Raw genomic sequence first — 452,347 nt, forward strand, 5'->3', positions numbered from 1 at the left:
ATCCGCAGCACCCGCAGCACGGCGGTGTCGACGAGCGCCGCCTCCTGCGAGTCCCGGAATATCGTGCCGACGTACTTCTCGGCGGACCAGTTGTCCAGCCAGGTGTCCTCGACCAGGCGGTAGACGGCGTCGGTCACGTCGCCGTACCCGTCGACGCCGGCGAGCCAGACGTCCCGCTGGAAGACCGGGTCGGAGAGCATGTGCAGCGCGGAGCGCACATTGCTGCGCCAGCGCCACCACGGCATGTCGTTGAGTGGCATGCCGCCCATGGTGGATGAGCGACGGCCGCGACGGGAAGAGCTATCCGAACCTTGCACGGTCACCGATCGTACGTTCCCATTCATTCTCGCCTCACTCGCCCCCGCAATTCACCTTCTGGTCACCTCTCGATAACCGAGGGTCACGCGCAGGTTTGTTGTGTGGCGGAATCGTGCGTGTCCATGACCGGCAGGCCACGCATGCGCAGCACCCTCCTCCCCAAGATCACCAATCGGCCCGTCAGAGCAGCGGCTCGCTCTGCGGCAGCACTGGTGGCGTGTGCGTCACTCGCCGTCGGATGTGGTGTCATCCCCGGTGCCACGGGGGGTTCCGGGGATGACACGATCACCGTGATGACCTGGGCCCCGCAGGACACCAAGGCGACCAACAAGCCAGGTATGCCGGCCTTCGCGCAGGCGTACGCCCGCTGGGTCAACGCCCACGGCGGCCTCGGCGGCCGCAAGCTGAAGGTCATCACCTGCAACGACCACAACGACAGCGTGGCCGCCGCCAAGTGCGCCGACCGCGCGGTCGAGGAGAACGCCGTCGCGGTCGTCGGCTCCTACAGCCAGTACGGCGACACCTTCCTGCCCTCCCTGGAGGGCGCCGGCATCCCGTACATAGGCGGCTACGGCGTCACCAACGCCGAGTTCACCAGCCCGCTCTCCTACCCCGTCAACGGCGGCCAGCCCACCCTGCTTGCGGGCCTCGGCAGGGAGCTGGGCCGCTCCTGCGGCCCCGTCGCCCTGGTACGGCCCGACACCATCGCGGGCGACGAACTGCCGCCGCTGCTCAACTCCGGCCTCAGGTCGGCCGGGCACGCGGCCCCCGACGACCAGCTCGCCGACGAGGACGCCACCTCCTACGACGCCCAGTCGGTGCGGGCGCTGAACCACTCCGCCACCGCCGCGTCCGACAAGGGCTGCGTGGTGCCGGCCCTCGGCGACCGCACCAGCACGTTCCTGGACTCGTTCCGGCGCGCTCGCAAGGACTACCCCGAGGTGCGCACCGCCGCCGTCCTCGGCAGCGTCGACCAGACCGTGATCAACGCGACCGGCGGGGCGTCGACGTACGACGGCTCGTACATCACCGGCTGGTACCCGGTCGCCAGCGACCCGCGCTGGGACCCGATGAAGAAGGTCATCAGCGAGCAGGCCTTCGGCGACAACCGCATCGACCCCGCGGACGCCGGCGTACAGACGACGTGGATCGCGTACACGGTGTTCAAGAAGGTCGTCGAGTCGATCGGCGACGGCGCGGTGACCGCCGACTCCGTGCGGGGGGCGCTGAACGAGGGCCTGAAGGTGCCCACGGGCGGTCTGACGCCGACCCTGCAGTGGAAGTTCCAGGACGTCCTGGCCTCCGTCGGCTTCCCCCGGCTGGTCAACCGCGCGGTGACCCTCCAGGTCGTCCGGGACGGCCGGCTGGTGGCGGCCCGCAAGGGCTTCATCGACGTGACGAGGACGCTCCAGAACGCCGACCTGAACTGACCCGCCCGGTCCGGCCGCCCCGCTTCCCGCGGGCGGCCGGTGTCCGCGCCCGTACTACAGCTGGGTCGGCTGCCGCTCGGTCAGGCCGTACTTCTTCGCGATCTCGTTCCACAGCCCCGACGCGGTCTTCTTCTGCTCGCTGGCGGTACCGCTCGCGCGGTTGCCGGCCTGGGTCTGGCCTGTGGAGCGGGCCTGGCCCTTCTTGCACAGCTTCTTGTTGCCGGCGACCTGGTCGGCCCACGCCGCGTAGTGGTCGTCGGCGGACGCCGACGCCTGCCACGCCTTGTTCAGCGCGCCGGTCAGCGCGGCGTGGTTCGGGAGCTGGTCGACGGAGAGCTTGGAGAGGTCGGTCACCAGCTGGTTGCGCTGGCGGGCGGCGTCCCGCAGATCCTGGGCTGCCTTGCCGAGGTTGTCGCAGGACTTCACGGCGTCCACCGCGTTGATCACGGACGTACGGCTGTCGCCGCTGTCGGCGAGCAGCTTGTCCAGGGCGACCGCCTGCTGCTCGGCCGGGTCGGCGGACGGCGAGGCGGAGTCCTCGTTCGCCGGGGCCGTGGCGGAGACGGGTTGGTTCTCCTCGCCCTTGTCGTCGTCCCCGCCCCCGCCGGCGAGCAGCGCGCCCGCGCCGATGCCGAGGACGGCGATCCCGACGCCCACGGCGGCGATGAGCGGCAGCCGCGATCCGGTACGGCCACCGCGGCCGCCCCGTCCGCCGTCGTCGTCACCGGCACCTTGCTGCCCCGGCGGGAAGAACGCCGGCGCCTGCTGGTGCTGCTGGGGCTGCTGGAAGCGCGGCAGGTGCTGGGTGGCCCCGGCGGGGGCCTGGCCGGCCGAGTCGCTGCGGAAAAGGTTGTCGAAGTCGGACAGCGGCTGCCGCTCCCCGCCGCCCGGCCGGTCGGTCACCGGCGGGATGTACTGCGTGGCGTCCGCGTCGCCCCCGGAGACGGGCGGCATCGGCCCGGCGCCGCCGGCCTGCCCGGCCCGTCCGAGCACCTGGGTGCTCTCACTGGACACCTCGGGCGGCAGCGCCCCCGGTCCCACCGGCGGGATGAACTGCGTCGCCCCTTCGTCCGCGGCGGGCGCGGCGACGGGCGGGAGGAAGCTGGTGGCCTGGTCGTCGGCGCCCCTGGGGCCACCGGCGACCGGGGGTATGTACTGAGTGGCGCCCTCGTCGGCGGGCGGCAGCGGGGCTCCGAAGCCACCGGCGGGCGGCAGCGCGGCGCCCTGCCCGTGCCGGCCCTCGGGCGGCAGCGGCGCGGACGACGTCCCGCCCTGTCCGTAACCGGCCGGCGCGCTCTGGCCGTACGACGGCGCACCGGCCGCCGGACCCTGCGCCCCGCCCCCGTACAGCCCGCCGTCCTGTGGCATCGGCTGGGCCGGCATGCCACCCCCGGCCTCCGGCGCCGCGCCCCACGGGGCCGGCGACGGCGACTGGTACGACTGGTCGTGCTGCGGCAACTGGTAGGCCTGGTTGTCCGGCTGGGGCGACTGGTACGCCTGGTGGTCCGGCTGAGGCGACTGGTACGCCTGGTGGTCCGGCTGAGGCGACTGATACGCCTGATGGTCCGGCTGAGGCGACTGATACGCCTGATGGTCCGGCTGAGGCGACTGATACGCCTGGTGCTCCGGCTGCTGGGGTGCCTGCCCCGGCTGCTGCCCCTGCCGGCCCCACTCGTGCCCGGGCTGCGTGCCCCAGGCCTGGCCCTGCGCGGGCGGGTTCTGCTCGGGTCCCCAAGGGGTGCCCCATGCCTGACCGCCCGGCGGTGCCGAGGGCGGGGGTGCGGTCGGCGGTGTCGCCGGCACCGAGGTCGGCCGGCCGCCCTGGTCGCCCGTCATACCCGGCAGCAGCGGCTCACCACCGTCGGAGGGCAGCACGATGCCTTCGCGCGCGGGCCGCGCCGAGGGCTCCTCGCTCCGTCCACTCTGCGTCACCGGGGCTCCTACTAATGGGGGACCTTGTGCATCGTCGGCTCACGCTACCGGCTCCGCCGATCCGGGTGCCACGCAGCCCGGGACGTGACCGTGATCCCTGTGACCGCGCTGACACTCGGGTCCCCCAACCGCTGCCTTTGTCCCCCTCAGTCGGCCGGCATCTTCATTTCCCCGCCGTTCACCTGTAGGTGCCCGGTGATTTCACGCAGCCGCCTGAAGATCCAGACGTGCCCCGAACTCCCTGACCACCGGCTCGTCCCGGAACGGCTCCAGCCGCTGCTGGAAGTCCTCCAGATACTCGGCGCCACGGTTGGAGCGCAGGGTCTCCAGGAGCTCGACCGCCTTCAGGCCGGTGTGGCAGGCCTGTTCGACCTCGCGCTGCTGCACCTGAGCTGTGGCGAGCAACACATATCCGATGGCCCGGCGCCGTGCCTTCGTCTCCGGAAGCCCGGCGAGCGACTCCTCCGCGCGGCGCGCCGCCGCCTCGGCCTGACCGAGATCGCGATGGCAGTGCGCCAACTCGTCGGCGAGGTAGGCCTCGTCGAAGTGCTTGATCCACGCCGGGTCGTCCCCGGACTCCGCGTCCGCCGACTCCAGCGCGCCCACCGCGCGCCCGGACGCCAGCTGGGCGGCCCGCGCGTCGCCCATCAACGCGTGCCCGCGTGCCTCGGCCGCATGGAACATGGCCTCCGCACGAGGGGTCACGCGCCCCCGTGCGCCTTCCTGCGCCGCCCGCGCCAGCTGCGCGATCTCGCGAGGGTTGCCGAGCTGGGCGGCGAGGTGGCTCATGGAGGCGGCCAGCACATAGCCGCCGTATCCACGGTCGCCCGCCGCCTGAGCCAGACGCAGCGCCTGGATGTAGTAGCGCTGGGCGAGCCCCGGCTGACCGGTGTCGACGGCCATATAGCCGGCGAGCTCGGTCAACCGCGCGACGGCCGCGAAGAGTTCCCGTCCGATCGCCTCCCGGTAGGAGCCGGCCAGCAGTCCGGAGACGACGCTGTTGAGGTAGTGCACGACGACCGGGCGCACATGCCCGCTGCCGTACTGGTGGTCGAGGTCGACCAGCGCCTGTGTCATCGCGCGCACGGCCTGCACGTCGGACTGCCCCACACGTGGGCCCGCCGAGCGCGACACCTGCGAGTCCGGGGACGAGATCAGCCAGTCGCGGCTGGGCTCGACCAGCGCGGACGCGGCGACGGACGAGCCGGACAGGAAGTCCCTGCGGCCCACGTCACTGCGCCAGAGCTCACAGACCTGCTCGATGGCTCCCAGTACCGTCGGCGAGAACTGGAGGCCGACGCCGGACGCGAGATTCTTGCCGTTGGCCATGCCGATCTCGTCGATCGTGACCGTACGGCCGAGTTTGCGGCCGAGCGCCTCGGCGATGATCGCCGGCGCCCGTCCCCGCGGCTGCTGTCCGCGCAGCCAACGCGCCACGGACGTCTTGTCGTAGCGCAGATCGAGACCGTGCTCGGCGCCGCACATGTTGACCCGGCGGGCCAGCCCGGCGTTCGAGCAGCCCGCTTCCTGGATGAGCGCCTGCAGCCGTTCGTTCGGCTGTCGCGCGACGAGAGGCCTTGCGGCCATGGCGTACCCCCTGTGGCTGCGGTGCCTGCCCACGCACCGAGTTGACGTGTCTTCCACGGCCGGATCCGGCCCGGGGGCACTGGCTGTGCACCGCAAGAATCCGGCCGTGAAGATCAATGCCCCGTCGGCATACCGAAAATGCGAGGCTTGTGAGGATTGCCGGGGTAAAGGCGGAAGCCGACCCCACAGTGGGCTACCCACACCCGGCCGCCGATCCTCCCGCGCGCCCCCACACATGCACCCATGCGCCCCAGATGAGAAATCAATGCTCCTCCCCCGCGCGCGCGACGCCCGTAACCCGAGGTGGGTGCGGGAGTTGTGTTGGGCGTGGAAGAGACGATCCCGGCCACCGAAGCCGCACAGATTCCCAAGCAGCGCGGCGAAACGCTGCTGGAGACCGCCGTTCGCTATGCCGAGGAGCGTCACTGGGACGTGTTCCCGGGGACCTGGCTGGAGGCCGTCGACGGCGTGCAGTACTGCTCGTGTGGTGACGCCGCCTGCCCCGCGCCCGGTGCGCACCCCGCGCGCCCGGACTGGGCGTCACAGGCGACCGGGAGCGCGACGGTGGCGCGACGGATGTGGCAGAAGCAGCCCACCGCGTCGATCCTGCTGCCGACGGGGCGCACGTTCGACGCGATCTCCGTCCCGGAGACGGCCGGGTTCCTGGCCCTGGCCCGGATGGAGCGGATGGAGCTGTCGCTGGGGCCGGTGACGCTGGCGCCGGACCGCCGGATGAACTTCTTCGTGCTGCCGGGTGCGGCGGTGAAGGTTCCGGACCTGGTGCGCAAGTTGGGGTGGTCGGTCGGGTCGCTGGACCTGGTGGCGCTCGGCGAGGGGGCGTACGTCGCCGGGCCGCCCACGCGGTTCGGGTCGCGGGGTGCCGTGCAGTGGGCCTGCCGGCCGACGCCGGCGAACCGGTGGCTGCCGGACGCGGAGGAGTTGATCTCGCCGCTCGCCTACGCGTGCGGGCGGGACCGGTAGCGCCGGTCGATCTGCCACGCGTTCACCGTCGGCGACTGCGGATTCGTCGTGGCTTGTCGCGCAGTTCCCCGCGCCCCTTAGGGTTGGCGTTCATGACGTCGGCCGTAAGTGTGAGTGGGCTCTGGAAGCGGTTCGGGCAGCAGGTTGCCGTTGCGGGGATCGATCTTGAGCTGCCCGCCGGGAAGTTCATCGGGCTCGTCGGTCCGAACGGTGCCGGGAAGACCACGACCCTCTCCATGGTGACCGGGCTGCTGCGGCCCGATCAGGGGTCCGTCGAGGTGGTCGGGCACGACGTCTGGCGCGACCCCGTCGAGGTGAAGGCGCGGATCGGGGTGCTGCCCGAGGGGCTGCGGCTGTTCGAGCGGCTCTCCGGGCGGGAACTCCTCGCGTACACGGGGCGGTTGCGCGGGCTGCCCGGCGCCGAGGTCGACAAGCGGGCCACCCAGCTGCTCGACGTTCTCGATCTGGCGGGCGCCCAGCACAAGCTGGTCGTCGACTACTCGACCGGTATGCGCAAGAAGATCGGGCTCGCGGCGGCGCTGCTGCACAATCCCGAAGTGCTGTTCCTGGACGAGCCGTTCGAGGGCGTCGATCCCGTCTCCGCGCAGACCATCCGCGGCGTCCTGGAGCGCTACACCGCCTCCGGCGCGACCGTCGTCTTCTCCTCCCACGTCATGGAGCTGGTCGAGTCGCTCTGCGACTGGGTCGCCGTCATGGCCGCCGGCCGCATCCGGGCCCACGGCCCGCTCACCGAAGTGCGCGGCGAGGCCGGCTCGTTGCAGCAGGCGTTCCTCGAACTCGTCGGCGCGAACGGCCGCGACACCGCCGCCTCCGACCTCGACTGGCTGGGCGGCGGGGCCCGATGAGCACCGACGTGACCGGCGTCTTCGTCCGGCTGAAGCTGTCGCTCCTCGTCAACGGACTACGGCAGTCCGGTGGCCGCCGGGCCGCATACGTCGCCTCGGCCGTGGTGGCCCTCCTCTTCGCCGCGCTGCAGCTCCTGGGCCTGATCATGCTGCGCGGCCACGCGCACGCCGACACCGTGGTCGTCATCCTGGTCGCGGTCCTCGCGCTCGGCTGGGCCGTGATGCCGCTGTTCTTCCCCGGCGGGGACGAGACCCTCGACCCGACGCGGCTGGTGATGCTGCCGCTGCGCCCCCGCCCGCTGGTCCGGGCCCTGCTGGTGGCCTCCCTGGTCGGCATCGGCCCGCTGTTCACCCTGTGCCTGCTCACCGGTTCGGTGATCGCTGTGGCGCACGGCGCCGCCGCGTACGTCGTCGCCGTAGTCGCCGTCGCCCTGGCCCTGCTGGTGTGCGTGGCGCTCGCGCGGGCCGTCGCCGTCGCCAACATCCGGCTGCTGACCAGCCGCAAGGGCCGTGATCTGGCGGTGCTGAGCGGACTGGTCATCGCGATCGGCGCGCAGGTCGTGAACTTCGGCGCGCAACGGCTCGGCGCCTCGGGCCTGGAACCGCTCGACCCGGCGGCGGACGTGCTGCGCTGGGTGCCGCCGGCATCCGCGATCGGGGCGGTGCGGTCGGTGAGCGAGGGGTCGTACGGGATCGGGGCGCTCCAACTCGCGCTGAGTGCGGGCACCCTGCTGGGACTGATCGCCGTGTGGTCGCGTCATCTGACCCGGCTGATGACCTCCCCCGATGGCTCCACGCTCCAGGCGGCCGGCGAGTCCGCCGTACGGGAGCGGACCTCGACGGGCCTGTCCCGGCTGCTGCCGGCCGGGCGCACCGGCACCGTCATGGAGCGCAGTCTGCGCTACGTGTGGCGCGACCCGAAGACCAAGGCGGCCTGGGTGACCTCGCTCGCCATCGGTCTGATCGTGCCGCTGTTCAACGCGTTGCAGGGCACCGGCTCGATCTACTTCGCCTGTTTCGCCGCCGGGATGCTCGGCATCCAGATGTACAACCAGTTCGGGCAGGACACCTCGGCGTTCTGGATGGTCGCGATGACGATCTCCTCGCCCCGGGACGCCTACGTCGAGCTGCGCGGCCGGGCCCTGGCGCTGCTGCTCATCACCCTGCCCTACGCCGCCCTCGTCACCGTCCTGACGACGGCACTCATCGGCGACTGGCCCAAGCTGCCGGAGGTGCTGGGCCTGTCCCTGGCCCTGCTCGGCGCGATGCTGGCGACCGGCGCGTGGACATCGGCCCGATTCCCGTACTCCATCCCGCAGGAGGGCTACAAGAACGTCGCTCCCGGGCAGTCGGGGCTGGCCTGGATCTCCATCTTCGGCGGCATGATCGCGGCCGCCCTGCTGTGCGCCCCCGTCCTCGCCGTGACGATCTGGCTGAACGTCAGCGAGGGCGGGGACGACTGGACCTGGCTGCTGCTGCCCGGCGGAGCGGCGTACGGGGCGGCGATCACATTCCTGGGCCTACGCCTGGCGGCCCCACGAACGGCGGCCCGCCTCCCGGAGATCCTGACGGCGGTGAGCAAGGGCTGACGGTCCCGCAACGCCCCTCAGGGGCGCGAGGAACTGCGCGACAAGCCACGAACCACCCGCAGCCGCCGCCCCTCAGCACGCACCGAGCTCAAAGGCGCCCGGCATCAACCGGTCCGCACCGCATCCAAGAACGGCTCGATGGCCCCCCGCCACCCCTCGGGCTGGTCATAGTGCACAAGATGCCCCGCATCGGACACCTCCGCGTACTCCCCCCGCGGCAGCACCCGCACCATCTCCTGCGCCTCGGCCCGCCCGAGCTCACCGTCCAGCCCCCGCACGACGAGCGTGGGGCACTGCACCTGCGTGAGCTCCTCCCAGTGCGCGTCGTACACCCAGGTCTCCCGGGACCGCAGCATCTGGTCCGGCACGAAGACCGGCCGCCAGCCGTCCTCGCACTCGTGCATGACCTCGGCGTAGAACTCGCCCCGGGCGGGGTTGGGGCGCTCGACCCATGGGTCGTCCTCCCCGAACCACTTGCGTACGTCGGCGAGCGTGGCGAAGGGGACGGGCCAGGACTTGAACCAGTCCGACCACTCCCGCTGCGAGGCCGCGCCGAGCGCGGAGGCCCGCATGTCGCAGATGATCAGGCCGCGCACCAGATCGGGCCGCTTCGCGGCGAGCTGCCAGGCCGTCAGCGCGCCCATGGCGTGGCCGACGAGGACGGCCTGGGCGAGGCCGAGCTGTTCGAGGGCGGCCTCGGCGTCGTCGACGTATGCCTCGCGGGTGAAGGCGGCCTGCGCGGGCTTGTCGCTGCGGCCGTGACCGCGCTGGTCCAGGGCGACGGCGCGGTGCCGCTCGGAGAGCCAGCGGGCGGTGGAGGCCCAGTGCGAGGCGCGGCCCATCAGGCCGTGCAGTAACAGGACACCGAGCCGGCCGTCGTGCTCTTTCGCGGGGTCGGTCTTGGGAGGGTCGCCGAACTCCCAGGCCGCGAGACGTACGCCGCCGGTCCCGGTCACGTCGATGCGCCGCGCCATCGGTCTGGCCCCCCTAGATCCGCTCGGACCGCGCGAGTCGGACGGTCCTGTCATCCGCGTCCTGCTTGCCGTGCCTGCCGTATCTGCCGTCGCCTCCGCGAGCACCTTGGGCCACCTGCGTCACCTGCGCCGCACGTGTCGTGGATGCCCCCGCACGCGATGTGCATGTCCTGTGTGTCTGACGTGATCTTATGCGCACATTCCTGAAGCGCACGTTCCGCATGACCCGTCACCCCGCAGACTATCGAACCCCTATTCGAAAGAACGGGTCGCGCGGACAACACCCCTCATTCGAGTGACCCCCTCCAAGGATTGATCGCCACCGTCGAGGGGAGATCTTCACCGGGAGGCGGACCGCTCGGGGAAACCGGTCCGAAGGGGATGACCTTGAGAGCTCGGGGCTCCAGGTCAGCACAGGGGAGGACAGGCCCCGGCGCCACACGGCGCCGGGGCCCTCTCCACGTTCACGGCACATCCTCGCGCCCCCTCCCCGGCCGGACGCATCACTGTCCGTCACGACCAAGAGCCCTCAGGTCATATGCCTCACGCGACAGCCTCGCACGCGAATCCGCCGTGCGCTGCAATTCCGCGTACTGGATCTTGGAATGGAAAAGATCGACGGATCACCACAACTCCCGTTCCCCTACCGGGAATTACACGGGGGAGAACTCGAGATGGACGACTGCCGCCGGTCAGCGCTTCGCGACGAACACATGCGAGGCGACGTCCGCCTCCAGCTCGGCCGCCTCACCACCGCTGCCCACCAGCACACCGCCCGCGGACTCGGTCACGCTCACCACCGAGCCGGGCTGCACGCCCGCCCGGCGCAGCGTGTACATCAGCTGCGCGTCGGTCTGGATCGGCTCACCGATCCGGCGCACCACGACCGTCTTGCCCTCGACACCCGGGTCGAGGTCGGCGAGCGAGACCATGCCCTCGTCCAGGAAGGGGTCGGCGCCGTCCTTCTCGCCGAGCTCCTCCAGGCCGGGGATCGGGTTGCCGTACGGCGACTCGGTGGGGTGGCGCAGCAGCTCCAGCACACGGCGCTCCACCGCCTCGCTCATCACGTGCTCCCAGCGACACGCCTCGGCGTGCACCTGCTCCCACTCCAGCCCGATCACATCGACGAGCAGACACTCGGCGAGGCGGTGCTTGCGCATGACGCGGGTGGCCAGCCGGCGCCCCTCGTCCGTCAGCTCCAGGTGCCGGTCGGACGCCACGGACACCAGTCCGTCGCGCTCCATCCGCGCCACCGTCTGGCTCACGGTCGGTCCGCTCTGGTCCAGCCGCTCGGCGATCCGGGCGCGCATGGGGACCACACCTTCCTCCTCCAGCTCGAGGATGGTGCGGAGATACATCTCCGTGGTGTCGATCAGTCCGGACATACGTGCCCCTCGATTAGCTCTGCGATTAGCTCAGCCGGAAGCGAGACAGCTCCGCGGCGCGTGCGCTGGCCCTGCACTCAATTCTGCCGGATACCACTGACAACCGTGCCGAGCCGTTGGAACCAAGGGGTTGTACGGCCCCTCCCCGGCCGTATCCCGGCGGCCCCGCGGCCGTACGCGACCGGCTTCGGCACCGGGAGTGAACCGGGAGTGACGCGCCGACGGCACTGCGCCCGCCCGACCGAACCCGCACAGGCGCCACGGGCACACGCACCGTATTGACACCGCACTGGTCCAGACCGCACGGTGATCCGCGACACATTCGCATCCGCGACCCGGGAGGGCCCCGCATGAGCGACAGCACGCCGGCCGACCAGTTCTTCGACGCCGCGATCGGCCTGCTCCAGCGGGTCCGTGACGAGGAGGCCGAGAACATCGAGGCGGCCGGCACCCTGCTCGCCGACACGGCCGCCGCCGACGGCCGGCTCTTCGCCTTCGGCGCCGGTCACTCCTCCCTCGCCGCCCAGGACGTCGTCTACCGCGCGGGCGGCCTCGCCCTGATGAACCTGCTGGCCGTGCCCGGCGTCGTCGGCGTCGACGTCATGCCCGCCACACTCGGCTCCGCCCTCGAACGCGTCGACGGCCTCGCGAGCGTGGTCCTCGAAAGCTCTCCGCTGCGCTCCGGCGACGCCCTGGTGATCATCTCCCTCTCCGGCCGCAACGCCCTCCCCGTCGAGATGGCCATGGCCGCCCGCGCCCTCGGTGTCAGGGTCATCGGCGTGACCTCGGTGGCGTACGCCTCGGAGACGACGTCCCGCCATGCCTCCGGGACCTACCTCAAGGACCACTGCGACATCGTCCTCGACTCGAAGATCGCGATCGGTGACGCCGAACTCACCCTCGACACGATCCCCGCGCCCTTCGCCCCCGCGTCCACCGTCGTCACCTCGGCGCTCCTCCAGTCCGTCATGGCCACCGCGGCCGCCACCCTGGCCGACCGCGGCATCGAGCCCCCGCTCCTGCGCTCGGGCAACGTCGACGGCGGCCACGACTGGAACAGGCGGGTGTTCGAGAAGTACGGGGACCGGATCTTCTACCGGCAGTGAGGCGGGCGGGGCCGGGCGAGCGGCCCCGGGCGGGGCGGCGGCGGGCGCGGCGAGATCCCGGCGAGCGACCCCCGGCGGGGCGACGGCCCGGCGAGCGTCCCCGGGCGGGGCGGGGCTACTCCCGCTCCACGGCACCCGCCAGATCCAGCGCGGAAGCGATCCGTACCGCCACGTCCTCCGCGTACACCGCATCACCGCGGCCGAACGCGGTCCGGCCCGAGCCGCGCAGGAACGTCACGACGCCCAGCGTCCGGCCCCGGCTTCGCAGTACCGCGCACAGCGCGTGCACCGCGTCCGCCGGCCACTGCCGCGCCACGGCCCACTCGCGCGCCCGCTGCGCCGGCAACTCCCCCGCGTCCGCCCGCACCGACCCGGCCCGCGCCACGCACTGCAACGCCGGATGCCCCTCCGCGTACCGCACGGGCAACCCGGCCTCCCCGCCCAGCCGGCTCGGACCCGGCGCCCCGGACGGCGTCACGGCGACCCGGACCAGCCGTACGGGATCCGTCGTCTCCCCGCCCGCCGCCTGATCCGGCACCGCACCGCCCGCGACCCGGTCGATCAGCGCGTGATCGGCGAACCCGGCCAGCGCGAAGTCCAGATGAACCGTCGCCGCCTCCGCGGGGTCCTCGCACTCGGCGGCGGCCCGCGCGGCACGGTGCAGCTGGTTGGTGCGGAAGCGCAGCATCGCGGCCTCCTGCTCCGCCTGCTTGGCCTCCGTCACGTCCTGGAAGAGCCAGCCCACCCCGAGCGGCACGGGTTCCTCCGCCAGCGGCGACGCCAGCCGTACGAAACCGCACCGCCAGCAGCGGCGCCGCTCACCGTCCGGCGTCCGCACACTCACCCAGATCTCGGCCGGCGCCGGCGGCGCGCCCTCCGCCAGGACATGCGTGAGCGCGCTCTCCAGCTCCTCGACCCCCTGCGCGAGCAGCTCACCCAGTGGCCGCCCCAGCACGGACGTACGCCCGATGCCCAGCGCACGAGCCGCGTGAGCGTTCACAACCGCCGGTCGCAGATCCGCGTCGACCAGCACCACGCCCCACGAGGCGTCCTCGAACAACGCCTCGCTCAGCGCGATCGACCGCTCCAGATCGATCTGCGCGTGCACCTCGCTGAACGCGCAGTAGACGCCCGCGGGCTTCCCGTCGGGCCCTCGCACGGCCGCCGACTGCGTACGCACGAGCACCCGCCCGCCGTCCTTGGTCAGCAGCGCGAACTCGTGCACCTGCCGCCCGGGAGCCTCCATGGCGGACATCAGCCGCCCCTCGACCTCCTCGGCGTCGGCCTCGCGCACCGCCCAGCCGGCGAACCCCTGCCGGCCCACCGCCTCGGCCGCGGTCCATCCGAGGATCCGCTCCGCCTCACGGTTCCAGTGCGTGACGACGCCGTCGCCGTCGAAGGCGCACAGGGCAGCGTCCATCCCGTCCAGCAGGGCGGCCAACAGATCGGAGCCGCCTGCCGAACCCTCCGAACCACCCGCCGAACCGTCCGGACCGTCCCGCTCGGGTTCGTCCGGTCCCAGCTCGTCGGTGGTCCCACTACGCCGGGAAGCACTCACCTGGACCCCCTGCCAAGCTGCGTCCGTACGTACATCACGTCGGTTCGCTCACTCGCAATCATCTAACTGGACCGTGACCCAGCACACACCGAGTTCCCCAAGATTGAAGGAATCGTTGTACGAGCCGATGTACTCCTAGGCCAATCGCAGGTCCACCCACAGATCGGGCCCGCCCTCCACCACGTACCTGTCGGTCTCGACGAACCCGCGCGCCTTCGCGAACCGCAGCCCGTCCTCGTTGTCGGCCGACACACACGTCTCGATCACCTTGGCGCCCAGCACGCGCGCGTACGCGAGCCCGTGCCGGAACAGTCTCGTGCCGTACCCGTGCCCCCGGTACTCGGGCAGCACGCGTGCGATGACGGTCGCCACCGCGTCCGCGCCCGCCGGCGGCCGTACGGTGGAGCAGCCGACGAGCACATCTCCTGCGTATGCGTTCCGCAGCCGGTACCGCCTGCTGCGCTTGCGCACCTCACCCAGATCCATGGCCGCGGGAGGAACGATCACGTTGTGGACGTGGCGCCACTCCTGAAGCATCGCCTCGCCGTCCACCGGAACAATCCGAAGATCAGACACATGTGCCATTTCCCCTGCGCGCGTACACCTCAATCTCGATCTTCAGACCTCGTAAAACCGGTTGATCGCCGCCCGACCGGTTCCTAGGGTGGCGCTTACGTAGGAAAGGAGGTGATCGGGTAAATGATTGAAACCCGGACGTACGAGGTGGCTGCGGGCTAGCGGCCCGCCACCACACGCAGTGCGGTGCCGGACCAGCACGTGAGGTACGCGTGCAGCCGGCCCATTTCCAAGCAGTCACCCGACCCGCGGGCCGCCGGTACGTCCGACCGGCTCCTCCAATGGAGGACCAGGCTCGCGGGTCGCCTGCTGTCCTGGGGCCCCGCCTCGGCCCCACCGCTCACGGACTCAGCCGCTCCACCCGCCACCCTCCGTCCTGCTCCGCCACATAGCGCAGGCGGTCGTGCAGGCGGTTTTCCCTGCCCTGCCAGAACTCGACCGTTTGGGGGGCCACCCGGAAGCCGCCCCAGTTCGGGGGGACCGGGACCTGTTCGCCCTCGGGGTAGCGGGCGGCGAGGTCGGCGTACGCCGTGTCGAGTTCCGTGCGGGAGGCGATGACCGAGGACTGGGTGCTGGCCCAGGCGCCGAGCTGGGAGCCGTGCGGGCGGGTGCGGAAGTAGGCGGCGGTCTCGTCGCGTCCGGTGCGCCGGGCGACACCCGTGACGATGACCTGGCGGGCCATCGGGTGCCAGGGGAAGAGCAGGCAGACGTACGGGTTCTCGGCGAGGTCGCGGCCCTTGCGGGAGCCGTAGTTCGTGAAGAAGACGAAGCCGTGGTCGTCGAACTGCTTCAGCAGCACCGTGCGGGAGCTGGGCCGGCCGTCGGCGTCCGCGGTGGAGACGATCATCGCGTTCGGCTCGAAGAGGTGCGCCTCCGAGGCGGCCTGCTTGAACCAGCGGGCGAACTGGGCCACCGGAGTGGCGGCCAGGTCGGTCTCGGTGAGGCCCTCGGCCCGGTAGTGCTTGCGCATCGCGGCGGGGTCGGGCGCGGGCTCGGCGGGATCTGAGGCGACGGCGTCTCGGTCGGTCACGCGGTCATCTTGCCGTATCCGAACGGGCGTCGTCCGGCGCGGTGCCCTTCACCACTGGATGGCACTCAGTGCCGCAGGGCTCCCCAAAAGGTGGCACTGAGGGTTATCGTTCTGATGCCGTTCCGGTTGGATGACCGCCAGCCGCACGGGGCATCACAGGGGTACGCCCCGGACCGCGAGTCGACAGGGGTTCGAAGTCCCGCAGGGCCGGGCTTCGAGCCCGTGACCGTGGATCCACCGGGTGTGCGCCCGTCTCCGCCGACTGACATGTGGTCGTTCCACCCACCCGTTCCACCCACTCGCTCCACCCACAACCCCATCCGTCGCACACATCACGAGGAGCCGCCTGATGTCCGATTTCGTACCCGGGCTCGAAGGAGTCGTCGCGTTCGAGACGGAGATCGCCGAACCGGACAAGGAGGGCGGCGCCCTCCGGTACCGGGGCGTCGACATCGAGGACCTGGTCGGCCATGTCTCGTTCGGCAATGTCTGGGGGCTGCTCGTCGACGGGGCCTTCCGTCCCGGACTGCCGCCGGCCGAGCCGTTCCCGATCCCCGTGCACTCCGGTGACATCCGCGTCGACGTACAGTCCGCGCTCGCCATGCTCGCCCCCGTGTGGGGCCTGAAGCCCCTGTTGGACATCAACGAGGAGCAGGCCCGCGCGGACCTGGCCCGCGCCGCCGTCATGGCCCTGTCCTACGTCGCCCAGTCCGCGCGCGGACAGGGCCTGCCGATGGTCCCGCAGCGCGAGATCGACAAGGCGCAGTCCGTCGTCGAGCGGTTCATGATCCGCTGGCGCGGCGAGCCCGACCCCAAGCACGTGGCCGCCGTCGACGCCTACTGGACGTCCGCCGCCGAGCACGGCATGAACGCCTCCACCTTCACGGCCCGCGTCATCGCCTCCACGGGCGCCGACGTGGCCGCGGCGCTCTCCGGTGCCGTGGGTGCCATGTCCGGCCCGCTGCACGGCGGCGCGCCCTCCCGCGTCCTGCACATGATCGAGGAGATCGAGCGCACCGGCGACGCCGAGGCGTATGTGAAGCAGACCCTCGACAACGGCGAGCGTCTGATGGGCTTCGGCCACCGCGTGTACCGCGCCGAGGACCCGCGGGCCCGCGTGCTGCGGCGTACCGCACGGGAGCTGGGCGCGCCCCGCTTCGAGGTCGCCGAGGCGCTGGAGAAGGCGGCTCTGGCGGAGCTGCACGCCCGTCGTCCGGATCGTGTCCTGGCGACGAACGTCGAATTCTGGGCGGCGATCGTCCTGGACTTCGCCGAGGTCCCGGCGCACATGTTCACGTCGATGTTCACGTGTGCCCGTACGGCGGGCTGGTCGGCGCACATCCTGGAGCAGAAGCGCACCGGCCGTCTGGTGCGCCCTTCGGCGCGCTATGTGGGTCCGGGCTCCCGCAACCCGCGCGAGATCGAGGGCTACGCGGACATCGCGCACTGAGCCCCACGCACCACCCTCCCCTCCGGCGGGCCGGTCATCACGCGGGCCGTAGCGCTTCGCGTGGTGCCGCTCGCGGCGGGCGCCCCGTGCCTGCCGTGGCCGGCCGATGGCGGCACACGGAACGTGACTGATCCACTCCGCCAGTATGCTGGGGCCGCTGCGGCATCCCACCATCACCCGTCCCTGCGTGGTGAGTTACGGCCTGCGGCGTCGAGATCTCTTACGGCATGAGGGATGGGGAACAGGTGCTGATAGCGGGCCGCTACCGGCTGGGCGAGTCGATCGGACGCGGCGGCATGGGGGAGGTCTGGCGGGCCTACGACGAGACGCTGGGCCGGCATGTCGCCGTAAAGCTGCTGCTGCCGCAGGACTCCGACCCCACGGCCACGTCCCGGTTCCGGCTGGAGGCGCAGACCGCCGCGCGGATCGACCATCCGAACGTGGTGGGTGTGCGGGACTTCGGCGAGTACGACAACCGGCTCTTCCTGGTGATGGAGCTCGTCGAGGGCGACAATCTGGCCCTGCTGCTGACGCAGTCGGGGGCGCAGCCGGCGGAGCGGGTGGCGCGGATGGCCGCGCAGGCCGCGGCGGGCCTCGCCGCCGCCCACCGGCAGGGCATCGTCCACCGGGACATCAAGCCCGGCAATCTGCTGCTGGACGCCGACGGCACCCTCAAGATCGGTGACTTCGGCATCGCCCGGTTCGTCGACGACCCGGGAGCCGCGCTCACCGCGACCGGGCAGATCGTCGGCACGAGTCTCTACCTCGCCCCGGAGCGGGCGCTGGGCAAGCCCGCCGGTCCGGCCTCCGACGTGTACGCGCTGGGCTGTGTGCTCTACCAGTTGCTGACCGGGCGTCCGCCGTTCCAGGCCGACTCCGCCGTGGCGATCCTGCATCAGCATCTCGACGCGGCTCCCGTGCCGCCGCGCGAGCTGGGGGTCGCCGGTCTGCCGCCCGCGTTCGAGAACTACCTTCTCGGTCTGCTCGCGAAGGAGCCGGAGCACCGGCCGGCCGCCCAGCAGGCCGCCGACTGGTTCGCGGAGGGCGCCTGGCTGGGCCGCTCTGAGCCGCTGCCCGAGGTGACGGCTCCGTCCCGCCCGTCGCCGGTCCCGGCGGCCGGCGGCCCCGGCCCGGACGGGAGGGGCGGCACCAGCCACCCGACGACATACGCGCTGCCCTCGAACCAGGGCACGCCGCCACCCCGCGGTGGGCAGAGCCGCGCCCACAACCGGTCGCGCTCCGCGCCCGCCGCCCGGTCACGTTCGTCGTCGACCACCCGGTCCCACTCGGCGTCCGCCGCCCGATCGCACTCGGCGGCCCCCGCCGGCTCGCACGGCGTCTCCCCCTCGCGCGCCGGGTCGCACGGCGGCTCTTCCACCCGCGCCGGGTCCCGAGCCCGCTCCCGTCCCCGCGCGGCGTCCGGCTCGGGCGCCAGGAATCTGCTGATCACGGTCGCCGCGGCGGCGCTGTTCGTGGCCGCGATGCTGCTCGGGATGCTGTGGTTCTCCCCCGACAAGAGCGCCGCGGAGAGCACGAAGTCCGACACCTCGCCCGGCCCGAGCGCCACGACCTCCGTGTCGCCGCCGGAGTCGAGCCCGTCGCCGATCACCTCGGCGACCGCCGACCGCGAGACGCGGGACGCCGAGGAGCGGCGGGAGCAGAAGAAGCGCGAGGAGGAGAAGCGCGAGCAGGAGCGGCAGCGCGACGCGCGGCACGACGGTGACGACGACGAGGGCGACGACGACTGACGGCGGCCGCCCGGCGATACGCGAGGGCGACGCCGTCAGCCCAGTGCCTCGTCCAGCAGCAGCCCCCACTGCGCCACCACGCGGTCGCGGCGCCCGGCGTCGTCGGTGAGGAGGTTGGCCAGGCCCAGGCCGCGTGCCATGTCCAGCACGCCCTGGACGGTCTCGCGGACGCCGGGGCGGGACTCGTCGACGCCGAGCAGGTCGACGGCTATCCGGTGGGTCTCGCGGCCCACCCGGGCTTCCAGCTCGGTGACCCGGGGCCGTAGCTGGTCCTCGTTCGACGCGGCCACCCACAGGTGCAGGGCCGCGCGGAACAGGGGCCCGGTGTAGAGGTCGACCAGGGCGGAGACGACGGCCCGGCGGTCGCCCGCCGCGCCCTCGGGGAACAGGGCGCGCAGGGCTGTGGAGCGTTCCTCGGCGACGTACTCGACGGCCGCCGTGAAGAGGTCCTCGCGGGTCGGGAAGTGGTGCTGGGCCGCGCCCCGGGAGACGCCGGCGCGTTCGGCGACGACGGAGACCGTGGAGCCCGCCCAGCCGTGTTCGGCGAGGCAGGCCACGGCGGCTTCCAGGAGGCGCTGGCGGGTGGCGCGGCTGCGGTCCTGCTTGGGCACGCGGTCCACGCGGTCGCCGACTGTGCTCACACCACCCATTGCGGATCCCGTCGTTCGAGGAAGGCCGTCATCCCCTCGCGTGCGTCGGCGGAGGAGAACAGCCGGGCCGAGAGTGCGGTCAGGTCGGCCGCGTCCCGGTCGAAGGTTTCCAGCACCTTAGCCGTGAGCAGTGCCTTCGTCTCGGCCAGGGCCTGCGGTGCGGCCCTGCGCAGGCCGTCCAGGACGGGTTCCAGTACGGCGTCGACGTCGTCGCCCTGCGCCGTGAGCAGGCCGATCCGGGCGGCCTCGGGCGCGTCGAGGCGTTCGCCGGTGAGGTAGTAGCGGGCGACGGCGCGCGGGTCCACGCGCGGGAGGACCGGCAGGGAGATCACGGCGGGGGCCACCCCGATGCGGACCTCGGTGAAGGCGAAAGTGGCCTCGCGGGAGGCGGCGGCGATGTCGCAGGCCGTGAGCAGGCCGAGGCCGCCCGCCCGGACGTGGCCGGTGACGCGGGCGACGACCGGTTTGCCCAGCTCGACGATCTGCCGGAGCAGGGCGACCAGCGCGTCCGGGTCCGGAGGGTCGCGCAGGTCGGCGCCGGCGCAGAAGGTGTTGCCGGTGTGGGTGAGGACGACGGCGCGTACGTCGGCGTCCTTGGCGCAGTCCGTCAGCGCGTCGGCCAGCTCGCCCACCAGCGCCGCGGACAGCGCGTTGCGGGTGGCCGGGGAGTCGAGGCTCAGGGTCTGAACGCCGCGCGTGCGGGTGCGGCCGATCAGCGTCATGTGCTCTCCTTCGGCGCGCGCAGTTCGCGGCGCAGGATCTTGCCGGAGGCGGCGCGCGGGACGCCGTCGATGAAGGTGACCAGGCGGACCCGCTTGTAGGGGGCGACGCGTTCGGCGACGTACATCATGACCTCGCCCTCGGAGAGGCCGGTCGCGGAGGGTTGGCGGACCACATAGGCGTGCGGCACCTCGTTTCCGTCGTCGTTGTAGGCGCCGACCACAGCCGCGTCCGCGATACCGGGGTGGGTGAGCAGGAGTGCCTCCAGTTCGGCGGGCGCGACCTGGAAGCCCTTGTACTTGATGAGCTCCTTGACGCGGTCCACCACGAACAGCCAGCCGTCGGCGTCGACATGGCCGACGTCGCCGGTGTGCAGCCAGCCGTCGGGGTCGATCATCGCGGCGGTGGCGTCGGGGCGGCCGAGGTAGCCCTTCATGACCTGGGGGCCGCGGATGAGGATCTCGCCGGACTCGCCGGTGCCGAGGTCCTTGTCGGGGTCGTCGAGGGAGACGATGCGCATCTCGGTGCCGGCGATGAGCCGGCCGACGGTACCGGCGGGCGCGTCCTGCATGGCGGCGAGCGGGACTACGTGGGTGCCGGGGGACAGTTCCGTCATGCCGTACGCCTGGCCGACCGGTGGCAGGCCGAGGCGCTGCGAGCAGGCGGCGGCGAGCTTGGCGTCCAGGGGCGCCGCGGCGCTGACGATGTACTTCAGCGACGACAGGTCGTACCGCGCGACCAGCGGGTGCTTGGCGAGGGCCAGGACGATCGGCGGGGCCACGTACAGGCCGGTGATGCGGTGGTTCTGGATGGCCGCGAGGAAGGTCTCCAGGTCGAAGCGGGGCAGGACGACGACGGTGGCGCCGACCTTGAGGGGCGCGTTCATCAGGGCCGTGAGGCCGTAGATGTGGAAGAAGGGCAGTACGGCGAGGATGCGGTCGCCGGGTCCTGCCGGGATCGCCGGTTCGAGCTGGGCGAGGTTGGTGGCGATCTGGCGGTGGGTGAGCATCACGCCCTTGGGGATGCCGGTGGTGCCGGAGGAGTACGGCAGGGCCGCGACGTCCGCGACGGGGTCGATGTCGACCTGTGGCTCGGGGGCGGCGGAGGCCAGCATGTCGATGAGCGAGCGGTGTCCGGGCGCGCTGTCGCAGACGAAGATCTCCTGCACGCCGCCCGCGAGTTCGGCGGCCCGGCGTGCGCTCTCCAGCAGCGGTGAGACGGTGACGATCCAGCGGGCCGCCGAGTCCTTCAGCTGCTTGGCGAACTCCTCGGGCGTGGCGAGCGGGTGCACGGTGGTGACGGAGGCACCCGCGCGCGTGGCGGCGTAGAACGCGGTGGGGAAGGCGACCGTGTTGGGGCTGTGCAGGGCGAGGATGTCGCCCTTGCGCACGCCCGCCTCGGCGAGGCCGGCGGCTATGCGCCGGTGGAAGCGGTCGAGCTGTTCGTAGGTGAGGGTGGTGCCGTCCGTGCCGTCGATGAGCGCGGGTGTGTCCCCGAACTCGGCGGCCCGGCCCAGTACGGCCTCGTGGATGGGCAGTTCCACGGCCGGGACGTCTGCGTACTCGCTGCGGAACACGGTTCCTCCTCGCGACACGGCGCCGCACGGGCGCGGTCAGTACGACTTGGGCAGGCCCAGGGTCTGGTGGGAGACGTAGTTGAGAATCATCTCCCGGCTCACCGGAGCAATACGAGAGACGCGTGCCGCGGTTATCAACGAGGCGAGCCCGAATTCGCGCGTGAGGCCGTTGCCGCCGAGAGTGTGCACGGCCTGGTCGACGGCCTTCACGCAGGCCTCCCCGGCCGCGTACTTGGCCATGTTGGCGGCCTCGCCCGCGCCGACGTCGTCCCCGGCGTCGTAGAGGTGGGCCGCTTTCTGCATCATCAGGCGGGCCAGTTCCAGGTCGATGTGAGCCTGCGCCAAGGGGTGCGCGATGGCCTGGTGGGCGCCGATGGGGGCCTTCCAGACGGTGCGGTCGCGGGCGTACTCGATGGCGCGGGCGAGGGCGTAGCGGCCCATGCCGATCGCGAAGGCGGCCGTCATGATGCGTTCGGGGTTGAGGCCGGCGAAGAGCTGGAGGAGCCCTGCGTCCTCGTCGCCGACAAGGGCGTCGGCGGGGAGCCGTACGTCGTCGAGGGTCAGCTCGAACTGCTTCTCGGCGGCGGCCAGTTCCATGTCGATCTGGCGGCGCGTGAAGCCTTCGGCGTCGCGCGGGACCATGAACAGGCAGGGCTTGAGGTTGCCGGTGCGGGCGTCTTCGGTGCGGCCGACGATGAGGGTGGCGTCGGCTATGTCCACGCCGGAGATGAACACCTTGCGGCCGGTCAGGAGCCAGTCCCCGGTGTCCGGGTCGCGGCGGGCGGTGGTGGTGATGCGGTGGCTGTTGGAGCCGGCGTCGGGTTCGGTGATGCCGAAGGCCATGGTGCGGGTGCCGTCGGAGAGGCCGGGGAGCCACTCGCGTTTCTGTGCCTCGGTGCCGAAGCGGGCGATGACCGTGCCGCAGATCGCCGGGGACACGACCATCATCAGCAGGGGGCAGCCCGCGGCGCCGAGTTCTTCGAGGACGATGGAGAGTTCGGCTATGCCGCCGCCTCCACCGCCGTATGCCTCCGGCAGGTTGACGCCGAGGTAGCCGAGTTTGGCGGCCTCGGACCAGAGGGCCTCTCGGTCGTAGTCGCGGCCGTGGCGTTTGCCGAGGGCGGCTACCGCAGCGCGGAGGGCCTTGTGCTCGTCCGTTTCGATCGTGGCCATGTGACTCCTTCGTCGTGGCTGGTCGCGCTCGCGCGGCGGTAGCCGCAAATTGATACAGCCCCGCGCCCCTAAGGTTCTTGCACTACCGCGAGCAATGAGCCGACCGTCACCTGCTGGCCGGGTACGGCGTGCAAGGCGCTGAGCGTTCCCGAGGTCGGGGCCGAGATCTTGTGTTCCATCTTCATCGCCTCCAGCCACAGCAGGGGCTGGCCGGCCTCCACCGTCGCCCCCTCGGTCAGGCCGTCGGCGACGCGGACGACCGTTCCCGGCATGGGGGCCAGAAGGGAGCCCGGCGCGATCTGTGCCGTGGGGTCGGGGAAGCGGGGCAGTGCGGTCAGGCGGGTGGTGTTGACGTGGATCTCGTCGGCGTATCGGGCGATCTCGAAGTTCCGCCGTATGCCGTCCACTTCGAGTACGACGAGGGAGGCGTCGGCGTGCACGACGCGCACTCCGTCGGCCTCCAGGCCCGCGCGGGTGTGGCGGTAGTGGACCTCGATCTCCTCGCCGGCCACCGCGTAGCGCTTGGTCTGGGGCTGGGAGGGGACGTTGCGGAAGCCCCCGAAGCGGGAGCGGGCGTGGGTGTCGGCGAGGGCCGCGGCGAGGGGGGCGTGCGGGTCGGGGGCCGGCTCGGTGAGTTCGGTGAGGTGGCGGTCGTAGAAGCCGGTGTCCATGCGGGCGGTCGTGAACTCCTTGTGCCGCAGGGAGCGGACGAGGAGATCGCGGTTGGTGGGCGGGCCGTGGACGGCGGCGCGGTCCAGGGCCCCGGCGAGGGCGCGGATCGCCTCCGCGCGCGTGGGGGCGTGTGCGACGGCCTTGGCGAGCATCGGGTCGTAGTGGACGCCGATCTCGTCGCCGTCGGTGAAGCCGGTGTCGAGGCGGATGCCGTCGGGGACGGCGAGGCGGTGCAGGGTGCCGGTCTGCGGGGCCCAGTCGTGGGCCGGGTCCTCGGCGTACAGGCGGGCCTCGACGGCGTGGCCACGCGCGTGTGGCGGTTCGTCGTCGAGGGCGTGCCCTTCGGCGACACGGAGCTGGAGGGCGACCAGGTCGACGCCGTACACGGCCTCGGTGACGGGGTGTTCGACCTGGAGGCGGGTGTTCATCTCCAGGAAGTGCGCGGTGTCGCCGGCGACGAGGAACTCGACGGTGCCGGCGCCGACGTAGCCGACGGCCCGCGCCGCCCGTACGGCCATCTCGTGGAGGGAGTCGGTGAGTTCGGAGGTCAGGCCGGGTGCCGGGGCCTCCTCGATCACCTTCTGGTGGCGCCGCTGGAGGGAGCAGTCGCGGGTGCCGAGGGCCCAGACCGTGCCATGGGTGTCGGCGAGGATCTGCACCTCGACGTGCCGGCCGTCCTCCAGGTAGGGCTCGACGAAGACCTCGCCGTCACCGAAGGCGCTGTGGGCCTCGGCGCGCGCGGCCTCCAGTTCGGCGTCCAGGTCCGCGAGTCGCCGTACGACGCGCATGCCGCGGCCGCCGCCGCCCGCGGCCGCCTTCACCAGGACCGGCAGGTCGGCCTCGGTGACCTCGCGCAGCGGCTCGACGCCCATCAGCTCCTTGGCGCGCGTCTTGGACGCCATCGCCTCGATCGCCTCCGGGGCCGGCCCGATCCAGGTGAGTCCGGCGTCGAGGACCGCGCGGGCGAAGCCGGGGTTCTCGGAGAGGAAGCCGTAGCCGGGGTGCACGGCGTCCGCGCCGGCGGCGAGCGCCGCCTTCACGATCAGGTCGCCGCGCAGATACGTGTCGGAGGGCGCCGCGCCGGGCAGCCGTACCGCGGTGTCGGCCACGCGTGTGTGGAGGGCGTTCGCGTCGGCGTCCGAATGCACGGCGACCGTCCGGATTCCCAACTCACGGCAGGTGCGGAAGACCCGGCAGGCGATCTCGCCCCGGTTGGCCACGAGTACAGAAGTGATCACTGGTGATCCCTCACATCCGGAAGACGCCGAAGCCACCGCGCGCGCCCTCGTAGGACGCGGTGTGGATGGCGGACAGACACATGCCGAGGACCGTGCGGGTGTCGCGCGGGTCGATGACCCCGTCGTCGTACAGCCGCCCGGACAGGAACATCGGCAGGGACTCGGACTCGATCTGCTGCTCCACCATGGCCCGCAGCGCCGCGTCGCCCTCTTCGTCGTACGGCAGCCCCTTCGCGGCGGCCGACTGGCGGGCGACGATCGACAGGACGCCGGCGAGCTGCTGCGGGCCCATGACGGCCGACTTGGCGCTGGGCCACGCGAACAGGAAGCGGGGGTCGTAGGCGCGGCCGCACATGCCGTAGTGGCCGGCGCCGTAGGACGCGCCCATGAGGACCGAGAGGTGCGGCACGCGGCTGTTGCTGACCGCGTTGATCATCATCGCGCCGTGCTTGATGATGCCGCCCTGCTCGTACTGGCTGCCCACCATGTAGCCGGTGGTGTTGTGCAGGAACAGCAGCGGGATGTCGCGCTGGTTGGCGAGCTGGATGAACTGGGCGGCCTTCTGGGACTCCTCGCTGAACAGGACTCCCTGGGCGTTGGCGAGCACGCCGACGGGATAGCCGTGCAGGGAGGCCCAGCCGGTCGTCAGGCTGGTGCCGTACATCGGCTTGAACTCGTCGAAGTCGGAGGCGTCGACGATCCGGGCGACGACCTCGCGCGGGTCGAAGGGGGTACGCAGGTCGCCCGGCACGATCCCGAGCAGCTCGTCGGCGTCGTACTTGGGCGGCTCGGCCGGGCCCGGATCGCCGTACGCCTTGCGGTGGTTGAGGCGGGCGACGACACGCCGCGCCTGGCGCAGGGCGTCCGGTTCGTCGACGGCGAAGTAGTCCGCGAGACCCGACACGCGTGCGTGCATCTCCGCGCCGCCGAGGGACTCGTCGTCGCTCTCCTCGCCGGTCGCCATCTTCACCAGGGGCGGGCCGCCGAGGAACACCTTGGCGCGCTCCTTGACCATGATCACGTGGTCGGACATGCCGGGGACGTACGCGCCGCCGGCCGTCGAGTTGCCGAAGACGACCGCGACGGTGGGGATCCCGGCCGCCGACAGCCGCGTGAGGTCCCGGAAGATCGCGCCGCCGGGGATGAAGATCTCCTTCTGCGACGGCAGGTCGGCGCCGCCGGACTCCACGAGGTTGACGACCGGCAGCCGGTTGGCGAGCGCGATGTCGTTGGCGCGCAGGGCCTTCTTCAGCGACCAGGGGTTGCTCGCCCCGCCGCGCACGGTCGGGTCGTTGGCGGTGATCAGGCACTCCACGCCCTCGACGGTCCCGATGCCGGTGACGAGGGACGCGCCGACGGCGTAGTCGCTGCCCCAGGCCGCCAGCGGCGACAGCTCCAGGAACGGGGTGTCGGGGTCGAGAAGCAGCTCGATGCGCTCGCGGGCCAGCAGCTTGCCGCGCCCCCGGTGCCGTTCGACGTACTTGGGGCCGCCGCCGGCGAGGGCCTTGGCGTGCTCGGTGTCGAGTTCGGCGAGCTTGGCGAGCATGGTCTCGCGGTTGGCCCGGTAGTCGGAGCCGGTGGTGTCCAGGGTGGACGGCAGCACGGTCACAGCAGGATCTCCGGGATGTCCAGGTGGCGGGAGCGCAGCCATTCGCCGAGGGCCTTGGCCTGCGGGTCGAAGCGGTGCTGGGCGGCGACGCCCTCGCCGAGGATTCCTTCGACGACGAAGTTGAGGGCGCGGAGGTGGGGCAGCGGGTGCCGGGTGACCTTCAACGGGCCGCTCTCGGGAATCAGTTGCCGGAACCGGTCGACCGTCAGCTCATGGGCGAGCCACCGCCAGGCGTCGTCCGAACGCACCCAGACGCCGACGTTGGCGTTCCCGCCCTTGTCCCCGCTGCGGGCACCCGCGACAAGCCCGAGGGGGGCCCGCACGGTGGGCCCGTGCGACAGCGGCCGCGGCAACGGCGGCTCGGGCACTTCGTCGAGTACGACGGTGTCGTGGGCCGGCGGCACAGGGATCCGGCGTCCGTCGTGTAGGACGGCCACATGGTCGACGCCACCTTGGGGGACGTGCACATCCTCGAAGACTCCATAGGGCGAGCCTTTTCCGGGTGGGGCCAGCACATGGAAGCCGGGGTAGCTGGCGAGCGCCAGCTCGATCGCGGCGCCGCTCAGGGCCCGGCCTACGGCTTCCTGGGACGGGTCGCGCACGACGAGCCGCAGCAGCGCGCTCGCCGTCTCCTCACTGGGGGCGTCGGGCCGGTCGGTGCGCACCAGGTCCCAGCGGACCTCGGCGGGCGGCGACTTGGCGAGCGCGTCGGTCAGCTGCTCGCGCACGAGGTCGGCCTTGGCCTCGATGTCGAGGCCGGTGAGCACGAAGGCGACCTCGTTGCGGAAGCCGCCGAGGCGGTTGACGCCGACCTTGAGCGTCGGCGGCGGAGCCTCACCCCGCACGCCCTCGACACGGACGCGGTCCGGTCCGTCCTGGGTGAGGCGCACGGTGTCCAGGCGGGCGGTGACGTCCGGCCCGGCGTAGCGGGCGCCCGCCGTCTCGTACAGCAGCTGGGCGGTGACCGTGCCGACGTCGACGAGGCCGCCGGTGCCGGGGTGCTTGGTGATGACGCAGCTGCCGTCCTCGTGCAGCTCGGCGAGCGGGAAGCCGGGACGGCGCAGATCCGCGCCGCTCCTGGCGGCCTCGTGGAAGAAGGCGTAGTTGCCGCCGGTGGCCTGTGCCCCGCACTCCAGCACATGTCCGGCGACCACGGCTCCCGCGAGCCGGTCGTGGTCGCCGGGACCCCATCCGAAGTGGGCGGCGGCGGGGCCGGTGACGAGGGCCGCGTCGGTCACCCGGCCGGTGACGACGACGTCGGCGCCCTCCCGCAGACAGGCGGCGATCCCGAAGCCGCCGAGGTAGGCGTGCGCGGCGAGGCTGCCGGGGTTGGCGGCGGTGAGGTCGTCGCCCTCCACATGGGCGACCCGCACGGGAAGGCCGAGCCGGTCGGCCAGTTGCCGTACGGCGTCCGCCAGTCCGGCCGGGTTGAGGCCGCCCGCGTTGGCGACAATCCGCACGCCGCGCTCCCGGGCGAGGCCGAGGCACTCCTCCAGCTGCCGCAGGAAGGTGCGGGCGTAACCGGCGCCGGGGTCCTTCAGCCGGTCGCGGCCGAGGATCAGCATGGTGAGCTCGGCGAGGTAGTCGCCGGTGAGGACGTCCAGTTCGCCGCCGGTGAGCATCTCGCGCATGGCGTCGAAGCGGTCGCCGTAGAAGCCGGAGGCGTTGCCGATCCGCAGCGGGCGGGGTTGCCGCGTCACCGGGTCGCCCCCTTCGGCGCGCGGCCCTCTCCGGGTGGGCCGGCGAAGACCTGGGCGATGTCGAACCAGCGGTCGGCGTCCGGGCCTTCGGCGCGCAGCGCGAGATCGGAGCGGTGGGCGCGCTGGGTGACCAGGAGGCAGAAGTCGAGCGCCGGGCCGGTGACCCGCTGCGAGGCGTCCTCGGGGCCGTACGTCCACAACTCGCCGGAGGGCGCCACGAGTTCGATGCGGAATTCCTCGAACGGCGTCGGGAGCCCGTTCACACCGAAGGCGAAGTCACGGGTGCGTACCCCGATCCACACCACATGCCTGAGACGGTCGGTGGGTGTGCGCACCACACCGAGTGCGTCGGCGATGTCCTGACCGTGGGCCCAGGTCTCCATGAGCCGGGCCGTACCCATGGAGGCGGTCGACATGGGTGGGCCGTACCAGGGGACCTTGGTGCCGGGCGCGGCCTCACGCAACGCCGCGTCCAGGGCGGCCCTTCCCTCCCGCCACCGCGTCAGCAGTTCGGCGGGCGGCAGCGCGGCGCCCTCCTCGGCCCCGTTGTCGACGAAGGACCCCGGCGACTTCAGCGCCTCCTCCACCAGTTCGTGGAACGCCTTCACGTCGGTCACCGCCAGCAGCGCCGAGTGGTCCGTCCAGGCGAGGTGCGCGATCTGGTGGGCGACGGTCCAGCCGGGCGCCGGTGTGGCGAGCGCCCACTGCTCGGGGCTCGCATCGGCCACGAGCCGTTCGAGCTCCTCGCTCTCCTCGCGCAGATCGTCGAACACGGGCGTCGGATCGGACACGGGTGCGCTCCCCTCGGGGCACGGCGGTGTGCGGGGTGGTGCGGTGTGGTGTGGAGCATGGCAGTGCCCAAGAAAACAAGCAAGCACGCTTGCATAATTGCGGTCGTTCCGTGCACGACCGGGGGTGAGGGCTGTGCGGACGCTGTGTGCTCAATACACTCGGCGATCGCGCCCATCGCGGCGCCAACTCGCATATCGGGGGACGAAAGATGAGCAACTGGAACCCGGGCGGACAGCCGCCCCAGGGGCCACAGCCCTACCCGCCGCAGCCGCCTCAGCCCTATCCGCCCCAGCCCTACGTGCCGCCCCAGCCCCAGCCGCCCTACCCGGGGCCGCCGGGGCCGCCGCCGGGCGGGCCGATCACCCGGCTGCGGCGGCGGATCGGCCCCATCCACACCGCGCGCAGGGTCTTCACACCGACACGGTCGAGCGTTGTCTCGGACCCGCAGGTGGCCCGGATGCGGATGATCAGGACCATGGTCGGCGTGGGCGCGTTCCTGTGGATGTCCTACACCTACAAGCTCTCCACCAAGCTCAGCGACACGGCGAGCGAGCAGGTCGACAAGTCGTGGACCAGTGCCCTCGTGCTGGCGGCGACCCTCCCGGTCATTGTCGGCATCCTGTACGGCCTGGCCGCTCCGGCGGCACGACGGGACCTGCTGCGCCGGGCCGGGCGGTGCTTCGGCGCGATCGTGGCCATGATGGCGGCGGCCGCCGTCTTCCCGATCGTCGTGCTCTCGGGGTTCTACAAGGGCAGCCCTCTCGTGGAGGGCTCGCTGACGGCGATGAAGATCATCCAGCTTGTGGCCACCCTCTTCATCCTCTTCTGGGTGATGCCGTTCGTCGTCTGGGGCGTGGGACTCGCCGTCCAGCACGTGTTCCGCACCGCGGACATCCACGAGACGGTGCCGCCGCTGCTGATCATGGCGTTGGCGTGGGAGATGGCGCTGATCGACGTGCTCACCGGCGCCCACGCGGGCGTGCCGACCCTGGTCCGGTACGTGTTCATCCTGGGCGCCCCGGTCTCCGTCACGGCGGTGGGCCTGTGGGAACTGCGCCGCCTGCGCACTCGGTACGGCCTGGCCGTCCGGGACCTGCTGATGCGCTGAATCGGCTCCGCGAGTCGCTATGAGTCCTACGGCGTCCGACGGTCTTACTGTCGGGTTCCGAAGGTGGTGTTCTCGTCGAGGCCCGCACCTTCGACTCGCAAGTCGCCCTCCTACGCCACCGCGTGAAGCGCCGGCGCTGTGCCGTTGTGCCGTGCCCTGGAGCGCTGCCGCCTCAACTGGTCACGGCCTTCGCGCGCCCCCGTCCCACCTGGGTCCGCACCGCTCCCATGCTCGCCGCGATGACCAGGGCGATGGCCAGGGCCTGTAGGGCGGAGAGTGCCTGGTCGAGGATGAGGAAGCCGGCGGTGGCGGCGACGGCCGGTTCCAGGCTCATCAGGATGGCGAAGGTCGCCGCGGGCAGGCGGCGCAGGGCGAGGAGTTCGAGGGTGTAGGGCAGGACCGAGGAGAGGATCGCCACGGCCGCGCCCAGCCCGATGGTCACCGGGTCGGTGAGCTTCGTACCGGATTCGGCGATGCCCAGGGGCAGGAACAGCACGGCTCCCACCGCCATCGCGAGGGCGAGTCCGTCGGCCTGGGGGAAGCGTCGGCCCGTGCGGGCGCTGAAGATTATGTAGGCCGCCCACATGGCGCCGGCAGCCAGGGCGAATACGACACCTATGGGATCGAGGCTGCCGAAGCCACCGCCGCCGAGGAGGAAGACACCGGCGAGGGCGAGTCCGGCCCAGACGAAGTTGACGGCGCGGCGCGAGCTCAGGACGGAGAGGGCGAGCGGGCCGAGGACCTCCAGGGTGACCGCGGGGCCCAGGGGGATGCGGGCGACCGACTGGTAGAAGAGGCCGTTCATCGCGGCCATGGTGATACCGAAGACGATCACCGTGCTCCAGTCGGTGCGGGAGTGACCGCGCAGCCGGGGGCGGCAGACCACCAGCAGGACGATCGCCGCGACCAGGAGCCGCAGCGCCACCACACCGAGCGCACCGGCCCGCGGCATCAGGCTCACCGCGAGGGCACCGCCGAACTGCACCGAGATCCCGCCGGCCAGCACCAGGCCCACGGGACCGAGCGAGCCCCAGCGACGCGGGGCACCGGCCGACGGCTCAGGGACGGCCCTGGTGAGGGTCGGTGAGGGCGTGGCGGCGGCGTCAGGGGTACTCACGGGCGTTCCAGGGGCTCGACTCGGGTTCGTTCATCGCACTGCACTTCCGAGTCCAGGGTAGTGGACTCCGTCAGGTGTGTGAACCCGTTATGCCACTGTCCCAAAGTGTGGACGGCCGGACGGGGGAGCGGGTGGGTGGGGAGGCAGGGGCCGGAGCCGAAGCGGGTGGCGGGCGGCCGGGAATCAGCGGCGCGCCATGTACAGGTCCAACGCCTTGTGCAGCATCCGGTTGAGCGGGAAGTCCCACTCCCCCAGGTACTCGATCGCCTCACCGCCGGCGCCCACCTTGAACCGCAGCAGGCCAAGGAGGTGATTGGACTCCTCCAGCGTGTCGGTGATGCCGCGGAAGTCGTAGACGGCGGCGCCGAGTTCATGGGCGTCGGTCATCATCCGCCACTGCATGGCGTTGTTGGGCTGGACCTCGCGCTTGCGGCTGGTGGAGGCGCCGTAGGAGTACCAGACGTGCTCGCCGACGGTCAGCATCGTGGCGGCGGCGAGGGTGTCGCCGTCGTGGTGGGCGAGGTAGAGCCGCATCCGGTCGGAGTGCTCTGCGGTGAGGGCGGTGAACATGCGCTGGAAGTAGGGCAGCGGGCGCGGGAGGAAACGGTCGCGCTCGGCGGTCTCGACGTAGAGGTCGTAGAACACGGGCAGGTCCTCGTAGCCGCCCCGCACGACCTTCACGCCCGCCTTCTCGGCCTTCTTGATGTTGCGCCGCCACTGCTGGTTGAGGCCGCGCTGGATGTCGTCCGGCGTCCGGCCGGCGAACGGCACCTGGCAGACGTAGCGCGGCTGCCCGGCGGCGAAGCCGTCCTCGCCGCCCGGCTCGGTCTGCCGCCAGCCGGACCGCCGCAGCCGCTCGGCGATGTCCTGGGCGCCCGGTTCGTACGACGTCGGCTCCGCGTCCCGCAGCCGGCGGGCGGCCGGGTCGGCGATGGCCGCCTTCACGGCCTCGGTGTTCCAGCGCCGCGCGACGACGGGCGGGCCCATCTTCACGGAGAAGGCGCCCTGGCCCTTGAGATACGCGAGCATCGGCTCCAGCCACCGCTCCACGAGGTCGGGCGCGTGCCAGTCGATCAGGGGACCCTCGGGCAGATACGCCAGGTAGCGCTTCAGCTTCGGCAGCGGCCGGTAGAGCACCAGCCCCGCGCCGACCAGGCGCCCCTCCCCGTCGAACCAGCCCACGCTCTCCGCTCTCCAGTCCGGCTTCACGTCGCCCCAGGACGGGACCTGCATATGGCTCGCGGACGGGCGGGCCGCGACGAAGGCCAGATGCTCGTCGCGGGTGATGGGCCGGAGGAGGAGGGGCATGGGGGGCTCCTGTAGGTGCCGGGCGAGGCGGCCGGGGGCGACGGCCGCGACCTCAGAGGTCGAACAAGCTGGTGATCATCCAGCCTATGCGGGCCCCCGCACGAGCTCACCTCGTACGCCCGCCCCCCTCACGATCGGCGTACACCTCCTGGAAGCGCGGGGGAACCGCGCACGGCCGGCCCCCGCCCAGGCCGATCAATCGACCAACGGCGCTGCAACCCCCTAGGGGCGCGGGGAACTGCGCGACCAGCCCCCACTCACCCGCGGACCGGAACGAGCCGTCACCCCCACCTACCCAGACGCCCCCAGCCTCTCCGCCAACACCTCCGCCAAATGCCGCCCCCGCACCCCGGCCAACTGCTCCAGCTGGGTCCGGCAGGAGAACCCGTCCGCCAGCACCACCGCCCCCTCCCCCGCTCCCCGCACCGCCGGTAGCACCTGTTCCTCCGCGCACGCCACGGACACCTCGTAGTGCCCCTTCTCGAAGCCGAAGTTGCCCGCGAGACCGCAGCAGCCGCCGCTCAGCTCGCCTGCCAGTCCCGCGGCCTCACGCAGACGTCGATCGGGCGCGTCACCCAGAACCGCGTGCTGGTGGCAGTGGGTCTGGCCGACCACAGGCCGTTCGACGCGCGGCGGCGTCCAGTCGGGTGCGTGCCGCTCCAGCGCCTCCGCGAAGGTCAGGACACGGTCGGCCAGCCGACGGGCCCGCGGATCGTCGTGCAGCAGTTCCGGCAGGTCCGAGCGCAGGGCCGCGGCACAGCTCGGCTCCAGGACCACGACCGGCGCGGCAGTCCCCAGCACCGGCTCCATCAGGTCGAGCGTGCGCCGCAGCACCGCGCGGGCCCGGTCGAGCTGCCCCGTGGAGACGTACGTCAGGCCGCAGCACACCCGCTCCCGGCCGCGCAGCAGCGACATCGGATCCATCGCCACGGTCATCCCCTCCCCGTCCCCGGACGGCGTCCGCCACCGCACCGTCGGCGGCAGCGCCACCCGCAGCCCGGCCGCCTCCAGCACCCGTACGGCCGCCTGCCCCACGGACGGCGACAGGTGCTCGGTGAAGGTGTCGGGCCACAGGAAGACGAGGTCGCCGCCCGTGCCGACGGGGGTCTTCTCGCGCCGCTCCCACCAGCGGCTGAACGTCCGTGCCGCCAGCCGCGGAATGTCCCGCTCCGGCGCGATCCCGCCGAGCCGCTTCGCCGCCCACGCGAAGGGCGCCGCGGCGGCGAGGGCGTTGACCAGCGGAGCGGTACGCGTGCGTGCCACCAGCCGCAGCCACTGCGGCAGCCGGCCCATGCTGTGGTGCGCGGCCGGGCGCCTGCGGCCCTCGTAGTGGTGGTGCAGGAACTCCGCCTTGTACGTGGCCATGTCGACCTCGACCGGGCAGTCGGACCGGCAGCCCTTGCAGGCCAGGCACAGGTCGAGGGCGTCACGCACCTCGGTCGAGCGCCAGCCGTCGGTCACCAGTTCCCCGGCGAGCATCTCGTGCAGCAGCCGGGCACGCCCGCGCGTGGAGTGCTCCTCCTCGCCGGTCGCCCGGAACGACGGGCACATGACGGCCGGGCCCGCCGCCGATGTCGTACGGCACTTGGCGACCCCGACGCAGCGCCGTACCGCCGCCGAGAAGTCGCCGCCGTCGGCCGGGTAGCCGAAGGCGACGTCCACGGGCTCGCGGGGCAGGGCGGAGAAGCGGAGGTTGGCGTCGAGGGGCGCCGGGCGCACCAGCATGCCCGGGTTGAGCAGGTCGTCGGGGTCCCACACCCCCTTGGCCCGTTCGAAGAGCCGGACCATGTCGTGGCCGTACATCTTCGGCAGCAGCTCGGCACGCGCCTGCCCGTCCCCGTGCTCCCCGGACAGCGAGCCGCCGTGCGCCACGACGACCTCGGCGAGCTCCTCAGAGAACCGCCGGAAGGCGGCGACGCCCGGCTCCGTCAGCAGGTCGAAGTCGATACGGACGTGGATGCAGCCGTCCCCGAAGTGCCCGTACGGCGTCCCGCGCAGCCCGTGCGCGGTCAGCAGCGCGCGGAAGTCCCGCAGGTACGCCCCGAGCCGCCGCGGCGGCACCGCGCAGTCCTCCCAGCCGGGCCACGCCTCGCTCCCGTCGGGCATCCGGGTCGCCGTACCGCTGGCGTCCTCCCGGATGCGCCACAGGGCCCGCTGCCCGCCCGGGTCGGTGACGATCGTCGACCCGACGACGTCGGCGGCCCGCACGATCGCCTCCGCACGTGCGCGTGCCTCGTCCTCCGACGCCCCGCCGGTCTCGACGAACAGCCAGGCGCCGCCCCTGGGCAGCACGTGCGCCGAGGGCACCAGGTCGGCGGCCATGCCCTCCACGGTCAGCGGTCCGAACGGCAGCAGCCCGGCGGCGGCCTCGGCGGCCGCGCCCTCGTCGCCGTACCCCAGCACGGCGAGCGCACGCACGCGTGGCGCCTCGACGAGCCGTACGACCGCCTCGGTGACGATGCCGAGGGTGCCCTCGCTGCCGCAGAAGGAGCGGGCGACGTCGGCGCCGTTCTCCGGCAGCAGCGCGTCGAGCGCGTAGCCGGAGATGCGGCGGGGCAGTTCGGGGAAGCCGGTGCGCAGCCGGGCGAGTTCGCCGTCCACCACCTCCCGCAGTCCCTGTGGCGCGCCGGCCCAGTCCTGTCCGAGCCGCAGCCGCTTTCCGCGCCCGCTGACGACGTCCAGCTCCCGCACGCTGTCGGCGGTGGTGCCCCAGGCCACCGAGTGCGAGCCGCAGGAGTTGTTGCCGATCATGCCGCCGAGGGTGCAGCGGCTGTGGGTGGAGGGGTCGGGTCCGAAGCGCAGGCCGTGCGGGGCGGCGGCCTCCTGGAGCCGGTCGAGGACGAGGCCCGGCTGGACGACGGCGGTGCGGGTGTCCGGGTCCAGGGACACGAGTCCGTTCATGTGCCGGGTGAAGTCCAGGACGATGCCGGTGCCGGTGGCCTGACCGGCGATCGATGTACCGCCGCCCCGTGCCACCACCGGCACCATGTGGTCCCGACACACCTCCAGTACGGCGGCGACGTCGTCGGCGTCATGTGGTGCGACCACACCGAGTGGCACTCGCCGGTAGTTGGAGGCGTCCATCGTCGTCAACGCCCGAGAGGTGACGTCGAACCCGACCTCACCCCGGACGGCCTTGCGCAGCTCTGCCTCAAGTTCCGACATACGTCCACTCAATCAGTCCGGCCGGTAATCGATCAGCCCGTCCGGCACTCACCCAGCCCGGCCGGCGTCTGAGGACGAGGCCCGTTCTGGGCGGGAGCGGGGTCCGGGGGCGGCAGCCCCGCAGGGTGACGGCCGCCGAAACGCCGTCTCACCCGACGGACGAGGTTTCACCCAGGTTTCCCGAAACGGCTAACCTCACCCCGTGGCTGAGATCCAGATTCCCGCTGACATCAAGCCCGCCGACGGACGTTTCGGCGCGGGCCCCTCCAAGGTGCGGACGGAAGCGCTGGACGCGCTGGCCGCGACCGGAGCCTCCCTCCTCGGTACCTCCCACCGCCAGGCGCCCGTCAAGAACCTGGTCGGCCAGGTGCGCGAGGGCATCCGCGAGCTGTTCCAGCTGCCGGACGGCTACGAGGTGATCCTCGGCAACGGCGGCTCCACCGCGTTCTGGGACATCGCGACGCACGGCCTGATCGAGAACAAGTCGCAGCACCTCACCTTCGGTGAGTTCAGCTCCAAGTTCGCCAAGGCCGCCAAGCTCGCCCCGTGGCTCGCCGAGCCCGACGTCATCACCAGCGACCCGGGCACGCACCCGGAGGCGGTCGCCGAGGCCGGCGTCGACGTCTACGCCTTCACCCACAACGAGACGTCCACCGGTGTGGCCATGCCGATCAAGCGCGTGGCCGGCGCCGACGAGGGCGCGCTGGTCCTGGTCGACGCCACCTCGGGCGCCGGCGGCCTGCCGGTCGACGTCTCCGAGACGGACGTCTACTACTTCGCCCCGCAGAAGTCCTTCGCCTCCGACGGCGGCCTGTGGATCGGCGTCTTCTCCCCCGCCGCGATCGAGCGCGCCGAGCGCATCCACGCGTCCGGCCGCCACATCCCGGAGTTCTTCTCGCTGCCCACGGCGATCGACAACTCCCGCAAGAACCAGACGTACAACACCCCCGCTCTCTCGACCCTCTTCCTGCTGAACCAGCAGCTGGAGTGGATCAACGGCCAGGGCGGCCTGGACTGGGCGGTGCGCCGCACGGCCACCTCCGCCCGCACGCTGTACGGCTGGGCCGAGGACATCAAGTACGCCAACCCGTTCGTCACGGACCCGGCCAAGCGGTCGGCGGTCATCGGCACGATCGACTTCACCGACGAGGTCGACGCGGCGGCCGTCGCCAAGGTCCTCCGCGCCAACGGCATCGTCGACACCGAGCCCTACCGCAAGCTCGGCCGCAACCAGCTCCGCGTGGCGATGTTCCCGGCGATCGACCCGGCGGACATCGAGGCACTGACGAAGTGCGTGGACTACGTGATCGAGAAGCTGTAACCGCTTCTCCCACAACCCACGAGGGGCGCCCGGCAGTCCACCGCCGGGCGCCCTTCGTTCATGTTGCGGTGCAGGTTGCCGTGGGTGTCGAGCCGCCTCCTGGGGTGCCGCCGAAGCCGAAGGTTGTTGAACCGCCCGGCGTGAGAGTCCCGTTGTGGGTGGCGTTGGCCGCTGTCACCGTCTGGCCGCTCTGGGTGTAGGTCGCGTTCCACATGGACGTGATCTGGCGGGTGGTGGGCCAGGTCCAGGTGACCTTCCAGGAGTTGACCGGGGTGGTGCCCGTGTTGGTGACCTTCACCTCGGCGTTGAAGCCGCCGCCCCAGTCGCTGGTGACGGTGTAGGTGGCGGCGCATGAAGCGGTGCCGGGGTCCGGGTCCGGGTCCGGGTCGCCTCCGCCGCCCGTCGGGAAGCCGGGAGCCTTGACGCTCGTCAGGTAGCCGTCCTTCACGGTGTCCACCGTCGACCAGTCGTCCTTGAGGATGCCGCCCGTGTCACCGGAGTTGGGGTTCCAGGACCAGAAGGTCCAGTGGAAGGAGTCGGAGCCGTACGTCGACGTCGGCCGCAGGTAGTCGACCAGCGCCGCCAGCCACTTCTGGTCCGTCGTCGACTGGAGCGTCGTACCGAACTCGCCGACCCACACGGGGGCGATGTTCTGCTTGAAGATGTAGCCCCAGTACTTGTCCCAGATCCCCGGCATGTTGGCGGGGAACGTGGGGTCGCTGAACCAGCTCTGCTGGGCCACGCTCGTGGCATAGTCGTGGGCGGAGTAGACGAGCCGGCCCGGCACGTCCAACTGCACCGGGTACTGCGCTACGCCCATGAGGTTGCCGCCCCACCAGCCGGAGACGCCGTTGAAGGTCTGGACGCCCTCGACGAAGATCAGCAGGTCGGGGTTGACGGACAGCACCGCGTTGCCCGCCCGCTGGGCCGCCAGGCGCCAGTCGCGCGCGGTGTCGCCGCAACCCCAGCAGGCCGGATCGTGCGGCTCGTTGTGCAGGTCGATGCCTACGACGGTGTCCTGCCCCTTGTAACGCGTCGCCAGCGCCTTGAGGTTGGCGATCCAGGTCGACTCGGGCACCGCGGCCGTGTACCAGAGCGCCGACTGACCTCCCGCGTCCGGGCGGTGCCGGTCGAGCACGACCTTCAGGCCGCTCTGACCGGCGTACGCCACGATCCTGTCCAGGACGCCGAGCGAGCCCAGCCCCTGGAGGTCGGCGTTCTTGCCGCCGGAGAAGTCGATGCTGTTCGGGACGGTGGAGCTCTTGAAGATGTCGTCGCTGAAGGGGATGCGGATCGTGTTGTAGCCCAGCGACCTCATCTGGTCGATCATGCTCTTGTAGTCGCGTGACCAGAGGCCGTGCACGACGTTGTTGCCGGTCTCGAAGCCGAACCAGTTGATCCCGGCGATCCGGACCGGCTGCCCGGCGGCGTCCAGGATCTGCCGGCCGCTGGTGTGCCAGTAGCCGGCACCGGCCTCCGCCGCACGGACCGTCCGCCCGCCGGCACCGGCCTCCGCCGCACCTGCCGGCTGCACACCGGCCCCTGCCAGCGGTAACAGAATCCCCGCCGCCACCGCACACAGCGCTCTTCGCAAGCTGCCGAACATGTCGCTGCTTCCTCTCGGGAGGCGCGGGTCCGGAACGAGTGGGAGCGCTCCCACATCCCGCATCTCCCATGGAAGTCAGGTCGCATGAACACGTCAAGAGTCGCGGCATCACTTGATACGGCTACGAAGGGCCGGCCCCCGCGCCACTCGGCACGTCGACCGGCCCTTCACGTCACTCGACACGTCGGCCGTCACCGGCTCAGCTTCTGGAACCTCCGTACCGCCAGCGGCAGGAAGATCGCCGTGAGGATCACCGGCCACACCCCGGCCATCAGCAGCGCGTGCTGCTCGACCCAGGAGTCCCCGCCCCCGACCGGCGTCCCGAACAGGTCGCGGGCGGCCGCGGCGGTGGACGAGATGGGGTTCCAGGCCGCCACCCAGCCGAGCCAGTCCGGCATCAGCTGCGGCGCGACGAAGATGCTGGAGATCATCGTCAGCGGGAAGGCCACCGCGAACAGTCCGCCCGCCGCCTCCGGGTTCGGCACCAGCAGGCCCAGCCACACCCCGATCCAGATCAGCGCGAACCGCAGCCACAGCAGCAGCCCGAACGCGCCGAGGAAGCCGAATCCGCCGTCCGGGCGCCAGCCCATCGCGAAGGCGGTGAGCATCATGATCGCCAACTCCGCGCAGGCGATGATCAGATCCGTCACGCCACGCCCGGCGACCACCGCGGACGAGGACATCGGCATCGAGCGGAAACGGTCGATGACGCCCTTGGTCGAGTCGTAGACGACGACCGTCGCGGTGTTGATGAAGCCGAAGGCCATGGTCATCACGAACATGCCCGGCATCAGGAAGTCCTTGTAGTCCCCGCCGCCCGGCACCTTCATCGCGCTGCCGAAGACATAGCCGTAGAGGAGGACGGACAGGATCGGGAAGCCCAGCTGCCAGGCGATGTTGACCGGCTGGCGCTGGTAGTGGGTGAGGCCGCGCCGGACGATGTTCCACACGTCCGCGAGGGCCCAGTACGTGCGGCTGCGGGTGGCCGGGACGGTCAGGTCGACGGCGGTCATACGACGGCCCCCTTCTCGGTGTTGACGGCCTCCTCGGCCTTGCCGGCGTTCCCGGCACTCCCGGCGCTCCCGGCGTTCCCCGACTCCCCCGCCCCGTCCGCCTTCTCGGCGCGGTGCCCGGTCAGCCGCAGGAACACGTCGTCGAGGCTCGGCCTGCGCAGCCCGATGTCCTCGACCTGGACGCCCTCGTCCTGGAGGGTGCGGGCGACCTCGGTCAGAGCGGAAACCCGGTCGATCACGGGCGCGTGCACCCGCAACTCGCCCTCCTCCGTCTCGGGTTCGCCGTCCGAGACCCGGGCGATCACCTTCGCCACCCGCGGGATGTCGGACCGCTCCGCGACCACGACCTCGATACGGTCGCCGCCGACGAGGTTCTTCAGCCCGTCCGGGGTGTCGTCGGCGATGCTCCGCCCCTGGTCGATGACGGTGATGTGGGAGGCCAGCTTGTCGGCCTCCTCCAGATACTGGGTGGTCAGCAGTACGGTCGTGCCGCTCGCCACCAGCGCCCGTACGGACTCCCAGACCTCACCGCGGCTGCGCGGGTCGAGCCCGGTCGTCGGCTCGTCCAGGAAGAGCACGGCCGGCGCGAGGATCATCGAGGCGGCGAGGTCGAGGCGGCGCCGCATGCCGCCGCTGTAGCCGCCCACGCCCTTGTCGGCGGCGTCGGCCAGGTCGAACTGGTCCAGCAGTTCGGTGGCGCGCAACTTGGCCCGCCTGCCGCCCAGATGGAAGAGCCGGCCGAACATCTCCAGGTTCTGCCGGCCGGTGAGCACCTCGTCCACGGCGGCGTACTGCCCGGTGAGCCCGATGCGCGCGCGTACCTCGCGCGGCTGCCGGGCCACGTCGAGTCCGGCCACGCCCGCCCGGCCGCCGTCCAGCCTGACCAGCGTGGACAGGATACGTACGGCGGTGGTCTTGCCGGCGCCGTTCGGGCCGAGCAGGCCGTGCACCGTGCCCTCGCGGACGGCCAGGTCGAAGCCGTCGAGGGCGCGTTTGTCGCCGTAGCGCTTCTCCAACCCCTCGGCCAGTACCGCGTATCCGTCGTCGGGTCCGTGCTCCATGGGTCCCCCTTTCGGTAACTGAGTACACCGTACCCGATTGCGCGTACACCGTACCCAGTTTTTCTCGGAGGACTTAAGCTGAAGTGCATGACAAGCGGCAAGGGCGGCACCAGCGGTACGGAGACCAGCGGCAGCGGCGACATCGTCCGCACGTTGGAGCTGCTGTGGGACACCGGCCGCCGGCCGAGCCGCGGGCCCAAGCCGACGCTGACGCTGGACCAGATCGTGGAGGCGGCCGTCGGGGTCGCGGACGCCGAGGGGCTGGAGTCGGTGTCGATGCGCCGGGTCGCGGCCGAACTGGGCACCGGCACGATGTCGCTGTACCGCTATCTCCCCGGCAAGGCCGAACTGCTCGACCTGATGCTGGATCGCGTCCAGCGGCCCTCGGAGAACCCGGCCGACCTCGGCGACGGAAGCTGGCGTTCGGCGCTCGCGGCCATGGGGCGCGCGACCCTCGCCCTGTACCAGCGCCACCCCTGGCTGCTCCAGGTCAACCAGTCCCGGCCGATCCTCGGCCCGAGCGCCCTCGACGGCATGGAGAAGGTGCTCACCCGCATCAAGCCGATGGGCCTGTCCGACCCCGAGCTGGTCTCGGCGATCATCATGATCGACGGGTACGTCGTCGGGGCCGCGCGCACCCAGCTGTACCACCTGGACGCGGAGCGCCGGACCGGCCTGACGGACACGGAGTTCTGGGAGGCCCAGACCCCGATGCTGGAGAAGGTCCTGGCCTCCGGCCGTTTCCCCCTCATGGCATCCCTGGACGAGAACACCTGGGGCCCCGACTTCGACCACTTCGAGTTCGGCCTGCAGCGCATCCTGGACGGCCTGGAGGCCTTCGTCGCGCGCCGCGCGGACGAGACGTAGGGCCCCTGGAGGTGCCCTAAGGACGCACGGCCGGCGACGCCGCCCGCAGCTCGTGCCCAGCGAGCCAGAGCCTGACGCGGGTGTGGTCCTCCGCCTCGATGAACACCTGCTGCCCCCAATGGGCACTCAGCCGGTGCGCGACGGCAACCAGACGACGGCGGTCCTCCAGCGTGTACGCCGGGAACCGCACCCACCCCTGATCGGCGATCGTGTTGCCGAGCTCGCTGAACAACACAGCACGCACACGCTGCTCTTCCCCATCGGTCAGCGGCGTGGCGACAGCCTCGTCGGCGCCCTCGGCAGCCCGCACCCGGACGTTGTAGAGGTCTCGTATCACCGCGCGGTTCACAATCTGCCGAGGACTCTTCGGCGCGAGCCTACCCACGCGCGCTCGTCACCCGCGCCCGTCACCTCCGCCGGAACAACCGCCGCAGCCCGAACAGCACGACGCAGGCGGCTGCCAGGGCGATGGCGCCTACCTTGAGGTTGGTGCCGGAGGCGTCGCCGTCGTCCGCGGACGCCGAACTGCCGCTGCCCGTGGCGGAGTCGGAGGAGCCGGCGGCGCCGGGGGCGTTCTCGGCGACGACTGTGCTGCCGGCGCCCTCCATGCCGAGCATGAGCTTGCTGCCGTCGGGCGAGTAGCTGGCGGACTCGCCCTGGCCCAGCGGCACGCTGATGCGCTCCAACCGCTTGAGCTTGCCGCCGTTCCAGTCGTACGCGATGCCGCCGAGGTATCCGCGTACGGCGAGGGTGCGGCCGTCCGGGGAGAAGGCGGCGTCGGTGGCCCACATGTCGACGGGGACGGTGGGCTTGAAGACGTTCGTGCCGGACGGGGAGAGCTCGGCCGGACCCTCGTACAGGTGCCCGCCGTCCTCGTGCTTGTCGATGATGTAGACCCGGCCGGTCCTGGGGTGCACGACCATCGACTCGGCGTCGCGGGTGCCGTCGGTGTACTTCACGACGTACTGAGTGGCCCTGATCGTCTGGTCCTTGAGCGTCTTGGGCTCGGGCAGGCGGTAGATCCAGACGTACGGCCACTGCACACCGTCGTTGTCGCCGATGTCGCCGACGTAGAGCTGGTTGTCCGGGCCCATGGAGATCGCCTCCACGTCGCGCGGGGTGCCGACGCCCGTCATGGTGATCGTCGCGACGGTCTCGCCGGTGCTGCTGTCGACGGCGTAGAGGTAGGCGCCGGTGTCCTGGTCGTTGTGCGTCCAGTAGATGCCCGGGTGCTGACGTGAGGCGGCCAGGCCGCTGGACTCCGTGATGCGGGGGTCCTTGATCGTGAAGTCCTCGTCCCCGGGGGCGGCCGAGGCGGGCAGGGTGAAGGCACCCGTGAGCAGGACTCCGGCGAGAATGGCGAGCGGTCGGCGCATGCCCCAAGCCTGCCATCCGCTCCGACCGTTCGGGCGGCGTGGCAGGCTTCACACCCCGCCCGCGACTACCGACAGGTAGCGATCGTCCATCATGAGCGGATGCTCAGGTTCATGCCCGTCGGCGACTCCATGACCATCGGCAGCGCCGGCGAACACACGTGGCGCTACCGCATGTGGCAGCACCTGCGCGACTCCTACGGCGGCCCCTTCGCCCTCGTCGGGCCGCGCGAGACGCTGTACGACAAGGCGGCGGACTCGCCCACGTCCTACGAGTACGCCAACTGCGACCCTGCGTTCCCCCGTGCCCATCTGGCCGGCTGGGGCGAGGGCTGGCTGCACATGGGGCCGCTGATCGGCGAGGCGGTGCGCTCGTGCCGGGCCGATGTGCTGCTGGTCTCGCTGGGCCTGATCGACCTGGGCTTCTACACCAACGCGGAGCAGACGGCGCAGAACGCGCGGGACTTCGTGGCCGCGGCGCGGGCGGCGAATCCGCGTGTGCGGATGGTGGTCATGCCGGTGATCCCGAACGTGCGCGCCGAGTCGGACGCGCCCTTCGCCGCCGAGGTCGCCCGTTTCAACGAACTGCTGGCGAAGACGGTCGCGGACCTGGACGAGCCCCGCTCCCCACTGCTCCTGGCGTCCCCGCCGCCCTCGTACGACATCCACCTCGACACCTACGACGGCACGCACCCCAACGCGAGCGGCGAGCACAAGATCGCACAGGGCTTCGCGGAGGCGATGTATCAGGCGTGGGACCTGGGCGAGCCGTACGAGGCCGACTCCGTCTGACGGCCGACGGCCGACGGCGGGATCGTCGATGGCCGCGACGCATGTGAGCTTCCTCTCCGTGTCGCGGTCACTGTGCGTATCGTTGTACCGCGCGGCTGCACTCGTGAGGAGCAGCCGGGGAGGAGCGCCACGATGACCGTCCTGGAAGACAGGATCGAGATGGCCGACACCGACGCCAACACCAAGCGCTTGGACGAATGGTTCGAGCGTCTTGAGCGGATGCCCGTCCCCGAGGGATTCAGGGTCGAGATCGTCGGGGGCAACGTCCATAAGACGCCGCAACGCAACACTCATTGGCAGATCATCCGGCGGATCCTATGGGCCCTTGAGGACAGGTTCGGCAGGCAGGTCACGGCGTTCACGGACGTCCGGATCGACTTCCCGGGCGACGAGAACGGCTTCTGCCCTGACGTCGCCATGCTCAAGGACTCGGCGCAACAGGACGACACGGGCCACTGGCGGTACCAGGACGTCGAGTTCGTCGCCGAGGTCATCTCCAGGGGCACTGCCGCCAACGACTATGGCCCGAAAAGGACGGCCTACGCGGTGGCCGAGGTGCCCGTCTACGTCATCGCCGACCCTTACCGGGGACGTTGTTCCGTCTACACCCACCCCAAGGACGGCGACTACGCCATGACCACGTCGGTCGACTTCGGCACCGACCTCGACCTGACCGGTACCGTCGTCGACCTCACCCTCAAGACCGACGGCTTCCCCCGCGACTGACGCTCCCGCGGCCGGGATCCCTTGCCTAGAGCGCACTCCACCTGGCTAGCGTGCACTTCATGGAGTACACGCAGCTCGGACGCACGGGACTCAAGGTCAGTCGGCTCGTCCTCGGCACCATGAACTTCGGTCCGCAGACGGACGAGGCGGACAGTCACGCGATCATGGACGCGGCGCTGGACGCCGGCATCAACTTCTTCGACACGGCGAACGTGTACGGCTGGGGCGAGAACAAGGGCCGTACCGAGACGATCATCGGCAACTGGTTCGCGAAGGGCGGCGAGCGCCGCGACAAGGTCGTCCTCGCGACCAAGGTGTACGGCAACATGGCCCCGGACGGCGCCGCCGCCTGGCCCAACCACGACAAGCTGTCGGCGCTGAACATCCGCCGTGCCGTGGACGCCTCGCTCAAGCGCCTCCAGACCGATCACATCGACCTGTACCAGTTCCACCACATCGACCGGGCCGCCGGCTTCGAGGAGATCTGGCAGGCGATCGACGTCCTCGTCCAGCAGGGCAAGATCCTTTACGCGGGCTCCAGCAACTTCCCCGGCTACAAGATCGCCCAGGCCAACGAGACCGCCGCCCGGCGAGGCGGCACCATCGGCCTGGTCAGCGAGCAGTGCCTCTACAACCTCTTCGAGCGCCGCGCCGAGATGGAGGTCGTCCCGGCCGCGCAGGAGTACGGGCTGGGAGTCATCCCCTGGTCGCCGCTGCACGGCGGTCTGCTCGGCGGCATGATCAAGAAGGAGGTCGAGGGCGGTCGCCGCGGCTCCGGCCGGGCCGCCGACTCGCTGGCCGACCCGGCCGTACGCGCGAAGATCCAGGCCTACGAGGACCTGCTCGACAAGCACGGCGTGGAGCCGGGCGAGGCCGCTCTGGCCTGGCTGCTCACCCGTCCGGGCGTGACGGGCCCGATCGTCGGCCCGCGCACCGCGGGGCAGCTGGAGTCCGCGCTGCGGGCGGTCGAGCTGGAGCTGGGCGACGAGCTGCTGTCGGGGCTGGACGAGATCTTCCCGGGCCCCGGGCCGTCTCCGGAGGCGTTCGCCTGGTAGGTGAGCCCGAGGTGTTCGCCCGGTAGGCGAGCGCGCGGGCGCGGCGGGGGCGCTCGGTCACTTGCCGAGGGCCGCCGCCAGCGCCACCAGCACGAACATCAGCACGAGCGCACCGGCCATGATCCGGTTCCGGGTTTTCGGGTCCACGCCATCGAGCCTAACGGGCGCCCCCGAGCGGCCGGCGGGCGACCGCCTCGTAGCGGGGCTGCTCGCCCGGGACGCCGGACGTCGGCAGGCTGCTGCGCATCAGCACCAGCTCGTCCACCGTCCAGGTGTGGCTGGTGAACGCGTCGAGCGCGGTCAGGTACGGGCGTACGTCCACCGCCGACCGGCTCCTGGCCACCGTGAGGTGCGGCTTGTAGCGGCGGTGGTCGCCCATCGGGATCCCGGCCTTGCGCGCCGCGGCCTCGCTGCGGTCCGCCAGCAGCCGCAGGGTCTCCAGGTCGCCCTCGGCGCCCGCCCACAGGGCCCGCCCGTGCCCGAACTGTCCGCCGCCGCGCAGGGCCAGCGGGAAGGGGGCGGTGCGCCTGGCGGCCCGCTCCAGCCGCTCCGACAGTTCGGGGACGAGGTCGTCGTCGACCTCGCCGTAGAAGGCGAGGGTGAAGTGCCAGCCGGGGCTGCCGGTCCAGCGCAGCCCGTCGGCGCCGGGGAGCTGCCTCAACTCGGCGGCCTCGGAGGCCAGTTCACTGGTCACGTCCGGCGGCGGCAGCACGGCGGCGAAGAGTCTCATGGGTCCAGCCTGGCACCATGAGGGGATGTCGATCACCATCAGAGAAGGCGGGCCCGGCGACATCCCCGTGATACTCGGCATGCTCGACAGCTGCGTTCAGTGGCTGGTCGGGCAGGGGCGCACGGGGCAGTGGGGGACGAAGCCGCTGTCGCAGAACCCGAGAACCGTGGAGTCGGTCACCCGGAACGTGGACGAGGGCAGCGTCTTCGTCGCCGAGGTCGACGGCGTGCCGGCCGCCTGCCTCACCCTCACCGACTCGCCCGGCCCCTCCCTGTCCCACCTCCCGCCGCCCGGCGAGCCCGAGCGCTACATCCACTGGCTCGCCTCCGACCGCCGCTTCAAGGGCCACGGCGCGGGCGGCGCCCTGCTCGCCCATGCCGCCGAGGCGACCCGGCGGGCGGGTGTCTCGTTGCTGCGGGTGGACTGCTACGCGGGCGACGACGGCAAGCTCGTCCGCTTCTACGAGAGCAACGGCTTCGTCCGCACCGAGACCTACGCGGGGACGAACGGCTGGCCGGGGCAGGTGCTGGCCCGCCGGGTGTGACCCGGTCCGACGCGAAGAGGGCCGGGCTTGGCGCCCGGCCCTCCTCCTGCGACTCACGCAGCCGTGGCCAGCTGCTCCTGTTCCCGCGGCACGAACCGGACGTGCGGGTGACCGCGGTTCCAGCCCACCGACAGACGCAGGCCGCCCACCCGGGCCAGGGCCAGGGCGACCGTCACGGCGGCCGCGGCCGTGATCGCGCCGCCCACCGCCAGGCCCGCCCGGACGCCGTACGCGTCCGTGATCCAGCCGGCGATCGGTGCGCCCAGCGGCGCGCCGCCCATGAAGACCATCATGTACAGGGCCATCACGCGGCCCCGCATGGCCGGGTCGGTGCTCATCTGGATGCTGCTGTTGGCGGTGACGTTCACCGTCATGCCGAACATCCCGATCGGCGCCATGAGCAGGGCGAACAGCCACAGCGAGGGCGCGAACGCGGCGACGATCTCCATCGCGCCGAAGGCCACCGCGCCCGCGACCAGCACCCGCATCCGGGCCGTGCCGCGCCGGGCCGCGAGCAGTGCTCCGGCCAGCGAGCCGACCGCCATCAGCGTGTTGAAGAGGCTGTAGGAGCCGGCGCCCGCGTGGAAGACGTCGTCGGCGAAGGCGGACAGATAGACGGGGAAGTTGAAGCCGAAGGTGCTGACGAACCCGGCGAGGACGATGGTCCAGATCAGCTCCGGGCGCCCGGCGACGTACCGCAGGCCCTCCCGCAGCTGCCCCTTGCCGCGCGGCGCCCGCTGGACGGGGTACAGCTCACGCGCCCGCATCAGCAGCAGACCGCCGATGGGCGCCACGAAGGACAGCCCGTTGGCGAGGAACGCCCAGCCCGTGCCGACCCCCGTGATCATCAGGCCGGCCACGGCGGGGCCGACCAGCCGGGCCGACTGGAAGTTCGCGGAGTTCAGGCTGACCGCGTTCTGGAGCTGGTCCGGGCCGACCATCTCGGAGACGAAGGACTGCCGGGCCGGGTTGTCGACGACGGTCGCGAGACCGACGGCGAAGGCGGCCAGGTAGACGTGCCAGACCTGGACGTGTCCGGTGAGGGTGAGGACGGCCAGCGCGATGCCGGTGACGGCCATCGCCGACTGGGTGAAGAGCAGGGTGCGGCGCTTGGGCAGCCGGTCGACGAGAACGCCGCCGTAGAGGCCGAAGAGCAGCATCGGCAGGAACTGGAGGGCCGTCGTGATGCCGACGGCCGTGGCGGAGCCGGTGAGGCTGAGGACCAGCCAGTCCTGGGCGATGCGCTGCATCCAGGTGCCGGTGTTGGAGACGACCTGGCCGAGGAAGAACAGCCGGTAGTTCCGGACCTTGAGCGAGCTGAACATCGAGGACTTGCGGGGGCCGGAGGGGGTAGTAGGTGCGGTCGGTGCGGGTGCGGAAGCTGCTCCGGGTCCCGAACTCAAAAGTGTTCGCCTCCTTGCGACGACTGCTTACAGATGCGCGAGCTTCTCCAGCACGGGGGCGGCGGCGCGCAGTTTCGCCCACTCGTCCTCGTCCAGGCCCTCGACCAGGGTGGCCAGGAAGGCGTTGCGCTTGCGGCGGCTCTCCTCGAGCATCGCCTCGGCCTGCTCCGTCTTCGTGACGACCTTCTGGCGCCGGTCCTCGGGGTGCGGCTCCAGCCGGACCAGGCCCTTGGACTCCAGCAGCGCGACGATGCGGGTCATCGAGGGCGGCTGGACGTGCTCCTTGCGGGCGAGCTCACCGGGGGTGGCCTTGCCGCAGAGGGAGAGGGTGCCCAGCACCGACATCTCGGTGGGGCTCAGCGACTCGTCGACCCGCTGGTGCTTGAGCCGGCGCGACAGTCGCATCACGGCGGAGCGCAGGGAGTTCACGGCGGCACCGTCGTCGCCATGGGTAAGGTCCGACATGTTCTTTAGAGTAACTCATTACCCTGACTAAAGACCACCCGGTACGGCGTCACTCATCCGGGTGATCCGGTGGCGGAACGTGACCCATCGGACCCGTGAATGAGGCAACCCTCGTGTTCATGGGGACCAGCGTGCTCAGCCTGCGGATAGACCACGAGCTGCTCGAGCGACTCAAGGAGCATGCGGCGAAAAGAGGAATGAGCGTCCAGGACTATGTGGTCCGGACGCTCATCCGTGATGACTTCGACGAGCGGTTCAAGTCCGCCGTCGACGAGACCGAGAAGTTCTACGGCCTCGCCTGAGCCCCGCTACGTCAGGCCCAGCGCCGGCATCAGGTAGTAGAAGGTGAAGACCGCGGCGACGACGTACATCGCCACCGGCACCTCCCTGCCCCGCCCCGCGGCCAGGCGCAGCACCACGAAGGTGATGAAGCCCATGCCGATGCCGTTGGTGATCGAGTAGGTGAACGGCATCATCACCATCGTCACGAAGGCCGGGATCGAGATCGTGTAGTCGGCCCAGTCGATCTCCTTGACGGAGTTCGCCAGGATCAGGAACCCGACCGCGAGCAGCGCGGGGGTGGCCGCCTGCGACGGGACCATGGTGGCGACCGGCGTCAGGAACAGCGCCACGGCGAACAGGGATCCGGTGACGACGTTCGCGAAGCCGGTACGGGCGCCCTCGCCGACGCCGGCCGTGGACTCCACGAAGGCCGTGGTGGCCGAGGAGGAGCTGGCACCGCCCGCGGCGACGGCGACACCGTCGACGAACAGGACCTTGTTGATGCCCGGCATCTGCCCCTGGGCGTCGGTCAGCTTCGCCTCGTCGCTGACGCCCATGATCGTGCCCATGGCGTCGAAGAAGCAGGACAGCAGGACGGTGAAGACGAACAGGACGCCGGTCAGCGCGCCGACCTTGTCGAAGCCGCCGAACAGGCTGACCTGCCCGATCAGTCCGCAGTCGGGGCTGTCGAAGGGGTTCCCGGGCCACTTCGGGGTCGTCAGGCCCCAGGACGGCACGTTCGCGACGGCCTCGATGACGACCGCGAGCACGGTCATCGCGACGATCGAGATGAGGATCGCGCCGGGGACCTTGCGCACGATCAGCGCGAGGGTGAGCAGCGCGCCGAGGATGAAGACGAGGACCGGCCAGCCGTTGAGGTGACCGTCGGCGCCGAGTTGGAGCGGAACCGTGGTGTGGGCGGCGTCCGGGATGCGCGAGACGAAGCCGGAGTCCACGAGACCGATCAGCATGATGAACAGGCCGATACCGATGGAGATGGCCTTGCGCAGGCTGTAGGGCACGGCGTTCATGACGCGCTCGCGCAGACCGGTGGCGACCAGCAGCATGACCACGAATCCGGCGAGGACCACCATGCCCATGGCGTCCGGCCAGGACATCCGGGGCGCGAGCTGGAGCGCGACGACCGAGTTGACGCCCAGACCGGCCGCGAGCGCGATCGGCACATTGCCGATGACGCCCATCAGCAGCGTGGTGAAGGCGGCCGTCAGGGCGGTCGCGGTGACCAGCTGGCCATTGTCCAGCTGATTGCCGTACATGTCCTTCGCGCTGCCGAGGATGATCGGGTTCAGCACGATGATGTACGCCATCGCGAAGAAGGTGGCGAAACCGCCGCGGATCTCGCGGGACAGCGTGCTGCCGCGTTCGGAGATCTTGAAGTAGCGGTCGAGTGCGCCGTAGGTGGGCCCGGCTCCCGGCTGTTCAGGGGTGGGGGCCTTGGCAGGAGCCGAGGTGGGCATGCTTTTGTTGTTTCCTACGAAGAGAAGTGGTCAGACACAAACCGTTTCAGTATGAACATATAAAGCCTCGATCGGCTATCTCCGCGCGTAGACCTGATCGCCTCGTAAGCTGTCCTCCATGGCCGGATTTTTCACGGGACCCATCAAGCACGAGGCGCCGGAGCCCCTGGAGGGGCCGGTGGTCCCCACCATCGTCGGCGGCACCGTCATCTGGTTCGTCCTCTTCCTCGTGCAGCTCCCCTTCTACGGCTGGTTCGACGACCACGGCCACACCTGGTGGGTGTGGACCTGCCTGGCCGGCGGCGGACTCGGACTGATCGGCATCTGGTACGTCCGCCGGCGCGACGCGGCTCTCAAGCGGGCGGCCGCCGCTCCCGCCGAGCCCAGGGAAACGACCGGCGAACCCCAGTCGTCCTGAGGCACCGCGCCCTACAACCAGGGCACGACACCCCGTCCTCCCCAAGTCGGAACTTCCGCCCACTCGGCGGGTGAAGGCGTAAATCCGCACGTACCGTCGAATGCATGACGCATGCCGACGCGGGCACCGAAGTGGGCAACGCCGTGCACCCTGCCGCCGTCCGGGTGGCGTCGGGCGGGCTGACCGCCGCCGAGGTGGCCGAGCGGGTCGCGCGGGGCCAGATCAACGACCTGCCCGTGCGCTCCAGCCGCTCGATGGCCGAGATCGTCCGCGCCAACGTCTTCACCCGGTTCAACGCGATCATCGGCGTGCTCTGGCTGATCATGCTGTTCGTCGCGCCGATCCAGGACAGCCTCTTCGGCTTCGTGATCCTCGCCAACACCGGCATCGGGATCATCCAGGAGTGGCGGGCGAAGAAGACCCTCGACTCCCTCGCGGTGATCGGCGAGGCCCGGCCCACCGTGCGGCGGGACGGCGTCGCCGCCCGGGTCGGCACCTCGGACATCGTGCTGGACGACCTGATCGAGATCGGGCCCGGCGACAAGGCCGTGGTGGACGGCGTGTGTGTGGAGACCGACGGTCTGGAGATCGACGAGTCGCTGCTCACCGGCGAGGCCGACCCGGTCGTCAAACAGCCCGGCGACCCTGTCCTGTCCGGCAGTTTCGTCGTCGCGGGCGGCGGCGCCTTCCAGGCCACGAAGGTCGGCCGCGAGGCCTACGCCGCGCAGCTCGCCGAGGAGGCGTCCCGCTTCACCCTCGTCCAGTCCGAGCTGCGCTCCGGCATCTCCACCATCCTCAAGTACGTGACGTGGATGATGGTTCCGGCCGCGATCGGCCTGATCATCACGCAGCTCGTGGTGAAGAACAAGGACCTCGACGACTCCATCGCCAGGACCGTCGGCGGCATCGTGCCCATGGTCCCCGAGGGCCTGGTGCTGCTCACCTCCGTCGCCTTCGCGATCGGCGTCATCCGCCTCGGCCGCCAGCAGTGCCTCGTCCAGGAACTTCCCGCCATCGAGGGCCTCGCCCGCGTCGACACCGTCTGCCTCGACAAGACCGGCACCCTCACCGAGGGCGGCATGGACGTCACCGAGCTGCGCCCCCTGAACGGCAGCGACGAGGCGTACGTCGGCAAGGTGCTCGGCGCCCTGGGCGAGTCCGACCCCCGCCCGAACGCCTCCCTGAAGGCGATCATCGACGCCTACCCGGACGCCGAGGACTGGCGCTGCACCGAGTCGCTGCCCTTCTCCTCCGCGCGCAAGTACAGCGGCGCCACCTTCAGCGAGGGCGACGGCGAGGACGGCACCTGGCTGCTGGGCGCCCCTGATGTACTGCTGCCCGCCGACGACCCGGCCCTGGCCGAAACCGATCGCCTCAACGAGCAGGGCCTGCGGGTGCTGCTGCTGGCCCGGGCCCGCCGCGACCTCGGCGACCCCGAGGTGGCCGACGGAGCGCGGCCCGCCGCCCTCGTCGTACTGGAACAGCGGCTGCGGCCGGACGCCGCCGACACCCTTCGCTACTTCGCGGACCAGAACGTCCGGGCCAAGGTGATCTCCGGCGACAACGCGGTGTCGGTGGGGGCGGTGGCGAACAAGCTGGGCCTGACCGGCAGCACCGTCGACGCCCGCACCCTGCCCCGCGACAAGGACGGGATGGCGACGGCCCTGGACGAGGGCACCGTGTTCGGGCGGGTCACCCCGCAGCAGAAGCAGGACATGGTGGGCGCGCTCCAGTCCCACGGGCACACCGTCGCCATGACCGGCGACGGCGTGAACGACGTCCTCGCCCTGAAGGACGCCGACATCGGCGTTGCCATGGGCTCGGGGTCGGAGGCGACCAGGGCCGTGGCGCAGATCGTGCTGCTGAACAACAGCTTCGCCACGCTGCCGTCGGTGGTGGCCGAGGGGCGCCGGGTCATCGGCAACATCACCCGCGTGGCGACCCTGTTCCTGGTCAAGACGGTCTACTCGGTGCTGCTGGCCCTGATGGTGGTGTTCTGGCAGGTGGAGTACCCGTTCCTGCCGCGCCATCTGACCCTGCTGTCCACCCTCACCATCGGCGTCCCCGCGTTCTTCCTGGCCCTCGCGCCCAACAAGGAACGCGCACGGCCCCACTTCGTGCGGCGGGTCATGCGGTACTCGATCCCGGGCGGGGTGGTGGCCGCGGTGGCGACCTTCGGGACGTATCTGATCGCCCGGCACTACTACACGGGCGAGGGCTCGCTGGACGCGGAGACGAGCGTCGCCACGCTGACGCTCTTCCTGATCTCGATGTGGGTGCTGGCCATCATCGCCCGGCCCTACACCTGGTGGCGCGTCATTCTGGTGGCCGCGATGGGGCTCGGGTTCCTGCTGGTGCTGGTGGTGCCCTGGCTTCAGACGTTCTTCGCGCTGAAGCTGGTCGGGATGACGATGCCGTGGATCGCGGTGGGCATCTCGGCGGGGGCGGCGGTCGTCCTGGAACTCGCGTGGCGGTGGGTCGACCGCCGCTTCCCCGTCTAGGCGTCGGCTAGCGCACGTCGACGAAGTCGCCCGTCGCGGTGGCCGCGGGGGTCGTCGTGGTGCCCGCGAAGGTGAAGCGGAAGTAGCCGTCCTGGGCGGCGGTGACCGTGGTCTTCAGGTTGCCCGTCGCGTTGGTCTTCACGGTCTTGACCGTGGTGTAGGTGTTGCTGCCGTTCTTGCGGAACTGAAGGTTCACGGGCTGCTCGACATAGCCGTTGTACGTGCCGCGGTCCCAGTTGGCGCGGGACAGCTTGCCCGTGACGGTGATGGGCTTGCCCTTCTTCACCGGCTCCGGCGAGGCGTCCACCGTCAGCTTCGAGAAGCGCTGCATCAGCGTGCTGCCGAGACCGCTCTGCCCCTTGTAGCCGACCTTGGTGATGTCGAAGGTCTCGCCCGCCGGGTCCTGGCCGTTGAACGCGGTGGCCTCGGCGGCGGCGCGCCAGGTGCCGGCGTCGGTGTTGCGCAGTTCGTGGTCGCCCGGGTAGACGTCGATGGTGCCCTTGCAGGTGGCGGTGGTCGCGTTCGTCGCGGTGCACTTGGCCGGCTTGTTGCCGTAGAGCATGTTCTCCGGCGCGGTGTAGGAACCCCGGTAGATGATCGGGTCCGTGACGAAGTCGCGGGCGGCGATGTCGACGTCCGCGCCGTGGGTCAGCGTGTAGGTGACCGTGGTGGCGACGTGGTTGGTCGTGCCGGCCTTGACCGTCTTGGCGATCTTGAAATCGGAGAAGGAGACGTTCAGGGCGTACGGCTTGCCCGCGGCCCTGGCGGACGCGGCGTGCGCCGCCTGACGCACCTTCGCGACGTCCGCGCGGGAGGCGGCGGAGTCGTCGGCCTGGGCGGCCGGGACGGCGAGGGCGGAGAGGGCCAGGGCGCCGGAGACGGCGGCCACGGTGGCTCTGATGCGCATTCGTTCCCCTGGTACGGAAAGGGGCCCCGCTGGTCACGTCGGGGCCCGGTGATCGTGAGGCCTGTTGACCCATGTGATCAGATACGCGCCCGGGGTTGGCGGTTGTCTCCCCCGCGGGGAATCTTCGTGACCTTCGTCACGAACCCCCGGGCGGCTCCCGGGAGTTCGTGACGCACGGCCTGACGTAGGGACTACTGCACGTCGACGAAGTCACCCGTGGCGTTGACCGCCGGGGTGGTCGTGGTGCCCGCGAAGCTGTAGCGGAAGTAGCCGTCGGTGGAGGCGGTGACGGTCGTCTTCAGCTCACCCGTCGAGTTCGACTTGATGGTCTTCAGGGTGGTGTAGGTGCTGCTGTCCTTCTTGCGGAACTGCAGCTTCACCGACTGGTTGGTGTAGCCGTGGTACTTGAAGTCCTCCCAGTTGGCGCGGGAGAGCTTGCCGGTGACCGTGATGGTCTTGCCCTTCTTCACCGGCTCCGGCGAGGCGTTGACCGTGAGCTTCGAGTAGCGCTGGACCTTGTGGGTCGTGTGGAAGTCGTTCCAGTAGATGCTGCCGTCGCCCGCGAGCGCACCGGCGGTCACGTGCCAGGTGCCGGCCAGGGCGTTCATGTACAGGTCGCTGCCCGGCGTGGCCGTGATGGTGAGCTTGCAGGTCGACGTGGTGGCGCTGGAGGCGGTGCAGGTGGCGGCCTCCTCGTTCGCCATCAGCAGGCCGTCGATGTTGTCGAGGTCGGTGCCGTGCCACAGGTCGACGTACGCGTCCTGGATGCCGGAGGCGTGGCTGGCGGTGACCGACACGGTGAAGGTCTTGGCGTACGTGGTGCCGACGGCCACGGCGGTGCCGGAGTTGATCGTCACCTTGGACACGACGGGCAGGGCCTCGGCGGCAGCGGCCGCGCTGAACGCCGACCGGTTCTGGGAGCTGCCGAAGCGCTCGGCGGCGCTCGGCTTGTTCGCGGCCACGTCGCTGTCATTGCCGGCCTGGGCGGCCGGAACGGCCAGGGCGGAGAGGGCCAGGGCGCCGGAGACGGCGGCCACGGTGGCTCGAATGCGCATGCGTTCCCCAGGAGGAGAAGGGGCCCGACCGCGGTCGTTCCGTGCGGTTCGTCGCCGATCGGGCCCAAATGATCGTGGAGCCAGTTGGCTCGGGTGATCAGATCGACGATGGCGACGAAAGGTTGTACGGGGAGTGAAGAAAATATGTACGGGCCCCTCGGTCAGGGCCCGTACACCTCCGGCTCAGTCGAACCAGCGGTCGCGCGCCAGCTCCCCCGTGCGCGACGGGTCCTCCAGCAGCGCCGCGACCTCGAACCGCCGCGGCCACTGCCCCGCCGCCCAGGCCAGCCCCGCGGCGACGCCCTCCAGGGTCGCCGCGTGCAGCACCCCGTCGTCGGTGAGCCGCCAGTCGATCTCGACGCCGTCCACGACGAGTTCCTCGTGCTCGACGTACGAGGCGGGCGTGCGCGCCCCGAGCAGCACCCGTACCGACTCGGGTACGTCGTGCTCGGTGCCCTCGGAGTCCACCTCACCGGTCACGGACTCGCTCAGCCGCCGCACCTGGAACAGCTCGGCCAGCTCGGCGGCCCGCGCCGGCCGCACCGGCAGCAGCGGGACGCCCGCGGTGAACGGCAGCAGGTCTGGCGAGTCGACGACCACCGCGTCCGCCGCGTCCACCACCTCGACCCGCCCGTCCACGACGGCCCGCAGCTCGTCCGGCAGGGTCACCTGCTCGGGATCCAGATCGGCCAACGCACCGTAGAGGGCGTGCAGTTGGGCGGAGGTGACGGCACGGTCCGGGTCGGCGAGCCGGTCCAGCAGCTCGGCGGCGCCGCCCGGCTCGTCGAGCAGCGCGGCGACGGAGGTCCGTACGCCGAGCGCCCGCAGCACCTGCTCGTCGTCGAATCCGGTCGCGTCGGCCTCGTCGTAAAGGCCGCGCAGCAGCGGGTCGCCGCCGGAGGCGAGCAGGCCCGCGGGACGGCGGCCGTCCAGCACCGGGTTCCCCCGCAGCCACCATGCCGTGTACGGCCGTACGACCTCGTGCGTGCCGTCGGGCAGCAGGATCCGCACCTGCTGGGTCAGCGCGTCCCGCAGCGGGGGCTGTGCGAGCAGGGCGAGGGCCTGCGGCCACTTGTCGTCGTCCACCAGGTCCAGGTCGCGTACGGCGATCAGCTCGGTGGCGACCGGCGGTACGGGCGTGTCCGGGAACCGGTCGAGGATGTCCTCGCACCAGACGTCGACGGCGTCCAGCAGGCCGGCGTCGTCCGGCTCGGCGAAGTCGCCCTCGCGGGGTTCCAGTTCGTCGGGGTCGAGGACGACGTCCGTGGCGCGGACCAGGGCGAAGTTGGCGAGGACGCCGCAGGCCGCCAGCGGCTGCTCGCCCCACTTCTCGGCCAGCTCGGCGTCGACGGCTGCGAGTTCGTCCTCCCGCATGACCTCGGCGAAGGGGCTGCCGGGCAGGACCAGCTCACCGGCCGGCACCAGCTCCCCCTCCTCGTCGGGCAGGGCGAGCGCTCCCAGCCACGGCTCGTCGCCGGGCTCCAGACCGGCGTCGCGCACCAGCGCCAGGACGGTGTCGGCCAGTTCCTCGGCGTCGGGCGCGTCCTCCTCCCAGCTCAGCCCGCCGTCGTCGTCGAGGGAGGCGGCGACCGCGGCGCGCACCTGGGGCGTGGTGAGCACCGCGCGGGGCGTGGCCGGCAGCGCGCCGAGCTTCTCCAGGAGCGGGTGCGCGGCGTCCGGGTGGGCGACCTTGAGGCCGAGGCGCGCCAGGATCTCGGGTTCGACCCGGGCCGCGTCGGGGGTGGGCAGCAGGATCTGGCGGGGGCCGATGGTGGTGCGGCCGTCGGCGAGGGGCACTGGCAGCCCGGAGAGCCGGTCCGGGTCGACGCCGGCGAGGCTGTCGTAGAGCCGCCGCCACCAGCCGGGCTCCTTCTCAAGACCGGCGAGCCGGTCGATCGCGTCGGTGAGCGGGACGCGGGCCACGCCCAGGGTGCGCAGTTCCACCCGTCGTTCGAGCCCGGCGGGCAGCAGCGTGGGCAGCACCTCGGCCAGCACCCGCACGGTGTCGGCGCCGGCGCCCTCGACGACCTCGGCGTCACGCGGCCTGAGGGACTCCGGCAGCTCGGAGTCGACCTCGCGCGGCTCCACGGCTGGCGGGAGGAACGCGACCCGGGGCAGCCGCTCCAGGATGGCCTGGCGCAGGGCCCCGTCCAGTTCGCCCTTGCCGAGCGGGCCGGGCACGAGGCCGATGACGCCCTCGCTCACCGGGCGCCATTCGGTGAGCAGTTCGGCGTAGGTGTCGGCCGCGCGCTGCACGAGGAAATCGGTCAGCGGGCCCGGCGCGGCGTGCCGGCGGGTGGTGTCCAGGGGGAAGGAGGCGATGAGCAGGGCGGGGACGCCGAGGGCTTCGTCGCTGGGCGTCGGCGCGTGCACGACCGGGGCGGTGCGGGGCCGGTCGGGCGTGCTGTCGGCGGCGTTGACGGGCACGGCCCAGGTGAGCGACCAGTGGGGGCGCAGTCGCTCCTCCACGGGCCGGTCGGCGAGGAGTTCGGGCGTGAGCGGGCCGTGCGCGGCGGACGTGCGCCAGTGGGTGACGCCGGCCCGGGAGTCCTCGACGACGGTGAAGGGGCCGTCCACGCGGCGGCGCAGCGTGCGCGGCTCGCCCTCCCCGACCTCGATCACGACCTCTTCCAGGCCGGGCAGGGCGAGCAGCAGCGCGTCGTCGACGGCGTGCAGCAGGCGCTCGGCGAGGGCGGCGGCGGCGCTGTCGCGCAGGGAGAGGATGACGGCCGTGTCGTACGGATCGGGGGCGGTGCCCTCGGCGGCGAACGGGAGCCGGAGCAGCGGCACATGTCCGTCCCGCCGCCGGATCTCGTCCCCCAGCCCCGGGCTGTGCCGGGCGGTCTCCTGGGCCAGCTCGCGCGCTTCGGCGAGCGCCCACCGCACACCGCCGTGCCGTCCGACGACGGCGGGCTCGTCGGTCACGGCGAGGACGGCGGCGAACCCGACGCCGAACCGGCCGACGGCGGCCGAGTCACGCTTGGCGGAGGCGCGCAGGGTGGACAGCGACTCGACACCGGCGGCGTCCAGCGGAGCGCCGGTGTTGGCGGCGACGAGGACGCCCTCCCGGAGCGTCAACCGCAGTCTCCCCGCGACGCCCGCACGGGCCGCGGCGTCGGCGGCGTTCTGAGCGAGCTCGACGACGAGCCGGTCCCGGTACCCGCCGAGGACGAGGTCCTCCTCGGCGTTGGCGTCCTCCCGGAAACGGGCCGGACTGGTCGCCCAGGCATCCAGCACGCCGCGACGCAGACGGGCCGTACCGAACGGGTCGGCGCCCTCGGCCGCGGGCTGCACGAACTTGCTCACGTTGACTCTCCTCATCGGCGTGATGATGAAGGTACCGCCCACGAGAGCCGCCCGCGCCGCCCACCGGCTCGGCACCGGGACGGCATTGCGTGGACCGGCCCGGCGGTCCGGGTCCGGTGGATCGGTGACCGCCCTGCGATTCACGGCAGCGATCATCACGCCAAGCTGCCGCATCCGTCTCACAACTCCCTTGCAGTACCGCCGGTTGGCTACCTAGCATCGCGTTCACGATCGCGAATCAATTGCTGTTCCAGTGCATGGGGGGCCTGGCGTGACGTTGATGATGGCGGTGGCCGCCGTCTGGGGCGTGCTCCAGGTGTTCGCGATCTCCTGGCCGACGCGTTCGGTACGCCTGTCGACCGTGCTGCTGGCGCTCGCGGTGGGCGTGTACGGGTGCGGGGTGGCGACGGCGCTGGTGCAGCTCGCCTACACCCGGATCTACGCGGAGGAGTCGGGGCGGTCGCTGGTGTCCGTGGTGAACACCACCGGCTACACCGTGGCTCCCTGGGTGGAGGAGTTGCTCAAGGTCACCCCGTTGCTGCTGGCGGGGCTGAGTCCGCGGGTCCGCCGGCAGTGGGGGCTCACCGACTTCGTGGTGGTGGGTGCGGCGCTGGGTGCCGGGTTCGGGCTGCTGGAGGCGGTGCTGCGGTTCGGCCTGGACGCGGACCGGGCGATCCCTCGCGGCGAGGGCTGGATCGTCCCCGACAGCCTGTCCCCGCCGTATGTGCCGGGCCCCGGGCAGGTGCTGACGGCTTGGCTGCCGGCGCCGTTCAGCCAGCTGGACCTGGGCGGCCCTCCGGCCACGGAGACGTTCACGCACCTGGTGTTCACGGCCCTGGCCGGCTTCGGCGCAGGACTGCTGTGGCGCACCGGCCGCTGGCTGCGCCTGCTGTCGGTGCTCCCGATCGCGGCCGCCGTCGTCCACCACACGGTGAACAACTACGCGGTGCAGGAGCGCTCCGGCGCGGCGAAGGACTGGCTCGAATCCCTGAACGGCGTGGCGTGGGCGGCACCGCTGCTGTGCCTGGCCGTCGCCATGGCCGCGGACCTGCGCCGGCTGCACCGGGGCAAGGCCGCCGTACCCGACGTACTGCTCGCCTCCGAACGCGCCGACGGCGACAGCGCGGGGGCCCTGCTGCGTTACGCCTCCTGGCGCCTGCCCTGGAGCCTGCTGATCGTCCTGCGCCACGTCAGGTTACGGCGCTCCCTGCTGTACGCGGTCGCGTCGGCGCCGCCCGAGTCCACCGCCGAACTGCATGGCGTGGTCGCGGGGATCACGGCCCGGATGGACGCGTCCGACAACGCGGGTGCCTGGCGGGCGTTGGACATCCGTGCCTGGCTGAGGGCGACCCGAGCGGCGAGACGCTCCCGGGGGCGCTGGCTGGTCCTGATCCCCTGCGTACTGATGCTGCCTTCGCTCCTCTTCCTGGGCGTCGGCTCGTTCACCTCCACAGCCGGGTTACAGGAGTTCTTCAGCACGGGCGCGGGCCCGAAGATCCTCATGGGCTTCGGGACAGCCGCCCTGGCGTGGATCGTCTACCAACTGGTCACTCTCCTACGCACCTGGCGACTGGCATCAACGCAGCCCTTGGGAGAGGTACTGGCGGCGCACCGCTTCCGCCTCGCAACGGCGCTGGGAGCGGGAACCGCGGGCGCCCTCCTCTTGTGGCGAGCCCTGGGTGAAGCGGGCCCCGACGGCGCCACCATCCGCACCCTCCACCTCCTCGACGCCCTCAACACCTTCCTGACCTACCTCGGCTTCGCCCTCATCCTCCTCTCCCTCCTGGCCCTGTTCCCCCCGGGAGGCCTCGCCCTGGCGGGAGGCGGGGCAGTCACCGCCCTGACAGCAGAGGCGGCCCTGAACGCCGGGCTCCTGGGCAGTGCGGGTGCCGTGCTGATGGCGGTGGGAGGCTCGAACAACTCCGGCGGCGACTACAACGCCTGGCCGAGGAGCAAGCGCAGGGGCCGCGTGAAGCCAGAGCACCGTGCGGATGTGCGGGGCGACGAGGGCAAGAGCCTCGGCGGCCAGAGCAAGGGCCATACGATCGACAGGCACGTCGACAAGACCATCGCCGGGATGCGCAGGCGTTTCCGCGAAGACCCTGGCCTTAAGGAGGACTCACGCTACGTAGACGTCGAATCGGCACAACGCTTCACCGACAAGACCCTGACCACCAGGGAAAACCAACGGAAGATATCCGAATGGCTGGCCAGGGGGGCAAAGAAACCCCTGCGGCTGGAAGCAGGCTTCACCGAAAACACAGGGCTCCATCTCACTCGCTACGACTTCACCCATGGGCAGCCCACGAAATGGGTGAACGGGGTCCGCGTCGTCCTCAAGGCAGACCCGACGGCGCCGTCTGGATACCGCGTCCTCACATCGTTCCCTCAGCCCTAGCGCGCACGCTTGGAGCAACTCATGAGTCAGGCAGTTCCGTCGGAGCCGCGGTTCTACGAACTCAGCGACCTGTTGAAGGCCTACGCGTACAGCGGCTTCACGTTCACCGACACCGAAGAGACCCCGGGCCCTGGTCTGGCCTCGTATCTCAGAATCGCCGCCCGCGATCCGGCCCGCGCCGAGACAGCCGTCCAGCAAATCGATGAACTGCTGTCCGTCGGACTCTTCTCGGAGGAGATCGCAGAAGACGTGGAGAACATTCCACACATCCGCCCTCCGATGGGCACCAGTGTGGAGGACTGCCTGCGTATCACGCGGGAACATCTTCACCGATTCCTGCAAGACCCCTCCAGGGTCCCGCAGATGAACCCGCAGAACGCCTGGGAATGGAACGAGCGCTTCCCCGAGTTGAGTCAGTTCCTCGGAGCCTATCTGCACCAGAACTACTCGGATTTCTACGCCTCTCCTGAAGCGGCCATCAATGAGTACGTCAGCGAAGCCGAACCGGAAGACCGCGCCCAGGCGGCACAGGAGATCACCGAACTCCTGACGATGGTGTCGTCGGACCAGGAACTCGACACGGCAACCACGGCCCTGGGCCTCGACCTTCTGCCCCCGCAGGGCATGTCGCTCCGGCAATGGCTGGAACTGATCCGCCGACGCATCACTGTGGCGTAGCCGTACCTGGAGGTGCAGTTCCGGTCGGTTTCCGGTGTTTCTGTACGATGCGGTCGCTCGACAGTCGGCGCCGGTGTGCCGTGCGGGCTCGTCGTACTCCTGCTTCAGAAAAGAACAGCGCCATGTCCCGACCGCCAGCCCCCGGCACACGATGGTGGCTCACCACCCCGGGCCGCATCGGGTTCCTGCTCGCCGTGCCCCTGTTCGGCCTGGTCAACCAGTACCTGGGGTTTCTGGTGCTGGTCGCAGCGATCGTCCTGGTCTGGAAGGACAGCCCCTGGCAGAAGGGCGTGAAGGTGGCCGCCACCATCGGTGCCATGGCGCTGCTCGGCGCGGTCCTCCCTGACCCGCCCCAGGGCGGGGCGGCGGCGGACAGCGTGGCGCAGACGGACGCCAAGGGTGAGACAAGGGGACGCAGCAACGCCGTCTCGGCCTCTCCCTCGCCCGGCGAACAGCAGGAGCGGCCCTCCGAGTCCCCGCCCCAAGCTCCCGACTACCGCGGGCTGCGTCTGGACAAGGCGCGGGACAAGGCCGAGGCCGACGGGTTCGGTGTCGGGGAACACGACGCGTCCGACCAGGACAAGAGCATCATGATGCGGTCCAACTGGACCGTGTGCTTCCAGAAGACCGGCAGGACGTACGGCGACACGAAGACGATCGACTTCGGCGCCGTGCAGACCGGCGCGCCGTGTCCCGAGGCGGACGGCGGAGCCATCCCGTGGCCCAGGATGCCGGACCTGGTCTGGAAGACGTGGAAGACGGCGCAGAAGGAGGTCCTGGACCTCGGTGTCGTCCCGGATCATCATCTGCGGGCGGACACCACGTACGGCAATGACCAACTCCCCGACGAGGGCGAGTACGACGACTGGCGCGTATGCGTGACCGACCCGGCCAAGGGCGCGGACGTCACCCTCGACACCTGGGTGACCCTCGAACTCACCGCCCCGGACAACGGCTGCCCCGACCCGGACCGGGGCCACGGCGGCACAGTGGATCTGCCGGACCGGGACGACGACGGCGACCCCGACTACCACGACCCGTTCCCCGGCGACCGGAACCGCGACAGCAACTTCCCGAACGGTCTGCCGGACAGCTCGGGCAGTTCCGGTGGCAGTTCGTCCGGCGGGGGTGGATGGAACTGCCCCGGCACCCGCTGGTGCTGAATTGACGCCCGTTGGTGCTGTCGTGACACCCGTTGGCGCTGACGCAGCGTCGGCCCGGAACATGGCGGAGCCCGGGAGTCGTATCCAGCTCCCGGGCCCCTGGGGATGCCACCCAATTGCGCACGCCGGCGGCGTTTAAGAGGACGGATCAGTCATCAGGCCGTCGTGTTCTTCCTTTGAACTACCGCAGCACGAGAGAGCTGCAGGCGAGATTCGAACTCGCATCCGACGGCGTTCGTCCGGCCTCGGTCGATCCGGCGATCGGCGGCAATGCTGAGACTGGAGCGAGAGTCTGAGATTGATCGCGGCTGCCTCTGCCATATTGGGCTACCCCGGCCCGGACGGGCGTCGTAATGCCGGGGGAAGGATTCGAACCTTCACTGTCACCGCTTCTTCAGGCTGAACTTCAGCTTCAGCTTGCGCTCATCGCGCGAACCGGTCCTCAATCCCGGCCCGCGCCTGTTGCGCACCCCCGCGCTCGCACGCGGGGGCGATCGTGGATGCTACCCGCGCCCGGCGTCAGCCGAACAGGTAGCCGAACACCGCGTCGCCGACCCGCTGGTCGGTGACCTCGGCGCCGTTGGCCTCCTCGCGCGCGAACTTCACGGCCTGCTGGAGCTTCTCGACCCGCTCCACCAGTTCGTTGACCCGCCGCGCCGGAAGGGACCCGGAGAACTTCACGGTCGTCCAGTACCCGATGGGCACGTCCTCGTAGTACACCTCGACCTGCGCCGGGTGCTTCTCGGTCGCCTCCGCCTTGACGTGGTTGCGCGGGACCTTCTTCGTACGGATCGTGCGGACCGGATCCGTCTTCCACCAGTCCGTGGAAGGGTCGTGGGACCAGGACTCGGCGGCGTCGAGCGTCGGAAGCTTCTTGACGAAGGTGTGCAGGTCGGTGAGCTGCTTCTCCAGGAACAGGAGGTAGCTGACCGGTACGTCGGACACGATCGTCCGCCCGTCGACCGTGACGTCGGCACGCGCCGAGCAGTTGGCCCAGTCCTTCGTCGCGGTCACGTCGAACAGCCGGGTCAGCGAGGCGGACATCTCACGCAACACGTCCTCCGCCTGCACCTGCACGCGCGTGGACTCCGGCGGCAGCTGCTCGCCCTCCTCGTCCTTCGGCTGGTACGTACGCGAGATACCGGCCAGCAGCGCGGGCTTCTGCACCTTGTGGTGCGCCGCGGTGATGTCCTGGAGCGACTTGCTCTTGACGCCCTTTTCGACGGCGATGATCTGGTTCAGCTTCGTCACGTGGTCCCCCTTCGAACAGGCAGGAACGTATCCCACCGGCTCGAACGCGTGCACTCCCTTTTCAGGCAGTCAGCGCTCGGAGGCGTACGTGACGAAGGCAGCCCAGGCCTGCGGCGCGAGCGCCAGGCGGGGGCTGGTGTGGTGGTGCTTGGAGTCGCGGACGTGGCCGCGCCCCGAACGAGCCACCGACGAGGCGGAGTCCGGCCGTGGCCCGGCCATCGTCGAGGCGCTGGCCGACCGATGGGGCGTCTCCCCGGGGGCGGCTCCGCGCAAGACGGTCTGGGCCGAAGTCGACCTCTCACCGGAACCCGGGAAAGCGGGCTTCGGTGATACGGGCCATCCCTTCAAAGAAACAAGCCGGTGAAAGGACCCCACCAAACCCCACCCCTCCCTCCCCCCAGCACACGCTCACCCGCGAGGGTGAATATCACCAACTCAGTTGGATTTGAGGCGGGTTGCCTGCCTTACGCTCGCCGCAACACAACCGCAGACATACGACGGCCCTCGCCGGGACGGCAATCCCAGTGCGAGGGCCTGACCACCAAGGAAGCTGGACCTTCCCGATGGACACCCAAAACCCTAGCGCGCCCCCGCGCGCCCAGTCCCGTATCGCGGGCAAAAACCACCCCCACGCGGGCGGCCTCATCCACGACAACGCCCGCCACAGCACCCGCTTCACGGTCATCGGCAACCACCTGGCCCAGCACCCGGAGCTGTCGGGTCTCGCGATCGGGCTCGGCGTCCACATCCAGTCGCTCCCCGCAGGCGCCCACGTCGACATCAAGACGCTCGCCGCCCGCTTCCCCGAGGGCACGACCCGTATCGCCGCAGCCCTGCGCGAGCTGGAGACCCACGGCTACCTGCGCCGCGAACGCCAACGCACCCCCGCCGGGCGCATCGTCACCCGCACGATCTCCTGCAACCAGCCCGGCCACGACCGTACGCAGCACCAGCAGGCCCCACCGCGCAAGAAGCGAACCCCGACCGCCCGCAAGCCCCTCCCCGCCGTACCGCAGCCCGCCTACCCGGCCCCCACGCTCCTCCGGACGGCCACGGACCTCCTCACGGACCTCCGCCGCCACGACCCCCGCCTCCTGCTGTCCGCCCAGGACACGGCCCACCTCGCCCCCGCCGTCGCCGCCTGGCTGGAGCGCGACGTCGGCCCCGCCGCCGTACGCCACACCCTGACCGCCGACCTGCCACCTCAGCCCCTGTGCCGACCGGCGGCCCTGCTGGCCCACCGCCTCATCGCCCAGCTACCGCCCCCGCCCCCGTTCCGCGCCCCAGCACCACCACCGACCGTCCGCCACCCCTTACAGACCTGCGAAGACTGCGACCGCGCCTTCCGCTCACCCACCCCAGGAGCATGCCGTGACTGCCGAGCCACTCCCCTGGCCGCCGCCTGAACCCGTTCCGTCCGGGGCACCCATCAGGCGCCGGTCGTCGAATGACGACATCAACTACGCCGACGCCAGGTGTGCGGGCCGTATCCATGACCCGGGATCAGAGCCCCTGACCGCCGCTCCCTTGGAGCGCCTGTGAGGAAGCCGTGACCGCCGAACTTCCCGACTGGATGATCCCGCCCAGGCCGAGCGGCTGGGAAGCGGACGACCTCGACCACCTCCCGCAGGCACCGCGGCACACCGAACTCATCGACGGAGCCCTGATCTTCAGGATGTCGCCACGGCGGTCCTGGCACTCCCGGCCGGTGTCCCCACCGTCCACATCTACGAACTCGACACCATGACGGGCGCGTACGTGGCCACCGGAATTCACCGTGAGCGTCTGAAGGCCGCCGTCCCGTTCCCGACGGACATCGACCTCAAGAAGCTCGTGCCCTGACCCCGGCCGGGGTCGGGAGCAATCGCCGGCTCTTCGCCGCGCGCTACGAGTGCCCCAGCTCCGCCGAGTCCCCGTCCGCGCCCACCGACACCGAACCCGAGTCCGGCGACGGGCGCAGCGGGAACGGGTCGACGCGGGTCTCGTCGATCACCGGCGGAGCCGGGCGCGGCGGCTTGGGCATGACCGCTGCCTCGGAGTGGCCGCCGCAGCCGTAGGTCAGGGAGACGACCCGGCCGTCCGCCGGGGAGAACTCGTTCGCGCACACACCGAAGGCCTGGCCGAGGGAGCCGCCGATCGGGGTGAGGAAGCCGCAGCTGACGCAGGACGCGGGGGCCGCCTGGGCCATGGGGGTCTTCGCGCCGTACGACTCCTCCCAGCGGTCCGCGGCGACGTGCAGGCCGTAGCGGGACAGGACGCGGGCGCGGCGCATGCCCAGTTCCTCGGCGACCGAGGTGATCGAGCCACGAGAGGGGGCCAGGGGCAGGTTCGCGGGGGCGCCGGCGGTGACCTCCGCGTCCTCCGCCTCGACCAGTTCCGCCATCTCCTCCGAGACGGGCGCGTTCGGTGCCGGCTCGTCCTCGCCGGACCAGCCGGGCTCCAGGCGCAGGTCCTCGGCGTCCGTGGGCAACAGATCGCCGGGGCCCATGTCGCCGGGGCGCAGCCGCTCGCTCCACGGCACCCACTCGGGCGCGAGGAGGGCGTCCGGGCCGGGGAGCAGGACCACCTCGTCCAGGGTCACGAACTTCGCCCGCGACGCCCGCGCCACCGTCACGGCCCAGCGCCAGCCCCGGTACCCGAGCTCCTTGCACTCGAAGAAGTGCGTGACAACGCGGTCGCCCTCGGAGGACAGTCCCGCGTGCTCGCCCACCACGCCGGGCGCGGCGGCCTCCTCGGCGGCACTGCGGGCGAGGTCGACGGCCTCGGCGCACAGACGGTCGGGGGTGCGGCTTCGCGTTGTCGCTGCGCTCACAGGTATCGCTTCTCTCCTACGCCGTCTCTCGGGTGCGGCTGCCTGAAGGCGGCGGAGCGAACGGAGCGGACCTGTGGGCCGCGTCGACGTCCGCGTCCGAATCGCGCTCGGGCGCACCTACGTCATCCATTGTGCGGGATGGCTGAGATACGCACGCTACCTGTTCGCGGCCGCTGGGCCTACACCGACGTTGCTTCTCGGCGCTCCGCGGCGCCCGCCGAGTACGAGAGCTTGACCTCCATACGCGCCGTAACCGCACTACCCACCCCCATCTCGGGGCACTATTGCGTCGTGGCAACCGCGAGGTCGCCCCAGGGAGCCACTGGTATCGGTGGGGCCAAGGGCGGCCGCAATCGAGGTGGCGGAACGGGCCGGATCGGCGGCTCCCTCCGCGCGGTGGGCCGTGCCCTGCACTTCCCGCTCACCGGCCCCGCGCGCGGAATCCGCAAGGCCACGCACGCGCAGGGCGCCGGCGAGTCCGGTCTCGGCAAGCTGATCGAGCTCCACGGCGTGAACGGCGCCGGGGACATGATGATCACCGTCGCCCTCGCCTCCACCGTGTTCTTCTCGGTCCCCACCGACGAGGCCCGCGGGCGCGTCGCGCTCTACCTCGGCATCACGATGGCGCCCTTCACGCTCCTCGCCCCCGTGATCGGCCCCCTCCTCGACCGCCTCCCGCACGGCCGCCGCGCGGCCATGGCGGGCGCGATGCTGGCCCGGGCGCTGCTCGCCCTGGTGCTGTCCAGCGCGGTCGTCAGCGGCGATCTCCAGCTCTATCCGGCCGCTCTCGGGGTGCTGGTCGCCTCGAAGGCGTACGGGGTCGTCAGAAGCGCCGTGGTGCCCCGTCTGCTGCCACCACGCTTCTCGCTGGTGAAGGCGAACTCCCGGGTCACCCTGGGCGGCCTCCTGGCCACCGGTGTGGCCGCGCCCATCGGCGCCGGGCTCCAGGCGATCGGGCCGCGCTGGCCGCTGTACGGCGCCTTCGTGATCTTCATCGCCGGTACGTTCCTGTCCTTCACGCTGCCGCACAAGGTCGACTCGGCCAAGGGCGAGGACACCGCGCTCCTCGCGGCCGACGAGCAGCATCTGCACGGGCCGCACCGCCAGCCGGTCAAGCGGCCCGGGCTGCGCACGGTCGGCATCGCCGTCACCCACGCCCTCGGGGCGAACTGCTCCATCCGCTGCCTCACCGGATTCCTGATCTTCTTCCTCGCGTTCCTGCTGCGCGAGCACCCGATGTCCGGCCAGAGCGCCGCCGTGTCGCTGGGCATAGTCGCGGTCGCGGCAGGCACCGGCAACGCGCTGGGGACATCGGTCGGGGCGTGGCTGCGGTCCCGGGCACCGGAGATCATCATCGTGACCGTTCTCGGCTTCGTGGTGGCCGTGGCGATCACGGCAGCGGTCTTCTTCGGCGCCGTCATGGTGGCCGGCCTCGCGGCGGTCGCCGGGTTCGCGCAGGCGCTGGCCAAGCTGTCCCTGGACGCGCTGATCCAGCGGGACGTGCCGGAGTTGGTGCGTACGTCGGCCTTCGCGCGCTCCGAGACGCTGCTCCAGGTGTGCTGGGTGCTCGGCGGCGCCGTCGGCATCGTGCTGCCGCTGAAGGGCTCGCTGGGGCTGCTGGTCGGCGCCGCGATCGTCGCCACGGGCTGGCTGACCACCGTCAAGGGCCTGCTCGGCTCGGCCCGGCACGGCGGCCACGCGCGCCCACGGGTCGACTGACGCCTCGCGGCGACACAGTGACGCACGCCCCGGCACCGTCGTGACATACGGCACGCCGCCCCCCACGTAGTGGGACGGCTGCACGCGCCCGATAGCCTTCGCCCATGACCACGCTGCAATCCGTTGTGCGACGCCGCCGCGCGCTCGCCGCCGCCGGCGCCGTTTCCGCCGGACTGCTCGTCCTGTCGGCCTGCGACAAGCCGACGCCGCTGGCCACGGTCACCGTCGGCACCGCCTCCGTGCACTCGGAGGCCACCTGCGGTGGTGAGGGCGAGACCCTCAAGACCACGGACCTGGCGCAGTGCCTGAAGAACAAGGACATCGAGTCCATCAAGGTGGACCCGGACGACACCGTGCGCTTCGGTGTCGACCCGGACATCGCCGACGAGGGCTGGACGATCCTGATGAACGGCCAGCCGCTCACCGACTCCAGCACCAAGACCTACCGCACCGTCCCGGGCAGCGTGTTCTTCAACGCCCAGTACGGCGCCAGCGGCGACTCCACGCTGGTGACCATCAAGGAGGGCGAGCAGAACGTGACGGGCCTGTGGTCCTTCAAGCTGGAAAAGGACAGCTGACCACGTCTGGCGTTCGTGTTCTCGTAGCCACCGCGGTCCCCGCCGAGCGGGACGCGGTGGCCGGGGCGTTCGCACTGCCCGGCGCCGAGGTGATCGCCGCCGGTGTCGGCCCCGCGCTCGCCGCCGCCGGCACGGCCACCGCCCTCACCCGGGCCGCCCTCGAAGGCGCCCCCTACGACCTGGTGGTCTCGGCCGGCATAGCGGGCGGCTTCGCCCCCGACGCCCCCGTCGGCTCCCTCGTCGTCGCCGACGAGATCACGGCCGCCGACCTCGGCGCGGAAACCCCGGACGGCTTCCTGCCGGTCACCGAGCTGGGCTTCGGCACCGTCACCCACCGTCCGCCGGAAGCACTCGTACGGGAGGTCGCGGCCGCCACCGCCGCCCGTCCCGGCGCCGTCCTCACCGTCTCCACCGTGACCGGCACCGCCGTGCGGGCCGCGTGGCTGCGTGAGCGGCACCCCACCGCCCTGGCCGAGGCCATGGAGGGCTTCGGCGTCGCCGAGGCCGCGGGCGCGCACCGCACGCCGGTGCTGGAGCTGCGCGCGATCTCCAACCCGGTGGGCCCCCGCGACCGCGCCGCTTGGCGCATCGGCGACGCGCTGGCCGCGCTGGCGGACGGTTTCGGGAAGCTCGCGCCCGTACTGGAGAGTTGGAACCCACATGACCAGTGAGCCGCTGAAGATCGCGTACTCCCCCTGCCCGAACGACACCTTCGTCTTCGACGCCCTCGCGCACGGCCGGGTCCCCGGCGCCCCCGCGCTGGACGTCACCTTCGCCGACATCGACATCACCAACGGCATGGCCGAGCGCGGTGAGTTCGACGTGCTGAAGGTGTCGTACGCCGTGCTGCCGTACGTCCTCGACGAGTACACGCTGCTGCCCTGCGGCGGCGCGCTGGGCCGGGGCTGCGGGCCGCTGGTGCTGACGCGGGAGGCGGGGGTCGATCTGACGGGCCGCACGGTCGCGGTGCCGAGCGAGCGGTCGACGGCGTATCTGCTGTTCAGGCTGTGGGCCGCCGACACGATCCCAGGCGGGGTCGGCGAGATCGTGGTGATGCCGTTCCACGAGATCATGCCCGCGGTGCGGGACGGGAAGGTCGACGCGGGACTCGTCATCCACGAGGCGCGTTTCACGTACCGCAACTACGGGCTCAACAAGCTCGCCGACATGGGAGAGCACTGGGAGGACACCACCGGGCTGCCCATCCCGCTCGGGGCGATCATCGCCAAGCGGTCGCTGGGAGCCGGGACGCTGGCCGGTCTCGCGGACTCCATCCGCACGTCGGTGCGCGCCGCCTGGGACGACCCCGAGGCGTCCCGCGCCTACGTCATGGAGCACGCCCAGGAGATGGACCCGGCCGTCGCGGACCAGCACATCGGCCTGTACGTCAACGAGTTCACGGCCGACCTCGGCGAGGACGGCTATGCCGCCGTACGCGGACTGCTCACGCGTGCCGCGGCCGAGGGACTGGTACCGCCCCTCGGCCCGGGTGCACTCGATTTCCTCTAGAAATCCCGAGAATCCGCCAGGTTCCGCGCGCTATACGTCGAGCTGGTCGGCGACCGCGCGGAGCAGACCGGCGATCTTCTTGCCCGCGGCCTTCTCGGGATAGCGGCCGCGCTCCAGCATCGGCGTGATGTTCTCGAGGAGGGTCGTCAGATCCTGGACGATGGACGCGAGCTCGTCCGGTTTCTTGCGCTGGGCGGCCGCGACGGACGGGGTCGGATCGAGAATGACGACCGAGAGTGCCTGGTCACCACGCTGACCGGCGACGACTCCGAACTCCACCCGCTGTCCCGGCTTGAGTCCGTCAACTCCGGCGGGGAGGACCGAGGAATGAACGAAGACGTCACCGCCGTCGTCGCGGGAGAGAAAGCCGAAGCCCTTCTCGCTGTTGAACCACTTGACCTTGCCGGTAGGCACGTCTGTCCTCGTCCTCGTACTCGTCGGAAAACTGCTTCTGAAAACGGCTCTTGATAGCACTACAGCGGGTCGACCACGACCCGCCGGTACCAAGGCTAATGGTCCCCGGGCGGGTGACAAGACGTCGCCCGGTAGTTCCCTCGCGCAGGGAACTACCCTGGTCCGGTGCGTGACAAAACCCAAACGAATTCCGCCGCTCCCGGCGACCGACTGATCCGTGCCGGCGCGGTCCTGTTCTTCATCGGTGCTGTGGCCACTCTGGTCACGGTGGCCCCGTTCCTGCTCGGTACGACGCCATTTCCGACATACATGTTCGGATTGAGCATGTTGATGGGCGTCGGATTCCTCGTCGCCGGTGCCGGAGTGTTCCGATCGATCGCGGCCGGAAGGCGTCAGGCGCGCGGCGCCTCGAGGTAACCGGCGAGCCAGTCCGGGAACTTCGTGAGATCCGCGAGGACGACGTCGGCGCCGAGCGCTCCGAGTTCCTCGGCGCTGTACGGCCCGGTCGCCACGGTGACCGCGAGGGTGTCGGCGGCGCGGGCGGCACGGATGTCGCCCTGGTGGTCGCCGACGTAGACGCTCGCGCCGTACTCGCGCAGGGCCTCGGCCTTCTGCTCGGCCCAGAGGTTGCCGATGACCGCGTCCGGGTCGATGCCGAGGTATTCCAGGTGCAGCTTGGCGTTCGGCTCGTACTTCGCGGTGACGACGATCGCGCGGCCGCCGGCGGCGCGTACGGCGGCTATCGCCTCGCGGGCGCCGGGCATGGCGGGCGTCGCGGTGATGGCGATCGCCGGGTACATCTCGCGGTACTGGTCGGCGATCGCCGCGGTCCGCTCCGCGGGGAACCAGTTGATCAGCTCCTCCTCCAGCGGCGGGCCGAGGCGGGTGATCGCCAGGTCGGCGTCGATGTATGTCCCTGTGCGTTCGGCCAACGCGACGTAGCAGGCGTGGATGCCGGGGCGGGAGTCGATGAGGGTCATGTCGAGGTCGAAGCCGACGGTGAGTGCCATATGGGCCATTGTGCCCAGGTGGTCGTGTCGGCAGACGCCGGGTGGGTGTGATGTGCGACCGGTGGCTCGGGGCTGCTCGTCGCATGGCGGCTGCGGGTGATTCGTGGCTTGTCGCGCAGTTCCCCGCGCCCCTTCAGGGCGCTTTCGTCGCGCCCACGCGGCGGAACCGCGCATCGATACGGCCCCGCGCCCCCGGGTGGGCCACCTCGCCCCCGTCGGAGAGTTACCGCTGCCTCTGCGACCGCCACACGATGAACAGTGCCGAGACCAGTGCCGCGCCCCGCAGTACCCAGGGCCAGGTCTCGGCGATCGCGGTGTTCGTGTGGCCCTCTGCGATGGGGGCGCCCCAGCGGTCGTTGGTGCGGCCCCAGAGCCAGACCACGCCGGCGGTGAGGGAGAGGGCTGGCAGGATGATCACCGCCCACTTGGTCTCGGCGTCGCTCAGCCGGCGCGAGCCCCAGGCGATGAGCCAGCCGAGGAGCAGGGCGAGCAGGTTGCCGAGGACCGCACCCGCGACGAGCAGGGCGGCGGCGATCAGCAGGAGTGGGTTGCTCCAGCGGCCGGAGGGCAGGGTGGGCCGGCGGAGGAAGCGGCGGCGGCCTTTCGGCTCGTCCTCCTCGGCCTGCTCGACGGCGGCCGGCTCGGGCTCCTCGGCGGGCTTCTTCTTGAGGAGCCCCGCCTCGTCCTTCGCGGGCGGGCGCCTGAGCATCTCCGGGATCTCGATGCCGCCGACGAATCCCGGGACGTCCTCGCCGGGGCCGAAGGGGCTGCTGTCGACCCGCCACCAGTCCGGCTGGACGGCGCTGTCGCCGAGGTCCGCGGTGCTCGCGAGATGGGGCGGCGCCGGAGCGTCGTCGCGGGCCGCGGTGGGCTCGGCGGGCCGCGGGCGCGGCACGATCCGGCGCAGCCGCCCCTTGGGGCGCCTCTCGCCGGCGTCCTCGTCCCGGCTCGTCGGCTGCACGGGCACGGGGGCGACCGGCGTCCGCGGGGCGGGGGCGGTGCCTCCCCCGGAGGAGGTACCCCCGGCGGCCGTGACGACCTCGTCCGGGGTGCCGAGGCGGGCGATGATGCGGCGGACGGCGGCGGGGTTGTCGACGGGCGCCTTGGCGCGCCGCCGGTCGATCTCGCCGCGAAGTTCGTTCACCAGGCGCATACGGGTGGACGACGGCAGCTGCCGTTGCTGCGCCACGTCGCCGACGCGGCTCAGATACTCGTAGACGACCTGGTCGCTCTCGATCCCCACGAAGTCCCCTCCGGGGTGCGTGCGTTGGATGCCCGGGGGACGACGTTAGCGCAGGACAGGACAGGTGAGGTGGCTCAGGCCGGGCGGCACTCGCCCGAGTTCTGCACTTCGGAGCACAGGCCGTGGCCGTGCTCGCGGAGGATGTCGCGGCCGCTCTGCTGGGTGAGGAAGTTCAGGAATGCCGCGGCGACGGAGCCGGCCGGGGCCTCTCCGTAGGTGTAGGCGAACTCGGTCTGCCAGTAGGGGTAGTTGGCGGCTCCGACGCCCTCCGCGGTCGGTTGCCTGCCGTCGATGGTGACCTTGACCAGCCTGTCCGCGGCACGGTGGCCGGCCACGGCGGTGGCCTCGCTGTAGCCGACGGCTCCGGGGGTCGAGGCGGTGGTGTTCAGCATGGTGTCGGTGCTGGTGACCTCGCAGCGGCCGTACCGCTTCGGGTCGAGGGCGGCGCAGTCGGTCTCGGTGAACTGGGGCGGTTCCCTGCCGGCGAGGACCTTGGCGACGAGGGTGCCGCGGGTGCCCGAGCCGGGGTCGCGGTTGACGAGGTGGACGGGTACGTCGTTGCCGCCGATGTCGGACCAGTTCTTCACGCGGCCCGCGAAGACATCCCGTATCTGCTCCAGTTTCAGGTTCTCCACGCCGGCGTCCTTGTTGACGACGAGGGTGAAGACGGAGAGCGCGACGGGTCTGGGGATCAGCCGGGGGTGGCCGTCGGAGGCGAGGCCGTCGGTGAAGGCGATGTGGTCGCGCAGGCCCTCGCCGACGGGGATCTCGGCCTCCTTGCCGGCCTTGTCGAGGTCGGTGACGCCGTCGGTGCTGCCCTTGAAGGTGTCGTCGGCGAGCGGGATGTGCACGTCCGCGCCGTCGCAGCGGTCGAGGTAGTCCTGGGCTGCGGCCCTGACCGCGGGGGCGAAGGCGGTGGAGCCGTGCAGGTACAGGGTGCCCTTGACACAGTCCAGCGGGGGCCGCTTGTCCTCGCGGACGAAGAGCGTGAAGTTGGCCTGTACGGCGACGGCGGCGATCAGGATCCAGATGACCCACCAGGCGGGCCGGGAGGCGAAGACATGGCTCTCGGTCCTGGTCGCCTTCAGCCTCAGCAGCCGGATCAGCGGGTCGTACCAGCGTTCCTGTCCGTCGGTGCCCTGGACGACGGGGTCCGGGAAGGGGTCGGTGCCGGTGTCCGCGGGCCAGCGTTCCAGCACGACGAGCACCTTGTACTCGGCGCCCCGGGGCAGTGTCACCTTCGGGAGCCGGATGGTGCCGGTGCGGTCGGCGACGTTGTTGTTGCGGCGGAAGCCGGGCTTGGCGACGGTGCGGACGCTGTCGCCCTCCGTGACCTCCTCGAAGAAGAAGTCGCGCAGCGCGTTGTTGCTGGGGTCGGTGAGGACCACGGCGGCGACGCGGCGGTCGCGGAAGGTGACCTTGATGCCGTAGGGGTCGACGGGGTCGGCCAGGTAGTCCTCGGAGACGATCTTGGTCGATCCGGCGTTCTCGATGCGCAGCAGGACGAACGAGGGGTCCTTGAGCTGGTGGCCGTCGTGCCGCATGTCCCCGAGCACGTCGGCGTACGGCTTGTCGGCCGCGTCCGCGGCGAGGGTGTCCATCTGTACCCGGTAGCCGAGCCGCTTGCGGCCGACGATGGCGAACTCCCACAGGAACGCGGCCACGGGGAACGCGAGACTCAGGATCGCGATCCACTGCTCGGCCTGCTCGCTCATCACCGAACCCCCCAATTCCCGTGATTCCTGCAGTGGTTGACCGGGAGCCCAGGGTGACGAGTGGGGACGAGCGGTTGCCAGGGGTGCCGGAATCCTCCGGCTGATGTTCATCAGGGGGCCATCTACGAAACGCTCTGTTCGCCCGGGACGCCGGGACCGGCCTTGTACGGCCATCGGGTCCGCTTCCCGAGCACGGCCCCGCACCCGGCCCGCTGTCGGCCCAACCGCCGGAGGCGACCCGCTAACGTGGGCAGGATGAGCGACCCGGCCACACCGCCCCGTTCCCTCGCGGAGGATCTTCGCGTGCGGGACGACGCCTCGCTGACCGTGCTTCTGCGCAGCCGGCCCGACCTCATCACCCCCGTCCCGACCGACCTGACCCAGCTGGCGACCCGCGCCGGTACCCGGGCCTCGGTGGTGCGCGCCCTGGAGCGGCTGGACCGTTTCGCGTTGCAGACGGCGGAGGCGCTGGCCGTGGCGGCGGACCCGGCGACGTACGACGAGCTGCTCGCCCTGATGGCAGGCGACGAGGGCGACCCGGCGGTCACCGGCGCGCTGCCGCACGCCCTGGGCACCCTGCGCGAGCAGGCTCTGGTGTGGGGCGCCGACGACCGGCTGCGCCTGGTGCGCACGGCGCGCGAGCTGCTCACGCCCTCCCCGCAGCACCCCTCCCCCACGGGCCTCGGGCCGACCGTGCAGGAGGCGACGGCCGGCATGTCGCCGGGCCGTATCCAGGAGATCGTCACCACGGCCGGGCTGCCGTCGACCCACGACGCGGTGTCCGCCGTGTCGGCGCTCACCGCGCTGTTCAGCGACCGCACGCGCATGACGGCGCTGCTCGCCGACGCCCCGGAGGAGTCCCGCGAGGTCCTCGCCCGCCTGGTCTGGGGGCCGCCCTACGGCCAGGTCACCGCCGACCCCGCAGCCCACCTGCGCCGGCTCCTCGACCGCGGGCTCCTCCTGCCGACGGCGCCCGGCACGGTCGTACTCCCGCGCGAGGTGGCCCTGCATCTGCGCTCCGGCCGCGCGCACCGCGCCACCGAGCCGCTGCCGCCGCCCGTCGAGCCGGCCTCGACGCACCGTCCACAGGTTGTGGACACGACGGCGGCCGGGCAGGCGTACACCGCGCTGGCCACCGTCGAGGAGCTGCTGAAGGACTGGCACGAGGGCGGGCCCACGGTGCTGCGCGCCGGCGGTCTGAGCGTGCGCGACCTCAAGCGCACCGCCGTCGCCCTCGACGTGCCCGAGCCGGTGGCCGCCTTCTGGACCGAACTCGCCTACGCGGCGGGCCTGCTGGCCTCCGACGGCGAGGCCGACGAACGGTTCGCGGCGACGCCCGCCTACGACGAGTGGCTGGAGCAGCCCGCCGCCGAGCGCTGGGCCCGGCTGGCGGAGTCGTGGCTCGCGGCGACACGGACGGCGGGCGTGGTCGGCGGGCGGGACGCCAAGGACCGTACGTTGTCGGCGCTGGGCCCCGGCCTGGACCGCTCCGCCGCGCCCGAGGTGCGGCACCGGGTGCTGACGCTGCTCGCCGGACTGCCGCAGGGCGCGTCCCCGTCGCCCGAGTCGGTGCTGGCCCGGCTGCGGTGGGAGCGCCCGCTGCGCGGCCCTCAGCGCGACGACGACCTGCGCGCCCGCCTCGCCCGGTGGACGCTGAACGAGGCGGAACTGCTGGGCGTGACGGGCCGCGGGGCCCTGTCGGCGCACGGGCGGGCGCTGCTGGGGGCGCCCGAGGCGGGACCCGGCGGGAAGCCGGCGGGCGGCCGGGACCGGAGCTCCGGTCCATCGGCCACCGGCCCGACGGCGACCACCGGTCCGACCACATTGACCGGGGCGACCGCGAGTGCGCCGGGTGCTGTAGCGACCCACGGCGCCGCCCCCGCGGCCGCCATCCCTTCGGCCTCCACCGCCGGCCCAGCGGACCGGACCCCGCCCCCGACCGGCGCCACCTCCACCGGCCCCGGCGACAAGCTCCCCGTCCATCACGAGCACCCCCGCCCGGCCGGCCCGCCCGAGCCGCTCTCTCCCGTCGAGCAGGCCGTCGCCTCCGCTGCCGCCGCGCGGCTGCTCGCCCCGCTGCTGCCCGAGCCGCTGGACCACGTCCTGCTCCAGGCCGACCTGACGGCCGTGGCGCCGGGGCCGTTGCGGCGGCCGCTCGCCGACACGCTGGGTGTGCTCGCGGACGTCGAGTCCAAGGGCGGCGCGACGGTGTACCGGTTCACGCCGGGCTCGGTGCGCCGCGCCCTTGACGCCGGGCGCAGCGCCTCCGACCTGCACGCCTTCCTCGCCGAGCACTCCCGCACCCCGGTGCCGCAGCCGCTGGCGTATCTGATCGACGACGTGGCCCGCAGGCACGGCCATCTGCGGGTGGGCGCGGCGTCGGCGTACGTCCGCTGCGACGACGACGCGGTACTGAACGAGATCCTCGCCGACAAGCGGGCCGCCGGTCTGCGGCTGCGCCGTCTGGCGCCGACCGTGCTGGCCGCCCAGGCGGACCCGGCGGGCCTGCTGGAGGGCCTGCGCGCGATGGGCTTCGCGCCGGCCGCCGAGTCGGCGGAGGGCGACGTCCTGATCACCCGCGCCGACGCCCACCGCACCCCGCCGCGCTCGGCCCCCGAGCCGGTCCCGGACGGCCCGCCGACGCCGGACGCCACGCTGCTGGCCGCCGCGGTCCGCGCCATCCGGGCGGGCGACCTCGCCTCCACGACACCGCGCAAGCCGAGCGGGGCGGCCACCGCGATGACCGGCGGCGAGCTGCCCCGCACCACCCCCGCCGAGACCCTCGCCACCATGCAGGCCGCCGTCCTGACCGGCGAGTCGCTGTGGATCGGCTACGTCAACGCCGAGGGCTCCGCGAGCCAGCGGGTGATCGCTCCGGTACGGGTCGAGGGCGGCTTCGTGACGGCGTACGACCACACCGCGGACGAGGTGCGGACGTACCCGCTGCACCGGATCACGGGCGTCGCCGAACTCGCGGACGACCAGATCTGAGGGCGTCCGGGCCGGCCCGCCCGGCTCACTCGTCCGGGTGTACGCGGCGACTCATGCACGCCACGCCGGGCTTTTCCAACTCTTGAGGGACCTTTCGGATCTTTCCGCATTGCGACGCATGGCGCAGGGCAGCCACCCGGTGTCCTGATCACGCTCAAGTGAGCGCAACAGAGAGGTAGTTGTCCCATGCGCACAGCGCGTCGTCTCGCCACCGTCCTGGCCGCCGCGGCCCTGATGATCGGTGCCTTCACCACGCAGGCCGCCGCGGTCAGCGTCGACATCGCCGGGCTGGTGGTCGAGACCCCGCAGGTCTGACGCACTCCAAGGGGGCCGGTCCCGGCGAACCAGGGCCGGCCCGCCCTCCCCTCACCGAAAGGCTCTGAGGTCCCCATGCGTTCCGAGCGCACCGCCCGCAGCCGTACCGCCCTGTCCTTCGCCGTTCTCTCGGCGGCCGCGGCCCTGGTCGCGGCCCTCGCGCCCGCGGCCGCCGCGGCACCCTCGCTGCCGCTGCCGCTCCCGGCGGCCGGTTCGGAGTCCCTGGTCACCGAGGGACTCACCATCGAAGGACCGCTGATCAACAACGTCAGTCTGCCCACGCTGAAGTAGCGCGGCGCATCCGGTAGCTCTCGCCCTCGATCCGTACGAGCTCGGCGTGGTGGGCCAGCCGGTCCGCCATCGCCAGGGCCGAGGGGCCGCCGAAGACCTCGTCCCAGCGGGCGAGCGGACGGTCGCTGGTCACGATCAGCGAGGCCCGCTCGTAGCGGTGCGCGACCAGTTGGAAGAAGAGCGCGGCGGTCTCCGGGTCGAAGGGCGTGTAGCCGACCTCGTCGACGATCAGCAGGGCGTGCGCGTCCAGCGCGGCCAGCTCCCCCGCGAGCCGTCCGGCATCGCGTGCCGCACCCAGCCGGGCGGCCCACCGGTCCGCGCTCGCGAACAGCACCGAGTGCCCGGCCTGGCAGGCCCGCACCCCGAGCCCGACGGCGAGGTGCGTCTTGCCGGTGCCGGGCGGTCCCACGAAGACCACGTTGCGTCCGGCAGTGACGAAGTCCAGCTTGCCGAGCCGGGCGACGGTCTCCCGGTCGAAGGCGCGCGGATGCTCGGAGTCGAAGTCCTCCAGCAGCTTGCGGGCGGGGAACCCGGCGGCCCGCAGCCGCTCCTCCGCGCTCGGCACGTCCTCGCGCGGGCCGGACTGCGCCGGCACGAAGACCTTCGCGGCGGGTGCCTCGGGGACGGGCTCGTGGTGGTGGGTCTGCTGATGGGCCCGCTCGGCCTGCGCGGCCATCGGCCCCGACATGTACGCCAGGATCGCCGCCGAGGCGATGAACGCCATGTGGATGACCGTGCCCCACATCAGCGAGTGGTGCGAGGTGCGGTGGACGTCCACGAACATCTGGAGCAGATGGACGGAGGAGATGCCCACGATGGCGGTGGCGAGCTTGACCTTCAGCACGTTGGAGTTGACGTGCGAGAGCCATTCGGGCTGGTCACGGTGGCCCTGGAGGCCGATGCGGGACACGAAGGTCTCGTAGCCGCCGACGATCACCATGATCAGCAGGTTCGCGATCATGACGACGTCGACGAGTTTGAGCACGGCGAGCATGACGTACGTCTCAGTGGCCTGCCCGGTCACACAGCGGAGAATTAAGGCCCAGAGTTCATTGAAGAATTTGTAGACGTACACCCCCTGCGCGGCGACGAGGCCGAAGTAGAGCGGCGCCTGCAACCAGCGGGTGGCGAACAGGGCGAATCCGAGGGTGGTGGTCGGCGGGGACGGTTCACGATCGATGGCCTGCACGTTCGGCATTCTTCGCAGCCGCCGCCGTATAGGTGAAACCACACCACTCACAGGAATGAAAAGACATCCTGTAGGACTCCGCAGGACTCCTGCGGGGCTTGGGGAACGATCAGGCACACTGGACGTTTGGTCGAGTGGTGAGCGGAAGGACGGACCCACGTGAACGGACCATTGATCGTCCAGTCGGACAAGACCCTGCTCCTGGAGGTCGACCACGAGCAGGCCGACGCGTGCCGTCGGGCGATCGCGGCGTTCGCGGAGCTGGAGCGGGCTCCCGAGCACATCCACACCTACCGGGTCACCCCGCTCGGGCTGTGGAACGCGCGCGCGGCCGGGCACGACGCCGAGCAGGTCGTGGACGCGCTGGTGACGTACAGCCGCTACCCCGTGCCGCACGCGCTGCTGGTCGACATCGCCGACACGATGGACCGCTACGGCCGCCTCACGCTCTCCAAGCACCCCACGCACGGCCTCGTCCTGACCTCCACCGACCGGCCGGTGCTGGAGGAGGTGCTGCGCTCGAAGCGGATCGCGCCGCTCGTCGGGGCGCGCATCGACCCGGACACCGTGGCCGTGCACCCCTCCGAGCGCGGGCAGATCAAGCAGACGCTGCTGAAGCTGGGCTGGCCGGCCGAGGACCTCGCCGGTTACGTCGACGGCGAGGCGCACCCGATCGAGCTGAACGAGGACGGCTGGGCGCTGCGGCCCTACCAGAAGCAGGCCGTGGAGAACTTCTGGCACGGCGGCAGCGGCGTGGTCGTCCTGCCCTGCGGCGCGGGCAAGACCCTCGTCGGCGCCGGGTCCATGGCGCAGGCGAAGTCGACCACGCTCATCCTCGTCACGAACACCGTCTCGGCGCGGCAGTGGAAGCACGAGCTGGTGAAGCGGACGTCGCTCACCGAGGAGGAGATCGGCGAGTACAGCGGGACGCGCAAGGAGATCCGGCCCGTCACCATCGCCACGTACCAGGTGCTGACGACGAAGCGGAAGGGTGTCTATCCGCACCTGGAGCTCTTCGACTCCCGCGACTGGGGCCTCATCCTCTACGACGAGGTGCATCTGCTCCCGGCGCCCGTCTTCAAGTTCACCGCAGATCTCCAGGCCCGGCGCCGGCTCGGTCTGACCGCGACCCTGGTCCGGGAGGACGGGCGGGAGTCGGACGTGTTCTCGCTGATCGGCCCGAAGCGGTTCGACGCGCCGTGGAAGGAGATCGAGGCGCAGGGGTACATCGCGCCCGCCGACTGCGTCGAGGTGCGCGTCAATCTCACCGACGCCGAGCGGCTGGCGTACGCCACCGCCGAGCAGGAGGAGAAGTACCGCTTCTGCGCGACGACCGACACCAAGCGGAAGGTCACCGAGGCCCTCGTCCGCCGGTTCGCGGGGCAGCAGATCCTGGTCATCGGCCAGTACATCGACCAGCTCGACGAGCTGGGGGAGCATCTGAACGCCCCCGTGATCAAGGGCGAGACCTCCAACGCCCAGCGCGAGAAGCTCTTCGACGCCTTCCGGGAGGGCGAGATCAGCGTCCTGGTGGTGTCCAAGGTCGCGAACTTCTCGATCGACCTGCCGGAGGCCACGGTCGCGATCCAGGTCTCGGGCACCTTCGGCTCGCGCCAGGAGGAGGCACAGCGCCTCGGCCGGGTCCTGCGTCCCAAGGCCGACGGCCACAAGGCGCACTTCTACTCGGTGGTCGCCCGCGACACGATCGACCAGGACTTCGCCGCCCATCGCCAGCGCTTCCTGGCGGAACAGGGCTACGCGTACCGGATCGTGGACGCCGACGAGATTCTCGCGGAGGGATAGCGGGCGGGACGGGCGTTCCCCGACGGTCACTTACGGCGGACGCCCGCTTCCTCTCCGTACTCGCCGAGGACGATCACGTCGAAGGCCGCGCCTGCGAACACCTTGACGGCGCGCAGGGCTTCGCCGAAACGATGGTGGTGGCTCCCCTGGAGCGCGGTCGCTCCGCGGGGGCCCGCGGGGGCTGGGTGAATGGTTGCTGCGCTCATGTCTCCATGATGCGTTCGCGGACATAAAGGCCGCATCGGCCTGCGGACCGAAGCCGTACACCGTCCGCGTACATCTCGGGACGGACCGCGTACCCCCAAGGAGGAGGGCCGCGTCCCCTAGGGGTCGGAGCATGCGTACGGGGTTCGCGGGGGCCGAAAACTCATTGGCGTCCGACGCGCGCACTCACCTAAAATCTCCGCTCTTGCCCGCCTCCGTTCACGGAGTGCTGCCGACCGGACGGAAACCGGCCGGCTCTCTCACCCACCACGCAGGTCCTCCGGAGGCACCCCCTTGTCCACGCCCGTCGACGACCCCCTGGATCCGCTGTCCCGAGAGCGCTCCCACCTCGCCGGCTCCCGCGCCGCCCTGCGCGCCATGCGGGAGGACGTCGAGTCCCTCGACATCAGCGACGTCACCGCGAACTGGGTCAACGCCGAGGTCCTCGCCCGCCAGATCGACGACCGCATCAAGGCACTCGCCGACCTCAGCGACACCCCGCTGTTCTTCGGCCGTCTCGACTACCTGCACGCACCCGGTGCCGAGCAGGCGGAGGGGGCCGAGGGCGAGCGCTTCTACATCGGGCGCCGGCATGTGCACGACGCCGAGGGCGACCCGATGGTCATCGACTGGCGGGCGCCGGTGTCGCAGCCGTTCTACCGGGCCTCCAAGAAGGACCCGTTGGACATCGGGCTGCGCCGCCGCTTCGGCTACACCGGCGGCGATCTCACGGCGTACGAGGACGAGCACCTCTCCGACCCGGCCGAGGCGGCCCGCACCAGCAAGCTGCTCCAGCAGGAGATCGAGCGCCCGCGCGTCGGCCCGATGCGCGACATCGTGGCGACGATCCAGCCCGAGCAGGACGAGATCGTACGGTCCGGGCTCGGCGGGACCGTGTGCGTGCAGGGCGGCCCGGGGACCGGGAAGACGGCGGTCGGCCTGCACCGGGTCGCCTATCTCCTCTACGCCCACCGTGAGCGCCTCGCGCGCACCGGCACCCTCGTCATCGGGCCGAACAAGTCCTTCCTGCACTACATCGAGCAGGTGCTCCCGGCGCTGGGCGAGTTGTCGGTCCGCCAGGCCACGGTCGACGATCTGGTCGCCCATGTCGAGGTGCGCGGCGCGGACGGCTCGACGGCCGCGGTGGTCAAGGGGGACGCGCGGATGGCGGAGGTGCTGCGGCGCGCCGTCTACGCGCACGTGAGCATGCCGACGGCGCCGGTGGTCGTGGTACGGGGATCGCGGCGGTGGCGGGTTCCGGCGTACGAACTCGAAGAGATGGTAAGGGAGTTGCTGGACCGGGACATCCGGTACGGCGCCGCCCGCGAGGCGCTTCCGCAGCGCATCGCGCACGCCGTGCTGGTGCAGATGGAGCGGTCCGGTGAGGCGCCGGACGACCGGGTGCAGGACGCGGTGGCGCGCAACAGCGCGGTGAAGGCGGCCGTGAAGGCGATCTGGCCGCCGGTGGACCCGGCGAAGCTGGTGCTGCGGCTGCTGACGGACGCGGATTTCCTGGCCGAGCACGCCGCCGGGATCCTCTCCGAGGACGAGCGGAAGACGATCCTGTGGGCGAAGCCCGTGCGGTCGGTGAAGTCCGCGAAGTGGTCGGCGGCGGACGCGGTTCTGATCGACGAGGTGAACGACCTCGTGTCCCGGACGGCGTCGCTCGGCCATGTCGTCCTCGACGAGGCGCAGGACCTCTCCCCCATGCAGTACCGGGCGGTGGGGCGTCGCTGCACGACCGGTTCGGCGACGATCCTCGGCGATCTGGCGCAGGGCACGACACCGTGGGCCACGCGCAGTTGGGACGAGGCGCTGGCGCATCTCGGCAAGTCGGAGGGGGTCATCGAGGAGCTGACGGCCGGGTTCCGCGTCCCGACGGACGTGATCGCGTACGCCTCCCGGCTCCTCCCGCACATCGCGCCGGGGCTGGCGCCGGTGGCGTCGATCCGTGAGAACCCCGGGTTCTTCGACGTCCGCGAGGTCTCGGGGACGACCGAAGTGGTCTCCGCCTGCGGGGAGTTGCTGCGCCAGGAGGGGTCGATCGGCCTGATCGCCGCGGACGCCCGGATTCCGGCGCTGGCGGAGGCCCTGACCGAGGCGGGCCTCACGTACCTCGCCCCAGGCGAGGAGACGACCCGGCAGACCCGCCTGACCCTGGTCCCCGCGTCGCTGGCGAAGGGCCTGGAGTACGACTACGTCCTCCTGGACGAGCCCCAGGCCGTGGTGGACGGGGAGCCGGACGAGCGGACGGGGCTGCGACGGTTGTATGTCGCGCTGACGAGGGCGGTGTCGGGGTTGGTCGTGGTGCATGGGGCGGGGTTGCCGGTGCAGTTGGGGTGACGGCCGGCAGAGGGCGGCCGGTGGTGGTCGGGTGCGGGTGGGTGGGGCTGGTCGCGCAGTTCCCCGCGCCCCCTAGGGGGTTGCAGCCCCGTCCCCCGGGATGAGCGTGAACCTGGGGCCCACGGCGGTCACCGCCTCGCGCAGGGAGGAGTCGATCCCGTCCGGCAGCCGGCCGGAGGCCGCCCATCGCAGGACGTCCTCGGCGACCTCGCGCAGCTTGACGTTGGTGTTCTGGGAGACCCGCTGGAGCACGTCCCAACTCTCCTGGCCGTCCAGGCCGTGCACCGCGCGGAGCACGCCGATGGCCTGGTCGACGACGGCGTGCGAGACCAGGGCGTGGCGCAGCTGGTCGACTTCCCGCTGAAGTGCCGCGATCTTGTCGAGCAGGTCCTTGTTGTCCGTCATGTACGTCCGCTCCGCCTTCCCGTGCCCGCCGAGCGGTGGCCCGTGGACGACGGCACCGATCCTTTCCACCCTCCGTCGTCAAATACGGCCGCCACCAGCCGCGCAGCGAACGACATCACGGCCGGCCGTCCGGAAAACGAAAGGACCCGGGGCGGGCGTCCCGGGCCGGAAGGCGGGTACGAGAAGTCGGACCGACGTCGCCTGCGAGGGAAGGACGATCCATGGCGAGTGAATGGGCAGCGCGTGCAGACGCTCACATTCGACAGTGACGACATGGGGCGCACCGAGGAGTTCCTCAGCCGCGCCTACGCCAGGATGCGCATCGGCAACGGCAGCAGCGGGGCCGGCCGGGCCCGCATCGAACGCAATGCCATCGACTCGGTCAGTGTCGACGAGCTCGATCTGGACTTCGACATGAGCTACTCGGTCACGCCCCTGGGCCGGATCTGTCTGTGCCTCGTGCACGAGGGCACCATCGAGGACCATGCGCTCCACGGTGTACGGGACTCCTTCGGGCCCGGTGACGTGGTGTACTTCGCGCCTCCCGAGCTGCCGTACGAGGGACGGGTCTGCGGTGCCCGCTACAACATCACCATGCTGGACCCGGCCCTGCTGAGCCAGGTCGCCGCAGGGGCGACCGGGTCCGGTGCCGTCCGGCTGACCGGCCACCGGCCGCATTCACGGGAGGCGGCGGACCGGCTGCGGCAGACCATCGTCTACATGCGCGATCACGTGCTGGCCGTGCCCGCCGCCGCCGACCAGCCGCTGGTCGCCGCCACGGCCGCCCAGCACCTCGCCGCGAGCGTGCTTGCCACCTTCCCGAACTCCGCGCTTACCGAGCCGACCGGCTCCGACCGTCGGGACGCCCACCCGGCAGCGCTGCGCCGGGCGCTGGCTCACATCGACGACCACGCGGACCAGCCCGTCACCGTCGCCGAGATCGCCGAGGCGGCCCATGTGACCGTCCGCGCGTTGCAGTACGCCTTCCGCCGGCACCTCGACACCACGCCGCTCGCCCATCTGCGCAGGGTCCGGCTCTCCCACGCACATCAGGCCCTGCTCACGGCCGACCCGGGCGAGGGCGTCACGGTCACCGGGATCGCGGCCCGCTGGGGCTTCCACCACCCGGGCCGCTTCGCCGCCCTCTACCGCGAGTGCTACGGCCACGCACCGCACCGCACCCTGTACGGCTCCTGACGCGCCGGGTGCACGGCACCAGGGCGGGGCCGTCGGATCGATCGGCCGGTTTCCACCGCGACCGGCTACGCGACCCCGTCCAGCACCGCTCGCCACTCCGCCACCGCCGTCGCCGACACCGGCCCGGTCCAGCCGTCCGGGCGGGCCGCGCCGCCGATGTGGAAGGCGTCGATGCCGGTGTTCAGGAGGGTCGGGACGTGGTCGAGGCGCAGGCCGCCGCCGACCAGGATCCGCTGCTCGTACCCGGGCTCACCGCCCCTGACCGCCTCGGCGAGGAGGGTGGGCAGACCGTCGTCCACGCCCTCGGCCGAGCCGGCCGTGAGGTAGGTGTCCAGTCCCGGCATCCCGTCCAGCTGCTTGCGCAGGGCGTCCCGGTCGGCGGCGCGGTCGATCGCACGGTGGAAGGTCCACCGGCACCCGTCCAGCACGCCCACGACCCGCTCGACGGCCTCCAGATCGACCCCGCCGTCGGCGTCGAGGAACCCGAGCACGAACTCGTCGGCGCCGGCGTCCCGCATCGCGTGTGCCGTCCGCACCACCCGCTCGACGTCCCCGACCGCGAAACCGTCCGCCAGCCGCAGCATCACGCGCAGGTCGATGTCGACGGCGGCACGGATGCCGGCGAACGTCTCCACCGGCGGCGTCAGCCCGTCGGCCGCCATGTCGGTGACCAGTTCGAGCCGATCCGCACCTCCGGCCTGGGCGGCGACCGCGTCCTCGACGCCGAGGGCGATCACCTCCAGGACTGCACGCTTGCTCATGGGACCCCATTCCTCGGCATTGGACGACGTTTAAGGTCTAGCCCAAACAGGTCTAGTCCAATCCCACCCTACGCCCCGAACAATCACCCAACGGCCCGGCAGCCCCCTGGGGCGCGGGGAACTGCGCGACAAGCCCCCACCCACCGGCACCCGAACACGACCCGCCCCGCCCCCGACCCACCACAATGACCCCATGCCCGACCTCGACACGGACGCCCTCCGCACCCGCTTCATCCGCACTCTCGACTCGGCCCGCTCCCCCCGCACCGCCCCCGCCCCCACCCCCTACGCCGACGCCCTCCTGACCCGCTGGCAGGAACCGCAGCGCCGCTATCACACCCTCGCCCACCTCACCGCGGTCCTCGACCGCGTCGACGAGTTGGCCGGGTATGCCGACGACCCGGACGTCGTACGGCTCGCCGCCTGGTTCCACGACGCCGTCTACCTCCCCGACCGCTCGGAGAACGAGGAACGCTCCGCCCGGCTCGCCGAACGCGCGCTCACCGAGGCCGGCGTCTCCGCGGACCGCACCGCCGAGGTCGCCCGGCTGGTGCGTCTCACCGTCACCCACGACCCCGCGCCGGACGACCGCGACGGCCAGGTCCTGTGCGACGCCGACCTCGCGATCCTCGCCGCCCCGCCCTCCGCGTACGCCGCCTACACGGCCGCCGTCCGCGAGGAGTACCACTTCGTCCCGAACGACGCCTTCCGCGCGGGCCGTGCCGCGATCCTGCGCCAACTCCTCGACCTGCCAAGCCTGTTCCGCACCCCGCACGCGAGGAAGGAGTGGGAGGCGACGGCCCGCTACAACCTCGCCGGCGAGCTGGAAATGCTGTCGCCCTGACCGATGGGGGCCCGTAGCCTGCCGCACATGCGACACATGGGCGGGGAACGCGTGACCGAGGCCGTGGCGAGCTGCGTGGCACTGCTGCGCTCCGCGGCGGACCGCGACTGGGAGGCCGTACCGGCCGGGCGGCTGAAGTGGAGCTGTCACAGGACGGCGTTCCACATCGCCGAGGACCTCGTCGGCTACGCCGGCCAGTTGGCGGCCCGCGCCCAGGACGCGTACGTGCCCTTCGAGATCACCCTCGACGAGGGCACGGACAACGAGGGCCTGATCCAGGTCGTCGAGATGGGCGGCGCCCTGTTCTCCGCCACCGTCCGCACCACGCCCCACGAGGTCCGCGCCTTCCACCCGTACCCGTTCCGCAGCGCGAACCGCGAGGGCTTCGCCGCGATGGGGATCGCCGAGGTGCTGCTGCACACGCACGACATCGCCGAGGGCCTGGGGCTGGCGTACGAACCGCCCGCCGAAATAGCCGAATTCGTCCTCACGACGATCTTCCCGCACGTCCGCCCCGGCCCCGACCACTGGCGCACCCTGCTGTGGGCCACCGGCCGCGGCGACCTCCCGGGCCGTCCGCCCGTCGCCGAGTGGCGCTGGAACAACAACCTCGTCATCCCCACCGACCGCCTCACCCTCCAGGGCGTCACCCCCGCCGCCGCCACCGACCTGCACACCGGCGGCGACGGCGGCTTCGAGTGGGTCGACGGCGGCCCCTTCCAGGGCACCCGGGACGCCGCGGGCATGGTCGTGAAGGCGTACGGGGAGGGAGTGCACCGGCCCGAGTGGGGGCTGTTCGTTCTCGTACGGCGTCAGGACGGCCGCGCGATCGGGGGCATCGGCTTCCACGGCGTCCCGGACGAGGAGGGCCACGCCGAGGTGGGCTACGACCTCACCGAGGCCGCCCGCGGCCGGGGCTACGCGACCGAGGCCCTGCGCGCCCTGTCGGACCACTCGCTCTCCGGCGACGAGGCACACGCGCTGATCGCGGCCATCCACGAGGACAACGCCCCCTCGCAGGGCGTCGCCACCCGCGCGGACTATGTCCGGGCGAGCGTCGAGGAGGAGCGCACGGCGTACGAGGAACACGCCATGGACCGCGAACTCAGGCTCTACGTCCGCCGGAGCGCCCGACACCAGAGGCAGTGACCCAGGTCACATTTTTTCCGGTCACAACGGGCCGGACCCCTCCGTCATAGCTGTGTAACCACCCACAACGGCTACCAGCAACGGCTGAGGAGTTCACCATGAGCGCACGTCTGAACGCCCTTGAGATCCCGACCGTCGGCAAGTTCGTGAAGTACATCGCCTCCGCGGGCAAGGTGATCCACGACTCGTCGCTGCCCGTCGCGACGCAGAACATGGTGACCCTGCGCGCCAGCCAGATCAACGGCTGCGGCTTCTGCACCGACATGCACTTCAAGGACGCCGTGGCCGCCGGCGAGGACACCGTCCGTCTCAATCTCGTCGCCGCCTGGCGGGAGGCCACCGTCTTCACCGAGGCCGAGCGCGCGGCGCTGGAGCTGACGGAGGCGGGCACCCGTATCGCCGACGCGGCCGGCGGCGTACCGGACGACGTCTGGGAGAACGCCGCCAAGCACTACGACGAGGAGCAGCTCGGCGCGCTGGTGTCCCTGATCGCGCTGATCAACGCCTTCAACCGGATGAACGTCATCGTCCAGCAGCCGGCCGGCTCCTACCAGCCCGGCCAGTTCGCCTAGGACCCGTCAGTCGAAGACCTGAGGCCCGGCCTGCCGCAACCCTCTGGTCCTCCTCTTCCCGGAGGAGGACCAGACTGCGCCTGTCAGGGCCGCACTGGACCATGTGTGTCGAGGTACTGGTCGCCTCCGGCCTGGGAGATCCTTCCGCTGCCAGAAGCCTCTGCTTGTTGGTCGACCTGATGAGGTGATTCCGCGCTGCGAGACAAGCCCGGGGGCATGTTCCGGCTGCCGCCGACCTGTTCCACGTGGCCCTGCCCTACGACTTTCGCCTGCTGCGAGATCCGGGTCGGCGATGCACCGGGAGACGGCGCTTCGTACTGGGCCCACCAGCCGAGTGCGGCGGCGACGATCGTGGCACTCACGGCGGCGAATGTCGTCGCGATGCTCCATCGGTCTGCCTCGTCGCTGGGCATCCAGCCGAGACGTACAGCATGCGCCCCCCATAGGCACAGGCAAAACACCGTCACGCTTGCCACTACGGCGATCGTCCAGCGGACCGGCCGAGCTGCCATCTGTGCCTCCTGAAGGAACACCGAATGGATTCCTCATGTCGCTGATGTCGTACGAATCTCGGCTCGGCGTATCTCGTCTGCTATCTGATCGCTGAGGCTCCGTTGCGGATCTTCCTCGACCCCCAGCAGGTCAAGCGCCTCCCGATAGGAGAACCCGGCCCCCGATGTGTCTCCGACAGCTGCTTGCTGAGCGGCCAACTCGCTGAAGGCGATGACACTCTTGTACAGATCGGACATCACGCGGATGGACGCGAACGAGGCATTGCGGTGTTCCTCTGCCTCTTCAGAACGCTCCATGAGGGTGCATACACTGCTCATCAAGCCTTGGGCCAGGGCGAGTTCGTCGTCATAGCCAAGATGTCGACAGAGGTCCATGCTGCGCTGCAGGCAGTCGCCAGCCTGCTCCAGCTGACCAGCCACCGCGTATGCGGCACCGAGCTGGGTCCAGGTGAACGCGGCGCCGTAGGAGTCGCCCGCCTCTGCACGTACGCGGATGCTCTCTTCGTACACGAGAATGGCATCGTTCGTCCGCCCCAGGGCGGCGTGCACCGAGCCCAGATTCTGGTGGGCCCAGGCTTCGCCATGAGCGTCGCCCAACCCGGCAAAGACGTTGACCGCTTCGCTGAGGACGGTGGCAGCGTCCTCGTAGCGGTGCATGTCGTGCAGGACGCCTCCGAGGTGGACGGCGGCCCAGCCCTCCCGGACAGTGTCACGAGTGCGGCGGGCCAGCTCCAGGCTCTCGCTCTGCGCCTGTCGGGCTTCTTCCGTTCGGTGCTGTTCACGCAGAAGCAGTCCCAGGCTGCAGAGCAGCTGAGCCTGCCCGACCTCGTCACCGCTCTGGCGCGCGGCGACGAGTGCCGCCCGGTGCGTCGCCTCCCACTCCGGCCACAGACGGTAGTGATCGAAGTAGTGGAAGAGATGGGCAGCGGTCCGGACCGACAGGTCGGCGAATCCCCCGGCGGCCGCACGGCTAACCGCTCCGACGAGGTTGGGCAGCTCGATGTCGAACCAGTCGATGGCCTGTTGGCGCCGCATCACCCACCGCTCGTCATGAACAACGCCCGTCTGCTGCGGTGGATAGAAGCACCGCTCCTCGGTCCGCACACGCGCGCTGTAGTGCCCCAGAATCCTTTCCAGCGCCTCGTCGCGGGTCTGCACTGTCTCGCGTTGAGCGAGCACTTCAGCTGCGTAGAGACGGAGAAGGTCGTGCATACTCCAGCGGCCGGACGTCGTGCCCGGCTCCAACAGGTGAGCCCGGCGCAGAGCCGACAGTGCCCGTCGTGTCTCCAGCTGAGGCCGGTCGAAGAGGACGGCTGCGGCATCAGTCGCCAGCTCCGGTCCTGGATTCAGCGACAGGAAGGCGAAGCAGGTCGCCTCATCGCCGTTCAAGCGGACAAACGACAGGTCGAAGGCGGCCCGGACAGCTCGCTCGCCGTCGTCCAGAAAGGACAGTCTCGTATGGGTGTCCGCGAGGTCTTCGACCAGTTGTCCTGGGTCGGCGGCCTCGGCCAGCAGCGCCGACACGATTTCGAGGGCCAGGGGAAGGTTCCCGCACAGAGCGGCCAAAGCGGAGATCGATTCCTGATGCGCCGGCATCACCTTGTTCGCGGTGTGCCGGGTCACCGATGCAGCCAACAGCTCGGCCGCCTGCGCCGGTGGAAGAGCTGTCAGCCGCACACTGCGCGCGCCGCGTATGCGCGGGGCGAGCAGGTCGCGTGAGGTCACCACGACACGGTGCGTCGCCGAAACGGGAAGAAGATCCGTAATCTGGCCCGCCTTCGACGCGTTGTCCAAGATCAGGAGGACGGGTTCGTTGCCCGCGGCACGTTGCGCCAGCAAGTGATGGTAGGCCGCTGCCTGTTCACCGGCTCGTGCGGGGATGTCCGCGGGTGACTGACCCAGCGCACGCAACAGCGGGCCGAAGACCTGCGCCGCCTCCAGCGCCAGCTCTGGTTCGTAGCCGTGCAGATTGACCATGACGGCACCACCGGGAAACAGCCCCCGTTCGACCGCGTGGGCTGCCGCGTGCCAGCTCAAAGCCGTCTTCCCTACACCCGCGAGTCCCGACACCACGATGGCGGTGGACTCCGAAGAGGAGCTGAACAGGTTCTCCAACTGCTGCTGTTCACCGCCCCGCCCGATGAAGAGCGGTTGAACCGCGTCCTGAAGAGGGACCACTGGCAGAACCACCGCAGTGGACCGGGACGCGGCATCGAGGCGGACGTACATGTCCCGCCCCGCCTGGAAGACCATTCCGCGACTGTCGGCCGCACCGTCAAGACGAACCGAGGCCGGCCGTCCGGAATCAGGACTCCGCGTCACGAGTCGGCGTCCCTGTAGGTGACATGCTGATCCCGGCCTGCCTGAAAGACTGCCGCATGGCCCGAGGCACGAGCCTTGAGCGTCACCGGGCGCGGTGCTTCCCGCTCAGCGGCAGCCAGCAGCGGAGCGAGTCGCTGGTCGAGGAAGCGGAGCAGTTGGGCTGTGTCGGCGGAGTTGCTCTGCGCCAGCTGCCGGAACCTGAGCCGCCAAAGGCCTTCCAAGGCGCGCCACCCTGGAGCAGCCGTGCTCACGCCGACTTCTGCGGCGGCCTGCCGTAACTCCATGAGGTCCGCCTCGATCCCTGCCGCCTCATGCGGCCTGAACCTCTGCCACAGCTCCACCACCGCCTGGCTCAGCCGGTCCCCGTTGTCCTGGCTGATCGCTCGGACGACCGCGGCGCCTGTTGCCGACAAGACTGCGTCCATGGCACCCCTCGTCCGATTATCCACGCAGGAAACCATTCCCGTATAGATGTCGGCTTATATGCACATGCCATCACTCGCCGGTCTAAACCTCCCCAGAAGCCAGGCCTGCGGCGAGAGAGCGTCAGCCCCAGTCCCGCCCCTTCGGCCTCCGCAACCCCGCCCCCTGCAACAACCGCACCACCTCACGGCTGCTGACCTCCATCGCGCCGGCACGCACCGCGTCGGCGTACCGGTGCGAGGGTATGTCGTAGTGGTCCCGCTCGAACGCCCGCCTGGGCACGCCCAACTCCTCGGCGAACACGTGCAGTTCGTCGTACGAGACGTCGCTGACCAGGTGCGACCACATCCGGCCGTGTCCCGGCCAGGTGGGCGGGTCGATGTAGATCACGAGGCCGGTGTCCCGCCCGCGGTCGCCGGACCCAGCGAGCCGACCGCCGCGACCTTCACGCCCGCCTGGTGGCACACCCAGTGCGGATCGGGCCCCAGTTCCGGCTCGACCTCCAGCGCGTGCGGGTCGCCGTCGCCGCACACCGGGCAGAGCGGCCAGCGCCCGTACCGGTCCAGCAGCGCGTCCTGTACATCCTGGGCGACCAGCCCCGCCACGTACTCCACGCCGTCCGGCCACTGCTCCACCCACCAGCGCCGCTGTACGACCGACTCCTCGACCAGCGACACGACGTCCGCCTCGGCGGCCTCGCCCGCGACCAGGTCGGCGAGCACGAGGGCGCGGGCGGTGTGCAGCGCCTGTTCCAGCGGAGTGACGGGTTCCATGCTCCTATTGTGCGCACTCTTGACCACGGCCCGGATCTGAAAATACCTTTCAAGTGTGCCTCATGAAGTGAAGGAAACTTTCGACCGCGCTCCCGCGCCCGCCGCCCTCGCGGCCAAGGTCCGCACGCTCGCCCCGTCGATGACCCGCTCCATGCAGCGCGTCGCCGAAGCGGTCGCGAACGACCCGGCGGGCTGCGCGGCCCTCACGGTCACCGGCCTCGCCGAACTCACCGGCACCAGCGAGGCCACGGTCGTGCGCACCGCCCGCCTTCTCGGCTACCCCGGCTACCGCGACCTGCGCCTCGCCCTGGCCGGCCTCGCCGCCCAGCAGCAGTCGGGCCGCGCCCCGGCCATCACGACCGACATCGCGGTGGACGACCCCATCGCGGACGTCGTCGCCAAACTCGCCTACGACGAGCAGCAGACCCTCGCCGACACGGCCGCCGGCCTCGACACGGTCCAGCTGGGCGCGGCGGTGTCGGCCGCCGCCACGGCCCGCCGGATCGACGTGTACGGCGTCGGGGCGTCGGGGCTCGTCGCGCAGGATCTGGCGCAGAAGCTGCTGCGGATAGGCCTGATAGCCCACGCGCACAGCGATCCGCATCTCGCCGTGACGAACGCGGTGCAGCTGCGCGCAGGTGACGTGGCCATCGCCATCACGCACTCCGGGTCCACCGGCGACGTCATCGAGCCGTTGCGGGCCGCCTTCGAGCACGGGGCGACGACCGTCGCGATCACCGGGCGGCCGGACGGGGCGGTGACCCAGTACGCCGACCACATCCTCACGACGTCCACGGCCCGGGAGAGTGAGTTGCGGCCCGCCGCGATGTCGTCCCGGACCAGTCAACTGCTCGTCGTGGACTGCCTGTTCGTCGGAGTCGCCCAGCGGACGTACGACACGGCGGCGCCGGCGCTGGCCGCGTCCTACGAGGCGCTGGCGCATCGGCACCGTCGTTAGACCGTGGATCCTTCGGTCGTGGGTCTTCTGCGGGTCCGTCGCGGCTGGTCGCGCCCACGCGGCGGTAGCCGCAAATTGAACACAGCCCCGCGCCCCTCAGGTACGTCAGAACACCGAAGTTGAAGAGAGCCGTCTCCGTCATGACCTCCACACCCACCCCCCGCAACCTCCGCGCCGAGTTGGACACCCTGACCACCGAGGCGTTCCGGCCCGAGCTCGCCGAGATCGATCAGCTGCCCACCCTCGACATCGCCCGGCTCATGAACGGCGAGGACGCCTCCGTGCCGGCCGCCGTCGCCTCGCGGCTGCCCGAGATCGCAGCCGCCATCGACGCCGTCGCCGAGCGCATGGCACGCGGCGGGCGGCTCGTCTACGCCGGTGCCGGTACCGCCGGCCGCCTCGGGGTCCTCGACGCCTCCGAGTGCCCGCCCACCTTCAACACCGACCCCACCGAGGTCGTCGGCCTCATCGCGGGCGGCCCGGAGGCGATGGTCACCTCGATCGAGGGCGCCGAGGACTCCGAGGACCTGGCCCGCACCGACCTCGACGCCCTGGTGCTCACGCCCGACGACACGGTGGTCGGCATCTCGGCCTCCGGCCGCACCCCGTACGCCGTCGGCGCCGTCGAACACGCCCGCGGTCAGGGCGCGTTGACCATCGGTCTGTCCTGCAACCCGGGCAGCGCCCTCGCCGCGGCCGCCGAGCACGGCATCGAGGTCGTCGTGGGGCCTGAGCTGCTCACCGGCTCGACCCGGCTGAAGGCCGGCACCGCCCAGAAGCTCGTGCTCAACATGCTGTCGACGATCACGATGATCCGGCTCGGCAAGACCTACGGGAACCTCATGGTCGACGTCCGCGCCTCCAACGAAAAACTCCGCGCCCGCTCCCGCCGTATCGTCGCCCTCGCCACCGGCGCGACCGACCCCGACATCGAGCGGGCCCTGACGGAGGCGGGCGGCGAGGTGAAGACGGCCATCCTGATCCTCCTCGCCGACACGGACGGGCCCACCGCGACCCGGCTCCTGACCGACTCCGACGGCCATCTGCGAGCGGCACTGAAATCGGCGGGGGAATGACCAACTCCGCTGTTAGCGTGGCCACATGACGGCATCGGAGACGTTCTTCATCGGCGGCGATCTGGAAGTACGACGGCTCGGGTTCGGGGCGATGCATCTGCGACCGGAGCCCGCGGAGGACCGCGCCGCCGCCGTCGCGGTCGCCCGGCGGGCCGTGGAACTCGGTGTCACGCTGATCGACACGGCCCACATGTACGGCTGGGGCGCCAACGAGGACCTCCTCGCCGAGGCCCTGCACCCCTACCCGGACGACCTCGCCATCGCCACGAAGGTCGGGTTCCGGCAGACCACCACCGACCAGGGCTGGCGGTACGCCGGCGCCCCCGACGAACTGCGCGAACAGGTCGACGAGGCCCTGCGCCGCCTCCGCCTGGACCGGATCGACCTGCTCCAGCTCCACCGCCTCGACCCCGGTGTCCCCCTGGCCGACCAGCTCGGCGCCCTCCGCGACCTGCGCGACGAGGGCAAGATCGCCAGGATCGGCCTCTCCGAGGTCGACGAAGGCGAACTCGCCGCCGCCCGCGCCGTCGTGGACATCGCGAGCGTCCAGAACCGGTACAACCTCCTCGACCGCGAGCACGAGCCCGTCCTCAAGGCGTGCGAGGAAGCCGGCATCGCCTTCCTGCCCTGGCGGCCGGTGGCGGCCGGCGCCTCCGGTGCCCAGTCGGAGCAGATCGCCACGATCGCGAAGGAACTCGACGCCACTCCGACCCAGGTCGCCATCGCCTGGCTGCTCGCCCACTCACCGGTGATCGTCCCGATCCCCGGCACGTCGAGCATCGCGCACCTGGAGGAGAACGTCGGCGCTGCCGCCGTACACCTCAGCCAGGACCAGTACGACCGACTAACGCGGTAGTCTCCCGGCCCGGTTGACCCGCCGGACCCGTTCCAGCAGCTCCTCCTTCGCCGGCGCCGGCTCCAACGGCTCCCCGCGCAACACCGCCACCAGCCGCTCCGCCGTGCGCACATTGCACCGCCCCAACTGCACCAGGGCGAACGGCTCCTCACCGGCGCCGGTCACCGGGTCCACGCACAGGGACGGCAACACGACTCCCACGCCCCCGAGGGCCTCCCGCAGCAACGCCACGACTTCTTCGGTCGACCGCACGCCTCATCCACCTCTCTACGCAGAGTTCCGCATTCGCAACACAGCGTGGCGATCTCGCCTCTAACCTGGCCAGAGGGGGCGCCCCAACAATCTCTGCTGTCCAACCGGGAGTTGCCGTGCCGGGACCCAAGGACCTGGATCCATCCTCATCGCCGCGCGCGCTGCTGGGCGCGGAGCTGCGGCACGCCCGCGAGAAGGCGGGCCTCAGCCAGGAGAAGCTGGGACTGCTGCTGTTCGCCAGCGGCTCGTTCGTCGGACAGTTGGAGGCCGGTACTCGGCGGATCCAGCCAGAACAGGCGCGCTTGTTGGATGCGGCGCTGGGGACGGGGGACTTCTTCCAGCGGAACTTCAGGGTTGCGTCCAAGTCGAAGTACCCGGAGCACTTCGCGGAGGCCGCGGAGGCGGAGGCGACGGCCACGGAAATCCGGGAGTACGCGCCCCTGCTCATCCCCGGACTGCTCCAGACCCCCGCGTACACACGGGCGGTGTGCCGTGCGCACCAGCCAACGGCACCGGCCGAGAAGATCGAGAAGCTCGTGGCAGCCCGGATGGACCGTGCCCGCATCCTCGACGACCCAACAGAGCCCGTGTTGTGGGTGGTCCTCGACGAGGCCGCGCTCCGCAGGCCCACGGGCGGGAGGGGTGTTATGGCGGAGGCCCTCCGTCACATCATCGACCTCGTGGGCCGCAGCCGAATCCTCGTGCAGGTGCTGCCCTTCGAGGCGGAGGCACACGCGGCGATGCAGGGCGCCATCAAGCTGATGGACTTCGAGGACGCACCCCCACTGGTCTACTTCGAGGGCGTCGGCACCGGCCGGCTGGAGGACGACCCGGCCACCGTCAGATACCAGCGCCGCACCTACGACCTCCTCGCGGCCTGCGCACTCTCGCCGCAGAAGTCCCTGGCCCTCATCGAGGCGATGGCGCAGGATTACGCCCATGAGGAGCATCCCTGAGTACGACCTGGACGCGGCCACCTGGCACAGGTCCAGCTACAGCGGCGGCGATGGTGGCAACTGCCTCGAAGTCACCCACGACTTCCCCACCCTCGTCCCCGTCCGCGACTCCAAGACCCCCCACGGCCCGGCGCTCATATTTCCCGCATCCGTTTGGGCGGCCTTCGTCAATGCGGTCAGGATCTGACCTAAACGGTTCCTACCGTAGGGCTCATGAACGAGACCTCGAACAACACCGTCACCGACGAGCGCTCCGACCTCCTGGAGACGCTGGCCAAGCACCGGCACTTCCTGCGGTTCACCACCCGGGACCTCACCGACGAGCAGGCAGGGCAGCGGACCACGGCCAGTGAGCTGTGTCTCGGCGGTCTGATCAAGCACGTCACGTCGACGGAGCGGAGCTGGGCGGAATTCATCCAGCGGGGCCCCTCGGCCATGCCCGACTTCAAGAACATGACCGAGGCCGACTTCGCGAAGCGCGCGGACGACTTCCGGATGCTGCCCGGCGAGACGCTGGAGGGCGTCCTGGCGGCGTACGAGGAAGTGGCCGCCGTGACCGACAAGCTGGTCGCGGACCTGCCCGACCTGAGTGTCTCCCACCCGCTGCCGGAGGCTCCGTGGTTCGAGGCCGGCGCGCGCTGGTCCGCCCGCAGGGTGCTGCTGCACATCATCGCCGAGACAGCGCAGCACTCCGGCCACGCCGACATCATCCGGGAGTCCCTGGACGGCGCGAAGAGCATGGGCTGACGGACGGTGTACGGGCGCGGGACTGCACACTGGGTCGTATGAACCACGCCCAACTGACGGCACTGGGCCGAGCCCTCCGCCTCCTCGGCGAGCACGGCGAGGCCCTGACCGCCGACACGCCGGACGCCCGGCTGCACGAGGTCAAGGCGGATCTGCGCCGCGCGATCGACCTGCTCGACGAGAGCGTCTCGACGGCCGCCCGGACGACCCGGTGTCCGGAGCACCCGGGCGGCCCGGTGGACCCCGCGGCACCGGACCTGTGCCTGCTGTGCGAGACACGGCGCAGGTCGGCCCGCCGCTCCGAGTACAGCGGCTCGGGCCCGGCGGCCCCGCAGGCCCCCGAGCACCCGGTGCCGTCCCGCTACGGCGTCCGCGGTGACCGACCGCAGCCCCAGCAGCGCTGGCTGCCGGAGCTGTGGAACGGGCAGGAGTGGCAGCTGTGCGGGACGCCGCGCCGCGACCGCCGGGAGGCCGAGCTGTACATCGCCGCCCAGCGTCGCGGCCCGCGTCCGGCGATGGCCTATCGGCTGGTGCACGAGTTCACCGACTACGAGGTGCTGCGGGTGTGGGGCACCCCGGTGAAGGTCGACATCGAGCCGCTGGGCAATCTGTAGCCGCTACTTCGCCGTCGCTCGCGCCGGCTCCGACGCCGGCTGCGCCACGGGCACCCCGGCGGCTGCCGACCCCTGCCGCGGGATGAAGGACGCCACGACGAAGGCCAGCAGTGCCGCACCGGCGCCCACCGCGAGGACCACCTTGAAGGCGTTCTCGGACGGGAGGGCGTAGCCGCCGAAGTCCGTCGTCATCTGGGCGAGGATCACACCCGCGACGGCGCTCGCGGTGGACGTGCCGAGGGAGCGCATCAGCGTGTTGAGGCTGTTCGCGGCGGCCGTCTCCGACGCGGGCACCGCGCCCATGATCAGGGCGGGCATGGAGCCGTAGGCGAAGCCGATGCCCGCGCCGATGACGCAGGCGACGAGGATGAAGTGCCAGACCTGGGACATCAGGACGATGTTGAGGCTGTAGCCCGCGGCCACGATCAGGACACCGATCATCAGCGTGACCTTGGGGCCCTTGGCCCGGGAGATGGCCGCCGACACCGGGGCCGTGGCCATCATGACCAGGCCGGACGGTGCCAGGCACAGGCCCGCGACCAGCATCGACTTGCCGAGGCCGTAGCCGGTCTGGGCGGGGAGCTGGAGGAGCTGCGGCAGGACGAGGCTCATCGCGAACATCGCGAAGCCCACCGCGATCGAGGCCAGGTTGGTGACCAGCACCTGCCGGCGGGCGGTCGTACGGAGGTCGACCAGCGGCTGCTCGATACGCAGCTCCCACCAGCCCCAGGCGAGCAGGATCAGCACGGCCGCCACGAACAGACCGAGCGTCGTGCCGCCGGTCCAGCCCCAGTCGGCACCCTTGGAGATGCCGAGCAGCAGACACACGAGCCCGGCGGCCATGCCTATGCCGCCGACCAGGTCGAAGCGCCCGCCGGTGCGCACCTTCGACTCGGGCACGAACAGCAGAACGCACCCGAGGGCCACGACACCCAGGCCCGCCGACGTCCAGAACAGGACGTGCCAGTCGAAGTTGTCCGCGATGAGAGCGGCGGCGGGGAGGCCGAGGGCGCCGCCGATGCCGAGGGAGGCGCTCATCAGGGCGGTGGCGGAGCCGAGGCGCTCGGCGGGGAGCTCGTCGCGCATGATGCTGATGCCGAGCGGGATCACACCGGAGGCCAGCCCCTGGAGCACCCGTCCGACGATCATCGGGACCAGGGCGTCGCTCAGGCCGCAGACGACCGAGCCGCCGATCAGCATGACGACGCTGACCAGCAGCATCCGCCGCTTGCCGTACATGTCGCCGAGCCGGCCCATCACGGGTGTCGCGACGGCGGCGGCGAGCAGCGTCGCCGTGACCGCCCAGGCGGTGTCCGAGGCCGGGGCGTCCAGCAGCTTCGGCAGCTCCGGGACGATCGGGATGACCAGCGTCTGCATCAGCGAGACGACGATTCCGGCGAAGGCCAGCACCGCCACCACGGCGTTCGACCGAGGCGGAGCGCCGGCCCCCGCCTCGGCGGGAGGAGCAGGGGCGTGGGACATGGCGGGGCCTCCGTGGGCGTACGAGCAGGAAGGGTGCCTGATCGACCTGACTGATTGACCTGGGCAACCTTAAGTCAGTTGATTGACTTACTCAAGCGACGCAGGTCACGCCCCTGAGGCCAAGGGCGCACCCGGTTCAGCCCTCCCGCTCGACCATCGCCCGCACCTGCCCCTCGTTCAGCTCGTACACCGTCTCGTGCGCCCGGGGGTCGCGGGCGTGGAAGGTGTGGAAGAGGGGGCCGTCCGGGCCGTCCAGTTCCAACAGGGACGCCGACGCGCCGCGCACCACGCGTTCCGTGCCGGGTGCCGCCGTCAGGTCGACGCGGCTGACGACGCCGGGGGTGACCCAGACCGGCACGGCGGCCAGGAAGCCGAAGAGCTGGAGGTGGTAGTGCCCGGCCAGGACGAGGCGTACGTCGCTGCCCCGGATCACCTCCGCGAGGTCGCCGGGGTCGCGCAGGCCGAAGACCGGCTGGGTCGCCGAGATGTCGAGGGCGATCGGCGGGTGATGGAGGGCGAGCACGGTGCCCCGCTCGGCCGGGGTGCTCAACACGCGCTTCAGCCAGTCGAGTTGGGCCGCGCCCAGGTGGCCGTGCACCTTGCCCGGCACCAGCGAGTCGAGGGTCACGAACCGCACACCCCCGACCGTGGATACGGCCGCCCGCTCACCGGCCTCGGAGTCGAGCACCAGCTCCGGCTCCGCATGGCCGCTGCCGAGCACCTTGCCGAAGGCCACGCGTTCGTCGTGGTTGCCGGTCGTGTAGAAGACCGGCGCGGCGAGCGGCCGCGCGAACTCGCCCACCAGTTCGCGTACCGCCGTGTACGCCTCCACGGCGCCGTCGTCCGCGATGTCCCCCGTGACGACGATCGCGTCGACGGCCCGCAGGTGCCTCAGCTCGGCGAGCATCAGCCGGAGCGAGTCGGTGGCGTTGACGCCGTACTTGTTGGGGGCGTCGGTCTTCTCCACATGAGTGTCGGAGAGATGAAGGATCCTCATCTCTCCGACGGTAGCCGCGAGTCGGGCTCAGCTCAGGGTCTTCAGCGACGCCGCGTCGTACGGCGCCAGCTCGCCGAAGCGGCCGTCCAGCACCTTGGCCGCCCACTCGGGGTCCTGGAGCAGCGCGCGGCCGACGGCGACGAAGTCGAACTCCTCGGACTCCAGACGGTCCAGGAGGTCGTCGATGCCCTTGAGCCCGGAGCCCTGGCCGGCGAAGGCGCCCAGGAACTCGCCGTCCAGGCCGACCGAGCCGACGGTGATGGTGGGCTTGCCGGTCAGCTTCTTGGTCCAGCCCGCGAGGTTGAGGTCGGAGCCGTCGAACTCCGGGATCCAGTAGCGGCGGGTGGAGGCGTGGAAGGCGTCGACGCCGGCTGCGGCGAGCGGGGCCAGGATGGCCTCCAGCTGCTCGGGGGTCTCGGCGAGACGGGCGTCGTAGGCCTCCTGCTTCCACTGCGAGTAGCGGAAGATGACGGGGAATTCCGGGGAGACGCGCTCGCGTACGGCGGCCACGATCTCGGCGCCGAAGGCGGCACGGGCGACGGGGTCACCGCCGTAGGCGTCCGTGCGGCGGTTGGTGCCCTCCCACAGGAACTGGTCGACGAGGTAGCCGTGGGCGCCGTGGATCTCCACGCCGTCGAAGCCGATGCGCTCGGCGTCCGCGGCGGCCTCGGCGAAGGCGCCGATCACGTCGTCCAGGTCGCGCCGGGTCATCGCCTTGCCGGTGGCCTCCTCGGCCCCGATCCGCAGCCCGGACGGACCCACCGCGGGCGCCTCGGCGTACGGCGGCTGGCCCTGCTCGCGCACCATGCCGATGTGCCACAGCTGCGGCACGATGGTGCCGCCCGCGGCGTGCACCGCGTCGGCGACCTTGGCCCAGCCGGCGAGTTGCTCCTCGCCGTGGAACCGCGGCACCCGGTCGCTCTGCCCGGCGGACTCGTGCCCGACGTACGTCCCCTCGGTCACGATCAGCCCCACACCGGCGGCGGCCCGCCGCGAGTAGTACGACTCCACGTCCGCCCCCGGCACACCACCCGGCGAGAACATCCGCGTCATCGGCGCCATCACGATGCGATTGGGAACAGTGAGGCCGTTGATCGCAGTCGGCCGAGCCAGAATCTGCGCCGCACGAGAGGCAGCGGGCTGAGTGACGGTCACGTGGGGGCTCCTGGGGAAAGGGGTCTACTTATACCGGTCAGTATGTGCACACGCATTGTTGCACCTGATTAAGCAACGGTGAGTGTGAGACTCCGCATTCCCGGGGAGCGCGATCGTTTTGCGAGCGGCTGCGGGTGCGTGGGGGCTGGTCGCGCAGTTCCCCGCGCCCCTGGAGGGCGCGCGGCGGGCGGACGCCCTTCTTTTAGGGGCGCGGGGAACTGCGCGAACAGCCCCCACCGGCCCGCACCCGCCAAACGCACCGAGGGCGGCACCCCCTGTCGAAAACAGGGGGTGCCGCCCTCGGGAAGGACGTTGATCAACCGGAGGCCGGAGCCTCCGCGGTCGATCAGAAGTCCATGTCACCGCCCGGCATGCCGCCGCCGGCGGGCGCGGCGGCCTTCTCCGGCTTGTCGGCGATGACGGCCTCGGTGGTGAGGAACAGCGCAGCGATCGACGCGGCGTTCTGCAGCGCGGAACGCGTCACCTTCGCCGGGTCGATGATGCCCTCGGCGACCAGGTCGACGTACTCACCGGTCGCGGCGTTCAGGCCGTGACCCGGGGTGAGGTTGCGGACCTTCTCCACCACGACGCCGCCCTCAAGGCCGGCGTTGACGGCGATCTGCTTCAGCGGGGCCTCAAGGGCGAGCTTGACGGCGGCAGCGCCGGTCGCCTCGTCACCCTCCAGCTCCAGCTTCTCGAAGACACCGGAAGCCTGGAGCAGAGCCACGCCACCACCGGCGACGATGCCCTCCTCGACGGCCGCCTTGGCGTTGCGCACGGCGTCCTCGATGCGGTGCTTGCGCTCCTTGAGCTCCACCTCGGTCGCGGCACCGGCCTTGATGACGGCCACGCCGCCCGCGAGCTTCGCCAGGCGCTCCTGGAGCTTCTCGCGGTCGTAGTCCGAGTCGCTGTTCTCGATCTCGGCGCGGATCTGGTTCACGCGGCCCGCGACCTGCTCGGAGGAGCCGGCACCGTCGACGATGGTGGTCTCGTCCTTGGTGATGACGACCTTGCGGGCCTTGCCCAGGAGGTCCAGGGAGGTGTTCTCGAGCTTGAGACCGACCTCCTCGGAGATGACCTCGCCACCGGTGAGGATGGCGATGTCGTTCAGCATCGCCTTGCGACGGTCACCGAAGCCCGGGGCCTTGACGGCGACGGACTTGAAGGTGCCGCGGATCTTGTTGACCACCAGGGTCGACAGGGCCTCGCCCTCGACGTCCTCGGCGATGATCAGCAGCGGCTTGCCCGACTGCATGACCTTCTCCAGGAGCGGGAGCAGGTCCTTGACGGAGCCGATCTTGGAGTTGGCGATCAGGATGTACGGGTCGTCGAGCGACGCCTCCATCCGCTCCATGTCGGTGGCGAAGTACGCCGAGATGTAGCCCTTGTCGAAGCGCATACCCTCGGTGAGCTCCAGCTCCAGACCGAAGGTCTGGGACTCCTCGACGGTGATGACGCCTTCCTTGCCGACCTTGTCCATCGCCTCGGCGATGAGCTCGCCGATCTGGGTGTCGGCGGCGGAGATGGAGGCCGTGGAAGCGATCTGCTCCTTGGTCTCGACATCCTTGGCCTGCTCGAGCAGGGCGGCGGAGACGGCCTCGACGGCACGCTCGATACCGCGCTTGAGGGCCATCGGGTTGGCGCCGGCGGCTACGTTGCGCAGGCCCTCCTTGACCAGGGCCTGGGCGAGAACGGTCGCGGTGGTCGTACCGTCACCGGCGACGTCGTCCGTCTTCTTGGCGACTTCCTTGACCAGCTCGGCGCCGATCTTCTCGTACGGGTCCTCGAGCTCGATCTCCTTGGCGATGGAGACACCATCGTTGGTGATCGTGGGGGCGCCCCACTTCTTCTCGAGGACGACGTTGCGACCCTTGGGGCCGAGCGTCACCTTGACGGCGTCCGCGAGCTGGTTCATGCCGCGCTCGAGGCCGCGCCGCGCCTCCTCGTCGAACGCGATGATCTTGGCCATGTGAAGTGGTCCCTCCAGGACTGGGGGTGATTCCTTCGGACCGCGCCCGCGCCCGCGACGGACGGCTCACATGCCTCGTGGTTCCTTGCCCCACCTGGCCTGCGGGCCTCACCGACCCGGTCCTTCTTTGTCACTCTCACCTTCAGAGTGCTAACGCAATGATTAGCACTCGACCCATGCGAGTGCAAGCGGCTCTCGGGGATCGGGCGGGGCGCTCCGCCGGGGGCGAACAGGGCGCGAACGGGTCGCGAACACGACGAAGGGCCCGCACCCCCCAGGAGGTGCGGGCCCTTCGAAGAAGTACGTCGCTGCTGTTAGTCGACGCGTGCTTCAGCCGGTCGCCAGTCGGACCATGTCCGCCTGCGGCCCCTTCTGACCCTGCGAGATCTCGAAATCGACCCGCTGGCCCTCTTCCAGGGTGCGGTACCCGTCCATCTGGATCGCGCTGTAGTGGACGAAAACATCCGCACCACCGTCGACCGCGATGAAGCCGTACCCCTTCTCCGCGTTGAACCACTTGACGGTGCCCTGAGCCATGCCTAACTCCCCTATTACTGGCCCTTGCACAGATCCACACTTCGCGGATCCGGGTCAGACCTCACCCCCCATCGGTCGGGGGCGTGCGCCGGAACGCGTCGACCGCGGCTGAATGTATCTGCCCAACTGCCGTCTGCAACAGGTCAATCGGACGAGAAATCCGGGCACGACCGGTCGGGAATGTGGGGACAATTCCGCTGACTTCAGGTCAAGTCGGACCCGGCATACGGAACAAAAGCCGCAAAAAACCCGCACACTTTGGCTACTTCTTGTCGGGCTTACGGCAGAAATTCAAGGCAACCGACTCGGAGATCGGCGGCACGTTCCCCAACTGTACCTCGCTCAACCACACAGAATTGCCCCCTCCGCTTCTCTCACGGAGGGGGCAATTCGATGAACTCTCAGTAACCTGGGTTACCGAAGGTAATGATCGGTCATTCGGTCAGCCGCCGGCGACGGCCGGGATGATGGAAACGCCCGCACCGTCCGGGGTCGCCGTCTCAAGGCCCTGCTCGAAACGCACGTCGTCGTCGTTGACGTAGACATTGACGAACCGGCGCAGCTTGCCCTGGTCGTCGAGCACCCGGGCGGCGATCCCGGTGTGGTTCTTCTCCAGGTCGGTGATGACCTCGGCGAGGGTGCCGCCCTCGGCGGCGACCTCGGCCTGCCCGCCGGTGTAGGTGCGCAGGATGGTCGGGATGCGAACGGTCACGCTCATGCGAGGCCAGCCTCTCGGAAGGAGTCCAGGTTCGGGCGGATGGTGGCGGTGAGGCCGGTGCCGGCCACCGCGTCCAGCGTCTTGAGGCCGTCGCCGGTGTTCAGCACGACGGTGGTCCTGGTGGGATCGAGGACGCCGTTCTCGATCAGCTTCTTCGTCACACCCACGGTCACCCCACCGGCGGTCTCCGCGAAGATGCCCTCGGTCCGGGCGAGGATCTTGATCGCGTCGACGACCTGCTCGTCCGTCACATCCTCCACGAACCCGCCGGTGCGGCGCGCGATGTCGAGGACGTACGGTCCGTCGGCCGGGTTGCCGATGGCCAGCGACTTGGCGATGGTGTTCGGCTTCTGCGGACGGACCACGTCGTGGCCGGCCTTGAACGCGGTCGACACCGGCGAGCAGCCCTCGGCCTGCGCACCGAAGATCTTGTACGGCTTGTCCTCGACGAGCCCGAGCTTGATCAGCTCCTGGAGCCCCTTGTCGATCTTCGTGAGCTGCGAGCCGGACGCGATCGGGACGACGAGCTGGTCCGGGAGCTGCCAGCCGAGCTGCTCGCAGATCTCGTACGCCAGGGTCTTGGAGCCCTCGGCGTAGTAGGGCCGCAGGTTGACGTTGACGAAGCCCCAGCCCTCGCCGGCCGGGTCGCCGATCAGCTCGGAGCAGAAACGGTTCACGTCGTCGTAGTTGCCCTCGATGCCGACGAGCTCGCCGCCGTAGATCGCGGCCATGACGACCTTGCCCTGCTCCAGGTCGTGCGGGATGAACACGCACGAGCGGAAGCCGGCGCGGGCGGCCGCGGCACCCACCGCGCCGGCCAGGTTGCCGGTGGAGGAGCAGGAGAGCGTGGTGAAGCCGAAGGCGCGGGCGGCCTCCAGGGCCTGGGCGACGACACGGTCCTTGAAGGAGTGCGTCGGGTTGCCGGAGTCGTCCTTGACGAACAGCTTGCCGGCGTCGACGCCGAGCTCGTTCGCGAGGTGGTCGGCCTTGACGAGCTTGGTCCAGCCGGGGTTGAGGTTCGGCTTGTCGGCGACGTCGGCCGGGACGGGCAGGAGCGGCGCGTAGCGCCAGATGTTCGCGGGGCCCGCTTCGATCCGCTTGCGGAGCTCCTCGGCGTCGTAGGCCGAGAAGTCGTAGGCGATCTCCAGCGGGCCGAAACACTCCTCGCACGCGAAGACCGGGCCGAGCGGTACCCGGTGACCGCACTCGCGGCAGGAGAGCGCCGCGGCGGGGCCGAGGTCTACGGTGGATTCGGTGGTGCTTGCAACAGTCTGCGCAGCCATGTGAGGCGAGGCCCTTTCTCCTCATCTTCCTCACGACGCATCTCGCCGTGAGACGGATTTGGCACCTTCCCTAGCCGGGAGCCTCGCGGAGACGATCAACGGTGACGATCGACGCTGATCTACGAGAACCGACTGGAGGGTTGCCGGGGCTTCATCGGGCCGTATCCCTCTGCCCCTCTGGATGAGCGGTATTCGGTTGTTGACGACGGCCGACCTCGGACATGCGATGGTCATCCGCGTTGTTCAAGACTGTAACCGAACGCCAGGACAGTTGAGCTAGCCGTCCGAACCGCGAGATGGATCACAGACGTCCCGACAGTGAGGAGCCGCCGACCGTGCTGGAAGAAGCAGAGCGCTGGCTGAGCAGCCGCTCCTGGTCCGTAGCCGACCGCCCGCTGCATCACATCCTGGCCGCCAAACAGCGCTCGGGCCAGTCGGTGTCCGTCGTGCTGCCCGCGCTCAACGAGGAGGAGACGGTCGGCGAGATCGTCGCGATCATCGCCCATGACCTCGTCCGGCAGGTCCCGCTGGTCGACGAGATCGTGGTCGTCGACTCCGGCTCCACCGACCGCACCTCCGAGGTGGCCGCCGCGGCGGGCGCCCGGGTGGTGCACCGCGACGAGATCCTGCCGCGCGTCCCGGCCGTGCCCGGCAAGGGCGAGGTCCTGTGGCGCTCCCTGCTCGTGACCGGCGGCGACATCGTCTGCTTCATCGACGCCGACCTGAAGGAGTTCTCCTCCGACTTCGTCTCCGGGATCGTCGGCCCGCTGCTCACCGACCCCGGCGTGGACCTGGTCAAGGCGATGTACGACCGCCCGCTCGCCGGTGCCGCCGGACAGGGCGGCCGGGTCACCGAGCTGATGGCGCGCCCGCTGCTGAACATGCACTGGCCGCAGCTCGCCGGCTTCGTGCAGCCGCTCGGCGGCGAGTACGCGGCCCGCCGCAGCCTGCTGGAACAGCTCCCGTTCCCCGTCGGGTACGGCGTCGAGCTGGGCATGCTGGTCGACGCGCTGCACCTGGTGGGGCTCGACGCCCTGGCCCAGGTGGACGTCGGGGTGCGCAAGCACCGGCACCAGGACGGGCAGGCGCTCGGCCGGATGTCCGCCGCGATCTACCGCACGGCGCAGCTGCGGCTCGCCCGCGGGCATCTGGTGCGGCCTTCGCTGACCCAGTTCGAGCGCGGCGAGGACGGTTTCGAGCCGCGGACGTACTCCGTGGACACCGAGGAACGGCCGCCGATGGTGGAGATCGCCGAGTATGCGACGCGGAAGGTGGCGTAAACGCCGGAAACCGGCCGTATACAGGGCTGACGAGCGCCCCCCACTGAGCGGAACCGCACGTTTGAGCGTTTCCGGGGAGGGCTAGGTTGAGGCTTATGGCTTCCACGCAGGATGCGCCGGGTACGCACGGTGCCGCCAAGGTGCTCGTCGCGTCGAACCGCGGCCCGGTCTCGTACGAGGTGCGGGACGACGGCTCGCTGCACTCCAGGCGCGGAGGCGGCGGAGTCGTCTCCGGGCTGTCGGCGATCGGGCCGGACGCGGGCGCGCTGTGGGTGTGCTCGGCGCTGTCCGACGGCGACCGGGAGGCGGTGCGGCGCGGGGTCGGTGAAGACGGCGTGCTGATGCTGGACATCCCGGCGGACGTGCACGCGGACGCGTACAACGGCATCGCCAACTCGGTGCTGTGGTTCGTCCACCACATGCTCTACCAGACGCCGCTGGAGCCGGTCTTCGACGCGGAGTTCCGCCGCCAGTGGGCGTCCTACGAGGCGTACAACCGCGCCTTCGCCGAGGCACTGGCCGGGCAGGCGGCGCCGGGGGCGGCGGTGCTGGTGCAGGACTACCACCTGACGCTGGTGCCCGGGATGCTGCGTGAGCTGCGCCCCGACCTCAGGATCGGCCACTTCTCGCACACGCCGTGGGCGCCCCCGGAGTACTTCCGGATGCTGCCCGACGACATCGCCGAGCAGGTGCTGCGCGGGATGCTGGGCGCGGACCGGCTGGGGTTCCTCACCCGGCGGTGGGCGGACGCCTTCGAGGCGTGCTGCGCCCGGTTCGCCGACGGACTCGGGGGCACGCGGATCGGTGTGCACGGGCTGGGCGCGGACGCGGACTTCCTGCGCGAACGCTCCCACCGGGCGGACGTGACGGAGCGGATGACCGCGCTCCGCGACGAGATCGGCTCGGCCCCGGACGGCACCGCCCGCAGGACGATCGTGCGGGTCGACCGGACCGAGCTGTCCAAGAACATCGTCCGCGGCCTGCTCTCCTACCGGCAGCTGCTCGACGACCACCCCGAGTGGCGCGAGCGGGTGGTGCACGTGGCCTTCGCCTACCCCTCGCGGCAGGACCTGGCGGTGTACCGGGACTACACGGCCGAGGTGCAGCGGCTGGCGGACGAGCTCAACTCGCAGTACGGCACGCCGGGTTGGACGCCGGTCGTGCTGCACGTCAAGGACGACTTCGCCCGCTCGCTCGCCGCCTACCGGCTCGCCGACGTGGCGCTGGTCAACCCGATCCGGGACGGCATGAACCTCGTCGCGAAAGAGATGCCGCTCGTCTCCGACGAGGGGTGCGCGCTGGTGCTTTCGCGGGAGGCCGGGGCCCACGAGGAGCTCGGCGAGGACGCGATCACCGTCAACCCGTACGACGTGGTGGGCACGGCGCGGGCGCTGCACGAGGCGCTGTCCGTGGGGCCGGAGGAGCGGGCGGAGCGCTCGAAGCGCCTGGCGGCCGCGGCGACCGCGCTACCGCCCGCCCAGTGGTTCCTGGACCAGCTGCACGCACTGGAGGAGCAGCCCGGCCCGGCCTCCTGAGCGGAGGCGGGGCCAGGGTCAGCCGGCGGCGTCGGCGATCGCCCGCAGCAGCCGTACGACCCCTGCCGGGCCGTCCACCACGACGTCCGCCCGCTCCGACAGTTCGGTGACCTCCTCGCTGCCGCTGCACACCAGCAGGCCGGGGGTGCCGTCGGAGCGGAGTTTGTCGACGGCGGCGTAGGCGGGCAGGTCGCCGAGGTCGTCGCCGGCGTACAGGACGCACTCGGCGCCGAGCTCGCGGACGTACTCGCTCAGCGCGACGCCCTTGTCCATGCCGGGCGGGCGCAGTTCCAGGACCATGCGGCCGGGTTCGACGATCAGGCCGTTGCGCACGGCCAGGTCGGCGAGGGGGGTGCGCAGGGCCTCGAAGGTGCCCTGGGGGTCGGCGGCACGGCGGGTGTGGACGGCGACGGCGTGTCCCTTGTCCTCGGTCCAGGTGCCGGTCGCGGCGCCGTTCGCTTCGAGGATGCCGGGCAGTTCGGCCCGTACGGCCGCGACGCCGGGGTGCGGGTCGGGCGCGGTGACCTCGCCGCTGACGGCCTCCCAGCGCTCGGCGCCGTAGTGCCCGAGCACGACGAGGTGCTCAAGGCCGGGGACGCCGGCGAATCCGCCGTACCGCACGGCGACGTCGGCCGGGCGGCCGGTGATCACCGCGACGGCGGCGACCTTCGGAGCGAGCGCCGTGAGCGCCGGCAGGGCGTCGGGGTGGGCCCGCGCCTTCTCCGGGTCCGGCACGATCGGGGCGAGCGTCCCGTCGAAGTCCAGGGCGATCAGTGCCCGCGCGGGCCGCGCGAGGAGTGCGGCGAGCCCGTCGCGGCCGTTTGCGGTCGCGGGGGTGGGCAGAGGGGCCGTGGAGTCGGCCCGGTCGGGGTCGGTCAGATCCTTTTCCTGGTCACTGGCCATACAAGGACCCTATCCAGCGAGGGCGCCGCGCACCCCTCGCTCACCGCTCCGTCCGCCGGGCCTCCCGCACCCGTCGCAGCCGGTTCACCGTGACCGGGTCGTGGGCCAGGGCCCTGGGGTCGTCCAGCAGGGCGTTCAGCAGCTGGTAGTAGCGGACGGGGGCCAGGCCCAGTTCCTCGCGTATCGCGCGCTCCTTGACGCCGGGGCCCGGAAAGCCCCGGCGTTCCAGAGCGAGGATGGCCCGCTCGCGGTCGGCGAGGGCGGCCTCGGGCGGGTCCTGGTGCTGGTCCATGGCTCGCACCGTAACCCCCGCCACCGACAACGGCCGCTACTCGGCGCTCTCGGCCCGCGTCGCCGTCGACTGGAGGCCGCCCAGGATCGCCGACGGGCTGCCGCCGGAGGTGACGGTGCTGCCTATGCGCTTCTTGATGTCCGCGCTGACCTCGGCCCAGGACGTGCGGCCGACCGGGTAGAGCTCGGAGAGCGGGAGCCGCTCCAGGAAGGGCTTGAGGTCGGCGTCCTGCTTTGCCGCGGTCATCACCGTGGACGCGGAGTTCGTCACCGGCAGCAGGTCGTACTCGCGGGAGAAGTCCAGGACGTTCTGCTTGTCGTAGACGAAGTCGAGGAAGTCGCCGACCTCCTCGGCGTGGCCGTTCTCCTTGAAGGCCATCATCCAGTCCGCCACGCCCATGGAGACCTTGCTCGGGCCGTCGATGCCGGGCATCGGCACCATGCCGAACTTCACGCCCTTCTTCTTGGCCATCTGCATCAGGGACGGGTGGCCGTTGAGCATGCCGACGTCACCGGCCGCGAAGGCGGCGAACGCGTCAGCCCGGTTGAGTTCGCCGGGTGCGACCGGGCCGGTGAGGTCCTTGCCGACCAGGTTGTCCTTCAGCCAGTCGAGGGTGGCGACGTTCTCGGAGGAGTCGATGCTGTAGGTGCCGAGGTCGCTGTCCGTGTAGCCGCCCCCGCCGCTGAGCAGCCACTGCATCGTCTCGGCCTGCGCCTCCTCGGCACCGAGCGGCAGCGCGTACGGCGTCTTCACGCCCTCCGCCTTGAGCGCCTCGGCGTCGGCGGCCTGCTCCTTCCAGGTGGTCGGCGCGGAGATGCCGGCCTTCTCGAAGAGCGTCTTGTTGTAGAAGAGCAGCCGCGTGGAGGAGGCGAACGGGATGCCGTACTGCACGTCCCGCACCCGGCCCGCGTCCGCGAACTGGGCGACGAAGTCGGCCTGCACGGGGATGGAGAGCAGGTCGTCGGCCCGGTAGAGCAGGTCCTTGGCGGCATAGTCGGCGTACGCGCCGATCTGTGCCATGTCCGGCGCCTTCCCGGCGTCGACCATCTCCTTGACCTTGGCGTCGACGTCGTTCCAGGAGTACACGGCGACGTCGACCGTGACGCCGGGGTGCTCGGCCTCGTAGGCCGTGACGAGCTTGTCCCAGTACTTCTGGGAGCCGTTGGAGTCGTTGTCGCCGTAGTCCGCGGCGACCAGCCGCAGGGTCACGTCGCCCGAGTCGCCGGTCAGTCCGCAACCGCCCAGGGCCGCCGTCAGACCCAGCGCGGACACCGCCGCCATCGCTCCCGTACGTCTACGACCACGACTACGCCCCTGCACGCCAAACCGCCCCACGCCTATGTTCGAAACTTTCGAAACGTCATACATATTGCCCCCATAAGGTCTACACCACGTAAGTGGACTAGACCTCTCGCGGGTACGCAAGCCACACTGTCCCCCGTGAGACATGTCATCGCCCTCGATGTGGGCGGCACCGGGATGAAGGCCGCCCTGGCGGGCGCGGGCGGTGAGCTGCTCCATCAGGCCCGCCGACCGACCGGGCGCGAGCGCGGACCGGACGCGGTCGTCGAGGGCATCCTCGACTTCGCCGCGGAGCTTCGCGTCCACGGCGAGGAGCGCTTCGGCGAGCCCGCGGCCGCCGTCGGCGTCGCCGTCCCCGGCATCGTCGACGAGGAGCGCGGCATCGCCGCCTACGCGGCCAATCTGGGCTGGCGGGACGTACCTCTGCGCCGGCTCATGTCCGAGCGGCTCGGCGGCGTCCCCGTCGCCCTCGGCCACGACGTGCGCACCGGCGGTCTCGCCGAGGGCCGGATCGGCGCGGGCCGGGGCGCCGACCGCTTCCTGTTCGTGCCGCTCGGCACCGGGATCGCCGGCGCCATCGGCATCGACGGCCGGGTGGAGGCGGGCGCCCACGGCTTCGCGGGCGAGATCGGCCACATCGTCGTACGGCCGGGCGGTGCCCCCTGCCCGTGCGGACAGCGCGGCTGCCTGGAGCGGTTCGCGTCCGCCGCGGCGGTGAGCGAGGCGTGGGCCGCCGCCTGCGGGGACCCGGAGGCCGACGCCGCGGACTGCGCCAAGGCCGTCACGTCCGGCGACCCGAACGCCGTACGGATCTGGCAGGAGGCCGTGGACGCCCTCGCCGACGGCCTGGTCACCGCTCTCACCCTGCTGGACCCCCGCACCCTGATCATCGGTGGCGGCCTCGCCGAGGCGGGGGAAACCTTGTTCACACCACTGCGGGACGCGGTCCGGCAGCGGGTCACCTTCCAGAAGCTGCCGACCATCGTCCCCGCGGCCCTGGGCGACACGGCCGGCTGCCTCGGTGCCGGGCTGCTGGCCTGGGACCTCCTCGACAACACCGACCGTACGGAGGTAACTCCCTGATGGCAGCCGACCTGGGGGCGCGGGGAACTGCGCGACAAGCCACGACGCACCCGCAGCCCGCGACGGACAAGGTGCCCCTCATCCTGTCCGGCGCCAACGTGGTCATGCCGACGGGAACCCTCAAAGAGGGCCAAGTGGTCATCGATGGTGCCCGAATCGCCGGTACCGCACCGGAGAACGCCCACCGCATCGACCTCGACGGCCACTGGCTCCTGCCGGGCTTCGTCGACATCCACAACCACGGCGGCGGCGGAGCCTCCTTCACCTCGGGCACCCCCGAGGACGTGCTGAAGGGCATCCACACCCACCGTCTGCACGGCACCACCACCCTCGTCGCCTCCACCGTCACCGGCGACATGGACTTCCTCGCCCGGCGCGCGGGCCTGCTGGCGGAGCTCGCCGAGCAGGGCGACATCGCGGGCATCCACTTCGAGGGGCCGTTCATCTCCCCGTGCCGCAAGGGCGCGCACTCCGAGGAGCTCCTGCGCGACCCCGACCCGGCGGACGTGCGCAGACTGCTCGACGCCGCCCGCGGCCACGCGACGATGGTCACCCTCGCCACCGAACTGCCGGGCGGCATCGACTCCGTACGCCTCCTCGCCGAGCGCGGCGTCATCGCGGCGATCGGGCACACCGACGCCGGCTACGAGCAGACGGTCGAGGCGATCGAGGCGGGCGCGACGGTCGCCACCCACCTCTTCAACGCGATGCCGCCGCTCGGCCACCGCGAGCCGGGCCCGATCGCGGCCCTGCTGGAGGACGAGCGCATCACGGTCGAGCTGATCAACGACGGCACGCACCTGCACCCGGCGTCCTTGCAGCTGGCGTTCCATCACGCGGGCGCCGACCGGGTCGCGTTCATCACGGACGCGATGGACGCGGCCGGCTTCGGCGACGGCCGCTACATGCTCGGCCCGCTGGAGGTCGAGGTCGCCGACGGGGTGGCCCGACTGGTCGAGGGCGGCTCGATCGCGGGCTCGACCCTCACTCTGGACCGCGCCTTCAAGCGGGCGGTCACCGTGGACCGGCTGCCCGTCGAGGACGCGGTGACGGCCCTGTCCGCCAACCCCGCCAAGCTGCTCGGCCGCTACGACCGCATCGGCTCCCTGGAGCCCGGCAAGGACGCCGACCTGGTCGTTGTGGACTCCGACTTCGACCTCAAGGGCGTGATGCGCCGGGGCGAATGGGTGGTTGAGCCACAACTGGGCTGATGTGTCCGCCTGTTGGGGGCGGTGGTTGTCCTGCGAGACTGGGACGGCCGCCGCCCGTTTGGCATGATCGGCATCTGCCGGAGGGAACAACCGGCAGACGGACGGCGCACACATGCCGAACTCTTCGGGGGAGGTCGAGTACAGGTGATTCTCACGGTCACGTTGAACACCGCTCTCGACATCACCTATCGCGTCCGGGCGCTGCGGCCCCACGCCTCCCACCGGGTCTCCGAGGTGATCGAGCGCCCCGGCGGCAAGGGGCTGAACGTGGCCCGGGTGCTGGCGGCCCTCGGACACGAGGTGACGGTCACGGGCTTCACGGGCGGCGCGACGGGCCGGGTGGTCCAGGAGCGGCTCACCGGCATCCCCGGGGTGGTGGACGCCCTGCTGCCGGCCTCCGGCCCGACCCGGCGCACCATCGCCGTCGTCGACGAGCGCACCGGCGACACGACCCAGCTCAACGAGCCCGGCCCGACGGTCACGCCCGCCGAGTGGTCCGCCTTCCAGGAGGCGTACGACGACCTGCTGGCGTCGGCCTCGGTGGTGGCCCTGTGCGGCAGCCTGCCGCCGGGCGTGCCGGTGGGTGCGTACGCCGGTCTGGTGCGGTCCGCGAAGGCGGCGGAAGTACCCGTCCTCCTGGACACCAGCGGGGAGGCGCTGCGCCGGGGTGTCGCCGCCCGGCCGGACATCATCAAGCCCAACGCCGACGAACTGGCCGAACTGACCGGCTCCCACGACCCACTCCGCGCCACCCAGGACGCCCGCAGACGCGGCGCCCGCACGGTGGTCGCCTCACTCGGCAAGTCCGGTCTCCTGGCCGTCACCCCCGAGGGCCGCTGGCAGGCCACCCCGCCCACCCGCCTCCACGGCAACCCCACGGGCGCGGGCGACGCGGCGGTGGCGGGCCTGCTGTCGGGGCTGGTGGAGAAGCTGCCCTGGCCCGACCGTCTGACCCGGGCGACGGCCCTGTCGGCGGCGACCGTCGTGTCCCCGACGGCGGGCGAGTTCGACCGGGCGACCTACGAGGAGTTCCTGAACCGGGTGGCGGTGACCGCGGAGGTCACGGCCGCGTGACCGGGACTAGGACTTGACCCAGCCCTTGACCAGCCACATCTGGTCGATGAGGGCGTCGCACTGGTTGCCCTGCTCGCAGGACAACTTGATCGTGTTCGAGCCCTTGTTGAGCTGGATGTAGTTGTAGGTCTTCGTCCAGCCCTTCTCGTAGTCGCCCTCGGGGCCGTGGGCGTAGTTCTTGAGGTTGACCGGCGCGGTGGACGGCGTGCCGTTGACCGTGAGGGTGGCGTTGCCGTCCTTGCCGGGAACGCTGAAGCCGACGAAGACGGTGTACTTACCGCTCTTCGGGATGTCGCTCACGGACCAGGAGACGGAGGAGCCGACCTGGTTGAAGCCGGTGACGTAGACGCCGCCGTCCGCCTGTGCGCCCTTGATGTCGGACGCGGTGGCGGCCCCGCCGGCGAGGGCGAGGGCCTTGGCGTCGATCGTCGGCAGGTCGTCCTCGGCGGCCGCGCTGTTGCTGTTCGACGGGCTCGGCGCGCTGCTCTGCTGGGACTGCGACTGCGTCGGCTGTGCCGCGTCGTCCTTCTTGTCCTTGTCGTCGTCACCCCCCAGCATCGCCACGCTGATGCCGATGACGACCGCCGCGACCACGGCGATCGCGCCGATGAGGAGGCCCTTGGTGTTGGGGCCCCGGCCGCGGCCGCCGCCGTACGACGGTTGCTGCTGCTGGACCGTGGTCGCCCCGCCGGGGTGCGTCTCCGGTGCCGCGTAGTGCGCGTTCGGCTGACCGTAGCCGCCCTGCTGTTGCGGTATCTGGGGGGCCGCAGCGGTCGGCTGCTGGCCGTACTGGCGCTGGCCGACGGCACGCACCCGGTTGACGGCGTTCGGGTAGCCGTAGCCACCGGACGGCGGCTGGGCTCCGTTGGCCTGGCCGTCGGCGTAGAGGTAGCCGAACGGGTCGTCGTCCTCGGGCGTACTGGCGCCGTTGTTGCCGGACGTCATCCCTTGGTACTCCTCACCAGGTGCGGGCGTTGCGATGGGGCGGTCAGAAGGGCGAGCCTACCCGCTCCTGATGGCCCAAACGGGTGACTCAGACCGCATCAGCTCGCTGACCTGGGATTCATCCCGCGCGTCTGTGTTGTTTGGGACGAGATCGTTTCTCTACGTACATCCGCTCGTCAGCGGACTTCAACACTTCGTCCGCCGTCATCCCGCAGTGCGCCCACCCGATGCCGAAACTGGCCCCGACCCGCACGGCACGGCCCTCGGCCCGGATCGGCTGGATGATCTCGCTGCGCAGCCGGACCGCCAGGTCCTGGGCGTCGGCGCGGCCGAGCCCGTCGGCGAGGATCACGAACTCGTCGCCGCCGAGCCGGGCGACGGTGTCGCCGTCGCGGACCTGCCGGGTCAGCCGCCGGGCGACCTCGATGAGAACCGCGTCACCCGCGTTGTGCCCGAACCGGTCGTTGATCGACTTGAAGCCGTCGAGGTCGCAGAAGAGCACCGCGAGCCCCTTGGTGCCGTCGTCGCGCTCGACCTCGTCCGGGGAGACGGTGTGCACGTGGTGGTCGTAGGCGTCCAGCGCCGCCACACCGGGGAAGTCGAAGCCGTGGCCGTTGGCGTCGAAGACGGCGGGGTGGCCGTAGGCGGCGTCCATGGACTCCAGGGCACCCGCGTGCGTGGGACGCCGGCACAGCCGCGCGGCCAGGCGCGCCCGCAGCTCGGCGGAGTTCGGCAGCCCGGTGAGCGAGTCGTGCGAGGCGCGGTGGGCGAGCTGGAGCTCGCGGCGCTTGCGCTCCTCGATGTCCTCGACGTGGGTGAGCAGGAAGCGGGGCCCGTCGGCGGCGTCCGCGACGACGCTGTTGCGCAGCGACACCCAGACGTACGAACCGTCCCGGCGCCCGAGCCTGAGCTCCGCGCGCCCGCCCTCGGCGGACGTCCGCAGCAGTGTGCCGATGTCCTCGGGGTGGACGAGGTCGGAGAAGGAGTAGCGGCGCATCGCGGAGGCGGGGCGGCCGAGGAGGCGGCACAGCGCGTCGTTGGTGCGCAGGATGCGGCCGTGCTGGTCGCCGCCCATCTCGGCGATGGCCATGCCGGAGGGGGCGTACTCGAAGGCCTGCCGGAAGCTCTCCTCGCTCGCGCGCAGGGCCTGCTGCTCACGCTCCAGCCTGACCAGTGCCCGCTGCATATTCGCGCGTAGACGTGCGTTGCTGATCGCGATGGCTGCCTGGAAGGCGTACATCTGGAGCGCCTCGCGCCCCCAGGCGCCCGGCAGCCGGCCGTTGCGCGGCCGGTCCACGGACAGGACGCCGATCAGCTCGCCGCACGCGCCGCCCTGTACGCCGGGCGTGTACATCGGCGCGAACAGGCGGTCCGAGGGGTGCCACTCGTCCTCGAAGCGGGGCGCGGGCCCGTCGGTGTACCACTGCGGGACGTCGTCGTCGTCGAGGATCCAGCCCTCGGTGTGCGGTATGAACACCAGGTCGCCCCAGTGCTGGCCCATGCTCAGCCGACGCTCCCACGACTCGCGCGAGCCGACCCGGCCGGTGATGAGGGCCTCGGCGGCGGGGTTGCCGGCGAAGGCGGCGACGACGAGATCGCCGTCGGGGCGTACGAGGTTGACGCACGCGAGCTCGTAGCCGAGGCCGTTGACGACGCCGTCGGCCACGGTCTGGAGCGTGTCCGCCAGGCTGCGGGCCGTGTTCATGTCCGCCATGACCTGGTGCAGTTGCCGCAGGGTCGCAAGACGGACGTACGGCTCCGACTCGGTCTCCATGGTCGCCCTCCCCCCGAGACCTCGCAGCGAATCAAGGGTCCTACTTCGGCGTAACGTCCCTTGCTAGTCCCCGCCACTGAATCACAGCGCGCTGCTCACTCGGTACACAGGGTCAACAATTAATGGCCCTTGTGACTCAAGTCACAGCTAAACGTGAACAATTGAGCGGTGTTTCTGCGTTTTTCCTGTGTGTTTACTGAACGCAAAGTTGGCGCGCCCGTGGAGATGCCACGAAACGGCCGCGAACAGTTCCCCACGACTCCGTCGGGAGTCCTAGGTCCGTTCTCGGGCGCAGGCCCGATGCGGGGCGTGCGGGACCGACATTAGCGTTTCCGGCGTGCCGAACACTTCTCTCCCCGCGCCGCCCGTGACCGCAGTCCTCCCCGCCTCCCGCAGCCCCTTTGGGCATGCTGAGGGAGTGAGCGACGACGAGTTCCGTGCCGCGATGTCGCGGTTGGCCGCGGGCGTGGTCCTGGTGACCGCGCTGGAGCCGCCGCTGGACCCGGACGATCCGCACGCGCCGCCCGGCGAGGACGTCGGCATGACGGCGACGGCGTTCATGTCGGTGTCCCTGGATCCGCCGTTGGTGCTGGTCAGCCTGCGTACGGGGGCCCGGATGGACGACCTGCTCGATGAGCAGCCGCTGTGGGCCGTCTCGGTCCTCGCGGAGAGCCAGCGCCACATCGCCGGACGCTTCGCGATGAAGGGCCGGGTCAGCGACCGCCTGCTGTTCGCCGACATCCCCTACGTCCGCGGCAAGGAGACCGGCGCCCCTCTGGTGGGCGGCGCGCTCGCCACCCTGGAGTGCCGCACCGAGCAGCGGGTGACGGCCGGCGACCACACCCTGGTGATCGGCCGCGTACTGTCGGCCTCGCTGCCGAGTGCGGACGGACGCCCGCTGACCTATTTCCGGGGCCGTTACCGGCACTTGGGATGATCTCCGCCGCGGATACGGCAGTCGAATTCCCGTGGCCGGCGACTGATCACGCGACATACCGTGCCCGGATGACGCCGACGACTTCCACTCCCCGCCTCGAAAAGATCACACCTGGAAATTTCGAAGCCGCGACCGGCATACGCGTCAGGCCCGACCAGGAACACGCGGTCTCCCCCGTCGTGGAGTCCCTCGCCGAGGCATACGTCCATCCCGAGGGCGTCGCCTGGCCCCGTCTCATCGTCGACGGCGACCGCCCGGTCGGCTTCCTGATGGCCTTCCTCGACATCGACTGGCACGGCGACGGCAGCCTGCGCCGCTCCGGCCTGTGGCGGCTGAACATCGCCGCCGGGGAGCAGGGCAGGGGCTACGGCCGTTTCGCCGTCGAGTCCGTGGCCACGGAGCTGCGCCGACGCGGCGCCACCGAGCTGTACGTCACCTGGCACCCCGGCCCCGACGGCCCGGAGGGCTTCTACACCGGACTGGGCTTCAAGCCCACCGGGGAGACCTCCGGCGGCCAGACGGTGGGCGTGCTGGAGCTGTAGGCGGAGCGGGAGCCGGCCCCCTCGGGCGTCCCGCCCCGCCGGGCCGGCGCTAGACCGACTCGATGTCCAGCCGGGCCACCCGCTCCGGATCCGTCACGATGTCGATCACGGCGATCCGATCCCGTACGAACGCAAACCGCAGCGCCCGTTCCACCCGCCCGCCGACCAGCACCACGGAGCCGGGCGCGCCGTCGACGAGCGCGTGCCGGGCGACCGGGGCGGGCCGCGCGCCCAGGGCGGCCGACCCGAAGGTCGAGGCGCCCCGCGCCACCGCCGCCGCGCCGGTCGTCACCCCGGCCTCGGAGCGGGCGATGACATCCGGGTCGAGGACGTCGAGCAGCCCCTCGAAGTCGCCCTCGCGCGCGGCGGCGAGGAAGGCGTCGACGACCGCCCGCTGCCGGCGCCGAAGGGCCCGGTCGTGCTCGGGCGCCTCGGCCCCCTGCACCCGGCGCCGGGCCCGGCTGGCGAGTTGCCGCGCGGCGGCCGGCGTACGGTCCACGACGGCCGCGACCTCCTCGTACGGCACGCCGAAGAGGTCGTGCAGCACGAACGCGAGCCGCTCGGCCGGCGTCAGGGTGTCCAGTACGACGAGCAGGGCGACGCCCACCGAGTCCGCGAGGAGCGCGTCCTGCTCGGGATCGATCGGACGCGAGACGGCCGCGGCGGAGCCCTCGACGGAGCCGCCGGGTGGGGCCGCCGCGGTGTCCAGTGGCTCCTCCGCGCGGGACTTGCGGGAGCGGAGCATGTCGAGACAGACCCGGCCGACGACGGTCGTCAGCCAGCCGCCGAGGTTGTCGACCCGGCTGGTGTCGGACCGGCTCATCCGGAACCACGCCTCCTGCACGGCGTCCTCGGCCTCGGCCGTCGAGCCGAGCATGCGGTGCGCCACGGCCCGCAGATGGCCGCGGTGCGCCTCGAAGCGCCGGGCGAGGAAGTCGGTGTCGTCGGTGCCAGTGCCGTCGGCGCTCATCGGTAGCTGCCTCTCGTCGCGTTCCGTCCGTCGTCACTGCGTTGACGGATCGCGCGGCGGGAATGTGACTCCCGGCCCCGGCACCTACCCCCAGTCCCGCCCGGAGCGTCCTCGCTTGGTGTCGGAGCGCTGCTTCTTCTCCCTCAGCCGGCGCTCGTTGATGCCGCGGGGGATGCGGGTCGCCCGGCGCGGCTTGGGCGGCGGGGCGCTCGCCTCGGCGAGCAGCGCGGCGAGGCGTACGGCGGCGGTCTCGCGGTTGCGCCACTGGGAGCGGTGCTCGGAGGCGCGCACGGTCAGGACGCCGTCGACGAGCTTTCCGGCCAGCCGCTCCAGCGCCCGCGCCTTCCACACCTCGGGCAGCGCCTCGGTCTTCGCGAGGTCGAAGCTCAGCTCCACCCTCGAGTCACTGGTGTTGACGTGCTGGCCACCCGGCCCGCTCGACCTGGAGAAACGCCACATGAGCTCGGCCTCGGGCAGCGAGACGGAGCCACGGATGACGTAGGGACCGGACATGCCGTCCATGGTCCCGCGTCTGTCCGGTCCACGTCACGCGAATATCCCCGTGTATCCCCTACGGGTGCTCTTTGGCAAAGAAAGTAAAGACACCTGGAACCTGAGGTACCCCTCTCCGCGTTCATAGGGGTAGCTGTAGCTTCTAGCCGTACCGCAACGAGGGAAGGGACTCCCAACAATGGCTGTAAGCCTGTCCAAGGGTGGCAACGTCTCGCTCACCAAGGAGGCTCCGGGCCTGACCGCCGTCACCGTGGGCCTCGGCTGGGACGTCCGCACCACCACCGGCACGGACTTCGACCTCGACGCCTCGGCGATCGCGGTCAACCCCACGGGCAAGGTCTACTCGGACGCCCACTTCGTCTTCTTCAACAACAAGCAGACGCCGGACAGCACGATCGTCCACACCGGTGACAACCGCACCGGCGAGGGCGCCGGCGACGACGAGGCGATCAACGTCAACCTCGCCGGCCTCCCGGCCGACGTCGACAAGATCGTCTTCCCGGTCTCGATCTACGACGCGGAGAACCGCTCGCAGAACTTCGGCCAGGTCCGCAACGCGTACATCCGCATCGTCAACCAGGCCGGCGGCGCCGAGATCGCCCGCTACGACCTCTCCGAGGACGCGGCCACCGAGACCGCGATGGTCTTCGGCGAGCTGTACCGCAACGGCGCCGAGTGGAAGTTCCGCGCGGTCGGCCAGGGCTACGCCTCGGGCCTGGTCGGCATCGCCCAGGACTTCGGCGTGAACGTCTGAGCACCCCGCACCACCCTGGAACCCCCGGCTCCGGCCGGGGGTTCCGGCGTTGTACGGCGAACCGACGGGGCCAGCCCTGCCAGGCCGGCCGGAACCACCCGTCACGATCCTTCCGCCGCAGCTCTTCGATAAGTTGCCCGAATGATCCTCGACCCCCTCCCCCTCACCGCGGACCACGACATCCCGGCACCGGTGCTCACCGAACTCACCGCCCTCTACGCCTCCAACCGCGAGTTCCACGCGCTCAGCGGCGACTTCCCGGACCCCGACGACGTCCGCCCGGAGCAGGTGGCCACCGCGCTGGCCGACGAGTTGGCGGTCCCCGGGGCGGAGGTGCTGCTGGCCCGCAGCGAGGGCCGTCTGGTCGGCGTCGCCATCACCCTGGCCCAGCACCCGGACCCGGTCGACCCGGACCCGTGGATCGGACTGCTGATGGTGGACGCCACGACCCACGGCAAGGGATACGGCCGGCAACTGGCCACCCTCGTGGAGGACCGTTTCCGCGCGGCGGGCCGCACCGCCGTACGTCTTGCCGTCCTCGACAACAACCCCAAGGCCCTCGCCTTCTGGACGGCCCTCGGCTACGACACCATCGCCTACGGCCGCGACCGCGAACTCGACCGCCCCTGCACGGTCCTTCAGAAGCAGCTCACCGACCCGTCGGGCACCGGCCCCGAAGAGCCCGCGTAGCCGTCGTCACGGGTGCTCGGGGCGGCCGTCGCCGTACAGCCAGTCCTTCCAGATGGTCGTGAAGTCCTCGTCCGGGGCCTTCTTCTCGACGTAGGACGTGAAGTCGGCGGTGTCCGCGTTGCCGTGGCGGTGGGTGGCGGCCCAGCCCTGGACGATGTCGTAGAAGGTGTCGTCGCCGACCTTCTGGCGGATCTTGTGCAGGACCATCGCGCCGCGTTCGTAGACGGGCGAGTCGGAGATGCGGGCGGCGCCGGCGGGCTCGGCGGGCGGGAAGTCCCAGAGGTCCTCGTGCTCGTCCTCGCCGTGTTCGTAGAGGTCGTCGAAGGTCTCCTGGGCGGAGTCGCCGTCGTTGTCCTCCTCCCACAGCCACTCCGCGTAGGTCGCGAAGCCCTCGTTCAGCCACATGTCCCGCCAGCTCTTGGGAGTCACGGAGTTGCCGAACCACTGGTGGACGAGCTCGTGGACGAGGAGTTCGGTGCCGGGGGCGCCCGGGAAGACGGGCCGGTTCTGGGTCTCCAGGGCGTACTCGGCGTCGCCCTCGCCCGCGACGATCGCGCCGGTGGAGGAGAAGGGGTAGGGGCCGAAGTTGTACTCCGCCCACTCCATGATCTCGGGGATCCGCGCCAGCACCTTGCGCGCGGGGCCGGCCTGGTCGGGGGCGACGGCGGTGTACACGGGCAGGTCCTCCTCGGTCGTGGTGACCGTGGAGCGGGCGATGTCGTAGTCGCCGATGGCGAGCGTCGCGACATAGCCGGCCATGGGTTCGGCCGTGCGCCAGCGGAAGGTCGTACGGCCCCCGCGGGTGGTCCGCCCGGCCGGCTCGCCGTTCGACACGGCCTCCAGCCCCTTCGGCACGGTGACCGAGATGTCGTACGACGCCTTGTCGGAGGGGTGGTGGTTGCCGGGGAACCACACCATGGACCCCGCCGGCTCCCCGAGGGCGAGCGCGCCGGTGTCGGTCGGCAGCCAGCCCTCCTTGGACCCGTCGGGGTCGGTGAGGGTCTGCGGGGTTCCGGAGTAGCGGACGGTGACCCGGAACGTCTCGCCCTCCTCCAGGTCGTCGTGCGGCCGGACGACCAGCTCCTGGCCGTTGCGGCTCCAGCGGGCGGCCCTGCCCTGCACCGACACCTTCTCGACGTCCATGCCCTTCAGGTCGAGGTCGAAGGCGGACAGGTCCTTCTCGGCGCGTGCGGTGATCTCGGCGGTGCCGCCGAGGTGGCGGTCCTCGGGGTCGTAGGCGAGGTCGAGGCCGTAGTGGGTGACGTCGTAGCCGTCGTTGCCGGCCTTGGGGAAGTACGGGTCGCGCACGCCGGAACCGCCCGGGGTGCCGTGCACCCCGCCGCACGCCGTGAGGGCGAGGGCGAGCAGGCCGCAGGCGACGGCCCGGGAGGTCCGTGCGGCCGGGAGCGGCCGGGCGGGCGACGGGCGCCGTGCGGTCGGACGGGCCGGGACAACAGGTGCGGAACGGGACACGCCAGTGATCCTATGAGTGCGGGCGTGACACCATCACCTCCGTGCTCGACATCGGCTACGCCCTCTCCAACCGCTTCCCGGATCCCCCGCAGACCGACTACCGCCGCGCGGACGTCCACGCCCTGCGCCACGACCTGTTCTGCGGGGACGTCTATCTGGCCGACACCAAGGCGGACCGGGAGCTGTCCACAGCCTGGGGATGGGTGCCGGTGCTCGACTTCGCCTGGGCCCTGTGCGACATCGCCGAGCAGCTGGACCGCGACCCGGCGGGCTCCCGCGCCTCCCGCCCCCAGCACGCGGAACTCGACTTCACCGAGTCGACCGACCGCATGCTCTTCGAGCGCCGCTTCGGCTGGGTGGACATCGAGGCGGACTGGATGCCCGCCGAGGAGCCCCCGCTGTCCTTCGGCCACACGGAACTGCGCCGCGAGGCCCGCGACTTCCTGCACGACCTGCTCGCCGACCTGATCGACCTGCACGAGGACCTGGGTGAGAACCCGGCGATCTGGACACTCCAGGCCCGCTATCCCCGGGTGACGTGACCCCGCAGTCCGCCGAGCGGCCGGCCCTCCACCCGGGCGCCCGGCTCCGACCGTCAGCCCTCGACCCGGACCCCCAGCTGGGCCGCCAGCACCGGTGCCAGATCCAGTAGTTGGCCGGAACTGATCACGGCCCCGGCGAGCCGGTCCACGCCTCGCGCGATCTCCAGCTCCGCCGCCCCGCGCAGATCCACGTCCGCCAGCGTCGCCCCGGTGAGGTCCACCCCCTTCACCACGCAGTCCACGAACTCCACCCGCTCCAGCCGGGCGCCCCCGAAGTCCGGCTCGACCAGGACGCAGCTCTCGAAGACGACGTCCCTGAGCCTGGCCTTGCGCATGTTCAGGTAGTCGATCTTGCCGCCGCGGATCACGACCCGCTCCAGCACGGAACCGTGCAACTGCACCCCGCCCAGCCGGGCGTCGAGAAGCTCCACATCGCGCAGGGTCGCCTCGGCGAGGTCGGTGCCGACACCCCGCGGCCCGGTGAGGACCGAGTCGAGGATCCGGGCGTGATGCAGCCGCGTCTCGTCCAGGACGCAGCCCTTCAGCGCACAGTCCATGAAGCGGGCCCCGCCGCCGTCGTGCCCGGTGAGGTCCTCCTCGCGGAACTCCAGGCTGTCGTAGTCGCCGTCCGGCTCCAACTCCCCCTCCCGGAACGGCTCCAGCGGGGGCAGCCGCAGCTCCGGCCGTCTCGCCCCCTTCACCGCGCCCCTGCCCGGCCCGCCGCTCTCACCCGTCGCTCTCCTCGCCATGCCCCCCATGCTGCACCCCGCCACTGACAATCCCCCTGAGCTGCGCGGACACCGGTGATGTCACATTCCGGTGGCCCCGCTCCGTCGTAGTCACAGAAGAAGGCAAGGAAGGCGAACCGAGCGCGAGGGAGACCCCCAGCCATGCACTGCATCACCGTCGTCGGCGGCGGCTTCGCCGGACTCACCGCGGCCATCACCGCCGCCGAGGCGGGCGCCAAGGTCACCGTGTACGAGGCCCATCACACCCTCGGCGGGCGGGCGCGGACCGCCGAGGGGCCGTACCGGACGAACGAGGGACCGCACGCGCTGTACAGCGGCGGCCCGCACTGGGCCTGGCTCAAGCAGCGGGACCTCATCGGCCCGCTCGCGCCGATCCCGCCCCTGGAGGCCGCCCGGCTCCGGCTGCGGCACCGCGGCGTCCTGCGCCGCACCCCGCCGTTCGCCATGCTCAAGCTGCTGCGGCCGGCCCTGCCGCAGGCGCCGGTCGACGTCGACTTCCTGACCTGGGCGACCGGCATCGCCGGCGAGGAGGGCGCCCGTGCCGCCGCCCACTACTCCGCCGTCGCGCTGTTCCACCACGACCCCGGCGCCCTGTCCGCCGCGTTCGTGCAGGAGCGGCTGCGCCGGGCCACCAAGCTGCCGCCGGAGGCGCACTATCCGAAGGGCGGCTGGGCCAACCTCATCGACCGGATGGCGGCCCGCGCGTGGAACCTCGGGGTGCGGATGGAGACCCTGTCCCGGATCGACGTCATTCCGACGGACACGCCCGTCGTCGTCGCCACCTCCCTCGACGCCGCCCGCCGCCTCCTCGGCGACGACTCGCTGACCTGGACGAGCGGCCGTACGGCACTGATCGACCTCGCCGTGCGCACCCGGCGCGGGGACGCGTTCGTCGTGTCCGACCTGGACGGGCCCGGGTGGCTGGAGCGGTTCACCGCGCAGGACCGCTCGCTCGCCCCGGCCGGCGAGCAGCTGATCCAGGGTCAGATCCCGATCGCCCCGCACGAGTCCCGGACCGACGGCGTCGCCCGTGCCGAGCAGCTCCTCGACCTCGGCTTCCCCGGCTGGCGCGAGCGCGTCACCTGGCGGCGCGAGGCCCTGGCGAACGGCCGTACCGGCGCCGTCGACCTGCCCGGCACGAGCTGGCGGGACCGTCCGGCCGTCGACCGCGGCGACGGCGTCTACCTGGCGGGCGATCAGGTCGCGGCCCCCGGCGTGCTGTCCGAGGTGTCCTTCAACAGCGCGCTGACGGCCGTGTCCCTGGCCCTCGGCCGGCACGCCCTTGACCTCAAGCGAGCTTGAGGTCGGAGCATCGTCGAGCCGCTCCCACGACGGGAGGCGCGGCCCGACAGAACCGACTTCCGAGCGATGGGGGACCCCGATGCACGCCATCCGTCTGCACACCTTCGGCCCGGCCGAGAACCTCTCCTACGAGGTGACCGACGACCCCGTACCCGGACCCGGCCAGGTCCGGATCGCCGTGGCGGCGGCCGGCGTCCACCTCCTCGACACGGCCCTGCGCGAAGGCATCCAGGGCCCGGCACCCGAGCCGCCCGCGCTGCCCACGATCCCCGGCCGTGAGGTCGCCGGAGTCGTCGAGTCCCTCGGCGAGGGCGTCGCGCGACTCTGGCTCGGCAAGCGGGTCGTCGCCCACCTCGGCTTCGCGCCGGGCGGCTACGCCGAGCTCGCCGTCACCGACGTCGACCGCGTCCACGAGATCCCGGCGAATCTCGACTTCGCGGAGGCGGTCGCCATGATCGGCACGGGCCGTACGGCGATGGGGATCCTCCAGTTCGCCGAGCTCGGCCCGGACGCGGTGGCCGTGATCCCGGCGGCGGCCGGCGGCATCGGCACCCTGCTCGTGCAGTACGCCAGGAACGCGGGCGCGGTCGTCGTGGGCCTGGCCGGCGGGCCGGAGAAGGTCGCCCGGGTACGGGAGAACGGCGCCGGTCTCGCCGTCGACTACACCGACCCGGCATGGCCCGGGAAGGTGCGCGCCTTCCTGGGCGGACGCGGCGCCACCGTCGTCCTCGACGGCGTCGGCGGCGACGTGGCCCGAGAGTGCGTCGCCCTGCTCGCGCCCGGCGGCCGGCACCTCGTCTTCGGCTGGTCGGGCCAGGGCCTGCACGACGGCGAGCCCTACCTCGTCGACGGCGTCTCCGAGAACGTCCTCGGCCCCGCGATGATGCGCAGGGCCGGCGGCCCCAACCCCGTACAGACCCTCGAACTGCGCGCGCTGGCCGAGGCCGCCGCGGGCCGGCTCACCCCGGCCGTGCAGCGCTTCCCGCTCGCCGGGGCGGCGGCCGCCCACCGCGCCCTGGAAACCCGCGCGACCACGGGAAAGGTGGTGCTGGAGCCATGACCGGCGACAACAACTCCCCAGGTACGTCCCCAGATGCGATACGTCCCGAACCATGGTCTTCTGGCCAGGTGACCGTCACCCGAACGGGTGAATCAGCCCGAGACGTGGATCCCCGCCGCTGGTGGGGGCTGGTGATCATCGCGCTCGCGCAGCTCATGGTCGTCCTGGACGCGACCATCGTGAACATCGCGCTCCCCTCCGCACAGGCCGACCTCGGCATGACCGACGGCAACCGCCAGTGGGTGATCACCGCCTACACGCTGGCCTTCGGCGGACTGCTGCTGCTCGGCGGCCGGATAGCCGACCTCGTGGGCCGCAAGCGCACCTTCGTCATCGGCCTGATCGGCTTCGCCGCCGCCTCCGCGCTCGGCGGGGCCGCCACCACGGCCGCCATGCTCTTCGGCGCCCGCGCCCTCCAGGGCGTCTTCGCCGCGGTCCTCGCTCCGTCGGCCCTGTCCCTGCTGACGACGACGTTCACCGACCCCAAGGAGCGCGGCAAGGCGTTCGGCATCTACGGCGCCCTGGCCGGCAGCGGCAGCGCGATCGGGTTCATCGTCGGCGGACTGCTCACCGAGTACCTGGACTGGCGCTGGTGCCTGTACGTCAACGTGCCCATCGCCGTGATCGCCGTCTTCGGCGCCCTCGCCCTGCTGCACGACAGCCCCGTGCAGGCCGGCGCCCGCCTGGACGTGCCCGGCGCGGTGCTCGGCTGCGGCGGCCTGGTCGCCATCGTCTACGGCTTCGCCGAGGCGGAGCCGCGCGGCTGGACCGACCCGCTGGTGCTCGCCCTGTTCGCGGGCGGCGTCGCCCTGCTCGTGACCTTCGTATGGTGGCAGACCAGGGCCCCGATGCCCCTGCTGCCGCTGCACATCATCAAGGAACGCAACCGCGCCGGCTGCTTCCTCACCATGGCGCTCGCCGTGATCGGCATGTTCGGGCTGTTCCTGTTCATGACCTACTACCTCCAGGTCATCCTCGACTACTCGCCGGTGCTGACCGGCCTGGCCTTCCTGCCGCTCACCGCCGCGATCATCATCGGCTCGACCCAGATCGCCGCCCGTCTGCTGAACCATGTGGCACCCCGCGTGCTCATGGGCCCGGGCGCCCTGCTCGCGACCATCGGCATGGTGCTGCTGACCCGGCTGACGGTGCACTCGTCGTACGCGACCGACATCCTGCCCGCGCTGATCCTGATGGGCCTCGGCATGGGCCTGATCTTCATGCCGGTGTTCGCCACGGCGACGGCGGGTGTGGCCCCGCAGGACTCCGGCGTGACCTCGGCGACCGTCAACACCTCGCAGCAAGTGGGCGGCTCGATCGGCACGGCCCTGCTGAACACGATCGCGACCACCAGCAGCGCCGCCTACATCACGGCCCATCTGACCGACCCGGCCCAGCGGAACCTGGTCACCCGGGAGGGCGTGGTGCACGGCTACACGGTCGCCATCTGGTGGGCCGCCGGAATCATGCTGCTCGCCGGCCTGGTGGCGACCCTGATGGTGACGGCGAAGGCCCCCAGGCACGGGGCGCCACACCAGACGCCGGCACCGGAACCGGTGACCTGACCGGGCCCCGCACACGGGGGGAGGGGCGCCTCGGACCGCGGCCCCTCCCCCGTCCTCCCTGTTCCTTCAGTGCCGCCCCGAGATCCGGTCCGCCACCCGTGCCGCGCGGGACGACTCGGCGGTCGGTGTGCTGGACTCCCGCCGGTCCGCCGCCCGGTACGCGGCGTACAGCCCGTGCACGCCCAGCCAGCGCAGCGGCTCCGGCTCCCACTTGCGCACCTTGTGCCCGACCCACGGCAGTTCGGTCAGCTCGGTGCGCACGCCCTGCCCCGAGTCGATCTGCACCAGGTCCCGCAGGGTCCGCGCCGCGAGGTTCGCGGTGGCGACGCCGGAGCCGACGTAACCGCCCGCCCAGCCGAGCCCGCTCGTCCGGTCAAGGGTGACGGTCGCGCACCAGTCGCGCGGCACGCCCAGCACCCCCGACCACGCGTGCTCGACCCGCACCCCGGCCAGCGACGGGAAGAAGCCGACCAGGATCTCCCGCAGCGCCTCGATGGTCTCGGGCTGCGTGCGCCCGTCGTTGTCCGTCCGCGACCCGAAGCGGTACGGCACCCCGCGCCCGCCCAGCGCGATCCGCCCGTCGGCCGTGCGCTGCGCGTACATGTAGGCGTGCGCCATGTCCCCGAGCGTCTCGCGCCCGTCCCAGCCCACCGACTCCCACTGCTCGTCGGTCAGCGGCTCGGTGGCGATCATCGAGGAGTTCATCGGCAGCCAGGTCCGGTGCTGGCCCTTGAGGTTCGCCGTGAACCCCTCGGTGCAGCGCAGGACGTAGGGCGCGCGGACGGTGCCGTACGGGGTGACGGCGTGCTTGGGCCGGATCTCGGTGACCGGCGTCAGTTCGTGGATGGTCACGCCGAGCGCCTCGACGGCCGCCGCGAGCCCCTTCACCAGCTTCACCGGGTGCACCCGCGCCCCGTGCGGCGTCCACGTCGAGCCGACCGCGTCGGCCACCTTGATCCGCTCGGCGGTCCGCCGGGCGTCGTACAGCTCACGGTCCTTCTCGCCGAACGCCAGCTCCTGCTCGTGGAACTCCTTCAGCCGCGCCAACTGCGCGGGCGTACGGGCGACTTCGAGCACACCGCCCTTGTGGATCCCGGCGTCGAAACCCTCCGCCTCCGCGACCCGGATGACCTCGTCCACGGTGTCGTTCATGGCCCGCTGGAGCCGTACGGCCGCCTCGTGACCGTGCAGCTTGGCGTACCGGTCGCGCCCCGCGATGCCGTTGTACAGCCAGCCGCCGTTGCGCCCCGAGGCCCCGTACCCGCAGAACTTCTGTTCAAGGACGGTGATCCTCAGGAAGGGAACCGCCTGCTTCAGGTAGTAGGCCGTCCACAGTCCCGTGTATCCACCGCCCACGATCACCACGTCCGCGGAGGCGTCCCCGCCGAGCGGCTCGCGCGCCGCAGGGAGGCCGTCGTCGGCGTACCAGAAGGAGATCCCGCCGTTCACGGCGTCACTGACCGAGCTGCTCATGGCGAGGACGTTAATTCGCGTGAGCCGATTCCGGCACCCCAGTAGGGTCGCAAAGTGATCGACATTCCGGACGAGCTCATCGCCCAGCACGTGCGCTACGACGGCAAGGCGGGCCGCGCCTACGTCGCCTCACTCGCGGCACGCGCCACGCGCTTCCTGGAGCACTGGGAGCTGCGCCCGGACGGGCCGACGATGTACGGCCGCTGCGCACTGGTCGTGCCGGTGCTGCGGGCCGACGGAACACGGGCCGTGCTCAAGCTCCAGGACGTCGACGAGGAGACCGCCGGCGAGCCGGTCGCGCTGCGGGCGTGGCACGGCGACGGAGCGGTCCGGCTCCTGGACTGCGACGACGCCACCGGCACCCTGCTCCTGGAACGCCTGGACGCGGACCGTCTCCTGGACGACCTCCCGGACGCCCGGGAGGCCACCCTGGTCGTCGCCCGCCTGCTGGCCCGCCTCACCACCGCCCAGGCCCCGCCGGACCTGCGCCGCCTGGGCGACCTCGCCGAATCCATGCTGGACCGCACGCCCGCGGCCCTGGAGGAGACGCCCGACCCCGCCACCCGCCGCGTCCTCGCCGACTGCGCGGCAGCGGTGCGCGAGGTCGCGGACGCTCCCGGCGACCGCCTCCTGCACTGGGACCTGCACTTCGAGAACGTCCTCGCCGCCGACCGCGCCCCCTGGCTCGCCATCGACCCCAAGCCCCTGGCGGGCGACCCCGGTTTCGATCTCTTCCCGGCCCTGTGGAACCGCTTCGACGCCGACGAGGTCCTCTGGCGCTTCGACGCCATGACGGAGGTCCTCGGCCTGGACCGCGCCCGGGCCCGCGCCTGGACACTGGGCCGCGTGCTCCAGAACTCCCTGTGGCAGATCGAGGAGGGCGAGGCACCCCTCGACGCACACCTGGAAATCGCCCGCCGCCTGCGGAAGCACCCCTGCTAGGCCACGATCCGCCGGACAGGCCATAGCCTCGCTTCATGATCCGACCCGCCACACCCGCCGACATCCCCGCCCTGCACGCCCTGATCCGGGAACTCGCCGAGTACGAGAAGGCACTGGAGGAGGCGAAGGCCACCGAGGAGCAACTCCACGAGGCCCTCTTCGGTGACCGCCCCGCCGCCTACGCCCACATCGCCGCCGATGACGCGACCGGCGAGACCGTCGGCTGCGCCGTCTGGTTCCTGAACTTCTCCACCTGGCGCGGAGTCCACGGCATCTACCTGGAGGACCTCTACGTCCGCCCCACCGCCCGCGGCGCCGGCCACGGCAAGGCCCTCCTCACCGAACTGGCCCGCATCTGCGTGGAACGCGGCTACCAGCGCCTGGAGTGGTCCGTCCTGAACTGGAACACCCCGTCCATCGCCTTCTACGACTCCCTCGGCGCCCGCCCCCAGGACGAGTGGACGGTGTACCGCCTGACGGACGAGGCCCTGACGAAGCTCGGCTCCGACCCCCGGCCCACGTCGGTGTGAACGTTGTGCGCATGACCGCCCACCGATTGGGCACGGCTCCCTGGCATGAGCCCCACGAATATGCGTCGCCCCTCCAACTCCCCCACGTCCGAGGCCGAGTTCGTCCCCGGTCTCGAACTCTCCCGCCGCTTCTACACCGACGCGGTGCGGCCGCTGCTGGAGGAGGCCGCTCCCGGCGTCCCCCACTCGGCCGCCCGGATCGGCAGCGGCTCCGAGGTGCTCGGCCACGACACGCCGCGCTCGGCCGACCATGAATGGGGCCCACGCCTCCAGGTGTTCCTGCACCGCCACGACGTGCCCCGGCACGCCGCCCGGATCAGACACCTGCTGGCCGAGCACCTCCCGAAGACGTTCCTCGGCCACCCCACGAACTTCGCGCTCACCGGGGCGGCCGACCGGGACATCCGCGTCATGCGCGCCACCGACGGCCCCGTCCACCACCGCGTCGAAGTCACCGGCGCCGCCATCTGGTTCAACGACACCCTCGGCTTCGACCCGGCCCAGGGCCTCACGACGGCCGACTGGCTGGCCACCCCCACCCAGCTGCTCGCCGAGGTCACCGCGGGCGCCGTGTTCCACGACGGGCTGCACACCCTCACCCCGTTACGCCGCGCGCTGCGCTGGTACCCCCACGACGTCTGGCTGTACGTCCTGGCCTGCCAGTGGCAGCGCATCGCGCAGGAGGAGGCGTTCGTGGGCCGCGCCGGCGAGGTCGGCGACGAGCTGGGTTCCGCCGTCACCGCAGCCCGCCTGGCCCGCGACCTGATGCGACTGTGCCTGCTGATGGACCGCCGCTATCCGCCGTACGGCAAATGGCTCGGAAGTGCCTTCGCCCGCACCGCCGCCGGGCCCCGGCTGTCCCCCGTCCTGACGGCCGCGCTCGCCGCGACGGACTGGCACACCCGGGAACGCCATCTCGCGCACGCGTACGAGATCGTCGCCCACCAGCACAACGACCTGCACCTGACCGACCGCGTAGCACCCACCACCCGCCCGTACCACTCCCGCCCCTTCGAGGTTCTGCGCGCCGACCGCTTCACCGCCGCCCTGCTCGCCCGCGTGGGCGACCCGGTGCTGAAGGACATGCCGCCCGTCGGCGCGGTGGACCAGTTCGTCGACAGCACCGACGCCCTGACCCGCCCCCGGCTGGCCCGCACCCTGAGCCACGACGCCCGAAAGCCGTGACCGGAACCAGGGACTCAGACAAGGGACTCAGGACATACGAAGGCCCTCGACCGCCCGCGCGGCAGGCGCCCCGCCCTCCGCGACCGCCTCCAGCTCCCGGACCACCCCGGCCCCGATCACCTCGGCGTCACCCGTGCGCAGATGGCTGACGACGGTGAGGGTGTAGGCGTCGGCGGTGTGCACGAGGCAGAGGTTCGCCGTACCCGGCGGCGACAACTGCGGCAGCGGGACGACACGCGCGAGGGGCCGTCCGTCCAAGTGGCTCGGGTTGTCGCGCCACTTGAAAGCCGTGCACAGGCTCGTGGTCAGCTCGGGACGCGCCAGACGCCTGGCCATCACCCCGGCCAGCCACGGCACGGTACGCGCGGCGCCCTGGAGCGCGGGCAGGATCGCGCGATGCGCCTCGCAGCGGCGCTCGAACTCGGCGACCTGGTCCTGACAGGCCCGCAGCCGGGCCACCGGCGAGTCGAGATCGACGGGCAGCGCGATACGCAGCGCGGTCACGCCGTTGCCGAGCCGCTGTGCGTCATACCGGCTCCGCAGGTCGACCGGCACCGTGGCGTAGAGCGGCGTCGGTCCCTTCGGCCAGGACCGCAGGGGCCCGTGGCAGGCGCGCAGGGCTCCGGCGTACGTGCTCAGCAGAAGTTCGTTCAGCGTCGCCCCGCGTCCACCGGCCGGCTGACGCCGGGCCGCGCGCATCACCTGCGGGTCGATCCGCACGACGGCCACCGACGGCCCGGGTCCCCCGCCGGACGACGGCGGGACGGGCTGGCCGGGAACCCCGATGCGCCGCAGCTCCCTGCCGACGGTGGCGAGCCCCACCGACGGCCGCTGCCGCGTCCCCTCGGCCGGTGCCGGCGGCCTCGGCGGCGCGGCATCGTCCATCAGCAGCCGGAAGAGGGTCTCGAGCGACCTGCCGTCGAGCAGCGCGTGATGCGCGAGCAGCACCACGGCCTGTTCGCCCGCCGCGGTCGGGTGCCGTGTCACCAGCAGCCTCCACGGCGGCCGCCCGGCCGGCAGCGTGCGCGCGACACCGTCGGCGAACAGGGAGTCCACGTCCTGATCGGTGACGGCGACGTGATCGACGGGATCGAACGGCCGGGCGGACGACCACCGGTGGCCGTACACCGCCGACGGCCCGGCGGGAGGCACCGGGACCAGACTCATCCGCTCCAGGGCGCCCCAACGTTCCTGGACCCTGGTCCGCACCCGCGCCGGATCGAACGGTTCTCCGGGAAACACCGCGGCGATGCCGATGGTCCCCGGCATCCCGTTGCGCAGATGGCCTTCCTCGATGGCCGTCAGCCTCATCTTCCACAGCCTCCCGTTCCCGATTCGCCCCTGGTCCCGCCCTCGCCGCTCAGACGTGGGGCGAGTCGAGGACGACACAGGCGTTGTGGCCCCCGAAGGCGAAGCTGTTACTGATCACCGGCCCGTCGGGGATCTTGCGCGGCTCGCCGGTGACCAGGTCCAGCTCGCACCGGGGGTCGAGGCGCGTGAGGTGCGCGGTCGGCGGCGCGAGCCCCTCCCGCACCGACATGACCGTGATCACCGCCTCCAGCGCTCCGGCCAGCCCCAGCCCGTGCCCGGTCACCGCCTTCGGCGCGGTCACGGGCACCTTGCGCGCCCCGAACACGGTCGCGATGGCCCGCGCCTCGGCGAGGTCGTTCAACTCGGTGCCGGTGCCGTGCGCGTTGACGTGGGTGACCGCGTCGGCCGTGGTCCCGGCGTCGGCGAGCGCCAGCTCCATGCACGCGACCGCACCCAGCCCGTCGGGATGCGGCGCGGTGAGGTGGTGGGCGTCGGAGGTACGTCCGTACCCGGTGAGCGTGGCGTGGATACGGGCGCCCCGCGCGCGGGCCAGGTCCAGCCGCTCCAGCACCAGGAACGCCGCCCCTTCGGCGAGGACGAACCCCTGCCGCCCGGCGTCGAACGGCCGTGACGCGGCGGCCGGGTCCTCGCAATCGGTGACCATCGCCCCGGCCCGTCCGAAGGCGAGCGCGGTCGTGGCGGTCAGCGGACTGTCGTGCCCGCCGGTCACCACCACGTCGGCGGAGCCGGCCCGGATCATCTGCATGGCCTCGCCCACCGCGTGCGTCCCGGAGGCGCAGGCGGTGGAGATCGTCAGGCTCGGCCCGGTCACACCGAACCGGTCGCTGATCCAGTACGCCCCCGCGTTGTGCATCAGCCGGGGCGCGTACAGCACGTCGGGATGCCCGATGCCGCTCTCCTGGCTGATCACCCCGCCGTAGCCGGTGCCGGTGACCACCGCCCGCCTGCGCGAGGGGACATGGAGCCCTCCGGCGTCCGCCACGGCGTCCGCGGCCGCGCACAGCGCCAACTGCACCGACCGGTCCGCCCGCCGCATCTCCTTGACCGTCAGATACCCGGCGGGGTCGAAACGGGGCATCGGACACGCGGGGTGTACGACGGTGCCCTCGTCGTCGAAGGCGTGCAGCGTGCTCGCCGAACGACACCGCACAAGGCTCTCCCACAGCTCCTCGGGCGTCGCCCCGGCGCCGCAGCGGACGCCCAGGCCCGTGACGGCGACGGCGTGCGGGCCGGTCATCGGGCCAGGGTGCTGTGGGCGTCCGCCGTACCGGCGCGCAGCCGCACGATGAGCTCGGCGACATCACCCACGGTCGCCACCGCGGACTTGTCGGTCCCGCGCAGGGTCACCCCGAACAACTCCTCGGACGCCGCCTCCAGTTCGGTGATGTCCAGGCTGTCGGCTCCCAGGTCGGCGACCAGCCGGGCCTGCGGTACGACCGCCTCCTGCGGCACCGACATCACCTGCGCGCACAGCGGCCGCAGCGCTTCCCATACGCCGCCCGTGTCCCGGCATTCGGCTTCCATGCAACTGCCTCCATCTCCTGGTGCCGTCAGAGCACTGACGGCGTCGCCGTCCGAGCCCATGTCTCGAACTCCGTGACGACCGCGTCGGCGAGCCGAATCGCGTCGTCCGGGCCCGCGTTGCCCACCGCGGTGAGCGTGAACGCGTCCCCTGCCTGTGCCAGGGCGAAGCTGACGGTGCCCGGGTACTGCAGCGGCGGCAGCCCGACCGTGCGCACGAGCCGGCGGCCCTGGAAGGTGCCCGGCCCGCCGGGCCACTTCATGGCCGTGGTCGCGGTCGCCGCGAAACAGGAGTGGCGCCCCCGGCTGGTCAGCAGCCTGGTCACCCAGGGCCCGGTGCGCCGTGCCGCCTCCGCCGCCGGGAACAGCACGGTGGCGTGCACGGCGGCCCGGTCGGGGACGGCGGCCATCGCGTCCTGGCACGCCCGCAGCCGGGCCACGGAGCCGTCGAGGTCGACGGGCAGCGGAACCCTGACCACCGTGAGGGTGTTGCCGAGCTCACCCGGATTCCCCCGGCCGCGCAGATCGCACGGTACGGCCGTGTACACGGGCACGTCCCGCTCCTGCCAGCGGCGCACCGGCCCGAACCGGGCCCGCAGCGCCCCGGCCACCGCGCCCACCAGCAGCTCGTTCAGCGTCGCACCGCGGCCGTCGGCGGGCTGCCGGCGCGCGGACCGGACGATGTGCGCGGGCAGTTCACGCACCGCGACCGAGGTGTACGTCCGCTCCGGCGGCCACGTCGGAATGGCCTGCCCTGGGGCCGACATCGCCTTCAGTTCCCGGCCGGCCGCGCGCAGTCCGCTGCGCGGCAACGGCACCGGTCGCTCCCGGAGGCCCGCCGACCCGGGGTCGTCCATCAGCGCACGCATCAGCGTCGCGAGCGACCGCCCGTCCAGCAGCGCGTGCTGCGCCACCAGCGCCAGCGCGAAGTCACCGCCGTGCTCGGCGTCCGGGACCACGTACAGCCGCCAGGGCGGCACCCCGTCGGCGAGCGGCCGGTCCACACTGCGGGCCCACAGTTCGTCCAGCGTGGCCCGTTCCTCGACGACCTGCGCGACAGGATCGAACGGCCCCGGTACGGCCCACCGTGCGCACCCACGCCGTCCGCACGCTCTGTCGAGCACACAACGCATCCGCTCCAGGCCCGCCCAGCGCTCGACGACACGGGCCCGCACCCGCTGCACATCGGGCCGTTCGCCGGAGAGGACCGTCGCCAGGCCGATGACTCCCGGACAGCCGTTGAGCAGCAGCATCTCGTCGGCACAGGACAGTCTCATGCGACAGGTCGCCCTTTCACTCGGCGTGCACGGCACGGCCCGGCCCTCGCCGGATCTCCGCCGTGTCCACGGCCCGCAAGTCCAACGCCCGCCCCGTGACGGAGCGGGCGTCGAACCGGACGCTTCGTACGGTTACTTGAGCGCCGAGCTGTTGCAGCCCATGTCCGAACCCAGGTGGCTGGGCTGCGCGGCCGGGGAGCCCTCGCCGTTGAGCGCGTTGGCCAGCACGCCGTTGAGGGCGCCGACGCTGCCGAGGACGTCGATGTTCATGTCGTGCGAACGGCACTCGATGCCCTGCGTGATGTCCACGTCGTGGGCCGCGGCCTCACCGTGGGCGAAGGCGGTACCCATGCCGAGGGAACCGACACTGCCGAGGACGGCGCCCACCAGGACGGCCTTGTGGAGCTTGCGCATTTCTTCTCCGTATGGATCGAGCGGAAGGGTGTGCAGCGAATGAGGTTGGAGCGGCGGCCTGTTGCGAACGGCCGTCAGCCGAGGCGGGGCAGACCCAGCTGGCCCACGGGCGGCGCCGCGACCTGTCCGAGGCCGAGCCCGGGCACCTGCGGAGTGCTGGTGTTCAGCGGGTTGATCAGCGGGCTCACCTCGGGGTTCACCTGCGGGTTGACCTGCGGCGCGACCCGCGGCGGGGGCTCCGGGTTGAAGACCTGCGGAGCGGACACCTGCGGAGCGACCTGCGGCATGACCTGCGGGGCCGCCTGCGGCGTGACCTGCGGAGCCGCCTGCGCCGGGGCGGAGTACTGCGGGACGCCGGCCTGCGCGGAGCCGCCCGACGAGGCCGAGGCGGTGGCGTAACCGGTCTGCTCACGCGGGGCGGGCGCCGGAGCCGCGTACTGGGGAGCCGGCTGCGGCTGGTACTGGGGACGGGAGGCTTCGGCGTAGCCCGCCGACCGGGCCGACGCGGTGACCTGCGGCGGCGCGTACTGCGGAGCCGGAGCGTACTGGGGCGCCGGGGCGTACTGCGGAGCGGGAGCGTACTGCGGAGCCGGGGCGTACTGGGGCGCCGGGGCGTACTGCGGAGCGGGAGCGTACTGAGGTGCCGGGTACTCGGGAGCGGGCGCCGGAGCGGCACCTGCGTACCCGACGGGATAGTCGGCCGCCTCGCTGACGCCGGCGCCGATTGCGGTCAGACCGCCGGCCGCTGCGACGACGAGCGCGGCCTTGTGAAGCTTGCGCATGGAACCCTCGGCCCTTCATTACCTGTACAGGGAAATCCGTTGTATTCAGTGCAGTCTTGCGTGTGCTCAGTCTGATATTCGTACTGCGCCCTTACAGGGGTAATGCCTGAGCTGTCATGTGGACTTCACGCCGGAGCCGGCAGCGGAACGCATGGCTTCTCTACCGATTCCTGGTGCTGCCCTCTCTCGACTGGCAACGACATTTCCTCGGCCAAGTCACGGCGTCCGTAATTCCGTCACTCCATTGCCATCCATCGGATTTACACACCGTGCGGCAATTGGGTGACCCCTTCCCGACTCACGTGACTGGACTCGCAGTTGCCTCGTTCCGCACCAGGAGAGAGAGCGATGGTCCATCGCAGTCGCATTTCCGTACGTTCATGCACAGGTCAATGAAGGGCCGAGTTCCATGCGCAAGCTTCACCAGGTCGCGCTCGTCGTAGCAGCAGCCAGTGGTCTGTCGGCCATCGGCGTCGGCCCCAGCGTCGCCGACGCCCCTGTCGGCTACGGCTCCGTCCCGCCACCCGCTGGGCAGCAGGATCTCCAGGCCACCTCGTGGACCAACTCGCAGGCCAGCGCCCAGCGCTCCAACCTGCCGAACGCGCAGCGGCCGGCGACGCTGCCCGCCCACGGCGCCGACGTCACCCCCCAGGTCAACCCGCAACTGAGCCCGAAGATCAGCCCGCAGGTCAACCAGCAGCCGACCGTCGCGCCGTCCGGGCCGATCGAGCAGGCCAACCTGTTCCGCCCGTACCAGGAGTGCAGCCCGCAGTCCCTGCTCAACGCCGCCGTCCCGGTCGCCGTGCTCGCCGCCGCCGAGACCGAGGGCGTCAAGTGCGAACAGGCCAACAGCCAGGCCAACTCCCTGGCCCACGCCCGCTACACGCGCTGACGCCGGCTTTCGACCACGGGCCCCAGGCGTCCGGTGCGACGGCCGGCGCCAGGGGCCCGTTCGCATGCGATGCGGCTTCTGGGTGCTTCCGGCGTGAGAACGCGAACCTCGGCGCGTCGTTCATATATGTCCGGATACTTCGTATTAATCTCCGGTAACTGTACGAAGTCGATCTCGCACAGATCGCACCCACCTCACTCCACCGGAGATGACATGCACAAGCTTCGCAAGGCTGCCGTCCTGGTCGCCGCCATCAGCACCATCGGCCTCATGGGTGCCGGTACGGCCACCGCTGACGGCCACGGCGACCACGGCGGCAAGGGCGGCGACAAGTTCAGCGTCCTGCAGAGCTCCAACTGCAAGTCGCACGACCTGAACGTCGACGTCCTCGGCCAGGTCGGCGTCCTCAACGGCCTGCTGGGCAGCGCGCTCAACGGCGAGGGCAACCCGGGCGCGCAGGACACCCACCTGGGCTCCAGCATGGGCTGCAACAACAGCGCCTTCTGAGGCACTGACGGCCGCACTGACGGCCGAAGCGGGAAACAAAGTCCCGGTACCGAGCGTCAAGCCCGGTGCCGGGACTCCTCTTTTCGCCGGATTGGCTCGTTCGACGGATCATTTCAGCGCTATCGGCCAAGATGGTGAGTCTTTTCAGAATTCGGCGTGCCGCCGATTGCGTCGGAATACTTCCTATTAGCCTCCGTAAATGTACGAAGTCGGTCTGCACCAGATCGACCCACTCCACTCCACCGGAGATGAACATGCACAAGCTCCGCAAGGCCGCCGTCCTGGTCGCCGCCCTCGGGAGCGTCGGACTTCTGGGGTCCGGCGTCGCCCACGCCGACGGAGGCGACTACGGCAAGAGCAGCAAGGGCAGCAGCCTGAGCATCCTGCAGAGCAGCACCTGCCGCTCGCACGACGCCAACGTCGACATCCTCGGCCAGGTCGGCATCGCCAACGGCCTGGGCGGCAACCTGCTCAACGGCGAGGGCAACCCGGGCGCGCAGGAGACCGCGCTGGGCTCGAGCATGGGCTGCAACAACAGCGCCTTCGGCAAGTGACGTAGGCCAGATGCTTCCCCCTGGTGCCCCGGCCGTACGGCCGGGGCACCGGCATTTTCCGGGCCGGCACCACAACCGTATAAATAATAAAAGAATGCCGGATCGGAATTCTTTCCGATCCGGCATTGCGTTTTCGATGTGGTTCAGAAGTCGAATTTGGGGAGCTTGAAGCCCTTGGGCAGCTTCGCCCGGTTGTTGCACTCCACGACCGGGCCGCTCTGCACGGACCCGTGGTTCTTCATGCCCTCCTCCGGCCCGACGAACCTCGGCCGCTCGACCGTGGAGCAGTCCTGCTTCTGCTGGAGCACGTACCCGTTGCGCTTGTCCTTGTGGACGACCTCGCTCTTCTTGACGCAGACGATGTCGCCCTGGGCGGTGATCTTGCAGGCGCCCTTGGTGTCATCGGCGTGCGCCGGCACCGCGGTGCCGTAGAGCGCGGCGAGAGCTCCGAGGAGCCCCGAGACTGTGGCGATCTTGTGTCGAGCAATCATGTGCTGCGTTCCTTCTGCCTTGGAGAATCTCGGATTGCCTTGGAGGAGTCCGGAAATGACACAGCCCGGCCGCGCTCCCCTGATGGGTCTGCCGCGCGTCCGGGCTGCGTTGCTAAGGGTGTTGTCCAGCACACCGTGGAACGGCCCGACCTGTTCCCTGAACCAGGAGCGGGAGCATTCAGATCGTGCGCCGTGCATACGGTGTTCCGACGGAAGTCGATGCGGCTGTGCCCTGAGAATCGCGCATCGACCGTCGGGGGCTGGTTACTGGGCGGCGGTCGGAGCGGTGTACTCGCCGTAGCCGTACTCGGGAGCCACGGTCTTGGGAGCGGCCTCCGGCGCGACCTGCGGGGCAGCCTCGGGGGCGACCTGCGGAGCAGCCTCCGGCGCGACCTGCGGAGCAGCCTCGGGGGCGGCCTGCGGGGCGACCTCGGGGGCGGCCTGCGGAGCAACCTCCGGAGCGGCCTGCGGAGCAGCGGCAGCCTTGTCGTACGGAGCACCCGCCGTGGCAACGGCGTTGGCCGTCGAGGTGGCGACCGCGGTGACAGCCTGACCCTCGTAGCCCTCGTCGCCGGCGAAGGCGCTACCGGCGCCGACACCGAACGCGGACAGACCCGCGACCGCAGCTGCTACAACTGCAACGCGCTGAAACCTGCGCATAGTTTGACCCTTTCTTCCCGGGGCGTGACGCCCTGGCTTGACTACTTAATGTGAGCATATACACGCAAACCGTAGCAATTTGGGATCTATGTCCCTTCCGTGTCGTGTCGGGCCATGACAAGGCATCGGTGCGCACACCGATTTCCCTGAATGGAAAACGACGCGTCCCCGCTGTCTGGACACGGGCGTTGAGCGCCGGTCACCCATTTGCCGAGAAGTGGGTCGTGGACGCGCGAAAACGGCGGATGGCCGGACCCGGTCACCCGGTCCGGCCATCCGCCGAAGAAGACGCTCAGCCCAACAGGCGCGCCAGCAACGGGGTGCTTTCGTCCCGGTCGCTGGTGTCGTTGGTGGTCGGGGCCGCCACCGGAGCGGGGGTCGCGGCATCGGCGCACGTGATGTGCGGGCCGATCCTCGTCTGCCCGTTGGACAGCACGCCCGGGGTGGGCAGGGTCAAGGGCTGCGTCGGCTGGCAGTTGACCGTCCTGCGCAGGGTGAAGCCGTCACCCTCCGGCGTCTGGCCCGTGACCTGCTGGGTGCAGATGATGTTGCCCCCGGGGTCCATGGCGCAGGCACCCGGGCCCGCGGCGTGGGCCTGAGTGGCGCCGAGACAGGTCATGGCGAGGCCGCCGAGAAGCCCCGAGAGGGCCACGAACTTCTTGCCGTTGAACATGTGTTGCGTCTCCTTTGTGGGGGTGTGCCCGGACGTCGTACACCGCGAACGGCCGCGCCGAGCCCTGGGGGTGTCGCAGAGACGGACCCCGGCGCCCGACACAACCGGGACACTCGGGGCCGTTTCGCTTAGGAAACGAAGGACTGACCTGAGGGCGACCGATCCGCGTCCGACCAACCGCACATCGCCGCACCGGAGTTCATCAGGGCCGTCGCGACCGCGCGCGGGTCGCCGGCGCGTGCTCGCGCTCCGGACATCCACGCATGAGCGGGCCCCTTCGGGTACGACCCCGAAGGGGCCCGCGGAAGGCGTCGCGCACGACTACGCCGCCGACCTCAGCCGGTGAAGGCGTTGTTGAACTGACCGCAGGTGGTGTCGAAGGTCTCGGAGAGACCGAGCACGGCGACCGGGACGTCGGTCGCGGCAACCGTCTGCGGGCTGCACTCCTGGTAGGGGCGGTAAAGGTCCGAAACGGACGGCGCGGCGTCGTAGGCGACGCTCGTACCGGCACCGACGGCGGACAGGCCGCCGGCAGCAGCCGCGGCGATCATGACCTTGTGAAGCTTGCGCATGGAACCCTCGGATTTCATTACATGAACATTGAGGCTGATTGCCTACTGTGACTGCACGAACACTAGCAGTAGCGATCCGGGATCCTATTCCACGCGGGCGCATGTCCCATGTCCCTATGGGGACATGAGGTGCTGGAATTCACCGACAAGGGTGTGGGAAAAGAAGAACGGGGCGGTGTCATCGACAACCGCCCCGCAGATTGAGCCCCCTGTCGGATTCGAACCGACGACCTGCTGTTTACAAGACAGCCGCTCTGGACCAGCTGAGCTAAGGAGGCCTGCACGCGCTGTCACGCACGCGCCCGTGCAGTGTACCCAGGTTCGGAGTGGGCCCTGTCGAAAATTTCCGCGAAGTTCACATGCCCCCAGGTACTGACAGACCAGGCGAACGCCAGGTACCGTCCAGAGCCAGTCCGCACATGTGGACTAAACCAACCACCTTCCTACAACGGATCGTCCGGCACGTTCCTGCCGGTAGAAGGGGGCCCATTCATCATGGCCACTGTCTCGTTCGACAAGGCGACCCGGATCTACCCGGGCACCGAGAAGCCCGCCGTGGACGCGCTCGACATCCACATCGAGGACGGCGAGTTCCTCGTTCTGGTCGGCCCGTCCGGCTGCGGCAAGTCCACCTCGCTCCGCATGCTGGCGGGGCTCGAGGACGTCAACGGCGGCGCCATCCGCATCGGTGACCGCGACGTCACGCACCTGCCGCCGAAGGACCGGGACATCGCCATGGTGTTCCAGAACTACGCGCTGTACCCGCACATGTCCGTCGCCGACAACATGGGCTTCGCGCTCAAGATCGCCGGCGTCAACAAGGCGGAGATCCGCAAGAAGGTCGAAGAGGCCGCGAAGATCCTCGACCTCACCGAGTACCTGGACCGCAAGCCGAAGGCGCTCTCCGGTGGTCAGCGCCAGCGTGTCGCGATGGGCCGCGCCATCGTGCGTGAGCCGCAGGTCTTCCTCATGGACGAGCCGCTGTCGAACCTCGACGCCAAGCTCCGTGTCTCGACCCGTACGCAGATCGCCTCGCTCCAGCGCCGTCTCGGCATCACGACCGTCTACGTCACCCACGACCAGGTCGAGGCCATGACGATGGGCGACCGCGTGGCCGTCCTCAAGGACGGTCTGCTCCAGCAGGTCGACACCCCGCGCAACATGTACGACCGTCCGGCCAACCTCTTCGTCGCCGGCTTCATCGGCTCCCCGGCCATGAACCTGGTCGAGGTCCCGATCGCCGACGGTGGCGTGAAGTTCGGCAACTCGGTCGTGCCGGTGGACCGTGAGGCGCTCTCCGCCGCCACCGACAAGACGGTCACCGTGGGTGTCCGCCCCGAGCACTTCGACGTGGCCGGCGCCGAGTCGGAGCAGGGTCTCGCGGTCACCGTCAACGTGGTGGAGGAGCTCGGCGCCGACGCGTACGTCTACGGCACCGCCAAGGTGGGCGACGACTCCAAGGACCTCGTGGTCCGCGTCAGCGGCCGTGACGTGCCCGAGAAGGGCAGCACGCTGCACGTCGTCCCGCGTTCCGGCGAGACCCACGTGTTCTCCACCTCCACGGGTGCGCGCCTGTCCGACTGAGGCAGCACAACTCCGGGTAATTCACCCAGGTTGACGAAGAGGGCCCCGCAGAGCGCTGCGGGGCCCTCTTCGTTGTCGACAAATACCCCGGCATAACGGTCATTTCGAGTGTTGTGCGTCAACGCGCTGCCCGAGTTTGAGGGCCTCTCCGTCCCCCGAACCGGTGACTAAATGTCGCCATATCCGCACCGAACGCTACCCTCACTCGCGTGAAGCACTCCACCAACCAACAGACACGACGCGGCCACCGGGGCCCCGCCCGCCAGCTCGGCCGCACCATCGCCTTCGTCCTGCCCGTCGTCCTGGTGCTCTCCGGGACCCTCGCGGTCACCCGGGTCAACTGGTCGGGCAACCCCTCGGACTCGGTGCTCACCGCGACCGACGTCTCGAGCGCGGGTGCCGCGAGGAACAGCGCGCCGCGTGCTCCGCAGGACGTGCTGCGCGACCAGCTGCTGACCGAGCTCCAGGAGAAGAACCCGAGCGTCGCGCTCACCCACCTCCAGCAGGCCGTCGACGACCGGCCGTCGCTCGCCCGGCACTGTGCCTCGATCGCCCGTGCGCTCGGTCGTGCGGCGGTTCGTGTGTACGGGCCGACTCGGGCGCAGTCCTATTCGCGGCCCGTGTGCGACACCGCGTTCGCCTCGGGGGTCGCCGCGGCGCACAGCTGACGGTGGGCGCGAGCGCCGGCGCCACTGGGTGGCGCCCGGCGTTGTTGCCGCCGCCCCGTTCGAGGTGCGGTTCGAGGAACACTCCGCTTCCGGACGGTAACGGCTGATTAAGGAACCGTTGCCGACGAATGCCGTGAGCGGGGCGCCGCGTACAGTTCGGGCATGACTGATCCGAACGCCGCGACCCGCCCCGTTCAAGCCGTCGTCCTGGCCGGGGGCCAGGGGTCCCGGCTGCGTCCGTACACCGACGATCGGCCCAAGCCGATGGTCGAGATCCCCGGTACGGGGACGCCGATCATCGGCCACCAGCTTGTCTGGCTGGCCGAGGAGGGTGTGACGGATGTGGTGATCAGCTGCGGGCATCTCGCCGAGGTGCTTCAGGACTGGCTGAAGTCGGCGGATCTTCCTGTGCGGGTCACGACTGTCGTCGAGACGGAGCCGCTGGGGCGGGGTGGCGGTCTGAAGTACGCGGCGGCGCATCTGCCGCATCCGGACAGGCCTTGGTATGCGACGAACGGTGACATCTGGACGCGGTTCTCGCTGCGCGACATGGCCGACTTCCATGCCGAGCGGGACGCTGTGGCGACGCTGGCGCTCGCTCGGCCTCGTCTGCCGTGGGGGGCTGTGCAGACGGACGGCTTTGGGCACATCACGGACTTCATCGAGGCTCCGCCGTCGACGTTCGAGATCAACGCGGGTGTGTATGTGTTCTCGCCCGAGTTTTCCTCGCTGCTGCCAGAGCGCGGCGACCATGAGCGCACGACGTTCCCGCACCTTGCCCGTGAGCGGCGTCTGGCCGGGTTCCCGATTCCGCAGGGGGCGTATTGGCGTGCCATCGACACGGCGAAGGACCTGACGGAGGCCGCGAAGGAACTGGCGGCGCTGGGGCGCTGATGCCTGTGGGGTCGGGGTTCGTCGTCGTGTAGCGCCTGCGGGTGTGGGGTGGGTAAGGGCCGTGCCGGGGGGTGTCCGTCCTCGGTCCGGCGGTTGCTGTACCTCAGAGGGCCGCTGTTCCTTGACGCCGGCCGCTGCGGGCGGACACCCCCCGGCACGTCCCCTTGCCGCCGTACGCGGCCGGCGGGCACTTGGGGGTACGACGACCTGGGCCTCGCCGGTCGTCCGACGCCGCCCGGCGTCAGCGCTACCTCAGCGGCCTGCCCGCGCCCTTCTCAACGCCAGCCCGCGCCGATGGGGCCCACCTCTCTGTCCCCGCCCGCCGAACCGCCCACGCCCTCCAGGCGGCGCAAGCGGCCAAGGGAACTCGCCACTCCCAACCCCGGCCTACGGCCCGTCCCCTTCCCCGGGCAACATCTCTGAACCCAACCGGCGCCAGTAGGCATGGCGCCCCACCCACAGGCGCCGGCTGCCTCTCCGCCCCGGTCCCTCCTCCTTGCCGGCCCACGGATCTCTCAGCCCGCCAGGCGCTCGGGGATCCCCCATCCACACCGGCAGTCCCTCCCCCACACCGGTCCGCACTCTGAGCCCGTGCGAGTGAGCACGAGGGACGGACGGCACCGTCCCGATCTCCAATCACCCAGACTTCTCCTCCTCGCGGGTCCGCACCCTCAGTCGTCGGCGCACGGGGACGAGAGACCTCGCCATCCCTAAGGCCCACCCACCCGCTTCCGCCTAGCCCCCGGCACACCCAGCCCCACTTCCTCCCCGGTCCGCCCCTCAGCCCGTCCGGCGATTGAGGGCGAGGCCCTTTGGGCCGAAGCGGGGGCTGGGGCGGTCGCCCCAGGGGTTCGGAGGGCGGGTGTTGGTGTGGGTGGGGACGGCGATGGGCCCCGGGCGCTGGGTGCGGCCGGGGCCCATGCGGGGTGGGGGGTGGTCAGCCCAGGAGGCCGCCTACCAGGCCCGGTTCTTCCTCCGTGGAGCCGCCCGAGGAGTTGCCGCCCGAGGTGGGCCCTCCGGAGGTGGGGCCGGTGGTCGTGCTGGGGGCCTCGTCGGCGGGAGCCGACTGCTGGGGCGGGGCCTGGCCCTCCGTACCCTGCGTCTGGCTGGGCATACCCGCGCCCGTCGAACCCGTGTCGGCGGTGGCGCCCGGCGTCGTCGCCGCGCCCGACGGGGTGGTCGCACCCGATGTCGCGCCCTGGGTGGGCGAGTTGGAGGCGGACGGCGACTTGTCGTGCTGCCGGTCGGACTCCTCCGGCAAGGGCGAGCCCGGCAGTTCGTTGCGCGGGGCCTCGCCGGGGCCGGGGACCACGACACGGTCGGCGTCACGGACCGCGCCACCGAGCAGGGACCCGACCAGGAGGGTCAGGCCGGTGACGATCGCCGTGATCAGGGCGCCGCGGCGAAGGACGTAGCGGCGCAGCTCCCAGATGTCGGAGCGGGGGCCGAGACGGCGCCAGGCCATGCCCGCCAGACGGCCGTCGATCGAGTAGACGGGGGCGCCGGCGATGATCAGCGGGGACCAGGCGGCGAGGTAGATGATGTCGGGGGCGTCGTAGACCGGGACGCTCTTCCAGCTGACGGTGACCAGGAGCGCGGCGGACAGCAGGGCGCCGACCACCGCGGCCACTCGCTGCCAGCAGCCCAGGACCGTCAGCACGCCCACGATCACCTGGAAGAAGGCGATGACGAGGCCGGAGCCGACGGGGTGTTCGAGGGCGAACTGGCGGAGGGGCTCGGCCACTTCCCAGGGGTGGAGCGTGTTGAGCCACTTGACCATCGAGCCACGCTTGCCGCCGTCGAAGTAGACGGGGTCGCAGAGCTTGCCCATGCCGGCGTAGATGGAGATGAAGCCGAGGAAGACCCGGAGGGGGAGCAGGACGACGCCGAGGTTCATACGGCGGCCGGGGTAGTACGCGTGCCGCGCGGGGTCGTCGGCGCCCGGACGGCGGGACGAGTCGTCGACGTCGTCGTCCGGGCCGTCGGGCTCCTCGTCGACGAAGTCCTCGGCGGCGTACGCGAATTCCTCGTCGTAGGCGCTCTCGACCGTGCGCATGTGGGGCAGCAGCCGGGTCTCGACGGATTCGTGCGTGCGCTGCGCGCCCACGATCGGGGTCTCGACGGTCCGCGCCATCTCGTCCTCGTAGCCGCCGTCGTAACCGACGTCGACGCGCGGGATGACCTGAGTGCCGCCCCCGGCGGGAAGTGGTTCGTCGCCGTGGCGGACGCTGCCGTCCCGCACGGCCTGGAGGAGCCGGTGGGCGCCGGTGTCGTCGGGCGCGGACGTGCCGTTCCAGACGGCGACCCGGCGGCGGGCGCCCGGGGCCGCGCCCGCTCTGCCGGCCGCGTTGACGAGCGGCATCAGGGAGGTGGCCTCGGTGGCGCTCAAGTGCCGTGCGATCCGCGGAGATTTGGTGCGCCGGGCAGACGAACCCAGCAGCACGCGGAAGCTCGCGTGATTGACGATGATCTGCGCCGGATCGCTCGGCACCTTCACCATGCTCAGCGCGGGAGCGTCGTCGTATCCCGACGAACGGTCCCCCGTGGGTGTGCGGGGTGTTCTGGTGTCCACACTCAACTAACCGAGTGACGTGTGGTTAGGACACTGCTTTGACCGGTCCGATCTGTCCGGACCCCGTCAAAGATGCGCAGGTCGCACCACTGTCACCAGAATTAACCCGCACGGGTGACGCCACGGATGTCTGTTCAGACGCGTCGGCCCGCCGCCTCGTAGAGGACGATTCCCGCCGCCACACCGGCGTTGAGGGACTCCGCGCCGCCCGGCATCGGGATGCGGACCCGGAAGTCGCACGTCTCGCCGACCAGGCGGGACAGGCCCTTGCCCTCGCTGCCGACCACGATGACCACCGGGCCGTCGAGGGCCTCCAGGTCCCCGAGTTCCGCCTCGCCGTCGGCCGTGAGACCGACGACCACGATGCCCGCCTTCTTGTACGCCTCCAGGGCGCGGGTCAGGTTCGTGGCGCGGGCGACCGGCGTACGGGCCGCGGTGCCGGCGGACGTCTTCCAGGCACCGGCCGTCATACCCGCCGCACGGCGCTCGGGGACGACGACGCCGTGGCCGCCGAAGGCGGAGACCGAGCGGACCACGGCACCGAGGTTGCGCGGGTCCGTCACACCGTCGAGGGCGACGATCAGCGGGTCCTCGCCCGCGTCGGCCGCGGCGGCGGCGAGGTCCTCGGGGTGGGCGTACTCGTAGGGCGGGACCTGGAGGACGAGGCCCTGGTGGTTCAGGCCGTTCGTCATGCGGTCCAGCTCGGGGCGCGGGGCCTCCATGAGGTTGATGCCGCCGCGGTCGGCGGCGAGCTGGAGGGCCTCGCGGACACGCTCGTCGTTGTCGATGAACTGCTGGACGTAGAGCGTGGAGGCCGGGACGCCCTCGCGCAGCGCCTCGACGACCGGGTTGCGTCCTACGACCATCTCGGACGTGCCCTTGCCGCCACGGCCGCGCGGCGCGGGGCGGCGCGCGGCCTGCTTCGCCTTGGCGGTCGCGATGCGGTTCTTCTTGTGCTTCTTGCGCATCTCGGCGGGCGGCGTCGGGCCCTTGCCTTCGAGACCCTTGCGCCGCTGGCCGCCACTGCCGACCTGCGCGCCCTTCTTGCCGGACATGCGGCGGTTGTTCGCGGCCATGGCCTACCTGTCTGTCGTGGGTGTGTCGTACGTACGTCTATGAAGTGTGCCGCCCGGGGGGTCGGGCGGCACAATCGATCTTCCGGGAGCCGGGGCCGGTCAGCGCGGGCCGAGGCTCCAGCGAGGTCCGTCGGGGCCGTCCTCGATGGCCAGGCCGGACTGCTTGAGCTGGTCGCGGATGGCGTCCGCGGTCGTCCAGTCCTTGCGGGTCCGGGCGGCCTCGCGCTGGTCGAGGACCAGCCGGACGAGGCTGTCGACCACGCCGTGCAGGTCCTCGCCGCGGTCGGACTCGCCCGCCCAGTGGGCGTCCAGCGGGTCCAGGCCGAGGACGCCGAGCATGGCGCGGACCTCGGCGAGGCGGGCCACGGCGGCTTCCTTGTCGTCGGCCGCCAACGCGCTGTTGCCCTGGCGGACCGTGGTGTGGATGACGGCGAGCGCCTGCGGGACACCGAGGTCGTCGTCCATGGCCTCGACGAAGGCGGGCGGCAGCTCTGCGGACGGCTCGACGGCGCCGGCCTTCTCGACCACACGCTGCACGAAGCCCTCGATCCGCGCGAACGCCGACTCGGCCTCGCGCAGGGCCTCCTCGCTGTACTCGATGGTCGAGCGGTAGTGCGGGGTGCCCAGGTAGTAGCGCAGGACGATCGGGCGCCAGGTCTTGACCATCTCGGAGACCAGCACGCTGTTGCCGAGCGACTTCGACATCTTCTCGCCGCTCATGGTGACCCAGGCGTTGTGCACCCAGTACCGCGCGAATTCGTCGCCGAAGGCCTTGGCCTGGGCGATCTCGTTCTCGTGGTGCGGGAAGATCAGGTCCAGGCCGCCGCCGTGGATGTCGAAGGCGCTGCCCAGGTACTTGTGCGCCATGGCCGAGCACTCCAGGTGCCAGCCGGGGCGCCCGCGGCCCCACGGGGTCTCCCAGTCGGGCTCGCCCGGCTTGGTCGACTTCCACATGGCGAAGTCGCGGGCGTCGCGCTTGCCGGCGACGCCCTCGTCGGGCTGGCGCAGGTCGTCGATGTCCTGCCGGGACAGCTCCAGGTACGACGGCCAGGAGCGCACGTCGAAGTAGACGCTGCCGCCGGCCTCGTACGCGTGCCCGCGCTCGATGAGCGTGCGCATCATCTCGACCATCTCGGTGACATGGCCGGTGGCGCGGGGCTCGTAGGTGGGCGGCAGGCAGCCGAGCGCGGTGTAACCGTCGTTGAACGCGCGCTCGTTCTCGTAGCCGATGGACCACCAGGGGCGGCCCTGGTCCGCCGCCTTGTTGATGATCTTGTCGTCGATGTCCGTGACGTTGCGGATGAACGTGACGTCGTAGCCGCGGTACTCGAACCAGCGGCGCATGATGTCGAAGTTCAGGCCGGAGCGGATATGCCCGATGTGCGGTGCTGCCTGCACGGTGGCACCACAGAGGTAGATCGAGACGCAACCCGGCTTGAGCGGGGTGAAGTCACGGATCTGCCGGGCGCTGGTGTCGTACAGGCGAATAGTCACGGGTCCAGGGTAGTCGGCGATGCCCGGTGCCTCGGACGGTTGTGGATAACAGTCAGATCGTGGTCCGCACCACGAGCGCGGTCGCCACGGCCATCAGCCCTTCGCCCCTGCCGGGGAACCCCAGCCCGTCCGTCGTCGCGCCCGACACCGACACCGGCGCGCCGGCCGCCTCCGAGAGGATCTTCTGCGCCTCGTCGCGCCGCTTGCCGATCTTCGGGCGGGGGCCGACGACCTGGACGGCGACGTTGCCGATGCGGAAGCCCGCCTCGCGCACGATCCGGGCCGCCTCGGTGAGGAGTACGACGCCGGAGGCGCCCGACCACTCGGGGCGCCCGGTGCCGAAGTGCTGCCCCAGGTCGCCGAGGCCGGCCGCCGAGAACAGCGCGTTGCACGCGGCGTGCGCGACGACGTCCGCGTCGGAGTGGCCGGCGAGTCCGGGGCCCTCGCCCTCCCATTTCAGGCCGGCGCACCACAGCTCGCGGCCCTCTTCGAAGGCGTGGATGTCGGTGCCGATGCCCACCTGGGGCAGCGGCTCGGGCTGCTCAGAAGCCATCGTTCAGCCTCCGGCGCGCCAGGACCGCCTCGGCCAGGACCAGGTCCAGCGGGCGGGTGACCTTGAAGGCCTCCTCGTGGCCCGGGACGACCACGACGGTGGGGCCGAGCTGCTCGACCATGCTCGCGTCGTCGGTGACGTCGTCCGTCACCGTCTCGTGGGCACGGACCAGCGTGGCGCGGTCGAAGCCCTGCGGGGTCTGCACGGCACGCAGTCGGGCGCGGTCCGGGGTGGCCACGACCGGTTCGGGTGCGCCGGGCGCCCGCGCGGGCTCGACCTCCTTGACCGTGTCCGCGAGCGGCAGCGCGGGCACCACGGCCGGCGCTCCGTCGCGTACGGCCTCGATGACGGCGTCCACGGTGTCCACCGGCACCAGTGGGCGCGCCGCGTCGTGCACCAGGACGATGTCGAAGTCCGGCGGCAGCGCGTCCAGGCCGAGCTTGACGGACTCCTGGCGGGATTCACCGCCGGGGACCACCAGGAAGTCGGTGCGCTCGGGCAGGGCGTGCGCGTCGAGCATGCTCTTGACCTCGGAGGCGCCGTCGGGCGGGGCGACGACGACCACCAGGGAGACGGCACGGGACGCGGCCATCGCGCGGACGGCGTGGATGAGCATGGGAGTGCCGTTCAGCGCGCGAAGTGCCTTGGGCGCGCCCGGACCGAGGCGTACGCCCCTTCCGGCGGCCGGAATCACCACGGCCGTACGGGCTGCGCTGTGGGTTTCCGAGGGCGAAGGGCGCGAATCGTCAGACATCGGTTCCTGTCAGGTTTGTGTGCTCGGCCTAGTTGGGTATGGCCCTGGGGGTGCCCCCTGCTCGACTGATTCGAGAGCTTGGGGGAGTGCCGGGCACGAGTCTTGACCGGACCCTTCCGTGACAGTCGGTCGAGCCTGCTGCCGGGCCCGGCACGTCAAGTATCGGGGGCACCCCCGAGACAGGCCTGCGGAGCAGATGGAACAGCGCCCGCGAGCGAACATGCCGCAGCGCCCGGCGACAGGAAATACGTCATCGGGCACCGCGGCACTTTTTAAAGCCATACAGCAGTGTGCTGAATGAACTGAGGCGGATGAAACCGCGTCAGGACGCGAGAACCTCGTCGAGCAGGGCCTCGGCCTTGTCCTCGTTGGTGTTCTCCGCGAGGGCGAGCTCGCTCACCAGAATCTGGCGGGCCTTGGCGAGCATGCGCTTCTCACCGGCGGAGAGTCCGCGCTCGCGCTCACGACGCCACAGGTCACGCACGACTTCCGCGACCTTGATGACATCGCCGGAGGCGAGCTTCTCCAGATTTGCCTTGTAACGACGCGACCAGTTCGTGGGCTCCTCGGCGTACGGCGCGCGCAGCACCTCGAAGACCCGGTCCAGCCCGTCCTGACCGACCACATCACGCACGCCGACGAACTCCGCATTGTCCGCTGGCACACGTACCGTCAGGTCACCCTGGGCGACCTTCAGCACCAAGTAGGTCTTGTCCACGCCTTTGATCTGGCGAGTTTCGATGGCCTCGATCAGCGCGGCCCCGTGATGGGGATAGACCACGGTGTCGCCAACCTTGAACGTCATGTGACAGGTACCCCTTCCGTGGCTATCCAGGGTAACACGGAAACTGCGGGTTCTGAATGGCGTTTTCGCAGGTCAGGGCATATCTCGGGGCTTGACAACTCCAACAGGAACGTGCTTCGCGGGCCGACCGGAAGAAGGTATTCGCAGGTGGGAGCGGCTCTGCGGACACAGGGAAACGCGTACGTTACACACATCCGGCGGCACCTCCGAGTGGTCGAACGTACACAAATGTCCGGTTCCAAGTGTGCGACTTCCGCTACTCCGTTCGGCGTCCCGAGTCGGGTCCCGGACGAATCCCGGAATTGATCACAGCCAGGTCGGACAGCATGGCCGGTGATCAATTTCCGGAGCGTCGCGCATTCCTTCACGGAGATTTTGCGCAGGTGCTTGCGAGGGGCTTATGTGAATGACGGACGAGCGGCCGGGCAATGTGACTCCCGGGCCGCTTGTGGGTGAAGAGACGGGGTTGGAAGAGGGACTTCGACAGCTGTTCGGCCTGTGAGGGGAGGGTCGGGTGCGGTCGCGCGGGAACGGCTCGGTAACCTAAGGCCGCTGACAGACACTTAGGGCGGCTTTACGCGCCCCCCGTTCGAGTCAAGGAGTTGCCGCCGCCGTGAGCAGCAGCCTTCGACGCGGCGCACTCGCTGCCGCCGCCCTCGCGTTCTCGATCACCTCGCTCGCCGCGTGCGCCGCAGGAAACGACGCCCAGACGCTGCAGATCAAGCCGGACAACGCGGCCACCAGCGTCGGCGACATCAAGATCCAGAACGCTCTCGTCATCACCCAGCCCGACCTGGAGTCGACCGGACCGGCCGCGATCTCCGCGACCCTGTTCAACTCCGGCAAGACGGCCCAGACGCTCGACGCGATCAAGGTGGACGACACCGACAAGACCGCCGAGCTCAAGGCCGCCAAGGGCGGCAGCCTGACCATCCCGGCCGGCGGCCGGCTGATCATCGGCGGCAAGGACAACGCCTCCGCGGTGCTGTCGAGCAGCCGTGAGGCCGTCCGCGACGGCAACGCGCAGAAGATCACCTTCACCTTCAGCGAGACCGGTGACGTGAGCCTGCGCGCCTTCGTGGTGCCCGCCGAGAGCTACTTCGAGGGCTGGGGCCCGACCGAGGTCCCGGCCGCGCCGGAGACGGCGTCCTCGCCGACGGGGACCCCGACCGGCACTCCGAACGCCGGCGCCGAGGCCACGCCGAGCGGTGGTGCCTCCGCGGGCTCCTCGGAGACCCCCGGTGCCGGGACCGAGGGCGGTCAGGGTGCCGGCACGGCGACCCCGACGGACGCCGCCTCGCAGTCGTCCGCCGGTCACTGACCGGCTGACGGCGCCCGCATCGCCGTAGAGACGGCTCCACAGCTGTGGACGAAGGGCGGGGCCCCGGAAATCCGGGGCCCCGCCCTTCGTCTTGTCTTCTCCCCGCGGTCTACGGCTCGAACTTGTAGCCGAGGCCGCGGACCGTGACCAGGTAGCGCGGGGCGCCCGGGTCCGGCTCGATCTTGGCGCGCAGGCGCTTGACGTGGACGTCGAGGGTCTTGGTGTCACCGACGTAGTCGGCACCCCAGACCCGGTCGATGAGCTGCATCCGGGTCAGGACCCGGCCCGCGTTGCGCAGGAGCATCTCCAGGAGGTCGAACTCCTTGAGAGGCAGGTCGACCTTGGAGCCGGAGACCGTGACCACATGGCGGTCCACGTCCATGCGGACCGGGCCCGCCTCCAGCGCGGCCGGGGTGACCTCCTCGGGCTCGCCGCGGCGGCGCAGGACGGCCCGGATACGGGCGACCAGCTCGCGTGAGGAGAACGGCTTGGTGACGTAGTCATCGGCTCCTATTTCCAGGCCGACAACCTTGTCGATCTCGCTGTCCTTGGCGGTGACCATGATCACCGGCACGTTGGAGCGACCGCGCAGCTGACGGCAGACCTCCGTGCCCGGCAGGCCGGGCAGCATCAGGTCGAGGAGGACGAGATCGGCGCCGTTGCGCTCGAACTCGTCGAGTCCGTCGGGCCCGGTGGTCGCGACGGCGACCTCGAAGCCCTCCTTGCGGAGCATGTACGACAGGGCGTCGGAGAAGGACTCCTCGTCCTCGACGACGAGCACTCGGGTCACGGAAGGACCTCCGGGGCGGAAAGCGTTTCGTACGCGGGTGAGTCGGGGGAAGTGGGGGAATTCGATAGTGCGGACTGCCCGGCCTCGTCGTCGAGATCGGGGTGCTGCTGAGCACGGTCGCGGGCCGCACCCGCCTCCGGCAGCCGCAGGGTGAACGTGGAGCCCTGTCCCTCGGAACTCCACACCGTGACCTCCCCGCCGTGCGAGGCGGCCACGTGCTTGACGATCGCGAGACCGAGGCCGGTGCCACCTGTGGCACGGGAACGGGCCGGGTCGACGCGGTAGAAGCGCTCGAAGATGCGCTCCTTGTCCTTGTCCGAGATGCCGATGCCCTGGTCGGTCACGGCGATCTCGATGTGGTCCCCGCCCGGCGCGGTGAGCCGGCGTGCGGCGATGCCGACGCGGGTACGGGCGGGCGAGTAGTTGACGGCGTTCTCGACGAGGTTGCCGAGCGCGGCGGCCAGCTGGCCCCGGTTGCCCCAGATGCTGAGGTCCTCGGTGCCGCCGGCGGCCATGTTGATCTGCTTCGTGCCGGCGGCGTGCCGGCAGCGGTCGATCGCCTCGGCGACGAGCTCGTCCACGCGGACGGGCTCGGCGTCCTCCAGCGGGTCGTCGTTCTGCACCCGGGAGAGGTCGATGAGCTCCTGCACCAGGTTGGTGAGCCGGGTCGCCTCGATCTGCATGCGCCCGGCGAAGCGCTCCACGGCCTCGGGGTCGTCGGAGGCGTCCATGACCGCCTCGGACAGCAGGGAGAGCGCGCCGACCGGTGTCTTCAGCTCATGGCTCACGTTCGCGACGAAGTCGCGCCGTACCGCCTCTATGCGCCGGGCCTCGGTGAGGTCCTCGACGAGGAGCAGTACGAGCCGGGAGCCGAGGGGGGCCACCCGGGCGGAGACGGCGAGGGCCTCGCCGCGGCCGGTGCCGCGCCGGGGCAGGTCCAGCTCGACCTGCCGTATCTCGCCGTCGCGCCGGGTGTCCCGGGCCATCTGGAGCATGGGTTCGACGGAAAGCTTGCCGCCGCGCACCAGACCGAGGGCGTACGCCGCCGAGCTGGCCTTGACGACGGCGTCCCCTTCGTCGAGGACCACCGCCGAGGAGCGCAGCACCGACAGGACCGTGTCCACGCCGGGCGGCAGGACCGGGTCGGTGTGCAGGGAGGTCCGGGTGGGTCGTTTCAGGTCGCGTTCGCTCCAGCGGAACGCCAGCATGGCGATCACGCCGGTGAGAACCCCGGCGATCGCTGCCGCTGCGGCGACCGCCGCGTTCACGTCCATGCACCCAGGTTAGGCATGGCCAGGGCTGTGCCCACAGCCGTCGGAGTGCGAGCTCGAACACTCGTCGCCCAGAGTTCACCTTGGAGCCAGTGTTGGTTCATTTGGGGTGGCGGAAACGGACGCGTAGAGACCGGATGGTGGGGGCGTGGGGTTCGCACGGCCAGTTCAGCGCGTAGATCACACAGTCGGTTTAGCGTAGAGGCGCGAGATCGCACTGGCGGTTTCACGACAGTCCGACTGTCGTTTTCGCGACGGTCTTACTGTCGGAGGTGATGACGGTAAGACTGCCTGTCCGACGACAGGACCGGTGGTCGGCTCGGACGACGGGACCGGTGGTCGGTGGTCGGAGAGGGCCGGTGGTCGACACATACGGCGGCCACGGCCATGGAACTGCCGGTCGGACGGCAGTCTCCTGGCGCCCGGAACCCCCCGAGGCATACGTAAGAGAGGGACCCTGATGCGGGACGCGTACCACGAGGAACTGGACTCGATCGGCGACAGTCTGGTGGAGATGGCCCGGCTGGTCGGGTCGGCGATCGGGCGCGCCACGGCGGCGATCCTCGACTCCGACCTGAAGCTGGCCGAGAGCGTGATCGAGGGTGACGAGAAGGTCGACGACCTTCAGCACGACCTGGAGGCCCGGGCCATAGCCCTGCTGGCACGCCAGCAGCCGGTGGCCACGGACCTGCGGATAGTGGTCACCTCGCTGCGCATGTCGGCGGACCTGGAGCGCTCGGGCGACCTGGCCCAGCACGTGGCGAAGCTCACGCGGCTGCGCTACCCGGAGCGTGCGATTCCGCAGGACCTGCACGCCACCATCCTGGAGATGGGCCAGCTCGCGCAGCGGCTGATGGCGAAGGCGGCCGAGGTGATCATCACCAAGGACGTCGATCTGGCGATGCAGCTGGAGCAGGACGACGACGCGATGGACCTCCTCCACCGCACGCTCTTCCAGCACCTGATGGACGAGCGCTGGAAGCACGGCATCGAGACGGCGGTCGACGTGACGCTGCTCGGCCGCTACTACGAGCGGTACGCCGACCATGCGGTGGCGGTGGCGAAGCGGGTGGTCTATCTGGTGACGGGTGAGCACGCGGACGAGCTCCAGCAGGACATCCAGCCCGACATCCAGCCGGTTTCGGGGGTGGAGGGGGCGTAGGTCCCTTCGGTTTCGCCGGGCTCTTCGGTCTCGCCGGGCTCTCGGTCTCGCCGGGCTCTCGGTCTCGCCGGGCTCTCGGTTTCGCCGGGCTGTTCGATTCCTCTTGGTCCCTCAGGTCCTTCGGGTCCTGGGGGATCTTGGGTTTTGGTGGCATTGGCACCCGGTGGGGAGCCCCGGGGCGGGGGCTCCGGTGGCCGTATGCCCGTTCGAGCGAGGCCCGTGTGGGGTCGTGAGCGGGCTCGCGGAGAGCTGTTCGGGGCGCGGGCAAGCCTCTGTGCGCCGTTGATGCGCCCAGCGGGGCGGGCATGGAATGGGCACAGGCACCAGCCTCGAGGAGGGACCATGGCCGAATCCCCCAGTACTCCCGGCACCACGCCCGACCCCACCCAGGAACTCCCGACCGAGCAGTCCGCCGACATCAGGAGCCTCCCGCTCTTCGGCGCGTGCGGCTGCGGCTCGGGCTGCGGGTGCGGGTGCCAGTCGGGGAACCCTTGCCAGTGCGGGTGAAAGTGAGGGCGCAGGACACGGAGGTCTGTGGCGTACGGCGCGGCGGGTGTCGTGGGACGCCTCGGACGCGGTGGCCGCGGTAGATCTCGTACGACGGTGAGGGCCTCGGGGCGGATGACGTGCCGGGGCCCTTCGCTGTGCGCGGCGGCGGCTGCGGCGCCGGCTGACCTTGCTGCCGGCGGGGCCTAGTCCGAGACGATGCAGGCGAAGGCTGTGACGGTGACGCCGGGTTCCAATTCGGCCTCGGCCTCGGCTTCGGCTTCGGCTTCGGCGTGGAAGTCGGAGACGTCGCGGTCCGGGTCGATGGACGGCGTGGGCGTCGGCAGGGCTGTCACGGGGCACTCCGGAGGGCTCGATGACGATGACGAGGACGAGGCCGAGGCCGACGGCTCGGGACGCGGACCCGACGTCGGCTCGATCCCGTCATTGATCGACTCGGTGAACGCCCAGCCGGCAACAACCAGCACGAGCCAGCCCCCGGCCAGCCATGCCTTCACCCGCCCCCTCATCCCGCCCTCCCCCAGCACCGGTAGCCCCGTGAGCACCGGTAGCCCCGTGGCAAGCGGCCAGTCTGTCCAGGGCTCGGCACCGGACACAAGCGCACCGCTCGAAGCCGGCCACCATGCCAGGGCCGAGTTATCGGCGATCTGCTGTTACTCACTTTCGGGTGACGGCCCGATCCCTCGCGGGGTGGCGTGCCGTGGCGGGGAGGCGTCACAGCCCAACGCCCGCAAGGCCTCCCGGCCCGCCGGCACGTCAACGCATGGCCATAGACGGCATATATGGATGTTGCAGCCGAGAGTCATAGAAATATGGGCAACAGGTAACAGACGTGATGCCTTCTCCTGAATTCCTCCACGACGTGGACAAGGTGTGCGTGCGGCCAGCCGGCCGCCACTTCACACCGCACCTACTCCCCGGCAGCCCGAGCTGCCGCCCGGAGAAGGTGTCCGCACCATGGGAGACCCCTTGTCCGCTTCCGCTTCTGTCAGCGCCCGCCGTCTCGCCGCCGCCGCGCTCGCCGCCGGCGCTCTGGTCTCGGTCGTCACGCTGCCGGCGTCCGCCGCCGACCACCCCCGTCACGAGCGGCCGAAGGTGCAGATCTCGGACGTCCAGTACGACTCCCCGGGCCGTGACGACCGCTCCAACCGCTCCCTGAACCGCGAGTGGGTGGAGATCACCAACACCACCCGCCACACCGTCAACCTCGACGGCTGGACCCTCGAGGACGAGGACGGTCAGACCTACACCTTCGACCACTACCGCCTGGAAGGCCGCGCCACGGTCCGCGTCCACACCGGCTACGGCCGCGACACCGACAGCGACCTGTACCAGGACAGCCGCCGCTACATCTGGGACAACCGCTCCGACACCGCCACCCTCCGCAACGACCGCGGACGCTTCATCGACAACGAGTCCTGGGGCTACGACCGCCACCACGGCGGCCACCACGGCGGCTACCGCCGCTGACCTCGACACCACACGCGTGAACTGAACGCGTCCCCCACTCACCGACCGACCACGAAGCGCGCCCGGCCTCCCGAGCCGGGCGCGCTTTGTGCATGGGATGACCTGAGGAGCGACAGCATCAAGCCCCTCACCGCCAGGGAAACCGCAGGTGAGGGGCTTGATGGTTTCGACTTACTTCTTCTTGCCCTGGTTCTTGACCGCCTCGATCGCTGCCGCGGCCGCTTCCGGGTCGAGGTACTTGCCGCCCGGGGTGACCGGCTTGAAGTCGGCGTCGAGCTCGTAGTAGAGGGGGATGCCCGTCGGGATGTTCAGGCCCGCGATGTCGGCGTCGGAGATGCCGTCGAGGTGCTTGACCAGGGCGCGGAGGCTGTTGCCGTGGGCCGCGACCAGGACCGTGCGGCCGGCGAGCAGGTCCGGGACGATGCCGTCGTACCAGTAGGGGAGCATGCGGACGACGACGTCCTTCAGGCACTCCGTGCGGGGGCGCAGCTCCGGCGGGATCGTCGCGTAGCGCGGGTCGTCCGACTGGGAGAACTCCGTGCCGTCCTCAAGCGGCGGCGGCGGGGTGTCGTAGGAACGGCGCCACAGCATGAACTGCTCCTCGCCGAACTCGGCGAGGGTCTGCGCCTTGTCCTTGCCCTGGAGCGCGCCGTAGTGGCGCTCGTTCAGGCGCCACGAGCGGTGGACCGGGATCCAGTGGCGGTCCGCGGACTCCAGCGCCAGCTGGGCCGTGCGGATCGCGCGCTTCTGGAGGGACGTGTGGACCACGTCGGGGAGGAGGTCGGCGTCCTTCAGGAGCTCGCCACCGCGGACTGCCTCCTTCTCGCCCTTCTCGTTGAGGTTCACGTCCACCCAGCCGGTGAACAGGTTCTTCGCGTTCCACTCGCTCTCGCCGTGGCGGAGGAGGATCAGCTTGTACGGTGCGTCGGCCATGCCTCAGAGCGTAATCGACGCATTCGGCCCCCAGGCCGCCCGCCCAGCAGGCGGACAGTTGACGGGATCTGTTAATTGAGTGGCCCGCCCCGGCCCCGCGTTTGTAAGTTGCGGATGCCTTCTTGGCTACTTACATCCGCTGCCGGTGTCCGGCTACATCCGTGGGGACCCCTATGCCACTCGCCGCCGTGCGACGCGCCACCCGAGAGACCGTCGCCGGGCTTCCCCGCGAGTTCTGGTGGCTGTGGACCAGCACCCTGGTCAACCGGCTCGGCGCATTCGTCGCCACCTTCATGGCGCTGTACCTCACCCTCGACCGCGGCTACTCCGCCTCCTACGCCGGTCTCGTCGCCTCCCTCCACGGGCTCGGCGGCGTCGTCTCGTCGATCGGCGCCGGCGTCATGACCGACCGGCTCGGGCGGCGGCCGACCCTGCTGGTGGCCCAGGCCTCCACCGCCGTGTCGGTCGCCGTGCTCGGGTTCGTGCACCACCCCGTCGCCATCGCCGCGGTCGCCTTCGTCGTCGGCGCCGCCTCCAACGCCTCCCGGCCCGCCGTGCAGGCGATGATGGCAGACATCGTGCGGCCCGAGGACCGGGTGCGCGCCTTCTCCCTCAACTACTGGGCCATCAACCTCGGCTTCGCCGTCTCCTCCATGGCCGCCGGGTTCATCGCCGAGGTCAGCTACCTCGCCGGGTTCCTGATCGAGGCCGGCATGACGGCCGTCTGCGCGGTCGTGATCTTCGTGAAGCTGCCCGAGTCCCGGCCCGAGAAGTCGGACACGGGCAAGGGCGAGCAGGAGGTCGGGCTCGGGACCGTCCTGCGCGACGGGCGTTTCATGGCCGTCGTCGGGCTGTCATTCCTCGTCGCCCTCGTCTTCCAGCAGGGCTCGGTCGGTCTGCCGATCGCGATGGGCGACGCCGGGTTCTCGCCCGCCGACTACGGCCTCGCCATCGCCATCAACGGCATCCTGATCGTCGCGCTCCAGATCCCGGTCACGCGGTTCATCGAACGCCGGGACGCGGGGCGGATCCTCATCGTGTCGTCCCTGCTCGCCGGCTACGGCTTCGGCCTCACCGCGTTCGCCGGCTCGGTCGGCGTCTTCGCGCTGACGGTGTGCGTCTGGACGCTCGGCGAGATGCTCAACGCCCCCACCCAGACCGGCCTCGTCGTCCGCCTCTCCCCCGCCCACGGCCGCGGCCGCTACCAGGGCATGTACACCCTCTCCTGGGCCGTCGCCGCCCTGGTCGCCCCCCTGATGTCCGGCTTCGTCATCGACCACCTCGGCGCCGAGTGGCTGTGGGGGCTGTGCGCGCTCGTGGGGACGGCGGCGGCGATCGGGTACGGCGCCCTGACCCGCTACGTCGGGGCGGAGTCCCCGGCGATCAAGGAGACGGTGGAGATCACGAAGAGCGCGGAGACCGACGTCAGCCCCGTCCCCGGTACGGAGCCCGACGTCCGTACCGCCTGACAACGCACCCTCTGCCTGCCCGTCTCCCTGCTGAGTCCGCGCTCCACGGGGTATACAAGGAGGCGCGGTACGGGGGCCGTTGGGGCCGCTGGGGTGGGAGACGGGCATGACCGACAGTTCCGGGTTGATCTTCGTCAGCCATGCCGGGCACGACGGCCAGTGGGCGGAGTGGGTGGCCTGGCACCTCAGGGAGGCCGGGTACGAGATCGAACTCGATCTCTGGCACTGGCGCACCGGCGAGGACTTCGTGAAGAAGATGAACGAGGCGCTGGAACGGGCCTCCGCGGTCGTCGCCCTGTTCTCCCCGCAGTACTTCGCCCCGGGCCGGTACACGGAGGAGGAGTGGACCGCCGCGCTGGCCGGCCGGGACCGTTTCGTGCCGTTGGTGGTCGAGCCTTTGGAGGTCGGGCAGTTGCCCGCGATCCTCCGGCCGCGTATTCGCCGTGAGCTGCATGACCTGGAAGAGGCAACGGCTCTCGAAGCCCTGCTGGAAGCGGTGCGCGGGCGGGAGATCCCGACGACCTCGCCGGCCTTCCCCGGGAAGGCGGGCAAGGGGACGAAAAGCGCCAAGCGCTCCGGGCCGGCGGCACCTCAGGGGCTCCAGCCCCGCTTCCCCTCCGCCCTCCACGACCCCGCCGTGTGGGACGTACGACAGCGGGGGCGCAACCCGCACTTCACCGGCCGCGACGAGATCATCGAGAGGGTGCGCCGAGGTCTGCTCGGCGAACGCCGGGCCGCGGTACGGGTGCTGCACGGACCGGGCGGGGTCGGCAAGACCCAGATGGCCCTGGAGTACGCGCACCGCTTCGCCGGGCAGTACGACCTGGTGTGGTGGGTCGACGCCGAGCAGCCCGAGCAGGTGCCAGCCCGGTACGCGGAACTCGCGGCCCGCGTCGACGTGGCCAAGCCGGACGCCGGTGCCGAGATCAACGCCCGGTACGCCCTGGAGTACCTGCGCACCAGCGACCGGTGGCTCATCGTCCTGGACAACGCCGAGGACCCGCGGCAGCTGCGCACCTGGTTGCCGGAGGGCTCCGGCCATGTGCTCATCACTGCGCGCGACCCGGCCTGGAGCAAGGTCGTGCCGGGTCTCGCCCTGGGGGTGTTCAGCCGCGAGGAATCGCTCGGCTACCTCAACCGTCAACTGCCCACGCTCAGCTCCGGGACGGCGGACGCGCTGGCCGACGCCCTCGGCGATCTGCCGCTCGCGCTGGCGCAAGCCGCAGGCGCGCTCGGCGAGGGGACACCGCCCGACCACTACCTCCAGCTGCTCAGGACCAACACCGCCGAACTCCTCAACGACGGGGAGGTCTACGACTATCCGGTCTCGGTGGCGGCCACCGTCACGATCGCCGCCGAACGCTTGGACGCGGGCCGTCCGGAGGCGGCGGCGCTGCTGCGCCTGGCGGCGTTCCTCGGGCCCGAGCCCATCCCGACGAAGTGGCTCGTCGAGGCCCGCGGGGCGCTGACCAGCGTGCCGGGGGACCCGAACGACTTCCGCTGGCCGAGAAACGCGCTCCAGCCGCTCGCCCAGTACGGGCTGGCGGTGGTCGGGCCCGACGTGTTCCAGGTGCATCGGCTCACGCAGGCGGTGGTGCGCCATGCCAGTGCCGAGCAGGCCGGAGGGCCGGTGCAGGATGTGGCTGCGCTGCTGGCCACCCTTGATCCCGGCGATCCGGAACTGCCCGAGACGTGGCCGGAGTGGGCATCGCTCACCCAGCACCTGACGGCGACGCTGGACGCGATCATCGGCAGGGCCGAGTTGCGGCCGAAGTTGCTGAAGGCCGCCATTTACCTCGTACGCAACGCGCAGCCCGATGCGTCCCACCACCTCGCCGAGACCCTGCACAGGACCTGGAGGGCCTCTCTGGGTGAGGACGACCCCGACACGCTGCGCGCGGCACAGCTTGTGGCCGTGGCCCTGAACGACATGCAGAGGTACGAAGAGTCGCTGCCACTCATCGAGGACCTCCTGGAGAGACGGCGCAGAGTGCTTGGGGAAGAGCATCCCGACACGCTGAGCTCGACCCACGATCTCGGCGTCATCCTGGGCGGGCTGGGCAGAGAGGCCGAGGCGTACACCATCCTCCGGGACGTGGTGGCACGTCGCGAAGAAGCCCTGGGCGAGAACCACATCGATGCCCTACGATCCGTCGCCAATTACGGGTTCTCCCTGATGCAAGTCGAACGTCTCGACGAAGCCCACCAGGTGCTGACGGACGCCCTGGCCCGATACCGGCGTGCTTTGAATGAGGACCACCCTGCTGCCCTCGACGCTTCAAGCTACTTGGGCCTCGTCCTGTCTCATCTCGGCAGACACGTCGAGGCCCTGCACGTCCATTCGGAAGTCCTGACGCGGCGTCGACAGTTGCTGGGCGACAGGCACGAGGACACGATCCTCAGCGCCTCAAACCTCGCCAGGGCTCTCATCGACACCGGTCAGTACGCCAGGGCGGAGCCACTCCTGCGGTCAACAAGAACCCGCGCCCGGGAATCCCTCGGAAACGACCACCGCCTGTACAGCAACCTCACACTCGAGCTGGCCGACGCCCTGCACCGACAGGGCAAAACCCACGACGCCCAGCGCCTGCGCGCCTCCCTCAACCGGAAGAAGCTCCCGAAGAAACGCCCCCGCTGACCTCACGGATGCATCCGCGCCCCCTTGATCACCTTGTCCACCCCGTTCCGCGGCCCGTACACCGCCAGCCCCACCAGATCCAGCTCCCCCGTGGTCACGGCCCGGACCGCCGCCCGGTTGTCGCGGTCGTTGCCGGTCGTGAAGAGGTCGGAGGTGAAGAGGGCGCGCGGGAGGGAACGGGAGATCACACGCGCGTGGGCTGCGCTCAGCGTCTCCTTCGAGGCCTCGAAGACCAGGACCGGCTGGCGGAACATCGGTAGATAGGGGACGCCGTCCGCGTCCTCGTAGGGGTCGCCGATCACCTCAGGGACCTGCGTTCCCAGGCCGCTGACCAGGAACGCGGTGACATTCAGGCGCTGCCAGGGCTCCAGGTCCTCGCGCAGCAGGACGGCGATCTTGGTGTCGAATCGGATCGGTTCGTTGCTCATGGACCGAGACTGCCGGGCGCCGTACGACAGCGTCTTGTACGTTCTTTGCATGGCACCGCAGCGTGATGTCTCCGCGTGGCGCCCGCACGTCCCGGGCGTCGTGGAGGTGTTCCACGCCCATTTCACCGAGTACGCGTATCCGATGCATGTGCATGGGGCCTGGACGCTGCTCATCGTCGACGACGGCGCCGTACGGTACGACCTGGAGCGCCATGAGCACGGCACGCCGCTCGACACGGTGTCCCTGCTGCCTCCGCACGTCCCGCACAACGGCTCCCCCGCCACCCCGGACGGCTTCCGCAAGCGGGTGCTCTATCTCGACAGCACGCGGCTCGGCGAGGACCTGATCGGGCCGGCGGTGGACTCCCCCGACCTCCGGGACCCGGTGCTCCGGCAGCGCGTGGGGCAGCTGCACGCCGCACTTGGCCACCCCGGCGACGAGTTGGAGGCGGAGAGCAGGCTGACCCTCGTCGGAGAGCGGCTGCGCGAGCACTTGCGGGCGCGGTCGGTCGCCGGGGAGCGACGTGACCCCGCCCTCGCCCGCGAGCTCCGTGAGCTCCTGGACGCACGTGTCGCCCAGGGCCTCACCCTCGACGAGGCCGCCCGGCTGCTGCACGCCCATCCCGCCCACCTGGTACGGGCGTTCAGCACCGCCTTCGGCATCGCCCCGCACCAGTACCTCAACTCCCGCCGCGTCGAGAGCGCCCGCGCCCTGCTGCTGGGCGGGGCGAGCCCGGCCGAGACGGCGACCGCGACCGGGTTCTACGACCAGGCCCATCTGACACGGCACTTCAAGAGGTTGGTCGGCGTGCCTCCGGGGCGCTATCGCGGCAGCGCGCGCTGAGCGTCGTACAGGTTGGGCGGGTGCACGGCGTCCGTCGTGCCGTACAGCTCCAGGCGGGAGTGCAGGTCGCCGGTGAAGTCGGGGACGTCGATCTGGTCGAACTCCCTGACCTCGTTGAGGCCGACGGTGGCGGAGTACGGGGCCAGGCCGTCGAGGCGGATCATGCCCGCACGGGCGTTGGTGACCCGGACGTTCCAGTGGGTGAAGCGGGCGCCGAACAGCGGGCCGGCGCTCGCGTCGCCGCCGTGGCGGCCGTTGTTGTCGACGGTGATGTCGGTGCGGACGTTGGCGAAGGGCAGGCCGCGGTGGCTGTCGAAGGTGCCCATGCGCATGTCGCCGCGTGACCAGACGTTGTAGGAGGACAGGCCCTCGACGTTGATGCCGTGCAGCTGGGTGCCCGAGGGGGCCGGGGTGGTGCGGGCCTCGATCGTGAAGTCCTCGATCAGGTTGTCGTGGGAGCCCTCGCGGCAGAAGTAGGGGTGGTGGCTGCCCCGGCCCGCCACGCGCGTGCGCCGGAGCGTGCAGGCGGAGGCCGCGACCAGGCCGAAGCCGTTGTCGACGTGGCGGACGGTCACGTCGTCGGCCCAGCAGTCGTACGCGCACTGGAAGACGACGCCGTTGTAGCCCTTGTCGAGGAGGTGCGGCTGCTGCGGGGTCTCCACGGCCTCCAGGGTCAGGCCCTCCACGCCCGATCCGGTCAACTCGTCCACGTGGGTCGTCAGTCGCGGGTCCCATTCGGGACGTACGTCGAGCGGGAGCGGGCGTTCGAGGGTGACCTTTCGGCCCTTCACGGCGGTGATGCGCACCGGCCACTCGTAGGGGACGTACGAGGTCAGCTTGGTCTTGTCGTCCCAGGTGTACGCCTCGGGGCCCGGCCCGCCGCCGGACATGTGCTCCAGGAGGGTGTGGCCGGCGTCGTCGGAGAGGCGGAGCAGGACCAGGGCGCCGGGGCGCAGTGCCGAGGGGTCCGCGACCGTCACTGTCCAGGAGCCCTGGCGGGCCGGGGCGACGGTGGTGAGCGGACGCCACTCGTCGCGCCGGTTGCCGGTCCAGCCCTCGAAGGGCCACGCCTTCGCCCTGATCGCGGCGACGAGGGAGTCCCAACGGGCCGTCGGTGCCAGCCAGATGAGGCCGCCGGCCCAGGACCAGGACGACTTGTCGCCGCCGTAGCGGGAGCCGTAGGGGCCGATCAGTTCGGTGAGGTTGCGGGTGGCGTACAGCTTGGTGCGGGTGCTGCCGGCGCCGCGGAGGACCACGTTCGAGTGGCCGATACGGATGACGTCGTCGATGCGGAACGTGCCGGGCGGGATGGTGACCGTGCCACCGCCGGCCCTTCCGGCGGCGGCGATGGCACGGTTGATCGCGGGGGCGGAGTCGGTCGTTCCGTCGGCCACGGCGCCGAAGTCCCGTACGTCGGCGATGACTCGGGGCTGGGGGAAGCGGCGCGCTCCGCCTCGGTGGCCGGCCCGGCCTATGTAGGGGATCTGGGGGTGGGTGTACGGGGTGCTGTTGAACTCTCGCCATATGGGCGGGACTTGGGGCGCCGCGTGGGCCGCAGCTCCGGTGGAGCGGGGTTTCGCGGTGGCCGCGTGTGCGACGCCCGCTGTCGTCGCGCCGAGCGCCACGGCCGTGGCTCCGCCGAGCAGGGTCCGTCTGGTGAGATGCGCGTTGCCCATGTCCGTACGCCCTCCATGCGGCTTTTCATGGATGTGAACGTCGTTCAGAAGTGCGATGGCGGTGAGCATGCCACGGCCGCGCATGGGTGCGGAAGGGGTCGTGCGAGGTGAGTTGGTTCGGACCTTTCTAGGTCCGCGGGTCGACCCTGGGGTCGGTGAACGTCACTCCGAGGGCCGCTGGATCAGATGGGTGAACGCGTCCAGGTTGCGCGTCGACTCGCCGCGCGCCACACGCCACTCGTACTCCTTGCGGATCGCGGACGCGAAGCCGAGTTCCAGGAGGGTGTTGAAGGCGCCGTCCGCCGCCTCCAGGACCTGGCCGAGGAGACGGTCGATCTCGTCGGCGGTCACGGCGGCGAGCGGGAGCTTGGCGGTGACGTAGATGTCGCCGAGGCGGTCGACGGCGTAACTCACGCCGTAGAGCTTGAGGTTGCGCTCCAGGAGCCAGCGGTGGACGCCGGGTTCGTTCTCGTCGGGGTGGCGGATGACGAAGGCGTTCAGCGACAGGAAGTGGCGGCCGACGAGCAGGGACACCGTCGTGGAGAGCTTGCGCGTGCCGGGGAGCTTGACGACGTAGTTGCCGGGGGCGGGGCTCTCCCACTCCAGCTCGGCGTCCTTCAGGGCTCCCTCGACGACCTGCGCCGCCCGCTGTACGTCCTGTGCGTCACCCATGGTGGGAGCGTACGCGACGGCGATGCGCCTGGGCCGCCGCCGTGTAGACGTCCGCCGTGGCCGCCGCCGCGGTGTCCCAGCCGAAGGACTGGGCGTGCCGGGAGGCCGCCTCGCCCATCCGGGCGGTCAGGTGCGGCTCGTCGGCGAAGGCGCGCAGCACGCGCGCGTACTCCGCCGGGTTGTGGCCCTGGACCAGGAATCCGGTGTGCCCGTCCCGGACCGCGACGGGCAGACCGCCGACCGCGGCGGCCAGTACGGGTGTGCCGGCCGCCTGCGCCTCGATGGCCACCAGGCCGAAGGACTCGCTGTACGACGGCATGACCAGCAACGATGCCGCCCTGAACCAGTCGGCGAGCTGCTCCTGGCCGACGGGCGGACGGAACCGTACGACGTCCGCGATGCCCAGGCGGGCGGCGAGCTTCTGCAGGCCCTCCGGCTTGGCGAGGCCGCTGCCGCTGGGGCCGCCGACGATCGGGACGAGGATGCGGGAGCGCAGTTCGGGGTGCTCGTCGAGCAGGACGGCCACCGCGCGGAGGAGGATGTCCGGGGCCTTGAGGGGCTGGATGCGGCCTGCGAAGAGGGGGATCAGGGCGTCCTGCGGGAGGCCGAGGCGGGCGCGGGCCGCGGCTCGGCCGTCGGCGGGCGCGAAGCGGGTGAGGTTGACGCCGGGGTGGACGACGGCGACCTTGTCGCGGGCTGCCGCGTAGTGGCGTACGAGTTCGTCCGCTTCCTCGGAGGTGTTGGCGATGAGGCGGTCCGCTGCCGCGACGATCTGGGTCTCGCCGATCACGCGGGCCGCGGGTTCGGGAGTGTCGCCGTCGGCGAGGTTGGCATTCTTGACCTTGGCCATGGTGTGCATGGCGTGCACGAGGGGGGCGCCCCAGCGTTGGGCTGCGAGCCAGCCGACGTGGCCGGAGAGCCAGTAGTGGGAGTGGACGAGGTCGTAGTAGCCGGGGCGGTGGCCGGCCCACGCCTGCATCACGCCGTGGGTGAAGGCGCAGAGCTGGGCGGGGAGGTCTTCCTTGTTCAGGCCCTCGTAGGGGCCCGCGTCGATGTGGCGGACCAGGACGCCGGGGGCCAGTTCCACGACGGGTGGGAGGTCGGTGGCGGTGGTGCGCGTGAAGATCTCGACCTCGATGTTGATGGCGGCGAGGCGTTGTGCGAGTTCGACGATGTAGACGTTCATGCCGCCGGCGTCGCCTGTGCCGGGCTGGTGGAGCGGGGAGGTGTGCACGCTGAGCATGGCTACGCGGCGGGGGCGGCGGTGGAGCCGGAGTCGCGAGGGGGCCGACGGGGAGCGTCGCCCGAGCCTGCTGACGTACTGGCTCACGTGGCGGTCCTCCTTGGCTGCGGGCATGCCGGGCAGAGGGTTGAGCGCCCTCCAAGGCGGTGCAACGCCGGAGGGAGGGGTTCCCATTCCTGGTGGGGTGGTTTTTGCCTAGGAATTACCGGGGGTCGCTCAACTGTTCGGGGGGTGCGTGCGTGGGGGTGGGGGCCGGGATGCCTGCGGCGGCCTGTGCGGGATGGGTGGGGGTTCGCGTAGCGCCTGCGGGTGGGGGGTGGGTCGGGGCCGTGCCGGGGGGTGTCCGTCCTCGGTCGGGCGGTTGGGCTCTCTCAGAAGGGCACTCGGCGTTGACGCCCGCCGCTGCGGGCGGACACCCCCCGGCACGTCCCCTTGCCGCCGTACGCGGCTGGAACGCCCTAGGGGCGCGGGGAACTGCGCAACGGTTGCGACGCCCACGGTCACGTCTCGGCACAGGCCTACTGCAACCCCCTTCTTTTAGGGGCGCGGGGAACTGCGCGATCAGCCACGACGGGCCCGCAGCCGCCGTACGCATACCCTCTTATGCATGAGTGCCCGCGTTGCCCGCCCCGTGGGAACGGTGACACGCGGGACCACCAATCCGAATCGGCTGCGCCGGATGGACCGGTGGATCGCCCATGCCCATGGGAGCGCGCTGCGGCGGGGCGATGATCCTGTTGCGGTCGATCTTGGGTACGGAGCTGCTCCCTGGACGGCCGTCGAGTTGCTCGGGCGGCTTCGTGTGGTGGCGCCCCGGGTTCGTGTGGTCGGGCTTGAGATCGAACCTGCTCGGGTCGTCGCCGCGCGGCCGTACGAGCGGGAGGGGCTCGTGTTTCGGCATGGCGGGTTCGAGGTTCCGACACCGCAGCGGCCCTCTTTGATCCGCGCCGCCAATGTGTTGCGGCAGTACGACGAGGGGGAGGTTGCCGGGGTCTGGGAGCGGCTGTGCGGGCGGCTCGCGGCGGGTGGGCTGCTCGTCGAGGGGACCTGTGATGAGGTCGGGCGTCGGCATGTGTGGGTCGCGCTCGGACCCGAGGGGCCGCGGACTGTGACGTTCGCGGCCCGGTTGGGGTCGTTGGAGCGGCCTTCGGATCTTGCCGAGCGGCTGCCCAAGGCGCTCATTCATCGCAATGTGCCCGGCGAGCCGGTGCACGCGTTTCTGCGGGACTTCGACCGGGCCTGGGCTGCCGCGGCGCCCTATGCGTCTTACGGTGCGCGGCAGAGGTGGATCCGGGCGGTGCGGGATCTTGCGGTCGACTGGCCCGTGGTGGACGGGGCGGGGCGGTGGCGGCAGGGGGAAGTGACCGTGCGGTGGAGGGCTTTGGCGCCTCGGGGGTAGGTCGGTCTCGTGTCGTTCCCGGACATTTCTCCGCCGTCTGCCCGGTGGGCCGTGGATCACGGAACGATCTCCGCGAGTCGTTCGTCACAAAGGCGGGAGATCGTCATAGCGGGGCGTGAAAGGGGGGAAGCAGACCTCTGTAACTTTGCGCGCCGTCGTGGCACGATCCCCCGGACGCTCGTATGTTACTGACGGGACATCAGTTTGGGGGCACAGGTATGGGTAAGCGCGGCCTGATCGCTACGGCCGTGACCGTCGTCTGCGCGGTCACCGTACTGGCGGCGCCGGGCACCGCCTTCGCGGCACCCACTCCGTCCCCGAGCAGCTCACCCTCCGCGTCACCGACCCCGGTGTCGAACAAGGAGCTTGAGGACGTCCGCAAGAAGCTGGAGAAGCTCTACCACGACGCGGCCGTCGCCACGGACGAGTACAACGCCGCCGAGGAGGCGGCCGAGAAGCAGTCGGCCGAGATCGTCTCGCTGGCCAAGAAGATCGTCAAAGGCCAGGAGAAACTCGCCGAGTTGAAGAAGCGGGCCGGCTCCGCGGCCGCCGCGCAGTACCGGTCGGGCGGGCTGCCCGACGAGGCGAAGCTGATGCTGAGTGACGATCCGCGGGACTTTCTCGACAGCGCCGGGCGGGTGATCCAGGGGCAGCGCGCCACCAAGGGGCTCCTCGGCGAAATGACCCGCACCCAGCAGGACTTGGAGCAGTACGCCAGCGACGCCTCCGCCCAATGGCAGAAGCTGGAGGCCGGCCGCAAGGCCAAGGCCGCCGCCCAGAAGAAGATCGAGAAGCAGATCAAGGCGGCCGAACAGCTGGAGTCCCAGCTGGAGAAGGAGGAGAAGGAGCGCCTCGCCCAGCTGGAGGAGGACGCCGCCCGCAAGGCGCAGACCGCCTGGCTGGACTCCGGTGTCCTCGACGACATCAAGAGCAAGGCGTCCCCTCAGGGCCGTAAGGCTGTCGAGTACGCCACCGCACAGTTGGGCAAACCGTATGAATGGGGCGCGGAAGGCCCCAAGACCTATGACTGTTCAGGGCTGACGTCCCAGGCCTGGGCCAGCGCCGGCAGCGGTATTCCGCGGACCTCGCAGGAACAGTGGAAGCAGCTTGAGCGCATCGACATCGAGGACATGCGCCCCGGCGACCTCATCATCTACAACGCCGACGCCAGCCATGTCGCCATGTACATCGGCGACGGCGCCATCATCCACGCCCCGCGCCCGGGGCGGACGGTGACGATCGCGGGAGCCGGGTCGATGCGGATCCTCGGGGTGGTTCGGCCCGATGCGTGAGGATTCAGGGCGTCTTGTGACGTAGGGGTCGTGACGCGGACCACGTGACCCGCCCCACCTCGGTTTCCTGACAAACGCCGTCCCGACGTGACGTTCGTCATCCCCGCCGGGGCGTCGCCCTGTCCAACTGCGGTACGGAACGCGGCATATGACAGCGGCCAGCGGCCATACGGCGTGCTCCACACCATTCCGCTGCGGCGCCGACACCCGCTATGGTCCCCGTCGGTGGATCGAGGTCCCTCGTTCCCACCACCCTCGGGGGGAGGGAAGGAACTCAAGACGATGCCCGTACCCGTACCGCGGCAGAGAGCGATCCCGGCCGTGGAGACTGGTCAGGCGCCGGCCGCGTCCCCAGGCGGCACCACCCGTGAGGTGGCCCCGCGTAAGGACGAGACGGTCGAGAACAGCACCCATACCGCTCTGACGCTGCTGCTGATCGAGGACGATCCCGGCGGCTCCGCGATGGTCCCCGAGCTGCACGACTCGGCCGGCCGGCCGATCCGTGTGCGCACCGCCCGCAACCTCACCGAGGCCGAGCGGCTGCTCACCGACGACGTCCACTGCATCCTGCTGGACCTCGCCCTCGCGGCGCCCGGTCGCGGCGTGGACGACGACGAGCTGGCGGTGCTCCGGCACGTCCTGGAGCTCGCACCCCGGCACGCCGTTCTCGCGCTCACCGCCTCCGGTGACGCCGAGCGCGGCGCCGAAGCCGTGCGCGTAGGCGCCCAGGACTACCTCTTCCGGGACGAACTGGACGGACGGCTGCTGAGCCGTGCGATCCGCTACGCCGTGGAGAGGAAACGTTCCGACACGGCCGAGCGGCGGCTCGCCGAAGGCCGGCTGCGGGCGCAGGAGAACCGGCGCCTGGAGCGCGGGCTGCTGCCCACGCCGCTGCTGGAGGGGTCGTCGCTACGGTTCGCCGCGCGGTATCGGCCCGGCCGTTCGCGTGCCCTGCTGGGCGGCGACTTCTACGACGTCGTCCGCACCCCCGACGGCACTGTGCACGCCATGATCGGTGACGTGTGCGGGCACGGGCCGGACGAGGCCGCCCTCGGTGTGGAGCTGCGGATCGCCTGGCGGGCGCTGACCCTTGCCGGGCTGTGCGGTGACGCGCTGCTGGGGACGCTTCAGAAGGTCCTCGAGCACGAGCGGGCCGACGACGAGATCTTCGCGACCCTGTGCACGGTGGACATAGCACCGGACGGCCGACGGGCGGGCCTGTGCCTGGCGGGTCATCCGTCGCCGCTGCTCGCCCGGCCCGGACGGGCGGCACAGCTGCTGCCGTACGACAACAACGGGCCCGCGCTCGGTCTGCTGCCCAAGGCACGGTGGCCTCGGATGGAGGTCAAGCTGGGCGCGGAGTGGAGCCTGATGCTCTACACCGACGGCCTGATCGAGGGGCGGATCGGCGAGGGGCGCGAGCGGCTCGGGCAGGACGGCATGGTGGAGATGGTCCGGCGCCAGCTCTCCGAGGGGTTGCGCGGGGAGGCGTTGCTGCGGGCCGCCGTCAATGAGGTCCGGGACCTCAATGGTGGTGAGCTGACGGATGACGTGGCTGTGCTGTTGCTCGACCGGGGTGTCTGAGCCGGGGGCTGACGGGGGCCTGACGGGGGTCTGACAGGGTCTGAGCGGCGACCCGCCGTAGGAGTGCTGTCGTGGGCCGGCTGCGGGCTTGCTTTGGCTGGTCGCGCAGTTCCCCGCGCCCCTTGGGGGCGTTCCCCCCGCGGGCGTTGATCAGCAGCCGGGAGGGGCGGCTGCCCTCGCCGGCGTCGATCAGCCTCGGGTGGTGGTCAGCGGCCGCCGTTGTAGGGGCCGTACGGGCCGTCGCTGCTGGAGCCTTTTCTGCTGCGGCCGCCGCCGGGGAGGCCCTTGATCGCGGGGCGTACGTCGACCATGTACACGATCGTCGCGATGAGGCCGATGATCGGCAGGAACGACAGGATGTTGAAGATCAGGTTCACCACGAAGGCGAGACCGAGGATGATCAGCCAGAACGCCTTGGACTGCTTGTCCGCGGCGCGGTAGGCGTCCTCGCGGCGAATGGCCGCGTCAATCAGCGCGAAGCCGCTGAAAAGGATCAGGGCCATGCTCAGCAGCCACATGAACCCCACGAAGCCCTGCATCAGCACAACGTCCACCACCTGGTTCGGCTCGTCTCTACGCGGTCACCGTACCCGCAACCGCAGGACCGTACCCGAACAACGGGCCGGGCACTCCCCGAGTGCCCGGCCCGTGATCTGCGGTCGCTTTTCACCCGTCCGTGTTACTTGGCGGGCGGCGTCGTCTTCTTGGCGGTGGCCTTGCGCGCCGGAGCCTTCTTGGCGGGCGCCTTCTTCGCCGGGGCGGCCTCGGCGGCGGGCTTGGCCTCGGCGGGCTTCGCCGCGGCCTTGTCCTCCTTGACCTCGACCGGCTCGGCCTTGGGCTCCACGGCGATGGCGAGGTCCTCGATCTCCTCGGCCGCCTCGCCGCGCCAGGTCTTCACGGTCTGCTCGCCGTGCTCGGCGACCTTCTCGTAGGCCTCACGGGCCTTGACCGCGTACTCGGCGGCGACACCGATGGTGCGCAGCGCGAAGTCCTGGGCGCTCTCGCCGAACTTCTTCAGGTCGGCGTCGATGCTGCTGCCGAACTTCTTGAAGTCCGCGTCGAGGTTGCTGCCGAACTTCTTGACGTCGGCGTCCAGGCTGCTGACGAACTCGTTGACCTTGGTCTGGAGGGTCTCCTGCGCCTCCTTGGCCTTGGCGCCCGCCTCCTTGGCACGCGTGGCGGCCTTCTCCTGGACGGCCTTCGGGTCGGTGCTGCGAACGGCCTCGAACCGAGCCGGCGCCTCGGAACGCAGCTGCTCCACCAGGGCGGGCACCTTCCTGGCCTGCTGGATGGCGAGGTCGGCGGTGCCGGCGGCGAAGTAGAGCGGCGTCGGGTCGCTGAAGGTCTTACGCAGGTCGTCGGTGATGGCCATTTTGCTGGTCCTCCCGGTTTGTTTCGAGGTGAGGGTTTCGGTTCCCGCGGTCGGACGGACGGCTGACGGCTGCTGCTCGCCGGTGCGCGTGGCGCCTACGGCGGCTCATGGTCAGCCGGCCGACTGCTGCGGGTCGGTCGGGTTCTCCGGGTCGGCGTCGCTGCCGTCGGACGTACGGGTCGTACGGGTACTGCCGGTACCGCGGGTGCTGCTGCGGGTTGTGCGAGTCGTGCGGTTACGGCGCGCGGCGGACTCGCGGCCGCCGTCGGCCGTGCTGTTCTTGCGGGTCGTACGGCTGCGTCGTACGTCGGCGTCGTCGCCCCGGGCGTCCGCCGTGCCGTCGGACCGGGCGCCGCTGTCGCCGGAGACCTCGGGGTCCGGGGACCCCTGGGGGCCCGGATCCGAACCGACGGACCGGACCGCGTCGACCACTGTCGGGTCCGCGTCCCGGTCCGCCACCGAGTGCCCATCCACCTCGACGGATATCCCGAACCCGTTCTCCTTGCGGAAGGATTCGTAGATCTGGAGCAGCACCTGCTTCTGCCGCTCGTTCAGAGTGGGGTCGGCGAGGATGACGGCGCGCGTCTCCACCTCGTCCCGGTCCCGCTCGGCGTCGAGGATGCCGGCGCGGACGTACAGCGTCTCGGCGGAGATCCGCAGGGCCTTGGCGACCTGCTGCAGCACCTCAGCGCTCGGCTTGCGCAGCCCGCGCTCGATCTGGCTCAGATACGGATTGGACACCCCGGCGGCGTCGGCGAGCTGCCGCAACGACAGCTGCGCGTTGCGCCGCTGCTCGCGCAGATAGTCACCGAGATTGCCGACGTTGAGCGATGCCATGCCTCCACCTTGCCGCACCCCCGCTAACTTTTGCAAGCACCTGCTTGCAAAAGTGCGCCATGCCACTCGGGAGTGGGACTGGGCCTGAGCACGATGGGTGTCGTGGGTCGCCTGGGAGCGGCGTATCTCGCGTTCCAGGCGAGACCGGTCGGTGCCCCGTGCAGCGCGCCGGACAGGCGACCGTGCGGCTGAACCCGGTGGTCGGGCGGCGTGTCCGGGTGGGTGGGGGCGGCGGGGCGGCGCAGGGTGGGCCGTACCGCCGTCCGTCTTCGAGGAGGCATCGTGAAGCGTCGTGCCGTCGCCGTCCGGGCCACTGTCTTCGCCGTCCTGGCCACTGCCGTCGCCGGGTTGGCGCTGTTCGCGGTGCCGGCCGCGGACTGGGACGGTCACGGGAACATCGAGCGGAACGAGTGGAACATCCCGCTCACCAACCTGCGTGTGCTGTAGGCGGTGTTCCGGCTGCCCTCCTCGTGTCCCCTTCCGTGCCGGACGCGGTCGGCCGCCGGTTCGCCGCCGGCTCAGTCGAGGAACTCGTTCAGCAGTGGCAGCAGCAGCAGCGTCCGTCGCATCAGGGTCATGTGGTTCGTCGCGGGCAGTACGGCCAGCCGGGCCCCGGGGATCAGGCGCTGCATCTCGGCCGCGTGCTCAACGCGTACGAAGTCGCGGTCGCCGATGAGCAGCAGCGTAGGTGCCTGCACCGTGCGCAGGTCGTCGGCGATCCACGGCAGCGGGGCGTTCGCGGCGACCGAGATCTTGCCGAGGAAGTCCTGGTAGTGCTCGGGGTGCGGCGCGCACGCGGCGTACGCCTCGGCCATCTCCTGGAAGTCGGCCTGGCTGGGCAGCCGGGGCGAGTCGAAGTCGCCGGCGTGGACCTCGTCGTGGATGCCGTCCTGGTGGTACTGGGTCGCGGCGAGCACCAGCCGGCCCACCCGGTCGGGGTGCCGGATCCCGATCTCCAGCGCGGTCAGCCCGCCGAGGCTGTACCCGAGGAAGTCGGCCTGCCGGATGCCGAGCTCGTCGAGCAGCGCCACGACGTCGGAGGCCAGGTTCGGCACCGTCAGCGCACGGTCGGTGTCGGCGGTGTGTCCGTGGCCCTGCAGCTCGGGCGCCACGAGGTGCCGGTCGGCCGCGAGCGCGGGCAGCACGGCGCCGAAGGACATGCCGATGGTGGTGACGCCCCCGTGCAGCAGCACCAGCGGACGCCGGTGGGCGGCGCCCGGGTCGGCGGCACCCGTACCACTGTCGCGAGCGGCGCCGTGGATCTCGTAGTACATCTCCACGCCGTTGACCTTGGCGTATGCGGAGCTGGTCGGCATGGTCCTCACGTCCTTCCGGGTTCGTTCCGCGGGTGTCGCCGGTGGTCGTGCCGGGGTCTTCCGTACGGAGTGGGTCCTCCGTACGGAGTCTCATGCGGGAAGACCGGCCGGGTACGCGGAACTCATCGCCGTGTCACAGAACGGGCGGGTCCGCTCGTCCAAGGTTTCACAGAGGTATTCCGCGATCGAGCGATCGGGACGGTGAGTGTCATGCGGGTGTTCGTGGCGGGCGGTACCGGCGTCATCGGGCGGCGGCTGGTGCCGCGGCTCGTGGAGCGGGGACATCAGGTGACGGCCACGACGACGAGCGCGGCCAGGCTCGGCCTGGTGGAGGGGATGGGCGCGCGGGGCGTGGTGATGGACGGGCTCGACGCGATGTCCGTCGGCGAGGCGGTGGCGGCGGCGCGGCCCGACGTGATCGTGCACCAGATGACGGCGATCTCCGCGCCGCACTCCGGCAAGCCCGACATCCGGCACTTCGACCGGTGGTTCGCCACCACCAACCGGCTGCGCACCGAGGGCACCGATCATCTGCTGGCCGCCGCGGAGGCGACCGGCGTCCCGCACGTCGTCGCGCAGAGCGCCGCCATCTGGAACGGCGTCCGCGAGGGCGGCTGGGTGAAGACCGAGGAGGACCCGCTGCCCGTGGAGACCGGGAAGCTGCGCGAGCTCGGCGAGGCGGTCCGGCACATCCAGGAAGCCGTCCTCAAGGCCGACGGGACGGTCCTGCGGTACGGCGGTTTCTACGGGCCCGGCGCCACCGACGACCAGGTCGAACTCGTACGCAAACGGCAGTTCCCGCTGGTCGGGGGCGGTACCGGCTACTGCTCCTGGGTGCATCTGGACGACGCGGCGAGCGCCACGCTCCTGGCGGTGGAGCAGCGGGCACGGGGCGTGTTCAACATCGTCGACGACGAGCCGGCGCCGGCGAGCGAATGGCTGCCGTATCTCGCCGAGTGCGCGGGCGCGAAGCCTCCGCTGCGGGTGCCCAAGTGGCTGGCCCGGCTGCTCGCCGGGGACGTGGTGGTGACGATGATGACCGAGGGACGCGGGTTCTCCAACGCCAAGGCCAGGCGGGAACTCGGCTGGGAGCCGCGCTATCCGTCGTGGCGACAGGGGTTCCGGGAGGAACTGGTGGGCTCGTAGCCGTGGGCGGGGCGCGAGCGGCAGCGTAGGGCGGGGCGACCGTCCTACCCGTTCAGGCGGACGTCGTACCCACTTATTTGTGCCTACTTGGCAGCGCGCCCCCGCCGTCCGACCCTTGATGTGGGTGATCGACGCGGCGGCGGACGGAGGTGGCGTGCGGGTCAGGAGGCCGACGGGGTCTCGGTCAGCCGCTCCAGGCGCGGCTCAGTCTCAGTCAGCCGCTCCAGGCGCGGCTCAGTCCCGGTCAGCCGCTCCAGGCGGCGGTGGCCCCAGTCGGCGAGCGGGGCGAGCGCCTCGGCCAGCTCGCGGCCGAAGTCGGTCAGGGAGTAGACGGTCTTCAGCGGCAGTACGTCGTACACCTCGCGGTGCACCAGCCCGTCCGACTCCATCTCCCGCAGCGCCTGGGTCAGCACCTTCTCGCTGAGGCCGGGTGCCCGGCGGCGCAGTTCCGCGGGGCGGTGCGGGCCGGACTCCAGCAGCCACAGCAGCAGCGTCTTCCACTTGCCGTCGATCACCGCGATCGCGGCGGTCACTCCGCAGACGTTCGGATCCTGGCGCCGACGCGTCATTTCGCCACCCCTTTTGTCATCAATTGATCAACTATCTTCACCTTACAGGGAGTTGAACCATGCCCAACTACGACCACGACCACGACCACGGCCACGATTCCGCCGCCACCGACACCGTCACCGTTCTCGGGCTGGGGCCGATGGGGCGGGCGCTGGCCGGTGCGTTTCTGGACGCGGGGCTGCGGGTGACCGTGTGGAACCGCACGCCGGGTCGGGACCGGGAGCTCGTCGGCCGTGGCGCGGCGGCGACCGCGTCCGCGGCGGAGGCGGTCGCAGCCAGTGCGCTGACCGTCGTGTGCGTGGTGAACTACGACGCCTCCGACGCCGTCCTGCGTCAGGACACCGTCGCCGTCGCGCTGAAGGGCCGCACGCTCGTGAACCTGACGGCCGACACCCCGGCCCGCGCCCGGGACACCGCCGAGTGGGCCGCCGGGCACGGCATCCGCTACCTCGACGGCGCGATCATGACGCCGGCCACGACCATCGGCACCCCCGAGGCGGTGTTCCTGCTCAGCGGCCCCGAGGAACTGTACGGCGAGCACCGCCCCGTCCTGGACGCGCTCGGCGGCACGCACACCCACCTCGGTACGGACGTCGGCCGGGCCGCCGCCTACGACATCGCCCTGCTCGACATCTTCTGGACGGCGATGGCCGGCTACGCGCACGCCCTGGCCGTGGCCCGGGCCGAGGGCATCACCGCTCGGGAGCTGGCCCCCTTCGCGCAGGGCATCGGCGCGATCCTGCCGCCGCTGTTCGAGGAGTTCGCGGCGGACGTCGACGACGACAGGTACTCCGGCGAGCTCAACCCGATCACCTCGGCCGTCTCCTCGATGGCCCATATCGCGCAGGCCTCCGAGTCCCACGGCATCGAGGCGGCCGTGATCCGCGCCGCCGAGGGGCAAGCCCGACGGGTCATCGGGCTCGGTCATGGGACGGACGGCTTCATGCGGGTCACCGAGCTGCTGGGCCGTTCCCGCCGGTGATCCCGCCACCGGCGGTCCCTTCGTGGGCGGTCCCTTCATGGGCGGTCCCTCCGCCGGCGATCCACTCCTCCAGCGCGGCGAAGTCGTGGTCGGTGAGTCCGTAGCGGTGGTCGACGCGGTGGAGCAGGGCGGGTGAGGGGTGGTGGGCGGCCACATAGGCCCGGTCGACGTCGGAGATCTCGTCGTCGACCCAGACGAACGGGCTGCCTGCCGCCCAGGCGACCAGCGGCCGGGTCTTCCAGTGCGGGGCGCGGGGCCCGAGCCAGGGTTCCGCGTCCTCGTCGGGCCAGTCCACCAGCCTGAGCGGGGACAGCCCGAGCCAGGGCGCGAGGGCGGCGTTCGCGTCGTCCAGCCAGGTCGTGGCCCACACCAGCTCGCAGCCCAGCTCGGCGAGCCGCTCCAGGCGGGTGCCGAGAGCGGGGTCCACGCGCGTGAGCAGGGGGTGCGCGGGCGGGCCGGGCAAGGTGCGGGGCGGCTCGTACTGCGGGTACGGCCGCTCCGCCCCGAAGGGGATGAGCGTCCCGTCGACGTCGAGGAAGAGGAGCATCGAAAACAGGATCACCCCATGCGGGGCGACTGCGCTACTGTCACCGGTATGACTGCCGGGTCGGCCTTGTGCCGTGAGCGAGTTGGGTGTTGCCCGGCCTCTGAGTGAGGTCGTGGCGGCGGGCCAGGAGTCCGCCTCTCTTTTCTCTTCACCTCCCCCTTCCGTACGGAACCCACCGCACGGAACCACCGAAGAGAAAGAGACAGAGAAACCTGAGCATGCCCAACGACTTCAATCAGCAGGTCATCGAGGAATTCCGCGCCAACAAGGGCCGCGTCGGCGGCTACTTCGAAGGCGCCCGGCTCCTTCTGCTCACCACCACCGGAGCCCGCACCGGCCGCCCCCACACGACCCCCGTCGGCTACCTCCCCGACAGCGACGACCGCGTCCTGATCATCGCCTCGGCCGCGGGCGCGCCCAGGCACCCGGCGTGGTTCCACAACCTCGTCGCGAACCCTCGGGTCACCGTGGAGAGCGGCGCGTTCACCTATGAGGCACGGGCCGTCGTCCTCGAGGGCGAGGAACGGGACCGGGTCTTCGCACGGGCCGTGGAGGCGGACCCGGGCTGGGCGGCGTACCAGGAGAAGACGGAACGGGTGATCCCGGTCATCGCCCTGCACAGCCTCGCCGAGGGCGGCCCCGGGAACATCAACGCGTCCTCCATGGGCGAGGCGCTCAAGGTCGTCCATGACGCGTTCCGGCGTGAACTGGAGCTGATCCGGGCGGAGATGAACGACTCGGCAGGCACGGGAAGGGGCACCCTCGGCGCCCAACTCCGCGTCAACTGCCTCACCTTCTGCGCCGGGCTCCACAACCACCACACCGGTGAGGGCCTCGCCATGTTCCCGTTCCTGGAGGACCGCCACCCCGAGCTCGCGCCCGCGCTGGCCCGGCTGCGGGACGAGCACGACCGGATCGCCGAACTGGTCGAGGACCTGCGCCGGGTCGTGGGCGACGACAACGCCGATCCCGACACGGCCCGCCGGGAGGTCGAACGCCTGACGACGGAGCTGGAGGCGCACCTGACGTACGAGGAGGAGCAGTTGATCCCGATCCTGGACGCCGGCGCCTAGGTACGACGGACGGTGCATGGGAGGCCGTGGCCGCACAGCCCGCGCCGTGGCGGCACGGCCCGCCGCCGGGGAAGGCCGCAGACCGGCGCGGCCCGCTCAGAACGGCAACGGTCTCCCATGCACCACCTCCAACCCCGCAACCGCCCGCGTCACCACCACATACAGCCGATGCAGCCCCCGCTCCTCCGCCTCCACGATCGCCGCCGGCTCCACGGCGACGACATGGTCGTACTCCAGTCCCTTCACCACGCTCGCCGCCACGACGGCCACCCGCGCCCCGACCTCCTCCGCGTCCCCGGCCTCGATCCCGGCGGCGCCGAGCGCCTCACGCACCCGGGCCACATCCGCGTCGGCCGCGACGACCCCCACGGACCCCTCCCGGCCCAGCGCGTCCCGTACGGCGCCCACGACCGCGCCCGGCAGATCGCCGTCGGCCTCCCGGAACCGCAGTTCGCCGTCGCCGCGCAGCGAACGGGCCGCCGGTACCTCCACGTCCACCCGCTCCAGCAGCCGGTTGGCCAGCTCCAGCACCACCGCCGGCACCCGGAACCCGGTCGTGAGCGGTACGACCGCCGCGTCCGGCTTCCCGAGGTGCCCGAGCACCGTCCGCCAGGACCGCGCCGCCCACGGAGTGGTCCCCTGCGCCAGATCCCCCAGCACGGTCACCGACCCGAACGCGGCCCGCCGCGCGATCGCCCTGCACTCCATCGGCGACAGATCCTGCGCCTCGTCGACGACGACATGGCCGTACCCCTGCGGATGCTCGATGAGCCCGGCCACCTCGTCGATGAGCACGAGGTCGGCGGCGGACCAGCGGGCCGACTTCCAGGACCGCGGCGGCTTGCTCCACAGCAGCGCCCGCTGCTCGTCCCCGTCGAGCACCCCGTCGGCGGTGGCCTCCAACACCTCTGGTTCCATGAAGAGTTGAGCCACGACCTCCTCGGGCCGCACCCGTGGCCATACGGCGTCGACGTACGCCCCGACCGCCCGCGCCCGAGAGATCTTCTGCACCCACGCGGCACCCGGCGGCCCGCCACGCCGCTCCGCCTGCTCCTGGATCACCCGCACGATCCGCGTCCGCACCCGCTCCCGCCCCACGGCGTACGGCGGCTCCTCGTCCCGCACCCCGGCCAGGATCCGTGCCAGCCGGCCCTCCGGGACCCGCCACCGGTACGACCCGTCGGGAACCTCCACGGCACCGGTGTGCCCCGCGCCCACCCTGGCGTACAGGGCCCGCCGCAGCACCTCCGCCATCCGCCCGTCGTGCTTCACGACGGCCGCGTCCCTCCCGTCGACGCCCTTGACCGGATGCCGGGCGATCTCGTCCCGCAGGGTGGACTGGCGGACGCCGGTCTCGCCGAGCGCCGGCAGTACCTCCGAGATGTACGACAGGAAGGTGCGGTTGGGTCCGAGTATCAGCAGTCCGCCGCGGCGGATGCGGTGCGGGTGGGTGTAGAGCAGGTACGCGGCACGGTGCAGGCCGACGGCGGTCTTGCCGGTGCCCGGGGCGCCCTGCACGCACAGGGAGACGGCGAGGTCGCCCCGTACGAGGTCGTCCTGGTCGGGCTGGATGGTGGCGGCGATGTCGCGCATGGGGCCGACGCGGGGGCGTTCGATCTCGCGGGCGACGATCTCGCTCGCCCGGGACTCGCCCCGGTCGAGGTGCTCGTCCTCCAGGCCGGTCAGGTCGCCGGACGCCCCGCGGCTGCCGGGCGCCCAGCCGAACCGTCGCCGTACGGCGACGCCCTGCGGGTCGCGGGCGGATGCCTGGTAGAAGGCGCGGGATACGGGGGCGCGCCAGTCGACGACGAGGGGCGGCTCGGCGGGGTGTTCGGTGATTCTGAGGCGCCCGATGTGCAGCACCTGATGCTCGTCGTGCTCGCCGCCGCCGAAGTCCAGCCGCCCGAAGAACAGCGGGCCTTCGGGCAGTTCGTGCAGCGCCTTGGCCTGGCTGCGCAGCCGGTAGCCGAGGACCTCGGCGTCGGCGCCGGACGCGGAGGCGTTCACACCGATGACGACCTGCTCGTCGGCGCCCTCGACCATGCCCGCGAGGGCGGTGCGGCAGCGGTCGTGGTGGGCGCGTTCGCGGATGAGGGTGTGCCGGAGGGCAGGGTCGGTGGACGTCATGCAGGAAGCGTACCGAGAAAACGTGACCGAGTTAAATTATTTACTCAGACTCATGCGCGCTGCTTGTGACGAGCGATGGCGGCAACCCGGCTTCCAACAGCCCGAACGCCCGCTCCGCCGCCGCCACCGCGTCCTTCTTCACCTCGGCCACCGGCTCCCCCGCCGAGATCCGCCGCCAGTTCTCCTCCGCGAGGATCCGCTGCACGGCGACGATCTGCCCCGCCGCCAGCCGCGCGTCGAGCCCGCCGCCGAGCGCCTCGGCGAGCGCGGCCTCCGAGCGCTCCAGGTAGCCGTACATACGGGCGACCAGGGCCGGCGTCCCGTACACCAGTGAGTGGAAGGCGAGCACCGCGGGATGATCATTGAGCCCGGTGATCGGATCGCATCGCTCGATCCCCTCAAGAAAATGCCGCCGCAACGCCTCGACGGGCGCGGCCCCCTCCCGCACGACCCGCGCGGCCTCGTCCTCGTGATCGGCGATCCGGTACAGGACGAGGTCCTCCTTCGCCGGGAAGTACCGGAACAACGTCGGCTTGGAGATCTCGGCAGCGGCGGCGACCTCGGCGACGGACACGGCGTCGAAGCCCTTCTCGAGGAAGAGCCGGATGGCGGTCTCGGACACGGTCTCGTACATCCGCCGCTTCTTACGCTCCCGCAGGCCGCCCTCGCCTGCGCCCGCCTCGTTCCTGCCGGTGTCGCTCATGGCCGTGAGCCTACGCGCGGCTCGCGACTCGTTTGAGGGCTAGTGGGGCAGGGCGCGCAGGAGGTAGGGGTTGTCACGACGGGGTTCGAGGTTGAGCTCGGCCAGGGCCGCCTGGAGCGTCCAGGCGTACGACTCCACGGCTGCCCGGATCCGGGGGATGTCCAAGTGCCTGCCCGAGACCAGGTGGTCGAGGTCCTCGTAGGCGGCGCGGACGATCTCCAGGCGCTCGTACTTGCTCCAGTCGGACAGCCAGCCTCGGGTGTAGTGGCGCGGAAGACTGCGCTCCCAGTGGCGTTTCATGAAGTGCTTGCGGCGATCGTCGGTCCGCGCGAGACAGGTGTGCCGCACCAGGTCGTACAGCGGATCGCCGACCCTGGCCCGGTCCCAGCCGATGAGGCCGATGCCGAACCGGTCGTCGCAGGTGCGCACCAGGTTCCACGGGTGGAGGTCGCCGTGGAGCAGCGTCGGTGTGCGGCGCTCGACCGTGTACCGCGACAGGATGGAGCGGAGCTGCCGATGGCCGGGCAGGCCTATGCCCTCGGCGAGCGCGCGCACTTCGTCGGGAAGTCGCCGCACGGTGTCGACGAGCTCGTCCGTCAGCTGCCCGTAGAAGTCGCCGTACGCCCTCAGGTCCAGGGCCCAGTAGTCCACCGTGGTCAAGGCGCCCAGCTGGTCGACCAGGCTCTCGGCCTCGTGCGGGCGCAGGTCCACCGGATGGTCTGGGGCGGACCCGTCGCTCGGGCCCAGGTATGTCTGTACGGAGAAAGGGCCGCGCCACCGTCCGCCCTGCCCCAGCGCCAGTACCCGCGGCGCCGAGACCTGCACATCCTCCTGCTCGAGGGCCCTTAGGACCTTGGGCTCGTCGAGCGTCCTCGAATCGTTCCGGCGCTCCGGCCCCTTCGTGCGGCGCCGCACTACGACCAGGGTGTCCGCCTCGGCGACCCGTGCCACGACCACCGCGTTGACGTGGGCCGTGCCTCGCAGCAGCCGGCTCTCCGGCGCCCGGCACTCGTCGGCCAGCACGTTGTCCACGCTCGAGTCGTGGAAGTCCGGACGGGGCCGATGGTCGTGAACCGGGGTCCACTGCACGGGCACCCGACGCCCCCTGCTGATCGGGGCGCCGTGGACGAACCCCGCCCACTTCTGCAGCAACTCCCAGACCTCCGCAAGCGGCGGGACAGGGTCGATGTCGAGCAGCTCGGCGGCTGCCGTCAGCGCGCTGTGGACCTGGCGCGTGGCCGTCCTCAGCCACTCGTCCTTCGGGGGGCGTCGCTCCAGTTCGTGCAGGATCCGCATCACGTCCGGGAACACGGACAGGGCCTTCTCGAACGCGATGTAGTGCTTCAGGTCGTCGGCGATTCCGTTCGCCGCCTCGGGGCTCACTTGCCGGACGGCCCTGGTCCAGGCGGCGATCGCCACGTCCCGCTGGGCTCGGTCGTGGCCCGTGCGCACGAGGTGGACGGCGAGGTCGTACAGCGGGTCGCCGAACGAGGCGAGCTCCCAGTCGACGAAGACCAGCGGCGGGTCGCCGTCCTTGGTGACGATGACGTTGTCCCGGTGCAGGTCGCCGTGGAGAAGGCTGAAGGGCCGCTTGGCCATCCGGGGCACCCGGCCGGCCAGGCGCATCAGGGCCCCGGACCGCACGCCCAGCCTCTCGAACATGCGGTGGAAGCGATCCCAGTTGGGTTTTCTGACGTCCCTCTCCGTCAGTTCCACGACCGTGCGCAGGAACCCCTGGCTCTCCGGAGGCCGGGGCCACCCGGGCGGCAGCGTCGGGACCACGTCACCGTCGACACAGGTCAGCTGTGCGAGCCCTTCGGCCTTAGCCTCGATCAGCGCACGGTCGACCTTCGTGATGTCACGGCAGGTCCTGGACAGCGGGACGCCCTCGACGAAGGTGTGGACGGCCGAGCTCATCCAGTCGTGGGCCAGGCAGACCGGGGCGTGGGGCACGGTGTCCCTGATGGCGTCGAGGACCGTGGCCTCGTTCTCCCAGGTCTTGAACACGACACGCAGGGTGTCGGGGCGGGGTATCCGTACCAGCACGGGGGTGTTCACCGGAAGCCGCACGATCGACGCCATCTCCGGGGTCAGCGGCACGCGGTAGTTGATGTGGTGATGCCCTTGGAGCGACCGTCCATGCTCCTCGGCGTAGCGGACGAACTCCGCGTACACGGTGGGCGGACGTGCGAGTCGTGCGTTCAAATGGCGTTCCTGTGCTGCGCGTTTCTGAGGCAGAGAGAACAGGTAGTCGAGACTGTAGAGCAGAAGGATGCGCGGCGCTGGCCGAAGTCGTTCCGTCGGCCTTATGAGGTGCGCGTGCCGCGGAGTCTGTGCCAGTCGAGCAGCGAGGCCGCCACAGTGCGCACACTGGGCACCTTGTCGAACCCCAGCGGTACGGCGGCCCGGGCCAGCACCCGCTGCACCCTCCGGGCCTCGACGGGCCATCGCCGCCAGCTGAACGCCCCGCCGTTGTCGAGGATCTGGGTCGCCCGGATGACGTCGGTGAACACGCTCTGGGCGCGCTTGAAGTCCAGAAGTCTCGGCAGGTCGTCCTGCCAGCCCTTGGTGCTGCCGGGTCTGATCGCCTCGGCCGTCACGCACCACCGCTCGGTCAGCCGGCGTTCCTGTTCGGCCGGATAGCGCATCAGGTAGAGGTGTGTGGCGAGGTCGTAGAGCGGGTCGCCGAACATGGCCAGCTCCCAGTCGATGGTCCACAGTCGGGAGGTCCGGTCGAGGACGAAGTTCTCGCGGTGCAGGTCGGCGTGCAGCAGGCAGAAGGGACGTTCCGCCAGCCCCGGCACCACCACGTGTTTGCGCAGCTTGCCGAAGGAGTCCCCGTCCACGTCCAGCGCCCCGAACAGCCCTTCGAAGGAGTCGAGGTTGTCCCGGTAGACACGCTCCTCGGCGAAGCGGACAAGTCCCTCCAGGAACCCCACGCTGTCCCCGTCCTCGGCACGGTCCTCGGGCAGACAGCGCCGTTCGGCATTCAGGGATCCCGGGGACACATGGATCAACTGACGGAACAGGCTCAGGATCTGGTCGAGCACGGGCTCGGGGACCGTCCGCCCGGCGGCGTACCGCGAGCCCAGCGTGCGGCCCTCGATGAACCGCTGCAACCGGATCTCGCCCACTTCGATCAGGTCCGGGACACCCGTGATCCGCCCCTGGAGCGCCTGCAGCAGTTGCTCCTCCGAGACGAAGCAGCGCCGGTCGAACCAGAGCAGTTCGCCCCGCGGCGAACGGCACTTGGCCCGGACTGGGTCCGCGTCCTCGTCGTCCTCGTCCTCACTCGCGGTGTCGGGCAGGGGAATCACATAGGTCTCGTGGTGATAGCCCTCGAGCGGCCCTTCGACCGCACTCGCGTCACCGCCGCTCATCTGGACGGCTCGTTCCCGTGTCGGGGACACCCGTTCGGCTGACATCGCCCGCTCTCTCGACCGTTCCCCGCGCAAGTGGCGGGAAAGTGTTGCACGGCATCCCCCTGTGAGTGCGCATCGTGCCAGAAAGGATTCGCCCGTTCGCGCAGAACCCCTGAGTCGGATGTGCCTCGGGTTGACCCATCCGAGCGCAGCGATCCCCGACACCACAGGTCGCGGCGCCGGACGCCCGCCCGGACCGCCCCACACTGTGCCGGTGACAACGACATGCACCACGTACGACGGCCATGGTGACCTGGACACACTGCGTGACGTCCTCGGCCGGGCCGACGCCGTTCTCCTCGACTTCGACGGCCCTGTATGCGACCTGTTCCGTGGCGTCTGCACCGCGTACATCGCCGACGAGGTCAAGGAGCGAGCCCGACTGGAATGGGGGCGGCTCGACGTAGGTGTGAGGGACTGCGCCGACTCCCACGGGGTGCTGCGATGTCTGGCCGACATGGCCGTACGGCGCACCGGCGACCACCGCGGCACACGGCTGAGCTGGGCGGACGGCATCGTCACCCGGCACGAGTACAAGGCGGTGAGTCAAGCCGTCCCCACGCCCGGTGCGCGGGAACTGGTGCGCACGCTGGCCGGGCTGGGCAAGGCACTGATGATCGTGAGCAACAACTCGGCGGGCCCGGTGCGCGAATACCTGGAACAGCGGGGTCTCCTGCATCACTTCACCGCCGTTCTGGGACGCGATCCCGAGGACCCGCATCTGATGAAGCCGCACCCCGACGTGGTCACCCGTGCCCTGACCGAGCTCGGCGGTCCGTCCCCGTCCCGGACACTGCTGATCGGCGACCAGCTCACCGACCTCACCGCCGCCCGGGCCGCGAAGGTGCCGTTCCTCGGCTTCACGCGGGACAAGAAGACAGAGGCACTGATGCGGGACGAGGGCGCACGGGACGTGGTCGGCTCGTTCGAGCCGGTCATGCAGGCGCTGTCGGTACCCGCGTCGTACTGAGGAGACTGCCGGTCAGTCCTTCGCCAGGTAGTTCCACACGGAGTCGAACCACGTCTGCCGCTCGCTCACGAAGACGGAGCCCGGCGAGTCCGGGTCGTCGTCCGACACGTAGTGCTCCAGCACGGCACCGAGCCCGATGACGTCGATGGCGGGGATCGTCCCCTCGTCCAGCACGATGGGACGTTCGACGACCTTGTACATGCCGTGCAGGGCTTCGGTGCCGTGGAACAGGTAGAGCTTGAACGCCGGGGTGATCGGGGCCCACCGGACCGAGACGTCGACGTCCGCCACGAACCTCTCGGCCTTCAGTTCCTCCAGGGCGAGCCGCAACGACTTCGTGTTGCGGCGGGTTATCCCGCGCACCCGCTCCAGCGGCCGGGGGTCGTCCGGGTCGTCGATCGCGCGTGGATAGGGCAGCGGCATGTCCTCCGAGGGCAGCAGCATGCGCAGAGCGATGCGCTGCGGAGCCACCTCGCCGGAGCGGATCCGCTCAGCCTGGAGCCAGATGTGGGCGGCCAGGGACTCGGACGTGAAGGTGAAGACGTCCAGGACGACTTCGGGCCGAGCGAATGCCAGGGCCAGTTGCGGCCCGAGCTTCGCACGGCCCGGAGGCGTCCGGCGGTCGGCGGGCTGCTGCTGCCGCCGCTGTGTCGGCGGCGCTGCGATCACCCTGGAGCCGCTGCCCTGCCTGGACTCGACGAGCCCTCGCTCCGAGAGCTCCTTCAGTACCCGTTGGATGGTGTCCCTGGAGACCGACAGCTCCTGGGCCAGCTCGCGCTGGGGCGGCAGCAGGGATCCCTGGGGGGAGGTCCCGTCGGACATACGGAGGAGGAGTGCCTCCAGCACTCGCTCGAACTCCTTGCCGCCAGTCTCGGCGCCACGCTGTCCGCCCACATGCCGACCGTACCGCTTCTCACCCACCTGCACACAAATTCCAGTCAACAAGTCAGTCCAACTGCCGGTCCAGTTAAGGGATCTACCAGTCAGGGAAAACCAATCTCAGGCCAACCAGCCCAATTTAAAGGAGAGTTGGCGGCCTCAAGATTCGAAGGGTGCGGGTGGGGGACATGGTGCTGTTTCAGGCGCTATGCGCATTAACGGAGTTGACGCTGGGCCTGATGGCGCAGGCGAAGTTGGGGGTGATTGGACTGGTCATTCTGTCGGCCGTCGTCATCGGCATCCGAGCCCGGAACAGCCGGCTCGCGGTGGCGGCGGTGGTGGTGTTCGTCTTCCTGATGAGTCAGGCCTGAGCCGCCCGTACCGACCGCAGTACCGCCCACAGCGAATCCACGACCACCGTCGCCCCTGCCTCACGCAGGAGTTTTTCCTTGCGGGCGTTACGCGCGTAGCCCAGGAAGGGGACGCCGGCGCTGCTGGCGGCAGTGAGGTCCGAGGGGGTGTCGCCGATCATCAGGGCGGCGGAAGGGGCCGCGCCCATGGCCCGCAACCCCCGGTTGAGGCAGTGCGGGTCCGGCTTCAGCTGGTGCAGGTCCTGTGTGCGGCCGTAGATGTGCGGGCTGAAGCAGGACAGCAGGCCGCGGCTCTCCAGGTAGGCACGGACCACTCGGGGGGAGTTGTTGGTGGCTATGGCCAGCCGGGATCCGACCGCCGTCCAGGTGCGGATCAGCGGGTCGGCGTACGCGGTGGGCATCGCGGAGGAGGTCGCCCGGAGCTCCTCCTGGGTGAGACGTTCCTCCAGTTCCGCGACCAGGTCGCTGCCGGGGTGCCGGCGGTCGACGGCGCGCAGGACGACGTGCGGGTCCAGTGACTGCCGTTCGCCCTCCGTCAGCAGTCCGTGCAGTCCGCGCCCCTCAAGCCAGTCCACCAGGTCGATCGCCACCCGCTCGGCCTTGTGCCCGGCGAACAGCCGGCATATCGGTCCGTCGAAGTCCCAGAGCACGACGCGAGCGCGTGTGATCAGTTCCCGGAGCTGTTCGGTGTCGTTCTCGGTCTCTGCGGTCACGGGTTCAGTCTGCGTCGTATCAGAAGTCACTAGGAGAGTGTCAGGTCCGTCGTAATGGTTTCCCAGAGGGCGTCGAACCACTTCTGGGATTCCTCCACGAACGCGGCGTCGCGCTGTCCGGCCTGCTTCATGAAGGAGAAGAGAAGGGACTTCGAGCCCAGCGCGTCATACATGTCCAGCGTCCGGCTCTCGTACTCCTCCTGCCGTTCGGCGAGGACGTAGTAGCCGATCAGGGCCTCCTCGTCGTTCAGGAGGTACAGCTTGACCGGCGGGGTGAACGGCAACGCCCGGAAGGTGACACGGACGTCGACGCCGTGGGTGGCGCGAATGGCCTGAAGGTTGTGTCGCAGTACCTGTGCCTGGGCGTTCCGCATCTCCAGCCATCGCTTGTGCACCGGGTCGTCGCCCTCGCCGCCCTCCACGGAGACCGGGAAGGCGAGATGGATGTCGCGCGACGGGAGCAGGATGCGGACGTCGATCGTCTCCGGGTGGATCGAGCCCTCGTGGATGAGGCGCAGGGGTTCGCCGAGGGCCAGCATCAGGGTCTCGGAGGTGTGGCAGACGACGTCCACGCGGACGTGCGGTACGGCGAACGCCTCCGTCAGGCGGGGCGCGAGGCTGACCATGGTCGGCTGGGGCGCACCCCGCGTGCGGGTGGGCAGGGCGATCCGGGGCGGGCTGCCCTTGCTGACGTTGGTCAGGAGACCGTCCTCCTGGAGTGCGCGCAGGGCCTGGCGTACGGTGCCCCGTTCCACGCCGAACTCCTCGGCCAACTCGGCCTGTGTGGGCAGGCGGTCGCCCGCCTTGAGCTCCCCGACGCGGATGCGCTCCCGCAGGACGTCGGCGATCTCCTGGGGCGAGAGTCTCCTGCTGCCGTTCACTGCCACGTTCTCCTGGGTCACGACCAAAACGCTACAACTCGCACCCATCTAGTGGGAGTTGTTTGTAGCTTGTTTCAAAGTAGGGGCCAAGTGGGGACAACTTAGTCAGAGTTGGCGTCAAGTTGGTTGAGTTGGCGGAAGTAATCCTTCCATTCCCAGGAGCCTGAAGGGGGAAACACAGATGCCCGTCCTCGCACTCCTCTCCGCCGTCTTCGTCGTAGGCGTCGAGCAGACCCTCCAGTGGAAGTACGGCGCCACCGGCATCATCGGCCTACTGCTGCTCACCATAGGCATCAAGGCCAAGAACCCGGCTGTCAGTTCCATAGGGGCCGTCGTCCTCGCGATCCTGGTCTCGGGACCCGCCCTATGATCCACGCGCGCCCCCGGGGGCCGTCACGCGCGCCGCGACAGCGACGAACACACAGATCAAACGATGTGGGGGACGATCAGCTCGTGAGCACAAGCTCCGAACTGATCGTCTCCCACAACGCGTTGAACCACACGTGCGACTGCTCCACGAACGTCATGTCCCGCAGCCCGGACCCCTGCTCGAAGGCGAACAGCGTCGACTGGATGCCCGGAGCGTCGTACATCTCCAGATGCTGCTGCCCGATCTCCACCTCGCGGCGGCTCAGCGTGTAGTAGGCGAAGAGCGCCTCCGTGCCGTTGAGCAGGTACAGCTTCACCGGCGGCGTGAACGGCAGCGCCCGGAAGGTGACCCGCACGTCGATGCCGTGCGTGGCACGCAGCGCCAGCAGATTGTGCCGGAGCACCTGGCCCTGGGCGTTGCGCTGGGCCAGCCAGCGGCGGCGCAGCTGTAAGTCGACGTCGTCGGCGGAGTCCTCCACGGGCGTCGGGAAGGCGAGCGGGATGTCCCGGCTCGGCAGCAGCACCCGGAAGTCGACCTTGGCCGGTTTCAGCTGTCCGGCGTGGATCTGACGCAGCGGTTCGCCGATGGCGAGGGTGAGGGAGACCGCGGTCAGGCACAGGGCGTCGATCTCCACGTGCGGGGCCGCGAAGGCGGACGCGATCCGCGGCGCGAGGGCCACCATGGTGGGCGCCGGCGGGGCTCCGGGGCCGGTCAGCGCCTTGCCTAGGTCGGGGGCGACGGTGGCCGGGGCACCTTTGGTGACGTTCGTGAGCAGATGCTCCGACTGAAGGATGCGCAGCGCCTGCCGTACGGCTCCGCGCTCGACGCCGAACTCGACGGCCAGCTTGGCCTGGGTGGGCATGCGCTGGCCGGGCCGCAGCTCGCCCGAGGTGATCCGGGCGCGCAGCTCGTCGGCCACCTCCCGGTGTGACTTCTGTGGCCGCTGTGAACTTCTCCGTCCATTGACGGAGGCGTGTTTCGGCTCCACGACCAAACACTACAACTTCCCGCCATCTTTAGGCAGTTCCAGGGAAGGTGGTTATGAGTCGCTTCCAAGCGGTGATAAGTACAGTGAAGTTGGTCGCCAACTTAAGCAACATGGTCAAGCTTCAAATGTGTTGGCCACAAGCGTCGGTTCTGTCGACCATCGTCCCCGAAGGGAGACCTGCATGCCGCTCGTCTACCTCGCCGTCGCCGCGCTCGTCATTGGATTCGAGCAACTCATCCAGTGGAAGTACGGGCCGATGGGCATCATTGCCTTCCTCGCCCTGTCCATCGGTATCAAGGCAAAGAACACCATGATCGGCGGCATCGGCGCGGTGATCCTCGTCATGCTGCTCGCCCATTAGGTCTTCGCAAGAAGGCCCCGGGGACCAGGTTCGGCCGCCCGGGCTCCCTTCCGGAGGGGAGCCGGGAGCCCGGTCGGTCAGCACAGTCACAACTCCACACCGACAACTGAACATCGACCGCACAGCCACAACTGAACAGGCACCGCTGATCAACAACCACAACCGAACAGCTCGCTACGGATGAGCAGACCTGTCGCCGGGAGAGAGGAGTCTCAGAACATGTCCGGGCACCAAGGCCGCCTGGACGTACGCAGCAGGGCGTCGGCCACCTTGGCGGCGCCCGCTCGTTCTTCCCGGACCCGCCCCAGCGCGGCGAGCCGTACCGCGGACTCGTCGCCCAGCCACAGGGCGCCCAGTTCGGCGACGTCGAGAGTGAGGTCCGCCGCGGCCGTGGTCGGCGCGCAGGACGCCCCGCCCGCCGCCGCCTGGAGCCGGTAGCGCCCGCCCGCGAGCCCGGCCCCGTCCACGACCTCCAGCACCAGCTCGCCCTGGCCCTCGTACGTACGCGCCTCCAGAGCCCGTACGACATCAAGGACCCGTACCCACAGCCAGTCCGCCAGTGTCGTGATCCTGGCGGCGCGCGGGTCGGGGAGGAAGAAGGGCAGCAGGTCGTCGGGGGCCCGCCAGCCGCTCCTGACCGTCGTGATCCAGTCGATCGAGCACAGGTAGCGCCACAGGTTCCGCTCGGCCGCCGGCGTCGCCGCGATCAGCCACTTCACGGACGCCGTGTTGAGCGGCTGCTTGCCGTCGCCCCACTTGTCGTCCGCCAGGTACGACACCAGCCCCTCGACCTCGCCGGCCGCCGAGCGGTACACCGCGAAGAACGGCTCCGTCCACGGCGACCGGTCCAGGCGCACCGCCCCGGTGGCGACCTGCCACCACCGCTCGTCCCGGTCGGTGGCACCCGGCTGCGCCAGGCGCACCCGCTCGTGCAGCTCCGGGCCGATCTTGCGTACGTCCGCGCTGTCCACGATGTCGATACGGCCGCCGTCCTCGGGGCCGGCCCATCTGGGGTCGAGGCCGGCGCGGGGTACGTCGACGGTCCACTCGGCGGCCCAGGTGGCGGGGCCGAAGCCGTAGCGGCCGTAGATCGGGTACTCGGCGGCGATCAGGGTCGCCACGACGTCCCCGCGCTCCTTCGCGGCCGCGAGGTCGTGGGCCATCATCCGGTTGAGCAGGCCGCGGCGGCGGTGGGTCGGGGTGACGGTGACGTTCGAGATGGCGTCGGCGGGGACGGTGGCACCGCCGACGGCGGTGAGTTGCTGCGCGAAGGACCGGAAGGTGGCGACGCAACGGCCGGCGTCGAAGGCACCGAGGGTGCGGGACGGGACGATGTACGACGCCCGGTCCGCGACCTCCGTCTCTGCGACGTCGGGCGTACGCAGAAAGCCTGTGTTCAGGGCCCGGCTCCAGTCCGGAATGTCGGCCTCGGTGATCGAGCGGACGTCGATGTGGGGTACGGGACGGCTCATGGGGCCACGGTAGGTCGGCGGACGCGGGGTGTCGCCGAAATTTTCCCCCGCCCGGAACCGGCAAGCGGCCCGCCCGGCGCCTGCCGCCCCGATGCCCGGCGGCGGGCCGACCAACTCCGGCCAACCGCCGTCACCCCGTCACATCAGACCGCCGTCAACCCGTCACGCCGCCCACCCGATCCGGCGAATTTTCCACAGCCTGTGGATAAGTTTCCGCGGCCGTCGATTCGCCCCGGCTACGTCAGCAGGTCGTCCACCTGTGCCTCGCCGTCCCGGTACCGGCGGGCGATCTCCGTGCTGCACTCGTCCGCCGTCCGCTGCAGGAGCTGGCGGCGGCCCGACACCTCCTGCTCGTAGCGCACGAGGCGCCCCATCGCGGTGTTCAGCTCGGCGTCCGTGCGGGCCTGGAGGTCGGACAGCTCCACCTCGGACAGCATCTCGGCCGCCAGCCGCCGGTACTCCTCGCTCTGCGGAGTCCCCAGCGTCACGTGCCGCGCGGACGAGCGCTGGCGGGCCGGGGCGTCGGTGAGGATCTCCGGGAGGCGGTCCACGACGGACGCCGCGCCCGCCGGGGAGCGCCGCGCCAGCTCCGCCCGCAGAATGTCGATCCGCCCCTGCAACAGCCGTCGTACATAACTCAGGTCCGCCTCGTCGCGCTGGGCGTAGCGCCGCAGCGTGCGCAGTTCGGGCAGACTGAGCACGGTCAGGTCGTGCTCGGTCGGCTCCACTGCCGGCCGTGTGTGCGGGCCGGGGCCCGGATCGTCGGCGGTGCGCTGTGTGGGCGGCCGCAGACCGTCCAGCCGGGCCGCGTGGGTCAGTGCGACAGCCCCGGGCGGTTGCTCGGTACTCGGTGTGCTCATATGCCTCTACCGTCCCCTCGACCGGCGTGTGAGGAGCATGGTGCCATCACAAGTGGCACCTATGTGACCGAGTGCGCATGAACAGCCCCAGATGGGGGGTTAAGGAGCAAAAAAGAAGCCCCTTATGAGGCACGTCCGTGCACACGGCATGATGGCGCCATGCGAGCTGTGGTGCAGAGGGTGGACGGCGCGAGTGTCGTCGTGGACGGCGAGACGGTCGGGGAGATCACCGGCGAGGGCCTGTGCGTGCTCGTCGGCGTCACGCACGAGGACACCAAGGAGAAGGCGGCCCAACTCGCCCGCAAACTCTGGTCGATCCGCATGCTGGACGACGAGAAGTCGTGCAGCGACATCGACGCCCCGCTCCTCGTCATCAGCCAGTTCACCCTGTACGGCGACGCCCGCAAGGGCCGCCGGCCCACCTGGAACGCGGCCGCCCCGGGCGATGTCGCCGAGCCGCTCGTCGACGAGGTCGTCGCCCAACTGCGCGCCCTGGGCGCCACGGTGGCGACGGGCCGGTTCGGCGCCAAGATGCGGGTGTCCCTGACGAACGACGGCCCGTTCACGGTATTGATCGAGATCTGAACATCAACTGATCACTACCGATCGAGATCCGATCGTCGCTGCCGTCGTCCTGGGGGGACCATGAAGAGATCCGCGCACGTCATCGCAGTCGCTCTGCTCGCGCTGGTGGCCTGCTCGGCCGAGGGGAAGACCGAGGCCAACGAGGGGAAGAGCGAGGTCGACGCCGACAAAACCATCGAGGAACAGGCCTCGGCCGACCCCCTCCCCTCTCCCTACACGGCGAAGGAGCTGAAGATCGCGCTGCTCACCACGGCACAGACGCCGAGCGGCTTCGAGGTCTACCGCACCACCGCCACCGAGCCGAGCAGTCCGCCGGCCAGTGCCTCGGAGAAGGTCCGGCCGACGGAATGCGCGGTGCTGCGCAACCCCGAGGCCAAATCGAGGGCGGAGACGGTGGCCGCCATGGCGCAGCTGTACCGGCCCAGCGACGAGCTGGACCAGCACAGCATGACGCTCGTCGGCTGGGCGGAGACCGATGCGAAGACCCGGATGGCGGCATTGCGGAACGCGCTCGAGAAGTGCGGGGCGATCCAGTTCAGCAACATCGACAGCAACGGGACCAGGGAGGCCCGTTTCCGGGCCGAGAAGGCCCCGGATCTGGGCGACGAGACACTGCGGTACTCGCTGAACTCACCCACCTTCTACCAGGGTTACACCGTCATACGCGTTCGCGGAGTGATCACGTACGTCAAGTCCGACACCGTCTTCGGGACGGGACTGACCGACCAGCAGCGCGCAGAACTCACGCCTGAACATCAGGAGGGACTCATCCGCGCCCAGGTCGCCAAGGTCGAACGAACCCTGCGCTAGCCGCGTCGGCTGTCAGGGCTCGACGACCACTTCCTGTGCCGCCGCCGTGTCCCCCGCCACCAGCCGTGCGTCGAGCGCCACGTTCCGCTTCACCAGTGCCAGCGCGACCGGGCCGAGCTCGTGGTGCCGTACGGACGTCGTGATGAAGCCGATCTTGCGGCCGTCGGGGCCCTCGTCCGCGAGGTGGATCTCGGTGCCGGGGGTCGGCAGGTGGACCTCGCTGCCGTCCAGGTGCAGGAAGACCAGGCGGCGCGGGGGCTTGCCGAGGTTCTGGACGCGGGCGACGGTCTCCTGGCCGCGGTAGCAGCCCTTCTGGAGATGCACCGCCGTGCCGATCCAGCCCAGCTCGTGCGGGATCGTGCGGTGGTCGGTCTCGAAGCCCAGGCGCGGGCGGTGCTGCTCGACCCGCAGGGCCTCGTGGGCGAGGATGCCGGCCGCCGGGCCCGCCTTCTCGGCGTAGGACTCCAGGTCGGCCCGCGGCAGGAACAGGTCACGGCCGTACGCCGTCTCGCGTACGACGACGCCCTCGGGCACCTCGGCGATGGATCCGGCGGGCAGGTGCACGATCGCGAAGTCGTCCGTACGGTCGGTGACTTCGACCTGGTAGAAGAACTTCATCGACTCCAGGTAGGCGATCAGCGCCTCCTGGGTGCCGGGCTCGACATGGGCCCAGACGGTCGTACCGTCGTCGACCAGATACAGCGCGTGCTCGATGTGGCCGTGCGCGGAGAGGATCAGCGCCTCGGTGGCCTCGCCCGTGGGCAGCTCGCTCACGTGCTGGGTGAGCAGCAGGTGCAGCCAGGTCAGCCGGTCGTCGCCGGTGACGGCGACGACCCCGCGGTGCGACAGGTCGACGAAGCCGGTGCCGTCGGCGAGGGCGCGCTGCTCGCGGAACAGATCGCCGTAGTGGGCGGCGACACCTTCGTCCACGCCCTCGGCAGGGACGGCGCCGGGCAGGGTCAGCAGGGGGCTCTTCATGGGGACAAGCCTACGACTCGGTAGTTGAAGTCTTGCCGTTCGCGCCCTTGTGCGCGCAGTCCTTGCACCGGCCGAAGATCGCGAAGTGCTTCATGTCGGTGTCGAAGCCGAACTCGCGGCGCAGCTTGGCCGTGAACTCGGCGGCCACCGACACATCGGCCTCGATCACGTTCGTGCAGTCGCGGCAGACCAGGTGGATGTGGTGGTGACGGTCCGCGAGGTGGTACGTCGGCGCGCCGTGCCCGAGATGGGCGTGGCTGACCAGCCCGAGCTCCTCCAGGAGCTCCAGGGTCCGGTACACGGTGGAAATGTTGACCCCCGACGCCGTCTTCCTCACTTCCACGAGGATGTCGTCGGGGGTCGCATGCTCAAGGGTGTCCACGGCTTCCAGGACAAGCTGACGCTGCGGCGTCAGCCGGTAGCCACGCTGCCTGAGGTCGCTCTTCCAGTCGGTGCTCACCACACTGGAAGTCTAGGACCACTCGTCAAAACTGCTTTCGGAACTACTTGAAGAAGGCGATGCCGTCGTCCGGCATGTCGTCCGGCAGGGCCTTGGCCCAGCGCTCGACGTCCTCCGGGGTGACGACCTTCTTCAGGTGGGCCGACATGTAGGGGCGCAGCTCGACCTCGGGGGTCTGCTTCTCGCCGACCCACATCAGGTCGCTCTTGACGTAGCCGTACAGCCGCTTGCCGCCGCTGTAGGGGCCGGAGGCGGCCGTGCGGGCCACGGCGTCCGTGACCAGGTCGATCTGGGGCTTCTTGTCGGCGAGCTCGCCGTACCAGATCTCGACGACGCCGTCGTCGCGGACCATCGTCACCTCGACCTTGCGGTCGGCGTCGATGCGCCAGAAGCCGTGCTCGGACTCCAGGGGACGGACCTTGTTCCCGTCGTTGTCCAGCACCCAGGTGTGGGACTGGTACTCCAGGAAGTCACGGCCGTCGTGGGTGAAGGCGACCTCCTGCCCGAAGTTGCACTTCTCGGAGCCCGGGAAGTCGTGCACGCCCGCGCCGGCCCAGTTGCCGAGCAGGAAGGCGAGCGGGACGAGGTCCTTGTGGAGGTCGGACGGAATCTCGATCATGAGGGGCGTTTCCTAGACGTGGGTCAGCGCTGGCCCTGGTACAGCTTCTTCACGGTCAGGCCGGCGAAGGCGAGGACGCCGACGCAGACCAGGGCCAGCAGGGCTTCGAAGAAGATCTCCACGGGGTGCTCCTCGATGAGGCAGAGGTTGAGCGGTACGTACAGGGCCGGGCCCCAGCTTACGCGGCCGGGGACCGGCCCTCCTTGTGAGGTACGCCCTCGCGGGGTCAGTCCAGCAGCTGGCTCTGCAGGATCACCGTCTGCTGGAACGGTACGGCCGCCGCACCGCCCTTGCGGGACTGCACCACCAGGCCCACGACGTCGCCCGACACCAGGTAGGCCTGCCGGACCTGCTCGGCGCCGTACGGCTTGGACTCGGTGTAGGAGTAGTGCCGCACGTTCATGACCTCGGCCTCGCTCGGGAACTCCTCGTCCGTGTGCACCTCGGCGGCGCCGCGCAGGGCGTGATTGGGCGAGTCGTAGCTGGTCAGGTGGTCCTGCTGGAGGACGTCGGCGACCTGGCCGGAGTCGAACTGGAGCAGGTAGATCCGGGTGTGGGTGCCGTCCTGGGCGGTCCAGCCGCGGGCGGCGACGTGCCGCAGGCCGTGGTCCGTGAGCACCTGCCCGAGGTCGTCGCGGTCCTCCTTGGAGCCGTACACCGACAGGAAGTCCTTCTTCGCCAGCCAGCCGTCACGCCCGGGGAGCGTCTTGTCGGCCTTGGCCCCCTTCGGCGCCGACAGCAGCAGCGCGCGCAGGTCGGCGTAGTGCACGGACGCCGGGTTGGCCTCGGCGAACGGGGCGGGGCTGCCGGAGGGCAGCGGCGGCTTGGTGATCTCCGGGTACGTCCAGCGTCCGTCCGGCTCGGTCGCGAGACCGGGTACGTCGGTGCGCTCCATCCGCGTGATGCCGTACGCGGTGGACGAGCCGACGGCGGCGAGGACGACGACGGCCGCCGTCCAGCGCAGGACGGCCCGCAGGACGCGGCGGTCCTTCTTCACCGGGGGTTCCACGACCACCACGGGGGGTTCCACGGCCACCGCAGGCGGCGCCTCGGGCATCGGCGGTACGTCCGCCGGGGGCGCCGTCGCGATGGGCTGCTGCTCGGTCATACGGCCTTCCCCGGGTCGTCGATGCGGTCGAGCTGGGCGGTGACGAACAGCCCGATGCTGGTCAGGTCGAGCGGCCTGACACCGGACGCCGTCACGCTGATCAGCACGTCTCCGGACCAGCCCGCGCAGTACACGCGGTCGAGCTTCTCGTCGAGGCCCTTGGGCGTGAGGAAGCACTTGGCGTTCTTGTGGCCGTCCAGCTTCGGGCCCTTGCGGAAGAGGCCGAGGGCGGAGAGGAACTCGTTCTGGCCGGCCGCGACGTCCTTTGCGGCGGCACGGCTCTCCATGCGGGCCAGTACCACGCTGGCGAAGAAGGCTTTCTTGTCGTAGATCGCCTGACCGTCCGCCTTGTAGTAGCTGCGCATGGCCATGCCCTCGATGGGCTTCTTGTCGAGCTCCCTCTCCAGCCGGCGGCGCTCCTTGCGGGGCAGCTCCTTCAGGGACTCCTTGCGCAGCTCGGATGCCTGACGGCCGCTGAGCTCGGCGTCCGAGCCGAACTCGCCGAGGTCGGGACCCCGGGTGTAGCCCTTCTCGTCGTACGGCACCAGCAGCCCGCGCAGCCCGGAGGCCGCCTTGTCGGACTTCTCGGACTTATCGGCCTTGTCGTCCGCCGCGGCCGGCTTGGGGAACTTCCACGTCGGCAGGCCCGCGTCCCGGTCGGCGTCCTGGACGGCCACGACGGTGTAGCCGGCCCCGGCGACGACCGCGCCGAGCAGCAGGACGGTCCCGGCGACGGCAGCGATCCGCCGGGCGCGCGGACGCCGGCGGGCCGGGGCCGACGAGCTCTGCACGCTCTCCTGGTCCTGGACGACCTCGGCGGTCTCGGGGTTCTGCACGTCCTCCGGGTTCTCGGATGACTCGTTCACAGCCGTCCCATCTGCCGCTCGGCGAGATCCATGATCTTCTGCTTGGAGATCGGCTTGGTGTCGTAGATCCAGATGTCCATCGCGATGTCACCGCGCCAGGCATGCGCCTCGGCCGAGTACATCGGGAGGTAGCCGGCCTCCCGCTCGGGGCTGTCGTGCACATACGCCTGGCCGTCGCCCGTGCCGGGGATGGTCCAGCTGCGGGTGTTCGACTTCTCCTCGGCCCAGTAGTGGCCGTCGTCCGCGTGGGTGACGGCGGCCAGGGCCTGCTCCTGGCGGAACTGCAGCAGCTGGATCTCGACGCTGGTCGTACTGCCCGCGCGCCAGCCGGTGACCGCGCCGCGGCGGAACTCGTCGGTGATGAGGTCGCCGAAGACCTCGTCCGGTTCCTCGTAGTTCTCCGCCAGATCGGCGAGGTCCATCCAGCCGTCGCCGGTCTCGAAGACGGCGTCCCGGGTGCCCTTGGGCCGCGGGAGCAGCAGCTTGCGCAGGTCTCCGTCGGTCCGCAGCCGGCGGTCCTCGGCGGCCGACAGCGGCTCGGCCTCGCCCTTGGCCTGCTTGACCACGGGCTGGGACAGGGGCGGCAGCTTCGTGGGCTCGCGGTCGGCCTGCACGAGGTAGCCGCCGCAGGTCCCGCCGACGAGCCCGAGCACGACGGCCGCGGCGAGCAGCAGTGCCGTACGCCCGCGCCGGCGGGGCCGGGGAGCAGCGGGCTCCTCGGACTGACCGGCGCCCCCGGACTGACCGGGCTCCTCGGAGTGACCGGGACCCTCCGCGCTCCCGGTCGTGTCCTCGGCGGCCGGCGCGACGGGCGCAACCGGAACAACCGGTGCGTCTGGCGCTTCTCCCGCCTCTCCTACTTCTTCGGGTACATCCAAGACGTCCCCCCACAGAACGTGAAGCACGCATTCCGTATGCGTTGCGCACAGGAGACCCACGGGTAATGCCCTGGGTTGTAAGGGGGTTGATTACGATTCGGCCATGTCGAAGAAGCTGGTGATCAAGGTGACGGCGGGGGCCGATGCCCCCGAACGCTGCTCACAGGCGTTCACGGTCGCGGCGGTGGCCGTGGCCAGTGGCGTGGATGTATCTCTGTGGCTGACCGGCGAGTCCGCCTGGTTCGCCCTCCCGGGCCGGGCCGCCGAGTTCGAGCTGCCGCACGCGGCTCCGCTCCCGGACCTCATCGACTCCGTCCTCGCGGCCGGTCGGCTCACGCTGTGCACCCAGTGCGCGGCCCGCCGGGACATCACGGAGAAGGACGTCATCGAGGGCGTCCGTATCGCGGGCGCGCAGGTCTTCGTGCAGGAGGCGATGGCTGACGAGACGCAGGCGCTCGTCTACTGAGACGGCCGCTACGGGTGGGGCCGCTTCTTGCCGTCCAGCTCGTCCCACCACTCGTCGGACTTCGGGTCGCCGGAGGGGTCGTCCCACCAGCGGTCCTCCGGCCCCCGCCGGTTGGCGACCATCGCGGCGAGCGGCGGGATGACCATGGCGACCACGCACATGCCCACGGCCACCGGGATCGACCACAGGCGCACGACGCCCCACGCCAGGACGAAGAGGGCGATGCACGTCCCCATCATGGCGAAGTAGAGATGACGTCGCCGCGCGTACATACGTCCAGGGTAGGCCCGTGGCCGAGCGGGCGCGGGCATGCCGAAGGGCCGCATCCCCGGCGTCCAACCCTTGGGATGCGGCCCTTCAGGACCCGAGTCGCGTCAGACCGCGATCGCGACCTCAGCGAGGCCGCCGTGCTGCGCGACGACCGTGCGGTCGGCGGTGGCGCCGGGGACCAGGGCGCGGACGGTCCAGGTGCCCTCCGCCGCGTAGAAGCGGAACTGGCCCGTGGCGGAGGTGGGGACCTCCGCGGTGAACTCGCCGGTCGAGTCCAGCAGTCGGACGTAGCCGACGACGGGCTCGCCGTCCTTGGTCACCTGACCCTGGATGGTGGTCTCACCGGGCTTGATCGTCGAGGCGTCGGGGCCGCCGGCCTTCGCTCCACACATGTCTTTCTCCAGATTGGGGTCTGACCGGAAGGAAGGCCGGTCGGGTTTGCTTGCGAGGGTTGGTTACTTGTTGGCGCCGAGCTCGATCGGGACGCCGACCAGGCTGCCGTACTCGGTCCAGGAGCCGTCGTAGTTCTTGACGTTCTCGACACCGAGCAGCTCGTGCAGGACGAACCAGGTCAGGGCCGAGCGCTCGCCGATGCGGCAGTAGGCGATGGTGTCCTTCGCCAGGTCGACCTGCTCCTCGGCGTAGAGCTCCTTGAGCTCGTCGTCCGACTTGAAGGTGCCGTCGTCGTTGGCGTTCTTCGACCACGGGATGTTGCGGGCGCTCGGGACGTGGCCCGGACGCTGCGACTGCTCCTGCGGCAGGTGCGCCGGGGCGAGCAGCTTGCCGGAGAACTCGTCGGGCGAACGGACGTCGACCAGGTTCTGCGAACCGATGGCCGCCACGACGTCGTCGCGGAAGGCGCGGATGGCGGTGTTCTGCGGCTTGGCCTTGTAGACGGTCTCGGCGCGCTCCGGGACCTCCTCGACCAGCTCGCGGGCGTCCAGCTCCCACTTCTTGCGGCCGCCGTCGAGAAGCTTGACGTTCTCGTGGCCGTAGAGCTTGAAGTACCAGTAGGCGTAGGACGCGAACCAGTTGTTGTTGCCGCCGTAGAGGATCACCAGCGTGTCGTTGGCGATGCCCTTCGCCGACAGGAGCTTCTCGAAGCCCTCCTGGTCGATGAAGTCGCGGCGGACCGGGTCCTGAAGGTCCTTGGTCCAGTCGATGCGGATCGCGTTCTTGATGTGGTTCTTCTCGTAGGCGGACGTGTCTTCGTCCACCTCCACGATCGCGATGCTGGCGTTGTCCAGGTTCTCCTGGACCCAGTCGGCGTCGACGAGGACGTCGCTGCGGCTCATGCTCTTTCTCCTCCGGGGCAGTTGCGGCGGGGCGTGCGAGATGCGAGGGGATGCGCGGGCTCATGCCGAGACGGCGCACCTGTGCCCTGGTCAGGGCGGGGGGAAACGCGGAAGTCGGAGCTTCCGCTCAGAAGGGGCGACAGAGCATGGCGGCAACGCGGCAGAGGTCCACTGCCCGCCGCTTCGTGAGATCCGCCTGTCGCTTCATGGCATCGATCGTAGGGAGCGACAGGCGGGCGTGTCACCGGCGTGTCGTATTCTGAGACACGATCGTCCGGAATATGGGATTGAGAAGCCGTGAGGACTGCCGCCGCACGGCTTCCGGCCGTCTGGGGCGCGCGTCACATCTACGGTACGGACGACACCGTCTCGCCAATTGGACGCGGTACGCCCGCCACCACCGACCGGCGTACTACCCGGCGAGGCGGACGTTCGAACCCTTCACCGTGATCTCGACGCCGTCCTTGGCCGCCTGGACGCTGTCGAGCCGGATGCCGCCCGGTAGCCCGTCGATCTTCTGCTCGAAGTCGGTGATCGCGCGGGCGCGGCTCTCGGCGATCTGGGTTCCGCCGAAGCTCGGGAGGGTGTCGGCCTTCACCCGCACGGTGTCGCCCTGGGCGGTGACCGAGCTGAGGACGTAGACCGGGTTGGGCAGCTTGGCGCCGAGGACGGTGGCCTCGACGGCGACCTTGATCTTGCCGTTGCCGCCGTCGGACAGGCCGACGACGCTGGCGGTGACGCCGGGGGCTACCTGGGTGGGCTCGGACTTGGCGGTCTTCAGCAGTTCGGCGTAGCTCACGGACGCGGTGCCGGTGGCGGTCGCGGCGGTGGCGGAGCTGTAGTCGCCGGAGAACTCGACGCCCTTCATGTTCGCCTTGAGGTCGTCGATCCGGATCGACTTGCCCTCGGCACCGGCGGTGGCCTCGAAGCCCTCCATGCCGAGCTCGACGTCGTCCAGCGAGCCGCTCGCGACCTGGGTGAGGAACGGGAATCCCTTGATGGACACGTCCGGGGTCGCGGCGAGGTTCTCGCGGGTCCTGACCTTCTCGGCGACCTCGTCCTCGGCGAACCCGACGGCGAGCCGGTCGGCCAGCACGAACAGGCCGCCCAGGATCACGACGACTATGAGCAGTATCCGCAGGGCGCGCATGTTGTGGTGTTCCCCCCACCTGAGCGGTCGTCGACCACATGGGTGACGGACGACGACGGTCACGGACGACCGGGTGGCCGTCCAGCGCGAGGGTAACCCTGAGGTGCGGCCCGGCCCGGAGATTGTCGATCACCTGTGACAGGCCGGGCCCTTGCGTCTCAGCCCAGCGCCCGTCCGAGGACGTATACCGCGGGCGCCGCGGCGGCCAGCGGCAGGGCGACGCCCGCCGTGAAGTGGACGAAGCGCGACGGGTAGTCGTAGGAGGCCGCACGGTGCCCGATGAGCGCGCAGAGCGCCGCGCCCCCGCCGAGCAGTGCCCCGCCGGACCCGACCCCGGTCATCGCGCCGACGACGGCCCCGGCGCCCACGCCCGCGAGCAGCGCGGCCGCCACGGACGCCGGCGTCGGCAACGGCAGCGCGCGGACCACGACGGCGACGGCGACCGCCACCGCGCCGACGGTCACCGCGTCCGCCTCGGCCGCGAGGTACCCGGCCGCGACGATCGACAGGGCCGCCGAGGCCACCGTCGCCATCAGGCCGTACATCCGCTCGTCCGGGTCGGCGTGCGAGCGGAGCTGGAGGACCAGGGTCAGCAGGACCCAGACGCCGAGCGTGCCGAGGATGGCCGCGGGCGCGTGGTCGGAGGCGAGCAGCGCGATGTCCGCCGTGACCGCCCCGGCGAAGGCGAGCGCGATGCCCTGCCGGGCGGGCCACATGCCGTTCAGCCGGAACCAGCCGGCCGCCGTCACCGCCTGGAGGGCGACCAGGGGCACGAGCAGTGCGTACGACCCGATCGCCGCCGCCCCCGCGAGCAGCAGCCCGAGCAGGGCCGTGAGCCCGGCCGGCTGCATCCCCGGCTCGATGATCGGGGAACGGCCCTCCTGCCGGGCCCGCTGGGCGTCGGTGATCCGGGAGTTCCCGGCGAGGGTCGCGGGGCCGTAGCCGTCCTGGTCGCCCTGCCCGGCGTCGGAGCCGGACTGAGGCGCCTGGGGCTGGGGCTGTGCCTGTGCCTGCATTTGCGGCTGAGCCTGCGCGTGCTGCTGAGCATGGATGTGCTGCTGCCCGGCGTGCTGCTGGGCCTGGAGGTGCTGTTGCTGCCCACCGTGCTGCTGCGGCCCGCCGTGCTGCTGCCCGGGGTGAGCCTGCTGCTGCCCGGCGTGTGCTTGGCCCGTGCCGTCCCAGCCGCCCGTCTGATAGCCGGACGCGTACGCGCCCTGCTGGTCGGCGTCCTGGTACTGCCCGGCGTCCTGGTACCCCGCGTACGGCCCGGCGGTGGCGTTCTGCGACGGCAGATAGGCCGTCTCCTCCGCCGGGGCAGGCGTCACCGGCTGGTGCACCTGGGTCTCCCAGGTCTGCCCCTGCCACTGCTGCGTGTACTGCTGGGCCGCCTGCGGATCCTCGTACGGCTGCTGCTGGGCCGGCCACCCCTGCGGCGCCTGCCGCCGGTACGGGTCGTAGCCCTCGTGGTCGCCGTCATACGGCTGGTTGGTCATCTCACCCTCCTGCGAACGGCGGGAGCACCTCGACCGTGCCGCCGTCGGCCAGCCGTACCGTCTCATGTCCGCGGGTGCCCACGGGGTCACCGTCGATGAGGAACGAGCATCGCCGCAGTACGCGCGTCAGTTCCCCGGGGTGTCGCGCACGCACCGCGTCGAGCGCCTCGGCGAGCGTGTCCGCGTCGTACGGCTCCTCGGCGACCTGGGCGGCGGCCTTCGCGGCGGCCCAGTAGCGCACCGTGACCTTTGCCATCTGGTTCCTCAATCGATCGACGTGATCACCGCCGGGAAGCGCCGGCCGGTGAGCAGCGACCAGGCTAGCCCGCCCGGCCGGCGGCCCAGTCCCCGATCCGGGCCAGCAGATCGTCGGCGGCCGCGTGCTCGGCGTGCCCCATGCCGGGCTCCAGCCAGAGTTCGCCGTGGTCACCGGCCGCGTCGGCCAGCATGCGGGGGTGGTCGAGCGGGAAGTAGCCGTCGATGTCGCCGTGCACGATCAGCAGCGGCGTCGGGGCGATGTGCGGGACCGCCTGCACCGGGGACATCGGCACCGGGTCCCAGCCGCGGTGATGGATCCGGGTACGGAATCCGTAGCGGCTCACCAGCCGTCCCTCGGGCCGGGTCACCATCCAGTGCAGCCGGCGCATCCGCGGCGTGCCCCGGTAGTACCAGCGCGCCGGTGCGCTCACCGACACCACCGCGTCCGTGCCCGCCCCGCCCCGGCCCGACGACCCGATCTCCGCGTCGCCCACACCCGTACGGCCGTACAGCGCCGCGTGCCGCAGCACCACCGAGCCGCCCATGGAGAAGCCGACGGTCGCCACGCGCGTGTGCCCGAGCTCGCGGGCCCAGCGCACCGCGGCGGCCAGGTCGAGCACCTCGCGGTCCCCGACGGTGGAGCGCCCGCCGGACGCGCCGTGGCCGCGGAAGGAGAAGGTGACGACGGCGCCGTGCGGGGTGAGCGCCTCCGCCACCCGTCGTACATGGGGCTTGTCGACGTCGCCGGTGAAGCCGTGGGCGACGACGAACGCCAGGTCACCGGCAGATGGACGGGAGGCGTCGTATACGACCGCCGCCGGGTCGTATACGGAATCGATCGTCACCCCGTCGTCGGTGTGCAGAAACGTCCGCATAGGTGTACGTCTGGTCGTCTCAGAGTTCGGACGAACCGTAGATCGTGCCACATGACCTGCCGTGCCAGCGCCCATGTCGGCTATTCTGCTGGACAGAGGACTCGGGCAGCGCAGCCCCCGGGTCCTTTTGTGCTTTCGGAAGCGTTGTATACGAAGCGGGAAACCGCAGGTGTACGGGGCCTTCGGGATCGCAGAGCAGATCCGTACCGCCCACGTCCTCGCAGGGACCGAGGAGGAACCAGACGTATGAGTTCTCTGCTGCTCCTGACCAATGCCCTCCAGCCGTCGACGGAGGTGCTCCCCGCACTCGGCCTGCTCCTGCACAACGTGCGGGTCGCCCCGGCTGAAGGACCCGCCCTCGTCGACACCCCGGGCGCCGACGTCATCCTCGTCGACGGCCGCCGTGACCTCCCCCAGGTGCGCAGCCTGTGCCAGCTGCTGCGCTCCACCGGCCCGGGCTGTCCGCTCGTCCTGGTCGTCACCGAGGGCGGCCTCGCCGCCGTCACCGCCGACTGGGGCATCGACGACGTCCTGCTGGACACCGCGGGCCCGGCCGAGGTCGAGGCGCGGCTGCGGCTCGCCATGGGCCGCCAGCAGATCGTCAACGACGACTCCCCCATGGAGATCCGCAACGGCGACCTGTCGGTCGACGAGGCGACGTACTCCGCCAAGCTCAAGGGCCGGGTCCTCGACCTCACCTTCAAGGAGTTCGAGCTCCTCAAGTACCTCGCCCAGCACCCGGGCCGCGTCTTCACCCGCGCCCAGTTGCTCCAGGAGGTCTGGGGCTACGACTACTTCGGCGGCACCCGCACGGTCGACGTCCACGTACGACGACTGCGCGCGAAGCTCGGGCCCGAGCACGAGTCGCTGATCGGGACCGTCCGGAACGTCGGTTATCGATTCGTTACTCCGGAGAAGATCGACCGGGCCGCCGAAGAGGCGAAGGCCAAGGCGGCCCAGGCAAAGCCGGAAGATGCGGACGAGGCGGGCGCCCGGGAGGGCACCGAGGTCCGGGCCGAGGCGTAAAAGGCGCGACGGACGCCCGGGCACGGCTCCCGGGCGTCCCTTTCGCACCGGGAGAGTGACCGCAGGGCGCCAAGGGAGCTCCTTCACGCCCTGCCCAGAAGGGGTCCATCCGCGTAGACTCCGCGCGTGGCCAAGGTGACTCGCGATGACGTTGCGCGGCTGGCAGGGACGTCCACTGCCGTCGTCAGTTATGTCATCAACAACGGACCCAGGCCGGTCGCCCCGGCCACGCGCGAGCGCGTTCTCGCCGCGATCAAGGAACTGGGCTACCGGCCCGACCGGGTCGCCCAGGCGATGGCCTCGCGGCGCACGGATCTCATAGGCCTGATCGTCCCGGACGCGCGCCAGCCGTTCTTCGGGGAGATGGCCCACGCGGTCGAGTGGGCCGCCGCCGAGCGCGGAAAGATGGTCCTCGTCGGCAACTCCGACTACGTCGGCGAGCGCGAGGTCCACTATCTGCGGGCGTTCCTCGGGATGCGGGTCTCGGGGCTCATCCTCGTCTCCCACGCGCTGAACGACATGGCGGCCGCCGAGATCGAGGCCTGGGACGCCCGGGTCGTCCTGCTCCACGAGCGGCCCGAGGCCATCGACGACGTCGCCGTCGTCACCGACGACCTGGGCGGCGCCCAGCTCGCCGTACGCCACCTGATCGAGCACGGCTACGAGTACGTCGCCTGTATGGGCGGCACCGCGGAGACCCCCGCGGTCGGCGACCCGGTCTCCGACCACGTCGAGGGCTGGCGGCGCGCGATGGCGGAGGCGCGGATCCCCACCGAGGGGCGGCTGTTCGAGGCGCCGTACAACCGCTACGACGCGTACCGCATAGCGCTGGACCTGCTGGCCGGGCCGAAGCGTCCGCCGGCGATCTTCTGCTCCACCGACGACCAGGCCATCGGCGTGCTGCGTGCGGCGCGCGAGCTGCGGATCGACGTGCCGGGCGAGCTGGCCGTCGCCGGGTTCGACGACATCAAGGAGGCGGCGCTGACGGATCCGCCGCTGACGACGATCGCGTCGGACCGGTCGGCGATGGCCCGCGCCGCGGTGGATCTGGTGCTGGACGACGGGTTGCGCGTCGCGGGTTCGCGGCGGGAGCGGCTGAAGGTGTTCCCGTCGCGGCTGGTCGCGCGCCGGTCGTGCGGATGTGTCTGAGCACTCGTCGATGAGGGCTTTCTGAGAGACCCTCCTCAACTGCCGGAATCGTCTTTACATCGGGCATACGACCTTCTGCCGGGCTTCTCAGTCGGCACTCAGGAAGCTCTCATGGTCGGGCGACAAGCTCGTTGTCATGACCGAGAGCTTCCGCCGCAGCGGCGATCACCAGAACCCGTACCAGGGCGCCCAGCAGCACGCCTCCTCTCCCGTGAACCCCGAGTGGCCGCCCCCGCCGGCATACCAGCCGACGCACCAGGCCGCTGCCGGCGAAGCCCCCACCACTCTCCTCACCGAGCCGGTCGCCCAGCCGCCCAGGTCGCGGCGCCGGCCGCGCGGTCCCGTCGCCCTCCTCGCCGCCGTGGCCATCGTCGCCGCGGCGGTCGGCGGCGGCACGGCCTACGGCATCCAGGAGCTCACCGGCAACGACACCGTCGCCGCCTCCAGCTCCACCAGCGCCAACGTCGTCCCCTCCAGCCAGAAGGGCACGGTCTCCGGGGTCGCCAAGGCGGTCAGCCCGAGCATCGTCGAGATCAACGCCCAGTCCAACGCCGGTTCCTCCACCGGCTCCGGCGTGATCATCACCGGCGACGGCGAGATCATCACCAACAACCACGTCGTCTCCGGTGCCTCGCAGGTCAAGGTGACGACGAGCGACGGCAAGTCGTACACGGCCGACGTCGTGGGCACCGACAGCAGCAAGGACCTGGCGCTGATCAAGCTCCAGAACGCCTCCGGGCTGACGGCGGCCACCCTCGGCAACTCCGACGGGGTCCAGGTCGGCGACGAGGTCGTGGCGATCGGCTCCCCCGAGGGCCTGACCGGCACCGTCACCAGCGGCATCGTCTCCGCGCTCAACCGTGACGTCACGGTCTCCACGGACGAGGGCCAGCAGCAGGGCGGCGGCGGCAACGGGCAGTGGCCGTTCGAGTTCGGCGGTCAGCAGTTCAACGGCGACACCGGCTCGTCCACCACCACGTACAAGGCGCTCCAGACCGACGCGTCCCTGAACCCCGGCAACTCCGGCGGCGCGCTGATCGACATGAACGGCAACATCATCGGCATCAACTCGGCGATGTACTCGGCGGCAGGCTCGGGCTCGTCCGACGCGGGCAGCGTGGGCCTCGGCTTCGCCATCCCGATCAACACCGTCAAGGCCGACCTGGCGAAGCTGCGGTCGGGTTCGCAGAACTGAACCCACCGAACGCGAAGGAGCACGTCATGATCACGCAGGTCGAGCACACCGCGGCCGGCATGCCCGCCGGCGCCGCCGACATCGCCCTGGCCCTGGAGGTCGCCGGCGCCCTGCACGCGCCGACGGCTCCGTCCCGGGCGCCGGAGCTGGCGCCGCGCGGCGAAGGCACGACCGGAGCGGTGTCGACCGCCCGCCCCCGCGCGGGTCGCAGGACCGCCGCGGCCCACGGCCGCCGCCGTACCGTACGAGGCTGAGAACGTGCGAGGCTGAAGGCGTTCGAGCTCGCTCAGCCGCCCCGCGTCCCGCCCCCCTTTCCCACCCCACCCGAGGATCCGAGCCCATGAGCCCCGCCGATGGCGACCGTGACCCCCAGCGCATCCTGATCGTCGACGACGAGCCCGCGGTACGCGAAGCACTGCAGCGCAGCCTCGCCTTCGAGGGGTACGGCACCGAGGTCGCGGTCGACGGCGCGGACGCGCTGGAGAAGGCGGCCGCCTACCGGCCCGACCTCGTCGTCCTCGACATCCAGATGCCCCGCATGGACGGCCTGACCGCCGCCCGCCGCATCCGCGGCGCGGGTGACACCACGCCGATCCTGATGCTGACGGCCCGCGACACGGTCGGCGACCGCGTCACCGGGCTCGACGCCGGCGCCGACGACTACCTCGTCAAGCCGTTCGAACTGGACGAGCTGTTCGCCCGGGTCCGCGCGCTGCTGCGACGCAGTTCGTACGCGGCGGCGGCCGGGGCGGGGGCGGTCGACGAGGACGAGGCGCTGACCTTCGCCGACCTGCGCATGGACCTCGCGACGCGGGAGGTCACGCGCGGCGGGCGGCCGGTGGAGCTGACCCGCACCGAGTTCACGCTGCTGGAGATGTTCATGGCGCATCCGCGCCAGGTGCTGACGCGCGAGCAGATCCTCAAGGCGGTCTGGGGCTTCGACTTCGAGCCGTCGTCGAACTCCCTCGACGTGTACGTCATGTATCTGCGCCGCAAGACCGAGGCGGGCGGTGAGCCGCGGCTCGTGCACACGGTGCGGGGTGTGGGCTATGTCCTGCGACAGGGCGGCGCCGAGTGAGCAAGGTCCTGCGCCGCTTCCGCTCCCTGCCGATCCGGTCCCGACTGGCGCTGCTGGTGGCAGCGGCGGTGGCGTTCGCTGTGGCGGCGGTTTCGGTTACCTGTTGGTTCATTGTGCAGGGGAAGTTGTACGACCAGGTCGACGACGATCTCAAGAAGGCGTCGATGAGGATGCCCGGCCAGCTGCAGGACGCGCTCACCAACTGCACCGAGACCCCGTACGGCACCGGCGTCTTCCGGAACACCTACTCCCAGCTGGTCCAGGAGGACGGCACCGTCTGCATCCTTCAGGACTCCGCCGCAACGGTACAAGTCACCTCGGGGGACAAGACCGCCATCAAGGACGGCCACACGGACAAGGTCTACTTCCGCAACGGCACAGCCGGGGACGGCACCGACGTCCGCGTGCTCACCCGACCGCTCGGCGGCACCGCCACCCCTTCCGGGGAGGACGGTCCGAACGTCGGGCTCGTCGTGGCCGTGTCCCTGAAGAGCACGCAGAAGACCCTCAACGAGCTGGCCCTCATCCTCCTCCTCGTCTCCGGCGTAGGAGTGCTCGGGGCCGGCGCCGCCGGGCTCGCCGTGGCCCGCGCAGGGCTGCGCCCCGTCGACAAGCTCACCGAGGCCGTGGAGCACGTCGCCCGTACCGAGGACCTGAACATCCGTATCCCGGTGGAGGACGAGGCCGAGGATGAGGTGGCCCGTCTCTCCCGTTCCTTCAACTCCATGACCTCAGCGTTGGCCAGCTCCCGCGAGCTCCAGCAGCAGCTGATCGCGGACGCGGGCCACGAGCTCCGTACGCCACTGACGTCGTTGCGCACGAACATCGAACTCCTCACCCGCAGCGAGGAGACGGGCCGCCCCATCCCCGAGGCGGACCGCAAGGCCCTGCTGGCGTCGGTGAAGGCGCAGATGACCGAACTCGCGGCACTCATCGGAGACTTGCAGGAGCTGTCCCGCTCGGAGGGGCAGCGTGGTGAGCGCGTCCAGGTGATCTCGCTGGAGGACACGGTCGAGGCGGCCCTGCGCCGGGCCCGGCTCCGCGGCCCCGAGCTGACGATCACCGCCGACATCCAGCCCTGGTACGTCCGGGCGGAACCGGCGGCCCTCGAACGCGCGGTGGTCAACATCCTCGACAACGCGGTGAAGTTCAGCCCCGAGGCCGGCACGATCGAGGTCGGCCTGCACGACGGCGTCCTGACCGTCCGCGACCACGGTCCCGGCATCCCCGCCGAGGAACTCCCCTACGTCTTCGACCGCTTCTGGCGCTCGCCATCAGCCCGAGCACTGCCCGGCTCCGGCCTGGGCCTGTCCATCGTGGCCCGCACGGTCGAGCAGGCCGGCGGCCAGGTCACCCTCTCCCACGCGGACGGCGGCGGCACGGTGGCGACGGTACGACTGCCGGGTGCGCCTACGGCTCCACCGGCATCCCTGTGAGTGGGTCTCCTTCTTGCCAGAAGACCTCTTCGACCACGATCTGCGGATCTTCGGTTCGGCGGACGAAGCCATACTTCAGCCATCCGTTTCCGTCGTCGAAGAAGCAGGCGTGGCGGCCCGTGGGATCACTGGACCGGACCGGCACGACCCACATGCCCTCGGGAAGTCCGGCATCAGCATCGATGCCTCGGAAATACGGGTCTTTCGCCGTGACCAGTTCAGCGCGCGCTGCGAGGGCGATCTCACGAACGTGATCGGGCAGTGCCTCGAAGATGGCGAGAGCATCGATCCGCCAGTCCGCTTGCCATGGCGGCCCCATGAACCCATCGGTCACTCGCCGGGCTCCAGTTCTCGGACCCGGTGGTGAATCTTCGCCGCCTCCTCAAGGAGAGCTTTTGCCTCGGCGGTGTCCGTGCACTCGTACGCGGCTCGGTGTTCAAGATCCCGAACGTGCTTGTCCAGCTCGGGGTCACGGGCGAGGGCGTACTCACCCCACCAGAAGGCCAGGAACGCAGGCACCGGCCCCAGGTTGTAGGCGTCGGCGATCGCCCTCTTCCAGTGCGCGTCGAAATCCGGCAGAAGCTCGGGAGTGTGCTGGGCGATGGCCCTGCGCAGCGCCTTCGGGGTCCGCTCGGGCATGGGGGGGATGACCGGATCGGTTTCCGCAGCGTGAGCAGTCATGATCGATGCCCTCCTTCGACGCGCCGTGTCTACGACCATAGTCGCGCTCACCACCCCGGCGCGGATCGTCCGCGAAGCGGCTCCGCCGGGGACAGCCGGCCCGGAGCGGAACCTCTCAGATGCCGGGGTGTATCCGCCGAGGCGTTGGTGGTCGTGATCTCTGCCATGGGATCACCGTGACCGCCCGAACCCACGTGCGTCCCGGTTTCCCGCCCACATCACCCGACGGCGTGCAGATCCGCCCCGCGCTTGACGCCCGCCGTGAACGCGGACCAGGACGATGCCGAGAAGATCAGAGCGCTGTCATCCGGGCGCTTGCTGTCCCGGACGGGGACTATGCCGGGGTGGTCGTCGGAGACCTCGACGCAGTCGTTGGCGCCCCCCTCGCTGTAGCTCGACTTGCGCCACACGGCAGTGCTGAGATCGGGGGTGCGCGTCATGATCTGTGCTCCTCCAGTACGTCCCTGATGAACGCCGACGAATCCGACGGGGACAGCGCCAGGTCGCGCAGCCGATCGTAGGACAATCGCTGCCGCAGAACCTCGTCCTGATCCTCGATCATGCGGCTGCACCCGTTGCCCTCCTTGTAGGCAACGGCACTTCCATCCCTCTGCCAGAGCAGGGTCAACGACCCGACCATATGGTGGTGCGCTCCTGCCGAGAACGGCAGTACCTGAAGCGTCATGTTGGGCCACAGAGCGGCTGCCTCAAGATGAAGCAGCTGGTCGTGCCAGGTCTTGCCGCTGGCAGCAGGCCGTCGAAGCGCGAACTCGTCCATGATGAGCCGGACTTCCGGCTCCGGCTTCTGCCTCAGCAGGTACTGCCGTCCGAGCCGAGCCGCCACTTGCTCCTCGACGACCTCGTCGCCGTCAGCCGTTGTCTGAGCCCCAGACAACACCCCCCGGGCGAACTCCTCGGTCTGCAGAAGACCTGGAATCCCCGGCGAGAAAACCCACATGATCCGTGCCGTCGCCTCCAGCGCCATGTACTCCTTGTACCGGTCCTTGAACGCGTCCAGCCGAGCCGCCTTCCAATGGCTCAGCAGCAGGTCACCGGTGCCGTAGTACCCGTCCAGATCCTCCATGACCGTCACCTTGGACACCCGGTCCCCGGACTCCAGCCGGCTCAGGTAGCTCTTCTCGTACCCGGTCTCGTCGGCCAACTGACCCAGTGACTTCCCGGCCTTCTCCCGCAGAACCCTGAGCGTCTGCCCCAGCATCGCCCGCCCGGAGACCGGCTCGGCGTCAACCTTCTCGACCACGTCACCCCTCACCGTTGTCTGCGCGCCAGACAACACCGAACCTCTTCCGCAGCGTACGTCCCACCTGTGACCATCGAGACACGAACGGTGATCACCGCTCGTCAGACCAGTCCGTCATGACAAAACCCCCGCAGCCGATGGCACTCGGCTCGGGGGCGTGGCCGACGCGTGCCCTGAAGGAGAGACCGCCGACATGCGCGAACGTACCGCCCGGCTCATCCGATCGCTACTGACTCCACTCGTACGGGTACTGATGCCGACCCGGGGACGGCACCGAGCAGCTCCTCCCCAACCCCCGGCACTGGAACGGCCGTTGGCCGCCGTACGTCGGTACCCCGTCCGCATCTGCCCCTGTGAGCGCGAGCGGATCCTGCAACGTCGCCGCATCCTCTGGGTCGCCACCTACGGCATCGACGCCGCCCCGCGCCCCCCGGAGGCGGTCTCCCGGTGAGCGGCCACGAGCTCCGCCTTCTTCCCTGGACCACCCCCGACGGCAACCCCTGCTATCTCAGCGCCGACAGCGAGCACAGCACCCTCTCCCGGCTCGCCGACGACATCGAAGCGGCCCAACTCGGCTCGGGCGAGCAGGTGGTAGCCGGCGCCAAGGCCGTCCTCGCCGACCCCGGCGCCGGTGAACGCGCGATCCGCTTCGCGCTCACCCGGGCCGTCGAGTCACTGGACGACGCCCTGCGGGTCGCCGTCAGCCGGGGGCGCCGTATGCCGTAGCGGCAACCTTCGCGCCCCGCGCGGCGACCCAGCGTCGGACCATCCCCCGCACGGAACGGATCGCCGTATGAGTGAGAACCGCAATAACGCGCGTCATCGCAGAGGAAGGTCGGTGCTGGCGGTCGGGGTGCCTGTGGCGCTGATCGCCGCCGGTGCCCTCTCCTATGGCTCGGACCTCGGGCTGCTCGGAGCCGGTGCGCAGCGGGCCGTCGCCGCGACCGCCACCGCTCCCGCCTGGGCCACCGTCGTCGCCGACGGGTTCGCCTCCGTCGACTCGCAGGGCCAGAACGGGACTTACGGAGGGCGTGACGGGCAGACCGTGACCGTCAGGACACAGGCCGAGCTGGAGAAGTACGCCACGGCCGCCGAGCCGTACGTCATCGTCGTGGCCGCCGCCATCGACATGAACCCGGTCGGGAAGGAGATCAAGGTTCGGTCCGACAAGACCATCGTGGGGTCCGGGACGGCCGGTCACATCGTCGGCGGCGGCTTCTTCCTCGGCTCCGGTGTGCACAACGTGATCATCCGGAACCTGACCATCCGGGACGCGTACCAAGGCGTCTGGAACGACAAGGAGCACGACTTCGACGCGATCCAGATGGACGGTGCGCATCACGTCTGGATCGACCACAACGATCTTCGACACATGGCCGACGGACTCATCGACGTCCGCAAGGACAGCACGAACGTCACCGTCTCCTGGAACAAACTGAGCGACGACAACAAGGCCTTCGGGATCGGCTGGACGGACAACGTCGTCACCGACATCACGATCCACCACAACTGGATCCGCGAGACCGAGCAGCGCAACCCGTCCACCGACAACGCCGCCCACGCGCACCTCTACAACAACTTCCTGGAGGACGTGGCCGGCACCGACATCAAGTCGTCGTACGGCAACTACTCGCGCGGGAAGACGGCGATGGTCCTGGAGAACTCCTACTTCCAGGGCATCAATAACCCCGTCATCAAGGACGCCACCGCCACCCTCGTCCAGCGCGGCAACGTCTTCTCCGGCACCAGCGGCCGTAACGAGAGCGGCGGTGCTGCCTTCGACCCGAAGGTCTATTACTCGTACGCCCTGGACACCGCCTCGAATGTGCCCTCGCTGCTCAAGTCGGGCGCAGGGCCGAGCACATCAATCGGTGCCTCCATGAGCACCAAGGCCGCCACCACCCTCACCGTCGCCAAGGACGGCAGCGGGCAGTACTCGACCGTGCAGGCCGCCGTGAACGCCGTGCCCGTGAACAACCCCTCGCGGGTCGTCATCGCCGTGAAGCCTGGCACGTACCGCGAGACCGTAAAGGTGCCCGCCAACAAGCCGCACGTCACCATCCAGGGCACCGGCGGCAGCCGCAAGGACACGGTGATCGTCTACAACAACGCGGCGGGCACGCCGAAGCCCGACGGTTCGGGGACGTACGGCACGAGCGGCAGCGCCACCGTCGCCGTCGAGGCCGACGACTTCCAGGCCCGCAACCTGACCGTCTCCAACGACTTCGACGAGAAGGCGAACCAGAATCTGAGCGGCCATCAGGCCGTCGCGCTGCGCACCGCCGCCGACAAGGTGTTCCTCGACGGCGTCATCGTCGACGGCGATCAGGACACACTGCTGCTGGACACGGCCGCGAAGGACCGGCTCGGCCGGGTGTACGTCGTGAACTCCTACGTCTTGGGCAACGTCGACTTCATCTTCGGGCGGGCCACGGCGGTCGTCGACCGGTCCGTCATCACGTTGAAGAAGCGGTGGGACGGGAGTTCGGGCGGATACGTCACGGCCCCGAGCACGGCCGCGAACCGCAAGGGCATCCTGATCACCGACTCGGCCGTCGGCGGGGACGTCTCCGCGTCCAGTTTCTACCTCGGCCGGCCCTGGCACGCGGGCGGCGACGCCACCCTGGACCCCCAGACGACGGTGCGCAACACGTCGCTCGGTGCGGCCGTGAGGTCCACGCCCTGGACCGACATGAGCGGGTTCTCCTGGAAGGACGACCGGTTCGCCGAGTACCGGAACACCGGCGCGGGTTCCGGCTCGGCGAGCACCGACCGGCCCCAGCTGACCGACGCCCAGGCCGCGGCCCAGGAGGCCGCGGACTGGCTCGGGGACTGGACGCCGACCGCCTCCTGAGGCGGGGCCCCGGGCGGAAGGTCAAGGCGGGCGCGGGAGAACACCAAGAGCGGGCCAAAACCCGATCATGGGTTTCCCGCGTCCGCCCATGATTCGGCAACGCGAACTGATGTCCTGTCATTCGAGCGTACGTTCCTGCCCGTGAACGCTGATAGATCCGTCGGCGCCGAGCCGACCGCATCCGCCCACAAGCGGTTCCCCCACACCTCTCCCGCCCGCCGCGCACTCCTGCGGTTCGGGCTCACCGGAGCCGCGGCACTGGGGGCCACCGCAGCCCTCGGCACCGCTCCCGCATCCGCCACCCCCACACCCACCCCCGCCTCCCGTCGTCGGCCGGAGACGCCCGACGAAGCCCTGCGCGAGCTGGCCGCCGGGAATCTGCGCTGGCGCACCTTCCGCGAGCGCCACCCCGACGAGTCGCCCGCGGTGCGGCAGAGCCTGACGTCGGGTCAGCACCCGTTCGCCGTCGTCCTCGGCTGCATCGACTCGCGCGTACCGCCGGAGCTGGTCTTCGACCAGGGACTCGGCGATCTGATGACCGTGCGCTCCGCGGGCGAGGTGCTGGACGAGGCCGTGCTCGGCAGCGTCGCCTACGGGGTCCTGGAACTGGACATACCGCTGGTGCTGGTGCTCGGGCACCAGTCGTGCGGCGCGGTGAAGGCCGCCGTAGAGGCGGACGAGTCCGGGGAGCGGCTGCCCGCCCACATCCAGTACATAGCCGACCAGATAGCCCCGAACATAGATCGCACGAAGGAGGGCGACGCCCGCGTCGACTCGACCATCGACGTCAACGTCCGCGCCGTCCGCGCCCGGCTCGCCGCCGAGCCCGACCTCGCCGCGAAGGTCGCGAGCGGCCGGCTGGCCATCGTCGGCGCCCGCTACGACCTGACGAACCAGCGCGTCCGCCGCCTGACCTGACCTCGGGCAGCGGCCGGGACTCCCGGCATGCTCGGGGTCAGTGCAGGCCGAGCATGCCGGGGCCGACGGTCGCCGCACCGGGCGGCGCCGCCAGTCGCGCGTACACCCCGCCCCACGCCATCAGCTCCGCGTGGGTCCCCGTCTCCACCAGCCGGCCCTCGTCCATGACCAGCACCCGGTCCGCGTCCGGGGCCAGGGTGAGGTCGTGGGTGATCATGATCGTCGTACGGCCGGACATCAGGCGGCGCAGCGGCCGGACGACCTGGCGGGCGGCCACGGAGTCGAGGCCGGCCGTGGGTTCGTCCAGGACCAGCACGGGGGCGGCGCGCAGCATCGCGCGGGCGATGGTGATCCGCTTGAGCTGGCCGCCGGACAGCGCCGCCGTGCCGGGGGCGACATGGGTGTCGTACCCCTCGGGGAGCGCGGTGACGAAGTCGTGGGCGGCCGCCGCACGGGCCGCCCGCTCGATGTCCGCCTCGCTCGCGCCGGGCCGGCCGCAGGCGATGTTCTCGCGGACGGTGCCGTTGAGGATCAGCGTCTCCTGCGGGAGCAGGGCGACGTTCTCGCGCAGGAAGTCGAGGCCGAGGTGCGGCAGCGGTACGCCGTCCAGGGTGATCACGCCGGACAGCGGGTCGTAGAAGCGGGTCAGGAGCTTGGCGGTGGTCGACTTGCCCGCGCCGGACGGGCCGGTGACGACGATCAGCTCGCCGGGGTCCGCCGAGAAGCTCAGGCCGGACACCGACGCCCGCGCCGCCCCGGGGTATCCGAAGCTCACCCCGTGGAAGCCGACCCGGCCCCGCACCGGCCAGGGCGCCAGCGGCTCGTCGGGGTCGGTCACGGCGGGCTCGGCATCCAGGATCTCGCCGAGGCGCTGAGCGCCGGCGGTGGCTGCGGTGAGCGTGAGGCCGAGTTGGCCGAGGTTGCGGACCGGCGGGTAGAGGTAGCCGATGAAGGCGGCGAAGGCGAGAAGCTGGCCGAGGGTCATCCGGCCCGCGGAGATCTCCCAGACGCCCAGGCCGATCACGGTCAGCACGCAGACCGTCTCCACGACCTCGACGAACTGCTCGTACATCTCGCCGAGTCGGGCGCCCCGCACGGACGCCTTCATCCAGGCCCGCGCCTCCCGGTCGAGCAGCCTCTCCTCCGCGCGGCGGCGGTTGTAAGCCTGGGTGAGGACGACGTTGGCCAGGGACTCCTCGACGACCGAGGTGATCGAGCCGTCGGCGACCCGTTCGTCCTGGGAGGCGGTGCGGATACGGCCGGCGAAGCGGCGGGCGGCCAGCAGGAACAGGGGCGCGAGCACGAAGGTGACGAGCGCGAGGTCCCAGCGCAGCCAGAGGGCCGCCGCGGAGTAGAAGAGGGCCGAGAACGCGGCCGCGAAGGTGCCGACGACGCCCGAGACGACCATCTGCTCGATGGCCTCGACGTCCCCCGTGAGCCGCTCGACCAGGTCACCCCGCCGGTGCTTCTGGAAGAAGTGCGGCGGCATGTCCTGCACGTGCCGGAACACCTTCGCGCGCAGCCGCAGCACGAATCTCTCGGCGGTCCAGGTGGCGAGCGAGTTGCCCAGGTAGCCGACGAGCGCGCCCAGCGCCGCGACGCCCAGCCAGGCGGCCGCCGGCCCCCAGAACGCCGCCGGCGAACCGGCCTTCAGCGCGTGGTCGGTGAGCTGCGCGAACAGCAGGATCGACGCGGTCTCGGCGAGCGCGGCCACCACCACGCAGGCCACGATGACGGCCAGCCACTTCCGGTCGCCCCGTGTCAGCGGCCAGAACCGCCGGAAGGCGTCGCGCACTTCCCTCATGCTCAAGTCCCTTTCCCGAAGCCCTCGGACATGCCGGAGGCGGGGCCCCGGTGTAATCCGGTGACCCCGCCTCGCCGTCTTTCTTATTTGTCTCGTACGACTACGGCCTCAGCACTTATGGGAAACCGGGCGCCGCTTCGGAGCCGCCTTCTTCGCGGGCGCCTTCTTCTTCGACGCCGGGGCCGGGGCGGGCTTGCGGGACGTCTTGACCGGGGCGACCTTGTGGAAGCTCATCGGGATCTCCTTGCTCTGCGGATTTTGTTTTCGCGTCGATCGCTTTCGACATGGAAAACATTACGGGACCTCGAACCCGAAAATCGCCAATTCCGCTGAGACCTCTATTAATTGCGCCTGAGAGGGTTTTTCAGAGAGTTCCAGGAACTAAATCGCCCTTACACAGAATTCATTACGGGCGGCCCACCGCCAGGTCCGCGCCCTCCAGACGCACCCTGATCCCGTCCTTCTCCACCCGCACGTCCCGCAGCCGTACCTGCCCGCTCGGCGGCTCCGGCAGGCGGAAGCCCAGGGAGAGCTGGTCGGTGAGGACCGGGCGGGTGAGGCGGGGCAGGGCGTCCAGGAGGGCGGGGTCGAAGCCCAGGAGGGCGAGGAGCTGGGGGTGGTCCAGGGCCAGGTCGATCAGGTTCAGGCGCATCGCCCGGTGCAGGAAGCGCGGGGTGCCGACCAGGTCGGTGAGCTTGGACTCGTCGGCCAGCGCCTCGCGGACGAGGGAGTCGGGTACGCCCAGGCGCCGTACCACCGCCGGGACGGACAGCAGCGCCTTCGCCTTGCGGGTCTCGTGGGCCAGCCGGGCCACCGACTCGCGGCTCAGGTGCAGGCCCTCGGAGGTGCGGGCGCCGGGCCGGTACGTGGCGAGGTCGCCGATGTCCAGGCGCATCCCGCCGATGTGCGTGGCGATGCCGCGGTCGCCGTTGCGCACGATCCGGGCCTCGGCCCGCAGCCGCAGGTCGTGTCCGGCGACCGGCAGGGTGCCGCGCGCACGGACCCGGTCGCGCCCCTCGCCGGTGAACGTCACCTGGGAGGCACCGAGTTCACGGTTCAGGTCGGCGAAGGAGAGCAGGACGTCACCCTCCAGGCGGGGGACGTCGGCGCCGCGCACCGAGGCCGGGCCGTCGGTGTCCAGCCGTACGTCCTTCGCCGTCGCGGTCACCTGGGCCAGCGAGATCCGGTCGGCGGCGACGTCGGGGACGGTCACCTTGACCGAGTCCAGCCGTTCGTCGGCGAGCTGGGTGAGGAAGGGGAAGCCGGCGATCTCGACCTCGGGAGCTGCCGTGAGCTTCAGCCGGGTCTTGAGGGTGTCCGCCGCTCTGCGCTCGGCGTACAGCAGCGCCCAGCGGTCGGCGAGGGTGACGAAGGCGGCGACGACGAGGATCCCGACGACGGCCTTCATCGCGAAGGGGAGGCCCGCGAGGCGGCCGCGCCGCTTGCGCCGGCTGCCCTTGCGGTGGTTGGGAGGGGCCCAGGTATCGTCCTGGGCCCCTTCCGGATCCACGTCCTCGACGAGGAACTCATCCAGCGGACCACGGTCCAGACTGCCGAGTTCGTCGTACGGGTTTCGATAGGGATGCGCCGTTATGTGGTGGGGGGAACGCATCGGCCCATCCGACCATGTACACGCCCCCCACCCGCAACCGCTACCGAAGGTTTGCGATCTAGTTCACGCCAGGTCACAAACTTCGTTCTTGAACTACTTCACCACGGTGATCCGGTCCGCCGCCGGCGGCTGAATCGGGTTCGTCGCCGAGGAGTTGGCCGTCAGGTACTTCTCCAGCACCGTCAGGTCGTCCGTGCCGACGAGGTCGTTGGTGCCCTGGCCCAGCGTCGTGAAGCCGTCGCCGCCGCCCGCTAGGAAGTTGTTCATCGCGACGCGGTAGGTGGCCGCCGGGTCGATCGCCGCACCGTTCAGCTTGATGGAGTCCGTCACCACACGGTCCGCGCCCGACTTCGTCAGGTCCAGCGTGTAGGTGAGGCCCGAGGAGATCTGGAGGATCTTCGGGGACGCCGCGTTCGTGCCGCTGACCTGCTCCTTGAGCACCTGGATCAGCTGCGCGCCGGTGAGGTCCTGCAGGTTCAGCGTGTTGGAGAACGGCTGCACCGTGAAGCCCTCGGCGTAGGTCACCACGCCGTCGCCCTCAGCGCCCTTGGCCGCGTACGTCAGCGGTGCCCGGATGCCGCCCGGGTTCATCAGCGCGAGGTCCGTCTCCGGGTCCAGCTCCTTGCCGTACGCGAGCTGCGCGTCCGCGATCAGGTCGCCGAGCGGGGACTCGGTGCCGGTGCTGGGGATGTCGGCGGAGATGTAGCCGATCGCGCGGTTGCCGATGGGCGCCGCGAGGGTGTTCCACTTCGAGATCAGCTCGGTCATGTCGGGCGCCTTGGGGACGTCCCGGGTGACCACGCGGTTCGCGGACTTCACGGCCGTACGGGAGATGTCGCCGGTGAAGCGGTCGTACGTCAGCGTCGTGTCGGTGTAGAGCCGGCCGAAGGACGCCGCGGAGGTGACCATGCGGGGCTTGCCCGACGGGTCGGGGATCGTGCAGACGTAGGCCGCGTGCGTGTGGCCCGTCACCAGCGCGTCCACGGACGGCGTGATGTTCTTGGCGATGTCGGCGATCGGGCCGGAGATGCCGTCGCCCGCGCCCGGGGAGTCGCAGTTGTAGTTGTACGAGCCCGAGGCCGGCTGCCCGCCCTCGTGGATCAGCGCGACGATCGACTTCACGCCCTGGCGCTGGAGCACCTTGGCGTACTTGTTGATCGTCTCGACCTCGTCCTTGAACTTCAGGCCCTTGACGCCCTCGGCGGAGACGACGCCCGGGGTGTCCTCCAGGGTCACGCCGATGAAGCCGATCTTGACGTCCTTCTTCTTCCACACCCAGTACGGCGCGAGGATCGGCTTGCCGCTCTTCTCGCTGAGCACGTTGGCCGCCAGGTACGGGAAGTCGGCGCCCTTGAACTTCTTGTCCGTGTAGCAGCCGGCCGTCGGGTGGCAGCCGCCGTTCTGGAGGCGGGCCAGCTCCTTGGCGCCCTCGTCGAACTCGTGGTTGCCGACGGAGGTGACGTCCAGGTCGAGCTTGTTCAGTGCCTCGATGGTGGGCTCGTCGTGAAAGAGGCCCGAGATCAGCGGGGAGGCGCCGACCATGTCGCCGCCGGCCGCGGTGATGGAGTACTTCTGGCCCTCGCGGGCCTGGCGCAGGTGGGTGGCGAGGTACTCCACGCCGCCCGCGTCGATGGTCTTCGTCGTGCCGTCCGCCTGGAGTTCGGTGACCCGGCCGGAGGAGCCGGCCGGCGGCTCCAGGTTGCCGTGCAGGTCGTTGAACGACAGCAGCTGGACGTCCTGGTAGCGGCTGAGGTGGTGACCGCCGCCGTGCTTCTGGGAGCTCTCGCCCGTCGAAGCCGTCGCGGGGAGGGCCGCGGCCAGCGCGCCCGCGGTGGCGAGCGTCGCGGCGGTCGCGACCAGAGCGTACGTACGGCGTCTGCGGTCGTGCTGGTGGGATGTGGCTGACATCCGCCCCCCTGTGAGTCGTGAATGACATGGCCCCGTCGGGCGGCAGCCTAGAGTCAACGCGCGTAGCGCGACAGGGGGTTCCGGGTTACAGCCTGGTTGCTTCTGAGGTTGCCGCCGCCCTTGATTTCCGTGCCGGGACTTTGCCCGGACCGCCCCTTACCCTCGTACGCATGACCAGCGACGACACCGCACGCCCCCTCCCCACCCGTGCCATCGAGACCTACTCCGCGCTCACCCCCGAGCAGACCGAGGCCGTACTGGAGCTGCTGGCGGAGGCCGCCCGGAACGACGGGCAGCAGGCGGTGTCCGAACAGGGCCGGCTCCAGTTGCGCGGCGGGGAGCGAGAAGGCGTCTCGCATCTGCTGCTGACCGTCGCCGGCGAACTCGTCGGCTACGCCCAGCTGGAGGACACCGACCCGGTGGAGGCCCCGGCCGCCGAACTCGTCGTCCACCCCTCGCACCGCGGGCACGGCCACGGCCGCGCGCTCGGGGCGGCCCTGCTCGGCGCGTCCGGCAAGCGGCTGCGGGTGTGGGCCCACGGCGGCCACGCCGCCGCCCGCCACCTCTCCCAGGTCCTCGGCCTCACCCTGTTCCGCGAACTGCGCCAGATGCGCCGCCCGCTGGCCGATCTGAACCTGCCGGACCCGGTGCTCCCCGAGGGCGTCACGGTCCGCGCCTTCGTGCCCGGCCGGGACGACGCGGCCTGGCTCGCCGTGAACGCCGCCGCCTTCGCCCACCACCCCGAGCAGGGCTCCCTCGTCCAGCGCGACCTCGACGACCGCAAGGCCGAGCCGTGGTTCGACCCGGCCGGGTTCTTCCTGGCGGAACAGGGCGGCGAACTCGTCGGCTTCCACTGGACGAAGGTCCACGCGGAGGAAGGGCTCGGCGAGGTGTATGTCCTCGGGGTGCGGCCGGGCGCCCAGGGCGGCGGTCTGGGGAAGGCCCTGACGACGATCGGCCTGCGGCACCTGGCGGCCCAGGGGCTGCCCGCGGCGATGCTCTACGTCGACGCGGACAACAAGGCGGCGGTGTCGGTGTACGAGCGGCTCGGGTTCACGACGTACGAGACGGACCTGATGTACCGCACGGAGACCTGAGCCCGGAGAGCAGGGCGGAAAACCCTGACATAACTCCCCTAAGGGGCGGCGATCTTGACGCCGCCCCTTTCTTTGCACCACCCTTTCACTACTCAATTAGTGAAAGGGTGGTGGAACGGATGGTCGAGTACCGCATCGACCGGCGCTCCGGCGTCGCCACCTACGTGCAGATCGTCCAGCAGACCAAACAGGCCCTGCGTCTGGGCCTGTTGGAGCCGGGCGACAAGCTGCCGACGGCCCGCGAGGTCGTCGAGGCGACCGCCATCAATCCCAACACCGTGCTCAAGGCCTACCGCGAACTGGAACGCGAGGGCCTGGTCGAGGCACGACGGGGGCTCGGCACGTTCGTGCGACGGGGACTGAACACCGCGCCGGTGGACTCGCCGTTGCGCACCGAGCTGGACGCCTGGGCCGCACGGGCCCGCGCGGCCGGGCTGGACCGCGACGACGTGGACGCGCTCTTCACTTCCGTACTGGACACGCATTTCAAGGGGGACGAGTCATGACCGGGACCGCCATCGAGGCGGCCGCGCTGAGCAGGACGTTCGGGCGACGGCGCAAGGCGGCGCTGGACGGATGCGACTTCCGGCTCCCGGCGGGCAGCGTATGTGCCGTCGTCGGCCCGAACGGCGCCGGCAAGTCGACCCTGCTCTCCCTCGCAGCGGGGCTGATCCGCCCCACCGACGGCACCGTCACCGTCCTCGGCCAGGCCCCGGCGGCGGTCCGCGAACGACTCGCGTACGTCGCCCAGGACAAGCCCCTGCACCCCCAGCTCACCGTCGCCGACACCCTGCGCTTCGGCCGTGAGCTCAACCCCGGCCGCTGGGACGCGAAGGTCGCCGAGCGGATCGTCGACGAGGGCGAACTCGAACCGGACGCCAGGATCCGCACCCTCTCCGGCGGCCAGCGCACCCGCGTCGCGCTCGCCCTCGCCCTCGGCAAGCGGCCCGAACTGCTGCTCCTGGACGAGCCGATGGCCGACCTCGACCCGCTGGCCCGGCACCAGCTGATGGCCACGCTCATGGCGGACGCCGCCGAGCACGGCACCACGGTTGTCATGTCCTCGCACGTCGTGGCGGAGCTGGACGGCTCCTGCGACCACCTCCTGCTGCTCGGCGCCGGCCGGGTCCGCCTCGCCGGCCCGCTGGACGACCTGCTCGCCGCGCACCGCCTCGTCACCGGCCGGGCCGACGCGTCCCTGGACTCCCACACGGTGATCGAGTCCCGCACGACGGGCCGTCAACTCACCGCGCTGATACGGCCCGAGGGCCCGCTCGATTCCGGCTGGCAGGCCACCGCCCCGACCCTGGAGGAGCTGGTCCTGGCCCATCTGCGCGCCCCGCAGGCCCCGGTCCTGCGCCTCGACGACGTGCGGGAGGCCGCCGTATGACCGCCGTGACGACCATCGAGACGTCCACCGTCGCCACGTCCTCCCGGGGGCCGCGCGGACTGCTCTGGACGATGCTGCGGGTGCACCGCTCGGCGCTGTGGTTCTGGGTGCTGCTGGTGGCCTTCGGCGCGGGAGCGCTGCTGTGGGCCCACGGTCCGGCGGCGGACGCCGCCTGGGCCGAGTTCCGGCGGATGGGGTGCGACTCCGGGCAGCCGGTCCTGGGCTGCGACGACATCGGTCCCGCCTACGACCGGTACGACACCTTCAGCTCCCTCGGCGCCGGAGTGCTCGGCCTCGCGCCCTTCCTCGCCGCGGCCTGGGCGGGCGGGGCGCTGATCGGGCGCGAGCTGGAGAACGGCACGGCACAGCTGGCGTGGACGCAGTCGGTCACCCCGGCCCGCTGGCTGGCCGCCAAGCTCGCCGTGCCGGCCGCCCTGCTCGCCACCGGCACCCTCACGCTCACACTGCTGCACCGCATGATGTGGTCCACGGACGGACAGCTGCGCCTGGCGATGGGCTCACGGGACTGGCACCAGGGCACCACGTTCGAGGCCAACGGCACCCTCGCCACGGCGTACGCCCTGCTCGGCCTCGCCGTCGGCGTCCTCGCGGGCCTGCTCCAGCGCCGCGCGCTGCCCGCACTGGGCACGGCGGTCGTGGGCCTGGCGCTGCTCGCGACCTCGATCGGCACACTGCGCCCGTATCTGTGGCCGGTCGAGACGCTGACCGCCAAGGACGGCTACCCGGAGTACATCGGCATGGTCCTCGGCGAGGGCGCGCTCACCTCCACCGGCGCCCGGGTGTCGGACCCCATGTGCATCGACAACGCCAAGTGCCTGGCCGAGCACGACATCGTCGGCTTCTACCGCGACTACCACCCCTCCTCCCACTTCTGGCCCCTCCAGCTGATGGAGACGGGCATCGTCCTCGCGGTGACGGGGCTGGCGGTGCTGATCGCCTTCCGGCTGCTGAAGCGGCGTACGGGGGCTGTCGCATGACGGCCACGCTCACCGCCCCGGCCGCCCCGGCCGCCCCGGGCACCCGCGGCCCACGCGGCCTGGTCTGGGCCCTCACGCAGGTGCACCGCATGGCGTTCGCCTTCTGGGCGGTGGCCCTGATCGGCGCCACGGCCGGACTGATCTGGATGTACGCCATCGGCGACACCGCCCGCGAGGGCAACGTCCCGTGCACGACGCCGGCCCGCGAGGGCTATCCCGCCTGCGCGTCCATCGAGACGATCACCGTGGACGACGTCTACCGCAGCGGGATCGGCCTGATCGCCACCGTCCTGACGTACGGGGTCCTCCTCGTGGCGCCCTGGGCCGGCGGGGCGCTCATCGGGCGGGAGCTGGAGAGCGGAACCGCCCGGCTCGCCTGGACCCAGTCGGTCACCCCGGCCCGCTGGCTGGCCGCCAAGCTCGCCGTTCCCGCGGTACTGCTCGCCGCGGGCACCGGCGTGATCGTCCTGCTGAACGACTGGGCTCGCGGGGACGACGCTCCCGACCTGGTCGGGGACTGGTACAACGCGGACTCGTTCGTCGGCACCGGCCCGACGGCCGTGGCGTACGTCCTGGCCGGCCTCGCCCTCGGCGCGCTCGCCGGAATGCTGCTGGGGCGGGCCCTGCCCGCCGCCGGGGCGGGCTTCGCGGCCGCGCTCGTCCTGTGCGGTGTGCTGGAGACCTTCCGCGAGCACCTGTGGCCGACGGTCACCCGCAGCGGAGTCGAACCCAGTGCCGAGCTGCCCCGCTCGGCCTGGGCGCTCCGCTGGACCACGGAGAACGGCTCCCCCACCGACAGCGTCACGTTCCACCCCCAGTCCCACTTCTGGCCGCTCCAGCTCGTCGAGACCGGCATCCTTCTCGCCGTCGCCGCCACCGCGACCCTCGCCGCCTTCTGGCTGCTGCGCCGCCGCACCCCGTAGATTCCGCCGCACGTCCCTCCACGGGGGGAGGGACGTGCGGTCCGGGCACGTGGACGCCCGGGGGCCGCCCCCCGCTATCCCACACGCCATGTCTCCGTAACCATTGGTTCAGACGGGCTTGCGACGCTGCGCCAATGACCGCCGCCGTGCCAGAGCCTTCGCTCCCCGCACAGGGGGGCGCGAGGAACGGGGACGCACGACGCCTCCCCGCGACGCTCCCGCCCGCGCTTTCCGACGCGCCCATTGGGCTCGATGCGCGGAACAATGGACATATGAGCCAGTCCTCCAACGCCCAGGCCAAGGTCCAGCACGCGCAGCCCTCCGTGGGTTCCATAGCTGCGCACCGCCCGCACACGGTCACCTCGGCGGTCGTCTCCGATCTGGAACCCGACATCGACGCCGACCTCGATGCCTACGAGGTCACCGAGATCGAAGGTGTCCAGCTGCCCCAGGGCCGGTTCCTGGACCGGGAGCGCAGCTGGCTCGCGTTCAACGAGCGCGTGCTCGAACTCGCCGAGGACCCGAACACCCCGCTCCTGGAGCGGGCCAACTTCCTGGCGATCTTCGCCAGCAATCTGGACGAGTTCTTCATGGTCCGCGTGGCCGGACTGAAGCGCCGTATCGCCACCGGTGTCGCCACCCGGTCCGCGTCCGGCCTCCAGCCCCGCGAGGTCCTGGAGATGATCTGGGCCCGCTCGCGCGAGCTGATGGCCCGGCACGCCGCGTGCTACCACGAGGACGTCGCTCCCGCGCTCGCCGAGGAGAGCATCCACCTCGTCCGCTGGAACGAGCTGACGGAGAAGGAGCAGGCCCGCCTCTTCACACTGTTCCGGCACCAGATCTTCCCGGTGCTGACGCCGCTGGCCGTCGACCCGGCGCACCCGTTCCCGTACATCTCCGGCCTGTCGCTGAACCTGGCCGTGCGCGTACGGAACCCCGTCACCGGCACGCCGCACTTCGCCCGTGTGAAGGTGCCGCCGCTGCTCTCCCGCTTCCTGGAGGCCTCCCCCGGCCGGTTCGTCCCGCTGGAGGACGTGATCGCCGCGCACCTGGAGGAGCTCTTCCCGGGCATGGAGGTGCTGGAGCACCACGCCTTCCGGGTCACCCGCAACGAGGACCTGGAGGTGGAGGAGGACGACGCCGAGAACCTCCTCCAGGCCCTTGAGAAGGAGCTCATGCGGCGCCGCTTCGGCCCGCCGGTGCGCCTCGAGGTCGAGGAGAACATCAACCAGGAGGTCCTGGACCTGCTGGTGCGCGAGCTGAAGATCAGCGAGGCCGAGGTCTACCCGCTGACCGGCCCCCTGGACCTCACGGGCCTCTTCCGCATCGCCTCCATCGACCGGCCCGAGCTGAAGTACCCGAAGTTCGTCGCGGGCACCCATCGCGATCTCGCCGAGGTCGAGTCGGCGTCCGCGCCGGACATCTTCGCGGCCCTGCGCAACCGGGACGTGCTGCTGCACCACCCCTACGACTCGTTCTCCACGTCCGTGCAGGCCTTCCTGGAGCAGGCCGCCGACGACCCGGACGTCCTCGCGATCAAGCAGACCCTGTACCGCACCTCCGGCGACTCCCCCATAGTCAACGCGCTCATCGACGCCGCCGAGGCCGGCAAGCAGGTTCTGGTGCTGGTCGAGATCAAGGCCCGCTTCGACGAGCACGCCAACATCAAGTGGGCGCGCAAGCTGGAGGAGGCCGGCTGCCATGTCGTCTACGGCCTCGTCGGCCTGAAGACGCACTGCAAGCTGTCGCTGGTGGTCCGCCAGGAGGGCGAGACGCTGCGGCGCTACAGCCACGTCGGCACCGGCAACTACCACCCGAAGACGGCACGGCTGTACGAGGACCTGGGCCTGCTGACCGCCGACCCACAGGTCGGCGCGGACCTGTCCGACCTGTTCAACCGGCTGTCCGGCTACTCGCGGCGGGAGACCTACCGGCGGCTGCTGGTCGCCCCGAAGTCCCTGCGCGACGGCCTGATCGCGCGGATCAACAAGGAGGTCCAGCACCACCGTGCCGGGCGTCCCGCCTACGTCCGCATCAAGGTCAACTCCATCGTCGACGAGGCGCTCATCGACGCCTGCTACGCCGCGTCCCAGGCGGGCGTGCCGGTCGACATCTGGGTCCGCGGAATCTGCGCGATCCGCCCGGGCGTGGCCGGACTGTCGGAGAACATCCGGGTCCGCTCCGTCCTCGGCCGCTTCCTCGAACACTCCCGGGTCTTCGGCTTCGGCAACGGCGGCGAACCCGAGGTGTGGATAGGCAGCGCCGACATGATGCACCGCAACCTCGACCGCCGTATCGAGGCCCTGGTCAGGGTCACCGACCCGGCCCACCGTGCCGCACTGAACCGGCTCCTGGAGACCGGTATGTCCGACACCACCGCGTCCTGGCACCTGGGGCCGGACGGCGAGTGGACCAGGCACGCGACGGACGCGGAGGGCCAGCCCCTGCGCAACGTCCAGGAGATGCTCATAGACGCCCGGAGGCGCCGGCGTGGCACAGCAACACCTTGATCCGACGGACCCCATGGCCGAAGCCTCGTGCGGGGACGCCCTCGCGGGCTACCTGCGCGCCCAGGCCACGGAGTTCCTGCGAGCCCTGCGCCTGCACCGGGAGACCGGCGGCGACGGAGGTGCCCCGGCTCGCGCCAAGGCGCGCGCCGGGGACAACGGCTCGCAGGAGTCCGTCGACGCGGCGCGGGCGCTGCGGCGCTCGGCCCGCCGTATCAGCGCCAGCCTGCACACGTTCCGCCCGCTGCTGGACACCGACTGGTCGGAGGCCATCCGCCCCGAACTGGCCTGGCTGTCCGGCACCCTGGCGATGGAGCACGCCTACGCGGCCCGCCTGGAGCGCCTGCTGCTGGCACTGCACCGGCTGTCGGGCGCGGCGGTACTGCCGGCACAGACGGGGGTGCCCGGCGGGCCCGGCGATCCGTCCGACGGCAGCCGTACCGCGGGGGTGACGGCCGCCGCGCAGAAGGCGGCGGCCGGCGACACCGGTCCCCCCGCCCACCCGGCGGCCACTGTGGAGCGCGGCAACCTCACGGTGGGCGCCGCCAAAGCAGGCGCCCTCCTCGAACGCCAGCTGACCCTGGCCCGGACCCGCGCCCACTCCAGCGCCCTCCAGGCCCTCGGCTCCTCCCGCTTCCACGCCGTCGCCGACAACATCGCCGTACTGGCCAGCGAGGTCCCGCTCACCCCGGCCGCGGCCACCGCCGACCTGCGCCCCCTCGCGGGCGCGGCCGAGGAGCGGCTCACCGACGCGGTGGCGGCGCTGCCGCTGGTGACCGCGGGCAACCCGTACAACGCCGAGGCCCTGATCCACGGCCTCTCCCCCGACCCGGCGCCGCATCCGCAGGACGCGCCCTGGCACCAGGTCCGCCTCCTGCTGCGCCTGCACCGCTACGCCCGTGAGGTCCTGCACGGCGACTCGGCGCCGGTGGACGTACGACTGCTGGCGGCCGGCCAGGCCCTCAACCGGCACCGCGACGCCTCCGAGGCGGCGGCTGCCGCGGCCCAGGCCGCCCGCACCCCACGCATCGCCCCCGCCACGGCGTACGCCCTCGGCGTGCTGCACGCCGACCAGAGGCACGAGGTGGAGGCGGCGCGGTTCGCGTTCCAACAGTCCTGGCAGATGCAGACCGTGGGCACGCCTTAGCGCCCCTGAGGCATGCCCTGGGAACCCCCTGAACCACAGGCGATCCCGAAGGAGGCGACCCCCGGTGACTTCCGCCGACGACCTCACCGTCCAAGCGGCCGGCTGTGTCCTGTGGCGCCGTTCGCCGGTAGGCGGTGAGCTGGAGATATGCCTGGTCCACCGACCGAAGTACGACGACTGGTCGCACCCGAAGGGCAAGTTGAAACGCGGCGAGGACCCCCTCGCGGGCGCGCTGCGCGAGGTGCTGGAGGAGACGGGGCACTCCGCCGAGCCCGGCGCCCAGCTGCCGACCGTGCGATATCCGGCCAACGGCCGGCCCAAGGAGGTCCGCTACTGGGCGGCCGAGGCGGGCCCGGGCGCCTTCGCGCCCAACGCCGAGGTGGACCGACTGCTGTGGCTCCCGCCCACGGCCGCACGGGCGCGGCTGACCCAACCGAGGGACCGGCAGTTGGTGAACGCCCTGCTGGAATCGCTGCGGCTGGCATAGTCCAGTTCAACCCCGACAAAGTCTCGGAATACACCCGTGTCCTCAACGTAAGCGTTCCGTTACCTCACCCAGACGTACCCAGGGGTTCACCCCTCGTTCATTTATGCCCATCGGCGCCTTCACCTGTTCTGCCTAATTTCGGCCGTGCACGATGACGGCCGCACCCGGAAGACGCGTCCGCATCGCCCATTCTTCGCACGCCGCCGAATTCAGGACGGCGGCTCCCGGAAGGAACTCCCTCAGTGAAGCTTCAGCGCAAGAACCGGCGCGTCCTCGCTCTCGGCGCTCTCGCCGTCTCCGGCGCCCTGGCCCTCACGGCGTGCGGCTCCGACGACACCGGCAACAGCAGCGGCAGCGGCGACTCGTCCGCGAGCGCCGCGGCCGGCAACATCAAGTGCGACGACGCCAAGGGCCAGCTGCTCGCCGACGGCTCGTCCGCGCAGAAGAACGCGATCGACGCCTGGGTCAAGCAGTTCTCCGCCGCCTGCCAGGGCGTCCAGATCAACTACAAGGGCGGCGGCTCCGGCGCCGGTGTCACCGCGTTCAACCAGGGCACGGTCGCCTTCGCCGGCTCGGACTCCGCGCTGAAGCCCGAAGAGGTCGCCGAGTCCAAGAAGACCGCGTGCACCGACGGCGGCCAGGGCATCGACCTCCCGATGGTCGGCGGCGCCATCGCCCTCGCCTACAACGTCGACGGTGTCGACAACCTCGTCCTGGACGCGCCCACGATCGCCAAGATCTTCAGCGGCAAGATCAAGACCTGGGACGACGAGGCGATCAAGAAGCTGAACCCCGACGCGAAGCTGCCCAGCACCAAGATCCAGGCGTTCCACCGCTCGGACGAGTCCGGCACCACGGACAACTTCACCAAGTACCTGACGGCCGCCACCCCGGACAACTGGAAGTTCGAGGGCGGCAAGGCGTGGACCGCTCCGGGCGGCCAGGCCGCGTCCGGCTCCTCCGGTGTCGCCCAGGCGGTCAAGCAGACCTCCGGCGCCATCAGCTACATGGAGGAGTCCTACGCCAAGGACCTGACCTCGGTCGCCATCGCCACGGGCGCCTCCGAGCCGGTCAAGCCCTCCTCCGAGACCGCCACGGCCGCCATCGCGGACGCCAAGGTCGTCGGCACCGGCAAGGACCTCTCGCTGGAGATCAACTACACCACCAAGGCCGACGGCGCCTACCCGATCACCCTGGTGACGTACGAGATCGTCTGCGACAAGGGCAACAAGGCCGAGACGCTGCCGACCGTCAAGGCGTTCCTGACCTACATCGCCAGCGAGGAGGGCCAGGGCATTCTCGCCGAGAACTCCTACGCCCCGATCCCCGCCGACATCATCTCCAAGGTCCGCACCACGGTCGCGGCCCTGAGCTGATCTGAGTGTGCGGCCCGGTCCCACCAAGACCGGGCCGCACCGTCCGGTGCACCGCCGCCATGGAGCCGTAGCCCGAGTACGACTCCGCAGACCGGAGAACCCGATGGACATAACGACACAAGACGCACCTCCCCCCGCGCCCCCGACCGAGGGCGAGCGCAAGCGTGCCGCCCGCGGTGCCACCCGCCCCGGAGACCGGGTCTTCCTCGGTCTCGCCCGAGGGTCGGGCATCTTCCTGCTCGTGGTCATGGCCGCGATCGCGGCCTTCCTCACCTGGCGCGCCGTCATCGCCATCAGCGACGACGAGGGCAACTTCCTCACGACCTTCGAGTGGAACACCGGCACCAATCCGCCGGTCTTCGGCATCGCGGTCCTGGCCTACGGCACGATCATCTCCTCGATCATCGCCATGGCCATCGCCGTCCCGATCGCCGTCGCCATCGCGCTGTTCATCACCCACTACGCCCCGCGCAAGCTGGGCGGGGTGATCGCGTACGTGATCGACCTGCTCGCCGCCGTGCCGTCCATCGTGTACGGCCTCTGGGGCGCCCTGATCCTCGTACCGCACATGAACGGCCTCTTCGCCTGGCTGAACGACTACTTCAGCTGGACCGGCATCTTCTCCTGGGACGAAGGCCCGGCGCGCTCGATGCTCACCGTCGGGATCCTGCTCGCGATCATGATCCTGCCGATCATCACGAACGTCAGCCGTGAGGTCTTCAACCAGGTTCCGCAGATGCACGAGGAGGCGGCCCTGGCCCTCGGCGCCACGCGCTGGGAGGTCATCCGCATGGCCGTGCTGCCCTTCGGCCGCTCCGGCGTGATCTCCGCCTCGATGCTCGGCCTCGGCCGCGCGCTCGGCGAGACGATGGCCGTCGCCACCGTGCTCTCCCCGGACTTCCTGATCCACCTCAGCCTGCTGAACGGCGGCGGCGGCACCTTCGCCCAGAACATCGCCGCCAAGTTCCCCGAGGCGGACGAGTTCGGCCGTGACGCGCTGATCGCCTCCGGCCTCGTCCTGTTCGTCATCACCCTGCTTGTCAACGGCGCGGCCCGCATGATCATCGCCCGTCGCAAGGAGTACTCGGGGGCCAACGCATGAGCCACGCAGCCGTCACCGCCAAGCGCCCCAACTCCCTTCAGGGCGGCCAACTGCCGAAGTGGGCCCCGCTCGCGATCGCGGCGGGTTCGCTCGCCGTCTCCGTCGGCCTCTGCCTGGCCACCGGGATCGAAAGCAAGATCCAGTGGGGCCTGATCGCCGCGATCCTCTACATCGTCGGCACGTACGTCATCTCGGCGCGCGTCGAGAACCGCCGCCAGGCCAAGGACCGCATCGCGACCTCGCTGGTCTGGGTCGCCTTCCTGCTCGCCGTGGTGCCCCTGGCGTCGCTGATCTGGGCGACCGTCGTACGCGGCATCAAGGTCCTCGACGGATACTTCCTGAGCCACTCGATGGGCGTCGTCGGCAACTCCGAGCCGGGCGGCGGCGTCTACGCCGCCATCATCGGCACCCTGGAGCAGGTCGGCATCGCCACCCTGATCGCCGCGCCGATCGGTGTCCTCACCGCGATCTACCTGGTGGAGTACGGGCGCGGTGCGCTCGCCCGTGCCGTCACCTTCTTCGTCGACGTGATGACCGGTATCCCGTCGATCGTCGCCGGTCTGTTCATCCTCAGCATCCTGCTCGCCTTCAACCTGAACTTCTCCGGCTTCGCCGGCGCGCTCGCGCTGACGATCCTGATGCTGCCGATCGTGGTGCGCTCCACGGAGGAGATGCTCAAGCTCGTCCCGAACGAGCTGCGTGAGGCGTCCCTGGCCCTGGGTGTGCCGAAGTGGCGCACGATCCTGAAGGTGGTCCTGCCGACCGCGATCGGCGGCATCACCACCGGCATCATGCTGGCGGTGGCCCGTATCGCCGGTGAGACCGCGCCCGTGCTGCTGGTGGTGTTCGGCAACCCGTTCATCAACAACAACCCCTTCGAGGGGCCGCAGGCGTCACTGCCGCTGTACATCTACCAGCAGTACTCGCTGAGCGCCGGTTCGGACGCGGGCATCGACCGCGCCTGGGCCGCGGCCCTCACCCTGATCCTCTTCGTGATGATCCTGAACCTGGCGGCCCGGGCTCTCGCCCGCTGGAAGGCCCCCAAGACCGGTCGCTGACGCGGCCAAGTGTGAACAGTCAGCGACTCGGATTCGAAAGAAGCAGTGATACCCATGGCCAAGCGAATTGACGTCAGCGGCCTGCACGCCTACTACGGCTCGTTCCGTGCCATCGAGGACATCTCGATGACCGTCGAGCCCCGCTCCGTGACGGCCTTCATCGGCCCGTCCGGCTGCGGCAAGTCCACCTTCCTGCGCACCCTCAACCGCATGCACGAGGTCACCCCCGGCGGCCGGGTCGAGGGCAAGGTCATGCTCGACGACGAGAACCTGTACGGCGCCGGGGTCGACCCGGTGACCGTGCGGCGCGAGGTCGGCATGGTCTTCCAGCGCCCCAACCCGTTCCCGACGATGTCGGTGTACGACAACGTGGCGGCCGGCCTGCGACTGAACGGCTCGTACAAGAAGTCCCAGCTCGACGACATCGTCGAGAAGTCCCTCAAGGGCGCCAACCTCTGGAACGAGGTGAAGGACCGCCTGAACAAGCCGGGCTCCGGCCTCTCCGGCGGTCAGCAGCAGCGTCTGTGCATCGCCCGCGCCATCGCGGTCGAGCCCAAGGTCCTGCTGATGGACGAGCCCTGCTCGGCCCTCGACCCGATCTCGACGCTCGCGATCGAGGACCTGATCGGTGAGCTGAAGGAGCGCTTCACGATCGTCATCGTGACGCACAACATGCAGCAGGCGGCCCGCGTCTCGGACCGCACCGCCTTCTTCAACCTCGCCGCCGTCGGCCAGCCCGGCAAGCTGATCGAGATAGACGACACGGAGCGCATCTTCTCCAACCCGTCGGTCCAGGCCACGGAGGACTACATCTCCGGCCGCTTCGGCTGATCCCACCGCCTCCGGGCGACACGAACCCCTCGCGGTGCTGCATGGCGGTGCCACCGCGAGGCAGATAAAGGGCCCGCCCCCCGGCTCCCGGGGGGCGGGCCCGCATCTGTGTTCGGACGGGTACGCCTGCCGGGACCGTACGGCGCCTCAGCCCCGCAGGTGCTCCGTCGCGTCCGTCCTCGCCAGGCTCCGCGCGCGTCTCGCCGGACCCCGCCAGCCGCAGGTGCAGTGCGCCGAACAGAAAGGCCCCTTCTCCACCATCGACGTGCGGTGATCGGAGAGGTTGCCCTGTACGGAAGGGGAGTTCGGTCCGTCCTGCTGCGCCACAAGGACAACGTTACCCAGGGCAAGTAAGCCCACGCCTCCCGCGTGCGTGACGGGGGCACCTACTCGTCGTTAACCGGAACGAAGGGGGCCCGTGACGGACGTACCGGCTGGGGGTAGGCAGGCGATGACGGAGCGGCAGCAGCACAGAAGACATGGGGCGGGCGTTGCGGCTGGGGTCTTGTGCGTCTGCCTCGCCGGCAGCGGATGCGCACAGACCGGGGCCGCCGCCGAGGACGCACACGGCGAGGGCGCGGTCCAGATCGTGCGGGGCGCCGCAGACACCCTGGCCGGGACCCACAGCTCCAAGACCCGTACGTCGATGGAGATGGCCGCCGGCGGCACCCGCGTCACCATCCGCGGCGAGGGCGTGTACGACTTCCGCAGGCAGGTCGGCCGGCTGAAGGTCCTGCTCCCGCAGGACCCCGCGGGCGCCACCGCGCACCGGCCGATCACGGAGCTTCTCGCGCCCGGGGCCCTGTTCATGAAGAACCGCGGCGCCGGGGTGCCCGCGGACAAGTGGGTGCGCGTCGACACCCGGTCCCTCACCGACGGCAACCTCGTCACCGGCGGGGCCACCGACCCGTTCGCCGCCGCGGAGGTGCTGCGCGGGGCCAGGACGGCGAAGTACGTGGGCGACGAGGAGGTCGCCGGCACGCCGGTCCGGCACTACCGGGGCACCGCCGACCTTCGCATCGCCGCGCGAAAGGCGTCCGACGGGAACGCAGAGGCGCTGGCCGCGGCAGCGAAAGGGTTCGCCACGGAACAGGTTCCGTTCGACGTCTTCCTCGACGACGAGGGACGGATCCGCAAGGTCAGACACCGCTTCAGCTTCGTCAACGGCCGGCAGCAGGACGCCGTCGCCGTCGCGTCGACCACCCTGCTGTACGACTTCGGGGCCCCCGTCGACGTACGGTTGCCCGACCGCGACGACATCTACGCGGGCAAGATCGCCGAGCAGTGAGCGTCGGTGCGTACGCGCGTGACGGACGTCAAGAACTAGCCCGTCCGTGCCATGCGCGGTGCGTAGGCCGCTCCCTACTCTAGGAAGTCGGTAACGGCAGAGAAGAGGTGATGCACGTGGCTCCGGTCGGCGGTACGGCAGTTCAGGACCACGTGGCCCTCGCCGAGATCGAGCTGTGCGGAGAGCTGATCATCGCGGCCTCGGCCGCCCGGGAGGACCGGCTCAGCCTGGAAAGCATCGACGAGGTGCTGCGGGTCGCGGAGGAACGGGACCCCTCGGGCCAGTGAGCCGTCCCTCACATTCGCGGGGTCAGGTCCGCAGGAGCCGGCCGATCGCCTTCGTGGCCTCCTCCACCTTCGCGTCGATCTCCGCACCGCCCTTGACGGCCGCGTCGGCGACGCAGTGGCGCAGATGCTCCTCCAGCAGCTGGAGGGCGAAGGACTGCAGGGCCTTGGTCGAGGCGGACACCTGCGTGAGTATGTCGATGCAGTAGACGTCCTCGTCGACCATGCGCTGCAGGCCCCTGATCTGGCCCTCGATGCGGCGCAGTCGCTTGAGGTGCTCGTCCTTCTGCTTGTGGTAGCCGTGGATGCCCCGGTCGTGGTCCGTCACGACCTCGGCGGGCGGTTCCACACCCCGGTCCGCGGCGGAGGTCGTGCCGGCGCCGGCCTCGGTGGTCGTCATCGCGTCCTCCAGACGTAAACCGCTTCTATACCCCTACTGGGTATATCGTACCGAACTTTGCTGGGTATAGGGCCTGTGGCCGATGCCGCGGAACGGCCGTTGGACTGGACCACTGGGCAGCCCCCGTGCCGACCACTCTGTCTCATGGGCGACACTGGACGACGGCCCATTAGCCGTGGCCGGATGATGCGCTTAGCATCAGCCTGACCGAAACCGATCCTTCTTGAGGACCCCACGTGCGATTTCGTCTGACCCCCCGGGAGACGAGCTTCTACGACATGTTCGCCGCATCCGCGGACAACATCGTCACGGGCTCGAAGCTCCTGATGGAACTGCTCGGGGCGGACACCGCCGGCCGGGCCGAGATCGCAGAGCGTATGCGGGCCGCGGAACACGCAGGTGACGACGCCACACACGCGATCTTCCACCAGTTGAACTCCTCGTTCATCACGCCGTTCGACCGCGAGGACATCTACAACCTCGCATCGTGCCTCGACGACATCATGGACTTCATGGAGGAGGCCGTCGACCTGGTCGTCCTCTACAACGTGGAGGAGCTCCCCAAGGGCGTCGAGCAGCAGATCGAGGTGCTCGCGCGGGCGGCCGACCTGACGGCCGAGGCGATGCCGAACCTGCGCACGATGGACAACCTCACCGAGTACTGGATCGAGGTCAACCGCCTCGAGAACCAGGCCGACCAGATACATCGCAAGCTTCTCGCCCACCTCTTCAACGGCAAGTACGACGCGATCGAAGTGCTGAAGCTCAAGCAGATCGTGGATGTGCTCGAGGAAGCGGCGGACGCCTTCGAGCACGTGGCGAACACGGTGGAGACCATCGCCGTCAAGGAGTCCTGAACCCTTAATGGACACCTTCGCCCTGGTCGCGACCATCGCGGTCGCGCTCTTCTTCACGTACACCAACGGCTTCCACGATTCGGCGAACGCGATCGCCACGTCCGTGTCGACCCGGGCCCTGACCCCGCGTGCGGCGCTGGCGATGGCCGCGGTGATGAACCTCGCGGGCGCCTTCCTCGGCTCCGGCGTCGCCAAGACGGTCAGTGAGGGCCTGATCCAGACACCCGAGGGCTCGAAGGGGATGGGCATCCTCTTCGCGGCCCTGGTGGGTGCGATCACCTGGAACCTCATCACCTGGTACTTCGGTCTGCCGTCCTCCTCCTCCCACGCGCTGTTCGGCGGCATGGTGGGCGCGGCGCTGGCCGGCGGGACGACGGTGTACTGGAACGGCGTCCTCGACAAGGTCGTCATCCCGATGTTCGTGTCCCCGATCGTGGGCCTGTGCGTGGGCTATCTGGTCATGACGGCGATCATGTGGATCTTCCGCCGCTCCAACCCGCACAAGGCCAAGCGCGGTTTCCGCATAGCCCAGACCGTCTCGGCCGCCGGCATGGCTCTCGGCCACGGCCTCCAGGACGCGCAGAAGACCATGGGCATCGTGGTGATGGCCCTGGTCATCGCCGACGTCGAGGACTACGGCGACCCGATCCCGGTCTGGGTGAAGATCGTCTGCGCCGTCATGCTCTCCCTCGGCACGTACGCCGGCGGCTGGCGCATCATGCGCACCCTCGGCCGCAAGATCATCGAACTGGACCCGCCGCAGGGCTTCGCCGCCGAGACGACCGGCGCGTCGATCATGTTCACCACGGCGTTCCTCTTCAAGGCCCCCATCTCCACGACCCATGTGATCACCTCGGCGATCATGGGCGTCGGCGCAACGAAGCGCGTGAACGCGGTCCGCTGGGGAGTGGCCAAGAACATCGTCCTGGGCTGGTTCATCACGATGCCGGCAGCGGCGCTGGTGGCGGCGGGGGCATTCGGGGTTGTGAACCTGGCGTTTCTGTAGGGGGCGGGGGGCCGTGCCCAGGGGGCCGGGCCCGTGATCAACAAAGCCGGGCCGTGGGCAGGGGAGCCGGGCCGTTCCCAGGGGAGCCGGGGCCGTTCCCAGGGGAGCCGGGCGGTGGCCAGCGGAGCCGGGGCCGTTCCCAGGTGGGCCGGGCGGTGGCCAGCGGAGCCGGGGCCGTTCCCAGGTGGGCCGGGGTCCTCGGGTGGGCTGAGGTCCGTTCCTGACAGCCCCTTCCTGGCGGCGCTCGCACGTGTCAACGGCCGCGCCGGGCGCTGGTGAGCGCGGATGCCGGGCGGGGGGCTCATAGCCGATTTCAGGCCACGTCCGGCCCTGCCTCAACCCCAGCGGTGCTCCCAGCACCGTCCCCTCCCACTACCGCCACCCCTCCCGGCATTGCCCGCCACCCCTCCCGGCATTGCCCGCCACCCCTCCCGGCATCGCCCGCTCCCTTCCCGGCATTGCCCGCCACCCTTCCCGGCATCGCCCGCCACCCCTCCCGGCATCGCCCGCTCCCTTCCCGGCATTGCCCGCCACCCCTCCCGGCATCGCCCGCTCCCTTCCCGACACCACCCGCTCCCCTCCAGCACCGCCCGCCACCCCTCCCAGCCCGTCCGCTCCCCCAGCCCGTCCGCGCCCCTCCCAGCCCGTCCGGCGTTTGAGGACGAGGCCGTTCAGGCCGACTGCGGGGTCTGGGGCGGCAGCCCCAGGAGCAGTCCGGGGTCGAAGGGGCAGCGCCCCTGGAGGAAGGGACGGGTAGGGGCGGCGGGGGCGAGAATCCGCAGGCCCGCGCAAACAGCCGCCGCCCAAGGGAACCCCACCCCGCATCACCCCGTCTCGTTCCACGTAACCCCAGGAGGCGACATGGAACGGCGTACCTTCATCGGCGGCACCGCAGCAGCCCTCACCGCCCTGACGGCAACCGCCTGCAACAACAGCGACCCCACCGGCAGCGGCACGGGCACGACCACGGGCAACGGCGCGGAATCCGGCGCAACCACCGCCACCCGCACCCAGACCACGACCGCCACCGGCACCGGCACCGGCACCGGCACCGGCAAATCCGCCGCCGGCGCCCCCGCCCCCGCCAACTGGACCGCCCTCGCCCGAGACCTCGACGGCCGCCTCATCCGCCCGGGCGACGCCGACTGGAAGTCCGCCCATCAGCTCTACAACACCCGCTTCGACACCCTGAAGCCCGCCGCCGTCGCCTACGTCGCCCACCCCGACGACATCCGCACCACCCTCGCCTACGCCCGCGCCCACAGCCTCAAGGTCGCGATACGCAACGGCGGCCACTCCTACGCCGGCTGGTCCTCCGGCAACAACCGCCTGATCATCGACGTCTCCAAGCTCAACCGCATACGGGCCTCCGGCAACACCGCGGTCGTCGGCGCCGGCTCCAAGCTCATCGACGTCTACCGAGCCCTCGCAGCCAAGGGCACCACCATCCCCGCCGGCTCCTGCCCCACCGTCGGCGTCTCCGGCCTCACCCTCGGCGGCGGCCAGGGCGTGACGTCACGCGCGTACGGCCTCACCTGCGACAACCTGACCCGGGCGACGCTCATCACCGCCGACGGCAAGCAGCTCGTCGCGGACGCCACCACCAACAAGGACCTCTTCTGGGCCCTGCGCGGCGCCGGCAACGGCAACTTCGGCATCGTGACGGAGCTCCACTTCAAGACCCACCCGGCCCCCCAGGGCGTCACGGCGTACATGACCTGGCCCTGGTCGAAGGCGGCCGCGCTGATCAAGTCCTTCCAGGAGTGGGGCCCGAGCCAGCCCGACGAGATCTGGTCGTCCCTGCACCTGGCCAACCACGCGGGCGGCCGTCCGACCATCTCCGTCGCCGCGTTCTCGCTGGGCACCTACCGCGAACTCCAGAACGCGGTGGACCGCCTGGCCGACCGCCCCGGCGGCCCCGGCCCCGCGAGCAGCGTCTCCCTCAAGCGCCACTCCTACGAGGAGGCGATGGAGATCTACGCCGGCTGCTCGTCCTTCAGCACCGACGCCCAGTGCCACCTCCCCGGCGCGACCCCCGGCCGCTCCCCGCAGGGCGCACTGGGCCGCGAGACATACACGGCGAAGTCCGACTTCTTCGACCGTTCGATCTCGGCCACGGGCATCCAGACCCTGCTGAAGCAGATGCAGTCGGTCCGCGGCGGCGCCGGCAGCATCGCCCTCACGGCCCTCGGCGGAGCGGTCAACCGGGTCTCCCCCACGTCGACGGCGTTCGTGCACCGCCGCTCGCGCATGCTGGCCCAGTACATAGCCTCCTGGCGCGCAGGCACGACGAGCACCACGGCCCAGTCCTGGCTGACGTCGGCCCACGACGCGATGCGCCCGTACGCCTCGGGCGCCGCGTACCAGAACTACCCCGACCCGTCCCTGCGGGACTGGCGCAAGGCCTACTACGGGGACGCGGCGACGCGCCTGACCCGACTGAAGAAGCAGTACGACCCGGAAGGCTTCTTCACTTACCCACAGGCCCTGTAGCGCCCGAGGGGGCCGTACACCCACAGGCCCTGAAGGCGTCCCTGGGGGCCGTCCGGGCAGCGGTCAAGCCGCCAGATCCCGCTCCTCGGCCCCAGCGCTCTCCTTACGGGCCCCCGGAATCAGCGCCTCGCCCCCGCCGTCCCCGGACCCCCCGCGCGACTTGATCAGCCAACCGCCCCGCGGCGACCGCTCGATGGCGGACATGAGGGGCGTCAGCAGGGCCATGGCCAGCGGCGACAGCAGCAGGGCGACGGCGGTGCCGAGCGCGAATCCGCCGACGACGTCGGTCGGGTAGTGCACGCCCATGTAGACCCGGCAGAACCCTTCCAGCAGAGCAAGCCCGATACCGACGAGCCCGAACTTCCGGTTCGCGACGAACAGCCCGACGCCGAGCGCCATCGCGATCGTCGCGTGATCGCTCACGAAGGAGTAGTCGGTCTTGCCGCTGACCAGGACCTCAAGCCCCTGGTGCTGCTTGAAGGGCCGGGGCCGCTCGACGAAACCCCGTATGGGCACGTTCACGAGCACGGCGACCGCGGCGGCCAGCGGCGCCCAGACGAGCGCGGCCACGGACGAAGCGGCGTCCTCGGCGCCGCGGCGCCGCACGGACCACCAGCACCACACCACGGCCAGGATCAGCGCGAACAGCAGCCCGTACTCACCGACGTAGCCCATGACCCGGTCGAACCAGTGCGGTGCGTCCTTGGCCAGGCCATTGATGTCGTAAAGCAGCTCGACGTCGGGGTTCGACCCGGATTCTGCGAGTCCAGCCATAATGCCGCGGCCCCTTCATCGTCTCTTCGCTCGGCGCATCGTGCGTACGCCGTCCCGCCCACCCCCGTGGTTGTGGATCCGGCTACGAAACCAGGAACGCACGGCCCCTGTTGATACGTTCCACACTCCACTGAATGATCACGCAGACGTTATCGAAGAGAGACCCATCGCCGCAGCTCAGGGGGTGGGTTCACGCTACGCCTACACCGTCGTGGGCAGCGCTTTCGCGCCATCTTCGGTCACCCGGGTGGCCCCGAAGTAGTCCGGGGTGTCGATCGGGTCGAACCGGATCACAGCACCTGTTCTCGGCGCGTCGATCATGTACCCGCCGCCCACATAAATCCCGACATGCCGGATGGCCCGGGAGTTGTCGAGGTCGTCGGAGAAGAACACCAAATCCCCGGGCAGCAGCTCGTCCCTGGCCGGATGGGCCCCCGCGTTCCACTGGTCGTTGGCCACGCGCGGCAGCGTTATCCCGACACTCTCGTACGCGGCCTGCGTCAGCCCCGAGCAGTCGAACCGACCGCCGTCCGCGGCCGTGCCCTCGCCGCCCCACAGGTAAGGCGTGCCCAGCTTCTTCTGTGCGTAGTAGATGGCGCCGGCGGCCTGCTTGCTGGGATCCACCCGGCTGACCGGGGCGGCGAAGCTCGCCTCCAGCGTCGTGATCGTCTTCACGTAGTTCTGGGTCTCCTTGTACGGCGGCACGCCCCCGTACTTGATGACCGCGTACGCCCCGGCGTTGTAGGACGCGAGCATGTTCTTCGTCGCGTCGCCGGGCACGTCCTTCACGTAGGAGGCGAGCTTGCAGTCGTACGACGCCGCCGAGGGGATCGCGTCCTTCGGGTCCCACACGTCGCGATCGCCGTCGCCGTCGCCGTCGACCCCGTGGGTGGCCCACGTCCCCGGGATGAACTGGGCGATGCCCTGCGCCGCCGCCGGGCTCTTGGCGTTCGGGTTGAAGCCGCTCTCCTGGTACAGCTGGGCGGCGAGCAGCGCGGGGTTGATGGCGGGGCACAGGTTGCCCCACTTCTGCACGATGCCCTGGTAGGCGGCCGGCACGGCCCCCTTGGCCAGCGCCTTCGACGCTCCGCCCACCCCGCCGGCGAGGTTCCCGGCGACGATGAACACCCCGACGACGAGCAGCATCACGAAGCTGAGGCCCACCGCGAGAGCGGCACCCGCCACGATCCATGCCTTACGCACCGTCAATCGCCCCTCGCTCGCCGGGAGTCCGCCCGCGCCAGTCTAGGAGCTTCCCACCTGGGACTCGCGGCAACCGGCACTCTCGTCGTACAAGTGAGCCGCCTCGGCCCCGAACACCACGCTGTACGACACGTCGGCCGTGGCCCCGCCGTCCTCGTGCCCGCCGAGCACCCCCACGACCTGCCCGTCCCCGTTCACCCACGGACTCCCGCTCGATCCGCTGCCGAGTCCCGGGCAGGAGACGCGTTGTTGCATACGGTGGTGCGGGCGGGGCTTGTCGGTGCAACTGACCGGCGCATTTCGGGAGTTGAGGTAGGCCGTGACCGTGACCGCGGTGGCCCCCGTGGCCGTACCGGCGGCGAACCGGTTCCCGCCGACGGCGTCCTCGACCCCCTTGCCGCCCTGCCGGTCCACCACCGCGAACGCCACGTCGCTGTCCTCGTCCCGCCCCGCGGTCCACCCGTCCGCCAGGAACCACTTCCCGACCGTCCACACCCCGTACGGCGCCACGCCGTCCCGGTAGCCGGGCACGAACACGAGCCGCTCCGTCTTCCCGCTCAGGCAGTGCGCGGCGGTGACGACGAGGTCGTGCCGGGGGCTGTGCACGACGGACGCGGTACAGAAGTGACGGCCCCGCAGGTCGTCGCCCCGCCCCGCCGTGAACAACGCCCCGACCCGCGCGCTCCGCGCGGTCGGCGGGGCGGCGACGGTCACGCCGAAGGGCCCCGTACCTGCGTCGGCGGCCGCGGCGGAGGCCGACGGGAGGGCGAGCAGGACGACGACGGCGTACAGGGGCAGGCGCGAGGTGCTCTGTGTCCGGGGCATCGGGGGCCACTGTGACCGACGAAGGTGAGAGAAGCGTCAGACTCCGGGTCCGGGGATGCTGCAGGCTGAAGGCCACCGCCCGACGCCTGGCACCACCGCCGGGCATTACCTCCCGCGTCATCGCCTCACCCGAGCCCGCCTGCAACGATCGTCGGCACAGGAACCGAGCCCGACCGACAGGGGAGGACACCATGCCCGCCTACGCCATCGCCCACCTCCGGGACGCCGCCCCGCACCCGGAGATCGCCGAGTACATGGAGCGCATCACCGCCACCTTCGAGCCGTACGGCGGCCGCTTCCTCGTACACGCCACCCCGCACGAGACGAAGGAGGGCGACTGGCCCGGCCACGTCGTGGTGATCGGCTTCCCGGACATCACACAGGCCCGGACCTGGTGGGACTCCCCCGCCTACCAGCAGATCGCCCCTCTCCGCGCCCGCCACATCAAGGGCGACATCATCCTGGTCGAGGGAGTCCCCACCGACTACGACCCCACGACCACGGCAAAGTCCCTGCGGGCCGCACTCCCCGCCGACTGACCGCCGACGGCACCCTCGCCGCCGCCCGCCCGCTCAAGCGGTCAGCTCGGTCTGGCCGGACAGCGGTGAGGGAGCGATGTCCTGCCGGATGTACCACTCGGTGCCGAGGACCCCTTCCCGCACGGCCCGCGGGAGGCCGGCCAGCAGTCCCGGGGCCGCCCCGCGCTCCACTTCGGTGCGATGGGCCAGTACGGCGGCCCACTTCCGCTCCAGCCAGGGCCGCACGTCGACGGTCGCGGTGACCCAGTCGTCCGGAACCGTGTTCATGCCCTTGCCCGCACGGGCCAGTTCGCTCAGCGCGTCCAGGGCCGAGTGCGGGTGCGTCGCCAGATAGAGGGCGCTCGGCTGCCAGGGGGTGCCGGCGTCCGGGTAGAGCCGTTCGAGGCCCGCGGCCCGCACCGCGAGCGTGGTCAGACGGTGGGTGTGCACATGGTCGGGGTGGCCGGTCAGCCCGCCGTGGGCGTCGTGGGTGATCACGATCCGCGGCCGGAACCGCCGTATCCGTGCGACCAGTCGGCCCACCGCCTCGTCCAGCGGTGCGGCACACAGCCGCGGGCGGCCCGGGGCGGAGTGCGGCACCCGGTCGTCGGCGTAGCCGAGCATCCTCGGTTCGCCGGCGCCCAGGATCCGCAGCGCCTCGGCGAGTTCGGCGCCGCGGACGGTTTCCGGGGTCCAGGTCGCCGTCACCACGGCGGTGCGCGCGCCTGCCGCCGCGTGCCGGGCCAGGACTCCGCCCGAGAACAGGGCCTCGTCGTCCGGGTGCGCGAACACTCCGAGCAGGCTGGGCATCGCCATCGATCGACCACCTCCGAGTACGGCCTACCCCTGAGTACGGAAACTCAGGCGCAAGGTCATCCGGACCGGCAGAATGTTCGACGGTTGGCCAACAGGCCTGTGAACAAACCGAGTTCAGGGGGAACGAATCGTGAGACGAACCAGCCGTGCTGTTGCCGTGACGGCGCTCGTGACCGGTGCGCTGGGCGGTGTGGCGGTGGCTCCCGCCGGTGCGGCGACCGATGTCCTGCTGCCGCATCCCGGTCCGGACGGCCTGGTGTGGGTGCCGGAGCACACGGGGGACGGCGGGGTCGCGTCCGGCGGCGCGTGGGACAGGCTGCCGACCGTGCTGACGGTGGCGTGCGAGGGCGGCGGTGACGTGCGGGTGACGATGTCCCAGGAGACGGAGGTCGCCGCGTTCTCCGTCGACTGCCCGGCCGGGGAGGCCGGAGTGGGCTCGGTGACGATGGACCCCGGTGTGGTCCGTTTCGGCTCCTTCACCATCGGCGTCGACGCGTCGTCGGACGCCGTTCGCTGGGCTCTCACGGTGACCCAGCCGGAGTCGTAGGCCGTACGAAGGGCGTGGCGAGGGCGGCTGCCGGGTGCTTCAGCGCTCGGCCGCCACTCGCCGGCCCGCCGCTCCCTCAGCCGCTCCCAACGGCCAGCTCACCCCGGTGAGTTCCTCCGAAACCGTCCACAACCGCCGCGCCACACCCGTGTCACTCGCCGCCGCGCTCCGTCCCACCAGCGTCGGCGCGCCCCGCAACTCGCCCAGCCCGCCCGGTCCGACATAGCTCGCGCCGGGCAGGTCCTGCGTCGCGGCGTACAGCGTCGGCAGTGCGCCCGCGTGGTCGTCCTGGGCGAAGAGGCGGTTGCCGATCCTCATGAAGGCGCGCATCACCGGGCTCCCGGCATGGCTCTGGAGGTTGGTGGCCGCGTACCCCGGGTGGGCGGCGAGGGCGCGCACCGGGGAGCCCGCCTCGGCCAGCCTCCGCTGAAGTTCCAGCGTGAACAGCAGATTCGCCAGCTTCGACTGGGCGTAGGCACGGTTCGGGTCGTAGCCGGCCGTGAAGTCCAGGTCCTCGAAGCGGATCCGCGCGCCGAACCAGCGGTGCGCGCCGGACGACAGCGTCACCACCCGGTCCGTGACGTACGGCAGCAGCAGGTTCGTCAGCGCGAAGTGGCCCAGATGGTTCGTGCCGAACTGCATCTCGAAGCCGTCCGCCGTCCGCTGCTGCGGCAGCATCATCACGCCCGCGTTGTTGATCAGGAGATCCAGCGGCCGTCCCTGCCAGGCGTCCGCGAACTCCCGCACGGACGACAGATCCGCCAGGTCCAGCCGCCGCACCTCGGTGCTGCCGGACACGGTCGCCGCCGCCTTCCGGCCCCGCTCCAGGTCCCGTACGGCGAACACGACGTGCGCGCCCGCGCCGGCCAGCGCCGCGGAGGCCGTGAGTCCGATACCGCTGTTGGCCCCGGTGACGACGGCCGTGCGCCCGCTGAGATCGGGCAGCCGGCCCACGTCCCATGCCTTGCTCTTGCTGTTGCTCTTCGTGTTGTCAGCCATGCAAACGAATGTAGGCGCCGCCAACAATGCTGTCAATGACAACAATGGTGACGGCGCCAACAATGATGACGACGACTACATGAAGCTACGATGGTCGACATGCCCGAGAGCCGCCCCTACCACCACGGAGACCTGCGCGCCGCCCTGCTGGCCGCGGCCGAACGCACCCTGCGGGACAAGGGCGTCGGCTCCCTCTCATTGCGTGAACTGGCCCGCGAGGTCGGCGTCAGCCACGCCGCCCCCGGCCGCCACTTCAAGGACAAGCAGGCCCTGCTCAACGCCCTCGCGCTGGCCGGCTACGACCGGCTGAGCCGGGCCCTGAGCGCCGCCGAGGACCCGGACCTTCCGCTGGAACCCCGGCTCACCGCGCTCGCCCGCGCCTACCTCGGCTTCGCCATCGACAACGCCGAGCTCCTGGAGCTGATGTACGCCCGCAAGCACGAGCCGGACGCCTCGGAGCAGATGGCCACGGCCGTCGAGCGCACGGTCGGCAGCCTGGAAAGGGTCCTCACCGACGCCCAGAAGCGCGGCGAGATCATCGAGGGCGACCCCGAGGAACTCAACCTCGTGACGGGCGCCGCCCTCCACGGCATGGCCGGCTTCATCGCGGCCGGCTGGCTGACCCCGCAAGCGGCCCTGGCGGGCGTGGAGGGCCTGGTCCACCACCTGCTGAACGGCCTGAAACCCCGCTGACGGCAACGCCCCAAGGGGCGCGGGGAACTGCGCGACCAGCCACATCGAACCCCCGGCGGCCACACCACGGCACCACCCCGACCAGGCCCGTCCGGGCCAGGCCAGGCATGGGGCCTTACGGCGACAAGGCGCCCGTCACACTCCGAACGCCCCCCGCAGCACACTCACCGCCTGCCCGATGGCCGCCTCCGCCCCCCGCGTCTCCCGCAACGCGTTCAGCATCACGAAGTCGTGGATGACGCCCTGGTACCGCACCGCGGTCACCGGCACCCCGGCCTCCCGCAGCTTCCCGGCGTACGCCTCGCCCTCGTCCCGCAGCACATCGGCCTCGGCGGTGATGACGAGCGCCGGCGGCAGCCCCTGGAGCTGCTCGACACCGGCCCGCAGCGGCGACGCGGTGATCTGCGCCCGCTCCGCCTCCTCGGTCGTGTACTGGTCCCAGAACCACTGCATGGCGTCCCGCCGCAGGAAGTACCCCTCGGCGAACTGCCGGTAGGACGCGGTGTCGAAGGACGCGTCGGTGACCGGGTAGAAGAGCACCTGCTGCACCAGCGGCACATCGCCGCGCTCCTTGGCCATCAGCGTCAGCGCGGCCGTCATGTTCCCGCCCACCGAGTCACCGGCCACGGCGATCCGGCCGGCGTCCAGGCCGTTGTCGGCGCCCTCGCGGACGACCCACTGGGCCACGGCGTAGTTCTGCTCTGTCGCGACGGGGTAGCGCGCCTCGGGCGAGAGGTCGTACTCGGGGAAGACGACCGCGGCACCGGTGCCGACGGCGAGCTCCCGCACGAGCCGGTCGTGGGTGTGGGCGTTGCCGAAGACCCAGCCGGCGCCGTGGATGTAGATGATCACCGGGAGCGTCCCGGTGGCCCCGGCCGGACGGACGACCCGGACCCGGACCTCGCCGGTCGGGCCACCGGCCACGGTCACCCACTCCTCGTCGACGGCCGGCTTGGCGATCTCCCCGGACTGCACCTCGTCGACGACCTTGCGCCCCTCGGCCGGCCCCAGATCGAACAGATACGGCGGATTGGCGGTGGCCTCGGCGAAGGCCTGGGCCGCGGGCTCCAGCACCGGGCGGATGGGGGTGGTGTCGGTCATGGCGATCTCCTCGGATCGGGTACCGCGGGGCCTGCCCGGCGGAATCGACCGGGTGCGGCGACACGCCATGAAAGTAGCGCGCTATTAAGTCGCACGCAACTAATTAGGGCACGATGATGTACTGCCCGATAGAATCAGGCCGACGAGGACTCGAACACCACAGAGCAGCACCACCGCCTGAGCCGACGCACCAGCACCCCACCCCGGAGCACCCCCATGAGCCGACCCGCCGAGCCGCCACCACCCCCCACCGGCTCCCTCCGTCTGGACGACCAGCTCTGCTTCGCGCTCTACGCCGCCTCCCGCGCGGTGACCGCGCGCTACCGCCCCCTGCTCGACGAACTCGGCCTGACGTACCCGCAGTACCTGGTCATGCTCGTCCTCTGGGAGCGGGACTCGATCTCCGTACGGGACCTGGGTACGTCCCTCCAGCTGGAGTCCAGCACGCTGTCGCCCCTGCTCAAGCGCCTGGAGGCGGGCGGCCTGCTGCGCCGCGAACGCCGCCGGGACGACGAACGCTCGGTCGCCATCCGCCTCACCGAGGCCGGCGCCGAGCTCCACGACCGCGCGACGACCGTGCCGCTCGCCATCGGTGACGCGATGGGCCTGACGCCGGAACAGGACGCCCTGGCCAAGCAGCTGCTGCGCCTGATCACGACGAACGTCACCGAGGACCGCCCCCGCTGACACTCCGTCACCACCCGCGCCCCGATCCGAGCGGCGAAACCGCCCCAGGGGCATCCGGTCCACCGTCCCGGGATAGCCTTCACCCGCAGAACACCGGCACGACAACTCACCCGGCAGGCCGTCAGAAACGGCACCCGGCGTGAAGAGGGCTAACGACAGAGCCACACGACAGGTTCCGCTCAGGCCTCGTTGCCCGGCGTGACCTGCCGTGATACACAGAGTGACCGTGCGAGGTATTCGTACGAATCCCGCCCATCAATGACGGCAAGTCGACATACGACGGCAGCATTGTCGGCGAGAATGATGCCTGACCTCTGCGCACCGCAGGGGACTGCGGAACTACCCAACAGGGGCGGTGACTTACATGCTCTTTGCAGCCGACAAGGGCGATATCAACACCATCATCGGCGGGATCGCCCCTGACTGGGGCCCCTTCGGGGCACTGGGGAACGAAGCGAAGACCATGATCCAGGTCGTCATGGCGGTCGCCATCCTGATCTGCCTCGGTATCGCCATCTGGGGGGCGGCCAAACAGCGCATCGGCGCCACGGCGTTGCGCGACACCTTCAGCGCCGAGCAGGGCAAGGGGCTGATCGTCGCCGGTCTCACCGGCGTCTTCATCATCGGCTCACTGGGCACGTTGTTCACCATCGTGTACGGCATGGCGGTCTAGCCGCCCCGGCACCCCCGGCCCCCTCCGTCCGCTCCGGGCACGCCCGGTCCCCCTAGTCCCCCACCCACCCGTCGTGCCCACCGGCTGAGGTTGCGTTTCCCTGATGTCGAGTCACCACACCGCGCCCATGCGGGAACCAGCACGGCTACCGTCGTACTCCAACGTGTATCTGTCCGACGTCGAGGGGGCGTACGCGGCATGAGTCTCGGAGACGAGCGGGAGACCTCCGGCGGCTACGGAGGCACCGGTCAGACCCGCACACGGCTGCCCGAGAGCAGCGGTGACGTGTACGGGGGTGCGCGGCGGGGCGGCCGTTCGTCGTCCCGGAGTCTGGTGACCGTCGTCGGCGTGGTGGTCCTCCTCATCGCCGCGATCGCCTTCGCGAACCGTGGAGGAGACGACTCCGCTTCCTCGAGCGGGGACGAAAACCAGCCGAATTCCTCAACGACAGCGGCTTCGGGCACCCGCCCGGTGGACGGCAAGTCAGCAGGCATCCCAGGCGGCTTCGCCCGGGACGAACAGGGGGCACAGAGCGCGGCGGCCAACTATGCGATCGCGTTGGGCTCGGCCGACATGTTCGACAAGACCAAGCGTGACGCCATCCTGCAGACGATCATCACTCCCTCCAGGGTCTCAGGGTTCGAGAGCACGCTGGACAAGGCCTACACACCGGCCTTCAACAAGAACGTCGGCTTGAACGAGGACGGCTCTACACCCACGGGCTACACCTTCGTGTCCCGTACGAGCCCGATCGGCACCAAGGCCACCGAGACCTCCGCCAACAACACAACCGTTGAGGTCTGGTGCAGCGGCCTCCTCGGCCTTGCCGGGGAAGGTTCGACCAACCCCGTCACCAACAGTTGGTTCACCATCACCATGAAGCTCCAGTGGACCTCCGGTGACTGGAAGATCGTGACCCACTCGCAGAAGGACGGCCCCACGCCCGTTCCCGGCGACGAAAGAGCGTCCAGCGCCGACGACATGGCGAAGGCTGTAGAGGAGTACGGAGGGTTCACATATGCCCGCTAGTCGCCGCGCCCTGCAGCTGGCCGCCGTCTTCGCGGCCCTTCAGACCACGGCTGTGCTCACAGCCACACGTGCCTTCGCGGCGCCCACGCCCTCGCCCTCGAACGACCCGTGCGATCTCATCCACGGCCCCGCCAAGGATTACTGCGAAAAAGACAACGGCGGCTCCGGCGGCAGCAGCGGACGTTCGCTCACCGACCCCACCTCCACCCTCGACCCCCTCTCGTCCCTCGCCAAGGGCTGTGCCGACGCCGCCTCCTGGACCGTCAAGCAGCTCAGCGAAGCCGTGCAGGAGACCGCGAACGTCGACTTCACGAACACCAAGTTCCTCCAGCAGTACGCGGTCGTCTTCGCGGCGTCCACGATCCTCACGCTCCTCATCTGGCTGCTGGCCGTGGCCAAGCGAGCCGTGCGCGGCGTCCCCCTCACCACCGCCATCAGCGAAGCCGTCGGCTTCCTCTGGCTGACCGTGCTGGCGTCCGCGTTCACCCCCCTGATCCTCTACACCGTCGTATCGGCGACCGACGGCGTCACGGACGTCCTCGCGAAAACGACCGGCGACCAGACCGACACCTTCTTCGGCACCTTCTCCGGCGCCCTGGAGAAGGGCGAGGACATCGGCGGCGGCCCGATCATGCTGATCGTCGTCTCCCTGGTGAGCATCCTCGCCGCCGGCGTCCTCTGGCTGGAGCTCGTCATCCGCGCCGCCCTGCTCTACGTCGGCGCCCTCCTCGGCACCGTCGTCTACGCCGGCCTGGTCGACAAGAACCTCTGGGGCCACGTCCGCCGCTGGGCCGGCATCATGATCGCCGTCATCCTGGTCAAGCCGGTCATCGTCATCGTGCTCGGCCTGGCCGGCGCCCTGTCCGCCGACGACGGCCCCGGCGCCTTCTCGGCCGTGGTCTCGGGCCTCGCGATCATCCTGCTCGCCATCTTCGCCAGCGCGATGATCTACCGCTTCGTCCCGGGCTTCGGCGACGAGATCGCAGGCGGCCGCAACAACCGCATCATGAGCGGCGCCGAGGGCAAGGCCGCCGCCGTGATCAGCTCCCCGGCGACCCTCGTCGCCCAGGGCATCAAGACCCACAGCTCCCGCGCGGACAACAACGGCGGCGGCGGGTCCGGCGCCGCCCGCCCCTCGAACCCCGCCTCCGGCGGCGTCGCCGCGCACAGCTCGCGCTCCTCGAACGGAGGCGGCGGATCTGTCCCCTCCGCCGCACCCGCACCCCGCTCGAGCAGCCCGGTGAACACCCCGCACGCCAGTAACACCCGCAACAGCAATCGTTCAGGAGGTGACGGGCGTTGACGACGCAGTCCCACGTGTCCCATTCGGTCACGCCCCGCCGTACATATCTGATCGGCCGAGCCCGGCCGAACGCCGTCGTCGGACGCAACCGGGAGACCGGCGAGATCGCGCTGATCATCGTCGGCGCGTTCCTCGGCATGATGTGCGGACTCCTCGTCCCCGTCCTGTCCCTGCGCATCGTGCTGCTGACCGGCTTCCCGCTGCTCGCGCTCGCCGCGGTCTACGTGCCGTACAAGCACCGGACCTTCTACAAGTGGTTCGAGATCAACCGCAGCTACAAGCGCAGCCTGCGCCGGGGCACCGCCTACCGCTCCGGCGCGATCGAGGCCGGCACCCGCGTCGACGGCCGTGAGGTCGAGGTCGGTCCGCCGCCGGGCATCGGCCGCATCACCTGGCTGGCCGCCCCGTTCGGGCCCGACGAGATCGCCGTACTGCTGCACGCCGACCGCCGCACGGTCACCGCGGCCATCGAGATCGAGGGCCCGGGCGTCGGCCTGCGCGACTCCGAGGACCAGGAGGCCCTCGTCGACCGCTTCGGCACCCTGCTGAAGCACGTCGCCAACGGGGACGGCTTCGTCACCCGCATCCAGATGCTCGCCCGCACCCTCCCGGCCGACCCGGACGCGCACGCCAAGGACGTCGCCGTGCGCGGCGACGAGCGCTCCCCGGCCTGGCTCCAGCAGTCGTACGACCAGCTCCAGTCCATGGTGTCGACAAGCAGCGAGCAGCACCGCGCCTATCTCGTCGCCTGCATGCACTTCAACCGCGAACTGGCCGCCGAGGCCCTCGCGATGGCCCGCGCGTCCCGCCCGCACGGCGGCGGCAAGGTCGACCGGGACGCGGGCCTCGCGGTCGTCATGGCACGCGAGCTGACCGACATCTGCTCCCGCCTCCAGGAGGCGGACATCCGCGTACGCCAGCCCCTCGGCCAGGGCCGCCTCGCCTCCCTCATCCACTCCATGTACGACCCGGACCACCCGATCGACCACATCCAGGCGATGACGAAGCGCAATGCCTGGCCCGCCGAGCTGGACGCGATGGAGCCGACGTTCCTCCAGGCGAAGACGCGCGAGTCCTCCACCCGCGCCCCCTGGTGCCACGCCACGGCCTGGGTGAAGGAGTGGCCGATGACCCCGGTGGGCGTCAACTTCCTGGCGCCCCTGCTCGTCCACACCCCGGACGTCATCCGCACGGTCGCCGTCACGATGGACCTCGAACCCACCGAGATCGCCATCGAGCGCATGCTGACCGAGAAGACCAACGACGAGGCCGAGGCGAGCCGCGCCGCCAAGATGAACCGCACCGTCGACCCCCGCGACGTCGCCGCCCACACCCGCCTCGACCAGCGCGGCGAGGACCTCGCGAGCGGCGCCGCCGGCGTCAACCTGGTCGGCTACATCACCGTCTCCTCCCGCTCCCCCGAGTCCCTCGCACGCGACAAGCGGACCATCCGGGCGTCCGCCGGAAAGTCGTATCTGAAGCTGGAATGGTGCGACCGCGAGCACCACCGGGCATTCGTCAACACACTCCCCTTCGCCACCGGCATTCGGAGGTAGGACCTGATGCGGGACCCGCTGTCCGTCCTCACCGACGCCTTCACGTCCTTCCTCTTCGGGAAGGTCGAGACGACCCGGCTTCCGGTGCGCACGTCCACGGGCCAGGCGCAGGCGGTCTACCTCCCGACCGCCGCCCCCGGCCTCGGCGACTCGGGCGTCATCATCGGCCGCGAGGTGTACTCCGGGAAGGGCTACATCTACGACCCCTTCCAGCTCTACGGCCAGCAGCTCCCCGCCCCCCACTGGCTGGTCCTCGGCGAGTCCGGCAACGGCAAGTCGGCCCTGGAGAAGACGTACGTCCTGCGCCAGCTCCGCTTCCGCGACCGGCAGGTCGTCGTCCTGGACGCCCAGGGCGAGGACGGCGCCGGCGAGTGGAACCTCATCGCGCAGGAGCTGGGCATAACGCCGATCCGGCTCGACGCGATGGCCGCGCTCGACCAGGGCATCCGCCTCAACCCCTTGGACCCGGCGATCACCACGACGGGCCAGCTCGCGCTGCTCCGCACGATCATCGAGGTCGCGATGGGCCACGGCCTCGACGAGCGCTCCGGATTCGCGCTCAAGGTCGCGCACGCCTTCGTCAACGAGACCATCGTCGAACGCCAGCCCGTCCTGACCGACATCGTCGAGCAGCTACGGCACCCCGAGCCGGAGTCCGCGGAGGCGATGAACGTCGCCATAGACGACGTACGGGCGTGGGGCCTGGACGTGGCGCTGGTGCTGGACCGTCTCGTCGACGGTGACCTGAGGGGCATGTTCGACGGCCCCACGACGGTCGGCATCGACCTGGACGCGCCCCTCATCGTGTTCGATTTGTCCCACATCGACCGCAACTCCATCGCCATGCCGATCCTGATGGCGATCGTCGGCGTATGGCTGGAACACACCTGGATCCGCCCCGACCGGAAGAAGCGCATCTTCCTGGTCGAGGAGGCCTGGCACATCATCAACAGCCCGTTCGTGGCCCAGCTCTTCCAGCGCCTGCTGAAGTTCGGCCGCCGCCTCGGCCTGTCCTTCGTGGCCGTCGTCCACCACCTGTCCGACGTCGTCGACGGCGCCGCGGCGAAGGAAGCCGCCGCGATCCTGAAGATGGCCTCGACCAGGACGATCTACGCCCAGAAGGCCGACGAGGCGAGGGCGACGGGCCGCGTACTGGGCCTGCCGCGCTGGGCCGTGGAGATCATCCCGTCCCTCACCCCGGGCATCGCCGTGTGGGACGTCAACGGCAATGTCCAGGTCGTCAAACACCTGGTCACCGAGACCGAACGCCCCCTCGTCTTCACCGACCGCGCGATGACCGAGTCGTCCAGCGACCTGGCCGACGACGCCCTGCGCGCCGCGGAGCTGGAGGCCGAGGAGCGGGCGGCGGCGTTCGTGGAGCAACATCTGGGCGACTCCGAATCGACGGTGGCGTAGGGGGATCGCGTGAGACCGGACGACCGCCGCGACGGCAGACAGCACCGGGACAGCCAGGGAGGCATCCCCGACGGCCTCCTGATCGGCATACTCGCCTTCCTCCTCGGCATAACGCTGCTGGTCTGGACGGCGACGGGCCTGGCGGGCTGGTTCGCCAACGGCGCCTGGCCGTCCGGAGTCACCTTCACCCGCACACCGCTCGCGATGCGTTCACTGATCGCCGAGCCGCACGACATCCCGGGCGCCTGGCCCGACACCCCGGCCGGCCAGCTCTCCGGGTACGGCCTGTTCTGGGGCCTGTTCATCGGCCAGCTGATGATCCTGGTCGTGCTCACGGTGTTCGTCCTGGGGACGGTGGCCCGTTGGCGCGCGGTCAGGGCGGGACGGCGCGCGGGAAAGGCGGCGCCCGGGAACGAACCGGCGCCGCCGCCCGCACCGGTCCGGGCCGAGGTGCCGGCACCGCGCAGGGAGCCGAAGCCGCAGCCTGAGCCGACGGCAGCCCGGCACATCGAGAACCCCCCGCTGGAGACCCGCCCCGACACCCCGTCACCGACGGCCGTTGAGCACCTCCCCATCAGCGAGGAAGCGCCGGCCGCGGCACCCCAACCCGCCCCCCTGCTCGCCGCACCACGGGTCGGTGGACGCGAGAAGATCCTCGTAGCCCCCAGAGAAGCCCGCCAGACGACCGCCACGCAGGCGGTACGCGACGCCGAGGGCCCCGCCCTCGTCATCACCTCGAACCCGGCGCTCTGGCAGGACACGAAGGACGCCCGCGGCAAGCTCGGCCCGGTCCTCCTCTACGACCCCACCCACCTCTGCGACACCCCGGCCCGCCTCCACTGGACCCCCACCTCAGGCTGCGAGGACAAGCAGACGGCGATCGCGAGAGCGGCCGCGCTCCTCACCCCGGTCCGCCCGACCTCCCGCCTCGACCAGGCGGTGAGCGACACGGCCGAGACGCTCCTGCGCAGCTACCTCCACGCCGCCGCCGTCGACGGCCGCACCGTCCGCCACGTCCACCGCTGGTCCCAGGGCACCCAGATCCAGGACGCCGTACGCATCCTGCGCACGAACCCCAAGGCGGCCGCGGGCTCGGCCGGCGAACTCGAAGCCGCTCTCACGGCCCACCCCGAACGCCGGGACATGGCCCAGCAGTTGACCACCAGAGCGCTCGCCGCCCTCTCCATGGTCAACATCCGGGAGTCCTGCACTCCTAACCGAACTGATGCGCTCACCTTGGATTCCTTCGTCGATGAAGGGGGCACGCTTTATGTGGTGGGTGAATCCATCGAGGACCCCCGAGCCAACCCCGGCGCCATGCCACTCCTGACGGCCCTCGCCGCAAGCGTGGTCGAGCGCGGCCGGCGCATGGCCGAACGGTCATCCTCCGGTCGCCTCGACCCACCAATGACGCTCGTCCTGGACGACGTCGCCGCCGTGGCTCCGCTTCCCCAGTTGCCGGAGCTGCTGGCCACCGGAGCGGACCGGGGCATGCCGACCCTGGCCCTGCTCCGGTCCCGCGAACAGGCCCGCTCCCGCTGGCCGCACGACGAACTCCCGGCCTGACAACCACCGGAGAGACACAGGACCGCCCCTACGGCGGCTACGGCCGCTCCAGGACGAACTCCAGCTCCTTCTCCTCCGGACTCCCGGACAACGGCACGAGAAGCCCGCTCGGTACGAACCCGACCCGCCGATAGAAGCGCTGGGCCCGCCCGTTGTCCTCATGCACGATGAGCCGAGTCCGCTCGGCGCCGCGTCCCCAGGCCCACTCCAGGCCGGCGTCGAACAGCACCTCGGTAAGCCCGCTGCCCCGTTCCTCGGGCCGCACGAACACCCCGACGACATGCCCCTGCATCCGCTCCACGGGATAGCCGGCCCAGTCGGTCGTGCCCGGCTCCTCGATCAGCACGGTCAACGTCCCGACCCAACGCCCGTCCGGCGCCTCGACGATGATCTGCTGCGCTCCGACGGCACCCTCACAGCCCCCGGCGGCCCGGTCCATCCAGAAGGAGTCGGGCCGAGCGAGAGCTTCCTCGTGCGTCTCCAGGAAGGCGATATGGGCAACCGGGTCCTGGAGGGCCGCGAGCCGCAGCTCCTTGACGGCCTGCCACTCGTCCGCGCGGATGGATCGGATGACGTAGTTCATACGACTCAAGCTAACGGAAAAACAAAAAGGCCCACACCTGTTTTAGGTGTGGGCCTTTTTCAAATTTTGTTCGGCGGCGTCCTACTCTCCCACAGGGTCCCCCCTGCAGTACCATCGGCGCTGTAAGGCTTAGCTTCCGGGTTCGGAATGTAACCGGGCGTTTCCCTCACGCTATAACCACCGAAACACTATGAAACTGTCGAACTTGCCGCACCGTATGTGGCCATACGGGGCTGTTCGTGGTTTCAGAACCAACACAGTGGACGCGAGCAACTGAGGACAAGCCCTCGGCCTATTAGTACCGGTCACCTCCACACGTTACCGTGCTTCCAGATCCGGCCTATCAACCCAGTCGTCTACTGGGAGCCTTACCCCATCAAGTGGGTGGGAATACTCATCTCGAAGCAGGCTTCCCGCTTAGATGCTTTCAGCGGTTATCCCTCCCGAACGTAGCCAACCAGCCATGCCCTTGGCAGAACAACTGGCACACCAGAGGTTCGTCCGTCCCGGTCCTCTCGTACTAGGGACAGCCCTTCTCAATATTCCTGCGCGCGCAGCGGATAGGGACCGAACTGTCTCACGACGTTCTAAACCCAGCTCGCGTACCGCTTTAATGGGCGAACAGCCCAACCCTTGGGACCGACTCCAGCCCCAGGATGCGACGAGCCGACATCGAGGTGCCAAACCATCCCGTCGATATGGACTCTTGGGGAAGATCAGCCTGTTATCCCCGGGGTACCTTTTATCCGTTGAGCGACGGCGCTTCCACAAGCCACCGCCGGATCACTAGTCCCGACTTTCGTCCCTGCTCGACCCGTCGGTCTCACAGTCAAGCTCCCTTGTGCACTTACACTCAACACCTGATTGCCAACCAGGCTGAGGGAACCTTTGGGCGCCTCCGTTACTCTTTAGGAGGCAACCGCCCCAGTTAAACTACCCATCAGACACTGTCCCTGATCCGGATCACGGACCCAGGTTAGACATCCAGCACGACCAGACTGGTATTTCAACGACGACTCCCCCTGAACTGGCGTCCAGAGTTCACAGTCTCCCAGCTATCCTACACAAGCCGAACCGAACACCAATATCAAACTGTAGTAAAGGTCCCGGGGTCTTTCCGTCCTGCTGCGCGAAACGAGCATCTTTACTCGTAGTGCAATTTCACCGGGCCTATGGTTGAGACAGTCGAGAAGTCGTTACGCCATTCGTGCAGGTCGGAACTTACCCGACAAGGAATTTCGCTACCTTAGGATGGTTATAGTTACCACCGCCGTTTACTGGCGCTTAAGTTCTCAGCTTCGCCCAGACGAATCTGAGCTAACCGGTCCCCTTAACGTTCCAGCACCGGGCAGGCGTCAGTCCGTATACATCGCCTTACGGCTTCGCACGGACCTGTGTTTTTAGTAAACAGTCGCTTCTCGCTGGTCTCTGCGGCCACCCCCAGCTCGGAGAGCAAGTCTCCTCACCAGACGTGGCCCCCCTTCTCCCGAAGTTACGGGGGCATTTTGCCGAGTTCCTTAACCATAGTTCACCCGAACGCCTCGGTATTCTCTACCTGACCACCTGAGTCGGTTTAGGGTACGGGCCGCCATGAAACTCGCTAGAGGCTTTTCTCGACAGCATAGGATCATCCACTTCACCACAATCGGCTCGGCATCAGGTCTCACCCTGTATGAGTGGCGGATTTGCCTACCACTCGGGCTACACCCTTACCCCGGGACAACCACCGCCCGGGATGGACTACCTTCCTGCGTCACCCCATCACTCACCTACTACCAGCTCGGGTCACCGGCTCCACCACTCCGACCTCGTCCGAAGACTCAGCCGGCGGCTTCACGGGCTTAGCATCACTGGATTCGATGTTTGACGCTTCACAGCGGGTACCGGAATATCAACCGGTTATCCATCGACTACGCCTGTCGGCCTCGCCTTAGGTCCCGACTTACCCTGGGCAGATCAGCTTGACCCAGGAACCCTTAGTCAATCGGCGCACACGTTTCTCACGTGTGAATCGCTACTCATGCCTGCATTCTCACTCGTGAACCGTCCACCACTGCCTTCCGGCGCGGCTTCACCCGGCACACGACGCTCCCCTACCCATCCATACGGGCGTTGGCCCTGTTGTATGAATGACACGACTTCGGCGGTACGCTTGAGCCCCGCTACATTGTCGGCGCGGAATCACTAGACCAGTGAGCTATTACGCACTCTTTCAAGGGTGGCTGCTTCTAAGCCAACCTCCTGGTTGTCTCTGCGACTCCACATCCTTTCCCACTTAGCGTACGCTTAGGGGCCTTAGTCGATGCTCTGGGCTGTTTCCCTCTCGACCATGGAGCTTATCCCCCACAGTCTCACTGCCGCGCTCTCACTTACCGGCATTCGGAGTTTGGCTAAGGTCAGTAACCCGGTAGGGCCCATCGCCTATCCAGTGCTCTACCTCCGGCAAGAAACACACGACGCTGCACCTAAATGCATTTCGGGGAGAACCAGCTATCACGGAGTTTGATTGGCCTTTCACCCCTAACCACAGGTCATCCCCCAGGTTTTCAACCCTGGTGGGTTCGGTCCTCCACGAAGTCTTACCTCCGCTTCAACCTGCCCATGGCTAGATCACTCCGCTTCGGGTCTTGAGCGCGCTACTAAACCGCCCTATTCGGACTCGCTTTCGCTACGGCTTCCCCACACGGGTTAACCTCGCAACACACCGCAAACTCGCAGGCTCATTCTTCAAAAGGCACGCAGTCACGAGACATCAAGTAAACTTGACGTCCGACGCTCCCACGGCTTGTAGGCACACGGTTTCAGGTACTATTTCACTCCCCTCCCGGGGTACTTTTCACCATTCCCTCACGGTACTATCCGCTATCGGTCACCAGGGAATATTTAGGCTTAGCGGGTGGTCCCGCCAGATTCACACGGGATTTCTCGGGCCCCGTGCTACTTGGGTGTCTCTCAAACGAGCCGCTGACGTTTCGACTACGGGGGTCTTACCCTCTACGCCGGACCTTTCGCATGTCCTTCGCCTACATCAACGGTTTCTGACTCGTCTCACAGCCGGCAGACTGTAAAAGAGAGATCCCACAACCCCGCATACGCAACCCCTGCCGGGTCTCACACGTATACGGTTTGGCCTCATCCAGTTTCGCTCGCCACTACTCCCGGAATCACGGTTGTTTTCTCTTCCTGCGGGTACTGAGATGTTTCACTTCCCCGCGTTCCCTCCACTTGCCCTATGTGTTCAGACAAGGGTGACAGCCCATGACGACTGCCGGGTTTCCCCATTCGGAAACCCCCGGATCAAAGCCTGGTTGACGACTCCCCGGGGACTATCGTGGCCTCCCACGTCCTTCATCGGTTCCTGGTGCCAAGGCATCCACCGTGCGCCCTTAAAAACTTGGCCACAGATGCTCGCGTCCACTGTGCAGTTCTCAAACAACGACCAGCCACCCATCACCCCGCACCGAAGCACGAGTTCACTGGGGCCGGCACCTGAAGGCAGCCTGACCGGCCGTACCTTCAGATACCCAACAGCGTGCCCGGCACGATCAGTTGACCAGATCAGCGTTCCACGCCCCGAGGGGCAGTACTAGCGCCTGATCCATCCTGGATCGTGCCGAATAATCAACGTTCCACCCATGAGCAACCAGCATCAGACATTCGCTGATGTACTGGCCTCTGACCAACCGGAGTTGGTGAGAAGTGCTCCTTAGAAAGGAGGTGATCCAGCCGCACCTTCCGGTACGGCTACCTTGTTACGACTTCGTCCCAATCGCCAGTCCCACCTTCGACAGCTCCCTCCCACAAGGGGTTGGGCCACCGGCTTCGGGTGTTACCGACTTTCGTGACGTGACGGGCGGTGTGTACAAGGCCCGGGAACGTATTCACCGCAGCAATGCTGATCTGCGATTACTAGCAACTCCGACTTCATGGGGTCGAGTTGCAGACCCCAATCCGAACTGAGACAGGCTTTTTGAGATTCGCTCCACCTCACGGTATCGCAGCTCATTGTACCTGCCATTGTAGCACGTGTGCAGCCCAAGACATAAGGGGCATGATGACTTGACGTCGTCCCCACCTTCCTCCGAGTTGACCCCGGCGGTCTCCTGTGAGTCCCCATCACCCCGAAGGGCATGCTGGCAACACAGAACAAGGGTTGCGCTCGTTGCGGGACTTAACCCAACATCTCACGACACGAGCTGACGACAGCCATGCACCACCTGTACACCGACCACAAGGGGGCGCCTGTCTCCAGACGTTTCCGGTGTATGTCAAGCCTTGGTAAGGTTCTTCGCGTTGCGTCGAATTAAGCCACATGCTCCGCTGCTTGTGCGGGCCCCCGTCAATTCCTTTGAGTTTTAGCCTTGCGGCCGTACTCCCCAGGCGGGGAACTTAATGCGTTAGCTGCGGCACCGACGACGTGGAATGTCGCCAACACCTAGTTCCCACCGTTTACGGCGTGGACTACCAGGGTATCTAATCCTGTTCGCTCCCCACGCTTTCGCTCCTCAGCGTCAGTAATGGCCCAGAGATCCGCCTTCGCCACCGGTGTTCCTCCTGATATCTGCGCATTTCACCGCTACACCAGGAATTCCGATCTCCCCTACCACACTCTAGCTAGCCCGTATCGAATGCAGACCCGGGGTTAAGCCCCGGGCTTTCACACCCGACGTGACAAGCCGCCTACGAGCTCTTTACGCCCAATAATTCCGGACAACGCTTGCGCCCTACGTATTACCGCGGCTGCTGGCACGTAGTTAGCCGGCGCTTCTTCTGCAGGTACCGTCACTTTCGCTTCTTCCCTGCTGAAAGAGGTTTACAACCCGAAGGCCGTCATCCCTCACGCGGCGTCGCTGCATCAGGCTTTCGCCCATTGTGCAATATTCCCCACTGCTGCCTCCCGTAGGAGTCTGGGCCGTGTCTCAGTCCCAGTGTGGCCGGTCGCCCTCTCAGGCCGGCTACCCGTCGTCGCCTTGGTGAGCCATTACCTCACCAACAAGCTGATAGGCCGCGGGCTCATCCTTCACCGCCGGAGCTTTTAACCCCCGTCCAGGAGGACAGGAGTGTTATCCGGTATTAGACCCCGTTTCCAGGGCTTGTCCCAGAGTGAAGGGCAGATTGCCCACGTGTTACTCACCCGTTCGCCACTAATCCCCACCGAAGTGGTTCATCGTTCGACTTGCATGTGTTAAGCACGCCGCCAGCGTTCGTCCTGAGCCAGGATCAAACTCTCCGTGAATGTTTACCGGTCATCCGGTGCACACACACGAGAGCGGAACCAGGAGAGGAATAATCTCCCGGTTCACAGCGTCCTCGCTGTGTTATTTCAAAGGAACCTCGCCCCAACCTGACGGTCGGAGACGGGGTATCAACATATCTGGCGTTGATTTTTGGCACGCTGTTGAGTTCTCAAGGAACGGACGCTTCCTTTGTAGTCACCCTCTCGGGCTTTCCTCCGGGCTTTTCCCTTCGGTCTTGCGTTTCCGACTCTATCAGATCTTTCCGATCCGATTTCCTCGGCGCTTTCCAGGTTCCCGCTTTCGCGTTTCCCTTTCCGGCGACTCCGACTTTATCAGATCCTTTCGGGCCTGACTCCCAGTCAGCGGGGCTTGTCTTCCCGGCCGTTGGGCCGTTCCGACGTTTCAAACCTTAGCGGATCCCCTCGGCGATTCCTAATCGGGTCGCCGAGTCCCAATTCGAATTGAATTCGGGCATGCCGAAATCGACCCGGTTGGGAGATCGTGCTGGTGGTTTGATTGCCGCTCTCGCGGCGGGAGTTGCTGTCGAAGAACCGTTACGGCTCGGCGGCAACCCGAAGAACTCTACGGATCGGGCAAGGGGCTGTCAAGCATCCCCTGTCAAGATCTTTTGCGGCGGTGCCCCGACCTGCGTCAGTCCAGGTCGCTGAGGCGTCCGCCGGCGTCCGGCTGGGCGTACTCCACCCGGCGGAGCAGGCGGGTCAGGACGTCGCCGAGCGTGGTGCGCTCCTGTGGGGAGAGGTCCTGGAGAAGGTCCTCCTCGAAGACCGAGGCGAGTCGCATCGCCTCCAGCCACTTCTCGCGGCCGTCCGCCGTGAGCTCCACGATGACGCGGACGCGGTTGGACTCGTCGCGCTCCCTGGTGACCAGACCCTCGGCGACCAGGCGGTCGATCCGGTGGGTCATCGCGGCCGGCGTGAGGCCGAGCCGCTTGGCGAGGTCGCTCGGACCCATGCGGTACGGGGCTCCGGAGAGGACCAGTGCCTTGAGGACCTCCCACTCGGCGTTGCTGATGCCGAGGGCGGAGGTCTGGCGGCCGTAGGCGACGTTCATACGGCGGTTGAGGCGGGACAGCGCCGCGACGATCTGCTCGACCTGGGGGTCGAGGTCCTGGAACTCGCGCTGGTAGGCGGCGATCTGCTCTTCGAGTGTCGGTTCGCCGATGTCCGGGGTGTCGCCCATGGCCCGAGTATGGCACGGCCTTGCTTGGCGTTGAAGTCCTTCGAGGTGTACTGTTTAGCTTCTAATTTTAGCTTCGAAGTCTTCAGACCTACATCGATGGGTCTTCATTGAGAGAGGTGAACGTGACCAGGGCGATGGGCGCAGCGATGCGCCGGATTCACGTGGGCAACGCACTCAGCGCGTTCGGGCTCGGCTTCACCGTCCCCTACCTGTACGTCTATGTGGCGCAGGTGCGGGGGCTGGGTGCCATGACGGCGGGGATGGTCCTCGCCGTCTTCGCCGTGGCCGCGCTGGTCGTACTGCCGTTCGCCGGGCGGGCCATCGTCCGGCGTGGCCCGCTGCCGGTCCTCATCGCCGCTCTGGTCACCGCCGCTCTCGGTTCGCTGAGCCTGGGACTCGCCGGGACCGCGGCGGCCGTACTGATGTCGGCGGCGGCGCTCGGGGCGGGGCAGGCCGTGATGCAGCCGGCGCTCGCGACGATGATCGTGGACTGCTCATCGGCGGAGACCCGGTCTCGGGCGTTCGCAACGCAGTTCTTTCTCCAGAACCTGGGGCTCGGCGTCGGCGGGCTGATCGGTGGGCACCTCGTCGACACGACGAGCGTCTCGTCCTTCACTCTGCTGTTCGCGATCGAGGCGGCGATGTTCCTGCTGCTCGTCGTGGTGATGGTGACCGTGCGGATGCCGCACGCGCCGCGGGTCGACGGGGCGCCGACCGGGCAGTCGGCGAAGGGCAGCTGGAAGCAGATGCTCCAGAACCGGGCGATGGTGCAGCTGTGCGTGCTGGGCTTCGTGCTGTTCTTCGCCTGCTACGGCCAGTTCGAGTCGGGGCTGAGCGCGTACGGCGTCGAGGCCGCCGGGGTGTCGACGTCGGCGCTGGGGACCGCGCTCGCGGCCAACACCGCGATGATCGTCGTGGCGCAGTTCGCCGTGCTGAAGTTCGTCGAGCGGCGCAGGCGGTCGCGGGTGATCGCGGCCGTGGGTCTGATCTGGGCCGTGGCCTGGCTCGCGGCGGGGTACGCCGGGCTCGGGCACGGGAGCCGGGAGATGGCCACGGCGGCCTTCATCTCCACGTACGCGCTGTTCGGGCTCGGTGAGGCGATGCTGTCGCCGACCGTCGCTCCGCTGGTCGCGGACCTGGCGCCGAGCGGGATGGCCGGGCAGTACAACTCGGCTTTCGCCCTGGTGAAGCAGCTGGCGCTGGCGGTGGGGCCGGCGGTGGGCGGGCCCATGGGCGCGGCGCTGCACGGGCCGTATGTCGTGACGTTCCTGCTGTTCTCGCTGGGGATCACCTATCTGGCGGTGCGGCTCGGGCGGCAGCTCAGTGCCGTGCAGGATCAGCCGTGGCTGGGGAAGAGCCGGGTCGTGGCGCAGGGGAGCGCCGCTCCGGCGGCGGGGCCGTCCCGGGCGCACGCCTGATCTTTTCCCCGGGCCGCTAGCGGCTCCCCTTGGGGAGGACGAACTCGCACCAGACCGCTTTTCCGCCCCCGGGTGTGCGTCTGGAGCCCCAGGCCGAGGCGATCGTGGCGACGATCGCGATGCCTCGGCCCGATTCGTCGACCGGTTCGGCTCGGCGGCGGCGCGGGAGGTGGTCGTCGCCGTCGGTGACCTCGATGATCAGGCGGCGGTCCGTGCGGCGCAGGCGCAGCCGCATGGGCGGGGTGCCGTGCTGGAGGGAGTTCGCGACCAGTTCGCTGGTCGCGAGGACGCCCAGGTCGTGCAGGTCCGTGGGGAAGCGCCAGCTGGTCAGGACGCCGGAGGCGAAGGCACGCGCGCGTGGTGCGGCCTCGACTCCGCCGAGGAGTTCCAGGGCGGCGTTGCGGAAGAGGTCGCTGTCGGGGCCGGTGCGGGCCGGGTGCTGGAGGACGAGGACGGCGACGTCGTCGTCGTGGTCGGCGGTGACGCCCGCCGAGCGGACCAGGCGGTCGCAGACGACCTGGGGGGTGCCGGTCGCGCCGGCGAGGGCGCGTTCGAGGGAGGCGATTCCCTCGTCGAGGTCCTCGTCCCGGCGTTCGACCAGGCCGTCGGTGTAGAGGACGGCGGTGGAGCCGGGGCTCAGGGCGATCGAGCCGGACGCGTGCATCCAGCCGCCGGTGCCGAGCGGCGGGCCGGTGGGTTCGTCGGCGCGCCGGACGTCGCCGTTCTCGTCGCGGACGAGGATCGGGAGGTGGCCGGCGGACGCGTAGACCAGGCGGCCCTCGTTCGGGTCGTGGACGGCATAGACGCAGGTGGCGATCTGATTGGCGTCGATCTCCGTCGCCAGGCCGTCCAGCAGTTGCAGTACCTCGTGCGGCGGGAGGTCCAGGCGGGCGTAGGCGCGGACCGCCGTGCGGAGCTGGCCCATGACCGCGGCGGCCCTTACGCCCCTGCCCATGACATCGCCGATCACGAGGGCGGTGCGGCCGCCGCCCAGGGTGATCACGTCGTACCAGTCGCCGCCGACCGCGGCCTCGGTGCCGCCGGGGTGGTAGGTGGCGGCGATGCGCAGGTCGTCGGGCTCCTCAAGCTCCTGGGGGAGAAGGGAGCGCTGGAGGGTGACGGCCGTTTCGCGCTGGCGGCGTTCGCTGGCGCGCAGGCGCTCGGCGGCCTCCGCGTGGTCGGTGACGTCGGTGGCGAAGACGAGTACCCCGCTGACCGGGGTGGCGGCGCTGCCGTCGCCCTCGCTGACCGGGGTGCAGGTGAAGGTGTAGGAGCGGCCGTCGGGGGCCTTGCGGGACTTGAGGGTGCGGGGCTTGCCGCTGCGCAGGACCTGGTCCAGGAGGGGCAGCAGGCCCAGTTCGGCCAGTTCGGGCAGGGCCTCGCGGGCGGGTTCGCCGGAGGGCCGTACGCCGAAGGCCGTCGTGTAGGCGTCGTTGACGTAGGCGAGGCGGTGGTCGGTGCCGTGGACCAGGGCGACCAGGGCCGGGACGCGGTCGAGGACCTCACGGACCGGCAGCTCGTCCACTCCGGGGATCGGCTCGCCTTCGTCGGTGAGTTGTTCGACGCGGGCCGAGGGGACGGGGCTCGGGCTCTCTCCCCGGTGGTCCGGGGTGGTCGCCGCCGCGTTCTCGGTCCGCGCTGCGGCGCGGCGCTGCGTTCCGGGGAGCCGGGCGCTCCAGCGCGTGAAGTTCACGAATCCTTGCCTCGTGTCGTCGTCTTCGGCCGGCTCCGGACCCGGCCGGGGGTCTGCGGGGCGGCGGCACCCCGGGGTTACGGCACTGTGGGGAGAGCCTCGTGGTGCGCAGGGCGGGCGGGTGCCCGTCCTGGGGTCGGGGTCGGTTCGGGATCAGTCTGGCAGTGCGGCCGACCTGGCCGACACCCGTCAGACGCCTGCCCTGTCGGTGGAGTTCCTGGGTCCGGTCAGGACGACCCCTTCGTGTCGTCTCCCGGGTTGTGTGGATGCTTTCCACCGGCCGCGAGTTCGAACTCCGCTCGGGGATGTTCGAGCGAACCGAGGGAGACGATCTCCCTCTTGAACAGACCCGAAAGTGTCCATTCGGCCAGGACGCGGGCCTTGCGGTTGAAGGTCGGCACCCTGCTCAGGTGGTAGACGCGGTGCATGAACCAGGCAGGGTAGCCCTTCAGCTTGCGGCCGTAGACCTGGGCGACGCCCTTGTGGAAGCCGAGGGAGGCGACGGAGCCCGCGTACTTGTGCGCGTATGTCTCCAGGGGTTCGCCGCGCAGCGTGTGGACGATGTTGTCGCCGAGGACCTTCGCCTGGCGCACGGCGTGCTGGGCGTTCGGGGCGCAGTCCGTGCCGGGCTCGGCGGCCGTGACGTCGGGGACGGCGGCGGCGTCTCCCGCGGCCCACGCGTGCGTGGTGCCGTCGACGGTCAGCTCGGCGGTGCATTTCAGCCTGCCGCGCGCATTAAGTGGCAGGTCGCTCGCCGCGAGGACCGGGTGGGGTTTGACGCCGGCCGTCCACACGACCGTGCGAGTGGGGAAGCGGGCCCCGTCGCTGAGGACGGCGACACGGTCGGCGCAGGACTCCAGGCGGGTGTGCAGGCGTACGTCGATGTTGCGGCGGCGCAGTTCGGTGACTGTGTAGCGGCCCATGTCCTCGCCGACCTCGGGCAGGATCCGGTCGGAGGCCTCGACCAGAATCCACTTCATGTCCTCGGGCCGGATGTTGTGGTAGTAGCGCGCGGCGTAGCGGGCCATGTCCTCCAGTTCGCCGAGCGCCTCGACACCGGCGTAGCCGCCGCCGACGAAGACGAAGGTGAGGGCCGCGTCGCGGATCTCGGGGTCGCGGGTGGAGGAGGCGATGTCCATCTGCTCGATGACGTGGTTGCGCAGGCCGATGGCCTCTTCCACGGTCTTGAAGCCGATGGCGTGGTCGGCGAGGCCGGGGATGGGCAGGGTGCGCGAGACGGAGCCGGGGGCGAGGACGAGTTCGTCGTACGACAGCTGTTCGGTGCCCGTGCCCTCCTCCTCGGTGGCGAGGGTGGTGAGGGTGGCGGTGCGCTTGGCGTGGTCGATGGCGGTGGCTTCGCCGATGATGATCCGGCACTCGGGCAGGACGCGGCGCAGCGGTACGACCACATGGCGTGGCGAGATCGAGCCGGCCGCCGCTTCGGGCAGGAACGGCTGATAGGTCATGTACGGGTCGGGAGTGACGACGGTGATCTCGGCTTCACCTCGCCCGAGTTCCGGTTTCAGCCTCCGCTGGAGACGCAGAGCCGTGTACATCCCGACGTAGCCGCCGCCGACAACGAGAATGCGCGCACGTTCCTTCACCATCCCATGACGCACCCGACGCTTGCGTTTGTCCACAGGCTCGACAATTTGTGTGACCGGCGGCCGACGCGGCCGCGATTTGGCCGAATTGCCGGAGTGCGCGGAGTCTTCGCAGGTCAATGGGTGTGCGCCGGGGGATCGCAGGTGGCGCAAAGGGGACGTAAACCGCCCGTACTCCGATCGAGGGGCGCTCCGTGCGGAACCTGCCCCTTCTGAATTGACCCTCGCTCAACTATGTTCGTGTGTCGACGGGGTGTAGGGGGATGCGCTCTTCGGGTCCATGAGTCACACGAAACGGACTCGTGGTCCGGGCATGTTCCGCGACGCTCCGGCTTTTGCAATGACGGGGAGTCTCCGGGGGGAGACGTCATTACCGGGGGATCGCTTATGCATGTTCAGGATTCTCGTTGGTCTTCCGCGACCGCCATCACACACGGCGGCGGAGCGGTGGGCGGCACGTTGAGCGCGGCCGCGAGCAACGGACGCGGGGACGGCCCGCGTTCGGCGCCGCTGCGCGTGGACGCACAGCGCAATCTGGAGCACGTACTGCGTGCGGCGCGTGAGGTCTTCGGCGAGCTGGGATACGGCGCGCCGATGGAGGACGTGGCGCGGCGCGCGAGGGTCGGCGTCGGGACGGTGTACCGGCGCTTCCCGAGCAAGGACGTCCTGGTGCGGCGGATAGCCGAGGAGGAGACCTCCCGGCTGACCGACCAGGCGCGTGCCGCGCTCGGCCAGGAGGACGAGCCGTGGTCGGCGCTGTCGCGCTTCCTGCGTACGTCGGTGGCCTCGGGCGCGGGCCGGCTGCTGCCGCCGCAGGTGCTGCGGGTCGGCGTCGCCGAGGACGGCACGGGGCTCGACGAGGCGCGGGTGCCGCAGCAGCGGATGCAGCCGGGCGCCGGTGAGCTGCGGCTCGTGCCCGAGCAGCCGGCGGTCTCGGCCGACCCGGCGGACGACGCGGGTGCGGCGGCTCTGCTCGACGTGGTGGGCCAGCTCGTGGAGCGGGCGCGCGCGGCGGGCGAGCTGCGGGCCGACGTCTCGGTGTCGGACGTACTGCTGGTGATCGCGACGGCGGCGCCCTCGCTGCCCGACGCGGCGCAGCAGGCGGCGGCCTCGGCGCGGTTGCTGGACATCCTGCTGGAGGGTCTGCGGTCGCGGCCTCAGGCGTGAGCCGGGCCGCTGCCACGACCGTGACGTCCACGGGGTGCCGGATCGGCAAGGGGTGACCGGGAGGCGGGGTGCCGCACCGCCCTCGCCTCGCGCACCTCGGGAACATGCCGGGCGTTTCGGGTGCCGGCCTCAACTCCGGCCCGCCGACGGCTGCTTGAGCTTTCCCCGCGAGGGCGGGGCTAGTACTGGGTTGCGGGAAGTCCCCACGGACGGGTGGATGTCCGTACGAGTGGGTCCTGACCAAAAGCCAATGTGGCACCCTGACCCGGTGTCCGGGACTGGTGCAGCTGGCGGCGGGGGCTTTCCGCGATGAGCGTTGACGGGTGGGACGAGTCACGCGGTGACGGGGAGTCCTCGACTCCCCAGGTGCCGAACCAGGGCGGACCCGCCGACGTGCCACCGGGCGGCGTCCCGGCCCAGCGCGACCGACGCCAGGACGGCGTGCTGCCACCGTCGCTCGAGCTGCCGCCGTCGGACGCCGACCTGATCGGCCGGATGCGCTCCGGCGACGACAGCGCCTACGAGGAGCTGTACCGGCGCCACGCGGAGGCGGTGCGCCGGTACGCCCGCACCTGCTGCCGCGACGCCCACACCGCGGACGACCTCACCGCAGAGGTCTTCGCCCGCATGCTCCAGGCGGTTCGCGGCGGTTCCGGTCCCGAGCACGCCGTACGCGCCTATCTGCTCACCTCGATCCGGCGGGCCGCCGCGGACTGGACGAGGTCGGCGCGGCGCGAGCAGCTCGTCGACGACTTCGCGGTGTTCGCCACGCAGTCCTCGGCGGTGGCCGTGGCGTCCGCCGAGGACACCCTGGACCTCGGCGCGGACGTGCGCGCGATGCACGAGGCCGAGCAGTCCATGGCCATGCAGGCCTTCCGGTCGCTGCCGGAGCGCTGGCAGGCCGTGCTGTGGCACACCGAGGTCGAGGACGAGTCGCCGAGCGAGGTCGCCACGCTCTTCGGCCTCGACGCCAACGGCACGCGCGTGCTCGCCAGCCGCGCCCGCGAGGGACTCAAGCAGGCCTACCTCCAGGCCCATGTCAGCGCCAGCCTCGCCGGCGACGAGGAGTGCTCCCGCTATGCCGACCGGCTGGGCGCCTACGCCCGCGGCAGCCTGCGCACCCGCGCCGAGCGGGGTCTGCGCAAGCACCTGGAGGAGTGCGCCAAGTGCCGGCTGGCCGCCGGTCAGATCAAGGAAGTCGCCAGCGGTATCCCGGCCGTCGTGCCGGTCGCGGTCATCGGCTGGTTCGGCGTCGCCGGGTACGCCAAGGCGGCCGGGCTCATCGCCGGCGGTGCCGGGGCGGGTGCGGCCGGTGCCGCGGGAGCGGCCGCCGCGGCGAGCGGGGGTTCGTCGAGCGGTGCGGGGGCGGCCGGCGCGGCGAGCGGTTCGTCGAGCGGTGCGGGGGCGGCCGGCGGGGCCGCGAGCGGGGGTTCGTCCGGCGGTGCCGGGGGCGGTGCGGCGGCCTCCGAAGGGCTGGGCGCGCCCCTGAAGGCCGGGATCGCCGCCGGTGTGGTGGCGGTGGGCGTCGCGGTGGCGATCGTGCTCGCGCTGGCCGGCAACGACGAGCCGGCCCGGCACAACGACGCCAAGCAGCCCCCCGTCCCCTCCCCCGTCGTCGAGGAGACGCCGACCCCGAAGCCGCCGAAGCAGGAGCCCACGCCGCGGCCCCCGGAGACCGCCCCGGCCGCGGAGCCCGAGGCGGCCCCGAGACCGACACCGACCCCCACCCCGACGCGCTCGCCCAGTCCGGCGCCCACGCCGAAGCCGACCTCGACTCCCACGCCGACACCGACACCGACTCCGCCCCCGACGCCGACACCCACGCCCACCCCGACGCCACCGCCGGCCCCGGCCGACTACCAGTGGAGCGAGCTGTCGTACGACCTCACCGGTGACGGCAGCGAGCCCGAGATGCGGCTGTACGAGAGCAGCTGGGTGTGGCAGCGCGGCGGCGTGTCGATCGGCGGCGAGCAGTACGCGCACGGCGTCACCGTGCACGGCCGGTCCTCCGTCACCATCGACCTCAACCGGCAGTGCGCCGCGTACAGGGCACTGGTCGGCGTCGACGACATGAACCTCGGCCTCGGCAGGTTCTCCTTCTCGGTGTACGCCGACGGCGTGCGCCTGTGGCAGTCCCCTGTCGTCAAGGCCGGGGACGCGGCGATGCCCGTACAGGTGAACCTCACCGGTCGCGAGACCGTCCGGCTGGTCGTCGAGCCGCGTGGCACCGTCAACAACCTGCTGCTCGCGGACTGGGCCGAGTCGAAGTTCAGCTGCCGGTGAGGCAGTTGGTTCCGTTCGGCAGGGTCTACGGCTGCGGCGGCGTCCACGGCTTCGGCCGGGCGGACGGCTGAAGGTCGCGTACGGCCTCGGCGAGCTCGTCCAGGACCTCGTCGTGGGTGAGGGCTCGGCCCCGGTCGTACTCGGCCGTGAACCGCTCGGCGCCCAGGACCATCCGGGCGTCGGCCTCCGCCCGCTCCGCGGACTCGCTCTCCGGCAACCGGCGCGGTTGGTCGCCGCGCCAGTGGTCCGAGGCGGCGAGCAGACGGACCGCGCGCGCCGGGTCGCCGAGCCGGGTCAGCAGTTCCGCCGCGCCGTCCGCGAGGGTCGCCGTGATCACATCGGCACAGCGGTTCTCCACGGCCAGGCGCAGGGTGTCGGCCATGCGCGGCAGCCCCTGCTCCGGTCCCGACTCCATCGTCGTCGTCAGGGCGTCGACGATGTTCAGCAGCACGAGGAACTGGGGCGGCAGCGTGGCGCTCTCGGTCTGCGCGCGGGCCGCCTCGCACAGCTCACGCGCGCGTGCGGCGTCCTTGTCGTCCAGCGCCAGCCGGGCCCGCATCAGCAGCACGAACGCCCGTGAGTCCGCCACCCGGTACCGGTCGGCCGCCGCGCCCGCCTCGTCCAGCGCCGCCAGCGCGGCCTCACGGTCACCCGCGCGGTAGGCGATCTCCGCGAGCCGGGCGATGAGGAACGGCGTCTCGGCGTACGCGCCCACCTCATGGGCGAGGCGCAGCGCCTTCTCGAACTCGGCCTCGGCCTCCTCGTAGTGGCCGCGCGACATGGCCGTCTCGCCGGCCGCGCTGGACACCTGGGCCCGCATCCAGCGGTCGCCGGCCCGGCGGCTGAGGGTCCGCAGCTCCGCGAGGTCGTCGTCGACGGTCGCCAGGCCGCCCGGCGCGTCGACGAGCATGTGCGTGCGGAACATCAGGATGCAGCCGACCTCCCAGTCGCCGCCGTACACACGGCAGTTGGCCAGTACGGCGTCCATGACCGGCCCCGTGTTCACGGTGTCGCCCAGGATGTACTGGGTCAGCGGCCAGACCATGCCCGGCATGCGGGCCGATTCGGGGCCGCCGCGCGCGAAGTGGGCCCGGACCCGCTCGATGTACGGCCACCAGCGCTCGTCCTGCCAGTGCTCCACCGGTTCGAACTCGATGGAGAGGAACAGGTGTTGCAGGCGGAGGTTCATCCGGTGCGGGTGCCGTGGGTGGCGGGCCTGTCCCTCCGGGTCCGCGAGGAAGGCGTCCAGGTCGGAGGCGGGACGGGCTCCGGGGTCCGCGGATGCCGCGTCCAGGGTGGCGCACAGGCGCAGGATCCGGTCGGCCCAGGCCGCGCCCTCCACGCGGTAGTTGCGCAGCCACCAGAACCAGCACATGGCGAGGGAGATGGCCGTGGCGTCCGGTTCGTCGCCCGCTGTCAGCGCGCGGTCGAGGGCCGCGCGGATGTTGTCCAGCTCGGTCTCCAGGCGGGCGATCCACGGGAGCTGGCCGGCGGAGCGCAGCAGCGGGTCGGCCTCCTCCACGAGCGCGCGCACCCACGCGCGATGCCGGCGCTCGGCCGCGAGCCGCAGCTCGGGGAGCTCGGCGGCGCGCTCCACGGCGTACTCGTGGATGGTCTCCAGCATGCGGTAGCGCATGCCGTCGGAGCCGTCCCGCTCGTACGGGGTGGCCACGATCAGGGACTTGTCGACGAGGGCGCCGAGGACCTCCGCGACCGGTCCGGTGCACACGGCCTCGGCCGCCGTGAGGTCCCAGCCGCCCGCGAAGACGGACATCTCGCGCAGGGCCGTGCGCTCGGGCTCGTCCAGCAGGTCCCAGGACCAGTCGACCACCGCGCGCAGGGTCTGCTGGCGGGGCAGGACCGTACGGCTTCCGGAGGTGAGGAGGCGGAAGCGGTCGTCGAGGCGGTCGGCGATCTGCCGGGGTGTGAGCAGCCGCAGCCGGGCCGCCGCCAGCTCGATGGCGAGCGGCAGGCCGTCGAGGCGGCGGCAGATCTCCGCGACGGCCTCCTGCTCGCGGCCTGCGCGCAGCGCGGTGGCGGCGTCGGGGCGGACGGCCGCCGCGCGATCCGCGAAGAGGCGGTGCGCGTGGTCGGGGAGCAGGGGTTCGACCGGGCGGACCGACTCGCCGGGGATGCCCAGGGGTTCACGGCTGGTGGCGAGGATCGTGAGGCCCGGACAGCGGGTGAGGAGGGTCTCGGCGAGGGTGGCCGCGGCGCCGATGACATGTTCGCAGTTGTCAAGGATCAGGAGTTGGCTGCGGGCCGCGCAGTACTCGATCAGCAGGGCGAGCGGGTCGTCCTGCTGGGCCGACAGCTCGTTGGTCAGGAGCACGGTCTCGCGCAGACCGAGTGCGTTGACCACCGCGCCGGGCACCGCCTCCGGCCGGTCGAGCGGGGCGAGCTCGACGAGCCATGCCTGGGGGACGCCGGTGGCGGCCTCCTCGGCGAGACGGGTCTTTCCGGAGCCGCCCGGTCCGGTGAGCGTGACCAGTCGGGCCCTGTGCAATTCGGAACGGATGGCGTCGAGTTCGAGTTCCCGGCCCACGAAAGAGGTAAGGCGCGGACGGAGGTTGCCGGTGCGTTCGGGGTGGGCCCGATAAGGGGTGGGTGGCTCGGGGGTTCCCCCAGGGGGCGCCTCGGGGGACGTGCCGGCGGACGCCGGCGACAGGAGTTCGGCGTGCAGCGCCCGGAGCTGGGGCCCGGGGTCGGTGCCGAGGCCGTCGGCCAGTGCGCGGCGGGCCGTCTCGTACGCGGCGAGGGCGTCGGCCGGGCGGGACGTGTCGCGCAGGGCGCGGATGAGGAGGGCGTGCAGGGGTTCGTCGTACGGGTACGTCGCGGTCAGTTCCCGCAGTTCGGGTACGGCGTTGTGGGCGTGGCCCCGGCGCAGGTCCGCCTCCACGCGGGTACGGGTCGCCTCCAGGCGCAGGGCCTCCGGGCGGGAGGCGGCGGCGGTGCGGTCGGGGAGGTCGGCGAGGGCCGGGCCGCGCCACAGGGCGAGGGCCGTGGTGAGGGCGTGGGCGGCGGTGGCCGGGTCGTCCTGGGCGAGGGCGGTCGTGCCCTCGTGGACGAGGCGTTCGAAGACGAAGAGGTCCACGTCGTCCTTCGTCGCGGTGAGGCGGTAGCCGCCGGGGGCCGAGGTGACGGTGTCCTTGCCGAGGGTGCGGCGGAGGCGGGCGACGAGGGCCTGGAGGGCGGCGGGGGCGTCGTGGGGCGGGGTGCCGGCCCAGACGTCGTCGATCAGGGTGTCGGGGGTGGTGAGGTGGCCCGGGCGCAGGGCCAGGGCGGTGAGCAGGGCGCGCAGGCGCGGGCCGCCGACGGGTATGACGGTGCCCTGGTCGTCCTCGGCCTGGGTGACGCCCAGGATTCTGTACCGCACTGGGTCATTGTCGCGGGGGTGGCCGGGTGGGGCGAGGCGCCCCACCGCGCTCCCCTACACGCGCCGGCCCCCGGCACCGGCCCCCAACGCTCCCCGCTGCGGCGTGATCCCCGCCGGTACGGCGCGCTGCCGGGCCGGGGTTCCCGTCCAGCAGGTGCCTCGGCGGGCCAGCAGCCGGTGGAGCCAGAGTTCGAGGGAGACGAGGTCGGCGAGGCCGTCCAGGGGGAGGGGCTCGCCCTCGGCCGCCGCGCGGAGGGCCTTGCGGACGACTCGGGCCTCCACCAGGCCCGCCTGGGCGAGGAGGGGGGTGCCGAAGAGGTTCATCAGGGAGTCGGTGGCCACCCTCAGGCCGGTGCGGGCCGCCACCGCCGCCGGGGCGTGGGAGGGGACGCCCCAGCCGAGCGGGAGGTCGGCGACGCCGGCTCCCTCAAGCACCGTGCGCAGGATCGCCGCGCGGGCGCCGGGCTGCACGCGCAGGGCCTCCGGCAGGGCCCGGCAGGCACGGACGACCTGGTTGTCGAGGAACGGCGTGTGCAGGCGCTGGGAGCGGATCTCGGCGGCCTGTTCGAGGATCCGGATGTCGGAGGCGTACCGGGCGAGGGCCGCACGCGCGCGGTGATCGCCGGGACGCTGGCCCGGACCCACTCCGTTGCGGCTCGTCGACGCTTGCAGGCGAACCGATACTTCAGCCAGCGCCTCACCGGTCAGCCAGCGCGCCGCGGGGCCCGGTCTGGCCCAGGTGAGCGCGGCGAGCGAGGCCCCGACGGCCCCTCCGGGCTCGTCGAAGCGGCGTTCCATCAGACGGTCGGCGAGGGACTCCAGTCCCGTCCGGTACGGGGTCCGGGCCAGCTTCCGTGCCGCGCCGTACACGCGCGCGGGGACGAGCACCGAGCCGTCGGCCTTCGCCAGGGCCGCGACCGGGCGCACCAGGTGACGTCGTTTGCGGTCCATCAGGAGGTCGGCGAGGCGGGCCGGGTGGGCGTCCAGGACCTGGCGGGCGCCGTAGCCGGTGAAGTGGTCGGCGCTGCCGGACGCGAGGCGGGCGCGGTGCCGGGCCGCCGTCACCAGGCTCGGGCCGGGCTCGTCGGTCAGCGGGCCGTCCAGGTCGGCGTACGGCAGTGTCTCCTCGCCGCCGGCCACCACCACGTGGTGCAGGCGCGGGTTGGCCGCGAGCGCGCCCGCCCGTTCCAGTTCCGCCTCTCGGCCGCCGACCGCGAGGTCGTTGAAGGTGACCGCCAGGAGGCGTTCGCCCGCGCCCGTGCCGTGGCCCAGCACCGTGCCCGGCATGCCCGGGAGGCCGGCGGCCAGCAGTGCCAGGGTGCCCGACGCGGGGCCGCCGGAGAGGTCGGCACCGATGCCCGGAACCGGCATCCCGCGCGCGGCCCGCCGCTCGGCCGGCCCCATCCCGGGCACCGGGCCGGGGTCGATGTCGGGGACGTGGCGGGGCGCCGACAGACGCGCGCGTACCGCCTCCACCAGGGCGTCGCGGACGTCGTCCACCGCACTGTCCGGGTCGGCCGGCGGTGCCGCGACCGCGAGCGAGGCGACGGGCTCGTATCCGGCGATCTCGCGTGCTCCGGCGCGCAGGATGAGCGCATGTCCCGGCGGGATGCGCCGTACGCCGTCGTAAGGGGTGGAGTCGTGCAGGGCGGCCGGTACGTCCGGGGCGGCGAGCAGGGCGGCGAGGTGTCCGAAGTCGAGGTTGGCCTCGATGAGGTCGGCGAGGGGGAGCGCGGCGGTCGCGTACGCGGTACCGCCCGCCCAGGGGGTGTAGAACACCGGCCGGGCGCCCGCCAGGTCGCCGCACACCATGAGCCGGCGGCCGACCTGGACGACGGCCGTGTAGCTGCCCGACCAGGCCGTCAGATGGCGAAGTGCCCCTCCGCGCGCGGCGAACAGGCCGAGGCGGAGCTGTTCGTCGCTCGCCCCGCAGGTGCCGAGGACGGCGATCCGGTTCTGCGGGTCGGCCTTCACCACGCGGACCTCGTCGGGGCGCCAGTCGCCGACCGCCCACAGCGGATCGGGGTCGCCCCAAAGGAGTTGGGACCCCACCGGGTGCACGGTCTCGCCGTCGCCTCCGGTCGCCCCGGCGGAGCCGATTCCGGCGGCCACCGCGGCGGTGCTGCTCCATCCCACCAACCACCGCATGGACGCCTCCACAGGCTGTGGACAACCAGTGCACCGTACGAACCGGTTCACCATGCTGCCATGAAGGAAGCGTGCCGGAGCGGCGGCGGAGCAGGTCGGGATCGGGCGGTCAGGCCTGGGCAGGCGCCCGCTGGGCGGCCGGCACGCGCTCTGAACACCCGTACGGGGCAAGGGGATCCACCCGCGCGAGAGCACGCGGTCCGCGTGTGCCGAGCGACAGGATCGAGCAATTCCGCGGCGCGAATGCGCCCCCGATACGCTCCCTAAAAACTTCCTTCGCGCCCTCAACTGCCATGGTAGGAGGGGCAATCACCCGCGAAAGGCGGGGTCGATTTTCGGCCAAATCAGCGTCGCAGGGACAGGCTCACGCACGCTCCGTACAAGCCCTCCGCACTACTCGCCGTGCTCGTCGCGTGCGCAGTCCGGGGAACGGAGTGCGCCCCCCGGACCGTTCCGCCGCCCGCGGGGATGTAGGCGGCGGAATCCCCCAGCCCACTGGATCCAGTACAGCGGGCCGACCCACGCAAGAGCCATGGAACCGCTCCCCGGATGGCTGGAGAAGAGCGCACGGACGGGCGCACGGCCACACACCGGGGGCACGTCACAACTGTGCGTAGGGGGTGCGCACTTGAGTACGGACCACAATCCCGCCATCCGGAAGAATGCCCCTTAACGCTTGGGATGCGGCGAACTACGCTGGGTTTACGAATGCCGCGTGGTTATGCCAGCGCGGCAGCCGTCTGTGTCGAGGGGTGGCGCATGTCCAGGGAGCAACGCGGGCCGAACGAAAAGCTCGGCGCCGTTCTCGCCCTCGCGGGAATCAGCAACGCAGGACTCGCTCGGCGCGTCAACGACCTTGGCGCTCAGCGGGGCCTGACTCTTCGCTACGACAAGACCTCGGTGGCGCGCTGGGTGTCGAAGGGCATGGTGCCGCAGGGCGCCGCGCCGCACCTCATCGCCGCCGCGATCGGCCAGAAGCTCGGCCGCCCCGTGCCGCTCCACGAGATCGGCCTGGCGGACGCGGACCCCGCACCCGAAGTGGGCCTCGCCTTCCCCCGTGACGTCGGACAGGCGGTGAAGTCGGCGACGGAGCTCTACCGTCTCGACCTCGCCGGCCGCCGCGCGGGATCCGGCGGCATCTGGCAGTCGCTCGCCGGATCGTTCGCGGTGAGCGCATACGCAACGCCTGCCTCACGGTGGCTGATAACCCCGGCCGACAGTTCGGTCGCGCGCGAGGTGAGCCCTTCCGAGGGTTCCGGCGCACCGCTCAAAGTCGGCCACAGCGATGTGCAGAAGCTGCGGGAGGCCGCCGAGGACGCCAGGCGCTGGGACTCCAAGTACGGAGGCGGCGACTGGCGTTCGTCCATGGTGCCCGAGTGCTTACGGGTGGAGGCGGCACCGCTGCTGCTCGGCTCGTACTCGGACGAGGTGGGCCGGGCCCTGTTCGGCGCGAGTGCCGAGCTGACCCGTCTCGCCGGGTGGATGGCCTTCGACACCGGGCAGCAGGAGGCCGCGCAGCGGTACTACATCCAGGCGCTGCGGCTCGCCCGCGCGGCGGCCGACGTACCCCTCGGCGGGTACGTCCTCGCGTCGATGTCGCTCCAGGCGACCTACCGGGGCTTCGGCGACGAGGGCGTCGACCTCGCGCAGGCCGCGCTGGAACGCAACCGGGGGCTGGCCACGGCCCGCACCATGAGCTTCTTCCGTCTCGTCGAGGCACGCGCGCACGCGCGCGCCAATGACGCGCAGGCGGCCGGCGCCGCCCTGAAGGCGGCGGAGGGCTGGCTGGAGCGCTCCCGGGAGGGCGACAACGACCCGTCCTGGCTCGGCTTCTACTCCTACGACCGCTTCGCCGCGGACGCCGCGGAGTGCTACCGGGACCTGAAGGCGCCGCGCCAGGTGCGGCGGTTCACCGAGCAGGCCCTGTCGAAGCCGACGGAGGAGTTCGTGCGCTCGCACGGGCTGCGGCTGGTCGTCTCCGCGGTCGCCGAGCTGGAGTCGGGCAACCTCGACGCGGCCTGCGAGCAGGGCGTACGGGCGGTGGAGGTCGCGGGGCGGATATCGTCCGCGCGCACCACGGAGTACGTGAAGGACCTGCTGCACCGCCTGGAGCCCTACGGCGACGAACCGCGGGTCGTGGAGCTGCGGGAGCGGGCACGGCCGCTGCTGATGGCGCCGGCCTAGGTGTCCCGCCCGGAGGACCGGCGGCCCGGCATGCCCGGGCCGCCCTTCGTGCTGCCCTGCGGCGAACCGCGTGAACTTTCCGTGGCCGATTCGAGGCAGGCGAATGGCCGGAATTCCCGGCCTTGCCCAAGGTTCTCCCCCGTAATCACCGGGAATCGCCTCGCCGGGGGCACGAGCGCCGGCACCGGGGACGGAGCGCGGCGTTCCGTGGGTTTGACCGCACTGTCAGTGGCGCAGTGCATTATCGGAACCGGGAGGTGGGGCAGGTGCGGGCGATCGCTTACGACTGTGACGTGCTCGTGGTCGGCGGTGGCATCGTCGGGCTGGCCACGGCGTACGCGATCACGCGGGCGGCGCCGGGCACCCGGGTGACCGTGCTGGAGAAGGAACCGGGACCGGCCCGGCATCAGACGGGACGCAACAGCGGGGTCATCCACAGCGGGATCTACTACCGGCCGGGATCCCTCAAGGCGCGGTACGCGGTGCGGGGCGCCGCCGAGATGGTCAAGTTCTGCGCGGAGTACGGCATCGCGCACGCCGTCACCGGCAAGCTGATCGTCGCGACCGAGCGCGAGGAGCTGCCCCGCCTGCACGCCCTGGTGCAGCGCGGCCGGGAGAACGGCATTCCGGTCCGGGAGCTGCGGTCCCCCGAGATCACGGAGTACGAACCCGAGGTGCGCGGCCTCGCCGCCATACACGTCGGGACGACGGGCGTGTGCGACTTCGTCGGGGTCGCCCGGCAGCTGGCCGAGGGCTCGGGGGCGGACATCCGCTACGGCGCCGAGGTCGAGCGTGTCGACCGGCGGCCGGACCTGGGGGTCGCCGTGCGCACGACGGCCGGGGACATCGTGCGCGGACGGGTCCTGGTGAACTGCGCCGGGCTGTACTGCGACGAGGTGGCCCGGCTCACTGGGGACGAGCCGGAGGTGCGGATCGTGCCGTTCCGGGGCGAGTACTACTCCCTGGCACGGCCCGAGCTGGTGCGGGGGCTGGTCTATCCGGTGCCGGACCCGGCGTTCCCCTTCCTCGGCGTGCATCTCACGCGCGGCATCGACGGCGGCGTGCACATCGGCCCCAACGCGGTGCCGGCGCTGGCCCGGGAGGGCTACGACTGGGGTGTCGTACGGCCCAGGGAGGTCGGGACGACGCTGGCCTGGCCGGGAGCCTGGCGGATGGCGCGCCGGCACTGGCGGTACGGCGCCGGGGAGCTGCGGCGGTCGGTGTCCAAGGCGGCGTTCACGGTGGCGGTGCGCAGGCTGCTGCCCGCGGTGACGTCGGACGACCTGGTGCCCTCGGCCGCGGGGGTGCGGGCGCAGGCGGTGCTGCGGGACGGGTCACTGGTGGACGACTTCCTGATCAGCGAGGGCCCCCGGGCGGTGCACGTACTGAACGCCCCGAGCCCCGCGGCGACGGCTTCGCTGCCGATCGGCCGGGAGGTGGCCCGCAGGGCGCTGGCGGTGCTGGGCTCGGTGTGAAACCCGGTGCGTCCCGCTCCCCGTAAAATCGACCCCACTGTGTCTGACTCCCTCAACGCCTCCGAAGCCCCCCAGCCCGCCACCACCCCGGCTCAGCCCGGAACCGGTGAAGAGGGCGTGCGTCATGCCCCCGGGGTCTCCGTCCGGCACACCCGGGCCAAGGGTGAGCCGCGGTTCCCGGACGGGCCCAAGGCCGATCCGGCCGGGTCGCACTTCGAGCGGCGGATCCGCAGTTTCCAGCCGCGCCGCAGCCGGGTGACCGCGGGCCAGGCGGACGCGTTGCAGCGACTGTGGCCCAAATGGGGCCTGGACATCGACGGGCAGCACGTCGTCGACCTGGCCGAACTGTTCGGGAACGACAACCCCGTCGTCCTGGAGATCGGCTTCGGCATGGGCGAGGCCACCGCGCAGATGGCCGCCGGCGACCCCGGCACCAACATCCTCGCCGTCGACGTCCACACCCCGGGGCAGGGCAACCTCCTCAACCTCGCCGACCACCACGGGCTCGGCAACGTCCGCGTGGGCAACGGGGACGCCATCATCCTGCTGCGGGAGATGCTGGAGCCGGACGCGCTCGACGGGCTGCGCGTCTACTTCCCGGACCCCTGGCCCAAGAAGCGGCACCACAAGCGGCGCCTCATCCAGCCCGAGTTCCTCGGCCTCGCCGCGACCCGGCTGCGACCCGGCGCACTGCTGCACTGCGCCACCGACTGGGAGCCGTACGCCGAGCAGATGCTCGAAGTGCTGACCGCTCATCCCGACTTCGAGAACACCGCCCCCGACGGCGGTTTCGCGCCCCGTCCCGAGTTCCGGCCGCTGACCCGTTTCGAGGGCCAGGGACTGGACAAGGGTCATGTGGTGAACGACCTGCTCTTCCGCCGCGTACAGCGGTAGGAGCAGCGGGAAGAACAGCACCGACGAGAACATCGACAGCAGCAACCCCCCACCGGCGCCCGAGCCCCCTCGCGCTGCTGCGGGCGGCGCCCCTGCCTCGTTAGGGTCAATGCCGTGGCCACCTGTCCCCCGTACCCGACGCACCCCACCGGTCCCACCGGCGGCGCACTGCGGCACGCGCACTGGTGGCAGAAGCGATGGGTGCGCTACGGCGCGCTCAGCACCCTCCTCGCGCTCTCCGGCCTTGTCATCCTTGCGCTGGTGCGTGAGCAGACCGGCACCGAGGGGTTCCTGGTCGGACTCGGGCTCGCCGTGCTGCCCGTGCCGCTGCTGGTGGCGTCCTTCCGCTGGCTGGACCGGGTCGAGCCGGGTCCCTGGCGCAATCTGCTGTTCTCGTTCGCCTGGGGCGCCTGCGCGGCGGCGCTGATAGCGATCGTCGCCAACAGCTTCGCGACGAGATGGATAGCGACCGCGACGGCCGACCCGTCGCACGCGGACACCCTGGGCGCGACCGTCATAGCGCCCGTCGTGGAGGAGCTGGCGAAGGCCGCGGCCGTGCTGCTGGTCTTCCTGTTCCGCCGCCGGGACTTCACCGGCATCGTCGACGGCGTGGTGATAGCCGGCGTCACCGCCACCGGCTTCGCCTTCACCGAGAACATCCTCTACCTGGGTACCGCCTTCGGTACCGACCAGCTCAGCGGCGACAGCGGCATCGCCTCCGTCACGGCGGCGACCTTCTTCGTCCGCGTCATCATGTCGCCCTTCGCGCACCCGCTCTTCACGGTCCTGACCGGCATCGGCTTCGGGATCGCCGCGCTGTCGGGCGAGCGCCAGCAGGTGCGCCGCGTCCTGCTCCCGCTCCTCGGCCTGCTGCTCGCCATGGGCATGCACGCGATGTGGAACGGCTCCTCGGCCTTCGGCGAGTACGGCTTCTTCGCCGTGTACGCGACCCTCATGGTGCCCGCGTTCGGGCTGCTGACCTGGCTGGTGATCTGGACCCGGCAGCGCGAGCTGCGGACCGTGCGCGAGGAGCTGCCCGCCTATGTCGTCGCCGGCTGGCTGTCGCCGGGCGAACCGTTCGCGCTGGGCTCGATGCGGGAACGGCGGGTGGCCCGGCAGTACGCGCGCCGGCACGGCGGACGGACGGCGGCGCGGACCGTGGCGCAGTACGAGGCCTACGCCACCTCGCTGGCGTTCCTGCGGCACCGGGGCCGCCGCGGCCGGGCCGGCGCCGACTTCGTCGTACGGGAGCAGGAGTTGCTGCACGCGCTGTGGCACCGCCGGGAGTTCGCCCGCCCTGCCCTGGAGCACGCGGCCGCCGCACAGTCCTGGCGGGGGCACGAGCACGGTTACGGCCACCCGCACGTGGCGCCGCTGCCGGTCTACTGGCAGTCCTACGGCCAGGTCGAAGGGCCGATGTACGGCCCGGCGCCGTACCCCGCTTACAACCCGTACCGGACGTGACCGGGCCGGCGTACCGGGGGCGTTGACGGACTCTTCCGGACATGCCGAAAACCGGCAGCCCTGGCGTCGGGGGGTCGTCGCCAGGACTGCCGGGGATCAGACGCGATACCCGTCCAGGGGTGGAATCAGGGGGTGAGGCCCTTGCCCTGGAGCCAGGCCATCGGGTCGATGCCGCTGGTGCTGCCGCCGGGGTGCACCTCGAGGTGGAGGTGGGCGCCGGTGACATTGCCCGTGGCGCCGACGCGGCCGATGACGTCGCCCGTGTTGACCTTCTGGCCCACGCTGACGCTGATCGAGGACTGGTGCGCGAACCAGAGCTCGGTGCCGTCGTCGAGGGTGATCTCGGTCTTGTAGCCGTAGGAGCCGTCCCAGCCGGCGAAGGTGACCGTGCCGGAGTGGATCGCCTTGATCAGCGTCCCGGTGGGGGCGGCGAAGTCGAGGCCCGTGTGGTACCCGGAGGACCAGTAGGCGCCGGCCTGACCGAACGTCGAGGTGATCGTGTACGAGGAGGTCGGCAGCGTGTACTGCTTGGCCAGCTCGGCGAGGCGCTCGGCCTCGGCCTTCTTGCGGGCCTCTTCCTCGGCGGCTGCCTTCGCGGCGGCGGCCTTGGCCTTGGCCTCCTTCTCCGCCTTGGCGGCCGCGTCGGCGGCCTCCTTCTCGGCGGCGGCGACGGCAGCGGCGGCGGCCTTGTTGTCGATCTGGTCCTGCTGGAGCTCGGCCTGGGCGATGATCCGGCTGCGCAGCGCCTCACCGGCGTCCGAGGTGCCCTGCGCGGTCTGCTCGGTGGTCTCGCCCATCGTGCTGAGCGCGGTGGCCGCGTCGTCGGCCGGCTCGGACGAGTCGTCGGAGATCAGCGGCAGGTCGGGCATGGTGATGGCGACCGGCGGCTTGCCGCTGTTCGCGCTGGCCATGCCGCCCGCGCCGACGGCGGCTATGACGCCGACGCCGAGAACCGTGGAGCTGCGGGCGAGTCCCCCGCCACGCTGCTTGGAGACGCGGTGCCTGCCACGAACGGGGCGAATGGACTCCGCGGTGGGGTTCCACTCCTCGAACGGGCCCTCGTCGGTGCGGAAACGGTCGTAGCCGAAGGTGTCGGTGTCGCGTTGACTCGGCACGAACGGGGCTTGCGGAGCAGGCCGGTTGGACGCCACGTGGGCGTACTCCTTTCCTTCCTTCTCGCCTACCGGGTTAGCTGACGGGTTCGGAGCAGGAAGGTCTCCTACGCGCGTATATCAACCGTGACTTCCCGGCGATATTCGCGCGATTCACCCCAGGGTGGTGGTTCCCCGGCTCCCTTGCGGGACTCGGCGCGTGCGCACGGAGCCGCCTCTTGTGACGGCTGGGACGACCGCGCTGCGTTATCGAACGTTAATAGACGCGAGGTGCGGATTCCAAGCTGTTCCTCTTGATCATTAACGATTTTCGCCCGGACTTACAGGTCACGAGCGGCCTAAATCGGGCGAGTTGGCCAAACCTCAGAGGCCACACAGATATTGACGGTATGTCAGTTGTTATGCGGAGGGCGGTCGTCCGATCACCCCCGGTGACGACGGTCAAGGTCGGCGCACGGCAATGAGCGCCATGTCGTCCGCCATCCCTCCACCGGAGTGCCGTCGCACCTCCACCGAAAGCACACCGAGCAACGCCCCCGGTTCGCACAGCGCCTCGGTGCGTCCCGCGAAGGCCCTCTCGGGGTCGTAGAACCGTCCGCCGACGTCAAGCGGACGAACCGGCGGGCATATGAGATCCGCCCTTCCTCCACCTCACCAGGGTTGCCGAAGCGGCGGTGGGGAGCGAGCGCTGAGAGCCCGACCGGGAAAACACTCAGGGCCGGAACTGAATCAGTTCCGGCCCTGAGCCTTCAGTAGCGGGGACAGGATTTGAACCTGCGACCTCTGGGTTATGAGCCCAGCGAGCTACCGAGCTGCTCCACCCCGCGGCGATGACTCAATAGTACGCCATCCGCGGGACCCGAAGCACACGACTTTCCGGGGCACTGTCCTGACCAGGACTTTTCGGACAGCTGTGCGGGCCGTGTCACACCCTGGCGCTCAGGGCAGCAGGTGGGCGTTGGGCGCCTTGGCGCGCTCCTCGTACTCCGGCAGCACCAGCACCTCCACGCCCTGCGCCGCCAGCATCCCGCTCCCGTCGGCGCCCGCCACGAAGGTGTCCGGCTCCCGCCAGGCCGTCACCACCCGGCGGGCCCCCGCCCGGAGGATCAGCCGCGCGCAGGGCACCGGGCGGGACGAGCGGTGGGTGCACGGCTCCAGGCTGCTGTACACCGTGGCGGACGCGAGCCTCGGATCCCCGGCCGCGATCTTCGCCAGTGCCGCCTCCTCCGCATGCGCCACCGGATCGCCGCCCTCCCGGGAGTACCCGCGCGCCAGCTCGGTCCCGTCGGCCGCGACAACCACCGCGCCGACGCTGAAGGCCGTCTCCGACGGCGGGCACCGCTCCGCCAGCTCGCACGCCAGCGCCAGCCAGTGCCGGTCCGCGGCGGCGGGGAGGGCGCCGGTGCCGGGTGCCGTCGGCGCGTAGCGCATCAGTACGACGTCCTCGATGCGACGCGACTCCAGCAGCCGCAGCCGGCCACCCTGGTAGCCGCCCGGCCCGAACAACCGCGGCGCCTCGGGGTCGCCCACGAACAGCGGCGCCAGCACCAGCTGCAGCTCGTCCGCCAGCCCCTGTGTCATCAGCTGGGTGTGGATGGTGCCGCCGCCCTCGACCATCAGCCGCTCGACACCGCGCACCTCGCGCAGATGTGCCAGCAGGGCCCGCCAGTCCAGCTCGGGTCCCAGCGCGACGACGTCCGCCGCGACCGGCTCCCGGCGCAGCCGCTCCGCGCCCTTCTCCGTCGTGTAGACGATCTTGTCGCCGCCGGTGTGCCAGAAGTTCGCGGCCGCGTCCAGCTCGCCGGACGCGCTGACCGTGACCTTCAGCGGGTACTCCGGCCTGCCCGCCGCCACCCGCGCGGCCCGCCGCTCGGCCGAGTTCACCAACAGCCGCGGGTTGTCCGCCCGGATCGTGCCGGCGCCGATCAGGATGGCGTCCACGGACGCCCGGACCTCGTCGACCCGGTCGAAGTCGGCCGGACCGGACAGCAGCAGACGCTCGGGGGTGGTGTCGTCGAGGTAGCCGTCCAGGGAGACGGCGGCGGACAGCAGGACGTAGGGGTACGACGGCATCGGCGCGCTCTCCGGCTCGACAGACTGCGATCTTGGTTCAAGTTTGAAACAAACCTACACTGGTGGCATGACGACTCGCTGGCTCACCCCCGAGGAGCAGCGCGCCTGGCGCGCGTACATCGGCGCCGTCCACCTGGTGGAGGACGCGCTGGACCGGCAGCTCCAGCAGGAGGCCGGCATGCCTCACATGTACTACTCCATCCTGTCCACCCTGTCCGAGTCCCCGGAACGGCGGCTTCGGATGACCGATCTCGCGGAACGGCTGAAGATCACCCGCAGCCGGCTGACGTACGCCGTCACCCGGCTGGAGAAGGACGGCCTGGTGCGGCGCGAGGACTGCCGCTGGGACAAGCGGGGCAGCATCGCGGCACTCACCGACGAGGGCATGACGGTCCTGGAGGGCGCGGCGCCGGGCCATGTCGAGACCGTGCGGTCGGTGCTCTTCGACCGGCTGAGCCCGGAGCAGGTCGGGCAGTTGGAGGAGATCTTCTCGACGGTCACCGAGGGCTTCCAGGGGGACGCGGCGAACGCCACCGGGGACGACGTGCCCTGGCGGCGGCGCTCGGCCAAGTCCTGTTCGTGAGCTGGACGACAATCCTGTTGATTCAAATTTAAAGCATGGGGTAGGGTCCTGAACCTGAGGAGCTGCTTCAAATCTGAAGCAGACATCCATGTACGGAACCCGGAGAACCCGCATGCCCGACTTCACCGCCGCCACCCAGCGCGCCCGTGTCCGGGTCCCGCTGCGCTTCCAGGACGGCTACCGAGCCGACGCCGAACTCGTCACCTTCCACGGTCTGGCCGACGGCCTGGAGCATGTGGCCGTCGTCCTCGGCGACCCCGCCCCCGGCACCACCCCGCTGGTCCGCCTGCACTCCGAGTGCCTGACCGGCGACGTCTTCGGCTCGGCGCGCTGCGACTGCGGCCCCCAGCTGCGCGAGGCCGTCGAGCGCATCGCGGAGCGCGGCGGCGTGCTGCTGTACCTGCGCCAGGAGGGCCGCGGCATCGGGCTCTACAACAAGCTCGACGCGTACGCCCTCCAGGACGAGGGCCTCGACACCTACGCCGCGAACGCCGCCCTCGGCCTCCCTGAGGACGCCCGCGACTACACGGCCGCCGCCCAGATGCTGGCCGCGCTCGGCATCGGCGAACTGGACCTGCTCTCCAACAACCCCGACAAGGCGGAGCAGCTGCGCACCCTCGGCGTCTCGGTCAAGGACCGCGTGCCCACCGGCGTCTTCGCCACCTCGGACAACGTCCGCTACCTGCGCGCGAAGGTCCTCCAGACCCAGCACACGCTGCCGCTGGGCGACCTGTCGAAGGTCAGCGCGGGCTGAACGGCCCTGCCGATCGTCGTGGGCCGAGCGCCCCCATGGCGATACTCGCCGGCTGAGCGCCGCTGTCGATCCTCGCCGACGAGTGCCGCTGTCGATCCTCGCGGGCCGAGCATCCCTGTCGGCCCCGAGGCCCTCACCCCCACTGCACGCGCTCGATCAGCCCCGCAGCCGTGAAGGCGGCCTTCAGCTCCTCCCGCCCTTCCGTGAAGTGGGCCCAGCTGTCGAAGTGGACGGGGACTATCCGCCGCGCTTCGAGGATCCGGGCGGCCTCGGCGGCCCGTGCGCTGTCCAGGGTGAGCAGCTGCCGGTCGAGGACGGGGGTGCGGGCGGCGCCGGCGAACAGCACGGCGAGGTCCACAGGACCGAACCGCTCGGCGACCTCCCTGACCGGTCCGAGCTGGGCGTTGTCCCCGCTGACATAGACGGTGGGCAGCCCGTCCCCGGTCAGCACGAACCCGACGACCTGCCCGACGACCGCTTCGAGCTCCGCCCGCTCGCCCGGCCCGTGCAGCGCGGGCACCCCGGTCACGGTGACGACGCCCCCACCGGGCCGCTCCACCTCCACCGACTCCCAGTCCGCGAGCCCCCGAGCGGCCCCGCCGAGCCGCTTCGCCCCGCTCGGCGTGGTCAGCGTCAGCGGCACGTCGGCGAGCAGCGCCCGCCCGGAGACGTCGAGGTTGTCCGGGTGCTCGTCGTGCGACAGCAGCACCACGTCGATACGTCCGAGGTCGTCGACCGACCCGGCCGAGGCCGCCGTCTTGGTCAGGGCCCGGCCGCCACCCAGCGGGTAGTCACCGGGGGCGTCGAACGTGGGATCGGTGAGAACCCGCAGCCCGCCGTACTCGAAAAGGGCCGTCGGACCACCGAACACCCGGACGGGAATCTGCGCACTGGCACTGCTCTCGGCAACCATCGACAGTCAGACCTCACGGTTGGGAATGGATGTATCCGTGAGAGGACAGTAGCCATACCTCACGGATAGACGCAACCGAAAACGTGAGAAGCCGAGACGGCACCGGCGGATTCCTCTGTCCAGGTCGGCGACAGAGGCATAGAATCGTCGCAAAAGGTACGGGATTGAGGTGTGGTGCGCATGGACCATTCCCACAACCTCATCGGGTCGCTCGATCATGTGACGGCCTCATACACGTCTGCGCCACCGCCACGGCCGGCACGCAAGGTAGCGGCCACGCACAGAGCCGATCAGCTCGCCGCGTGGGTCGCCCTCAGCCTGGACGAGCCATCCGCCCTCAAGAGCCTCCAGGACTCGGCCGAGGAACTGCGGGACATCGCGGAGCTGGCCGCAGTGCTGCCGCGGGTCGCCGAGGCCGCGATGGAACTGCTGGGCGCCGAGTTCGGAAACATCCAGTTCGTGGATCCTCGCGACGACTCGCTGGTCCTGGTCACCCAGTCCGGCTTCGGCGACGAGTTCCTCGACCACTTCGCGGTGGTCCACGACGACCACTCCGTCTGCGGACGGGCTGCCCGGCTGGGCGCCCAGGCGGTCACGGCCGATGTCCGTGACGACCGGAGCCTCACCCCCCACCAGGGGATCTTCCGCGCCTCCGGTGTCCGCTCGGTCCAGTCCACGCCGCTGGTCGATCACACCGGGCGGCTGCTGGGGATGATCTCGACGCACATGTCGCAGCCCGGCCGGCCCTCCGACCAGGACCTCCAGATCATGGAGCTCTACGGGCAGCTGACAGGGGAGGTCATCGCACGGCACCTGATCGTCCCCGACCTGGCCGATCATCCGCACAACGGCACCGCTCTGGATCAGGGCCGGCCGCTTCTCGAGCGGACGAGGAGCACGAACGGCGTGACGCAGTGGGCGTACCGGGTCGACGAGCCGTACGGACCCGGCGGGTGCCGCACCTATGGCATCCACCCCGACCAGTGGCGCGGACGGATCACCACCGACCACCCGGACCACGACGCCGAGTACGCCGCGGCCCTGGTCGCCCGGGATCTGAGGGCCGAGTGGAACATCCACCGCTCCGGCGAGGCGAAACCCGTCCACATACACGTCTGGCGCGGCTGGGAGGGCACCCACCAGGACGCGGCCTTCACCATGGAGATCGGGCCCGACCTCAACGGACAGCGGCACCGGGCCGTCGACCCGGCGTAGCGGCCGCCAAGGCTTTCTGAAAACAAGTCAGCGCCCGAGTCGACCGAAGCCGACCCGGGCGCCGCACAGCTGGTCAGAGGGGACCGATCCCCGCCAACAACCGGTAGGCCCTGTGGGACTCGAACCCACAACCAATGGATTAAAAGTCCACTGCTCTGCCAATTGAGCTAAGGGCCCAGGCGATGTTGCCCCCACGAGCATAGCCGGACGTGGCCGTGTCTCCGATCGGGTATCGGAGTCACGGCCGCGTCGACGGTGGCGCGGGGTGCCGGAATGAGCCCTCGCGCACCGGAGTGCTACGGATCCACCGGTTCTGGCGCCCCCACCCGGCCCGCCTCGCGGGCGATGTTCCGCGCGTGTCCGGGGTTGAGGAACCAGTGCCGGGCCGAGGCCAGCCACCAGACCCAGGCGAAGCCGAGGACGACCAGGACGGCGACCGGGGCGTAGTTGAAGGTCTCCCAGGTCACCGGCGAGACCTGCGGCAGCATGAACAGCACCGTGATCACGCCGACCCAGCCCACCGCCACCACGCCCACGATCCGCGACCAGCGCCCCAGATGCCACGGCCCCCGCTCGAACGCCTCCCCCTTGCGCACCCGCAGCAGCGTCGGGATGACGTACGCGATGTAGAGGCCGATGACCGCGATCGACGTCACCGCCGCGTACGCCGTGACGTTGATCAGGTACGGCAGGCCGAGCACCAGTGCCCCGCCCGCCGCCAGCCACACCGCCGCGACGGGCGTCCGGGTGCGTGGGCTGACCGTGTGCCAGACGTGCGAGAAGGGCAGGGCGCCGTCGCGCGAGAAGGCGTAGATCATGCGGCTGTTGGCCGTCACGGACGCCATCCCGCAGAACAGCTGCGCCCCGACGACGACCAGCAGGAGCAGCTTGCCCGCCGTCGCCCCGAGCGCGTCGAGCAGGATCTGCGCGGGCGGTGCGCCCGTCGGGGAGGTGAGAGCACCCTCGTACGACTGGATCGCGAAGGTGAAGCCGAGCAGGAGCACGAAGCCGGCGATCCACGACGTCCAGATCGACCGCACGATGCCCTTCGGGCCGGCCGTCGAGGCGTCGTGGGTCTCCTCCGTCATGTGTGCGGAGGCGTCGTAGCCGGTGAAGGTGTACTGGGCCATCAGCAGCCCGAGCAGGACCACGTAGACCCCGCTGCCCCAGCCCGTGTTGTTGACGAACTCGCCGAACACGAAGGACGCGGACCGGTGCCGGTCCGGCACGAACGCCAGCGCGCCGACGATCACCGCGACGCCGAGCACGTGCCACCACACGCTGATGCTGTTGAGCAGCGCGACGATCCGCACGCCGAAGGTGTTCAGCAGGCCGTGCAGCACCAGGATCCCTGCGAAGAGCAGGATCGTGCGGCCGGGTGTCACCTCGAAGCCGAACTGGAGGTTCAGGTACGCGCCGAGGAAGGACGCCGCCCCGAAGTCGATGCCCGCGGTCACGGCGACCTGGCCCAGCACGTTGAACCAGCCCGTGAACCACGCCCAAGCGGCGGCCGTGCGCGGGGGCGCGAGCCGGTGCGCCCAGAAGTACAGGCCCGCGGAGGTCGGGTACGCCGAGCAGATCTCGGCCATCGACAGCCCCACGAACAGCGTCATCAGACCGACGGCCACCCAGCCCCAAGTGATCACCGCCGGGCCGCCCGTGTTCATGCCGAACAGATACAGCGTCAGGCAGCCCGACAGGACCGAGATGATCGTGAAGGAGACCGCGTAGTTGGAGAACGCCGACATGCGGCGGGCGAGAACCTGCGTGTAGCCGAGCTGGGCCAGCCGTTCCTCGTCGGACATCTTTCCGCCCGACGGCCCACTCGCTATGGCGTCATCTGTCATGTCCCCAGCGATTCCCTCCCTGGGGACGTGACACACGTCACAGCATGGCTAAAAAATGCCCTTGTAGCCCTGCCATCCACCGGCGATCTTCACGCGGGGCCCGAACGACCCCTTGCCGTCACCGTTGTTGCGCCAGACGTTGCCGCTGCCGTCCCGCGAGACGAGGTCGGCCTTGCCGTCCCCGGTGATGTCGCCCGGGCCCACGATGACGTCGTAGCCCGAGCCCCAGCCACCGAAGACCTTCACCCGGTCCTTCAACAGCCCGTTGCCGAGGCCGTTGTAGCGCCACAGCGTCCCGGCCCTGTCACGGGCGAGGACGTCACCGTGACCGTCGCCGTTCAGGTCCCCGGCACCCACGATCTTCGTGTAGCCGGTCCACGCGGAGCGGATCTTCTTCCCGGCCGCGAGCGTCCCGTCGCTCTTCGCCGCGAAGAGGTACACGTCCCCGGTCGACGCCTTGCGCGCCAGCAGATCGGGCCGCTTGTCACTGGTCAGATCACCGGGCGAGGTGAGCACGTCGTAGGCGTTCCAGCCAGTGCCGAGCTTCGTGTACGACATTGAAGTCGCCGGCGCCAGACCGCACTTGACCTTGTAGCCGCGCAGCGAACCGTCGCTCATCCGCACCAGCACGTCGTTGCACCGGTCGCGGTTCAGATCCCCGAACGGCACCGCGACCGCCTTGGTCGACCAGCCGCTCCCCGAGACCTTCCCGGAGAAGGTGCCCTTGCCGGTGCCCTGCTGGAAGGTGAGGGTGCCGGAGGAGTTGAGGGTCAGAAGGTCGCCGGTGCCGTCGGGCAGCCCGGCCGGGCCCGCGTGGTCGTGGCGCACCGGGTCGCCGTGCAGCAGCTTGACCGACCCCCGCACCTCCAGCGGCGCTCCCGCACCGTCCGCGGGGGTGACGCTCAGCGTCCAGTCGTAGGAGCCGCTCGGCAGGAAGGCGTCACCGGTTCGCGTGGGGTCGTCCCCGTCCCACCCGACGCTCAGCTCACCGCGCGCGGCACCACCGTTGGCCGTGTCGACCACCTTGCCCGCCTGGTTCCGCACCGTCAGCTTCCAGCCCGCCGAGGGCTTCGAAAGCAGCACTGTGGTCACGGTGTCGGGCACGGCATCCATCGCGTGCGGCTCGATGTACGCGGTGTTCTGCGCCGGCCCGAGCAGCCGCAGCGGCTGCTGGGGCACTCCGGACGGAACGAGGTGCACGCGCTGCTGGTCGTCGACGTAGGCGGTGTTGGCGCCGGCCCTGTCGACCGTCCACCGCACCTCGCGCTGTGAGTCGCCGGTGTCGGGCAGGACGCCGATGACCCGGCTCGCCGGTGTGCCGCCCGCGACCGTGGTGAGCACGAGCTTGCCGGCTTGTCTGTCGTGCGTGACCACGTACCCGTCACCCAGCTTCGCCTCGTCCGCCGGGACGGGCACGGACTTCCGCGCCGTACGGTCGTAGACGCCGGCCCGGCCGTCACAGGTCCAGTACAGGTAACGGCCGAGCGCCTGAAGCTGGACGGGCTTGCAACCCGCGTCGGTGGTGACCGTGGTCGACTTCTTGGTCGACAGGTTCAGCGCCGTGACGGTGCCGGGCGTGGCCCCGGCCGTCCACAGCACGTCGCCGTCGAGCGCGGTGGCGCCGGACGCCTCGGCGACCGGGGCACCGTGCTCGCCCATCCTGTAGACGAACCGCGTGCCCGGGTCCGTGTACAGGACGTACCGCCCCGACACATCGAGGATGCGCCCGTCGAAGGGCACGCCCCGCTCCCAGACACCCCCGTCCTTCGGGCCGTTGACATGGAGCGCATACGTCTCGACGCCACCGAAGTCCATCCAGGCGATCCGGCCGTCGGCGGTACCGAAGATCTGCGAGCAGGCCACCTCGTTCAGCGGGCAGTCGGCGATCTCCGGGGCGGAACCGGGGGTGAAGGCGGAACGCTCGCCGAACTCGGGCGTTCCGGTGGGCGCGACGGTCCGCACGTAGTCGTTGCGTCGCACCCCTGTGCTGGTGTCCACGACGACCAGGCGGCCCTGTTCGAGGGAGATGCCCTGGATCGGGGCCGGCGGCTTCGACATGGCCTTGACGCGGGTGACGACCGGGTGTCCGTCCGGACCCGGCTGGATGCGCTGGACGCCCCAGTCGTCGACAGCGGCGTCCGTGCGGCCGATGGCCACCGCGGTGCCGTCGGGGGCGCCGGACACCCGCGGGTTCGAACTGGGCAGCAGGGTCACCGTGGGACCGCCCGCGATGGGCTTCGCACGCACCGCAGTCCCGGCACTGGGCCGGTGGATCAGCCAATCACCGACGACTGCGAGGTCCTCCGTGGGGTTGACGCCCCCGCCCTCCAGCGTGACCTCGACCGGCGCGGCTGACAGGTCGGACCGGGAGAAGACCTTGACGACCGGGTCGTTGGAGTTGAACAGGACCACATGGTCGGCGGTGACCTGTGCCTTGAGGTACGGATCGGAGAACGGCGACGTCACGCTCTGGACCTGTCCCGTGTGCCTGTCGACCATGACCCACACGTAGGGCCCCCAGGTGCCCGGCCGTCCCGCCTGGAACAACAGCCCGTCGTCGCCGGCGCCCCTGGGAACGCCGAGGGCGTACCCCTCCGGCAATGTCCCGGTGACCGGCACGTCGCGTGTCCCGCCGTCGGCCCCCTGGGTCAGCAGGTGGAACTCCCGCACGCGGGTCCCGGCATCGTCGGTCCGGTCCCGGTAGGCGACGACCAGGTCTCCGTACGCGGTGAGGTATGTCAGGCCCTCCGGCATCCGCACCGTACGGGTCGTGCCGTCGGCAGCGTTCCACAGGTCGACCCGGCCGTCGGCGTAGCGGTACGCGAGCACGTCACCGCCGGCCGTGCCATGGCCGGAGATCCCGGCCGGATGGACCACCTTGGTGGACCTGCCGTCCGCGTACCGCGTCCACACCAGCCCGGAGCCCTCGAGTGTGTGGAACACCCCCTGGGAACCTGCTCCGTTGTTCCCCCCGTACGTCGACATGCCGTAGAGAGCACCGGAGGTGTACGTGCTGCGCAGCGTCGCCGGGACCACCGTCTCCCGGGGCACGTCAGGTGCGGCGGCCGCCGGGAGCGACGGGCTGAGTCCGGCGGCCAAAACGGCGGCGGCCGCGACGAGACGCAGCCGTGCGAAGCCATGGCGTGGCAAGTGGGTCCTCCCCGGGAAGCAGGAGACGGTCCCGGCGCACTCACGGAGACCGAGGGCCCCCGGCCTTCACACCCGCCTCACAAGTCGGCTGATCTTACAGCCATCGCACAGACTTCCGAGAAAGGGATTTCAGGCCGCACTCCGACCCGAAAAAACGCCGGGGCCCCACCGAAAAACGGTGGGGCCCCGGCGTCGAGTCACCTCAAGCGGCGTCAGCCGTTGCGCTTCCAGCGCGGCTTGTCGTCGCGGCGGCCGAAGGACGAGCCGCCGGTGCCGCGGTGGTCGTCACGACGGCCGTAGGGGCGGTCGTGGCCGCCGGCGCGGAAGCCGGGGCGGTCGTCGCGGCGGTCGCGGTTGAAGGGACGGTCGCTGCCCCGGTGACCGCCACGCTCGTCACGGCGCTCGAAGGAACGGCCGGCCGGACGGTCGTCACGGCGGAAGCCGCCACGGTCGTTGTCCCGGCGCTCGAAGGAACGCCCACCACGGTCGCCGTCGAAGGAACGGCCACCGCGGTCGTCGCGACGGTCGTCACGGCGGAAGCCGCCACGGTCGTTGTCGCGACGCTCGAAGGAACGCCCACCACGGTCGCCGTCGAAGGAACGGCCACCGCGGTCGTCGCGACGGTCGTCACGGCGGAAACCGCCACGGTCGTTGTCCCGGCGCTCGAAGGAACGCCCACCACGGTCACCGCGGTCGTCACGACGGAAGCCGCCACGGTCGCCGTCGAAGGAACGGCCGCCACGGTCACCACGGTCGTCACGGCGGAAGCCGCCACGGTCGTTGTCGCGACGCTCGAAGGAACGCCCACCACGGTCACGGTCGAACGAACGCCCACCGCGGTCGCCGCGGTCGTCACGGCGGAAGCCGCCACGGTCACCGTCCTGCGCCGCGGGCTGCTCGGGCACGGCCACCTCGACGGCCTCGACGGCCTCGGCGGCCTCGACCGCCGCCGCCTGCGCCTCGGCCACCGCGGTCTCCGGGTCCTCGCCACGCTCGCGCGCCGCGCGGGCGACGAGCCGGTCTGACTCCTCACGCAGCTCGACGGCACGGCGCTGCGCCCGCTCAAGCTGCTTGGTGAGCTGGCTGACCTCGCGCTCGGCCTGCTGAGCGGCGTTGCCGGCCGACTCGGCCTGAACCTCGGTCATCGAACGGGCGCCGGTGATGTCGGCGACCTCGGGGTCGAACGCGGCGCCGCCCTGGATGATGTGCCGCCCGGCGTCGACGCCCGCGTCCTCCATCAGCCGGAAGATCTGGCGGCGCTGGTGCGGCAGCGACAGGGAGACGACGGTGCCGGTGCGGCCCGCGCGAGCGGTGCGGCCGGCGCGGTGCAGGTAGTCCTTGTGGTCACCGGCCGGGTCCACGTTCAGGACGAGGTCGATGCCGTCGACGTGGATACCGCGGGCGGCGACGTCGGTCGCGACAAGCGCGTTGACGTAGCCGTCCTTGAAGTCGGCCAGTGTCCGCGTCCGCGCGCCCTGGGTCATGCCGCCGTGCAGCGCGTCGGCCTTCACACCGGCGTCGCGCAGCTGCTCGGCGATACGGTCCGCGCCCAGCTGGGTACGGACGAAGATGATGGTGCGGCCCTTGCGGGAGGCGATCGCGGCGGTGACCGGCGCCTTGTCCTTGGGCTTCACGATCAGGATGTGGTGCGACATGGTCGTCACCGCGCCCTGGGCGGCGTCGACCTCGTGCGAGACCGGGTCGACCAGGTAGCGCTTGACCAGCGTGGAGATCTCGTTCTCCATCGTGGCCGAGAACAGCATGCGCTGACCGCCGACCGGGACCTGGTCGAGCAGCTCGGTGACCTCGGGCAGGAAGCCCAGGTCGGACATCTGGTCGGCCTCGTCGAGGACGGCGACCTCGACGTTCTCCAGGGAGCAGGCGCCGCGGTTGATGATGTCGCGCAGACGGCCCGGGGTGGCGACGAGGATGTCGACGCCGCGCTCCAGGGCGTAGATCTGGTTGCCCATGGACGTACCGCCGCAGACGACCTTCATCTTGAGGCCGACCTGGTCGCCGTAGGGCTGGAGGGCGTCCGCGACCTGCATCGCGAGCTCACGGGTCGGGGTGAGGATGACGGCGCGCGGCTTGTGCTTCTCGGTGCGGCCGCCGGAGAGGCGGGCCAGCGTCGGCAGACCGAACGACAGCGTCTTGCCGGAGCCGGTGCGACCGCGGCCCAGGATGTCCTTGCCGGCCAGGGCGTCCGGGATGGTCGCGGCCTGGATCGGGAAGGGGGTGGTCACGCCGTTCTGCGCGAGCTTGCGCACGACGCCCTCGGGCAGACCGAGGTCCGCGAAGGTGATCTCGGGGGCGGTCGTCTCGTCGTTGTTCTCGCCGTTCTCGGGCACGACGACGTGATCAGTACTGGAAATGGACATGCGTAAGCGAAACCTTCCGGAGTCTCGTCGGCACGCGCCCGTCAACTCCGTGTTCGCATTACGACCGCCTCAATGCGGTCAGCCACGGCAAGGGAGAGTACGCGCCACACGGCGCGCTCTGCGTTGGCGCCGGGCAAATGGGATCAAACGATCTACCACCATACGCACCCCCAGCCCCCCAAGGCAAACCGACCGAGGCGGGTGTAGGCAACGTCACTCACGACGCCGTCACCCCGCCCCCGGAACCTCACGCCGGCGCCCCCGCGGCCGGTGCCGGCTCCCGCTGCCCCAGCTGCGGGCCGGTCTCCTCGTGCGCCGAGGACGAGGGCTCGGCCTGCGTGGGCGTCGGCGTGGCGGTCGTCGGCTCCGCGGTGGGCGTCGGCTCCGGTTCCACCGTACGGGTGGGCGTCGGCTCGGCCGTACGCGTCGGACCCGGATTCTCGCTCTGCCCCGGCTTGGGCGGCCGGCCGCCGCCCGCGGGCGCGGACGCGCTCGCCCCGGCCGACGCGGAGGCCTCGGGAGACGCCGACTTCCCGGCCTTCTTCTTGCCCTTCCCCTTGTCCTTCGCCTTGTCCGGCTTGCCGTCCTGGCCGTGCGCGCCGTAGCCGGAACCGCCCCCGGACACGGCCGAGCCCCCGTCGGGCGCCTCACCACCGCGCTGCCCCGCGGAGTGCGACGGCTTCGCGCTCCCGCCGCCGGCGTCGTCGCCCACACTCATACAGCCGGCGGCAGCTGCGACGGCCACCACCGTGGCGGCCAGACGGACAGGTACGTACAAAGGGCGCACGGGGGCCACCTCCAGTGGCGGGCGAAGAAGTCAACCTGCCCAACTCCCGCCACCTACAAGAGGACACGCGCCCCGCACCGCGGTCCGTTCACCCGCCCCGGACGGCCCTGACTCACCCGTAGCCGAGTGCGTGCAACCGCTCGTCGTCGATCCCGAAGTGATGCGCGATCTCGTGCACCACGGTCACCTCGGTCTCCTCGACGACCTCCGCCCGCGACTCGCACATCCGCAGCGTCGGCCCCCGGTAGATCGTGATCCGGTCCGGCAGCACCCCGGCGTACCACTCCCCGCGATCGGTGAGCGGTGTCCCCTCGTACAACCCGAGCAGCTCGGGGTCGTCCGCGGGCGGTTCGTCCTCGACGAACACCGCGACGTTGTCCATCAGCCGTGTCAGCTCCGGCGGAATCCGGTCCAACGCCTCGGCGACCAGTTCCTCGAACTCCTCGCGTGTCATCTCCAGCACACGCCCATTGTCGGGCACGACCCGCCCGGGAAGGAGCCGCGAACGGCCCCGCATATCCACCCGCGCGCTTGGGCATACGGGACCAATGGCCCGCGTCCCCGCCGCAGTCATGAAGGTTCTCGCCCACGTCCCCAGGGCCCCGCGCGCCCTCGCCCGCCGCTATTCGACCCGCCGCCCGCTGCCCACGCTGGAGCTCGTCGCCCAGCCCCACCCGTGGACGCGCGCTCTCGGCCTGCTCACCGTCGTCCTCCTCGGCGCCTGGCTCGGCCTGCTGATCGTCGGCAACGTACGCGCCCCGGTCGGCCCCATGAACACCACGATGACCCTGCGCCCCTCCCTCACCGGCGGCACGAAGATCAACGTCTCCCCGCTGGGCGCCCTCACCCTGGACAGCCACATCGCGCCCGTCCGGCTGGACGTCAACGTCGACCAGCTCGACCCCGAGCGCGCCCAGGCCCTGGTCGACCACCCCGAGCGGCTCTCCGGCCTCCAGGACGAGGTCGCCCAGGACGTCGCCCACGGCACCCGCGACCTCGCCGTGCGCAGCTGCGTGGCCGTCGTCACCGGCGCCGCGGCCCTCGGCCTCGCGGTCTACCGCCGCCCCCGCCGCGCCCTGGCCGCCGGCGGCATGGCCCTCACCCTGCTGGCCGCCTCGGGCGGCACGGCGTACGCGACCTGGAACCCCGAGTCCGTCCTGGAGCCGAAGTTCTCGGGCCTGCTCTCCTCCGCCCCGTCCCTGGTCGGCAACGCGCGCAGCATCGTCACCGAATTCGACGTCTACCAGAAGGAGTTGGCCCGCCTGGTCACCAACGTGACCAAGCTCTACGACGCCACCTCCACGCTCCCCATCTACGCTCCGGACCCGAGCACCATCCGCGTCCTGCACGTGTCCGACATCCACCTCAACCCGGCGAGCTGGAAGATCATCGCCTCGCTGGTGAGCCAGTACAAGGTCAACGTGATCGTCGACTCGGGCGACACCATGGACCACGGCACCGCCGCCGAGAACGGCTTCCTCGACCCCGTCGAGGATCTCGGAGCCCCCTACGTCTGGGTCCGCGGCAACCACGACTCCCGGCTGACCCAGCGCTACCTGGAGAACCTCAAGAACGTCACCGTCCTCGACGACGGCAAGGCCCGCACCATCGCCGGCCTGCGCTTCGCCGGCATCGGCGACCCCCAGTTCACCCCCGACCGCTCCCAGGTCGCAGGCGGCGACGCGGCCAACGAGCTCGCGGGCGCCCGCCTGGCCACGGCCCTGCGCGACCAGCGGGCCGCCGGCACCCCCGTCGACGTGGCGGTCGCCCACGAACCGGCGGCCGTGCGCCAGACCGACGGCGAGGTCCCGCTCGCCCTGGCCGGCCACCTCCACCACCAGGAGATGGAGGTCATGCAGTACGGCACCCGGCTGCGCCTGGAGGGCTCCACCGGCGGCAGCGGTCTGCGCGCGGTCGAGGGCAAGCACCCCGACCCCATCCAGACGTCGATCCTCTACTTCGACCGCGACACCCGTCGCCTCCAGGCGTGGGACGAGATCGAACTGGGCGGCCTGGGCCTGACCACCGCCGAGGTGCGGCGTCACCTGGTCGAGGAGAACCAACCGGGCGCGACGGACTCCCCGAGCCCGACCGGCTCGTCCCCCGGCGCCTCCCCGTAAACCGTTTTGGCGATACCTCCCGCCATCCCATATGCTTCTCACGTCCCCGACGCGCTGAGAGGCGCCCAGGCGGGCCGATAGCCCTCATCGTCTAGCGGCCTAGGACGCCGCCCTTTCAAGGCGGTAGCACGGGTTCGAATCCCGTTGGGGGCACGCAGTACGGTGTGCGACACTGTCGTACGCAAAGCAAGGTCCTGTGGAGCAGTTTGGAGTGCTCGCCACCCTGTCAAGGTGGAGGCCGCGGGTTCAAATCCCGTCAGGACCGCCAAGGCTTCGAAAGAAGCCTTGATGGCTGGGTAGCTCAGTTGGTACGAGCGATCGCCTGAAAAGCGATAGGTCGCCGGTTCGACCCCGGCCCCAGCCACAGGCAAGGCCCCGATCCCCGGATCGGGGCCTTTCTGGTGTGTGCCACAAAAGCGTTCGCCACGGATTTCGCCGGGATGAGATCCTGGATCCCGTATGTCTACGCACCCCGCCCCCGCCCTCGGCCCCCTGGCCCCCCGTCTGAACGAGCTGTCGCTGCGCGACGCGCACCGGCTCGGTCGGCGGCTCGAAGGTGCCCGCAAGATCCGCAAGCCGGAGGCGCGGGCCGCCGTGCTCGCGGAGATCGAGGCGGAGGTCGCCAAGGGCGAGGAGCGTATCGCCACCCGGCGCACCCGTCTCCCGGCCGTCAGCTATCCCGAGCAGTTGCCGGTCAGCCAGAAGAAGGACGAGATCGCGGCGGCCATCCGCGATCACCAGGTCGTGATCGTCGCCGGTGAGACCGGTTCCGGCAAGACGACCCAGATCCCGAAGATCTGTCTGGAGCTCGGGCGCGGGGTCAGGGGCATGATCGGGCACACCCAGCCCCGCCGTATCGCGGCCCGCACGGTCGCCGAGCGGGTCGCGGAGGAGCTGGACACGCCGCTCGGCGAGTCCGTGGGCTGGAAGGTGCGCTTCACCGACCAGGTGAATCCCGACGGCACCTTCATCAAGCTGATGACGGACGGCATCCTGCTCGCCGAGATCCAGACCGACCGCGAGCTGCGCGCCTACGACACGATCATCATCGACGAGGCCCACGAGCGGTCCCTCAACATCGACTTCCTGCTCGGGTACCTGGCGCAGCTGCTGCCGAAGCGGCCCGACCTCAAGGTCGTCATCACCTCGGCGACCATCGACCCCGAGCGCTTCGCGCGGCACTTCGGCGACGCCCCGATCGTCGAGGTCAGCGGGCGCACGTATCCGGTGGAGGTGCGCTACCGGCCGCTGCTGGAGGAGGACTCCGAGGACGCCGACCGCGATCAGATCACCGCGATCTGTGACGCCGTCGAGGAGCTCCAGGGCGAGGGCAAGGGCGACATCCTGGTCTTCCTCTCGGGAGAGCGGGAGATCAGGGACACGGCCGACGCGCTCGTGAAGAAGAACTACCGCTTCACCGAGGTCCTCCCGCTCTACGCCCGCCTCTCGCATGCCGAGCAGCACCGGGTCTTCCAGCAGCACACCGGCCGCAGGATCGTTCTGGCGACCAACGTCGCCGAGACCTCCCTCACGGTGCCCGGGATCAAGTACGTCATCGACCCCGGCTTCGCCCGGATCAGCCGGTACAGCCATCGCACCAAGGTGCAGCGGCTCCCCATCGAGCCGATCTCGCAGGCCAGCGCCAACCAGCGCAAGGGCCGCTGCGGCCGTACCAGCGACGGCATCTGCATCCGGCTGTACTCCGAGGACGACTTCACCGCCCGCCCGGAGTTCACGGACGCGGAGATCCTCCGTACGAATCTCGCCTCCGTCATCCTCCAGATGACCGCGGCCGGTCTCGGCGACATCGAGAAGTTCCCCTTCATCGACCCGCCGGACCACCGCAACATCCGCGACGGCGTCCAGCTCCTCCAGGAGCTCGGCGCGATCGACCCGGCCGAGAAGGACGTACGCAAGCGGCTCACGCAGACCGGCCGCAAGCTCGCCCAGCTGCCCGTCGACCCGCGGCTCGCCCGCATGGTCCTGGAGGCCGACAGGAACGGCTGTGTCCGCGAGGTCATGGTCATAGCGGCGGCGCTGTCCATCCAGGACCCGCGCGAACGGCCGGCCGACAAGCAGGCGCAGGCCGACCAGCAGCACGCCCGCTTCAAGGACGAGACGAGCGACTTCCTCGCCTTCCTCAACCTGTGGCGCTACGTCCGCGAGCAGCAGAAGGAGCGGGGCTCGTCCTCGTTCCGCCGGATGTGCAAGCAGGAGTACCTCAACTTCCTGCGCATTCGCGAATGGCAGGACATCTACACGCAGTTGCGCACGGTCGCCAAGCAGATGGGCATCCACCTCAACGAGGACGACGCCCCCGACGACCGCGTCCACGTCTCCCTGCTCGCCGGCCTGCTGTCCCACATCGGCATGAAGGACGTGAAGGAGTCCAAGGACTCCGTCCCCGGCGCCCGCAAGGACGGCGGACGCAACGAGTACGTCGGTGCCCGCAACGCCAAGTTCGCGATCTTCCCGGGCTCGGCGCTGTTCAAGAAGCCCCCGCGCTTCGTGATGTCCGCCGAGCTCGTCGAGACCTCCCGCCTCTGGGCCCGCGTCAACGCGAAGATCGAGCCCGAGTGGGTCGAGCCGCTCGCCGAGCACCTCCTCAAGCGCACCTACTCCGAGCCGCACTGGGAGAAGGACCAGGCGGCGGTGATGGCGTACGAGAAGGTCACGCTGTACGGCGTCCCGATCGTCGCCCAGCGCAAGGTCAACTACGGCCGGATCGACCCGGAGGCCAGCCGCGAGCTGTTCATCCGCAACGCCCTGGTCGAGGGCGACTGGCGCACGCACCACAAGTTCTTCGCCGACAACCGCAGGCTGCTCAGCGAGGTCGAGGAACTCGAACACCGGGCCCGGCGCCGGGACATCGTCGTCGACGACGAGACCCTGTTCGACTTCTACGACGCCCGGGTGCCCGAACACGTCGTCTCCGGAGCCCACTTCGACTCCTGGTGGAAGCGCAAGCGGCACGAGGAGCCGGAGTTCCTCGACTTCGAGCGCGAGATGCTCATCCGGGAGTCGGCGGAGGCGGTCACCAAGGCCGACTATCCCGACTCCTGGCGGCAGGGGCAGCTCAAGTTCCGGGTGACGTACCAGTTCGAGCCGGGTGCGGACGCGGACGGTGTGACGGTCCACCTTCCGCTCCAGGTCCTCAACCAGGTCACGGACGAGGGCTTCGACTGGCAGATCCCGGGCCTCAGGGAGGAGCTGGTGACGGAGCTGATCCGTTCCCTCCCCAAGCCGATCCGCCGCAACTACGTGCCGGCGCCGAACTTCGCCAGGCGGTTCCTGGACACCTCGGTCCCCTTGCAGGAACCGCTGACGGTGACCATGGCCCGCGAGCTGAAGCGCATGGTGGGCGTGCCCTTCGAGGCGGACGACTTCGACTGGGCGAAGGTCCCGGACCATCTGCGGATCACCTTCCGCATCGTCGACGAGCGCCGACGCAAGCTGGCCGAGGACAAGGACCTGGAGACCCTGAAGCTCCGTCTGAAGCCGAAGGCGAGGCAGGCCCTCTCGCAGGCCGCGGCGGCCACCGCCTCCCGCGAGGGCGGGGAGTCCCTGGAGCGCAAGGGCCTGACCGACTGGACCATCGGCTCCCTCACCCGCGTCTTCGAGACCCGCCGCGCCGGCCAGCCGGTCAAGGCGTACCCGGCGCTGGTGGACGACGGCGACACGGTGTCGGTCCGCCTCTTCGACACGGAGGCCGAGCAGCAGCAGGCGATGTGGAAGGGCACCCGCCGCCTCATCCTGCGCAACATCCCGGTCAACCCGGCGAAGTTCGCCTCCGAGAAGCTGACGAACGCCCAGAAGCTCGCGCTGTCCGCCAACCCCCACGGCTCGATCCAGGGCCTGTTCGACGACTGCGCGATGGCGGCGGCGGACAAGCTGATCGGGGACTTCGGGGGACCGGTGTGGGACGAGGAGTCGTACCGCAAGCTCTACGACAAGGTGCGTGCCGAGATCGTCGACACGACGGTCCGTGCGGTGGGCCAGGTGCAGCAGGTGCTCGCCGCGTGGCAGGCCGCCGAGCGCCGTCTGAAGGCCACACGCAGCCCCGTGCTGCTGGCGAACCTCACGGACGTGCGGGGGCAGCTGGACGGCCTTGTGAAGCCCGGTTTCGTGACGGAGGCGGGGCTGCGGCGGCTGCCCGACCTGATGCGCTACCTGATCGCGGTGGACCGTCGGCTCCAGCAGATGCCGACGAACGTCCAGCGGGACACCACGCGCATGGAGAAGGTCCATGAGATGCGGGACGAGTACGCGTGGCTGCTGGAGCAGATGCCGCAGGGGCGTCCGGTTCCGCAGCAGGTCCTGGACGTGCGCTGGATGCTGGAGGAGCTCCGCGTCAGCTATTTCGCCCACGCGCTCGGCACCGCGTACCCGATCTCGGACAAGCGGATCGTGAAGGCGATCGACACGCTGGCACCGTAACGGCCTGTTCACACTGGGTGAGTTCGACCAGGGGGCTCAGGCTCCTGTACAGTCTCTTCTCGCAGCGCAACGCACGAATCGCGCAGCGAAACCTGGTCCTGTGGAGCAGTTTGGAGTGCTCGCCACCCTGTCAAGGTGGAGGCCGCGGGTTCAAATCCCGTCAGGACCGCAGCGAGAGCGAAGGGCCCGCATCCGGCAAAGGATGCGGGCCTTCCTCATGCCGCACCACACCCGCCCGCCACCCTGCCGAGGGGGAGGCCGCGCCCGCGGCGCAGCCGCAATCGGATACAGCAAATCCCGTCAGGACCGCAGTGAGAAAGAAGGGCCCGCATCCCGCGAGGGATGCGGGCCCTTCTTCGTCTCTGTGCCGGGCCCTTCTCGTGTGCGTGTGACCCGCAGGCCGCCTTGACGGAGTCACATTCGCTAGGTACCCAGAAATCAGGGCCCTTCTTCGCGTGGCCCCTGGAGGTGGGACATGGCGGCAACCGCTAGGCACGAGACGCGGGCTCTGCTCCGCGCGCACCTGTCGGCCGCCAGCTCCTATCGACATCGCACGCGACACTGCCCGATCTGCCACCGCCTGCTGCGGCTCGCGATGGACGCCGGTACGCGCGCCTACCAGCCGGCTCCGGACGAGGTAACCGCGGAAGAGGCCCCGTCCTCGACATGACCGCCGGCCACGTCAACTCCCGTCCGGCCGTGGGCCTCTGGAGCACGCACCTCCCCCTAGCGCACATAGGCCAGAGGCAACAAGCACCGTGGCATGTGACGGGTGTCACCGCATAAGTTTCCTGGGGGGTAGGTCTTACACCCCTCCTACAACTGGTCAATTTAATATGTGCAATTGCACCAGCATCCGCGCTGGTTTCGGGTCTCGTCCGGCGCCCACCCGCCCCTCCCCGGGCGGGCACACAGCTCACACATGATGAACACTCAGAGTGAGCACACAGGAGATCCGACAGGCCTCCCCAGACTCCGACAAGGCCACTCACAGGACCACCGGCCGGCGCACACTCCGCGCACAAAAAAGATCGCGCTGGACCCGGCGGAGTCCAGCGCGATCTACGACGCACCCTTGTTGCGTGCCTGAAGTGCTCTGTTGGCTTGGGCGTGGGTTCTGTTGGGGCAGGACCCGCGTCGCTTGGAGCTAGGGCCCGGGCGCCACGGCGAGTTGGGGGAACCGCCGTTTTGCCCGGCTATGAAGCTGTTCAGGCCTCGCTGCGCTGCTGCGGAATACCCGCGAGCAGAGCGCGGACCTCAGCCTCGCGGTAACGGCGGTGACCGCCGAGCGTACGGATGGAAGTAAGCTTCCCGGCCTTCGCCCACCGCGTGACCGTCTTGGGGTCGACGCGGAACATCGTGGCGACCTCAGCCGGGGTCAGCAGCGGCTCGGCATCAGGGGTGCGAGCGGTCATGAGCGGCCTCCTCGGGAGAACCGAACCTTCTCGGTTCTTTCCTCTAAATTCTGCACCTTGACCCGCGTTGCCCGAAATGGCGGACGCGAGTCGAGTCGGTTATAGGACGAACGGCTTGTCCTCGGCACTACAACTACACCATCTGTCCAGCCGCGTCGGCCAAACCGATGGAATTGCCCTCCCAGGTGTTCATCAGCGACGGATGCCGATGGACCATGCCATAGCGGACAGTCACGCCACTGTGACGATCAGTCACAGTGGCGTGCAGGAGTCCCAAGACCCCCCAAAGCGTGCAATGTCGAGATGGAGTCCTCCCCGGACTCCTTGTCCTATTTTGGCACGAGGGGGGGTTAGGGACGCAAGAGCCGCGTACGTGCATTCCGTCACGCTTGCGGCCGTTGACACATCCTTGATGCATACGCCCGGATCGGGACCTACATCCCTTGTTGACGAGGCATCAAGAACCTCAGAACGAGCACGAAACCCCAAAACGGGCGTCCCGTCAAACGCCAGTTCGTTACGTCACACAGTGCGTCAGATCACACTGGCCGGAGTGCTCCAGGTCACTTTGGCAGCCCAGGCTCAGTGCTCCAGGTCACTCCTACGGCGCCGGCTCAGTTGGCCGAACGCCGGTCCCGCACCGACCGCCACCGCTCCACGAGCCGCGCGTAGGCCTCCCCGGCCCCCGCCCCGTCGCCCTGCCGCAGCGCCTCGATGCCGTCGGCCACGTCGGCAGCCGAGTGGTCGTCCTCCAGCTCGCCGGCCGGGAGGGTGTGCACCAGACCGCCGTAGTCCAACTCGACCAGCGAGCGGGGATGGAACTCCTCCAGCCAGCGCCCGACGTCGACCAGGCCGTCGATGAGGGGCCCTTCGTCGATGGTGTCCTTCAGCGTCCGCAGCGCCCGCGCCACCCGCCGGCGCGCCTGCACCATCGGCGTCCGGTAGCGCAGCATCGGGGGGATCTCGCCCGAGCCCTTGTCGAACCGCCGCTCCTCGTCCGAGACCAGCACGAACCAGTGCAGCGGTACCTGCCAGGTCGAGGTGCGGATCCATGGCCGGGCGTCCGGGTTGCGGGCCAGCCAGCGCTCGTAGTCCTGGGCCGCCTGCTGCCGTACGAACTCGGGCAGCGCCGCGTCCAGGACCGGCCTGGGCAGTTCGTCGGCCAGCTCCCCCAGCGCCTGCCAGCCGCGCAGCCTGGTGCGCCACGGGCACACGCACAGCACCTCGTCGATCTCCAGCACGAAGGCGTCGCCGCTCTCCTGCACAGGGACCGGGACGGGCGGGGTGGGCAGCAAGTCCGCCAGGGAACGGCGCAGTTCGTCCTGGTACGAGGGACGGTCGGGGCGGCGGGCGTAGCGCGCCCAGTGGCCGCGCTCCGGCTCCGGGAAGGCCGCCAGCGGTTCATAGACCCGCAGATACGTCGCGTACGGGACGATCACCGAGGACACCTTGGGCACGCCTGCTCCCTCCCCCGCCCTCTGCCAGGGAAACCTGCGAAACCCGCTGACAAATGCGCGGGAAAACTATGCAAATCGTCGCACGGACGTACTCCCCGAGTAGGTGATCCTGAGCACTGCGGGTTGGACGGGCGCCGGCGGGTTTAATCTCATGCTCAACAGCTCTCCCGCCACCCGTACGGGAGCCAGCTCCTACCGCCGCACCGTACTCAGGAGTCACCACAGTGACCGACGTAACACACGGCGTCCTGCACACCCTGTTCCACTCGGACCAGGGCGGTCATGAGCAAGTCGTGCTCTGCCAGGACCGCGCCAGCGGCCTCAAGGCCGTCATCGCCATCCATTCCACCGCCCTGGGCCCTGCCCTCGGCGGTACGCGTTTCTACCCGTACGCGACCGAGGAGGAGGCCGTCGCCGACGCGCTGAACCTCGCGCGCGGGATGTCCTACAAGAACGCCATGGCCGGACTCGACCACGGCGGCGGCAAGGCCGTGATCATCGGGGACCCCGACCTGATCAAGTCCGAGGAGCTGCTGCTGGCCTACGGCCGGTTCGTGGCCTCGCTCGGCGGCCGCTACGTCACCGCCTGCGACGTCGGCACGTACGTCGCCGACATGGACGTCGTGGCCCGTGAGTGCCGCTGGACCACCGGACGCTCCCCCGAGAACGGCGGCGCCGGCGATTCCTCCGTGCTCACCGCCTTCGGCGTCTACCAGGGCATGCGCGCCTCCGCCCAGCATCTGTGGGGCGACCCGTCGCTGCGCGGCCGCAAGGTCGGCATCGCCGGCGTCGGCAAGGTCGGCCACCACCTGGTGGAGCACCTGCGCGCCGAGGGCGCCGAGGTCGTCATCACGGACGTGCGCGAGGAGGCCGTCGGCCGCATCCTCGCCGCGCACCCGGAGGGCGTGACCGCGGTCGCCGACACCGCGACCCTGATCCGCGCCGAGGGCCTCGACATCTACGCCCCCTGCGCGCTCGGCGGCGCCCTGAACGACGACACCGTCCCGGCACTGACCGCCAAGGTGGTGTGCGGCGCGGCCAACAACCAGCTCGCCCACCCGGGCGTCGAGAAGGACATCGCCGACCGCGGGATCCTCTACGCGCCCGACTACGTGGTGAACGCCGGCGGTGTCATCCAGGTGGCCGACGAACTGCACGGCTTCGACTTCGACCGGTGCAAGGCGAAGGCCGCGAAGATCTACGACACCACGCTGGCCATATTCGCACGTGCGAAGACGGATGGGATTCCGCCGGCCGCCGCGGCCGACCGGATCGCGGAACAGCGGATGCACGAGGCCGCGTCAGCGCGCCAGACGCGCTGATCGGGTTTGACCGGTACCCGTCGGCGCACACTTAGAGAGAACTCTCACGTTCGTCGGCGGGTCGGCCGCCAAGAAGTGGTTAAAATCGCGGTTGACCAGCGGGGACAGGGCGCCCCGAGGGTTCGGGAACCAGGCACGTGCTGCGGGCGACGTACCGTATGGGCGCGGGCTCAGGTACCGTGGAAGCCCTACGGACCGGTCTCTCCGAGGAGAGCCCGTTCCAGATCATGAACGCGTGTCAAGACTCTGGGGCCGTCGAGCCCCGTCACCGAGGGGGTCGAGCCATGGGGCGCGGCCGGGCCAAGGCCAAGCAGACGAAGGTCGCCCGCCAGCTGAAGTACAACAGCGGCGGGACTGACCTGTCGCGTCTGGCCAACGAGCTGGGCGCTTCGACTTCGAACCAGCCGCCGAACGGCGAGCCGTTCGAGGACGACGAAGAAGAAGACGACCCGTACGCCCAGTACGCGGATCTCTACAACGACGACGATGAGGACGAGGACGACGAGTCCGGTCCCACGTCGCAACAACGCCGCGGCGCTTGACTACCCAGCAGTGCCTGACCCGGTCCTGAGCGGATATCCGCCGGACCGGGTTTTGCGCTGCTGTCGCCGGGCTCAGCTCGCGTAGTCGCCGACCATGGCGGCACCGGTGGTGTGCTCGCCGCGGTCCGTGATCTCGCCCGCGACCCAGGCGTCGACCCCGCGGTCGGCCAGGGTGGCCAGCGCCGCGTCCGTGGACTCCTCCGGCACGATCGCGATCATGCCGACGCCCATGTTCAGGGTCTTCTCCAGCTCCAGGCGCTCGACGGAGCCGGTCCTGCCGACGAGGTCGAAGATCGGGGCCGGGGTCCAGGTGGAGCGGTCGACGATCGCGTGCAGCCCGTCCGGGATCACCCGGGCCAGGTTGGCGGCCAGACCGCCACCCGTGACGTGGCTGTACGCGTGCACGTCGGTGGTGCGGGTGAGGGCCAGGCAGTCCAGCGAGTAGATCTTCGTGGGCTCCAGCAGCTCCTCGCCGAGGGTGCGGCCGAACTCCTCGATGTGCGCGTCGAGGGCGAGACCGGCCTGGTTCAGCAGCACGTGGCGGACCAGCGAGTACCCGTTCGAGTGAAGGCCGGACGCCGCCATGGCGATCACCGCGTCACCCGTACGGATGCGATCCGCACCGAGCAGCCGGTCGGCCTCCACGACGCCCGTACCGGCGCCGGCGACGTCGAAGTCGTCCTCGCCCAGCAGACCCGGGTGCTCGGCCGTCTCGCCGCCCACCAGGGCGCAGCCGGCGAGCACACAGCCCTCGGCGATGCCCTTCACGATGGCGGCGACCCGCTCGGGGTGGACCTTGCCGACACAGATGTAGTCGGTCATGAACAGCGGCTCGGCGCCGCACACCACGATGTCGTCCATGACCATCGCGACCAGGTCGTGGCCGATGGTGTCGTAGACGCCCATCTGGCGGGCGACGTCGACCTTGGTGCCGACGCCGTCGGTGGCGGAGGCGAGGAGGGGACGCTCGTAGCGCTTGAGGGCGGAGGCGTCGAAGAGGCCGGCGAAACCGCCGAGGCCGCCGAGGACCTCGGGGCGCTGGGTCTTCTTGACCCACTCCTTCATGAGCTCGACCGCGCGGTCGCCCGCCTCGATGTCGACTCCGGCAGCCGCGTAGGAAGCACCGGCAGGACTGGTCTCAGACATTGCCTGGGATCTTTCGGGTTGGTTTCTACGGGGCTTACGGGCGACGGATCGCGTCGGCCGCGGCCGTGGCTGCCGGACCGGCCGCCAGCTCGGTCTCCAGGAGCTGCTTGCCGAGCAGCTCGGGGTCCGGGAGATCCATCGGGTACTCGCCGTCGAAGCAGGCGCGGCAGAGGTTCGGCTTGGCGATGGTGGTCGCCTCGATCATGCCGTCGATGGAGATGTAGGACAGCGAGTCGGCGCCCAGCGAGGTGCCGATCTCCTCGATCGACATGCCGTTGGCGATCAGCTCGGCGCGGGTGGCGAAGTCGATGCCGAAGAAGCAGGGCCACTTCACGGGCGGCGAGGAGATCCGGATGTGGACCTCGGCCGCGCCGGCCTCGCGCAGCATGCGGACCAGGGCACGCTGGGTGTTGCCGCGCACGATCGAGTCGTCGACGACGACCAGACGCTTGCCCTTGATGACTTCCTTCAGCGGGTTCAGCTTCAGACGGATACCGAGCTGGCGGATGGTCTGCGAGGGCTGGATGAACGTACGGCCGACGTAGGCGTTCTTCACCAGGCCCGCGCCGAACGGGATGCCGCTGGCCTCCGCGTAGCCGATCGCGGCCGGGGTGCCGGATTCCGGGGTCGCTATGACCAGGTCGGCCTCGACCGGGGCTTCCTTCGCGAGCTTGCGGCCCATCTCCACGCGGGAGAGGTAGACGTTCCGGCCGGCGATGTCGGTGTCAGGGCGGGCCAGGTACACGTACTCGAAGACACAGCCCTTGGGCTTCGCTTCCGCGAATCGGGAGGTGCGCAGGCCGTTCTCGTCGATGGCGACGAACTCGCCCGGCTCGACCTCGCGGACGAAGCTGGCGCCGCAGATGTCGAGGGCGGCGGACTCGGAGGCCACGACCCAGCCGCGCTCCAGGCGGCCGAGGACCAGCGGGCGGATGCCCTGCGGGTCACGGGCCGCGTAGAGGGTGTGCTCGTCCATGAAGACGAGGGAGAAGGCGCCCTGGACCTGCGGGAGGACCTGGTGGGCGGCCTCCTCGATGGTCAGCGGCTTGCCGTCCTCGTCGACCTGGGCCGCGAGCAGCGCGGTGAGCAGGTCGGTGTCGTTGGTGGCCGCTACGCGCGGGGCGCGGCCGCCTTCCTGCTTGGGCAGGTCGGCGACCATCTCGGCGAGCTGAGCCGTGTTGACCAGGTTGCCGTTGTGGCCGAGCGCGATGGAGCCGTGCCCGGTGGCGCGGAACGTCGGCTGGGCGTTCTCCCAGACGGAGGCACCGGTCGTCGAGTAGCGGGCGTGGCCCACCGCGATATGACCTTGGAGCGAACCGAGAGAGGTCTCGTCGAAGACCTGGGAAACGAGGCCCATGTCCTTGAAGACGAGGATCTGGGAGCCGTTGCTGACCGCGATTCCCGCGGATTCCTGGCCCCGATGCTGGAGGGCGTAGAGCCCGAAGTACGTGAGCTTTGCGACCTCTTCGCCCGGAGCCCAGACACCGAAGACGCCACACGCGTCCTGGGGGCCTTTCTCGCCGGGGAGCAGATCGTGATTGAGTCGACCGTCACCACGTGGCACGGCACCGAGTGTAGGCGAGATCGACCACTGGTCCGAATTGGGGATACGCGCCTGTAAACGATCACTCTGCGGCGGCCGCGTTCACATGCTCGCCGTTTTCGCTGGTCAGAGTGAGGTTGCGGTGATCGATCCCGTACTTCACCGTGCCGTCGAAGAGGCCGAGGAGCGTCTTCTCCGTATTCATGAGTGAGGTGTCGCACATCATTCGTGTGGTGGACGCGGTGCCGAGGGTGATGCTGCCGTCGCGGACCGTCGCCGTGGCCTTCACCTTGTTGCAGCCGAGGCTGCCGCTGACCTCTCCGGTCTTCCGGTCGAACGTGAGGTGGGCCTTGCCGCCGGTGTCGGGGCTGGTGACGGTCCACTTCGTGCCGTAGAGCTGCGCGCCTTCCTGCTTGGTGAGCGCGACCCGGTCGCCGTCCGCGGTGGTGAGGGTGAGCTTGTCGCCGTCGACCTCGGTGCCGAGGTCGCCGTCGGCCAGGGTGCGGGCGAGGGTCTGCTCGAAGTTCGGCGGGACGCCCTCGCAGGCCATCTCGGTCGCCTGCACCTGATCGAAGGTGACGTGGCTGTCGGCGAAGGAGGCGTCGGCGCCGAAGTTGTTGCAGCCGAGGTTGCCCTTGACCTTGCCGCCGTCGGCGATGCTCAGCCAGGCGCCGCTCGGGGCGTCGCTCTTCTTCCCGTCGACGGTGACGCCGTCCACGGCCCAGTGGACGCCGGTGACGGAGGCCGCGGCCCCGGCTCCGACCGATTCGCTGCCCGCGTCCTCGCTGCCGCAGGCGGCGGCGAACGGGAGCAGGGTCAGTGCGGCGAGGGCGGCCAGTCGCTTTGTGTCCATGCCGAGTGTGTCCATGCCGGTGGGACGGGAGGGACACGGGACCGGTTCCGCTCGATTCCGCTTGCCGGCCCCGGTCGCCGGACGTCCGGCGATCACCCCAGGAGCGGCAGCAGGGTGCCGAGGTCCGCTCGTTCCCCGCTCGCGCTGACCTCGGCCGCCTCGACGGCGTCCCGCCAGGTCACCCGTCCGGTGGCGAGCCGGATCCAGGTCAGCGGGTCGGTCTCGACGACGTTGGGCGGGGTGCCCCGGGTGTGCCTCGGCCCCTCGACGCACTGCACCACGGCGTACGGCGGGATCCGCACCTCGGTGGAACCGCCGGGCGCCTTCACGGCGAGCGCGTCGGCGAGCAGCCGGGTGCAGGCCGCGAGGGCCTGGCGGTCGTACGGGATGTCGAGGCCGGGGACGGCGGCGTTGAGGTCGTCGGTGTGGACGACGAGTTCGACGGTGCGGGTGACCAGGTAGTCGGCGAGGGTCATCACACCGGTGCGCGCGGCGAGCAGTCGCTCGCCCGGTGCGTCCGCCAGGCTCCGCGCGAGGCGTTCCCCGGTGTCGGCGTACAGGGCGTCGAGGTCGGGATGGGCGACGGCGAGCTCGCGGGTGCCGTCGGCGATGTCGCCGGCGCGGGCGGCCGTGGCGAAGGGCCACTGGAGGAGGGTGAGTTCCGCCTTCGCCGGCTCCTCGCGGTCGAGGTTGCGGCTGACGGTCTCCACGGCCATGGTCACGTGCGCGGCCAGCTCCCGCACGGTCCAGCCCGGCAGCCGGGTGGGCAGCGCGAGCTGCTCGCCGGTGAGACCTCGCACGGCCTGCCGCACATGCCCGAACTGCGCGAGCACCGCGCTGCGGATCTTGACGGGGTCGTAGGCGCGGGCACGCTTCTTGGCCGGGGGCATGGGGGGCAGCCTATGCGGCCTGCGTCTCCGTCGTAGGTGTCTCGAAGGTCTCGCGGTTGCGGGGGACTCCCACGCCGCGCCAGGTGAAGGGGATGCCTCGGGCGGTGTCCGGGTCGGGGGTGTCCATCAGTTGGAAGTGGAGGTGGGGCTCGGTGGAGTTGCCCGAGTTGCCGCAGCGGGCCATCTGTTGGCCGGCGGTCACCCGGTCTCCCTCGCGGACGGTGAGCGAGCCGTTTCGCAGGTGGGCGTAGAGCGCGAAGGTGCCGTCGCCGAGGTCGAGCACGACGTGGTTGCCCACGACCCGCTTGACGCCGGACAGGTCGCGTACGGACGCCTCCACGATCATCAGGTACATCAGCGCGAGCAGCGAGGTGCGGCTGAGGTGGTCGCGCTGGTCGTCGACGGCGCGTACGACGGTGGCGTCGGCGACCGCCAGCAGCGGGGCCCCGAAGGCCGGGAAGGCGCTGTTGCGGCGGGCGATCGGCCACAGCCAACGGAAGCCGGGGCGGGTGCCGTCCTTCGGCTCGGCGACGACGTCGATGGCGAAGGTCTGGCCGTAGGCGTGCGTGCCGTGGCTGGGCGTGCGGTCGGCCGGGCTGTTCAGCGCCGACCAGCGGCCGGTGACCGGCGGGTCGACCTCGACCGCCTCCCGGACGGCGCGGGGGCTGTCCGGGGCGCCGCCCCAGCGGTGGGCCACGACGAGGATCACGAAGGACAGGGCGATCGGCAGGAAGTTCCACCACCACGGATATCCCAGGTCCAGCAGGGAGTGGGCGATCACCAGGCCGACGAAGGCCAGTTGCAGGGCGCGGTAGACGATCTTGACGAGTTTGCGTGCGGACATCGTTCCCCCAGTTCGGTCGGTGTCACGGACGAGCGGTCGCCAACGCCACCAGCAGCGGTACGACCCGCCCCGGCGGCACCTCGTAGCGCCCCCGGCCCGTGGTGTGGAGCCAGCCCGCGCCGGTCAGTTGGCGCAGGTGGTGGTAGATCTGGCCGGTCGTGCCGATCTCGTCCAGCTCGGCGAGCTCGGCCGCGGTGCGCCGGCCGCCGACGACCTCGCGCAGCAGCCGCAGCCGGACGGGGTGACCGAGCGCCGCGAACGACTCCGCGCACTCGGTCCAGTCGACGTCCAGCAGTCCCTCGGTCAGCGAGCCGTGCTGCCAGTCGTACTGCTCCCCGGTCGGCAGCCGTACGGCGCCGGTGAAGAGCACGCCTCCGTCGGCCGCTTCCAGCGCGGCCAACTGCTCCTTGAGCCCCTCCAGGGCCCAGAAGTCCCCTTCGCCGAGGCGCGGGGCGGTGTGCTGCGCGTTCTCCAGCGCTGCCAGTCGTCGCTCCAGGTCGGCGACGCGTTCTTCGAGCTCCACACCTCGATATTACGGAACTACGTAATTACGTGCAATCGCGTTACGTGGTGCAGATGTCCGCGCGGACGGCGAAGCCCCCGCCCGGCGGACCGGACGGGGGCTTCTGAGCCGTACGACGACTGCTGACCGCTGCTTACTTGAGCAGTGCCGGGATGGTCTCCTCGTGCACCTTGCGCAGCTCCTCCAGGGGCAGCGCGAACTCGCCCTGGAGCTCCACCGAGTCACCGTCCACGACACCGATGCGGGTGACCGGCAGGCCGCGCGCACCGCACATGTCGTTGAAGCGGACCTCCTCGGAGCGCGGGACGGCCACGACGGCGCGGCCGGCCGACTCGGAGAGGAGGAAGGTGAAGGCGTCCAGACCGTCCGGGACGATCAGGCGGGCGCCCTTGCCGCCGAGCAGCGCCGACTCGACGACCGCCTGGATCAGACCGCCGTCGGACAGGTCGTGCGCGGAGTCGATCATGCCGTCGCGGGAGGCGGAGATCAGGATCTCGGCGAGCAGCCGCTCGCGCTCCAGGTCCACCTTCGGGGGCAGCCCGCCGAGGTGGTCGTGGACGACCTGCGACCAGGCCGAGCCGCTGAACTCCTCACGCGTGTCGCCGAGGAGGTAGAGCAGCTGCCCGTCCTCCTGGAAGGCGACCGGTGTGCGGCGCGCGACGTCGTCGATGACGCCCAGCACGGCCACGACCGGGGTCGGGTGGATCGCCACCTCGCCCGTCTGGTTGTAGAGCGACACGTTGCCGCCGGTCACCGGGGTGCCCAGCTGCTGACAGGCGTCCGCCAGGCCGCGCACGGCCTCCGCGAACTGCCACATGACGGCCGGGTCCTCGGGCGAGCCGAAGTTCAGGCAGTCGGAGACGGCGAGCGGCTTGGCACCGGTCGTCGCCACGTTGCGGTACGCCTCCGCGAGGGCCAGCTGGGCGCCGTGGTACGGGTCCAGCTTGGCGTACCGGCCGTTGCCGTCCGTCGCGATGGCGACGCCGAGGCCGGTCTCCTCGTCGATGCGGATCATGCCGGAGTCCTCGGGCTGGGCGAGGACGGTGTTGCCCTGCACGAAGTGGTCGTACTGCGAGGTGATCCACTTCTTGCTGGCCTGGTTCGGGGAGCCGACCAGCTTCAGGATCTGCTCCTTCAGCTCGTCGCCCGTGGCCGGCCGCGGCAGCTTGTTCGCGTCGTCGGCCTGGAGCTCGTCCTGCCAGGAGGGGCGGGCGTACGGGCGCTCGTAGACCGGGCCCTCGTGCGCCACGGTCCGCGGGTCGACGTCGACGATCTTGCCGCCGTGCCAGTAGATCTCCAGGCGGTCGCCGTCGGTCACCTCACCGATGACGGTGGCGATGACGTCCCACTTCTCGCAGATCTCCAGGAACCGGTCGACCTTCTCCGGCTCGACGACGGCGCACATGCGCTCCTGCGACTCGCTCATGAGGATTTCCTCGGGCGAGAGCGTCGAGTCACGCAGGGGTACGTCGTCCAGGGTCACGCGCATGCCGCCGGAGCCGTTGGACGCGAGCTCGGAGGTGGCGCAGGACAGGCCCGCCGCACCGAGGTCCTGGATGCCGACGACCAGCTTCTCGGCGAACGCCTCCAGGGTGCACTCGATGAGCAGCTTCTCCTGGAAGGGGTCGCCGACCTGGACGGCAGGACGCTTCGACGGCTTGGCGTCGTCGAAGGTCTCGGAGGCGAGGATGGAGGCGCCGCCGATGCCGTCGCCGCCGGTCCGGGCCCCGTACAGGATGACCTTGTTGCCGGCGCCGGACGCCTTGGCGAGGTGGATGTCCTCGTGCCGCATGACGCCGATGGCACCGGCGTTGACCAGCGGGTTGCCCTGGTAGCAGGCGTCGAAGACGACCTCGCCGCCGATGTTCGGCAGACCCAGGCAGTTGCCGTAGCCGCCGATGCCGGCGACGACGCCGGGCAGCACGCGCTTGGTGTCGGGGTGGTCGGCGGCGCCGAAGCGCAGCGGGTCGACGACCGCGACCGGGCGGGCACCCATGGCGATGATGTCGCGCACGATGCCGCCGACGCCGGTGGCCGCGCCCTGGTAGGGCTCGACGTACGACGGGTGGTTGTGCGACTCGACCTTGAAGGTGACCGCGTAGCCCTGGCCGACGTCGACGACGCCGGCGTTCTCGCCGATGCCGACGAGCATCGCCTCGGACTCGGGCGCCTTCTCGCCGAACTGGCGCAGGTGCACCTTGGAGGACTTGTAGGAGCAGTGCTCGGACCACATGACCGAGTACATGGCGAGCTCGGCGCCGGTCGGCCTGCGGCCGAGGATCTCCACGACCCGCTCGTACTCGTCCTTCTTCAGACCGAGCTCGGCCCAGGGCAGCTCGACGTCGGGGGTCGCGGCCGCGTGCTCGACCGTGTCCAGAGGCGTCCGGCTCATGCGTTGACCAGCTTCTTGAGGATCGAGGTGAAGAAGGGGAGGCCGTCGGTGCGGCCCGACCCGATGAGCGGCTCGACGGCGTGCTCCGGGTGCGGCATGAGGCCTACGACGTTCCCGGCCTCGTTGGTGATGCCGGCGATGTCACGGAGGGAGCCGTTCGGGTTGAAGTCCACGTACCGGAAGGCGACGCGGCCCTCGGCCTCGAGCTTGTCGAGGGTGTACTCGTCGGCGACGTACCGGCCGTCCATGTTCTTCAGCGGGATGTGGATCTCCTGGCCCGCGCTGTAGTCGACCGTCCAGGCGCTGGAGGCGTTCTCCACCCGCAGTTTCTGGTCGCGGCAGATGAAGTGCAGGTGGTCGTTGCCGAGCATCCCGCCCGGGAGGAGGTGGGCCTCGGTGAGGACCTGGAAGCCATTGCAGATGCCGAGGACCGGAAGTCCCGCCTTCGCCTGCTCGATGACCGTCTCCATCACCGGCGAGAAGCGGGAGATGGCGCCGGCCCGCAGATAGTCGCCGTAGGAGAATCCGCCGGGCAGCACCACGGCGTCGACCTGCTTGAGGTCCTTGTCCTTGTGCCAGAGAGCGACCGGTTCGGCGCCCGCGAGGCGGATCGCGCGCTGGGTGTCCCTGTCATCGAGACTTCCCGGGAAAGTGACGACGCCAATACGAGCGGTCACTTCACGGCCTCCGCGACTTCCTCGACCTTGACGGTGAAGTCCTCGATCACGGTGTTCGCGAGGAAGGATTCCGCAAGATCATGGATGCGGGCGAGCGCGGCCTCGTCGACCGGTCCGTCAACTTCCAGTTCGAATCGCTTTCCCTGACGTACGTCGGAGATGCCTTCGAAACCCAGTCGCGGCAGTGCGCGCTGCACCGCCTGGCCCTGGGGGTCGAGGATCTCCGGCTTGAGCATGACGTCGACTACGACGCGTGCCACTGGCACTCCCGGTGTGTGGTGCTGAGCAGGTTCCTTCAGACTACCCGTACAAAATTTCTACGCGGGTAGAGTTGTAGGAAGCTACGTGACAGCCGTCACGATCCGGTATCGGAGGGCGGCGTTCACGAAAAGTTACGGGAAAGATCCCCGATCAGCCGCAGATAGCTATTGCGCTCGGACACGCGGAGAGATTTAGTCGGGCTTCACATTGCATTGCCGCGCACTGTACAAATGAATTGGCAAAAGCCGAGACTCGGCACGTCGTAGCAGCTGAGCTGTATGAGGTGCCGCCTGAAGGGACCGATATTCGTGGCGCAGAAGGTCGTGGTCACTCTCTTTGACGACATCGACGGCTCGGAAGCGGCGGAAACGATCGCCTTCGGACTCGACGGCAAGTCGTACGAGATCGACCTGAATGAAGCCAATGCCAAGAAACTGCGTAAGGCGCTCGCGCCCTACGTGGAAGCCGGCCGCAAGCGGTCGAAGTCCGGCAAGGCGTACAAGCAGACCGAGGTCGCTCCGGACCCGGCGGCCGTCCGGGCCTGGGCCCAGGCCAACAAGATGGAGGTGCCGGCCCGCGGCCGCATCCCCAAGAAGGTCTACGAGGCGTTCGCCTCGGCGCAGTGAGGCGATCCGGGGGCCGCGCGCCCTCAGGCTCCGTCAGCGGGCCCTGAGGGCAGCCGACTTGGGCCGGTGCGACAACCGACTTGCGCTACCCCCCTGCTGATCAGCTAATGTCTGGAGCACGCCGCCGGGCGGGGCCGAAAAAGTCCAGCTCGCCGAGCATGCGGGTGTAGTTCAGTAGCAGAACATCCCCCTTCCAGGGGGAAGGCGCAGTGTGCAATTCCTGTCACCCGCTCTGCACCGCCGGTCCGGTTCACCGATGTGGATCAGGTAGGCTGGTGCTCGCACCGATCGGTGAGAGCCGGTCGGGGGCAATGCGGACGTAGCTCAGTTGGTAGAGCGCAACCTTGCCAAGGTTGAGGTCGCGAGTTCGAGCCTCGTCGTCCGCTCTTGATAGAGACCCCGGTCCACTGGACCGGGGTTTTTCTTGTGCCCGCGCACCCTCTGACATTTGTCATGCCGAGTGGTGACAGCGCGCACTGCTGCCGGGCTCCCGCCGCGGGGACGCTGATGGCATGAACTTCGACGAACACGAACACGTGATTGAGGTCACCGACCTACGACGTGTCTACGGGGGCGGGTTCGAGGCGGTGCGCGGCATCACCTTCTCCGTGGACCGAGGAGAGGTCTTCGCGCTGCTCGGCACCAACGGCGCCGGCAAGACGTCGACCGTGGAGCTGCTCGAAGGGCTCGCCGAGCCCGCCGCGGGGCACATCCGGGTGCTCGGGCACGATCCCTACGCCGAGCGGGCCGTCGTACGGCCGCGTACCGGGGTGATGCTGCAGGAGGGCGGCTTTCCGTCCGAGCTGACCGTCGCCGAGACCGCGCGGATGTGGGCGGGGTGCGTGAGCGGGGCGCGGCCGCCGCTGGAGGTGCTGGACCTCGTCGGGCTGGCCGGGAAGGCCGACGTACGGGTCAAGCAGCTGTCCGGGGGTGAGCGGCGGCGGCTGGACCTGGCGCTCGCGCTGCTCGGGGATCCGGAAGTGCTGTTCCTCGACGAGCCGACGACCGGGCTCGACGCCGAAGGGCGCCGGGACACCTGGGAGTTGGTGCGCAGGCTGCGTGACAACGGCACGACCGTGCTGCTGACCACGCACTACCTGGAGGAGGCCGAGGGCCTCGCCGACCGGCTCGCGATCCTGCACCAGGGACGGATCGCGGCGGCCGGGACGCCGGCCGAGGTCACCGCGGCCCAGCCGTCGCGGATCACCTTCGAGCTGCCCGAGGGCTACTTCCTCGGGGACCTGCCGCCGCTCGGCGAGCTGGGCGTGAGCGGGCACGAGGTCGAGGGGCGGCTCGTACGGCTGCGCACCCACCGCCTGCAGTGGGCGGCGACCCGGCTGCTGGTGTGGGCCGAGCAGGCCGGGGTGGAGCTGCGGCGGCTGGATGTGCGCTCGGCGTCGCTGGAGGAGGCGTTCCTGGGCATCGCACGGGAGGCGGCGGAGGCCGCCGGGACGAAGGAGTACGCGGCATGAGTACGGCGATGACCACCCCGGTGGGGCGCATGACGTCGCTGGCCCGGGCCGAGCTGACCCTGCTCGGGCGCAGCAGAGGCACGCTGTTCGCGGCGCTGTTCGTGCCGCTGATCCTGCCGCTGAGCGCGCGGGAGGCGGCGAAGCAGATGGACCTGGCGGAGGTGGGCCTCACCCTCGGCACGGTCATCCTGCCCGCCTCCATCGGCTTCTCGCTGCTCTACGCGGTGTATGCGACGCTCGTCAGCGTCTACACCGCCCGGCGCGAGGAACTCGTCCTGAAGCGGTTGCGCACCGGCGAGCTGCGGGACACCGAGATCCTCACCGGGGCCGCGCTGCCGGCCGTGGTCACGGGCCTCGCGCAGTGCGTGGTGCTGGCGATCGGCTGCACCGTCCTGCTCGACGTGGGTGCGCCCCGCGCTCCCCATCTCGCCGTGCTGGGCCTGCTGTTGGGGATCTTCCTGTGCGTGTCGCTGGCCGCGGTGACCTCCGCCTTCACTCGCAGCGTCGAGAGTGCGCAGGTCACGACATTGCCGGTGGTGTTCCTCTCCATGATCTTCTCCGGGATGTTCGTCCCCCTGGAGATCCTGCCGGACCGGGTGGCTTCGGCCTGCGAACTGCTGCCGCTGACCCCGGTGATCACGCTGGTGCGCGGCGGCTGGACCGGTGGGCTGTCGGCGTCCGAGGCGCTGGGCGCGGTGCTCGTCGCGCTGGTCTGGACGGTCGGGGGCGTGTTTGCTGTACGACGGTGGTTCCGCTGGGAACCCCGGCGTTGATCCAGGGGAGAGCGGCGGATGCGCGGGCCGGGAACGTGGTGGCGGGGGAAGAGCACCCCGGCGAAGGTGGAGACGTACACGCGGGCGTCGTTCCACTTCTTCGCGGTGAGCGAGCTCGCCGGGGTCGGGTTGCCCGTGATCGGCCGGATCGGGAGCTGGCCGGGTGCCGTGCTGATGCTCCTGGTGTGCGCGCACGCGGCGACCTGCATGCTGACCGTGTCACGGGCGGTGGACTGGGTTCGCGGCCGGCGTGAGCAGCCCGTCCGGCTGATGTGCGCGCTCGGCGCGTTCACCGCCGCGGTCGCCGTCACGGCTCTCGCGATCTCCGAGTACGGCCCGAAGGGCGACGACATCGACTCGGCGGCGGGCAGCGTCTTCGGCGTCGCCATGATCTTCGGGATGGGCATCATCGCGCTCGGCCTGAAGGCGCGCAGGCAGGTGTACGCCGTCGTCGCGGGCTTCGCGGCGGGTGCGGGGCTCATCGTGGTCGCGCTGACCCGGTCGCCGCTCGGTGCACTCGCCACGGCGGCGATCGTGCTGCTCGGCGGCGGATTCCTGGCCTTCACGGCCGTCTTCTCCGTCTGGCTGCTCAGGTCCGTCTACGAGCTCGACGAGGCCCGTGAGGCCCGCGCCCGGCTCGCGGTCGCCGAGGAGCGGCTGCGGTTCGGCCGGGATCTGCACGACGTCATGGGGCGCAACCTCGCGGTCATCGCCCTGAAGAGCGAGCTCGCCGTGCAGCTGGCGCGGCGCGGTCGGCCCGAGGCCGTGGAGCAGATGATCGAGGTGCAGCGGATCGCACAGGAGTCGCAGCGCGAGGTGCGGGACGTCGTACGGGGGTACCGGGAGGCCGATCTGGAGGTCGAACTCGTCGGTGCGCGGGGCGTGCTGACGGCGGCCGGGATCACGTGCGAGGTGACCGGGGAGGCGGCCGGGCTGCCCGTCGAGGTGCAGTCGGCGCTGGCCTGGGTGGTGCGGGAGGCGACCACCAATGTGCTCCGGCACGGGAACGCCGAGCGGTGTGCGGTGGAAATACGGGTGAGCGAGGGACGTGTGGTGCTGAAGGTGGAGAACGACGGGGCTGCCGGAGCCTCCGACGGGGGTGGAGGCTCCGGCCTCGCCGGGCTGCGTGAGCGGCTGGCCGCGGTGGACGGCACATTGGAGGCCGGCCGGGCCGGCGAGGGGATGTTCCGGCTGGTGGCGGAGGTGCCGTTGACGGGGGCGGGTGTGCGGGAGGTCACCGTATGAGCGGGTCGGTGCGGCTGCTGCTGGCCGACGACGAACATCTGATCCGGGGCGCGCTCGCCACGCTGCTGTCCCTGGAGGACGACCTCGTGATCGTCGCCGAGGCTGCCACCGGACCCGAGGCGCTGGCGATGGCCCGGGCGCACCGGCCCGATGTCGCGGTGCTGGATCTTCAGATGCCGGGGGCGGACGGTGTGAAGATCGCCACATCTCTGCGCGCCGAACTTCCCGGCTGCCGGGTGCTGATCGTGACCAGTCACGGGCGGCCGGGGCATCTGAAGCGGGCCCTTGCGGCGGGTGTGCGCGGGTTCGTCCCGAAGACCGTCAGCGCGCAGCGGCTCGCCGAGATCATCCGTACCGTGCACGCCGGTAACCGTTACGTCGACCCGGAGTTGGCCGCCGACGCCATCGCCGCCGGGGACTCGCCGCTGACCGCGCGGGAGGCGGAGGTGCTGGAACTCGCCGCCGACGGGGCGCCCGTCGCGGAGATCGCGGAGCGGGCCGCGCTGTCCCAGGGGACCGTGCGGAACTATCTGTCGTCCGCCGCGTCGAAACTCGGCGCGGAGAACCGTCACGCGGCGGTGCGGGTCGCGCGGGAGCGAGGTTGGGTATAGTGGTTCTCGCGCCACGGCGCATGCGAACGTAGCTCAGTTGGTAGAGCGCAACCTTGCCAAGGTTGAGGTCGCGAGTTCGAACCTCGTCGTTCGCTCCAGATCAAAGGCCCCGGTCATCGACCGGGGCCTTTGTCATGGGCCCTTGTGTCGTCAGGGGCCCTTGTGTCGTGGGTCAGCTCCAGCTCGTGCCGGTCAGCCGCTCGTACGCCTCGACGTACTTCGCGCGGGTCGCGTCCACGACCTCCTGCGGGAGCGGCGGCGGGGGCTGCTCGCTCTTGCGGTCCCAGCCGGAGGCCGGCGAGGTCAGCCAGTCACGGACGAACTGCTTGTCGTACGACGGCTGCGCGCGCCCCGGCTGCCACTGGTCGGCCGGCCAGAAGCGGGAGGAGTCAGGCGTGAGCACCTCGTCGGCGAGGACCAGCGTCTGCCCCTCGAAGCCGAACTCGAACTTGGTGTCGGCGAGGATGATGCCGCGCTCGCGGGCGATGTCCCGGCCCCGGGAGTAGACGGCGAGGGTCGCCTGGCGCAGCCGGGCCGCGGTGTCGGCGCCGACCTGGCGGGCGACCTCCTCGTAGGAGACGTTCTCGTCGTGCTCGCCGACGGCGGCCTTGGTGGCCGGGGTGAAGATCGGGGCGGGCAGCTCGCTGCCGTCGACCAGGCCCTCGGGCAGCGCGAGGCCGCAGACGGTGCGGGACGCGTCGTACTCGGCGAGGCCCGAGCCGGTGAGGTAGCCGCGGGCCACGGCCTCGACCGGGACCATCTGCAGCGACTTGCACACCAGGGTGCGGCCCGCCCAGTCGGCGGGGGCGCCGGCCGGCACGTCGGTGCTCAGCACATGGTTGGGGACCAGGTCGGCGAGCTGGTCGAACCACCACAGCGAGAGCTGCGTGAGGACGCGGCCCTTCTCGGGGATCTCGGTCGGCAGCACCCAGTCATAAGCGGACATGCGGTCGCTGGCGACCATCACGAGGTCGCCGGCCTCGTTCTGGTACAGGTCCCGCACCTTGCCGGTGTGCAGGTGCACCAGGCCCGGAACCTCGATCGGCTCGGGCTTTTCTACGAATCCGGACACGGTTCCTCCCCGTGGTTCTGTCCAACAGGGTTGATTGTCCCGTATCGGGCGCTGACCTTGGACTTGGGGTGTGCTGGGTGAGCTCAGTCACGCTTGCAGATGCGGTCCAGGAGGTTCGCGGTGGCGCGCTGGACGCGGGCGTCGACGTGGCCCGGGCGGTCCAGCGCCGGGGACCAGGCGAAGGTCCCGGAGGAGAAGACCAGGGCTCCGGAGGGGGCGCGGTACAGGGATGTCTCCTGGTGGCGGAGGGTGCCCTCACGGTCCGTGTAGGGGGAGTGGGCGAGCAGGATGCGCTCCTCGTGATCGGGCAGCGGGGCGCGCGGGAAGTAGCGGTCGGCCTCGCCGGCGACCAGGCCGTCGATCCCGTCGCCCTCGTGGGCGCCGGTGGCCTCCCACAGCCAGTGGTCGGCGTTGCGGACGATCAGGGGCTGGGGTTCGGGGACCTGGCCCGCGTACTGGATGCCGATCACTTCCTGCTCGGGGCGGTCGATCTCCCGCCACAGGACCGGGCGGCCGGGGCCCCTGCGCTTGCGGCAGGTGAGCAGGCGGTCCGGGACGCCGGACGGGGAGGAGGCCAACTCGACCTGCCAGTACATGGTGTTGGCGGAGAGGAAGACGAGGGAGGTGCCGTTCTCGCGGGCGAGCTCCACGGTGCGGCGCATGTTCGACGACCAGTACTCGTCGTGGCCGGGGAAGACGAGGCCGCGGTAGCGGGTGGGGTCGACGTGGCCGGCGTGCAGGTCGCGGGCGTCGGCGTAGGCGATGTCGTAGCCGTAGCGCTCGGCCCAGCGGATGAAGTCGTAGGCGTGGCCCACGTGCAGGGGCAGGCCCGCGCCCGCGTACGGGCGGTCGAAGGAGACGGTGGTGGCGGCGTCGGCCTCGCCGAGCAGCCGGCCCTCCTCGTCCCAGGCGTGGTAGAGGCTGGCGCCGGTGCGGCCGTCCTCGGGGTAGAGGTTGTAAGCCTGCCAGGTCACGTCGGGCAGCAGCAGGAGCAGGTCCGCGGGGTGGTTGTCGCGGACGGTGAAGGGGATGTGGGAGCGGTAGCCGTCGACGGTGGTCAGGACGGCGACGTACGCGCCGATGCTCCAGTACGAGGGGATCTGGAGCCGCCAGGACAGCCACCAGTGGTGGCAGGAGACCGTGCGGTCGGCGGTGAGCGGCGCGGGCTGGACGATGCCGGACAGCCGGGGGCTGGTGGTGATCTTGGCCGCGCCGTCGCCGCCGTAGTGGCCGATGCGGTAGATGTCGACGGCGAACTCCTGCGGCGGGTCCACGGTGATGTGGAAGTCGACCGCCTCGCCGGGCGCGACCGCGCCGGTGGAGATGAAGCCCTTGATCTGCCGGTGCACGTCGTCCGCGGAGCGCGGGCCGGCGCTTCGGGGGGCCGGGACCCGGGGGGCGTCCGACGTCGGCGGGTGCGCCTGACCGTCGACGTACCAGGGGACGACCTGGCCGGTGTCGTCGAAGTATGTGACGTTTCCGCGCAGCCAGGGGACGGGGCCCTGGCCGAAGGGGTCCGTCACGGCGTGCGCGAGTGCTCCCGACTCCCAGCGGCGGATCTGCTCCGACCCCATGGCCGTACCCCTCCCTCGTTCCCCCGTGGTGGTGCATCGAGCGTCGTGTGGTGTGTGGTGTGCGAGTGGGTCTGCGGTGCCCGGTGTGGTGCTCGTTGCTTGGGGTTTCGGTCGTACGGCGTGGGCTTTTGTACGGCTGTCGTATGTCGTAAGCCCTTGCCATATGCGCTATCGGTCCCAGCACATCACATTGCGCACGCATCCTGTCACTATTCGTTGCGAATTGGCCGAAAGTGGAACCGGGGGCTCCGGCCGCGTATGGCGTCCACAACCGTCTGGCCTGGGTTTGTACGGCCCGTCCGGCCCGACCGGGTGCGGTCGTCAGACCAGGCGCACGGGCTTCTCCGGGCGTATCCCCGACTCCACGAGCCAGGCGCGCAGGGGGCCCGGGTCGCCTTCCTCGATGAGGCTGAGGACGCGGGGGGTGAGATCGGCGGCCCGTGCGCCGTTGATCAGGAGGGTGGGGCCGTCCAGCCAGTCCAGGCCCGGGGTCGCGCCCGCGGTGTCCATCGCGGCGCAGCAGACCATCGCCGTGACGTGGTCGGTGAGCAACTCGCGTGAGGTGCGGGGCGGTTGGAGCGGGAAGAGGGGGAGCGCGCCCATGTCCAGAAGGGTGGTGTCCGGGGCAGGGGACGTCGCGGGCTCCGCGGGGGTCGCTGCCTCTTCCCGGGCTATTTCCGCGGTCAGCCCGGCGGCGAGGGCGGAACTGCGCTCGGTTTCCGGGTCGTCGGCGCCGGGGTGGTCGTCGGCCATGGCGGCGTAGGGGGGTTTGGGGGTTTTAGGGGGTTTGCGAGGATTGATGGCTGTGGGGGGCTTGGGCTGCTGTGGGGCGGGGGGTGGTTCAGGGGCCCGTTGCGCTGCTGTCGCCTCTTGCACTGCTGGGGGCTCTTGCGCTGCTGAGGGCTCGGGCGTCTCGTGCGATTCCGGGGGCCTGGGCGCGTCGTGCGCTTCTCCGGGCTCGGGCGTCTCGTGCGGTTCCCGGAGCCTGGGCGCCTCGTGCCGGTTGAGGGGCTCGGGGGTCGCGTGCGTGTTGAGGCCCTCGGGAGTCGCGTGCGTGTCGAGGGGCTCGGGGGTCGCGTGCCCGTTAAAGGGCTCGGGCGTCTCGTGCGTGCTGAGGGGCTCGGGCGTCTCGTGCGTGTTGAGGGGCCCGGGAGTCTCCGGGGTCGACAGGTGGTCCAGGACGCGGGCCAGGGTCGGGCCTTCGGTCTCCGGGGAGGTGTCACGGGTGGTGCGGCGGACGCCGAGGGCGTCGAGGACGCGGTGGAGGCGGGCCGCGTCGGTGCGCCACTTGCGGTCGACGACCTCCTCCGGATACGCCTGCCAGTCCACCGGGGACCAGTCCGGGCCGGCCTCGGCGGGGCCGCCGTGGAAGAGCCGGGCCGCGAGGAGCGAGGTGGCCTCGTCGATCAGGCCGGGCTCTTCGAGCAGGTCACAGGCGGGGCGCTCACCCAGCCGGGAGGCGAAGCCCTCGGCCAGCCGGTCCCGGCGGGACAGCTCGGTCAGCGCGGCGACCACGCCCGCGTCCAGCCGCGAGGGCCAGCGGCCCATCCGCCAGGCGGGCAGCGCGACCCGCGTGAGCAGCCGGTCCCAGCCCGCGTACGCCAGCCCGACCTGTTCCTGGGCGACGATCCGCAGTCCGTAATCCACAGCCTGTGCACGCTCGGCGGCCGCCGAGGCCACGCCCCGCTCCATCTCGGTGGCATGGTCCCGGCAACTGCGCAGCAGCATCCGTGCGACCCAGCCGATCCCCGCGCACACCGCCCGCGATCCCGGGCAGCGCCCGCGGGTCGAGGCGACGGCAACGGCCGCGTCCAGCCCCCGGACGAAGCGCCGGGCCTGGGCTATGTCCGGGTGCGCCGAGGGTCCCGTACCGGCGACGACCGGGGCGAGGACCGCGCGCAGTTCACCGACGCGCATCCACCACAGGAACGGGGAGCCGATGACGAGGACGGGCGCTGCGGGCGTACGACGATGGTGGCCGTGCGCACTTCCGCCGTGCAGGCCGTTGAGCCCGTCGTCCTCGCGGCTCTCGGCCGGGGGCGGGCCGTGCGCCTGGTGCGTGCGGTCCTCCAGCCAGCTGTCGCAGTCCGGGGTGAGCGCTATGGCGGACGGGGCGGGGACGTCGAGTCGGTCGGCGAGGTCGCGCACCAGCCGGTAGAGGTCCGGGGCCTGTTCCTCGGCGATCGGGACCGTGGGAGTTACGGCGGGGCGGGCGCGGGCGACGACCAGCGCGATGACCGCGGCGGCGATCAGGACGAGGACGGCGAACGGGGTGAGCACCCAGCGGGCGGCGTGCCAGCCCGGGCCGACCAGATGGCCGGTCGACGGGCCGGCGAGCAGCACCACGGCGAACGCCGCGGGGAGCAGGGCGACGGCCAGCGCGCGGCTGCGGATGCGCAGCACCGCGAGGGCCCGGGCGCGCGCGGCCTGCGCACCCGCCTCCACACCCATACCGGTCACGGCCGGACCTCACCCCCTCCGCGGTGTCCTGGCTGTCCGTACTGTCCTGGCTTTGCTCACTCCCCCACTGTGGCACCCGCCACTGACATCGCAATGCCGGTGGGCCAAGTGCCGGAACGCTTGCGCCGCACCCTAGTTGGGGCGTCGACCCACGTCAGCCGGATGGGGCATCGGTCACTCGATGGAATGGCTTTGGGGAGAGGTGGATGACGGACAGCGAGGATCAGGCCCCTGATCCTGAACAAAGTCCAGTCGCCGGGTTTTCCGGCTTCCGGCTTCCGGCTTCCGGCTTCCGGCTTCCGGCTTCCGGCTTCCGGCTTCCGGCTTCCGGCTTCCGGCTTCGAAAAGGGTCAGGCCCCGGTTCCTGAGACGGAATCGGGGCCTGTCCGGTTTATCGGGAGTGCGAGTTATTCGCCGGCTGCCTTCGCCGCGATGTCCGTGCGGTGCTGGGAGCCGTCGAGCTTGATGCGGGCGACCGCCCTGTACGCGCGGTCGCGGGCCTTGGTGAGGTCCTTGCCCGTCGCCGTCACCGACAGGACGCGGCCGCCAGCGCTGACGATCGCGCCGCCGTCCTGCTTGGTGCCGGCGTGCAGGACGTAGGCGTGCGGGGCGTCCTCGGCGGCCACCTCGTCGAGGCCGGTGATCGGGTCGCCGGTGCGCGGGGTGCCGGGGTAGTTGTGCGAGGCGACGACGACGGTGACCGCGGCCTCCTCGCTCCAGCGCAGGGGCTCCAGGTCGGCCAGATCGCCGTTGGCGGCGGCCAGCAGGACACCGGCCAGCGGGGTCTTCAGACGGGCCAGGACGACCTGCGTCTCCGGGTCGCCGAAGCGGGCGTTGAACTCGATGACCCGTACGCCCCGCGAGGTGATCGCGAGACCGGCGTAGAGCAGGCCGGAGAACGGGGTGCCGCGGCGGCGCATCTCGTCGACGGTCGGCTGGAGGACCGTCTCCATGACCTCCCCGACGAGCTTCGGGTCGGCCCAGGGGAGCGGGGAGTACGCGCCCATGCCGCCGGTGTTGGGGCCCTCGTCGCCGTCGAGCGCGCGCTTGAAGTCCTGGGCGGGCTGGAGCGGGAGGACCGTCTCGCCGTCGGTGATGGCGAAGAGGGAGACCTCGGGGCCGTCGAGGAACTCCTCGATGACGACGCGCTCGCAGGCGTTGGCGTGCGTCCTGGCCGCCTCGATGTCGGCGGTGACGACGACGCCCTTGCCCGCGGCGAGGCCGTCGTCCTTGACCACGTACGGGGCGCCGAAGGCGTCGAGGGCCTCGTCGACCTCGGCGGGCGTGGTGCACACGTAGGAGCGGGCTGTCGGGACGCCGGCTCCCGCCATCACGTCCTTCGCGAACGCCTTGGAGCCCTCGAGCTGCGCGGCCTCCCCGGAGGGACCGAAGACCGGGATGCCCGCCTCGCGCACGGCGTCGGCGACGCCGGCCACGAGGGGTGCCTCCGGGCCCACGACCACGAGGTCGGCGCCGAGGCGCTCGGCGAGCGCGGTCACGGCCGCGCCGTCCAGGGCGTCGACCTGGTGCAGCTCGGCGACCTCGGCGATGCCGGCGTTGCCGGGGGCGCAGTGCAGCGCGGTGACGTCGGGATCGAGGGACAGGGAACGGCACAGGGCGTGTTCGCGGGCACCGCTGCCGATGACGAGGACCTTCACGGGGGTCAGCCTAACGGGGTTCTTGTGCGGGCATCTGAAGGGGCCGTTCTGGCTGGGCTGGACGTTCCTCCAAGAGCCGACGGAACCTACCTCGCCGTGCCCCTGGGGGCTGCCGCCCCCAGACCTCCGCTTCGGCCCTGAACGGGCCTCGTCCTCAAACGCCGGACGGGCTGAAGAATGCGGGCCGGCGCCTCAAGAAGGAGGCCCCTGCGGCGAGGCGTCCTGCGCTCCCTACTCGTTCATGAACTCCTCGACCACCGTCGCTCCCAGCTCCCGCATGATCAGGTCGTGGCCCGACATCGCCGACTCGTTGAGGTCGGGGTCGTCGTCCTCGGGGATGTCGTCCTCGGGGGCGACCGGGGGTGGCGGCTCGGGAGCGGATGGTCTGGGCTGCTGGGGAGCCGGAGCCGCAGAGGATGCCGAAGGGGCCGGCGGCGGGGTGGGTGCCGAGGGGGTCGGCTGGGGGGCGGGCGGACGCTGGGCGGTCGTACCGCCGCCGTAGCCGCCGCTGTTGCCGCCACCGCCGTAGCCGCCGGGGCCGCCCGACGGCGGGGGAGTCGAGCCGCCGCCCGACGGGTCGATGATCGCCTCGATCTTCCACTGGACGCTGAACTGCTCGGCCAGTGCCTGCCGCAGTACTTCCTCGCTGCCGCTGCTCGCGAAGTTGTCGCGGGCTCCGGCGTTGACGAAGCCGAGTTGGAGGGTGGTGCCGTCGAAGCCGGCCACCTGGGCGTTCTGGCTGAGCAGGATCCAGGTGAAGCGGCGGCGGTTCTTGACCGCCTCCAGGATGTTCGGCCAGAGCATGCGGGGGTCGAGGCCGCCGCTGGGCGGGGCGTAGGCGGGTGCCGCGCCCGCGGCCGGGGCGGGTGCGGATGCCGCCGGCGGTGGGGTGGGCGCGGGGGTGCTGCCGGGTCCGGCCGGGGGCGTGGTCGGCTGGGCGCCACCGCCCGCCGGGGCCGCCGTGGGCCAGCCGCCGGGGCGTCGACCGCCGCCCGCGGGCGCGGCGGTGGGCCAGGCGCCGGGGGCGGGGGCGGAGGGGGGCGTCTGAGGGGGCTCCGCGGCCGGGGCCTGGGCCGGGGCAGGTGTGGGGGGCTGCGGGGCCGAGGGCTGAGCCGGGGGTGGAGCCTGTTCCGCCATGGGTGCGGGCTGTTGCCCCGCCGGGGTCGGGGCCGGGGTGGAGGGGCCCGTGGCTCGTACGGCCGCTCGGGCCGCGGCAGGGCCGCCGCCGGGGGGAACCGGCGGGGCCTGGGGAACGGCGGCGGGGGCCACGGCCGGTGCTCCGTGTGCGTCGGGGGCGGGGGCATAGCCCATCGCGGGGGTGCCGCCGCCTCCGGAGAAGTTCACGCCCCGCTCCAGGCGGTCGAGGCGGGCCATGACCGAGCGCTCGTCGCCGTAGGCGGCCGGCAGGAGCACGCGCGCGCAGATCAGTTCCAGCTGGAGGCGGGGCGAGGTGGCGCCCCGCATCTCCGTCAGCCCCTCGTTGACGAGGTCGGCGGCGCGGCTCAGTTCGGCGGCGCCGAAGGTGCCCGCCTGGGCCTGCATGCGCTCCAGGACGTCGGCGGGGGCGTCGAACAGGCCCTTCTCCACGGCGTCCGGAACGGCGGACAGGATCACCAGGTCCCGCAGCCGCTCCAGCAGGTCGGCGACGAAGCGGCGGGGGTCGTTGCCGCCTTCGATGATCCGGTCCACGACCTCGAAGGCCGCGGCGCCGTCACCGGTCACGAAGGCCTCCACGACCGAGTCGAGGAGCGAGCCGTCGGTGTAGCCGAGCAGGGAGGTGGCCATGGCATACGTCACACCCTCCTCCCCCGCTCCGGCGAGCAGCTGGTCCATGACGGACATGGAGTCACGCACCGAGCCGGCGCCCGCGCGCACGACGAGCGGCAGGACGCCTTCCTCGACGGCCATCTTCTCCCGGCCGCACACCTCGCCCAGGTACTCGCGCAGGGTGCCCGGCGGGACGAGCCGGAAGGGGTAGTGGTGGGTCCGCGACCGGATGGTCCCGATGACCTTCTCGGGCTCGGTGGTGGCGAAGATGAACTTCAGATGCTCCGGCGGCTCCTCGACGACCTTCAGCAGCGCGTTGAAGCCGGCCGACGTGACCATGTGGGCCTCGTCGATGATGTAGATCTTGTAGCGGCTGCTCGCGGGGCCGAAGAAGGCCTTCTCGCGCAGCTCACGGGCGTCGTCCACGCCACCGTGGGAGGCGGCGTCGATCTCGATGACGTCGATGGACCCCGGTCCGTTGCGAGCGAGGTCGCGGCAGGACTGGCACTCCCCGCAGGGGGTCGGCGTGGGGCCCTGCTCGCAGTTCAGACACCGCGCGAGAATGCGCGCGCTGGTCGTCTTGCCGCATCCGCGCGGACCGCTGAACAGGTACGCGTGATTGACCCGGTTGTTCCGCAGCGCCTGCTGCAACGGGTCGGTGACATGCTCCTGCCCGATGACCTCGGCGAACGACTCCGGGCGATAGCGGCGGTACAGCGCGAGAGACGACACGCATACGAGGTTATAGGCGCCCACTGACAACGCGGACCGCTCGGTTGCGGGGGCTTGCTCACGCCCGCGACGGCGGGATCCGGGCCGGGCCCGGCCCGGCGGGGCCCCGGGTACGAGAAGACCCCCCACGCACCCGCCAGAGCCAACCTACCCTTGCTGCCTTCCGGCCCTGGGGGAGTTCAGTCAGATAGCGCCGCGTGAGGGGCTGAGGCCCAGCGTACCTGATCGCCGGGGGGCCGAACGAGTTCGCTAGCACCCTCCAGCGTCATGTAATGTTTCCGGCGGAGGATTCGCCTAGAGGCCTAGGGCGCACGCTTGGAAAGCGTGTTGGGGGCAACCCCTCACGAGTTCGAATCTCGTATCCTCCGCCAGTGCCTCACCGGGCACGATGTCGAAGGGCCCCACCGTTCGCGGTGGGGCCCTTCGACGTTGTCCGTCTCAGTTTCCGTCTCAGTTCGTCTTCGGCGGCTCCCAGAGAGCGTCACCGACTTGCTGGGCGACTTTCCGCAGCAGCGTTCCAGTGACATGCATGTAGCGGGCGCGCATGCGGGCCGCTCCCCCGGGCTCCCAACCCATGATCGCGTCGACCACGACGTCCGGGACGCCGAGGATCAGAAGAACGGTCGCGGCGGTGTGGCGAGCGTCATGGAGACGGCCGTCTCGTACGCCCGCGTCCCGCAGCAGTCGCTTCCAGACGTGGAAGTCTGTGTTCGGGCTGAGGGGGCCGCCGGTCGGGGAGGCGAAGACGTATCCCTTGTGCTCCCAGTCGGTGCCGGCCTCGATTCGGTCCTTCTCCTGCTGCTCCTGGTGTTGGCGGAGGCGGTTGATCAGCGGGTCGGGCAGCCCGATCGTGCGACGCCCGGCGCGAGACTTGGTGGACTTGTGCTCTCGGCGGGTCTGCTGCTTCTGGGGGCAGTAGCCGGCTTTCGGGCCGCACGGGTTGTCTCCACAGCCGTGGGCGTACTTGGGACGGAGACGGTTCTTGCGGATGCGCACATATCCCGCGTCCAGGTCGACGTCTTCCCAGTGCAGCCCGAGTGCCTCCCCTGGCGGAGACCGAGCGCCAGGGCGACGACCCACCGAGCGCTGTTGCGGAGCTTGGCGGCCTCGACGAGCAGGCTTTGAACCTCCTCGATCGTGAACGGCTCGATGTCCTCTTCTTCGAGTCGCGGAGCCTTGGCGATCTCGGCCACGTTGGTGGCGACGTGGCCACGCCGCTTGGCCTCGCCGAGGGCGACGCGGATCGTCCGATGAGCGTGGTGGGCGGTGCCGGCGGAGTTCCCGGTCTCCTGCATCATCCGGTAGAAGCGCTCCAAGTGCTCGGGCTCCAGCTTGTCGAGCTTGTGAGCGCCCAGGCCGGGCACGAGATGCACGCGTACGTCGACCTCGTAGCCGTCGTACGTGTTCTCCGAGACGTACGGCTTGGCGATGTTCTCGACCCAGTGCCCAAGCCAGGCTTGGACGGTCCAGCTCTGGCCCGGTTTCCAGAGCTTCTTTTTTTCTCGTCTCGGGCCCGCTCCATTTCGCGGACGGCCCTGGTACGACCGAAAAAAATAACGTGCCAGGGTGTCCTGCCCAACCGAATCTTGAGCGCCCACTGTCGAAGTTTGACCGCGAGTTCAGCGGGCCCGTCCGAGGTGGCCGCCGAGAACGCCGTCGGCGAGTACTAGATGTCGATGGACTATTTGAGCGCATCGTCTCGCCGCCTTAGACGCCCATCCCAATGGAGAGTCGCAGAGTAGATTTCACCAGCTCGGGCAGGTTGCTGTGTCGGGCACCGATGTCTGCCCGTTCGGGTCCTAGCGTTGCCACATGACACAAGAGGATCCCGCACAAGCTCCCTCAGGGGCTTCGCGTCGCGCTCGTCTCCGTGCAAAGGCCAAGCGGTGGTGGCAGCGTCAGTCGACTGGCGTCAAAGGCGTGGTCTTCTCTGTGATCGGCGGTATCACCGTATTCGCCGTGACCGAGTGGCTAGGGCCAGCCACGGTTCACCTCTTTCAGCGCATCTTCGGCGAAGAACAACACGGACTAAGCATCGACGTCGAAGCACCTGTCGCGGCCGGGTTGAGCGGATGGGTTTTCGCAGGAAAGGCCTATGGCGAGCTTATGCCTCCGCCGACTAAGGTAGAACGCGAGAATCTGAACTCATGGGCGAAGGAGAACGGAGGCACAGCAGTTTCACAGAGCCTTTCGTTTGTCCTTCGCGGAAGGTCCGATAAAACCGTGGACGTCAAGCAGTTCGAGCCAGAAGTGATCTGCCGCGACAGTGTCGCAGGAGTGCACGTCTATGACGTCTACCACGTGTCCGTTATCCCTGGTAGTTCGACAACCCTGGAGGCTGATGCGAACCCCCCTGAAATTGTTTTTACAGACGACAATGGAAATCCGGTAAAATCCCCTAAATATCAAGTAGCGGAAGATGACAAGGAGGAAATCAGCCTCTCCGTAATTGCTACCTCGCACCGATGCATGTGGAGTGTCATTGTGCATTGGAGCATGGATGGCCAGCGACACGAGACGAGGGTCCCCGAAAAGGGCCGGTACGTAGTCACAGGCACCAATGCGGCTACCCAGCACCGGACAACCGACGGAGAGGTGATCCCAGACTACTAACGCTCATCGGCGTATTCGACACCCCGCTGGGTCTTCTCGGCTACGTGCGCCGCGCAAGGGCCTTGCCGCACGTGTAGAAGAGATCTGTGCGGAGGAGACGGGTGCCTGGGCTCAACGCCTCCCCCATCCCGCCATCCCGGGAACGAACCAGTAGCGACCGCGCCGAACTAGCCGACTTACTCCTGGTCGGTTCGGTCTGCTGCAGAGCGGCACGATCGAGAGGGTCAGCCCGTCTCAGTTTCCATCTCATTCAGCCCCGTTCACGGCCGTTCAGGCGAGACCCGAGGCTGTCCTCGTACCGGTGGGCCAGCCACCCATGAACGCAGGTGCACGTCCCTGCACGCACCAAAGCACCCCAGCAACACAGTTGGAAAGCGTGTCGGGGACAACCCTCACGAGTTCGTCGTATCCCCCGCCGGCCGCCCAGAGGGTCGGACCGCGAAAGTGGTCCGGCCCTCTGGCGTTCCCGCCTTGAAACGGGCCCGGATCAGCTGTTTCCAGCGGGTCAGAGGTAGCGGCGAATGGGCCTGACCGCGGCCTCGCGGGCGCGTTGGAGCGGGGAGCGTTTCTTCCAGCGGCCGGACCGCATGCGTTCGCTGGCGGCGACGTCCGTGTCGAAATGGGCGTCGATCGTGGCCGTGAAGTCGTGGTCCAGGACGGCGAGCATGACTTCCTCGTCGTGGTCGAGGGAGCGCCGGTTGAAGTTGGTCGAGCCGACGAGGGCCGCCGTGCGGTCCACGGTGATGACCTTCGCGTGCATCATGGTCGGCTGGTACTGGTAGATCTTCACCCCGCAGCCGAGCAGGTCCTCGTAGAAGCGCTGTCCGGCCAGTTGGCAGACCCGCTTGTCGGTGTGCGGTCCGGGCAGCAAGATCTCCACCTCCACCCCGCGGCGGGCGGCGGCGCACAGCAATTCGATGAAGTGGGCGTCCGGGGAGAAATAGGCCGTGGCCAGACGGAGCCGCTCCTCGGCGGACTCGATGATCACCCGGATCAGGGTCTGCATGTCCTGCCAGCCGAAGCTGGCCGAACCGCGCACCACCTGCACCACCGCGTCGCCCTGCGGGCTGTGCAGGGTGAACCGGTCCCGGTCGTCGAAGAGTTCGTCGTGGCACTCCGCCCAGTTCTGCGCGAAGGCGGCCGCGATGCCGTCCACGGCGGGTCCGCGCACCTCGACGTGGGTGTCCCGCCACTCCTGTGGATTGCGGGCGTCGCCGCACCACTCCTCGGCGATGCCCACACCACCGGTGAACGCCACCTGCTCGTCCACGACGAGGACCTTGCGGTGGCAGCGGTGGTTCTGCTTGAGCAGCGACAGGTAGAGCGGTTTGCGGAACCAGGCCACCTGCACGCCCGCCCGCCCCATCTCCACCAGCAGGTCCTTGTCGATCAGCCGGCTGCCGAAGCCGTCCAGCAGCAGCCGTACCCGGATCCCCGCCCGGGCCCGGTCCGCCAGCGCGTGCGCGAATTCGCGGGCGATGGCGCCCTTCCAGTACACGAACGTCATCATGTCCACCGTGTGCTCGGCGGAGCGGATGGCGTCGAGCATCGCGGGGAAGATCTCGTCACCGTTGCGCAGGGCCACGAGCGCGTTGCCCTCGGTGGCCGCGATGCCGATGAGGCGCTCCAGCCTGCGTCGTATGCGCACGGCACGCTCGGCGGGGGTTCTGCCGCGGTCCAGGTGATCCGCGGGCTCCGCCATGTCCTGAGTGGTGGTCATCCTGTCCTCCCCCTCGGCCCCCTCGGCCGACCCTCGCGATCGTCGGGTCCGGGCCGACAGAGCGCCGTTTACCCCGTTCCTCGCCGCACACGCTCCGGGGCCTCGGGAGTCAGGCGAGCGTCTCGCGTGCGGCGGCGATGATGGCGCGGGCGCGGGGGAAGTCGCGGAGTTGTTCCGCCAGCAGGTCCAGGGCCGGCAGCAGCGAGCGGGCCGGGACACCGCGGGCGGTCAGGATCTCGCCGGTCCAGGTGAGGAAGTGGGTGAAGAGGTCCTCGTCGTCCACGTACAGGGCCGCGGCCAGGAACTCCACGATGTGGGCGAGGTCCTCGGCGGTGCGTTCACGCTGATCGTCGTCATAGCCGCGCATGGCGGGGAAGCGCTGTTCCAGGCCCTGGAGGGTCTCGCGGACCAGGGTGCGGGAGGTCCGGGTGACCAGGGTGAATTCCTGGTCGGACAGATGCGGCAGATCGTCGATGGCCTGGTGGGGTGCCCTCGGCCGGGGCAGGGGGCCGGCGGCGAGCCGGTCGGCGGCGGCGCGGGCCTCGGGCGCCCAGGCGTCGGCACCCAGTTGACGGGCCCAGCGGCCGTCGGCGCCGAACGCGAGGCCGCCGACCATCACCGGCGTACCGACCGCCTGGACGGCGGTGATCGCTGCGTGCGCCATCGGCAGGCGGGTGGACAGGGCGGCGGACAGGCACACCGTGTCCGCCCCGGTGCGATGGACATGGCTGACCAGGTGGGCGGTGGGCACCTGGGCGCCGAGGTAGCCGACCTGCCAGCCGCGCAGCCGCAGCGTCTCGGCGAGCAGGCGAGCGGGCAGCGCGTGCCATTCCTTGTCCACGCAGGCGACCGTCACCCGGCCGAGGAACGTCGCGGGGCGGTCGGCGGACAGGGCGGCGATGACGCGGTCGTTGATGGCGGTGGCGGCGTGCTCCTCGACGACGCTCATGCGGTTGGCGGCCCACTCGGCGCCCACCCTGTGCTGGACCGCGCCGATGACCTCCAGCAGCACCGTCTCCGCGTCCAGTCCGGCCGCCAGGGCGTCGCCGATGACGTCGAGTGCGCCGTGCTCGTCGGCCGCCCGGACGCTGGTCCAGAGCTTGTCCGCCCAGGCCACGGCCCGCTCGTCGTGCCGTTCCGAGGCGAGCCGGGAGCCGATGTGGTGCCGCGCGGGCTCCTCGTCGCGGTGCGGGGCGGAGGTGGTCGTCATGCGGTACGTCTGCCCGGAGTCGCCCCGTCCACAGCACTGACGGGAGCGGCACCGTTGGGTGCGGTGATGGCGAGGACGGCGATGTCGTCGTGCCGGCCGTCGCCGATCCATGCGTCGGCCAGCATCTGGATCCGTTCGACGACGGCCTCGGCGGGCATGCCGGCGCACTCGGCGAACGCCCGCTTCAGGCGCCGCTCCCCGAACATGGCGTCCCCCAGCGGCCCTCCCTTCGCCTCGGTGACGCCGTCGGTGTACAGCAGGCAGGTCTCCCCCGGCGCGAGCCGGACCTCGGCGGAGCGGGAGTCGATCGTCGGCAGCGCGCCGATCAGGGTGCCGGCGGTGTCGGCCTCCTCCACGGTGCCGTCCCGGCGCACGATCAGCGGTGGCGGGTGGCCGGCGGCGGTGACCCGCAGCACCACGTCACGCCCCTCCCGGTGGGTCGAGGCGAGCACGAGCGTGGCGAAGCGGATGGTGCCGCTGCCCAGCAGGGCGTTGTTCAGCAACCGCAGCAGCCTGGCGTGGTCGTCGGCCATCGGCAGCAGGGCCTGCACCGTGTTGCGGATCTTGCCCGTGATCACGGCGGCCTCCAGGCCCTTGCCTGCCACGTCGCCCAGGACGGCGAGGGTCTCGGGGCAGTCCTCGCTCGGCGGGTGGACGTCGTAGAAGTCCCCGCCGATGCGGTCGGTGTCGACGCTGGCCCGGTAGCCGCCGGCGAACGCCACCCCCTCGACCTGACGCAGCGACGGCGGCAGGAGGTCCCTCATGAGGATGTCGGTGATGGTGTTCTGCTCGGCATAGAGCCATGCGGCCGACATCGCCGCGCCGGCCCGGGCGGCGAAGAGTCCGGCGAAGGCCTCCTCCGACTCGCTGAAACGCCGCTGCCGCTCCCGGCGCAGCAGCACCAGCGCGCCGGCCGCGACTCCGTGACCCGGCAGGGGTGTGACGACCAGCGAACCGACCTCGCCGAACCCTTCGGGGATCAGCCAGTCGGACGCGGCGGCGGGGTCGATCCACCGCGAGGGCACCGGGGGGAAGCCGCGCAGCGCCTCGGCCAGTCCTGGCACCGCCTCGGCCTGGGCGGGGATCGTGGTCCGCGTGATGCGGCCCTCGTGGTCGCACATGACCGCCGGCAGTTTCCCGGACCTGGTGGGGGAGATGACCAGGGCGGCGTCGGCCAGATGCTCGGCGGCCAGACTCGCGGTGATCTCCATGCAGCGGTCGAGGTTCAGCGACGCGAGCAGGGCCGTCGAGGCTTCGGTGAGGAACCTCGCCCGCTCGCGTTCGGCCTTCAGCTCCTCCGTGGCCGCCCGGTAGGCGGTCTCCTCCACGAGCCACCACGCCGTGTCCCCGCCGGGGAGCAGGGACGGGTGCGCGGAGAAGGAGCGGCTGCCCACCGTGCCGGTGGCCGGCACGGCGTCCGGAGCACGCTGTACGGCGGCGAGCCACTCCGGGGACGGCAGGGGCTGCTCGGTGCGGGCGTCGGGGAGAAGCGTCAGGGCCGCTTCATTGAGTTCCACCACCCGCCCGGCAGGATCCACGACCACCACCGGGTAAGGGGCGGTGGCGGCGGTCACCACGCTTGTGGCGCCGGGGCGGGCGTCATCCAGTGAAGTCATGAACGGGGGCCCGGTGCTCGGGCCCTCCACTTCACACGACGAAAGGTTGTCATCGGGCAAACATCCCTCACGTGTGTGCCGCTCTGCAACCGCCCGCCGCCCTGCCTCCGTTCGAGTGCACAGTTTCTTCACGGAAACGACCGGGCCGAACGACCGGGGCCGCTCGGCGGCGCACCTCCCCGCCCGCCCCCACCTCAGCCGATGGCCGCCGGCATGGACCGCACGTCGTACCCGAGGCGGATCGTGTCCCCGGTGGCGGGGTCGGACAGCTCCACGCTCCAGCCGTCGCCGAACTGGTCGACGCCCGGCGTCATCGGGATCGTGCCGGAGATCAGGACCGTGCCGGGTGTGAGCGCGTCTCGTGAGCGCAGGACGTCGATCCAGTAGGCGGGGGCGAGGAGCTCGGCGAGGGTGCCGTGCTGGATCTCCGTCGAGGTGTCGCCGTGGGTGACCCAGGCGCGCAGGGTGAGTGCGTCGAGGCGGGACTCCACGTCGGCGAGGCGCCAGGCGCGGCGGGCGAGGACGTCGGGGCCGGCGTTCTTGCTCCAGGCCACGCCGTGCACCTCCAGGTCACGGTCGGTGTGGTCGCAGGCGGCGGTCAACAGGAGTTCGCCGCCGTCCGCCACGACGAGCGCCCACTCGGCCTCGCCTGAGGTGTGCCCGTGCTGGGCGTGGACCCGGTCGGTCTGCTGGGCGAGGTAGGGGGAGACGGGATACAGGGCAGGCGTCACGGACGGGCCGGGGACGCCCAGCTCGGCGAGTTCCGCGACGTGCGCGGCGACGTCCTCCTGGCTGCGTCCGGCGTACCCGGCGTTGAGTACCTGGACGACGTCGACCTGGCGCGTCGATCCGTCGGGCAGTTCGAAGGTCAGCACGGCCATGTGGGCACTCCAAGGGGTCGGGTCCGCAGAGCGGGTCCGCGGTCAAAGTTCTCACGCAGAGGGCTTGCGCATACGACCTGTATACAAGAAGTATGCCGGAAGGTCGATGTCCCCCGACGTCCCCGAGCAAGGATGGGAACCATGTCCGACACCCCGAAGGACGACGTGAACGCGTCCGATCGGCACTCCGGCGTCCGCCGGGCCTTCGTCGCGAGCCTGACCGGCACGGCGCTGGAGTGGTACGACTTCGCCGTCTACTCCGCGGCCGCGGCCCTGGTCTTCGGCGACCTGTTCTTCCCCTCGGAGGACCCGCTCACCGGCACGCTCCTGGCGTTCTCCACCTACGCGGTCGGCTATGTGTCGCGCCCCCTCGGCGGGTTCGTCTTCGGTCGCCTCGGTGATGTGATCGGCCGCAAGAAGGTGCTGATCGCCACGCTGGTCCTCATCGGCGCGGCGACGTTCCTGATCGGCGTCCTGCCCGCGTACTCGACGGCAGGCGTGGCCGCCCCGATCGCCCTGGTCGTGCTGCGCTTCGCGCAGGGCGTCGGCGTCGGCGGCGAGTGGGGCGGTGCCGTACTGCTGTCCAGCGAGTTCGGGGATCCACGGCGCCGCGGCTTCTACGCCTCCGCCGCGCAGGTCGGCCCGCCGGCCGGAAACCTGCTGGCCAACGGCGTGCTGGCCGCCCTCGGCGCGCTGCTGACCGAGGCGCAGTTCGAGTCGTGGGGCTGGCGCGTGGCGTTCCTGTTCTCCGGCGTGCTCGTCGCGTTCGGGCTGTGGATCCGGGCGAAGCTGGAGGAGACCCCGGTCTTCAAGGCGATGGAGGCCGAGCGCTCCCGGCCCGAGGCGCCGATCCGCGAGGTGTTCACCACCCAGCCCCGCGCCCTGGCGGCCTCGATCCTGTGCCGGGTCGGCCCCGACGTGCTGTACGCCATGTTCACCGTCTTCGTCCTGACGTACGCCACCGAGGAACTCGGCATGTCACGCGGTTCCGCCCTCGCGGCCGTGCTCATCGGCTCCTCGATCCAGGTCTTCCTCATGCCGCTGGCCGGCGCACTGTCCGACCGGGTCAACCGCCGGCTGCTGTACGGCGGTGCCGCGGTGGCCGCAGGTGTGTGGCCCTTCGTGTTCTTCCCGATGGTCGGCGGCGGCACCTGGCTGCCCCTCGCCACCGGAGTCGTCGTGGGCCTGGTGATCCACTGCTGCCTGTACGGCCCGCAGGCCGCCTTCATCACCGAACAGTTCGAGCCCCGGCTGCGCTCCACCGGTTCGTCCCTGGCCTACACCCTGGCCGGCATCATCGGCGGCGCCATCGCCCCGCTGCTGTTCACCAGCCTGCTGAGCGCCTACGGCAGTTGGGCGCCGCTGGCCGTGTACATCGCCCTCGCCTCGGCCGTCTCCCTCGTCGGCGTCTGGCTGGGGCGCGACCCCGAGGCCGCGGTCGACGAGGACGCCGCCCTCGCCGCCCCGAAGGCGCCGCACACCGCGGACGCCGCCCCCACCCGCTTCTGAGGAGGACCGCAACGTGCGAATCGCCCTGAGCCAGCTCACCACCGGACCCGACCCCGGGAAGAACCTCCTGCTCGTCGAGGAATGGACACGGCGCGCGGCGGACGCCGGAGCCCGCGTCGTCGTCTTCCCGGAGGCGTCGATGGCCTGCTTCGGCACGCCACTGGCACCGCTCGCCGAGCCCCTCGACGGACCGTGGGCCGACGGCGTGCGGCGGATCGCCCGCGACGCAGGCACCGTCGTCGTGGCCGGCATGTTCACCCCGGCCGCCGGGGGGCGGGTGGCCAACACCCTGCTCGCCACCGGGCCCGGGGTCGAGGCGTCGTACGACAAGATCCATCTGTACGACGCCTTCGGCTTCCGCGAGTCCGACACCGTCGCCGCGGGTTCGGCCCCGACGGTCATCGAGGTGGACGGCGTACGGCTGGGCCTGGCCACCTGCTACGACGTCCGTTTCCCGGAGCTGTTCCGGGCACATGCCGACGCCGGCGCCGTGGCCACGCTGCTGGCCGCCTCCTGGGGCGCGGGGCCGGGCAAGCCTGAGCAGTGGGAGCTGCTGGTGCGGGCCCGCGCACTGGACGCCACGGTGTGGCTCGCCGCCGTCGACCAGGCCGACCCCGGCGCGGGCGGCGGCCCGGGTTCCGCCCCGACGGGCATCGGGCACAGCCTCGTCGCCGGACCCGACGGGACCGTGCGGCACGCTCTGGGCGCCGAGCCCGAGCTGCTGGTGGCGGACCTGGACACCGACGAGGTCGCCGCCGTACGGCAGCGGACCTCCGTGCTGGCCAACAGGCGCCCCGAGGTGTGGCGATGAGCAAGCCCGAGCTGGAGTTCCACCTCCCCGACGAACCTTGGCGGACCCCGGCCGGCGCAGGGCCCGGCGTCGAGGAGCGGGTCCTGGCCGAGGATCCCGAGAGCGGATCCCGTACCGCGCTGGTGCGCTGGGCGCCGGGCACCGACACCTCCGCGGACGGGGTGAGCCGCCACGCCTTCTGGGAGGAGGTCTACCTCGTCGAGGGAGCGATGCACGACCTGACGCTCGAGAAGACCTTCGTCGCCGGGATGTACGCATGCCGCCCGCCCGGGATGCCGCACGGCCCCTGGTCGTCCCGGGACGGCGTCACCATGCTGGTGATCACCTATGCCGCGCGCTAACCGGCGAGCAGCACCTTGAGCGTCGACTCCAGGTGGTGGTCGATGGCGGCCCACGCGGCCTGCGCGTCACCGGCCTCCAGTGCGTCCAGGATGGCCTCGTGCTCCTCCAGCACCGCTTCCTGGCGTCCCTGCTGGTTGAAGAGAGCGACCACTCCGGCACGGACCTGGCGGCTGCGCAGGCCCTCGTAGTGCCGGTCGAGGAGGGCGTTGCCGACGGCGGACACCAGCACGGCGTGGAAGCGGTGGTCCACGGCGATGAACTCCCGCGCCTGGTCGGCGCGGGTGAGCCCGCGCTGGCGCTCCAGCAGCGACCGCAGCTCGGCCACCGGCGCTCCGCCACCGGCCACGAGCTGCTGGGCGGCGTACCGCTCGACGATGCCCCGCAGCTCCATGAGCTCGCGGATCTCCCGTCCCGTCAGCGCGGACACCCGGGCGCCCCGCTTGGGCACCAGCTCGACCAGGTCCTCGGCGGCGAGCTGGAGCAGCGCCTCTCGGACGGGAGTGCGGGAGACGCCGATACGGTCCGCGAGCTCCTGCTCCGAGAGGAAGGCGCCCTGCATCCCCGGATCAGTCAGCACCGTGTCCTTGAGATAGGCGTACGCCTTCTCGCGACCGGACGTCATCGCAACCCCCAGTTTTCGTATACACCTTGTATACGAAGGTTATCAGCTCGCAAAATCCCAGGTCAGTGGCGTGACCTGGTTGTTACCTGATGATCTGTGCCGACAGCCACAGCAACTCGGCCGAACCTGGGCTCATACTGAGCCATGACAAAGCCTGCGGCACCGAAGCGTCACCTTCCCACGAGCCCCTTCAAGGCCCCGGTCACACCGGCTCCCAAACACTTCGCGGTGGGCGATCAGGTCACACATGACGTGTACGGCCTCGGCCGCGTGATCGGCATCGAGGACGGAATCGCGGCTCTCGTGGATTTCGGCTCGGCGCAGAGGCGGATGCTGAGCCCGTACGCCAAGATGACCAAGTTGTAGGACCACCGTGCCCGATCAGGGCATGCCAGGTCCCGTCCGGGACCTGTACCGAAAGAGAGACCTCTCATCGAACCGACTTCGCTGTTCTCCGCCGTGGAGGGGCAACCCCGCCGTTCCGTCGCGGCATCGCCGCCTCCGGCCACAAACCCCTTCCAGGCCCCGGACTTCGGGGTGGACGAGACTTTCCTGCCCGAGGAAGTAGAGGAGCCCGCCCCGGGCCCGCGCTCGGCGCGACCCAGGGCCGCCTAGCTCCACGAGCGACGGCAGCATCGCCGACCGACCTCGGGCCAGAGGGCCGGACCGCAAGAGCGGTCCGGCCCTCTGGCGTCAGACCAGTTCGGGCTGCGGTTTCGGCTGTGGGGTGAGGGTGGGCCTCGGGTCCCACTGCGTTGTCGTGCGGATGAAGGCCGCGATGACCGACGTCATCGCCAGGATGAGGAGGGGGCCGGCGAGCCAGGGGTGGTCGGCCATCTGGGTCGGCAGGTAGCGGTAGGACGTCAGCAGGGCCGCGAAGACCACGGTGCCGTGGGTGACCAGGCGGGTCGCCTGGCGGTCCCAGCCGCGGGCCTGGGCGCGCAGGGCCGCCTCGATGGTGAGGGTGAAGACGACGCCGGCGACCAGGTCGACGCCGTAGTGGTAGCCGAAGCCCAGGGTGGCGCCGATGGTGGCGAGCAGCCAGAAGGTGCCGGCGAAGCGCAGGAACCGCGGGCCCGTGCGGGTGTGGACGAAGATCGCGGTCGCCCAGGCCGTGTGCAGGCTGGGCATGCAGTTGCGGGGGGTGATCCCGTCGAACGGCATCGCCTGCGGGGTGATCAGCGGAGGTGCCGTCTCCGGCCACAGGTTGACCGCCGCCCACTGGCCGCCGTCGGCGCCGTAGGCGAAGATCGGGCCGACGACCGGGAAGATCATGTAGATCGCCGGGCCGAGGAGGCCGATCGTCAGGAAGGTGCGCACCAGGTGGTGGCGCGGGAAGCGGCGCTCGGTGGCCACGTTGCGGAGCTGGTACAGGGCGGCGCACACCGCGGCCACCGCCAGCTGGACGTACACCCAGTCCAGGACGTGGGAGCCGACCGGGCCGGTGGCCCGCACGAGCCGGCCGACCAGCCAGGACGGGTTGCCGAGCGCGTGGTCGGCGGTCGCCACGTACTGGTCGAGCACCGTGTAGCGGGTCTTCGACGTGATCAGCAGCCAGGTGTCGCCGGTCTTGCGGCCGGCCACCAGCAGCAGGGCGAGGCCCACGCCCTTCAGCAGCAGGATTCGCTCCCGGCCGGTGCGGCGGGTGACGGCGAGGACGGCGCAGCCCAGGACGACCAGCAGCGCGCCGTTGCCGAAGGGGTGCCCGTCGGGGACTCTGACACCGGTTCCGGAGATCCAGCGCACGAGCACGATGACGAGGTCGATGCCTATCGCGGTGCCGGCCGCGATGAGGCGCTCGCGCCAGGTGAGGACCACCATCATCAATGCCATGCCCGCATAGAGCAGAAAGCCTGATTTGGGCGGGAATATCACCTCTCGCATTTGATTGGTGATCGGTCCCGGTACGCCGTAGCGTCGCGCGGCGATCTCCAGCGCGATGAGGAATCCGAGGCCCACCAGGGCCGCCGTGCCCCACAGCACCACCCGCGGCCGGAGCCACGTGGCGGACGTAGTCCTGGGTCTTATTCGCGAGAGCACCCGCGACGCTATAGATATCAATTGATTTGGCCGTTTTGTCGGATAGGTGAGGATATTGAATCGTCAATCAGTTCGATCATGCTATCCGAGTTGCGCACGAGAGTTCCCCTGGTTACGGCAAGGAAAATTCGAGAACGGAATTCCGGTCAGCGCCTCTTGAATTCCACCGGGCCCGCGTTCATCTCGATGGTGCCGTCGGTGTGGAGGACCGGACGGCGTTCGGTCATGCGGGCGCTGTAGGCCTCGATGTGCTGGATGGCCGCGCCGTCGGGTGAGGTGAAGTCGACCAGGGCGATGGCCACCCAATACCGGGTCTTGGTGTTCTCGAAGAGGGGCACCGTGACGGTCGAGCCGCGGTCGTCGGTGACCACGACCTTCGCGCCGAAGCTGCGGAAGGAGCCGAAGCCGTTGCTGAGCGCGGAGTAGGCGCACAGCAGGACGTAGCCCTGCTCGTCGGGGCGCACGATCCGGAGCGTCTCGCGGCCGGGGACCCTGGAGTCGCCGTCGAGGTGGACGAACGGGCGATTCCTCAGGGAGCCCAGGCGCTTGTAGTAGACGACGTCGGCGCCCTTGCCCTTCTTCGCCGTGCCCTCGTCGGGCGCGGCGGCCGAGCCCTTCTTCCGGGTGCGCAGCGAACCGGGCGGCTGCTCGCCGCGCACCGCCTTGGACGCCGGCACGAACAGGGCGTAGAGGTCGAGGTCGGCGCCCTTCTTGCGGCGCTGGTCGCTGCCGCCGTCCCACTCCAGGGTCGCCGTGACCACCAGCTCGCGGTCCGCCTTGTCCAGGCTCATCGAGACCTGGCTGCCCTTGTCGAGGCTGATGGTGCCGAGCGGCGGCTTGCGCAGGCTCATCGGCGGCGCGGCGGTCACCGTCGGCGCCTGCGTCCCCGCCTCGGGTGCCTCCCGACGCTGCCCGGGTTCCTCGGCCGGCTCCTGGGCCACGTCGATGCCGAAGTCCGTCGCCAGCCCGGCCAGGCCGTTCGCGTACCCCTGGCCGATGGCCCGCAGCTTCCAGCCCTCGCCCCTGCGGTAGAGCTCCACCAGCACTACGGCGCGTTCGCCGTCGGTGAGGGCCGGCGGGCGGAAGTGGACGGGGTCGGCGCCCGGTCGGGAGGCGCGGATCAGTACGTCCTTCACCTCGCGGAAGGTGCGGCTCGCGTCGTCGGGGTCGCAGCTGCCGACCAGGACCACCCGGTCCACGTCGGCCGGCAGCGCGGCCGGGTCCACCTCGATGCGCTCGCCGCCCGCCGCGTCGGCGGCGACGTGCCGTACCGCGTCGGACTCGGCGGACGGCTGGTTGTAGAAGACCAGGTCGTCGTCGGACCGGACCTTGCCGTCCGCCGCCACCAGCAGGGCGCTGAGGTCGACCGTGCCGCCCACGGCGTGCAGTTCGGCGACCACGGGCCCGGGGCCCATCGCGATGTTCCCGCCCTTGCTCAGTTCCGGCATGCCGCCCACCCCTCGAAAAATCCCCCACCTCTTTCACGCCACCCTGTCACACCGGGCCCGGAACGAAAGGGTGTTCGCCTGCGAGGGGCGGGCGTGCCCTCAGCGCGGTTCGCGCACCACCGCCGTCTCCCCCGCGGGCACCCCGACCGAGCCCGGCGCCGGCTTGCCGGTCAGCAGTTCCGTGGCGTTCGGGGCCACCGTGACCTCGGCAGGGACATCGGTGTGGTTGATGAGGAAGAGGTAGTCGGCGTCCGGGCCGCGCCGCAGGACCGCCTCCACTCCGGGAGCGGTCTCGCGCACCGGCCGCACCCCGGCCTCGGTGCGGATGCGGTCCAGGAGAGCTGCGAGGGTCGGCTCGTCGAGCAGCGTGGCCAGGTACCAGCTCGTTCCGGCGCCGAGACGGTGACGTGTCACCGCCGGGAATCCGGCCAGCGGACCGGTCGTGTACGACTCGACGGGCTCGGCGCCGGACAGCCGTACCCGTTCCGACCACAGCGTTCCGGTGCCGCCGCCGCTCAGGCCCACCGACTCGCCGGGCAGCAGCGGGAACAGTTCGTCGGTCCGCACGCCGAGCGCCTCGCGGAACGCTCCCGGGTAACCGCCCAGCCGGACATGGCAGTTCTCGTCGACCGCGCCGCTGTGGAAGCCGACGGCGAGGGTGCCGCCGCGCTCCGCGAAGCCGGTGAGGTTGGCCGCGCCCGCGTCGTCCACCAGGTACAGGCTCGGGGCCAGCACCAGGCGGTACGGCGACAGATCGGCGTCCGGGCGCACGAAGTCCACCGCCACGCCGGCCCGCCACAGCGGCTCGTACCAGGCGCGGACCAGGTCCTGGAAGCGCAGTTCGGCGCTCGGCTGGGAGGGGAGCTCCATGGCCCAGCGGGCGTTCCAGTCCCAGACGACGGCCACTTCGGCCGTGCCGACGCTGCCGCGCACCTCGGCCAGCGCCTTCAGGTCGGCGCCGAGCCGGACCACGTCCTGCCAGATGCCGCTGTCGGTGCCGGCGTGCGGCAGCATCGCCGAGTGCCACTGCTCGGCGCCCGCCTTCGCCGCCCGCCACTGGAAGTACGCGATGCCGTCCGCGCCCCGGGCGACATGGGCGAGCGCGTTGCGCCGCATCTCGCCCGGGGCCTTCGCCCTGTTCACCGGCTGCCAGTTGACCGCGCCCGTCGAGTGCTCCATCAGCAGCCACGGGCCGCCCGCGAGGGAGCGGACCAGATCGCCGCTGAGCGCGATGTCGATCTCCGACTCGGGGTCGGCCGACTGGAGGTAGTGGTCGTTGGAGACGACGTCCAGCTTCGGGGCCCAGCGCCAGTAGTCCAGCGCGTCGAAGTTGTACATCACCATGAAGTTGGTGGTGGCGGGGATCTCCGGGGCCGCCTGAAGCAGCACCCGGCGCTCCGCCTCGTACAGCGAGAGCAGTTCGTCGCTTGAGAAGCGGCGCCAGTCGAGCTGCTGGGTGGGGTTCGGGACGGCGCCGGTGGGGCGGGGCGGCAGGATCTCGTCCCAGTCGTAGTACCACTGGCTCCAGAAGCGGGTACCCCAGGCGTCGTTGAGGGCGTCCAGGTCGTCCGCGTAGCGCCTGCGCAGCCAGCGCCGGAACGCGGCCGCGCTCTCGTCGCAGTAGCACTCGGCGTTGTGGCAGCCGTACTCGTTGTGGACGTGCCACATCGCCAGCGCCGGGTGGTCCGCGTACCGCCGGGCCAGCTCACCGGCCATCCGCAGGGCCGCCTGACGGTAGGCCGGGCTCGACGGGCAGAACGTCTGGCGGCTGCCGTACGACAGTCCCCTGCCGTCCTTGTCGACGGGCAGTGCCTCGGGGTGGGCGCGGAAGAACCACGCCGGGGGCGCCGCGGTCGGGGTCGCGAGGTCGGCCGCGATGCCGTGGCCGTGCAGCAGGTCGAGGACGCGGTCCAGGAGGGAGAAGTCGTAGGTGCCCTCGCTCGGTTCGAGCAGCGCCCAGGAGAAGATGCCGACGCTGACCATGGTCACCCCGGCCTCGCGCATCAGGCGCATGTCCTCGGCCCAGACCTCCTCGGGCCACTGCTCGGGGTTGTAGTCGCCGCCGTAGGCGATGCCGGGGAGGGACAGTTCGCGCTTCATCGGGCGGCTCCTCCGAGGAGTCGGCGGGTGGTGGCCACGCCCCACTCGTCCAGGGACAGCAGGCGGTCGCTGGAGGCCATCAGGCCGCCGGTCGCCTCGACATGCGCGGCCCACCGCTCACGGGTCTCGACGGCCGGGCGGGCCATCAGGCAGTCGGGGTCGTTGATCCAGAGGCGGCCGTGCTGCCACTGGCGGCCGGTACCGGTGAACTCGGCCGGATCCTGGCCGGGCTGGCTGTGGTCGTCGGCCTCCGGGCGGCGGTGCGGGGCCGTGTCGGGGCTGACCCGCATCGCGTCGAACAGCCCGAGGGAGGGCAGCATCGGCGCTCCGCAGCCCAGCAGGTAGGCGTCCGCGCCGATCGCCTCACGGATCAGCCGGATGCCGTCCCGGTACGCAGTCAGCGCGTCCGTCTCCGTGTCGTGCCGCACGCCGTCCAGGGCGCCCGCGTACAGGAAGTCGACCTTGAAGTAGTCGTAGCCCTCGGCGCGCAGCGTCCGGAAGACCTCCGTCAGACATGCCGCCGCCCCGGGGTGGGTGGTGTCCAGGACGCGCAGGTCGTGGCCCCAGTTGCGGCCGGCGTGCGCGAAGTCGCCGTTCTCGGCCCGCACCAGCCACTCCGGGTGCTCGGCGGCCAGGTCGCTCGCCGGGTCGACCAGGAAGGGGGCCGTCCAGATGCCGGCGCGGCGGCCGCGGGCGCGGATGGCGTCGGCGATGCCGGCGCGGGAGCGGAAGCGGCCGGAGAGGGTGAGCCAGTCGCCGAGGGCCTTCTGGTAGCCGTCGTCGATCTGGACGACGTCGACGGGCAGGTCGAGGGTGTCCATCGCGCGGAGGTTCTCGTGGATGTCGTCCTCGGTGACGGCGGTGAAGTACTCGTACCAGGAGCACCAGACCGTCGGCGCCGGGCGGGGAGCGGACAGCCCGAGGCTGTCCGCCCAGTCGCCCAGCACCGACTGGACGTCGGCGCCCGTCCACTCCTTCACCGGGCCGTCGGCGGTGACCTCCGCGACGGCGTCGTCCGTCACGGCCAGCCGGATCGACGGGACCTCGCGGACGGGGTCCGTCGCCGCCCACAGCCGGACCGGGGAGCCGTCGCCGGGGTCGAGCGCGAGCAGGCCCTCGCCCTGGAAGGTGCCCTCGGGGACGGTGCCGCCGGGGCGGTAACAGACGGTCGCCCAGTTGTCGTTGGTCGGCCGGTACGGGCTGTCGCCGAGCGCGTAGGTGCCGCTCGGGCTCCAGGACTGCCAGCCCTCCTCGTGAACCCGGGCGCGGGCCGGGTCCACGGGCACGGAGGCGACGGGGGTGAAGGGGTGGTGCACGGGTGTCTCTTTCAAGAAAGGGGCCGTCAGCCCTTGTTGGCGCCCAGCGTCAGACCGCTGACGAACTGCCGCTGGAGCACGAAGTACACGATCAGCGTGGGGATCGCGGTGAGCAGGGCACCGGCGGCGACCAGGTTGGGGTCGGTGAAGTACGCGCCGGAGAGGTTGTTCAGGGCCGAGGTGACCGGCATGTTCTCGCCGGTCGAGATCAGCACGAGGGCCCAGAAGAAGTCGTTGTAGATCCAGATGGACAGCAGGGTCGCCAGGGCGGCCATCGCCGGGCGGCACAGCGGCAGCACGATCTGCCAGTACTGCCGCCACACCGAGGCGCCGTCGACCAGCGCGGCCTCGGTCAGCTCGTGCGGCAGCGTGCGCATGTAGTTGCTGAGCACGAAGGCGCAGAAGCCGGACTGGAAAGCGACATGAATCAACACCAGGCCGAGCGCGGAGTCGTAGAGCTTGCCGCTCATGGTGATGCCGGGCAGGTCGATCAGCAGGTACAGCCGGTACAGCGGGGTGATGATGACCTGCTGCGGCAGCAGGTTGCCGGCCGTGAAGACCAGCAGCAGCGCCAGGTTGAGGCGGAAGTCGAAGCGGCTGACGTAGAACGCGACCATCGAGGACAGGAACAGCGTCAACAGCACCGCCGGCACGGCGATGATCATGGTGTTGACGAAGTAGTGGCTCATGTCCGACTGGGTGAACGCGTTCGTGAAGTTGTCGAAGTTCAGCGTGTCCGGCCAGGACACGTAGCCCTTCTCGCTCGTCTCCGAGTACGGCCGCAGCGCCGCGTAGACCGCCCAGAGCAGCGGTGCGAGCCAGGCCAGCGCCGCGCCCGCGAGGAAGAGGTGCAGCAGGATCCGGGCGGGGCGGACGGGCGTACGGGGCTTGCTCATGGCGGTGGTACTCATGCGCGCCGCTCCTTCCGGAAGGTGGCCACCAGGTAGGGGATGATCACGACGAGGGAGATCAGCAGCAGCACGACCGCGATCGCGGAGCCGTATCCGATGCGGCTGGACTCGCCGATGATGTTGTTGGTGACCAGGATCGAGAGCAGCTCGGTGCCCTCGGCGCCCTTGTTGAAGACGAAGACCAGGTCGAAGGCGCGCAGCGCCTCGATGATGGTGACGACCAGGACGACGGTGTTGGTCGGGCGCAGCGTCGGGAAGATGACGTTCTTGAACGTCTGCCACTCATTGGCGCCGTCGAGCGCGGACGCCTCCCGCAGCGAGGGGTCGACGCCCTTCAGGCCGGCCAGGTACAGGATCATCATGTAGCCGGTGTGGCGCCAGGACGCGGCGACGAGGATCGCCCAGAGGTTCAGGTCCGGGTCGCCGATCCAGTCGATGTACTTGCCGGGCTCGTTGGCCCCGATGACGCTGTTGATCAGGCCGGTGTCGGGGTTGTAGATCAGCTGCCAGACGAAGCCGATGACGGCCATCGACATCACAACGGGCAGGAAGAACGCGGTCTGGTACACCCTGCTGAAGCGGATCCGCTTGTCCAGCTGCACGGCCAGGAACAGGCCGAGCGGGGTCGGGATCACGATCAGGACGACGAACCAGATGACGTTGTGCTGGACGGCGGGCCAGAACTGCGGGTTGTTGGAGAACAGTTCCTTGAAGTTCTCCAGGCCGACCCACTTGATCGAGTCGAAGCCGATGCCGTCCCAGGTGGTGAAGGCCAGCGCCACGGAGGCGAGGGCGGTCACCCACACCAGGGCGATGTGCAGGATCGTCGGCAGGCCCGCCATCAGACCGAGCGTGAGCCGGTCGCGGCGGGTCAGCAGTCGGCGGTGTCCCTGGGACACCTTCTTCGCGAGGGCAGCGCCCGGAGGCGGCACGGCGGCCGCCTCCGGGATCTCCTTGGTGGTCTCTGTGGTCATGTCGATCAGCCCGACGCGAAGATCGTCTTCTTCTGGCGCTCGATCGAGGACAGCAGACTGTCGACGCCCTTGGGGTCACGGACGAACTTCTGCAGCGCGGGCTGCATCACCGTGGAGGTGAAGTCCGGGCGGGAGTCGCGGTCCATGAACTGGGTCAGGGACTTGGCGCCGGCGATCATGTCGTACGCCTTCTTCTGAAGGGCGGTGTACGAGGAGGTGTCGGCCTTGGTCGAGGCGTGGACCGAGCTCGGGTCGGACTTGAGATAGACGGTCTCGGCCTCCGGGGTGCCGAGGAACTCCAGCAGCTTGACGGCCTCGGTCTTGTTCTTCGGGCTCTTGCTCATCATGAAGCCGTCGGTCGGCGCCTCGACGGTGTCCTGCCCGAACTGCGGGTCGATCTCCGGGAAGGCGAAGAAGTCGAGGTCGTCCAGGGCGGCCTTGTCGGTGAACTGCTGGGCCACGAAGGTGCCGAGGAGGTACATGCCGGCCTTCTTGGAGGCCAGCGTCTGGGCCGCGTCCTGCCAGGTGCGGCCGACGGCGCCCTCCTGGTGGTACGGGAGGATCTCGGTCCACAGGTCGAAGACCTTGCGCACCTTGGCGTCGGTCCAGGACGCCTTGCCCGCCATCAGCTCGACATGGAAGTCGTAGCCGTTCTGGCGGAAGTTGATCTGGTCGAAGGTGCCGAGCGCGGGCCAGGCGTCCTTGTCGCCGAAGGCGATCGGGACCAGCTTGTCCTTCTGCATCTGCTTGCACAGCGCGACGAAGTCGTCCCAGGTGGTGGGGACTTCGTAGCCGTTCTCCTTGAAGACGCTCTTCCGGTAGAAGATCGCCCACGGGTACGTGTACAGCGGCACGAAGTAGTACTTGCCGTCCTCGCCCTTGCTGAGCTTGTGCATCGCCTCGGGGAAGTTGTCCCCGATGGTCTTCCACACGTCGTCGATCGGCGTGGCCAGTCCCTTGGCCGCGAAGAACTGCATCCGGTAGCCGGCGAACCAGGTGAACACGTCGTCCGGCGTTCCCTGGAGATAGGAGTTGATCTGCTCCTGGAAGGTGTTGGAGTCCTTGGTGTTCACGTCGACCGTGATGCCGGACTTCTTCTTGTAGGCCGCGTAGATGTCCGCGAACGCCTTCTTCGGCACGGCGTCGGACGCCTTGGAGCCGAGGGTGACGGTCTTCGGGTCGCTCGCCGTGCCGCTGCCGCCGCAGGCGCTCAGCAGCGGGATGCCCGCGCCGAGAACGGCGGCGCCGCCTATGCCGCGCAGCATCGTGCGGCGGCTCGGCGAGGGCAATGAGAGACCGGAGGGGGAGAAGTGCTGCATCTACGGCTCCTGATGGCAGGGTTCGATCGTGAGGGTGGACGTGTTGAAGTCCGTCGCAATCGATCAGAAATCAACTTGACCGAACACGGTGGCGCAATAACAGCCGTATGTCAGGTCATGCGTCAAGGGATGGCGATCGACGTTTCGGAAACGTGACTGAGATCTCGAACCCGCGTTCAACAGGGAGATGATCGAACTCCCGTACCTCACGAAGATCGCGCCGCTACCTTTCGGCCATGACGACTTCGAGTACGCCCTCGCCCCTGCCCTCGGTGACCCTGCGCGGCCGTTCCGGGGCGCTGTGGCTGGAGGGCGGGTCACTGCTGCTGGAGCAGGACGGGGTGCGAAGACGCATACCGCTGCCGGCCGTCGAGGCGGTCAGACCCGCCGAGGGCCCGCGCGGGGTGGAGGTGGTGCTGACCGCGCCGCAGGGGGCGGCAGCGACCGTGTACCGCGTCGCGCACCGGGCGGCGTCCGCGCGGGACGCCTTCGTCAGGACCGTGAACGCCGCGCTGCCCTCGCGGGACGCGGAGGAGGACCGCCGGGACGGTGCCACGCTGGTCGAGGTGCTGCCGGGCACGGTCCGCACGGCCTGGTACCGCAAGGCGCTCGGGGACGCGGCGCTCGTACTCGCGATCGGGGTGCCGGTCGTGGGCTGGATCGCCGGGCTGGTCACGCTGCTCGCACACGGCGACCTGATCGGCGCGATCCTGTGGTTCTTCGGGACGAAGCCCCTGATCATCGGGCTCGTCCTGTACGGCATGGCCGCCAAGACCCTGTACGACCGGGCGATCCTGCGCCGCCGCGGTGTCTCCGTGCTGGCCGCCTTCCACCGGTACGACGGCAAGAAGCGCCTGTTCCGGTTCACCGACCTGAACGGCGTTCCACGGGAGTGCGAGGTCGACAACGCCGCCGAGCCCGTCGGCTCCGGGCCGGAGCGCTTCGAGGTCAGCTACGACCCGGAGCGCCCCGAGCGGGTCGCGGCGAGGCTCCCCGTGCGCACCTGGGTGCTGCGGTCCCTGGGCGTCGGCGTGTTCGGCACGCTGTTCCTCTACACGGGCCTGTACATGGTCCCGTACCAGCTGATCCAGGTGCTGTCCTAGCCGCCGCGGACACCGGCTAGCGGATCACGACGGTCCTGGTCTCGCTGACCTGGTCGACCTCCGTGGTCCGCACGGTCACCTTCATCTCCCACTTCCCGGCGATGGGCAGGTTGAGGAAGCTGTTGCCCCAGTAGCCGCCCTTGTCGGTGAGTTCGGCGTCGACGGGGCCGATGTCCTTGGCCGGCAGCGTGAAGGAGATCCGCAGTTCGGGGACGACGGACACACCGCCGTCGGGGCCGTAGACGAGGGCCTCGATGGAGTTGTCGCCGACCCGGCCCGGGTCGATGGTGACCTGCACCTTGCCGTGGCCGCCGGGAGTGCCGACGTCGAAGGGGACGTTGGTCACGGAGGCGCCGACCACGGCCGGCGCCCCCGCCGCCGCCTCGGCCTCCGCCCGGCCGGGCAGCGTGCTGGTGAGAAGCGTGGTGACCGCCAGGACCGCCGCGCCGACGGCGACTTCGGCCAGCACGGAGCGACGCAGGGCGCCACGCTGTTCGGAACCGGCTTCCACCGCAGCGGAGGGCTCCGGCTCGGGCGACTCCGCCGCAGAGGACTCCGGTGCCGCCTCGGGCCCCTCCGGCAGCGACGGGCCGCCCACCGGCTCCGGGACCTTCTCCCGTACGGCCGCCTCCGCCTCCACGACGGTCTCCGCCGTCTCCGCGGTCTCCCCGATCTCCGCCGTCTCCGCGTCGACGGTCGCGAGCCGGGCCGTCCAGCGGCGGGACAGGGCCGCCGCCCCCAGCAGCAGCACCACGGCGGCGAGCTTCAGCGTCAGGAGCCTGCCGTACGTCGTGCCGGTGAGCGCGTCCCAGGAGCCGAGGCCGCGCCAGGACTGGTAGACGCCGGTGACGACCAGGACGGTCACGGATACGAACGCGACGCGGGAGAAGCGGGTGACGGCCGCCGCGGTCAGCCGCGCGCGGTACAGCGTGACGAGCAGGGCCGTGAGGCCGCCCAGCCAGACCGCCGTGGCCAGCAGATGCAGCGCGGAGGACGTCATCGCCACCGGGACCTGGATGCCCGCGGAGGCGTGCTCGCCGGCCGCCCAGGTCACCGCGAGGCCGACGGCGAGCGCGGCGCCCGCCCAGCCGAAGGGCTTGCGGAGCCGGGCCAGCCGCAGCAGATAGAGGGCGGCCACGAGCAGCAGGGCGAGGCGGGCCAGCAGCACCTCGCCGGGGCGGCCGGTCAGGGTGCGGGTGACGGAGTCCGCGCTCAGGGCGCCCAGGGGGCCCTCGCCCGACTCGTACGGGGCGCGCAGCACCAGCAGGGCGAGGGTGGCGCCGAGCAGGGTCCACCAGCCGGCCTTCAGCAGCCGGTGCAGCACGGGGGCGTCCGGCGGGCGGCAGACGGCCATGAACGTCGCCGTGCCGATGAGCAGGGCGACGGCGAGATAGGCCAGATAACGGGCGATGTTGTAGAGGCTCTTGGTCGCCGGGTCCTCGGTCGGGCCGGTGTCGATGGTGGCCGTGGTGAGGGACGGCTTGCCGACGGAGAAGGTGAACGCGCCGGAGACCGGGTGGCTGTCGGCCGACACCACCCGCCAGGCGACGGTGTAGGTGCCCTCGGCCAGCTTCGCGGGGAGCGTGACGGTGGCCGTCTCGGCGCCGCCGCCCCGCGCGTGCTCGGGTTCGCCCGTACGCAGCCGGCGGCCGTCCGGGTCCAGGACGCGGAAGGAGTCCTCCAGCAGACCGACGGACTCCGTGAACGTCAGGGTGATGTCGCGCGGGGCCGACTTGAGGACGCTGCCGTCCTCGGGGTCGGTGGCGCGGAGGGCGGCGTGGGCCGACGCCGGGCCCGTGCCGCCGAGGAGGAACAGGACCAGCAGGGTGCCCAGCAGCACCAGCCTTTGAAGTTGTCGCCGGTCGGTGAGTCGGCCGCGCTGTCGTCGTCGGTCATCGCACCCCGCCACGTCTGTCCACATCTCCGTCGTCGGACTTGAGGCCTCGAGGGTATGTACGGACGGGAAACCCGCAACACTCACCGGCCGCCCCGCACACTTCCCGCCGCGCTCCGCCCCGACGGACTCACCACGTCGGCCGGGCCGACACCCCTCCGTCCACCACCAGGTCGTGCCCGGTGATCCAGGACGCGAGGCGCGAGGCGAGGAACACGCAGGCGTCGGCCACGTCCTCGGGCCGGCCCAGGCGTCCGGTGGGGACCGCCTGCTGCCAGCGGCGCACGCCCTCCGGCCAGGACTCCTCCAGCCCCTCGCGGTGGATCAGGCCGGGGGAGACGGTGTTGACGCGGATTCCCCAGGGGCCGTACTCCAGGGCCGCGGAACGGGCGTGCATGCGTACCGCGGCCTTGGCGGCGCTGTAGTGGGCGTGCAGGGGTGCCGGGTGGGTGGCCTCGATGGAGGCGATGTGGGTCACCGAACCGCCGCCGGCCTGCGTCCGCATGATCCCGGCGGCGGCCTGCGTGCACGCGAACACGCTCGTCAGGTTGGCGTCCACGACCGCCCGCCACTCGGCGGCCGGCATCCCCGGCAGCTCCCGCAGCGGCTGTACGCCCGCGTTGTTGACCAGCGCCGTCAGCCGCCCGCCGCCCCACTCGGCGGCCTCGCCCAGCAGCCGCCGGCACGCGTCCTCGTCCGTCAGGTCGGCCCGCACCACCAGCGCCCGTCCGCCCGACTCCCGGACCCGGCCCGCGACTTCGTCCGCCGCGTCCACTGCCGTACGGCAGTGCAGGACGACCGCCGCGCCCTCCTCGGCGAACCGCGTCGCGATCCCCCGTCCGATGCCGCCGCCCGCGCCCGTGACCAGGGCGACCTGTCCTTCGAGGAGTCCGCTCATGGGCGGCACAGTGCCGCGATCCGGTCCGCTTCGGCGGGATAGCGCGCCGTCAGGTCCGCCAGGTCGCCGTGCTCGTAGCCCTCGTAGGTGAAGCCGGGGGCCATCGTGCAGCCGAAGAAGGTCCATGAACCGCCGGCCGCCACCCGCGCGCCCATCCAGGTCCCGGCCGGGACCGTGAGCTGGATGTGCTCGCCGCGCGCTATGCCGGGGCCGAGCACGGCGGTGCGGGACGTTCCGTCGGGGGCGAGGAGCAGCATCTCCAGGGGGTCGCCCAGGTAGAAGTGCCACACCTCGTCCGACGGCAGGCGGTGCAGGGCGGAGTAGTCGTCCGTGGTGAGCAGGACGACGATCGCGGTGCCCTGCGGCCGCCCGTCGGACAGCTCGGGTCCCGCCCAGGTCCGCCGGAACAGCCCGCCCTCACGCGGGATCGGCTCCAGGCTGTAGTGCGCGACGAGTTCTTCCGGGGTCACACCCCGAACGCTACCTCCCGGTTGAGGAAGGCGAGTTGGGCCTCCTTCGCCGGGATGTACACGTCCGGGATGTCGACCTCCGGCAGCACGACCACGGGCCCGGCCTCGAAGCCCTGCTTGAGGAACCGGGCCACGGCCTTCTCGTTGCGGACGTCCGGGTCGACGACGACGCGCCGGCGGTCCAGGGTGCCGAAGACGTAGGCCGCGACCACGCCCAGCAGGACGGAGGTCCAGCCGGGCCGCGCCCCCTCGGGACCGGCGGGGGCGAGCAGCAGGTGGACGCCGATGTCCCCGGGGAGAACCTCGTAGCACTCGCTGACCCGGTCCGCCTCCGGCTCGTAGGTCTGCAGCAGCGCGACCGGGTCGTCGTCCCGCAGGATCAGGAAGGCGTGGTGCGTGTCGAGGCCGGCCATGTGGGCGTAGATCTCGGACACCTGGTCCCTGGTCAGGCCGTTCATGCCCCAGAAGGAGGCACGCTCCGCGCCGGTCCAGCCGTGCACGACCGCGGCGTCGGCGTGCGGGTCGAGGGGACGGATGCGGACGCTGCCGAAGCCGTCGACGGCCTGCTCGTGGACGGGTCGGACGGCGGTCCCGGGGATCGTCGTGGACGGCTCAGACATCGGATTCCTTCTCGAACTCGGTGAAATCGGTGACGACGGGGACCAGATCTCCCCGTACCCACAGCGGGAGTTGGTCGCGGTGGTGGGGCGAACCGGGGATGCCCCAGGCGCCGAGCGGCACCAGCCAGCTGCCGGCCTCGCGGTCGGCCAGGTCCCAGACGTAGCGGGCGGCGGGCCCGCGCGCGGCCAGGTCGGTGAGTCCGGGCACGGCGGAGGTGCACAGCACGCAGTCGTGGTCGCCGGAGAGACGGGGTTCGTCGTACGTGGTGTCGGTCAGCGCCCGCCAGGGGGCGAGGCGGTGGGTGTCGCCCCAGCCACCGGAGGGCGGCTCGGCGGCCACCTCCTCGACGGCTTCCCGGACGGCCTCGGCCCGGTCGATGCCGTACAACTCCTCGGCGCGCAGCAGGTGTTCGAGGGCGAAGCCGACGCGCGGGAGGAGGGCAAGCCAGGGCAGCAGGACCTCGGGGTAGGCGGGCGGGACGGCCAGCGCGGCGAACGCCGGGTGCGCGGCGAGCCGCCGTACGACCGCACTGCGCACCGCCGCGTACAGGGCCGCGCCCTCGCTGTCCGCGTCCATGCGGCGGTCCCACTCCAGCAGGGTCCCGCGGATCCGCTCCGCGGCGGGGCCGAGGGTGTCGAGGGTGCGCAGCAGGTCCAGCAGGGGTTCCGCCGAGGCCAGCCGGGTGTCCATGTGGATGGCCGGCATGTCGGCGGCCGACCAGCGCTCCTTCTCCCCCAGCAGGGCCGTGATGCGGTCGGCGCGATGGGGCGCGGCGAACTCCACGCCCAGGGGTGCGGCGAGACCGCGCTGATTGGCCATCGCGGCGACGCCGTCGGTCAGCCCGCCGCGCGGCGTCCCGTGCCAGCCGTCCCAGTCGTGGCCGGGCTCCCATGCGGGCACCGGCCCGATGCCGTTGGCCGCGGAGCGCACCGGCACCTTCCCGGCGACGCGGTGCAGCAGCCCGCCCTCGGTGTCGGCGGCCTGGACGACGTTGACGGGCTCGGCCCACAGGTCGACGGCCCGGTCGACGTCGGCGACCCGGCGGGCCCGCAGCAGGGGGAGCAGCGCGCCGAAGCCGAGGTCGCCGGTGACGCGGGGCGGGTAGCGCAGGGCCATGGCGAGGGGCGGGGCGTCGCCGGAGTCCCCAGCGGGGAAACCTTCCTGCACCTCCTCCGGAAACCCTCCCGGCAGGCCCTCCTCCAGATGCTCCTGGGAGCCGTCGGGCAGCCCCTCCGGTCCTCCGATCACCACCGGCCCCCGAGCCGTCTCGATCACCTCGATCTCGACCGGGTCCTCCCCCGCGACCTCCACGACCTCCGTGTGCCGCACGGCCCGGCGCCACACCCCGTCCGGGTCGAGCGCCTCGATGCCCGCCCCGGTGCGCCGCAGCCGCTCCCGGTACAGGTCCTGGTAGTCCGCCATGGCGTTGGTGATGGCCCAGGCGACCGTGCCGGTGTGGCCGAAGTGGGCGATGCCGGGGATGCCGGGGACGGCGAGGCCGATGACGTCGAACTCGGGGCACGAGAGATGGATCTGCTGGTAGACGCCGGGGTCCTCGATGAAGCGATGCGGGTCGCCGGCGATGATGGCGTGCCCGGTGACGGTCCGCTCGCCGCTCACCAGCCAGCCGTTGCTGCCCGAGGTGCCCGGCCCGTCGGCGGCGAACAGCCCGACCGCGTCGGCGCCGAGGTGCCGTACGACCTGCTCACGCCAGAGCTTGGCCGGGAAGCCCGCGAACAGGATGTGGATGCCGAGCCAGACGCCGAGCGGGGTCCAGGGCTCCCAACGCCCGGGAGCCAGGCCCGTCCTCGCGAACTCGGGTGTGCGGCGGGCGCCTTCGTCCAGTCCCTCGTTGACCCCGTCGACGTACGCCCGCACCCACCCCGCCGTCTCCGGGTCCCGTCTCTCCAGTTCGGCGAAACAGCGTCTCGCCGTGTCGTCGAGGCGGGCCCGTCTGACGAACCGGTCCCAGGGCAGGGCGTCGGCACCGAGGAAGGAGGCCGAGGTGCCCCTCGCCCGGTGCCGTTCGACCTCCAGCTGCCAGGCCCGGTCGAGGGCGGTGACACGGCCCTGCACCCGGGCGAGTTCACTCGCCCCGTCGGCCCGGAGATGCGGAATGCCCCAGGCATCGCGGAAGATCTCGCCGGTCACCTGTGCCCCTCCTTTGCTTTAGGTTAGGCTTCCCTAAGTTATTGGTGCGGGAATGGTACTTGAAGGGTGAAGAAGCCATGGGGCAGGGGCACGGCTGGGAGGGCGCGGTCCTGAAGCTGCTGCGCGCGAAGGACTTCGTGTTCACGGTGACGGGCGCCGAGGACGTCACCGAGAACTACCGCCGCGTGCACCTCACGGACGGCGGCATGCTGGCGGCGACCGGCGTCCACCCCACCATGTGGGTCCGGCTGTGGTTCGACAACGCGGGCAAGCCCCATCAGCGCGCCTACACCCTCGTCGACCCGGACCCCGGGGCCGGCACCTTCAGCCTGGAGTTCGCCCTGCACGAGGGCGTCGCCAGCGACTGGGCGCGCTCGGCGAAGCCCGGCGACACCATCGAGGCGACCATCCACGGCACCGGCTTCACCCAACCCGAACCGGCCCCCTCCCATGTCTTCGCCATCGCCGACACGGCCTCCCTGCCGGCCCTCAACTCCCTGCTCGACGCGCTGGACGCGGCCCCGGCCACGGTGTGGTTCGAGGGCGAGCGCGACGGCCTGCCCTTCCGCGCCGAGGAGTCCCGCCACGACGTACTGACCCTGCCGCGGCGCGAGGCCGGGGCCCACCTGGTCGCCCAGGTGAAGGAGAACCTGCCCGGCCTGCTCGCCGGCACGCCGGACCCGTACGTCTGGATCGCCTGCGACACTGCGACCACCCGCGCCCTCACCTCCTACGTCCGCAAGGAGCTGGGCCTGCCCAAGCAGCGGGTGAACGCGCTGGGGTACTGGCGCCCCTGATCCCGGCACGGGCGCACCCCCCTTGATGCGCCCGTGCCGGACCGGCATCCCCCGCGCGCGTCCGGACGGCGCGCGCGGCATCATCGGGGGCATGGACGTCACCCTGCATCTCGCCCAGGACCCCGAGGCCGACGAACTCCTCGGCCGCAGCGCGCTCGCCGCGCTCGTCGGCATGCTGCTGGACCAGCAGGTTCCGATGGAGTGGGCGTTCAAGGGGCCCCGCACGATCGCGGACCGGCTCGGCGCCGACGACCTGGACGCGCACGACATCGCCGCCCAGGACCCGGACGCCTTCGTGGCCCTGCTGTCCGAGAAGCCGGCCGTGCACCGCTACCCGGGCTCCATGGCCAAGCGGATCCAGCAGCTGTGCCAGTACCTCGTCGAGCGCTACGACGGCGACGCCGAGCTGGTCTGGAAGGGCGTCGACGACGGGCGCGAGCTGCTGCGCCGGCTGGAGGACCTGCCCGGGTTCGGCAAGCAGAAGGCCCAGATCTTCCTGGCGCTGCTCGGCAAGCAGCTGGGCGTCCACCCGAAGGGCTGGCAGGAGGCCGCGGGCGCCTACGGCGAGTCGGAGTCCTTCCGCTCCGTCGCCGACATCACCGGCCCCGAGTCCCTGACCAAGGTGCGCGCACACAAACAGGAGATGAAGGCGGCGGCCAAGGCGGCGAAGACGGCCCGCAAGTAGCGTCCCCGCGGGAGCGGATACCGGCATCAGCCGACCGGCCGAGCCCCTGATGGCGGCCGCGGCGACCCCGTTCCCGGCGGCGCCCCCGCGCGGGCGGGCGCCGGCGTCAACCGACCGGCCCGCCCCGAGCAGTGCGGCCGCGTTCCCGCCAGCGCCCCCGCGCGGACGGGCGTCGGTGTCAACCGACCTGCCGAGCCCTTGATGGCGGCCGCGGCGACCCCGTTCCCCGCGCGGACGGGCGCCGGCATCGGCCGACCGGCCCACCCCGAGCAGTGCGGCCGCGTTCCCGCCAGCGTCCCGGCACGAGCGGGCGCCGGCATCAGCCGACTGGCCCGCCCCGAATGGCGGGCCATCGCGTCTCGTTCGCAGCATGGAGCATGACCGAGGCGCCGAGCGGCTCCCCTTGGGGCCGGGACTACGACGACCGCCGGGTCCACGCCGGCCATCCGGCCGGGCCTCCGGGCCCCACGGCCCCGCACGAGCCCGAGCCGCCCTTCGAGGGTCCGCTGCACGCCCTGTCCCGCGCCGCCTGGCAGGTCGTCCTGGTCACCGGCGTCGCCTCCCTGGTCCTGGGCGTCTTCGTGCTGGTGTGGCCGGACGCCTCGCTGCGGGTCGCCGGTGTCCTCTTCGGCCTCTACCTCCTGATCAGCGGCGTCTTCCAACTGGTCGCCGCCTTCGGCACCCACCGCACGACCTCGCTGCGGGTGCTGGCCTTCGTCAGCGGCACGGTGTCGGTCCTGCTCGGCCTGTTCTGCTTCCGCGGCGCGATGCAGTCGATCCTGCTGCTGGCGCTGTGGATCGGGATCGGCTGGCTCTTCCGCGGCGTCACCCAGGCCCTGGCCGCCGCGTCCGACAGCTCCGTACCGGCCCGCGGCTGGCAGATCCTCCTCGGCGTCGTCACCTTCCTCGCCGGCGTCGTGCTGATCGTCTCGCCGGTCGAGTCCGTCACGGTGCTGATGGTGCTCGGCGGATGCTGGCTGGTGGCGGTCGGCCTGGTCGAGCTGGTCACCGCGCTGCGGCTGCGGAAAATGGCCGCCCGGGTGCCGCGCGAACTGTGACACGCACAGTGATCCCCACCCCTGTCCCGTACGCCGTGCGGGCGGTTCTCCCGCCGAACGGGATGAACGCCGTACGGCCTTTGGGGAGATGACCTTCCGTGAGTACCGCACGATGCCGCTCGCGCAGCCGCACCTGGCTGCGGGTCCTCGTGCTGCTGCTCGCGCTCCTGGTACCGGGCGCACACGCGCAGGCGCACGCCCTGCCCCCGGTGGCGGCTGCCGCCGAGATCGCCGAGCAGGACGTCCTCGACACGGCCCTGCGGCCCGTGGCCCGCGCCGAGCGGCGCACCTCCGTACGGCAGCGACCGGGTCCGCCTCCGGGGCCGGCCACCGGCACCCCGGAGAGCGCCCGGCGCTGCGCGCCGCTCCGGCCGCCGTACGTCCCGCACGTCCTGCGCACCGTGGTCCTGCGCTGCTGAGAGACCTCGCGACGAGGTCACTCCGTACGACGCGAGGAGCACAGTCATGCCCACCGACCACTACGCGGTCCTGCGCGCCCTGCTGCGCGCCGAGGCCGCACGCAACACGCCGAAACCGCCGGCGAAGAAGGACAAGCCGCAGCTCCCCCAGAAGGACGGGGAGCGCGGCTGACGCGGCCGCGGCGGAGGCGGACTTCTCCGGGTCACCGCCTCCGCCGCGCCGCACTTCGACCGTCCGGACCCGCCCGTGGGCTACGCGCCGCACTTCGACCGTCCAGACCCGCCCGTGGGCTCCGCGCCGCACCTCGACCGTCCAGACCCACCCGCAGGCTCCGCGCCGCACCTCGACCGTCCAGACCCACCCGCAGGCTCCGCGCCGCACCTCGGCCCTCCAGACCCACCCGCAGGCTCCGCGCCGCACCTCGGCCCTCCAGACCCACCCGCAGGCTCCGCGCCGGGCCGGGAACCCGCCCGGATCTACCGCCTGCGGCGGGCCGTGCCGAAGACCGATCGGGTGATCTCCCGCCCGATCTGCGTACCGATCGACCGAGCCAGGGACTTGAACACGCCGCTCCCGACGACCTGCTCGACGACGGAGGGCTGCTCCTTCCGCTGCCGGGCCCTGTGCTCACCGTCCCCGCCGACCGCCTCGCGGATCTCGTCCGGGCCCTTGCCCCCACGGATCTCGTCGGGCCCCTTCCCGCCGCGGATCTCGTCGGGCCCCTTCCCCCCACGCGAGGCCTGGAGCCTCTCGTACGCCGATTCCCTGTCCACAGCCTGTGCATATCGCCCGTACAGCGCGGACGACGTCACCGCCCGCTCCAGCTCGGCGGCGTCCAGCGGACCCATCAGCGACTCCGGGGCCCGCAGCCGGGTCGCGGCGACCGGTGTCGGGGCGCCCTTCTCGCTGAGGACCGTCACCACGGCCTCGCCGGTGCCGAGGCCGGTCAGGAGTTCCTCCAGGTCGTACGCCGAGTTGGGGAACGTCTTGACGGTGGCCTTCAGCGCCTTCTGATCGTCCGGCGTGAAGGCGCGCAGCGCGTGCTGGATCCGGTTGCCGAGCTGGCCGAGCACGTCGGCGGGCACGTCCTTCGGCGTCTGCGTCACGAAGAAGACGCCGACTCCTTTCGAGCGAATCAGCCGCACGGTCCGCGTGATCGCGTCCAGGAAAGCCTCGGACGCGTCGTCGAACAGCAGATGCGCCTCGTCGAAGAAGAACACCAGCTTCGGCCGGTCGGCGTCCCCGACCTCGGGCAGATCGTGGAAGAGGTCGGCCAGCAGCCACATCAGGAACGTCGAGAACAGCTGCGGCCGGTCCTGCACGGCGGCCAGTTCGAGCACCGACACCACGCCCCGCCCGTCCGCCTCGGTCCGCAGGAGCTCTCCCGTGTCGAACTCCGGCTCCCCGAAGAAGTCGGCCATGCCCTGCGCCTCGAAGGCGGTGAGGGAGCGCAGGATCACCCCGGCGGTGGCGGTCGACAGCCCGCCGATGCCCTTCAGCTCACCCTTGCCCTCGTCCGAGGTCAGGAAAGCGACGACGGCCCTGAGGTCCTTGAGGTCGACCAGCTCCAGGCCCTTGGTGTCGGCGTAGTGGAAGATCAGCCCGAGGGACTGCTCCTGGGTCGGGTTCAGCCGCAGGACCTTGGAGAGCAGCACCGGACCGAAGCTGGTGATCGTGGCACGCACGGGGATGCCGCGGCCGATGCCGCCCAGGGCGTAGAACTCGGCGGGACACCCCTTCGCCGCCCACCGCTGCTGGACCTCGGCGGCCCGCGCGCCGACCTTGTCGCCCGGCTGCCCCGGCGCCGCGACCCCGGACAGGTCGCCCTTCACGTCCGCCAGGAACACCGGCACACCCTGCGTCGACAGCTGCTCGGCGATCAGCTGGAGCGTCTTGGTCTTGCCGGTGCCGGTGGCGCCCGCGACCAGGCCGTGCCGGTTGAGCACGGACAACGGCACCCGGATCTGCGCGTCCGGCAGACAGCCGCCCTCCCAGAGCAGGGCGCCCAGGTGCAGGGCGGGCCCGGTGAAGGCGTAACCGGCGGCGATCTCCAGGGCCTCCCGCGGCAGGGCGGCGGCACGTGCCGAGACCTCGGGAGCGGCGGCCCGCGGCGCGGTCCCGGCCCCCGTCCCGGCCTTGGGCGTGGTCTTGCGGTCGCTCATGTCAGCCCTCCGCGCGCTCCCCGCCCTCGGACGGGCGGCCGGCTCCGGTCCGACACGACGTCCGGCCGCGATCCGGCACTGTGTTCGACCCTCCTCGGTCGCCACCTCGGCTTCCGTACGGGCCCGTTCCGGCTTCCGATCCGGCCGTCATTCCCTCGACCTTTGCCGTTTCATCCTGGTTTGCCACATCTTTTCCAGCGTCGCACTACGGCGCCATGGCTGCGCCCGGAACGTCTTGACCGGTAGGCTTTCCGTGTGATCTTCAAGCGCATCGGAAACGGCCGGCCGTACCCCGACCACGGCCGGGAAAGCACCCGGCAGTGGGCGGACGTCGCGCCGCGCCCGGTCCGCCTCGATCAGCTCGTGACGACCAAGGGTCAGCTCGATCTGGAAACCCTGCTGGCCGAGGACTCGACGTTCTACGGCGACCTCTTCGCGCACGTCGTGAAGTGGCAGGGCGACCTGTATCTGGAGGACGGCCTGCACCGCGCGGTGCGCGCGGCGCTCCAGCAGCGCCAGGTGCTGCACGCGAGAGTCCTGGAACTGGACTGACCCCGGGCTGACACGCCCGGGCGTCCCCCGTTGCCCCTTTCGGGTAGGTCCGCGCGCCGTCGAATGATCATCTAGTAGGCATTGCCGCCCGAGCGCACTACGCTGCGCCCATGAGCATGCTGACTCCCCCTGGCATGGGCGGCCAGTACCGCATCAAGGGGGACAAGTACCCACGGCTGCGGCGCCGTCGTCGGCGCGGCAGGTTCGTCGTGCTCGCCGTCGTCTCCGTCACCGCGCTCGGCGTCGCCGGCTGGGGCACGCTCCAGCTCATCGACGTCTTCACGGGCGGCGGCGGAGAGGCATCGGCGGCCGGCCCCAAGTCCGACTGCGGGACCAGGGCGACGCCCTCGCCCAAGGCGACCGCGCCGCTGCCGAAGCCGGCCGGCATCACCGTCAACGTGCTCAACGCCACGACCCGCAGCGGGCTCGCCAAGCAGACCGCCGACGAGCTGAAGAAGCGCGGGTTCAAGATCGGCGACGTGGGCAACGCGACGAAGGACTACGACAAGAAGGTGAAGGGCACCGGGCTGCTGCTCGGCCCGGCCGCCTCCCTGAACACCTCACTGCCGGTCCTGGCCACCCAGCTGACCACGGCCGAACGCCGCACGGACGCCACCCGAAAGGGCGCGACCGTCGACCTGATCATCGGTGACCGCTTCAAGGAGCTCACGAAGAAGCCGGACGCCGAGAAGGCCCTGACGGCCCTGTCCAACCCGAAGCCGACGTCCTCGGCTTCGAAGAAGGGCTGCTAGCAGCGCCCCGAAAGGGGCGCGGGGAACTGCGCGACCAGCCACATCGGCCCCGCAGCCGCCACACAACCGCACCCGTTACGGCGAAAGGGCCAACAGCCCCCTTACTCGGCCGCCCCGTAAAGACGGTCCCCCGCGTCCCCCAGCCCCGGCACGATGTACCCGTGCTCATTGAGGTGGTCGTCCACGGCGGCCGTCACCACGGTCACCGGCGTCCCCGCCAGCTCCCGCTCCATCAGCTCCACGCCCTCGGGCGCGGCGAGCAGCACCACCGCGGTCACGTCGTCCGCGCCGCGCTTGATGAGCTCCTGGATCGCCGCGACCAGCGTGCCGCCGGTGGCCAGCATCGGGTCCAGGACGTACACCTGGCGCCCGGAGAGGTCCTCCGGCATGCGCGTGGCGTACGTGGAGGCCTGGAGGGTCTCCTCGTCGCGCACCATGCCCATGAAGCCCACCTCGGCGGTCGGCAGCAGCCGGACCATGCCGTCCAGCATGCCGAGCCCGGCGCGCAGGATCGGCACGACCAGCGGGCGCGGGTAGGACAGCTTGACGCCGGTGGTGGCGGTGACCGGGGTCGTGATGTCGACCGCTTCGGTACGCACGTCCCGCGTGGCCTCGTAGGCGAGCAGGGTGACCAGTTCGTCGGCCAGCCGACGGAAGGTCGCGGAGTCGGTGCGCTGGTCGCGCAGCGTGGTGAGCTTGTGGGCGACCAGGGGGTGGTCGACGACGTGGAGACGCATGTCCACAACATTAACCGGGCCGGGTATGCCCGGCGCCCCCGCACGCGGCAAGCCAGGGGCCGCGGCATCACCCGTGCGCTGGCATCAAACCGCCCATCGGAGGGAAAGTGGGAGGGACGTAGCGGGGGTGGTGAGCCGATGCCTGATCCGGAATCCCCGGAGCGTCCCACGCAGGACGCGCCGGACGAGAGCGACGCCGCGCGCCGGCGGCGCCGGGCCCAGTTCCTGCGGGAACTCGCCGAGGCCCGGGAACTGCGGGACCGCGTCCAGCCGCGCCGCGCCAAGGCGGCCCGGCTGCGGCACGCCCTGCGCATGCGCACGTTCCGCTGGTAGGGCGAGTCGCACGGGAAGATCGGCTGGTCTGCGCCTGGTTGGGCGGTGGGCGTGCGTGGACACCCCGGAAAAGCCGCGTACGATCCGCACGTGGCGGCAACGAGTGCGCTGGTGGGTCCATCGCGGACATGCTCGCGGAACCTTCGGGCCTGCGCGATCAAAACTGCCGGACACAGGGAGTCGAAGACGTCCCCTGGACGCCTTGTTTCTGCCACGATGCCGAGTGGGTGGGGCTCGGTCCCGAAGCCGCCCCACCTCAACCTCCGCCGGGGGGAACCCCAACCGGCACGCCTATGACCAGTGGGAGAGTCACGGTGTACTTCGCCGCACTGCTCGCGCGCACCGAAGACGGGTGGGAAGCGAGCGACACAGAGCTCGACGATGTTGAGACCTTGTCGGATCTGGCCGACCTGGCCCGTGAAGCCTCTCCCGAGGACGACACGGTGCTGGTGCTGATCGAGCAGGAGGACGCCTGGTTCGGCGTCGTCCGTATCGACGGCGAGGACGACCCCCGTATCTACGTCTCGGACGCCGCAGCAGCCGCCCGCAGCAGTTACGGCGAGATCCTGCTCACCGACGAACTGCTCGGAAGGGAGCCCGGTGACGACGACGCCGACCTCGACTCCCTCGACCTCGACGGCACGGAGGAGCCCGACGGCGACTCCGAGGACGACGACGAGGACGGCAGCGGTGCCGACGCGGTGCCGCACAGCCCCGTCGGCGACAGCGAGATCCTCGACGACCTCGGCGTCGGCGAGAAGGAGCTGAAGTCCCTGGACGCCGAGGACGCCCTCAGCACGATCGCCGAGGCGCTGGGCGCCTCGGAGGTCCTGGAGACCGTCCGCTGACCTCGTTCGACCCCGTACGCGACCGCTGGCGGGCGGCGATGCAGCTCGCCCTGGACGAGGCCGAACGGGCCGTCCGGGGCGGGGACGTCCCCGTCGGCGCCGTGGTGCTGTCCGCCGACGGCACCACCGTGCTGGGCGCCGGCCACAACGAACGCGAGGCGACCGGCGATCCGACCGCCCACGCCGAGGTGCTGGCGATCCGCAGGGCCGCCGCGGAACTCGGCGAGTGGCGGCTGACCGGCTGCACGCTCGTGGTCACGCTGGAGCCCTGCACGATGTGTGCCGGCGCGATCGTGCAGTCCCGGGTGGACCGGGTCGTCTACGGTGCCCGGGACGAGAAGGCGGGCGCGGCCGGCTCCCTCTGGGACGTCGTACGCGACCGCAGACTCAACCACCGGCCCGAGGTGATCGAGGGCGTGCTCGCCGAGGAGTGCGCCCGCCGGCTCACGGACTTCTTCCGGAGCCGCTGAGCCGCCTCCGGCGTACGAATACCGATTTCAGAGCAGGGCCCGGCGTGCTGTAAGGTCTCCCTCGGTAGCGTGTCCGAGCGGCCGAAGGAGCTCGCCTCGAAAGCGAGTGTGGCGCAAGTCACCGAGGGTTCAAATCCCTCCGCTACCGCTGAAGAGGGGCCTCGTCCATTGGACGGGGCCCTTCGTGCTGTTGATCTCCGCAGAGGGGCGAAGGTTACACTCACCGCCGGTAACCCGAGGCTCTTTCGGCTCTTTCGACTCAATCGGCACGGCAGGCATGGCAGGCGCACCAGCCACAGGGGAGGCCGCGATGGCGGTGAATTCGAAGAAGATCGCCGTCTATGTGCTCGCGGTCTTCGCGCTCTACGTGATCATCACGGACCCGGCCAAGGCGGCGGACTACGTCCAGGTAGGGTTCGAAGGCATTTCGGACGCCGCGCAGGCCATCGGCGACTTCATGACCTGGATCGCCAACGGAGGAGACTCATGATCCGCCACCTCGTCCTGTTCAAGCTGAACGAGGGTGTCGAGCGGGACGACCCGCGGGTCGTGGCGGGCGTCGAGGCCTTCCGCTCACTGGAGGGCAAGATCCCCGAGCTGCGCCACTGGGAGCTGGGCTGGAACTTCAGCGACCGCCCCATCGCCTACGACTTCGCCATCAACTCCGCCTTCGAGGACACGGCCGCCCTGCGCGTCTACGCCGAGCACCCCGAGCACCAGGCGGGCGTCGCCCTGTGGCGGGAGTTCGCCACCTGGGTGATCGCCGACTACGAATTCTGAGCCGCGCCACCCCGCTTCCGAGCCGCGCCACCCCTCGATCCACCCGGAGCCCTCCGCCGTAACGGCGGGGGGTTTTCGCGTGTCTTGCGCGGCCTTCCATTCTCAACACGGGATTATGCGGTACTTGAACACAATGAACTGTCTTGTGATGCTATGACCGCTTTTGACGGATGAGTTGATGGATCACGAGGTGGAGTTGACCGTGCCGGCCAGTACTGCGCCTCAAGCCCCGACCCAGGAGGACACGCCCGCGTCCCCACCGCCCCGCAGCAGGGGTGCGGACACCCGGGCACTCACCCAGGTCCTCTTCGGGGAGCTCAAGGAGCTGACGCCGGGCACGCCGGAGCACAACCGCGTGCGCGGGGCGCTCATCGAGGCGAACCTCCCGCTCGTGCGCTACGCGGCCGCCCGCTTCCGCTCCCGCAACGAGCCGATGGAGGACGTGATCCAGGTCGGCACGATCGGGCTCATCAACGCCATCGACCGCTTCGACCCGGACCGGGGCGTGCAGTTCCCGACGTTCGCGATGCCGACCGTGGTCGGCGAGATCAAGCGGTACTTCCGGGACAACGTCCGCACGGTCCACGTACCGCGCCGGCTGCACGAGCTGTGGGTCCAGGTCAACAGCGCGACCGAGGACCTCACCACGAGCTTCGGGCGCACCCCCACGACCGCCGAGATCGCCGAGCGGCTGCGCATCACCGAGGACGAGGTGCTGTCCTGCATCGAGGCCGGCCGCTCGTACCACGCCACCTCGCTGGAGGCCGCCCAGGAGGGCGACGGGCTGCCCGGACTGCTGGACCGGCTCGGCTACGAGGACCCGGCCCTGGACGGCGTGGAGCACCGGGACCTCGTACGGCATCTGCTGGTGCAACTCCCCGAGCGCGAGCAGAGAATCCTTCTTCTGCGGTACTACAGCAACCTCACCCAGTCGCAAATCAGTGCGGAACTCGGGGTGTCCCAGATGCACGTATCGAGGCTACTCGCGCGTAGCTTCCAGCGACTTCGTTCGGCGAACCGGATCGACGCGTAACCGTATAGAGGATCGATCGGTCACCGTCGCGGCTGAATCGCTCACCAGGGCGGATCCCGACAGTTCTGGCCCGAAATACCGTCAGACCCCCTTTATCCAGGGCGGATTCAAGTCTCACATGTCGACATGTCACTACAGCGTGTTGCCGACATGTGACATTCTTCGGGAAGCGCGTTTGCCGTGGCTTCGGCTCCGGTATTCAGGTGAAGGCTGGCGTTCCTCGATCGGAGCGTTCGCCACGACCGTCCCGCGACCCAAAGGGGGTGGCATGTCCGCAGACCAGGGCAGCTCGAAGGTGCTCACGCTCACGAAGAGCGAGTCCGCGCCCGACGCCGCGCTCGACGATGTACCGGCCTTGGAGGCCCTTCCGGCCGCCGATCTCCCAGCCGCTCCGGCTGCTGATCTGCCGGCCGTTCCGACCACGGCGGACATCGACACCCGCACCCTGTCCCGCTCCCTGTTCCTGCGGCTCGCCGCACTGGACGAGAACAGCCCCGAACGTGCGTACGTCCGGGACACGCTGATCGAGCTGAACCTCCCGCTCGTGCGCTACGCGGCGGCCCGCTTCCGCTCGCGCAACGAGCCGATGGAGGACATCGTCCAGGTCGGCACCATCGGCCTGATCAAAGCGATCGACCGCTTCGACTGCGAACGGGGCGTGGAGTTCCCGACGTTCGCGATGCCGACCGTGGTCGGCGAGATCAAGCGGTTCTTCCGCGACACGTCCTGGTCGGTGCGGGTACCCAGGCGGCTCCAGGAGCTGCGCCTGGCGCTCACCAAGGCCAGCGACGAGCTCTCCCAGAAGCTCGACCGCTCCCCGACGGTCACCGAACTGGCCACCGTGCTCGGCGTGTCCGAGGAGGACGTCGTCGACGGCCTCGCGGTCGGCAACGCCTACACGGCCTCCTCGCTGGACTCCCCGGCTCCGGAGGACGACGGCGGCGAGGGTTCGCTCGCGGACCGGCTCGGCTACGAGGACACCGCCCTGGAGGGCGTCGAGTACCGCGAGTCCCTCAAGCCGCTGCTGGCCAAACTGCCGCCCCGTGAGCGGCGGATCATCATGCTGCGCTTCTTCGCCAACATGACCCAGTCGCAGATCGGCGAGGAGGTCGGCATCTCCCAGATGCACGTCTCCCGGCTGCTGACCCGGACCCTGGCTCAGCTCCGCGAGGGGCTCATCTCCGACTGACCCCTTCATATTTGACGGAGCGTCAGCCACCATGGCCCGATGCTTCGGCGGATTTGGACGACCTCGACACATGGCCGTCGGTGCGCCCTGATCGGCGCGTCGGCGGCCGTCGTCTGTCTGGGCGGGACGCTGGCCGCGTGCGGAGGCGGCGGGGGCGGCGACGGCTACATCGCCACGGGAGCGGCGGGAGGCCCGCCCCGCGTCTCGGGTACGGCCGCCGCGCCGACGGGCGAGGTGACGCTGGTGCCGCTCGACGGACCGGAGAGCGACGGCGCCGCGGACAGCGGCCTGGGCGGGAGCGGCGGCGATGGGGCCGGGTCCGGCAACTCCCCTGGCTCGGAGGGGAGTCAGGGGCCGACATCGGCCTCGGGGACCGGACGGGAAGGGACGGACGGTTCCGCCAGTCCCCCGAGCAGCACCCGGGGCCCCGCGGACACATCGGCCGGCTCGGCCACCACGCCCGGCGATTCGACCGGGAACTCGACCGGCGGTTCGACCGGCGGTTCGACCGGGGGCTCGGGCGGCGGCCCGGCGTCCTCGGCGCCGCCCTCGCCCGCGAAGCTGGCCGTGAGCGACCCGGTGCGCAAGCCCACGGACAAGCGGTGGTGCGAGAAGGTGACGCTCGACCTGCACAACTCGGGCGGCACGCCCGTGCGTTCGGGCACCGTGACCTTCGGCACCCACATCATCGGCGCGCTCGGCATCGACTGGGCGACGATCGAGTCGTCGGAGGAGCTCCCGGCGCCGATCGGGGCCGGGGAGCGCAGGGATAAGACCTGGACGGTGTGCGTCGACGCCTGGCGCGTGCCGCTCGGCATGCACATCGAGACGCAGGACGTCTCCGTCCAGTGGAAGTGAACCGGCGCCGGCGGGAGCCGGCGGCGACTACTTGAGCGCCAGCCAGGCCACCGCCGCGACGATCACGACCGCGGCGACGACGCCGATGATCATGCCGATGCGCGGACCGGAAGAAGCCTGCTGCTGCCGACCGCCCTGCGGGCCCTCGTCGACGAACGCGCGGAACATCTGGGTGCTGCCTGCGGGGTCGTTGTTGCCCTGGGGGCCCTGGGTGTTAGCCATGGCCTGAGACCCTAGCGAATCCGCCCGTGCGGCCCAAGTGGGGGCCCGACCCCTGCACAGGGGGCCACAGAACCTGCCCCACCTGCACATTTACGGTCGCAATACTTGCCTTTGCCAAGTTTTTGTACCGCACTCACCCCCATTTATTTGCCTGTAGCAACCAAACGCTTCTATGGTTGCCCTAAGCAACAACCGACGGAGGTGTGATGGCCGAGCAGGCGCAGTACGAGGAACTGGTCCGTCAGTTCAGCGCCTTCGGCGCCGTGAAGAGGGAGATGGGACGGATCCTGCCGTCCGACTGCCCGTCCGGCTCCGCCGCCGTACTGACGTTGCTGAGCCGCCACGGGGACATGCGCATGAGCAAGCTCGCCGAGCTGCTGGCCGTGGACATGTCGGTCACCAGCCGCCATGTCGCCCATGTGGCCGAGCGCGGCTGGATCGAGCGCTCCCCCGACCCGGCGGACAAGCGCAGCCGCATTCTGCGCCTCACCCCGGCGGGCGAGGACCGCGTCCGGGAGATGTCCCGGCTGACCACCGAGCTGCTCGCCGAGCGGCTGAGCGACTGGACCGACGAGGAGGTCGCCCAGCTCACCGGGCTGATGACCCGGCTGCGGGCCAGCTTCGACGACTGCCGTTCCGCGCACCGGCCGCCGGCACCCCCCGACCCACCCGAACACTCCCCCCGTACACCCGCGATCACCCAGTAGGAAAAGGAACCCCATGGCAACGACCACACCAGCCGGTGTGCGGGCGCACGCCAAGCACTCAGGAGGGCCGGCCGGCGCTCCGATGTCGCACCGGCAGATCATGGAAGCGCTGACCGGGCTGCTGCTCGGCATGTTCGTCGCGATCCTGTCGTCGACGATCGTCTCCAACGCTCTGCCCGACATCATCAAGGACCTGGGCGGCGGCCAGAGCGCCTACACCTGGGTGGTCACCGCGTCGCTGCTGGCGATGACCGCGTCCACACCCCTGTGGGGCAAGCTCGCCGACCTGTTCTCCAAGAAGCTGCTCATACAGCTGGCCCTGGTCGTCTTCGTGGCCGGATCCGCGCTGGCCGGTCTCTCGCAGAACCCGGCCATGCTCATCACGTTCCGCGCGGTGCAGGGCATCGGCATGGGCGGGCTGTCCTCGCTGGCCCAGATCATCCTGGCGGCGATGATCTCGCCGCGTGAGCGCGGCCGCTACAACGGCTACCTCGGCGCCACCTTCGCCACCGCGATGGTCGGCGGCCCGCTGATCGGCGGCGTCATCACCGACACCGACTGGCTCGGCTGGCGCTGGTGCTTCTACGTCGGCGTGCCCTTCGCGGTCATCGCCCTGATCGTGCTCCAGCGCACCCTGCACCTCCCCGTGGTCAAGCGGAAGGTCAAGGTCGACTGGGCCGGCGCCTTCTTCATCACCGCCGCGGTCTGCCTGCTGCTGGTCTGGGTGACCTTCGCCGGTGACAAGTACGACTGGCTGTCCTGGCAGACCGGCGCGATGACCGGTGGCGCGCTCGCGCTGCTGCTGATCTTCGTCTTCGTGGAGACCAAGGCCGGCGAGCCGATCGTCCCGCTGCGCCTGTTCCGCAACCGCACCATCACGCTGGCCTCGCTGGCCTCCCTGTTCGTCGGCATCGCGATGTTCTCGGGCACGATCTTCTTCAGCCAGTACTTCCAGCTGGCGCGGGGCGAGTCGCCGACCATGTCCGGCGTGCTGACCATCCCGATGATCGTCGGCCTGTTCATCTCCTCGACCGTCTCCGGCCAGGTCATCACCCGCACCGGCCGCTGGAAGGCCTGGCTGCTGGCCGGCGGTGTGCTGGTCACGGCGGGCCTCGGGCTGCTCGGCACGATCCGCTACGACACCGAGTACTGGCACGTCGCGATCTTCATGGCCCTGCTGGGTCTCGGCGTCGGCATGATGATGCAGAACCTGGTCCTCGCCACGCAGAACCAGGTCGCCCCGAGCGACCTGGGTGCCGCGAGCTCGGTCGTGAACTTCTTCCGCTCCCTCGGCGGCGCCATGGGCGTCTCCGCGCTGGGCGCGGTCCTCAGCCACCGGATCACCCACTACGCCGAGGAGGGCCTCACCAAGCTCGGCGTGCAGGGTTCCTCCGGCCACGGTGAGATCCCCGACCTCGACTCGCTGCCGGGCCCGGTGCGCACGGTCATCGAGAGCGCGTACGGCCACGGCGTCGCCGACGTCTTCCTGTACGCCGCGCCGCTCGCCTTCCTCGCCCTCCTGTTCGCCCTGTTCATCAAGGAGGTCCCGTTGAAGACCAAGGGCGCCATGGCGCAGGCCGCCGAGGCCGACAGCCCGGAGCCGGCCGAGATCCCGGCGGCGGCACCGGCCGCGGCCGAGGAGCGGGTGCCGAGCTGGGCCGTCGCCGCCTCGGAGACCGAGACCGGCCCCGAGGGCACCGAGCGGCTCGCCGCCGTGGCCACGGTGGCCCGTGCCGGGGAGACCGGCGGCGCGCCGTCCGGCGGAGTCCCGGTCCGCGGCTTCGTGCGGGGCGCCGAGAGCGCGCCCGTGCCGCAGGCGGCGGTCACGCTGATCTCGCTGGCCGGCCGGCAGCTGGGCCGCTCGGTCGCGCAGGCCGACGGTTCCTACGCGGTCGACGCGCCGGGCGCGGGATCGTACGTCCTGATCGCCTCCGCCGACGGCTTCCAGCCGCAGGCCTCCACGATCGTCGTGGGCGGTGACGAGCCGGTGGCCTACGACATCCTGCTCAGCGGCACCAGCGGCCTGAGCGGCGTCGTGCGCACCTCGCAGAGCGCGCTGCCGGTGAAGGACGCGATGGTGATCGTGACCGATGTGCGCGGGGACCTGCTGGCCACCGCCGCCACCGGTGAGCAGGGCGAGTTCAGCTTCGCCGAGCTGGTGCCGGGTGCCGTGACCGTCGCGGTGAACGCCGCCGGCTACCGGCCGCGTGCCCTGCCCGTCGAGGTCGGCGGCACCGGGGTCACCCGGATCGAGGTCGACCTGGAGGCCGGCGCGCAGGTCCAGGGCGTCGTACGGGCACCGCACGGACCGCTGGCCGACGCCCGCGTGACCCTGGTCGACGCGGCCGGCAACGTCGTGGGCACCGCCACCACCGGGACGGACGGGGCGTACGCCTTCACCGACCTGGACGGCGGCGAGTACACGGTCATCGCCACGGGCTACCCGCCGGTGGCGACCGCCCTGACCCTGACCGGCCCCGGCACCGACGACCACGACATCGAACTCGCCCACCCCGGCGAGTAGTTCGACTCCGGCCCGTGGTGGGCGGCGCGCTCTGAGCGGAGGTGCGTCGGCCGCCGCGGGCCGGTTCTTTTTGAGATCTTCTGAGGAGAACGTGAGATGGGACTGACCGCGAGGATCCGTACCCGGGACGGGTGGGCCGTGTCGCACGCGGTCGTCACGGTGACGGACATGACCGGTACGCAGGTGCTGCGCCTGGAGGCGGACGCGGAGGGGGCCGTACGGGACGCGAATCCGCTGGCCCCGGGGGCGTACACCGTCATCGTCACCGCGGTCGGCTACGCGCCCGCCGCCGCGAGCGCGATCGTCACCGCGAGCGGCCGCGCCGAGGTCGGCACGGTGACCCTGGCCCGCCAGGGCGGCACGGAGCTGCCGCCGCCGGGACCGTGGACCGTCGACCCGGCGCACTCCAGCGTGGCCGCCGTCGCCCAGCACCTGGGCATCTCCAGCGTGCACGGCCGGTTCACGCGGTTCTCCGGCGCCATCGAGATCGCGCCGGACGACGTCTCCAAGTCCCGCGTGGAGGCGGTCATCCGGGCCGACTCGATCGACACGGGCAACGGCATGCGCGACGGGCACCTGAAGTCTCCGGACTTCCTGGATGTCGAGAAGTACCCCGAAATCACCTACCGGTCGACGGGCCTGACGGCCGCCACGGGCACCGACCGCTGGACCGTGCACGGCGAGCTGACCATGCACGGTGTCGTACGGCCGGTCGACCTCGACCTCGCCTACCTCGGCACGGGCGCCGACCCGTGGGGCGGGACGCGGGCCGCGTTCCGCGCGACGACGGAACTGCACCGGGACGACTTCGCCATGAACTACAACCAGGTCGTGCAGGCGGGCATCGCCGCGATCGGTACGACGCTGAAGGTGGAGCTGGACATCCAGGCGGTGCAGGGGGAGACACTGCCGCAAGCGTGACCACGGCAGGGTCAGGCAGAACGGGCCCGTCGGCCCCTAGGCTGCGTTCCATGGCACCGAACATCGCGACCAACACCCGCGTCTCGCTCGAAGAGTTGCTCGACTTCGTACGGCCCCGGCATCGCGCCGTCCTGCTGACCCGGCGGGCGGACGGCAGCCCGCAGGCGTCGCCGTTGACCTGCGGGGTCGACGACTCGGGACGGATCGTGATGTCCACGTATCCGGAGCGGGCCAAGACGCGGAACGCGAAGCGGGACGAGCGGGTCAGCGTCCTGGTGATCAGCGACGAGTGGAACGGGCCGTGGGTGCAGGTCGACGGGACCGCGGAGGTCATCGACTCGCCGGAGTCGGTGGAGCCGCTCGTGGAGTACTACCGGAACATCGCCGGGGAGCATCCGGACTGGGACGAGTACCGGGCGGCGATGCTGAAGCAGGGGAAGTCGATCATTCGGGTGACGCCGGAGAAGTGGGGGCCGGTGGCCACCGGTGGGTTTCCCGCGCGGTTGGTTGAGGGCGCCTAGGGGGCCCGGGGGTGTGGGTCGTCGTGCGGGTGCGGTGCCGTTGTGGCTGGTCGCGCCCACGCGGCGGAGCCGCATATTGATACAGCCCCGCGCCCCTGAAGGCGCTTCGCGCCCTTCGGGTCATGCGCTGCGCGTCACCATCGCCTCGATGCCCGCCACCAAGAGGTCCAGGGCGAACTCGAAGTCGCGTTCCCACATCTCCTCGACCGTGTCGCCGCCCCGGGCCTCCATGAGTTCCGCGGAATCCTGGACGATGTCGGCGGCCTCCGGGGACTGGGACACGTTGCTCATGGCGTGGTGGAAGTAGTCGTCCGGGGTCATGCCGAACGCCGTGCTGCGGGCGATGAAGTGGCCCTCGATCGTGCCGAAGCCGTACACGAACTGGAAGACCGCGGAGATCGCGGCGACCAGGCCGTGCGCGGGCAGGCCGGTCCTGCGGACGATGCGCTGCACCAGCCGGGAGAAGGCGAGGCTGTTCGGGCCGATGTTGACGTACGTGCCGATCAGCGGCGACAGCCATGGGTGGCGCACCAGCAGGCCGCGGTAGGCGCGGGCCAGCGTGCGCAGTTGGTCCCGCCAGTCCTCGTCGGTCTCGGCGTCACGCAGGTCGAGTTCACCGAAGGCGGCGTCGAGGGCGAGTTCGAGGAGGTCGTCCTTGGTGTCGACGTACCAGTAGACGGACATCGCGGTCACGTTCAGCTCGGCCGCCAGCCGGCGCATGGAGAACTTCGCCAGCCCCTCGGCGTCCAGCAGCCGTACGGTCGCCTCGGTGATCCGGTCCCGGTCGAGCCCGGAGGGCTGCCCACCGCGCCCGCCGCGACGCTCCTTGCCCTCCAGCCACACACTGGTCCGAGCGGACTCCCGGGCTGCCCTGGCCATCGCGCACCCTTCCTAGACGTTCGAACACCGGTCACCGAACGCGCCCCTTCAGGGGCGCGGGGAACTGCGCGACCAGCCACAACCAGCCCGCAGTCGCCCGACAACGGTATGCCCCGAGCTCTCAGGCGGAATCTCCCCTTTCAGCCCGCCGCAGCAAAGCACCCGCGACCAATCCCCCCAACAGCACAGCCAACGCCCCCACCAGCAGACTGGTCTCCAGCCCGGACGAGAACGCGTCCGTGATCTCGGCCTTCTCCTCTGCCGACCCGGCAGCCGCCAGCGCCGCGGGCAGCGACGTCGCCGCCACCGGAATCAGCGCCGCGAACCGCGAGTTGAGCAGTGCCCCCAGCACGGCGACCCCCAGCCCGGTGCCGAACTCCGCCACCGTGCCGTTGATCCCGCCGCCGACCCCGGCCTTCTCCGGCGGAATCGCACTCATGATCGCGTGGGACATCGCCGGACTCGCCACCGCCGCGCCCGTGCCGATCAGCACCAGCCCCAGCAGCGTCCCGGCGTAACCGCCGGAGGCCATCGTGGCGATGGCGGCCAGGCCCGCCGCCATCACCGCCATGCCGAGACCGATGGCGAGCGGGGTGCCCAGCCGGGCCGCCCACTTCGCCGCCACACCGGTGAAGTTCAGCGCCACGATCATCAGGGCGAGCGGCGCCGTCCGCAGCCCGGCCTCCAGCGGCTCGTAGCCGAGCACGAACTGCATGTGCTGGGTGAGCAGGAAGAGCGACCCGCCCATGCCGAAGGTGATCAGCACACCACCCGAGACCGCGCCCGTGAACCGCCGGTTCCGGAAGAAGTGCATGTCGATCATGGGGTACGGGATCCGGCTCTCCCAGTACGCGAAGGCGGCCAGTACGACGACGGCCACCACCGCCGTCAGCAGGACCCGGCCCGACGTCCAGCCGTGCTCCGGCCCGGAGATGATCGCGTAGACCAGGGCGGCCATGCCGATCGTGGAGAGCACGGCGCCCAGCAGGTCGGGGCGGTCGCCATGGGGGTTCTTCGACTCGGGGACGAGCACCACGACGGCCACCAGGGCGAGCGCCGCGACCGGAATGTTGATCAGGAAGATCGCGCCCCACCAGAAGTGGTTCAGCATGAAGCCGCCGAGCAGCGGTCCGGCCGCGAAACCCAGCGAGTTCACCGCGGCCCAGATGCCGATCGCCTTGGGCTGCTCCTCCGGCGTGAAGATCTGGATCGCCACCGCGAGGACCGTGGTCATCAGCAGCGCGCCGCCCACGCCCATCCCGGCGCGCGCGGCGATCAGCTGGCCCGTGGAGTCGGCGAGGCCGGCCACGAGTGAGCCCACGCCGAACAGGGCCAGGCCCGCGGCCAGCATCTTCTTACGGCCGTAGCGGTCGGCCGCGCTGCCGGCCGTGAGCAGCAGACCCGACTGCACCAGCGAGTAGGCGTTGATCATCCACTGGATGTCGGAGGTGGCCGCGCCCAGTTCGCGGGTGAGCGAGGGGATGGCCACGTTCAGGACGGTGTTGTCGAGCACCACGGTCAGCACCGCGAGGCAGAGGACACCGAGGATCAGCCAGCGCTGCGGGTGACCTCCCGGGGCCTCGGGCTGCGGCTGGGCCGGGGCCTGTTCCTGGGGGGACGTCGTCATGTTCTACACCGTAAGGCAATCCCTATACGGTGTACAACGGAGATACGGGAAGGGGCGGTGGCGCGGGCCACCGCCCCTTCTCAGAGGGACCGTCGGGGACTGTCAGCTGTCGCTCTTCGGCTGCGTCAGGTCGTAGAAGGTGCTGCCGTCGACCGTCACCGACTCGAAGTTCTCCTGGACCCAGGAGCTGATCTGCGAGGAGGTGCCGCTGCTGCCGCCGCCCATGCCGCCGCCGCTGCCGCTTCCGATGAAGTAGTGGATCTTGCCGTCCGCCACGTACTTCTTGAACTCGGCCAGCGTCGGGGACGGGTCGGTGCCGTTGAAGCCGCCGATCGCCATCACCGGGTCACCGGTGGAGAGCTGGTAGCTCGCGGCGTTCTGGGCGCCGATGGCCGCGGCCGCCCAGGTGTAGTGGTCGGCGTTCTTCTCCAGCAGCGCCTTGGCCTCGTCGCTGACGCTGGCGCCGTTGAGCAGACCGCCCGCGCCGCCACCGCCGCCCATGCCGCCCTCGCCGGTGGGGCCGCCGCCGGGCATGCCGCCCTGCTGGTTCTGGCCCTGGCCCTGGGTGTTGCCGTTGCCGTTCTGCTGACCCGGCATGCCGCCGCCGAAGCCACCGCCACCGGGGAAGCCGTTGCCGCCCTGCTGGTTCTGCCCCTGCTGGCCCTGCTGGTTCTGGCCGGGCATGCCGCCCCCGCCGGGGCCGCCGCCCATGCCGCCTCCGCCGCCACCGGGACCGCCCCGGCCGCCCGCGACCGCGGGACCTGCGGTGACGATCGAGCCGCTGTGGCCCTCGTTCACCGTGGTGAGGGTGTACGCGGCCGGCCCGGCCAGCGCGGCCACGAGGCCCAGGCCGACGACGCCGAGGGTCAGTTGACGGCCCAGTCGGCTCGCGAAGATCAGGCCGAGGGCGGCCGCGAGACCGCCGACCAGTACGACCCACTTCAGCCAGGGCAGGTAGTCCGAGGAGCGGTTGAGCAGGACGTATCCCCAGCCCGCGGTGGCCGTCATCGCGGCCGCCAGGGTCAGCGATGCCCACGCCTTGTCGCGCTTCTCCCAGAGCAGCACCGCGCCCATACCGATCAGCGGGGCGATGTAGGGGGCGAGGGCCACCGTGTAGTACTCGTGGAAGATGCCCTGCATGTAGCTGAAGACCAGCATGGTCGTGACCAGCGCGCCGCCCCAGACCAGGAACGAACCCCGCGTCACCGACGTACGCCTGGCCTTGCGGGTCGCCACCAGGCCCGCGATCAGAAGGATCAGCGCGGCCGGGATCAGCCAGGAGATCTGACCGCCGATCGAGGAGCCGAAGAGGCGGTCCCAGCCGGTCTCGCCCCAGTTGCCGCCTCCGTTGCCGCCACCGCCGCCACCGCCGACGCTGCCGGTCTCGTCGCCGTTGAGCCGGCCCAGACCGTTGTAGCCGAAGGTCAGTTCGAGGAAGGAGTTGTTCTGCGAGCCGCCGATGTACGGGCGGGAGGAGGCGGGCCACAGTTCGACGATCGCGACCCACCAGCCACCGGAGACGACGATCGCGGCGAGGCCCGCGGCGAGCTGGCCGATCCGCTTCCTCACCGGCACCGGGGCGCAGACCGCGTACACGATCGCGAGCGGCGGGAGGATCAGGAAGGCCTGGAGGGTCTTGGCGAGGAAGGCGAAGCCGATCGCGGCTCCGGCCCACACCAGCCACTTCGTACGGCCGTCCTCCAGGGCCCGGATGACGAAGTAGCAGGCCACGGCCATCAGCAGGGCCAGCATCGCGTCCGGGTTGTTGAACCGGAACATCAGCGCCGCGACGGGGGTGAGCGCGAGCACCGCGCCAGAGATCAGACCCGCCGCGGGACCGAACCGGCGGCGCACGGCCGCGTACACCACGGCCACCGTGCCGACGCCCATGAGGACCTCGGGGAGCAGGATCGCCCAGGAGTGGAGGCCGAAGAGGCGGACCGACAGGGCCATCGGCCACAGGGAGGCCGGGGGCTTGTCGACGGTGATGGCGTTCGCCGCGTCCAGCGAGCCGAAGAAGAATGCCTTCCATGACTCGCTGCCGGCCTGGACCGCCGCCGAGTAGAAGGAGTTGGCGTAGCCGGAGGCGCTCAGGTTGTAGAGGTAGAGCAGGAGGGTCGCGAGCAGGAGGCCGAGGAAGGCCGGGCGTGCCCAGCGCGGGTCCTCGGGCCGGCCGCGCCAGAGCCGCCGTACGAAAGGCTGCTTCGGTTCGCCGGCGTCGGGGGCCGGCTCCGCGTGCGGGGGCGTGGACGGTGGGCCCCAGGTCTCGGGGCTCGTCCCTCTGTCGTAACCGGTCTGGTCGTAGTGGACGGTCATCGGTATTCCCTCGACTCGGTGTCGTGCGGGCGCACCGGCTGCAACTGCATGGTGGCGTCCCGCCAATTGCCGTCCGCGGCTTCACCGGCGCGGAACCGATCGGTGTCGTACATGGGGTGAGGTGCGCCCGTCGGACGCTGCGGGAGCGGGCCGTAAGGGCTCCGCCCCGCCATGGAGTAGGTCGGCGAGGACGGGTTGTGGGCGGGGACGTGCGAGGCGACGACCGTGGAGTCGATGTCGTCGCGCCGGTCCGGGAACACCCACGCCCGGAAGAGCAGGAAGCGCAGGACCGTCGCCGCGAGGTTGGCGGCGATCAGGACCGCGAGTTCGGTGGAATGCGCCGGGTCGCTGCTGGCCGCGTTCAGGGCGGCCAGCGAACCGCTGGTCAGGGCAAGTCCGATACCGAAGACGACCAGGCCCTGCGCCTGGTGCCGTACGGCGCCGCCGCGGCCGCGCACTCCGAAGGTGAGACGCCGGTTGGCCGCCGTGTTGGCGACCGCGGAGACCAGCAGCGCGAGCGCGTTGGCGATCTGCGAGCCGGCGAAGACGCGGAAGCCGCTGTAGAGCAGCAGGTAGAAGAGGGTGGACAGGCCGCCGACGACACAGAACCCGACGAGCTGGCGGGCCAGGCCGTTGGGTACGTCCTTGATCTCGCGGTCCCTCGGGTCGTCGCCGAACGGCCGGGCGAGCCGGTCCAGCGGCAGCGAGCCGGTCGCCAGGGCCCTGCCCACCCGCCACACGCCCTTGAGGTCGTCCGTCGCTGTCTTCACGATGTGGACCGTGGAGTCCGGGTCGTCGACCCAGTCGACCGGCACCTCGTGGATCCGCAGGCCCGCGCGCTCGGCGAGCACCAGCATCTCGGTGTCGAAGAACCAGCCGGTGTCCTCCACCAGCGGCAGCAGCACCTGCGCGACATCGCGGCGGATCGCCTTGAAGCCGCACTGGGCGTCCGAGAAGCGGGCCTGGAGGGAGCCGCGCAGGATGAGGTTGTAACTGCGGCTGATGAACTCCCGCTTGGCGCCGCGCACCACGCGCGAGCTGCGGCTGAGCCGGGAGCCGATCGCCAGGTCCGAGTGACCGGAGATCAGCGGCGCCACCAGCGGCAGCAGGGCGTTGAGGTCGGTGGACAGGTCCACGTCCATGTAGGCGAGGATCGGGGCCTCCGACGCGGACCAGACGGTCCGCAGCGCCCGGCCGCGGCCCTTCTGCTCCAGCCGGAACGCCCTGACCTCCGGGAGCTCCGTCTCCAGCCGCCGCGACACCAGGGGAGTGGTGTCGGTCGACGCGTTGTCCGCGATCGTGATGCGGAACGCGTACGGGAAGGTGCGCTTGAGGTGATCATGCAGTCTCAGCACACACGGCTGGAGGTCCTTCTCCTCGTTGTAGACGGGGATCACTACGTCCAGGACAGGCGTACCGGCGTCTCCGGCCGGGAGGTGCTCCCGCGCCGGCAGGTTGCCGGGAGAAGAGTCGGTTCGCATGGAACCGACTTTCGTCAGGCGCCCTGTTCCACCCATGTGGTGACGCTGTGTTGTACCTGTGAGTGCTGTTGCCAGCTCATTTCGGGGCTGGGCGGCACGGGCAGCGCCGGCAGATGCACGGTGAAGACGGTGCGTCCGGGCATGCTGTCGACGGTCACGGCACCGCCGTGCGCGGTGGCCACGGCCTGCACGATGGCCAGGCCGAGGCCGGTGGAGCCGGTGGCGCGGGAGCGCGCGGAGTCGCCGCGCGCGAACCGTTCGAAGACGTGCGGCAGCAGATCCGGCGGGATGCCCTGCCCGTTGTCCTCGACGTCCACGCACAGCCACGGGCCCCGCCGTTGAACACGCGCAGTGACCGTCGTGCCGGTCGGGGTGTGGTTGCGGGCGTTGCCGAGGAGGTTGACGAGGACCTGTTGCAACCGGGCCGCGTCCGCCGACACGAGCGCGGGCTCGTCGGGCAGGTCGAGACGCCAGTTGTGGTCCATGCCGGCGGCGCGGGCGTCGCTGATGGTGTCCACGACGAGCGGGATCAGATCGGTCTGCTCGAACTGGAGGGGACGGCCCGCGTCGAGCCGGGCGAGCAGCAGGAGGTCCTCGACGAGGAGGGTCATCCGGCCGGCCTCGGACTCGATACGGCCGAGGGCGTGTCTGGTGTCCGGGCCGACGTCCTCCCTGCCGCGTCTGGTCAGCTCGGCGTACCCGCGGATGGACGCGAGGGGTGTACGCAGCTCATGGCTGGCGTCCGCCACGAACTGCCGCACCCGCATCTCGCTCTGCTGGCGGGAGTGCAGGGCGCCGTGGACGTGGTTCAGCATGCGGTTGAGCGCGGCGCCCACCTGCCCGACCTCGGTGTGCGGATCGCACTCCGACTCGGGGACCCGCTCCTTGAGGTTCACCTCGCCGGTGTGCAGAGGGAGTTCGGAGACCCGGGTGGCGGTGGCGGCGACGCGGCGCAGGGGGCGCGTGGCGACACCGACGATCACGGTGCCGGCGATCCCGGCGGCCACGAGGGCGGCGGCGGTGACGCTGGCTTCTATGAGGATGAGGGTGTTGAGGGTGCCGTTGAGTTCCGCGGTGGGGATGGCCACATAGAAGCTGCCGTTGTCGCCGGTCTTGTACTCGACGCGGTACTCGCCGAGGGAGCCGAGGTCGACGGTGTGCTTCTTGTCGTCCTGGGCGACCTCGTTGAGCGCCTCGATCTGGGACTCGGTGAGGTCGCCGGGCACCATTCCGCTGAAGTCGGCGCTGTTCTCGCCCTTCTCGCCGATCGCGGCGTCGGTGATGCTGCCGTTCTCGACCTTGGCGATGACCGTGCCGGACGGTTGCGGACCGCGCGTGACGAACTGATCGAGGCTGAAGGACTCGCGCCCCTTGGTGACCACGTCGTTCTTCACGGGGTCACCGCCGGGCGGTCCGCCGATGCCGGCCGCCCGGCCGACGGCCTCGGTCAGCTTGCCGTCCAACTGTTCGTACAGATGCGAGCGCAGCGCCAGCGTCGTCACCGTGCCGATCACCGCGCACACCACGGCGATCAGCACCACGGACGCGACGACGAGCCGCGTCCGCAGGGTGCGCGGCTGGCCCGCCCGCCGCTGCCGCTTCTGCGTACGCGGTCGTCGTCGCCCGCTCATGACACCGCGGGCTTGATCAGATAGCCGGCTCCGCGCCGGGTGTGGATCATCGGCTCTCGGCCGGCGTCGATCTTGCGGCGCAGATAGGAGATGTACAGCTCGACGACGTTGGCCTGCCCGCCGAAGTCGTACGACCAGACCCGGTCGAGTATCTGGGCCTTGCTGAGGACACGCCGCGGATTGCGCATGAGGAAGCGCAGCAGCTCGAACTCGGTGGCGGTGAGGTGGATGTTGTCCCCGGCCCGCGACACCTCGTGGCTGTCCTCGTCCAGCGTGAGGTCACCGACGACCAGTACGGAGTCGGACCGCCGGTCCGCGGCGCCGGAACGCCGGATGAGCCCGCGCAGCCGGGCGACGACCTCCTCCAGGCTGAACGGCTTGGTGACGTAGTCGTCCCCGCCCGCGGTGAGCCCGGCGATACGGTCCTCGACGGCATCCTTGGCCGTCAGGAACAGCACCGGCACGTCCGGGAGCTCGCGGCGCAGCCGCCCGAGGACGGTCAGGCCGTCCATGTCCGGGAGCATCATGTCCAGGACGACGGCGTCGGGCCGGAACTCACGCGCGGTCTGGACGGCACCCGTGCCGTCCCCCGCGCTGCGGATCTGCCAGCCCTCATAGCGAAGGGCCATGGACAGCAGTTCGGTGATCGACATCTCGTCGTCCACCACAAGCACTCGGACGGGGCTCCCGTCCGGCCTCAGCAGTTCGGTGCGCCCCTGGGGCGAGGTCGTGGTCATGGTGGACACCTTGTCGGGGCCCTCTTAGAACACGCTTTCCGCAACCTGTGATTTTCCTAAGAAACGCACAGGAGGCTCTCAGGCAACCCCTGGGAAGTCCCTGGCGGAGAGCGATTTCCCGGCTCCCTACCGGGCCGTCCTCAGAACAACCCGTCCTGCATGGTCGCCTCCCGCTCCCTGAACTCCCTTACCGGCACCGTCAGTTCCCCGTCGCCGCGGGTCGGCAGCAGTTCCCACCCCGTCATCAGCCGCGTGTCGACGACGACCACCCCGCCGCCCGCCTCGACGTGCAGGTCCGGTCCGGCGGCCGCCACCAGCCGTCCGCTCACCGCCCCGCCCGCGACGAGTTCGGTGACCTCCCCGACGGCACCCGGCAGATCCGCGAACCCGAACACCCCGGCGTGATCGACCGGTTGGCAGGGTTCGCGGACCAGGGACTCCGGCCAGGCGTCCAGCGCGACCGCCCGGGCGTGCAGGTCCTCGACCTCGGCCGCGCGCTCCGCCGCCGACGCCGGCAGCCCGGAGCGCACCGCCCGCTTGTCGGCGTACGGAATCCGGTCCGGCACGCGCAGTGCCGCCCGCAGCAGTTCCTCCGTGCGCCGTGCCGCCATCAGCGGGCCGGCGCCCAGCCAGCTGAAGCAGACCGCGCCCTGCTCAAGGAGCCGCGCCGAGCCGCGCTCAAGGGCGGTGATGCCGACCTTGGTCATCCCGGGCCCGAACCAGGCCAGATATACGTGGTACGGCCGCGGGTCGTCCGCGATGGTGTCGGCGGCCACCGAGTGCGCCCGGTCCAGCCGAGCGCAGTCCTCGCAGCGCGCTCCCGTGCTGCGCCCCGATACGGCCGCCCGCACCGGACAGGCGTGCCCCCGCGCTCCCACGCATGTCCGAACACCCCCTTCGGCGACCCCGAAGGCCACCCGCTTCCCCCAGGTCAGCGGCGAGCGCCGACCGCCGTCCCACGCCAGCTCGGGGCCGTCGGCCGACCAGCGCAGCCCCTTGCATCTCCATGCCTGTGCCATCGCTCATCGAGCCTAGGGGGTGCCACTGACAACGCCCTTTCAGCGGCCGACCGAACCGGCCTCGGCGACGACAGGCTCGCCGGCCACGGCGGGTTCGCCGCCCACGGCAACCACGTCGGCCGTACGCCGCCCGCGCCCCGCGAGCCGGCAGCCCCAGCAGTCCGGATGCCCCTCCCGCACGGTCAGGTCGCGCACCCCCATGGGCCACTGCCCGCGCGGCCGGGGACCCGAGGGCTTGCCCCAGCCGGAAAGATGCAGGGCCCAGGTCACTAGGAGGCTCGCGACCAGGATCCCGAGCCCGCCCACCATCAGCGGGGCCGAGACCACGCATATCCCCGCACCCAGCACGGCGGATCCGACGGTCGCGATCCCGGTTCCGGTCCAGCCCGCGACCGTGTGCCCCTCGTCATACTGGCTCACGTGCCTGCCTCCCTCTCGTCTCTCGTCAGGGCAGCGGAAATCACCCACGTCCGTGAGGGACCCAGAATCTCTCACGTCGTAAGAAGTTTAGACGCTAAATCTCTCACGAGCTAAGGTAATAAGGAAGATGCAAGCCACGCCGCGTCCCACCGCCACCCCGGCCCAGGCGCTGGAGGCGATGGACTCCCTCATCGCCGCCCACCTGCTCGGCCAGCAGGAGATGGCCCAGCGGCTGGGCCTGAACATCACCGACCTGCTCTGTTTCGCCTGGGTCCTGAAGGCGGGGGACGACCTGCTCACGGCCGGCGAGCTCGCGGAACACGCGCACGTCACGACCGGCGCGATGACCGGCATCCTCAACCGCCTGGAGCGGGCCGGCTACGTCACCCGCCGCCCCGACCCGGCCGACCGACGCCGGGTCCGGGTGGCCGCCGTACCGTCCGCGGTCGAGCGGGCCGGGGCCCTCTACGGCCCCTACTACGCCCGCCTCAACGAGCTCTTCGCGAGCTACTCCGCCGACGAGATCGCGGTGCTCACGGACTGGTTCACACGGACGACGGGACTGGCGCAGACCTACATCGACGAAATGCGCGAGCAGGACAAGGACTGAGCGCGACCGGGGTCAGCGCGCCCTGCCAACCCCCGGCGCCCGCCGGTCCTCCCGCGCGTCGTAGGCCACCCGGGCCCGCTCGACCGCGTCCAGGTGCACGGACCACTCCGACAGCGCGGCGAACAACGGCGCGAGGCTGCGACCCAGTTCGCTGATCTCGTACTCGACGCGTGGCGGGACCTCGGCGTGATACGTGCGCACGACCAGCCCGTCCCGCTCCAGCTGCCGCAGCCGCTGGGTCAGCACCTTCGGCGTGATGGTGCCGATGCGGCGCTCCAGCTCGACGAAGCGCTGCCGGCCGTACTCGTGAAGTGCCCACAGGATCGGGGTGGTCCAGCGGCTGAAGACGATGTCGACGACGGGCGCGACGGGGCAGGCATTCGCCGGATCGGCACCCCGCGGCACCCGATTCCCTGTGCTCTCGGTCACAACTGCCCCCGTCCGCCAATACTTTCCTCTCGGTACCTACTACCCCCACAACAGTAGCGTCGCCGTACGAGATCCGAACTCGGAACGGAGACCGATGATGATCGTGGTGACCGGAGCAACGGGCAATGTGGGAAGGCCACTTGTGCGGGCGCTGGTGGACGCGGGCGAGCGGGTGACGGCGGTCTCCCGCCGTGTCTCCGCCCATGACGTACCGGCGGGGGTCCGCCACCACCCGGCCGACCTCACCGAGCCCGAACGCCTGAGACCCGCGCTCGACGGGGCCGAGGCCCTGTTCCTGCTGACCTCCGGCGACTTCATGGCGGCCGGCGGCGACCTCGGAGCCGTACTGGACGTCGTACGGGAATCGGGCGTCCGGCGCGTGGTCCTGCTGTCGTCCCAGGGAGTCGGCACGGGCGACCACCCCTCGGCGCTGGAGGACGCCGTCAAGGCGTCCGGCGTGGAGTGGACGATGCTGCGGCCCGGCGCGTTCCACTCGAACGCCCTCCAGTGGGCCGACACGGTCCGCACGCGACGGGAGGTCGCCGCTCCCTTCGGCGACACGGCCCTGCCCACCGTCGACCCTGCCGACATCGCGGACGTCGCGGCGGCGGCCCTGCGCGCACCGGGCCACGCCGGCGAGGTGTACGACCTGACCGGCCCGGCGCCGGTCTCGCCCCGGCAACAGACCGCGGCGATCGGAGCGGCCCTGGGGGAGCCGGTCCGGTTCACCGAACTGACCCGCGCGCAGGCCCGCGAACACATGCTGCGCACCATGCCCGAGCCGGTCGTCGAGAGCACCCTCGACCTGCTGAGCACCCCACCGGCCGCGCTGCGGCGGGTGAGCCCGGCCGTCGACCAGGTCCTCGGCCGACCGGCGCGGTCGTTCGCGGACTGGGTGGAGCGGAACGCCGGTGCCTTCCAGTAGCAGGGCAACCATGAAGGCCAGAGGGGCGTTGGTAGAGCCTGCCCCACCTTGGATCCGGTAGGACACTCCATCGTTTCCGGCCGTGCACGACGGCATCGTTGACGCCAGTTCATCCCGGCCGAACTCCGGCCCTGCCTCCCCCGGCTGAAACCCGGCCGACACCCGCTGAAGCCCGCCTGAGGCCGCGCTGAAGCCGGGCCGGGATGAGCTGCATCCCGTTGAGGATGCCGCCCGCCCGGAAGGAAGCCGCCATGGAATCGCAGCGCCAGTCGAAGCCGAGCCCGGCGCCGTCGAGGCCGGGTCCCCTCTCCTCGTTCGTCCGGTTCGTGGTGTGCGGCGGCGGTGTCGGTCTGCTCTCCAGCGCGGCCGTACCGATGCTGGCCGCGGCGATGCCCTGGGCGGTCGCGAACGCCCTGGTCACCGTCGCCGGCACGCTCCTGTGCACCGAGTTGCACGCCCTGTTCACCTTCGGCACCGGCCGGCGCCCCGACTGGCGGCGGCACATGCAGTCCTCGGGGTCGGCCGTCGCCGCCTATCTGGCCACGACCGCCGCGATGTTCGCGCTGTACGCCGTCCAGCCGTCGCCCGGCATGTTCTGGGAACAGACCGTCTACCTCACCGCCTCCGGGCTGGCCGGCATCGGCCGCTTCCTGGTCCTGCGGCTGGTCGTGTTCGCCGAGCGCAACGAGCGCGACCAGCGCAACGATCGGGTCACGCGCAGCGAGACGCTCGTGCCCGGCGAGCCGAACCTCCGCCTGATCCCGGAGAGGGACACCGCGCGCCGGCAAGTGGCTCCCACACAGCCCGCGTTGATCACGGCCGCCGCATAGCCGTCAATCCCAAGGCATCCCAACTCCACCTCCTCATCCGTCTGTTGACTTGCCGTCAGTGCACTTCACGGCACCCGTGAGGATCTTGCGAAGCGAGGGTTTACCACGTGCCCGAACGGTAAAGTCCGCGACATGAACGCTCGGCTGGCACTGCTCAGCACGGTGGCCCCCGGTGTCGCGGAAAGCGAGGTCTTCCGGCTGGCACTCCAGCACGCGGTGGGCGAGCTGGGCGCGCTGGGCGGCATGATCCACCTGCGGGGCCCGATGTCCGCGCTACGCCTGGTGTCGACCGCCGGGCTCCCGCCGGCCCTCACCCGTTCCTGGGAGATCGTCGGCCAGGAGGGCCCCTTGGCCCCGGCGCTCGCGCTGCGCGAGGGCAACGGCGTCTGGGTCCCGCTGAGCCCGGCCGGCGCCGCCGACTCCCCGGACGCCGCCTGGCCCGGCACCGGCCTCGCGGCACTGCCGCTGTACAGCGGCAACCGCGGCACCGGCGCCCTCAGCGTCCTGATGGACGCACCCGGCGAACCGGGGCCCGACCACTGGGAGTTCCTGCGGGCCGTCGCCTCCTGGACCGAGGACCGCATGGGCCAGGCGCCCCCGCCGACGGGCCCCGTACGGCCCGCCCAGCAGCCCGAACACAACGGCGAGCGGCTGCGCCAGGCCCTGAAGGAGGTCAGCGTCGGCTCCTGGGACTGGAACATCCGCACCGGCGAACTGATCTGGGACGAAGCGGCCCTGGAGCTGTACGGCACCCTGCCCCAGGACTACACCGGCAAGGTCGAGAACTGGATGCGGTGCGTCCACCCCGACGACCTGCCGCCGACGCTCGCCGCGGCGGACCGCGCGATCCGCACCGGCGAGGTCTTCGAGGCCGAGTACCGGGTGCGCAAGCTGGACGGCACCTGGGGCTGGACGCAGGCCCGCGCCAGACCGACGTACGACGAACGGGGCGAACCGCATCGGATGATCGGGGTGGGCTGGGACAGCAACGAACCCCGTTCCGCCCGTGACGCCCTCAGCCGGGCCCTGCGGCACATGAGCGACGGCTTCCTGGCGATGGACGACGACTGGCGCATCACCTTCGCCAACCTGGAGGCCGAGCGCACCCTCGGCTTCTCCGAGGAGGAGCTGTTCGGCTGTCTGCTGTGGGACCTGCCCGCCGCCGAGCAGGTGCCCGGCCTGGAGATCCGCTGCCGGCAGGCCGCCGCGGCGGAGAAGTCGGTGAGCTTCGACGTACGGCTGCCGAACGGCCGCCTGTGCCATCTGCGGCTGGTGCCGGGCCCCGACGGCCGCACCATCTACTTCACCGACGTCACCGAGAAGCGGCGGCTGGAGGAGGAGCGCCGGTCCGCCGAGCGGGCGGCCACCGAGCGCGCCGCCCGGATAGGGGAGCTGACCGCGGCCCTCGCCAAGGCGACGACGTCGGTGGACGTGGTGGACGCGGTCGCGCGCGGCGTGCTGCCGCCGTTCGAGGCTTCCGGTCTGGTGGTGCAGACCGTGGAGGGCGACCGGCTGCACACGGTCGGTTCCGTCGGCTACCCGGACGACGTCCTCGCCGTGCTCGACGGCCGTGAGCGCACGCAGTCCAGCCCGCTGTGGGACGCGATCCTCGCCGGTACTCCCCTGTTCCTGTCCACCCCCCACGAGTTCTCCGCCCACTACCCCGAGCTGGCCGACCTGCCCGCCCGCGCCGGCAAACAGTCCTGGGCGCTGCTCCCGCTGACGGCCTCCGGGCACACCTTCGGCATCTGCGCGGTCACCTTCGACCACCCGCGCCGCCTCACCGACGAGGAGCGCACCCTGCTGACCGCGACCAGCGCCCTGGTCGCCCAGGCCCTGGAGCGGGCCCGCCTCTTCGACGCCGAGCACACCCGCTCCCGCGAGCTCCAGCGCAGCCTGCTCCCCCGGGACCTGCCCGACCTGCCCGCGTGCTCGGCCGCCGCCCGCTATCTGCCGGCCGGCCAGGGCATGGACGTGGGCGGCGACTGGTACGACATCATCCCGCTGTCCGGCGGCCAGGTCGCCCTGGTCGTCGGCGACGTCATGGGCCACGGCCTGCCGGAGGCGGCCACGATGGGCCGCCTGCGCACGGCCGTGCACACCCTGGCCGACCTCGAACTGCCGCCCGACGAGATCATGAGCCACCTCAACGACATCGTCGGCGCCATGGGCGAGGAGTCGTACGTGACGTGTCTGTACGCGTTGTACGACTCCACGACCCGCGTCTGCTCCATAGCGAGGGCGGGCCACCCGCCGCCGGCCCTGCTGCACCCCGACGGCACGGTGGTCTTCCCGCCCCTGGCGGCCGACCCGCCCCTGGGCGCGGCCGAGCCCCCCTTCGAGACGGCGGAGATCCAGGTCCCCGAGGGCAGCGTGCTGGCGCTGTACACCGACGGCCTGGTCGAGTCGTCCAGGCGCGAGATGGACGAGGGCATGGCGGCCCTGGCCGAGGTGCTGCGTACCGCCCACGCGGACGGCACGGTGACGGACCTGGAGCTGCTCTGCGAGCGGATCACCTCGACCCTGCTGCCCGCCGGCCAGCAGACGGCCGACGACGCGGCCCTCCTCCTGGCCCGGATGCACGCGCTGCCCGACTCCCGCATCGCCTCCTGGCCGCTCGCCAAGGACCCGAGGGCGGCGGGCCAGGCCCGCGCCCTGATCCGCAAGCAGCTGACGGCCTGGGACCTGGAGGACCTCACCCCCACGACCGAACTGCTGGCGAGCGAGCTCGTCGGCAACGTCATCCGCCACGCCAGGGGCCCCATGCGGCTACGGCTCCTGCACGGCGCCGCGCTGATCTGCGAGGTCTTCGACGGCAGCCTGACGATGCCGCGGATACGCCGGGCGACGGAGACGGACGAGGGGGGCCGCGGCCTCCAGCTGATCACCGCGCTGTCGCAGCGCTGGGGGACCCGGTACACGCCGACCGGCAAGTGCATCTGGACGGAACAGACCCTCCAGACGGCACCGGACGCCGTACGGGACGAACCGCGACAGATGGCGCCCGACCCGCTGGAGCGGATGTTCCTGGGCCTGCCGGGGCTGGGGGAGGACTTCGACGGGGACCTCGACGCGCTGGCCTTCGGCGACCAGGACTGAATCGGTTCGTCAATCGGTCGTCAGTCCGTTCGTCGATCGGTTCGTCGATCGGTTCGTCAGCCAGGGAGGACCCTCCCGTCACCGCGGGGTACCGTGAAAGCGCCACATATGCGACGTATCGCCGTATACAGCGCTCCGCAGGAACACGGGGTGTGATGCCATGGCCCATCGCCGCACCGATTCGGCCGGTGCCACCAGAGAGCTGCTCCAGGAGCTCGGGGATCTCACCGGCCGGATTCTGGACCAGATCAAGCTCCACCAGGCACGCGTCGAGCTCGCCGCCGCACTCCAGCGCCAGGTGCTCACCGCCGAGCTGCCGGACGTGCCGTACCTGCGGGTGGCGGGCCGGTACACACCCGCGCGGATCGGTCTGGACATCGGCGGCGACTGGTTCGACGGCTTCCGGATGCCGGACGGCTCGGTGGGCTTCGCGATCGGGGACGTCCAGGGCCACGACGTCGAGGCCGCGGCGCTGATGGGCCAGGTCCGCACCTGTCTGCGCGCGGTCGCGACCGCCACCACGGACCCGGCGGAGGTGCTGGGGCACACCAACGACCTGCTGGTCGCGATGGCCTCCGAGCTCTTCGTCACCTGCACTTTCCTGCGTTTCGACCCGGCCACCAGGGAGCTGCGCGACGCCCGCGCAGGGCACGTACCGGCGGTCTGGGCCACGACCGGCGGCCACTGCGAGATCGTCCTGGAGGACGGTGGCCTGCCGCTCGGCATCAACGCCGGCGAGCACTATCCGTCGTCCCGCCGGCACCTGACCGACACGGGCGCGTTCGTCCTGCTCACCGACGGTGTGGTGGAGGGCCCCGGCTACCCCATCGACGACGGTCTCAAGCGAGTGGCCGACCTCGTCGGCGACGGCTGCGACGCCGAGCCCGCGGACCTGGCCGCCCAGGTGATCAAGGTCGCGGACCTGACCGGCCACAGCGACGACGCGGCGGTCCTCGTCCTGCGCTACGGCGACTTCGGTGACCTCGGTGACCTCGGCGGAGGGTGAGTGCCATGTACGGCCTTGTCGCCCCCATGACACCGCAGAAGACGGACGGCCCCCGGCTCCGCGACTACGCCATTCACGCCCTGCGCCTGACCATCGTCGCGGCCGCCTACTACGGCAGCGCCAAGCTGGGCCTGGAGCAGCAGCTGGTACGGGGCCAGGTCACGCCCTTCTGGCCGCCGACCGGCATCGCCCTGGTCGCCCTGCTGATGTGGGGCCTGCGCATGTGGCCGGGCATCGCGATCGGCGCGTTCGTCGTGAACGCGCCCCTCGGACCGTCGATCCTGCCCGTGCTCGCCATCGTCGCCGGCAACACGATCGCCCCGGTCTGCGCCTGCCTCCTGCTGCGCCGCGTTCGGTTCCGCCTCGCACTCGACCGGCTCCAGGACGCCCTGGCGCTGGTCTTCCTCGGCGCCCTGAGCGGGATGCTGATCAGCGCGACGATCGGCACGGGGGTCCTCGTGGCCTCCGAGGCGCTGACGGCCGACGACTTCTGGCCGACCTGGTCGGTGTGGTGGACGGGCGACGCGATGGGCGTCCTCGTCATCGCACCCCTGCTCCTGGCCGCACGCACCCTGCGCCGACCACATGACGTCCCGCTGCTGCGCTGGGCCGAGGCGGCGGCCCTGCTGGCCGGCACGACCGCGGCCTCCGTCGTGGCCACCCGCAGCCCCCTCAACCTCCTCTTCCTCGTCATCCCCTTCCTGATCTGGGCGGCCTTCCGCTTCCAACTCCAGGGCGCCGCACCCTGCGCACTGATCACGTCGGTGGTCGCGATCATCGCCGGCGCGGCGGGAGTGGGCCCGTTCTCCGGCCAGGACCTCCTGGCCAAGATGGTCATCCTCCAGGCCTTCAACGGCACCGTGGCCCTGACGTGCCTGCTCCTCTCGGCCACCATCGCCGAACGCAACCAGACGGTCCGAGCCCTGAGAGAAGCCTGCGAACGCCTCACGGAGGCCCTGTCCCGCCTGGTCCCGGACCAGCCCCTGAACCACCACGCGACCCTGCACATGGAAGACCACAAGGACAACAAGTAGCCCCGGACGCCCGTGGATCGCGCACCCACACCCCGAACCGTCGGCGTCCCCGCGGAACTTCACCAAAAACACCAGAGGCCCCAGATTTCTCCGGGGCCTCTGATCCAATGTGCACTCGGCAGGATTCGAACCTGCAACCTTCTGATCCGTAGTCAGATGCTCTATCCGTTAAGCTACGAGTGCTTGTTCTGTTTTCCCGCCGCTCCCGGCCCTTCCGGCCCGCTCGCGGCGACAGGAAGAACATTACATGACTGCCGCCGCCATGTGAAATCCGTTTGGCCCACCCCTTGTGAGCTGGGAAAACGACCTCTGAGGCGTTCGACGGGCGGGTGCTGGAGCAGGCGTCCGAGTGGCGTGAACGACGAAGCCCCGGTCCTAGGACCGGGGCTTCGTGATCGAGCGCGGAGGCGGAGGGATTTGAACCCTCGATGGGCTTTAAGGCCCAAACCGCATTAGCAGTGCGGCGCCATAGACCGGACTAGGCGACGCCTCCAGCACAGCCGCCCGCGCGAGCGCGAGTGGTGCGTGCAGATGATGACACAGTCGAGCGTGCTGTCACCAATCGACTCCCACGGTACTAGGCGGAGAGGTCGCAGGGCAAAGCCCTTCCGGCGTGCTTTCGAGGGCCGCAACGTCGGACGGCGTCCGGCGTTAGTCAGGTCATGTTGCAGGTCAACCGTTCCGCCCGGGCCGGCCACCTTCGCCGGGTCCTCCTCACCGCCACCGGCGCCCTCGCCGCCGTAGGGCTCACCTCCGTCGCGCCCGTGGCCGCGGCGCCCGCCGCCGTCCCGTCCGCCAAGGACCCCGACCGCGCCGGCGACCACCTCACCGTCACCGTCCGCGACGCCGGCGACGGCGCCGACGGGACCCACGAGCTGACCTGCCATCCGGCAGGCGGCGACCACCCCCGTGCCGCCGACGCCTGCGCCGCGCTCGACAGCGGCACCCGTTGGGGCAAGGACGCCTTCGCCCCCGTACCCCAGGGCACCTTCTGCACCATGCAGTACGGCGGGTCGGCCACCGCCCACGTCACCGGGACCTGGGCCGGGCGCCCCGTCGACGCCCGCTACGACCGCAGCGACGGGTGCGAGATCGCCCGCTGGAACCGGCTCGTGCCGCTCCTGCCCGACGTGCGGGCGCAAGGACGCCGGTTGTAGAGCGCCGAGAGCGGCTGAAGAGCCGAAGCGTCGGATCGCCGGCGGGCCCCGGCCGGCGTCGATGAGACGAAGGTCCGATGTGCGGTCCGTCGAGGGCCTCACCCGTCCCCCGTCGCACAGGCTTTCCATACCGGACGTACCGGATCCGCAAAAGTCCCGCGAAGGTCTCGCGAAGTCGTCATGGACAGCGGGCGCACGCGGGAAGGACGACGGCAGGGGCGGTCATACGTTCTGGGTCACTTCGTCGTGCGACCTCCCTCTCATCCGACGTCGCGAGCGCAACCCCAACCCTTAGACTCCCTCGCGTGACACGCCGCGGGCCGGTTGGCAAGATGGCCCGAGCGGTCGGCAAGGTGCGGTAACAGGGAGGAAGCGTCTCGTGAGCAGCAGGCCATCCCGAGGCGCTGCTCGCCTCGCAGCCATACTCGATGCGCTTCCCGATGCGTTGGTGCTGGTCAACGCCAATGGGACCGTCGTCAACGCCAACACCATCGCCCTGGAGGCCTTCGAGGCCCCGGGGACCGCTCTGGTGGGGCGCGGGCTGCTCGATCTGCTTCCGCAGTTCGACTCCAAGCTCATCCCGGGCTCCATGCGGCGGCCCGATCACATGGACCCGCAGGGCCGGACCAAGCCGACCCGGATGACGGCCCGGCGCACCGACGGCAGCGAGTTCCCGGTCGAGGTCACGTCCGCGAATCTCGAGAACGGCGGCCAGGCCTACGACGGCTACGGCTACACCGGCGACGAGCTGCTCATGCTCGTCGTACGGGACCTCTCCGGCACCGTCGACACCGAGGCCGAGCTGGCGCGTTCGCAGCGGCAGACCGAGATGATCCTGCGCGCCGCCTCCGAGGGCGTCGTCGGCACCGACACCGACGGGCGGATCGTCCTCGTCAACCCGGCCGCCGCCCAGATACTGGGTTACCGGGCCAGCGACCTCGGCGGGCGCGAGCTGCACACGCTCGTCCTGCACTCCCGTGCCGACGGGTCGCCCTTCCCGTACGAGGAGTCCCCGCTCGCCGACACCCTGCGCTCCGGGCGCAAGCACCGGGTGCGCGGGCAGGTGCTGTGGTCCAAGGGCGGGGACGAGGTGTCCGTCGATCTGACGACCGCGCCCGTGCGCGACGGCGACCAGCTCGTCGGCGCCGTGATGACCTTCACCGACCGGCGGCCCTACGACACGCTGGCCGAGGAGAAGGACTCCGAGCGGAAGCAGCACGAGGACGAACTCGAGAGGCTCGCCGAGGAGCACGCCTCCGAGCTGACCGCCCTGCGGCAGAAGCACGTCACCGAGGTCGAGGAGCTCCTGGAGCGGCACGCCGAGGAACTCGCCGCCGGCGAGGACCGCTACGCCGCCCTCGGCGAGCGCGAGAAGGACCGGTACGAGGCGCTGTCCGGGCGGCACGACCAGCTGCTGACGCTGCTCGCCGGGTCGCTGCGCGGTCCGCTGGACGAGCTGCGCCGTGAGCTGGCCGCGCTCGCCGCCGACGACGCGGGGCAGTTGTGGCCCGAGGCCAACCAGGTGCTGCACCATCTGTCGGCCGGCTACTCGCGGATCACGACGCTGATCGACAACGTCCTCGGCTACCAGCGGCTGGACTCCGGCGTCGATCAGGTCGTCCGTACGAAGGTGATGCTCGACGCCGTCGTCGCCGCGGGTGTCGACGGGGCCGTGGACCTCATCGGCCCGGGGCGGGTGCAGTTCGCCGTGCACGCGCCTCCCATCGAGGCCGAGGTCGACCCGCAGCGTCTGGCCACCGCGCTCGCGCATCTCGTCGCGGACGTCGCCGGGGTCGACGCGACCGGCAACTCGCCCGTGTCCGCGGGCGGTTACATGGACAACACCGTCGTGGTGGCCGCGGCGCAGCGCGGTGAGGTCGTACGGATCGAGGTGCGCGGGCCGTATCCCGGGGGAGACCCGGTGCACGAGCCGATCGTGCGCGGGATCGTGCGGGCCCACGGCGGAGTGCTCCAGACGCACGAGGTGCCCGGGATGAGCGGCAGTGCGTTCGTCCTCGAAGTGCCCATCGGTGGTGGGGCGGGGGCCGTTGCCGCCGCTCCGGCCCTTGCCATTGATGCCACCCCGGCGGGGGACGGGACCGACGGGACCAATGGCGCGAACGGGGCCGAGGGCGGCGGCACCGGACGGCGGCGGGCCCGGCGGTCCTCCGTCGACGCCTTCCTGGAGAGCGACTCGCCCGAGGCCGAAGCCGAGGGTTCCGCCGATGCCGAGTCCTCCGCGCCCACCGGTCGGCGGCGCAGGCGTGCCGCCTCCGCGCCCGAACTGCCCGCGGGCACGGGTGACGGTGGCGGCGAGGTCTCCGGCGGCACCGGACGGCGCCGCGGACGTCCCGCCGAGGACGGCGACGGCGGCGACGGCGACGGCGGTGTCTCCGAGGGCGCCGTCATGACGGCCGCCGAGCACGCGGCCGGAACCGCCGCGACCGGGAACGGCCTGGGCGGGACCGTACCGCCGCAGGGCGTGCCCGGCCCGGGTGGACGGCGTGCCCGGCGGGACGGCGGGGAGCAGCACGCGCTGCCGCCCGCCCTGCCCGCTCCGGCCGCCGACGCGGCTCCGGCCGACGGTTCCGGTACGGCCGCACCGGGCGATGCCGCCCAGCCGACCGGACGGCGTCGCCGTGCCCTGGCCGCCGCGGCCGAGCGCAGTGCCGCGCAGGCGCAGGCGCAGGAGGCGGGGCCCCGTACGGTGTTCGCGCTGCCGCCGGCCGAGGCGGACCGCGCGCCCGCCGGGGCGGCGGAGGGGCCGGGCCGGGCTCCCGGCGCGGCTCCTGCTGCCGCTGCTTCGATGACTCCGGCTTCGCCTGTGGCTCCGGTTCCGGTTCCCGGACAGGCTCCTGCCGCCCCCCAGATTCCTGGGCAGGGGGCGCCGGGAGGCGTACGGGGCGACGAGGGCCGGCACGATGCCGTGCCGCACGACCAGGCCGACGACCACACCCCGCCGCAGCCGCACCCCACCAGCGCACCGACCGGGCGTCGTCGGCGTGCCGTTGCTCCGCCCGCGGAGGCGGTCGGCGCGGCGGCGCAGGAGGTCCCGGCGCAGGGGATTCCTGGACAGATGGCTCCGGGGCAGGTTGCTCCCGGGCAGCAGATTCCCGGACAGGTGGCTCCGGGGCAGGTTGCTCCCGGGCAGGTGGCTCCGGGGCAGCAGATTCCCGGACAGGTGGCTCCCGGACAGGTTGCTCCGGGGCAGCCGGTGCCGGCCCAGCAGGCGCAGATCCAGCAGGCGCAGGCCCAGGCGATGCCCGGGCAGCCCGTGCCTGCCGCCGGTCAGGCCCGGACCGCGCCGGGCGCCGTCGCTCCGGGTGGGCCGCTGCCCATCGAGGCGGCCCCTGGTCAGGGCGTTCCCGCGCAGGGCACGCCGGCGCAGGGCGTTCCGGCCCAGCAGCCGTGGCCCGCCGGTGCCGACGACAGCTCCGGCGCGGGGACGGTCGTGGCGCCCGAGGGTGCCGCCACCCCCGTACCGCCGAATCCGAACGCCCCCCAGCCGGCACAGCCCGCGCAGCCGCACGGCACCCCCGCTCCGGGTACTCCCCTGCCTCCCGAGGCCGCGGCCGGTCAGCAGCGGGCGGCGCAGCCGCTTCCCGCCGAGGCCGCCGCTCCGGCCGGTCCCGGCGCTCCCGTCGACCCGAACTCGACACAGGGCCGCGCGATCAGTGTGCGGACGTTGGGGCAGGGCGTGCCCTTCACCCGGCAGGCCGCTCAGGTGCAGCAGCCCTCGCAGTCGTCGGCCACGCCTCCCCCGCATCAGACCAACGGCGGACGCCGTCGCAAGCTGGGTACGCCGCCCGACCCCGCGGCGCGTGCCGGTGGCCCGGCGGAGCAGGGGGCGCGGCCGCATCCGCCGGCCGAGCAGCCGGTGCCCGCGGCGCAGCCGCAGCCGTCGGCCGGTGGGCAGCCCCAGCCGCAGCCGTCGATGGCCGGGCAGTCACGGCTCGCGCCGGCTGCCGAGGCGGCCGGACGGTCTTACGCCATAGGCGCCCCGGACGAGAACGCCGCCGAGGGACCCGAACCCCTGGACGGGCCGGGCGGGGCCGTCGAGGTGGCCGACACTCCGCGTCCGCAGCCGATGGACGACGAGCTGCCGCCGGAGCCGCTCGACAACCCGCGGCGGCTGCTGGTGTGGCCGGCGCCGGATGTGACGACCCAGCAGGCGCTGAGCGACCGCGGCTACCGGCCGGTGATCGTGCACTCGCGCGAGGAGGTCGACGCGCAGATCGCGGCGTTCCCGGCCGCGCTGTTCGTCGACCCGCTGACCGGGCCGATCACCCGTACCGCGCTCCAGTCCCTGCGGCAGGCCGCCGTCGCGGCCGAGGTGCCGGTGATGGTGACGGCGGGGCTCGGACAGGCCTCGCGTGAGGCGGCGTACGGCGCCGATCCCGCCGTACTGCTGAAGGCGCTGGCCCCCCGGGACAGCGAGCAGCACCCGCCGCGCGTCCTGCTGATCGAGGAGCACGCGGAGATCGCGCTGGCGCTGACCGCGACGCTGGAGCGGCGTGGGATGCAGGTGGCGCGGGCCGCGAGTGACACCGACGCGGTGATGCTGGCGGGCGACTTCCGGCCGAACCTGGTCGTGATGGACCTGATGCAGGTGCACCGCCGGCAGGCCGGGATCGTGGACTGGCTGCGCGCGAACGGCCAGCTCAACCGCACCCCGCTGGTCGTCTACACGGCCGCCGTCGACCAGGCAGACCTGCCCCGGCTGGCCTCCGGCGAGACGGTGCTGTTCCTGGCGGAGCGCTCGACGAGCCCCGAGGTACAGGCCCGGATCGTGGACCTGCTGTCGCGGATCGGGACCAACTGAGGGACGGTGCCCACGCGCCCCTGAAAGGGGCGCGGGGAACTGCGCGAGCAACCACGAACCACCCGCAGCCGCCCGACAACAGTTCCCCGCAACTCCTACAGCGCTTCCTCAGAGCTGGGTGACGTCCAGCCCACCCTCCGCGTACTGCCTGCGCAGCACCTTCTTGTCGAACTTGCCGACGCTGGTCTTGGGCACCGCCTCGATCACCGTCCAGCGCTCCGGAAGCTGCCACTTCGCGATCTTGCCCTCTTCGGCGAGGAAGGCGCGGAGCGTCTCGAAGTCGGCGGAGGCGCCCTCCTTCAACACCACCGTGGCCAGGGGCCGCTCGCCCCACTTGTCGTCCGGCACCGCGACCACCGCGGCCTCGGCGACGTCCGGGTGGGACATCAGCGCGTTCTCCAGGTCGACCGAGGAGATCCACTCGCCGCCGGACTTGATGACGTCCTTGGCGCGGTCGGTGAGGGTGAGGAAGCCATCGGCCGAGATGGTGCCGACGTCGCCGGTCTTCAGCCAGCCGTCCTCGCTGAACTTGTCGGCGGGGCGCAGCGGTTCGGCGTCGGGGCCGTTGTAGTAGGCGCCGGCGATCCAGGGGCCGCGCACCTCGAGCTCGCCCGCCGACTCGCCGTCCCACGGGATGCGCTCGCCGCCGGGTCCGGTGAGCCGGGCCTCGACGCTCGCCGGGAAGCGCCCCTGGGTGAGCCGGTACGCGAACTCCTCCTCCGTGCCGACCGCGTGGGCCGGCGGCCGGGCGACCGTGCCGAGCGGGGAGGTCTCCGTCATGCCCCAGGCGTGGCAGACCCGCATGCCCAGGTCGTCGAACGCCTTCATGAGCGACGGCGGACAGGCCGACCCGCCGATGGTGACCTGGCCGAGGGTGGAGACGTCGCGCGGGTTCGCGTTGAGCTCGGCGAGCAGGCCCTGCCAGATGGTGGGCACGGCGGCCGCGTGCGTCGGCTTCTCGCGCTCGATCATCTCGGCGAGGGGCACGGGCTGCAGGAAGCGGTCCGGCATCAGCATGTTGACGCCGGTCATGAACGTGGCGTGCGGCAGGCCCCACGCGTTGACGTGGAACTGCGGGACCACCACGAGCGAGGTGTCCTGGTCCGTCAGCCCCATCGACTGGGTCATGTTGACCTGCATGGAGTGCAGGTAGATCGAACGGTGCGAGTAGACGACGCCCTTCGGGTCGCCCGTGGTGCCGGAGGTGTAGCACATGGCGGCGGCCTGCCGCTCGTCCAGCTCCGGCCAGTCGTACGTGGTCGGCTTGCCGGCGATCAGGTCCTCGTACTCGTGGACCTGGACGGAGGCGTCCGCGAGGAGGGAACGGTCGCCCGGGCCGGACACCACCACGTGCTCGATCGGCTTGAGGTGCGGAAGCAGCGGGGCGAGCAGGGGGAGGAGCGAGCCGTTGGCGATGACGACCCGGTCGGCGGCGTGGTTCACGATCCAGGCCAGCTGCTCGGCCGGGAGCCGGAGGTTGAGGGTGTGGAGGATCGCGCCCATGGAGGGGATCGCGAAGTACGCCTCGACGTGCTCGGCGTTGTTCCACATCAGCGTCGCGACCCGCTCGTCGCCGACCACGCCCAGGTCGTCGCGCAGGGCGTGCGCCAGCTGGGCCGCGCGGTCACCGACCTCGGCGAAGGACCGGCGGTGCGGCTCGGCCTCACCGGTCCAGGTGGTGACCTGCGATGTGCCGTGGATCGTGGACCCGTGGGCCAGGATCCTCGAGATCAGCAGCGGTACGTCCTGCATGGTGCTCAGCACGGCGTCCTCCCGGGGGCGACATTGCCTACGCGGTAGTAAGGGTTGCGGAGATTCTGCGCGCATACCGCGCGGTATGTCACTAGGGCCGGGTGATCGATCATGTCACGTTGCGTTCACAGAGCTCTGCCGGTAGGGGTGAGAGAGAGCTGCCGCCGAGGGTGAGGGGAGGGGCTCACCGCAGGCCGCGCGGGTCCTACCGGACCGGGCATAGCTCCGGCTCCTCACCGAACCAGGCCCAGCTCCGGGTCCTCGCGCAGCTTGCCGAGCGCTCTCGACACCGCCGACTTCACCGTGCCCACGGAGACCCCGAGGACCTCGGCCGTCTGGACCTCGCTGAGGTCCTCGTAGTACCGCAGGACGACCATCGCCCGCTGCCGCGCCGGCAACCGCATGATCGCCCGCCACATCGCGTCGTGCAGCGCCTGCTGCTCGGCGGGGTCGGCGTCCTGGCCGGACACCGGCTCCGGCTCGGGCAGCTCGTCGCAGGCGAACTCGTCGACCTTGCGCTTGCGCCACTGCGAGGTCCGGGTGTTGAGCAGGGCCCGGCGCACATAGCCGTCGAGGGCACGGTGGTCCTCGATGCGCTCCCAGGCCACGTAGGTCTTGGTCAGCGCGGTCTGCAGCAGGTCCTCCGCGTCGCTCGGGTTCGCGGTGAGCGAGCGGGCGGTACGCAGCAGCACCGGCTGGCGGGCCCTTACGTACGACGTGAAGGACGGATACGTCGCGCTCGGCAGGGACCGCGTCGCGGCGTCGGAAGCGCTGGTGCAGACGGGTGTGGTCATGGCTCCACGCTATGAGCGACCCCTACTTCGGCGGATCGGCCGCAGGTGCCGAAGCCACGTCCGCCTCAGGTTGTAGGGGTGGGGCTGACTCCACCTCCTGAAGGTGGACGAGGGAAGGACGCCTACTGCGGGATTACCCCTGAGGGTCACCCGTCGGCAGCAAGCACCAGCCCCGATGTCGGCACCCCTGTCCCGGCCGTCACCAGCACCCGCTCGGCCCCCGATATCTGGTTCACGGACGTACCCCGCACCTGCCTCACCCCCTCCGCGATGCCGTTCATACCGTGCAGATACGCCTCCCCGAGCTGGCCCCCGTGAGTGTTGAGCGGCAGCCGCTCCTCGGCCACGAAGCCCGGGGCCTCGCCCTTTCCGCAGAACCCGAACTCCTCCAACTGCATCAGCACGAACGGGGTGAAGTGGTCGTACAGGATTCCCACGTCGATCTCCCCGGGCCCCAGCCCCGCCGTCCGCCACAGCTGCCGCGCCACCACGGCCATCTCCGGCAGGCCGGTCAGGTCGTCCCGGTAGAAGCTCGTCATCTGCTCCTGCCCGCGGCCCGCACCCTGGGCCGCGGCGGCTATCACGACCGGTGCGTGCGGCAGGTCCCGGGCCCGCTCGACGGACGTGACGACGATCGCCTGTCCGCCGTCCGTCTCCTGGCAGCAGTCCAGCAGCCGCAGCGGCTCGACGATCCAGCGCGAGGCCGCGTGGTCGGCGAGGGTGATGGGTCTGCCGTGGAAGTACGCGGCCGGGTTGGTCGCCGCGTACTTGCGGTCCACCACCGCCACATGCCCGAACGCGTCCGGCGTCAGCCCATAGGTGTGCAGATAGCGCTGCGCCGCCATCGCCACCCAGGAGGCCGGGGTGAGCAGCCCGAACGGCAGCGACCAGCCGAGCGCCGCGCCCTCCGCCGAGGGCTCCCGGTGCTGCACGCCCGAGCCGAACCTGCGGCCCGACCGCTCGTTGAAGGCCCGGTAGCAGACCACCACCTCCGCGACACCGGTCGCCACCGCCAGCGCCGCCTGCTGGACGGTCGCGCAGGCCGCGCCGCCGCCGTAGTGGATACGGGAGAAGAAGGACAGCTCCCCCATCCCGCACGCCTGCGCCACGGTGATCTCCGGGCTGGTGTCCATCGTGAACGTCACCAGCCCGTCCACGTCCCCGGGTGTCAGACCCGCGTCGTCCAGCGCGGCCCGCACCGCCTCCACGGCCAGCCGGAGTTCGCTGCGCCCGGAGTCCTTGGAGAACTCGGTGGCCCCGACACCGACGATCGCCGCCCGGCCGCCCAGGGCGTCCCGCTCGCGCACGCTCATGCCTGCCCCTCCGCGGACGCGATGACGGACGGCTCTCCGGCCGGCACGGTCACCGTCACCGTGCCGGTCACGTGCTTGCCGATGCCGTTGGCCCCGACCACCCGTACCGTCGCCGTGTCGCCGTCGACCTCCTCGACGCTGCCCGTCAACACCATGGTGTCTCCCGGGTAGTTGGGTGCCCCCAGTCGTATGGCCACCTTGCGCAGGACGGCCGTCGGTCCGAAGTGGTCGGTGATGTAGCGGCCGACCAGGCCGTTGGTCGTCAGGATGTTCATGAAGATGTCGGGGGAGCCCTTCCGGTGGGCCAACTCCGTGTCGTGATGCACGTCCTGGTAGTCGCGGGAGGCGATGGCCCCGGCGACGATCAGGGTGCGGGTGATCGGGATCTCCAGCGGCGCCAGTGCGTCACCGGCCCTGATCCGGCTTCCCTTCGCCTTCCTCCGCCCGTCACCGCTCATGCGACGGCCTCCTCGGCGTCCCGGGCACGCCAGACCGGCAGCACCAACTCCTCGTCGCACTGATGGAATTCGAGCCGCACCGCCATCCCGATCCGCACCTTGTCGTACGGCACCCCCAGCACGTTGCCGATCATCCGCACGCCCTCGGACAGCTCGATCAGGCCGACCGCGTAGGGAGGGTCGAAGGCCGGGAACGGGGGGTGGTGCATCACGACGTACGAATAGACCGTCCCCTCGCCGCACGCCTCGACCGTGTCCCAGTCCGGACCCCCGCAGGCGTAGCAGCCGGGCAGCCAGGGGTGGCGGAGCGTGCCGCAGGCGGTGCAGCGCTGGATGAGCAGCCTGCGCTGCCGGACGCCTTCCCAGAAGCCGGCGTTGTCCCGGTTGACGACGGGCCGGGGGCGAGTGGGCCGCTGCCTGCGGTCACTGTCCGGCTGTGCCTCACGGTCGCTCGCCGACCGGGGCCGGCGGTCACTGTCCGGCCGTGGCTGCCCCGCCTCCCGGCGTGCGGGTGCGTACTTGAGGATGCGGAAGCGGTGGGTGCCCGCGAGGTCGGGGCCGACGTGGATGTCCGTGCGGGTCGTGACGAAGTAGCCGGTGCCGAGCTTGGTGGTCTTCCTCTCCGACACCGACTCGATGACCGAGTCGAAGGTGATCTCGTCCCCCGGGCGCAGGGGCCGTAGATACTCCTGCTCGCAGTCGGTCGCGACCACCGACGTGCAGCCCGCCTCGTCGAGCAGGCCGAGCAGTTCGTCATAGGCGTGGGCGCGGCCCGGCTGGCCGGTGAGGCCGCTCATGGTCCACGCCTGGAGCATGGTGGGCGGCGCTATGGCGTCGGGGCCCGAGTACGCCGGGTTGGTGTCGCCCATCGCCTCGCACCAGTGCCGGATCATGGCCGCGTTCACAGGATCCTTGCCCGGACGCGCCACCGCGGCGGGCCGGCCCTCGTATGCCTTCAGCCGCGTGTCGAGCTCGTCGTCCGTCGCCACCTCGTGGCTCACCCCCGGCCCGTATCCCACCGTCGTCCCCTCGTCCCCATCGCCCCACGGCGCATCGCACTGACACTTCTGGTACACCGCGAGTGCCGATCCGGTTCCCACGAGTTCCGGAGAACTTTCACCCTGCCCACCAAGATTTCTGACTGTCCGTCAGATGAGTTGAGCTGTCAAGGCCGATGGCGAGCACCCGAGCGGCAGCACCCGGAAGCAACACCGAGGCCGCGAGCACCCCACACGCGAAAACGCCTGCGCGGCGGTACCGAAGTACCGCCGCGCAGACGCCTTGCACCCCACAGCACACCCACAGTTCCTAGAGGGCCGATGCCTGAGCACCGGGGCATCGGGCCCTCTCAGCTCACCACCAGAGCGGGGTGAAGTTGACCGACGTGTTGTCGTTGCCCTGGTTGACGGACGTGAAGGCCGAGCCGTTGACCTGGGCGGTGTTGCTCTGGTTCGAGGCACCGGAGCCGGTCGCCTGCTGCTGGGTGGTGGACGAGGTGCCCCAGTTGTCGCCGCCGACCCCGCTGCCGATGAGGCCCTGAGCGGCGTTCGTGACAGCCGCGCTGGATCCGTTGTCCGCGATGGCGCCGTTGTCCGCCGTCGCGACGCCGGAGAACAGGGCGACCGCGAGCGGAAGGGCGGAGACGGCTGCGATGACGCGGGCAGTACGGATGCTTGCCATGTTGTTCCTCCAGAACAGGTGCGCCCAGGCTCCCCGCCGGACGCATTGGTGGTGCATTAAGTACGGCTTTCCCCAAGGCAGTTGGCCGACCGCCCCGGAGTCGTTCACGACGTCGCGAGATCAGAGTTGCCCACCGAATCCCCGGCGAACCACCCCGGAAGCCCTGATTCGCCCTCAAGCGTGATGACAAGTCGATAAACCCCCTTCATCACTCTCAACCCCCACTCCGGGGCAGTGCGGACAGGTACCCCTCAAGCGGCACAAGGGGTGAAAGGTTCCGGCTCGCTTCCGGCCAATCTCCGCCCACGGGCGAGTCGTCGGCGGGTCGCAGCCAATCCCCCTTTCCTTTTTCGAACATCCGTACGAACATGGAGGCATGGCCACCACAGACCGGCAGGCCACGACGCTGGCCCTCGCACACGCACTGTCAGCCGCCGAGCGCGGTCTGGCCGTCATTCCGCTGTCCCGGACGAAGCTCCCGGCACTGCGATCCCCCCACCGCGACGACCCCGACCCCGCGCCCTGCCACGGCGAGTGCGGCCGCTTCGGACACGGCGTCTACGACGCCTCCACCGACCCCGTCCGCATCCGCGAACTCTTCGCCGCCGCCCCCTGGGCGACCGGCTACGGCATCGCCTGCGGGCTGCCCCCGCACCATCTGATCGGCATCGACCTCGACACCAAATCCGGTACGGACTCCTCCGCCGCCCTGCGCGAACTGGCGCTGCGTCATCTGTTCACGATTCCGCCCACGGTGGTCGTGCTGACCCCGAGCGGCGGCCGTCACCTGTGGCTGACCGGGCCGCCCGAGGTCGTCGTCCCGAACTCGGCGGGCCGCCTCGCGCCGGGCATCGACATCCGGGGCGCCGGCGGCTACCTCGTCGGCCCCGGCTCCCGCACCGACCACGGCGTCTACAGCACGGCTCCCGGCACCGCCCACATCGTCCCCGCGCGCTGCCCGCGCGCCCTCCTGCGCCTGCTGCTTCCCCCGCCCCGCACACACCACCCCGCGCCCCCGTCGGCCGACGGTCACGGCCAGGGCCTCGTCCAGTTCGTGCTCGCCGCGCACGAGGGGCAGCGCAACACCCGCCTGTTCTGGGCGGCCTGCCGCGCCTACGAGGACGGCATCGGGCCCGCGCTCGTCGATCCGCTCGTCGAGGCGGCCCTCAATACGGGCCTGACCGAACGCGAGGCCCGCGCGACGATCGCGTCGGCGGCACGGATGACGGGGCATCGGCCCTGACGGACACCACGGACCGATCGACCCGACCGGCACAACGGACACCACAGACCGATCGACCCGACCGGCACAACGGACACCACAGACCGATCGATCCGACCGGCACACACGAACGACCGCCCTGACGGCGTGAGGCCGCCGACCTCCACCGAGTCGGGCGACTGACCGGCCCTGAAATTCACGGGAGCTCGATGCACCACCGCCCTAGAGTGCCGACCATGTCGCTGACCAGGGTCGTCCTCACGTCCGGCCGCTCGCTCGACCTCTCGGAGCTGCGGCTCTCCTCGACGTACGGCGGCGTCCTTGAGGGCTACCCGTGCAAGCCGCTCAACGAGATGAAGATCAAGGGCCTCGTCAGCGCCGCGGAACGCGACCGTCCGTCGGCTCCGGTGCACCTCGTGCCGCCGCCGCGCGAGTATCCCGACCAGTACGCCGGCGCGTTCGGCCCGGTCGAGGTGCTGCCGCAGGTGGCGTGCGTGGGCGCCTTCCACTCCACGGCCCTCGACCCCGCCCACGACCCGGTCCTGCATCGCTCGATCCTGACGATCATCTGGTTCCAGCCGACCACGCGCGTGCCGTCGGGCTGCGACGCGGAGGAGGCGTTGCGGGAGGTCGATTGGGAGGGTCTGGCGCGGGACTACGAGCTCTAGCGCCTACTACACGGGAGAGGCCGGCTCGGCGGGAAAAACGGCTTGCCACTGCCTCCGGTCCGTATGCCAGGGTCGGCCGGTGACCGATTCCCAACGTGACTTTCTGCGCTGGCAGTTCGATCTGACCTGGGCGCTGTTCGAGTACCACCTCGAACGGCTCCGGCCCGACGACTTCCTGTGGGAGCCGGGGCCGTTCTGCTGGACGGTACGCCCGTCCGCGGACGGCACCTGGGTGCCGGACTGGGCGGAGACCGAGCCGGACCCCGTGCCGGTGCCGACCATCGCCTGGCTGAGCTGGCACATCGGGTGGTGGTGGACCGTGACCACCGACCATCTCCAGGGCCGGCCTCCCCGGGAGCGCACCGACGTCACCTGGCCCGGCGACGGAGAGGCGGCGATCGCCTGGCTCCGCGACCTCCGCACGGACTGGCTGACGGCCCTGGACGGCCTCGACCCGGCCGACCTCACCGCCACCGCGCCGTTCCCGTGGCCGACGGACCCGCAGCACACCGTCGCCCACATGATCGGCTGGGTGAACGCCGAGCTGATGAAGAACGCGGCGGAGATCGGTCAGCTGCGGCTCTTGCGGGCGCAGCAGCCATCCCGTCTGCCATAGCCGCACGCAGGGTCGGGCGGACGGGATGCCCCGGGGAGCTGCCTCCTGTGGGGGCGACCGTTGACCTCGTCATGGGCGAAGTGCGTACCTGGCACTTCAAGCCTTGGGTATGGGTGGATCTCACGGCACCAGGCCAGGGTGAAGGGTGACCCAGCGTCCCCCTCTGCGTGCCCGAACGGGCGGGAATCGCAGGGAACCATGGTTGCGGACAGGCAGCGCTCAACGAAACGGCCCCCGACCATATCGCCTGGTCAGGGGCCGCTCAGCTGCGCGGTGGGTGTGGGATTTGAACCCACGGTGACATCGCTGCCACGACGGTTTTCAAGACCGTTCCCTTAGGCCGCTCGGGCAACCCACCTGCGCTCCCGCCCGCCGGGGGCGGAGCGGGTACAGAGTACCGGCCTTGCGCGGTGCGCGGGGTGCGTGGTCCGTGTGGGTGCGGTGGGCGGGGTCGCGGGAAGGGCGGGGCAGGCTTGCGGAAGCGGGGCCAGGTGCCGGGTCAGGGCTTGTCGGTGTTCACGCGGGCGCCGTTCGTCGCGTTCTCGAAGACCGGCCGGTACTCGTGCCACCGTGCGTTCGGCGCGGACAGGTAGATCACGTACTGCGTGCCGTCGTCGCTCGCGAAGGCCAGTTCCGCCGCCCGGAACTTGCGGGCCGTGCCGTCGAAGGTGAACTCCCAGTACCCGGCGGGCCGGCCGCGGAAGGTCGTCGACGCCATCCGCACCCGCTCGTAGCCGGGGTTGTCGCGACGGGTCTGCTCCTCCTCCGTCTCCCGCCAGTGCTGGACGGGATCGGTGCCCGCGAACTCGACGACGTTGACCCGGAGCCCCACCAGGCCGGTCGGGTCGACGTACGCGAGCTCGCCGCCGGGCAGTGTCTTGGACTCCCAGCCGTCCGGTACGGGCACGGACAGGCCGCTGCCCGCGTCCTCCAGGTGGTAGCCGCTGGGCACCGGCGGCGGCGTGGTGGGGCCCGAACTCGGCGCGCTCGCCGACGAAGTGGGCCTGTCGGCGCCGGAGCCGTGAGCGGAGGAACCCAAGGCGTCCTTGCCCTTCAGCCACCACAGGGTTCCGCCCGCCAGACACGCGACGAGCGTCATCGCCAGGACCGACCACAGCACGGTACGACGACGGTTTGCCCTGCCCGACGACCCACCGGCTCTCTCCGGTCGATCGGTGGATGCAGAGTCTGCGCCGTCTGTCGTGTGCTGCGCCGGCTCGGTGTGAGTGCGAGTGCGAGTGCGCTCACGGAGCGTCGGATCATCGGCCTCGTCCCGCCGCCCCGATCCGTCCCGCCGCCCCGATCCGTCCCGCGGCCCCGCCCCGTCCTGCCACCCGGCCGCCTCCCGCCACCCAGTCGACTCCCGTCCCCCAGTCGAATCGACGCCGCTCACCCGCCCGTCGGTCACGTCCGCCAAGCGCCGCTCGACCTCGTGCACATCCATCCGCCGCCCCGGCTCCTTGACCAGCAGACCCTCGATCACCGGGGCCAGTTCACCGGCGCTGCGCGGGGGGGCGTAGGGGTCGGTGGCGATGGCGTACGCGGTTTCGATCGCGGTGGCCCGGCGGAAGGGGTCACGTCCCTCGACCGCCTGGTACAGGGTCGCGCCGAGGGCCCAGAGATCGCTCGCGGGGCCCGTCTCGGGGTGCGCGCCCCTGAGGCGTTCGGGGGCCAGGTAGCGGATGGAGCCGATCAGTTCGCCGGGCTTCGTCAGGGACGACGTACCGGACTCCATGGCGATGCCGAAGTCGGTGAGGACGATCCGTCCACCGTCGCCGAGGAGGACGTTCCCGGGTTTGACGTCCCGGTGCAGGACCCCGGCGTCATGGGCGGCGCGCAGGGCGGAGGCCATGGCGCGGCCGATCCGGGCGGCCTCGGCGGGCGGCAGGGGGCCGCGCTGCTTCAGGACGTCGCTGAGGGTGAGTGAGGGTATGTACTCCATGACGATGCACGGCAGGCCCTCGTCGTCGAGCACGTCGTGCACCACGATCACGTTGGGGTGGGCGATCCGGGCGGCGCTGCGCGCCTCCCGGCGGGTGCGCTCGTAGAGCGTCCGCACCTCGTCGTCCTGGAGGTGCGGTGGGATGTGCAGCTTCTTCAGGGCGACATGACGGCCCAGCAGCCGGTCCTCGGCCCGCCACACGGTGCCCATGCCGCCGCTGCCCACCCGCTCCACCAGCAGGTACCGGTCGGCGACGAGCCGCCCAAGATCGGACACCGCGAGACCGCCCCCTCTTCCGTCTCCCGTTCGCGCACTGCTTCCCATTAGCGAACGGTCCAGGTCGAGAACGCACGATAGTCCATAGGAGTGCATGGACATGGTCAGCGCGTACGCCGGCGCGGCCCGGCATGGACAGACCCAGCGGCGTGGGCGCGGCTCTTGTCCAACGCCGGCCCACGCGCGCGTAGCCGTCCCGTCAGCTCACGCGCGCGTGCCCGTCCCGTCAGCTCACGCGCGCGTGCCCGTCCCGTCAGCTGTCGCCCGTGCGCGAACCCAAGGTCAGTTCGACGGTGTGCGTCTTGCCGCCACGCTCGTACGTGATCGTGACCTTGTCGCCGGGCTGGTGGGTCCAGATCTCGCCGATCAGGGTGGGGCCCGAGTCGATCACCGAGTCGTCGAGCTTGGTGATGACGTCGCCCGGCTTGAGGCCGGCCTTGGCGGCGGGGCCGCCCGCCTCGACCGCGTCCGAGCCGCTGGCGCCCTGCTCGGTGATCTTGGCACCGTTGCCGGTGTCCTCCAGGGAGACGGAGGCGCCGATCTTGGCGTACACCGGCTTGCCGGTCTTGATCAGCTGCTGGGCCACGTACTTGGCCTGGTTGATCGGGATGGCGAAGCCGAGGCCGATCGAGCCGGACTGGCTGGTGCCGCCCATGCCGTTGGCGGCGGACTGGATGGCGGAGTTGATGCCGATGACGTTGCCCTGCGCGTCCAGCAGCGGGCCGCCGGAGTTGCCGGGGTTGATCGAGGCGTCCGTCTGGAGGGCGCTCATATAGGAGGCGTTGCTGCCGGTGCCGTCGCTGGAGGCCACCGGGCGGTTCTTGGCGCTGATGATGCCCGTGGTGACCGTGTTGGACAGGCCGAAGGGCGCGCCGATGGCGATCGTCGAGTCACCGACGGCGACCTTGTCGGAGTCGCCGAGCGTGAGCGGCTTGAGGTCCGACGGGGCGCTCTTGAGCTTGATGACGGCCACGTCGTAGCCCTGGGCGTGGCCGACGACCTCGGCGTCGTACCTCTTGCCGTTCGGGAACGTCGCCGTGAGCTTGCCGCCGTCGACCGCGTCGGCCACCACGTGGTTGTTGGTGACGATGTGGCCCTCGGTGTCGAAGACGAAGCCGGTGCCGGTGCCGCCCTCGCCGGCGCTGCTCTCGGCCTGGATGGTGACGGTGCTGGGCAACGCCTTTGCGGCCACGCCCGCGACGGTGCCCGGGTCGCGCTTGACCGAGCCGCCGCTGTCGGAGGCGGAGACGGTGGTCGAGGAGGTGTTGTCGTCGTTCTTGGCCAGGGTGTAGCCGAGGCCGCCGCCCAGACCGCCCGCGACCAGCGCGGCGATGAGGACCGCGGCGAGCAGACCGCCGCGCCCGCGCTTCGGCGCCGGCTGCTGGTAGGCGGCACCCCAGCCGGGGCCCCCACCGGCACCACCGGCACCGGCCGCCCCACCGGCACCGCCGTCACCGTACGGCGACGTGCCGGGCGGCGGCGGAGGCGGCCAGGAGGCGTCGGGCGCCGAGCCCTGGGAGGCATGCGGGTGTGCGGCCGGCGGCTGAGACCCGTCGGCGGGCGGCTGCGCCCCGTCGGCGGCGGCCTGCGCGGCGTACGGATCCGGACGGTACGGATCCGGGCCGTACGGCTGTGTGCCGTTCGAGCTCGCCGGGGCGGTGTTCGGCACGGGCGGGAGCGGAGCCGTGGGCTCGGCGTCGGCGCGCGGAGCCGGGTGCTCCTGGGATGCCGGAGCAGCAGGAGCATCCGCCGGCACGGGGGGTGCGGACGGGGCCGGGGGGACCGCGGCGCCCTCGTTCTCGGTGCTCACAGCTTCTCTCCTATAGATCCACGGCTGGTGTTGTCGGTCGCACTCGATCACGCCCGTTCACGCTTGTTCATGGCCGGTGCGCTTCAGCTGTGCATGCCTTTTGTATGTGGTCAGCTTTTCCCACGGGCCGTCAGAGCACCATAAGCGGTGCCTGTGCGTCCGCGGCCACTCTTTATATAGGTCATCAGCGACGAAACGGTCGCAATCCCAGCGCTCCGGAAACTGCTCCGGTCGCACGACTACCCCGGTGCGGTGGCACCATGACGCGGTGACCCACGCACGGCAGCACCAGATCCAAGTCGTCGCCCATCGCGGAGCCTCCGAGGACGCTCCCGAGCACACCCTGGCCGCGTACAAGAAGGCGATCGAGGACGGTGCGGACGCCCTCGAGTGCGACGTACGCCTCACCGCGGACGGCCATCTCGTCTGTGTGCACGACCGCCGCGTCAACCGTACGTCCAACGGCCGCGGCGCGGTCTCGGCGCTGGAGCTCGCCGAGCTCGCCGCCCTCGACTTCGGCTCGCGCAAGAACCGGGACTCGTGGAAGAACCGGGCCGAGGAGCCCGACTGGGAGGTCCGGCCCGAGGACCCCGAGGACACCTCCGTGCTGACCCTGGAGCGGCTGCTGGAGCTCGTCGCCGACGCGGGCCGGCGCGTGGAGATGGCGATCGAGACCAAGCATCCGACCCGGTGGGCGGGGCAGGTCGAGGAGCGGCTGCTGCTTCTGCTGAAGCGTTTCGGCCTCGACTCACCCGCCTCGGCCGCCGAGTCCCCGGTACGGATCATGAGCTTCTCGGCGCGCTCGCTGCATCGCGTGCGTGCCGCGTCCCCGAACCTGCCGACGGTCTCCCTGATGCAGTTCGTCTCGCCGAGGCTGCGCGACGGGCGGCTGCCCGCGGGGGTCGACATCGCCGGCCCCTCGATCCGCATCGTGCGCAGTCACCCGGCCTATGTGGAGCGCCTGAAGCAGGCCGGCCACCAGGTGCACGTATGGACCGTGAACGAGCCCGAGGACGTCGACCTCTGCGTCGAGCTCGGGGTCGACGCCATCATCACCAACCGTCCCCGCGCGGTGCTGCGTCAGCTCGGCCGCTGACCCGCGCGGACACGCGGAACGGGGTCACGGCACCGGGAAACCCCTATATCCCCTTCAATCCCTGTACAACCTCTTGACCCCGCCACCCCTCCAACCCCATCCTCCACTCCAAGCCACACCGAAGAATTCCAGCCATCCCGATTACAGGGAGTGCTCCGGCGCGTTCGTTCCGTATTCGATCGTTCTGAATGCGTCGCCGGACGTCGATTGGCCGGTTTCCGGTACAGGCCAATGGGGCATCCACACCGTGGCGTGGGGCAAAGGAGGTCTCGGGGGTGGCGTTGGTGGTGGCACAGGAGGTGCCCACGTCGTCGAGCATGGCCGTACCCCATGGTCCTGCGGGCGTGGGGGAAGCGCGACACCGGATGCGCAAGCAGCTGCGCACGGGCGGGGTCGCGGAATCGGTCATCGACGATGCCGTACTTATTCTTTCCGAACTCTTGAGCAACGCGTGCAAGCACGGCCGACCGCTCGGTGACGCGCTGTCCGGGGACGGCGACGTCCTGGCCGCATGGCGTGTGGACTCCGGCGGCAGGCTCACGGTGGAGGTGACGGACGGCGGCGGACCCACCCGCCCTGCTCCGGCCACGCCCTCGGTCACCGCACATGGCGGCCGCGGGCTGAACATCATCACCGCCCTCGCCGACGACTGGGGCGTCAGGGACGACGCCCGGGGCGAGGTCACGGTCTGGGTGGTGGTCCACGACGACGTTCATGATCCAGATGCCGGGCACCGCCGGGACGACTTCGCTACGCGCGTCGCGGCCCCGTCGGTACACGCGATACCCGGCCTCGGCTTCGCGGACGCCTTCGACGAACGCGGCTGACGACGGGTCCGAACCGGCCCGCTCCCCGCGCACGGCGACGGCGGTTTGTCCACAGACTCCCGGCACGACCCGCTGCGTTGTCCACAGCCTCCCGTCGGCCATGGCGTGAACGGCTAGGCTCGCGCCCGTACCAGACGAGCCGTAACCGGGAGACACCCACGATGGCCAAGAAGCGAGTCCAGACCAAGGCCAAGCGCCCGCAGCTCAGCGACGCAGAGATCCCGGTGGTCGGCGCGCGCGAGCCCTGCCCCTGCGGCAGCGGCCGGCGTTACAAGGCCTGTCACGGCCGGGCCGCCGCGCACGCGGTGACCGAGCTGGTGCAGCGCCCCTTCGAGGGACTCCCCGGCGAGTGCGACTGGGTGGCCCTGCGCGAGCTGGTGCCGGCCGCCACCGCGGAGCTTCCCCTCAAGGGCGGCCTGCCGGAGGGCGTCCCGTCCGTCACGCTGGCCACGGTGCTGCCGATGGCCTGGCCGGCCCTGCGCCGCGACGACGGCTCGGTACTGCTGGGCCTTCAGAACGACACGGCGTCGGGCGACATCAGCCGCGACCTCGCCGACACCCTCCAGCAGGCCCTCGCCGCCAAGCCCGGCACCCCGGTCCAGGGCCGCCGCGCCCCCGCCGACGGTCCCCGGCTCCAGGATCTGCTCGACCCCGAAGGCGCGTTCGAGCCAGTTGTGCACTCGGGCTTCGAGTTCTGGGTCCCGGACGCGGAGAACGCCACTCCGGAGGTGGCTGCCTCCCTGGAGCGGGCGAACGCCGCGGCCATCCCGACCGTGAAGCTGACCGGTGTGGACGCCGCCTACTGGTGCGAGACGCCGGACAAGAACCACCTGCGCTGGGTCATGCCGCACCCCGAGGAGCAGCTTCTGGACGCCCTCGCACGGCTGCACGCGGCGGGCCGGTCGAGCCTCGGCGAGGGCACCCGGCTGGTGGGTTCCTTCCGTGCTCACGGCCTGACCGTGCCGGTCTGGGACCTGCCGAGCGGCGTCGGCGCCGAGGACGTGGAGAAGCCTGCGGCCGAGTTCGCCGAGCGCCTCGCCGCGGCCCTGGCCACGGACGCGCCGCTCACGCCGGACGAGCGTCGCGCGCGGGGCGGCCTGACCAACCGGCAGGTCACGCTCAGCTGACACGGGTGGCGAAGATCGGGTCCGGCTGAACGGCCGTTCAGCCGGACCGGGCCACGCCGGAGGGGTGAATCGGATCACAACTCCCCTGCGGAGCAAGGGAATCCGTGACTTGAAAGCCCGGATCGAATTTGCGAACCGCCGATCTCTTGTTACCGTTCCATTAGCCCGGTTGCTGGTGCATCCCCCGTCGCCAGCAACCGGGTCTTTCCATGTCCGCGGCCCTTTACGGAATGACGCCGACCGTCAACCGTCCGTGGGCGCCCCGGATTTGCCGGGTGCGGAGTTGCTCGCGGAACGAAGAAGCAGCGCCCCTCCACCGGCCCGCTCGGCGAATTCCGTGACCGCCGTGTAGGCGTCCAGTCCCGCGCGTGTGCGCTGCCGTGGTGTCTCGCAGGTCCCCGGTTCGTCCTCGGCGCTCACCTCGCAGCGCATCTGCATCGTGCGCCCCCCGGGCCCCATGAGGCTCAGTACGGAGTCCAGGGCACCGCCGGTCGCGTTGCGGAAGTAGGTGCGCGCCCAGGTGTCCTCGCCCTGGGTGAGGACACAGGTCTGCGCCTCGACGCCCTCGGGCGAGGTGAGTTCGGGACCGCAGCGCACGGCGGTCGAGAGGCCGAGGTCGAGCAGTACCGGGGAGTCGGTGGGCGTGGCCGTGGGTGCTTTGGCGTCGCCGTTCGGGGTCGGATGTCCGGTGCCGTCCTTCGGGACGGGCGGGGAGGACCGTACGGCGTCGCGGTCGGGCGCGCCCACGGCGGCGCGGCCCGCCTCGACGACCTGACCGGCGGCGGCCCAGGCGAGCGGCAGCGCGATCGTGGCCGCCGCGACGGACGCGAGGGCGATCAGTCGGACTCTTCGCTGGTTCGGCCCGCGGCGATGCGACGACGGTGCCCTTTTTCCCCTGGAATGACGCGGCATATCCGGAAGATAACGACCGCGCGCGCGTGCGCCGTTCCGCGCGCGCCGGACACCCCTACAACTCGGGGGCGCTCACACCCGTACGAGTGAGGGCCTCGACCACGGCGTCGACGACGGCCTCCACATCGGGCACCCACGGGGAGGCCGAGCCGGGCAGCGGGGCGCGCTGCCAGCTGATCGGGCCCTGACCCGTCTCGGAGGGGGGCAGTGCGAGATAGCCGCCCTCGCCGTGGAAGCGCAGTGAGCCGGGGACGAAGTCCTTGGCGTAGAGCAGTTCGCCCAGCTGCTCCATGGAGTACGGCTTGACCAGGATCGCCCAGCGGGCGGGCGAGGCGACGACCGGGCCGAGGCGCATGCCCATGTGGTCGAGTGCGGTCAGTGCGTGCGCGGCCGGCAACGCGGGGAGGCTGACCGCGCAGGGCGCCTGGCCGCCGGTGGCGAGGATGATCGGCGCCGCGGGGCGGTTGCCCCACCACCAGCGCACCATGCGCGCGTCGGTGGTCGCCGCGAGGAGACCGGGGTCGAAGGGGTGGGCACCGGGGACCGTGCAGTCGGGGTCGGGGCAGCCGCAGCGGGAATGTCCCTGCGGGTGCGTCGTCACTCCCGGGAGTACGGGCCACTGCCATTCTGTCGCGAAGGTCAGGGCCGCGCTGATCAGCTCAGACTTCCCGTCACCGCGCAGGAGCCTGCGTCGCCTTCCGAGGATCTCGCGCATGAGCGCTCGTTCCTTTCCGTTGCACCGCTGGCAACACCGTGGACCACATCACACCATGTGTCGATCACTTCACTGTGCGTACCTGTTGGCGCATCACACCCTTGCCGCGAGCAAGGGAAACCCCTATGGGCCGAGCGTTGGCTGCTTCCGCGGCGGCCTCGTCCATACTGCGTCTACCAAAAGCATGGGCGTGGCGTGGGGTGGCGAAGTCTGGCGTTTTGCCGTCGCGCATATTTCTCTTCGCCTCCGCCACGGGAGGATGGGGCACGATCGTCAGTGGCTAAGACGCCCGGGTCCGTCACCAGGTTCCGGGTGGTCGTCAACCACCCCTGGCCTTCACCGAGTACGTACCCATCACGACCGCTGTGACGCTCCGCTGAGCGAAACCAGTCGACCGCAATACCCCGTTCCCTGAGGCAGTTTTAAGCCAACTTTGCCTTTGCGCAAGAGGTCTACGAGGAGTGCTCTCGTTACCCCCGGACACCAGGAATCCCAGCAGGACAATGCTGGACATCCCCTAACGAGTGCGTGTACATGTGGAGACACTGCTAGCGGTGCAGAATGACATGGGGGTTTGCGATGCTTTTGAGCAATACGCACCGGTCGGAAAGCCGGACGCCATGAACGCTCCTCACCCTCCGAAAGTGGCCGGAATCGATTCGACGGTTCCGTCGCCCGCACACACTGTCGCGCCCGCGCCCGCGACCTCGGGGGCCTCGGCCGTCACCCCGCCGAGCGCACCCGGCGCCCTGCTCCAGGACCGCCTCGCCGGCTGGGTCTCGGACCTCACGACGCTCCACGAACTGACCGAACGCCTGGCCCGCACGGCCACCCTCGCCGACGCCCTGGAGGAGCTGCTGCGTGCCGGCTCCGCCCTCGTCGGCGCCCGGCGCGGGCTCGTCGTCCTGGAGCCCGCGGACGGACTGGGCCCCGACACGACCATCGGCCTCGGCCTCGCCCGCGCCGACCTCGGGCACATCGAGACGGTGCCGCGCAGCGCGATGTCGTACGGCAGGATCCTCGACGGGCTGCCCGGCGGGGACGGCGAGATCGCCCAGCCCGACCTGCTCTCCGAGGACGGCCTCGATCCCCGGCACCGCGAGGTGGCGGCCCGCCTCGGCTTCGCCGCCAGCTACGCCCTGCCGCTGTCCACGGACGGCGCCGGACGTCTCGGCGCCGCGGTCTGGCTGTACGACGAGCCCGCCGAACCGTCCGAGCGCCAGCGCCACCTCATCGGCCTGTACACCCGCTACGCCACCGAGCACCTGGCCCGGCTCCTCGAAGTCGAGCGCACGCGCGCGTGCATGCGGACCATGGCCGAGGAACTGCTGCCCTCCCGGCTGCCGCGGATGTCCGGCGTCCAGCTCGCCGTCCGGCACCGCACCGGCCCGCGCGGGGGCGGCGACTGGTACGACGCGCTGCCGCTGCCGGACGCCGCGCTCGGCCTCGCGGTCGGCTCGGTCACCGGGTCGGGGCCCAGCGCGGTCGCCGCGATGGGCCGGCTCAGGGCCAGCCTGCGGGCGTACGCCGTGATGGAGGGCGAGGACCCGGTCGCGGTCCTGTCCGACCTGGAGCTGCTGCTGCGGCTCACCGAGCCGGCCCGCTCCGCCACCGCGCTGTTCGCCTACTGCGAGCCCGCCCTGCGCAAGATCACTCTCGCCGGCGCCGGGCACACCCCGCCGCTGCTGATCGGCGACCGGCGCACGGAGTTCGTGGAGACCTCCGTCTCCGCCCCGCTGGGCATGCTGGCGTGCTGGGAGGCGCCGAGCGTGGAGATCGCCGCCGAAGCCGGAGAGACGGTTCTGCTGTACACGGACGGGCTGCTGCACCGCACCGGCGACGCCACCGACCGTGCCTTCGCGCGGCTGCACGCGGCGGCGGCCGGGGTGCCACGGGCGATCCGGCACGATCCGGACGCCGTGGTCGATCACGTCCTGCGGACCGTCCTGCCGGACGGGGCGGACCTGGCGGACAGCGACGAGGACGTCGTCCTGCTCGCCGCCCGCTTCGAGTAGCGGCCCCTGTGCGCAGCGGCCGTCCGGCCGTGGCAGGGGCGTGGTCAGCCATAACAGGCATGTGGTCCGCGCCATAACACCGGCGGGCGTGCCGTCCCGCGACCCTGGGCTCCGTCCCGTACGACCGTACGATGGATGGGGTCCAGTGCCGTATCGAGGAGGATGACCGTGGCCGACGAGCTCACCCCGGATGAGTCCATTGCTGCTACCGCAGCGGGCCCGGAGACTGAGTCTGAGGAGCCGATCAAGCAGCGCAAGAACGGCCTGTACCCGGGCGTGTCCGACGAGCTCGCCGAGAACATGAAGTCCGGCTGGGCCGACACGGAGCTCCATGACCTGGAGCCGATCGCCCAGGCCGCCGAGACCGCCGCCCGCCGCGCCGCGCTGTCGGCACGGTTCACGGGCGAGCGCCTGGTGATCCCCGCGGGCAACCTGAAGACGCGCTCGAACGACACCGAGTACGCCTTCCGCGCGTCGGTCGAGTACGCGTACCTCACCGGGAACCAGACCGAGGACGGCGTGCTCGTCCTGGAGCCCGTCGCGGACGGCCACGAGGCGACGATCTACCTCCTGCCCCGCTCCGACCGGGAGAACGGCGAGTTCTGGCTCTCCGGCCAGGGCGAGCTGTGGGTCGGCCGCCGGCACTCGCTGACCGAGGCGGAGAGGCTGTACGGCATCCCGGCCTCCGACGTGCGCGAGCTCGCCGACAGCCTGCGCGAGGCCACCGGCCCGGTCCGGGTCGTGCGTGGCTACGACGCCGGCATCGAGGCCGCGCTGACCGACAAGGTCACCGCCGAGCGGGACGCCGAGCTGCGCGTCTTTCTCTCCGAGGCGCGGCTGGTCAAGGACGAGTTCGAGATCGGCGAGCTCCAGAAGGCCGTCGACTCCACGGTCCGCGGCTTCGAGGACGTCGTGAAGGTCCTCGACAAGGCCGAGGCGACCTCCGAGCGCTACATCGAGGGCACCTTCTTCCTCCGCGCGCGCGTCGAGGGCAACGACGTCGGCTACGGCTCCATCTGCGCCGCCGGCCCGCACGCGTGCACGCTGCACTGGGTGCGCAACGACGGGCCCGTGCGCTCCGGTGACCTGCTGCTGCTCGACGCGGGCGTCGAGACGCACACGTACTACACCGCCGACGTCACGCGCACGCTGCCGATCAACGGCCGCTTCAGCGAGATCCAGAAGAAGATCTACGACGCCGTGTACGAGGCCCAGGAGGCCGGCATCGCGGCCGTGCAGCCGGGCGCGAAGTACCGGGACTTCCACGACGCCTCGCAGCGCGTGCTCGCCGAGAAGCTGGTCGAGTGGGGGCTCGTCGAGGGGCCGGTGGAGCGGGTGCTGGAGCTCGGGCTCCAGCGGCGCTGGACGCTGCACGGCACCGGGCACATGCTCGGCATGGACGTCCACGACTGCGCCGCCGCGCGCGTGGAGTCCTACGTCGACGGCACGCTTGAGGCCGGCATGGTGCTGACCGTCGAACCGGGGCTGTACTTCCAGGCCGACGACCTGACGGTGCCGCAGGAGTACCGGGGCATCGGGGTGCGGATCGAGGACGACATCCTGGTGACCGGGGACGGCAACCGGAACCTCAGCGCTGCGCTGCCTCGGCGGTCCGGTGAGGTCGAGAGCTGGATGGCCTCCTTGAAGGGCTGACGTCGATTGATGGCCGGATACCGGAGGGGTGTCCGGCCATCGTTGCGGTCTGCGGGTCGTGGGGGTTTGTCGCGCAGTTCCCCGCGCCCCTTGAGGCGTTGACGCTAGGCGGCTGGGACCAGTACCGGTATCGAGTCCAGGAAGAGCGCGCCTGCCAATAGGCCCGCGCTGCCCCTCGGGCTCCACGCGCGTGCGTGCAGGTCGGCGTCGAGCGATGCCAGGGCCTGCGCGCCCGTCTCGGTCGCGGTGCCGCCCGACTCCAGGACCGTGCGGGCGCCCGCCTGGACGTGGCGCAGCCCCATGGGGCCCGCCGTGTAGAGGAGTTCGGTGTCCTGGAGGGTGGACATCACCGTGAGCAGGGCGTCCAGGCGGGCCTGTGCCTCGGTGGCACCGGACGCGCGGGCCGCGGTGAGGGTGTCCAACGCCCGCCGTACGTGCGGGAATCCGGCCCGTGCCTCGCCCCGGGCCCCGGCGGCGCCGTACTTCGCGGACACCGAGGAGCCCCGGGAGGGCCTGCGCGGTGCGCTCCTGTCGGTGTGCGCGGCGATGCGCTTGGCGGTCGCGGCGACGTCCCGTGCCCCGGCCCGGGGGTCGAGCGCGGCCGCGGCGACCAGCAGGCCGAGCGCCCACAGCGCGCCCCGGTGACCGCCGCCCGCGAGGTGCACCGAGTGCTCGGTGCACCTGCCGATGGCGCCCAGTTCGGTGCGGAGCCCGGGGGTCGGCTCGCCGGTGCGCCGGGCGGCCGCGGCCATCGCGGCGAGGCCCGGCGCGAGCGCCCTGGCCGACCAGCGCAGCATGCCGTGGTCCATGCGGCTTTCGCGGGCGTCGAGGTCACGGGGGTCGGGCAGGCCCGGCTTGGGAGCCAGGGCCAGCTGTCCGGTCAGCGCGGTCACGGCCGCCTGCGCCAGCGCCTCGTCCTCGCGGCTGCTCATGGCCGTACCCCCTAGGAGGACGCCGAGGCCGACGGGCTGCCGCTGGGCGCGCCGCTCGGAGCGTCGCCGGGCGGCGTCCCGCCACCGCCGCCGCTGCCCGCGCCGGTGTTCTCGGCGTCGGGGTCGACGGCGACGGTCAGGAAGCCCTTGTAGCCCTTGGACGGGTCCTTCTTGTGCACGGCCTCAAGGGTCAGCAGACCGCTGGAGGCGCCGCCGCCGTCGTAGACCATGTCGTCGTCGAGGGTGGTGTAGCTGCCGGAGTGCTTCGAGTACGGCTCCAGCGTGAAGATCTCCTCGGCGATCGTGTCGTCGAAGAACAGCTGGCCGGTGTGGTTGACCTTGCCGCCCTCGTAGGTGCCGTCCTCCTTCTGACCGCCGGTGTGCACCTTGAGGTGGATGTGGCAGGTGCGCGGGGTGTACCAACCAGGGAAGATCGTCTCGAACTTGACGGCCCCGTTGGCGCCCGCGATCTGATAGCCCCGCAGATACGTGTCGTCGTCGGCGGTCGAGCCGTCCTCGCTCTCGGCGGGCGCGGAGCCGCCGGGGTTGGCCGTGGTGTAGCCGGAGTAGTAGCCCCAGGCGTCGCAGTGCCAGATCTCGACGGCGGCACCCTTGACCGGGGTGCAGCCGTCGGTGGCGTCGACGACGGTGAGCCGCAGCATCAGCGGGACGCCGCTCTTGCCCTCGGTGATGTCCTTCCGCACCAGGGCGCCGTCGAGGTAGTACGGGCCCTCGGTGACGCTCGCCATCAGCGTCATGCAGCCGGAGCTCTCCGAGGCGCTCGCGGAGGCCGTCGTCGCCTCTTCGGCGGTGGTCGTGGCGGTGTCGGCGAAGGCCGCCTGGTAACCGGCGACCGCGAGCCCGCCCGCCGCGACCGTGCCCCCGGTCACCGCGAGGGCGCGGCGCCGGGTGATCGACCTGTCCTTGTGGTTTCCCGTCATGGCCAGGAAGTTAGGGACGCCACCCGTCAAGGGCGTGGGGCGGCGCTGTGCGACGGCTGTGAGAGCCGAGGAAGCAGGGGCCGCCGGGCCGCTGCGCCGGTGCTACACCGCCATCAGCGGAGCGTCCTTGCGCCACTTGAGGATCTTGTCGAAGCTCACCACCGCGCCGCCCCGGTCCGGCTTGTTGCCGATCTGGACGTGGTCGGCGAGCTCGTTGATGAGGCACAGGCCCCTGCCGTCCTCGGCGTCGAAGGACGCCGGGCGCGGGGCGCGAAGGGGCGCGGTGAAACCGGGGCCCGAGTCGGTGACCTCGATGTGGCACTTCTCGCCGTCCAGGTAGGCCGTGACGCGGTACGCCTGCGGCGAGCCGTCGGTCGTGACACCACCGCCGTGTTCGACGGCGTTCGCGCAGGCCTCGCTGAGAGCGACGGAGAGGTCGTACGAGATGTCGGGGTCCACGCCCGCCGTCTCCATGGTGCCGAGCAGCAGGCGCCGGGCGAGGGGAACGCTCGCGGCTTCACGGCGCAGATGGAGTGACCACCAGATGCTCATGCTCCAGCCTCCTGGCCGCGGCTCGACATACCGTTACGTATTGCCGCGAGTGCCCGGCTGTAAGCACATCCTTGACGTGATGCCGCCCATATGGTCGATGCGCCCACGCCGGAATCGGTGTATGTGGTGGCGGCCCACACCAGAAGGCGATCTTCCGGTTTCTATGGGCCCGTATACCCCGTACTTCTCGTTCATCCCCAACCGCCCGTACCTCATCTTGCGGACCTGCCGTATGGCGGTCATAAGGCCAGTGCGATGATGAGCCCGCCATGACTGCCCCCCACGCGCGCACGGCGCGGTCCGGAAGTGATCTCCGGGTCCTGCGGGCCGCGGTGTTCGCCGCGGTCTGCGTCGTGCTGGCCGGGGTCGGGCACGTGCTCGGCTCCTGCGCCACGATTCCGATGTGGACGCTGGGCGCCGGGTTCCTCGGAGTCCTGGTCGTGGCCCTGCCGTTCGCGGGGCGCGAGCGCTCGCTGCCCGGCATCGCGGCGCTGCTCGCGGTCGGCCAGACCGTGCTGCACACGCTGTTCGGGCTGGGCCAGCATGTGACGGTGAGCGCGCCGTCCGCGGCCTCCGGGTCCGGCTCCATGGCCGACGCCGCGCTCGTCGCGCGGGCCGCGCGGCTCGTGTGCGGCACCGCCGCGGCGGCCATCAGCCCGGCCCAGGCCCAGCGCATCCTCACCGACGCGCGGATCGGCCCGGCCACGGGGGCGCATGCCTCGCACCCGTCGGCGGACGGCATGTCCGCGGCCGGTGGCACCGGCCTCAGCACCTCCCTGCTGCCGTCCCTTCCGATGGTGCTCGGCCACGTACTCGCGGCGGTCGTCGCCGGATGGCTGCTGCGGCGCGGGGACCTGGCCCTGCTGCGGATAGTCGAGATGTCCGCGCTGTCGGCGCACTCGGTCGCCGAGGGGGCTTTCGTACGTTCCCTGCGCGGGGCGCTCGCTCTGGTGCGCGCCCTGCGTGCCGGGCTCCCGGGCGCACCCGAGGCGGGCCCGCGCTTCCTGCGCACCGAGTCCCCCGCGCGCCGTGCGCCACGCACCGCCGCTCTCCAGCACACGGTGATCAGGCGCGGCCCGCCGGCCGACGTGCTCGCCCTCGCCGCCTGACACGACGCGACCTTCGCTCCACCTCCGTGGGCTCACTCCGCTTCTCTGGAGTGTGCTTTCACTTCCGTGGGCTCCAGAGGCCGCCGTCGTGCGGCACGCGTGCGTGCGCGAGTTCCCGGTCCAGGGATCTCCCGTCGCCGGACTTCCCGGCTTTCCCGCTGATCGGGCACCACCACGCGCGCGTACTCCTCTTGACCACCGGAACCCGAATCTCACTCACAGTGGAGTGCATCGCATGAAGGCCTCTCGTATCGCCGCCGCAGGCGCCCTCGCCGGCACGGCCGTTCTCGCCCTGTCCGTGCCCGCCTTCGCCCACGTCAGCGTGCAGCCCGAGGGCACCGCCGCAAAGGGCGGTTACGCGGTCGTCGACTTCAAGGTGCCCAACGAACGCGACAACGCCTCGACCACCAAGCTCGAGGTCAGCTTCCCGACCGACCACCCGCTGGCCTCCGCGATGCCGGAAGCCATGGACGGCTGGAAGATCGAGGTCACCAAGTCCAAGCTCGACAAGCCGATCGAGTTGCACGGCGAGAAGATCTCCGAGGCGGTCTCCAAGATCACCTGGACCGCCGACGGCAAGGGCGTCGAGCCGGGCTACTTCCAGAAGTTCCCGGTCTCCATCGGCCAGCTCCCCGAGGACACCGACGAACTCGCCTTCAAGGCGATCCAGACGTACTCCAACAAGGAGGTCGTGCGCTGGATCGAGGTCCCGCAGGAGGGCCAGGAGGAGCCCGAGAACCCGGCTCCGGTGCTCGCGCTGTCCGCCGCCGAGGAGGGCCACCACGGCTCCGCCTCCGCCGACAAGGCCGCCGACTCCGACGACGCCGAGGCCGCCGCCGCGAAGACCGAGGCCGCCGAGCCCGCCGACAGCAGTGACACCACCGCCCGCGTCCTGGGTGTCGTCGGCATCGTCGTCGGCGCGCTGGGCGTGGCGTACGGCGTGCTCGCCGGCCGTCGGCGCACCGACGCCTGACGGCCCTTCCGGGTTCACGGCGCGCACCGGACACCCCTGGTGCGCGCCGGAACCCCCGCCCACGGGCCGACTTGAACAACTAGGACATTTTTCTATGCGTAAGAAGACCTGGCATGCGTAAGAAGACCTTCGCCGCGGCCGCCCTGCTCGCCGCCGCGACCCTGACCCTGACCGCCTGCGGCAACGGTGACGACGACGCCTCGCCCGTGACCGTGGTCTCCGAGGAACCCGGCTCGGACAAGGCGGCCATCGTGCTCGACAAGCCGTTCGAGAAGCCTGACCTGGTGCTCACCGACACGAACGGCAAGAAGTACGACCTCCGCAAGGAGACCCAGGGCAAGCCGACGCTGATCTACTTCGGCTACACCAACTGCCCCGACGTCTGCCCGCTGACGATGAACAACATCGCCGTCGCCAAGAAGCAGCTGCCCAAGGCCGAGCAGGACGAGCTGAACGTCGTGTTCGTCACCACCGACCCGGAGCGCGACACCGCCGCCGCGCTCGGCAAGTGGCTCAAGGGCATCGACTCGCAGGTCGTCGGCCTGACCGGTTCCTTCGACACCATCCAGGCCGGCGCCCGCAGCCTCGGCATCTCCATCGAGGCGCCGCACAAGGACAAGAACGGCAAGACGGTCTCCACCCACGGCACCCAGGTCGTGGCGTTCTCGCCGAAGACCGACGCCGGATACGTCCTCTACACCGAGGACGCGAGCGTCGACGACTACACCAAGGACCTCCCCAAGCTGATCAAGGGAGCGAAGCCGTGAGGCGTGTCGTGGCGCCCGTCGCGGTACTGGCCGGGGCCCTCGTCCTCGCGGGCTGCGGCTCCGGGGACGGCAAGGACTCCGCGGCCGAGGTGTCGGTCAGCGGCGCCTACATGCCGCAGCCCGTCTCCGAGTCCATGGCGGCCGGCTATCTGACGGTCACCAACAAGGGCGGTACGAAGGACGAGTTGACGTCCGTGACCAGCGACGTCGGTGACGTGACCGCCCACGAGACCGTCGACTCCTCGATGCAGGAGGCGAAGGACCTTCCCGTCCCCGCGAACGGTCAACTCGTGTTCAAGAGCGGCGGCAACCATCTGATGTTCGAGAAGCTGAAGCGAAAGCCGATGCAGGGCGAGACGGTGACCGTGAAGCTCCACTTCACCGAGTCCGGCACCGTCACGGTCAAGATGCCGGTGAAGTCGGCGACGTACAACCCGAAGACCGGACACTGAGGGAGAGATCGCCTTGACCCAGACCATCGCACCCCGCGTCCGGACCCTGGTGCTGCTGCTCCTGGCCGCCACCGGCCTGCTCTTCGCCGGTGCCGGGCCGGTCTCCGCGCACGCCGCGGTGACCGGCAGCGCCCCCCAGCAGGGCGCGGTGGTCGACAAGGCCCCGACGCAGGTGTCACTGACCTTCTCCGAGAAGGTCGCCCTGTCCGACGGCTCCGTGCGGGTTCTCGACCCCAAGGGCAAGCGCGTCGACCGCGGCGACCCGGCCAACCTCACCGGCACGACGTACGCCGTGAAGCTCCACGGCGGCCTGCCCGACGGCACGTACACCGTCACCTACCAGGTGGTGTCCGAGGACAGCCATCCCGTCGCCGGCGCCTACACCTTCTCCATCGGCGCGCCCTCCCAGACCACCGTCTCCGTCTCCGGGCAGACCGCGGGCGGCGGAGTCGTCGGCACGCTCTACGGGTTCGGGCGGTATGTGTCGTACGCCGGCTTCATCGTCATGGTCGGCGGCGCCGCCTTCGTGCTCGCCTGCTGGCAGCGCGGGGCGGGCGTGCGGGCTCTTCAGCGGCTCACCGTCGCCGGCTGGCTGGCGCTGACCGCCGCCACGCTCGGACTGCTGCTCCTGCGCGGCTCGTACACCGGCAGCGGCAAGGTCGGCGACGTCTTCGACCTGGACCTGCTCGGGCAGGTGCTCCAGACCAAGACCGGTGCGGCGCTGGTGTCCCGGCTGCTGCTGCTCGCCGCGGCGGCGCTGTTCATCGCGGTGCTGTTCGGGGCGTACGAGAAGCGCGAGGACGAGGAGAAGCGGGACCTGACCTTCGGGCTCGCCGTCGGCGGGGTCGTGGTGTCGGCGGGGCTCGCGGCGAGCTGGGCGATGTCCGAGCACGCCTCGACCGGGCTCCAGGCGGGCATCGCGATGCCGGTCGACATCATCCATCTGCTGGCCGTCGCGGGCTGGCTCGGCGGGCTGGCCGCGCTGCTCGTCGCCCTCTACCGGGCGCCCGCGGACACCCCGGTCGACGCCTTGGCCGTACGCCGGTTCTCGCGTCTGGCGTTCGGCAGTGTGCTCGCGCTGGTCGCGACCGGGATCTACCAGTCGTGGCGGCAGCTCGGTTCGTGGACGGCGTTCACCGACACGCGGTACGGGCAGCTGCTGCTGGTCAAGATCGGGCTCGTCGCCGTGCTGGTGGGGATCGCGTGGGTCTCGCGGCGGTGGACCGGGCGGCTGGCCGAGGCCGTCGTGGTGAAGCCGCGGGAGGGGTCCGACCCGGTCGTGGACGCCGTCGCCGACGTCGACACCGAAGCCGAAGCCGACGCCGACGCCGACGAGAAGGAGCCCGCGCGTGCCGGTGCCTCGGGTTCGGGCTCCGGCTCCGCCGCTGCCGGGAAGGGCGCCGCGGCTTCCGGCAAGAAGGGCGCCGCCGGGTCCGACAAGGCGGACGGCGAATCCGAGCGGGCCGCCCAGCTCGCCCGGCAGCAGGCCGCGATCGACACGGCACGGCGGAAGGAGCGGCGCGACGCCGACCCGAACCGGTTCGGGCTGCGCCGCTCGGTGCTCGCCGAGGCGGGTGTCGCCGTCGTCCTGCTCGCCGTCACCACCATGCTGACGTCGACCGAGCCGGGGCGTACCGAGGAGGAGGCCAAGGCCGCCACCTCGGCCTCGGCGGCGGACGCGTCGTCGGCCGGGGCGCTGACCCTGGACATGTCCTTCGACACCGGCGGCGAGGACGGCAAGGGTGTCGTACGGGTCGACCTCGACCCCGCGCGCGTGGGCGGCAACGAGATGCATGTGTACGTGCAGCGGCCCAACGGCCGTGCCTTCGACATCCCCGAGGTGAAGGTCGCCTTCACCCTTGAGTCCCAGGACATCGGGCCGCTGCCGGTCGTCCCGGACCACATCACCACCGGACACTGGTCGGCGAGCGGGGTGCAGATCCCCATGGCCGGTGAGTGGAAGGTCTCCGTGACCGTGCGGACCTCCGACATCGACCAGACCACCGTCTCCAAGAACGCGCAGATCGGCTGACCCTCACCATGGCTGACCAGTCCATTCCGGAGGCCCGCGCACCGCGGACGCCCAAGGCGGCGTCCAAGGCAGGGTCCAAGTCGGCGCCCGAGGCGGCACCCACGGCGGCGTCCAAGGGCGAGGTGCCACTTAATGACGGCACCGGCGACGACGCCTCCCGCGCGGGAGTTCTCTCGCGTCGGCGGCTGCTCGGGACCGCCGGTGCCACCGGGCTGGTGCTCGGCGCGGCGGGCGGGGCCGTGGGGTACGCCGCCCGGCCCGCCGAGGCGACGCCGCTCGCCTCGCTGGGGGCCGGTCAGGTGATGTTTCACGGGAAACACCAGCCCGGCATCCTCCAGGGGCTCCAGGCACGCGGTCACCTCGTCGCCTTCGACCTGGCGGCGGGCGCGGGCCGCAAGGAGGCGGCTGCGTTGCTGCGCCGCTGGTCGGAGACGGCACGACGGCTGATGGCGGGCGAGGCGGCCCAGCAGGACGACACGGATGTCGCCCGGGACGCCGGACCCTCCTCGCTGACGATCACCTTCGGCTTCGGGTTCGGCTTCTTCGCGCGGACCGGCCTGGAGAAGCAGCGGCCCGTCGCCCTGGACCCGCTGCCCGACTTCTCCTCCGACCAGCTCGACAAGGCGCGCAGCAACGGCGACCTGTGGGTGCAGATCGGTGCCGATGACGCGTTGGTCGCCTTCCACGCCCTGCGCGCGATCCAGAAGGACGCGGGCAGGGCCGCCAAGGTGCGCTGGCAGATGAACGGCTTCAACCGCTCGCCGGGCGCGACCTCGTCCCCCATGACGGCCCGCAATCTGATGGGCCAGATGGACGGCACGCGCAATCCCAAGCCGGCCGACGCCGACTTCGACCGGCGGATCTTCGTGCCGCAGTCCGGCTCGAAGGACCCCGCCTGGATGGCGAACGGCTCCTACGCCGTCGTACGCCGTATCCGCATGCTCCTCGACGACTGGGAGCAGCTCTCGGTCAAGGCGCAGGAGGAGGTCATCGGGCGCCGCAAGTCCGACGGGGCGCCGCTGTCCGGCGGCACCGAGACGACCGAGATGGACCTGGAGAAGACGGACAAGGCGGGGAATCCGGTGGTCCCCATCAACGCCCATGCCCGTATCACCCGGCCCGACCAGAACGGCGGGGCGGCGATGCTGCGGCGCCCGTTCTCGTACCACGACGGCATCGGCGCGGACGGCGTGCCCGACGCGGGTCTGCTCTTCGTGTGCTGGCAGGCCGACCCGCTGCGCGGCTTCGTCACCGTCCAGCGCAAGCTCGACCGGGGCGACGCCCTGTCGAAGTACATCCGCCACGAGTCCAGCGGCCTGTTCGCGGTGCCCGGCGGCGCGGCGGAGGGCGAGTACGTGGGGCAGCGCCTGCTGGAGGGCTGACAGCGGCGGAGGTCGTACGGGTTCGGCACAGTCGTACGACAGCGGGGTCGGTCGTACGAGAGTGAGGTCGCCCTCAGGGGTGGTGCGGGGCCAAGAGGCGTGCGCCGGGTTTCACTAGGCCCATTAGGGTGAGGTCATGCCAGCGAGCTATGCCTATCTCGGCCCCGAGGGCACCTTCACCGAGGCCGCCCTGCGCACGCTTCCCGAGGCCGCGACCCGGGAACTGATCCCCTACGTGTCCGTGCAGTCCGCGCTGGACGCGGTGCGCGTCGGCGAGGCCGAGGCCGCGTTCGTACCGATCGAGAACTCCGTCGAGGGCGGCATCACGACCACGCTCGACGAGCTGGTCGCGGGCGCGCCGCTGATGATCTACCGCGAGGTGCTGCTGTCGATCACCTTCGCGCTGCTGGTCCGGCCGGGCACGAAGCTCTCGGACATCAAGACGGTCTCCGCGCACCCGGCCGCCCAGCCCCAGGTGCGCAACTGGCTCAAGAACAACCTCCCCGACGCCCACTGGGAGTCGGCCGCGTCCAACGCGGACGCCGCCCGTCTGGTCCAGGAGGGCCAGTACGACGCGGCCTTCGCCGGTGAGTTCGCCGCCGCGCTGTACGGCCTGGAGGCCCTGGAGACCGGGATCCACGACGCGGAGAACGCCCAGACCCGGTTCGTGCTGGTGGGCCGGCCCGCACGGCCCGCCGCTCCGTCCGGTGCGGACAAGACGTCCGTCGTGCTGTGGCAGCGCGACGACCATCCCGGTGGACTGCGTGACCTTCTGGGCGAGTTCGCCACGCGTGGCATCAACCTGATGCTGCTCCAGTCCCGGCCGACGGGCGCGGGCATCGGCAACTACTGCTTCTGCATCGACGCCGAGGGCCACATCTCCGACCGCCGGGTGGCCGAGGCGCTCATGGGGCTCAAGCGGATCTGCCTGGAGGTGCGCTTCCTGGGCTCGTACCCGCGTGCGGACATCAAGCCCGGGGACGCGGAGCAGCCGCGCCTCGGGACGTCGGACGAGGCGTTCGTGTCGGCGGCGGACTGGGTGGCGCGCTGCCAGGACGGGCGGTTCTGAGCGGTTCCCCCGCTGCTCCGGGGCCGCTTCCGTGCGGGTTTCCAGCCGGTACTACCAGCCGATTATCGTTATCCACAGGGGTTATCCACAGGCACTCATCTCGACCTGGGGACAAGTCGATAAGCGAGGGTGGGTCTGTCGATAAATCGGCCTCCAGGCCGTCCCGGAGTCCACCGGAAGGCAAGTCACCCTTCGTCCACTCTTTTCCTTTGGGCAATCCTTTGGGGCGACCGTTTTCCACTCGAAAGTGCGGGTGGGGAGGGTTTGTCCTGGGAATCCTCGACTTGATCATCGAGTTACGGAGTGATCAATTCCGGCATCCACAGTTCATCCACACAGCCTGTGGATAACTCTTCGGAGGTTGGGGATCCCTGTGGACAACCAAGGCCCAAGTCCCCTTCCCCGCAAGGGATTCGAGTCAACCGGGGACCTTGCGCCTTACCCGTTCCAGGGAGTGAGACGCCTTTTATTGACACGCCTCGCAATTCCCCTATAACGGAACGTAAGCCGCGGTTCGGAATAGCGGGTCGTGGGCTGTCACCCCGCCCCGGTAGCCTTGAGCGCGTGATTGACCTTCGCCTGCTTCGTGAGGACCCCGACCGAGTGCGCGCCTCGCAGCGCGCCCGTGGAGAGGACGTCGCGCTCGTCGACGCCCTCCTGTCTGCCGACGAGCGGCGCAGGTCGTCCGGCGTCCGCTTCGACGAGCTGCGTTCCGAGCAGAAGTCGCTCGGCAAGCTCATCCCCAAGGCCTCTCCCGAGGAGCGCGCCGAGCTCCTGAAGAAGGCGGAGCAGCTCAAGGCCGACGTCAAGGCCGCCGAGGCCGCGCAGAACGACGCCGACGAGGAGACCAAGCGCCTCGCGGCGCAGCTCGGCAACCTCGTCCACCCCGACGTCCCCGTGGGCGGCGAGGAGGACTTCGTCGTCCTGGAGACGCACGGCACCATCCGCGACTTCGGCGCCGAGGGCTTCGAGCCCAAGGACCACCTGGAGCTCGGCGAGGCGCTGGGCGCCATCGACGTCGAGCGCGGCGCCAAGGTGTCCGGCTCCCGCTTCTACTACCTCACCGGCATCGGCGCCCTGCTGGAGCTGGCGCTGGTCAACGCGGCGATCGCGCAGGCCACCGAGGCCGGCTTCATCCCGATGCTCACCCCCGCGCTGGTCCGCCCGCGCGCCATGGAGGGCACCGGCTTCCTCGGCCAGGCCGCGGAGAACGTGTACCACCTGGAGAAGGACGACTACTACCTGGTCGGCACCTCCGAGGTCCCGCTCGCCGCGTACCACATGGACGAGATCCTCGACGCGGACAAGCTGCCGCTGCGCTACGCCGGTTTCTCGCCGTGTTTCCGCCGCGAGGCCGGCACGTACGGCAAGGACACCCGCGGCATCTTCCGCGTGCACCAGTTCGACAAGGTCGAGATGTTCTCCTATGTCGCCCCCGAGGACGCGGAGAACGAGCACAAGCGGCTCCTGGAGTGGGAGAAGCAGTGGCTCACCGGCCTGGAGCTGCCCTTCCAGGTCATCGACGTGGCCTCGGGCGACCTGGGCGCGTCGGCCTCCCGCAAGTACGACTGCGAGGCGTGGATCCCGACCCAGGGCAAGTACCGCGAGCTGACCTCGGCGTCCAACTGCGACGGCTTCCAGGCGCGCCGGCTGTCCGTGCGCATGCGCGACGGCAAGAAGGTCCAGCCGCTGGCGACTCTGAACGGCACGCTGTGCGCCGTACCGCGCACCATCGTGGCGATCCTGGAGAACCACCAGCAGGCCGACGGCTCCGTCCGGGTGCCCGAGATGCTGCGCCCGTACCTGGGCGGCCGTGAGGTCCTGGAACCGGTCTCGAAGTGAGCACTGCGTCCGTCTCCGGGGCCTTCCCCTACCGGCTGATCGCGACCGACCTCGACGGAACGCTCCTGCGCTCCGACGAGTCGGTCTCCCGGCGCACCCGTGACGCCCTCGCCGCGGCCACTCAGGCCGGTGCCGCGCACATCGTCGTCACCGGCCGCGCCGTCCCCTGGACCCGGCACATCCTCGACGACCTCGGCTACCACGGCCTCGCCGTGTGCGGCCAGGGAGCGCAGGTGTACGACGCCGGGGAGCACCGCCTGCTGACGTCGGTGACCCTGGACCGGCAGTTGGCGGGGGTCGCCCTCGCGAAGATCGAGGCCGAGGTCGGGCCGCTGTATCTGGCGGCGAGCCGGGACGGGCTGGAGGGCGCTGTCATCGCGGGGCCGGGGTACACGCTCACCGGCAACCTTCCCGCGACGCCGTTCACGGACGTGGCCGATCTGTGGGCCGCCCCGCTGAACAAGATCTACATACAGCATCCGGAGCTGTCGGACGACGCGCTGGCGGAGGCGGCCCGGCAGGCCGCGGGCGGATTCGTGAACGTCGCGATGGCCGGTGCCGGCATCGTGGAACTGCTCCCGCTGGGCCTGTCGAAGGCGACGGGGCTGTCCCTGGCCGCGCGTCGGCTGGGCCTGAAGGCCGCCGACACGATCGCGTTCGGCGACATGCCGAACGACGTGCCGATGTTCGGCTGGGCGGCTCACAGCGTGGCCATGGCCAACGCCCACGAGGAGCTCAAGGCAGTGGCCGACGAGGTGACGTCCTCCAATGAGGAGGACGGGATCGCGGTGGTGCTGGAGCGTCTGCTGGGCGCCTAGTGGCGGCCTGCGCGCGGCCCGAGGCGGGGTCACTTCTCGGCGGGCCCGCTCACTGCACGACGGCTCAGCCTCAGTGGCGACGTATTGCGGAGGATGCACGGATCGAACGTGCGCGGGGGTGACCCCGACCTTGGCTTAGCAAGCCAGTGCCTTACCACTCGGCCAATCCTCCGGGTGGGCGGCCCACGCGAGAGCGACATCGCGTGCTCGAAGCGGCCGCCCCGGGCAGCTCCCCGTGCGATTCGGACTCTACGGAGGAGTAGGGATTACCCCGGAGTCCGCCGCCGGCTGCCCTGACGGGAGCTGGACGTACTGCCGTGCATGGACATCGTCCGGCTCCTCTCCCAGAACGTGGCGCCGGACTCACCGTCCGGCGATGTGGACATAACCACTGTGCCTGTAGGCCGAGTTGGGCGCCACCGAATAAAGGGCCCCGGAACGGCGCCTCACGCCCCCTCACCTGCGGCGCCTCACGCCCCTTACCTGCGGCGCCACTTGCGTCGTCGCGCCTTGCTGAAGAACCACCCCGCGGGCGGTTCGTCGGAGCGCCACGGCTGCGGTTCGGGCTCCTCGCGGCGCCAGCGCTCGGCCAGCATCCGGGCCCGGGCGGAGGGTTCCGCGGTCTCGGCGGCGCGGATGAAGTCGTCGTCCAGGACCAGGTCGTCCCAGGTGTCGTCCCCGGACTGTTCGCGATCCTCGTGCGGTGACCTGCCGGCTGCCATCCCCGTCCTCCAGTTCGTGCAGTGCACCCCGTTCGCCCAGTGTGCCCGGACACGGGTGAAGCCTCCGTCAAGAGCGGGCCCGCTCGGGGGCCCGCTCCTTCAGGCCCCGTTTCCTCTCCCTGCGTCTCTCCGGCCGCTCACTCCTCGCCGGCGAGCGTCAGCGACCGCAGCTTCTGGCCCGCGTACCAGGTCGCGAGCACGGTGACCACCGCGAGCAGCACCGTGGCCGTCGTCAGACCGACGTCGGACGTGACCATGTCCCCGCCGGCGACCTTCTGCGCGACCGCCAGGGACCACTGCTGGACGCTGAGGGTGCGCGCGCCCTCGACCAGGGAGCCGAAAAGGGCCTCCCAGACGAGCGCGTAGACCAGACCGAAGACCACCGCGTGCCGCGACACCGTGCCCAGCAGCAGGAAGATCGCGGCGTAGGCGATGGAGGCGACCAGCGCGGCGACCGTGTAGGCGACGGCGATCTGCTGGCCGTTGCCGTTGAGGATGTAGCCGGCGATGAAGGTGGGCAGCGCCGAGAACACCATCGTCACGGCGATCGCCACGATCAGCTTGGTGAAGATGATCGTCGGGCGCTTGAGCGGCTTGGACAGCAGGTACACCACCGAGCCGTCGTCGATCTCCGGCCCGATCGCACCGGTGCCGGTGATGACGCCGATGATCGGCACCATGGTGGCCAGCGCCAGCCCGCCGAGCAGGTCGGACGCGGTCTGGTCGTCGGCTCCGGCGAGCGCGCGCACCACGATCGAGATCGCGATGAGCAGCAGGGGCAGCGCGCCCAGGATGAGGGCCCGGCGGCGGCCGAGCAGGGCTCGATAGGTGAGCCTGGCGACTGTGGGGTCGTACATCTTCGGCCTCCTACGCCGCGACGAGATACGAGAAGACGGACTCGAGGGACTCGTCGGACGGCGAGACCGTGAGCAGGCGGATGCCGTGGTCGCGCGCCACCCTCGGCAGCAGCGTGGTGAAGCGGCCGAAGTCGACGGCCTGGATGTGCAGCGCGCCCTCGGCCAGGTCGACCTCGATGCCGGACGTCGACGGGTCGGCGATCAGCGCGGCCGCGAGGGTGCGGTCGTCACTGGAGCGCACCAGGTAGCGGTGCGGGCGGTCGGTCATCAGGCGGCGGATCTTGCGGAAGTCACCGCTGGCCGCATGCCGTCCGGCGACCACGACCTCGATGTGCCGGGCGAGTTGCTCGACCTCCTCGAGGATGTGGGAGGAGAACAGCACCGTGCGGCCCTCGTCGCCCATCCTGCGCAGCAGGTCCATCAACTGCATGCGCTGGCGCGGGTCCATGCCGTTGAAGGGCTCGTCGAGCAGCAGCAGCGAGGGGTTGTGCACCAGGGCGCTCGCCATCTTCACGCGCTGGCGCATGCCCTTGGAGTACGTCTGGATCTTGCGGTCCTGCGCGTACTCCATCTCGACCGTGGCCAGCGCCTTCTGGGCCGCCTTGTCGCCCAGTCCGTGCAACTCGGCGTTGGCGACGACGAATTCGCGGCCGGTGAGGAAGTCGTACATCGCCTCGCGCTCGGGGACGATGCCGATGTGCTTGTAGATCGACTCGTTGCGCCACACCTGCTGTCCGTCGAGGGTGACGGTGCCGGTGGAGGGGGCGAGGAAGCCGCCCATCATGTTGATGAGGGTGGACTTTCCGGCGCCGTTGGGGCCGAGGAGGCCGGTGACGCCGGGACCGATCGTCATGGTGATGTCGTTGACGGCGACCACGTTGCCGAACCAGCGGGAGACGTGGTCGATCTGGAGCGTGGTCACAGTCCCACCTTCTTGTAGCGGCGCATCAGGAGGCCGTAGCAGGCGGCGATCAGGCCCAGGCTGACGAGGACGTACACGACGCCTTCGCCATTGCTCGGGCCCACCCCGCCGGGGAAGGCGGAGGTCGCGCCGAGGAAGGCGGACTGCACACCGTCGATGAGCGTGACCGGCGAGAAGAGGCCGATCCAGGCGATGGCGCCGGAGCCGCCCTCGCCGTCGATGGACTGTGCGTCGGCGATGGCCTGGAGCGTGGAGACGGCTCCGTAGGAGATGGTCATCACGGCGATCACGGCGGCGATGCCGAAGCCGCGGCGAGGCGTGACGGACGCGATGACCAGGCCGATGCCGGCGAACAGCAGTGAGAGCAGTGTCACGGAGACGAGTCCCTGCGCGAATCCCTTGGTCTGGTCGGCGAAGTCCAGCTTGGCCAGCAGCGCGCCCACGTAGAGCACCAGCAGGGGAGCCGCGGTGAGGATGAACAGTGCGGAGGCCAGCGCCGCGAACTTCGCCCGGACGTAGTCGGCGGTCTCGATCGGCCGCGAGAAGTACAGCGGCACGGTCTTGAAGCGCAGGTCGCGGGAGACGGACTGGGGTGCCTGCGAGGCGACGTACAGGCTGATCACGGCCTGCATGATGATCGCGTAGCGCGTGTAGTCGACGGGCAGGTCCTTGGCCTTCGTGGCGACCGCGACGGCGACCATGATGGCCGCGGGCACGCACATCACCACGAACAGCAGCATCGGCAGCACCTTGGACTTCACCGAGCGGCCGAGGCCGTAGGCGCCGCGCAGGGACTGCGAGTACAGCGAGCGGGTCGCGTAGGAGCGGCCGAGGCGGGGGCCGTCGTAGTTGCGGTAGCCGATGTTGTGGATCCGGGTCTGGTCACCCGTCTTCGCGGCTACGGGGTGCTCAATTGCCATGGCCGACGGCCTCCTTCCGCTGTTCGCCGGTGGCGGTGCTCTGCTCGCCGTCGGTGAAGACCTCCGAGATGTGGTGCCGGCGCTGTTCCATGCGCACCAGGCCGAGGCCGAGGTCGGCGACCACGTCACGCACCAGGTCGTAGGTCTCCTCGCCCTGCGCGGTGAGCAGCAGGATGTGGCCGGCGCCGGGGAGGCCGCCGCTGCCGTCGTGGACGTCCACCCCGCGCGCGTGGAGCGCGTCGCGCACCGCGCGGGTGCCGTCCGGGTGGTCGTCGCTGTCGGTGACCTCGATGGCGAGGGTCGTCGTGGTCTGGGTGAAGTCGGTGGTGGAGCTGGACCGCAGGAGCTTGCCGCCGTCGATGACGACGACGTGGTCGCAGGTGCGCTCCAGCTCGCCCAGCAGGTGCGAGGTGACCAGGACCGAGATGCCGAAGTCGGTGTGGATGCGCCGGATCAGGCCGAGCATCTCGTCCCGGCCGACCGGGTCGAGGCCGTTGGTCGGCTCGTCCAGGAAGACAAGCTGCGGATCGTGCACCAGGGCCTGCGCCAGCTTCACGCGCTGCTTCATGCCGGTCGAGTAGCCGCCGATGGGGCGGTAGCGCTCCTCGTACAGGCCGACGTGGCGCAGCGTGTCCGCGGTGCGCTCGCGCGCGGCGGTGGGCGGCAGTCCGGACATCCGGGCCATGTGCACGACGAACTCGGTGGCCGAGACGTCGGGCGGCAGGCAGTCGTGCTCCGGCATGTACCCGACCCGCTCACGGATGGCGCCGCCCTTGGTGGCGACGTCGAGTCCGAGCACTTCGGCACGGCCCTCGGTGGCGGGGGACAGACCCAGCAGGATCTTGATCATGGTGGACTTGCCGGTTCCATTGGCTCCGACGAGTCCGGTCACCCCGGGCCCGATGTCCATGGTCAGCCGGTCAAGCGCGGTCACCCTCGGGAACCGCTTGCTCAGGCTTTCGGTCGCGATCACAGTCACACCACGAAGGTAGTGACACGGGCCACGCCGGACGTCACCCCGCAGAGCTGTCTTGAAGTCAACCTCCAGGACTACGGGGCCCTAGGGGTCACCCTGAAGTCCAACAACGCCGCCCCGGTTTTCCACATCATGGGGGTTTTCCACAGCCTTCGGCAGCCCTATTGACGCAGCCTCTAACAACTGTCACATTCACCGGTGTCAAGTTACGGACACGTACCGCAGTCGGTGTGGACAGGTGGGGCGGTGGCATGACTACGGCGGTTTCGGACGGGCGACCGGTGGCGTCCGCGGAGTTGCAGGGGTTCAGAAGGGTCCAGCGGCTGGCGTACGAGTGCGCGGAGGCCGTCGCGGCGCGGCTGGAGCCGGGCATCACCGAGCGCGAGGCGGCGCGCATGCAGCGGGAGTGGCTGCGTGAGCGCGGCGTCCGCGACTGGTTCCATCTGCCCTTCGCCTGGTTCGGGGACCGCACGGCGTTCGTGAACTTCCGGATCCCGCTGCAGTTCTTCCCCACCAACCGCCGTCTGGAGCCCGGGATGCCGTTCATCCTGGACATGGCCCCGGTGTACGAGGGCTGCACCGCCGACATCGGCTACTCCGGCTCGCTCGGCATCAACCCGGTCCAGGACAAGCTGATGGCCGACCTGGAGGCGCACCGGGAGCTGATCCTGCGCGAGGTGCGCGAACGACGGCCGCTGCGGGAGATCTACGAGGACGTGGACCGGCTCATGGTCCGCCAGGGCTACGCCAACCGGCACCGCGCCTACCCCTTCGGCGTGATCGCGCACAAGGTCGACCGGGTCACGGAACGCCGCTGGTCGGCGCATGTGTTCGGGTTCGGCACCCAGTCCCTGAAGGGCCTGGCGAGCGACGCGCTGCACGGTCACCGCGAGGGCTGGTCCCCGCTGTGGTCGCCGTACCGCTTCTCCGACCACCCGCCGCAGCCGGGCCTGTGGGCGGTCGAACCCCACCTCGGTTTCCGGGGCACGGGCGCGAAGTTCGAGGAGATCCTGGTCGTCACCGACTCCGCGGACCCCGAGGAGAGCGCCTTCTGGCTGGACGACGATCTGCCGCACGTGCGGCGCTGGGCGGAGGAGAAGTGACGGTGCCGTTGACTCTTCAGAGCGCGCGCGAGCGTGTCGTACGGACCGGCGGCGTCGAGCTGTGCGTCGCCGAACTGGGCGACCCGGGGCAGCCGACGGTGATCCTGGTGCACGGCTACCCGGACAGCAAGGAGGTGTGGTCCGAGGTCGCCCCGCGGCTGGCCGACCGCTTCCATGTCGTCCTGTACGACGTCCGCGGCCACGGCCGGTCCACGCCGCCGCGGCCGCTGCGCGGCGGGTTCACGCTGGAGAAGCTGACGGACGACTTCCTCGCCGTCGCGGACGCGGTCAGCCCGGACCGGCCCGTGCACCTGGTCGGGCACGACTGGGGCTCGGTGCAGTCCTGGGAGTTCGCCACGGTCAAGCGCACCGAGGGCCGGATCGCCTCCTTCACCTCGATGTCGGGGCCGTCCCTGGACCACTTCGGCCACTGGATCAACCAGCGCGTCAAGCGCCCCACCCCGCGCCGCGTCGGCCAGCTGCTCGGCCAGGGCGCCAAGTCCTGGTACGTGTACCTGCTGCACACGCCCGTGCTGCCGGAGCTGGCCTGGCGCGGCCCTCTCGGCAAGCGCTGGCCGCGCATCCTGGAGCGCGTGGAGCAGGTCCCGAGCGGTGACTACCCGACCCCGTCGCTGCCGACGGACGCGGCACGCGGGGCATGGCTGTACCGCGACAACGTACGGCCCCGGTTGAGCCGACCGCGTCAGGACGCGTACGCGCACGCGCCCGTGCAGCTCATCACGCCCCTCGGGGATGCCTTCCTGTCGGAGAAGCTCTACGACGACCTGGAGCTGTGGGTTCCGCAGCTGACCCGGCGCACGCTGTCGGCGAAGCACTGGATACCGCGCACCCGGCCCGACCAACTGGTCTCCTGGATCACGGAGTTCGTGACGTCCGTCGAGGGCGGGCGGCCGGCGGCCGTGACCGCGACCGGGAAGTACGCCGACCGCTTCGGCGGGCAGCTCGTGCTGGTCACCGGCGCGGGCAGCGGCATCGGGCGGGCGACGGCGTACGCGTTCGCCGAGGCCGGCGCGCGTGTGGTGGCCGTCGACCGGGACGCGGAGTCCGCGGGTCGCACCGCCGAGATGTCCCGGCTGATCGGGGCGCCCGAGGCGTGGGCGGAGACGGTCGACGTCTCCGACGAGCAGGCCATGGAGAAACTCGCCGCGCGGGTGGCCGCCGAGTACGGCGTGGTGGACGTGCTGGTGAACAACGCCGGGATCGGTCTGTCGGGGTCCTTCTTCGACACCACTCCCGAGGACTGGAAGAAGGTCCTCGACGTCAATCTGTGGGGCGTCATCCACGGCTGCCGGCTCTTCGGCAAGCAGATGGCCGAGCGCGGGCAGGGCGGCCACATCGTCAACACCGCGTCGGCGGCGGCCTTCCAGCCCTCCAAGGCGCTGCCCGCGTACAGCACCTCCAAGGCGGCCGTGCTGATGCTGAGCGAGTGTCTGCGCGCGGAACTGGCGGGGCAGGGCATCGGGGTCACGGCGATATGCCCGGGCCTGGTCAACACCAACATCACCTCGACCGCGCACTTCGCCGGCGTCGACGCCGAGGAGGAGAAGCGGCGCCAGAAGAGGTCCGCGCGGCTGTACGGGCTGCGGAACTATCCGCCGGAGAAGGTCGCCGACGCGATCCTGCGGGCGGTGGTGCGCGGCGAGGCCGTCGTGCCGGTGACGCCGGAGGCGCGCGGGGCGTATCTGATGTCGCGGTTCACACCGAGGGCGCTGCGCAGGATCGCGCGGCTCGAACCGCCGTTGTGAGTCCTGGGGGGTGCCGGAACTGTGCGCGGGGGTTGAGGGGTTCGCGGGGGAGCGGCGGGGCGTCGGGCCTTTCTCGACGGGGCTGTTGAGCTTGGCCGGGCCTGCCGGGAAGGGCTGTTGAGCTGGACCGGGTCTGCCCGGAGAGGCCGTTGAGCTGGATCGGGTACTCCCCGAGAGGGCTGTTGAGCTGGGCGGGAGGGTCGGTGCGGTGGCCCTCGGATGCGGGCGGAGGTGGACCGGCGTGGACAAGATCTACCGGATCGAGGATCTGGCGCACCTCAGTGGTGCCACCGTCCGCACCATCCGCGCCTACCAGGACCGGGGCCTGCTCCCCCGCCCCGAGCGCCGGGGCCGCGCCAACCTCTACTCCGACGCCCATCTCGTCCGGCTGCGCCAGATCGCCGATCTCCTCGACCGCGGCTACACCCTGGCCTCCATCAAGGAGCTCCTGGAGGCCTGGGACGCCGGCCGCGGCCTCGGCGGAGTGCTCGGGCTGGCCGCCGAGGTGGACGGGCCGTGGAGCGACGAGGAGGCGGTGCGGATCTCCCGCGCCGAGTTGAACGAGCGCTTCGGCGGCGCTCCGGACGACGCGGCCGTGACCGACGCCGTGGAGCTCGGCGTCCTGGAGCCGGTCCCCGGTGACGAGGACTCGTTCGTCGTGCCGAGCCCCCAAGAGCTGGCCGTGGCAGTCGAGTTGTATGCCGCGGGCGTGCCCCTTTCCGCGATCTCGGGCCACCTGAGGGAGTTGAGGGGTCAGGTCGAGCACATCGCGTCCCGTTTCCTTGAGTTCACCACCGAGCACGTCTTCGCCCGCTACCTCGACGGACCGCACCGTCCGACGGAGGCAGAGGCAGCCGAAGCGGCCTCACTCGTACGACGGCTGCGCCCGCTCGCGCAGCACACGGTGGACGCGGAACTCGCCCGTGCGATGCGTCTGTTGGCGGGGCGGCACCTGCGGCAGCACCTGGGGGCGGGCGAAGAACCGGACACTCGGAAAATTGATCGAAATGTGGCGATTCCGGCGGAGACAATGCGGGCCGTGGAAGCCCTGGTTGGTCCGGAGCAGGCCGCGGAGTTCATCACACTGGCCGCCGAACGCGAGGTTCGGGCAAGATCCTTGGACCGACTCACCGCAAATCACGGCCCATCAGGTGATCTTGACGAAACCCCTTGAAGTGACCGCTCGTTGTCCACAGAATCGCCAATTCCCCTGTGGATAACCGCACTTGGTTGTGGATCAAACATCGAGAGCGAAATCATTCGCGTGATTCAGGTCGCGCCCGGCAGGCTATCGCCATGGACGAAAGACGCACCGTGAAGGTGTCGAAGTATCTCTCGAAGCACCTGCGCCACCAGCCCGAGCGCATCGGACTGGTCCTCGACGAGGGCGGCTGGGTCGAGATCGACACGCTGATCGCCGCCGCGAGCGCGCACGGATTCCGGTTCACCCGGGAAGAGCTGGACCACGTGGTCGCCGCCAACGACAAGAAACGCTTCGCGATCGAGGGCACCCGGATCCGGGCCAGCCAGGGCCACAGCGTCGAAGTGGACCTCGGACTGCCCCCGGCGACCCCACCGCCGTACCTCTACCACGGCACCGTGGACCGCAACCTGGACGCGATCCGCAACGAGGGGCTCAGGCCGATGAACCGGCACGACGTGCACCTCTCGGCCGACCGCGAGACCGCGACCCGGGTCGGCGCCCGCCGCGGCCGCCCCGTGGTGCTCTCCGTGGACACCGGCGCCATGCACCGCGACGGCCATGTCTTCCACGTCAGCGCGAACGGGGTGTGGCTGACGAAGGCCGTGCCGCCGCAGTACCTGCGCTTTCCGGAGCCGCACTGACCCTCCTGGGACTCCGGTCCGGCATGATCAGTGGTATGGACCAATTTCCCACCACCGAGTCCGCCGTCACCGCGCTCCGCACCCTCGCCGCCGAGTACGGCCGCGAGATCGAGGTGAGCCATGGCATCGGAGCCGACCAGACCTCTCGGCGCAGCGCCGCCGGCGTCGGCATCACCATGGACCCGGACGGCTCGCTGCCCCACGAGGCGTACGTCGACCTGGGCGGCTCGCCCCGGGTGAGCGTGCGGCTCTTCCCGGAGGACGACGCGCTGATCACCGTCGAGGGCGTCGAGTGCCCCGACATCCCCCGCGACGACGTGCCCGCCTTCCTCCGCTCCCTCTACGACGGCCTCGCCCACGTCAAGGCGCGACGCTTCCCGCCTGGCTACTTCCTGATCGTGCCGCTGCCGGGCGACCGGACCCATCGCGAGTTCATGCCGATGATCACCCTCACTCCGTGGCTGAGCAGCCGCGTGCGGTGACCGTTTCACGTGAAACCCATTCGGGCGCATACGCTCGACACATGAGTCTGCGCCTGAGCACCGTGATCCTCCCGTACCGCCGCTGGTCAGAAGGGGGCCGCAAGGCATGGCAGCGCGCGGAGCAGCTCGGTTTCCACGCCGCGTACACCTACGACCACCTGTCCTGGCGCAGCTTCCGGGACGGCCCTTGGTTCGGTGCCGTGCCGACGCTGACCGCCGCCGCGGCCGTCACCGACCAGCTGCGGCTGGGCACCCTCGTGACCTCGCCGAACTTCCGGCACCCGGTGACCCTGGCCAAGGAACTGATCTCCCTCGACGACGTCTCGGACGGGCGGATCACGCTCGGCATCGGCGCCGGCGGCACCGGCTTCGACGCCACCACGCTCGCCCAGGAGCCCTGGACGCCGCGTGAGCGTGCCGACCGCTTCGCCGAGTTCGTGACGCTGCTGGACCGCCTGCTCTCCGAGGACTCGGTGTCCTACCAGGGCGACTTCTACTCGGCTCACGAGGCCCGCAACATCCCGGGCTGTGTGCAGCGGCCCCGCCTGCCCTTCGCGGTGGCCGCGACCGGACCGCGCGGGCTGCGGCTTGCGGCGCAGTACGGGCAGGCCTGGGTGACCACGGGCGACCCCAAGGTGAGCGAGAGCGGCACCCCGGAGCAGTCGTTTCAAGCCATTCGCGGGCAGGTCGAGAAGCTGTCCGACGCCTGCGCCGCGATCGGCCGGGAGGTGGCCGGCCTCGACAAGGTGCTGCTCACCGGATTCACCCCGGAGCGCAGCCGCGTGCTGGAGTCCCTCGACGCGTTCGTGGACTTCGCGGGGCGCCACCAGGAACTCGGATTCACCGAGATCGTGGTCCACTGGCCGATCCCCGACTCGGACTTCGCGGCCGACGAGAAGGTCTTCGAGCAGATCGCCATGGAAGCGGCGGCACAGCTGCGGTGAGCACGATGGCCGCGGTGCGTGCGTCGGGCGCGACAGTGCTGGTGAGGGCACTGCCGGCGCTGTTCTCAGGGGCGGTATCTCCTCAGGGAACACCTCAGATGTGCGGACTGCCGCACGACCGTGCGGGCATATGCGGGAGAATGACGCGGTGACCTCAGCGACTCGACAGCCCCGGAACCCGGACGCCGCCGTGCGTCCGCGGCTCATCGCCACCGACCTGGACGGCACCCTGCTGCGGGACGACAAGTCGGTCTCCCCACGTACGGTCGCCGCGCTGGCCGCCGCCGAGGAGGCGGGCATCGAGGTGTTCTTCGTCACCGGCCGCCCCGCCCGCTGGATGGACGTCGTCAGCGACCATGTGCACGGACATGGCCTGGCGATCTGCGGCAACGGCGCCGCCGTGGTCGACCTGCACGGCGGCCCCGGCGCCCACCGGTTCGTGATGGTGCGGGAACTGGCGCGGGAGAACGCGGTGGACGCCGTAGGGCTGCTGCGGGACTCGGCGCCGGGCACGGTGTACGCGGTGGAGCAGACGTACGGCTTCTACCAGGAGCCGGACTATCCCAAGCTGCACATGGAGATACCGGACGAGCTCGCGCCGGCCGAGGACCTCCTGGCGCCGGACGCCCCCGGTGCCGGTGAGCCCGTGCTCAAGATCCTCGCCTATCACCCCACGCTCAACCCTGACGCCTTCCTCACCCTGGCCCGGCTCGCCATCGGCGACCGCGCCAATGTCACCCGCTCCAGCCCCAGCGCCCTGCTGGAGATCAGCGGCCCCGGCGTCTCCAAGGCGAGCACGCTGGCGCTGTGCTGTGCCGAGCGCGGTATCTCGCACGAGGAGGTCGTGGCCTTCGGGGACATGCCCAACGACGTCGAGATGCTGACGTGGGCCGGCCGGTCGTACGCGATGGGCAACGCCCACCCGGACGTCGTCGCCGCCGCGTCGGGACGGACCGTCGCCAACAACGAGGACGGGGTCGCGGTCGTCATCGAGCAGATGCTGGCGGAGCGCGGCTAGTCCGCTTCTCCGGCCTGGCGCGCCGGACCGGCCCTGGTCCTCGCCGAGCGGCGTGACCCGCCGGACGGCCCCTGGCCACAACCACCGGCTTGATCCGCCGGAAGGCACCCGGCTCTAACCGAGCGGCGCTCCCCGGTCCGCCAGCCACGGCGCCGGATCCACCGCCGAGCCCATCTCCGGGGTGATCCGCACCTCGAAGTGCAGATGCGGGCCGGTGGAGTTGCCGCTGGTGCCGGACTGGCCGATCCACTGCCCGGTGTCGACACGGTCGCCCTGGTCGACGGCGACCGAGGCGAGATGGGCGTACTGCGTGTAGTAGCCGTCCGTGTGCTGGACGACGACCTGCATGCCGAACGCCCCACCGCACGACACCTTGGCCACGCGCCCGTCCCCGGCCGCACGCACCGGCGTGCCGATAGGCACCGCGAAGTCCTGTCCGGTGTGCCGGTGGGCCCACCGTGACCCGCCGCTGCCGAACGAGGCGGACAGCTCGTACGTCTCCACCGGCGTGGCCCACGCGCCGTCGAAGTCCGTCTCCTCCTGGTCCAGCCGCACGGCGCCGGGGCAGGAACCGGCGGCCACGAAGGAGTCGGCCTGTCCCTGCAACTCCCACCGCGCCTCTTCGAGCTTCTGCTCGATGCCGCTCTTCAGCTCGGCGAGTTCGGCGTTGCGCTTCTCCAGGCCGTGCCAGGCCGCCGCGGCCTTGGCCTCGTCCTTGGTGAGCTGCTTCTCGGCGCGACGGCTCTTCTCGATGGCGTTGTTGACGGCCATGTTCGTCTGCGAGAACACATGCTGACCGCGCATCAACTGTTCCGGGCTCGACGCGAGGATGAGCTGCGCGGTCAGCGGCATGCCGCCGCTGGTGCGGTACTGGGCGCGGGCGATCCGGCCCAGGTCCTCGCGCAGGGCGCCGATCTCCCGCCGCTCGCGGTCGAGCAGCCCCTCGATCCGCTGCGCCTGCGCCCGGTGCCCCTCGGCCTCCTGCCGCCCCGCCTCGTACCGCTTCGTCGCCCGCGCCACGTCCTCGTACAGCTTCACCACTTGGGCGCTGAGGCCGAGGCCGCTGCCCCCGGGGGTGTCCGAGTCGTCGGCGAAGGCGTCCGTGGGCCTGGCCACGAGGAGCGCGAGCGCGCACAGCAGCGCCGGAAC

At 70.7% G+C, this 452,347-nt stretch carries 410 protein-coding genes, 16 tRNA genes, 3 rRNA genes, 1 other RNA gene, 1 pseudogene and 2 riboswitches (2 of these 433 only partly in view); of the genes and pseudogenes, 207 read left to right on the forward strand and 224 right to left on the reverse strand.

Annotated features, from left to right (window positions below; translation table 11 throughout):
• Positions 1-323: the 5' portion of an SCO4402 family protein gene (locus PGH47_RS19035; protein ID WP_093748808.1), read on the reverse strand. 178 nt of this gene lie to the left of the window's left edge; 323 of the gene's 501 nt are visible here — the first part of the coding sequence; its start codon is at positions 321-323; the stop codon falls past the left edge of the window.
• 117 nt (positions 324-440) lie between these two features.
• Here PGH47_RS19035 and PGH47_RS19040 point away from each other — a divergent pair, with 117 nt between their 5' ends.
• The gene (locus tag PGH47_RS19040; RefSeq protein WP_271664437.1) at positions 441-1,748 is read left to right on the forward strand and encodes an ABC transporter substrate-binding protein; all 1,308 of its coding nucleotides are present in this window, start codon (positions 441-443) and stop codon (positions 1,746-1,748) included.
• Positions 1,749-1,802: 54 nt separating this feature from the next.
• On the opposite strand, the gene PGH47_RS19045 is transcribed toward PGH47_RS19040, so the two are convergent.
• Together PGH47_RS19045 and PGH47_RS19050 are read right to left on the reverse strand one after the other, a co-directional pair.
• On the reverse strand, positions 1,803-3,680 hold the full coding sequence (locus PGH47_RS19045) for a hypothetical protein (protein ID WP_271664438.1): 1,878 nt from the start codon (positions 3,678-3,680) through the stop codon (positions 1,803-1,805).
• Between the two features lie 201 nt (positions 3,681-3,881).
• A complete protein-coding gene (locus PGH47_RS19050; protein ID WP_150501701.1) occupies positions 3,882-5,267 on the reverse strand; it encodes a transcriptional regulator in 1,386 nt (461 codons plus the stop codon).
• Positions 5,268-5,585: 318 nt separating this feature from the next.
• Between PGH47_RS19050 and PGH47_RS19055 the strand changes: the two genes are divergently transcribed.
• The 3 genes from PGH47_RS19055 to PGH47_RS19065 all read left to right on the forward strand — a co-directional run bounded on the left by PGH47_RS19055 (position 5,586) and on the right by PGH47_RS19065 (position 8,703).
• Entirely contained in the window at positions 5,586-6,248 is a 663-nt protein-coding gene (locus tag PGH47_RS19055; protein ID WP_126902288.1) for a bifunctional DNA primase/polymerase, read from the forward strand.
• A 92-nt stretch (positions 6,249-6,340) separates the two neighbouring features.
• The gene (locus tag PGH47_RS19060) at positions 6,341-7,114 is read left to right on the forward strand and encodes an ABC transporter ATP-binding protein (protein WP_271664439.1); all 774 of its coding nucleotides are present in this window, start codon (positions 6,341-6,343) and stop codon (positions 7,112-7,114) included.
• Positions 7,111-8,703 carry a transporter gene (locus PGH47_RS19065; RefSeq protein ID WP_271664440.1) on the forward strand — a complete coding sequence of 531 codons (1,593 nt, stop codon included), beginning with the start codon at positions 7,111-7,113 and terminating at the stop codon, positions 8,701-8,703. The genes PGH47_RS19060 and PGH47_RS19065 overlap by 4 nt, the downstream gene beginning before the upstream one ends.
• A gap of 104 nt (positions 8,704-8,807) precedes the next feature.
• Here the strand turns inward: PGH47_RS19065 and PGH47_RS19070 are convergent, their stop codons facing one another.
• Positions 8,808-9,677 carry an alpha/beta fold hydrolase gene (locus PGH47_RS19070; protein ID WP_271664441.1) on the reverse strand — a complete coding sequence of 290 codons (870 nt, stop codon included), beginning with the start codon at positions 9,675-9,677 and terminating at the stop codon, positions 8,808-8,810.
• Between the two features lie 692 nt (positions 9,678-10,369).
• The gene (locus PGH47_RS19075; RefSeq protein ID WP_004000347.1) at positions 10,370-11,062 is read right to left on the reverse strand and encodes a metal-dependent transcriptional regulator; all 693 of its coding nucleotides are present in this window, start codon (positions 11,060-11,062) and stop codon (positions 10,370-10,372) included.
• Positions 11,063-11,412: 350 nt separating this feature from the next.
• On the opposite strand from PGH47_RS19075, the gene PGH47_RS19080 reads away from it, so the two are divergent.
• Positions 11,413-12,168, forward strand: coding sequence for an SIS domain-containing protein (locus PGH47_RS19080; protein WP_271664442.1), 756 nt, complete (start codon positions 11,413-11,415; stop codon positions 12,166-12,168).
• Positions 12,169-12,283: 115 nt separating this feature from the next.
• On the opposite strand, the gene PGH47_RS19085 is transcribed toward PGH47_RS19080, so the two are convergent.
• The 3 genes from PGH47_RS19085 to pdxH all read right to left on the reverse strand — a co-directional run bounded on the left by PGH47_RS19085 (position 12,284) and on the right by pdxH (position 15,332).
• Positions 12,284-13,726 (reverse strand): PAS domain-containing protein, encoded by a 1,443-nt coding sequence (locus tag PGH47_RS19085; protein ID WP_271664443.1) that lies wholly within the window; start codon positions 13,724-13,726, stop codon positions 12,284-12,286.
• A gap of 135 nt (positions 13,727-13,861) precedes the next feature.
• Complete coding sequence (locus tag PGH47_RS19090; RefSeq protein WP_443048506.1) at positions 13,862-14,302, reverse strand: GNAT family N-acetyltransferase; 441 nt, start codon at positions 14,300-14,302, stop codon at positions 13,862-13,864.
• 340 nt (positions 14,303-14,642) lie between these two features.
• Positions 14,643-15,332, reverse strand: coding sequence for a pyridoxamine 5'-phosphate oxidase (gene pdxH / locus PGH47_RS19095; protein ID WP_443048507.1), 690 nt, complete (start codon positions 15,330-15,332; stop codon positions 14,643-14,645).
• Between the two features lie 349 nt (positions 15,333-15,681).
• Between pdxH and PGH47_RS19100 the strand changes: the two genes are divergently transcribed.
• Both PGH47_RS19100 and PGH47_RS19105 read left to right on the forward strand, forming a co-directional pair.
• On the forward strand, positions 15,682-16,782 hold the full coding sequence (locus tag PGH47_RS19100) for a citrate synthase 2 (RefSeq protein WP_271664445.1): 1,101 nt from the start codon (positions 15,682-15,684) through the stop codon (positions 16,780-16,782).
• 227 nt (positions 16,783-17,009) lie between these two features.
• A complete protein-coding gene (locus PGH47_RS19105) occupies positions 17,010-18,530 on the forward strand; it encodes a serine/threonine-protein kinase (RefSeq protein WP_333938073.1) in 1,521 nt (506 codons plus the stop codon).
• Positions 18,531-18,565: 35 nt separating this feature from the next.
• Here PGH47_RS19105 and PGH47_RS19110 read toward each other — a convergent pair whose 3' ends face one another.
• From PGH47_RS19110 to PGH47_RS19145, 8 genes are all read right to left on the reverse strand, one after another.
• Positions 18,566-19,180: a TetR/AcrR family transcriptional regulator gene (locus PGH47_RS19110; RefSeq protein ID WP_107906015.1), complete on the reverse strand. Its 615-nt coding sequence runs from the start codon at positions 19,178-19,180 to the stop codon at positions 18,566-18,568.
• Complete coding sequence (locus tag PGH47_RS19115; protein ID WP_030967375.1) at positions 19,168-19,902, reverse strand: enoyl-CoA hydratase family protein; 735 nt, start codon at positions 19,900-19,902, stop codon at positions 19,168-19,170. The genes PGH47_RS19110 and PGH47_RS19115 overlap by 13 nt, the downstream gene beginning before the upstream one ends.
• Complete coding sequence (locus PGH47_RS19120; protein ID WP_271664446.1) at positions 19,899-21,476, reverse strand: 4-coumarate--CoA ligase family protein; 1,578 nt, start codon at positions 21,474-21,476, stop codon at positions 19,899-19,901. Before PGH47_RS19120 ends, PGH47_RS19115 begins: the two co-directional genes overlap by 4 nt.
• 36 nt (positions 21,477-21,512) lie before the next feature.
• Complete coding sequence (locus PGH47_RS19125) at positions 21,513-22,649, reverse strand: acyl-CoA dehydrogenase family protein (RefSeq protein WP_271664447.1); 1,137 nt, start codon at positions 22,647-22,649, stop codon at positions 21,513-21,515.
• A 68-nt stretch (positions 22,650-22,717) separates the two neighbouring features.
• A complete protein-coding gene (locus PGH47_RS19130; protein WP_271664448.1) occupies positions 22,718-24,559 on the reverse strand; it encodes an acetyl/propionyl/methylcrotonyl-CoA carboxylase subunit alpha in 1,842 nt (613 codons plus the stop codon).
• A gap of 10 nt (positions 24,560-24,569) precedes the next feature.
• Positions 24,570-26,168, reverse strand: a complete 1,599-nt coding sequence (locus PGH47_RS19135; protein ID WP_126902717.1) for an acyl-CoA carboxylase subunit beta — start codon at positions 26,166-26,168, stop codon at positions 24,570-24,572.
• Positions 26,165-27,868, reverse strand: coding sequence for an acyclic terpene utilization AtuA family protein (locus PGH47_RS19140; RefSeq protein ID WP_443048508.1), 1,704 nt, complete (start codon positions 27,866-27,868; stop codon positions 26,165-26,167). The genes PGH47_RS19135 and PGH47_RS19140 overlap by 4 nt, the downstream gene beginning before the upstream one ends.
• Positions 27,865-28,659, reverse strand: coding sequence for a TIGR03084 family metal-binding protein (locus tag PGH47_RS19145; RefSeq protein ID WP_271664449.1), 795 nt, complete (start codon positions 28,657-28,659; stop codon positions 27,865-27,867). Before PGH47_RS19145 ends, PGH47_RS19140 begins: the two co-directional genes overlap by 4 nt.
• A gap of 209 nt (positions 28,660-28,868) precedes the next feature.
• Between PGH47_RS19145 and PGH47_RS19150 the strand changes: the two genes are divergently transcribed.
• Positions 28,869-29,768, forward strand: a complete 900-nt coding sequence (locus PGH47_RS19150) for a hypothetical protein (protein ID WP_271664450.1) — start codon at positions 28,869-28,871, stop codon at positions 29,766-29,768.
• A gap of 172 nt (positions 29,769-29,940) precedes the next feature.
• On the opposite strand, the gene PGH47_RS19155 is transcribed toward PGH47_RS19150, so the two are convergent.
• The 3 genes from PGH47_RS19155 to PGH47_RS19165 form a co-directional block, all read right to left on the reverse strand.
• Complete coding sequence (locus PGH47_RS19155) at positions 29,941-30,885, reverse strand: EamA family transporter (protein WP_271664451.1); 945 nt, start codon at positions 30,883-30,885, stop codon at positions 29,941-29,943.
• A gap of 183 nt (positions 30,886-31,068) precedes the next feature.
• Positions 31,069-32,193, reverse strand: coding sequence for a lipid II:glycine glycyltransferase FemX (locus tag PGH47_RS19160; RefSeq protein ID WP_271664452.1), 1,125 nt, complete (start codon positions 32,191-32,193; stop codon positions 31,069-31,071).
• Positions 32,194-32,484: 291 nt separating this feature from the next.
• Complete coding sequence (locus PGH47_RS19165; protein WP_271664453.1) at positions 32,485-35,358, reverse strand: FAD-binding and (Fe-S)-binding domain-containing protein; 2,874 nt, start codon at positions 35,356-35,358, stop codon at positions 32,485-32,487.
• A 202-nt stretch (positions 35,359-35,560) separates the two neighbouring features.
• On the opposite strand from PGH47_RS19165, the gene serC reads away from it, so the two are divergent.
• Positions 35,561-36,679 carry a phosphoserine transaminase gene (serC, locus tag PGH47_RS19170; protein WP_271664454.1) on the forward strand — a complete coding sequence of 373 codons (1,119 nt, stop codon included), beginning with the start codon at positions 35,561-35,563 and terminating at the stop codon, positions 36,677-36,679.
• 58 nt (positions 36,680-36,737) lie between these two features.
• Here the strand turns inward: serC and PGH47_RS19175 are convergent, their stop codons facing one another.
• The 3 genes from PGH47_RS19175 to PGH47_RS19185 all read right to left on the reverse strand — a co-directional run bounded on the left by PGH47_RS19175 (position 36,738) and on the right by PGH47_RS19185 (position 40,359).
• The gene (locus tag PGH47_RS19175; RefSeq protein WP_271664455.1) at positions 36,738-38,285 is read right to left on the reverse strand and encodes a cellulase family glycosylhydrolase; all 1,548 of its coding nucleotides are present in this window, start codon (positions 38,283-38,285) and stop codon (positions 36,738-36,740) included.
• 191 nt (positions 38,286-38,476) lie between these two features.
• Positions 38,477-39,298: an ABC transporter permease gene (locus tag PGH47_RS19180; protein ID WP_107906028.1), complete on the reverse strand. Its 822-nt coding sequence runs from the start codon at positions 39,296-39,298 to the stop codon at positions 38,477-38,479.
• On the reverse strand, positions 39,295-40,359 hold the full coding sequence (locus PGH47_RS19185; protein ID WP_271664456.1) for an ATP-binding cassette domain-containing protein: 1,065 nt from the start codon (positions 40,357-40,359) through the stop codon (positions 39,295-39,297). The genes PGH47_RS19180 and PGH47_RS19185 overlap by 4 nt, the downstream gene beginning before the upstream one ends.
• Before the next feature lie 87 nt (positions 40,360-40,446).
• On the opposite strand from PGH47_RS19185, the gene PGH47_RS19190 reads away from it, so the two are divergent.
• Positions 40,447-41,226 (forward strand): TetR/AcrR family transcriptional regulator, encoded by a 780-nt coding sequence (locus PGH47_RS19190; protein ID WP_271664457.1) that lies wholly within the window; start codon positions 40,447-40,449, stop codon positions 41,224-41,226.
• Positions 41,227-41,242: 16 nt separating this feature from the next.
• Here the strand turns inward: PGH47_RS19190 and PGH47_RS19195 are convergent, their stop codons facing one another.
• On the reverse strand, positions 41,243-41,575 hold the full coding sequence (locus PGH47_RS19195; protein ID WP_271664458.1) for a hypothetical protein: 333 nt from the start codon (positions 41,573-41,575) through the stop codon (positions 41,243-41,245).
• Between the two features lie 58 nt (positions 41,576-41,633).
• Positions 41,634-42,602: a WD40 repeat domain-containing protein gene (locus PGH47_RS19200; RefSeq protein WP_271664459.1), complete on the reverse strand. Its 969-nt coding sequence runs from the start codon at positions 42,600-42,602 to the stop codon at positions 41,634-41,636.
• A 99-nt stretch (positions 42,603-42,701) separates the two neighbouring features.
• Between PGH47_RS19200 and PGH47_RS19205 the strand changes: the two genes are divergently transcribed.
• From PGH47_RS19205 to PGH47_RS19215, 3 genes are all read left to right on the forward strand, one after another.
• The gene (locus PGH47_RS19205; RefSeq protein WP_271664460.1) at positions 42,702-43,391 is read left to right on the forward strand and encodes an SGNH/GDSL hydrolase family protein; all 690 of its coding nucleotides are present in this window, start codon (positions 42,702-42,704) and stop codon (positions 43,389-43,391) included.
• 132 nt (positions 43,392-43,523) lie between these two features.
• Complete coding sequence (locus PGH47_RS19210; RefSeq protein WP_271664461.1) at positions 43,524-44,117, forward strand: Uma2 family endonuclease; 594 nt, start codon at positions 43,524-43,526, stop codon at positions 44,115-44,117.
• A 59-nt stretch (positions 44,118-44,176) separates the two neighbouring features.
• On the forward strand, positions 44,177-45,172 hold the full coding sequence (locus tag PGH47_RS19215) for an aldo/keto reductase (protein WP_271664462.1): 996 nt from the start codon (positions 44,177-44,179) through the stop codon (positions 45,170-45,172).
• 157 nt (positions 45,173-45,329) lie between these two features.
• Here PGH47_RS19215 and thpR read toward each other — a convergent pair whose 3' ends face one another.
• Positions 45,330-45,902, reverse strand: coding sequence for an RNA 2',3'-cyclic phosphodiesterase (gene thpR / locus PGH47_RS19220; RefSeq protein WP_271664463.1), 573 nt, complete (start codon positions 45,900-45,902; stop codon positions 45,330-45,332).
• 25 nt (positions 45,903-45,927) lie between these two features.
• Here thpR and PGH47_RS19225 point away from each other — a divergent pair, with 25 nt between their 5' ends.
• Positions 45,928-46,446, forward strand: coding sequence for a GNAT family N-acetyltransferase (locus PGH47_RS19225; protein WP_271664464.1), 519 nt, complete (start codon positions 45,928-45,930; stop codon positions 46,444-46,446).
• 53 nt (positions 46,447-46,499) lie between these two features.
• Here the strand turns inward: PGH47_RS19225 and PGH47_RS19230 are convergent, their stop codons facing one another.
• Together PGH47_RS19230 and PGH47_RS19235 are read right to left on the reverse strand one after the other, a co-directional pair.
• Positions 46,500-47,849 (reverse strand): MFS transporter, encoded by a 1,350-nt coding sequence (locus PGH47_RS19230; protein WP_271664465.1) that lies wholly within the window; start codon positions 47,847-47,849, stop codon positions 46,500-46,502.
• 27 nt (positions 47,850-47,876) lie between these two features.
• The gene (locus PGH47_RS19235) at positions 47,877-48,314 is read right to left on the reverse strand and encodes a MarR family winged helix-turn-helix transcriptional regulator (protein WP_030951488.1); all 438 of its coding nucleotides are present in this window, start codon (positions 48,312-48,314) and stop codon (positions 47,877-47,879) included.
• 119 nt (positions 48,315-48,433) lie between these two features.
• Between PGH47_RS19235 and PGH47_RS19240 the strand changes: the two genes are divergently transcribed.
• Positions 48,434-48,616 carry a ribbon-helix-helix protein, CopG family gene (locus PGH47_RS19240; RefSeq protein ID WP_269640216.1) on the forward strand — a complete coding sequence of 61 codons (183 nt, stop codon included), beginning with the start codon at positions 48,434-48,436 and terminating at the stop codon, positions 48,614-48,616.
• 6 nt (positions 48,617-48,622) lie between these two features.
• Here PGH47_RS19240 and PGH47_RS19245 read toward each other — a convergent pair whose 3' ends face one another.
• Positions 48,623-50,074, reverse strand: coding sequence for an NCS2 family permease (locus PGH47_RS19245; protein WP_271664466.1), 1,452 nt, complete (start codon positions 50,072-50,074; stop codon positions 48,623-48,625).
• A 118-nt stretch (positions 50,075-50,192) separates the two neighbouring features.
• Between PGH47_RS19245 and PGH47_RS19250 the strand changes: the two genes are divergently transcribed.
• Together PGH47_RS19250 and PGH47_RS19255 are read left to right on the forward strand one after the other, a co-directional pair.
• Positions 50,193-50,492, forward strand: a complete 300-nt coding sequence (locus PGH47_RS19250; protein WP_107906040.1) for a DUF2530 domain-containing protein — start codon at positions 50,193-50,195, stop codon at positions 50,490-50,492.
• A 104-nt stretch (positions 50,493-50,596) separates the two neighbouring features.
• A complete protein-coding gene (locus PGH47_RS19255) occupies positions 50,597-52,993 on the forward strand; it encodes a cation-translocating P-type ATPase (RefSeq protein WP_271664467.1) in 2,397 nt (798 codons plus the stop codon).
• A 7-nt stretch (positions 52,994-53,000) separates the two neighbouring features.
• On the opposite strand, the gene PGH47_RS19260 is transcribed toward PGH47_RS19255, so the two are convergent.
• The 3 genes from PGH47_RS19260 to PGH47_RS19270 form a co-directional block, all read right to left on the reverse strand.
• On the reverse strand, positions 53,001-53,900 hold the full coding sequence (locus PGH47_RS19260; RefSeq protein WP_271664468.1) for a hypothetical protein: 900 nt from the start codon (positions 53,898-53,900) through the stop codon (positions 53,001-53,003).
• Positions 53,901-54,091: 191 nt separating this feature from the next.
• Positions 54,092-54,955 carry a DUF5707 domain-containing protein gene (locus tag PGH47_RS19265; RefSeq protein WP_271664469.1) on the reverse strand — a complete coding sequence of 288 codons (864 nt, stop codon included), beginning with the start codon at positions 54,953-54,955 and terminating at the stop codon, positions 54,092-54,094.
• Between the two features lie 183 nt (positions 54,956-55,138).
• The gene (locus PGH47_RS19270) at positions 55,139-58,261 is read right to left on the reverse strand and encodes a sacsin N-terminal ATP-binding-like domain-containing protein (protein WP_271664470.1); all 3,123 of its coding nucleotides are present in this window, start codon (positions 58,259-58,261) and stop codon (positions 55,139-55,141) included.
• A gap of 280 nt (positions 58,262-58,541) precedes the next feature.
• On the opposite strand from PGH47_RS19270, the gene PGH47_RS19275 reads away from it, so the two are divergent.
• The 3 genes from PGH47_RS19275 to PGH47_RS19285 all read left to right on the forward strand — a co-directional run bounded on the left by PGH47_RS19275 (position 58,542) and on the right by PGH47_RS19285 (position 62,500).
• Entirely contained in the window at positions 58,542-60,659 is a 2,118-nt protein-coding gene (locus PGH47_RS19275) for an RNase A-like domain-containing protein (protein WP_271668098.1), read from the forward strand.
• Between the two features lie 21 nt (positions 60,660-60,680).
• A complete protein-coding gene (locus tag PGH47_RS19280) occupies positions 60,681-61,337 on the forward strand; it encodes a contact-dependent growth inhibition system immunity protein (RefSeq protein WP_271664471.1) in 657 nt (218 codons plus the stop codon).
• A 122-nt stretch (positions 61,338-61,459) separates the two neighbouring features.
• Entirely contained in the window at positions 61,460-62,500 is a 1,041-nt protein-coding gene (locus PGH47_RS19285; protein WP_271664472.1) for a hypothetical protein, read from the forward strand.
• Positions 62,501-63,019: 519 nt separating this feature from the next.
• On the opposite strand, the gene PGH47_RS19290 is transcribed toward PGH47_RS19285, so the two are convergent.
• Together PGH47_RS19290 and PGH47_RS19295 are read right to left on the reverse strand one after the other, a co-directional pair.
• Positions 63,020-63,751, reverse strand: coding sequence for a DUF7873 family protein (locus PGH47_RS19290; RefSeq protein WP_093746451.1), 732 nt, complete (start codon positions 63,749-63,751; stop codon positions 63,020-63,022).
• Between the two features lie 69 nt (positions 63,752-63,820).
• Complete coding sequence (locus tag PGH47_RS19295; protein WP_271664473.1) at positions 63,821-63,970, reverse strand: DUF397 domain-containing protein; 150 nt, start codon at positions 63,968-63,970, stop codon at positions 63,821-63,823.
• Positions 63,971-64,314: 344 nt separating this feature from the next.
• Between PGH47_RS19295 and PGH47_RS19305 the strand changes: the two genes are divergently transcribed.
• Positions 64,315-65,157, forward strand: a complete 843-nt coding sequence (locus tag PGH47_RS19305) for a helix-turn-helix domain-containing protein (protein ID WP_271664474.1) — start codon at positions 64,315-64,317, stop codon at positions 65,155-65,157.
• Positions 65,158-65,636: 479 nt separating this feature from the next.
• On the opposite strand, the gene PGH47_RS19315 is transcribed toward PGH47_RS19305, so the two are convergent.
• Positions 65,637-66,563 carry a DUF3027 domain-containing protein gene (locus PGH47_RS19315; protein WP_271664475.1) on the reverse strand — a complete coding sequence of 309 codons (927 nt, stop codon included), beginning with the start codon at positions 66,561-66,563 and terminating at the stop codon, positions 65,637-65,639.
• Between the two features lie 291 nt (positions 66,564-66,854).
• On the opposite strand from PGH47_RS19315, the gene PGH47_RS19320 reads away from it, so the two are divergent.
• The 4 genes from PGH47_RS19320 to PGH47_RS19335 all read left to right on the forward strand — a co-directional run bounded on the left by PGH47_RS19320 (position 66,855) and on the right by PGH47_RS19335 (position 70,369).
• Complete coding sequence (locus tag PGH47_RS19320) at positions 66,855-68,282, forward strand: MFS transporter (protein ID WP_271664476.1); 1,428 nt, start codon at positions 66,855-66,857, stop codon at positions 68,280-68,282.
• 104 nt (positions 68,283-68,386) lie between these two features.
• Positions 68,387-68,860: a hypothetical protein gene (locus tag PGH47_RS19325; RefSeq protein WP_030967566.1), complete on the forward strand. Its 474-nt coding sequence runs from the start codon at positions 68,387-68,389 to the stop codon at positions 68,858-68,860.
• Positions 68,830-69,531, forward strand: coding sequence for a futalosine hydrolase (locus tag PGH47_RS19330; RefSeq protein ID WP_271664477.1), 702 nt, complete (start codon positions 68,830-68,832; stop codon positions 69,529-69,531). Before PGH47_RS19325 ends, PGH47_RS19330 begins: the two co-directional genes overlap by 31 nt.
• On the forward strand, positions 69,521-70,369 hold the full coding sequence (locus tag PGH47_RS19335) for a 1,4-dihydroxy-6-naphthoate synthase (protein ID WP_271664478.1): 849 nt from the start codon (positions 69,521-69,523) through the stop codon (positions 70,367-70,369). Before PGH47_RS19330 ends, PGH47_RS19335 begins: the two co-directional genes overlap by 11 nt.
• Before the next feature lie 30 nt (positions 70,370-70,399).
• On the opposite strand, the gene PGH47_RS19340 is transcribed toward PGH47_RS19335, so the two are convergent.
• On the reverse strand, positions 70,400-70,783 hold the full coding sequence (locus tag PGH47_RS19340) for a cold-shock protein (protein ID WP_271664479.1): 384 nt from the start codon (positions 70,781-70,783) through the stop codon (positions 70,400-70,402).
• Positions 70,784-70,948: 165 nt separating this feature from the next.
• Between PGH47_RS19340 and PGH47_RS19345 the strand changes: the two genes are divergently transcribed.
• Positions 70,949-71,200 carry a hypothetical protein gene (locus tag PGH47_RS19345; protein ID WP_030958132.1) on the forward strand — a complete coding sequence of 84 codons (252 nt, stop codon included), beginning with the start codon at positions 70,949-70,951 and terminating at the stop codon, positions 71,198-71,200.
• Here the strand turns inward: PGH47_RS19345 and PGH47_RS19350 are convergent.
• The 3 genes from PGH47_RS19350 to PGH47_RS19360 form a co-directional block, all read right to left on the reverse strand.
• On the reverse strand, positions 71,176-71,802 hold the full coding sequence (locus tag PGH47_RS19350; RefSeq protein ID WP_271664480.1) for an HAD family hydrolase: 627 nt from the start codon (positions 71,800-71,802) through the stop codon (positions 71,176-71,178). The two genes, PGH47_RS19345 and PGH47_RS19350, sit on opposite strands and share 25 nt — an antisense overlap.
• 214 nt (positions 71,803-72,016) lie before the next feature.
• Complete coding sequence (locus PGH47_RS19355; RefSeq protein ID WP_271664481.1) at positions 72,017-73,036, reverse strand: hypothetical protein; 1,020 nt, start codon at positions 73,034-73,036, stop codon at positions 72,017-72,019.
• A 74-nt stretch (positions 73,037-73,110) separates the two neighbouring features.
• A complete protein-coding gene (locus PGH47_RS19360) occupies positions 73,111-74,751 on the reverse strand; it encodes a substrate-binding domain-containing protein (RefSeq protein WP_271664482.1) in 1,641 nt (546 codons plus the stop codon).
• A 255-nt stretch (positions 74,752-75,006) separates the two neighbouring features.
• Here PGH47_RS19360 and PGH47_RS19365 point away from each other — a divergent pair, with 255 nt between their 5' ends.
• The 3 genes from PGH47_RS19365 (at position 75,007) to PGH47_RS19375 (ending at position 78,348) form a co-directional block, all read left to right on the forward strand.
• Positions 75,007-77,742 carry a helicase C-terminal domain-containing protein gene (locus PGH47_RS19365; RefSeq protein WP_271664483.1) on the forward strand — a complete coding sequence of 912 codons (2,736 nt, stop codon included), beginning with the start codon at positions 75,007-75,009 and terminating at the stop codon, positions 77,740-77,742.
• 186 nt (positions 77,743-77,928) lie between these two features.
• Entirely contained in the window at positions 77,929-78,057 is a 129-nt protein-coding gene (locus PGH47_RS19370) for a hypothetical protein (RefSeq protein WP_093746457.1), read from the forward strand.
• Positions 78,058-78,132: 75 nt separating this feature from the next.
• Positions 78,133-78,348 (forward strand): hypothetical protein, encoded by a 216-nt coding sequence (locus PGH47_RS19375; protein ID WP_271664484.1) that lies wholly within the window; start codon positions 78,133-78,135, stop codon positions 78,346-78,348.
• Here the strand turns inward: PGH47_RS19375 and istB are convergent.
• On the reverse strand, positions 78,326-79,546 hold the full coding sequence (gene istB / locus PGH47_RS19380; protein ID WP_271664485.1) for an IS21-like element helper ATPase IstB: 1,221 nt from the start codon (positions 79,544-79,546) through the stop codon (positions 78,326-78,328). The genes PGH47_RS19375 and istB overlap by 23 nt on opposite strands.
• Positions 79,547-79,696: 150 nt before the next feature.
• On the opposite strand from istB, the gene PGH47_RS19385 reads away from it, so the two are divergent.
• A complete protein-coding gene (locus PGH47_RS19385) occupies positions 79,697-81,340 on the forward strand; it encodes a DNA repair helicase XPB (RefSeq protein ID WP_271664486.1) in 1,644 nt (547 codons plus the stop codon).
• A gap of 26 nt (positions 81,341-81,366) precedes the next feature.
• Here PGH47_RS19385 and PGH47_RS19390 read toward each other — a convergent pair whose 3' ends face one another.
• Positions 81,367-81,546 carry a hypothetical protein gene (locus PGH47_RS19390; RefSeq protein ID WP_271664487.1) on the reverse strand — a complete coding sequence of 60 codons (180 nt, stop codon included), beginning with the start codon at positions 81,544-81,546 and terminating at the stop codon, positions 81,367-81,369.
• A gap of 292 nt (positions 81,547-81,838) precedes the next feature.
• Here PGH47_RS19390 and PGH47_RS19395 point away from each other — a divergent pair, with 292 nt between their 5' ends.
• Complete coding sequence (locus tag PGH47_RS19395) at positions 81,839-83,887, forward strand: HelD family protein (protein ID WP_271664488.1); 2,049 nt, start codon at positions 81,839-81,841, stop codon at positions 83,885-83,887.
• A 72-nt stretch (positions 83,888-83,959) separates the two neighbouring features.
• Here the strand turns inward: PGH47_RS19395 and PGH47_RS19400 are convergent, their stop codons facing one another.
• Entirely contained in the window at positions 83,960-84,292 is a 333-nt protein-coding gene (locus PGH47_RS19400; protein WP_271664489.1) for an ANTAR domain-containing protein, read from the reverse strand.
• 243 nt (positions 84,293-84,535) lie between these two features.
• Here PGH47_RS19400 and PGH47_RS19405 point away from each other — a divergent pair, with 243 nt between their 5' ends.
• Complete coding sequence (locus PGH47_RS19405; protein WP_271664490.1) at positions 84,536-85,489, forward strand: helix-turn-helix transcriptional regulator; 954 nt, start codon at positions 84,536-84,538, stop codon at positions 85,487-85,489.
• A gap of 65 nt (positions 85,490-85,554) precedes the next feature.
• Here the strand turns inward: PGH47_RS19405 and PGH47_RS19410 are convergent, their stop codons facing one another.
• Positions 85,555-86,250, reverse strand: a complete 696-nt coding sequence (locus tag PGH47_RS19410; RefSeq protein ID WP_271664491.1) for a copper homeostasis protein CutC — start codon at positions 86,248-86,250, stop codon at positions 85,555-85,557.
• A 193-nt stretch (positions 86,251-86,443) separates the two neighbouring features.
• On the opposite strand from PGH47_RS19410, the gene PGH47_RS19415 reads away from it, so the two are divergent.
• The 3 genes from PGH47_RS19415 to PGH47_RS19425 all read left to right on the forward strand — a co-directional run bounded on the left by PGH47_RS19415 (position 86,444) and on the right by PGH47_RS19425 (position 88,815).
• Complete coding sequence (locus PGH47_RS19415) at positions 86,444-87,094, forward strand: HD domain-containing protein (protein WP_271664492.1); 651 nt, start codon at positions 86,444-86,446, stop codon at positions 87,092-87,094.
• A 27-nt stretch (positions 87,095-87,121) separates the two neighbouring features.
• Positions 87,122-88,243: a GNAT family N-acetyltransferase gene (locus tag PGH47_RS19420; protein WP_271664493.1), complete on the forward strand. Its 1,122-nt coding sequence runs from the start codon at positions 87,122-87,124 to the stop codon at positions 88,241-88,243.
• A gap of 98 nt (positions 88,244-88,341) precedes the next feature.
• Entirely contained in the window at positions 88,342-88,815 is a 474-nt protein-coding gene (locus tag PGH47_RS19425; RefSeq protein ID WP_269642184.1) for a carboxymuconolactone decarboxylase family protein, read from the forward strand.
• Positions 88,816-89,360: 545 nt separating this feature from the next.
• On the opposite strand, the gene PGH47_RS19430 is transcribed toward PGH47_RS19425, so the two are convergent.
• From PGH47_RS19430 to PGH47_RS19445, 4 genes are all read right to left on the reverse strand, one after another.
• On the reverse strand, positions 89,361-91,580 hold the full coding sequence (locus tag PGH47_RS19430) for a tetratricopeptide repeat protein (protein WP_271664494.1): 2,220 nt from the start codon (positions 91,578-91,580) through the stop codon (positions 89,361-89,363).
• A gap of 65 nt (positions 91,581-91,645) precedes the next feature.
• Positions 91,646-92,074: a hypothetical protein gene (locus PGH47_RS19435; RefSeq protein WP_271664495.1), complete on the reverse strand. Its 429-nt coding sequence runs from the start codon at positions 92,072-92,074 to the stop codon at positions 91,646-91,648.
• 121 nt (positions 92,075-92,195) lie between these two features.
• On the reverse strand, positions 92,196-92,462 hold the full coding sequence (locus PGH47_RS19440) for a DUF4031 domain-containing protein (RefSeq protein WP_271664496.1): 267 nt from the start codon (positions 92,460-92,462) through the stop codon (positions 92,196-92,198).
• Entirely contained in the window at positions 92,459-92,845 is a 387-nt protein-coding gene (locus PGH47_RS19445) for a hypothetical protein (RefSeq protein ID WP_269642182.1), read from the reverse strand. Before PGH47_RS19445 ends, PGH47_RS19440 begins: the two co-directional genes overlap by 4 nt.
• A 55-nt stretch (positions 92,846-92,900) precedes the next feature.
• Between PGH47_RS19445 and PGH47_RS19450 the strand changes: the two genes are divergently transcribed.
• The 3 genes from PGH47_RS19450 (at position 92,901) to PGH47_RS19460 (ending at position 95,735) form a co-directional block, all read left to right on the forward strand.
• On the forward strand, positions 92,901-93,803 hold the full coding sequence (locus PGH47_RS19450) for a MurR/RpiR family transcriptional regulator (RefSeq protein WP_271664497.1): 903 nt from the start codon (positions 92,901-92,903) through the stop codon (positions 93,801-93,803).
• A gap of 140 nt (positions 93,804-93,943) precedes the next feature.
• On the forward strand, positions 93,944-94,879 hold the full coding sequence (gene murQ, locus PGH47_RS19455; protein ID WP_271664498.1) for an N-acetylmuramic acid 6-phosphate etherase: 936 nt from the start codon (positions 93,944-93,946) through the stop codon (positions 94,877-94,879).
• Positions 94,880-94,904: 25 nt separating this feature from the next.
• The gene (locus PGH47_RS19460; RefSeq protein ID WP_271664499.1) at positions 94,905-95,735 is read left to right on the forward strand and encodes an aldo/keto reductase; all 831 of its coding nucleotides are present in this window, start codon (positions 94,905-94,907) and stop codon (positions 95,733-95,735) included.
• Here PGH47_RS19460 and PGH47_RS19465 read toward each other — a convergent pair.
• Positions 95,724-95,987, reverse strand: a complete 264-nt coding sequence (locus tag PGH47_RS19465; protein WP_107906067.1) for a hypothetical protein — start codon at positions 95,985-95,987, stop codon at positions 95,724-95,726. The two genes, PGH47_RS19460 and PGH47_RS19465, sit on opposite strands and share 12 nt — an antisense overlap.
• 116 nt (positions 95,988-96,103) lie before the next feature.
• Between PGH47_RS19465 and PGH47_RS19470 the strand changes: the two genes are divergently transcribed.
• Genes PGH47_RS19470 through PGH47_RS19485 form a run of 4 tightly spaced genes read left to right on the forward strand, consistent with a single transcriptional unit; the run spans position 96,104 to position 98,304 of the window.
• Entirely contained in the window at positions 96,104-96,943 is an 840-nt protein-coding gene (locus tag PGH47_RS19470) for a helix-turn-helix domain-containing protein (RefSeq protein WP_271664500.1), read from the forward strand.
• The gene (locus tag PGH47_RS19475) at positions 96,927-97,130 is read left to right on the forward strand and encodes a DUF397 domain-containing protein (protein ID WP_271664501.1); all 204 of its coding nucleotides are present in this window, start codon (positions 96,927-96,929) and stop codon (positions 97,128-97,130) included. Before PGH47_RS19470 ends, PGH47_RS19475 begins: the two co-directional genes overlap by 17 nt.
• Before the next feature lie 26 nt (positions 97,131-97,156).
• The gene (locus tag PGH47_RS19480; protein WP_271664502.1) at positions 97,157-97,690 is read left to right on the forward strand and encodes a DinB family protein; all 534 of its coding nucleotides are present in this window, start codon (positions 97,157-97,159) and stop codon (positions 97,688-97,690) included.
• 38 nt (positions 97,691-97,728) lie between these two features.
• Positions 97,729-98,304 carry a hypothetical protein gene (locus PGH47_RS19485; protein WP_271664503.1) on the forward strand — a complete coding sequence of 192 codons (576 nt, stop codon included), beginning with the start codon at positions 97,729-97,731 and terminating at the stop codon, positions 98,302-98,304.
• Between the two features lie 3 nt (positions 98,305-98,307).
• Here PGH47_RS19485 and PGH47_RS19490 read toward each other — a convergent pair whose 3' ends face one another.
• From PGH47_RS19490 to thrC, 7 genes are all read right to left on the reverse strand, one after another.
• Positions 98,308-99,786: an MFS transporter gene (locus tag PGH47_RS19490; RefSeq protein WP_271664504.1), complete on the reverse strand. Its 1,479-nt coding sequence runs from the start codon at positions 99,784-99,786 to the stop codon at positions 98,308-98,310.
• 136 nt (positions 99,787-99,922) lie between these two features.
• A complete protein-coding gene (locus PGH47_RS19495) occupies positions 99,923-100,783 on the reverse strand; it encodes a metallophosphoesterase family protein (RefSeq protein ID WP_271664505.1) in 861 nt (286 codons plus the stop codon).
• A gap of 27 nt (positions 100,784-100,810) precedes the next feature.
• Positions 100,811-101,938, reverse strand: coding sequence for an NADH:flavin oxidoreductase (locus PGH47_RS19500; RefSeq protein WP_271664506.1), 1,128 nt, complete (start codon positions 101,936-101,938; stop codon positions 100,811-100,813).
• A 346-nt stretch (positions 101,939-102,284) separates the two neighbouring features.
• Positions 102,285-103,907 (reverse strand): chaperonin GroEL, encoded by a 1,623-nt coding sequence (groL, locus tag PGH47_RS19505; protein WP_030949077.1) that lies wholly within the window; start codon positions 103,905-103,907, stop codon positions 102,285-102,287.
• 330 nt (positions 103,908-104,237) lie between these two features.
• A complete protein-coding gene (locus tag PGH47_RS19510; RefSeq protein ID WP_007493268.1) occupies positions 104,238-104,444 on the reverse strand; it encodes a cold-shock protein in 207 nt (68 codons plus the stop codon).
• Positions 104,445-104,886: 442 nt separating this feature from the next.
• Positions 104,887-105,162 (reverse strand): MoaD/ThiS family protein, encoded by a 276-nt coding sequence (locus PGH47_RS19515; RefSeq protein WP_107906076.1) that lies wholly within the window; start codon positions 105,160-105,162, stop codon positions 104,887-104,889.
• Positions 105,159-106,445: a threonine synthase gene (gene thrC / locus PGH47_RS19520; RefSeq protein ID WP_107906077.1), complete on the reverse strand. Its 1,287-nt coding sequence runs from the start codon at positions 106,443-106,445 to the stop codon at positions 105,159-105,161. Before thrC ends, PGH47_RS19515 begins: the two co-directional genes overlap by 4 nt.
• Before the next feature lie 18 nt (positions 106,446-106,463).
• Positions 106,464-106,633, reverse strand: a riboswitch (SAM riboswitch).
• A 147-nt stretch (positions 106,634-106,780) separates the two neighbouring features.
• Here thrC and PGH47_RS19525 point away from each other — a divergent pair.
• A complete protein-coding gene (locus PGH47_RS19525) occupies positions 106,781-107,725 on the forward strand; it encodes a glucosyl-3-phosphoglycerate synthase (RefSeq protein ID WP_107906285.1) in 945 nt (314 codons plus the stop codon).
• Positions 107,726-107,820: 95 nt separating this feature from the next.
• Complete coding sequence (locus tag PGH47_RS19530) at positions 107,821-109,260, forward strand: alpha,alpha-trehalose-phosphate synthase (UDP-forming) (RefSeq protein ID WP_271664507.1); 1,440 nt, start codon at positions 107,821-107,823, stop codon at positions 109,258-109,260.
• An 18-nt stretch (positions 109,261-109,278) separates the two neighbouring features.
• Here PGH47_RS19530 and otsB read toward each other — a convergent pair whose 3' ends face one another.
• Genes otsB through PGH47_RS19545 form a run of 3 tightly spaced genes read right to left on the reverse strand, consistent with a single transcriptional unit; the run spans position 109,279 to position 111,736 of the window.
• Complete coding sequence (gene otsB, locus PGH47_RS19535) at positions 109,279-110,163, reverse strand: trehalose-phosphatase (protein WP_271664508.1); 885 nt, start codon at positions 110,161-110,163, stop codon at positions 109,279-109,281.
• Between the two features lie 40 nt (positions 110,164-110,203).
• On the reverse strand, positions 110,204-110,455 hold the full coding sequence (locus tag PGH47_RS19540; RefSeq protein WP_271664509.1) for a DUF3263 domain-containing protein: 252 nt from the start codon (positions 110,453-110,455) through the stop codon (positions 110,204-110,206).
• A gap of 36 nt (positions 110,456-110,491) precedes the next feature.
• Positions 110,492-111,736, reverse strand: coding sequence for an ABC transporter substrate-binding protein (locus PGH47_RS19545; protein ID WP_271664510.1), 1,245 nt, complete (start codon positions 111,734-111,736; stop codon positions 110,492-110,494).
• Between the two features lie 159 nt (positions 111,737-111,895).
• Here PGH47_RS19545 and PGH47_RS19550 point away from each other — a divergent pair, with 159 nt between their 5' ends.
• From PGH47_RS19550 to PGH47_RS19560, 3 genes are all read left to right on the forward strand, one after another.
• Positions 111,896-112,840, forward strand: coding sequence for an ROK family protein (locus PGH47_RS19550; RefSeq protein WP_271664511.1), 945 nt, complete (start codon positions 111,896-111,898; stop codon positions 112,838-112,840).
• Positions 112,840-114,051, forward strand: a complete 1,212-nt coding sequence (gene nagA, locus PGH47_RS19555; RefSeq protein WP_271664512.1) for an N-acetylglucosamine-6-phosphate deacetylase — start codon at positions 112,840-112,842, stop codon at positions 114,049-114,051. The genes PGH47_RS19550 and nagA overlap by 1 nt, the downstream gene beginning before the upstream one ends.
• A 144-nt stretch (positions 114,052-114,195) precedes the next feature.
• Complete coding sequence (locus tag PGH47_RS19560; protein WP_271664513.1) at positions 114,196-115,125, forward strand: 1-phosphofructokinase family hexose kinase; 930 nt, start codon at positions 114,196-114,198, stop codon at positions 115,123-115,125.
• A 6-nt stretch (positions 115,126-115,131) separates the two neighbouring features.
• On the opposite strand, the gene PGH47_RS19565 is transcribed toward PGH47_RS19560, so the two are convergent.
• The gene (locus PGH47_RS19565; protein WP_271664514.1) at positions 115,132-116,070 is read right to left on the reverse strand and encodes a CBM35 domain-containing protein; all 939 of its coding nucleotides are present in this window, start codon (positions 116,068-116,070) and stop codon (positions 115,132-115,134) included.
• A gap of 118 nt (positions 116,071-116,188) precedes the next feature.
• The gene (gene cdgB, locus PGH47_RS19570) at positions 116,189-117,844 is read right to left on the reverse strand and encodes a diguanylate cyclase CdgB (protein WP_176576586.1); all 1,656 of its coding nucleotides are present in this window, start codon (positions 117,842-117,844) and stop codon (positions 116,189-116,191) included.
• A gap of 337 nt (positions 117,845-118,181) precedes the next feature.
• Between cdgB and PGH47_RS19575 the strand changes: the two genes are divergently transcribed.
• Together PGH47_RS19575 and PGH47_RS19580 are read left to right on the forward strand one after the other, a co-directional pair.
• A complete protein-coding gene (locus PGH47_RS19575; protein ID WP_125524034.1) occupies positions 118,182-118,781 on the forward strand; it encodes a flavin reductase family protein in 600 nt (199 codons plus the stop codon).
• 68 nt (positions 118,782-118,849) lie between these two features.
• Positions 118,850-119,323 (forward strand): GNAT family N-acetyltransferase, encoded by a 474-nt coding sequence (locus tag PGH47_RS19580; RefSeq protein WP_271664515.1) that lies wholly within the window; start codon positions 118,850-118,852, stop codon positions 119,321-119,323.
• A gap of 49 nt (positions 119,324-119,372) precedes the next feature.
• On the opposite strand, the gene PGH47_RS19585 is transcribed toward PGH47_RS19580, so the two are convergent.
• Both PGH47_RS19585 and arfB read right to left on the reverse strand, forming a co-directional pair.
• Entirely contained in the window at positions 119,373-120,293 is a 921-nt protein-coding gene (locus tag PGH47_RS19585) for a sigma-70 family RNA polymerase sigma factor (protein WP_271664516.1), read from the reverse strand.
• Between the two features lie 84 nt (positions 120,294-120,377).
• On the reverse strand, positions 120,378-120,815 hold the full coding sequence (arfB, locus tag PGH47_RS19590) for an alternative ribosome rescue aminoacyl-tRNA hydrolase ArfB (protein ID WP_107906088.1): 438 nt from the start codon (positions 120,813-120,815) through the stop codon (positions 120,378-120,380).
• Between the two features lie 169 nt (positions 120,816-120,984).
• Between arfB and PGH47_RS19595 the strand changes: the two genes are divergently transcribed.
• Both PGH47_RS19595 and PGH47_RS19600 read left to right on the forward strand, forming a co-directional pair.
• The gene (locus PGH47_RS19595) at positions 120,985-121,560 is read left to right on the forward strand and encodes a TerD family protein (RefSeq protein WP_030050335.1); all 576 of its coding nucleotides are present in this window, start codon (positions 120,985-120,987) and stop codon (positions 121,558-121,560) included.
• A gap of 141 nt (positions 121,561-121,701) precedes the next feature.
• The gene (locus tag PGH47_RS19600; protein ID WP_271664517.1) at positions 121,702-122,250 is read left to right on the forward strand and encodes a GNAT family N-acetyltransferase; all 549 of its coding nucleotides are present in this window, start codon (positions 121,702-121,704) and stop codon (positions 122,248-122,250) included.
• A 6-nt stretch (positions 122,251-122,256) separates the two neighbouring features.
• Here the strand turns inward: PGH47_RS19600 and PGH47_RS19605 are convergent, their stop codons facing one another.
• Positions 122,257-123,723 carry a M1 family metallopeptidase gene (locus PGH47_RS19605; RefSeq protein ID WP_443048510.1) on the reverse strand — a complete coding sequence of 489 codons (1,467 nt, stop codon included), beginning with the start codon at positions 123,721-123,723 and terminating at the stop codon, positions 122,257-122,259.
• Between the two features lie 41 nt (positions 123,724-123,764).
• Between PGH47_RS19605 and PGH47_RS19610 the strand changes: the two genes are divergently transcribed.
• Positions 123,765-124,265 carry a hypothetical protein gene (locus PGH47_RS19610; RefSeq protein WP_271664518.1) on the forward strand — a complete coding sequence of 167 codons (501 nt, stop codon included), beginning with the start codon at positions 123,765-123,767 and terminating at the stop codon, positions 124,263-124,265.
• A 53-nt stretch (positions 124,266-124,318) separates the two neighbouring features.
• Here the strand turns inward: PGH47_RS19610 and PGH47_RS19615 are convergent, their stop codons facing one another.
• Positions 124,319-125,014: a pentapeptide repeat-containing protein gene (locus PGH47_RS19615; RefSeq protein ID WP_271664519.1), complete on the reverse strand. Its 696-nt coding sequence runs from the start codon at positions 125,012-125,014 to the stop codon at positions 124,319-124,321.
• A 141-nt stretch (positions 125,015-125,155) separates the two neighbouring features.
• Between PGH47_RS19615 and PGH47_RS19620 the strand changes: the two genes are divergently transcribed.
• The 3 genes from PGH47_RS19620 (at position 125,156) to PGH47_RS19630 (ending at position 128,941) form a co-directional block, all read left to right on the forward strand.
• Complete coding sequence (locus PGH47_RS19620; RefSeq protein WP_271664520.1) at positions 125,156-126,316, forward strand: NAD(P)-binding protein; 1,161 nt, start codon at positions 125,156-125,158, stop codon at positions 126,314-126,316.
• Between the two features lie 79 nt (positions 126,317-126,395).
• Complete coding sequence (locus tag PGH47_RS19625; RefSeq protein WP_271664521.1) at positions 126,396-127,376, forward strand: zinc-binding dehydrogenase; 981 nt, start codon at positions 126,396-126,398, stop codon at positions 127,374-127,376.
• A 131-nt stretch (positions 127,377-127,507) separates the two neighbouring features.
• Positions 127,508-128,941, forward strand: a complete 1,434-nt coding sequence (locus PGH47_RS19630; protein WP_443048615.1) for an MFS transporter — start codon at positions 127,508-127,510, stop codon at positions 128,939-128,941.
• Between the two features lie 66 nt (positions 128,942-129,007).
• On the opposite strand, the gene PGH47_RS19635 is transcribed toward PGH47_RS19630, so the two are convergent.
• Positions 129,008-130,414, reverse strand: a complete 1,407-nt coding sequence (locus tag PGH47_RS19635; protein ID WP_271664523.1) for an NAD(P)/FAD-dependent oxidoreductase — start codon at positions 130,412-130,414, stop codon at positions 129,008-129,010.
• Positions 130,415-130,468: 54 nt separating this feature from the next.
• On the opposite strand from PGH47_RS19635, the gene PGH47_RS19640 reads away from it, so the two are divergent.
• Genes PGH47_RS19640 through PGH47_RS19650 form a run of 3 tightly spaced genes read left to right on the forward strand, consistent with a single transcriptional unit; the run spans position 130,469 to position 133,071 of the window.
• Positions 130,469-131,356, forward strand: a complete 888-nt coding sequence (locus PGH47_RS19640) for an aminoglycoside phosphotransferase family protein (protein WP_271664524.1) — start codon at positions 130,469-130,471, stop codon at positions 131,354-131,356.
• A 35-nt stretch (positions 131,357-131,391) separates the two neighbouring features.
• On the forward strand, positions 131,392-131,886 hold the full coding sequence (locus PGH47_RS19645) for a GNAT family N-acetyltransferase (RefSeq protein WP_271664525.1): 495 nt from the start codon (positions 131,392-131,394) through the stop codon (positions 131,884-131,886).
• A gap of 45 nt (positions 131,887-131,931) precedes the next feature.
• Complete coding sequence (locus PGH47_RS19650; protein WP_271664526.1) at positions 131,932-133,071, forward strand: DUF4037 domain-containing protein; 1,140 nt, start codon at positions 131,932-131,934, stop codon at positions 133,069-133,071.
• A 27-nt stretch (positions 133,072-133,098) separates the two neighbouring features.
• Here PGH47_RS19650 and PGH47_RS19655 read toward each other — a convergent pair whose 3' ends face one another.
• The 6 genes from PGH47_RS19655 to PGH47_RS19680 all read right to left on the reverse strand — a co-directional run bounded on the left by PGH47_RS19655 (position 133,099) and on the right by PGH47_RS19680 (position 138,397).
• On the reverse strand, positions 133,099-134,382 hold the full coding sequence (locus PGH47_RS19655; RefSeq protein ID WP_271664527.1) for a wax ester/triacylglycerol synthase domain-containing protein: 1,284 nt from the start codon (positions 134,380-134,382) through the stop codon (positions 133,099-133,101).
• Positions 134,383-134,431: 49 nt separating this feature from the next.
• Complete coding sequence (locus PGH47_RS19660; protein WP_271664528.1) at positions 134,432-135,640, reverse strand: beta-ketoacyl-[acyl-carrier-protein] synthase family protein; 1,209 nt, start codon at positions 135,638-135,640, stop codon at positions 134,432-134,434.
• Complete coding sequence (locus PGH47_RS19665; RefSeq protein ID WP_271664529.1) at positions 135,637-135,927, reverse strand: phosphopantetheine-binding protein; 291 nt, start codon at positions 135,925-135,927, stop codon at positions 135,637-135,639. Before PGH47_RS19665 ends, PGH47_RS19660 begins: the two co-directional genes overlap by 4 nt.
• Before the next feature lie 26 nt (positions 135,928-135,953).
• Entirely contained in the window at positions 135,954-137,201 is a 1,248-nt protein-coding gene (locus PGH47_RS19670) for a wax ester/triacylglycerol synthase domain-containing protein (protein ID WP_271664530.1), read from the reverse strand.
• Positions 137,202-137,333: 132 nt separating this feature from the next.
• Complete coding sequence (locus PGH47_RS19675) at positions 137,334-137,615, reverse strand: hypothetical protein (protein WP_107906112.1); 282 nt, start codon at positions 137,613-137,615, stop codon at positions 137,334-137,336.
• A gap of 74 nt (positions 137,616-137,689) precedes the next feature.
• On the reverse strand, positions 137,690-138,397 hold the full coding sequence (locus tag PGH47_RS19680; RefSeq protein WP_271664531.1) for a hypothetical protein: 708 nt from the start codon (positions 138,395-138,397) through the stop codon (positions 137,690-137,692).
• A 409-nt stretch (positions 138,398-138,806) separates the two neighbouring features.
• Between PGH47_RS19680 and PGH47_RS19685 the strand changes: the two genes are divergently transcribed.
• From PGH47_RS19685 to PGH47_RS19695, 3 genes are all read left to right on the forward strand, one after another.
• Positions 138,807-139,289 (forward strand): hypothetical protein, encoded by a 483-nt coding sequence (locus PGH47_RS19685; RefSeq protein ID WP_271664532.1) that lies wholly within the window; start codon positions 138,807-138,809, stop codon positions 139,287-139,289.
• Positions 139,290-139,502: 213 nt separating this feature from the next.
• Positions 139,503-139,796, forward strand: a complete 294-nt coding sequence (locus tag PGH47_RS19690; protein ID WP_271664533.1) for a hypothetical protein — start codon at positions 139,503-139,505, stop codon at positions 139,794-139,796.
• Between the two features lie 254 nt (positions 139,797-140,050).
• Complete coding sequence (locus PGH47_RS19695; protein WP_030957966.1) at positions 140,051-140,350, forward strand: hypothetical protein; 300 nt, start codon at positions 140,051-140,053, stop codon at positions 140,348-140,350.
• Positions 140,351-140,493: 143 nt separating this feature from the next.
• Here the strand turns inward: PGH47_RS19695 and PGH47_RS19700 are convergent, their stop codons facing one another.
• From PGH47_RS19700 to PGH47_RS19720, 5 genes are all read right to left on the reverse strand, one after another.
• Complete coding sequence (locus tag PGH47_RS19700) at positions 140,494-140,841, reverse strand: hypothetical protein (RefSeq protein ID WP_271664534.1); 348 nt, start codon at positions 140,839-140,841, stop codon at positions 140,494-140,496.
• A 264-nt stretch (positions 140,842-141,105) separates the two neighbouring features.
• Entirely contained in the window at positions 141,106-141,501 is a 396-nt protein-coding gene (locus PGH47_RS19705) for a hypothetical protein (protein WP_271664535.1), read from the reverse strand.
• A gap of 292 nt (positions 141,502-141,793) precedes the next feature.
• Positions 141,794-142,174: a hypothetical protein gene (locus PGH47_RS19710; RefSeq protein WP_271664536.1), complete on the reverse strand. Its 381-nt coding sequence runs from the start codon at positions 142,172-142,174 to the stop codon at positions 141,794-141,796.
• Positions 142,175-142,509: 335 nt separating this feature from the next.
• Entirely contained in the window at positions 142,510-142,746 is a 237-nt protein-coding gene (locus tag PGH47_RS19715; RefSeq protein WP_030955657.1) for a hypothetical protein, read from the reverse strand.
• A gap of 203 nt (positions 142,747-142,949) precedes the next feature.
• Positions 142,950-143,024, reverse strand: a tRNA-Thr gene (locus PGH47_RS19720).
• 217 nt (positions 143,025-143,241) lie between these two features.
• Here PGH47_RS19720 and PGH47_RS19725 point away from each other — a divergent pair.
• The 3 genes from PGH47_RS19725 (at position 143,242) to PGH47_RS19735 (ending at position 145,892) form a co-directional block, all read left to right on the forward strand.
• Positions 143,242-144,330, forward strand: a complete 1,089-nt coding sequence (locus tag PGH47_RS19725; protein ID WP_271664537.1) for an ABC transporter ATP-binding protein — start codon at positions 143,242-143,244, stop codon at positions 144,328-144,330.
• 209 nt (positions 144,331-144,539) lie between these two features.
• Positions 144,540-144,998 (forward strand): hypothetical protein, encoded by a 459-nt coding sequence (locus PGH47_RS19730; protein ID WP_030955655.1) that lies wholly within the window; start codon positions 144,540-144,542, stop codon positions 144,996-144,998.
• A gap of 162 nt (positions 144,999-145,160) precedes the next feature.
• Entirely contained in the window at positions 145,161-145,892 is a 732-nt protein-coding gene (locus PGH47_RS19735; protein WP_126899199.1) for a nucleotidyltransferase family protein, read from the forward strand.
• A 937-nt stretch (positions 145,893-146,829) separates the two neighbouring features.
• Here PGH47_RS19735 and PGH47_RS19740 read toward each other — a convergent pair.
• From PGH47_RS19740 to PGH47_RS19765, 6 genes are all read right to left on the reverse strand, one after another.
• Positions 146,830-148,464, reverse strand: a complete 1,635-nt coding sequence (locus PGH47_RS19740; RefSeq protein ID WP_271668100.1) for a DoxX family protein — start codon at positions 148,462-148,464, stop codon at positions 146,830-146,832.
• A gap of 134 nt (positions 148,465-148,598) precedes the next feature.
• Positions 148,599-149,540: a 23S rRNA (guanosine(2251)-2'-O)-methyltransferase RlmB gene (gene rlmB / locus PGH47_RS19745; RefSeq protein ID WP_271664538.1), complete on the reverse strand. Its 942-nt coding sequence runs from the start codon at positions 149,538-149,540 to the stop codon at positions 148,599-148,601.
• Between the two features lie 99 nt (positions 149,541-149,639).
• A complete protein-coding gene (cysS, locus tag PGH47_RS19750) occupies positions 149,640-151,034 on the reverse strand; it encodes a cysteine--tRNA ligase (protein ID WP_271664539.1) in 1,395 nt (464 codons plus the stop codon).
• A gap of 52 nt (positions 151,035-151,086) precedes the next feature.
• The gene (ispF, locus tag PGH47_RS19755) at positions 151,087-151,587 is read right to left on the reverse strand and encodes a 2-C-methyl-D-erythritol 2,4-cyclodiphosphate synthase (protein ID WP_271664540.1); all 501 of its coding nucleotides are present in this window, start codon (positions 151,585-151,587) and stop codon (positions 151,087-151,089) included.
• A complete protein-coding gene (gene ispD / locus PGH47_RS19760) occupies positions 151,577-152,341 on the reverse strand; it encodes a 2-C-methyl-D-erythritol 4-phosphate cytidylyltransferase (RefSeq protein ID WP_271664541.1) in 765 nt (254 codons plus the stop codon). Before ispD ends, ispF begins: the two co-directional genes overlap by 11 nt.
• A 322-nt stretch (positions 152,342-152,663) precedes the next feature.
• Positions 152,664-153,146: a CarD family transcriptional regulator gene (locus PGH47_RS19765; RefSeq protein WP_003953493.1), complete on the reverse strand. Its 483-nt coding sequence runs from the start codon at positions 153,144-153,146 to the stop codon at positions 152,664-152,666.
• Between the two features lie 613 nt (positions 153,147-153,759).
• Here PGH47_RS19765 and PGH47_RS19770 point away from each other — a divergent pair.
• Complete coding sequence (locus PGH47_RS19770) at positions 153,760-154,467, forward strand: DUF461 domain-containing protein (protein ID WP_271664542.1); 708 nt, start codon at positions 153,760-153,762, stop codon at positions 154,465-154,467.
• A 109-nt stretch (positions 154,468-154,576) separates the two neighbouring features.
• On the opposite strand, the gene PGH47_RS19775 is transcribed toward PGH47_RS19770, so the two are convergent.
• Both PGH47_RS19775 and PGH47_RS19780 read right to left on the reverse strand, forming a co-directional pair.
• A complete protein-coding gene (locus PGH47_RS19775) occupies positions 154,577-155,257 on the reverse strand; it encodes a response regulator transcription factor (protein WP_015659563.1) in 681 nt (226 codons plus the stop codon).
• A complete protein-coding gene (locus tag PGH47_RS19780; protein WP_125528819.1) occupies positions 155,254-156,531 on the reverse strand; it encodes a sensor histidine kinase in 1,278 nt (425 codons plus the stop codon). The genes PGH47_RS19775 and PGH47_RS19780 overlap by 4 nt, the downstream gene beginning before the upstream one ends.
• Positions 156,532-156,988: 457 nt before the next feature.
• Here PGH47_RS19780 and phoU point away from each other — a divergent pair, with 457 nt between their 5' ends.
• On the forward strand, positions 156,989-157,690 hold the full coding sequence (phoU, locus tag PGH47_RS19785; protein ID WP_150501549.1) for a phosphate signaling complex protein PhoU: 702 nt from the start codon (positions 156,989-156,991) through the stop codon (positions 157,688-157,690).
• A gap of 692 nt (positions 157,691-158,382) precedes the next feature.
• On the opposite strand, the gene PGH47_RS19790 is transcribed toward phoU, so the two are convergent.
• On the reverse strand, positions 158,383-158,694 hold the full coding sequence (locus tag PGH47_RS19790; RefSeq protein ID WP_271664543.1) for a hypothetical protein: 312 nt from the start codon (positions 158,692-158,694) through the stop codon (positions 158,383-158,385).
• Between the two features lie 460 nt (positions 158,695-159,154).
• Between PGH47_RS19790 and PGH47_RS19795 the strand changes: the two genes are divergently transcribed.
• The gene (locus PGH47_RS19795) at positions 159,155-159,667 is read left to right on the forward strand and encodes a lamin tail domain-containing protein (protein WP_271664544.1); all 513 of its coding nucleotides are present in this window, start codon (positions 159,155-159,157) and stop codon (positions 159,665-159,667) included.
• Positions 159,668-159,838: 171 nt separating this feature from the next.
• Here PGH47_RS19795 and PGH47_RS19800 read toward each other — a convergent pair whose 3' ends face one another.
• Positions 159,839-160,600: a phosphoglyceromutase gene (locus tag PGH47_RS19800; protein ID WP_030946055.1), complete on the reverse strand. Its 762-nt coding sequence runs from the start codon at positions 160,598-160,600 to the stop codon at positions 159,839-159,841.
• Between the two features lie 173 nt (positions 160,601-160,773).
• On the opposite strand from PGH47_RS19800, the gene PGH47_RS19805 reads away from it, so the two are divergent.
• Together PGH47_RS19805 and fxsT are read left to right on the forward strand one after the other, a co-directional pair.
• Positions 160,774-162,069: an MDR family MFS transporter gene (locus PGH47_RS19805; RefSeq protein WP_271664545.1), complete on the forward strand. Its 1,296-nt coding sequence runs from the start codon at positions 160,774-160,776 to the stop codon at positions 162,067-162,069.
• Between the two features lie 106 nt (positions 162,070-162,175).
• Positions 162,176-164,707, forward strand: coding sequence for an FxSxx-COOH system tetratricopeptide repeat protein (gene fxsT / locus PGH47_RS19810; protein WP_271664546.1), 2,532 nt, complete (start codon positions 162,176-162,178; stop codon positions 164,705-164,707).
• A gap of 2 nt (positions 164,708-164,709) precedes the next feature.
• Here fxsT and PGH47_RS19815 read toward each other — a convergent pair whose 3' ends face one another.
• Positions 164,710-165,135: a DUF2000 domain-containing protein gene (locus tag PGH47_RS19815; protein ID WP_271664547.1), complete on the reverse strand. Its 426-nt coding sequence runs from the start codon at positions 165,133-165,135 to the stop codon at positions 164,710-164,712.
• A gap of 49 nt (positions 165,136-165,184) precedes the next feature.
• Between PGH47_RS19815 and PGH47_RS19820 the strand changes: the two genes are divergently transcribed.
• A complete protein-coding gene (locus tag PGH47_RS19820) occupies positions 165,185-165,979 on the forward strand; it encodes a helix-turn-helix domain-containing protein (RefSeq protein WP_271664548.1) in 795 nt (264 codons plus the stop codon).
• On the opposite strand, the gene PGH47_RS19825 is transcribed toward PGH47_RS19820, so the two are convergent.
• The 3 genes from PGH47_RS19825 to mshA form a co-directional block, all read right to left on the reverse strand.
• Positions 165,958-167,655 carry a glycosyl hydrolase family 28-related protein gene (locus PGH47_RS19825; protein WP_271664549.1) on the reverse strand — a complete coding sequence of 566 codons (1,698 nt, stop codon included), beginning with the start codon at positions 167,653-167,655 and terminating at the stop codon, positions 165,958-165,960. The two genes, PGH47_RS19820 and PGH47_RS19825, sit on opposite strands and share 22 nt — an antisense overlap.
• 162 nt (positions 167,656-167,817) lie before the next feature.
• Positions 167,818-168,327, reverse strand: a complete 510-nt coding sequence (locus tag PGH47_RS19830) for a YbjN domain-containing protein (protein WP_271664550.1) — start codon at positions 168,325-168,327, stop codon at positions 167,818-167,820.
• A complete protein-coding gene (gene mshA, locus PGH47_RS19835) occupies positions 168,320-169,657 on the reverse strand; it encodes a D-inositol-3-phosphate glycosyltransferase (RefSeq protein WP_271668101.1) in 1,338 nt (445 codons plus the stop codon). The genes PGH47_RS19830 and mshA overlap by 8 nt, the downstream gene beginning before the upstream one ends.
• 520 nt (positions 169,658-170,177) lie before the next feature.
• On the opposite strand from mshA, the gene PGH47_RS19840 reads away from it, so the two are divergent.
• The 3 genes from PGH47_RS19840 to PGH47_RS19850 all read left to right on the forward strand — a co-directional run bounded on the left by PGH47_RS19840 (position 170,178) and on the right by PGH47_RS19850 (position 173,845).
• Positions 170,178-170,969 (forward strand): class I SAM-dependent methyltransferase, encoded by a 792-nt coding sequence (locus PGH47_RS19840; RefSeq protein ID WP_271664551.1) that lies wholly within the window; start codon positions 170,178-170,180, stop codon positions 170,967-170,969.
• 218 nt (positions 170,970-171,187) lie between these two features.
• A complete protein-coding gene (locus PGH47_RS19845) occupies positions 171,188-172,261 on the forward strand; it encodes a C40 family peptidase (protein WP_271664552.1) in 1,074 nt (357 codons plus the stop codon).
• 282 nt (positions 172,262-172,543) lie between these two features.
• Positions 172,544-173,845 carry a PP2C family protein-serine/threonine phosphatase gene (locus PGH47_RS19850; RefSeq protein ID WP_271664553.1) on the forward strand — a complete coding sequence of 434 codons (1,302 nt, stop codon included), beginning with the start codon at positions 172,544-172,546 and terminating at the stop codon, positions 173,843-173,845.
• A gap of 206 nt (positions 173,846-174,051) precedes the next feature.
• On the opposite strand, the gene PGH47_RS19855 is transcribed toward PGH47_RS19850, so the two are convergent.
• The 3 genes from PGH47_RS19855 to PGH47_RS19865 all read right to left on the reverse strand — a co-directional run bounded on the left by PGH47_RS19855 (position 174,052) and on the right by PGH47_RS19865 (position 176,054).
• The gene (locus tag PGH47_RS19855; RefSeq protein WP_030951127.1) at positions 174,052-174,384 is read right to left on the reverse strand and encodes a DUF2516 family protein; all 333 of its coding nucleotides are present in this window, start codon (positions 174,382-174,384) and stop codon (positions 174,052-174,054) included.
• Between the two features lie 140 nt (positions 174,385-174,524).
• The gene (locus PGH47_RS19860; RefSeq protein ID WP_271664554.1) at positions 174,525-175,217 is read right to left on the reverse strand and encodes a hypothetical protein; all 693 of its coding nucleotides are present in this window, start codon (positions 175,215-175,217) and stop codon (positions 174,525-174,527) included.
• Between the two features lie 111 nt (positions 175,218-175,328).
• A complete protein-coding gene (locus tag PGH47_RS19865; protein WP_271664555.1) occupies positions 175,329-176,054 on the reverse strand; it encodes a helix-turn-helix domain-containing protein in 726 nt (241 codons plus the stop codon).
• A 282-nt stretch (positions 176,055-176,336) separates the two neighbouring features.
• On the opposite strand from PGH47_RS19865, the gene PGH47_RS19870 reads away from it, so the two are divergent.
• Positions 176,337-176,501, forward strand: a complete 165-nt coding sequence (locus PGH47_RS19870; protein WP_271664556.1) for a hypothetical protein — start codon at positions 176,337-176,339, stop codon at positions 176,499-176,501.
• Between the two features lie 71 nt (positions 176,502-176,572).
• Here the strand turns inward: PGH47_RS19870 and PGH47_RS19875 are convergent, their stop codons facing one another.
• Positions 176,573-177,370, reverse strand: a complete 798-nt coding sequence (locus PGH47_RS19875) for an alpha/beta fold hydrolase (RefSeq protein WP_271664557.1) — start codon at positions 177,368-177,370, stop codon at positions 176,573-176,575.
• A 210-nt stretch (positions 177,371-177,580) separates the two neighbouring features.
• On the opposite strand from PGH47_RS19875, the gene PGH47_RS19880 reads away from it, so the two are divergent.
• Positions 177,581-178,516 carry an NAD-dependent epimerase/dehydratase family protein gene (locus PGH47_RS19880; protein ID WP_271664558.1) on the forward strand — a complete coding sequence of 312 codons (936 nt, stop codon included), beginning with the start codon at positions 177,581-177,583 and terminating at the stop codon, positions 178,514-178,516.
• A gap of 161 nt (positions 178,517-178,677) precedes the next feature.
• Here the strand turns inward: PGH47_RS19880 and PGH47_RS19885 are convergent, their stop codons facing one another.
• On the reverse strand, positions 178,678-179,085 hold the full coding sequence (locus tag PGH47_RS19885; RefSeq protein ID WP_271664559.1) for a winged helix-turn-helix transcriptional regulator: 408 nt from the start codon (positions 179,083-179,085) through the stop codon (positions 178,678-178,680).
• Positions 179,086-179,144: 59 nt separating this feature from the next.
• Here PGH47_RS19885 and PGH47_RS19890 point away from each other — a divergent pair, with 59 nt between their 5' ends.
• Positions 179,145-180,068, forward strand: coding sequence for an NAD(P)-dependent oxidoreductase (locus PGH47_RS19890; protein ID WP_271664560.1), 924 nt, complete (start codon positions 179,145-179,147; stop codon positions 180,066-180,068).
• Here PGH47_RS19890 and PGH47_RS19895 read toward each other — a convergent pair.
• The gene (locus tag PGH47_RS19895) at positions 180,037-180,615 is read right to left on the reverse strand and encodes an HAD domain-containing protein (protein WP_271664561.1); all 579 of its coding nucleotides are present in this window, start codon (positions 180,613-180,615) and stop codon (positions 180,037-180,039) included. The two genes, PGH47_RS19890 and PGH47_RS19895, sit on opposite strands and share 32 nt — an antisense overlap.
• A 218-nt stretch (positions 180,616-180,833) precedes the next feature.
• On the opposite strand from PGH47_RS19895, the gene PGH47_RS19900 reads away from it, so the two are divergent.
• A complete protein-coding gene (locus tag PGH47_RS19900; RefSeq protein WP_271664562.1) occupies positions 180,834-181,688 on the forward strand; it encodes a nitroreductase/quinone reductase family protein in 855 nt (284 codons plus the stop codon).
• Between the two features lie 96 nt (positions 181,689-181,784).
• Here the strand turns inward: PGH47_RS19900 and PGH47_RS19905 are convergent, their stop codons facing one another.
• From PGH47_RS19905 to PGH47_RS19920, 4 genes are all read right to left on the reverse strand, one after another.
• Entirely contained in the window at positions 181,785-183,815 is a 2,031-nt protein-coding gene (locus PGH47_RS19905; RefSeq protein WP_271664563.1) for a HelD family protein, read from the reverse strand.
• Positions 183,816-183,855: 40 nt separating this feature from the next.
• Positions 183,856-184,518, reverse strand: a complete 663-nt coding sequence (locus PGH47_RS19910; RefSeq protein ID WP_271664564.1) for a TetR/AcrR family transcriptional regulator — start codon at positions 184,516-184,518, stop codon at positions 183,856-183,858.
• A gap of 39 nt (positions 184,519-184,557) precedes the next feature.
• Entirely contained in the window at positions 184,558-186,723 is a 2,166-nt protein-coding gene (locus tag PGH47_RS19915) for an aminoglycoside phosphotransferase family protein (protein WP_271664565.1), read from the reverse strand.
• Positions 186,724-186,824: 101 nt separating this feature from the next.
• Positions 186,825-187,898: a phosphotransferase family protein gene (locus tag PGH47_RS19920; RefSeq protein WP_271664566.1), complete on the reverse strand. Its 1,074-nt coding sequence runs from the start codon at positions 187,896-187,898 to the stop codon at positions 186,825-186,827.
• Positions 187,899-188,154: 256 nt separating this feature from the next.
• Between PGH47_RS19920 and PGH47_RS19925 the strand changes: the two genes are divergently transcribed.
• A complete protein-coding gene (locus tag PGH47_RS19925) occupies positions 188,155-188,910 on the forward strand; it encodes an HAD family hydrolase (RefSeq protein ID WP_271664567.1) in 756 nt (251 codons plus the stop codon).
• A gap of 12 nt (positions 188,911-188,922) precedes the next feature.
• Here PGH47_RS19925 and PGH47_RS19930 read toward each other — a convergent pair whose 3' ends face one another.
• Positions 188,923-189,804, reverse strand: a complete 882-nt coding sequence (locus PGH47_RS19930; RefSeq protein ID WP_271664568.1) for a winged helix-turn-helix domain-containing protein — start codon at positions 189,802-189,804, stop codon at positions 188,923-188,925.
• 173 nt (positions 189,805-189,977) lie between these two features.
• Between PGH47_RS19930 and PGH47_RS19935 the strand changes: the two genes are divergently transcribed.
• Positions 189,978-190,160, forward strand: a complete 183-nt coding sequence (locus PGH47_RS19935) for a hypothetical protein (RefSeq protein ID WP_271664569.1) — start codon at positions 189,978-189,980, stop codon at positions 190,158-190,160.
• Here the strand turns inward: PGH47_RS19935 and PGH47_RS19940 are convergent.
• Entirely contained in the window at positions 190,151-190,873 is a 723-nt protein-coding gene (locus PGH47_RS19940) for an HAD family hydrolase (protein ID WP_271664570.1), read from the reverse strand. The genes PGH47_RS19935 and PGH47_RS19940 overlap by 10 nt on opposite strands.
• 29 nt (positions 190,874-190,902) lie before the next feature.
• Entirely contained in the window at positions 190,903-191,781 is an 879-nt protein-coding gene (locus tag PGH47_RS19945; RefSeq protein WP_271664571.1) for a winged helix-turn-helix domain-containing protein, read from the reverse strand.
• 154 nt (positions 191,782-191,935) lie between these two features.
• Between PGH47_RS19945 and PGH47_RS19950 the strand changes: the two genes are divergently transcribed.
• Complete coding sequence (locus tag PGH47_RS19950; RefSeq protein WP_030948652.1) at positions 191,936-192,124, forward strand: hypothetical protein; 189 nt, start codon at positions 191,936-191,938, stop codon at positions 192,122-192,124.
• Positions 192,125-192,200: 76 nt separating this feature from the next.
• Here the strand turns inward: PGH47_RS19950 and PGH47_RS19955 are convergent, their stop codons facing one another.
• Positions 192,201-193,118, reverse strand: a complete 918-nt coding sequence (locus tag PGH47_RS19955) for a winged helix-turn-helix domain-containing protein (RefSeq protein WP_271664572.1) — start codon at positions 193,116-193,118, stop codon at positions 192,201-192,203.
• Between the two features lie 175 nt (positions 193,119-193,293).
• Here PGH47_RS19955 and PGH47_RS19960 point away from each other — a divergent pair, with 175 nt between their 5' ends.
• A complete protein-coding gene (locus tag PGH47_RS19960) occupies positions 193,294-193,473 on the forward strand; it encodes a hypothetical protein (protein WP_030948647.1) in 180 nt (59 codons plus the stop codon).
• A gap of 212 nt (positions 193,474-193,685) precedes the next feature.
• Here the strand turns inward: PGH47_RS19960 and PGH47_RS19965 are convergent, their stop codons facing one another.
• Entirely contained in the window at positions 193,686-194,945 is a 1,260-nt protein-coding gene (locus tag PGH47_RS19965) for a GNAT family N-acetyltransferase (protein ID WP_271664573.1), read from the reverse strand.
• A 236-nt stretch (positions 194,946-195,181) separates the two neighbouring features.
• Complete coding sequence (locus tag PGH47_RS19970) at positions 195,182-195,805, reverse strand: RsiG family protein (RefSeq protein WP_271664574.1); 624 nt, start codon at positions 195,803-195,805, stop codon at positions 195,182-195,184.
• 159 nt (positions 195,806-195,964) lie between these two features.
• On the opposite strand from PGH47_RS19970, the gene dtd reads away from it, so the two are divergent.
• The gene (dtd, locus tag PGH47_RS19975) at positions 195,965-196,390 is read left to right on the forward strand and encodes a D-aminoacyl-tRNA deacylase (protein WP_107906153.1); all 426 of its coding nucleotides are present in this window, start codon (positions 195,965-195,967) and stop codon (positions 196,388-196,390) included.
• Between the two features lie 60 nt (positions 196,391-196,450).
• Complete coding sequence (locus tag PGH47_RS19980; RefSeq protein ID WP_271664575.1) at positions 196,451-197,200, forward strand: hypothetical protein; 750 nt, start codon at positions 196,451-196,453, stop codon at positions 197,198-197,200.
• 12 nt (positions 197,201-197,212) lie between these two features.
• Here the strand turns inward: PGH47_RS19980 and ygfZ are convergent, their stop codons facing one another.
• From ygfZ to PGH47_RS20010, 6 genes are all read right to left on the reverse strand, one after another.
• A complete protein-coding gene (gene ygfZ / locus PGH47_RS19985; RefSeq protein WP_271664576.1) occupies positions 197,213-198,178 on the reverse strand; it encodes a CAF17-like 4Fe-4S cluster assembly/insertion protein YgfZ in 966 nt (321 codons plus the stop codon).
• A 10-nt stretch (positions 198,179-198,188) separates the two neighbouring features.
• Positions 198,189-198,641, reverse strand: a complete 453-nt coding sequence (locus PGH47_RS19990) for a Fur family transcriptional regulator (protein WP_107906156.1) — start codon at positions 198,639-198,641, stop codon at positions 198,189-198,191.
• A gap of 40 nt (positions 198,642-198,681) precedes the next feature.
• On the reverse strand, positions 198,682-199,257 hold the full coding sequence (locus tag PGH47_RS19995; protein ID WP_030953851.1) for an FABP family protein: 576 nt from the start codon (positions 199,255-199,257) through the stop codon (positions 198,682-198,684).
• 226 nt (positions 199,258-199,483) lie between these two features.
• Positions 199,484-200,365, reverse strand: a complete 882-nt coding sequence (locus PGH47_RS20000; RefSeq protein WP_271664577.1) for a hypothetical protein — start codon at positions 200,363-200,365, stop codon at positions 199,484-199,486.
• A complete protein-coding gene (locus tag PGH47_RS20005; RefSeq protein ID WP_271664578.1) occupies positions 200,362-201,231 on the reverse strand; it encodes a hypothetical protein in 870 nt (289 codons plus the stop codon). Before PGH47_RS20005 ends, PGH47_RS20000 begins: the two co-directional genes overlap by 4 nt.
• Entirely contained in the window at positions 201,228-202,109 is an 882-nt protein-coding gene (locus PGH47_RS20010) for a hypothetical protein (RefSeq protein ID WP_271664579.1), read from the reverse strand. The genes PGH47_RS20005 and PGH47_RS20010 overlap by 4 nt, the downstream gene beginning before the upstream one ends.
• Positions 202,110-202,212: 103 nt before the next feature.
• Here PGH47_RS20010 and PGH47_RS20015 point away from each other — a divergent pair, with 103 nt between their 5' ends.
• The gene (locus PGH47_RS20015; RefSeq protein WP_126900469.1) at positions 202,213-202,575 is read left to right on the forward strand and encodes a DsrE family protein; all 363 of its coding nucleotides are present in this window, start codon (positions 202,213-202,215) and stop codon (positions 202,573-202,575) included.
• Between the two features lie 8 nt (positions 202,576-202,583).
• Here PGH47_RS20015 and PGH47_RS20020 read toward each other — a convergent pair whose 3' ends face one another.
• The 8 genes from PGH47_RS20020 to PGH47_RS20050 all read right to left on the reverse strand — a co-directional run bounded on the left by PGH47_RS20020 (position 202,584) and on the right by PGH47_RS20050 (position 207,916).
• Positions 202,584-202,847 (reverse strand): DUF3099 domain-containing protein, encoded by a 264-nt coding sequence (locus PGH47_RS20020; protein ID WP_030957146.1) that lies wholly within the window; start codon positions 202,845-202,847, stop codon positions 202,584-202,586.
• Positions 202,848-202,949: 102 nt separating this feature from the next.
• Entirely contained in the window at positions 202,950-203,237 is a 288-nt protein-coding gene (locus tag PGH47_RS20025) for a DUF1416 domain-containing protein (protein ID WP_030957144.1), read from the reverse strand.
• A 63-nt stretch (positions 203,238-203,300) separates the two neighbouring features.
• Positions 203,301-204,140, reverse strand: coding sequence for a sulfurtransferase (locus PGH47_RS20030; protein WP_107906159.1), 840 nt, complete (start codon positions 204,138-204,140; stop codon positions 203,301-203,303).
• Positions 204,141-204,267: 127 nt separating this feature from the next.
• The gene (locus PGH47_RS43260) at positions 204,268-204,348 is read right to left on the reverse strand and encodes an Ms5788A family Cys-rich leader peptide (RefSeq protein WP_350751515.1); all 81 of its coding nucleotides are present in this window, start codon (positions 204,346-204,348) and stop codon (positions 204,268-204,270) included.
• 204 nt (positions 204,349-204,552) lie between these two features.
• Entirely contained in the window at positions 204,553-205,290 is a 738-nt protein-coding gene (locus PGH47_RS20035; protein WP_271664580.1) for an LmeA family phospholipid-binding protein, read from the reverse strand.
• A 158-nt stretch (positions 205,291-205,448) separates the two neighbouring features.
• Entirely contained in the window at positions 205,449-206,783 is a 1,335-nt protein-coding gene (locus PGH47_RS20040; protein WP_271664581.1) for a hypothetical protein, read from the reverse strand.
• Position 206,784: 1 nt separating this feature from the next.
• Positions 206,785-207,039, reverse strand: coding sequence for a MoaD/ThiS family protein (locus PGH47_RS20045; protein ID WP_107906162.1), 255 nt, complete (start codon positions 207,037-207,039; stop codon positions 206,785-206,787).
• 64 nt (positions 207,040-207,103) lie between these two features.
• Positions 207,104-207,916: an alpha/beta hydrolase gene (locus tag PGH47_RS20050; RefSeq protein ID WP_271664582.1), complete on the reverse strand. Its 813-nt coding sequence runs from the start codon at positions 207,914-207,916 to the stop codon at positions 207,104-207,106.
• Between the two features lie 246 nt (positions 207,917-208,162).
• Here PGH47_RS20050 and PGH47_RS20055 point away from each other — a divergent pair, with 246 nt between their 5' ends.
• From PGH47_RS20055 to PGH47_RS20080, 6 genes are all read left to right on the forward strand, one after another.
• Positions 208,163-208,942 (forward strand): winged helix-turn-helix transcriptional regulator, encoded by a 780-nt coding sequence (locus PGH47_RS20055; protein WP_107906164.1) that lies wholly within the window; start codon positions 208,163-208,165, stop codon positions 208,940-208,942.
• A gap of 126 nt (positions 208,943-209,068) precedes the next feature.
• Positions 209,069-210,091, forward strand: coding sequence for a LacI family DNA-binding transcriptional regulator (locus PGH47_RS20060; protein ID WP_271664583.1), 1,023 nt, complete (start codon positions 209,069-209,071; stop codon positions 210,089-210,091).
• A gap of 136 nt (positions 210,092-210,227) precedes the next feature.
• Positions 210,228-211,286 (forward strand): S1C family serine protease, encoded by a 1,059-nt coding sequence (locus PGH47_RS20065; protein ID WP_271664584.1) that lies wholly within the window; start codon positions 210,228-210,230, stop codon positions 211,284-211,286.
• 26 nt (positions 211,287-211,312) lie between these two features.
• Positions 211,313-211,540: a hypothetical protein gene (locus tag PGH47_RS20070; protein ID WP_271664585.1), complete on the forward strand. Its 228-nt coding sequence runs from the start codon at positions 211,313-211,315 to the stop codon at positions 211,538-211,540.
• A gap of 86 nt (positions 211,541-211,626) precedes the next feature.
• On the forward strand, positions 211,627-212,364 hold the full coding sequence (locus PGH47_RS20075) for a response regulator transcription factor (protein ID WP_125526547.1): 738 nt from the start codon (positions 211,627-211,629) through the stop codon (positions 212,362-212,364).
• Positions 212,361-213,800: a HAMP domain-containing sensor histidine kinase gene (locus PGH47_RS20080; protein WP_271664586.1), complete on the forward strand. Its 1,440-nt coding sequence runs from the start codon at positions 212,361-212,363 to the stop codon at positions 213,798-213,800. Before PGH47_RS20075 ends, PGH47_RS20080 begins: the two co-directional genes overlap by 4 nt.
• Here the strand turns inward: PGH47_RS20080 and PGH47_RS20085 are convergent.
• The 4 genes from PGH47_RS20085 to PGH47_RS20100 form a co-directional block, all read right to left on the reverse strand.
• Complete coding sequence (locus PGH47_RS20085) at positions 213,775-214,134, reverse strand: hypothetical protein (RefSeq protein ID WP_271664587.1); 360 nt, start codon at positions 214,132-214,134, stop codon at positions 213,775-213,777. The two genes, PGH47_RS20080 and PGH47_RS20085, sit on opposite strands and share 26 nt — an antisense overlap.
• Positions 214,131-214,481, reverse strand: coding sequence for a DUF6247 family protein (locus tag PGH47_RS20090; RefSeq protein ID WP_271664588.1), 351 nt, complete (start codon positions 214,479-214,481; stop codon positions 214,131-214,133). Before PGH47_RS20090 ends, PGH47_RS20085 begins: the two co-directional genes overlap by 4 nt.
• Positions 214,482-214,699: 218 nt before the next feature.
• Positions 214,700-214,921 (reverse strand): DUF397 domain-containing protein, encoded by a 222-nt coding sequence (locus PGH47_RS20095; protein ID WP_271664589.1) that lies wholly within the window; start codon positions 214,919-214,921, stop codon positions 214,700-214,702.
• Entirely contained in the window at positions 214,918-215,742 is an 825-nt protein-coding gene (locus tag PGH47_RS20100; protein ID WP_271664590.1) for a helix-turn-helix domain-containing protein, read from the reverse strand. The genes PGH47_RS20095 and PGH47_RS20100 overlap by 4 nt, the downstream gene beginning before the upstream one ends.
• 313 nt (positions 215,743-216,055) lie before the next feature.
• Between PGH47_RS20100 and PGH47_RS20105 the strand changes: the two genes are divergently transcribed.
• The 4 genes from PGH47_RS20105 to PGH47_RS20120 all read left to right on the forward strand — a co-directional run bounded on the left by PGH47_RS20105 (position 216,056) and on the right by PGH47_RS20120 (position 219,514).
• Positions 216,056-216,193, forward strand: coding sequence for a hypothetical protein (locus PGH47_RS20105; protein WP_271664591.1), 138 nt, complete (start codon positions 216,056-216,058; stop codon positions 216,191-216,193).
• Entirely contained in the window at positions 216,190-216,468 is a 279-nt protein-coding gene (locus tag PGH47_RS20110) for a hypothetical protein (RefSeq protein ID WP_271664592.1), read from the forward strand. Before PGH47_RS20105 ends, PGH47_RS20110 begins: the two co-directional genes overlap by 4 nt.
• A gap of 67 nt (positions 216,469-216,535) precedes the next feature.
• Positions 216,536-218,596 carry a pectinesterase family protein gene (locus tag PGH47_RS20115; protein ID WP_271664593.1) on the forward strand — a complete coding sequence of 687 codons (2,061 nt, stop codon included), beginning with the start codon at positions 216,536-216,538 and terminating at the stop codon, positions 218,594-218,596.
• A 141-nt stretch (positions 218,597-218,737) separates the two neighbouring features.
• Entirely contained in the window at positions 218,738-219,514 is a 777-nt protein-coding gene (locus tag PGH47_RS20120; RefSeq protein ID WP_376056476.1) for a carbonic anhydrase, read from the forward strand.
• 37 nt (positions 219,515-219,551) lie between these two features.
• Here the strand turns inward: PGH47_RS20120 and PGH47_RS20125 are convergent, their stop codons facing one another.
• From PGH47_RS20125 to PGH47_RS20140, 4 genes are all read right to left on the reverse strand, one after another.
• Complete coding sequence (locus tag PGH47_RS20125; protein ID WP_271664594.1) at positions 219,552-221,318, reverse strand: ABC transporter ATP-binding protein; 1,767 nt, start codon at positions 221,316-221,318, stop codon at positions 219,552-219,554.
• 108 nt (positions 221,319-221,426) lie between these two features.
• Positions 221,427-221,552, reverse strand: a complete 126-nt coding sequence (locus PGH47_RS20130; RefSeq protein WP_255345799.1) for a hypothetical protein — start codon at positions 221,550-221,552, stop codon at positions 221,427-221,429.
• Between the two features lie 172 nt (positions 221,553-221,724).
• Positions 221,725-222,930 (reverse strand): LmeA family phospholipid-binding protein, encoded by a 1,206-nt coding sequence (locus PGH47_RS20135; RefSeq protein WP_271664595.1) that lies wholly within the window; start codon positions 222,928-222,930, stop codon positions 221,725-221,727.
• 93 nt (positions 222,931-223,023) lie between these two features.
• Complete coding sequence (locus PGH47_RS20140; protein ID WP_271664596.1) at positions 223,024-224,838, reverse strand: bifunctional metallophosphatase/5'-nucleotidase; 1,815 nt, start codon at positions 224,836-224,838, stop codon at positions 223,024-223,026.
• A gap of 170 nt (positions 224,839-225,008) precedes the next feature.
• On the opposite strand from PGH47_RS20140, the gene mshD reads away from it, so the two are divergent.
• The 12 genes from mshD to pstB all read left to right on the forward strand — a co-directional run bounded on the left by mshD (position 225,009) and on the right by pstB (position 237,754).
• Positions 225,009-225,935: a mycothiol synthase gene (mshD, locus tag PGH47_RS20145; protein ID WP_271664597.1), complete on the forward strand. Its 927-nt coding sequence runs from the start codon at positions 225,009-225,011 to the stop codon at positions 225,933-225,935.
• 119 nt (positions 225,936-226,054) lie between these two features.
• Positions 226,055-226,441 (forward strand): GntR family transcriptional regulator, encoded by a 387-nt coding sequence (locus PGH47_RS20150; RefSeq protein WP_271664598.1) that lies wholly within the window; start codon positions 226,055-226,057, stop codon positions 226,439-226,441.
• Positions 226,438-227,325, forward strand: a complete 888-nt coding sequence (locus PGH47_RS20155) for an ABC transporter ATP-binding protein (RefSeq protein ID WP_271664599.1) — start codon at positions 226,438-226,440, stop codon at positions 227,323-227,325. Before PGH47_RS20150 ends, PGH47_RS20155 begins: the two co-directional genes overlap by 4 nt.
• Positions 227,322-228,323 carry an ABC transporter permease gene (locus PGH47_RS20160; protein ID WP_271664600.1) on the forward strand — a complete coding sequence of 334 codons (1,002 nt, stop codon included), beginning with the start codon at positions 227,322-227,324 and terminating at the stop codon, positions 228,321-228,323. Before PGH47_RS20155 ends, PGH47_RS20160 begins: the two co-directional genes overlap by 4 nt.
• Positions 228,320-229,246 carry a hypothetical protein gene (locus PGH47_RS20165; protein ID WP_271664601.1) on the forward strand — a complete coding sequence of 309 codons (927 nt, stop codon included), beginning with the start codon at positions 228,320-228,322 and terminating at the stop codon, positions 229,244-229,246. Before PGH47_RS20160 ends, PGH47_RS20165 begins: the two co-directional genes overlap by 4 nt.
• Before the next feature lie 272 nt (positions 229,247-229,518).
• Positions 229,519-231,756, forward strand: coding sequence for an RNA degradosome polyphosphate kinase (locus PGH47_RS20170; protein ID WP_125527033.1), 2,238 nt, complete (start codon positions 229,519-229,521; stop codon positions 231,754-231,756).
• A complete protein-coding gene (locus tag PGH47_RS20175; RefSeq protein ID WP_271664602.1) occupies positions 231,737-232,900 on the forward strand; it encodes a CHAD domain-containing protein in 1,164 nt (387 codons plus the stop codon). Before PGH47_RS20170 ends, PGH47_RS20175 begins: the two co-directional genes overlap by 20 nt.
• A 64-nt stretch (positions 232,901-232,964) precedes the next feature.
• Entirely contained in the window at positions 232,965-233,387 is a 423-nt protein-coding gene (locus tag PGH47_RS20180) for an NUDIX hydrolase (protein WP_271664603.1), read from the forward strand.
• 242 nt (positions 233,388-233,629) lie between these two features.
• Positions 233,630-234,763 (forward strand): phosphate ABC transporter substrate-binding protein PstS, encoded by a 1,134-nt coding sequence (gene pstS / locus PGH47_RS20185; RefSeq protein WP_271664604.1) that lies wholly within the window; start codon positions 233,630-233,632, stop codon positions 234,761-234,763.
• A 103-nt stretch (positions 234,764-234,866) separates the two neighbouring features.
• Complete coding sequence (gene pstC, locus PGH47_RS20190; protein WP_271664605.1) at positions 234,867-235,865, forward strand: phosphate ABC transporter permease subunit PstC; 999 nt, start codon at positions 234,867-234,869, stop codon at positions 235,863-235,865.
• On the forward strand, positions 235,862-236,923 hold the full coding sequence (pstA, locus tag PGH47_RS20195; protein WP_271664606.1) for a phosphate ABC transporter permease PstA: 1,062 nt from the start codon (positions 235,862-235,864) through the stop codon (positions 236,921-236,923). The genes pstC and pstA overlap by 4 nt, the downstream gene beginning before the upstream one ends.
• Before the next feature lie 54 nt (positions 236,924-236,977).
• Positions 236,978-237,754 carry a phosphate ABC transporter ATP-binding protein PstB gene (gene pstB, locus PGH47_RS20200; RefSeq protein ID WP_271664607.1) on the forward strand — a complete coding sequence of 259 codons (777 nt, stop codon included), beginning with the start codon at positions 236,978-236,980 and terminating at the stop codon, positions 237,752-237,754.
• A 147-nt stretch (positions 237,755-237,901) separates the two neighbouring features.
• Here pstB and PGH47_RS43265 read toward each other — a convergent pair whose 3' ends face one another.
• Positions 237,902-238,081, reverse strand: coding sequence for a hypothetical protein (locus PGH47_RS43265; RefSeq protein ID WP_376056460.1), 180 nt, complete (start codon positions 238,079-238,081; stop codon positions 237,902-237,904).
• A 124-nt stretch (positions 238,082-238,205) separates the two neighbouring features.
• Between PGH47_RS43265 and PGH47_RS20205 the strand changes: the two genes are divergently transcribed.
• Positions 238,206-239,042: a hypothetical protein gene (locus PGH47_RS20205; RefSeq protein WP_271664608.1), complete on the forward strand. Its 837-nt coding sequence runs from the start codon at positions 238,206-238,208 to the stop codon at positions 239,040-239,042.
• A gap of 110 nt (positions 239,043-239,152) precedes the next feature.
• A complete protein-coding gene (locus tag PGH47_RS20210) occupies positions 239,153-239,329 on the forward strand; it encodes a hypothetical protein (RefSeq protein WP_177036700.1) in 177 nt (58 codons plus the stop codon).
• 22 nt (positions 239,330-239,351) lie between these two features.
• On the opposite strand, the gene PGH47_RS20215 is transcribed toward PGH47_RS20210, so the two are convergent.
• Entirely contained in the window at positions 239,352-239,726 is a 375-nt protein-coding gene (locus PGH47_RS20215; protein ID WP_271664609.1) for a metal-sensitive transcriptional regulator, read from the reverse strand.
• Positions 239,727-239,962: 236 nt separating this feature from the next.
• Between PGH47_RS20215 and PGH47_RS20220 the strand changes: the two genes are divergently transcribed.
• The 3 genes from PGH47_RS20220 to PGH47_RS20230 all read left to right on the forward strand — a co-directional run bounded on the left by PGH47_RS20220 (position 239,963) and on the right by PGH47_RS20230 (position 244,082).
• Positions 239,963-240,583, forward strand: a complete 621-nt coding sequence (locus PGH47_RS20220; protein ID WP_030951199.1) for a DUF47 domain-containing protein — start codon at positions 239,963-239,965, stop codon at positions 240,581-240,583.
• Positions 240,584-240,590: 7 nt separating this feature from the next.
• On the forward strand, positions 240,591-241,589 hold the full coding sequence (locus PGH47_RS20225) for an inorganic phosphate transporter (RefSeq protein WP_271664610.1): 999 nt from the start codon (positions 240,591-240,593) through the stop codon (positions 241,587-241,589).
• 861 nt (positions 241,590-242,450) lie between these two features.
• Complete coding sequence (locus PGH47_RS20230) at positions 242,451-244,082, forward strand: FAD-binding oxidoreductase (RefSeq protein WP_271664611.1); 1,632 nt, start codon at positions 242,451-242,453, stop codon at positions 244,080-244,082.
• A 63-nt stretch (positions 244,083-244,145) separates the two neighbouring features.
• On the opposite strand, the gene PGH47_RS20235 is transcribed toward PGH47_RS20230, so the two are convergent.
• The 3 genes from PGH47_RS20235 to PGH47_RS20245 form a co-directional block, all read right to left on the reverse strand.
• Positions 244,146-244,856: a phosphatase PAP2 family protein gene (locus tag PGH47_RS20235; RefSeq protein ID WP_271664612.1), complete on the reverse strand. Its 711-nt coding sequence runs from the start codon at positions 244,854-244,856 to the stop codon at positions 244,146-244,148.
• 201 nt (positions 244,857-245,057) lie between these two features.
• The gene (locus tag PGH47_RS20240; protein ID WP_030954212.1) at positions 245,058-246,065 is read right to left on the reverse strand and encodes a C40 family peptidase; all 1,008 of its coding nucleotides are present in this window, start codon (positions 246,063-246,065) and stop codon (positions 245,058-245,060) included.
• Between the two features lie 36 nt (positions 246,066-246,101).
• A complete protein-coding gene (locus tag PGH47_RS20245; RefSeq protein WP_271664613.1) occupies positions 246,102-246,884 on the reverse strand; it encodes a trypsin-like serine peptidase in 783 nt (260 codons plus the stop codon).
• Positions 246,885-247,075: 191 nt separating this feature from the next.
• Between PGH47_RS20245 and PGH47_RS20250 the strand changes: the two genes are divergently transcribed.
• On the forward strand, positions 247,076-247,423 hold the full coding sequence (locus PGH47_RS20250; protein WP_271664614.1) for a DUF1330 domain-containing protein: 348 nt from the start codon (positions 247,076-247,078) through the stop codon (positions 247,421-247,423).
• A 33-nt stretch (positions 247,424-247,456) separates the two neighbouring features.
• Here the strand turns inward: PGH47_RS20250 and PGH47_RS20255 are convergent, their stop codons facing one another.
• Entirely contained in the window at positions 247,457-248,218 is a 762-nt protein-coding gene (locus PGH47_RS20255; RefSeq protein ID WP_271664615.1) for a PIG-L deacetylase family protein, read from the reverse strand.
• A 130-nt stretch (positions 248,219-248,348) separates the two neighbouring features.
• On the opposite strand from PGH47_RS20255, the gene PGH47_RS20260 reads away from it, so the two are divergent.
• Positions 248,349-248,765 carry a hypothetical protein gene (locus tag PGH47_RS20260; RefSeq protein WP_271664616.1) on the forward strand — a complete coding sequence of 139 codons (417 nt, stop codon included), beginning with the start codon at positions 248,349-248,351 and terminating at the stop codon, positions 248,763-248,765.
• A gap of 39 nt (positions 248,766-248,804) precedes the next feature.
• Here the strand turns inward: PGH47_RS20260 and PGH47_RS20265 are convergent, their stop codons facing one another.
• The gene (locus PGH47_RS20265; protein ID WP_271664617.1) at positions 248,805-249,764 is read right to left on the reverse strand and encodes an oxidoreductase; all 960 of its coding nucleotides are present in this window, start codon (positions 249,762-249,764) and stop codon (positions 248,805-248,807) included.
• 90 nt (positions 249,765-249,854) lie between these two features.
• Between PGH47_RS20265 and PGH47_RS20270 the strand changes: the two genes are divergently transcribed.
• A complete protein-coding gene (locus PGH47_RS20270) occupies positions 249,855-250,457 on the forward strand; it encodes a TetR/AcrR family transcriptional regulator (RefSeq protein ID WP_271664618.1) in 603 nt (200 codons plus the stop codon).
• A gap of 135 nt (positions 250,458-250,592) precedes the next feature.
• Here PGH47_RS20270 and PGH47_RS20275 read toward each other — a convergent pair whose 3' ends face one another.
• The gene (locus tag PGH47_RS20275; RefSeq protein WP_271664619.1) at positions 250,593-251,558 is read right to left on the reverse strand and encodes an alpha/beta hydrolase; all 966 of its coding nucleotides are present in this window, start codon (positions 251,556-251,558) and stop codon (positions 250,593-250,595) included.
• A gap of 216 nt (positions 251,559-251,774) precedes the next feature.
• On the opposite strand from PGH47_RS20275, the gene PGH47_RS20280 reads away from it, so the two are divergent.
• From PGH47_RS20280 to PGH47_RS20310, 7 genes are all read left to right on the forward strand, one after another.
• The gene (locus PGH47_RS20280) at positions 251,775-252,245 is read left to right on the forward strand and encodes a MarR family winged helix-turn-helix transcriptional regulator (RefSeq protein ID WP_107906199.1); all 471 of its coding nucleotides are present in this window, start codon (positions 251,775-251,777) and stop codon (positions 252,243-252,245) included.
• 364 nt (positions 252,246-252,609) lie between these two features.
• Positions 252,610-252,918 (forward strand): hypothetical protein, encoded by a 309-nt coding sequence (locus PGH47_RS20285; protein WP_030950340.1) that lies wholly within the window; start codon positions 252,610-252,612, stop codon positions 252,916-252,918.
• Between the two features lie 198 nt (positions 252,919-253,116).
• Entirely contained in the window at positions 253,117-253,947 is an 831-nt protein-coding gene (locus PGH47_RS20290) for a hypothetical protein (RefSeq protein WP_271664620.1), read from the forward strand.
• Positions 253,937-255,250, forward strand: a complete 1,314-nt coding sequence (locus PGH47_RS20295) for a hypothetical protein (RefSeq protein WP_271664621.1) — start codon at positions 253,937-253,939, stop codon at positions 255,248-255,250. The genes PGH47_RS20290 and PGH47_RS20295 overlap by 11 nt, the downstream gene beginning before the upstream one ends.
• Entirely contained in the window at positions 255,247-256,806 is a 1,560-nt protein-coding gene (locus PGH47_RS20300) for an SCO6880 family protein (RefSeq protein ID WP_107906202.1), read from the forward strand. The genes PGH47_RS20295 and PGH47_RS20300 overlap by 4 nt, the downstream gene beginning before the upstream one ends.
• Before the next feature lie 6 nt (positions 256,807-256,812).
• Positions 256,813-258,222 (forward strand): ATP-binding protein, encoded by a 1,410-nt coding sequence (locus PGH47_RS20305; protein ID WP_271664622.1) that lies wholly within the window; start codon positions 256,813-256,815, stop codon positions 258,220-258,222.
• 9 nt (positions 258,223-258,231) lie between these two features.
• Positions 258,232-259,788 carry a type IV secretory system conjugative DNA transfer family protein gene (locus PGH47_RS20310; protein ID WP_271664623.1) on the forward strand — a complete coding sequence of 519 codons (1,557 nt, stop codon included), beginning with the start codon at positions 258,232-258,234 and terminating at the stop codon, positions 259,786-259,788.
• A 37-nt stretch (positions 259,789-259,825) separates the two neighbouring features.
• Here PGH47_RS20310 and PGH47_RS20315 read toward each other — a convergent pair whose 3' ends face one another.
• The 5 genes from PGH47_RS20315 to PGH47_RS20335 form a co-directional block, all read right to left on the reverse strand.
• On the reverse strand, positions 259,826-260,371 hold the full coding sequence (locus PGH47_RS20315) for a GNAT family N-acetyltransferase (protein ID WP_271664624.1): 546 nt from the start codon (positions 260,369-260,371) through the stop codon (positions 259,826-259,828).
• Between the two features lie 68 nt (positions 260,372-260,439).
• Positions 260,440-260,556 (reverse strand): 5S ribosomal RNA (gene rrf, locus PGH47_RS20320).
• 90 nt (positions 260,557-260,646) lie between these two features.
• Positions 260,647-263,771: ribosomal RNA gene (locus PGH47_RS20325) — 23S ribosomal RNA — on the reverse strand.
• A gap of 310 nt (positions 263,772-264,081) precedes the next feature.
• A 16S ribosomal RNA gene (locus PGH47_RS20330) occupies positions 264,082-265,607 on the reverse strand.
• Together the 16S, 23S and 5S rRNA genes form the textbook arrangement of a ribosomal RNA operon.
• Before the next feature lie 652 nt (positions 265,608-266,259).
• Positions 266,260-266,808 (reverse strand): MarR family winged helix-turn-helix transcriptional regulator, encoded by a 549-nt coding sequence (locus PGH47_RS20335; protein ID WP_271664625.1) that lies wholly within the window; start codon positions 266,806-266,808, stop codon positions 266,260-266,262.
• A gap of 146 nt (positions 266,809-266,954) precedes the next feature.
• Between PGH47_RS20335 and PGH47_RS20340 the strand changes: the two genes are divergently transcribed.
• Entirely contained in the window at positions 266,955-268,226 is a 1,272-nt protein-coding gene (locus PGH47_RS20340; protein WP_271668103.1) for an MFS transporter, read from the forward strand.
• A gap of 16 nt (positions 268,227-268,242) precedes the next feature.
• Here PGH47_RS20340 and PGH47_RS20345 read toward each other — a convergent pair whose 3' ends face one another.
• Positions 268,243-269,919: an ATP-binding SpoIIE family protein phosphatase gene (locus PGH47_RS20345; RefSeq protein WP_271664626.1), complete on the reverse strand. Its 1,677-nt coding sequence runs from the start codon at positions 269,917-269,919 to the stop codon at positions 268,243-268,245.
• A gap of 227 nt (positions 269,920-270,146) precedes the next feature.
• Positions 270,147-271,526, reverse strand: a complete 1,380-nt coding sequence (locus PGH47_RS20350; protein WP_271664627.1) for an NAD(P)/FAD-dependent oxidoreductase — start codon at positions 271,524-271,526, stop codon at positions 270,147-270,149.
• A 384-nt stretch (positions 271,527-271,910) separates the two neighbouring features.
• On the opposite strand from PGH47_RS20350, the gene PGH47_RS20355 reads away from it, so the two are divergent.
• Positions 271,911-272,690 (forward strand): TetR/AcrR family transcriptional regulator, encoded by a 780-nt coding sequence (locus PGH47_RS20355; protein WP_107909483.1) that lies wholly within the window; start codon positions 271,911-271,913, stop codon positions 272,688-272,690.
• A 309-nt stretch (positions 272,691-272,999) separates the two neighbouring features.
• Positions 273,000-274,973 carry a sigma-70 family RNA polymerase sigma factor gene (locus tag PGH47_RS20360; protein WP_271664628.1) on the forward strand — a complete coding sequence of 658 codons (1,974 nt, stop codon included), beginning with the start codon at positions 273,000-273,002 and terminating at the stop codon, positions 274,971-274,973.
• A gap of 25 nt (positions 274,974-274,998) precedes the next feature.
• On the opposite strand, the gene PGH47_RS20365 is transcribed toward PGH47_RS20360, so the two are convergent.
• A complete protein-coding gene (locus PGH47_RS20365) occupies positions 274,999-278,349 on the reverse strand; it encodes an AfsR/SARP family transcriptional regulator (RefSeq protein ID WP_271664629.1) in 3,351 nt (1,116 codons plus the stop codon).
• A gap of 54 nt (positions 278,350-278,403) precedes the next feature.
• On the reverse strand, positions 278,404-280,497 hold the full coding sequence (locus PGH47_RS20370) for an asparagine synthase-related protein (RefSeq protein ID WP_271664630.1): 2,094 nt from the start codon (positions 280,495-280,497) through the stop codon (positions 278,404-278,406).
• 759 nt (positions 280,498-281,256) lie between these two features.
• Between PGH47_RS20370 and PGH47_RS20375 the strand changes: the two genes are divergently transcribed.
• From PGH47_RS20375 to PGH47_RS20390, 4 genes are all read left to right on the forward strand, one after another.
• On the forward strand, positions 281,257-282,681 hold the full coding sequence (locus tag PGH47_RS20375; protein WP_030958941.1) for a hypothetical protein: 1,425 nt from the start codon (positions 281,257-281,259) through the stop codon (positions 282,679-282,681).
• 266 nt (positions 282,682-282,947) lie between these two features.
• Entirely contained in the window at positions 282,948-284,156 is a 1,209-nt protein-coding gene (lhgO, locus tag PGH47_RS20380; protein WP_271664631.1) for an L-2-hydroxyglutarate oxidase, read from the forward strand.
• A gap of 39 nt (positions 284,157-284,195) precedes the next feature.
• The gene (gene trmB, locus PGH47_RS20385; RefSeq protein ID WP_271664632.1) at positions 284,196-285,050 is read left to right on the forward strand and encodes a tRNA (guanosine(46)-N7)-methyltransferase TrmB; all 855 of its coding nucleotides are present in this window, start codon (positions 284,196-284,198) and stop codon (positions 285,048-285,050) included.
• 114 nt (positions 285,051-285,164) lie between these two features.
• Positions 285,165-286,514, forward strand: coding sequence for a PrsW family intramembrane metalloprotease (locus PGH47_RS20390; RefSeq protein ID WP_271664633.1), 1,350 nt, complete (start codon positions 285,165-285,167; stop codon positions 286,512-286,514).
• Between the two features lie 125 nt (positions 286,515-286,639).
• On the opposite strand, the gene PGH47_RS20395 is transcribed toward PGH47_RS20390, so the two are convergent.
• From PGH47_RS20395 to PGH47_RS20405, 3 genes are all read right to left on the reverse strand, one after another.
• Positions 286,640-287,665 (reverse strand): M23 family metallopeptidase, encoded by a 1,026-nt coding sequence (locus PGH47_RS20395; RefSeq protein WP_271664634.1) that lies wholly within the window; start codon positions 287,663-287,665, stop codon positions 286,640-286,642.
• 11 nt (positions 287,666-287,676) lie between these two features.
• A riboswitch (cyclic di-AMP (ydaO/yuaA leader) is annotated at positions 287,677-287,834 on the reverse strand.
• Positions 287,835-288,379: 545 nt separating this feature from the next.
• Positions 288,380-288,453 (reverse strand) — tRNA-Met (locus PGH47_RS20400).
• Between the two features lie 112 nt (positions 288,454-288,565).
• Positions 288,566-289,699, reverse strand: coding sequence for a dihydrofolate reductase family protein (locus PGH47_RS20405; protein WP_271664635.1), 1,134 nt, complete (start codon positions 289,697-289,699; stop codon positions 288,566-288,568).
• 67 nt (positions 289,700-289,766) lie between these two features.
• On the opposite strand from PGH47_RS20405, the gene PGH47_RS20410 reads away from it, so the two are divergent.
• Positions 289,767-290,282, forward strand: a complete 516-nt coding sequence (locus PGH47_RS20410; protein WP_271664636.1) for a MarR family winged helix-turn-helix transcriptional regulator — start codon at positions 289,767-289,769, stop codon at positions 290,280-290,282.
• 112 nt (positions 290,283-290,394) lie between these two features.
• Positions 290,395-291,036 carry a GTP cyclohydrolase II gene (locus tag PGH47_RS20415; RefSeq protein WP_271664637.1) on the forward strand — a complete coding sequence of 214 codons (642 nt, stop codon included), beginning with the start codon at positions 290,395-290,397 and terminating at the stop codon, positions 291,034-291,036.
• A 133-nt stretch (positions 291,037-291,169) separates the two neighbouring features.
• On the opposite strand, the gene PGH47_RS20420 is transcribed toward PGH47_RS20415, so the two are convergent.
• Entirely contained in the window at positions 291,170-291,949 is a 780-nt protein-coding gene (locus PGH47_RS20420; protein WP_271664638.1) for an MBL fold metallo-hydrolase, read from the reverse strand.
• 180 nt (positions 291,950-292,129) lie between these two features.
• Between PGH47_RS20420 and PGH47_RS20425 the strand changes: the two genes are divergently transcribed.
• On the forward strand, positions 292,130-293,164 hold the full coding sequence (locus tag PGH47_RS20425) for a GAF domain-containing protein (protein WP_271664639.1): 1,035 nt from the start codon (positions 292,130-292,132) through the stop codon (positions 293,162-293,164).
• Between the two features lie 104 nt (positions 293,165-293,268).
• On the opposite strand, the gene PGH47_RS20430 is transcribed toward PGH47_RS20425, so the two are convergent.
• The 6 genes from PGH47_RS20430 to PGH47_RS20455 form a co-directional block, all read right to left on the reverse strand.
• Positions 293,269-293,341, reverse strand: a tRNA-Lys gene (locus tag PGH47_RS20430).
• A gap of 119 nt (positions 293,342-293,460) precedes the next feature.
• Entirely contained in the window at positions 293,461-295,011 is a 1,551-nt protein-coding gene (locus PGH47_RS20435) for an amino acid permease (RefSeq protein WP_271664640.1), read from the reverse strand.
• Between the two features lie 48 nt (positions 295,012-295,059).
• On the reverse strand, positions 295,060-298,161 hold the full coding sequence (locus tag PGH47_RS20440) for an FG-GAP-like repeat-containing protein (protein ID WP_271664641.1): 3,102 nt from the start codon (positions 298,159-298,161) through the stop codon (positions 295,060-295,062).
• A gap of 212 nt (positions 298,162-298,373) precedes the next feature.
• Positions 298,374-300,539: a DEAD/DEAH box helicase gene (locus PGH47_RS20445; RefSeq protein WP_271664642.1), complete on the reverse strand. Its 2,166-nt coding sequence runs from the start codon at positions 300,537-300,539 to the stop codon at positions 298,374-298,376.
• A 247-nt stretch (positions 300,540-300,786) separates the two neighbouring features.
• Entirely contained in the window at positions 300,787-301,326 is a 540-nt protein-coding gene (locus tag PGH47_RS20450; RefSeq protein ID WP_271664643.1) for a hypothetical protein, read from the reverse strand.
• Between the two features lie 112 nt (positions 301,327-301,438).
• A complete protein-coding gene (locus PGH47_RS20455; RefSeq protein WP_030962302.1) occupies positions 301,439-301,789 on the reverse strand; it encodes a metallopeptidase family protein in 351 nt (116 codons plus the stop codon).
• Between the two features lie 85 nt (positions 301,790-301,874).
• Between PGH47_RS20455 and PGH47_RS20460 the strand changes: the two genes are divergently transcribed.
• From PGH47_RS20460 to PGH47_RS20490, 7 genes are all read left to right on the forward strand, one after another.
• Complete coding sequence (locus PGH47_RS20460) at positions 301,875-303,446, forward strand: metallophosphoesterase family protein (RefSeq protein ID WP_271664644.1); 1,572 nt, start codon at positions 301,875-301,877, stop codon at positions 303,444-303,446.
• Between the two features lie 80 nt (positions 303,447-303,526).
• A tRNA-Glu gene (locus tag PGH47_RS20465) sits at positions 303,527-303,599 on the forward strand.
• 37 nt (positions 303,600-303,636) lie between these two features.
• A tRNA-Asp gene (locus PGH47_RS20470) sits at positions 303,637-303,714 on the forward strand.
• A gap of 22 nt (positions 303,715-303,736) precedes the next feature.
• Positions 303,737-303,810 (forward strand) — tRNA-Phe (locus tag PGH47_RS20475).
• A gap of 95 nt (positions 303,811-303,905) precedes the next feature.
• Positions 303,906-307,883: an ATP-dependent RNA helicase HrpA gene (gene hrpA, locus PGH47_RS20480; RefSeq protein ID WP_271664645.1), complete on the forward strand. Its 3,978-nt coding sequence runs from the start codon at positions 303,906-303,908 to the stop codon at positions 307,881-307,883.
• Positions 307,884-307,977: 94 nt separating this feature from the next.
• Positions 307,978-308,052 (forward strand) — tRNA-Asp (locus PGH47_RS20485).
• Between the two features lie 306 nt (positions 308,053-308,358).
• Positions 308,359-308,553: a DUF6274 family protein gene (locus PGH47_RS20490; protein ID WP_030948620.1), complete on the forward strand. Its 195-nt coding sequence runs from the start codon at positions 308,359-308,361 to the stop codon at positions 308,551-308,553.
• A gap of 538 nt (positions 308,554-309,091) precedes the next feature.
• On the opposite strand, the gene bldC is transcribed toward PGH47_RS20490, so the two are convergent.
• On the reverse strand, positions 309,092-309,298 hold the full coding sequence (gene bldC, locus PGH47_RS20495; RefSeq protein ID WP_003949541.1) for a developmental transcriptional regulator BldC: 207 nt from the start codon (positions 309,296-309,298) through the stop codon (positions 309,092-309,094).
• A 614-nt stretch (positions 309,299-309,912) separates the two neighbouring features.
• A complete protein-coding gene (locus tag PGH47_RS20500) occupies positions 309,913-310,755 on the reverse strand; it encodes a hypothetical protein (protein WP_271664646.1) in 843 nt (280 codons plus the stop codon).
• A 224-nt stretch (positions 310,756-310,979) separates the two neighbouring features.
• Between PGH47_RS20500 and PGH47_RS20505 the strand changes: the two genes are divergently transcribed.
• Together PGH47_RS20505 and PGH47_RS20510 are read left to right on the forward strand one after the other, a co-directional pair.
• Entirely contained in the window at positions 310,980-312,077 is a 1,098-nt protein-coding gene (locus PGH47_RS20505) for a Leu/Phe/Val dehydrogenase (RefSeq protein ID WP_271664647.1), read from the forward strand.
• Positions 312,078-312,361: 284 nt separating this feature from the next.
• A complete protein-coding gene (locus PGH47_RS20510) occupies positions 312,362-312,619 on the forward strand; it encodes a DUF3073 domain-containing protein (protein WP_030948628.1) in 258 nt (85 codons plus the stop codon).
• A gap of 72 nt (positions 312,620-312,691) precedes the next feature.
• Here PGH47_RS20510 and purM read toward each other — a convergent pair whose 3' ends face one another.
• The 9 genes from purM to purS all read right to left on the reverse strand — a co-directional run bounded on the left by purM (position 312,692) and on the right by purS (position 321,747).
• The gene (gene purM, locus PGH47_RS20515) at positions 312,692-313,765 is read right to left on the reverse strand and encodes a phosphoribosylformylglycinamidine cyclo-ligase (RefSeq protein WP_126899227.1); all 1,074 of its coding nucleotides are present in this window, start codon (positions 313,763-313,765) and stop codon (positions 312,692-312,694) included.
• Between the two features lie 34 nt (positions 313,766-313,799).
• The gene (purF, locus tag PGH47_RS20520) at positions 313,800-315,329 is read right to left on the reverse strand and encodes an amidophosphoribosyltransferase (protein ID WP_271664648.1); all 1,530 of its coding nucleotides are present in this window, start codon (positions 315,327-315,329) and stop codon (positions 313,800-313,802) included.
• Positions 315,330-315,390: 61 nt separating this feature from the next.
• A complete protein-coding gene (locus tag PGH47_RS20525) occupies positions 315,391-316,161 on the reverse strand; it encodes an META domain-containing protein (RefSeq protein WP_271664649.1) in 771 nt (256 codons plus the stop codon).
• Positions 316,162-316,253: 92 nt separating this feature from the next.
• Positions 316,254-317,051, reverse strand: a complete 798-nt coding sequence (locus PGH47_RS20530) for a maleylpyruvate isomerase family mycothiol-dependent enzyme (protein ID WP_271664650.1) — start codon at positions 317,049-317,051, stop codon at positions 316,254-316,256.
• A 10-nt stretch (positions 317,052-317,061) separates the two neighbouring features.
• Positions 317,062-317,895 carry a M23 family metallopeptidase gene (locus tag PGH47_RS20535; protein ID WP_271664651.1) on the reverse strand — a complete coding sequence of 278 codons (834 nt, stop codon included), beginning with the start codon at positions 317,893-317,895 and terminating at the stop codon, positions 317,062-317,064.
• Positions 317,896-317,917: 22 nt separating this feature from the next.
• Positions 317,918-318,418 (reverse strand): ArsR/SmtB family transcription factor, encoded by a 501-nt coding sequence (locus PGH47_RS20540; RefSeq protein ID WP_271664652.1) that lies wholly within the window; start codon positions 318,416-318,418, stop codon positions 317,918-317,920.
• A gap of 133 nt (positions 318,419-318,551) precedes the next feature.
• Positions 318,552-320,810: a phosphoribosylformylglycinamidine synthase subunit PurL gene (gene purL, locus PGH47_RS20545; RefSeq protein WP_271664653.1), complete on the reverse strand. Its 2,259-nt coding sequence runs from the start codon at positions 320,808-320,810 to the stop codon at positions 318,552-318,554.
• Positions 320,807-321,487, reverse strand: coding sequence for a phosphoribosylformylglycinamidine synthase subunit PurQ (gene purQ, locus PGH47_RS20550; protein WP_271664654.1), 681 nt, complete (start codon positions 321,485-321,487; stop codon positions 320,807-320,809). Before purQ ends, purL begins: the two co-directional genes overlap by 4 nt.
• The gene (gene purS / locus PGH47_RS20555; protein WP_003999970.1) at positions 321,484-321,747 is read right to left on the reverse strand and encodes a phosphoribosylformylglycinamidine synthase subunit PurS; all 264 of its coding nucleotides are present in this window, start codon (positions 321,745-321,747) and stop codon (positions 321,484-321,486) included. The genes purQ and purS overlap by 4 nt, the downstream gene beginning before the upstream one ends.
• Positions 321,748-322,056: 309 nt before the next feature.
• Between purS and PGH47_RS20560 the strand changes: the two genes are divergently transcribed.
• The 8 genes from PGH47_RS20560 (at position 322,057) to PGH47_RS20595 (ending at position 326,573) form a co-directional block, all read left to right on the forward strand.
• Positions 322,057-322,374 carry a histone-like nucleoid-structuring protein Lsr2 gene (locus PGH47_RS20560; protein ID WP_030947653.1) on the forward strand — a complete coding sequence of 106 codons (318 nt, stop codon included), beginning with the start codon at positions 322,057-322,059 and terminating at the stop codon, positions 322,372-322,374.
• Positions 322,375-322,534: 160 nt separating this feature from the next.
• Positions 322,535-322,606, forward strand: a tRNA-Gly gene (locus PGH47_RS20565).
• Positions 322,607-322,687: 81 nt separating this feature from the next.
• Positions 322,688-322,760: transfer RNA gene (locus tag PGH47_RS20570), tRNA-Gly, on the forward strand.
• A 126-nt stretch (positions 322,761-322,886) separates the two neighbouring features.
• A complete protein-coding gene (locus PGH47_RS20575; protein WP_030947650.1) occupies positions 322,887-323,846 on the forward strand; it encodes an ABC transporter ATP-binding protein in 960 nt (319 codons plus the stop codon).
• Positions 323,843-324,619 carry an ABC transporter permease gene (locus PGH47_RS20580; protein ID WP_107905136.1) on the forward strand — a complete coding sequence of 259 codons (777 nt, stop codon included), beginning with the start codon at positions 323,843-323,845 and terminating at the stop codon, positions 324,617-324,619. Before PGH47_RS20575 ends, PGH47_RS20580 begins: the two co-directional genes overlap by 4 nt.
• A gap of 18 nt (positions 324,620-324,637) precedes the next feature.
• Positions 324,638-325,864, forward strand: coding sequence for a sensor histidine kinase (locus tag PGH47_RS20585; RefSeq protein ID WP_271664655.1), 1,227 nt, complete (start codon positions 324,638-324,640; stop codon positions 325,862-325,864).
• Positions 325,861-326,475, forward strand: coding sequence for a response regulator transcription factor (locus tag PGH47_RS20590; RefSeq protein WP_271664656.1), 615 nt, complete (start codon positions 325,861-325,863; stop codon positions 326,473-326,475). Before PGH47_RS20585 ends, PGH47_RS20590 begins: the two co-directional genes overlap by 4 nt.
• Before the next feature lie 22 nt (positions 326,476-326,497).
• Positions 326,498-326,573 (forward strand) — tRNA-Gly (locus tag PGH47_RS20595).
• 74 nt (positions 326,574-326,647) lie between these two features.
• On the opposite strand, the gene PGH47_RS20600 is transcribed toward PGH47_RS20595, so the two are convergent.
• From PGH47_RS20600 to ffs, 6 genes are all read right to left on the reverse strand, one after another.
• Positions 326,648-327,547 (reverse strand): phosphoribosylaminoimidazolesuccinocarboxamide synthase, encoded by a 900-nt coding sequence (locus PGH47_RS20600; RefSeq protein WP_271664657.1) that lies wholly within the window; start codon positions 327,545-327,547, stop codon positions 326,648-326,650.
• 83 nt (positions 327,548-327,630) lie between these two features.
• A complete protein-coding gene (locus tag PGH47_RS20605) occupies positions 327,631-329,121 on the reverse strand; it encodes a N,N-dimethylformamidase beta subunit family domain-containing protein (protein ID WP_125526541.1) in 1,491 nt (496 codons plus the stop codon).
• 321 nt (positions 329,122-329,442) lie between these two features.
• Positions 329,443-331,581 (reverse strand): hypothetical protein, encoded by a 2,139-nt coding sequence (locus PGH47_RS20610; RefSeq protein WP_271664658.1) that lies wholly within the window; start codon positions 331,579-331,581, stop codon positions 329,443-329,445.
• Between the two features lie 407 nt (positions 331,582-331,988).
• Positions 331,989-333,239: a phosphoribosylamine--glycine ligase gene (gene purD / locus PGH47_RS20615; protein ID WP_271664659.1), complete on the reverse strand. Its 1,251-nt coding sequence runs from the start codon at positions 333,237-333,239 to the stop codon at positions 331,989-331,991.
• Positions 333,240-333,470: 231 nt separating this feature from the next.
• Complete coding sequence (locus PGH47_RS20620; protein WP_271664660.1) at positions 333,471-335,738, reverse strand: DNA polymerase III subunit gamma and tau; 2,268 nt, start codon at positions 335,736-335,738, stop codon at positions 333,471-333,473.
• A 113-nt stretch (positions 335,739-335,851) separates the two neighbouring features.
• Positions 335,852-335,948: signal recognition particle sRNA small type (ffs, locus tag PGH47_RS20625), an RNA gene on the reverse strand.
• A gap of 73 nt (positions 335,949-336,021) precedes the next feature.
• Here ffs and PGH47_RS20630 point away from each other — a divergent pair.
• Positions 336,022-336,109 (forward strand) — tRNA-Ser (locus tag PGH47_RS20630).
• A gap of 79 nt (positions 336,110-336,188) precedes the next feature.
• On the opposite strand, the pseudogene PGH47_RS43270 reads toward PGH47_RS20630, so the two are convergent.
• Positions 336,189-337,246: pseudogene (locus PGH47_RS43270) on the reverse strand (tyrosine-type recombinase/integrase); the annotation flags it as partial.
• A gap of 412 nt (positions 337,247-337,658) precedes the next feature.
• Between PGH47_RS43270 and PGH47_RS20645 the strand changes: the two are divergent.
• Positions 337,659-338,351, forward strand: coding sequence for a hypothetical protein (locus PGH47_RS20645; protein ID WP_271664662.1), 693 nt, complete (start codon positions 337,659-337,661; stop codon positions 338,349-338,351).
• Between the two features lie 505 nt (positions 338,352-338,856).
• Here PGH47_RS20645 and PGH47_RS20650 read toward each other — a convergent pair.
• The 4 genes from PGH47_RS20650 to PGH47_RS20665 form a co-directional block, all read right to left on the reverse strand.
• A complete protein-coding gene (locus PGH47_RS20650) occupies positions 338,857-340,071 on the reverse strand; it encodes a phospholipase D-like domain-containing protein (RefSeq protein WP_376057276.1) in 1,215 nt (404 codons plus the stop codon).
• A gap of 109 nt (positions 340,072-340,180) precedes the next feature.
• Positions 340,181-341,281 (reverse strand): cobalamin B12-binding domain-containing protein, encoded by a 1,101-nt coding sequence (locus tag PGH47_RS20655; RefSeq protein WP_271664663.1) that lies wholly within the window; start codon positions 341,279-341,281, stop codon positions 340,181-340,183.
• The gene (locus PGH47_RS20660; protein WP_271664664.1) at positions 341,278-342,897 is read right to left on the reverse strand and encodes a PP2C family protein-serine/threonine phosphatase; all 1,620 of its coding nucleotides are present in this window, start codon (positions 342,895-342,897) and stop codon (positions 341,278-341,280) included. The genes PGH47_RS20655 and PGH47_RS20660 overlap by 4 nt, the downstream gene beginning before the upstream one ends.
• Positions 342,898-343,091: 194 nt before the next feature.
• The gene (locus PGH47_RS20665) at positions 343,092-343,778 is read right to left on the reverse strand and encodes a DUF2848 domain-containing protein (RefSeq protein ID WP_271664665.1); all 687 of its coding nucleotides are present in this window, start codon (positions 343,776-343,778) and stop codon (positions 343,092-343,094) included.
• A 141-nt stretch (positions 343,779-343,919) separates the two neighbouring features.
• Here PGH47_RS20665 and PGH47_RS20670 point away from each other — a divergent pair, with 141 nt between their 5' ends.
• Genes PGH47_RS20670 through PGH47_RS20680 form a run of 3 tightly spaced genes read left to right on the forward strand, consistent with a single transcriptional unit; the run spans position 343,920 to position 346,439 of the window.
• Positions 343,920-345,287 carry an MFS transporter gene (locus PGH47_RS20670; RefSeq protein WP_271664666.1) on the forward strand — a complete coding sequence of 456 codons (1,368 nt, stop codon included), beginning with the start codon at positions 343,920-343,922 and terminating at the stop codon, positions 345,285-345,287.
• A gap of 13 nt (positions 345,288-345,300) precedes the next feature.
• Positions 345,301-346,098, forward strand: coding sequence for a carbon-nitrogen hydrolase family protein (locus tag PGH47_RS20675; protein ID WP_271664667.1), 798 nt, complete (start codon positions 345,301-345,303; stop codon positions 346,096-346,098).
• On the forward strand, positions 346,095-346,439 hold the full coding sequence (locus PGH47_RS20680; protein ID WP_271664668.1) for a cupin domain-containing protein: 345 nt from the start codon (positions 346,095-346,097) through the stop codon (positions 346,437-346,439). The genes PGH47_RS20675 and PGH47_RS20680 overlap by 4 nt, the downstream gene beginning before the upstream one ends.
• Here PGH47_RS20680 and PGH47_RS20685 read toward each other — a convergent pair.
• Positions 346,436-347,062, reverse strand: coding sequence for a GntR family transcriptional regulator (locus PGH47_RS20685; protein WP_271664669.1), 627 nt, complete (start codon positions 347,060-347,062; stop codon positions 346,436-346,438). The two genes, PGH47_RS20680 and PGH47_RS20685, sit on opposite strands and share 4 nt — an antisense overlap.
• A gap of 144 nt (positions 347,063-347,206) precedes the next feature.
• Between PGH47_RS20685 and PGH47_RS20690 the strand changes: the two genes are divergently transcribed.
• Positions 347,207-347,428, forward strand: a complete 222-nt coding sequence (locus tag PGH47_RS20690; RefSeq protein ID WP_030948552.1) for a hypothetical protein — start codon at positions 347,207-347,209, stop codon at positions 347,426-347,428.
• 327 nt (positions 347,429-347,755) lie between these two features.
• Here PGH47_RS20690 and PGH47_RS20695 read toward each other — a convergent pair whose 3' ends face one another.
• The 7 genes from PGH47_RS20695 to PGH47_RS20725 form a co-directional block, all read right to left on the reverse strand.
• Complete coding sequence (locus PGH47_RS20695) at positions 347,756-349,123, reverse strand: phosphatase PAP2 family protein (protein WP_376050913.1); 1,368 nt, start codon at positions 349,121-349,123, stop codon at positions 347,756-347,758.
• A 125-nt stretch (positions 349,124-349,248) separates the two neighbouring features.
• On the reverse strand, positions 349,249-350,550 hold the full coding sequence (locus PGH47_RS20700; protein ID WP_271664671.1) for a TerD family protein: 1,302 nt from the start codon (positions 350,548-350,550) through the stop codon (positions 349,249-349,251).
• 99 nt (positions 350,551-350,649) lie between these two features.
• Positions 350,650-352,650 carry a beta-galactosidase gene (locus tag PGH47_RS20705; protein ID WP_271664672.1) on the reverse strand — a complete coding sequence of 667 codons (2,001 nt, stop codon included), beginning with the start codon at positions 352,648-352,650 and terminating at the stop codon, positions 350,650-350,652.
• A complete protein-coding gene (locus PGH47_RS20710) occupies positions 352,647-353,966 on the reverse strand; it encodes a glycoside hydrolase family 36 protein (protein ID WP_271664673.1) in 1,320 nt (439 codons plus the stop codon). The genes PGH47_RS20705 and PGH47_RS20710 overlap by 4 nt, the downstream gene beginning before the upstream one ends.
• Before the next feature lie 26 nt (positions 353,967-353,992).
• A complete protein-coding gene (locus tag PGH47_RS20715) occupies positions 353,993-354,877 on the reverse strand; it encodes a carbohydrate ABC transporter permease (protein WP_271664674.1) in 885 nt (294 codons plus the stop codon).
• Entirely contained in the window at positions 354,874-355,851 is a 978-nt protein-coding gene (locus tag PGH47_RS20720; RefSeq protein ID WP_271664675.1) for a carbohydrate ABC transporter permease, read from the reverse strand. Before PGH47_RS20720 ends, PGH47_RS20715 begins: the two co-directional genes overlap by 4 nt.
• Before the next feature lie 5 nt (positions 355,852-355,856).
• Positions 355,857-357,170: an ABC transporter substrate-binding protein gene (locus PGH47_RS20725; RefSeq protein WP_271664676.1), complete on the reverse strand. Its 1,314-nt coding sequence runs from the start codon at positions 357,168-357,170 to the stop codon at positions 355,857-355,859.
• A gap of 236 nt (positions 357,171-357,406) precedes the next feature.
• Between PGH47_RS20725 and PGH47_RS20730 the strand changes: the two genes are divergently transcribed.
• Complete coding sequence (locus PGH47_RS20730) at positions 357,407-358,273, forward strand: hypothetical protein (RefSeq protein ID WP_271664677.1); 867 nt, start codon at positions 357,407-357,409, stop codon at positions 358,271-358,273.
• A 16-nt stretch (positions 358,274-358,289) separates the two neighbouring features.
• Here the strand turns inward: PGH47_RS20730 and PGH47_RS20735 are convergent, their stop codons facing one another.
• The 5 genes from PGH47_RS20735 to PGH47_RS20755 all read right to left on the reverse strand — a co-directional run bounded on the left by PGH47_RS20735 (position 358,290) and on the right by PGH47_RS20755 (position 364,307).
• On the reverse strand, positions 358,290-360,113 hold the full coding sequence (locus PGH47_RS20735) for a copper resistance CopC/CopD family protein (protein ID WP_271664678.1): 1,824 nt from the start codon (positions 360,111-360,113) through the stop codon (positions 358,290-358,292).
• Positions 360,114-360,297: 184 nt separating this feature from the next.
• Positions 360,298-361,065 (reverse strand): SDR family NAD(P)-dependent oxidoreductase, encoded by a 768-nt coding sequence (locus tag PGH47_RS20740; protein WP_271664679.1) that lies wholly within the window; start codon positions 361,063-361,065, stop codon positions 360,298-360,300.
• The gene (locus tag PGH47_RS20745; protein WP_271664680.1) at positions 361,062-361,535 is read right to left on the reverse strand and encodes a cupin domain-containing protein; all 474 of its coding nucleotides are present in this window, start codon (positions 361,533-361,535) and stop codon (positions 361,062-361,064) included. Before PGH47_RS20745 ends, PGH47_RS20740 begins: the two co-directional genes overlap by 4 nt.
• Positions 361,532-362,155, reverse strand: a complete 624-nt coding sequence (locus PGH47_RS20750) for a GNAT family N-acetyltransferase (RefSeq protein WP_271664681.1) — start codon at positions 362,153-362,155, stop codon at positions 361,532-361,534. Before PGH47_RS20750 ends, PGH47_RS20745 begins: the two co-directional genes overlap by 4 nt.
• A complete protein-coding gene (locus PGH47_RS20755; protein ID WP_271664682.1) occupies positions 362,148-364,307 on the reverse strand; it encodes a penicillin acylase family protein in 2,160 nt (719 codons plus the stop codon). Before PGH47_RS20755 ends, PGH47_RS20750 begins: the two co-directional genes overlap by 8 nt.
• A gap of 77 nt (positions 364,308-364,384) precedes the next feature.
• On the opposite strand from PGH47_RS20755, the gene PGH47_RS20760 reads away from it, so the two are divergent.
• The 5 genes from PGH47_RS20760 to PGH47_RS20780 all read left to right on the forward strand — a co-directional run bounded on the left by PGH47_RS20760 (position 364,385) and on the right by PGH47_RS20780 (position 367,438).
• Positions 364,385-365,104, forward strand: a complete 720-nt coding sequence (locus tag PGH47_RS20760) for a siderophore-interacting protein (protein ID WP_271664683.1) — start codon at positions 364,385-364,387, stop codon at positions 365,102-365,104.
• Between the two features lie 91 nt (positions 365,105-365,195).
• Positions 365,196-365,789, forward strand: a complete 594-nt coding sequence (locus tag PGH47_RS20765; protein WP_107905342.1) for an HhH-GPD-type base excision DNA repair protein — start codon at positions 365,196-365,198, stop codon at positions 365,787-365,789.
• Between the two features lie 377 nt (positions 365,790-366,166).
• Complete coding sequence (locus PGH47_RS20770; protein ID WP_271664684.1) at positions 366,167-366,847, forward strand: HdeD family acid-resistance protein; 681 nt, start codon at positions 366,167-366,169, stop codon at positions 366,845-366,847.
• Between the two features lie 98 nt (positions 366,848-366,945).
• Positions 366,946-367,266: a hypothetical protein gene (locus PGH47_RS20775; protein ID WP_271664685.1), complete on the forward strand. Its 321-nt coding sequence runs from the start codon at positions 366,946-366,948 to the stop codon at positions 367,264-367,266.
• A gap of 46 nt (positions 367,267-367,312) precedes the next feature.
• On the forward strand, positions 367,313-367,438 hold the full coding sequence (locus tag PGH47_RS20780) for a hypothetical protein (protein WP_271664686.1): 126 nt from the start codon (positions 367,313-367,315) through the stop codon (positions 367,436-367,438).
• 305 nt (positions 367,439-367,743) lie between these two features.
• On the opposite strand, the gene PGH47_RS20785 is transcribed toward PGH47_RS20780, so the two are convergent.
• Complete coding sequence (locus PGH47_RS20785; protein ID WP_271664687.1) at positions 367,744-369,429, reverse strand: helicase HerA-like domain-containing protein; 1,686 nt, start codon at positions 369,427-369,429, stop codon at positions 367,744-367,746.
• Between the two features lie 255 nt (positions 369,430-369,684).
• On the opposite strand from PGH47_RS20785, the gene PGH47_RS20790 reads away from it, so the two are divergent.
• Together PGH47_RS20790 and PGH47_RS20795 are read left to right on the forward strand one after the other, a co-directional pair.
• Positions 369,685-369,981: a type II toxin-antitoxin system VapB family antitoxin gene (locus PGH47_RS20790; protein ID WP_003999914.1), complete on the forward strand. Its 297-nt coding sequence runs from the start codon at positions 369,685-369,687 to the stop codon at positions 369,979-369,981.
• A gap of 134 nt (positions 369,982-370,115) precedes the next feature.
• Positions 370,116-370,733 carry a LytR C-terminal domain-containing protein gene (locus PGH47_RS20795; RefSeq protein WP_271668105.1) on the forward strand — a complete coding sequence of 206 codons (618 nt, stop codon included), beginning with the start codon at positions 370,116-370,118 and terminating at the stop codon, positions 370,731-370,733.
• A gap of 101 nt (positions 370,734-370,834) precedes the next feature.
• Here PGH47_RS20795 and upp read toward each other — a convergent pair whose 3' ends face one another.
• Positions 370,835-371,470: a uracil phosphoribosyltransferase gene (gene upp, locus PGH47_RS20800; RefSeq protein WP_107905080.1), complete on the reverse strand. Its 636-nt coding sequence runs from the start codon at positions 371,468-371,470 to the stop codon at positions 370,835-370,837.
• A 138-nt stretch (positions 371,471-371,608) separates the two neighbouring features.
• On the opposite strand from upp, the gene PGH47_RS20805 reads away from it, so the two are divergent.
• The 9 genes from PGH47_RS20805 to PGH47_RS20845 all read left to right on the forward strand — a co-directional run bounded on the left by PGH47_RS20805 (position 371,609) and on the right by PGH47_RS20845 (position 376,981).
• The gene (locus PGH47_RS20805) at positions 371,609-371,803 is read left to right on the forward strand and encodes a hypothetical protein (RefSeq protein WP_030952803.1); all 195 of its coding nucleotides are present in this window, start codon (positions 371,609-371,611) and stop codon (positions 371,801-371,803) included.
• Positions 371,804-372,117: 314 nt separating this feature from the next.
• A complete protein-coding gene (locus PGH47_RS20810) occupies positions 372,118-372,651 on the forward strand; it encodes a tRNA adenosine deaminase-associated protein (protein ID WP_271668106.1) in 534 nt (177 codons plus the stop codon).
• 38 nt (positions 372,652-372,689) lie between these two features.
• Positions 372,690-373,121 (forward strand): tRNA adenosine(34) deaminase TadA, encoded by a 432-nt coding sequence (gene tadA / locus PGH47_RS20815; RefSeq protein WP_271664688.1) that lies wholly within the window; start codon positions 372,690-372,692, stop codon positions 373,119-373,121.
• Positions 373,122-373,184: 63 nt separating this feature from the next.
• A tRNA-Ser gene (locus tag PGH47_RS20820) sits at positions 373,185-373,269 on the forward strand.
• Positions 373,270-373,431: 162 nt separating this feature from the next.
• Positions 373,432-373,611, forward strand: coding sequence for a hypothetical protein (locus PGH47_RS20825; protein WP_271664689.1), 180 nt, complete (start codon positions 373,432-373,434; stop codon positions 373,609-373,611).
• Complete coding sequence (locus PGH47_RS20830) at positions 373,608-373,901, forward strand: Dabb family protein (RefSeq protein ID WP_030952811.1); 294 nt, start codon at positions 373,608-373,610, stop codon at positions 373,899-373,901. The genes PGH47_RS20825 and PGH47_RS20830 overlap by 4 nt, the downstream gene beginning before the upstream one ends.
• A gap of 178 nt (positions 373,902-374,079) precedes the next feature.
• Complete coding sequence (locus PGH47_RS20835; RefSeq protein ID WP_030952812.1) at positions 374,080-374,934, forward strand: RNA polymerase sigma factor SigF; 855 nt, start codon at positions 374,080-374,082, stop codon at positions 374,932-374,934.
• A 268-nt stretch (positions 374,935-375,202) separates the two neighbouring features.
• On the forward strand, positions 375,203-376,123 hold the full coding sequence (locus PGH47_RS20840; RefSeq protein WP_125527713.1) for an RNA polymerase sigma factor SigF: 921 nt from the start codon (positions 375,203-375,205) through the stop codon (positions 376,121-376,123).
• A 39-nt stretch (positions 376,124-376,162) separates the two neighbouring features.
• Positions 376,163-376,981: a hypothetical protein gene (locus PGH47_RS20845; RefSeq protein ID WP_271664690.1), complete on the forward strand. Its 819-nt coding sequence runs from the start codon at positions 376,163-376,165 to the stop codon at positions 376,979-376,981.
• 27 nt (positions 376,982-377,008) lie between these two features.
• On the opposite strand, the gene PGH47_RS20850 is transcribed toward PGH47_RS20845, so the two are convergent.
• Positions 377,009-377,203 carry a hypothetical protein gene (locus PGH47_RS20850; RefSeq protein ID WP_271664691.1) on the reverse strand — a complete coding sequence of 65 codons (195 nt, stop codon included), beginning with the start codon at positions 377,201-377,203 and terminating at the stop codon, positions 377,009-377,011.
• 206 nt (positions 377,204-377,409) lie between these two features.
• Between PGH47_RS20850 and PGH47_RS20855 the strand changes: the two genes are divergently transcribed.
• The 4 genes from PGH47_RS20855 (at position 377,410) to PGH47_RS20870 (ending at position 381,876) form a co-directional block, all read left to right on the forward strand.
• The gene (locus PGH47_RS20855) at positions 377,410-377,910 is read left to right on the forward strand and encodes a MarR family winged helix-turn-helix transcriptional regulator (RefSeq protein ID WP_271664692.1); all 501 of its coding nucleotides are present in this window, start codon (positions 377,410-377,412) and stop codon (positions 377,908-377,910) included.
• Positions 377,911-377,923: 13 nt separating this feature from the next.
• Positions 377,924-380,434 (forward strand): MFS transporter, encoded by a 2,511-nt coding sequence (locus PGH47_RS20860; RefSeq protein ID WP_271664693.1) that lies wholly within the window; start codon positions 377,924-377,926, stop codon positions 380,432-380,434.
• A gap of 96 nt (positions 380,435-380,530) precedes the next feature.
• Entirely contained in the window at positions 380,531-381,355 is an 825-nt protein-coding gene (locus tag PGH47_RS20865; protein ID WP_271664694.1) for a YceI family protein, read from the forward strand.
• A 50-nt stretch (positions 381,356-381,405) separates the two neighbouring features.
• The gene (locus PGH47_RS20870; protein ID WP_107905058.1) at positions 381,406-381,876 is read left to right on the forward strand and encodes a PPOX class F420-dependent oxidoreductase; all 471 of its coding nucleotides are present in this window, start codon (positions 381,406-381,408) and stop codon (positions 381,874-381,876) included.
• 120 nt (positions 381,877-381,996) lie between these two features.
• On the opposite strand, the gene PGH47_RS20875 is transcribed toward PGH47_RS20870, so the two are convergent.
• The 8 genes from PGH47_RS20875 to PGH47_RS20910 all read right to left on the reverse strand — a co-directional run bounded on the left by PGH47_RS20875 (position 381,997) and on the right by PGH47_RS20910 (position 391,986).
• Positions 381,997-382,755, reverse strand: a complete 759-nt coding sequence (locus tag PGH47_RS20875) for a TetR/AcrR family transcriptional regulator (protein WP_271664695.1) — start codon at positions 382,753-382,755, stop codon at positions 381,997-381,999.
• 121 nt (positions 382,756-382,876) lie between these two features.
• Positions 382,877-384,382, reverse strand: a complete 1,506-nt coding sequence (locus tag PGH47_RS20880) for an MFS transporter (RefSeq protein ID WP_271664696.1) — start codon at positions 384,380-384,382, stop codon at positions 382,877-382,879.
• 102 nt (positions 384,383-384,484) lie between these two features.
• Positions 384,485-386,698: an ArnT family glycosyltransferase gene (locus PGH47_RS20885; RefSeq protein WP_271664697.1), complete on the reverse strand. Its 2,214-nt coding sequence runs from the start codon at positions 386,696-386,698 to the stop codon at positions 384,485-384,487.
• Positions 386,695-388,179, reverse strand: a complete 1,485-nt coding sequence (locus PGH47_RS20890) for a bifunctional glycosyltransferase family 2/GtrA family protein (RefSeq protein WP_271664698.1) — start codon at positions 388,177-388,179, stop codon at positions 386,695-386,697. Before PGH47_RS20890 ends, PGH47_RS20885 begins: the two co-directional genes overlap by 4 nt.
• Before the next feature lie 14 nt (positions 388,180-388,193).
• Entirely contained in the window at positions 388,194-389,810 is a 1,617-nt protein-coding gene (locus PGH47_RS20895) for a sensor histidine kinase (protein WP_271664699.1), read from the reverse strand.
• A complete protein-coding gene (locus tag PGH47_RS20900) occupies positions 389,807-390,547 on the reverse strand; it encodes a response regulator transcription factor (RefSeq protein WP_030956349.1) in 741 nt (246 codons plus the stop codon). Before PGH47_RS20900 ends, PGH47_RS20895 begins: the two co-directional genes overlap by 4 nt.
• Before the next feature lie 140 nt (positions 390,548-390,687).
• The gene (locus PGH47_RS20905; protein WP_271664700.1) at positions 390,688-391,566 is read right to left on the reverse strand and encodes a DUF2797 domain-containing protein; all 879 of its coding nucleotides are present in this window, start codon (positions 391,564-391,566) and stop codon (positions 390,688-390,690) included.
• 39 nt (positions 391,567-391,605) lie between these two features.
• Positions 391,606-391,986, reverse strand: coding sequence for an HGxxPAAW family protein (locus tag PGH47_RS20910; RefSeq protein ID WP_271664701.1), 381 nt, complete (start codon positions 391,984-391,986; stop codon positions 391,606-391,608).
• A 127-nt stretch (positions 391,987-392,113) separates the two neighbouring features.
• On the opposite strand from PGH47_RS20910, the gene PGH47_RS20915 reads away from it, so the two are divergent.
• Positions 392,114-392,596: a MarR family winged helix-turn-helix transcriptional regulator gene (locus tag PGH47_RS20915; protein ID WP_271664702.1), complete on the forward strand. Its 483-nt coding sequence runs from the start codon at positions 392,114-392,116 to the stop codon at positions 392,594-392,596.
• A gap of 12 nt (positions 392,597-392,608) precedes the next feature.
• On the opposite strand, the gene PGH47_RS20920 is transcribed toward PGH47_RS20915, so the two are convergent.
• Positions 392,609-393,025, reverse strand: coding sequence for a winged helix-turn-helix transcriptional regulator (locus PGH47_RS20920; RefSeq protein WP_271664703.1), 417 nt, complete (start codon positions 393,023-393,025; stop codon positions 392,609-392,611).
• Positions 393,026-393,122: 97 nt separating this feature from the next.
• Here PGH47_RS20920 and PGH47_RS20925 point away from each other — a divergent pair, with 97 nt between their 5' ends.
• The 5 genes from PGH47_RS20925 (at position 393,123) to PGH47_RS20945 (ending at position 399,919) form a co-directional block, all read left to right on the forward strand.
• Positions 393,123-393,950, forward strand: coding sequence for an NAD(P)H-binding protein (locus tag PGH47_RS20925; RefSeq protein ID WP_271668107.1), 828 nt, complete (start codon positions 393,123-393,125; stop codon positions 393,948-393,950).
• Positions 393,951-394,201: 251 nt separating this feature from the next.
• Positions 394,202-394,780, forward strand: coding sequence for a hypothetical protein (locus PGH47_RS20930; protein WP_271664704.1), 579 nt, complete (start codon positions 394,202-394,204; stop codon positions 394,778-394,780).
• Between the two features lie 132 nt (positions 394,781-394,912).
• Entirely contained in the window at positions 394,913-397,879 is a 2,967-nt protein-coding gene (locus PGH47_RS20935; protein WP_271664705.1) for a SpoIIE family protein phosphatase, read from the forward strand.
• A 160-nt stretch (positions 397,880-398,039) separates the two neighbouring features.
• Complete coding sequence (locus PGH47_RS20940) at positions 398,040-398,885, forward strand: PP2C family protein-serine/threonine phosphatase (protein WP_271664706.1); 846 nt, start codon at positions 398,040-398,042, stop codon at positions 398,883-398,885.
• 5 nt (positions 398,886-398,890) lie between these two features.
• Positions 398,891-399,919 carry an MASE1 domain-containing protein gene (locus PGH47_RS20945; protein ID WP_376050946.1) on the forward strand — a complete coding sequence of 343 codons (1,029 nt, stop codon included), beginning with the start codon at positions 398,891-398,893 and terminating at the stop codon, positions 399,917-399,919.
• A 110-nt stretch (positions 399,920-400,029) separates the two neighbouring features.
• Here PGH47_RS20945 and PGH47_RS20950 read toward each other — a convergent pair.
• Both PGH47_RS20950 and PGH47_RS20955 read right to left on the reverse strand, forming a co-directional pair.
• Positions 400,030-400,102: transfer RNA gene (locus PGH47_RS20950), tRNA-Arg, on the reverse strand.
• A gap of 219 nt (positions 400,103-400,321) precedes the next feature.
• Positions 400,322-400,412, reverse strand: a tRNA-Ser gene (locus tag PGH47_RS20955).
• 169 nt (positions 400,413-400,581) lie between these two features.
• On the opposite strand from PGH47_RS20955, the gene PGH47_RS20960 reads away from it, so the two are divergent.
• Complete coding sequence (locus tag PGH47_RS20960; protein WP_271664707.1) at positions 400,582-401,076, forward strand: SSI family serine proteinase inhibitor; 495 nt, start codon at positions 400,582-400,584, stop codon at positions 401,074-401,076.
• A 379-nt stretch (positions 401,077-401,455) separates the two neighbouring features.
• On the forward strand, positions 401,456-405,898 hold the full coding sequence (locus PGH47_RS20965; protein ID WP_271664708.1) for a PAS domain-containing protein: 4,443 nt from the start codon (positions 401,456-401,458) through the stop codon (positions 405,896-405,898).
• Positions 405,899-406,006: 108 nt separating this feature from the next.
• Here PGH47_RS20965 and PGH47_RS20970 read toward each other — a convergent pair whose 3' ends face one another.
• The 6 genes from PGH47_RS20970 to PGH47_RS20995 all read right to left on the reverse strand — a co-directional run bounded on the left by PGH47_RS20970 (position 406,007) and on the right by PGH47_RS20995 (position 411,895).
• Positions 406,007-407,650, reverse strand: a complete 1,644-nt coding sequence (locus PGH47_RS20970; protein ID WP_271668109.1) for a long-chain fatty acid--CoA ligase — start codon at positions 407,648-407,650, stop codon at positions 406,007-406,009.
• Positions 407,651-407,883: 233 nt separating this feature from the next.
• Positions 407,884-408,444 carry a SigE family RNA polymerase sigma factor gene (locus tag PGH47_RS20975; protein ID WP_214332635.1) on the reverse strand — a complete coding sequence of 187 codons (561 nt, stop codon included), beginning with the start codon at positions 408,442-408,444 and terminating at the stop codon, positions 407,884-407,886.
• Between the two features lie 146 nt (positions 408,445-408,590).
• Entirely contained in the window at positions 408,591-409,757 is a 1,167-nt protein-coding gene (locus PGH47_RS20980; protein ID WP_271664709.1) for a lipid-transfer protein, read from the reverse strand.
• Entirely contained in the window at positions 409,754-410,176 is a 423-nt protein-coding gene (locus PGH47_RS20985) for a MaoC/PaaZ C-terminal domain-containing protein (protein ID WP_271668110.1), read from the reverse strand. The genes PGH47_RS20980 and PGH47_RS20985 overlap by 4 nt, the downstream gene beginning before the upstream one ends.
• Positions 410,177-410,211: 35 nt before the next feature.
• Positions 410,212-411,216, reverse strand: coding sequence for a bifunctional MaoC family dehydratase N-terminal/OB-fold nucleic acid binding domain-containing protein (locus PGH47_RS20990; RefSeq protein ID WP_443048511.1), 1,005 nt, complete (start codon positions 411,214-411,216; stop codon positions 410,212-410,214).
• A gap of 352 nt (positions 411,217-411,568) precedes the next feature.
• Positions 411,569-411,895: a hypothetical protein gene (locus PGH47_RS20995; RefSeq protein ID WP_030967116.1), complete on the reverse strand. Its 327-nt coding sequence runs from the start codon at positions 411,893-411,895 to the stop codon at positions 411,569-411,571.
• A gap of 376 nt (positions 411,896-412,271) precedes the next feature.
• Here PGH47_RS20995 and PGH47_RS21000 point away from each other — a divergent pair, with 376 nt between their 5' ends.
• The 3 genes from PGH47_RS21000 (at position 412,272) to PGH47_RS21010 (ending at position 414,401) form a co-directional block, all read left to right on the forward strand.
• Complete coding sequence (locus tag PGH47_RS21000; RefSeq protein ID WP_271664710.1) at positions 412,272-413,138, forward strand: bifunctional DNA primase/polymerase; 867 nt, start codon at positions 412,272-412,274, stop codon at positions 413,136-413,138.
• A gap of 215 nt (positions 413,139-413,353) precedes the next feature.
• Positions 413,354-413,785 carry a hypothetical protein gene (locus PGH47_RS21005; RefSeq protein WP_271664711.1) on the forward strand — a complete coding sequence of 144 codons (432 nt, stop codon included), beginning with the start codon at positions 413,354-413,356 and terminating at the stop codon, positions 413,783-413,785.
• 79 nt (positions 413,786-413,864) lie between these two features.
• Positions 413,865-414,401 (forward strand): DinB family protein, encoded by a 537-nt coding sequence (locus tag PGH47_RS21010; RefSeq protein WP_271664712.1) that lies wholly within the window; start codon positions 413,865-413,867, stop codon positions 414,399-414,401.
• 271 nt (positions 414,402-414,672) lie between these two features.
• Here PGH47_RS21010 and PGH47_RS21015 read toward each other — a convergent pair.
• The 3 genes from PGH47_RS21015 to PGH47_RS21025 all read right to left on the reverse strand — a co-directional run bounded on the left by PGH47_RS21015 (position 414,673) and on the right by PGH47_RS21025 (position 418,429).
• A tRNA-Ser gene (locus PGH47_RS21015) sits at positions 414,673-414,759 on the reverse strand.
• A 141-nt stretch (positions 414,760-414,900) separates the two neighbouring features.
• The gene (locus PGH47_RS21020; RefSeq protein WP_271664713.1) at positions 414,901-416,619 is read right to left on the reverse strand and encodes a serine/threonine-protein kinase; all 1,719 of its coding nucleotides are present in this window, start codon (positions 416,617-416,619) and stop codon (positions 414,901-414,903) included.
• A gap of 253 nt (positions 416,620-416,872) precedes the next feature.
• Positions 416,873-418,429, reverse strand: coding sequence for a S1C family serine protease (locus PGH47_RS21025; protein WP_271664714.1), 1,557 nt, complete (start codon positions 418,427-418,429; stop codon positions 416,873-416,875).
• Between the two features lie 268 nt (positions 418,430-418,697).
• On the opposite strand from PGH47_RS21025, the gene PGH47_RS21030 reads away from it, so the two are divergent.
• From PGH47_RS21030 to PGH47_RS21040, 3 genes are all read left to right on the forward strand, one after another.
• A complete protein-coding gene (locus tag PGH47_RS21030; protein WP_271664715.1) occupies positions 418,698-419,525 on the forward strand; it encodes a glycerophosphodiester phosphodiesterase in 828 nt (275 codons plus the stop codon).
• Between the two features lie 188 nt (positions 419,526-419,713).
• Positions 419,714-420,352: an ATP-binding protein gene (locus tag PGH47_RS21035; RefSeq protein ID WP_271664716.1), complete on the forward strand. Its 639-nt coding sequence runs from the start codon at positions 419,714-419,716 to the stop codon at positions 420,350-420,352.
• Between the two features lie 161 nt (positions 420,353-420,513).
• Positions 420,514-421,479 (forward strand): DUF5926 family protein, encoded by a 966-nt coding sequence (locus tag PGH47_RS21040; RefSeq protein WP_271664717.1) that lies wholly within the window; start codon positions 420,514-420,516, stop codon positions 421,477-421,479.
• 243 nt (positions 421,480-421,722) lie between these two features.
• Here PGH47_RS21040 and PGH47_RS21045 read toward each other — a convergent pair whose 3' ends face one another.
• On the reverse strand, positions 421,723-422,391 hold the full coding sequence (locus tag PGH47_RS21045; RefSeq protein ID WP_271664718.1) for a hypothetical protein: 669 nt from the start codon (positions 422,389-422,391) through the stop codon (positions 421,723-421,725).
• 55 nt (positions 422,392-422,446) lie between these two features.
• Positions 422,447-423,106 carry a bifunctional DNA primase/polymerase gene (locus PGH47_RS21050; RefSeq protein WP_271664719.1) on the reverse strand — a complete coding sequence of 220 codons (660 nt, stop codon included), beginning with the start codon at positions 423,104-423,106 and terminating at the stop codon, positions 422,447-422,449.
• Positions 423,107-423,672: 566 nt separating this feature from the next.
• On the opposite strand from PGH47_RS21050, the gene PGH47_RS21055 reads away from it, so the two are divergent.
• Both PGH47_RS21055 and PGH47_RS21060 read left to right on the forward strand, forming a co-directional pair.
• The gene (locus PGH47_RS21055; RefSeq protein ID WP_376050967.1) at positions 423,673-425,121 is read left to right on the forward strand and encodes a PP2C family protein-serine/threonine phosphatase; all 1,449 of its coding nucleotides are present in this window, start codon (positions 423,673-423,675) and stop codon (positions 425,119-425,121) included.
• A gap of 168 nt (positions 425,122-425,289) precedes the next feature.
• Positions 425,290-426,774: an aminopeptidase P family protein gene (locus PGH47_RS21060; protein ID WP_271664721.1), complete on the forward strand. Its 1,485-nt coding sequence runs from the start codon at positions 425,290-425,292 to the stop codon at positions 426,772-426,774.
• A gap of 104 nt (positions 426,775-426,878) precedes the next feature.
• On the opposite strand, the gene PGH47_RS21065 is transcribed toward PGH47_RS21060, so the two are convergent.
• From PGH47_RS21065 to PGH47_RS21075, 3 genes are all read right to left on the reverse strand, one after another.
• Positions 426,879-427,706 carry a triphosphoribosyl-dephospho-CoA synthase gene (locus PGH47_RS21065; protein WP_271664722.1) on the reverse strand — a complete coding sequence of 276 codons (828 nt, stop codon included), beginning with the start codon at positions 427,704-427,706 and terminating at the stop codon, positions 426,879-426,881.
• Positions 427,707-427,717: 11 nt separating this feature from the next.
• Positions 427,718-428,647, reverse strand: coding sequence for an intradiol ring-cleavage dioxygenase (locus PGH47_RS21070; RefSeq protein WP_271664723.1), 930 nt, complete (start codon positions 428,645-428,647; stop codon positions 427,718-427,720).
• Between the two features lie 102 nt (positions 428,648-428,749).
• A complete protein-coding gene (locus PGH47_RS21075; RefSeq protein ID WP_271664724.1) occupies positions 428,750-429,199 on the reverse strand; it encodes an ATP-binding protein in 450 nt (149 codons plus the stop codon).
• 269 nt (positions 429,200-429,468) lie between these two features.
• Here PGH47_RS21075 and PGH47_RS21080 point away from each other — a divergent pair, with 269 nt between their 5' ends.
• The 9 genes from PGH47_RS21080 (at position 429,469) to PGH47_RS21120 (ending at position 439,643) form a co-directional block, all read left to right on the forward strand.
• Positions 429,469-430,308, forward strand: a complete 840-nt coding sequence (locus tag PGH47_RS21080) for a hypothetical protein (protein ID WP_271664725.1) — start codon at positions 429,469-429,471, stop codon at positions 430,306-430,308.
• A gap of 235 nt (positions 430,309-430,543) precedes the next feature.
• Positions 430,544-431,281: a YcnI family copper-binding membrane protein gene (locus tag PGH47_RS21085; RefSeq protein ID WP_271664726.1), complete on the forward strand. Its 738-nt coding sequence runs from the start codon at positions 430,544-430,546 to the stop codon at positions 431,279-431,281.
• 113 nt (positions 431,282-431,394) lie between these two features.
• Complete coding sequence (locus tag PGH47_RS21090) at positions 431,395-432,048, forward strand: SCO family protein (RefSeq protein WP_271664727.1); 654 nt, start codon at positions 431,395-431,397, stop codon at positions 432,046-432,048.
• On the forward strand, positions 432,045-432,500 hold the full coding sequence (locus tag PGH47_RS21095) for a copper chaperone PCu(A)C (protein WP_271664728.1): 456 nt from the start codon (positions 432,045-432,047) through the stop codon (positions 432,498-432,500). The genes PGH47_RS21090 and PGH47_RS21095 overlap by 4 nt, the downstream gene beginning before the upstream one ends.
• A gap of 13 nt (positions 432,501-432,513) precedes the next feature.
• Positions 432,514-434,532, forward strand: coding sequence for a copper resistance CopC/CopD family protein (locus tag PGH47_RS21100; protein WP_271664729.1), 2,019 nt, complete (start codon positions 432,514-432,516; stop codon positions 434,530-434,532).
• Positions 434,533-434,540: 8 nt separating this feature from the next.
• On the forward strand, positions 434,541-435,914 hold the full coding sequence (gene efeB / locus PGH47_RS21105) for an iron uptake transporter deferrochelatase/peroxidase subunit (protein ID WP_271664730.1): 1,374 nt from the start codon (positions 434,541-434,543) through the stop codon (positions 435,912-435,914).
• A 136-nt stretch (positions 435,915-436,050) separates the two neighbouring features.
• Complete coding sequence (pheA, locus tag PGH47_RS21110; protein WP_030949852.1) at positions 436,051-436,983, forward strand: prephenate dehydratase; 933 nt, start codon at positions 436,051-436,053, stop codon at positions 436,981-436,983.
• A 564-nt stretch (positions 436,984-437,547) separates the two neighbouring features.
• Complete coding sequence (gene serS, locus PGH47_RS21115) at positions 437,548-438,825, forward strand: serine--tRNA ligase (protein WP_271664731.1); 1,278 nt, start codon at positions 437,548-437,550, stop codon at positions 438,823-438,825.
• The gene (locus PGH47_RS21120; RefSeq protein WP_271664732.1) at positions 438,822-439,643 is read left to right on the forward strand and encodes an HAD family hydrolase; all 822 of its coding nucleotides are present in this window, start codon (positions 438,822-438,824) and stop codon (positions 439,641-439,643) included. Before serS ends, PGH47_RS21120 begins: the two co-directional genes overlap by 4 nt.
• A gap of 87 nt (positions 439,644-439,730) precedes the next feature.
• Here PGH47_RS21120 and PGH47_RS21125 read toward each other — a convergent pair.
• The 6 genes from PGH47_RS21125 to PGH47_RS21150 all read right to left on the reverse strand — a co-directional run bounded on the left by PGH47_RS21125 (position 439,731) and on the right by PGH47_RS21150 (position 444,037).
• Positions 439,731-439,815 (reverse strand) — tRNA-Ser (locus PGH47_RS21125).
• A gap of 307 nt (positions 439,816-440,122) precedes the next feature.
• Positions 440,123-440,365, reverse strand: coding sequence for an SGM_3592 family protein (locus PGH47_RS21130; RefSeq protein WP_269639299.1), 243 nt, complete (start codon positions 440,363-440,365; stop codon positions 440,123-440,125).
• 137 nt (positions 440,366-440,502) lie between these two features.
• Positions 440,503-441,222, reverse strand: a complete 720-nt coding sequence (locus PGH47_RS21135; RefSeq protein WP_271664733.1) for an ABC transporter permease subunit — start codon at positions 441,220-441,222, stop codon at positions 440,503-440,505.
• Between the two features lie 10 nt (positions 441,223-441,232).
• Positions 441,233-442,144 (reverse strand): ABC transporter ATP-binding protein, encoded by a 912-nt coding sequence (locus tag PGH47_RS21140; protein ID WP_107905019.1) that lies wholly within the window; start codon positions 442,142-442,144, stop codon positions 441,233-441,235.
• Entirely contained in the window at positions 442,141-443,064 is a 924-nt protein-coding gene (locus tag PGH47_RS21145) for an ABC transporter permease (RefSeq protein ID WP_271664734.1), read from the reverse strand. Before PGH47_RS21145 ends, PGH47_RS21140 begins: the two co-directional genes overlap by 4 nt.
• Entirely contained in the window at positions 443,054-444,037 is a 984-nt protein-coding gene (locus PGH47_RS21150; protein ID WP_333938205.1) for an ABC transporter ATP-binding protein, read from the reverse strand. Before PGH47_RS21150 ends, PGH47_RS21145 begins: the two co-directional genes overlap by 11 nt.
• A gap of 254 nt (positions 444,038-444,291) precedes the next feature.
• Between PGH47_RS21150 and PGH47_RS21155 the strand changes: the two genes are divergently transcribed.
• From PGH47_RS21155 to PGH47_RS21185, 7 genes are all read left to right on the forward strand, one after another.
• Positions 444,292-445,143, forward strand: coding sequence for a M24 family metallopeptidase (locus tag PGH47_RS21155; RefSeq protein WP_271664736.1), 852 nt, complete (start codon positions 444,292-444,294; stop codon positions 445,141-445,143).
• 8 nt (positions 445,144-445,151) lie between these two features.
• Positions 445,152-446,909 (forward strand): SDR family oxidoreductase, encoded by a 1,758-nt coding sequence (locus PGH47_RS21160; RefSeq protein ID WP_271668112.1) that lies wholly within the window; start codon positions 445,152-445,154, stop codon positions 446,907-446,909.
• A gap of 241 nt (positions 446,910-447,150) precedes the next feature.
• On the forward strand, positions 447,151-448,083 hold the full coding sequence (locus PGH47_RS21165) for a MerR family transcriptional regulator (protein ID WP_271664737.1): 933 nt from the start codon (positions 447,151-447,153) through the stop codon (positions 448,081-448,083).
• Between the two features lie 122 nt (positions 448,084-448,205).
• On the forward strand, positions 448,206-448,754 hold the full coding sequence (locus tag PGH47_RS21170; protein WP_271664738.1) for an RNA 2'-phosphotransferase: 549 nt from the start codon (positions 448,206-448,208) through the stop codon (positions 448,752-448,754).
• A 35-nt stretch (positions 448,755-448,789) separates the two neighbouring features.
• Complete coding sequence (locus tag PGH47_RS21175) at positions 448,790-449,236, forward strand: hypothetical protein (protein ID WP_271664739.1); 447 nt, start codon at positions 448,790-448,792, stop codon at positions 449,234-449,236.
• Positions 449,237-449,277: 41 nt separating this feature from the next.
• Positions 449,278-450,180: an LLM class flavin-dependent oxidoreductase gene (locus PGH47_RS21180; RefSeq protein ID WP_271664740.1), complete on the forward strand. Its 903-nt coding sequence runs from the start codon at positions 449,278-449,280 to the stop codon at positions 450,178-450,180.
• Positions 450,181-450,310: 130 nt separating this feature from the next.
• Positions 450,311-451,198, forward strand: coding sequence for an HAD hydrolase family protein (locus PGH47_RS21185; protein WP_271664741.1), 888 nt, complete (start codon positions 450,311-450,313; stop codon positions 451,196-451,198).
• 114 nt (positions 451,199-451,312) lie between these two features.
• Here the strand turns inward: PGH47_RS21185 and PGH47_RS21190 are convergent, their stop codons facing one another.
• A protein-coding gene (locus PGH47_RS21190) for a M23 family metallopeptidase (protein ID WP_271664742.1) crosses the window boundary here: on the reverse strand, positions 451,313-452,347 show its 3' portion. Its footprint extends 30 nt past the window's final position; 1,035 of the gene's 1,065 nt are visible here — the last part of the coding sequence; its start codon lies beyond the right edge, outside the window; it ends in the stop codon at positions 451,313-451,315.

This window comes from Streptomyces sp. HUAS 31, assembly GCF_028198125.1.
Lineage (GTDB): Bacteria > Actinomycetota > Actinomycetes > Streptomycetales > Streptomycetaceae > Streptomyces > Streptomyces chartreusis.

What these genes read in the sequence shown, in the direction of transcription:
- PGH47_RS19040 (WP_271664437.1), top strand. Translation starts at nt 441, where the DNA reads ATGACCGGCAGGCCACGCATGCGCAGCACCCTCCTCCCCAAGATCACC.
- PGH47_RS19050 (WP_150501701.1), bottom strand. Translation starts at nt 5,267, where the DNA reads ATGGCCGCAAGGCCTCTCGTCGCGCGACAGCCGAACGAACGGCTGCAG.
- PGH47_RS19060 (WP_271664439.1), top strand. Translation starts at nt 6,341, where the DNA reads ATGACGTCGGCCGTAAGTGTGAGTGGGCTCTGGAAGCGGTTCGGGCAG.
- PGH47_RS19065 (WP_271664440.1), top strand. Translation starts at nt 7,111, where the DNA reads ATGAGCACCGACGTGACCGGCGTCTTCGTCCGGCTGAAGCTGTCGCTC.
- PGH47_RS19070 (WP_271664441.1), bottom strand. Translation starts at nt 9,677, where the DNA reads ATGGCGCGGCGCATCGACGTGACCGGGACCGGCGGCGTACGTCTCGCG.
- PGH47_RS19075 (WP_004000347.1), bottom strand. Translation starts at nt 11,062, where the DNA reads ATGTCCGGACTGATCGACACCACGGAGATGTATCTCCGCACCATCCTC.
- PGH47_RS19080 (WP_271664442.1), top strand. Translation starts at nt 11,413, where the DNA reads ATGAGCGACAGCACGCCGGCCGACCAGTTCTTCGACGCCGCGATCGGC.
- PGH47_RS19100 (WP_271664445.1), top strand. Translation starts at nt 15,682, where the DNA reads ATGTCCGATTTCGTACCCGGGCTCGAAGGAGTCGTCGCGTTCGAGACG.
- PGH47_RS19105 (WP_333938073.1), top strand. Translation starts at nt 17,010, where the DNA reads ATGAGGGATGGGGAACAGGTGCTGATAGCGGGCCGCTACCGGCTGGGC.
- PGH47_RS19110 (WP_107906015.1), bottom strand. Translation starts at nt 19,180, where the DNA reads ATGGGTGGTGTGAGCACAGTCGGCGACCGCGTGGACCGCGTGCCCAAG.
- PGH47_RS19115 (WP_030967375.1), bottom strand. Translation starts at nt 19,902, where the DNA reads ATGACGCTGATCGGCCGCACCCGCACGCGCGGCGTTCAGACCCTGAGC.
- PGH47_RS19125 (WP_271664447.1), bottom strand. Translation starts at nt 22,649, where the DNA reads ATGGCCACGATCGAAACGGACGAGCACAAGGCCCTCCGCGCTGCGGTA.
- PGH47_RS19150 (WP_271664450.1), top strand. Translation starts at nt 28,869, where the DNA reads ATGAGCAACTGGAACCCGGGCGGACAGCCGCCCCAGGGGCCACAGCCC.
- PGH47_RS19160 (WP_271664452.1), bottom strand. Translation starts at nt 32,193, where the DNA reads ATGCCCCTCCTCCTCCGGCCCATCACCCGCGACGAGCATCTGGCCTTC.
- PGH47_RS19165 (WP_271664453.1), bottom strand. Translation starts at nt 35,358, where the DNA reads ATGTCGGAACTTGAGGCAGAGCTGCGCAAGGCCGTCCGGGGTGAGGTC.
- PGH47_RS19175 (WP_271664455.1), bottom strand. Translation starts at nt 38,285, where the DNA reads ATGTTCGGCAGCTTGCGAAGAGCGCTGTGTGCGGTGGCGGCGGGGATT.
- PGH47_RS19180 (WP_107906028.1), bottom strand. Translation starts at nt 39,298, where the DNA reads ATGACCGCCGTCGACCTGACCGTCCCGGCCACCCGCAGCCGCACGTAC.
- PGH47_RS19185 (WP_271664456.1), bottom strand. Translation starts at nt 40,359, where the DNA reads ATGGAGCACGGACCCGACGACGGATACGCGGTACTGGCCGAGGGGTTG.
- PGH47_RS19190 (WP_271664457.1), top strand. Translation starts at nt 40,447, where the DNA reads ATGACAAGCGGCAAGGGCGGCACCAGCGGTACGGAGACCAGCGGCAGC.
- PGH47_RS19200 (WP_271664459.1), bottom strand. Translation starts at nt 42,602, where the DNA reads ATGCGCCGACCGCTCGCCATTCTCGCCGGAGTCCTGCTCACGGGTGCC.
- PGH47_RS19205 (WP_271664460.1), top strand. Translation starts at nt 42,702, where the DNA reads ATGCTCAGGTTCATGCCCGTCGGCGACTCCATGACCATCGGCAGCGCC.
- PGH47_RS19210 (WP_271664461.1), top strand. Translation starts at nt 43,524, where the DNA reads ATGACCGTCCTGGAAGACAGGATCGAGATGGCCGACACCGACGCCAAC.
- PGH47_RS19215 (WP_271664462.1), top strand. Translation starts at nt 44,177, where the DNA reads ATGGAGTACACGCAGCTCGGACGCACGGGACTCAAGGTCAGTCGGCTC.
- thpR (WP_271664463.1), bottom strand. Translation starts at nt 45,902, where the DNA reads ATGAGACTCTTCGCCGCCGTGCTGCCGCCGCCGGACGTGACCAGTGAA.
- PGH47_RS19225 (WP_271664464.1), top strand. Translation starts at nt 45,928, where the DNA reads ATGTCGATCACCATCAGAGAAGGCGGGCCCGGCGACATCCCCGTGATA.
- PGH47_RS19235 (WP_030951488.1), bottom strand. Translation starts at nt 48,314, where the DNA reads ATGTCGGACCTTACCCATGGCGACGACGGTGCCGCCGTGAACTCCCTG.
- PGH47_RS19240 (WP_269640216.1), top strand. Translation starts at nt 48,434, where the DNA reads ATGGGGACCAGCGTGCTCAGCCTGCGGATAGACCACGAGCTGCTCGAG.
- PGH47_RS19245 (WP_271664466.1), bottom strand. Translation starts at nt 50,074, where the DNA reads ATGCCCACCTCGGCTCCTGCCAAGGCCCCCACCCCTGAACAGCCGGGA.
- PGH47_RS19250 (WP_107906040.1), top strand. Translation starts at nt 50,193, where the DNA reads ATGGCCGGATTTTTCACGGGACCCATCAAGCACGAGGCGCCGGAGCCC.
- PGH47_RS19255 (WP_271664467.1), top strand. Translation starts at nt 50,597, where the DNA reads ATGACGCATGCCGACGCGGGCACCGAAGTGGGCAACGCCGTGCACCCT.
- PGH47_RS19260 (WP_271664468.1), bottom strand. Translation starts at nt 53,900, where the DNA reads ATGCGCATCAGAGCCACCGTGGCCGCCGTCTCCGGCGCCCTGGCCCTC.
- PGH47_RS19265 (WP_271664469.1), bottom strand. Translation starts at nt 54,955, where the DNA reads ATGCGCATTCGAGCCACCGTGGCCGCCGTCTCCGGCGCCCTGGCCCTC.
- PGH47_RS19275 (WP_271668098.1), top strand. Translation starts at nt 58,542, where the DNA reads ATGATGGCGGTGGCCGCCGTCTGGGGCGTGCTCCAGGTGTTCGCGATC.
- PGH47_RS19280 (WP_271664471.1), top strand. Translation starts at nt 60,681, where the DNA reads ATGAGTCAGGCAGTTCCGTCGGAGCCGCGGTTCTACGAACTCAGCGAC.
- PGH47_RS19285 (WP_271664472.1), top strand. Translation starts at nt 61,460, where the DNA reads ATGTCCCGACCGCCAGCCCCCGGCACACGATGGTGGCTCACCACCCCG.
- PGH47_RS19295 (WP_271664473.1), bottom strand. Translation starts at nt 63,970, where the DNA reads ATGGCCGGGCCACGGCCGGACTCCGCCTCGTCGGTGGCTCGTTCGGGG.
- PGH47_RS19305 (WP_271664474.1), top strand. Translation starts at nt 64,315, where the DNA reads ATGGACACCCAAAACCCTAGCGCGCCCCCGCGCGCCCAGTCCCGTATC.
- PGH47_RS19325 (WP_030967566.1), top strand. Translation starts at nt 68,387, where the DNA reads ATGACCACGCTGCAATCCGTTGTGCGACGCCGCCGCGCGCTCGCCGCC.
- PGH47_RS19335 (WP_271664478.1), top strand. Translation starts at nt 69,521, where the DNA reads ATGACCAGTGAGCCGCTGAAGATCGCGTACTCCCCCTGCCCGAACGAC.
- PGH47_RS19350 (WP_271664480.1), bottom strand. Translation starts at nt 71,802, where the DNA reads ATGGCCCATATGGCACTCACCGTCGGCTTCGACCTCGACATGACCCTC.
- PGH47_RS19360 (WP_271664482.1), bottom strand. Translation starts at nt 74,751, where the DNA reads ATGAGCGAGCAGGCCGAGCAGTGGATCGCGATCCTGAGTCTCGCGTTC.
- PGH47_RS19365 (WP_271664483.1), top strand. Translation starts at nt 75,007, where the DNA reads ATGAGCGACCCGGCCACACCGCCCCGTTCCCTCGCGGAGGATCTTCGC.
- PGH47_RS19370 (WP_093746457.1), top strand. Translation starts at nt 77,929, where the DNA reads ATGCGCACAGCGCGTCGTCTCGCCACCGTCCTGGCCGCCGCGGCCCTG.
- PGH47_RS19375 (WP_271664484.1), top strand. Translation starts at nt 78,133, where the DNA reads ATGCGTTCCGAGCGCACCGCCCGCAGCCGTACCGCCCTGTCCTTCGCC.
- istB (WP_271664485.1), bottom strand. Translation starts at nt 79,546, where the DNA reads ATGCCGAACGTGCAGGCCATCGATCGTGAACCGTCCCCGCCGACCACC.
- PGH47_RS19390 (WP_271664487.1), bottom strand. Translation starts at nt 81,546, where the DNA reads ATGAGCGCAGCAACCATTCACCCAGCCCCCGCGGGCCCCCGCGGAGCG.
- PGH47_RS19400 (WP_271664489.1), bottom strand. Translation starts at nt 84,292, where the DNA reads ATGACGGACAACAAGGACCTGCTCGACAAGATCGCGGCACTTCAGCGG.
- PGH47_RS19410 (WP_271664491.1), bottom strand. Translation starts at nt 86,250, where the DNA reads ATGAGCAAGCGTGCAGTCCTGGAGGTGATCGCCCTCGGCGTCGAGGAC.
- PGH47_RS19415 (WP_271664492.1), top strand. Translation starts at nt 86,444, where the DNA reads ATGCCCGACCTCGACACGGACGCCCTCCGCACCCGCTTCATCCGCACT.
- PGH47_RS19420 (WP_271664493.1), top strand. Translation starts at nt 87,122, where the DNA reads ATGCGACACATGGGCGGGGAACGCGTGACCGAGGCCGTGGCGAGCTGC.
- PGH47_RS19425 (WP_269642184.1), top strand. Translation starts at nt 88,342, where the DNA reads ATGAGCGCACGTCTGAACGCCCTTGAGATCCCGACCGTCGGCAAGTTC.
- PGH47_RS19430 (WP_271664494.1), bottom strand. Translation starts at nt 91,580, where the DNA reads ATGGTCTTCCAGGCGGGGCGGGACATGTACGTCCGCCTCGATGCCGCG.
- PGH47_RS19435 (WP_271664495.1), bottom strand. Translation starts at nt 92,074, where the DNA reads ATGGACGCAGTCTTGTCGGCAACAGGCGCCGCGGTCGTCCGAGCGATC.
- PGH47_RS19445 (WP_269642182.1), bottom strand. Translation starts at nt 92,845, where the DNA reads ATGGAACCCGTCACTCCGCTGGAACAGGCGCTGCACACCGCCCGCGCC.
- murQ (WP_271664498.1), top strand. Translation starts at nt 93,944, where the DNA reads ATGACCTCCACACCCACCCCCCGCAACCTCCGCGCCGAGTTGGACACC.
- PGH47_RS19460 (WP_271664499.1), top strand. Translation starts at nt 94,905, where the DNA reads ATGACGGCATCGGAGACGTTCTTCATCGGCGGCGATCTGGAAGTACGA.
- PGH47_RS19475 (WP_271664501.1), top strand. Translation starts at nt 96,927, where the DNA reads ATGAGGAGCATCCCTGAGTACGACCTGGACGCGGCCACCTGGCACAGG.
- PGH47_RS19480 (WP_271664502.1), top strand. Translation starts at nt 97,157, where the DNA reads ATGAACGAGACCTCGAACAACACCGTCACCGACGAGCGCTCCGACCTC.
- PGH47_RS19485 (WP_271664503.1), top strand. Translation starts at nt 97,729, where the DNA reads ATGAACCACGCCCAACTGACGGCACTGGGCCGAGCCCTCCGCCTCCTC.
- PGH47_RS19490 (WP_271664504.1), bottom strand. Translation starts at nt 99,786, where the DNA reads ATGTCCCACGCCCCTGCTCCTCCCGCCGAGGCGGGGGCCGGCGCTCCG.
- PGH47_RS19495 (WP_271664505.1), bottom strand. Translation starts at nt 100,783, where the DNA reads ATGAGGATCCTTCATCTCTCCGACACTCATGTGGAGAAGACCGACGCC.
- groL (WP_030949077.1), bottom strand. Translation starts at nt 103,907, where the DNA reads ATGGCCAAGATCATCGCGTTCGACGAGGAGGCGCGGCGCGGCCTCGAG.
- PGH47_RS19510 (WP_007493268.1), bottom strand. Translation starts at nt 104,444, where the DNA reads ATGGCTCAGGGCACCGTCAAGTGGTTCAACGCGGAGAAGGGGTACGGC.
- PGH47_RS19515 (WP_107906076.1), bottom strand. Translation starts at nt 105,162, where the DNA reads ATGAGCGTGACCGTTCGCATCCCGACCATCCTGCGCACCTACACCGGC.
- thrC (WP_107906077.1), bottom strand. Translation starts at nt 106,445, where the DNA reads ATGGCTGCGCAGACTGTTGCAAGCACCACCGAATCCACCGTAGACCTC.
- PGH47_RS19530 (WP_271664507.1), top strand. Translation starts at nt 107,821, where the DNA reads ATGGCTTCCACGCAGGATGCGCCGGGTACGCACGGTGCCGCCAAGGTG.
- otsB (WP_271664508.1), bottom strand. Translation starts at nt 110,163, where the DNA reads ATGGCCAGTGACCAGGAAAAGGATCTGACCGACCCCGACCGGGCCGAC.
- PGH47_RS19540 (WP_271664509.1), bottom strand. Translation starts at nt 110,455, where the DNA reads ATGGACCAGCACCAGGACCCGCCCGAGGCCGCCCTCGCCGACCGCGAG.
- PGH47_RS19545 (WP_271664510.1), bottom strand. Translation starts at nt 111,736, where the DNA reads ATGGCGGCGGTGTCCGCGCTGGGTCTGACGGCGGCCCTGGGCGGTTGC.
- nagA (WP_271664512.1), top strand. Translation starts at nt 112,840, where the DNA reads ATGGCAGCCGACCTGGGGGCGCGGGGAACTGCGCGACAAGCCACGACG.
- PGH47_RS19565 (WP_271664514.1), bottom strand. Translation starts at nt 116,070, where the DNA reads ATGACGTCCGGCAACAACGGCGCCAGTACGCCCGAGGACGACGACCCG.
- cdgB (WP_176576586.1), bottom strand. Translation starts at nt 117,844, where the DNA reads ATGGAGACCGAGTCGGAGCCGTACGTCCGTCTTGCGACCCTGCGGCAA.
- PGH47_RS19580 (WP_271664515.1), top strand. Translation starts at nt 118,850, where the DNA reads ATGACGCCGACGACTTCCACTCCCCGCCTCGAAAAGATCACACCTGGA.
- PGH47_RS19585 (WP_271664516.1), bottom strand. Translation starts at nt 120,293, where the DNA reads ATGAGCGCCGACGGCACTGGCACCGACGACACCGACTTCCTCGCCCGG.
- arfB (WP_107906088.1), bottom strand. Translation starts at nt 120,815, where the DNA reads ATGGACGGCATGTCCGGTCCCTACGTCATCCGTGGCTCCGTCTCGCTG.
- PGH47_RS19595 (WP_030050335.1), top strand. Translation starts at nt 120,985, where the DNA reads ATGGCTGTAAGCCTGTCCAAGGGTGGCAACGTCTCGCTCACCAAGGAG.
- PGH47_RS19600 (WP_271664517.1), top strand. Translation starts at nt 121,702, where the DNA reads ATGATCCTCGACCCCCTCCCCCTCACCGCGGACCACGACATCCCGGCA.
- PGH47_RS19615 (WP_271664519.1), bottom strand. Translation starts at nt 125,014, where the DNA reads ATGGCGAGGAGAGCGACGGGTGAGAGCGGCGGGCCGGGCAGGGGCGCG.
- PGH47_RS19620 (WP_271664520.1), top strand. Translation starts at nt 125,156, where the DNA reads ATGCACTGCATCACCGTCGTCGGCGGCGGCTTCGCCGGACTCACCGCG.
- PGH47_RS19625 (WP_271664521.1), top strand. Translation starts at nt 126,396, where the DNA reads ATGCACGCCATCCGTCTGCACACCTTCGGCCCGGCCGAGAACCTCTCC.
- PGH47_RS19635 (WP_271664523.1), bottom strand. Translation starts at nt 130,414, where the DNA reads ATGAGCAGCTCGGTCAGTGACGCCGTGAACGGCGGGATCTCCTTCTGG.
- PGH47_RS19645 (WP_271664525.1), top strand. Translation starts at nt 131,392, where the DNA reads ATGATCCGACCCGCCACACCCGCCGACATCCCCGCCCTGCACGCCCTG.
- PGH47_RS19650 (WP_271664526.1), top strand. Translation starts at nt 131,932, where the DNA reads ATGAGCCCCACGAATATGCGTCGCCCCTCCAACTCCCCCACGTCCGAG.
- PGH47_RS19655 (WP_271664527.1), bottom strand. Translation starts at nt 134,382, where the DNA reads ATGAGGCTGACGGCCATCGAGGAAGGCCATCTGCGCAACGGGATGCCG.
- PGH47_RS19660 (WP_271664528.1), bottom strand. Translation starts at nt 135,640, where the DNA reads ATGACCGGCCCGCACGCCGTCGCCGTCACGGGCCTGGGCGTCCGCTGC.
- PGH47_RS19665 (WP_271664529.1), bottom strand. Translation starts at nt 135,927, where the DNA reads ATGGAAGCCGAATGCCGGGACACGGGCGGCGTATGGGAAGCGCTGCGG.
- PGH47_RS19670 (WP_271664530.1), bottom strand. Translation starts at nt 137,201, where the DNA reads ATGAGACTGTCCTGTGCCGACGAGATGCTGCTGCTCAACGGCTGTCCG.
- PGH47_RS19675 (WP_107906112.1), bottom strand. Translation starts at nt 137,615, where the DNA reads ATGCGCAAGCTCCACAAGGCCGTCCTGGTGGGCGCCGTCCTCGGCAGT.
- PGH47_RS19680 (WP_271664531.1), bottom strand. Translation starts at nt 138,397, where the DNA reads ATGCGCAAGCTTCACAAGGCCGCGCTCGTCGTCGCAGCGGCCGGCGGT.
- PGH47_RS19685 (WP_271664532.1), top strand. Translation starts at nt 138,807, where the DNA reads ATGCGCAAGCTTCACCAGGTCGCGCTCGTCGTAGCAGCAGCCAGTGGT.
- PGH47_RS19690 (WP_271664533.1), top strand. Translation starts at nt 139,503, where the DNA reads ATGCACAAGCTTCGCAAGGCTGCCGTCCTGGTCGCCGCCATCAGCACC.
- PGH47_RS19695 (WP_030957966.1), top strand. Translation starts at nt 140,051, where the DNA reads ATGCACAAGCTCCGCAAGGCCGCCGTCCTGGTCGCCGCCCTCGGGAGC.
- PGH47_RS19700 (WP_271664534.1), bottom strand. Translation starts at nt 140,841, where the DNA reads ATGATTGCTCGACACAAGATCGCCACAGTCTCGGGGCTCCTCGGAGCT.
- PGH47_RS19705 (WP_271664535.1), bottom strand. Translation starts at nt 141,501, where the DNA reads ATGCGCAGGTTTCAGCGCGTTGCAGTTGTAGCAGCTGCGGTCGCGGGT.
- PGH47_RS19710 (WP_271664536.1), bottom strand. Translation starts at nt 142,174, where the DNA reads ATGTTCAACGGCAAGAAGTTCGTGGCCCTCTCGGGGCTTCTCGGCGGC.
- PGH47_RS19715 (WP_030955657.1), bottom strand. Translation starts at nt 142,746, where the DNA reads ATGCGCAAGCTTCACAAGGTCATGATCGCCGCGGCTGCTGCCGGCGGC.
- PGH47_RS19725 (WP_271664537.1), top strand. Translation starts at nt 143,242, where the DNA reads ATGGCCACTGTCTCGTTCGACAAGGCGACCCGGATCTACCCGGGCACC.
- PGH47_RS19735 (WP_126899199.1), top strand. Translation starts at nt 145,161, where the DNA reads ATGACTGATCCGAACGCCGCGACCCGCCCCGTTCAAGCCGTCGTCCTG.
- rlmB (WP_271664538.1), bottom strand. Translation starts at nt 149,540, where the DNA reads ATGGCCGCGAACAACCGCCGCATGTCCGGCAAGAAGGGCGCGCAGGTC.
- ispF (WP_271664540.1), bottom strand. Translation starts at nt 151,587, where the DNA reads ATGGCTTCTGAGCAGCCCGAGCCGCTGCCCCAGGTGGGCATCGGCACC.
- ispD (WP_271664541.1), bottom strand. Translation starts at nt 152,341, where the DNA reads ATGTCTGACGATTCGCGCCCTTCGCCCTCGGAAACCCACAGCGCAGCC.
- PGH47_RS19765 (WP_003953493.1), bottom strand. Translation starts at nt 153,146, where the DNA reads ATGACGTTCAAGGTTGGCGACACCGTGGTCTATCCCCATCACGGGGCC.
- PGH47_RS19780 (WP_125528819.1), bottom strand. Translation starts at nt 156,531, where the DNA reads ATGGACGTGAACGCGGCGGTCGCCGCAGCGGCAGCGATCGCCGGGGTT.
- phoU (WP_150501549.1), top strand. Translation starts at nt 156,989, where the DNA reads ATGCGGGACGCGTACCACGAGGAACTGGACTCGATCGGCGACAGTCTG.
- PGH47_RS19795 (WP_271664544.1), top strand. Translation starts at nt 159,155, where the DNA reads ATGGGAGACCCCTTGTCCGCTTCCGCTTCTGTCAGCGCCCGCCGTCTC.
- PGH47_RS19800 (WP_030946055.1), bottom strand. Translation starts at nt 160,600, where the DNA reads ATGGCCGACGCACCGTACAAGCTGATCCTCCTCCGCCACGGCGAGAGC.
- PGH47_RS19805 (WP_271664545.1), top strand. Translation starts at nt 160,774, where the DNA reads ATGCCACTCGCCGCCGTGCGACGCGCCACCCGAGAGACCGTCGCCGGG.
- fxsT (WP_271664546.1), top strand. Translation starts at nt 162,176, where the DNA reads ATGACCGACAGTTCCGGGTTGATCTTCGTCAGCCATGCCGGGCACGAC.
- PGH47_RS19815 (WP_271664547.1), bottom strand. Translation starts at nt 165,135, where the DNA reads ATGAGCAACGAACCGATCCGATTCGACACCAAGATCGCCGTCCTGCTG.
- PGH47_RS19820 (WP_271664548.1), top strand. Translation starts at nt 165,185, where the DNA reads ATGGCACCGCAGCGTGATGTCTCCGCGTGGCGCCCGCACGTCCCGGGC.
- PGH47_RS19825 (WP_271664549.1), bottom strand. Translation starts at nt 167,655, where the DNA reads ATGGGCAACGCGCATCTCACCAGACGGACCCTGCTCGGCGGAGCCACG.
- PGH47_RS19830 (WP_271664550.1), bottom strand. Translation starts at nt 168,327, where the DNA reads ATGGGTGACGCACAGGACGTACAGCGGGCGGCGCAGGTCGTCGAGGGA.
- PGH47_RS19840 (WP_271664551.1), top strand. Translation starts at nt 170,178, where the DNA reads ATGAGTGCCCGCGTTGCCCGCCCCGTGGGAACGGTGACACGCGGGACC.
- PGH47_RS19845 (WP_271664552.1), top strand. Translation starts at nt 171,188, where the DNA reads ATGGGTAAGCGCGGCCTGATCGCTACGGCCGTGACCGTCGTCTGCGCG.
- PGH47_RS19850 (WP_271664553.1), top strand. Translation starts at nt 172,544, where the DNA reads ATGCCCGTACCCGTACCGCGGCAGAGAGCGATCCCGGCCGTGGAGACT.
- PGH47_RS19855 (WP_030951127.1), bottom strand. Translation starts at nt 174,384, where the DNA reads ATGCAGGGCTTCGTGGGGTTCATGTGGCTGCTGAGCATGGCCCTGATC.
- PGH47_RS19860 (WP_271664554.1), bottom strand. Translation starts at nt 175,217, where the DNA reads ATGGCCATCACCGACGACCTGCGTAAGACCTTCAGCGACCCGACGCCG.
- PGH47_RS19865 (WP_271664555.1), bottom strand. Translation starts at nt 176,054, where the DNA reads ATGGCATCGCTCAACGTCGGCAATCTCGGTGACTATCTGCGCGAGCAG.
- PGH47_RS19875 (WP_271664557.1), bottom strand. Translation starts at nt 177,370, where the DNA reads ATGCCGACCAGCTCCGCATACGCCAAGGTCAACGGCGTGGAGATGTAC.
- PGH47_RS19880 (WP_271664558.1), top strand. Translation starts at nt 177,581, where the DNA reads ATGCGGGTGTTCGTGGCGGGCGGTACCGGCGTCATCGGGCGGCGGCTG.
- PGH47_RS19885 (WP_271664559.1), bottom strand. Translation starts at nt 179,085, where the DNA reads ATGACGCGTCGGCGCCAGGATCCGAACGTCTGCGGAGTGACCGCCGCG.
- PGH47_RS19890 (WP_271664560.1), top strand. Translation starts at nt 179,145, where the DNA reads ATGCCCAACTACGACCACGACCACGACCACGGCCACGATTCCGCCGCC.
- PGH47_RS19895 (WP_271664561.1), bottom strand. Translation starts at nt 180,615, where the DNA reads ATGCTCCTCTTCCTCGACGTCGACGGGACGCTCATCCCCTTCGGGGCG.
- PGH47_RS19900 (WP_271664562.1), top strand. Translation starts at nt 180,834, where the DNA reads ATGCCCAACGACTTCAATCAGCAGGTCATCGAGGAATTCCGCGCCAAC.
- PGH47_RS19905 (WP_271664563.1), bottom strand. Translation starts at nt 183,815, where the DNA reads ATGACGTCCACCGACCCTGCCCTCCGGCACACCCTCATCCGCGAACGC.
- PGH47_RS19910 (WP_271664564.1), bottom strand. Translation starts at nt 184,518, where the DNA reads ATGAGCGACACCGGCAGGAACGAGGCGGGCGCAGGCGAGGGCGGCCTG.
- PGH47_RS19920 (WP_271664566.1), bottom strand. Translation starts at nt 187,898, where the DNA reads ATGAGCGGCGGTGACGCGAGTGCGGTCGAAGGGCCGCTCGAGGGCTAT.
- PGH47_RS19935 (WP_271664569.1), top strand. Translation starts at nt 189,978, where the DNA reads ATGGTGCTGTTTCAGGCGCTATGCGCATTAACGGAGTTGACGCTGGGC.
- PGH47_RS19950 (WP_030948652.1), top strand. Translation starts at nt 191,936, where the DNA reads ATGCCCGTCCTCGCACTCCTCTCCGCCGTCTTCGTCGTAGGCGTCGAG.
- PGH47_RS19960 (WP_030948647.1), top strand. Translation starts at nt 193,294, where the DNA reads ATGCCGCTCGTCTACCTCGCCGTCGCCGCGCTCGTCATTGGATTCGAG.
- PGH47_RS19965 (WP_271664573.1), bottom strand. Translation starts at nt 194,945, where the DNA reads ATGAGCCGTCCCGTACCCCACATCGACGTCCGCTCGATCACCGAGGCC.
- PGH47_RS19970 (WP_271664574.1), bottom strand. Translation starts at nt 195,805, where the DNA reads ATGAGCACACCGAGTACCGAGCAACCGCCCGGGGCTGTCGCACTGACC.
- dtd (WP_107906153.1), top strand. Translation starts at nt 195,965, where the DNA reads ATGCGAGCTGTGGTGCAGAGGGTGGACGGCGCGAGTGTCGTCGTGGAC.
- PGH47_RS19980 (WP_271664575.1), top strand. Translation starts at nt 196,451, where the DNA reads ATGAAGAGATCCGCGCACGTCATCGCAGTCGCTCTGCTCGCGCTGGTG.
- ygfZ (WP_271664576.1), bottom strand. Translation starts at nt 198,178, where the DNA reads ATGAAGAGCCCCCTGCTGACCCTGCCCGGCGCCGTCCCTGCCGAGGGC.
- PGH47_RS19995 (WP_030953851.1), bottom strand. Translation starts at nt 199,257, where the DNA reads ATGATCGAGATTCCGTCCGACCTCCACAAGGACCTCGTCCCGCTCGCC.
- PGH47_RS20000 (WP_271664577.1), bottom strand. Translation starts at nt 200,365, where the DNA reads ATGACCGAGCAGCAGCCCATCGCGACGGCGCCCCCGGCGGACGTACCG.
- PGH47_RS20015 (WP_126900469.1), top strand. Translation starts at nt 202,213, where the DNA reads ATGTCGAAGAAGCTGGTGATCAAGGTGACGGCGGGGGCCGATGCCCCC.
- PGH47_RS20020 (WP_030957146.1), bottom strand. Translation starts at nt 202,847, where the DNA reads ATGTACGCGCGGCGACGTCATCTCTACTTCGCCATGATGGGGACGTGC.
- PGH47_RS20025 (WP_030957144.1), bottom strand. Translation starts at nt 203,237, where the DNA reads ATGTGTGGAGCGAAGGCCGGCGGCCCCGACGCCTCGACGATCAAGCCC.
- PGH47_RS20030 (WP_107906159.1), bottom strand. Translation starts at nt 204,140, where the DNA reads ATGAGCCGCAGCGACGTCCTCGTCGACGCCGACTGGGTCCAGGAGAAC.
- PGH47_RS43260 (WP_350751515.1), bottom strand. Translation starts at nt 204,348, where the DNA reads ATGAAGCGACAGGCGGATCTCACGAAGCGGCGGGCAGTGGACCTCTGC.
- PGH47_RS20035 (WP_271664580.1), bottom strand. Translation starts at nt 205,290, where the DNA reads ATGCGCGCCCTGCGGATACTGCTCATAGTCGTCGTGATCCTGGGCGGC.
- PGH47_RS20040 (WP_271664581.1), bottom strand. Translation starts at nt 206,783, where the DNA reads ATGACCAACCAGCCGTATGACGGCGACCACGAGGGCTACGACCCGTAC.
- PGH47_RS20045 (WP_107906162.1), bottom strand. Translation starts at nt 207,039, where the DNA reads ATGGCAAAGGTCACGGTGCGCTACTGGGCCGCCGCGAAGGCCGCCGCC.
- PGH47_RS20050 (WP_271664582.1), bottom strand. Translation starts at nt 207,916, where the DNA reads ATGCGGACGTTTCTGCACACCGACGACGGGGTGACGATCGATTCCGTA.
- PGH47_RS20055 (WP_107906164.1), top strand. Translation starts at nt 208,163, where the DNA reads ATGAGTTCTCTGCTGCTCCTGACCAATGCCCTCCAGCCGTCGACGGAG.
- PGH47_RS20065 (WP_271664584.1), top strand. Translation starts at nt 210,228, where the DNA reads ATGACCGAGAGCTTCCGCCGCAGCGGCGATCACCAGAACCCGTACCAG.
- PGH47_RS20070 (WP_271664585.1), top strand. Translation starts at nt 211,313, where the DNA reads ATGATCACGCAGGTCGAGCACACCGCGGCCGGCATGCCCGCCGGCGCC.
- PGH47_RS20075 (WP_125526547.1), top strand. Translation starts at nt 211,627, where the DNA reads ATGAGCCCCGCCGATGGCGACCGTGACCCCCAGCGCATCCTGATCGTC.
- PGH47_RS20090 (WP_271664588.1), bottom strand. Translation starts at nt 214,481, where the DNA reads ATGACTGCTCACGCTGCGGAAACCGATCCGGTCATCCCCCCCATGCCC.
- PGH47_RS20095 (WP_271664589.1), bottom strand. Translation starts at nt 214,921, where the DNA reads ATGACGCGCACCCCCGATCTCAGCACTGCCGTGTGGCGCAAGTCGAGC.
- PGH47_RS20115 (WP_271664593.1), top strand. Translation starts at nt 216,536, where the DNA reads ATGAGTGAGAACCGCAATAACGCGCGTCATCGCAGAGGAAGGTCGGTG.
- PGH47_RS20125 (WP_271664594.1), bottom strand. Translation starts at nt 221,318, where the DNA reads ATGAGGGAAGTGCGCGACGCCTTCCGGCGGTTCTGGCCGCTGACACGG.
- PGH47_RS20130 (WP_255345799.1), bottom strand. Translation starts at nt 221,552, where the DNA reads ATGAGCTTCCACAAGGTCGCCCCGGTCAAGACGTCCCGCAAGCCCGCC.
- PGH47_RS20135 (WP_271664595.1), bottom strand. Translation starts at nt 222,930, where the DNA reads ATGCGTTCCCCCCACCACATAACGGCGCATCCCTATCGAAACCCGTAC.
- PGH47_RS20140 (WP_271664596.1), bottom strand. Translation starts at nt 224,838, where the DNA reads ATGTCAGCCACATCCCACCAGCACGACCGCAGACGCCGTACGTACGCT.
- mshD (WP_271664597.1), top strand. Translation starts at nt 225,009, where the DNA reads ATGACCAGCGACGACACCGCACGCCCCCTCCCCACCCGTGCCATCGAG.
- PGH47_RS20150 (WP_271664598.1), top strand. Translation starts at nt 226,055, where the DNA reads ATGGTCGAGTACCGCATCGACCGGCGCTCCGGCGTCGCCACCTACGTG.
- PGH47_RS20155 (WP_271664599.1), top strand. Translation starts at nt 226,438, where the DNA reads ATGACCGGGACCGCCATCGAGGCGGCCGCGCTGAGCAGGACGTTCGGG.
- PGH47_RS20160 (WP_271664600.1), top strand. Translation starts at nt 227,322, where the DNA reads ATGACCGCCGTGACGACCATCGAGACGTCCACCGTCGCCACGTCCTCC.
- PGH47_RS20165 (WP_271664601.1), top strand. Translation starts at nt 228,320, where the DNA reads ATGACGGCCACGCTCACCGCCCCGGCCGCCCCGGCCGCCCCGGGCACC.
- PGH47_RS20170 (WP_125527033.1), top strand. Translation starts at nt 229,519, where the DNA reads ATGAGCCAGTCCTCCAACGCCCAGGCCAAGGTCCAGCACGCGCAGCCC.
- pstC (WP_271664605.1), top strand. Translation starts at nt 234,867, where the DNA reads ATGGACATAACGACACAAGACGCACCTCCCCCCGCGCCCCCGACCGAG.
- pstA (WP_271664606.1), top strand. Translation starts at nt 235,862, where the DNA reads ATGAGCCACGCAGCCGTCACCGCCAAGCGCCCCAACTCCCTTCAGGGC.
- pstB (WP_271664607.1), top strand. Translation starts at nt 236,978, where the DNA reads ATGGCCAAGCGAATTGACGTCAGCGGCCTGCACGCCTACTACGGCTCG.
- PGH47_RS20205 (WP_271664608.1), top strand. Translation starts at nt 238,206, where the DNA reads ATGACGGAGCGGCAGCAGCACAGAAGACATGGGGCGGGCGTTGCGGCT.
- PGH47_RS20210 (WP_177036700.1), top strand. Translation starts at nt 239,153, where the DNA reads ATGCACGTGGCTCCGGTCGGCGGTACGGCAGTTCAGGACCACGTGGCC.
- PGH47_RS20215 (WP_271664609.1), bottom strand. Translation starts at nt 239,726, where the DNA reads ATGACGACCACCGAGGCCGGCGCCGGCACGACCTCCGCCGCGGACCGG.
- PGH47_RS20225 (WP_271664610.1), top strand. Translation starts at nt 240,591, where the DNA reads ATGGACACCTTCGCCCTGGTCGCGACCATCGCGGTCGCGCTCTTCTTC.
- PGH47_RS20230 (WP_271664611.1), top strand. Translation starts at nt 242,451, where the DNA reads ATGGAACGGCGTACCTTCATCGGCGGCACCGCAGCAGCCCTCACCGCC.
- PGH47_RS20235 (WP_271664612.1), bottom strand. Translation starts at nt 244,856, where the DNA reads ATGGCTGGACTCGCAGAATCCGGGTCGAACCCCGACGTCGAGCTGCTT.
- PGH47_RS20245 (WP_271664613.1), bottom strand. Translation starts at nt 246,884, where the DNA reads ATGCCCCGGACACAGAGCACCTCGCGCCTGCCCCTGTACGCCGTCGTC.
- PGH47_RS20250 (WP_271664614.1), top strand. Translation starts at nt 247,076, where the DNA reads ATGCCCGCCTACGCCATCGCCCACCTCCGGGACGCCGCCCCGCACCCG.
- PGH47_RS20255 (WP_271664615.1), bottom strand. Translation starts at nt 248,218, where the DNA reads ATGGCGATGCCCAGCCTGCTCGGAGTGTTCGCGCACCCGGACGACGAG.
- PGH47_RS20265 (WP_271664617.1), bottom strand. Translation starts at nt 249,764, where the DNA reads ATGGCTGACAACACGAAGAGCAACAGCAAGAGCAAGGCATGGGACGTG.
- PGH47_RS20270 (WP_271664618.1), top strand. Translation starts at nt 249,855, where the DNA reads ATGGTCGACATGCCCGAGAGCCGCCCCTACCACCACGGAGACCTGCGC.
- PGH47_RS20275 (WP_271664619.1), bottom strand. Translation starts at nt 251,558, where the DNA reads ATGACCGACACCACCCCCATCCGCCCGGTGCTGGAGCCCGCGGCCCAG.
- PGH47_RS20280 (WP_107906199.1), top strand. Translation starts at nt 251,775, where the DNA reads ATGAGCCGACCCGCCGAGCCGCCACCACCCCCCACCGGCTCCCTCCGT.
- PGH47_RS20285 (WP_030950340.1), top strand. Translation starts at nt 252,610, where the DNA reads ATGCTCTTTGCAGCCGACAAGGGCGATATCAACACCATCATCGGCGGG.
- PGH47_RS20290 (WP_271664620.1), top strand. Translation starts at nt 253,117, where the DNA reads ATGAGTCTCGGAGACGAGCGGGAGACCTCCGGCGGCTACGGAGGCACC.
- PGH47_RS20295 (WP_271664621.1), top strand. Translation starts at nt 253,937, where the DNA reads ATGCCCGCTAGTCGCCGCGCCCTGCAGCTGGCCGCCGTCTTCGCGGCC.
- PGH47_RS20305 (WP_271664622.1), top strand. Translation starts at nt 256,813, where the DNA reads ATGCGGGACCCGCTGTCCGTCCTCACCGACGCCTTCACGTCCTTCCTC.
- PGH47_RS20315 (WP_271664624.1), bottom strand. Translation starts at nt 260,371, where the DNA reads ATGAACTACGTCATCCGATCCATCCGCGCGGACGAGTGGCAGGCCGTC.
- PGH47_RS20335 (WP_271664625.1), bottom strand. Translation starts at nt 266,808, where the DNA reads ATGGGCGACACCCCGGACATCGGCGAACCGACACTCGAAGAGCAGATC.
- PGH47_RS20340 (WP_271668103.1), top strand. Translation starts at nt 266,955, where the DNA reads ATGCGCCGGATTCACGTGGGCAACGCACTCAGCGCGTTCGGGCTCGGC.
- PGH47_RS20350 (WP_271664627.1), bottom strand. Translation starts at nt 271,526, where the DNA reads ATGGTGAAGGAACGTGCGCGCATTCTCGTTGTCGGCGGCGGCTACGTC.
- PGH47_RS20355 (WP_107909483.1), top strand. Translation starts at nt 271,911, where the DNA reads ATGCATGTTCAGGATTCTCGTTGGTCTTCCGCGACCGCCATCACACAC.
- PGH47_RS20360 (WP_271664628.1), top strand. Translation starts at nt 273,000, where the DNA reads ATGAGCGTTGACGGGTGGGACGAGTCACGCGGTGACGGGGAGTCCTCG.
- PGH47_RS20370 (WP_271664630.1), bottom strand. Translation starts at nt 280,497, where the DNA reads ATGCGGTGGTTGGTGGGATGGAGCAGCACCGCCGCGGTGGCCGCCGGA.
- PGH47_RS20375 (WP_030958941.1), top strand. Translation starts at nt 281,257, where the DNA reads ATGTCCAGGGAGCAACGCGGGCCGAACGAAAAGCTCGGCGCCGTTCTC.
- PGH47_RS20405 (WP_271664635.1), bottom strand. Translation starts at nt 289,699, where the DNA reads ATGCCGTCGTACCCCTACGTCCTGCTGTCCGCCGCCGTCTCCCTGGAC.
- PGH47_RS20410 (WP_271664636.1), top strand. Translation starts at nt 289,767, where the DNA reads ATGACGACTCGCTGGCTCACCCCCGAGGAGCAGCGCGCCTGGCGCGCG.
- PGH47_RS20415 (WP_271664637.1), top strand. Translation starts at nt 290,395, where the DNA reads ATGCCCGACTTCACCGCCGCCACCCAGCGCGCCCGTGTCCGGGTCCCG.
- PGH47_RS20420 (WP_271664638.1), bottom strand. Translation starts at nt 291,949, where the DNA reads ATGGTTGCCGAGAGCAGTGCCAGTGCGCAGATTCCCGTCCGGGTGTTC.
- PGH47_RS20425 (WP_271664639.1), top strand. Translation starts at nt 292,130, where the DNA reads ATGGACCATTCCCACAACCTCATCGGGTCGCTCGATCATGTGACGGCC.
- PGH47_RS20435 (WP_271664640.1), bottom strand. Translation starts at nt 295,011, where the DNA reads ATGACAGATGACGCCATAGCGAGTGGGCCGTCGGGCGGAAAGATGTCC.
- PGH47_RS20445 (WP_271664642.1), bottom strand. Translation starts at nt 300,539, where the DNA reads ATGTCCATTTCCAGTACTGATCACGTCGTCGTGCCCGAGAACGGCGAG.
- PGH47_RS20460 (WP_271664644.1), top strand. Translation starts at nt 301,875, where the DNA reads ATGGCCCGCGTCCCCGCCGCAGTCATGAAGGTTCTCGCCCACGTCCCC.
- hrpA (WP_271664645.1), top strand. Translation starts at nt 303,906, where the DNA reads ATGTCTACGCACCCCGCCCCCGCCCTCGGCCCCCTGGCCCCCCGTCTG.
- PGH47_RS20490 (WP_030948620.1), top strand. Translation starts at nt 308,359, where the DNA reads ATGGCGGCAACCGCTAGGCACGAGACGCGGGCTCTGCTCCGCGCGCAC.
- bldC (WP_003949541.1), bottom strand. Translation starts at nt 309,298, where the DNA reads ATGACCGCTCGCACCCCTGATGCCGAGCCGCTGCTGACCCCGGCTGAG.
- PGH47_RS20510 (WP_030948628.1), top strand. Translation starts at nt 312,362, where the DNA reads ATGGGGCGCGGCCGGGCCAAGGCCAAGCAGACGAAGGTCGCCCGCCAG.
- purM (WP_126899227.1), bottom strand. Translation starts at nt 313,765, where the DNA reads ATGTCTGAGACCAGTCCTGCCGGTGCTTCCTACGCGGCTGCCGGAGTC.
- PGH47_RS20525 (WP_271664649.1), bottom strand. Translation starts at nt 316,161, where the DNA reads ATGGACACAAAGCGACTGGCCGCCCTCGCCGCACTGACCCTGCTCCCG.
- PGH47_RS20530 (WP_271664650.1), bottom strand. Translation starts at nt 317,051, where the DNA reads ATGCCCCCGGCCAAGAAGCGTGCCCGCGCCTACGACCCCGTCAAGATC.
- PGH47_RS20535 (WP_271664651.1), bottom strand. Translation starts at nt 317,895, where the DNA reads ATGTCCGCACGCAAACTCGTCAAGATCGTCTACCGCGCCCTGCAACTG.
- purL (WP_271664653.1), bottom strand. Translation starts at nt 320,810, where the DNA reads ATGAGCCGGACGCCTCTGGACACGGTCGAGCACGCGGCCGCGACCCCC.
- PGH47_RS20575 (WP_030947650.1), top strand. Translation starts at nt 322,887, where the DNA reads ATGAACTTCGACGAACACGAACACGTGATTGAGGTCACCGACCTACGA.
- PGH47_RS20580 (WP_107905136.1), top strand. Translation starts at nt 323,843, where the DNA reads ATGAGTACGGCGATGACCACCCCGGTGGGGCGCATGACGTCGCTGGCC.
- PGH47_RS20585 (WP_271664655.1), top strand. Translation starts at nt 324,638, where the DNA reads ATGCGCGGGCCGGGAACGTGGTGGCGGGGGAAGAGCACCCCGGCGAAG.
- PGH47_RS20590 (WP_271664656.1), top strand. Translation starts at nt 325,861, where the DNA reads ATGAGCGGGTCGGTGCGGCTGCTGCTGGCCGACGACGAACATCTGATC.
- PGH47_RS20605 (WP_125526541.1), bottom strand. Translation starts at nt 329,121, where the DNA reads ATGGGGTCGGAGCAGATCCGCCGCTGGGAGTCGGGAGCACTCGCGCAC.
- PGH47_RS20650 (WP_376057276.1), bottom strand. Translation starts at nt 340,071, where the DNA reads ATGACCACCACTCAGGACATGGCGGAGCCCGCGGATCACCTGGACCGC.
- PGH47_RS20655 (WP_271664663.1), bottom strand. Translation starts at nt 341,281, where the DNA reads ATGACGACCACCTCCGCCCCGCACCGCGACGAGGAGCCCGCGCGGCAC.
- PGH47_RS20660 (WP_271664664.1), bottom strand. Translation starts at nt 342,897, where the DNA reads ATGACTTCACTGGATGACGCCCGCCCCGGCGCCACAAGCGTGGTGACC.
- PGH47_RS20665 (WP_271664665.1), bottom strand. Translation starts at nt 343,778, where the DNA reads ATGGCCGTGCTGACCTTCGAACTGCCCGACGGATCGACGCGCCAGGTC.
- PGH47_RS20670 (WP_271664666.1), top strand. Translation starts at nt 343,920, where the DNA reads ATGTCCGACACCCCGAAGGACGACGTGAACGCGTCCGATCGGCACTCC.
- PGH47_RS20680 (WP_271664668.1), top strand. Translation starts at nt 346,095, where the DNA reads ATGAGCAAGCCCGAGCTGGAGTTCCACCTCCCCGACGAACCTTGGCGG.
- PGH47_RS20685 (WP_271664669.1), bottom strand. Translation starts at nt 347,062, where the DNA reads ATGACGTCCGGTCGCGAGAAGGCGTACGCCTATCTCAAGGACACGGTG.
- PGH47_RS20690 (WP_030948552.1), top strand. Translation starts at nt 347,207, where the DNA reads ATGACAAAGCCTGCGGCACCGAAGCGTCACCTTCCCACGAGCCCCTTC.
- PGH47_RS20700 (WP_271664671.1), bottom strand. Translation starts at nt 350,550, where the DNA reads ATGCCGGAACTGAGCAAGGGCGGGAACATCGCGATGGGCCCCGGGCCC.
- PGH47_RS20705 (WP_271664672.1), bottom strand. Translation starts at nt 352,650, where the DNA reads ATGAAGCGCGAACTGTCCCTCCCCGGCATCGCCTACGGCGGCGACTAC.
- PGH47_RS20715 (WP_271664674.1), bottom strand. Translation starts at nt 354,877, where the DNA reads ATGAGTACCACCGCCATGAGCAAGCCCCGTACGCCCGTCCGCCCCGCC.
- PGH47_RS20720 (WP_271664675.1), bottom strand. Translation starts at nt 355,851, where the DNA reads ATGACCACAGAGACCACCAAGGAGATCCCGGAGGCGGCCGCCGTGCCG.
- PGH47_RS20725 (WP_271664676.1), bottom strand. Translation starts at nt 357,170, where the DNA reads ATGCAGCACTTCTCCCCCTCCGGTCTCTCATTGCCCTCGCCGAGCCGC.
- PGH47_RS20730 (WP_271664677.1), top strand. Translation starts at nt 357,407, where the DNA reads ATGACGACTTCGAGTACGCCCTCGCCCCTGCCCTCGGTGACCCTGCGC.
- PGH47_RS20740 (WP_271664679.1), bottom strand. Translation starts at nt 361,065, where the DNA reads ATGAGCGGACTCCTCGAAGGACAGGTCGCCCTGGTCACGGGCGCGGGC.
- PGH47_RS20750 (WP_271664681.1), bottom strand. Translation starts at nt 362,155, where the DNA reads ATGTCTGAGCCGTCCACGACGATCCCCGGGACCGCCGTCCGACCCGTC.
- PGH47_RS20760 (WP_271664683.1), top strand. Translation starts at nt 364,385, where the DNA reads ATGGGGCAGGGGCACGGCTGGGAGGGCGCGGTCCTGAAGCTGCTGCGC.
- PGH47_RS20765 (WP_107905342.1), top strand. Translation starts at nt 365,196, where the DNA reads ATGGACGTCACCCTGCATCTCGCCCAGGACCCCGAGGCCGACGAACTC.
- PGH47_RS20770 (WP_271664684.1), top strand. Translation starts at nt 366,167, where the DNA reads ATGACCGAGGCGCCGAGCGGCTCCCCTTGGGGCCGGGACTACGACGAC.
- PGH47_RS20780 (WP_271664686.1), top strand. Translation starts at nt 367,313, where the DNA reads ATGCCCACCGACCACTACGCGGTCCTGCGCGCCCTGCTGCGCGCCGAG.
- PGH47_RS20785 (WP_271664687.1), bottom strand. Translation starts at nt 369,429, where the DNA reads ATGAGCGACCGCAAGACCACGCCCAAGGCCGGGACGGGGGCCGGGACC.
- PGH47_RS20795 (WP_271668105.1), top strand. Translation starts at nt 370,116, where the DNA reads ATGGGCGGCCAGTACCGCATCAAGGGGGACAAGTACCCACGGCTGCGG.
- upp (WP_107905080.1), bottom strand. Translation starts at nt 371,470, where the DNA reads ATGCGTCTCCACGTCGTCGACCACCCCCTGGTCGCCCACAAGCTCACC.
- PGH47_RS20805 (WP_030952803.1), top strand. Translation starts at nt 371,609, where the DNA reads ATGCCTGATCCGGAATCCCCGGAGCGTCCCACGCAGGACGCGCCGGAC.
- tadA (WP_271664688.1), top strand. Translation starts at nt 372,690, where the DNA reads ATGCAGCTCGCCCTGGACGAGGCCGAACGGGCCGTCCGGGGCGGGGAC.
- PGH47_RS20825 (WP_271664689.1), top strand. Translation starts at nt 373,432, where the DNA reads ATGGCGGTGAATTCGAAGAAGATCGCCGTCTATGTGCTCGCGGTCTTC.
- PGH47_RS20830 (WP_030952811.1), top strand. Translation starts at nt 373,608, where the DNA reads ATGATCCGCCACCTCGTCCTGTTCAAGCTGAACGAGGGTGTCGAGCGG.
- PGH47_RS20835 (WP_030952812.1), top strand. Translation starts at nt 374,080, where the DNA reads ATGGATCACGAGGTGGAGTTGACCGTGCCGGCCAGTACTGCGCCTCAA.
- PGH47_RS20840 (WP_125527713.1), top strand. Translation starts at nt 375,203, where the DNA reads ATGTCCGCAGACCAGGGCAGCTCGAAGGTGCTCACGCTCACGAAGAGC.
- PGH47_RS20845 (WP_271664690.1), top strand. Translation starts at nt 376,163, where the DNA reads ATGCTTCGGCGGATTTGGACGACCTCGACACATGGCCGTCGGTGCGCC.
- PGH47_RS20850 (WP_271664691.1), bottom strand. Translation starts at nt 377,203, where the DNA reads ATGGCTAACACCCAGGGCCCCCAGGGCAACAACGACCCCGCAGGCAGC.
- PGH47_RS20855 (WP_271664692.1), top strand. Translation starts at nt 377,410, where the DNA reads ATGGCCGAGCAGGCGCAGTACGAGGAACTGGTCCGTCAGTTCAGCGCC.
- PGH47_RS20860 (WP_271664693.1), top strand. Translation starts at nt 377,924, where the DNA reads ATGGCAACGACCACACCAGCCGGTGTGCGGGCGCACGCCAAGCACTCA.
- PGH47_RS20865 (WP_271664694.1), top strand. Translation starts at nt 380,531, where the DNA reads ATGGGACTGACCGCGAGGATCCGTACCCGGGACGGGTGGGCCGTGTCG.
- PGH47_RS20870 (WP_107905058.1), top strand. Translation starts at nt 381,406, where the DNA reads ATGGCACCGAACATCGCGACCAACACCCGCGTCTCGCTCGAAGAGTTG.
- PGH47_RS20875 (WP_271664695.1), bottom strand. Translation starts at nt 382,755, where the DNA reads ATGGCCAGGGCAGCCCGGGAGTCCGCTCGGACCAGTGTGTGGCTGGAG.
- PGH47_RS20880 (WP_271664696.1), bottom strand. Translation starts at nt 384,382, where the DNA reads ATGACGACGTCCCCCCAGGAACAGGCCCCGGCCCAGCCGCAGCCCGAG.
- PGH47_RS20885 (WP_271664697.1), bottom strand. Translation starts at nt 386,698, where the DNA reads ATGACCGTCCACTACGACCAGACCGGTTACGACAGAGGGACGAGCCCC.
- PGH47_RS20890 (WP_271664698.1), bottom strand. Translation starts at nt 388,179, where the DNA reads ATGCGAACCGACTCTTCTCCCGGCAACCTGCCGGCGCGGGAGCACCTC.
- PGH47_RS20895 (WP_271664699.1), bottom strand. Translation starts at nt 389,810, where the DNA reads ATGAGCGGGCGACGACGACCGCGTACGCAGAAGCGGCAGCGGCGGGCG.
- PGH47_RS20900 (WP_030956349.1), bottom strand. Translation starts at nt 390,547, where the DNA reads ATGACCACGACCTCGCCCCAGGGGCGCACCGAACTGCTGAGGCCGGAC.
- PGH47_RS20905 (WP_271664700.1), bottom strand. Translation starts at nt 391,566, where the DNA reads ATGGCACAGGCATGGAGATGCAAGGGGCTGCGCTGGTCGGCCGACGGC.
- PGH47_RS20915 (WP_271664702.1), top strand. Translation starts at nt 392,114, where the DNA reads ATGCAAGCCACGCCGCGTCCCACCGCCACCCCGGCCCAGGCGCTGGAG.
- PGH47_RS20925 (WP_271668107.1), top strand. Translation starts at nt 393,123, where the DNA reads ATGATCGTGGTGACCGGAGCAACGGGCAATGTGGGAAGGCCACTTGTG.
- PGH47_RS20930 (WP_271664704.1), top strand. Translation starts at nt 394,202, where the DNA reads ATGGAATCGCAGCGCCAGTCGAAGCCGAGCCCGGCGCCGTCGAGGCCG.
- PGH47_RS20935 (WP_271664705.1), top strand. Translation starts at nt 394,913, where the DNA reads ATGAACGCTCGGCTGGCACTGCTCAGCACGGTGGCCCCCGGTGTCGCG.
- PGH47_RS20940 (WP_271664706.1), top strand. Translation starts at nt 398,040, where the DNA reads ATGGCCCATCGCCGCACCGATTCGGCCGGTGCCACCAGAGAGCTGCTC.
- PGH47_RS20945 (WP_376050946.1), top strand. Translation starts at nt 398,891, where the DNA reads ATGTACGGCCTTGTCGCCCCCATGACACCGCAGAAGACGGACGGCCCC.
- PGH47_RS20960 (WP_271664707.1), top strand. Translation starts at nt 400,582, where the DNA reads ATGTTGCAGGTCAACCGTTCCGCCCGGGCCGGCCACCTTCGCCGGGTC.
- PGH47_RS20970 (WP_271668109.1), bottom strand. Translation starts at nt 407,650, where the DNA reads ATGCAGGACGTACCGCTGCTGATCTCGAGGATCCTGGCCCACGGGTCC.
- PGH47_RS20975 (WP_214332635.1), bottom strand. Translation starts at nt 408,444, where the DNA reads ATGACCACACCCGTCTGCACCAGCGCTTCCGACGCCGCGACGCGGTCC.
- PGH47_RS20980 (WP_271664709.1), bottom strand. Translation starts at nt 409,757, where the DNA reads ATGAGCGTGCGCGAGCGGGACGCCCTGGGCGGCCGGGCGGCGATCGTC.
- PGH47_RS20995 (WP_030967116.1), bottom strand. Translation starts at nt 411,895, where the DNA reads ATGGCAAGCATCCGTACTGCCCGCGTCATCGCAGCCGTCTCCGCCCTT.
- PGH47_RS21000 (WP_271664710.1), top strand. Translation starts at nt 412,272, where the DNA reads ATGGCCACCACAGACCGGCAGGCCACGACGCTGGCCCTCGCACACGCA.
- PGH47_RS21005 (WP_271664711.1), top strand. Translation starts at nt 413,354, where the DNA reads ATGTCGCTGACCAGGGTCGTCCTCACGTCCGGCCGCTCGCTCGACCTC.
- PGH47_RS21035 (WP_271664716.1), top strand. Translation starts at nt 419,714, where the DNA reads ATGCGTCGCCGGACGTCGATTGGCCGGTTTCCGGTACAGGCCAATGGG.
- PGH47_RS21040 (WP_271664717.1), top strand. Translation starts at nt 420,514, where the DNA reads ATGGCCAAGAAGCGAGTCCAGACCAAGGCCAAGCGCCCGCAGCTCAGC.
- PGH47_RS21045 (WP_271664718.1), bottom strand. Translation starts at nt 422,391, where the DNA reads ATGCCGCGTCATTCCAGGGGAAAAAGGGCACCGTCGTCGCATCGCCGC.
- PGH47_RS21050 (WP_271664719.1), bottom strand. Translation starts at nt 423,106, where the DNA reads ATGCGCGAGATCCTCGGAAGGCGACGCAGGCTCCTGCGCGGTGACGGG.
- PGH47_RS21055 (WP_376050967.1), top strand. Translation starts at nt 423,673, where the DNA reads ATGGGGGTTTGCGATGCTTTTGAGCAATACGCACCGGTCGGAAAGCCG.
- PGH47_RS21065 (WP_271664722.1), bottom strand. Translation starts at nt 427,706, where the DNA reads ATGAGCAGCCGCGAGGACGAGGCGCTGGCGCAGGCGGCCGTGACCGCG.
- PGH47_RS21070 (WP_271664723.1), bottom strand. Translation starts at nt 428,647, where the DNA reads ATGACGGGAAACCACAAGGACAGGTCGATCACCCGGCGCCGCGCCCTC.
- PGH47_RS21075 (WP_271664724.1), bottom strand. Translation starts at nt 429,199, where the DNA reads ATGAGCATCTGGTGGTCACTCCATCTGCGCCGTGAAGCCGCGAGCGTT.
- PGH47_RS21080 (WP_271664725.1), top strand. Translation starts at nt 429,469, where the DNA reads ATGACTGCCCCCCACGCGCGCACGGCGCGGTCCGGAAGTGATCTCCGG.
- PGH47_RS21085 (WP_271664726.1), top strand. Translation starts at nt 430,544, where the DNA reads ATGAAGGCCTCTCGTATCGCCGCCGCAGGCGCCCTCGCCGGCACGGCC.
- PGH47_RS21090 (WP_271664727.1), top strand. Translation starts at nt 431,395, where the DNA reads ATGCGTAAGAAGACCTTCGCCGCGGCCGCCCTGCTCGCCGCCGCGACC.
- efeB (WP_271664730.1), top strand. Translation starts at nt 434,541, where the DNA reads ATGGCTGACCAGTCCATTCCGGAGGCCCGCGCACCGCGGACGCCCAAG.
- pheA (WP_030949852.1), top strand. Translation starts at nt 436,051, where the DNA reads ATGCCAGCGAGCTATGCCTATCTCGGCCCCGAGGGCACCTTCACCGAG.
- PGH47_RS21130 (WP_269639299.1), bottom strand. Translation starts at nt 440,365, where the DNA reads ATGGCAGCCGGCAGGTCACCGCACGAGGATCGCGAACAGTCCGGGGAC.
- PGH47_RS21135 (WP_271664733.1), bottom strand. Translation starts at nt 441,222, where the DNA reads ATGTACGACCCCACAGTCGCCAGGCTCACCTATCGAGCCCTGCTCGGC.
- PGH47_RS21145 (WP_271664734.1), bottom strand. Translation starts at nt 443,064, where the DNA reads ATGGCAATTGAGCACCCCGTAGCCGCGAAGACGGGTGACCAGACCCGG.
- PGH47_RS21155 (WP_271664736.1), top strand. Translation starts at nt 444,292, where the DNA reads ATGACTACGGCGGTTTCGGACGGGCGACCGGTGGCGTCCGCGGAGTTG.
- PGH47_RS21170 (WP_271664738.1), top strand. Translation starts at nt 448,206, where the DNA reads ATGGACGAAAGACGCACCGTGAAGGTGTCGAAGTATCTCTCGAAGCAC.
- PGH47_RS21175 (WP_271664739.1), top strand. Translation starts at nt 448,790, where the DNA reads ATGGACCAATTTCCCACCACCGAGTCCGCCGTCACCGCGCTCCGCACC.
- PGH47_RS21180 (WP_271664740.1), top strand. Translation starts at nt 449,278, where the DNA reads ATGAGTCTGCGCCTGAGCACCGTGATCCTCCCGTACCGCCGCTGGTCA.
- PGH47_RS21185 (WP_271664741.1), top strand. Translation starts at nt 450,311, where the DNA reads ATGCGGGAGAATGACGCGGTGACCTCAGCGACTCGACAGCCCCGGAAC.